General features: G+C 64.8%; 421 protein-coding genes, 8 tRNA genes, 17 pseudogenes and 1 riboswitch (2 of these 447 running past the window's edge). Of the genes and pseudogenes, 300 read left to right on the top strand and 146 right to left on the bottom strand.

The window, feature by feature from the left end; genetic code table 11:
* The 4 genes from JZY91_RS07685 to glnA form a co-directional block, all read right to left on the bottom strand.
* A protein-coding gene (locus JZY91_RS07685; RefSeq protein ID WP_234947298.1) for a hypothetical protein crosses the window boundary here: on the bottom strand, positions 1–1,176 show its 5' portion. The gene continues 150 nt to the left of window position 1, outside the view; only the first 1,176 of its 1,326 coding nucleotides appear in the window; its start codon is at positions 1,174–1,176; its stop codon lies off the left edge, out of view.
* Positions 1,177–1,266: 90 nt separating this feature from the next.
* Entirely contained in the window at positions 1,267–1,794 is a 528-nt protein-coding gene (locus JZY91_RS07680) for a PIN domain-containing protein (RefSeq protein ID WP_234947297.1), read from the bottom strand.
* The gene (locus JZY91_RS07675) at positions 1,784–2,575 is read right to left on the bottom strand and encodes a hypothetical protein (protein ID WP_234947296.1); all 792 of its coding nucleotides are present in this window, start codon (positions 2,573–2,575) and stop codon (positions 1,784–1,786) included. Before JZY91_RS07675 ends, JZY91_RS07680 begins: the two co-directional genes overlap by 11 nt.
* Before the next feature lie 179 nt (positions 2,576–2,754).
* A complete protein-coding gene (gene glnA / locus JZY91_RS07670; RefSeq protein ID WP_234947295.1) occupies positions 2,755–4,191 on the bottom strand; it encodes a type I glutamate--ammonia ligase in 1,437 nt (478 codons plus the stop codon).
* A gap of 98 nt (positions 4,192–4,289) precedes the next feature.
* Between glnA and JZY91_RS07665 the strand changes: the two genes are divergently transcribed.
* Positions 4,290–4,763 (top strand): RDD family protein, encoded by a 474-nt coding sequence (locus JZY91_RS07665; RefSeq protein ID WP_234947294.1) that lies wholly within the window; start codon positions 4,290–4,292, stop codon positions 4,761–4,763.
* 28 nt (positions 4,764–4,791) lie between these two features.
* On the opposite strand, the gene JZY91_RS07660 is transcribed toward JZY91_RS07665, so the two are convergent.
* The 5 genes from JZY91_RS07660 to lipB all read right to left on the bottom strand — a co-directional run bounded on the left by JZY91_RS07660 (position 4,792) and on the right by lipB (position 8,181).
* Entirely contained in the window at positions 4,792–5,082 is a 291-nt protein-coding gene (locus JZY91_RS07660) for a threonine/serine exporter family protein (protein WP_234947293.1), read from the bottom strand.
* Between the two features lie 5 nt (positions 5,083–5,087).
* Entirely contained in the window at positions 5,088–5,312 is a 225-nt protein-coding gene (locus JZY91_RS07655) for a threonine/serine exporter family protein (RefSeq protein WP_234947292.1), read from the bottom strand.
* An 84-nt stretch (positions 5,313–5,396) separates the two neighbouring features.
* The gene (locus tag JZY91_RS07650; RefSeq protein ID WP_234947291.1) at positions 5,397–6,194 is read right to left on the bottom strand and encodes a DUF4191 domain-containing protein; all 798 of its coding nucleotides are present in this window, start codon (positions 6,192–6,194) and stop codon (positions 5,397–5,399) included.
* Positions 6,195–6,284: 90 nt separating this feature from the next.
* Complete coding sequence (gene lipA / locus JZY91_RS07645; protein WP_234947290.1) at positions 6,285–7,328, bottom strand: lipoyl synthase; 1,044 nt, start codon at positions 7,326–7,328, stop codon at positions 6,285–6,287.
* Positions 7,329–7,389: 61 nt separating this feature from the next.
* On the bottom strand, positions 7,390–8,181 hold the full coding sequence (gene lipB / locus JZY91_RS07640; protein WP_234947289.1) for a lipoyl(octanoyl) transferase LipB: 792 nt from the start codon (positions 8,179–8,181) through the stop codon (positions 7,390–7,392).
* 44 nt (positions 8,182–8,225) lie between these two features.
* Here lipB and JZY91_RS07635 point away from each other — a divergent pair, with 44 nt between their 5' ends.
* A complete protein-coding gene (locus JZY91_RS07635) occupies positions 8,226–9,182 on the top strand; it encodes an ornithine cyclodeaminase family protein (RefSeq protein ID WP_234947288.1) in 957 nt (318 codons plus the stop codon).
* A gap of 19 nt (positions 9,183–9,201) precedes the next feature.
* On the opposite strand, the gene gcvH is transcribed toward JZY91_RS07635, so the two are convergent.
* The 5 genes and pseudogenes from gcvH to sucB form a co-directional block, all read right to left on the bottom strand.
* On the bottom strand, positions 9,202–9,588 hold the full coding sequence (gene gcvH / locus JZY91_RS07630; RefSeq protein ID WP_234947287.1) for a glycine cleavage system protein GcvH: 387 nt from the start codon (positions 9,586–9,588) through the stop codon (positions 9,202–9,204).
* A gap of 5 nt (positions 9,589–9,593) precedes the next feature.
* Positions 9,594–10,679, bottom strand: a complete 1,086-nt coding sequence (gene gcvT, locus JZY91_RS07625) for a glycine cleavage system aminomethyltransferase GcvT (protein ID WP_234947286.1) — start codon at positions 10,677–10,679, stop codon at positions 9,594–9,596.
* A 23-nt stretch (positions 10,680–10,702) separates the two neighbouring features.
* Positions 10,703–13,518 (bottom strand): annotated as a pseudogene (gene gcvP / locus JZY91_RS07620) (aminomethyl-transferring glycine dehydrogenase).
* Between the two features lie 46 nt (positions 13,519–13,564).
* Positions 13,565–15,295, bottom strand: a complete 1,731-nt coding sequence (locus tag JZY91_RS07615; RefSeq protein WP_234947285.1) for a dihydroxyacetone kinase family protein — start codon at positions 15,293–15,295, stop codon at positions 13,565–13,567.
* Between the two features lie 95 nt (positions 15,296–15,390).
* On the bottom strand, positions 15,391–17,703 hold the full coding sequence (gene sucB / locus JZY91_RS07610; protein ID WP_234947284.1) for a 2-oxoglutarate dehydrogenase, E2 component, dihydrolipoamide succinyltransferase: 2,313 nt from the start codon (positions 17,701–17,703) through the stop codon (positions 15,391–15,393).
* 111 nt (positions 17,704–17,814) lie between these two features.
* On the opposite strand from sucB, the gene JZY91_RS07605 reads away from it, so the two are divergent.
* Positions 17,815–18,210, top strand: coding sequence for an oxidoreductase (locus JZY91_RS07605; RefSeq protein WP_234947282.1), 396 nt, complete (start codon positions 17,815–17,817; stop codon positions 18,208–18,210).
* A 28-nt stretch (positions 18,211–18,238) separates the two neighbouring features.
* Here the strand turns inward: JZY91_RS07605 and JZY91_RS07600 are convergent, their stop codons facing one another.
* Entirely contained in the window at positions 18,239–19,792 is a 1,554-nt protein-coding gene (locus tag JZY91_RS07600) for a leucyl aminopeptidase (protein WP_234947280.1), read from the bottom strand.
* A gap of 88 nt (positions 19,793–19,880) precedes the next feature.
* Between JZY91_RS07600 and JZY91_RS07595 the strand changes: the two genes are divergently transcribed.
* On the top strand, positions 19,881–20,981 hold the full coding sequence (locus tag JZY91_RS07595; protein WP_234947278.1) for a branched-chain amino acid aminotransferase: 1,101 nt from the start codon (positions 19,881–19,883) through the stop codon (positions 20,979–20,981).
* Here the strand turns inward: JZY91_RS07595 and JZY91_RS07590 are convergent.
* Together JZY91_RS07590 and JZY91_RS07585 are read right to left on the bottom strand one after the other, a co-directional pair.
* On the bottom strand, positions 20,978–21,973 hold the full coding sequence (locus JZY91_RS07590; RefSeq protein ID WP_234947276.1) for a nicotinate-nucleotide--dimethylbenzimidazole phosphoribosyltransferase: 996 nt from the start codon (positions 21,971–21,973) through the stop codon (positions 20,978–20,980). The two genes, JZY91_RS07595 and JZY91_RS07590, sit on opposite strands and share 4 nt — an antisense overlap.
* Before the next feature lie 10 nt (positions 21,974–21,983).
* Positions 21,984–22,703, bottom strand: coding sequence for a DUF3043 domain-containing protein (locus tag JZY91_RS07585; protein WP_234947274.1), 720 nt, complete (start codon positions 22,701–22,703; stop codon positions 21,984–21,986).
* A 143-nt stretch (positions 22,704–22,846) separates the two neighbouring features.
* On the opposite strand from JZY91_RS07585, the gene JZY91_RS07580 reads away from it, so the two are divergent.
* Positions 22,847–23,191 carry an iron-sulfur cluster assembly accessory protein gene (locus JZY91_RS07580; RefSeq protein WP_234947273.1) on the top strand — a complete coding sequence of 115 codons (345 nt, stop codon included), beginning with the start codon at positions 22,847–22,849 and terminating at the stop codon, positions 23,189–23,191.
* 3 nt (positions 23,192–23,194) lie between these two features.
* Here the strand turns inward: JZY91_RS07580 and JZY91_RS07575 are convergent, their stop codons facing one another.
* Both JZY91_RS07575 and asnB read right to left on the bottom strand, forming a co-directional pair.
* Positions 23,195–24,196, bottom strand: a complete 1,002-nt coding sequence (locus JZY91_RS07575; protein ID WP_234947271.1) for a S41 family peptidase — start codon at positions 24,194–24,196, stop codon at positions 23,195–23,197.
* Positions 24,196–26,118, bottom strand: coding sequence for an asparagine synthase (glutamine-hydrolyzing) (asnB, locus tag JZY91_RS07570; RefSeq protein ID WP_234947269.1), 1,923 nt, complete (start codon positions 26,116–26,118; stop codon positions 24,196–24,198). Before asnB ends, JZY91_RS07575 begins: the two co-directional genes overlap by 1 nt.
* Positions 26,119–26,587: 469 nt before the next feature.
* Here asnB and JZY91_RS07565 point away from each other — a divergent pair, with 469 nt between their 5' ends.
* The 14 genes from JZY91_RS07565 (at position 26,588) to JZY91_RS07500 (ending at position 40,570) form a co-directional block, all read left to right on the top strand.
* Positions 26,588–27,682 (top strand): cytochrome c oxidase subunit II, encoded by a 1,095-nt coding sequence (locus JZY91_RS07565; RefSeq protein ID WP_234947267.1) that lies wholly within the window; start codon positions 26,588–26,590, stop codon positions 27,680–27,682.
* A 17-nt stretch (positions 27,683–27,699) separates the two neighbouring features.
* The gene (locus tag JZY91_RS07560) at positions 27,700–28,131 is read left to right on the top strand and encodes a cytochrome c oxidase subunit 4 (protein ID WP_234947265.1); all 432 of its coding nucleotides are present in this window, start codon (positions 27,700–27,702) and stop codon (positions 28,129–28,131) included.
* Between the two features lie 406 nt (positions 28,132–28,537).
* A complete protein-coding gene (locus JZY91_RS07555; protein WP_234947263.1) occupies positions 28,538–29,158 on the top strand; it encodes a heme-copper oxidase subunit III in 621 nt (206 codons plus the stop codon).
* A 21-nt stretch (positions 29,159–29,179) separates the two neighbouring features.
* A complete protein-coding gene (locus JZY91_RS07550) occupies positions 29,180–30,028 on the top strand; it encodes a cytochrome c (protein WP_234947262.1) in 849 nt (282 codons plus the stop codon).
* A complete protein-coding gene (locus JZY91_RS07545; RefSeq protein ID WP_234947260.1) occupies positions 30,025–31,245 on the top strand; it encodes a ubiquinol-cytochrome c reductase iron-sulfur subunit in 1,221 nt (406 codons plus the stop codon). Before JZY91_RS07550 ends, JZY91_RS07545 begins: the two co-directional genes overlap by 4 nt.
* The gene (locus JZY91_RS07540; protein ID WP_234947258.1) at positions 31,245–32,882 is read left to right on the top strand and encodes a cytochrome bc complex cytochrome b subunit; all 1,638 of its coding nucleotides are present in this window, start codon (positions 31,245–31,247) and stop codon (positions 32,880–32,882) included. The genes JZY91_RS07545 and JZY91_RS07540 overlap by 1 nt, the downstream gene beginning before the upstream one ends.
* A 380-nt stretch (positions 32,883–33,262) precedes the next feature.
* Positions 33,263–33,469, top strand: a riboswitch (cyclic di-AMP (ydaO/yuaA leader).
* Positions 33,470–33,478: 9 nt separating this feature from the next.
* Complete coding sequence (locus tag JZY91_RS07535; RefSeq protein ID WP_234947256.1) at positions 33,479–34,213, top strand: C40 family peptidase; 735 nt, start codon at positions 33,479–33,481, stop codon at positions 34,211–34,213.
* Positions 34,214–34,378: 165 nt separating this feature from the next.
* Positions 34,379–35,404, top strand: coding sequence for a C40 family peptidase (locus tag JZY91_RS07530; protein WP_234947254.1), 1,026 nt, complete (start codon positions 34,379–34,381; stop codon positions 35,402–35,404).
* Between the two features lie 4 nt (positions 35,405–35,408).
* Positions 35,409–36,557 (top strand): glycosyltransferase family 4 protein, encoded by a 1,149-nt coding sequence (locus tag JZY91_RS07525; RefSeq protein ID WP_234947252.1) that lies wholly within the window; start codon positions 35,409–35,411, stop codon positions 36,555–36,557.
* Positions 36,558–36,568: 11 nt separating this feature from the next.
* Positions 36,569–37,555 (top strand): ROK family protein, encoded by a 987-nt coding sequence (locus tag JZY91_RS07520; RefSeq protein ID WP_234947251.1) that lies wholly within the window; start codon positions 36,569–36,571, stop codon positions 37,553–37,555.
* An 11-nt stretch (positions 37,556–37,566) separates the two neighbouring features.
* Positions 37,567–38,340, top strand: coding sequence for a 1-acyl-sn-glycerol-3-phosphate acyltransferase (locus JZY91_RS07515; RefSeq protein ID WP_234947249.1), 774 nt, complete (start codon positions 37,567–37,569; stop codon positions 38,338–38,340).
* Positions 38,341–38,586 (top strand): hypothetical protein, encoded by a 246-nt coding sequence (locus tag JZY91_RS07510; protein WP_234947247.1) that lies wholly within the window; start codon positions 38,341–38,343, stop codon positions 38,584–38,586.
* A gap of 4 nt (positions 38,587–38,590) precedes the next feature.
* Positions 38,591–39,112, top strand: a complete 522-nt coding sequence (locus JZY91_RS07505) for a polyadenylate-specific 3'-exoribonuclease AS (RefSeq protein ID WP_234949095.1) — start codon at positions 38,591–38,593, stop codon at positions 39,110–39,112.
* A 69-nt stretch (positions 39,113–39,181) separates the two neighbouring features.
* Positions 39,182–40,570 (top strand): class II 3-deoxy-7-phosphoheptulonate synthase, encoded by a 1,389-nt coding sequence (locus JZY91_RS07500; RefSeq protein ID WP_234947246.1) that lies wholly within the window; start codon positions 39,182–39,184, stop codon positions 40,568–40,570.
* A gap of 25 nt (positions 40,571–40,595) precedes the next feature.
* Here JZY91_RS07500 and JZY91_RS07495 read toward each other — a convergent pair.
* Positions 40,596–41,879: pseudogene (locus tag JZY91_RS07495) on the bottom strand (protein kinase); the annotation flags it as partial.
* Positions 41,880–41,944: 65 nt separating this feature from the next.
* Here JZY91_RS07495 and JZY91_RS07490 point away from each other — a divergent pair.
* Positions 41,945–42,319: an Rv2175c family DNA-binding protein gene (locus JZY91_RS07490; protein WP_234947244.1), complete on the top strand. Its 375-nt coding sequence runs from the start codon at positions 41,945–41,947 to the stop codon at positions 42,317–42,319.
* Here JZY91_RS07490 and JZY91_RS07485 read toward each other — a convergent pair.
* Complete coding sequence (locus tag JZY91_RS07485; RefSeq protein WP_304504126.1) at positions 42,316–43,401, bottom strand: polyprenyl synthetase family protein; 1,086 nt, start codon at positions 43,399–43,401, stop codon at positions 42,316–42,318. The two genes, JZY91_RS07490 and JZY91_RS07485, sit on opposite strands and share 4 nt — an antisense overlap.
* A 39-nt stretch (positions 43,402–43,440) precedes the next feature.
* Positions 43,441–44,007, bottom strand: a complete 567-nt coding sequence (locus JZY91_RS07480) for a GNAT family N-acetyltransferase (protein WP_234947243.1) — start codon at positions 44,005–44,007, stop codon at positions 43,441–43,443.
* A 154-nt stretch (positions 44,008–44,161) separates the two neighbouring features.
* Here JZY91_RS07480 and JZY91_RS07475 point away from each other — a divergent pair, with 154 nt between their 5' ends.
* The 23 genes from JZY91_RS07475 (at position 44,162) to JZY91_RS07365 (ending at position 72,363) form a co-directional block, all read left to right on the top strand.
* Positions 44,162–44,593 (top strand): SAV_6107 family HEPN domain-containing protein, encoded by a 432-nt coding sequence (locus tag JZY91_RS07475; RefSeq protein WP_234947242.1) that lies wholly within the window; start codon positions 44,162–44,164, stop codon positions 44,591–44,593.
* Positions 44,594–44,703: 110 nt separating this feature from the next.
* Complete coding sequence (locus tag JZY91_RS07470) at positions 44,704–45,096, top strand: DUF3040 domain-containing protein (RefSeq protein WP_234947241.1); 393 nt, start codon at positions 44,704–44,706, stop codon at positions 45,094–45,096.
* Between the two features lie 410 nt (positions 45,097–45,506).
* The gene (gene mraZ / locus JZY91_RS07465) at positions 45,507–45,941 is read left to right on the top strand and encodes a division/cell wall cluster transcriptional repressor MraZ (RefSeq protein ID WP_234947240.1); all 435 of its coding nucleotides are present in this window, start codon (positions 45,507–45,509) and stop codon (positions 45,939–45,941) included.
* Between the two features lie 214 nt (positions 45,942–46,155).
* Positions 46,156–47,154, top strand: a complete 999-nt coding sequence (rsmH, locus tag JZY91_RS07460) for a 16S rRNA (cytosine(1402)-N(4))-methyltransferase RsmH (protein ID WP_234947239.1) — start codon at positions 46,156–46,158, stop codon at positions 47,152–47,154.
* Between the two features lie 62 nt (positions 47,155–47,216).
* A complete protein-coding gene (locus JZY91_RS07455; protein ID WP_234947238.1) occupies positions 47,217–47,945 on the top strand; it encodes a hypothetical protein in 729 nt (242 codons plus the stop codon).
* Between the two features lie 101 nt (positions 47,946–48,046).
* The gene (locus JZY91_RS07450) at positions 48,047–49,993 is read left to right on the top strand and encodes a peptidoglycan D,D-transpeptidase FtsI family protein (RefSeq protein WP_370639206.1); all 1,947 of its coding nucleotides are present in this window, start codon (positions 48,047–48,049) and stop codon (positions 49,991–49,993) included.
* A gap of 33 nt (positions 49,994–50,026) precedes the next feature.
* Positions 50,027–51,559: a UDP-N-acetylmuramoyl-L-alanyl-D-glutamate--2,6-diaminopimelate ligase gene (locus JZY91_RS07445; protein ID WP_234947237.1), complete on the top strand. Its 1,533-nt coding sequence runs from the start codon at positions 50,027–50,029 to the stop codon at positions 51,557–51,559.
* Positions 51,560–51,561: 2 nt separating this feature from the next.
* Positions 51,562–53,088, top strand: a complete 1,527-nt coding sequence (gene murF / locus JZY91_RS07440) for a UDP-N-acetylmuramoyl-tripeptide--D-alanyl-D-alanine ligase (protein WP_234947236.1) — start codon at positions 51,562–51,564, stop codon at positions 53,086–53,088.
* A 19-nt stretch (positions 53,089–53,107) separates the two neighbouring features.
* Complete coding sequence (gene mraY / locus JZY91_RS07435; protein ID WP_234947235.1) at positions 53,108–54,214, top strand: phospho-N-acetylmuramoyl-pentapeptide-transferase; 1,107 nt, start codon at positions 53,108–53,110, stop codon at positions 54,212–54,214.
* Positions 54,184–55,611 (top strand): UDP-N-acetylmuramoyl-L-alanine--D-glutamate ligase, encoded by a 1,428-nt coding sequence (gene murD / locus JZY91_RS07430; RefSeq protein ID WP_234947234.1) that lies wholly within the window; start codon positions 54,184–54,186, stop codon positions 55,609–55,611. The genes mraY and murD overlap by 31 nt, the downstream gene beginning before the upstream one ends.
* A 61-nt stretch (positions 55,612–55,672) precedes the next feature.
* Complete coding sequence (locus JZY91_RS07425) at positions 55,673–57,283, top strand: FtsW/RodA/SpoVE family cell cycle protein (RefSeq protein WP_370639205.1); 1,611 nt, start codon at positions 55,673–55,675, stop codon at positions 57,281–57,283.
* Positions 57,284–57,311: 28 nt separating this feature from the next.
* On the top strand, positions 57,312–58,403 hold the full coding sequence (locus JZY91_RS07420; protein ID WP_234947233.1) for a glycosyltransferase: 1,092 nt from the start codon (positions 57,312–57,314) through the stop codon (positions 58,401–58,403).
* A gap of 5 nt (positions 58,404–58,408) precedes the next feature.
* On the top strand, positions 58,409–59,860 hold the full coding sequence (gene murC / locus JZY91_RS07415) for a UDP-N-acetylmuramate--L-alanine ligase (RefSeq protein ID WP_234947232.1): 1,452 nt from the start codon (positions 58,409–58,411) through the stop codon (positions 59,858–59,860).
* Between the two features lie 3 nt (positions 59,861–59,863).
* Positions 59,864–60,619 carry a cell division protein FtsQ/DivIB gene (locus JZY91_RS07410; protein WP_234947231.1) on the top strand — a complete coding sequence of 252 codons (756 nt, stop codon included), beginning with the start codon at positions 59,864–59,866 and terminating at the stop codon, positions 60,617–60,619.
* A gap of 158 nt (positions 60,620–60,777) precedes the next feature.
* Positions 60,778–62,001, top strand: a complete 1,224-nt coding sequence (gene ftsZ, locus JZY91_RS07405) for a cell division protein FtsZ (protein ID WP_234947230.1) — start codon at positions 60,778–60,780, stop codon at positions 61,999–62,001.
* Positions 62,001–62,732, top strand: coding sequence for a peptidoglycan editing factor PgeF (pgeF, locus tag JZY91_RS07400; protein ID WP_234947229.1), 732 nt, complete (start codon positions 62,001–62,003; stop codon positions 62,730–62,732). Before ftsZ ends, pgeF begins: the two co-directional genes overlap by 1 nt.
* Entirely contained in the window at positions 62,729–63,448 is a 720-nt protein-coding gene (locus JZY91_RS07395; RefSeq protein WP_234947228.1) for a YggS family pyridoxal phosphate-dependent enzyme, read from the top strand. The genes pgeF and JZY91_RS07395 overlap by 4 nt, the downstream gene beginning before the upstream one ends.
* 61 nt (positions 63,449–63,509) lie before the next feature.
* On the top strand, positions 63,510–63,977 hold the full coding sequence (locus JZY91_RS07390) for a cell division protein SepF (RefSeq protein ID WP_234947227.1): 468 nt from the start codon (positions 63,510–63,512) through the stop codon (positions 63,975–63,977).
* 21 nt (positions 63,978–63,998) lie between these two features.
* The gene (locus tag JZY91_RS07385) at positions 63,999–64,310 is read left to right on the top strand and encodes a YggT family protein (protein ID WP_234947226.1); all 312 of its coding nucleotides are present in this window, start codon (positions 63,999–64,001) and stop codon (positions 64,308–64,310) included.
* Between the two features lie 75 nt (positions 64,311–64,385).
* Positions 64,386–65,387 carry a DivIVA domain-containing protein gene (locus tag JZY91_RS07380; RefSeq protein ID WP_234947225.1) on the top strand — a complete coding sequence of 334 codons (1,002 nt, stop codon included), beginning with the start codon at positions 64,386–64,388 and terminating at the stop codon, positions 65,385–65,387.
* Between the two features lie 224 nt (positions 65,388–65,611).
* Positions 65,612–68,794: an isoleucine--tRNA ligase gene (gene ileS, locus JZY91_RS07375; RefSeq protein WP_234947224.1), complete on the top strand. Its 3,183-nt coding sequence runs from the start codon at positions 65,612–65,614 to the stop codon at positions 68,792–68,794.
* A 566-nt stretch (positions 68,795–69,360) separates the two neighbouring features.
* Complete coding sequence (locus JZY91_RS07370) at positions 69,361–70,887, top strand: HNH endonuclease signature motif containing protein (protein WP_234947223.1); 1,527 nt, start codon at positions 69,361–69,363, stop codon at positions 70,885–70,887.
* Between the two features lie 87 nt (positions 70,888–70,974).
* Positions 70,975–72,363, top strand: coding sequence for a DNA polymerase IV (locus tag JZY91_RS07365; RefSeq protein ID WP_234947222.1), 1,389 nt, complete (start codon positions 70,975–70,977; stop codon positions 72,361–72,363).
* Here the strand turns inward: JZY91_RS07365 and JZY91_RS07360 are convergent.
* The gene (locus JZY91_RS07360; RefSeq protein WP_234947221.1) at positions 72,343–73,263 is read right to left on the bottom strand and encodes an asparaginase; all 921 of its coding nucleotides are present in this window, start codon (positions 73,261–73,263) and stop codon (positions 72,343–72,345) included. The genes JZY91_RS07365 and JZY91_RS07360 overlap by 21 nt on opposite strands.
* Before the next feature lie 152 nt (positions 73,264–73,415).
* Here JZY91_RS07360 and JZY91_RS07355 point away from each other — a divergent pair, with 152 nt between their 5' ends.
* Positions 73,416–73,970: a hypothetical protein gene (locus JZY91_RS07355; protein ID WP_234949091.1), complete on the top strand. Its 555-nt coding sequence runs from the start codon at positions 73,416–73,418 to the stop codon at positions 73,968–73,970.
* Positions 73,971–73,977: 7 nt separating this feature from the next.
* Here the strand turns inward: JZY91_RS07355 and JZY91_RS07350 are convergent, their stop codons facing one another.
* Positions 73,978–75,675: an ABC-F family ATP-binding cassette domain-containing protein gene (locus tag JZY91_RS07350; RefSeq protein WP_234947220.1), complete on the bottom strand. Its 1,698-nt coding sequence runs from the start codon at positions 75,673–75,675 to the stop codon at positions 73,978–73,980.
* Positions 75,675–76,664, bottom strand: a complete 990-nt coding sequence (locus JZY91_RS07345) for a DUF6263 family protein (RefSeq protein WP_234947219.1) — start codon at positions 76,662–76,664, stop codon at positions 75,675–75,677. Before JZY91_RS07345 ends, JZY91_RS07350 begins: the two co-directional genes overlap by 1 nt.
* Before the next feature lie 43 nt (positions 76,665–76,707).
* Between JZY91_RS07345 and lspA the strand changes: the two genes are divergently transcribed.
* The 7 genes from lspA (at position 76,708) to dnaE (ending at position 86,265) form a co-directional block, all read left to right on the top strand.
* Positions 76,708–77,235, top strand: coding sequence for a signal peptidase II (gene lspA / locus JZY91_RS07340; RefSeq protein ID WP_234947218.1), 528 nt, complete (start codon positions 76,708–76,710; stop codon positions 77,233–77,235).
* Entirely contained in the window at positions 77,232–78,161 is a 930-nt protein-coding gene (locus JZY91_RS07335; RefSeq protein WP_234947217.1) for an RluA family pseudouridine synthase, read from the top strand. The genes lspA and JZY91_RS07335 overlap by 4 nt, the downstream gene beginning before the upstream one ends.
* A gap of 3 nt (positions 78,162–78,164) precedes the next feature.
* Positions 78,165–78,713, top strand: coding sequence for a hypothetical protein (locus tag JZY91_RS07330; protein ID WP_234947216.1), 549 nt, complete (start codon positions 78,165–78,167; stop codon positions 78,711–78,713).
* A 55-nt stretch (positions 78,714–78,768) separates the two neighbouring features.
* Entirely contained in the window at positions 78,769–80,502 is a 1,734-nt protein-coding gene (locus tag JZY91_RS11750) for an efflux RND transporter periplasmic adaptor subunit (RefSeq protein ID WP_284698451.1), read from the top strand.
* Between the two features lie 192 nt (positions 80,503–80,694).
* Positions 80,695–81,393, top strand: coding sequence for an ABC transporter ATP-binding protein (locus JZY91_RS07320; RefSeq protein WP_370639287.1), 699 nt, complete (start codon positions 80,695–80,697; stop codon positions 81,391–81,393).
* Between the two features lie 3 nt (positions 81,394–81,396).
* Complete coding sequence (locus JZY91_RS07315; RefSeq protein WP_234947215.1) at positions 81,397–82,671, top strand: ABC transporter permease; 1,275 nt, start codon at positions 81,397–81,399, stop codon at positions 82,669–82,671.
* 33 nt (positions 82,672–82,704) lie between these two features.
* Positions 82,705–86,265, top strand: coding sequence for a DNA polymerase III subunit alpha (gene dnaE / locus JZY91_RS07310; RefSeq protein WP_234947214.1), 3,561 nt, complete (start codon positions 82,705–82,707; stop codon positions 86,263–86,265).
* A 21-nt stretch (positions 86,266–86,286) separates the two neighbouring features.
* Here the strand turns inward: dnaE and JZY91_RS07305 are convergent, their stop codons facing one another.
* Entirely contained in the window at positions 86,287–86,739 is a 453-nt protein-coding gene (locus JZY91_RS07305; RefSeq protein WP_234947213.1) for a hypothetical protein, read from the bottom strand.
* A gap of 163 nt (positions 86,740–86,902) precedes the next feature.
* Entirely contained in the window at positions 86,903–88,729 is a 1,827-nt protein-coding gene (locus JZY91_RS07300; RefSeq protein WP_234947212.1) for a choice-of-anchor I family protein, read from the bottom strand.
* A 129-nt stretch (positions 88,730–88,858) separates the two neighbouring features.
* On the opposite strand from JZY91_RS07300, the gene ilvA reads away from it, so the two are divergent.
* Positions 88,859–90,133, top strand: coding sequence for a threonine ammonia-lyase IlvA (ilvA, locus tag JZY91_RS07295; protein ID WP_234947211.1), 1,275 nt, complete (start codon positions 88,859–88,861; stop codon positions 90,131–90,133).
* Between the two features lie 22 nt (positions 90,134–90,155).
* Here the strand turns inward: ilvA and treZ are convergent, their stop codons facing one another.
* Positions 90,156–91,898, bottom strand: a complete 1,743-nt coding sequence (gene treZ / locus JZY91_RS07290) for a malto-oligosyltrehalose trehalohydrolase (RefSeq protein WP_234947210.1) — start codon at positions 91,896–91,898, stop codon at positions 90,156–90,158.
* Between the two features lie 25 nt (positions 91,899–91,923).
* Here treZ and JZY91_RS07285 point away from each other — a divergent pair, with 25 nt between their 5' ends.
* From JZY91_RS07285 to JZY91_RS07275, 3 genes are read left to right on the top strand one after another with little or no spacing between them, the layout of a single operon-like run.
* Complete coding sequence (locus JZY91_RS07285; RefSeq protein WP_234947209.1) at positions 91,924–92,565, top strand: YigZ family protein; 642 nt, start codon at positions 91,924–91,926, stop codon at positions 92,563–92,565.
* A 22-nt stretch (positions 92,566–92,587) separates the two neighbouring features.
* Positions 92,588–92,821, top strand: coding sequence for a hypothetical protein (locus tag JZY91_RS07280; RefSeq protein WP_234947208.1), 234 nt, complete (start codon positions 92,588–92,590; stop codon positions 92,819–92,821).
* Positions 92,808–93,206: an RNA-binding S4 domain-containing protein gene (locus JZY91_RS07275; RefSeq protein ID WP_234947207.1), complete on the top strand. Its 399-nt coding sequence runs from the start codon at positions 92,808–92,810 to the stop codon at positions 93,204–93,206. The genes JZY91_RS07280 and JZY91_RS07275 overlap by 14 nt, the downstream gene beginning before the upstream one ends.
* Positions 93,207–93,222: 16 nt before the next feature.
* Here the strand turns inward: JZY91_RS07275 and JZY91_RS07270 are convergent, their stop codons facing one another.
* From JZY91_RS07270 to JZY91_RS07245, 6 genes are all read right to left on the bottom strand, one after another.
* Positions 93,223–94,278: a GTP pyrophosphokinase family protein gene (locus JZY91_RS07270; RefSeq protein ID WP_234947206.1), complete on the bottom strand. Its 1,056-nt coding sequence runs from the start codon at positions 94,276–94,278 to the stop codon at positions 93,223–93,225.
* 11 nt (positions 94,279–94,289) lie between these two features.
* On the bottom strand, positions 94,290–96,803 hold the full coding sequence (gene treY / locus JZY91_RS07265) for a malto-oligosyltrehalose synthase (protein ID WP_234947205.1): 2,514 nt from the start codon (positions 96,801–96,803) through the stop codon (positions 94,290–94,292).
* Positions 96,804–96,877: 74 nt separating this feature from the next.
* Entirely contained in the window at positions 96,878–97,300 is a 423-nt protein-coding gene (locus JZY91_RS07260; protein WP_234947204.1) for a hypothetical protein, read from the bottom strand.
* Between the two features lie 258 nt (positions 97,301–97,558).
* Positions 97,559–98,977: an exonuclease domain-containing protein gene (locus JZY91_RS07255; RefSeq protein ID WP_234947203.1), complete on the bottom strand. Its 1,419-nt coding sequence runs from the start codon at positions 98,975–98,977 to the stop codon at positions 97,559–97,561.
* Positions 98,978–98,995: 18 nt separating this feature from the next.
* Complete coding sequence (gene glgX / locus JZY91_RS07250; protein WP_234947202.1) at positions 98,996–101,176, bottom strand: glycogen debranching protein GlgX; 2,181 nt, start codon at positions 101,174–101,176, stop codon at positions 98,996–98,998.
* The gene (locus JZY91_RS07245) at positions 101,169–101,738 is read right to left on the bottom strand and encodes a TetR/AcrR family transcriptional regulator (RefSeq protein ID WP_234947201.1); all 570 of its coding nucleotides are present in this window, start codon (positions 101,736–101,738) and stop codon (positions 101,169–101,171) included. Before JZY91_RS07245 ends, glgX begins: the two co-directional genes overlap by 8 nt.
* Positions 101,739–101,884: 146 nt before the next feature.
* Between JZY91_RS07245 and JZY91_RS07240 the strand changes: the two genes are divergently transcribed.
* The 22 genes and pseudogenes from JZY91_RS07240 (at position 101,885) to JZY91_RS07135 (ending at position 122,639) form a co-directional block, all read left to right on the top strand.
* Positions 101,885–102,658 (top strand): hypothetical protein, encoded by a 774-nt coding sequence (locus tag JZY91_RS07240; protein WP_234947200.1) that lies wholly within the window; start codon positions 101,885–101,887, stop codon positions 102,656–102,658.
* Positions 102,658–103,233: a hypothetical protein gene (locus JZY91_RS07235; protein ID WP_234947199.1), complete on the top strand. Its 576-nt coding sequence runs from the start codon at positions 102,658–102,660 to the stop codon at positions 103,231–103,233. The genes JZY91_RS07240 and JZY91_RS07235 overlap by 1 nt, the downstream gene beginning before the upstream one ends.
* Positions 103,234–103,286: 53 nt before the next feature.
* Positions 103,287–104,612 carry a histidinol dehydrogenase gene (gene hisD, locus JZY91_RS07230; protein WP_234947198.1) on the top strand — a complete coding sequence of 442 codons (1,326 nt, stop codon included), beginning with the start codon at positions 103,287–103,289 and terminating at the stop codon, positions 104,610–104,612.
* Positions 104,613–104,615: 3 nt separating this feature from the next.
* On the top strand, positions 104,616–105,746 hold the full coding sequence (locus tag JZY91_RS07225) for a histidinol-phosphate transaminase (RefSeq protein WP_234947197.1): 1,131 nt from the start codon (positions 104,616–104,618) through the stop codon (positions 105,744–105,746).
* The gene (gene hisB / locus JZY91_RS07220; protein WP_234949088.1) at positions 105,682–106,260 is read left to right on the top strand and encodes an imidazoleglycerol-phosphate dehydratase HisB; all 579 of its coding nucleotides are present in this window, start codon (positions 105,682–105,684) and stop codon (positions 106,258–106,260) included. Before JZY91_RS07225 ends, hisB begins: the two co-directional genes overlap by 65 nt.
* 35 nt (positions 106,261–106,295) lie before the next feature.
* Positions 106,296–106,811: pseudogene (locus JZY91_RS07215) on the top strand (MFS transporter); the annotation flags it as partial.
* An 85-nt stretch (positions 106,812–106,896) separates the two neighbouring features.
* On the top strand, positions 106,897–107,895 hold the full coding sequence (locus JZY91_RS07210) for an MFS transporter (protein WP_234949087.1): 999 nt from the start codon (positions 106,897–106,899) through the stop codon (positions 107,893–107,895).
* A gap of 26 nt (positions 107,896–107,921) precedes the next feature.
* A complete protein-coding gene (gene hisH, locus JZY91_RS07205; protein WP_234947196.1) occupies positions 107,922–108,587 on the top strand; it encodes an imidazole glycerol phosphate synthase subunit HisH in 666 nt (221 codons plus the stop codon).
* A gap of 10 nt (positions 108,588–108,597) precedes the next feature.
* Complete coding sequence (gene priA / locus JZY91_RS07200) at positions 108,598–109,338, top strand: bifunctional 1-(5-phosphoribosyl)-5-((5-phosphoribosylamino)methylideneamino)imidazole-4-carboxamide isomerase/phosphoribosylanthranilate isomerase PriA (RefSeq protein WP_234947195.1); 741 nt, start codon at positions 108,598–108,600, stop codon at positions 109,336–109,338.
* 5 nt (positions 109,339–109,343) lie between these two features.
* On the top strand, positions 109,344–110,123 hold the full coding sequence (locus JZY91_RS07195) for an inositol monophosphatase (protein ID WP_234947194.1): 780 nt from the start codon (positions 109,344–109,346) through the stop codon (positions 110,121–110,123).
* A gap of 36 nt (positions 110,124–110,159) precedes the next feature.
* The gene (gene hisF / locus JZY91_RS07190) at positions 110,160–110,933 is read left to right on the top strand and encodes an imidazole glycerol phosphate synthase subunit HisF (protein WP_234947193.1); all 774 of its coding nucleotides are present in this window, start codon (positions 110,160–110,162) and stop codon (positions 110,931–110,933) included.
* Positions 110,934–111,218 (top strand): annotated as a pseudogene (gene hisI / locus JZY91_RS07185) (phosphoribosyl-AMP cyclohydrolase); the annotation flags it as partial.
* Positions 111,216–111,581: a Trp biosynthesis-associated membrane protein gene (locus JZY91_RS07180; RefSeq protein WP_234949086.1), complete on the top strand. Its 366-nt coding sequence runs from the start codon at positions 111,216–111,218 to the stop codon at positions 111,579–111,581. The pseudogene hisI and the gene JZY91_RS07180, both read left to right, overlap by 3 nt.
* Before the next feature lie 80 nt (positions 111,582–111,661).
* Positions 111,662–112,483 (top strand): indole-3-glycerol-phosphate synthase, encoded by an 822-nt coding sequence (locus tag JZY91_RS07175; RefSeq protein WP_234947192.1) that lies wholly within the window; start codon positions 111,662–111,664, stop codon positions 112,481–112,483.
* 31 nt (positions 112,484–112,514) lie between these two features.
* Positions 112,515–113,411 (top strand): prolipoprotein diacylglyceryl transferase, encoded by an 897-nt coding sequence (gene lgt / locus JZY91_RS07170; protein WP_234947191.1) that lies wholly within the window; start codon positions 112,515–112,517, stop codon positions 113,409–113,411.
* A gap of 11 nt (positions 113,412–113,422) precedes the next feature.
* Positions 113,423–114,853: a pyruvate kinase gene (pyk, locus tag JZY91_RS07165; RefSeq protein ID WP_234947190.1), complete on the top strand. Its 1,431-nt coding sequence runs from the start codon at positions 113,423–113,425 to the stop codon at positions 114,851–114,853.
* A 201-nt stretch (positions 114,854–115,054) separates the two neighbouring features.
* Positions 115,055–116,077 (top strand): TAXI family TRAP transporter solute-binding subunit, encoded by a 1,023-nt coding sequence (locus JZY91_RS07160; RefSeq protein ID WP_234947189.1) that lies wholly within the window; start codon positions 115,055–115,057, stop codon positions 116,075–116,077.
* Positions 116,078–116,257: 180 nt separating this feature from the next.
* Positions 116,258–116,602, top strand: coding sequence for a DUF1850 domain-containing protein (locus JZY91_RS07155; RefSeq protein ID WP_234947188.1), 345 nt, complete (start codon positions 116,258–116,260; stop codon positions 116,600–116,602).
* 25 nt (positions 116,603–116,627) lie between these two features.
* On the top strand, positions 116,628–118,385 hold the full coding sequence (locus JZY91_RS07150; RefSeq protein WP_234947187.1) for a TRAP transporter permease: 1,758 nt from the start codon (positions 116,628–116,630) through the stop codon (positions 118,383–118,385).
* A complete protein-coding gene (locus tag JZY91_RS07145) occupies positions 118,351–118,842 on the top strand; it encodes a TRAP transporter large permease subunit (RefSeq protein ID WP_234947186.1) in 492 nt (163 codons plus the stop codon). Before JZY91_RS07150 ends, JZY91_RS07145 begins: the two co-directional genes overlap by 35 nt.
* A 656-nt stretch (positions 118,843–119,498) precedes the next feature.
* Positions 119,499–120,131 carry a hypothetical protein gene (locus JZY91_RS07140; protein WP_234947185.1) on the top strand — a complete coding sequence of 211 codons (633 nt, stop codon included), beginning with the start codon at positions 119,499–119,501 and terminating at the stop codon, positions 120,129–120,131.
* Between the two features lie 96 nt (positions 120,132–120,227).
* Positions 120,228–122,639, top strand: a complete 2,412-nt coding sequence (locus tag JZY91_RS07135; protein ID WP_234947184.1) for an excinuclease ABC subunit UvrA — start codon at positions 120,228–120,230, stop codon at positions 122,637–122,639.
* Here the strand turns inward: JZY91_RS07135 and JZY91_RS07130 are convergent.
* From JZY91_RS07130 to JZY91_RS07105, 6 genes and pseudogenes are all read right to left on the bottom strand, one after another.
* Positions 122,636–123,382, bottom strand: coding sequence for an aminotransferase class IV (locus tag JZY91_RS07130; protein WP_234947183.1), 747 nt, complete (start codon positions 123,380–123,382; stop codon positions 122,636–122,638). The two genes, JZY91_RS07135 and JZY91_RS07130, sit on opposite strands and share 4 nt — an antisense overlap.
* Positions 123,376–125,283, bottom strand: coding sequence for a chorismate-binding protein (locus JZY91_RS07125; RefSeq protein WP_234947182.1), 1,908 nt, complete (start codon positions 125,281–125,283; stop codon positions 123,376–123,378). The genes JZY91_RS07130 and JZY91_RS07125 overlap by 7 nt, the downstream gene beginning before the upstream one ends.
* The gene (locus JZY91_RS07120; protein WP_234947181.1) at positions 125,280–126,086 is read right to left on the bottom strand and encodes a hypothetical protein; all 807 of its coding nucleotides are present in this window, start codon (positions 126,084–126,086) and stop codon (positions 125,280–125,282) included. The genes JZY91_RS07125 and JZY91_RS07120 overlap by 4 nt, the downstream gene beginning before the upstream one ends.
* 292 nt (positions 126,087–126,378) lie before the next feature.
* Positions 126,379–128,740: pseudogene (locus tag JZY91_RS07115) on the bottom strand (glycogen/starch/alpha-glucan phosphorylase).
* Between the two features lie 90 nt (positions 128,741–128,830).
* On the bottom strand, positions 128,831–130,048 hold the full coding sequence (locus tag JZY91_RS07110) for an amidohydrolase (RefSeq protein ID WP_234947180.1): 1,218 nt from the start codon (positions 130,046–130,048) through the stop codon (positions 128,831–128,833).
* A 12-nt stretch (positions 130,049–130,060) separates the two neighbouring features.
* Positions 130,061–131,400 (bottom strand): annotated as a pseudogene (locus JZY91_RS07105) (DUF4921 family protein).
* Positions 131,401–131,433: 33 nt separating this feature from the next.
* Here JZY91_RS07105 and JZY91_RS07100 point away from each other — a divergent pair.
* Complete coding sequence (locus JZY91_RS07100) at positions 131,434–131,832, top strand: hypothetical protein (protein ID WP_234947179.1); 399 nt, start codon at positions 131,434–131,436, stop codon at positions 131,830–131,832.
* Here the strand turns inward: JZY91_RS07100 and JZY91_RS07095 are convergent.
* On the bottom strand, positions 131,802–132,941 hold the full coding sequence (locus tag JZY91_RS07095; protein WP_234947178.1) for a glycerate kinase: 1,140 nt from the start codon (positions 132,939–132,941) through the stop codon (positions 131,802–131,804). The two genes, JZY91_RS07100 and JZY91_RS07095, sit on opposite strands and share 31 nt — an antisense overlap.
* A 176-nt stretch (positions 132,942–133,117) precedes the next feature.
* On the opposite strand from JZY91_RS07095, the gene gdhA reads away from it, so the two are divergent.
* The 8 genes from gdhA (at position 133,118) to JZY91_RS07055 (ending at position 139,869) form a co-directional block, all read left to right on the top strand.
* The gene (gene gdhA, locus JZY91_RS07090; RefSeq protein ID WP_234947177.1) at positions 133,118–134,503 is read left to right on the top strand and encodes an NADP-specific glutamate dehydrogenase; all 1,386 of its coding nucleotides are present in this window, start codon (positions 133,118–133,120) and stop codon (positions 134,501–134,503) included.
* A gap of 88 nt (positions 134,504–134,591) precedes the next feature.
* Positions 134,592–135,341 (top strand): DivIVA domain-containing protein, encoded by a 750-nt coding sequence (locus JZY91_RS07085; protein WP_234947176.1) that lies wholly within the window; start codon positions 134,592–134,594, stop codon positions 135,339–135,341.
* A 35-nt stretch (positions 135,342–135,376) separates the two neighbouring features.
* Positions 135,377–135,913, top strand: a complete 537-nt coding sequence (locus JZY91_RS07080; protein WP_234947175.1) for a DUF177 domain-containing protein — start codon at positions 135,377–135,379, stop codon at positions 135,911–135,913.
* Complete coding sequence (gene rnc, locus JZY91_RS07075) at positions 135,910–136,692, top strand: ribonuclease III (RefSeq protein WP_234947174.1); 783 nt, start codon at positions 135,910–135,912, stop codon at positions 136,690–136,692. Before JZY91_RS07080 ends, rnc begins: the two co-directional genes overlap by 4 nt.
* Complete coding sequence (gene mutM / locus JZY91_RS07070; protein ID WP_234947173.1) at positions 136,685–137,506, top strand: bifunctional DNA-formamidopyrimidine glycosylase/DNA-(apurinic or apyrimidinic site) lyase; 822 nt, start codon at positions 136,685–136,687, stop codon at positions 137,504–137,506. The genes rnc and mutM overlap by 8 nt, the downstream gene beginning before the upstream one ends.
* 22 nt (positions 137,507–137,528) lie before the next feature.
* Positions 137,529–139,040 (top strand): sodium:alanine symporter family protein, encoded by a 1,512-nt coding sequence (locus JZY91_RS07065; protein WP_234947172.1) that lies wholly within the window; start codon positions 137,529–137,531, stop codon positions 139,038–139,040.
* Positions 139,041–139,057: 17 nt separating this feature from the next.
* Positions 139,058–139,342, top strand: coding sequence for an acylphosphatase (locus JZY91_RS07060; RefSeq protein ID WP_234947171.1), 285 nt, complete (start codon positions 139,058–139,060; stop codon positions 139,340–139,342).
* Entirely contained in the window at positions 139,342–139,869 is a 528-nt protein-coding gene (locus JZY91_RS07055) for a flavin reductase family protein (RefSeq protein ID WP_234947170.1), read from the top strand. The genes JZY91_RS07060 and JZY91_RS07055 overlap by 1 nt, the downstream gene beginning before the upstream one ends.
* Positions 139,870–140,029: 160 nt before the next feature.
* Here JZY91_RS07055 and JZY91_RS07050 read toward each other — a convergent pair whose 3' ends face one another.
* Together JZY91_RS07050 and JZY91_RS07045 are read right to left on the bottom strand one after the other, a co-directional pair.
* Entirely contained in the window at positions 140,030–140,677 is a 648-nt protein-coding gene (locus JZY91_RS07050) for a Fic family protein (protein WP_234947169.1), read from the bottom strand.
* The gene (locus JZY91_RS07045) at positions 140,677–140,862 is read right to left on the bottom strand and encodes a hypothetical protein (RefSeq protein WP_234947168.1); all 186 of its coding nucleotides are present in this window, start codon (positions 140,860–140,862) and stop codon (positions 140,677–140,679) included. The genes JZY91_RS07050 and JZY91_RS07045 overlap by 1 nt, the downstream gene beginning before the upstream one ends.
* Positions 140,863–140,984: 122 nt before the next feature.
* Between JZY91_RS07045 and smc the strand changes: the two genes are divergently transcribed.
* Positions 140,985–144,533 carry a chromosome segregation protein SMC gene (gene smc / locus JZY91_RS07040; protein ID WP_234947167.1) on the top strand — a complete coding sequence of 1,183 codons (3,549 nt, stop codon included), beginning with the start codon at positions 140,985–140,987 and terminating at the stop codon, positions 144,531–144,533.
* Here the strand turns inward: smc and JZY91_RS07035 are convergent.
* Complete coding sequence (locus JZY91_RS07035; RefSeq protein ID WP_234947166.1) at positions 144,517–145,629, bottom strand: hypothetical protein; 1,113 nt, start codon at positions 145,627–145,629, stop codon at positions 144,517–144,519. The two genes, smc and JZY91_RS07035, sit on opposite strands and share 17 nt — an antisense overlap.
* A 101-nt stretch (positions 145,630–145,730) precedes the next feature.
* On the opposite strand from JZY91_RS07035, the gene ftsY reads away from it, so the two are divergent.
* Both ftsY and ffh read left to right on the top strand, forming a co-directional pair.
* On the top strand, positions 145,731–147,560 hold the full coding sequence (gene ftsY / locus JZY91_RS07030; RefSeq protein WP_234947165.1) for a signal recognition particle-docking protein FtsY: 1,830 nt from the start codon (positions 145,731–145,733) through the stop codon (positions 147,558–147,560).
* Positions 147,561–147,743: 183 nt separating this feature from the next.
* A complete protein-coding gene (gene ffh / locus JZY91_RS07025; protein WP_234947164.1) occupies positions 147,744–149,390 on the top strand; it encodes a signal recognition particle protein in 1,647 nt (548 codons plus the stop codon).
* Here ffh and JZY91_RS07020 read toward each other — a convergent pair.
* Complete coding sequence (locus JZY91_RS07020) at positions 149,387–151,522, bottom strand: acyltransferase family protein (RefSeq protein ID WP_234947163.1); 2,136 nt, start codon at positions 151,520–151,522, stop codon at positions 149,387–149,389. The two genes, ffh and JZY91_RS07020, sit on opposite strands and share 4 nt — an antisense overlap.
* Positions 151,523–151,798: 276 nt before the next feature.
* Between JZY91_RS07020 and rpsP the strand changes: the two genes are divergently transcribed.
* From rpsP to JZY91_RS11745, 12 genes and pseudogenes are all read left to right on the top strand, one after another.
* On the top strand, positions 151,799–152,308 hold the full coding sequence (rpsP, locus tag JZY91_RS07015; RefSeq protein WP_234947162.1) for a 30S ribosomal protein S16: 510 nt from the start codon (positions 151,799–151,801) through the stop codon (positions 152,306–152,308).
* 334 nt (positions 152,309–152,642) lie between these two features.
* A complete protein-coding gene (gene rimM, locus JZY91_RS07010; RefSeq protein ID WP_234947161.1) occupies positions 152,643–153,143 on the top strand; it encodes a ribosome maturation factor RimM in 501 nt (166 codons plus the stop codon).
* 9 nt (positions 153,144–153,152) lie between these two features.
* The gene (trmD, locus tag JZY91_RS07005) at positions 153,153–154,325 is read left to right on the top strand and encodes a tRNA (guanosine(37)-N1)-methyltransferase TrmD (protein WP_234947160.1); all 1,173 of its coding nucleotides are present in this window, start codon (positions 153,153–153,155) and stop codon (positions 154,323–154,325) included.
* Positions 154,322–156,640 carry a Tex family protein gene (locus tag JZY91_RS07000; protein ID WP_234947159.1) on the top strand — a complete coding sequence of 773 codons (2,319 nt, stop codon included), beginning with the start codon at positions 154,322–154,324 and terminating at the stop codon, positions 156,638–156,640. The genes trmD and JZY91_RS07000 overlap by 4 nt, the downstream gene beginning before the upstream one ends.
* Before the next feature lie 114 nt (positions 156,641–156,754).
* The gene (rplS, locus tag JZY91_RS06995; RefSeq protein WP_234947158.1) at positions 156,755–157,102 is read left to right on the top strand and encodes a 50S ribosomal protein L19; all 348 of its coding nucleotides are present in this window, start codon (positions 156,755–156,757) and stop codon (positions 157,100–157,102) included.
* A gap of 189 nt (positions 157,103–157,291) precedes the next feature.
* The gene (gene lepB / locus JZY91_RS06990; protein ID WP_234949085.1) at positions 157,292–158,029 is read left to right on the top strand and encodes a signal peptidase I; all 738 of its coding nucleotides are present in this window, start codon (positions 157,292–157,294) and stop codon (positions 158,027–158,029) included.
* A gap of 4 nt (positions 158,030–158,033) precedes the next feature.
* The gene (locus JZY91_RS06985; RefSeq protein ID WP_234947157.1) at positions 158,034–158,696 is read left to right on the top strand and encodes a ribonuclease HII; all 663 of its coding nucleotides are present in this window, start codon (positions 158,034–158,036) and stop codon (positions 158,694–158,696) included.
* Positions 158,693–159,001, top strand: coding sequence for a DUF2469 domain-containing protein (locus JZY91_RS06980; protein WP_234947156.1), 309 nt, complete (start codon positions 158,693–158,695; stop codon positions 158,999–159,001). Before JZY91_RS06985 ends, JZY91_RS06980 begins: the two co-directional genes overlap by 4 nt.
* 130 nt (positions 159,002–159,131) lie before the next feature.
* Entirely contained in the window at positions 159,132–159,593 is a 462-nt protein-coding gene (locus JZY91_RS06975; protein ID WP_234947155.1) for a YraN family protein, read from the top strand.
* A complete protein-coding gene (locus JZY91_RS06970; protein WP_234947154.1) occupies positions 159,580–161,118 on the top strand; it encodes a YifB family Mg chelatase-like AAA ATPase in 1,539 nt (512 codons plus the stop codon). The genes JZY91_RS06975 and JZY91_RS06970 overlap by 14 nt, the downstream gene beginning before the upstream one ends.
* Positions 161,115–162,302, top strand: a complete 1,188-nt coding sequence (dprA, locus tag JZY91_RS06965; RefSeq protein ID WP_234947153.1) for a DNA-processing protein DprA — start codon at positions 161,115–161,117, stop codon at positions 162,300–162,302. Before JZY91_RS06970 ends, dprA begins: the two co-directional genes overlap by 4 nt.
* Before the next feature lie 28 nt (positions 162,303–162,330).
* Positions 162,331–163,205: pseudogene (locus JZY91_RS11745) on the top strand (tyrosine recombinase XerC).
* Here the strand turns inward: JZY91_RS11745 and JZY91_RS06950 are convergent.
* On the bottom strand, positions 163,168–163,698 hold the full coding sequence (locus tag JZY91_RS06950; protein WP_234947151.1) for a M23 family metallopeptidase: 531 nt from the start codon (positions 163,696–163,698) through the stop codon (positions 163,168–163,170). The pseudogene JZY91_RS11745 and the gene JZY91_RS06950 sit on opposite strands and share 38 nt — an antisense overlap.
* Before the next feature lie 311 nt (positions 163,699–164,009).
* Between JZY91_RS06950 and rpsB the strand changes: the two genes are divergently transcribed.
* The 3 genes and pseudogenes from rpsB to pyrH all read left to right on the top strand — a co-directional run bounded on the left by rpsB (position 164,010) and on the right by pyrH (position 166,891).
* Positions 164,010–164,963, top strand: a complete 954-nt coding sequence (rpsB, locus tag JZY91_RS06945; RefSeq protein WP_234947150.1) for a 30S ribosomal protein S2 — start codon at positions 164,010–164,012, stop codon at positions 164,961–164,963.
* A gap of 171 nt (positions 164,964–165,134) precedes the next feature.
* Positions 165,135–166,011: pseudogene (gene tsf, locus JZY91_RS06940) on the top strand (translation elongation factor Ts).
* Positions 166,012–166,207: 196 nt separating this feature from the next.
* Positions 166,208–166,891, top strand: a complete 684-nt coding sequence (pyrH, locus tag JZY91_RS06935) for a UMP kinase (protein WP_234949084.1) — start codon at positions 166,208–166,210, stop codon at positions 166,889–166,891.
* Here the strand turns inward: pyrH and JZY91_RS06930 are convergent.
* A complete protein-coding gene (locus JZY91_RS06930; protein WP_234947149.1) occupies positions 166,888–167,976 on the bottom strand; it encodes an amidase in 1,089 nt (362 codons plus the stop codon). The genes pyrH and JZY91_RS06930 overlap by 4 nt on opposite strands.
* A 103-nt stretch (positions 167,977–168,079) precedes the next feature.
* Between JZY91_RS06930 and frr the strand changes: the two genes are divergently transcribed.
* The 3 genes from frr to rlmN all read left to right on the top strand — a co-directional run bounded on the left by frr (position 168,080) and on the right by rlmN (position 170,797).
* On the top strand, positions 168,080–168,637 hold the full coding sequence (gene frr / locus JZY91_RS06925) for a ribosome recycling factor (protein WP_234947148.1): 558 nt from the start codon (positions 168,080–168,082) through the stop codon (positions 168,635–168,637).
* 131 nt (positions 168,638–168,768) lie between these two features.
* A complete protein-coding gene (locus JZY91_RS06920) occupies positions 168,769–169,632 on the top strand; it encodes a phosphatidate cytidylyltransferase (RefSeq protein ID WP_234949083.1) in 864 nt (287 codons plus the stop codon).
* Positions 169,633–169,684: 52 nt separating this feature from the next.
* On the top strand, positions 169,685–170,797 hold the full coding sequence (gene rlmN / locus JZY91_RS06915) for a 23S rRNA (adenine(2503)-C(2))-methyltransferase RlmN (RefSeq protein WP_234947147.1): 1,113 nt from the start codon (positions 169,685–169,687) through the stop codon (positions 170,795–170,797).
* Between the two features lie 86 nt (positions 170,798–170,883).
* Here rlmN and JZY91_RS06910 read toward each other — a convergent pair whose 3' ends face one another.
* Entirely contained in the window at positions 170,884–171,390 is a 507-nt protein-coding gene (locus JZY91_RS06910; RefSeq protein ID WP_234947146.1) for a DUF2631 domain-containing protein, read from the bottom strand.
* A gap of 148 nt (positions 171,391–171,538) precedes the next feature.
* Between JZY91_RS06910 and dxr the strand changes: the two genes are divergently transcribed.
* The 6 genes from dxr (at position 171,539) to JZY91_RS06880 (ending at position 178,429) form a co-directional block, all read left to right on the top strand.
* Positions 171,539–172,699 (top strand): 1-deoxy-D-xylulose-5-phosphate reductoisomerase, encoded by a 1,161-nt coding sequence (gene dxr / locus JZY91_RS06905; RefSeq protein WP_234947145.1) that lies wholly within the window; start codon positions 171,539–171,541, stop codon positions 172,697–172,699.
* Between the two features lie 3 nt (positions 172,700–172,702).
* Complete coding sequence (locus tag JZY91_RS06900; RefSeq protein WP_234947144.1) at positions 172,703–173,911, top strand: RIP metalloprotease; 1,209 nt, start codon at positions 172,703–172,705, stop codon at positions 173,909–173,911.
* Between the two features lie 20 nt (positions 173,912–173,931).
* Positions 173,932–175,095, top strand: a complete 1,164-nt coding sequence (gene ispG / locus JZY91_RS06895; protein WP_234947143.1) for a flavodoxin-dependent (E)-4-hydroxy-3-methylbut-2-enyl-diphosphate synthase — start codon at positions 173,932–173,934, stop codon at positions 175,093–175,095.
* 61 nt (positions 175,096–175,156) lie between these two features.
* On the top strand, positions 175,157–176,986 hold the full coding sequence (locus JZY91_RS06890; RefSeq protein ID WP_234947142.1) for a penicillin-binding transpeptidase domain-containing protein: 1,830 nt from the start codon (positions 175,157–175,159) through the stop codon (positions 176,984–176,986).
* 88 nt (positions 176,987–177,074) lie between these two features.
* A complete protein-coding gene (map, locus tag JZY91_RS06885) occupies positions 177,075–177,971 on the top strand; it encodes a type I methionyl aminopeptidase (protein ID WP_234947141.1) in 897 nt (298 codons plus the stop codon).
* An 11-nt stretch (positions 177,972–177,982) separates the two neighbouring features.
* On the top strand, positions 177,983–178,429 hold the full coding sequence (locus tag JZY91_RS06880) for a hypothetical protein (protein ID WP_234947140.1): 447 nt from the start codon (positions 177,983–177,985) through the stop codon (positions 178,427–178,429).
* A 90-nt stretch (positions 178,430–178,519) separates the two neighbouring features.
* Here the strand turns inward: JZY91_RS06880 and JZY91_RS06875 are convergent, their stop codons facing one another.
* The 4 genes from JZY91_RS06875 to JZY91_RS06860 all read right to left on the bottom strand — a co-directional run bounded on the left by JZY91_RS06875 (position 178,520) and on the right by JZY91_RS06860 (position 182,052).
* Positions 178,520–179,011, bottom strand: coding sequence for a hypothetical protein (locus JZY91_RS06875; protein WP_234947139.1), 492 nt, complete (start codon positions 179,009–179,011; stop codon positions 178,520–178,522).
* A 51-nt stretch (positions 179,012–179,062) separates the two neighbouring features.
* Positions 179,063–179,452: a hypothetical protein gene (locus JZY91_RS06870; protein ID WP_234947138.1), complete on the bottom strand. Its 390-nt coding sequence runs from the start codon at positions 179,450–179,452 to the stop codon at positions 179,063–179,065.
* A gap of 172 nt (positions 179,453–179,624) precedes the next feature.
* Positions 179,625–181,028, bottom strand: coding sequence for a mycothione reductase (mtr, locus tag JZY91_RS06865; protein WP_234947137.1), 1,404 nt, complete (start codon positions 181,026–181,028; stop codon positions 179,625–179,627).
* A gap of 25 nt (positions 181,029–181,053) precedes the next feature.
* The gene (locus tag JZY91_RS06860; RefSeq protein ID WP_234947136.1) at positions 181,054–182,052 is read right to left on the bottom strand and encodes an alpha/beta fold hydrolase; all 999 of its coding nucleotides are present in this window, start codon (positions 182,050–182,052) and stop codon (positions 181,054–181,056) included.
* A gap of 130 nt (positions 182,053–182,182) precedes the next feature.
* Between JZY91_RS06860 and mqo the strand changes: the two genes are divergently transcribed.
* Entirely contained in the window at positions 182,183–183,712 is a 1,530-nt protein-coding gene (mqo, locus tag JZY91_RS06855; protein ID WP_234947135.1) for a malate dehydrogenase (quinone), read from the top strand.
* A gap of 42 nt (positions 183,713–183,754) precedes the next feature.
* Here the strand turns inward: mqo and JZY91_RS06850 are convergent, their stop codons facing one another.
* Complete coding sequence (locus JZY91_RS06850) at positions 183,755–184,960, bottom strand: protein adenylyltransferase SelO family protein (RefSeq protein ID WP_234947134.1); 1,206 nt, start codon at positions 184,958–184,960, stop codon at positions 183,755–183,757.
* Between the two features lie 25 nt (positions 184,961–184,985).
* On the opposite strand from JZY91_RS06850, the gene cobA reads away from it, so the two are divergent.
* Complete coding sequence (gene cobA / locus JZY91_RS06845) at positions 184,986–185,741, top strand: uroporphyrinogen-III C-methyltransferase (RefSeq protein WP_234947133.1); 756 nt, start codon at positions 184,986–184,988, stop codon at positions 185,739–185,741.
* A complete protein-coding gene (locus JZY91_RS06840) occupies positions 185,728–186,723 on the top strand; it encodes a class I SAM-dependent methyltransferase (protein ID WP_234947132.1) in 996 nt (331 codons plus the stop codon). Before cobA ends, JZY91_RS06840 begins: the two co-directional genes overlap by 14 nt.
* Positions 186,724–186,734: 11 nt before the next feature.
* On the opposite strand, the gene JZY91_RS06835 is transcribed toward JZY91_RS06840, so the two are convergent.
* Entirely contained in the window at positions 186,735–187,382 is a 648-nt protein-coding gene (locus JZY91_RS06835) for an ABC transporter ATP-binding protein (protein ID WP_234947131.1), read from the bottom strand.
* Positions 187,382–188,362, bottom strand: coding sequence for an ABC transporter permease (locus tag JZY91_RS06830; RefSeq protein WP_234947130.1), 981 nt, complete (start codon positions 188,360–188,362; stop codon positions 187,382–187,384). The genes JZY91_RS06835 and JZY91_RS06830 overlap by 1 nt, the downstream gene beginning before the upstream one ends.
* Before the next feature lie 128 nt (positions 188,363–188,490).
* Here JZY91_RS06830 and JZY91_RS06825 point away from each other — a divergent pair, with 128 nt between their 5' ends.
* From JZY91_RS06825 to JZY91_RS06810, 4 genes are all read left to right on the top strand, one after another.
* A complete protein-coding gene (locus JZY91_RS06825) occupies positions 188,491–189,609 on the top strand; it encodes a sensor histidine kinase (protein WP_234947129.1) in 1,119 nt (372 codons plus the stop codon).
* Positions 189,609–190,208, top strand: a complete 600-nt coding sequence (locus tag JZY91_RS06820; RefSeq protein WP_234947128.1) for a response regulator transcription factor — start codon at positions 189,609–189,611, stop codon at positions 190,206–190,208. The genes JZY91_RS06825 and JZY91_RS06820 overlap by 1 nt, the downstream gene beginning before the upstream one ends.
* A gap of 75 nt (positions 190,209–190,283) precedes the next feature.
* Complete coding sequence (locus tag JZY91_RS06815) at positions 190,284–190,535, top strand: type II toxin-antitoxin system Phd/YefM family antitoxin (protein ID WP_234947127.1); 252 nt, start codon at positions 190,284–190,286, stop codon at positions 190,533–190,535.
* Positions 190,535–190,789, top strand: coding sequence for a Txe/YoeB family addiction module toxin (locus tag JZY91_RS06810; RefSeq protein ID WP_234949082.1), 255 nt, complete (start codon positions 190,535–190,537; stop codon positions 190,787–190,789). The genes JZY91_RS06815 and JZY91_RS06810 overlap by 1 nt, the downstream gene beginning before the upstream one ends.
* Here the strand turns inward: JZY91_RS06810 and JZY91_RS06805 are convergent, their stop codons facing one another.
* The 4 genes from JZY91_RS06805 to JZY91_RS06790 form a co-directional block, all read right to left on the bottom strand.
* A complete protein-coding gene (locus JZY91_RS06805) occupies positions 190,790–191,515 on the bottom strand; it encodes an NAD-dependent deacylase (RefSeq protein WP_234947126.1) in 726 nt (241 codons plus the stop codon).
* 2 nt (positions 191,516–191,517) lie between these two features.
* On the bottom strand, positions 191,518–192,213 hold the full coding sequence (locus JZY91_RS06800) for a thermonuclease family protein (RefSeq protein WP_234947125.1): 696 nt from the start codon (positions 192,211–192,213) through the stop codon (positions 191,518–191,520).
* Positions 192,214–192,217: 4 nt separating this feature from the next.
* Positions 192,218–192,952 carry a DUF1648 domain-containing protein gene (locus JZY91_RS06795; protein WP_234947124.1) on the bottom strand — a complete coding sequence of 245 codons (735 nt, stop codon included), beginning with the start codon at positions 192,950–192,952 and terminating at the stop codon, positions 192,218–192,220.
* A gap of 162 nt (positions 192,953–193,114) precedes the next feature.
* The gene (locus JZY91_RS06790) at positions 193,115–193,870 is read right to left on the bottom strand and encodes a peroxide stress protein YaaA (protein WP_234947123.1); all 756 of its coding nucleotides are present in this window, start codon (positions 193,868–193,870) and stop codon (positions 193,115–193,117) included.
* Positions 193,871–193,901: 31 nt separating this feature from the next.
* On the opposite strand from JZY91_RS06790, the gene JZY91_RS06785 reads away from it, so the two are divergent.
* The gene (locus JZY91_RS06785; RefSeq protein ID WP_234947122.1) at positions 193,902–195,701 is read left to right on the top strand and encodes a proline--tRNA ligase; all 1,800 of its coding nucleotides are present in this window, start codon (positions 193,902–193,904) and stop codon (positions 195,699–195,701) included.
* A 243-nt stretch (positions 195,702–195,944) separates the two neighbouring features.
* Here the strand turns inward: JZY91_RS06785 and JZY91_RS06780 are convergent, their stop codons facing one another.
* The gene (locus tag JZY91_RS06780) at positions 195,945–196,745 is read right to left on the bottom strand and encodes a hypothetical protein (RefSeq protein ID WP_234947121.1); all 801 of its coding nucleotides are present in this window, start codon (positions 196,743–196,745) and stop codon (positions 195,945–195,947) included.
* A 31-nt stretch (positions 196,746–196,776) separates the two neighbouring features.
* Between JZY91_RS06780 and rimP the strand changes: the two genes are divergently transcribed.
* The 9 genes from rimP (at position 196,777) to JZY91_RS06735 (ending at position 206,286) form a co-directional block, all read left to right on the top strand.
* Positions 196,777–197,319: a ribosome maturation factor RimP gene (gene rimP / locus JZY91_RS06775; protein WP_234947120.1), complete on the top strand. Its 543-nt coding sequence runs from the start codon at positions 196,777–196,779 to the stop codon at positions 197,317–197,319.
* Positions 197,320–197,322: 3 nt separating this feature from the next.
* Positions 197,323–198,348 (top strand): transcription termination factor NusA, encoded by a 1,026-nt coding sequence (nusA, locus tag JZY91_RS06770; protein WP_234947119.1) that lies wholly within the window; start codon positions 197,323–197,325, stop codon positions 198,346–198,348.
* 72 nt (positions 198,349–198,420) lie between these two features.
* Entirely contained in the window at positions 198,421–198,762 is a 342-nt protein-coding gene (locus JZY91_RS06765) for a YlxR family protein (protein ID WP_234947118.1), read from the top strand.
* Positions 198,763–198,892: 130 nt separating this feature from the next.
* Positions 198,893–201,877, top strand: a complete 2,985-nt coding sequence (gene infB / locus JZY91_RS06760) for a translation initiation factor IF-2 (RefSeq protein WP_234947117.1) — start codon at positions 198,893–198,895, stop codon at positions 201,875–201,877.
* Between the two features lie 174 nt (positions 201,878–202,051).
* Positions 202,052–202,495 carry a 30S ribosome-binding factor RbfA gene (rbfA, locus tag JZY91_RS06755; RefSeq protein WP_234947116.1) on the top strand — a complete coding sequence of 148 codons (444 nt, stop codon included), beginning with the start codon at positions 202,052–202,054 and terminating at the stop codon, positions 202,493–202,495.
* A gap of 9 nt (positions 202,496–202,504) precedes the next feature.
* Positions 202,505–203,476, top strand: coding sequence for a bifunctional oligoribonuclease/PAP phosphatase NrnA (locus tag JZY91_RS06750; RefSeq protein ID WP_234947115.1), 972 nt, complete (start codon positions 202,505–202,507; stop codon positions 203,474–203,476).
* An 8-nt stretch (positions 203,477–203,484) separates the two neighbouring features.
* Positions 203,485–204,789, top strand: a complete 1,305-nt coding sequence (locus JZY91_RS06745; protein WP_234947114.1) for an MATE family efflux transporter — start codon at positions 203,485–203,487, stop codon at positions 204,787–204,789.
* 34 nt (positions 204,790–204,823) lie between these two features.
* The gene (locus JZY91_RS06740) at positions 204,824–205,630 is read left to right on the top strand and encodes a metallophosphoesterase (RefSeq protein WP_234947113.1); all 807 of its coding nucleotides are present in this window, start codon (positions 204,824–204,826) and stop codon (positions 205,628–205,630) included.
* Complete coding sequence (locus JZY91_RS06735) at positions 205,630–206,286, top strand: 4'-phosphopantetheinyl transferase (RefSeq protein ID WP_234947112.1); 657 nt, start codon at positions 205,630–205,632, stop codon at positions 206,284–206,286. The genes JZY91_RS06740 and JZY91_RS06735 overlap by 1 nt, the downstream gene beginning before the upstream one ends.
* A gap of 13 nt (positions 206,287–206,299) precedes the next feature.
* On the opposite strand, the gene truB is transcribed toward JZY91_RS06735, so the two are convergent.
* Complete coding sequence (gene truB, locus JZY91_RS06730) at positions 206,300–207,193, bottom strand: tRNA pseudouridine(55) synthase TruB (RefSeq protein ID WP_234947111.1); 894 nt, start codon at positions 207,191–207,193, stop codon at positions 206,300–206,302.
* A gap of 44 nt (positions 207,194–207,237) precedes the next feature.
* On the opposite strand from truB, the gene JZY91_RS06725 reads away from it, so the two are divergent.
* The 5 genes from JZY91_RS06725 (at position 207,238) to JZY91_RS06705 (ending at position 213,407) form a co-directional block, all read left to right on the top strand.
* On the top strand, positions 207,238–208,209 hold the full coding sequence (locus JZY91_RS06725) for a bifunctional riboflavin kinase/FAD synthetase (protein ID WP_234947110.1): 972 nt from the start codon (positions 207,238–207,240) through the stop codon (positions 208,207–208,209).
* Positions 208,210–208,241: 32 nt separating this feature from the next.
* Positions 208,242–209,204, top strand: a complete 963-nt coding sequence (locus JZY91_RS06720; protein ID WP_234947109.1) for a nucleoside hydrolase — start codon at positions 208,242–208,244, stop codon at positions 209,202–209,204.
* A 101-nt stretch (positions 209,205–209,305) separates the two neighbouring features.
* Positions 209,306–209,575 (top strand): 30S ribosomal protein S15, encoded by a 270-nt coding sequence (gene rpsO / locus JZY91_RS06715; protein WP_234947108.1) that lies wholly within the window; start codon positions 209,306–209,308, stop codon positions 209,573–209,575.
* A 187-nt stretch (positions 209,576–209,762) separates the two neighbouring features.
* Positions 209,763–212,054 (top strand): polyribonucleotide nucleotidyltransferase, encoded by a 2,292-nt coding sequence (locus JZY91_RS06710; protein WP_234947107.1) that lies wholly within the window; start codon positions 209,763–209,765, stop codon positions 212,052–212,054.
* Positions 212,055–212,228: 174 nt separating this feature from the next.
* Entirely contained in the window at positions 212,229–213,407 is a 1,179-nt protein-coding gene (locus JZY91_RS06705) for a copper oxidase (RefSeq protein WP_234947106.1), read from the top strand.
* A 48-nt stretch (positions 213,408–213,455) separates the two neighbouring features.
* On the opposite strand, the gene JZY91_RS06700 is transcribed toward JZY91_RS06705, so the two are convergent.
* Positions 213,456–214,625 carry a hypothetical protein gene (locus JZY91_RS06700; RefSeq protein WP_234947105.1) on the bottom strand — a complete coding sequence of 390 codons (1,170 nt, stop codon included), beginning with the start codon at positions 214,623–214,625 and terminating at the stop codon, positions 213,456–213,458.
* Between the two features lie 89 nt (positions 214,626–214,714).
* Between JZY91_RS06700 and JZY91_RS11875 the strand changes: the two are divergent.
* The 3 genes and pseudogenes from JZY91_RS11875 to JZY91_RS06690 form a co-directional block, all read left to right on the top strand.
* Positions 214,715–214,924 (top strand): annotated as a pseudogene (locus tag JZY91_RS11875) (hypothetical protein); the annotation flags it as partial.
* A 117-nt stretch (positions 214,925–215,041) separates the two neighbouring features.
* Positions 215,042–215,476 (top strand): hypothetical protein, encoded by a 435-nt coding sequence (locus JZY91_RS06695; protein ID WP_234947104.1) that lies wholly within the window; start codon positions 215,042–215,044, stop codon positions 215,474–215,476.
* On the top strand, positions 215,464–215,799 hold the full coding sequence (locus JZY91_RS06690; protein ID WP_234947103.1) for an XRE family transcriptional regulator: 336 nt from the start codon (positions 215,464–215,466) through the stop codon (positions 215,797–215,799). The genes JZY91_RS06695 and JZY91_RS06690 overlap by 13 nt, the downstream gene beginning before the upstream one ends.
* A 24-nt stretch (positions 215,800–215,823) precedes the next feature.
* On the opposite strand, the gene JZY91_RS06685 is transcribed toward JZY91_RS06690, so the two are convergent.
* From JZY91_RS06685 to JZY91_RS06675, 3 genes are all read right to left on the bottom strand, one after another.
* The gene (locus tag JZY91_RS06685; protein WP_234947102.1) at positions 215,824–216,960 is read right to left on the bottom strand and encodes an oxygenase MpaB family protein; all 1,137 of its coding nucleotides are present in this window, start codon (positions 216,958–216,960) and stop codon (positions 215,824–215,826) included.
* 81 nt (positions 216,961–217,041) lie between these two features.
* A complete protein-coding gene (locus JZY91_RS06680) occupies positions 217,042–217,272 on the bottom strand; it encodes a hypothetical protein (protein WP_234947101.1) in 231 nt (76 codons plus the stop codon).
* Positions 217,273–217,299: 27 nt separating this feature from the next.
* Positions 217,300–217,995 (bottom strand): hypothetical protein, encoded by a 696-nt coding sequence (locus tag JZY91_RS06675; protein WP_234947100.1) that lies wholly within the window; start codon positions 217,993–217,995, stop codon positions 217,300–217,302.
* Positions 217,996–218,084: 89 nt separating this feature from the next.
* On the opposite strand from JZY91_RS06675, the gene dapB reads away from it, so the two are divergent.
* The 10 genes from dapB to JZY91_RS06625 all read left to right on the top strand — a co-directional run bounded on the left by dapB (position 218,085) and on the right by JZY91_RS06625 (position 229,676).
* A complete protein-coding gene (dapB, locus tag JZY91_RS06670; RefSeq protein WP_234947099.1) occupies positions 218,085–218,828 on the top strand; it encodes a 4-hydroxy-tetrahydrodipicolinate reductase in 744 nt (247 codons plus the stop codon).
* Between the two features lie 3 nt (positions 218,829–218,831).
* Positions 218,832–219,584: an FAD-dependent thymidylate synthase gene (gene thyX / locus JZY91_RS06665; protein ID WP_234947098.1), complete on the top strand. Its 753-nt coding sequence runs from the start codon at positions 218,832–218,834 to the stop codon at positions 219,582–219,584.
* Between the two features lie 101 nt (positions 219,585–219,685).
* Positions 219,686–220,594: a 4-hydroxy-tetrahydrodipicolinate synthase gene (gene dapA, locus JZY91_RS06660; RefSeq protein ID WP_234947097.1), complete on the top strand. Its 909-nt coding sequence runs from the start codon at positions 219,686–219,688 to the stop codon at positions 220,592–220,594.
* A gap of 2 nt (positions 220,595–220,596) precedes the next feature.
* Positions 220,597–222,699, top strand: a complete 2,103-nt coding sequence (locus JZY91_RS06655; RefSeq protein WP_284698452.1) for a ribonuclease J — start codon at positions 220,597–220,599, stop codon at positions 222,697–222,699.
* 134 nt (positions 222,700–222,833) lie between these two features.
* On the top strand, positions 222,834–223,301 hold the full coding sequence (locus JZY91_RS06650; RefSeq protein ID WP_234947096.1) for a hypothetical protein: 468 nt from the start codon (positions 222,834–222,836) through the stop codon (positions 223,299–223,301).
* Positions 223,302–223,318: 17 nt separating this feature from the next.
* The gene (locus JZY91_RS06645) at positions 223,319–223,753 is read left to right on the top strand and encodes a hypothetical protein (protein WP_234947095.1); all 435 of its coding nucleotides are present in this window, start codon (positions 223,319–223,321) and stop codon (positions 223,751–223,753) included.
* Positions 223,754–223,775: 22 nt separating this feature from the next.
* Positions 223,776–224,402 carry a TIGR03085 family metal-binding protein gene (locus JZY91_RS06640; RefSeq protein WP_234947094.1) on the top strand — a complete coding sequence of 209 codons (627 nt, stop codon included), beginning with the start codon at positions 223,776–223,778 and terminating at the stop codon, positions 224,400–224,402.
* Between the two features lie 84 nt (positions 224,403–224,486).
* Entirely contained in the window at positions 224,487–227,717 is a 3,231-nt protein-coding gene (locus JZY91_RS06635) for a DNA translocase FtsK (RefSeq protein ID WP_234947093.1), read from the top strand.
* A gap of 14 nt (positions 227,718–227,731) precedes the next feature.
* Positions 227,732–228,322, top strand: a complete 591-nt coding sequence (locus tag JZY91_RS06630) for a DJ-1/PfpI family protein (RefSeq protein ID WP_234947092.1) — start codon at positions 227,732–227,734, stop codon at positions 228,320–228,322.
* A gap of 184 nt (positions 228,323–228,506) precedes the next feature.
* Positions 228,507–229,676, top strand: a complete 1,170-nt coding sequence (locus JZY91_RS06625; RefSeq protein WP_234947091.1) for a TerC family protein — start codon at positions 228,507–228,509, stop codon at positions 229,674–229,676.
* Here JZY91_RS06625 and JZY91_RS06620 read toward each other — a convergent pair whose 3' ends face one another.
* On the bottom strand, positions 229,677–229,964 hold the full coding sequence (locus JZY91_RS06620; protein WP_234947090.1) for a YciI family protein: 288 nt from the start codon (positions 229,962–229,964) through the stop codon (positions 229,677–229,679).
* 48 nt (positions 229,965–230,012) lie between these two features.
* On the opposite strand from JZY91_RS06620, the gene pgsA (JZY91_RS06615) reads away from it, so the two are divergent.
* From pgsA (JZY91_RS06615) to JZY91_RS06580, 8 genes and pseudogenes are all read left to right on the top strand, one after another.
* Positions 230,013–230,567 (top strand): CDP-diacylglycerol--glycerol-3-phosphate 3-phosphatidyltransferase, encoded by a 555-nt coding sequence (gene pgsA, locus JZY91_RS06615; protein ID WP_370639286.1) that lies wholly within the window; start codon positions 230,013–230,015, stop codon positions 230,565–230,567.
* Positions 230,564–231,121 carry a CinA family protein gene (locus JZY91_RS06610; RefSeq protein WP_234947088.1) on the top strand — a complete coding sequence of 186 codons (558 nt, stop codon included), beginning with the start codon at positions 230,564–230,566 and terminating at the stop codon, positions 231,119–231,121. The genes pgsA (JZY91_RS06615) and JZY91_RS06610 overlap by 4 nt, the downstream gene beginning before the upstream one ends.
* A 15-nt stretch (positions 231,122–231,136) precedes the next feature.
* Positions 231,137–231,526, top strand: coding sequence for a helix-turn-helix domain-containing protein (locus JZY91_RS06605; protein WP_370639204.1), 390 nt, complete (start codon positions 231,137–231,139; stop codon positions 231,524–231,526).
* Positions 231,527–231,592: 66 nt separating this feature from the next.
* Positions 231,593–232,483 carry a PspA/IM30 family protein gene (locus JZY91_RS06600; protein WP_234947087.1) on the top strand — a complete coding sequence of 297 codons (891 nt, stop codon included), beginning with the start codon at positions 231,593–231,595 and terminating at the stop codon, positions 232,481–232,483.
* Between the two features lie 253 nt (positions 232,484–232,736).
* Positions 232,737–233,582 (top strand): hypothetical protein, encoded by an 846-nt coding sequence (locus tag JZY91_RS06595; protein WP_234947086.1) that lies wholly within the window; start codon positions 232,737–232,739, stop codon positions 233,580–233,582.
* A gap of 30 nt (positions 233,583–233,612) precedes the next feature.
* Positions 233,613–234,961 (top strand): annotated as a pseudogene (locus JZY91_RS06590) (IS256 family transposase).
* A gap of 510 nt (positions 234,962–235,471) precedes the next feature.
* Positions 235,472–236,104, top strand: a pseudogene (locus JZY91_RS06585) (transposase); the annotation flags it as partial.
* Between the two features lie 283 nt (positions 236,105–236,387).
* Positions 236,388–236,924, top strand: coding sequence for a lamin tail domain-containing protein (locus JZY91_RS06580; protein WP_234947084.1), 537 nt, complete (start codon positions 236,388–236,390; stop codon positions 236,922–236,924).
* On the opposite strand, the gene JZY91_RS06575 is transcribed toward JZY91_RS06580, so the two are convergent.
* Complete coding sequence (locus JZY91_RS06575; protein ID WP_234947083.1) at positions 236,883–238,232, bottom strand: IS256 family transposase; 1,350 nt, start codon at positions 238,230–238,232, stop codon at positions 236,883–236,885. The two genes, JZY91_RS06580 and JZY91_RS06575, sit on opposite strands and share 42 nt — an antisense overlap.
* Before the next feature lie 111 nt (positions 238,233–238,343).
* Between JZY91_RS06575 and JZY91_RS06570 the strand changes: the two genes are divergently transcribed.
* Both JZY91_RS06570 and JZY91_RS06565 read left to right on the top strand, forming a co-directional pair.
* Positions 238,344–241,496 carry a lamin tail domain-containing protein gene (locus tag JZY91_RS06570; protein ID WP_234947082.1) on the top strand — a complete coding sequence of 1,051 codons (3,153 nt, stop codon included), beginning with the start codon at positions 238,344–238,346 and terminating at the stop codon, positions 241,494–241,496.
* A gap of 202 nt (positions 241,497–241,698) precedes the next feature.
* On the top strand, positions 241,699–242,202 hold the full coding sequence (locus JZY91_RS06565; RefSeq protein ID WP_234947081.1) for a hypothetical protein: 504 nt from the start codon (positions 241,699–241,701) through the stop codon (positions 242,200–242,202).
* A gap of 33 nt (positions 242,203–242,235) precedes the next feature.
* Here JZY91_RS06565 and JZY91_RS06560 read toward each other — a convergent pair whose 3' ends face one another.
* Genes JZY91_RS06560 through JZY91_RS06550 form a run of 3 tightly spaced genes read right to left on the bottom strand, consistent with a single transcriptional unit; the run spans position 242,236 to position 244,167 of the window.
* Positions 242,236–242,850, bottom strand: coding sequence for an energy-coupling factor transporter transmembrane protein EcfT (locus JZY91_RS06560; protein ID WP_234947080.1), 615 nt, complete (start codon positions 242,848–242,850; stop codon positions 242,236–242,238).
* A gap of 7 nt (positions 242,851–242,857) precedes the next feature.
* On the bottom strand, positions 242,858–243,547 hold the full coding sequence (locus JZY91_RS06555; protein ID WP_234947079.1) for an energy-coupling factor ABC transporter ATP-binding protein: 690 nt from the start codon (positions 243,545–243,547) through the stop codon (positions 242,858–242,860).
* Positions 243,547–244,167: a biotin transporter BioY gene (locus tag JZY91_RS06550; RefSeq protein WP_234947078.1), complete on the bottom strand. Its 621-nt coding sequence runs from the start codon at positions 244,165–244,167 to the stop codon at positions 243,547–243,549. The genes JZY91_RS06555 and JZY91_RS06550 overlap by 1 nt, the downstream gene beginning before the upstream one ends.
* Before the next feature lie 85 nt (positions 244,168–244,252).
* On the opposite strand from JZY91_RS06550, the gene JZY91_RS06545 reads away from it, so the two are divergent.
* From JZY91_RS06545 to JZY91_RS06495, 12 genes are all read left to right on the top strand, one after another.
* On the top strand, positions 244,253–244,468 hold the full coding sequence (locus JZY91_RS06545) for a DUF3046 domain-containing protein (RefSeq protein ID WP_234947077.1): 216 nt from the start codon (positions 244,253–244,255) through the stop codon (positions 244,466–244,468).
* Between the two features lie 215 nt (positions 244,469–244,683).
* Positions 244,684–245,817, top strand: a complete 1,134-nt coding sequence (gene recA / locus JZY91_RS06540) for a recombinase RecA (protein ID WP_234947076.1) — start codon at positions 244,684–244,686, stop codon at positions 245,815–245,817.
* A gap of 6 nt (positions 245,818–245,823) precedes the next feature.
* Positions 245,824–246,444: a recombination regulator RecX gene (recX, locus tag JZY91_RS06535; RefSeq protein ID WP_234947075.1), complete on the top strand. Its 621-nt coding sequence runs from the start codon at positions 245,824–245,826 to the stop codon at positions 246,442–246,444.
* Positions 246,445–246,620: 176 nt separating this feature from the next.
* Complete coding sequence (miaB, locus tag JZY91_RS06530; protein ID WP_370639285.1) at positions 246,621–248,120, top strand: tRNA (N6-isopentenyl adenosine(37)-C2)-methylthiotransferase MiaB; 1,500 nt, start codon at positions 246,621–246,623, stop codon at positions 248,118–248,120.
* Between the two features lie 65 nt (positions 248,121–248,185).
* On the top strand, positions 248,186–249,313 hold the full coding sequence (locus JZY91_RS06525; protein WP_234947074.1) for a CdaR family transcriptional regulator: 1,128 nt from the start codon (positions 248,186–248,188) through the stop codon (positions 249,311–249,313).
* A gap of 138 nt (positions 249,314–249,451) precedes the next feature.
* The gene (locus JZY91_RS06520) at positions 249,452–250,162 is read left to right on the top strand and encodes a CoA transferase subunit A (RefSeq protein ID WP_370639203.1); all 711 of its coding nucleotides are present in this window, start codon (positions 249,452–249,454) and stop codon (positions 250,160–250,162) included.
* 15 nt (positions 250,163–250,177) lie between these two features.
* Positions 250,178–250,837, top strand: a complete 660-nt coding sequence (locus tag JZY91_RS06515; protein WP_370639202.1) for a CoA transferase subunit B — start codon at positions 250,178–250,180, stop codon at positions 250,835–250,837.
* A 2-nt stretch (positions 250,838–250,839) separates the two neighbouring features.
* Positions 250,840–251,994: a thiolase domain-containing protein gene (locus JZY91_RS06510; protein WP_234947072.1), complete on the top strand. Its 1,155-nt coding sequence runs from the start codon at positions 250,840–250,842 to the stop codon at positions 251,992–251,994.
* Positions 251,995–251,996: 2 nt separating this feature from the next.
* Positions 251,997–252,230: a Zn-ribbon domain-containing OB-fold protein gene (locus tag JZY91_RS11870; RefSeq protein WP_370639201.1), complete on the top strand. Its 234-nt coding sequence runs from the start codon at positions 251,997–251,999 to the stop codon at positions 252,228–252,230.
* On the top strand, positions 252,227–253,669 hold the full coding sequence (locus JZY91_RS06505; protein ID WP_234947071.1) for a TIGR00366 family protein: 1,443 nt from the start codon (positions 252,227–252,229) through the stop codon (positions 253,667–253,669). Before JZY91_RS11870 ends, JZY91_RS06505 begins: the two co-directional genes overlap by 4 nt.
* A 47-nt stretch (positions 253,670–253,716) precedes the next feature.
* Positions 253,717–254,358: a hypothetical protein gene (locus JZY91_RS06500; protein ID WP_234947070.1), complete on the top strand. Its 642-nt coding sequence runs from the start codon at positions 253,717–253,719 to the stop codon at positions 254,356–254,358.
* A 72-nt stretch (positions 254,359–254,430) separates the two neighbouring features.
* Positions 254,431–255,126, top strand: coding sequence for a hypothetical protein (locus tag JZY91_RS06495; protein ID WP_234947069.1), 696 nt, complete (start codon positions 254,431–254,433; stop codon positions 255,124–255,126).
* On the opposite strand, the gene JZY91_RS06490 is transcribed toward JZY91_RS06495, so the two are convergent.
* Positions 255,115–256,263, bottom strand: coding sequence for a GNAT family N-acetyltransferase (locus JZY91_RS06490; protein WP_234947068.1), 1,149 nt, complete (start codon positions 256,261–256,263; stop codon positions 255,115–255,117). The genes JZY91_RS06495 and JZY91_RS06490 overlap by 12 nt on opposite strands.
* On the bottom strand, positions 256,263–257,678 hold the full coding sequence (locus JZY91_RS06485; protein WP_370639200.1) for a DUF349 domain-containing protein: 1,416 nt from the start codon (positions 257,676–257,678) through the stop codon (positions 256,263–256,265). The genes JZY91_RS06490 and JZY91_RS06485 overlap by 1 nt, the downstream gene beginning before the upstream one ends.
* 137 nt (positions 257,679–257,815) lie before the next feature.
* On the opposite strand from JZY91_RS06485, the gene JZY91_RS06480 reads away from it, so the two are divergent.
* From JZY91_RS06480 to dapF, 3 genes are read left to right on the top strand one after another with little or no spacing between them, the layout of a single operon-like run.
* Entirely contained in the window at positions 257,816–258,430 is a 615-nt protein-coding gene (locus tag JZY91_RS06480; protein ID WP_234947067.1) for a hypothetical protein, read from the top strand.
* Complete coding sequence (gene miaA, locus JZY91_RS06475) at positions 258,424–259,332, top strand: tRNA (adenosine(37)-N6)-dimethylallyltransferase MiaA (RefSeq protein ID WP_234947066.1); 909 nt, start codon at positions 258,424–258,426, stop codon at positions 259,330–259,332. The genes JZY91_RS06480 and miaA overlap by 7 nt, the downstream gene beginning before the upstream one ends.
* 10 nt (positions 259,333–259,342) lie before the next feature.
* Positions 259,343–260,206: a diaminopimelate epimerase gene (dapF, locus tag JZY91_RS06470; protein WP_234947065.1), complete on the top strand. Its 864-nt coding sequence runs from the start codon at positions 259,343–259,345 to the stop codon at positions 260,204–260,206.
* Between the two features lie 23 nt (positions 260,207–260,229).
* Here the strand turns inward: dapF and JZY91_RS06465 are convergent, their stop codons facing one another.
* Together JZY91_RS06465 and JZY91_RS06460 are read right to left on the bottom strand one after the other, a co-directional pair.
* A complete protein-coding gene (locus JZY91_RS06465; RefSeq protein ID WP_234947064.1) occupies positions 260,230–260,745 on the bottom strand; it encodes a hypothetical protein in 516 nt (171 codons plus the stop codon).
* Between the two features lie 22 nt (positions 260,746–260,767).
* Entirely contained in the window at positions 260,768–261,520 is a 753-nt protein-coding gene (locus JZY91_RS06460) for a hypothetical protein (RefSeq protein ID WP_234947063.1), read from the bottom strand.
* Positions 261,521–261,655: 135 nt separating this feature from the next.
* On the opposite strand from JZY91_RS06460, the gene hflX reads away from it, so the two are divergent.
* Positions 261,656–263,182, top strand: coding sequence for a GTPase HflX (gene hflX, locus JZY91_RS06455; protein WP_234947062.1), 1,527 nt, complete (start codon positions 261,656–261,658; stop codon positions 263,180–263,182).
* Positions 263,183–263,188: 6 nt separating this feature from the next.
* On the opposite strand, the gene nagB is transcribed toward hflX, so the two are convergent.
* Both nagB and JZY91_RS06445 read right to left on the bottom strand, forming a co-directional pair.
* Positions 263,189–263,914 carry a glucosamine-6-phosphate deaminase gene (gene nagB, locus JZY91_RS06450; protein WP_234947061.1) on the bottom strand — a complete coding sequence of 242 codons (726 nt, stop codon included), beginning with the start codon at positions 263,912–263,914 and terminating at the stop codon, positions 263,189–263,191.
* A 35-nt stretch (positions 263,915–263,949) separates the two neighbouring features.
* Positions 263,950–265,089 carry an N-acetylglucosamine-6-phosphate deacetylase gene (locus JZY91_RS06445; protein WP_370639284.1) on the bottom strand — a complete coding sequence of 380 codons (1,140 nt, stop codon included), beginning with the start codon at positions 265,087–265,089 and terminating at the stop codon, positions 263,950–263,952.
* 148 nt (positions 265,090–265,237) lie between these two features.
* On the opposite strand from JZY91_RS06445, the gene JZY91_RS06440 reads away from it, so the two are divergent.
* Both JZY91_RS06440 and JZY91_RS06435 read left to right on the top strand, forming a co-directional pair.
* Positions 265,238–266,224 carry an ROK family protein gene (locus JZY91_RS06440; protein WP_234947059.1) on the top strand — a complete coding sequence of 329 codons (987 nt, stop codon included), beginning with the start codon at positions 265,238–265,240 and terminating at the stop codon, positions 266,222–266,224.
* An 11-nt stretch (positions 266,225–266,235) separates the two neighbouring features.
* On the top strand, positions 266,236–266,958 hold the full coding sequence (locus JZY91_RS06435) for a putative N-acetylmannosamine-6-phosphate 2-epimerase (RefSeq protein ID WP_234947058.1): 723 nt from the start codon (positions 266,236–266,238) through the stop codon (positions 266,956–266,958).
* On the opposite strand, the gene JZY91_RS06430 is transcribed toward JZY91_RS06435, so the two are convergent.
* Positions 266,955–267,626, bottom strand: a complete 672-nt coding sequence (locus tag JZY91_RS06430; RefSeq protein ID WP_234947057.1) for a FadR/GntR family transcriptional regulator — start codon at positions 267,624–267,626, stop codon at positions 266,955–266,957. The two genes, JZY91_RS06435 and JZY91_RS06430, sit on opposite strands and share 4 nt — an antisense overlap.
* Positions 267,627–267,845: 219 nt before the next feature.
* Here JZY91_RS06430 and JZY91_RS06425 point away from each other — a divergent pair, with 219 nt between their 5' ends.
* From JZY91_RS06425 to JZY91_RS06400, 6 genes are all read left to right on the top strand, one after another.
* Positions 267,846–269,429: an ABC transporter substrate-binding protein gene (locus JZY91_RS06425; protein WP_234947056.1), complete on the top strand. Its 1,584-nt coding sequence runs from the start codon at positions 267,846–267,848 to the stop codon at positions 269,427–269,429.
* Positions 269,430–269,561: 132 nt separating this feature from the next.
* Entirely contained in the window at positions 269,562–270,509 is a 948-nt protein-coding gene (locus JZY91_RS06420; protein WP_234947055.1) for an ABC transporter permease, read from the top strand.
* A gap of 5 nt (positions 270,510–270,514) precedes the next feature.
* A complete protein-coding gene (locus JZY91_RS06415) occupies positions 270,515–272,614 on the top strand; it encodes a dipeptide/oligopeptide/nickel ABC transporter permease/ATP-binding protein (RefSeq protein WP_234947054.1) in 2,100 nt (699 codons plus the stop codon).
* Entirely contained in the window at positions 272,611–273,447 is an 837-nt protein-coding gene (locus JZY91_RS06410; protein ID WP_234947053.1) for an ABC transporter ATP-binding protein, read from the top strand. Before JZY91_RS06415 ends, JZY91_RS06410 begins: the two co-directional genes overlap by 4 nt.
* A 25-nt stretch (positions 273,448–273,472) precedes the next feature.
* Positions 273,473–274,390 carry a dihydrodipicolinate synthase family protein gene (locus tag JZY91_RS06405; protein ID WP_234947052.1) on the top strand — a complete coding sequence of 306 codons (918 nt, stop codon included), beginning with the start codon at positions 273,473–273,475 and terminating at the stop codon, positions 274,388–274,390.
* A 16-nt stretch (positions 274,391–274,406) separates the two neighbouring features.
* Positions 274,407–275,789, top strand: coding sequence for a uracil-xanthine permease family protein (locus JZY91_RS06400; RefSeq protein WP_234947051.1), 1,383 nt, complete (start codon positions 274,407–274,409; stop codon positions 275,787–275,789).
* Positions 275,790–275,821: 32 nt separating this feature from the next.
* On the opposite strand, the gene JZY91_RS06395 is transcribed toward JZY91_RS06400, so the two are convergent.
* Positions 275,822–276,091, bottom strand: coding sequence for an HPr family phosphocarrier protein (locus JZY91_RS06395; RefSeq protein ID WP_234947050.1), 270 nt, complete (start codon positions 276,089–276,091; stop codon positions 275,822–275,824).
* A gap of 114 nt (positions 276,092–276,205) precedes the next feature.
* Between JZY91_RS06395 and JZY91_RS06390 the strand changes: the two genes are divergently transcribed.
* Both JZY91_RS06390 and JZY91_RS06385 read left to right on the top strand, forming a co-directional pair.
* The gene (locus tag JZY91_RS06390) at positions 276,206–276,457 is read left to right on the top strand and encodes a type II toxin-antitoxin system ParD family antitoxin (RefSeq protein ID WP_234947049.1); all 252 of its coding nucleotides are present in this window, start codon (positions 276,206–276,208) and stop codon (positions 276,455–276,457) included.
* Positions 276,441–276,725: a type II toxin-antitoxin system RelE/ParE family toxin gene (locus tag JZY91_RS06385; RefSeq protein WP_234947048.1), complete on the top strand. Its 285-nt coding sequence runs from the start codon at positions 276,441–276,443 to the stop codon at positions 276,723–276,725. Before JZY91_RS06390 ends, JZY91_RS06385 begins: the two co-directional genes overlap by 17 nt.
* Here JZY91_RS06385 and JZY91_RS06380 read toward each other — a convergent pair.
* From JZY91_RS06380 to lexA, 4 genes and pseudogenes are all read right to left on the bottom strand, one after another.
* Positions 276,722–278,830 (bottom strand): fructose-specific PTS transporter subunit EIIC, encoded by a 2,109-nt coding sequence (locus JZY91_RS06380; RefSeq protein WP_234947047.1) that lies wholly within the window; start codon positions 278,828–278,830, stop codon positions 276,722–276,724. The two genes, JZY91_RS06385 and JZY91_RS06380, sit on opposite strands and share 4 nt — an antisense overlap.
* 24 nt (positions 278,831–278,854) lie before the next feature.
* Positions 278,855–279,838 carry a 1-phosphofructokinase family hexose kinase gene (locus JZY91_RS06375; protein ID WP_234947046.1) on the bottom strand — a complete coding sequence of 328 codons (984 nt, stop codon included), beginning with the start codon at positions 279,836–279,838 and terminating at the stop codon, positions 278,855–278,857.
* Between the two features lie 105 nt (positions 279,839–279,943).
* Positions 279,944–280,671: pseudogene (locus tag JZY91_RS06370) on the bottom strand (DeoR/GlpR family DNA-binding transcription regulator).
* A 90-nt stretch (positions 280,672–280,761) separates the two neighbouring features.
* Positions 280,762–281,460 (bottom strand): transcriptional repressor LexA, encoded by a 699-nt coding sequence (gene lexA / locus JZY91_RS06365; RefSeq protein WP_234947045.1) that lies wholly within the window; start codon positions 281,458–281,460, stop codon positions 280,762–280,764.
* 214 nt (positions 281,461–281,674) lie between these two features.
* On the opposite strand from lexA, the gene JZY91_RS06360 reads away from it, so the two are divergent.
* Positions 281,675–282,064: a hypothetical protein gene (locus JZY91_RS06360; protein ID WP_234947044.1), complete on the top strand. Its 390-nt coding sequence runs from the start codon at positions 281,675–281,677 to the stop codon at positions 282,062–282,064.
* 85 nt (positions 282,065–282,149) lie between these two features.
* On the top strand, positions 282,150–282,608 hold the full coding sequence (gene nrdR, locus JZY91_RS06355; RefSeq protein ID WP_234949076.1) for a transcriptional regulator NrdR: 459 nt from the start codon (positions 282,150–282,152) through the stop codon (positions 282,606–282,608).
* Positions 282,609–282,629: 21 nt separating this feature from the next.
* On the opposite strand, the gene hrpA is transcribed toward nrdR, so the two are convergent.
* Positions 282,630–286,550 carry an ATP-dependent RNA helicase HrpA gene (hrpA, locus tag JZY91_RS06350; RefSeq protein WP_234947043.1) on the bottom strand — a complete coding sequence of 1,307 codons (3,921 nt, stop codon included), beginning with the start codon at positions 286,548–286,550 and terminating at the stop codon, positions 282,630–282,632.
* 25 nt (positions 286,551–286,575) lie between these two features.
* A complete protein-coding gene (locus tag JZY91_RS06345) occupies positions 286,576–287,532 on the bottom strand; it encodes a hydrogen peroxide-inducible genes activator (RefSeq protein ID WP_234947042.1) in 957 nt (318 codons plus the stop codon).
* A 123-nt stretch (positions 287,533–287,655) separates the two neighbouring features.
* Here JZY91_RS06345 and JZY91_RS06340 point away from each other — a divergent pair, with 123 nt between their 5' ends.
* Both JZY91_RS06340 and JZY91_RS06335 read left to right on the top strand, forming a co-directional pair.
* Complete coding sequence (locus JZY91_RS06340) at positions 287,656–288,252, top strand: peroxiredoxin (protein ID WP_234947041.1); 597 nt, start codon at positions 287,656–287,658, stop codon at positions 288,250–288,252.
* A gap of 87 nt (positions 288,253–288,339) precedes the next feature.
* Entirely contained in the window at positions 288,340–288,864 is a 525-nt protein-coding gene (locus JZY91_RS06335) for a carboxymuconolactone decarboxylase family protein (RefSeq protein ID WP_234947040.1), read from the top strand.
* Positions 288,865–288,964: 100 nt separating this feature from the next.
* On the opposite strand, the gene JZY91_RS06330 is transcribed toward JZY91_RS06335, so the two are convergent.
* From JZY91_RS06330 to JZY91_RS06315, 4 genes are all read right to left on the bottom strand, one after another.
* Positions 288,965–289,327, bottom strand: a complete 363-nt coding sequence (locus tag JZY91_RS06330; protein WP_234947039.1) for a VOC family protein — start codon at positions 289,325–289,327, stop codon at positions 288,965–288,967.
* A gap of 39 nt (positions 289,328–289,366) precedes the next feature.
* On the bottom strand, positions 289,367–290,614 hold the full coding sequence (locus tag JZY91_RS06325) for an FAD-binding oxidoreductase (RefSeq protein WP_234947038.1): 1,248 nt from the start codon (positions 290,612–290,614) through the stop codon (positions 289,367–289,369).
* Positions 290,615–290,696: 82 nt separating this feature from the next.
* A complete protein-coding gene (locus JZY91_RS06320) occupies positions 290,697–293,237 on the bottom strand; it encodes an RNA helicase (protein ID WP_234947037.1) in 2,541 nt (846 codons plus the stop codon).
* 21 nt (positions 293,238–293,258) lie between these two features.
* Positions 293,259–294,302 carry a PAC2 family protein gene (locus tag JZY91_RS06315; protein ID WP_234947036.1) on the bottom strand — a complete coding sequence of 348 codons (1,044 nt, stop codon included), beginning with the start codon at positions 294,300–294,302 and terminating at the stop codon, positions 293,259–293,261.
* Positions 294,303–294,600: 298 nt separating this feature from the next.
* Here JZY91_RS06315 and JZY91_RS06310 point away from each other — a divergent pair, with 298 nt between their 5' ends.
* On the top strand, positions 294,601–295,749 hold the full coding sequence (locus tag JZY91_RS06310; RefSeq protein WP_234947035.1) for a DUF4192 domain-containing protein: 1,149 nt from the start codon (positions 294,601–294,603) through the stop codon (positions 295,747–295,749).
* 20 nt (positions 295,750–295,769) lie between these two features.
* Here the strand turns inward: JZY91_RS06310 and JZY91_RS06305 are convergent, their stop codons facing one another.
* From JZY91_RS06305 to JZY91_RS06285, 5 genes are all read right to left on the bottom strand, one after another.
* Positions 295,770–296,456 carry a metal-dependent transcriptional regulator gene (locus tag JZY91_RS06305; protein ID WP_234947034.1) on the bottom strand — a complete coding sequence of 229 codons (687 nt, stop codon included), beginning with the start codon at positions 296,454–296,456 and terminating at the stop codon, positions 295,770–295,772.
* Positions 296,457–296,546: 90 nt separating this feature from the next.
* Complete coding sequence (locus JZY91_RS06300) at positions 296,547–297,539, bottom strand: sigma-70 family RNA polymerase sigma factor (RefSeq protein WP_234947033.1); 993 nt, start codon at positions 297,537–297,539, stop codon at positions 296,547–296,549.
* A 151-nt stretch (positions 297,540–297,690) separates the two neighbouring features.
* Positions 297,691–298,125: a D-aminoacyl-tRNA deacylase gene (gene dtd, locus JZY91_RS06295; RefSeq protein ID WP_234947032.1), complete on the bottom strand. Its 435-nt coding sequence runs from the start codon at positions 298,123–298,125 to the stop codon at positions 297,691–297,693.
* A gap of 65 nt (positions 298,126–298,190) precedes the next feature.
* Entirely contained in the window at positions 298,191–299,666 is a 1,476-nt protein-coding gene (locus JZY91_RS06290; RefSeq protein WP_370639199.1) for a methyltransferase, read from the bottom strand.
* Positions 299,667–299,698: 32 nt separating this feature from the next.
* Positions 299,699–300,160 carry a DUF3099 domain-containing protein gene (locus JZY91_RS06285; RefSeq protein WP_234947031.1) on the bottom strand — a complete coding sequence of 154 codons (462 nt, stop codon included), beginning with the start codon at positions 300,158–300,160 and terminating at the stop codon, positions 299,699–299,701.
* A 48-nt stretch (positions 300,161–300,208) separates the two neighbouring features.
* Here JZY91_RS06285 and JZY91_RS06280 point away from each other — a divergent pair, with 48 nt between their 5' ends.
* From JZY91_RS06280 to JZY91_RS06270, 3 genes are all read left to right on the top strand, one after another.
* Positions 300,209–300,466: a DUF3039 domain-containing protein gene (locus JZY91_RS06280; protein WP_234949075.1), complete on the top strand. Its 258-nt coding sequence runs from the start codon at positions 300,209–300,211 to the stop codon at positions 300,464–300,466.
* A complete protein-coding gene (locus JZY91_RS06275; protein WP_234947030.1) occupies positions 300,463–302,301 on the top strand; it encodes a DEAD/DEAH box helicase in 1,839 nt (612 codons plus the stop codon). The genes JZY91_RS06280 and JZY91_RS06275 overlap by 4 nt, the downstream gene beginning before the upstream one ends.
* A gap of 112 nt (positions 302,302–302,413) precedes the next feature.
* Positions 302,414–303,082 (top strand): DUF4190 domain-containing protein, encoded by a 669-nt coding sequence (locus JZY91_RS06270; RefSeq protein ID WP_234947029.1) that lies wholly within the window; start codon positions 302,414–302,416, stop codon positions 303,080–303,082.
* A 940-nt stretch (positions 303,083–304,022) separates the two neighbouring features.
* Here the strand turns inward: JZY91_RS06270 and JZY91_RS06265 are convergent.
* Positions 304,023–305,657: an RNA polymerase sigma factor gene (locus JZY91_RS06265; protein WP_370639283.1), complete on the bottom strand. Its 1,635-nt coding sequence runs from the start codon at positions 305,655–305,657 to the stop codon at positions 304,023–304,025.
* 189 nt (positions 305,658–305,846) lie between these two features.
* Positions 305,847–306,608 carry a polyphosphate--glucose phosphotransferase gene (gene ppgK / locus JZY91_RS06260; protein ID WP_234947028.1) on the bottom strand — a complete coding sequence of 254 codons (762 nt, stop codon included), beginning with the start codon at positions 306,606–306,608 and terminating at the stop codon, positions 305,847–305,849.
* Between the two features lie 46 nt (positions 306,609–306,654).
* Between ppgK and JZY91_RS06255 the strand changes: the two genes are divergently transcribed.
* Positions 306,655–307,527, top strand: a complete 873-nt coding sequence (locus JZY91_RS06255) for an inositol monophosphatase family protein (RefSeq protein WP_234947027.1) — start codon at positions 306,655–306,657, stop codon at positions 307,525–307,527.
* Positions 307,528–307,700: 173 nt separating this feature from the next.
* Positions 307,701–307,994: a DUF4193 domain-containing protein gene (locus tag JZY91_RS06250; RefSeq protein WP_234947026.1), complete on the top strand. Its 294-nt coding sequence runs from the start codon at positions 307,701–307,703 to the stop codon at positions 307,992–307,994.
* An 8-nt stretch (positions 307,995–308,002) separates the two neighbouring features.
* On the opposite strand, the gene JZY91_RS06245 is transcribed toward JZY91_RS06250, so the two are convergent.
* The gene (locus tag JZY91_RS06245) at positions 308,003–308,533 is read right to left on the bottom strand and encodes a DUF3093 domain-containing protein (protein ID WP_234947025.1); all 531 of its coding nucleotides are present in this window, start codon (positions 308,531–308,533) and stop codon (positions 308,003–308,005) included.
* A 131-nt stretch (positions 308,534–308,664) separates the two neighbouring features.
* Between JZY91_RS06245 and dut the strand changes: the two genes are divergently transcribed.
* From dut to dxs, 4 genes are all read left to right on the top strand, one after another.
* Positions 308,665–309,102: a dUTP diphosphatase gene (gene dut / locus JZY91_RS06240; RefSeq protein WP_370639282.1), complete on the top strand. Its 438-nt coding sequence runs from the start codon at positions 308,665–308,667 to the stop codon at positions 309,100–309,102.
* Positions 309,103–309,152: 50 nt separating this feature from the next.
* The gene (locus JZY91_RS06235; RefSeq protein ID WP_234947024.1) at positions 309,153–310,073 is read left to right on the top strand and encodes a DUF3710 domain-containing protein; all 921 of its coding nucleotides are present in this window, start codon (positions 309,153–309,155) and stop codon (positions 310,071–310,073) included.
* Between the two features lie 2 nt (positions 310,074–310,075).
* Positions 310,076–311,320 carry a class I SAM-dependent RNA methyltransferase gene (locus JZY91_RS06230; protein ID WP_234947023.1) on the top strand — a complete coding sequence of 415 codons (1,245 nt, stop codon included), beginning with the start codon at positions 310,076–310,078 and terminating at the stop codon, positions 311,318–311,320.
* A gap of 90 nt (positions 311,321–311,410) precedes the next feature.
* Positions 311,411–313,345, top strand: a complete 1,935-nt coding sequence (dxs, locus tag JZY91_RS06225; protein WP_234947022.1) for a 1-deoxy-D-xylulose-5-phosphate synthase — start codon at positions 311,411–311,413, stop codon at positions 313,343–313,345.
* A 2-nt stretch (positions 313,346–313,347) separates the two neighbouring features.
* Here dxs and JZY91_RS06220 read toward each other — a convergent pair whose 3' ends face one another.
* Complete coding sequence (locus tag JZY91_RS06220; RefSeq protein WP_234947021.1) at positions 313,348–314,556, bottom strand: HRDC domain-containing protein; 1,209 nt, start codon at positions 314,554–314,556, stop codon at positions 313,348–313,350.
* Positions 314,557–314,560: 4 nt separating this feature from the next.
* Positions 314,561–315,160, bottom strand: a complete 600-nt coding sequence (locus tag JZY91_RS06215) for a DUF3000 domain-containing protein (protein WP_234949072.1) — start codon at positions 315,158–315,160, stop codon at positions 314,561–314,563.
* A 154-nt stretch (positions 315,161–315,314) separates the two neighbouring features.
* On the opposite strand from JZY91_RS06215, the gene hemQ reads away from it, so the two are divergent.
* Complete coding sequence (gene hemQ, locus JZY91_RS06210; RefSeq protein WP_234947020.1) at positions 315,315–316,016, top strand: hydrogen peroxide-dependent heme synthase; 702 nt, start codon at positions 315,315–315,317, stop codon at positions 316,014–316,016.
* Positions 316,017–316,035: 19 nt separating this feature from the next.
* Here the strand turns inward: hemQ and msrB are convergent, their stop codons facing one another.
* From msrB to JZY91_RS06165, 9 genes are all read right to left on the bottom strand, one after another.
* Positions 316,036–316,458, bottom strand: a complete 423-nt coding sequence (gene msrB, locus JZY91_RS06205) for a peptide-methionine (R)-S-oxide reductase MsrB (RefSeq protein ID WP_234947019.1) — start codon at positions 316,456–316,458, stop codon at positions 316,036–316,038.
* On the bottom strand, positions 316,388–317,650 hold the full coding sequence (locus JZY91_RS06200) for a glycosyltransferase family 87 protein (RefSeq protein WP_234947018.1): 1,263 nt from the start codon (positions 317,648–317,650) through the stop codon (positions 316,388–316,390). The genes msrB and JZY91_RS06200 overlap by 71 nt, the downstream gene beginning before the upstream one ends.
* A 27-nt stretch (positions 317,651–317,677) precedes the next feature.
* Positions 317,678–318,358, bottom strand: a complete 681-nt coding sequence (locus JZY91_RS06195) for a dihydrofolate reductase family protein (protein ID WP_234947017.1) — start codon at positions 318,356–318,358, stop codon at positions 317,678–317,680.
* A 48-nt stretch (positions 318,359–318,406) separates the two neighbouring features.
* Positions 318,407–318,482 (bottom strand) — tRNA-Gly (locus JZY91_RS06190).
* Between the two features lie 52 nt (positions 318,483–318,534).
* Positions 318,535–318,606: transfer RNA gene (locus tag JZY91_RS06185), tRNA-Val, on the bottom strand.
* Positions 318,607–318,634: 28 nt separating this feature from the next.
* Positions 318,635–318,708 (bottom strand) — tRNA-Cys (locus JZY91_RS06180).
* Positions 318,709–318,736: 28 nt separating this feature from the next.
* Positions 318,737–318,809: transfer RNA gene (locus tag JZY91_RS06175), tRNA-Gly, on the bottom strand.
* A 52-nt stretch (positions 318,810–318,861) separates the two neighbouring features.
* Positions 318,862–318,933: transfer RNA gene (locus JZY91_RS06170), tRNA-Val, on the bottom strand.
* Between the two features lie 23 nt (positions 318,934–318,956).
* Positions 318,957–319,029: transfer RNA gene (locus tag JZY91_RS06165), tRNA-Gly, on the bottom strand.
* Between the two features lie 372 nt (positions 319,030–319,401).
* Between JZY91_RS06165 and JZY91_RS06160 the strand changes: the two genes are divergently transcribed.
* The 24 genes and pseudogenes from JZY91_RS06160 (at position 319,402) to JZY91_RS06045 (ending at position 343,939) form a co-directional block, all read left to right on the top strand.
* Positions 319,402–319,473: transfer RNA gene (locus JZY91_RS06160), tRNA-Val, on the top strand.
* Between the two features lie 79 nt (positions 319,474–319,552).
* Positions 319,553–320,767, top strand: coding sequence for an alpha/beta hydrolase-fold protein (locus JZY91_RS06155; RefSeq protein ID WP_234947016.1), 1,215 nt, complete (start codon positions 319,553–319,555; stop codon positions 320,765–320,767).
* A 134-nt stretch (positions 320,768–320,901) separates the two neighbouring features.
* Complete coding sequence (locus JZY91_RS06150) at positions 320,902–321,510, top strand: copper chaperone PCu(A)C (protein ID WP_234947015.1); 609 nt, start codon at positions 320,902–320,904, stop codon at positions 321,508–321,510.
* A 113-nt stretch (positions 321,511–321,623) separates the two neighbouring features.
* Positions 321,624–322,220, top strand: a complete 597-nt coding sequence (locus JZY91_RS06145; RefSeq protein ID WP_234947014.1) for a copper resistance CopC family protein — start codon at positions 321,624–321,626, stop codon at positions 322,218–322,220.
* A 12-nt stretch (positions 322,221–322,232) separates the two neighbouring features.
* The gene (locus JZY91_RS06140) at positions 322,233–323,447 is read left to right on the top strand and encodes a Dyp-type peroxidase (RefSeq protein WP_234947013.1); all 1,215 of its coding nucleotides are present in this window, start codon (positions 322,233–322,235) and stop codon (positions 323,445–323,447) included.
* Between the two features lie 100 nt (positions 323,448–323,547).
* Positions 323,548–325,623, top strand: a complete 2,076-nt coding sequence (gene thrS / locus JZY91_RS06135) for a threonine--tRNA ligase (protein ID WP_234947012.1) — start codon at positions 323,548–323,550, stop codon at positions 325,621–325,623.
* A complete protein-coding gene (locus tag JZY91_RS06130) occupies positions 325,604–326,191 on the top strand; it encodes an HIT domain-containing protein (protein WP_234947011.1) in 588 nt (195 codons plus the stop codon). Before thrS ends, JZY91_RS06130 begins: the two co-directional genes overlap by 20 nt.
* A 4-nt stretch (positions 326,192–326,195) precedes the next feature.
* Positions 326,196–326,831, top strand: a complete 636-nt coding sequence (pgsA, locus tag JZY91_RS06125; protein WP_234947010.1) for a phosphatidylinositol phosphate synthase — start codon at positions 326,196–326,198, stop codon at positions 326,829–326,831.
* A gap of 24 nt (positions 326,832–326,855) precedes the next feature.
* Complete coding sequence (locus tag JZY91_RS06120) at positions 326,856–327,809, top strand: phosphatidylinositol mannoside acyltransferase (protein ID WP_234947009.1); 954 nt, start codon at positions 326,856–326,858, stop codon at positions 327,807–327,809.
* A 2-nt stretch (positions 327,810–327,811) separates the two neighbouring features.
* Entirely contained in the window at positions 327,812–328,906 is a 1,095-nt protein-coding gene (locus tag JZY91_RS06115) for a glycosyltransferase family 4 protein (RefSeq protein WP_234947008.1), read from the top strand.
* A gap of 11 nt (positions 328,907–328,917) precedes the next feature.
* Positions 328,918–329,412, top strand: a complete 495-nt coding sequence (locus JZY91_RS06110; RefSeq protein WP_234949071.1) for a hypothetical protein — start codon at positions 328,918–328,920, stop codon at positions 329,410–329,412.
* 10 nt (positions 329,413–329,422) lie between these two features.
* Positions 329,423–330,216: pseudogene (locus JZY91_RS06105) on the top strand (acyl-CoA thioesterase).
* A gap of 103 nt (positions 330,217–330,319) precedes the next feature.
* Complete coding sequence (locus JZY91_RS06100; protein WP_234947007.1) at positions 330,320–331,072, top strand: YebC/PmpR family DNA-binding transcriptional regulator; 753 nt, start codon at positions 330,320–330,322, stop codon at positions 331,070–331,072.
* A gap of 7 nt (positions 331,073–331,079) precedes the next feature.
* Entirely contained in the window at positions 331,080–331,622 is a 543-nt protein-coding gene (gene ruvC, locus JZY91_RS06095) for a crossover junction endodeoxyribonuclease RuvC (protein WP_234947006.1), read from the top strand.
* 18 nt (positions 331,623–331,640) lie between these two features.
* The gene (ruvA, locus tag JZY91_RS06090; RefSeq protein ID WP_234947005.1) at positions 331,641–332,252 is read left to right on the top strand and encodes a Holliday junction branch migration protein RuvA; all 612 of its coding nucleotides are present in this window, start codon (positions 331,641–331,643) and stop codon (positions 332,250–332,252) included.
* Between the two features lie 10 nt (positions 332,253–332,262).
* Positions 332,263–333,339, top strand: a complete 1,077-nt coding sequence (gene ruvB / locus JZY91_RS06085) for a Holliday junction branch migration DNA helicase RuvB (RefSeq protein ID WP_234947004.1) — start codon at positions 332,263–332,265, stop codon at positions 333,337–333,339.
* A 25-nt stretch (positions 333,340–333,364) separates the two neighbouring features.
* Entirely contained in the window at positions 333,365–333,661 is a 297-nt protein-coding gene (gene yajC / locus JZY91_RS06080; RefSeq protein WP_234947003.1) for a preprotein translocase subunit YajC, read from the top strand.
* A gap of 207 nt (positions 333,662–333,868) precedes the next feature.
* Positions 333,869–335,768 (top strand): annotated as a pseudogene (gene secD / locus JZY91_RS06075) (protein translocase subunit SecD).
* Between the two features lie 2 nt (positions 335,769–335,770).
* Positions 335,771–336,976, top strand: a complete 1,206-nt coding sequence (secF, locus tag JZY91_RS06070; protein WP_234947002.1) for a protein translocase subunit SecF — start codon at positions 335,771–335,773, stop codon at positions 336,974–336,976.
* A 24-nt stretch (positions 336,977–337,000) separates the two neighbouring features.
* Positions 337,001–338,626 (top strand): ABC transporter substrate-binding protein, encoded by a 1,626-nt coding sequence (locus JZY91_RS06065; RefSeq protein ID WP_234947001.1) that lies wholly within the window; start codon positions 337,001–337,003, stop codon positions 338,624–338,626.
* Positions 338,627–338,660: 34 nt separating this feature from the next.
* Complete coding sequence (locus tag JZY91_RS06060) at positions 338,661–339,203, top strand: adenine phosphoribosyltransferase (protein WP_234947000.1); 543 nt, start codon at positions 338,661–338,663, stop codon at positions 339,201–339,203.
* Positions 339,204–339,280: 77 nt separating this feature from the next.
* Positions 339,281–341,489: pseudogene (locus tag JZY91_RS06055) on the top strand (bifunctional (p)ppGpp synthetase/guanosine-3',5'-bis(diphosphate) 3'-pyrophosphohydrolase).
* 174 nt (positions 341,490–341,663) lie between these two features.
* Complete coding sequence (locus JZY91_RS06050; RefSeq protein ID WP_234946999.1) at positions 341,664–342,101, top strand: hypothetical protein; 438 nt, start codon at positions 341,664–341,666, stop codon at positions 342,099–342,101.
* The gene (locus JZY91_RS06045) at positions 342,098–343,939 is read left to right on the top strand and encodes a bifunctional UDP-sugar hydrolase/5'-nucleotidase (RefSeq protein WP_234946998.1); all 1,842 of its coding nucleotides are present in this window, start codon (positions 342,098–342,100) and stop codon (positions 343,937–343,939) included. Before JZY91_RS06050 ends, JZY91_RS06045 begins: the two co-directional genes overlap by 4 nt.
* Before the next feature lie 195 nt (positions 343,940–344,134).
* Here the strand turns inward: JZY91_RS06045 and JZY91_RS06040 are convergent, their stop codons facing one another.
* Together JZY91_RS06040 and JZY91_RS06035 are read right to left on the bottom strand one after the other, a co-directional pair.
* Positions 344,135–344,404 (bottom strand): hypothetical protein, encoded by a 270-nt coding sequence (locus JZY91_RS06040; RefSeq protein ID WP_234946997.1) that lies wholly within the window; start codon positions 344,402–344,404, stop codon positions 344,135–344,137.
* Between the two features lie 106 nt (positions 344,405–344,510).
* Positions 344,511–345,470 carry a peptidylprolyl isomerase gene (locus tag JZY91_RS06035; RefSeq protein ID WP_234946996.1) on the bottom strand — a complete coding sequence of 320 codons (960 nt, stop codon included), beginning with the start codon at positions 345,468–345,470 and terminating at the stop codon, positions 344,511–344,513.
* 135 nt (positions 345,471–345,605) lie between these two features.
* Between JZY91_RS06035 and JZY91_RS06030 the strand changes: the two genes are divergently transcribed.
* Positions 345,606–346,244 carry an MBL fold metallo-hydrolase gene (locus JZY91_RS06030; protein ID WP_234946995.1) on the top strand — a complete coding sequence of 213 codons (639 nt, stop codon included), beginning with the start codon at positions 345,606–345,608 and terminating at the stop codon, positions 346,242–346,244.
* Positions 346,245–346,255: 11 nt separating this feature from the next.
* Complete coding sequence (hisS, locus tag JZY91_RS06025; protein ID WP_234946994.1) at positions 346,256–347,542, top strand: histidine--tRNA ligase; 1,287 nt, start codon at positions 346,256–346,258, stop codon at positions 347,540–347,542.
* Between the two features lie 2 nt (positions 347,543–347,544).
* Here the strand turns inward: hisS and JZY91_RS06020 are convergent, their stop codons facing one another.
* The 3 genes from JZY91_RS06020 to JZY91_RS06010 are packed head-to-tail and all read right to left on the bottom strand — an operon-like array spanning position 347,545 to position 350,610.
* Entirely contained in the window at positions 347,545–348,939 is a 1,395-nt protein-coding gene (locus JZY91_RS06020; protein WP_234946993.1) for an L-serine ammonia-lyase, read from the bottom strand.
* Positions 348,940–348,961: 22 nt separating this feature from the next.
* Entirely contained in the window at positions 348,962–349,699 is a 738-nt protein-coding gene (locus JZY91_RS06015; RefSeq protein ID WP_234946992.1) for a CBS domain-containing protein, read from the bottom strand.
* Positions 349,699–350,610, bottom strand: a complete 912-nt coding sequence (locus tag JZY91_RS06010; RefSeq protein WP_234946991.1) for a neutral zinc metallopeptidase — start codon at positions 350,608–350,610, stop codon at positions 349,699–349,701. Before JZY91_RS06010 ends, JZY91_RS06015 begins: the two co-directional genes overlap by 1 nt.
* 165 nt (positions 350,611–350,775) lie before the next feature.
* Between JZY91_RS06010 and aspS the strand changes: the two genes are divergently transcribed.
* From aspS to JZY91_RS05930, 17 genes and pseudogenes are all read left to right on the top strand, one after another.
* A complete protein-coding gene (aspS, locus tag JZY91_RS06005) occupies positions 350,776–352,644 on the top strand; it encodes an aspartate--tRNA ligase (RefSeq protein WP_234946990.1) in 1,869 nt (622 codons plus the stop codon).
* A 101-nt stretch (positions 352,645–352,745) separates the two neighbouring features.
* Positions 352,746–353,483 (top strand): hypothetical protein, encoded by a 738-nt coding sequence (locus tag JZY91_RS11865; RefSeq protein WP_370639198.1) that lies wholly within the window; start codon positions 352,746–352,748, stop codon positions 353,481–353,483.
* Positions 353,429–353,953, top strand: coding sequence for a hypothetical protein (locus JZY91_RS11860; RefSeq protein WP_370639197.1), 525 nt, complete (start codon positions 353,429–353,431; stop codon positions 353,951–353,953). Before JZY91_RS11865 ends, JZY91_RS11860 begins: the two co-directional genes overlap by 55 nt.
* A pseudogene (locus tag JZY91_RS05995) lies at positions 353,950–355,360 on the top strand (replication-associated recombination protein A). The gene JZY91_RS11860 and the pseudogene JZY91_RS05995 overlap by 4 nt, the downstream one beginning before the upstream one ends.
* A 79-nt stretch (positions 355,361–355,439) precedes the next feature.
* The gene (gene alaS / locus JZY91_RS05990; protein WP_234946989.1) at positions 355,440–358,115 is read left to right on the top strand and encodes an alanine--tRNA ligase; all 2,676 of its coding nucleotides are present in this window, start codon (positions 355,440–355,442) and stop codon (positions 358,113–358,115) included.
* Between the two features lie 38 nt (positions 358,116–358,153).
* The gene (ruvX, locus tag JZY91_RS05985) at positions 358,154–358,648 is read left to right on the top strand and encodes a Holliday junction resolvase RuvX (protein WP_234946988.1); all 495 of its coding nucleotides are present in this window, start codon (positions 358,154–358,156) and stop codon (positions 358,646–358,648) included.
* Positions 358,642–359,787 (top strand): endolytic transglycosylase MltG, encoded by a 1,146-nt coding sequence (gene mltG, locus JZY91_RS05980; protein WP_234949070.1) that lies wholly within the window; start codon positions 358,642–358,644, stop codon positions 359,785–359,787. Before ruvX ends, mltG begins: the two co-directional genes overlap by 7 nt.
* A gap of 12 nt (positions 359,788–359,799) precedes the next feature.
* A complete protein-coding gene (locus tag JZY91_RS05975) occupies positions 359,800–360,615 on the top strand; it encodes a shikimate dehydrogenase (protein WP_234946987.1) in 816 nt (271 codons plus the stop codon).
* 28 nt (positions 360,616–360,643) lie between these two features.
* Complete coding sequence (locus JZY91_RS05970; protein WP_234946986.1) at positions 360,644–361,042, top strand: prepilin peptidase; 399 nt, start codon at positions 360,644–360,646, stop codon at positions 361,040–361,042.
* A 30-nt stretch (positions 361,043–361,072) separates the two neighbouring features.
* On the top strand, positions 361,073–362,293 hold the full coding sequence (gene aroC, locus JZY91_RS05965; protein WP_234946985.1) for a chorismate synthase: 1,221 nt from the start codon (positions 361,073–361,075) through the stop codon (positions 362,291–362,293).
* Positions 362,286–362,810, top strand: coding sequence for a shikimate kinase (locus tag JZY91_RS05960; protein WP_234946984.1), 525 nt, complete (start codon positions 362,286–362,288; stop codon positions 362,808–362,810). Before aroC ends, JZY91_RS05960 begins: the two co-directional genes overlap by 8 nt.
* A gap of 22 nt (positions 362,811–362,832) precedes the next feature.
* The gene (aroB, locus tag JZY91_RS05955) at positions 362,833–363,885 is read left to right on the top strand and encodes a 3-dehydroquinate synthase (protein WP_234946983.1); all 1,053 of its coding nucleotides are present in this window, start codon (positions 362,833–362,835) and stop codon (positions 363,883–363,885) included.
* A 5-nt stretch (positions 363,886–363,890) separates the two neighbouring features.
* Positions 363,891–364,328, top strand: a complete 438-nt coding sequence (gene aroQ, locus JZY91_RS05950; RefSeq protein WP_234946982.1) for a type II 3-dehydroquinate dehydratase — start codon at positions 363,891–363,893, stop codon at positions 364,326–364,328.
* A 16-nt stretch (positions 364,329–364,344) separates the two neighbouring features.
* Entirely contained in the window at positions 364,345–365,436 is a 1,092-nt protein-coding gene (locus JZY91_RS05945) for an aminopeptidase P family protein (RefSeq protein WP_234946981.1), read from the top strand.
* Positions 365,437–365,480: 44 nt separating this feature from the next.
* Positions 365,481–366,044 (top strand): elongation factor P, encoded by a 564-nt coding sequence (efp, locus tag JZY91_RS05940; protein ID WP_234946980.1) that lies wholly within the window; start codon positions 365,481–365,483, stop codon positions 366,042–366,044.
* A gap of 9 nt (positions 366,045–366,053) precedes the next feature.
* On the top strand, positions 366,054–366,665 hold the full coding sequence (gene nusB / locus JZY91_RS05935; protein ID WP_234946979.1) for a transcription antitermination factor NusB: 612 nt from the start codon (positions 366,054–366,056) through the stop codon (positions 366,663–366,665).
* The gene (locus tag JZY91_RS05930) at positions 366,658–367,509 is read left to right on the top strand and encodes a PPK2 family polyphosphate kinase (protein WP_234946978.1); all 852 of its coding nucleotides are present in this window, start codon (positions 366,658–366,660) and stop codon (positions 367,507–367,509) included. Before nusB ends, JZY91_RS05930 begins: the two co-directional genes overlap by 8 nt.
* 10 nt (positions 367,510–367,519) lie before the next feature.
* Here the strand turns inward: JZY91_RS05930 and JZY91_RS05925 are convergent, their stop codons facing one another.
* On the bottom strand, positions 367,520–368,938 hold the full coding sequence (locus tag JZY91_RS05925) for an HNH endonuclease signature motif containing protein (protein ID WP_234946977.1): 1,419 nt from the start codon (positions 368,936–368,938) through the stop codon (positions 367,520–367,522).
* Positions 368,939–369,253: 315 nt separating this feature from the next.
* Complete coding sequence (locus JZY91_RS05920) at positions 369,254–370,018, bottom strand: SDR family NAD(P)-dependent oxidoreductase (RefSeq protein WP_234949002.1); 765 nt, start codon at positions 370,016–370,018, stop codon at positions 369,254–369,256.
* 63 nt (positions 370,019–370,081) lie between these two features.
* Between JZY91_RS05920 and JZY91_RS05915 the strand changes: the two genes are divergently transcribed.
* The 4 genes from JZY91_RS05915 to JZY91_RS05900 all read left to right on the top strand — a co-directional run bounded on the left by JZY91_RS05915 (position 370,082) and on the right by JZY91_RS05900 (position 373,411).
* Positions 370,082–370,519 (top strand): hypothetical protein, encoded by a 438-nt coding sequence (locus tag JZY91_RS05915; RefSeq protein WP_234949001.1) that lies wholly within the window; start codon positions 370,082–370,084, stop codon positions 370,517–370,519.
* A 96-nt stretch (positions 370,520–370,615) separates the two neighbouring features.
* Complete coding sequence (locus tag JZY91_RS05910) at positions 370,616–371,611, top strand: substrate-binding domain-containing protein (RefSeq protein ID WP_370639281.1); 996 nt, start codon at positions 370,616–370,618, stop codon at positions 371,609–371,611.
* Positions 371,608–372,642, top strand: coding sequence for an ABC transporter permease (locus JZY91_RS05905; RefSeq protein ID WP_234948999.1), 1,035 nt, complete (start codon positions 371,608–371,610; stop codon positions 372,640–372,642). The genes JZY91_RS05910 and JZY91_RS05905 overlap by 4 nt, the downstream gene beginning before the upstream one ends.
* Positions 372,643–372,646: 4 nt before the next feature.
* A complete protein-coding gene (locus JZY91_RS05900; RefSeq protein WP_234948998.1) occupies positions 372,647–373,411 on the top strand; it encodes an ATP-binding cassette domain-containing protein in 765 nt (254 codons plus the stop codon).
* A 16-nt stretch (positions 373,412–373,427) separates the two neighbouring features.
* On the opposite strand, the gene JZY91_RS05895 is transcribed toward JZY91_RS05900, so the two are convergent.
* The 3 genes from JZY91_RS05895 to JZY91_RS05885 are packed head-to-tail and all read right to left on the bottom strand — an operon-like array spanning position 373,428 to position 375,635.
* A complete protein-coding gene (locus JZY91_RS05895; RefSeq protein WP_234948997.1) occupies positions 373,428–373,868 on the bottom strand; it encodes a YbjN domain-containing protein in 441 nt (146 codons plus the stop codon).
* A complete protein-coding gene (locus tag JZY91_RS05890) occupies positions 373,858–374,304 on the bottom strand; it encodes a YbjN domain-containing protein (RefSeq protein ID WP_234948996.1) in 447 nt (148 codons plus the stop codon). The genes JZY91_RS05895 and JZY91_RS05890 overlap by 11 nt, the downstream gene beginning before the upstream one ends.
* Positions 374,301–375,635, bottom strand: a complete 1,335-nt coding sequence (locus JZY91_RS05885; RefSeq protein WP_234948995.1) for a TIGR01777 family oxidoreductase — start codon at positions 375,633–375,635, stop codon at positions 374,301–374,303. The genes JZY91_RS05890 and JZY91_RS05885 overlap by 4 nt, the downstream gene beginning before the upstream one ends.
* Positions 375,636–375,740: 105 nt before the next feature.
* Here JZY91_RS05885 and pyrR point away from each other — a divergent pair, with 105 nt between their 5' ends.
* From pyrR to metK, 11 genes are all read left to right on the top strand, one after another.
* Positions 375,741–376,304, top strand: coding sequence for a bifunctional pyr operon transcriptional regulator/uracil phosphoribosyltransferase PyrR (gene pyrR / locus JZY91_RS05880; RefSeq protein WP_234948994.1), 564 nt, complete (start codon positions 375,741–375,743; stop codon positions 376,302–376,304).
* On the top strand, positions 376,305–377,240 hold the full coding sequence (locus JZY91_RS05875) for an aspartate carbamoyltransferase catalytic subunit (RefSeq protein WP_234948993.1): 936 nt from the start codon (positions 376,305–376,307) through the stop codon (positions 377,238–377,240). It begins immediately after the preceding gene.
* Complete coding sequence (locus JZY91_RS05870; protein ID WP_234948992.1) at positions 377,237–378,520, top strand: dihydroorotase; 1,284 nt, start codon at positions 377,237–377,239, stop codon at positions 378,518–378,520. The genes JZY91_RS05875 and JZY91_RS05870 overlap by 4 nt, the downstream gene beginning before the upstream one ends.
* On the top strand, positions 378,520–378,984 hold the full coding sequence (locus JZY91_RS05865) for a carbamoyl-phosphate synthase domain-containing protein (protein ID WP_234948991.1): 465 nt from the start codon (positions 378,520–378,522) through the stop codon (positions 378,982–378,984). Before JZY91_RS05870 ends, JZY91_RS05865 begins: the two co-directional genes overlap by 1 nt.
* Positions 378,985–382,332 (top strand): carbamoyl-phosphate synthase large subunit, encoded by a 3,348-nt coding sequence (carB, locus tag JZY91_RS05860; protein WP_234948990.1) that lies wholly within the window; start codon positions 378,985–378,987, stop codon positions 382,330–382,332. It abuts the gene before it with no gap.
* The gene (pyrF, locus tag JZY91_RS05855) at positions 382,332–383,168 is read left to right on the top strand and encodes an orotidine-5'-phosphate decarboxylase (RefSeq protein WP_234948989.1); all 837 of its coding nucleotides are present in this window, start codon (positions 382,332–382,334) and stop codon (positions 383,166–383,168) included. Before carB ends, pyrF begins: the two co-directional genes overlap by 1 nt.
* 229 nt (positions 383,169–383,397) lie before the next feature.
* Positions 383,398–383,721 (top strand): integration host factor, actinobacterial type, encoded by a 324-nt coding sequence (mihF, locus tag JZY91_RS05850; RefSeq protein ID WP_234948988.1) that lies wholly within the window; start codon positions 383,398–383,400, stop codon positions 383,719–383,721.
* Positions 383,722–383,724: 3 nt separating this feature from the next.
* Positions 383,725–384,297 carry a guanylate kinase gene (gene gmk / locus JZY91_RS05845; protein ID WP_234948987.1) on the top strand — a complete coding sequence of 191 codons (573 nt, stop codon included), beginning with the start codon at positions 383,725–383,727 and terminating at the stop codon, positions 384,295–384,297.
* Positions 384,298–384,349: 52 nt separating this feature from the next.
* Positions 384,350–384,646, top strand: coding sequence for a DNA-directed RNA polymerase subunit omega (gene rpoZ, locus JZY91_RS05840; RefSeq protein WP_234949069.1), 297 nt, complete (start codon positions 384,350–384,352; stop codon positions 384,644–384,646).
* Positions 384,647–384,724: 78 nt separating this feature from the next.
* On the top strand, positions 384,725–385,993 hold the full coding sequence (gene coaBC, locus JZY91_RS05835; protein ID WP_234948986.1) for a bifunctional phosphopantothenoylcysteine decarboxylase/phosphopantothenate--cysteine ligase CoaBC: 1,269 nt from the start codon (positions 384,725–384,727) through the stop codon (positions 385,991–385,993).
* A gap of 59 nt (positions 385,994–386,052) precedes the next feature.
* Positions 386,053–387,294 carry a methionine adenosyltransferase gene (gene metK, locus JZY91_RS05830; RefSeq protein ID WP_234948985.1) on the top strand — a complete coding sequence of 414 codons (1,242 nt, stop codon included), beginning with the start codon at positions 386,053–386,055 and terminating at the stop codon, positions 387,292–387,294.
* Here the strand turns inward: metK and JZY91_RS05825 are convergent.
* From JZY91_RS05825 to JZY91_RS05810, 4 genes are all read right to left on the bottom strand, one after another.
* Positions 387,291–388,163 (bottom strand): hypothetical protein, encoded by an 873-nt coding sequence (locus JZY91_RS05825; RefSeq protein WP_234948984.1) that lies wholly within the window; start codon positions 388,161–388,163, stop codon positions 387,291–387,293. The two genes, metK and JZY91_RS05825, sit on opposite strands and share 4 nt — an antisense overlap.
* Before the next feature lie 3 nt (positions 388,164–388,166).
* The gene (locus JZY91_RS05820; protein WP_234948983.1) at positions 388,167–388,541 is read right to left on the bottom strand and encodes a hypothetical protein; all 375 of its coding nucleotides are present in this window, start codon (positions 388,539–388,541) and stop codon (positions 388,167–388,169) included.
* Positions 388,542–388,571: 30 nt separating this feature from the next.
* On the bottom strand, positions 388,572–389,447 hold the full coding sequence (locus JZY91_RS05815; protein WP_234948982.1) for a polysaccharide deacetylase family protein: 876 nt from the start codon (positions 389,445–389,447) through the stop codon (positions 388,572–388,574).
* A gap of 83 nt (positions 389,448–389,530) precedes the next feature.
* On the bottom strand, positions 389,531–390,772 hold the full coding sequence (locus JZY91_RS05810; protein WP_234948981.1) for an RtcB family protein: 1,242 nt from the start codon (positions 390,770–390,772) through the stop codon (positions 389,531–389,533).
* Between the two features lie 297 nt (positions 390,773–391,069).
* Here JZY91_RS05810 and JZY91_RS05805 point away from each other — a divergent pair, with 297 nt between their 5' ends.
* The 18 genes from JZY91_RS05805 (at position 391,070) to secG (ending at position 409,346) form a co-directional block, all read left to right on the top strand.
* Positions 391,070–393,082, top strand: a complete 2,013-nt coding sequence (locus JZY91_RS05805) for a primosomal protein N' (RefSeq protein WP_234948980.1) — start codon at positions 391,070–391,072, stop codon at positions 393,080–393,082.
* Between the two features lie 56 nt (positions 393,083–393,138).
* Positions 393,139–393,636 carry a peptide deformylase gene (def, locus tag JZY91_RS05800; RefSeq protein ID WP_234948979.1) on the top strand — a complete coding sequence of 166 codons (498 nt, stop codon included), beginning with the start codon at positions 393,139–393,141 and terminating at the stop codon, positions 393,634–393,636.
* A gap of 15 nt (positions 393,637–393,651) precedes the next feature.
* A complete protein-coding gene (fmt, locus tag JZY91_RS05795; RefSeq protein ID WP_234948978.1) occupies positions 393,652–394,572 on the top strand; it encodes a methionyl-tRNA formyltransferase in 921 nt (306 codons plus the stop codon).
* Positions 394,569–396,056, top strand: coding sequence for an RsmB/NOP family class I SAM-dependent RNA methyltransferase (locus JZY91_RS05790; protein ID WP_370639273.1), 1,488 nt, complete (start codon positions 394,569–394,571; stop codon positions 396,054–396,056). The genes fmt and JZY91_RS05790 overlap by 4 nt, the downstream gene beginning before the upstream one ends.
* Positions 396,057–396,066: 10 nt before the next feature.
* Complete coding sequence (gene rpe, locus JZY91_RS05785; protein ID WP_234948977.1) at positions 396,067–396,729, top strand: ribulose-phosphate 3-epimerase; 663 nt, start codon at positions 396,067–396,069, stop codon at positions 396,727–396,729.
* The gene (gene ribD / locus JZY91_RS05780) at positions 396,668–397,720 is read left to right on the top strand and encodes a bifunctional diaminohydroxyphosphoribosylaminopyrimidine deaminase/5-amino-6-(5-phosphoribosylamino)uracil reductase RibD (protein ID WP_370639272.1); all 1,053 of its coding nucleotides are present in this window, start codon (positions 396,668–396,670) and stop codon (positions 397,718–397,720) included. Before rpe ends, ribD begins: the two co-directional genes overlap by 62 nt.
* A 5-nt stretch (positions 397,721–397,725) precedes the next feature.
* On the top strand, positions 397,726–398,331 hold the full coding sequence (locus JZY91_RS05775) for a riboflavin synthase (protein ID WP_234948976.1): 606 nt from the start codon (positions 397,726–397,728) through the stop codon (positions 398,329–398,331).
* Positions 398,324–399,577 (top strand): bifunctional 3,4-dihydroxy-2-butanone-4-phosphate synthase/GTP cyclohydrolase II, encoded by a 1,254-nt coding sequence (locus JZY91_RS05770; protein ID WP_234948975.1) that lies wholly within the window; start codon positions 398,324–398,326, stop codon positions 399,575–399,577. The genes JZY91_RS05775 and JZY91_RS05770 overlap by 8 nt, the downstream gene beginning before the upstream one ends.
* Before the next feature lie 33 nt (positions 399,578–399,610).
* On the top strand, positions 399,611–400,096 hold the full coding sequence (ribH, locus tag JZY91_RS05765) for a 6,7-dimethyl-8-ribityllumazine synthase (protein WP_234948974.1): 486 nt from the start codon (positions 399,611–399,613) through the stop codon (positions 400,094–400,096).
* 46 nt (positions 400,097–400,142) lie between these two features.
* Complete coding sequence (locus tag JZY91_RS05760) at positions 400,143–400,679, top strand: PH domain-containing protein (RefSeq protein ID WP_234948973.1); 537 nt, start codon at positions 400,143–400,145, stop codon at positions 400,677–400,679.
* A 9-nt stretch (positions 400,680–400,688) separates the two neighbouring features.
* A complete protein-coding gene (gene uvrC / locus JZY91_RS05755) occupies positions 400,689–402,779 on the top strand; it encodes an excinuclease ABC subunit UvrC (protein WP_234948972.1) in 2,091 nt (696 codons plus the stop codon).
* A gap of 10 nt (positions 402,780–402,789) precedes the next feature.
* Positions 402,790–403,671 (top strand): RNase adapter RapZ, encoded by an 882-nt coding sequence (gene rapZ, locus JZY91_RS05750; RefSeq protein ID WP_234948971.1) that lies wholly within the window; start codon positions 402,790–402,792, stop codon positions 403,669–403,671.
* A 75-nt stretch (positions 403,672–403,746) separates the two neighbouring features.
* A complete protein-coding gene (yvcK, locus tag JZY91_RS05745; RefSeq protein ID WP_234948970.1) occupies positions 403,747–404,727 on the top strand; it encodes a uridine diphosphate-N-acetylglucosamine-binding protein YvcK in 981 nt (326 codons plus the stop codon).
* 44 nt (positions 404,728–404,771) lie between these two features.
* Positions 404,772–405,767 carry a DNA-binding protein WhiA gene (gene whiA, locus JZY91_RS05740; RefSeq protein ID WP_234948969.1) on the top strand — a complete coding sequence of 332 codons (996 nt, stop codon included), beginning with the start codon at positions 404,772–404,774 and terminating at the stop codon, positions 405,765–405,767.
* Between the two features lie 132 nt (positions 405,768–405,899).
* On the top strand, positions 405,900–406,910 hold the full coding sequence (gene gap, locus JZY91_RS05735) for a type I glyceraldehyde-3-phosphate dehydrogenase (RefSeq protein WP_234948968.1): 1,011 nt from the start codon (positions 405,900–405,902) through the stop codon (positions 406,908–406,910).
* Positions 406,911–407,007: 97 nt separating this feature from the next.
* A complete protein-coding gene (gene pgk / locus JZY91_RS05730; RefSeq protein ID WP_234948967.1) occupies positions 407,008–408,225 on the top strand; it encodes a phosphoglycerate kinase in 1,218 nt (405 codons plus the stop codon).
* A gap of 33 nt (positions 408,226–408,258) precedes the next feature.
* Positions 408,259–409,032, top strand: coding sequence for a triose-phosphate isomerase (gene tpiA, locus JZY91_RS05725; protein ID WP_234948966.1), 774 nt, complete (start codon positions 408,259–408,261; stop codon positions 409,030–409,032).
* Between the two features lie 71 nt (positions 409,033–409,103).
* The gene (secG, locus tag JZY91_RS05720) at positions 409,104–409,346 is read left to right on the top strand and encodes a preprotein translocase subunit SecG (RefSeq protein WP_234948965.1); all 243 of its coding nucleotides are present in this window, start codon (positions 409,104–409,106) and stop codon (positions 409,344–409,346) included.
* Between the two features lie 92 nt (positions 409,347–409,438).
* Here the strand turns inward: secG and pgl are convergent, their stop codons facing one another.
* From pgl to tkt, 5 genes are read right to left on the bottom strand one after another with little or no spacing between them, the layout of a single operon-like run.
* A complete protein-coding gene (gene pgl / locus JZY91_RS05715; protein ID WP_234948964.1) occupies positions 409,439–410,167 on the bottom strand; it encodes a 6-phosphogluconolactonase in 729 nt (242 codons plus the stop codon).
* 1 nt (position 410,168) lies between these two features.
* Complete coding sequence (locus JZY91_RS05710; RefSeq protein ID WP_234948963.1) at positions 410,169–411,101, bottom strand: glucose-6-phosphate dehydrogenase assembly protein OpcA; 933 nt, start codon at positions 411,099–411,101, stop codon at positions 410,169–410,171.
* Positions 411,102–412,655 (bottom strand): glucose-6-phosphate dehydrogenase, encoded by a 1,554-nt coding sequence (zwf, locus tag JZY91_RS05705; RefSeq protein WP_234948962.1) that lies wholly within the window; start codon positions 412,653–412,655, stop codon positions 411,102–411,104.
* On the bottom strand, positions 412,652–413,737 hold the full coding sequence (gene tal / locus JZY91_RS05700; protein WP_234948961.1) for a transaldolase: 1,086 nt from the start codon (positions 413,735–413,737) through the stop codon (positions 412,652–412,654). Before tal ends, zwf begins: the two co-directional genes overlap by 4 nt.
* A gap of 46 nt (positions 413,738–413,783) precedes the next feature.
* A complete protein-coding gene (gene tkt / locus JZY91_RS05695; RefSeq protein ID WP_234949066.1) occupies positions 413,784–415,937 on the bottom strand; it encodes a transketolase in 2,154 nt (717 codons plus the stop codon).
* A gap of 241 nt (positions 415,938–416,178) precedes the next feature.
* Between tkt and JZY91_RS05690 the strand changes: the two genes are divergently transcribed.
* Entirely contained in the window at positions 416,179–417,081 is a 903-nt protein-coding gene (locus tag JZY91_RS05690) for a heme o synthase (protein WP_234948960.1), read from the top strand.
* Here JZY91_RS05690 and JZY91_RS05685 read toward each other — a convergent pair.
* From JZY91_RS05685 to mptB (JZY91_RS05665), 5 genes are all read right to left on the bottom strand, one after another.
* Entirely contained in the window at positions 417,078–418,055 is a 978-nt protein-coding gene (locus JZY91_RS05685; RefSeq protein WP_234948959.1) for a quinone oxidoreductase, read from the bottom strand. The two genes, JZY91_RS05690 and JZY91_RS05685, sit on opposite strands and share 4 nt — an antisense overlap.
* Positions 418,056–418,065: 10 nt before the next feature.
* On the bottom strand, positions 418,066–418,989 hold the full coding sequence (locus JZY91_RS05680) for a heme A synthase (protein ID WP_234949065.1): 924 nt from the start codon (positions 418,987–418,989) through the stop codon (positions 418,066–418,068).
* A gap of 118 nt (positions 418,990–419,107) precedes the next feature.
* Positions 419,108–419,899, bottom strand: coding sequence for an ABC transporter permease (locus tag JZY91_RS05675; protein ID WP_234948958.1), 792 nt, complete (start codon positions 419,897–419,899; stop codon positions 419,108–419,110).
* A 1-nt stretch (position 419,900) separates the two neighbouring features.
* Positions 419,901–420,905 (bottom strand): ABC transporter ATP-binding protein, encoded by a 1,005-nt coding sequence (locus JZY91_RS05670; RefSeq protein ID WP_370639271.1) that lies wholly within the window; start codon positions 420,903–420,905, stop codon positions 419,901–419,903.
* Positions 420,817–421,239: a polyprenol phosphomannose-dependent alpha 1,6 mannosyltransferase MptB gene (mptB, locus tag JZY91_RS05665; protein WP_255695763.1), complete on the bottom strand. Its 423-nt coding sequence runs from the start codon at positions 421,237–421,239 to the stop codon at positions 420,817–420,819. Before mptB (JZY91_RS05665) ends, JZY91_RS05670 begins: the two co-directional genes overlap by 89 nt.
* A gap of 262 nt (positions 421,240–421,501) precedes the next feature.
* On the opposite strand from mptB (JZY91_RS05665), the gene istA reads away from it, so the two are divergent.
* Positions 421,502–422,992: an IS21 family transposase gene (istA, locus tag JZY91_RS05660; RefSeq protein WP_234948955.1), complete on the top strand. Its 1,491-nt coding sequence runs from the start codon at positions 421,502–421,504 to the stop codon at positions 422,990–422,992.
* Complete coding sequence (gene istB, locus JZY91_RS05655; protein WP_234947519.1) at positions 422,989–423,729, top strand: IS21-like element helper ATPase IstB; 741 nt, start codon at positions 422,989–422,991, stop codon at positions 423,727–423,729. Before istA ends, istB begins: the two co-directional genes overlap by 4 nt.
* Before the next feature lie 50 nt (positions 423,730–423,779).
* On the opposite strand, the gene mptB (JZY91_RS05650) is transcribed toward istB, so the two are convergent.
* Positions 423,780–425,003, bottom strand: coding sequence for a polyprenol phosphomannose-dependent alpha 1,6 mannosyltransferase MptB (mptB, locus tag JZY91_RS05650; RefSeq protein WP_234948954.1), 1,224 nt, complete (start codon positions 425,001–425,003; stop codon positions 423,780–423,782).
* 148 nt (positions 425,004–425,151) lie between these two features.
* On the opposite strand from mptB (JZY91_RS05650), the gene JZY91_RS05645 reads away from it, so the two are divergent.
* The 9 genes from JZY91_RS05645 to JZY91_RS05605 are packed head-to-tail and all read left to right on the top strand — an operon-like array spanning position 425,152 to position 433,624.
* Positions 425,152–425,877: a metalloregulator ArsR/SmtB family transcription factor gene (locus JZY91_RS05645; RefSeq protein ID WP_234948953.1), complete on the top strand. Its 726-nt coding sequence runs from the start codon at positions 425,152–425,154 to the stop codon at positions 425,875–425,877.
* A complete protein-coding gene (sufB, locus tag JZY91_RS05640; protein WP_234948952.1) occupies positions 425,878–427,323 on the top strand; it encodes a Fe-S cluster assembly protein SufB in 1,446 nt (481 codons plus the stop codon).
* A gap of 4 nt (positions 427,324–427,327) precedes the next feature.
* Positions 427,328–428,500 carry a Fe-S cluster assembly protein SufD gene (sufD, locus tag JZY91_RS05635; protein ID WP_234948951.1) on the top strand — a complete coding sequence of 391 codons (1,173 nt, stop codon included), beginning with the start codon at positions 427,328–427,330 and terminating at the stop codon, positions 428,498–428,500.
* A 9-nt stretch (positions 428,501–428,509) separates the two neighbouring features.
* Entirely contained in the window at positions 428,510–429,265 is a 756-nt protein-coding gene (sufC, locus tag JZY91_RS05630) for a Fe-S cluster assembly ATPase SufC (protein ID WP_234948950.1), read from the top strand.
* The gene (locus JZY91_RS05625) at positions 429,265–430,542 is read left to right on the top strand and encodes a cysteine desulfurase (protein ID WP_234948949.1); all 1,278 of its coding nucleotides are present in this window, start codon (positions 429,265–429,267) and stop codon (positions 430,540–430,542) included. The genes sufC and JZY91_RS05625 overlap by 1 nt, the downstream gene beginning before the upstream one ends.
* Positions 430,539–430,991 carry a Fe-S cluster assembly sulfur transfer protein SufU gene (gene sufU, locus JZY91_RS05620; protein WP_234948948.1) on the top strand — a complete coding sequence of 151 codons (453 nt, stop codon included), beginning with the start codon at positions 430,539–430,541 and terminating at the stop codon, positions 430,989–430,991. Before JZY91_RS05625 ends, sufU begins: the two co-directional genes overlap by 4 nt.
* Positions 430,992–430,994: 3 nt before the next feature.
* Positions 430,995–431,414: a metal-sulfur cluster assembly factor gene (locus JZY91_RS05615; protein ID WP_234948947.1), complete on the top strand. Its 420-nt coding sequence runs from the start codon at positions 430,995–430,997 to the stop codon at positions 431,412–431,414.
* A 33-nt stretch (positions 431,415–431,447) separates the two neighbouring features.
* Positions 431,448–433,076 carry an ABC-F family ATP-binding cassette domain-containing protein gene (locus JZY91_RS05610; RefSeq protein ID WP_234948946.1) on the top strand — a complete coding sequence of 543 codons (1,629 nt, stop codon included), beginning with the start codon at positions 431,448–431,450 and terminating at the stop codon, positions 433,074–433,076.
* Positions 433,076–433,624 carry a DUF421 domain-containing protein gene (locus JZY91_RS05605; protein WP_234948945.1) on the top strand — a complete coding sequence of 183 codons (549 nt, stop codon included), beginning with the start codon at positions 433,076–433,078 and terminating at the stop codon, positions 433,622–433,624. Before JZY91_RS05610 ends, JZY91_RS05605 begins: the two co-directional genes overlap by 1 nt.
* Here JZY91_RS05605 and JZY91_RS05600 read toward each other — a convergent pair.
* Positions 433,621–434,634, bottom strand: a complete 1,014-nt coding sequence (locus JZY91_RS05600; RefSeq protein ID WP_234948944.1) for a hypothetical protein — start codon at positions 434,632–434,634, stop codon at positions 433,621–433,623. The genes JZY91_RS05605 and JZY91_RS05600 overlap by 4 nt on opposite strands.
* 142 nt (positions 434,635–434,776) lie before the next feature.
* A complete protein-coding gene (locus JZY91_RS05595; protein ID WP_234948943.1) occupies positions 434,777–435,514 on the bottom strand; it encodes a glutamine amidotransferase in 738 nt (245 codons plus the stop codon).
* A 56-nt stretch (positions 435,515–435,570) separates the two neighbouring features.
* On the opposite strand from JZY91_RS05595, the gene JZY91_RS05590 reads away from it, so the two are divergent.
* A complete protein-coding gene (locus JZY91_RS05590) occupies positions 435,571–435,816 on the top strand; it encodes a PLDc N-terminal domain-containing protein (RefSeq protein ID WP_234948942.1) in 246 nt (81 codons plus the stop codon).
* A 6-nt stretch (positions 435,817–435,822) separates the two neighbouring features.
* Here the strand turns inward: JZY91_RS05590 and JZY91_RS05585 are convergent, their stop codons facing one another.
* The 4 genes from JZY91_RS05585 to JZY91_RS05570 form a co-directional block, all read right to left on the bottom strand.
* Positions 435,823–436,083, bottom strand: coding sequence for a Txe/YoeB family addiction module toxin (locus JZY91_RS05585; protein ID WP_234948941.1), 261 nt, complete (start codon positions 436,081–436,083; stop codon positions 435,823–435,825).
* Positions 436,077–436,340: a type II toxin-antitoxin system Phd/YefM family antitoxin gene (locus tag JZY91_RS05580; RefSeq protein WP_234948940.1), complete on the bottom strand. Its 264-nt coding sequence runs from the start codon at positions 436,338–436,340 to the stop codon at positions 436,077–436,079. Before JZY91_RS05580 ends, JZY91_RS05585 begins: the two co-directional genes overlap by 7 nt.
* 71 nt (positions 436,341–436,411) lie before the next feature.
* Positions 436,412–437,782: a PFL family protein gene (locus JZY91_RS05575; protein WP_234948939.1), complete on the bottom strand. Its 1,371-nt coding sequence runs from the start codon at positions 437,780–437,782 to the stop codon at positions 436,412–436,414.
* Between the two features lie 12 nt (positions 437,783–437,794).
* On the bottom strand, positions 437,795–438,076 hold the full coding sequence (locus JZY91_RS05570) for an ACT domain-containing protein (protein ID WP_234948938.1): 282 nt from the start codon (positions 438,074–438,076) through the stop codon (positions 437,795–437,797).
* A 37-nt stretch (positions 438,077–438,113) separates the two neighbouring features.
* Here JZY91_RS05570 and JZY91_RS05565 point away from each other — a divergent pair, with 37 nt between their 5' ends.
* Positions 438,114–438,617, top strand: coding sequence for a hypothetical protein (locus JZY91_RS05565; protein ID WP_234948937.1), 504 nt, complete (start codon positions 438,114–438,116; stop codon positions 438,615–438,617).
* A gap of 19 nt (positions 438,618–438,636) precedes the next feature.
* Positions 438,637–439,311: an NAD(P)H-binding protein gene (locus JZY91_RS05560; RefSeq protein ID WP_234948936.1), complete on the top strand. Its 675-nt coding sequence runs from the start codon at positions 438,637–438,639 to the stop codon at positions 439,309–439,311.
* A gap of 66 nt (positions 439,312–439,377) precedes the next feature.
* On the opposite strand, the gene JZY91_RS05555 is transcribed toward JZY91_RS05560, so the two are convergent.
* The 3 genes from JZY91_RS05555 to acnA all read right to left on the bottom strand — a co-directional run bounded on the left by JZY91_RS05555 (position 439,378) and on the right by acnA (position 443,575).
* The gene (locus JZY91_RS05555) at positions 439,378–440,112 is read right to left on the bottom strand and encodes a gamma-glutamyl-gamma-aminobutyrate hydrolase family protein (protein ID WP_234948935.1); all 735 of its coding nucleotides are present in this window, start codon (positions 440,110–440,112) and stop codon (positions 439,378–439,380) included.
* Between the two features lie 10 nt (positions 440,113–440,122).
* Entirely contained in the window at positions 440,123–440,701 is a 579-nt protein-coding gene (locus tag JZY91_RS05550; RefSeq protein ID WP_234948934.1) for a TetR/AcrR family transcriptional regulator, read from the bottom strand.
* 93 nt (positions 440,702–440,794) lie between these two features.
* The gene (gene acnA / locus JZY91_RS05545) at positions 440,795–443,575 is read right to left on the bottom strand and encodes an aconitate hydratase AcnA (protein ID WP_234948933.1); all 2,781 of its coding nucleotides are present in this window, start codon (positions 443,573–443,575) and stop codon (positions 440,795–440,797) included.
* 365 nt (positions 443,576–443,940) lie between these two features.
* Between acnA and JZY91_RS05540 the strand changes: the two genes are divergently transcribed.
* From JZY91_RS05540 to JZY91_RS05525, 3 genes and pseudogenes are all read left to right on the top strand, one after another.
* Positions 443,941–444,087: a hypothetical protein gene (locus JZY91_RS05540; protein ID WP_234948932.1), complete on the top strand. Its 147-nt coding sequence runs from the start codon at positions 443,941–443,943 to the stop codon at positions 444,085–444,087.
* A 1,793-nt stretch (positions 444,088–445,880) separates the two neighbouring features.
* Positions 445,881–446,597: pseudogene (locus JZY91_RS11855) on the top strand (NlpC/P60 family protein); the annotation flags it as partial.
* 50 nt (positions 446,598–446,647) lie between these two features.
* The gene (locus JZY91_RS05525; protein WP_234948930.1) at positions 446,648–447,700 is read left to right on the top strand and encodes a ferrochelatase; all 1,053 of its coding nucleotides are present in this window, start codon (positions 446,648–446,650) and stop codon (positions 447,698–447,700) included.
* A 27-nt stretch (positions 447,701–447,727) separates the two neighbouring features.
* Here the strand turns inward: JZY91_RS05525 and JZY91_RS05520 are convergent, their stop codons facing one another.
* Positions 447,728–448,486 carry a hypothetical protein gene (locus JZY91_RS05520; RefSeq protein WP_234948929.1) on the bottom strand — a complete coding sequence of 253 codons (759 nt, stop codon included), beginning with the start codon at positions 448,484–448,486 and terminating at the stop codon, positions 447,728–447,730.
* A 44-nt stretch (positions 448,487–448,530) separates the two neighbouring features.
* Here JZY91_RS05520 and JZY91_RS05515 point away from each other — a divergent pair, with 44 nt between their 5' ends.
* The 3 genes from JZY91_RS05515 to JZY91_RS05505 are packed head-to-tail and all read left to right on the top strand — an operon-like array spanning position 448,531 to position 451,135.
* On the top strand, positions 448,531–449,376 hold the full coding sequence (locus JZY91_RS05515; protein WP_234948928.1) for a DUF3097 domain-containing protein: 846 nt from the start codon (positions 448,531–448,533) through the stop codon (positions 449,374–449,376).
* A 17-nt stretch (positions 449,377–449,393) separates the two neighbouring features.
* Entirely contained in the window at positions 449,394–449,819 is a 426-nt protein-coding gene (locus JZY91_RS05510) for an NfeD family protein (protein ID WP_234948927.1), read from the top strand.
* Positions 449,820–449,827: 8 nt separating this feature from the next.
* Entirely contained in the window at positions 449,828–451,135 is a 1,308-nt protein-coding gene (locus JZY91_RS05505) for an SPFH domain-containing protein (RefSeq protein WP_234948926.1), read from the top strand.
* Here the strand turns inward: JZY91_RS05505 and JZY91_RS05500 are convergent.
* The 3 genes from JZY91_RS05500 to JZY91_RS05490 all read right to left on the bottom strand — a co-directional run bounded on the left by JZY91_RS05500 (position 451,101) and on the right by JZY91_RS05490 (position 452,567).
* A complete protein-coding gene (locus JZY91_RS05500; protein ID WP_234948925.1) occupies positions 451,101–451,664 on the bottom strand; it encodes a MarR family transcriptional regulator in 564 nt (187 codons plus the stop codon). The two genes, JZY91_RS05505 and JZY91_RS05500, sit on opposite strands and share 35 nt — an antisense overlap.
* Positions 451,665–451,684: 20 nt before the next feature.
* On the bottom strand, positions 451,685–452,347 hold the full coding sequence (locus JZY91_RS05495; protein ID WP_234948924.1) for a TVP38/TMEM64 family protein: 663 nt from the start codon (positions 452,345–452,347) through the stop codon (positions 451,685–451,687).
* A 134-nt stretch (positions 452,348–452,481) separates the two neighbouring features.
* Positions 452,482–452,567, bottom strand: a tRNA-Leu gene (locus JZY91_RS05490).
* Between the two features lie 127 nt (positions 452,568–452,694).
* On the opposite strand from JZY91_RS05490, the gene JZY91_RS05485 reads away from it, so the two are divergent.
* The 4 genes from JZY91_RS05485 to JZY91_RS05470 are packed head-to-tail and all read left to right on the top strand — an operon-like array spanning position 452,695 to position 456,984.
* The gene (locus tag JZY91_RS05485; protein WP_234948923.1) at positions 452,695–454,236 is read left to right on the top strand and encodes an ABC transporter ATP-binding protein; all 1,542 of its coding nucleotides are present in this window, start codon (positions 452,695–452,697) and stop codon (positions 454,234–454,236) included.
* 8 nt (positions 454,237–454,244) lie between these two features.
* A complete protein-coding gene (locus tag JZY91_RS05480) occupies positions 454,245–456,047 on the top strand; it encodes an ABC transporter ATP-binding protein (RefSeq protein ID WP_234949064.1) in 1,803 nt (600 codons plus the stop codon).
* A 21-nt stretch (positions 456,048–456,068) separates the two neighbouring features.
* Entirely contained in the window at positions 456,069–456,611 is a 543-nt protein-coding gene (locus JZY91_RS05475; protein WP_234948922.1) for a YbhB/YbcL family Raf kinase inhibitor-like protein, read from the top strand.
* A gap of 25 nt (positions 456,612–456,636) precedes the next feature.
* Positions 456,637–456,984: a hypothetical protein gene (locus JZY91_RS05470; protein ID WP_234948921.1), complete on the top strand. Its 348-nt coding sequence runs from the start codon at positions 456,637–456,639 to the stop codon at positions 456,982–456,984.
* Here JZY91_RS05470 and JZY91_RS05465 read toward each other — a convergent pair.
* Positions 456,959–457,712: the 3' portion of a quinone-dependent dihydroorotate dehydrogenase gene (locus tag JZY91_RS05465; RefSeq protein WP_234948920.1), read on the bottom strand. It continues 332 nt past the right edge of the window; 754 of the gene's 1,086 nt are visible here — the last part of the coding sequence; its start codon lies off the right edge, out of view; its stop codon occupies positions 456,959–456,961. The two genes, JZY91_RS05470 and JZY91_RS05465, sit on opposite strands and share 26 nt — an antisense overlap.

Here is a 457,712-nt window from a genome sequence, read left to right as displayed (position 1 = left end):
GTCCTTGCCCAGCACGATCAGGGCAATGGACACGCCGAGCGTGACCAGGGAGATCAGCAGCCAGAACCACCATGCTGCGCCGAGGCTGAAACCTTCCTGCTTGACCTGGACAGCGAGGACGATGACCTCGATAAGCTGGATCGCACCAGCTGCCGCGCCGAGCATTGCAGCCGGCTTCCACTTCTTGGTCACCGCGAAGTAGGTCGCCGCGCCGTACAGCGCGAGGATGAGCAGGGCAACAAAGATCATCCAGCCGCCGCCGGCCTCCTCGTTGAGTTCTTCGATGTAGCCCTGGGTGAAGAAGTTATCCGCGTAGCGGCCGTAGCCGGAGTGGGTGAGGCTGACGTTGCCCCACCAGTTGATCTTGAGGCCGATCGAACCGACGCCGTCAATGCTGCCCTTGTAGCTGGCCAGGCCGAGGAAGCTGAACAGGAAGGTCAGCAGGAGCTGGAAGGCGTAAAACAGGCCGAGCCAGTCCGGCAGCTTGACGTTCACCTTCGGCATGTTGAAGGACTGCTTCTGGTTCGGAGCCTGCTGCGGCTGGCCCCACTGCTGCTGGTTGGGCTGGTTCCACTGCTGCTGCGGGTTGCCCTGCGGCTGACCCCACTGCTGCTGCGGGTTCGGCTGGCCCTGCGGCTGACCCCACTGCTGCTGGTTCGGCTGACCCCACTGCTGCTGGTTCGGCTGGCCCTGCGGCTGACCCCACTGCTGCTGGTTCGGCTGGCCCTCCGGCTGACCCCACTGCTGCTGACCACCTTGTGGCTGGCCGCCCCACTGCTGCTGGTTCGGCTGACCCCACTGCTGCTGCTGCGGGTTGCCTTGCGCCTGGCCCCACTGCTGAGGCTGGCCTTGCTGCTGACCCCACTGCGGCTGACCACCCTGCGGCTGGCTCCACGGCTGCTGGTTGTCCTGCGGCTGGGAACCCCACTGCGGCTGGCTGGACTGGTCAGACTGTGGCTGACCCCACTGCTGGGACTGCTGCGAGGTGGAACCGCCGGTCGCAGTGCTCGGAGAGTCGGTCGTGCTGGCATCGCTCTTGGGGGCAGAGTTCAGATCCTCGGAGCTCACATCACCAGAGCCGGTATCGGCCGGGGACGGCGTGGACGGGGTCTCCGGAGTATCCGGGGAGAGGGGGTTTTCGGTGTGATCGTCACGTGGAGAGTTGGGAGTTGACATGGCAGACCTTAGAAACTCGCTGGCAAAGACATGTCAAACTCTACTTAAGATTGGAGACCTTCTCTCGTCCAAGCGTGGTCAACGCTTTCGCTAGTCAGGCAATCCAGCGTCTCCGCCAGGTTCATCGGGCATAACGAATCCCTTTTCTTCTCCGGGGAAGAATGAAAGCTCGGGAGGAAGGCCGATCTCGATCTCTGGAATTGATTCTGAGCGCTTTATAAGAAGACGATCGTTGGTAAACAGGTGCTTGCAGCCTGACTCGACCGCGCAAGCCAAGACCGTCGCATCGGGTGGCTTGATGAGGAGGTTTGTGCAGTAGTCGCGGGCGCGGAGCATAACCCGTCGGTTCACTTCCATCCACAAGACGTTGGCGTTATCGAAAAAGTACCGCGCCGCTTGAATTTCCTCAGTATTAATAGGGCCCGCATTAGCTCCTTGACGCATCCCGTTGCCACCAACAGCCTCGATGCCCACCAGCGTTGACAGAACTATCTCGTAACCGTCGTATCCAAGCACGGCCTCTGTTCGGTCGTTGAGACTCTCGTCTTCGTCGAGGAATAGGCTAATGAAGAGACATGAGTCAATGGCAACGCGGACGGGCTTTTCCCTATGAGCCATAGGCGCTCGACTCCTCTGAGCGAAGTTCGCGCATGATGTCGTGCGTTGTCACACCTTCATCCTTCAACCGCCTCCAGATGCCGCGGCCGGAGGCGAGAGCCGGCTTCGCCGAAACTGCATCTACGCTTTTGGCTTCGATTTCCTCTGGTGAGTTGGTCTCAGGATGCCGCTTCAGAAGTCCCGAGATTTCGACGACATTCCTGAGGTTCCTACGGATGGATGCATCGAGGTCTTCGCCAAAAGTCACACGAACGTCCTCATTGGTCAATGCGTCTCGCAACCGTGCGCTGAGACCTTTTGCGCTGTCTTGATAGCTATAGAGCTTGCCCACCACTGATCCGATTGAAATGGGGGTCTTTCTCATCGCTTCCTGAATGGATTCCATGAGAACCGAGTCGAGTTGGGATGAACGGTTGTTAGTCCGCCCCACGATCTCAGCCGATTCAACGCCACTTCGGCTGGAGAGCTTGGTCAGTTCACGCAACAGGTCTGCTTGCTTAGATGACCAGTTTGCTGGCAGCACTTGGTTTGCACGGATCATTTCGATGGCGTGGAGAATAGACTCCTCGGCTTCTGGTGGAGCCGCCACGCCGGTCACAGTGCTGCCCGTTCGGAGTGATGCCATTTTGACCGGGGCCCCGCTGGGATCGAAACTACCCACGAGCTTTCTCAGAAGTTCGATCCCATCAGCGACAGTTTTGGCGTCGATCGCCTCCAGCTCGCCATTGAGCTTGAGCTCTATGGCATTGCGCGCTTCTTTGTTCGGGCTGCGGTCCTTCATGGTCACCTCCTACGAGTGTTTCGCTTTCTTTCCTGGAGTCTATCCGCGAATAGGGAGGGCCGAGATGATCGGCGGGAGCAATGAACCCCGAGCATCCTGTGCACTGGACGGAAACTCGGGGTTCGAAGTTCTGGGTTGTGTGACCGGGGCTCCGATGTCCCAGCGTCCGGTCACAACCCCTAGCAGTCGAAGTACAGCTCGAACTCCAGCGGCGTCGGGCGCAGGCGGGCCGGTGCGATCTCGCCCTCAACCTTCAGGCGCACGTACGCCTCGAGCAGGTCCTCGGTGAAGACGTCACCTTCGGTGAGGAAGTCGTGGTCCTCCTCCAGCGCGGCCAGGGAAGCCTCGAGGGACGTCGGGGCCTGCGGAATTTCCTTGGCCTCCTCCGGCGGGAGCTCGTAGAGGTCCTTGTCCACCGGGGCGTGCGGCTCGATGCGGTTCTTCACGCCGTCCAGGCCGGCCATCATCATGGCGGCGAAGCCGAAGTACGGGTTGCCGGACGGGTCCGGTGCGCGGAACTCAATGCGCTTGGCCTTCGGGTTCGCGCCGGTGATCGGGATGCGGATCGCGGCGGAGCGGTTGCGCTGGGAGTACACCAGGTTGATCGGGGCCTCGAAGCCCGGCACCAGGCGGTGGTAGGAGTTCAGCGTCGGGTTGGTGAACGCCAGCACGGCGCCGGCGTGCTCCAGGATGCCGCCGATGTACCAGCGGGCGATGTCGGAGAGGCCGCCGTAGCCGGACTCGTCGTAAAACAGCGGCTCCCCGTCCTTCCACAGGGACTGGTGGGCGTGCATGCCGGAGCCGTTGTCGCCGGCCAGCGGCTTCGGCATGAACGTCGCCGTCTTGCCAAACTGGGTGGCGGTGTTCTTCACAATGTATTTGAAGTCCTGCAGGTCATCCGCAGCGTGCAGCAGGGTGTTGAAGCGGTAGTTGATCTCCTGCTGGCCGCCGTTGCCCACCTCGCGGTGGAAGCGCTCGATATCGAAGCCGGACTGGGCAAGGTTGCGCACCATCGCGTCGCGCACCTCAACGGTCTTGTCGTACGGCGGGACGGGGAAGTAGCCGCCCTTCCAGCGGTTCTTGTAGCCCAGGTTCGGGCCGCCGTTCGGCTCCACCTCGTTGCCGCGGTTCCACCAGCCTTCCTCGGCGTCGATCTCGTAGAACGCGTGGTTGCCCTCCACCTCGTAGCGGATGGAGTCGAAGAGGTAGAACTCCGCCTCCGCGCCAAAGAAGCAGGTGTCCGCGATGCCGGTGGAAGCCAGGTACTCCTCCGCCTTGCGGGCCACGTTGCGCGGATCGCGGGAGAAAGCCTCGTGCGTGAACGGGTCGTTGACAAAGAACTTCACGTTCAGCGTCTTGGTGGAGCGGAACAGGTCCAGCTTGGCGGTGGCCAGGTCCGGCATGAGGATCATGTCGGACTCTTCAATCGTCGTAAAGCCGCGGATCGAAGATCCGTCGAAAGCAAGGCCCTCCTCCATCATGTCCTCGTCGAACATGGATGCGGGGATGGAGAAGTGGTGCTCATTACCCGGGACATCCGTAAAGCGGACATCCACAAACTCCACCCCCTCGTCGGCGATGAATTTCTTGGCTTCCTCAATATTGCTGAAGGCCATTGCTCGCTCCTTTGGGTCTATGTTTCGCGATGCGGTCCAGCTTAACGGACTCGCCCCGCATCGCCGTTAACCAAAACCAGGCCGCTACGATGTAAGGCATGGCTAAGAGCGGAGGAAGCTGGCGCGAAGGACCGGAACTGCCCAACCAGTTCACCGGCGAGGACGTGATTCCGGAGTACCCGGGCCAGTTCCTCGGCATGCCGAAAGAGGGTCCGGGGTCGCAGGCTTCGGTGGCGCGGCGCATGGGCGGCGTGATCATTGACTGGTTGATCTGCCTTGTCGCCGCCACCATGATCACCATGAACACGGACGCGCTGGGGGATCGCGCGACGCTGACCTACCTGCTGTGGCTCGCCCTGGGCATCCTCACCGGCTGGCTCTTCGCCAAGACGCCGGGCATGGCGATGCTGGGCATGGGTGTCGCGCGCGTGGACGCGGAGGCCCCGGTTGGCTTCTGGCGGGCGGCGTTGCGCACCATCCTCACCGGCTTCATCCTCCCCGCCGCGCTGGTGGACGCGGACGGTCGCGGCATGCACGACCGCGCCACCAACACCACCGTCATCAGGGCTTAGCTCGCTTTTCGACGTCCGCTTTTCGCCGTCAGCTATTAATCGGCCGCACGTCTCCGTCCAGTACCTTGCCGAAGTTGATGTGGTGGGAGAATGCCCAGTCCGGATCTGTGATCAGGCGGGCGATGATCAGGCCGCCCGCGATGAAGAGGACGTTCAGGGTGACATCCACAACCGCGAACAGGGCGACAGGGGTATTGCCGACGGCGAAGTTGTGTACGGCACGGTAGATCGTGGTGCCCGGGATCATCACCACTGCCGACGGGATGGTCACCGTCACGCGCGGTACAGATGCGTAGATGCCTAGGCGGCTACCGAACAAGCCGATCACCAGCGCGGCGACACAGTGCGGAACTCCTCGCCGTGGTGGAACGTGCAGCTGATGGTGTTGAAACCGACCAAGACGTCGGCCTTATCGAAGCCGAGGGAGCGGGCGCAGCGCTTCACCGCGCGGATCACCCGGTAGCTCGATGCGCCCGCGGAGAGCAGCAACATGCCGAAACGCAGAGCAGTGTTCGCCTCTTGGGCAAACTCAACGTGATTGTCAGCCACGCCAGCTCACTCTATGGCGAGATGGCAAAACCCGCAGCACCGGGGAGGTGCTGCGGGTTGGGTTCCAAGCGATACGTCGAGTAGCTACTTGCCCTGGCGCTGCTGCATTCGGCGCATCTTGCGGTTCATGCCGGCCATGCTCTGGGCCTGCTTCGGCATCGGGCCGCCAGGCAGGCCCGGCACCTGGCCGGGACGGGTGCGGGCATCCATCGCATCCAGCTTTGCGGAAAGGCCGTAGACCTCTTCCTTCTTGTAGTTCTTCGGCAGCTTGAGCAGGTGCTTCTGCAGGTCCCGCACGCGCACCTGGCCCTCGCCCTCGCCGGCGTAGACCTCGAAGATGGGCACGCCCGCCAGCAGGCGGTCAACGCGCTTGTGCTCCTTGGCCATGAGCGGCTTGAGGCGGTTCGGGTTGCCCTCGCCGACCAGGATCACGCCCGGGTTGCCCACCACGCGGTGCACGGTGTCCATGTGCGTGTTGGCCTGCACGCCGTTCTTGGTCAGCCAGACAATGCCCATGGTGTTGCGCATGTTCTCCAGCGTCCAGCCGGCGGCGCCGGGGGTGTCGCCCACCTCGTCATACATGGAGCCCTCGAGGCGGCGGGAGAAGATGAACATGGCCAGCACTGCACCCATCAAAAGGCCCAGGAAGAGCATGTACCACTGGCCGTCCCAGAGCAGGCCGATGAGGAAGAACGCAAGGCCCATGCCAAGGAAGGCGAGGAGCATGTAGGGCAGCAGCTTCTTATCCCGCTTGCGCTGGATGTTGAACGCCTGCCACACCTGGCTACGCGTTTGCTTGCCCTTCGCGCGCTTCGCCGCGCGCTGCTCCTTCTTCGCCGCCTTTTGGGCGGCCTTCTGTGCGCTGGTGTCCTGCTTCGCCATGTGGCCTACTCTAGGTCACCGCGCCTTACGCGACCAAAGAGGCCACGGGCGCGCGCCTCGCGGCCTCTCCGAGCTCAGGCGCGCACGAGCCTAGCGAGCGGTAACCGGGGTGTCCTTGCTCTCGCCGTACTTGGCCAGCAGGGTAGAGGCCTCCTGGGCGGTATCGCCCTGGGACGTCTCCGCCAGGTGCTTCAGGTTCTCCGGCAGCTCCAGGCCGCGGTGCTGCATAGCCTCCACGTACAGCTTGCCGGCGCGGTAGGAGGAGCGCACCAGCGGGCCGGACATGACGGCGCCGAAGCCCATTTCATACGCAGCATCGCGGTACTCGATGAACTCTTCCGGCTTCACCCAGCGGTCGATCGGGTGGTACATCGGGCCCGGGCGCAAGTATTGGGTGATGGTGATGATGTCGGTGCCGGCATCCACCAGGTCCTGCAGCGCCTGCATGACCTCTTCCTGCGTCTCGCCCATACCCAGGATCAGGTTGGACTTGGTGATCAGGCCGAAGTCGCGCGCCTGGCGGATCACGTCCAGGGAGCGGTCGTAGCGGAAGGCTGGGCGGATGCGCTTGAAAATGCGCGGCACCGTCTCCACGTTGTGCGCGAACACCTCCGGGCGGGCCTCGAAGACCTCCTGGAGCAGGTCAGCCTTGCCGGAGAAATCCGGGGTGAGGTTCTCCACACCAGTGTGCGGGTTCAGCTCGTGGATCTTGCGCACCACCTCGGCGTACAGCCACGCGCCCTCATCCTCCAGGTCATCGCGGGTGACGCCCGTGATGGTGGAGTAGTTCAGGTTCATCTCGCGCACGGATTCCGCCACGCGCTGCGGCTCATCGCGGTCCAGCGGCTCCGGCTTCGCGGAGTTGATCTGGCAGAAATCGCAGCGGCGGGAGCAGTTCGCGCCGCCGATGAGGAAGGTGGCCTCGCGGGATTCCCAGCACTCGTGGATGTTGGGGCAGCCCGCCTCCTGGCACACGGTGTGCAGGGACGCACCCTTGACCTTCTTCTTCATGTCCTCATATTCAGGACCGGTCTTCACCGCGTTGCGGATCCACCGCGGCTTGGTCTCAATCGGCGTCTCTGCGTTGCGCTTCTCAATGCGGAGCAGTTTCCGCCCTTCAGGTGCGATAGTCACGTCTCCTACCGTAACAACGCTGTCAAGAACGCCGTCCGGGACGCAGTGGGCCGTGCGAAGGCTAGCCTTGCTTCGGGCGCTTACGCAGGCCTTTCGACGGATCCGGGGCAGACCCGAAGGAGTGGTCTGCAACCACAAGCTCGCCCGCCAGTGCCCGCTCCAGCGCGTCGATCACCGGCGGCGTCATCTCCGCCGGCGTGACATCGCGGCCCAGCTCCAGGCTCATGGTGGTCACGTCCGCATCATCGATGCCGCAGGCCACGATGTGGTTGTAGTGGTCGAGCGTGTTGTTGCAGTTCAGGCTCAGCCCGTGCATGGTCACCCCGCGGGTGATGCGGATGCCAAGCGCCGCCACCTTCCGGTCCCGCGTGGACGCCGCCGGATCCGCCGCACGCGTGGTGCCGGGCACCCAGACTCCGGAGCGGCCGTCGATACGCCCGGCAGTGCCCACCCCGGCCCGGCGCACGGCCTCGATCAGCGCTTCCTCCAAGCGGCGCACGTAATCCACCACGTCCACCGGCTCGGCGAGTTTGATGATGGGGTAGACCACCAGCTGGCCCTCGCCGTGCCACGTGATGCGCCCGCCGCGGTCCACGCCCACCACCGGCACGGGGTAGGACGGATCCGGCATATCCACCGGCTGCGTGCGCTTGCCCGCGGTGAACGTAGAGGGGTGCTCCAGCACCAGGATTGTGTCGCCCACCTCGTCTTTCGCGCGCTTTGCCGCGATCTCCGCCTGGATGTCCCACGCCTCCTGGTAATCGATGAGACCCATCGAGCGGACGTCGATAGGCGCGGAGGAAGCCCGGATGGATTTGTCTGCGGGGAAGAACGGGTCGCGCGGTGCAGTCATACTGGGCAGTGTAGCCCCGCCCACAAACGCGAAAGGACAGCCGAATGGGAGCCCCCGAATTCATCAGCCAGGACGAGCTTTTCCGCCGCGTCAGCCCAGCTCAGGCCGTTGACGCGCTCATCGATGCGCTGCGCGCCGGTTTCGACCCCGCTTTAGACCTCCCGCGCACGCGCTACGACGTCTCCGGCGGCACCATGATGCTCATGCCCGCCAGCGTCGCGGACTTCTTTGGCGTCAAGGTGCTCTCGCTCGCTAGCGATGCCGCCTCCCGCGCCATCCCACTCATCCAGGGCTCCTACTTGCTTTTCGACGCTCACTCGATGGCCCCCGTCGCCACCATCGACGGGGCCGCGTTGACAGCGCTTAGGACACCGGCAGTGTCGCTCGCGGGGGTGCGGGATTTCCTGGTGCAGTCTGGCGAGCCGCTCAAGGCCGTGATCATGGGCACCGGCCTGCAGGCGCGGGCGCACGAGGATGCGCTGCGCGACGTGCTGGACGGCGTGCGCGACGTGGAGGTTACCTACATCGGCAGGTCGAAGCCGGAGGACCTCGAGGCGTGGTGCGAGTCCGGTAGTGCGGAGGCGGACGCCGCGCTGGGCGCCGCCGGGTTGGTGATCACGGCGACCTCGGCCACCCAGCCGATTGTGACGGCGGCGCAACTGCGCGAGGACGCGATCGTGGTGGCGATGGGCGCGCACACGGCGGACACGCGCGAACTGGCGGGCGACGTGTTCGCGGGGGCCACCGTGATTGTGGAAGACGTGGAGGTGGCGCTGCGCGAAGCCGGCGACGTGGTCCTGGCAATCAAGGAGGGCCACATCCAGGCATCCGACCTCATCGCGTGGAAGGACGCTGTGGATGGCACAGCTGCGGATGGCGTAGCTGCGGCATCTCCAGCCACGAAGCGGACCGGCCGCGTGGTGTTCAAGACCACCGGCATGCCCTGGGAAGACGTAGTGGTGGCGGCCATGGCATATCAAGCCACAGCCGCCACCACGTAAAAGCACTAAGCGGAAAGGGTTAGACGCCGTTGGCGGCCGCGTAGTCGTCCGCCGTCATCAGCGGGCCGACCTCCTCAACCTCAACCTCGAAGAGCCAACCGGCGCCGAACGGGTCGTTGTTGATGGCCTCGTACGCGCCGTCAATGTCCTCGTTCACCGCGGTGACGGTGCCGGTGACGGGGGAGTAGAGGTCGGACACACTCTTGGTGGACTCGATCTCGCCGCAGGTCTCGCCAGCGGTGACGGTGTCGCCCACTGCCGGCAGCTCGGCGAAGACAACCTCGCCCAGGCGGTCAGCGGCAACGTTGGTGATGCCCACGCGCACGGTGGCGCCCACCGCAGTCTCCGGGGTGGCGTTGATCCACTCGTGGTCCTCGGAGTAGTAGAAATCGGGCTGCAGAGCCATCGGCCTTACGCTTCCTTTCGAGAGTAGAACGGTGTTGCACTGATAGTAAACGGATAGCGGCGTCCGCGAATGTCAATCTCCACTTCGGTGCCAATTTCCGCGTGCGCCGGGTCCAGGTGGGCAAGCGCCACCGGGTGGCCCAGGGTGGGCGACGGCTGGCCGGAGGTGACCACGCCGATGCGGTCCTCCGAGCCTGCGAGGAACACCTCCGCGCCCTCGCGGGCCGCGCGGCGCTCCGTGGAGGTGAGGCCCGCGATGACCACGCTCGGCTCGCGGCCGATGAGCGCGTCCTTGCCCACGAAGTCCGCTTCCTTCTTGGCAAATGCGCGGCCCATGCCTGCCTCCACCGGGGTGATCTCGGTGGTCAGCTCATGGCCGTAGAGCGGCATCGATGCCTCGAGGCGCAGCGAGTCGCGCGCTGCCAGGCCGCACGGCGTGCCGTGGTCGATGACCGCGTCCCACACAGCCTGCGCGTCCTCGAACATGCAGAACAGCTCGAAGCCGTCCTCACCGGTGTAGCCGGTGCGGGCCACAAAGACCTCGACATCGCGGCCGTTCGCCTTCAGCGTGGTCCACGCGCCGGAGTAGTAGGCGAGGGGCGAGGGATCGTCGGCAAGCAGGGGAGTGAGCACCTCGAGCGAACCCGGTCCCTGGACCGCAACCAGCGCGACGGCCTGGGAGTCGTTGCGCAGCTCCACGTCGAAATCACCCTTGCGGGCCTGGAAGGCCTCCCACACCACGTCGGTGTTCGCGGCGTTGGGCACCACCATGAAGTGGTCCTCGGCGAACTTGTAGGTGATCAGGTCATCCAAGATGCCGCCGTCCTCGGCCACGATCATGGAGTACTTCGCCTTGCCCACCTTGAGGTTGGACATGGAGGAGATGAGGGCGTAATCCAGGAAGGCGCCGGCATCCGGGCCCTTGACATCAATCTCGCCCATGTGGGAGAGGTCGAAGATGCCGACGCCAGTGCGCACGGCGCGGTGCTCTTCGAGCTCGGAGCCGTACTTCAGCGGCATGGTCCAGCCGCCGAAATCGGTGAAGCTGGCACCCAGGGCTTCGTGGGTGGTGTGCAGCGGGGTCTGTGGCATCGCTTGAAAGCTCCTTAACTTCTCTACTTCTTGTTCTCTTCGGTGACGGTCACGTCGATCTCCTCGACCACCTCAGGGGTGATGTCGAAGGCCTCCGGCGGCGGGCAGGCGCAGATCAGGTTGCGGTCGCCATATGCTTCGTCGATACGGCGCACCGGCGGGAAGTACTTCGCGTGGGTGAGGGAGTCCACCGGGTAGGCAGCCTGCTCGCGGGTGAACTCGTACGGCCACTCGTCGCGCACCACTGAGTGCGCGGTGTACGGCGCGTTGTGGATCACGGACTTCTCGTACTCAACCTTGCCGTCGATGATCTCCTGGATCTCCGCGCGGATGGAGCGCATTGCCTCGATGAAGCGGTCCAGCTCGCCCAGGTCCTCGGACTCCGTCGGCTCCACCATCAGGGTGCCGGCCACCGGGAACGCCAGGGTGGGGGCGTGGAAGCCGTAGTCCACCAGGCGCTTGGCCACGTCCGCCGCGGTCACGCCGGACTGCGCGGTGATGTCGCGCAGGTCCAGGATGCACTCGTGGCCCACCAGGCCGTTCGCGCCGGTGTAGAGGACCGGGAATGCGTCGTTAAGCTCGTGCGCCACGTAGTTCGCCGTCAGCACCGCGTGCGCGGTTGCGGAGCGCAGGCCGTCGGCGCCGCTCATGGCGATGTAGGCCCACGGAATCTGCATGACACCGGCGGAGCCGTAGTAGGTGCCGGCCACCGGCACGCCGTGTGCCGCGGTGTCGCCGGACGTGTTCGGCGCGGTGTTGGGGTCAGACGGCAGGAACGGGATGAGGTGCTTGCCCACGCCGATCGGGCCAACGCCCGGGCCGCCGCCGCCGTGCGGGATGGTGAACGTCTTGTGCAAGTTCAGGTGGCTGACATCGCCGCCGAAGTCGCCCGGGCGGGCGATTCCGGTCAGGGCGTTCATGTTGGCGCCGTCGATGTACACCTGGCCACCCACGGCGTGGACCTTCTCGCACACCTCGCGCACCGTGTCCTCGTACACGCCGTGCGTGGACGGGTAGGTGATCATGATCGCGGCGATCTTCTCCGCGTGCTGCGCAATCTTGGCGTCCAGGTCCTCGAGATCAATCGAGCCGTCATCCGCCGTCTTGACCACAACCACGCGCAGGTTCGCCATCATCGCGCTCGCCGCGTTGGTGCCGTGCGCGGACGCCGGGATGATGCAGATATCGCGTGCCTCATCGCCGCGGGAGAGGTGGTACTGGCGGATGGCAAGAAGGCCGGCCAGCTCACCGGTCGCGCCGGAGTTCGGCTGCATGCTCACCGCGTCATAGCCCGTGATCTCCACCAGCCACGAAGCCAGCTCCTCAATCAGCTCGCGCCAGCCCGCCGTGTACTCGTCCGGCGTGAACGGGTGGATGTTGGCAAAGCCCGGCCAGGTAATCGTCTCCACACCAGCCGTCGGGTTCAGCTTCATGGTGCAGGATCCGAGCGGAATCATGGTGCGGTCCAGCGCCAAGTCCTTGTCGCCCAGCTTGCGGATGTAGCGCATCATCTGGGTCTCAGAGTTGACGGTGTTGAACACCTCGTGCGTGAGGTACGCCGTCTCGCGGACAAGGGCTTGCGGGAGCTTACTTTCGCTTGCGGACGCCACCTCGGCGACCCCAAAGCCCTCGAGCAGGGCCGCGAGGTCTTCCTCATCGCAGTCCTCGCCGAAGCTCACGGCCACAGCGCCGTCCAGCTGGCGCACCAGGTACCCGGCCTGCGCCAGCTTTTCGACGACACCTTCGCCACCCTCAACCACAACAGTGTCGAAGAAGTTCTGGTGGCGGACAGTCTGGCCGGCCGCCTCGATGCTGGCTGCGAAGCGGGTGGCGTTGGCGTGGATGGTCTCCGCGATCGCCTTCAGGCCAGCCGGGCCGTGGTACACCGCGTACATGGAGGCGGTGACTGCCAGGAGCGCCTGGGCGGTGCAGATGTTGGAGGTCGCCTTCTCGCGGCGAATGTGCTGCTCGCGGGTCTGCAGTGCCAGGCGGTACGCCGGGTAGCCCTCCGCGTCCTTGGACACGCCCACCAGGCGGCCCGGCAGCTGGCGGCGATATCCGCACCCAGCTCGCCGGGGGACTCGATGAGGGTGAGGGCCAGGATGTCCGCGTCCACGCAGACCAAGCCGCCGCGCTCATGGATCGCCTCGATCACGGCGCGCGGGTCAGCGATGTCGCCCTCCGTGCCCGGGTAGGCGATGACGGCGCCGACGATATCCTCGCCCACCACGCCCTCGGTGAGGTTGAGCACCTCAACCTCAAGGTCGAATGCGCGGGCGCGCTCCGCGGCGACGTTGATCACCTGGGGGTGCAAGCGAGCGTCGAGAAGCACCCGGCGCCCCTTCTTCACCACGCGGGACATCAGTGCCACGGCCTCGGCGGCGGCGGAGGCCTCATCCAGCAGGGAAGCGTTGGCGATGTCCAGCCCGGTCAGGTCCTGCACCAGGGTCTGGAAGTTGAGCAGCGCCTCAAGGCGACCCTGGGAAATTTCCGGCTGGTACGGGGTGTAGGCGGTGTACCAGCCGGCATCCTCCACCACGCCGCGGCGGATCACCGGCGGCGTCAGCGTCGAGCTGAAGCCCTGGCCGTAGAACGCCTTAAGCACGGTGTTCTTGGCGGCAAGCCCACGCAGGCGCTCCTGCGCCTCATATTCCGTGAGCGGGGCGGGCAGCTCAAACGGGCCATCTTTCAGGATGCCGGCTGGAATCGCAGCTTCCACAAGTGCGTCCAGGGATGCGTACCCGAGGGCATCCAGCATCCGCTGGTCCTCATCCTGGGTGGGGCCGATGTGGCGGGAAATGTAGTCCAACGAGAACTCCTTACGCTGGGCGGCAAGCATATTCATGCCCAGTATAGGAGGCGTGGACAAGGGCTAACCCCGCTCGTTAGAACTCATCCACCCCTGCTTCGCCGAACAGCCACGTCACTGCAATCGCGCCCGGGTCCGGCACCTCGGACGCGGACTCGCCGATGTAGGAGGCGCGGCCCTTCTTCGCCTGCATGCCGCGGGTGGATTTCGCGCCCTCCACAGCCGGGTCGAAGACCTGCTCCAGCACCGCCTCGACCGATTCGGGCGAGCCGTCCGCCACCTCTTCGGCAGCACGGGCAGCTGGGGCAAGCGCGTCGACCACGGTGTTGTCGCCCTCCTTCGCCCCGCCGAGCTCCGTCACCGCGTCCACACCGGTGCTGAGCGCCTTCGACAGGGTTGCGGCGAACTCACTTGCGTCCGCGGTGCGGGAATCCACCTCTGCCTCAGCGAACACCTCGCCCATCTCGCGGAAGAACGTGCCCAGCACCGCGCCGGACGTGCCGCCGGCCCGCACCAGCATCCGGTGGGCGAAGAACTCCAACAGCTCCGCATCGGAGCCCTTCAGCGGCGTTTCCACGTCGCCGAAGGCGGCCTCCATGTTGTTGCCGAAGTCCCCGTCGCCCGCAGTGCGGTCCAGCTCAGTGAGGTCATCGAATGCGCCGGAGAGCCTATCGACGAACGCACTCAGCCACGCATTCTCCTCGCCCTCGCTCGGCTGCTCCTTGTCATCCACGCTCTTCGCCGGCGCGAAGGCGGGGTCCTGCACCACGGCGGGCCAGGCGGGTGCGTCCGTCGGAGCGTCGATAAGCTCCAGCAGCTCCTCATCCACCACCGTGACCGTGAGGGAAATGCCCGCCATGTTCAGGGACGTGACCAGGGAGCCCCGCATGCCGCGGCGGACCGTGACCCCGCGGTCCGCGAGCTGGCGCAGCGCCTCGCCGAAAACCAAGTCGAGCTCGAGCTCGCTCGTGCCGCCGAGGCCGTTGACAAAGAGCATGACCTCCGCACCGTCCGGATCCACGCTGTTCTCATCCGCGTCCTTCAGGGAGGAGAGGATGCCGTCCAGCAGCTCCTCCACCAATGCCCGCGCGCTGGGCTGCTCATCTGACTGGTCGCGGCGCTCCACGCCCGGCTCTCCGTGGATGCCCACGCCGACCTCAATCTCCTGCTCCTCCAAGCTGAAGGTCTCACGATCATTCGTCGGCAAATGGCCCGGCTGCAGCGCCACGGCCATCGAACGGGACTGGTCGGCGGCCCGTTGCGCAACCTTGGCCACGTCCTCCAACGCGTCACCCCGAGCAGCTGCCGCGCCCGCGATCTTTTCAACGATGATCGTAGCGCCGGTGCCGCGGCGACCTGGGGAATCGTCGTCCTCAATCTCGGTGGCCACATCATCCGCCACCAGGACCTGCTTCACCTCACCTTCAACAGTGTTGGCGGCCACAGTGAAGTTCATGACGTCGCCGGTGTAGTTCTTCACCACGTGCACCACGCCGGCGCCCTGATCCGCCCACTCCGTCGCCGCAGTGATCTGCACGGCGTTGGGGGAGGTGAAGAGGAGACCGGGGCAGGCGGCGTCCAGCATGCCCGCGCCGACAAACCCGGCGTGCATCGGCTCGTGACCGGAGCCGCCGCCGGAGATGACGGCAACGCGATCACTCTCGCGCTCAGTGAGCGCGATGAAGCCCTCGTCGTGCCATTCGGCGTGGGGGTGCGCTGCTACCAGCCCACCGAGGGCTTCTGCCATGAAGTCGGACTTGTCGTTGCGGAAGGATTTGAACGTCTGCTGCTGGTTGTCCTGTGCCATGCCTCTCCAGTGTAGGCAGATGGCGCAAATTACCCCCGGAATGCCGAAACCCGGCCTCGCGGCGTGCGCGAAACCGGGTGAGGGGGCTTGAGAGATTACAGGCCGAGGTCGTCCTCGAAGTCTGCGGTCTCAATGCGGTCCTTGATGGTGGACACGAAGCGGCCAGCGTCCGCACCGTCAACCAGCTGGTGGTCGTAGGTGAACGGCAGGTAGCACATCTGGCGGATGGCGATGGAGTCGATGCCGTCCTCGGTGACAATCACCGGGCGCTTCTCAATCGCGGCGGTGCCCAGGATGCCGGCCTGCGGCGGGGTGAGCACCGGGGTATCCAGCAGCGCGCCCTCGGAGCCGATGTTGGTCACCGTGAAGGTTGCGCCGGACAGGTCGTCCGGACGCAGCTTCTTGTTGCGTGCGCGGTCAGCCAGGTCAGCGATCGCCTTGGCAATCTCGGCGATGTTCTTCTCCTGCGCCTTCTTGATCACCGGCACCAGCAGGCCCTGCGGGGTGTCCACGGCGATGCCGATGTTCACGTCCGGGTGGTAGGTGATGGTCTTGTCATCCGCGTTGTAGGACGCGTTGACGTTCGGGTGCAGCACCAGAGCCTCTGCGGCAGCCTTGACGAAGAACGCCAGGTACGTGATGTTGGCGCCGTGCTTCTCCACGAAGGCCGGCTTCACACGCTTGCGCAGCTCCGCAACGCGGGTGACATCCACCTCCTGCACGTGGGTGAGCTGCGCGGAGGTCTGCAGGGACTCCACCATCTTGGCAGCGGTGATCTCGCGGATGCGGTTGACCTTCTGGGTGGTGCCAATGAGCTCCTGCTTGGCCGGGTCCACGGACTTGGTGGACCAGTTTGCGCGCTCGCCCTTCGGTGCGGCTGCCTCCTGCTCCTGGCCCTTGGCCTCCGCCGGAGCCTCGTCCTTTACGCCGCCCTCGGCAGCGGCGATGACATCCTGCTTGCGGATGCGGCCGCCAACGCCGGTGCCCTCGATGGAGTTGAGGTCCACACCGTGCTTCTCAGCCAGCTTGCGCACCAGCGGGGTCACGTACGGCACCTTGTCGCCGCGGCCCTCGAGCTTCGCGGAGGTGTTGGAACCCGGCTCAGCGGTCTCCTTGTCCTCCTTGGCATCCTCCTCGGAGCGCTCGTTCTTTGCGGAGCCCTTTGCTTCCTTCGCCGGCTTCTCGTCCTTGGACTCTTCAGCCTGCTCAGCCTTCTTGGCCTCTGCGCGCTCCTCAGCCTTTGCGTCGTCCTCCTCGAGCTCCTTGGAGTCGTCCGCAGACTCTGCCTCAGCGTCAGCAGCGTCGGAGTCATCAGCGTCGTCGGAGTCGGACGCGGCAGCCTCAGCGTCACCGATGATGGCGATTACGTCACCCACCTCAACGGTGTCGTCCTCCTCAGCCAGGATCTCCAGGATGGTGCCTTCAACCGGCGACGGGATCTCGGTGTCAACCTTGTCGGTGGAGACCTCCAGCAGCGGCTCATCCACCTCGACCATGTCGCCCACGGACTTGAGCCAGGTGGTGATGGTGCCCTCGGTGACGGACTCGCCCAGCTCCGGCATCTCAACCTTGGTGGAGTTGCCGGAACCCTTCAGGTTCTTGGAGGAGGACTTGTCCTCGGACTTCTTCGGAGCGTCAGCCGGGTTGTCGCCCTCGCCCTCAGCGGAGTTGGAGTCCTTGACCTCTTCGTCCTCGTCTGCGACGTTGTCCTCGCCGCGGTTCTCCTCGTCCTCCTCTGCGGAGTCGTCAGAGTCATCAGCATCATTGGAGGAAGCAGCTGCGTCAGCGTCACCGATGCGGGCGATCACGTCGCCCACCTCAACGGTGTCGTCCTCTTCAGCCAGGATCTCGATCAGGGTGCCGGCGACCGGGGACGGGATCTCGGTGTCAACCTTGTCGGTGGAAACCTCCAGCAGCGGCTCGTCTACCTCAACGGTGTCGCCGACTTCCTTCAGCCAAGTGGTGATGGTGCCCTCGGTCACGGACTCGCCCAGCTCCGGCATCTCAACGTCCGTCGCGGAACCGGAAGAGGAGCCCTTGGCGGACTTCTCTACGTCCTTCTTGGTGTCCTCGTCCGCGTCCTCGACCTTGGCCTCAGGCTTCTCAGCCTCAACAGCGTCGTCTGCCTCTTCAGCCTCATCCGCGTCGTCGGAGGAGCCGGCCTCTTCGCCCTCCTCGCCGATGATCACGATGACATCGCCCACCTCAACGGTGTCGTCCTCTTCTGCCTTGATCTCAAGGATCACACCGGCGACCGGGGACGGGATCTCGGTGTCCACCTTGTCGGTAGAGACCTCGAGCAGCGGCTCGTCTACCTCAACGGTGTCGCCGACTTCCTTCAGCCACGTCGTAATCGTGCCTTCGGTTACCGACTCGCCCAGCTCGGGCATCTCTACTGAGTGCGCCATGTTTCAAGTCTCCTCATGGAAGTTGTTGGTAGGTATACGGCTTCAAATCGTACCCGGATTCCCGCCCGCCCGTGGGCTGCGGGGGGAGGCTTTTCCCGTACACTGCCTCACGTGTTCAACCTCTTCGGCAAAGGCAAGCGAACGTCGAATTTCGCCCCGCCCCGCGGCCCCGGCGAGACGATCCGCGAGGAGGACGCGGCCTACCTGAGCCAGTGGGTCCAGGGGCGCGCGTTCGTGGAAGGGTTCGTTGAGCCGGAGACGCTGGTCAACGAAATGTCCGTGGTGCTGGTGGACGAGGCAGGCAACTACACCCGCCGCCGCATCGGCGGGCCGAAAGGCATCGACGCAGTGGCGAAACTGCTGGGCATTTCGCTTTACGACGTCGAGGAGACCGGCTACCCAGACCGCATGCGCAAAAAGATGGAGCAGGAGCGCATCCTGCGCAAACGGGCGGAGCAAAAGGAACGCCGCGCCAAGTTCGAGCGCGGCGAAAACCCGTATTCCTAACGGCGCGGATGCTTAGGCATCCGGGCGGTTACTCCTCACTGTCGTCGGCAAGCTCGAGCCCGCAATCGATCTGCAGGAGCGTTTCGACGATCGTTCGAACCGGCGCACCCGTCGCCCGCTTCGGCGTGTAGCCGTAGGCGCTGCCGCCGTTCCACGCCGGGCCGGCGATGTCCATGTGCACCCACTCCGTCTCCTCCGGCACGAACTGGGAGAGGTAGAGCCCCGCGAAGCACATGCCGCCGGTGCGGGCGTTGTGGATGTTGCGCAGGTCGGCGGACGGGGACTTCAGTTCCTCCTCCTGCTCTTCCAGAAGCGGCATCGGCCACGCCGGTTCGCCGACCAGCTGGCCAACCTCTGCGACGAGGTCGCGGAACTCGTCCGAACCCATCACAGCGGTCGTGCGGGTGCCAAGCGCCACCAGCTGCGCGCCGGTCAGGGTGGCTGCCTCAATGAGGTACTCCGGCTTGTCCTCGCAGGCACGCGCAATCGCGTCCGCCAGCACCAAGCGCCCCTCCGCGTCGGTGTTCAGCACCTCGCAGGTTTTACCGCCGTAGTGGGTGATCACATCGCCTGGGCGGGTGGCGGAGCCGGAGGGCATGTTCTCCGCCAGCGGCAGCCACGCGTCAATGCGCAGGTCCACGCCAATACGGGCTGCGGCGACGATCGCGGCGAACTGTGCAGCGGAGCCACCCATGTCGGAGATCATGTCTTCCATCTTCGCGCCCGGCTTCAGGGAGATGCCGCCGGTGTCGAAGGTGATGCCCTTGCCCACCAGCGCCACCTTGGTCTCTGCGCCCTCCGGGTTCCAGGTCAGGTGCACCAGGCGCGGCGCGCGCTGGGAGCCGGCACCAACGGCGAGGATCCCGCCGAAGCCGAGCTCGCGCAGCTTGTCCTCCTCGAAGACCTCGACCTCCAGCCCGACTTCCTGGGCAACTTCGGAGATGATGGCGGCGTAGGACTCCGGGTACAGGAAGTTCGCCGGGGTGTTCACCAGGTCGCGGGCTAGGTTCACGGACTCCGCGATGGTCTCATAGAACGCGATCTCGTCGCGGACATCCTCTTCGGCGTCGCCGTCGCCCGGGCGGCCGACCAGCGTCACCGTCACCTGGGTGTCTTCATCCTTCTCCGCCGCGGTGGACTTCTCCCTCGCGGAGGACTTCTCCTCCGCGAGGGACTTCAGGCCGTTGTAGGCGTAGCCGCCCAGCAGCAGGCCCTCCACCACAGGGCCGACACCGAACTCGGTGGACACCGCGGCGGCGGTGACACCGGACAGGGAGCGGGCGCCTGCACCGAACGCGCGGCGCACAGCTTCATCATCAATCTCATCCGCGTCGCCGAGTCCCAGGGAGATGTACAAAGCACCGTCGACAAGCACGCGCACAGTCTCGCCGGCCTTGCCAGTCGCGCCGACGGTTGCCAGCGCATCCAGGATGCCCTCTGCCGCAAGCGCGGTGACCGGAAGTTCTAGGCCGTCCTCGCCCCGTGCAACCGGGATGAGTCGGGCGGCGTCCTGCGGGGCCTCGGACGCGAAATCGATGGAAACGGTGGTTCCGCGAGCGGGAAGCGAGATATCAAACGCCATTACTGTGGCACACCTTTCTGTAGGCAGGGTCAGATGCTGCCACCCGAGCGTACCCGCGACTGGTTATGCCCAGAGGTAAGGTTGAAACATGGCAGCGATCGAATTCACCACAACCAAGAGTGACCACCTTTTGAGCGACAATGAGCGCGGCGCGATTCTGGAAAGCCCCGCGTTTGGCCAGAAGTTCACGGACCACATGGTCTCCATCGACTGGACCGAGGATGAGGGCTGGCACAACGCCCAGGTGCGCGCGTACGGCCCGATTGAGCTCGATCCCTCCACGAACGTGCTGCACTACGGCCAGGCCATCTTCGAGGGCCTGAAGGCCTACCGCCACGAAGACGGCACCATCACCACCTTCCGCCCGGACCAGAACGCCGCGCGCTTCCAGTACTCGGCGCGCCGTCTTGCCATGCCGGAGCTGCCGGAGGAGCTGTTCATCGAGTCCATTAAACAGCTTGTGACCATCGACCAGGACTGGGTTCCGGCCGCGGGCGGCGAGGCCAGCCTGTACCTGCGCCCCTTCATGATCGGCACTGAGCACACCCTGGGCGTGAAGCCCTCCCACAGCTACAGCTACTACGTGATTGCCTCTCCGGCTGGCGCATACTTCTCCGGCGGCATCAAGCCGGTGAGCGTGTGGATCTCCGAGGAGTACGTCCGCGCCGCGCCGGGCGGCACCGGCGACGCAAAGTTCGGCGGCAACTATGCCGGTTCCCTCCTGGCCCAGGCCCAGGCGCAGGAGAAGGGCTGCGACCAGGTGGTTTGGCTGGATGCCATCGAGCGCAAATACATCGAAGAGATGGGCGGCATGAACCTCATGTTCGTCGAGGGCGAGGGCAAGGACGCCAAGGTGATCACCCCTGCGCTGTCCGGCTCTCTGCTCGCCGGCATCACCCGCAAGTCCATCCTGCAGGTGGCGGAGGACTTGGGCTACGGCACCGAGGAGCGCCGCATTACTGTCGACGAATGGAGGGACGGCGTGGCCTCCGGCAAGATCACCGAGACGCTGGCTTGCGGCACGGCTGCGGTGATTACCCCGGTCGGCAGGGTGCTGAGCGCCCACGGTGAGTTTGAGATCAACAACAACGAGGCCGGCCCGATCACCATGGAGCTGCGCGAGCACCTCCGCGCCATCCAGAACGGCACGGAAGAGGACCGCCACGGCTGGAACTACCGCTTGGTCTAGCTTCCGGACTCAGGTGCGGCGCCGTCGAGCAGGTCTCCCACCAGCTCGGCGGCCAGATTCATGGTGGGCAGGGCTGCGAGGGCTCCCGCTGCCTGGCCCGTCACCATGTCCAGGGCGAGCACAGGTGTGAGACCCAGCGCCTGCACGCACGTCAGGTGCGCCGGCTCGGGCGAGAGCTGACCTGCGATGAGCCACCGCTTGGTGCCGGGGGCCAGGCGCTCTGCCACGTAGGCGGCGACGGCGGGATACGCGCCGTCAATCAACACCGGCGTGCGGCGCGCAGCGGATTGCGCGATCAAGCCCACCAGGCATGCGAAGTCTGGGCCCGATATTTCCGCCATCACCCGTTCGAGATCGTCCCTAAACCCCCGCGCCCGGAACATTGCGTCGCGCACTGCGGCGACCTTGGTTTTCCACACCTCGTCGCTAATGCCGGAGCCGCGGCCGATTGCCTGCGCCGGCTCGGTGCGGGTGCACACGCCGTAGAGAGCGGCGGCGACGGTGGTGTTTCCCACGCCCACGTCACCTGGGACGATGAGATCAGTGCCCGCGTCAATTTCCTGGTCTGCGATTGTTTTCCCGAGCTCAAGCGCTGCGAGGCATGCCTCCAGGCTCATCGCCGGCTCCACGTCGATGGCTCCCGTCGGGGTGTGCAAATAATCGTCGATAAGCCGGACGCTCGCCCCGGCAAGGCGCGCGGCGGAGTTGACGGGACCCCCGCCGGCGGCGATCTCCTCGCACTGCTTGTGTGCGGCGTCCGCGGTCCACGCGGAGACCCCGCGCTGCGCGATGCCATGATTGCCGGCGACGATGACGGCCCGGGCGCGGTCGAACGGGCGCGGGCGGGCTTCGCCCTGTACAGCAGCCACCCATGCGCCGATGGAGGCGAGGCGGCCAAACGAGCGCCCAGCCACAGAGCTGTTGAGCGCGGCGAGTACGGCGCGGGAGCGGGATTCTTCGGGGGAATCGACTGGAGCGAATTCGAATGCCACCGGGGCCTACCTAGATTTTGGAACCCACCGGCACCTGCGGCTTCGGGGAGCGCCACTGGCGCGGCTGGGATGCGCGGGAGAACGCGTACATGCCCAGGCCGAAGCCGGTATCGGTGGTATCCGGGAACTTCTCCTTGACCGCGTTGTTGGCGCGGACGCCGATGAAGAAGGCCTCAATGAAGATCGTCAGCATGAACACCAGCGTGATCGGGGAGAGGAAGGCCGCAACGCGCGGCAGCCAAGTGCCGATGAGCAGGATGAACAGCAGCACCAGCGCGAGCGGCATGACGTAGTTGTTGAAGAAGCGGCGGGAATCCACCCAGTCGCGCACGAAGCGGCGGACCTCGCCCTTGTCCCGCTCCATCAGGTAACGCTCATCGCCAGCGTCGATCTTTGCCTGCAGGTCCCGGCTTGCGGCGCGGTTCTGCTCGCGCTGCTCCTTCTTGTATGCTTTCCACTCCTCTTTGGACATGGACTTCTTCAGCTCTTTGTTGCGCTGATTCTGCTGTGCCGGCGTCATCGCGTTCGGGTCACGCACCACACCGCGCTTGACCTCTTGGTCATGGCGCTTCGGCGTAGGCCTTCCCTTCGGCGGGGTGTAGCCCTTCGGAAGCTTGGGTGCCTCTTCCGCACCGTCGGTTGCAGCTGCGGCTTTGGTGCCCGTGTCAGGCAACTCGACCTTCGTCGACCCGCCAGCGGTCTGCTCGGATTTCTGCCAAGGGAGTTTCACGCCCTCTAGGCTACAAGCCCACCTGGCGAGGGGAAGAGCCGGTGCGCGGAAGCGTCGGTGGAATACAAGACACCGGCTCGTGGTTGCACCGCCTAGTTGGAGTACCCTGGGGCCACGCTCCAGAACTAGCTAAGGAGAACCTAATGTCTGCACCTACCTCTACCACTGGCGTGATCCTGACCGAGGCCGCTGCGGCCAAGGCGAAGGCCCTGCTGGACCAGGAAGGCCGCAACGACCTTTCCCTGCGCATCGCCGTGCAGCCGGGTGGCTGCGCCGGTCTGCGCTACCAGCTCTACTTTGATGACCGTGACCTGGACGGCGACAAGGCCGATGAGGTTGGCGGCGTGCGCCTGGTTGTGGACAAGATGAGCGTGCCATACCTCACCGGCGCAACCATCGACTTCGCTGACACCATCGAGCAGCAGGGCTTCACCATCGACAACCCGAACGCTGGCGGCGCCTGCGCCTGCGGCGATTCCTTTAACTAAGCGCTAGCCGCACCCGAATTCGCCGCGCAGCCACTCCCTGGCTGCCGGCATTGCTTCGCCCGGGTTGGCATCGGTGTCCGGCGCAATGGGATCCTCGCCGAACACCTCCCCGGTCCGAGCCTTGTCCCAGGCCTGCGTGATCAGAAGCACGCTGCCGTCCGGGAAATCGAAGACGGAGTTAGCGGACGCGTAGCCGGCGGTGGGGGAGCCGAAGCTGCGCGAGCGCTCCAATCCGCGGAACGCCAGCATGGTTGCTTCGCCGGAGGAACCCGTCTGGTCATCCACCAACACCGCAACCGGCGCATCCCATTTTCCTGCGGGCTGGCTTAGCGCCATACCGGCGGGGGAGACCGTGTTTCCATCGACCTCTACCGCCATGTCTCCCAACGCGAATTGGAAGTAAAACGCGGGGCCGTCCGGAAGCAGCGGAGACACGCCCGCCAGCATGGGGTACATGTTGCCGCCGGTGTTACCGCGCAGATCCACAATCGCGCCGCATGCGCCGGCGTCCCTCGTAGCAGCTAGGCCTTCGCCGAGTGTGTCGGCGTAGCGCTGCCCGTCGTCGTGACGCGAGACCGCCGGGACGGTGGCCACGGCAACGCCCCCGTCCAGCTCCACACCCACGGTGCTGGCGGAACCCGTGCCCTCATCCTCCTGCACGTCCTCTCCCGGTCGCAGCAGTATGGAATGCTTCCCGCCCGCGGCGTCGACTGCGGTGTCTAGCAGCGGGTACAGCTCTTCGCGGCTGGACGCACTCGCGGACGCGTCCAAGGCGGCTGCCCGGGCTTCGGAGTGCGCAGGGGAATCCGCGTACACACCCAAGTCCGTGAGCTGGAGAACAGTCTCCGCGTAGCGCTTCGGCGTATCGGTGCCGAAGAACCGTGCCGAGCCAGTGAGTTTCGCGGTCAGAATGGGACCGTAAAGGTAGAACCCCACTCCGGCGAGCAAAAGCACGACAAGCGCCAGCGCGCCCAGCGCCCGCCAGATCTTCGTCGCGGTTTTCACTAGAGCTTGACCGGGTAGTCCTTGTGCTCGATCTGGGGATCGATGCGCTCTTCCACAAAGATGCCGTGCCACACCATGAACGCAAGCACGGTCCACAGGCGGCGCGAGTGGTCGGACACCCCGTCGCGGTGCTCCTTGAGCATTTCCAGCACTTCGCGCTTGTTGAAAATGTCGTCGGTAAGCGATTGCTCGATGGTGTCCTGCGCCCAGCCGTACAGCTCGTCACCAGCCAGCCAGTGGCGCATCGGCACCGGGAAGCCCAGCTTCTTGCGGTGCAACACGTGCTCCGGGACGATCTGCTCCATCGCCTTGCGCAGCGCGTACTTGGTGGTGCCGTGGGCGATCTTCTGGTCGAACGGGATGGTCTGAGCGACTTCGAACACCTCGCGGTCCAGGAACGGCACGCGAAGCTCCAGGGAGTTCGCCATGTTCATCTTGTCAGCCTTGACCAGGATGTCGCCGCGCATCCACGTGAACAGGTCCAGGTTCTGCATGCGCGCCACCGGGTCCATCTCGGTGGATGCGGCGTAGATCGGCGCGGTGACCTCGCGGTGGTCCCATTCCGGCTTCGCCCACGGCAGGACGCGCTGCAGCTGGGCGAAGTTGAAGGAGCGCGCATTGCCGTAGTAACGGTCCTCGATGGGGGTCGTGCCGCGCTCTAGCAGGCTCTTGCCCTTCACACCGTCCGGCAGAATGCGGCTCAACCGGTTCAGGCCGCGGTTGAGCGGGGTGGGCAGCTTCTCAAACGGCGCGAGGGACAGCGGCTCCTTATAAATGGTGTAGCCGCCGAACAGCTCGTCCGCGCCCTCGCCCGAAAGCACAACCTTGACGTGCTTGCGCGCCTCCTGCGCCACAAAGAACAACGGCACCAGCGACGGGTCCGCCACCGGATCATCCAAGTACCACATGATCTTGGGGATCGCGTCCGCGTACTCCTCCGGCGAGACAATCTTCACGATGTGCTCCACGCCGATAGCTGCGGCAGATTCCGCCGCAACGTCCACCTCGGAGTAGCCCTCGCGCTCAAAACCGGTGGTGAACGTGAGCAAGTTCGGGTTGTGGCGCTTCGCCAACGCGGCAATCGCCGTGGAATCGATACCGCCGGAGAGGAAGGATCCCACAGTCACATCTGCACGCATGTGCTTTTCGACGGAATCTTCCAACGCCCTTGCAATACGGTCGTACAGGTCCTGTTCTTGACCCTTCGGCACCGGACGGGCCTCGAACGTCGGCTTGAAGTAGCGCTCCGAGACAACCTCGCCGCCGGGGGAGAGGGTGACGGTGCAGCCGGATTCGACGCGGCGGATCTGCGCGTGCAGGCTCTCCGGCTCCGGCACGTACTGCAGGTCCACGTAGTGCTCGATAGCGCGGCGGTCCAGCTCTAAACCGAGACCAAGCGCGTCCGCCATCTCGAGGATGGACTTCTTCTCGGACGCGAACACCGTGCCGCGGTCCGTGGTGGCGTAATACAGCGGCTTGATGCCGAACTGGTCGCGCGCCGCGAACATGGTCCGCTCCTGCGTATCCCAGATGACAAACGCGAACATGCCGCGCAGGTGGTTCACCACGTCCTTGCCCCAGTGGTGGAAACCCACCACGATCGGCTCACCGTCACCCGAGGTATTGAAGCTGTAGCCCGCCTCAGTGAGTTCCTCGCGCAGCTCGATGTAGTTGTAAATCTCCCCGTTGAACGTCAGCGCGTAGCGCTCCGGGTTATCCTCTGGACCCCAACGCAGCGGCTGGTGCGAGTGCTCGATGTCGATGATTGCCAGCCGGTTAAAGCCGAACACCGCGTCCTCATCGTGCCAGGTGCCGGCTGCGTCCGGTCCGCGGTGGTACATGCACTTCAGGGCATCCTCCACCGCGCCGACATACTGGGCGCCACCCCCTGCGGCGGTAAGCATTGCTAGCAGGCCACACATAGCTTTGACCTCAACCTCTCTTAAGTCACCCGCGCCCTTATTAATACAGTGCAAGTTGGAAACGGGACCGTTCTGCACCGCATGAGAAGGCGCGGTGATTCTTCGAGCACACGCTTTTCGACGCTTGCTCCGTGCTGCCCTAAACAATAGAGATCCAGCAGTACTTGGGGTGAACCGGACACTCAATCTTTTGCCGTGCCCCGAACGGGGGCCAACTTTCGGTGTAGGTTTTCGAGACCTTTCGGGCGGGAGGCATCACACCGGTGCCGCTATGCACGCTTTGCGCAGCGTCGACTGCCTAAACAGAGGTCGAGTAGGCAGTGAGATCGCTGTCACGCGCGAGGCCACGGGGGACTGGGGCGAGAATTCCAACGAAGAAAACCGGATCAACTATTCTGTCTGGGTAGGAATGTTCTGGGATTTTCATGAACGTTCGTGGTTATCAGTGTGGACAGGAAGGCAGACACACGTGGAAAAGCAAAAGAACCGCAGCTTTGCCAAGAAGGCTGGCGTTGCGGGTTCGCTCCTGCTGGGCGGCTTTGGCCTGGCTGGCTGTGAGGTAGCGCCCCCGGCCGGCCTCGCTCGCGTCCTTGACATGGGCTGGCCGGACCCGGTCACTCCGGAAGGCGCCCAGATGTACAACTTCTGGGTCTGGACCTGGGTCGCAGCGTGGATCATCGGCATCATCATGTGGGGCCTGTTCCTCACCGCCATCTTCGCGTGGGGTAACAAGAAGCGCACGAAGCAGGGCGCGGACGAGTTCCCGAAGCAGCTGCAGTACAACGTGCCGCTGGAGCTCATCCTCACCCTCGTTCCTATTGTCATCGTCATGGTGCTGTTCTTCTTCACCGTCCAGGCGCAGACCCGAACGACGGCGTTGAACAAGGACCCTGAGGTGACCGTGGATGTCACCGCCTACCAGTGGAACTGGAAGTTCGGTTACGCCGAGATCGGTGGCCAGTTCACCGAGAACGGTCAGGACTACGACGGCACTGACAAGGAGCGTCAGGCTCTGGCAGACGCCACGAAGTACGACCCGGAGGATATGCACAACGCGAACCCGATTCACGGTTACTCCGCCGGCGACATTTCCTACCTGAACTTCAACGAGATCGAGACTCTTGGCACCACCGAAGAGGTTCCGGTGCTGGTCCTGCCGACCGATACCGCGATTGAGTTCCGCCTTGCTTCCGGTGACGTGAACCACGCATTCTGGGTTCCGGAGTTTCTGTTCAAGCGTGACGCATACGCGCACCCGGAGAACAACCAGCAGCAGCGCGCATTCCAGATCGAAAAGATTGAGAAGACCGGCGCATTCGTCGGCCGCTGCGCCGAGATGTGCGGTACCTACCACTCCATGATGAACTTCGAGGTCCGTGCAGTGACCCCGGACAAGTTCCGCGAGTACGTCGCATTCCGCACCGCCAACCCGGCTGCCCCGAACTCCGAGGCGCTCAAGGCGATCGGTGAGGCTCCGTACGCAACCTCCACCCGCCCGTTCGTGTCTGACCGCACCGGTTCCCGCGACGGCAACAACTTCACCGACCCGAACGCGAACGTTTAGAAAGAGAGTGCAGAGAAATGGGAACTGGCGCAAGAGTTTTCTACGCTATCGGCACCTTCCTCGCAATGATGGCGGTGTTCTACATCATCGCCACCAGCTGGATCGGTGAGGATGCCTGGGCTGGCGGCCTTGAATGGATCGGTGCTGTGGCACTGGTGCTGGCCACCGCGATGGCCTTCATGCTCGGTGTGTACCTCGACTTCACCGAGCGCCGCATGGACGTTGTTCCGGAGGACTGGGAAGAGGCGGAGATTGAGGACGGTGCTGGCGTGCTCGGCTTCTTCTCCCCGCACTCCATCTGGCCGTTCGCAATGGCCGGTGCCGTGCTGTTCCTCGGCCTGGGTATCGCCTTCTACCAGCTCTGGCTGGTGGCCTTCGGTGCGATCTTCCTGATCTGGACGACCACGCAGCTCAACCTGCAGTACGGCATCCCGCGCGAGAAGCACTAAAACCAAGCGGTGTCCGCACGCCTTCGCGGACACAGAATCCCCGCTGCGGCGGGGATTTTTTATTGCCCGACGCCGGGGGTCAACCGAAAGTTGGTCCCCAAAGGTGGTTGAGGCTACGCCCATGTGATGTCAAACACACTCGGGAACTTTGCGGTCAGAATGGGGGAACGGTCGGGCTGCTGGGTAAGGACGGGTTGCGCCGTAGGTTCTGCGTTCCGCGCGGAGGGTTGCCGTTTGACCTGCGTGGATAGCAGTCGTATCTGAGGGCCAAATAGTTCCCGGCCACACGAAAAAGTTTTCTGGGAACCCGCCGCGACCAGAAAGGGCAGGTTGTGGCCCTGCTTTCAGAAAAAATTCGGGGGTAATCGAGGTGACTTTACGGTGCGGACGGGGGATAATCACACCCGTGACGACCGCAATTTCTAACCAAAGTATGGCGACTCCGCAGGATCGCGTATCGGCGCTGAACCGACCAAACATTGTCAGCGTCGGCACCATTGCGTTTCTTGCCCAGGAGCTGATGTTCTTTGCCGGCTTGTTCGCGATGTACTTCACGTCGCGCGCAAACGGCCTCAAGGCGGATGACTGGGGTAACCAGACCGCACACCTGAATGTGATGTTCGGCCTGATCATCACGATCGTGCTGCTTTCTTCCTCCGTGACTTCCCAGCTCGGCGTGTTCGCGGCGGAGCGAGGTGACGTGTACGGCCTGCGTAAGTGGTTCGGTGTAACCATTTTGCTCGGTGTCATCTTCCTTGGCCTCGTCGCGTTCGAGTGGTCTGAGATGATCCACCACGGCGTGACCATCCAGTCCAGTGTGTACGGCTCGGTGTTCTACATCATCACCGGCTTCCACATGGCGCACGTGACCGCAGGCATTCTCGCGTTCATTGTTGTCATGCTTCGTGTTGCCAAGTCCAAGTTCACCCCGGCTCAGGCAACCGCTGCGATGGCGACGTCGTACTACTGGCACTTCGTCGACGTCATCTGGGTCGGCGTGTTCATCACGCTGTACATCGTCCAGTAGACGCTGCTGAAAGGGAACATGATGGAAAAGACACCTCACAAGGCGCGCAGTCGCCGCAAGACGCAGCGCACGTTTGCTGGTGCAGCAGCCCTCGCTCTGGGCCTGACCGGCACCGGCTTCCTGGCCACCGCACTTGCTCCGAACGCTCAGTTGGCTACCGCCGCCCGCGATGAGCAGGCGATGATCCAGGAGGGCAAGGACCTGTACGACGTTGCCTGCATTACCTGCCACGGTGCGAACCTGCAGGGTGTGGCGGACCGCGGTCCGTCTCTGATCGGTACCGGCGAAGGCGCTGTGTACTTCCAGGTCAACTCCGGCCGTATGCCGATGATGTCCAACGACGCCCAGGCGGAGCGTAAGCGCCCGCGCTACACCGAGAACCAGGCGCTGGCTCTCGCAGCGTACGTCGCTGCTAACGGTGGCGGCCCGGAGCTGATCTACAACCCGGACGGCTCCCTGGCAATGGAAGAACTGCGCGGCAAGAACTACGACGGCAACATTCAGCCGGCTGACGTCGCCCGCGGCGGCGAGCTGTTCCGCCTGAACTGCGCTTCCTGCCACAGCTTCACCGGCCGTGGTGGCGCACTGTCCTCCGGTAAGTACGCCCCGGAGCTTGATCCTGCAAACGAGCAGGAGATTTACCAGGCCATGCTGACCGGCCCGCAGAACATGCCGAAGTTCTCCGACCGCCAGCTGAGCACCGATGAGAAGCGCGACATCATCGCCTTCATCAAGTCCTCCAAGGAAACCCCGAGCCCGGGTGGCTGGGGTCTCGGCGGACTGGGCCCGGTGTCTGAGGGCATGGCTATGTGGATGATTGGTGTGACCCTTGTGGCCGCAGCTGCTATTTGGATTGGATCCCGCTCATGAGTGATGTGAAGAAGAATTACACGACTGAAGAGCTCGACCGCATGAGCAATGCGGAGCTGGCTGCGCTTGGCACCGAGCTCGACGATGTGACGGTGGCGTACCGCAAAGAGCGCTACCCAGTTGAGGGCGATCCGCGCGAGAAGGCTGCCGCAGCAGGCATCAACGTCTGGCTGGCAATCTCCATCATTTCCGCGCTCGCATTCCTCGGCGTTTACCTGTTCTGGCCGTGGCAGCCGAAGTTCCATGGTGAAGAGGGTCTGTGGACCTACACCATGTACACCCCGCTGCTCGGCCTGACGTCTGCACTGTCCTTTGCTTCCCTCGGCATCGCGATGATTCAGTACGTCAAGAAGTTCATCCCCGAAGAGATCTCGGTGCAGCGCCGCCACGACGGTCGTTCCTCTGAGCTGGATCGCCGCACCACCACCGCTCTGCTGAACGACGCTTGGGAGACTTCCACTCTCGGCCGTCGTAAGGCAATGAAGGGCCTCCTGGGCACCGCCGGCGTGCTCGCCGGCCTGATGGTTATCGCTCCGCTCGGCGGTCTGATCAAGAACCCGTGGGCAAAGCGCCACCCGCTGGGCTACAACGGTGACGGCACGCTGTGGACCCACGGCTGGACTCTGGCAGAGCAGAACGTCAAGATCTACCTGGGTCGCGACACTGGTGCGATCGCCGAGAAGCACTCCGGTGTTGCTGGCGATCACTACACCACCGCTGGCGTTTCCCGCCTGGTGCGCATGCGCCCGGAGGATCTGGCAGCAGCGTCGATGGAAACGATCTTCCCGCTGTACGAGGAGGACGTGAACGACGGCAACCTCTACGATCCGAACCGCGACGTGTACGAAAACCACATGCACTCGATCCACGGCCCGCGCAACGCGGTCATGCTGATCCGCCTGCGCTCGCAGGATGCGCGCAAGGTCACCGAGCGCAAGGGTCAGGAAGACTTCCACTACGGCGATTACTACGCCTACTCGAAGATCTGCACCCACATTGGTTGCCCGACCTCGCTGTACGAGGCGCAGACGAACCGCATTCTCTGCCCGTGCCACCAGTCGCAGTTTGACGCACTGCAGTACGGCAAGCCGATCTTCGGCCCGGCCGCACGCGCACTGCCGCAGCTGCCGATCGAAATCGACGACGAAGGTTACCTCATCGCCAAGGGCAACTTCATTGAGCCCGTCGGCCCGGCATTCTGGGAGCGTAAGTCCTAATGAGCACGAAACAAGCTAAAGCCGCGGACAACGTTGATTCGCGCTACACAGTGGCCGGGTTCCTCCGGCCCCAGCTGAACAAGGTCTTCCCGAGCCACTGGTCTTTCATGCTCGGCGAGATGGCGCTGTACAGCTTCATCATCCTGCTGCTGACCGGTATCTACCTGGCGCTGTTCTTCGACCCGTCGATCACCAAGGTGATCTACGACGGCGCGTACCTCCCGCTGAACGGTGTGGAGATGTCGCGTGCCTACGCGACTGCACTGGACCTGTCTTTCGACGTGCGCGGCGGCCTGTTTGTCCGCCAGATGCACCACTGGGCAGCCCTGATGTTCATGATGTCCATGTTCGCGCACATGATGCGCATCTTCTTCACCGGTGCGTTCCGCCGCCCGCGTGAGGCGAACTGGGTCATTGGTGTCACCCTGGTCCTGCTCGGCATGATCGAGGGCTTCATGGGCTACTCCCTGCCGGATGACCTGCTCTCTGGCGTGGGTCTGCGAATCATGTCCGCGATCATCCTCTCGGTGCCGATCATCGGCACCTGGATCCACTGGGCACTGTTCGGCGGCGACTTCCCGTCCGACCTGATGCTGGACCGCTTCTACATCCTCCACGTGCTGATCCTGCCGGGCATCATCCTGGCGCTGATCGCAGCACACCTGCTGCTGGTCTGGTTCCAGAAGCACACCCAGTTCCCGGGCCCGGGCCGCACCGAGAACAACGTTGTCGGTATCCGCATCCTCCCGGTGTTCGCCGTGAAGGCCGTTGGCTTCATGATGATCGTCTTCGGTGTCCTGGCTGGTATGGCCGGTCTGACCAGCATCAACGCGATCTGGAACCTTGGCCCGTACAACCCGTCCCAGGTTTCTGCTGGTTCCCAGCCGGACGTGTACATGCTGTGGACTGACGGTGCGGCTCGTGTCATGCCGGCGTGGGAGCTCTACCTGGGCAACTACACCATCCCGGGTGCCTTCTGGGTCGCCCTGATGGCACTGGTCATGGTGATCCTGCTGATCTCCTACCCGTTCATCGAGAAGGCTGTCACGGGCGACGACGCTCACCACAACCTGCTGCAGCGTCCGCGCGACGTTCCGGTCCGTACCGGTATCGGCGTTATGGGCATCACCTTCTTCCTGCTGCTGACCATCTCCGGTGGTAACGACCACGTGGCGCACTTCTTCGAGATCTCGCTGAACGCCATGACCTGGTTCGGCCGCATCGGCCTGATCGTGCTGCCGCCGCTGGCGTACTTCATCACCTACCGCCTCTGCATCGGTCTGCAGCGCTCCGACCGTGAGGTGCTGGAGCACGGTATCGAAACCGGCATCATCAAGAAGCTCCCGAACGGTGCTTTCGTCGAAATCCACCAGCCGCTCGGCCCGGTGGACGAGCACGGCCACCCGATCCCGCTGGAGTACGGCGGCGGCCGCGTGCCGAAGCAGATGAACCAGCTCGGCTTCGCAGACTCCGAGACGATCGGTACGTTCAGCCCGGCAGAGCTCGGTGTTACCGAGCGTGTCCGCGACTTGCAGAAGCAGTACCACCACGAAGAGGTTGAGACCCTGCGCCAGCTTGAGCAGCGCAAGCACCTCACTGACCGTGACGCAACCGTCACTGACAGCGCGTCTCACTAACTCACGCGGCGCGTGCATTGCACGCACGTCACACTGAAAAGCCTTCCCGGCTCGAACCGGGGAGGCTTTTCGCTTTCATTACGTATTGGTAAAACCAAGTCGTGAGAGCAAGGTCACTGAAACGGCGTTTGGCGGGCAAAAACGCTTCGGCGCCCAAACCAGTTTCCCGGTCTGTGAAGGTAAAACGCCAGGTAAAGGGCCTGTTAGATCAGCTGGGTGATTGTCGTTACGCGTGGTGCTCCCGTGAATTTGCCCCCAGATTGGGGCAAGTTTCCAAAGTAACGGAAGTGTAACGGCGCGGTGGCTGGACATCGTTGTTGCCGTTTCGTAATCTGTCCGAGACATTGCGATAACGAACGTTGCCGCAAGGTACGAAGACAAAACATATAACGCCGCTTCTTGGAATCTCGCCCCACCCGGGGCACAGAAACTAAGGGCCGGGGGACCACCCGCAAGCCGCTAAGAACTAGGGCTGCATCTCCTGGGGTGAATGGCAGTAAGGATGGCGCGTACGCGTCACGGAATGTGCCAGGGCTGATCTCAAGCCTAACCCGTCAGCTAACCCGGTAGGCGATGAGAGATATGGAGACTAATTCGTGGCTAAGCACCGTCGCCAGGAGACCAGCACCGTAACCCGCACCGTTGCCGCAGCTTCCGCTGTGGTCGCAGGTGCAACGCTGCTGGCTCCTTCCGCGCAGGCAGCTGAGGTTCGTATCCCCAACACGCCGATCGCCGCCGAGATCCCGGGCATTGAGAACGTGCCGGGCATCGCCGCCATCCCGGGCATCGACCAGTGGATCCCGTCCCTCGCGGGCCAGAGCTCGAACGTTGACGTACGTGCAGCGGTAGATGCCGCGAAGGCACTGCCGGGCGTGGCTAACCTCCCGACGTTCAACGCGTTCCTGGATAACGTTCAGGCGCAGCACGCACCTGTTGCCGCCGCGCAGCAGTACTCCGCACCCGTCGTCGCTCCGGCTCCGCAGATCTCCACGGGTCAGCGCATCGTGGAGATCGCCCGCACCAAGATCGGTGCCCCGTACGTCTACGGCGCTGCCGGCCCGAGCGCGTTCGACTGCTCCGGCTTCACCTCCTGGGTCTACGCGCAGGCAGGCATCTCCATCCCGCGTACCTCCTCCGCACAGGCAGCTGCCGGCACCCGCGTGCCGCTGGACCAGATCCAGCCGGGCGACATCGTTGCGTACTACGGCGGCGCTTCCCACGTCGGGATCTATATTGGCGACGGCATGATAATCGACGCTCTCAACAGTGGCACCCCGGTGGGGATCCGTCCGCTGCACATGATGCCGATCCACTCTGTGGTCCGCTTCTAAGCTCCGCACACTCCAAACCCCACACGTCACGGGAACCACTTCCGTGACGCGTGGGGTTTTTGCGTGCTGACCTGCAAAAAGCTAAGTCTTTGCGCCCGGCTCGGGCGGGGCTATAGTGGTAACGGTTTTATAAAGGCTCCATGCCGTGGACGTAAAGGAACGCACGTGGGCAAACACCGCAAGAGCTCTCGGACGAAGCAGTGCATCGCCGCAATCTCGGCCGCCGGCGTCTGGTTGACGTTGCTTCCGCAGCCGGCGCTTGCCGACGACGTTGATGACATGATCGCCCAGATGGAGCAGATCTCCCATGACGCAGCTGCGAAGGTTGAAGAGCTGAAGGGCCTTGAGGATGAGATTGCGGAGGCGCAGAAGCGTGTTGCTGAGCTCACGGCGCAAGCGGACATCGCCCGCGGCGATGCAGACCGCGCAAGCGGCGCGCGCGCCGGCTTCCAGCACAACGTGAACGGCATCGCGCAGTCCCGCTACCGCAACACCTATTCCGAGCTGCTGCTCAACACCCTCGATGCCGGCAGCCCCCAGGCAGCGATTGACCGCGCGGCATATCTCGGCGCCCTGTCCCGCAATGCAGAGCGCACCATCCTCGGACTCAACGCGGCCAGCCGCGACGCCGTGGAGCGGTCTGATGCAGTTGCCAGGGCAGTAGGGGAGGCAGAGGCCAAGCGGGCTGAGCTCGACGCGAAACGGGCGAAGTTGGAACGTGAGCGCGAGGAGCTGGATGAGCAGGTCCGCCTGATCGAGGCGAGGGTAAACGCCCTGAACCCGGAATCCTTTGATCGCTGGGTGAACAAGGACAACCCGGTTGACGTCAGCGGCATGATCCTGCCGGCCGCGGGTTCCGGCGTTGTTTCCGCCGCGATGGCCCAGCTGGGCAAGCCGTACGGTTGGGGCGCAACCGGCCCGAACGCGTTCGACTGCTCCGGTCTCATGGTGTGGGCGTACGCGCAGAACGGCAAGGGCATTCCGCGCACGTCGCAGGCGCAGCTCGCCGGCGGCATGCCGGTGCCGCTGAGCCAGCTGCAGCCGGGCGACATCATCGGCTACTACCCGGGCACCACCCACGTGGGCATGTACATCGGCGACGGCATGATTGTCCACGCATCGGACTACGGGATCCCGATCCAGGTTGTTCCGTACAACTCCATGCCGATCACCGGGGCGGTCCGCTACTAGCGCCATGACGGTGCTGCTGGTCACCAACGATTTTCCCCCGACCGTCGGGGGCATTCAGTCCTACCTGCGCGACTATGTGGACCAGTTCGTGCGCCGCGAGGGCGCTGATGCCATCGTGGTATTCGCCTCCACCCAGGACGCGCAGGCAGCAGCCGACTGGGATGCCCAGCAGCCGTACACCATCGTCCGCTGGCCACGGCGGGTTATGCTGCCCACGCCTGCAACCACAAGACGCATGGCAGCGCTCATCGCGGAACACAACATTGACACCGTCTGGTTCGGCGCCGCGGCACCCCTGGCGTTGATGGGGGCAGCTGCGAAACGTGCCGGCGCAAGCCGCGTTGTAGCCACCACCCACGGCCACGAGGTTGGCTGGTCCATGCTGCCAGGTTCGCGACAAGCTTTGCGCGCAATCGGCCGCAGCGCGGACACGATCACGTACATCTCCGAGTACACGCTGGGCCGGCTTCGCCCCGCATTCGGCGACGCACCGACCTACATCGCGCTGCCGTCCGGCGTTGACGTGGAATACTTCCGCCCCGCGCATCCAGGCGCCATCCGCGCGACGCGGGAACAGCTCGGCGTGGGCGAGGCGCCGCTCATCGTCTGCGCGTCGCGCCTGGTAGCCCGCAAGGGGCAGGATCAGTTGATCCGGGCGTTGCCCGAGGTGCGTCGACACGCGCCCGGCACCCAGCTGGTTATCGTCGGATCGGGTCCGTACCGCAAGCGGCTCGAGCGCCTCGCGGACGGGGTGGAGGGTGTCACCTTCACCGGCGCCGTGGAGCGGGACGTGCTGCGGGACATCGTCGCCGCCGCGGACGTCTTCGCCATGCCGGCTCGCACCCGCGGCGGGGGGCTCGACGTAGAGGGCCTGGGCATCGTCTACCTCGAGGCGCAGGCGTGCGAGGTGCCCGTCGTCGCAGGCGATTCCGGCGGCGCGCCAGAGACCGTCACCAAAGACACCGGCATCGTGGTCGGCGGGCGCGACACCGGAGGCTTGGTCGCGGCTTTGGGCACCTTGCTTGACGACGTTTCCTTGCGCCGCCGCATGGGCACCGCCGGCCGCCGCCACGTTGCCCGGGCGTACTCCTGGGATGTGCTGGGCGATAGGCTGTGGGACCTGCTGGCCGGGGACCTTGGCCAGTCGGGATAGCATTGGCGTTCATGCAGAACGGTTCACTCCCGCTCACAGTAGGGTTCGATATCGGTGGCACGAACACCCGCGCCGCCGTTGTGTCGGGGGAGGGCGAGATCCTTGCCATGCGCTCACACCCGACCCCGCACGGTGCAGATGAGCTTGAAGCGGCGGTGGTCAGCATGGTGGATGAGCTGCGGGCAGAGTACGACGTAGCCGCCGTCGGCTTGGCTATCGCGGGCTTCCTTGACCCGGAATGTGAGATTGTCCGTTTCGCCCCGCACCTCCCGTGGCGCGAAAACCGCCCGGTGCGCAAAGAGCTGGAAAACGCGATCGGTTTGCCGGTGCGCCTGGAACACGATGCGAATGCCGCCGCGTGGGGCGAATACATCTACGGCGTGGCGCGCGACGCGGAGACGTGGGTGTTCTTCGCCGTTGGTACCGGCATCGGCGCCACGCTCATGCACCGCGGGGAGATTTACCGCGGTTCTTTCGGCACCGCGCCCGAATTCGGCCACATCACTGTGGTGCAAGGCGGCCGCGTGTGCTCCTGCGGCAAGAAGGGGTGCTTGGAGCGCTACGCCTCCGGCACGTCGCTTCTGGATTGCGCGGTGGAAAAGGCGACACAGGGGCGGTATCAGGATTGCGGGTTGTACCGAAAAGTCGTCGATAAGCGTGCAACCGGGCGCGACGTGATGGAAGCCGCGCGCGCCGGGGACAAGCTGGGGCAAGCGGCGCTGTCCAGCTTCGCGCAGTGGCTGGGGCGGGGCCTGTCCATTGTTGCAGATGTGCTGGACCCGGCGCTGATCGTGCTCGGCGGGGGAGTGAGTGAGGACGCGGACTTGTTCCTGGATGAGGCGAAAGAGTCGCTGGCTGCCAACATGGTAGGCGCTGGGTACCGCCCCGTTCCGGACGTCCTGCGGGCAGAGCTGGGACCCCAGGCAGGTATGATCGGTGTCGCCGATCTGGCGCGTGAGCGCGTTCGCGGTGCAGATGTCGCGGGCCAAAAGTTGTAAGGGAGTCGACGATGCAGAACCACTGGTACTCGCTGTTCAAGGCGATTTTGGGCCCGCCGCTGCTGGTGTGGAATCGCCCGACGATTTCCGGTTCGGAGCACATCCCGGAAACCGGCCCCGTGATCTTGGCATCCAACCACCAAGCGGTGATGGATTCGTTCTACCTGCCGTTGATGATGCGCCGCCAGATCCAGTTCCCGGCCAAGAAGGAGTACTTCACGGCGCCGGGGCTGAAGGGCAGGATTCAGAAGTTCTTCTTCTCCTCCGTGGGGCAGATCCCCGTGGATCGCTCCAGCAGTGACGCTGGCGCTGCGCTGCAGCAAGCGGCTGAGGATGTACTGGGGCGCGGCGACGTGTTTGGCATTTACCCGGAGGGCACGCGCTCCCCGGACGGGCGTGTGTACCGTGGCCGCACCGGTATGGCGCGCATCGCCATGGCCACCGGCGTGCCCGTGGTGCTGATCGCGATGATTGGCACCCGCGACGCGAACCCGATCGGCACCTCCATCCCGCGCCCGGCGAAGGTGCGCATCAAGGTTTCTGAGCCGATTGACCCGCACGCCTGGGCGCAGGAGCACGGCTTCGATCCGAGCTCCCGCGATGTCATGCGCCCGTTCACGGATTACGTGATGCACGAGTTGGCGAAGCTTGTTGGCAGCCCGAATGTGGATGTCTACGCGTCCGATGTGAAGAAGGCGCTGGAGCAGACGGGGGAGTACCCGGAGGGCGCAGAGCCGGGCGGCGAGAAGGAAACCGTTGTTGCGGACGGCAAGGAGCGCGCCTAAGTGGATAAGGATCTGGTCACCCGCGTCGTTTTGGTCGTGCTGATTGTTGCGGCGTACCTGGTTGCCTCGCGCGCGGAGTTTTACACCACGATCATCGCCCCGCTCGCCGTGGTGCTGGTTGCCGTAGTGATGTTCTGGCCGCGCCGGGACGCCGCTGACGGTTCCGAGGCCTCGGAGACCGCGCGCCAGCGCCGGAACACCGCGCGCCAGGCGCAGCAGGAGCTGCGTGGAGAGCCGAGGCGATAGCCCGGTGCGCTATTTCTACGACACGGAGTTCATCGAGGACGGCACGACGATCGAGCTCGTCTCTATCGGCATTGTTGCTGAGGACGGGCGCGAGTACTACGCCGTCTCCACGGAGTTCGACCCCGCGCGCGCCAACAGCTGGGTGCGCTGCAACGTGCTGAACAAGCTGCCGGACAGGGCTGACCCGGTGTGGAAGCCGCTGCGGAGAATCCGCGAGGACGTGCTCGCGTTTCTAACCACCGGCCACACCAAGCCGGAGCTGTGGGCGTGGGTGGGCGCGTACGACCATGTTGTGCTGGCGCAGTTGTGGGGCGACATGCGGGGCCTCCCCCGCGAACTACCTCGCTTTACCCGTGAGCTGAAGCAGTATTGGCATATGGCGGGCAGACCCCGGCTGCCGCAGATTCCGGACGGCAATCATGACGCGTTGGTGGATGCGCGCCACAACCTGCAGAAGTACCGCGCTTGCGCCGCCGTGTTGCCGCTGGACCGCAACGGCAAAGTGTCCACATCGCGGAATCTGTAGTCCACTCGTTGACATTTTGCAGGTCGTTTAGGTCGCGGTGCGTGGGGCCCGCGTGCTACAACTAGAGCTGTGAGTTGGACTATTGACATCCCTAAAGAAGTGCTGCCGGACCTGCCCCCGCTGCCGGGCGACCTGAACGAGAAGTGGGTCGACGTGCTGTCCCGCGATGCGAAACAGCAGCCGTCGTGGGATCCGGACCAGGCGAACTACGTGCGCAAGATCCTGGAATCCGTGCCGCCGGTGGTCCTCGCCCCCGAGGTGGAGTCCCTGAAGGGCCAGCTGGCGGACGTGGCGCTGGGCAAGGCGTTCATGCTCCAGGGCGGCGACTGCGCTGAGACGTTCGAGTCCAACACGGAGCCGCACATCCGCGCCAACATCCGCACTCTGCTGCAGATGGCGGCGGTGCTCACCTACGGCGCGTCCATGCCCGTGGTCAAGCTCGGCCGCATCGCCGGCCAGTACGCCAAGCCGCGTTCCTCCGACCGGGATGAGAACGGCCTGCTGAACTACCGCGGCGACATTGTCAACGGCGTGGAGCCCACCGAGGAAGCCCGCCGCCACGACCCGGCCCGCATGATCCGCGCGTACGCCAACTCTTCCGCGGCGATGAACCTGGTTCGCGCGCTGGTGACTTCCGGCACTGCGGACCTGCACCACATCAACGACTGGAACCGCGAGTTTGTGCGCCGCTCCCCGGCGGGCGCGCGCTATGAGGCGCTTGGCCGCGAGATTTCCCGCTCCCTCGCATTCATGGATGCCTGCGGCGTGAACGATGAGCACTTGCGCACCTCCGAAATCTACGCGTCTCACGAGGCCCTCTTGGTGGACTACGAGCGTTCGATGCTCCGCCTCGCGGAAAACGGCAAGGGCGAGACCAAGCTGTATGACCTGTCTGCGCACCAGCTCTGGATCGGCGAGCGCACCCGCGGCATCGATGATTTCCACGTGAACTTCGCCGCCCTCATCGACAACCCGGTGGGCATCAAGCTCGGCCCCTCCACCACCCCGGAGCAGGCCGTGGCGTATGCGGACAAGATCGACCCGAACCGTGAGCCGGGCCGTCTGACCATGATCACCCGCATGGGCCACGAGAACATCCGCACGGTCCTGCCCCCGATTGTGAAGGCTGTGGAGGCTTCCGGCCACAAGGTGGTCTGGCAGTCCGACCCGATGCACGGCAACACCTTCACCGCATCCAACGGCTACAAGACCCGCCATTTTGACAAGATCATTGACGAGGTACAGGGCTTCTTCGAGGTCCACCGCGCGCTGGGCACCCACCCGGGCGGCATCCACGTTGAGGCGACGGGCGAGAACGTCACGGAGTGCCTCGGCGGCGCCCAGGACATCACGGACGTGGATCTGCCGGGCCGCTACGAGTCCGCCGTGGACCCGCGCCTGAACACCGAGCAGGCCCTCGAGCTGGCCTTCCTGGTCGCGGAGATGTTGCGCTACTAGCCTGCGCTACCAGCTGCTAGCCGGCGATCAGCGGCGGCACTTCGCCGTACATGCCGGAGCCGAACCACCAACCGCCGATTGCCACGGCGGCGGTGGCGGCGACGGCAAGCACCAAGAACACGGCAAGCCCCACCCCGCCCCGGTTGGTCACAGGGTTGACCTCCGGGGCTTCCTCTTTTGCGGGGGCATGCGTATCGACGTTCGCAGGAACACGCGGCTGCACCGGTTCCGCGTACGGGCGCGGTTCCACCGGTTGTGCATAGGGGCGCGGCTGCACCGGTTCCGCGTAGCGGGTTTGGGTCGGCTCCGCCCGCCGCGGCTCGAACCGCTGTGCCTCTGCGGAGCGGCTGGGCGACTGCGTCGGCGCGGGCTCAGCACTCGCCGCCGGCGCGCTTGCGCCGAGGACACCGAAATTGGTCGGGTGCGCGGCCGCTCGATTCGCCGCGGAGTTGCGCGGCACGGGCACCGTGTATTCGGGCAGCGCCAGCGCGTCGGCCACATCATTTAACGCGTGGAGGAACTCCGTCGCATCGCGGAAACGATCTTCCGGGCGTCGGGCGGTGGCGGTGGCCACCAGTTCGTCGAAAAGCTTGGGCACCCCGGCAATCAGCGCGCTCGGTGCCGGAACGTCCGCGGTGAGGCGCGCGTACGCCTTCGCCAGTTGCGTCTCTCCCGTGAACGGGGTGCGGCCGGTGAGCAGCTCGAAGAGCAGGATGCCGGCCGAATACACGTCGGAAGCGTGAGTCATGGGGGAGCCGTCCACCTGCTCGGGGGAGAGGTAGGACACGGTGCCCACGATCTGGTCGGTGGAGTGGGTCGCTTCAGCGGCGGCGCGGACCAGGCCGAAGTCCGCCAGTTTCACACTGTGGTCCTCGTTAATCAGCACATTGTCCGGTTTGATGTCGCGGTGAATCAAGCCGCGAGCGTGCGCGACCGCCAACCCTGTCAGCATGCCCCGCATCACCGCTGCGGCGGCGTGTGGCGGCATCGGGCCGCGTTCGTCGAGAAGCTCGCGCAGCGTGCCCCCCTTAATCAGCTCCATGATGAGGTAGATGACCTCGCCTTGGGCCGAAAAGTCGTAGACGTTGACCAGGTTGGGGTGGGAGAGCTGGGCCAGTGCGCGCGCTTCGCGGCGGAAGCGGTCGCGGAACACGGGATCGTGCACGTACTGCTCGTGCATGACCTTGGCGGCCACCTCGCGGCCCAGGCGCGTATCCACGCAGCGGTAGACCGTGGCCATGCCGCCGCGCGCGATGGGGCGGTCGATGACGTAGCGGCCCTCCAGGGTATCTCCCACTGCCAACTGCATGCACCCAGTATGGCGAACCGGCGCGACCAATGGCTAATGCAGGTGCGGGCGCTAAACTACGGTGCGTGACTTTCCCGCAGCAGACCCCGCCTTCTCTCGACGAGCTCCTAGCCGGCGAGGACTTGTACACCTTCCCCGAGGTCGCCGAGCTGCTCGGCGTCCCTGTGACCAAGGTCCACGACATTGTCGGTGCCGGCAAGCTGGTTGTGTACAAGAAGGACGGCGTGCGTACCGTTCCTGCGTTGCTGCTGCACAACGGCGAGCTGTCCAAGTTTGTCTCCGGCGCGATCACGGTGCTGGCAGACGGCGGTTTCGCGCAGGACGAGATCCTGCAGTTCCTCTTCACGCCGGATGAGACGCTGCCGGGCCGCCCGATCGACGCGCTGCACGGCCACGGCGCGCGCGAAGTCATCCGCCGCGCGCAGGCGATGGCGTTTTAGCTCCGCCGCGCGGTGGACTTGATCGCCAGCTGGCGCAGCGTGGACACGGCCTCATCGCTGATCGGCGCCTGCTCCAAGTAGGTCAGGCCAGACGCGGTGAGCTCATCGATGCGCGCCTCCACCGCATCAACGGCACCGCTGCGTGCGATGAGCGCGGCGAGCCGGTCCACGTCCGCGTCCACGGCCCCGATGCCGGCACGCAGTTCCGCCGCGGCGGAAGGATCGGCAGCGTCGAGCAGGGACAACGCCGAGGTGTAGAGCACTGTGCGCTTGCCCTCGCGGATGTCGTCCCCAGCCGGCTTGCCGGTAATCGCGGCGTCGCCGAAGACCCCCAAGATATCGTCGCGAAGCTGAAAAGCAATCCCGATGTCCCGGCCGTAACCGCGGAACGCCGCGATAGTTTCCGCAGGCGCCCCGGCCAGAGCCGCACCCAGGTGCAGCGGGCGCTCAATGGTGTACGCGGCAGTCTTGAACCGGTTCACCCGATCGGCCATCTCAGCAGATTCGCTGCCCTCCGTTTCAAGGGCGATGTCCAGGATCTGGCCGCCAATGACCTCGGTGCGCATGCCGCGCCAGGCATCCTCGGCGCGGGCGAGCGCGTCTTGCGAGACCCCAGAGCCGCGCCACATGTCCTCCGCCCACACCAGCGCCAGATCGCCGATCAAGATGGCGGCATGTTCACCGTACGCCGCGGCATCGCCCCGCAGGTTGCCTTCGCGGTGCTGCGCCTCAATTGCGCGGTGGACGGTGGGGGCGCCGCGGCGGGTGTCGGAGGCATCAATAATATCGTCGTGAATCAGGGCGCAGGCCTGGATGAACTCCAGGGAGGACACGGCGCGCAGCACCGCCTCCGGGTCCTCGCCGCCGCGCTCGCAGCCCCCGCTGCCCACAAACCCGGTCCAGCCGTAGAGGGGGCGGATCCGCTTGCCGCCCCCGAGCACGAAGCGCTTGAGGTGCTCCACCGCGCGCTCCACCGGGCTACCCAGCTCTGCAATCACGGATTCTTGGCCAGCGAAAAACGAGGCAAGCTGCGCTTCTACCGCTGCGGGCACCTCAGTGATGGTCAATCCGCGGTGCTGCACGTATGGCTCCTTCGTATCGGCATTATTCGCCCACCAACACTACAGACCACTGGGAAGCGGCAGCCGACGGCCAAGGATGGCAAATGGCCTAGGGTCGCCCGGGTACATGAAGTTGCGCGCTAGATCCTCAAACCCGTACTTCCTGTAGAGCCCAAACGCGCCGTTCGCTTCGCCGTCGATTTCGGGGGTGGACAATAGCGCCCACTCCGCCGGGGCAAGCTTGAGCAGCTCCGTCAGCAGCTTCGCCCCAATGCCGCGCCCCTGGTGGCCGGGCAGGACATGAATCTCCGCTACCTCGAAGTAGCTGTTGAGAATCTCGCGGCGCCGCGGGGTGATCCCCCCGTTTTCCTCCATGCTCCGCATCAGCTGGCGGTCCCACCAGCGCTCGCGACTGCCGATGAAGCCGTACGCCACCCCGATCACATCCCCGCCCTCAATCGCGGCAATAGCAGTGAACCCCGGCCAGCTCACTTCGCCGCGCCAGATGCGCACCCGCTGCTCCCGAATCGCCGGGTCATACTCCATCGCAGCCATATAAATATCCACCAGCGTGGGCACGAGCATGGAGTACTCGCCCGCGCTGAGCCTGCGGATTTCTACGCTCACCCCACCACCTAACCACGCCGCGCCCATCATCGGAGGCGGTTTTTAGGGGCTTTTGCTTTTCGACGTTCGAACGAATGTGCGACTCTTCCAGATTGGATCTCGAACGGTTGTTTTAGGTTATGGGCAATACCGAGAACAACGGAAGGAAACCAAGATGAACAGCGTTATCTCCGCCACCACCAGCTCTACCTACGGTGCAGCCGCCCGGCCGTCCCGGCGCGACACTTTTCTTGCGTCGGCCGAGTCCCTCTTGGGGGCCGCCCGGGCAGAGCTCGCAGCTTCCCGCCCTGACCTCGCTATGGAGTACGCCTACCAAGCGGCGCTTCGTGTGGCGGGTGCGGTGAACGCGCAATCCCCGGTGCTGCGCAAGCGTAAGCGGCTGCCCACCAGCGCGTGGGACAAGCTTGCGCTTACGGGGGAGGGTGGCAAAGCGTGGGCGGACCGGTTTCGCGCATATTCGCGCCAGCGGGGGAGAGTGGCCTCCGGCATAGAGCGCAACCTGGACGCGGACTTGGTGCGCCGGCTGCTCAAGGATGCGGAGTCTTTCTATATAGAGGTGCACCCGGGCGACGTGATGGCGGCATAGCAATGGGGTGATTCCGCGAAGCGATGTTTTCCCCGGGAACAAACCGGCTACGATGGCCGTTGGTACTTACGCATACCAACCGTCCTACCCGGAGCTGTGGAGAAAACGAAGTGTCTCTTTCTGAGCAAGAACAGCGCATGCTCCGCGAGATTGAGCAGTCCCTCCTCGCGGAAGATCCCAAGTTTGGGAGCACCGTGGCAAATGAGGCTGGCTTTGGCGTGTCCGCGCCCACCGGCAACCTGACCATGCGCAGCGTCGCTCTCATGGTGCTGGGTCTGGTCCTGCTTATTGGCGGCGTTGCCCTGGCGTCGCTGAGCATTTGGGCAATTGTGCTGAGTGTCATTGGATTTGTGGTCATGCTGGGCGGCGGCATTATGGCGCTGCGCGCCCCCGCGCCGTCAACATCCCGCCCGCAGGCGCCTTCCCAGGCACAGCGTGCCCGTTCCCCGCGCACTGTGGCGATGGAGGAGAATTTCCGCCGCCGCTTTGAGGATCGCCAGTAGCGCGCCACTTCCTCCCACCTTTACCTCCCGCGCAATGCGGGAGGTTTTTTCGTTTCCCCACTTTCGCCCACTCGGATGCCCCACCTTCCCCCACGCCACGTTTGACCTGGTGAGACGCTGCGGAGTGTCGTCGATAAGCATGAGCCCCATGGGTCTACTGTGACAAATGAGTTGGCTGTGGCAGGGCTCCGCGGGTGGGCTCGCCACCGCTCAAACCGCGATTTACCTGGAGTTTTCTAAATTTTATCCGCTATTTTGCCGTGCGGTGTGGCGTAGGTGGGGGAAAGTGGGTTAAAGTGGGGCACAGCGGAGAGACGTGGTGTCCATCTTGACTACGTGGGCGGCATGGATCGAAGCGCAGAAAATTTCATGAGCTCGGTCTGAAGGTGGAAGGAAAGGTAGGTCACCGGATGTTTCTGGGAACCTACACTCCCAAGCTCGACGACAAGGGGCGCCTGACACTGCCCGCCAAGTTCCGCGAGGAGCTGGCGGACGGGTTGATGGTGACCAAGGGGCAGGACCACTCGCTTGCGGTCTATCCCCGCGAGGAGTTCGCCGCACGTGCCCGAAAGGCGGCGGCAGCTTCCCGTACGAACCCGAAGGCTCGCGCGTTCATTCGTAACCTGGCTGCCAGTGCGGATGAGCAGACGCTGGACGGTTCCGGTCGCATTACGCTGTCGCCGGCGCACCGGGAGTACGCAAACCTGAGCAAGGAATGCGTAGTCATCGGGTCAGTGGATTTTCTGGAGATCTGGGATCAAGAATCCTGGGCGCAATATCAACAGGAGACGGAAGCCGCTTTCTCGGCGGCGGACGATGACGACATTCTCTCCGGTCTGCTGTAGGGGCTGACTACCCACACGGCAGGCGCTGACTACTGACGGAGAGCGTGTACGGACTCTGTCCGGGGTGCGTAGCTCTTCTGGTGTACTTCCCCGACATCAGAACGGCCGCCCCGGGCAGGGCTCTACTCGCTCCCCACACACAGTGGGACTTTCACGCGGGCGGCGACAACAGGGCAGGGGGTGGCACCAAGTGGCACAGCACAACGTTAGTGACATGGACTTCGACCCTGCTGCCAACCACGGCCACGTCCCCGTGATGCGCGACCGCATGGCGGAACTGCTCGCGCCCGCCGTTGAGGCGTTCGGCGACAGCGCCGTGATTGTCGACGGCACTCTCGGCGCCGGCGGCCACACCGAGCACTTCCTCGAGGTCTTCCGCGCCGCGCGAGTGATCGGCGTGGACCGCGACCCGAACGCGCTCGCCCAAGCCGGCGAGCGCGTCGCCCGTTTCGGGGACAGGTTCGCACCCGTGCAGGCGCGTTTCGACGACATCTTGGAACCCATCGCCACCGGAGAAGGTCCCGCCTTCGATGCAGTGCGCGACACCGGGGTGGCGGGCGCGCTGTTTGATCTCGGCGTGTCTTCGATGCAACTGGACCAGCCGGAGCGCGGGTTCGCCTACAAGGTCGATGCTCCGCTGGACATGCGCATGGATCCCACCACGGGAATCACTGCCGCAGACGTGCTGAACACCTACAGCCACGGTGACATTGCACGCATCCTCAAGACCTACGGCGATGAACGCTTCGCCGGCAAGATCGCCACGGCGATTGTGAAGGAGCGCGAACGTGCCCCGTTCGAGCACTCCGCACGATTGGTGGAGCTGCTCTACGACACCATTCCGGCCGCAGCTCGCCGTACCGGCGGCCACCCGGCCAAGCGCACATTCCAGGCACTGCGCGTGGAGGTCAACCGCGAACTCGAGGCCGTGGAACACGTAGTTCCGGTAATTACAGAACTTCTTGGCGTTGGCGGCCGCGTGGTGTTCATGAGTTACCAGTCCTTAGAGGACAAAATTGTAAAGGCAGCTTTTGCGGACCTGACCGCCTCGAAGACTCCGCCCGGGCTGCCAATGGACTTGCCCGGCACCGCGCCGAAATTCCGCTCCATCACCAACGGCGCGGAGAAGGCAAGCCAGGAGGAGATCGAGCTCAACTCCCGCGCCGCCTCTGTGCGTGTCCGCGGCGTGGAGAAACTCGCCCCTCCGGATTAACCCCGCCTAAAGACCCAACCCGCACGCCCCGCCACACCAAAAGCACAAAGGACACCGACACCATGGCCGTTCGAGACATCGCCTCCGCGCCGCGCACAACCACGTTGCCCCGTCCGGCCGCGCCGCGCACCCGTGGTTCCCGCCCGTCGGCCTACGTGCCCACCCCGAAGCCGGGTGTGAAGCCCCACGTGCCGCACAGCGGGTCCCGCGGTCGGCTCGGGTCTCAGCAGGTGGTGTCGGTGCGTGGCCGCCGTGTCGCCGCGCCGGTGCAGACGAAGCGCCGCTTCTCCGCGGTGGGCGGCATGGCCGTCTTCCTCCTGGTGGTCGGCATTGCCATCGCCATGGTGCTCTCCGGCCTGTCCACCACCCAGACCTTTACTATCCAGCAGCTGCAGTCCCAGGAGCGCCAGCTGAAGAACGAGGTCGAATCCCTCAACCGCGACCTGGAGGATCTGCGCTCCTCGGCGGAGATTGCCCAGCGGGCTGCTGACGCCGGCATGCTGGTTGCAAGCCAGCCCGGCATTGTGGAGGTTGCGCCGGACGGGCATGTGGAAACGCGCCGCGAGTTCAACCCGGAATCCGTGGCACCGGTCATGGACGTCAACGGTGCACCGGTTCGCGCAGACCGCGCAACGAGTGACCGCGGCGCCACCGAAGAGCTCGGCGATTCCCTCACTCCGCTGCCCGGCGGCAACGTGATCGGTGACCGCCCGCAAGGCCCCGAAGGCGCTGCTGCACCGCGCTTCGCCAACGTCGCCCCCTACCAGCCGAACGTTCCGCCCGCCTTCTAGCGTGTGGCACACGCTGCAAAGGGCCTGCAGCGTGCAAGATTGGAAGACCGTAAGGGCTTTCGTCCGTTCAGCAGAGCAGTATGAGGTAGGTGAACATAGAGGTGGCGCAACAGCAACAGCAGGCAGCGATTACCCACCGCCGTGCCTCGTGGCTTGCCGTCGCGTTCCTTGTCGTCGCCGCCATCCTCATCGGCCGCCTCTTCTGGGTGCAGGTGGTGTGGGGCCCTGACCTGCGCGAACAGGCGCAGGCGCAACGCGCCCGCCTGTACACCGACCCCGCCCGCCGCGGCGAAATCGTGGACCGCGAGGGCAACATGCTGGCCTACACCATGCAGGCGCGCTCGCTTACCGTGTCCCCGATCACGCTGCGCAACGAGCTGCGCGAGCAGCAGGAGCTGCAGTTGCGTATGGACGGCGCTTCCAAGGACGCCATCGAAGCCCAAATCGACGCCCGAGTTGAAGACGTGCTGCGCACCATGGCCAACGAGATTCCGGTGATGATCGGCGATGGCGTGGTTGAGCGGGAAGAGGCGGAAAAGCAGTCGTCGAGAAGCAATGCTGCGAAGGACGCGCCGCGCACCGTGGGCAATGTCAGCGCGCGCGAAATCCTGGACAAGCTGCACGCGGAGACAAACTATGAGGTGCTGGTGCGCAACGTGGACCCGGACGTGGCTGCGCAGGTGGCCAAGACGTTCCACGGCGTGGCGGCGGACCACCAGGACATTCGGCAGTACCCCAACGGCGCGATCGGGGAGAACATCCTGGGCAAGGTTTCCATGGACGGCCACGGCCAGTTCGGGCTGGAGGCGTCCAGCGACGCAATCCTCACCGGCATTAACGGTCGCTCCACCGAGGACGTGTCCGCGAACGGGCAGGCGATCCCGGGTACGTTGCGCGACGTGGTCCCGGCGGTGGACGGCGCGCGCATTGAGCTGACGATTGACCTGGACCTGCAAACCTTCGTGCAGCAGACCCTTGAGCAGGCGAAGGCGAACTCGCTGGCGCTCGACGCGCAGGCCGTGGTGCTGGACGCACGCACCGGCGAAGTGCTGGCCATGGCCAACACGGGCACCATTGACCCGAACGGTGACCTGGATAAGCAGCTCAAAGAAGGCCGGGACTTTGACAACAACTCCATCTCCCACCCGTTCGAGCCGGGCTCTGTGGCTAAGGTGATCACCGCCGCGGCTGCCATCGAAGAGGGTTTGACTACGCCTGAGGAAGTCCACCAGGTTCCGGGCTCGATCGACATGGCGGGCGTGACCGTGCGGGACGCGTGGGCGCACGATGTTGCCCCGTACACCACCGCGGGCATCTTCGGCAAGAGCTCCAACGTGGGCACGCTCCAGCTGGCCCAACGGTTGGGGGAGGAGCGCTACTGGGACTACCTGCAGCGTTTCGGTATTGGCCGCACCACCGGCGTGGAATTGCCCAACGAGTCCGCCGGCCTGTTGCCCGCGCTGGAGCAGTGGTCCGGCGGCACCTTCGCCAACCTGCCGATCGGCCAGGGCATGAGCTGGTCCGCGCTGCAGATGGCCGGCGTGTACCAGGCGTTGGCCAACGGCGGCGAGCGGATCGAGCCGCGCATCATCTCCCGCGTGGTGGGGCCGGACGGTGAAGAGGTTGAGCAGCCGGAGCCCCAGCGCACCCGCGTGGTCAGCGAGGAAACGGCACGCACCACGGTGGACATGTTCCGCTCCGCGTTCCAATCGGACCCGGCCGGCCTGCAGTCCGGCACCGCGCAGGGCAACGATCTGGAGGGCTACCAGCTAGCGGGCAAGACCGGCACCGCCCAGAAGGTGAACCCGGAGACCGGCGCGTACTCCCAAAGCCAGTTCTGGATCACGTTCGCGGGCATCGCCCCGGCGAATGACCCGCGCTTTGTAGTTGCCATCATGTTGGATGAGCCGCAGCGCGGCCCGCTTCACGGCGGCCGCGGCGGCCAGTCTGCGGCACCCGTGTTCACTGAGATCGCCAGCTGGCTGCTCAACCGGGAAAACGTCCCGCCGTCCCCGCCCGCCGAACCGTACATCCTGCAGGCACAATAAGAACTGCCAGTGCATAAGAAAGGAACCGCAACCATGGCCATGGCTCAGCCCGAGGCACCAACGCTTCACCGGCTCGCAGAGATCGCCGGCGCGGAGGTGTTCAACGCGCCGAGCGTGGACTTGGTGGTGGAGTCCGTCAGTCTGGATTCCACCGCGGTAGAGCCCGGCGGCCTCTTCGCCGCGCTACCCGGAACCCGGGTGCACGGCGCACGCTTCGCGTTCGATTCCCCGGCGGGCGCAATCCTGACGGACCACGCGGGCTACGCCATCATCTCCGAAACGTCGGACCGCCGCCCCATCTTGGTGGTGGAGGATATCCGCGCGGTGCTGGGGGAGGTCGCGGCGGAGGTGTACGGCCACCCCTCCGAGCACATGACGTTGATCGGTGTTACCGGTACCTCCGGCAAGACCACCACCACCTACCTGCTGGAACGCGGCCTGACCGCGGCCGGCTGCCGCGTCGGCCTGATCGGCACCACCGGCACCCGCATCGCCGGGGAGGACGTCCCCAGCTCCCTAACCACGCCAGAGGCGCCCATGCTGCAGGCGCTTTTCGCCCGCATGCTGCGCGCCGGGGTGACGCATGTGGTCATGGAGGTTTCCTCCCACGCCCTCATGCTGGGCCGCACCGGCGGCTCGCGTTTCAACGTCGCCGGTTTCACCAACTTGAGCCAGGACCACCTGGACTTCCACGAGACCATGGAGGACTACTTCGCCGCCAAGGCGCAGTTCTTCGACCCGGCGTCGCCCCTCGCCGCCGCGCGCAGCGTCATCTGCGTCGACGACGACTGGGGCGCACGCTTATCGACGATTGCTTCCGACCCAATCACCGTAGGCACCCGCGGCCAGGCGAACCTGGACGTGGAAGCGACGCAGCTGGGCGTGGAACCCACGGGCGCGCAGGATGTTTTGGTGCGCGTGCAGGGGGCGGAGTACCGCTTCACCCTGCCGCTGCCCGGCACCTTCAACGTGGCTAACGCCGCCCTCGCCATCGCCCTGGCGGACGCCGTGGGCGTGGACGTGCCGGCGTTCATCCAGGGTTTGAGCACTGCGGCGGTGCCGGGACGCATGGAACGTATCAGCGCTGGCCAGGAGTTCATCGCCGTTGTGGATTACGCCCACAAGCCCGCAGCCGTGGCCGCCGTGCTGGACACCCTGCGCGGTCAGGTCAAGGGCCGCATCGGCGTGGCCGTCGGTGCCGGCGGGGACCGCGATGTGTCCAAGCGCCCGCTGATGGGCGCCGAAGCCGCGCGCCGCGCGAACCTTGTGGTGGTGACGGATGACAACCCGCGCACCGAAGATCCGGCCGCAATCCGAGCCGCAGTGCTCGCGGGCGCGCGCGACGCAGCCGACCAAGACACTGAGGTCCGCGAGGTGGGCGACCGCGCCCGCGCGATCGATGAGCTAGTCGCATGGGCTCGCCCCGGCGACGCCGTCATTGTGGTGGGGAAGGGCCACGAGGTGGGCCAGATTGTCGGCGACACCACGCACCACTTCGACGACAGGGAAGAGGTCCGCCGGGCACTTGCCTCGCTGGGCTACGGACAGGAAACGGGGGAGGAGTAGCAATGATTTCACTCTCGCTGCGCACTATCGCCGACGTCACCGACGGGACCCTGAGCCCGGAGGCGGACCCGGAGGCGCAGGTCACCAGCTTCGTGGAGTTTGACTCCCGCAAGATCACCCCGGGCGGGCTCTTCATCGCGCTACCGGGCGCGCGCGTGGACGGCCACGATTTTGTGCCCAAGGCTATTGAGCAGGGCGCGGTTGCCGCGCTGACGACGCGTGAGGTGGGCGCGCCTGCGATCGTCGTAAAGAAGCGCCCCGCGGAGGCCGGGGACAACTCGGATCTGGTGGCGAACGACCCGGACGGCTCCGCAGCCGGGGTGGTGGATGCGATGTCCAAGCTGGCCGCTCACGTCGCGCGCGAGCTGGTGGCCAACCACGGTCTGCGCATCACTGGTGTGACCGGTTCCGCCGGCAAGACCTCCACAAAAGACCTCATCGCCGCGGTGCTCTCCCGCGCGGGCGAAACTGTGGCGCCCCCCGGGTCCTTCAACAACGAGATCGGGCACCCGTACACCGTGCTGCGCTGCAGCGAGGACACCGATTTTCTTGTCGCGGAGATGTCCGCCCGCGGCATCGGGCACATCGCCCACCTGGCCCGCATCGCCCCGCCGCAGGTCGGCGTGGTGCTGAACGTCGGCTCCGCCCACTTGGGCGAGTTCGGCTCCCGCGAAAACATCGCGCTGGCAAAGGGCGAGCTGGTTGAGGCGCTGCCGGCTGCTGCCGACGGCGGCGTGGCCGTGCTGAACGCAGACGATGATCTGGTCTCCGCCATGGCAACGCGCACCACCGCTCGCGTAGTCACGTTCTCCGCGGAGGGCCGCAAGGCGGATTACTACGCCACGGACGTGGAGTTGGACGAGCTGGCGCGCGCCACCTTCACCATGCACAGCCCGGGCGGGGAGCCGCAGCGCGTGCAGCTCAACGTGTTCGGCGCCCACCAGGTATCCAACGCGCTCGCGGCCGCGGCCGTGGGTATGGAGTGCGGCATGGACGCGGCCGCCGTGGCGGTAGCGCTCACCGGCGCCCACTCCGTTTCTTCGCACCGCATGGACGTGAACACGCGCGCGGACGGCGTGACCGTGATCAATGACGCCTACAACGCCAACCCGGAGTCCATGCGCGCGGCCATCGCCGCCTTGGGCTTCACCGCGGCGGCGCGCCCCGGGGTCCGCTCCGTTGCCGTGCTCGGCGAGATGGCGGAACTTGGCCAGGACGCGGTGCAGGCGCACGCGGCGTTGGCGGATGCACTGGCCCGCTACCGCGTCACCCACCTGGTTACCGTCGGGGGCAGCGAGGCCCTGGCCGAGCTCGCGGAGCGGGCGCGAGAACGCGGCATTGACACGGTTGAGGTGGGGGATGCGGCTGCGGCTCTGGCTAACGTCGATAAGCTGCTTGCAGCTGCCCCGCCCGGGGCGGAGGGCTGGCACGAGCGCGAGCACCGCGATGTTGTGCTGGTGAAGGCCTCCAACTCCCACGGGCTGTGGGTTGTGGCTGAGCAGCTGTTGCTTGGCCGAGGCAGGAAATAGTTAGAGGGTTTGTGAGGTCATGGTTCAGCTCATCATCGCAGGAATAGTCAGCTTCCTGGTCACCATTTTCACCACCCCGCTTTTGATCAGGTACTTCCACCGCCGCGAGATGGGCCAGGAGATCCGCGAGGACGGCCCGCAGTGGCACGCCAAGAAGCGCGGCACGCCAACCATGGGCGGCATCGCCATCCTGCTGGGCATCACCATGGGTTACTTGGTTAGCGCCATCGTGGCTGTTGCGGGCGGGCACGCCGGCTTCACCGCATCCGGCCTGATTGTGCTTGGGCTGACCCTGTCCCTCGGCCTGGTGGGCTTTGCGGATGACGGCATCAAGCTCTTCCTCAAGCGCAACCTGGGCCTGAACAAGACGGCCAAGCTGGTGGCCCAGCTGGCCATCGCCATCATCTTCGGCCTGCTGATCACCCGCTTCCCGGACGCGAACGGGCTCACCCCGGGCTCGACGTTCTTGAGCTTCACGCGCGACATTGAGACGCTGAACATCGCCGTGGGCGGCGGCATCATCGGCACCATTCTTTTCCTGGTGTTCATCTACCTCCTGCTTGCCGCCTGGTCCAACGCGGTGAACCTGACCGACGGCCTGGACGGCCTCGCTGCCGGCAGCACCGCGCTGGTGATGACTGCCTACACCTTCATCACCTTCTGGCAGTTCCGGAACTCCTGCGAGGCGGGTGCCGCGCCGGGCTGCTACTCGGTTCGCGACCCGCTGGAGCTGGCGGTGCTGGCCATCTCCGGTTTCGGTGCCTGCATGGGCTTCCTCTGGTGGAACGCCGCACCGGCAAAGATCTTCATGGGCGACACCGGTTCGCTGGCCCTCGGCGGCCTAGTCGCCGGCCTATCCGTGTGCTCCCGCACGGAGCTGCTGATGGTGATCATCGGCGCGCTCTTCGTCATCGAGGCTGCGTCCGTGGTCATCCAGGTCGCCTCCTTCAAGACCACCGGTAAGCGCGTGTTCAAGATGGCGCCGTTCCACCACCACTTCGAGCGCAGCGGCTGGGCGGAGACCACGGTGGTGATCCGCTTCTGGCTGATCGCCTCCATGGCCTGCGCTTTCGGCCTCGCGGCGTTCTACGGTGAGTGGCTGAGCCAGATCGGCGCGCACCTGTGAACCCCGTCATTCCTGCAGAACTTGCCGGCGGTGTAATCGTCGCCGGTGCCGGTGTGTCCGGCATCGGCATCACCAAACTGCTGACCAGCCAGGGCATCGAGGTCATCCTCGCCGACGACAACCCCGCCGGCCGCGAGCGCGCCACTGCGGCAACCGGGGTCACCGCCGTCACCACCGCCCAGGCGCGGGAGCACTTCGCCCGCATCCGCACCGTGGTTACGTCCCCCGGGTGGCGCCCGGATTCGCCCTTGCTTGTCGACGCCGCCTTGGCCGGCCTCGACGTCATCGGCGACGTGGAAGCCTGCTACCGCCTGGACCGCGCAGGCGTGTTCGGCGTCCCGCGCGACTGGCTGGTGGTCACCGGCACCAACGGCAAAACCACCACCACGGGCATGCTCGCCGCGATGATGCAGGAGCTTGGCAAGGACACCGGCAAGCGCGCGCGGGCCTGCGGCAACATCGGCATCGCCGTCGCGGACGCGCTGACGGCTAAGGACCGCGTGGACGTGCTGGTGGCGGAACTGTCCAGCTTCCAGCTCTTCTGGTCCACCGAGCTCACCCCGGACGCCGGCGTGCTGCTCAACCTGGCGGACGACCACATTGATTGGCACGGCAGCTTCGAGCACTACGCCGCCGCAAAGGCGCGGGTACTCGCGGCCGCGAGGGCGGTTGCCGGCGTGGACGACCAGCACGTGCGCAACCTGGTTGCCGCCAGCGGACGCGAGGACATCATCGGCTTCACCCTCAGCGCACCCGCCGCGGGCCAAGTCGGCGTGGAAGGCGGCCGGCTGGTCTCCCGCATCGGCGGCGCGGCGGTGGACCTCGCTTCCGCCGACGGCATCGAACCGGCTGGTGCTGCAGGCATCCTGGACGCGCTGGCGGCCGCCGCCGTGGCGCTGACCCAGGGAGCAGAGCCGAAGCATATCCAGGCCGCGCTGCACGCGTACCGCGTGGAGGGCCACCGGGGCGCGGTGGTGCACTCGGCCGGTGGGGTGGACTGGGTGGATAACTCCAAGGCAACCAACCCGCACGCGGCGGATTCGGCCCTTACCGGCGCCGGCACCGTGGTGTGGGTTGCCGGCGGCCAGCTCAAGGGCGCGGCGGTGGATGAGCTCATCGCGGCGCACGCGAACCAGTTCCGGGCGGTGGCCCTCCTCGGCGTGGACCGGGAGATCCTGCGGGAGGCGGTGGAGCGCCTCGCGCCAGGTGTGCCCGTCTTTGTCACCGACTCAACCGACCCGGTCGCGGCAATGGATGCCGTGTGCGAATTCGCCGCTGCGCAGGCGCAGCCGGGCGACACGGTGCTGCTCGCGCCGGCTGCAGCCAGCCTGGACATGTATTCCGGAATGTCGGCGCGTGGCAACGAGTTTGCGGCTGCGGCAATGAGACACTGCTAAGGAGTAACCTCAACTAGAGCTTTACCCCTCCCAGAGCGACCTCCCAGAGCGAAAGGCACCCATGACGGTTCGTGAGTCCCACAAGGCAACTCGCGCCGAGGCGGCATCGTTGCGGCCCTCGCGCCCCGTACGTCCTCCCGAGTCAGGGATCGCGCGCGCCTCCCGCAAGCTCCACGCCGCAATGGAGGCGCGCCCGCAGCTGGACTATACGATGATCCGCACCATCGTCCTCATCCTGGCCGGATTGGGCATTGTGATGGTGATGAGCTCCTCGATGGCCACATCGTTCGCCGTGTCCTCCTCCGTGTGGTCCCAGGCGCTGCGCCAAACCGTGATGGTCTCCGTCGGCCTGTTCGCGTTCTGGGTCGCGCTGAACACCCCTCCTGAAAAGCTGCGACGCTTCTCCGGCCTGATCATGGCCCTGGCAGTTCTGCTGCTCATCGCCGTGCTCATCCCGGGCATCGGCACAGGTAAAGAAGAAGTGGGCTCCCAGTCCTGGATTGTCGTTGGCCCGCTGCGCCTGCAGCCCTCGGAGGTTGCTCGCGTCGCCATCGCCATCTGGGGCGCGCAGGTCCTCGCCGGCCGCGACCCGAAGCGCCTGTTCAAGGCCAACAACGGCTTCCCGCTATTCCTCATCGTCGCGTTCATCTGCGTGCTGCTCATCGCCGCGCAGGGCGACCTGGGCATGGCCGTGTCCTTCTCCATCGTCGTCGCCTTCATCCTGCTGTTCGCCGGCGTGTCCTGGACCGCGATCGGTATCGCGGCCATCGGCGGCCTGCTGGTGATGGTCTTCGAATTCCTCTCCGGCGGCTTCCGCTCCAACCGCTTCCACGTGTACTTCGACGCGCTCTTCGGCAAGTTCGAGGACACCCGCGGCGTCGCCTTCCAATCGCACCAGGGCTTTCTTTCGCTTGCCGACGGCTCCTTGTTCGGCGTCGGCCTCGGACAGTCCCGCGCCAAGTGGTTCTACCTGCCGGAGGCGCGAAACGACTTCATCTTCGCCGTCATCGGCGAGGAGCTTGGCCTGTGGGGCGGCGCCCTGGTCATCATCCTTTTCGCCCTGCTGGGCTACTTCGGCCTGCGCACCGCCCGCCGCGCCCAGAACCAGTTCCAGGCCCTGATGGCCGCCGCGCTGACGGCCGGCGTGGTTTCCCAGGCGTTCATCAACATCGGCTACGTCGTCGGCCTGCTTCCGGTGACCGGCATCCAGCTGCCCATGCTGTCTGCCGGCGGCACCTCCGCCATCATCACCCTTGCCGGCATGGGCGTGCTCGCCTCCGTGGCGCGCCACGAGCCGGACGCGATTTCTTCCATGCAGAACCACGGGCGCCCGACTTTCGACCGCGTCCTGGGTATCGCAGAGCCGAAAGCGCCGGCCCAGCTTAAAGCCGCACGCCGCCCTGTCCGCGAGAGCGCCCCGCGCGAGCGCGCCGGTCAGCAGCCGCGCGCTGGCCAGCAGCCGCGGGCTGGCCAGCAGCCGCGCAGCCGGCAGCACACGGGACAGCAACAGCGTCCCACCCAGCAGCAGCGCCGCCCTGCCCGCCAGCGCCAGGACCGCGAGGCCCGCTACGGTACGCCGGTGGCGGCGGGGAACCGAGCGTCGGCACGCAAGGCCCCGCGTTACGATGGCCAGCAACGCGTACGCTCCGCGGACATGCGCCGCGCGGGCTAAGCCTTCCGGATTGAGAAAGGGCTGAAGTATGGATACCGGACAGCCGCTGAGCATTGTTGTTGCAGGTGGCGGCACTGCCGGCCACATTGAGCCGGCGCTTGCCGTGGGCGAGGTGCTGCGAGACACCTACGGCGCGAACGTGGTGGCGCTGGGTACGGAGCGGGGGCTGGAAACCTCCATCGTGCCCGCGCGCGGTTTTGAGTTGCAGTTGATTGACCCGGTGCCCATCCCGCGCCGCCAGCCGGTGAAGCTGCTCGGCGTCCCGGCGAAGCTGACCAAGAGCGTGAACCAGACGCGCAAGGTACTCAAGGATGCGGGCGCGCAGGCTGTCTTCGGCACCGGCGGCTATGTGGCCGCGTCCGCGTACCTCGCCGCGCGCTCCCTGCGCATCCCGTTCTTCGTGCTGGAGACGAATGCGCTCGCCGGCATGGCCAACAAGATGGGTGTGCGCCTCGGCGGCACCGGCCTCAACGCTGTCGCCGGCTCCGGCATGGACGGGGAGGTGGTTGGCATCCCCGTGCGCCCAGGCGTCGGGGTTGATTCAGACGGTGCGAAGGCGGAGCGCGGATACAAGACCTTCAACCTTGATCCTGCGCGCAAGACATTGCTGGTCACCGGCGGGTCCCAGGGCGCGGTGCGCATCAACCAGGCCCTGGAGGGCGCGGTGGACACGCTTGTCAGCGAAGGTTTTCAGGTCCTCCACGCCTACGGCCGGAAGAACGATGCGCCGCCGCCGCGCGAGCACTACACCGCGCTGCCGTACATCGACGACATGGAGGCGGCACTTGCCGTCGCGGACCTGGTGGTGTGCCGTTCCGGCGCGATGACGGTGGCGGAGAATTCTGCCGCCGGTCTGCCCGCCATCTACGTCCCGCTGCCGCACGGCAACGGCGAGCAGGGCCTCAACTCGGCGCACCTGGTGTCCACCGGGGCCGCCGTGCGTATCGACGATAGCGAGCTGACCTCCCAGACCCTCATCGACACCGTCACGGCGATTCTGGGCGACGATGCCCGCCTTACCTCCATGCGCGATGCTTTGGCGGAATCCGGCGCGGGCGATGTAGCGGAGCAGATTGCGGCCAAGATTGTTGCGGCCGCGACAAACAAGCACACGAAGTAGGAGCAATGACTGATCTTTCCCGCGTCCACATGATCGGCATCGGCGGCGCCGGCATGTCCGGCATCGCCCACATCCTGCTGGACCGCGGCTACGTGGTCACGGGCTCCGACGTGAAGGACTCACGCCCGGTGCGCGCCCTGCGCACCCAAGGCGCGACCATTGCCGTCGGCCACGCGCCGGAAAACCTCGAGCTGGCAGGTGAACTGCCCACCGTCGTGGTGACCAGCTTCGCCGCCATCCCCAAAGACAACCCGGAGTTGGTGCGCGCGGAGGTGGAGGGCATCCCGGTGCTGCGCCGCTCCGACCTTCTGGCGGAGTTGATGGAGGGCTACACCCAAGTTTTGTTGGCCGGCACCCACGGCAAGACCTCCACCACCTCAATGACTGTGGTGGCGCTGCAGGCCGCGGGCCTGGATCCCTCCTTTGCCATCGGCGGGCAGCTCAACCGCGCGGGCACGAACGCCCACCACGGCGCTGGCGAGGTCTTTGTGGCGGAGGCGGACGAGTCGGACGCGTCGCTTTTGCGCTACAGCCCGGACGTTGCAGTGGTGACAAACATTGAGCCGGACCACCTGGACTACTTCGGCACTGCGGAGGCCTACTTCGCCGTGTTCGACGATTTCGCGGACCGCGTGAGCGAGCACGGCCACTTGGTGGTCTGCTTGGACGACGACAACGCGGCGGAATGCGGCCGCCGCGCACTCGCGCGCGGCATTAACGTCGCCGGCTACGGCACCGCGGCGGCCGCTGCCGCCCACGCGGACATTCCCGCCGGCGCGATCATCACCGCCGAGGAGCTGCGAGGCGCCTCCGTTGCCGTCACGGTGCAGCTCGCGGCGGGGGAGAGCGTGGACTACACCTTGGCAGTGCCGGGGCGCCACATGGTGCTCAACTCCGCAGCAGCGCTCCTCTCCGGCGTGCTTGTCGGTGCCGCACCGGCTGACCTGGCGGCGGGTTTGAGCGACTTCACCGGCGTACGCCGCCGCTTCGAGCTCAAGGGCGAGCTCACGGCCGGCCCATACACCGGCGCCCGCGTGTACGACGATTACGCGCACCACCCCACCGAGGTTGCCGCCGTGCTCACTGCCGCCCGAGAGAAGGTCGAGGCCGAGGGCAACGGCGCCCGCGTGGTGGTGTGCTTCCAGCCGCACCTGTACTCCCGCACCCAGGAGTTCGCGGCCGAATTCGCGGAGGCCCTCTCGCTCGCGGACGCCTGCGTGGTGCTGGACATCTTCGGCGCCCGCGAGGCGCCGGTTGAGGGCGTGACCTCGCGCATCATCACCGACGGCATCACGTCCGAGGTGCGCTACGAGCCGGACTTCTCCGCAGCGCCTGCCACCGTCGCCGAGCTCACCCGCCCCGGAGACGTGGTGTTCACCATGGGCGCCGGGAGCGTCACGCTGCTTGCCGACGAAATCCTCGCCGCCCTCGCGGAACCAGCCAACGCGGGGGAGTAACCGGTGTCCACCAAGCTCGGGGCCACCCCGCCGCCAGAACCCGCGCCAGAGCCGGCCGCGCCGGATGAGCCCACCGCCGCGCCGGCGCCCGCGCCCGCGCGCCCCAAGCGCCGCCGCGCGATGTGGTCGATCGCTGGGTGCGTCGCGCTGGTTGCAGCCCTTGCCGCCGCTGCGCCGTTCACCCCGGTCATGCCGGTGCGCGGCGTCACGGTGGAGGGCAACCGCGTCCTGGCGGCGGACCACGTGGAGGCGCTGACGGGCATCGCGCCGGATACGCCGATGGGCCGGGTGGATGTGAGTGGCGCGGCGCATCGCGTCGCCTCGGACCCGTGGGTGAAAACGGTGACCGTGTCGCGCTCGTGGCCGAGCACCATCGACGTGACGTTGGAGGAGCACGTCGCCGTCGCGTTCATCACCGAAGCGGACGGCGCCCACCTCATTAACCGCGAGGGCAAGGATTTCCTGGTGGCGGAGCCGCCGGCGGACGCGATCGAGATCATCGGCACCGCGCCGGATAATGAGGTTTCGCTTGCTCGGGCGGTGGAAATTGCGTCGTCGATAAGCGATCGCTCCCGGGGCGAAATCGCGGCGCTGGAGGCGGGGAAGTACGACTATGTCCTGCGGACCGTGGACGGGCGCACGGTGCACTGGGGGGCGAGCGAGGACAACGCGAATAAGGCGCTGGCGCTGGAGACGGTGCTGCAGATGGAGGGCAGCGAATTCAACATCGCTAACCCCCAATTGGTGACAAGCCGCTAGCGCTTGGCGCAAAACCCCAGGTCACAACCCTAAAGTTGAGGTTTAGGGTTGTGACACGCCGACCCAAAACACGGAAATTTTCAACTCGTCACACAAGATGGGAGCAACCAACCCCCGTTTGCCCGTTTTGAAAAACATCGAAAGGCGAGACCTACCTCATGACCTCTCCCGCTAACTACCTCGCCATGATCCGCGTCGTCGGTGTCGGCGGCGGCGGCGTTAACGCCGTCAACCGCATGATCGAGGAGGGCCTGAAGGGCGTCGAATTCGTCGCCATCAACACCGACTCCCAGGCGCTGCTGTTTACCGACGCAGACACCAAGCTCGACATCGGCCGCGAGGCCACCCGCGGCCTCGGTGCCGGCGCGAACCCGGAGGTGGGCCGCACCAGCGCGGAGGACCACAAGCAGGAGATCGAGGAGTCCCTCAAGGGCTCCGACATGGTGTTTGTCACCGCCGGCGAGGGCGGCGGCACCGGCACCGGCGCAGCCCCGGTTGTCGCGGGCATTGCCAAGAAGATGGGCGCGCTGACCATCGGCGTGGTCACCCGCCCGTTCACCTTCGAAGGCAAGCGCCGCACCCGCCAGGCGCTCGAGGGCATTGAGAACCTGAAGGAAGTCTGCGACACCGTCATCGTCATCCCGAACGACCGCCTGCTGCAGCTCGGCGACGCAGAGCTGTCCATGATGGACGCCTTCCGCGCCGCCGACGAGGTGCTGTTCAACGGTGTCCAGGGCATCACCAACCTGATCACCATCCCGGGCATGATCAACGTGGACTTCGCTGACGTGCGCTCCGTCATGGCAGATGCCGGCTCCGCGCTCATGGGTGTCGGCTCCGCGCGCGGCGAAAACCGCGTCATGTCCGCCACCGAGCAGGCCATCAACTCCCCGCTGCTGGAATCCACCATGGAAGGCGCCAAGGGCGTGCTGCTCTCCATCGCGGGCGGCTCCGACCTGGGCCTACAGGAGGTGCACTCCGCCGCATCCATCGTGGAGGAGAAGGCGGACGATGACGCGAACATCATCTTCGGCACCATCATCGACGACAACTTGGGCGACGAGGTCCGCGTGACCATCATCGCCACCGGCTTCGACGAGAAGGCCAACAAGCTCCCGGACGCTCCCGCCCAGGGCGAGGTTTCCGGCTCCACCGCGGTGACCGTCGAGCAGGCTCCCGCCTCCGAGACTGCTACTCCGGCGCCCGCTCGCGGCTCGCTTTTCGACGATCGCTCCGACCGCGCGAACGACGACTACCAGGCCCGCCACCGCTACGAGCCGCAGCGTTCCGGCCTGTTCACCAGCGAAGAGCGCCGCGATGACCGCCGCAGCGGCGGCTTCGACGACGACTTTGATGTCGACGTGCCGGACTTCCTGCGCTAATGGCAGACCCGACCACCCGCCCCGTCCGCATGGTGTTCACTAGCCGTGCCGGCGGGGTGTCGTCGTCCCCGTACGACTCCTTCAACCTGGGCGACCACGTGGGCGATAAGCCAGAGGACGTGGCGGCGAACCGCGAGCGCCTTGCGCACGTGCTCGGCCTGGAACCCAGCCAGTTTGTCTGGATGGAGCAGCTGCACACCAACACGGTCACTGTCGTCGACGCTCCGCAGCCCGAGCCGGTCGAAGCCACCGACGCGGTGGTAACCACCCAGGTCGGCCTGGCCCTGACCGTGCTGGTGGCGGACTGCGTCCCGGTCCTGCTGTCCGACCACGCGGCCGGCGTGGTGGCCGCCGCCCACGCGGGCCGCCTCGGTGCCCGCAACGGCATTGTCCGCCGCACCGTGGAAACCATGCAGGAGCTAGGGGCGAACCCCGCCAACATCCAGGCGCTCCTGGGCCCGGCGGCATCCGGCGCGTCTTACGAGGTGCCGGCGGATATGGCGGCAGACGTGGAAAAGCACCTGCCCGGGTCCCGCACGAAAACCGCGAAGGGCACCACCGGCCTGGACATCCGGGCGGGCCTGGTGCGCCAGCTGTTGTCCATGGGTGTCACCCACGTGGATGCGGATCCCCGCGACACCATCACGGACACCGATTTCTTCTCCTACCGCCGCGAGGGCACCACCGGGCGCCAGGCCGGCGTGGTCTGGCTGACGGGGGTAGCTCAATGATTGCCGGCGACATTGCCGGCAATCTCGCCGCAGTCCGCGAGCGCATTCACGCCGCGGAACGGGCGGCCGGCCGCCCCGAAGGCAGCGTCGCGCTCTTGCCTGTGAGCAAGTTCCATCCCGTCGAAGCGATCGTCGCCGTGCGCGAGCTCGGCATCACGATGGTGGGGGAGAACCGCGAGCAGGAGGCCCGCGACAAGGCTCAGGCCCTGACCGAGAGGGGCGTGGACTGCGGCATCGCCATGATCGGCCAGATCCAGTCCAAGAAGGCCAACGCGGTTGCCCGCTGGGCGGCGGAGGTCCACTCCCTCGACAGCGTCAAGCTCGCAAACGGCCTGGACCGCGGCATGGCGCTGGCGCTGGAGCGGGGCGATCGCCCCGAAGCGTCGTCAAGCTTGCCGTGCCTGATCCAGCTTTCCGCGGACGGCGACACCTCCCGCGGCGGTATCGCGGAGCCGGACCTGCCCGAGCTGATCGACTCCGTCGAGGCGGCCCAGCACCTCGAGTTCGCGGGGTTCATGGTGGTCCCGCCGCTCGACGCCGAGCCGCGCGCCGTGTTCGAGCACGTTCGCACGCTTACCGACGATTATTCGCAGCGCCTCAGCCGCCCCCTGACCTTCTCGGCGGGCATGTCCGGCGACTTCGAAGACGCGATTGCGTGCGGGTCCGACATCGTGCGTGTCGGAACCGCAGTGTTCGGACCGCGGCCCGTAATCTAAGCAAAACACCAGTACAAACCCCAGATTTCACATTCGTCACACCGCGAGGAGCAACCCAAAAATGTCCTTCATCGGCAGCGCAAAGGAATTCTTCGGCCTCGGCCCCTACAACGACGGCGATGACGCCTACTACGAGGATGACCAGCAGTACCGCGACCCGCGCGACACCCGCGAGACCGCGCACGGCACCGACCGCCTCGAGCGCCCGGCCCGCCCGGAGCACGTTGTGCGCGAGCCGCGTTCCTTCACCCCGGAGATCGTCTCCACCGCCCCGCGTTCCTACAACGACGCGAAGGAGATCGGCGAGCCGTTCCGCGACGGCGATGCGGTGATCATGGACCTCACCGACCTCGACGCGGCGGACGCAAAGCGCGTCGTGGACTTTGCTGCCGGCCTCTGCTTCGCGCTGCGCGGCAGCATGCAGAACCTAGCGAAGGGCACCGGTTCCCGCCGCCGCGTCTTCGCCATCATCCCGGAGAACGCCCGCATCACCACTGCCGAGCTGAAGCGCGCTGCCCGCCTGGACTAGCCCATCCGCTAGCCTTGAGCCGTGGCAATTTTCGGCAGTATCCTCTACGCCCTTGTCGGGCTGTACATGCTCGTGGTGATCATCCGCATCATCGTCGAGATGATTCAGTCCTTCTCTAAACACTTCGACCCGCCTCGCTGGTTTGTGCTGGTGGCGGAGCCGTTGTTTGTGATCACGGACCCGCCGGTCAAGGCATTGCGACGCCTGATCCCGCCCCTGCGGTTGGGCGGCGGCGTGGGCCTGGACCTCAGCGTGATTGTGCTGTTCTTTGGCCTGGCAATCATCCAGACGCTGATCCAGCTCCTGCTTATCCGGCCCGCGCTTGGAGTCTAAAGTTCAACGTGCGCTCCATAGTGCGGGTATAACTGTTAGAAATAGTGCAAGAAACCTAACGTGAAGGGAACGCCAATGCCGCTGACACCAGCAGACGTGCACAATGTCGCTTTCAGCAAGCCACCAATTGGTAAGCGGGGCTACAACGAGGATGAGGTAGATCAGTTCCTCGATCTCGTAGAAGACACCCTCGCCCAGTTGCAGGATGAGAACGACGATCTTCGTGCGCGCGTTGAGGAGCTCAGCGCCGCTGGCTCCAAGCCGGCCGCAGCTGCTACTCCAGCCCGCGGCAGCGAGGTCGATGAGGCTGCGCTGCGCCGTTCCGTGGAAGAGGAGCTGCGTAAGGAGTACCAGGAGCGCCTGACCAAGGCGCAGCAGGCGCAGGAGAAGGCGCAGTCCGAGGTTGCCGCTGCGAAGGAAGAGGCGCAGAAGGCTCGCCAGCAGGCGGAGGAAGCTTCCCGCAACGCAGATCAGCGTGTGGCAGAGGCCAAGAAGGCCGCCGCTGCTGCCCCGGCCGAGAAGCCGGCCGCCCCGGCTCGTGCCGCAGGCGCTGCTTCCCCCGAGACCCATGTGCAGGCAGCCAAGGTGCTCGGCCTGGCCCAGGAGATGGCGGAGCGCCTGACCTCTGACGCGCAGGCAGAGGCGCAGACCATGCTCGAGGAGGCCCGCACCGCAGCTGAGCGCCAGCTGAGCGAGGCAGACACCGCCTCCAAGAAGCAGCTCGAGGATGCGCAGCGTAAGGCTCAGGAGACTACTTCCCAGGCTGAGCAGCGCGCCACCAAGCTGGTGCAGGACGCGGAGAAGAAGGCAGAGGAGACTACCTCGGACGCCAACTCCCGCGCAGAGGCTCAGATCCGCCAGGCTGAGGAGAAGGCAAAGCACCTCCAGGCTGAGGCGGAGCGCAAGCACACCGAAATTATGAACACGGTGAAGCAGCAGCAGACCGCGCTGGAGAACCGTATTGCGGAGCTGCGCACCTTCGAGCGCGAGTACCGCACTCGCCTGAAGACGCTGCTGACCTCCCAGCTCGAGGAGCTGGAGTCCCGCGGCACCGCTGCACCGAGCGGCGAAAAGTAGGAAAGGGGGGCTATACTTAGCCCCCAACACGCAATGATCCGGCCATCACCGGGGAGCGTTCCGGAAGAACGGCAGCAATGCTTATTAGAACCGGACGTACATATGGGAGACGTCACTTCCTTCACATCAATGAAGCGGGGCCTGGCAACAGGTCCAAGCAGGGTGGTACCGCGTGGCCGCGCAAGGCCGCGTCCCTGCACGACTGAAGTTGTGGAGGAATACCCATGGTTGGCGGCGTCTACCCCAAAGCTGACATGACTGGTGGCAGCACCTCGTTCCCGGAGATGGAGCAGCAGGTGCTGGCCTATTGGAACCAGGACAACACGTTCCAGGCCTCGCTGGAGAACCGCGAGGGCTGCGAGGAGTACGTGTTCAACGACGGCCCGCCGTTTGCAAACGGCTTGCCGCACTACGGCCACCTGCTTACCGGCTACGTGAAGGACATCGTCCCCCGTTACCGCACCCAGGCCGGCTACCACGTCCCGCGCGTCTTCGGCTGGGACTGCCACGGCCTGCCCGCCGAGCTTGAGGCGGAGAAGCAGCTCGGCATCACGGACAAGGCCCAGATCGAGGACATGGGCCTGGAGAAGTTCAACGAGTACTGCGGCAAGTCCGTCATGCACTACGCGGACGAGTGGGAGAACTACGTCACCCGCCAGGCCCGCTGGGTGGACTTCGCCAACGGCTACAAGACGATGGACCTGGAGTACATGGAGTCCGTCATGTGGGCGTTCAAGGAGCTCTATGACAAGGGCCTGATCTACCAGGGCTTCCGCGTCCTGCCGTACTCCTGGGCCGAACACACCCCGCTTTCCAACCAGGAAACGCGCCTGGACGACTCCTACAGCGAGCGCCAGGACCCCACCGTCACCGTCACGCTCCCGTTCACCGGCGCCCGCGACGGCTTCCCCGCCGCTGAGACGTGGGCTCAGGAGCCCTTGCTTCACGACGCTTGCGCTATCGCCTGGACCACCACCCCGTGGACCTTGCCGTCCAACCTGGCCCTCGCCGTCCACCCCGAGGTGGAATACGCGCTGGTTGCCGTGGCGGAGGATGGCGTGGAAGCGTTCGTCGGCAAGCGAGTGCTCCTAGCCGCAGACCTTGTGGGAGCCTACGCCAAGGAGCTCGGCGAAAAGCCTGAGGTGCTGGCGACGTTTACCGGCGGCCAGCTGGAGGGCCTGGAGTATGAGCCGGTGTTCGACTACTTCCGCGACACCGAGAACGCGTTCATGGTGCTCAACGCGGACTACGTGACCACCGAGGACGGCACCGGCATCGTTCACCAGGCGCCCGCGTTTGGTGAGGACGATATGGTGACCTGCGAGCGCTACAACATCCCGCTGGTCATCCCCGTGGACGCGGACGGCAAGTTCACCTCGCTGGTGCCGGACTACCAGGGCAAGCTGGTGTTCGACGCGAACCGCGACATCATCCGCGACCTGCGGGCGCGCGACCGCGTGCTGCGCGACCAGACGATCGTCCACTCCTACCCGCACTCCTGGCGTTCCGGCGAGCCGCTGATCTACATGGCGCTGCCCGCATGGTTTGTCAAGGTCACGGACATCCGCGACCGCATGGTGGAGCTGAATCAGGAGATTGACTGGATCCCGTCCCACATGCGCGACGGCCAGTTTGGCAAGTGGCTCGAGGGCGCACGCGACTGGAACATCTCGCGTACCCGCTACTGGGGCTCCCCGGTGCCGGCGTGGGTGTCGGATAACCCGGAGTACCCGCGCGTGGACGTGTACGGTTCCCTCGATGAGCTGGAGCGCGACTTCGGCGTGCGCCCGACGTCCCTGCACCGCCCGTACATCGACGAGCTGACCCGCCCGAACCCGGATGATCCGACGGGCCAGTCCACCATGCGCCGCGTGCCGGACGTGCTGGACTGCTGGTTCGAGTCCGGCTCCATGCCGTTTGCGCAGTACCACTACCCGTTTGAGAACGTGGAGGAGCACGATGTGCGCCAGCCGGCGGACTTCATCGTGGAGTACTCCGGCCAGTCCCGCGGCTGGTTCTACGTCCAGCACGTGCTTTCCACTGCGCTGTTTGACCGTGTCGCGTTCAAGAAGGTGGTCGCCCACGGCATCGTGCTTGGCAACGACGGCCTGAAGATGTCCAAGTCCAAGGGTAACTACCCGAACGTCAACGAGGTCTTCGACCGCGACGGCTCCGACGCCATGCGCTGGTTCCTCATGGCATCCCCGATCCTGCGCGGCGGCAACCTGATTGTCACCGAGCAGGGCATCCGCGAAGGCGTGCGCCAGGCAATCCTGCCGATCTGGAACGCCTACACCTTCCTGCAGCTCTACAGCTCGGAGGACGCGAAGTGGTCCGTGGATTCCACCGACGTGCTGGATCGCTACATCCTGGCCAAGACGCACGACATGGTGGCCGGCGTTGGCGCCGCCCTCGACGAGGTCCGCATCGCCGACGCCTGCGAGGAAGTGCGCCAGTTCGCCGACACCCTGACCAACTGGTACGTCCGCCGTTCCCGTGACCGTTTCTGGGAGGGCCAGGAGGCGCACCCGGAGGCCTTCAACACCCTGTACACGGTGCTTGAGGTCACGTGCCGCGCCGTCGCGCCGCTGCTGCCGTACATCTCCGAGGTGATCTGGCGCGGCCTGACGGGCGAGCGCTCCGTGCACCTCACCGACTTCCCAGCCGCGGAGCAGCTGCCTGCCGACGACGCACTGGTAGCCACCATGGACTCCACCCGCGCCGTCTGCTCCGCCGCGTCTTCGGTGCGCAAGGCCCGCAAGCTGCGTAACCGCCTGCCGCTGCCGAAGCTCACCGTGGCGCTGCCGCACGCCGGTGACCTGGCCGATTTCGCCGCCGTCATCCGCGACGAGGTCAACGTCAAGGAAGTCGAGCTCACCGAGGATGTGGACGCCGCCGGCAGCTTCGAGGTGGTTGTCAACGCCAAGGTCGCCGGCCCGCAGCTGGGCAAGGACGTGCAGCGCGCGATCAAGAACGTCAAGGCGGGCAACTACGTCCGCGAGGGCGAGAACGTGGTGGTTGACGGCGACATCATCCTCACGCCCGAGCTCTTCACCGAGCGCCTCGTCGCCGTGAACCCGGACAGCACCGCGCGCGTCGAGTCCGCCGACGGCACCGTGGGCCTAGTCGTCCTTGACACTGAGGTCACCGAGGAACTCGAGGCCGAGGGCTGGGCCGCCGACGTCATCCGCGGACTCCAGGACGCCCGCAAGCAAGCCGGCTTCGCGGTTTCGGACCGCATCGCCGTCCGCCTCGTCGTCCCCGCCGACCGCGTCGAGTGGGCCGAGCGCCACGCCGACCACGTCGCCGCCGAGACCCTCGCCACCGACTTCAAGGTCGGCACCGAGCCCATCGACGGCGCCCAGCCGGTCATCGAGGGCGTGACCGCGAGCGTCGTGAAGCAATAGAGCGTCGTGAAGCATTAGCCCCCAGCGAGCGCCCGCGCTTCCTGCACTCCCTGCGCTCTTCTCGCGCCCCGCCAGGCTCGGCTCAGTCCGTGGCCCCAGGCGGGGCCTTTGCTTTACGACGCTCGCCCGCACCCAACCCGGCCGAGCCCAACCCTCAAGTCTCACGTGATGGTTCTCTGCAGTGCGGAAAGCGCGGGGTTTGGACGGGGTAGGGGCACTCCCCGGTGCCTTACCCCCGGCCGAGCCCAACCCTCAAGTCTCACGTGAAGGTTCTCCGCAGTGCGGAAAGCGCGGGGTTTTGGACGGGGTAGGGGCACTCCCGGTGCCTAACCCGGTCGAGCCCCAACCCTCAAGTCTCACGTGAAGGTTCTCCGCAGTGCGGAAAGAGTCTCAAGTCTCACGTGAAGGTTCTCCGCAGTGCGGAAAGGTGTGGTGGGTAGTGGCTGCCCCGAAAGTGCCCAGAGTATTTTGCTGTTCGAATGGATGTTCTATTTAAAGCGAACGTGGGTTGGGAGCGTGTTTTACCCTGATCGCAAACACAAACCGAGCAGGACAGGAAACACGCTATGACCACTACATTTACGGGCCCGGGCGGAACGAAAAGCCGTGCCGAGATGAAGAAGCACGCGGAGGCAATTGCGCGCGATATTCAAACGCACTCCGTTCGATCAAACAAGGCGAAGGCGGACTTACTTAACAGCATTGCCGAATTTGATGCACTTGAATTAGCTGGCCTTTTCGGCGCCGCTAGCACGGGTAGCTGGCTCGAGCGGGAGCTCCGTTACCGGACTTCTACCGCATACGAATATGTCCGTGTGGGGCGCGCGCTGCGTGTTTATACAGTGCTCGCGGAGGCGTTTCGCGAGGGGGACATTCCTTACTCCACCGTTCGGTTTCTCATCGAGTATGTCACCGAGGAAAACGAGCTTCAGCTAGTTGAGCTGGCCAGACGGCTATGTTTTAGCGAGTTGAAGAAGGCTCTGGCGGGTGTGGACAGCAAGAGCGGGGAAGGTAAGAACCCAGATGATCCCTTCTTTACGCTCAAACGTCGCGCGGACGGAATGGTTTTCGGCGACTACCTCATTCCTCCCGTCGTAGGCGCGTATTTGGAGTCCGCGCTGAAGATTGCCGAGCTGGTTCTCAACGGCCACACCGCAGCTGACTCGGGGCAACTCCGCGCTCTCATAGCGGAGGCAATGGCGCACTCAGCGGAGGCTGGAGGCGGGGATCCCGAAAACGGGGTGTGTGAGGACGATCTGCTTTTCGACGGAGGAGATTGCGCCGCACCGGGGCCAGAAGACGCGACTGAGGTTCGAGAACAGGACGGGGGTGAAGCACAGGACATGGTTGAAGAAGAAGACACCTGGATAGACGCTGCGTTCGGGGACACGTCGTTCGAGGACGAGGAATCCGACACCCCGCCAGAAGAGGCGCGACCTGCGGTGATGACGCAGCCTCCGCGGAAAAGCATCAAGATGGGTGCGGAGGAGATTTTCCGCGTGCCGTCTCGCTTCGGCCCGCCCCAGAAGCAGAACCTGTACGCCGCGTTTATCGCGATGCTCAACATTGTGCGGGCTCAACCGATCGCTGCGACCCGGGCACCGGGGGCGGATGTGAGCATCATCGTCACCGAGGACGGGCGCGCATGGATGCCGCAGAATCCCCAGATCCCCAGTCGTGTGCTCACCGGCTACGTGCACAACGCGCTCGCCCGCGCGCACCTGCTCAGCTCGTCCGGTGTCACTCTCCACTACGGGCGGAAGCGTCGCACAGCGTCGGACGGGCAAATCAAGGCCCTGCTGGAACTGTGGGGTTACCAATGCGCGATGCCGGGCTGCACGCACTCCCGCTTCATGGAGATTCACCACATCCGAGATTGGGCGGAGGGCGGCTCCACCGACATCGAGAATTTGATCCCGCTGTGTTCCAGCTGCCACTCCCAGGTCAGCCACGGCAACATCACCGTCACTTCGTACGGGCGGGACATTGAGTTCGCCTTTTCGGACGGCTCCCGGTACACCTCCTACAACCACAGCCTGCCGGAACTCACACAAGCGGCGCAGTTGCCCATTGTCGATGTGCCAAGCCCGTAGGCCGCGCACGCCAGCTCAGCGCACGCTAGCTCAGCGTACGCCGTCGCAGCGTACGCCGTCGCGGCGCAGGCGGGTACGGTGAACGCCATGCCTCGCTGGGTGCTGCACATCGACATGGACGCGTTTTACGCCTCCTGTGAGCAGCTCACCCGGCCCACGCTCAAAGGCCGCCCCGTGCTCGTGGCAGGCGTGAGCGGGCGCGGGGTGGTAGCCGGAGCGAGCTATGAGGCGCGCAAGTACGGCGCGCGCTCCGCCATGCCCACGCACCGGGCGGCGCGGCTCGTGGGGCCGCAGGCGGTGCTGGTGGCGCCGCGCAGGCCGGTGTACGCCGCGGCATCGCGCCGCGTGTTCGAAATCATCGCCCGGCACGTGGAGGTGGTTGAGCAACTCAGCATCGACGAGGCGTTCATGGAGCCTGCGCAGCTTATCGACGCTTCCCCGGAGCAAGTCACCACCTGGGCCAACGAGCTCAGAGCAGAGATCAAGAAGGAGACTGGGCTGCCGAGCTCGATCGGGGCGGGCAGCGGAAAGCAATACGCCAAGATCGGGTCGGGGCTGGCGAAGCCGGACGGCGTGTTTGTCATCCCGCACGCCGAGCAGCTTGACATCCTGCACCCGCTGCCGGTGGGGGAGCTCTGGGGCGTGGGCCCGGTGACGGGAGCGAAACTCGCGGCGGCGGGGATCGAAACGATCGGTGACCTGGCGGAGCTCACGGAGAAGGAGGTGGAGATTGCGTTGGGGGGTGTCGTCGGCAAGCAATTGTGGCACCTGGCGCGGGGTGTGGACGAGCGGCCGGTGGCACCGCGGGCTGAGGCGAAGCAGATTTCGTCGGAGCACACGTACCCGCAGGATCTGACCACCGCGCCGGAGGTGGATGCGGCGCTGAAGCGGGCGGCGGCGGAGTCGCACAGGAGATTGGTGAAGGACGGGCGCGGGGCGCGCACGGTGACGGTGAAGCTGAAGATGAGCGACTTTCATATCGAGTCCCGCTCGGCGACGCTGCCGTACGCGACAGATGACGCGGATACGCTCTTGGCCACCGCGTTCAAGATCGTGCGTTACCCCGATGAGGTGGGGCCGATTCGGCTGGTGGGGGTGAGCTACTCCGGGCTGGAGGAATCGCTGCAGGACGTGCTGTTCCCTGAGCTTGACCAAGAGATCGTGAGGCCGACGCGGGTGAGCACGGAGTATGAGTCCGGGGTGAGCGACCACACCGCGGGGCCCGAGGTGGACGTCGTCAGCACTGCAGCACCGAAACCCGGGCAGTGGCAGGCCACGCAGGACGTGTTCCACCCCGAGTACGGCCACGGCTGGGTCCAGGGCGCGGGGAAGGGGTGGGTCACCGTCCGCTTTGAAACGCGCGCGAGTGGGCCGGGCAGGATCAAGAGCTTGCGTGCCGACGATCCCTTGCTCACCCCCGCCGACCCACTGGACTCGCTTGATTGGCGGGAGTGGCTAGAGCGCGGCGATGGTTAAGGCCGGATCTACGCCGGCAGCCAGAGCCGTGAGGAGGGCGATGCGGGCCTGGCCGGGGCTCAAGTAGCCGGCGGGGAGGGCACCGAGCTCGCCGAGGGTCGATCCGCCGCCGGTACCGCCGTATGCGAATGTGACGGCGCCGCGCGGCACGGAAGTGGCGATGACGACAGGGATGCCGCCAGCGACGGCGCGGCCGATGGCCTCGCCCATTTGCCCGGAGACGTTGCCGGAGCCGAGGGCCTCGATGACAAGTCCGTCTGGGCACGAGGCGGCGACGGCGTCCACGATCGTCGCGTCCGCGCCGGGCCAGGCTCGCAGGATAGGCACGTTAAGGCCCGCCAGCTCGGAGCGCGGAACAGCGGCGGGGCGGGGTTGGGAACGCTCGCTGGTGAGGGCGAACGCGCCAAGATCCTCGGTAGAGGCTTTGTAGAGGCCTCGGGCCGGCAGCGTCTCGCCGGCGAAATGGACAAGCACGCCCATGCCGCGGCGCAGGCGGTCGCCGGCGGCTTCGATGGCGCGGCGGAGGTTCTCGGGTCCGTCCGGGTGCGGGTCATCCGCCGGGCGCTGGGCACCGGTGAGGATGACGGGACGCGGATCGTCGTGGACCAGGTCGAGGGCGAGGGCAGTTTCGGCCATCGAGTCGGTGCCGTGGGTGAGGACGATGCCGGATATTTGGGCGTCGGCGAGCGCGCGGCGCACCAGGTCGCTCAGCAGGTCTAAGTCGGCGAGAGTGATGGAGGAGGAGTCCAAGTTGGCGGCATCGTAGACGCGGACGTTGGCATCGGTGTCGCAGCGGCGGACCAGCTCTTCGCCGGTGAGGGTGGGCACACGGGCGCCGGTGGTGTCGGCGGTGGATGCGATGGTGCCGCCGGTGGAAATGACAAGAACGAACGGGTCCATAGGTACTAGCGTGCCAGATGTGGCGTGGGTGTCGGTTGGGATTCGCTGGCGGTGAGGGGTTAGTCTGGGCGGAGTTGATCACGTTGAGCTGTACGCCGTCGAAAAACCAAGGAGAGCTCGTGAACGCACGCAAGATTGCCGCCGCCATCATCATGCTGGGTCTGGGGATGGGCGCTGCCGCCTGCTCCGACGATGCTGACACTGCAGCGTCGACGACTGCGGAGACGACGTCGGCTGCGACCGTCGAAACGCAAGCGGCTCCGGTTGCCCAGCTGCCGACGGTGGAGGAGCTGAACGGGGTGATCCAGCGCGCGGCGGACCCGAACCTGCCGATCGAGGAGCGCATGCTCACCGTGCAGGGCGGTGAAAACGTGCCGGAGCTGTTTGACGTGATGTCGCAGTCCCAGATGGAGTCCGGCGCGACGTTCCAGGTTGTGGACCCGGTGCTGCCGGGCTTCGAGCCGAACCAGGTGCTCGCCGCAGTCAACCTCGTGCAGCCGGGTGCGGAGCCGACGCTGATTAACGACGTCACTTTTGTGCACGAGGACGGCCACTGGAAGCTGTCCCAGCAGTGGGCCTGCAACCTGATCTCCAGCACGCTCGCACCGGAGCAGGTGCCGGCGATGTGCAACGCGAACGCGCCGGTTGCGCCCGCGCCGGTGGATGCGCCGCCGGCAGAGGCACCGGCACCGGCTCCGGGACTGTAGCCGCTAGCTAGTCGCGGTCTTCGCGCCACACCTCGTCCGTCCACATCGTGGCCAGGGTGAGGATGCGGGCGCGGGAATCGTGTTGCGCCATGCGCCGGCGCCACTGGCGGCGCACCCAGCGGTCGTGGCTGGTGATGATGACGGTGCCGGTGAAATCCACAAGCGCCTGCTCCAGCTCCTCGGCGAGGGCGAGGGAGAGGTGGTTCGTCGGTTCGTCGAGAAGCAAAAGGTCCGGCGGGGACGCCAGAATGATGCCGAGGGAGACGCGGCGGCGCTGGCCAAGCGAGAGGTCGCCGAGCTTTTTCGCGGCCTGCTCGGGGGTCATCAGCCCCATTGCCACCAGATCGGGGGCACCGTCGGGTGTGTGGCGCGCGAACACCTCGGCGGCGGTGGCGTCAAGGTCGTGCCACGTGTCGTCCTGCTCCAGGCGGGCGACGGTGAGCTCCTCGGGGATGATCAGCTCGCCCTCGTAGTCCGTGAGCGTGCCGTCGATGATCTTGAGCAGGGTGGACTTGCCGGAGCCATTCGGGCCCTCCACCAGGAGTTGCTGGCCGGGCTGCACCTTGATGCTCAGCGGCATGAGGCGGTCCGGCACGCGGAGGTTGATCGCGGTCACGGCGGGCACGCCTATCGACGTTGCCTGGTGCGGCGGCACCCCAGTGAACCGCAGGCGCTCCGGCGGTGCGGGGATGGCAAGGCGCTCCAGGTTGTCCAGTCGCTGCTCGGCGGCGCGGCGGCGGTTGCCCACGGTCTTGGCGGCGCGGTCCGCGTAGAACTTGGCTGCGGCGCGGGTCTCGGTCTTGTTGTCCTGCGAGTGGAAAATGTCCTCCGCCGTCTGGTCGGCGGCCTTCTCCAACCGGGCGCGCTCGTGCTCTTGGGCGGCGTAGTCCGTCTCCCAGCGGTGGCGGCGCTGCTCGCGGGCGGTGAGGTAGTCCGAGAAGGAGCCGGTGAACTTCGCGCCCTGACGGGTTTCCTCGCCGTAGCCGCCCTCGGCGCCAAGGCCGGGATCCAGGTCAACGATGGCGTCGCAGGCGGAATCGAGGAAGTAGCGGTCGTGCGAAGCGGCGAGGACGGGACCCTTGAACGCCTCGAGTTCGCCGATGAGGAAGTCCACGGCTTCGTCGTCCAGGTGGTTCGTCGGCTCGTCCAGCACCATTGCGTCCACGGGCCGCAGCAGCAGCGTGGCCAGCGCGAAACGGCGGCGCTGGCCGCCGGACATCTCGCCGAGCGGCGTGTCCAGGGACACGTTGGCCAGGCCGAGGCCGGCCAGCACGGTGGCGATGCGGGCATCGAGCTCCCATACGCCGGAGTTCTCCGCGCGGGCGAGGGCGCGGTCAAACGCGTCGGCCAGGGCGGCGTTGTCCGGCTCCTCCGCCATGCGGCCGGATAGCTCGGCGATGTCGGTCTCCACCTGGCGCAGCTCCGCCACAGCCTGGTCGATCAGCATGCTCGCCGGCTCGGTGAACGGCAGCGAGGTCTCCTGGGCGATGAAACCTGTCACCGGCGGGGTGATCAGCGTGCCGGCATCCGGGGTGAGCTCGCCCGAGATGATGCCCAGCAGCGTGGACTTGCCGGCACCGTTCTCGCCGATCAGGCCGGTGACGGAGCCGGAGGGCACGGCGAAGGAAATGTCGGTGAGCACGCGGTGCCCGCCGGGGTAGGAAAATGAGATGCCGTCTAAGCCAATGTGCAGCGGGGCAACCATCAGCTGTCCTTTCCGTACGTGACCGCGGAGGTAATGTCCTGAACAACGCCGAATTCGCTGCCCTCGCCGGAGTACACCAGGCGCGTGGTGGCGGCGACACGGCCGTCAACCGGCAGCGGGCGGGAGAGATCGACCGTGATCTTCCCCTCTGAGGTGGTCGAAGTGCCGGCGACTGTCAGCGTCTGCCCGTCCAACTCGCCCGCGACCTGGTTGTCAATCTTGATCGCCTGCTGGGTGGGGCGCTCCTCGACGGCGACGTCGAGGTCGATCAAGGTGCCGTCGATACGCGTGACCGTGTACGTGGTGGTGCGGCGCATCGTCGTGTCGCCGGTGATGCGGCCCTCCACCGTCCAGGAGCCGCCGATGCCAACCGGATCCTCGGGGAAGACCACGGCGGCGGACATGATGCGCAGCAACGCGGACTCCACAGCCTGGCGGCCGGCCTCCGGGGAATCAGCCGGGGCGAGGAGCTGCACCGTGGAAATCAGGCCGGTTTCGGCGGCGCGCCAGCGCATGAGGAAGCCTTCCGCGGAGGCAATTTCTTTGCCCAGGGCCAGGTCCGAGTGCTTGCCGGCGCCGGCCTCCACCAGCACGCTGCGCGCGGCCGGCTGCTCGCCCTCGCCGGGATCTGCGGCAGGGGAGGCGGTCAGGGTCAGCGGCAGCGTCGTCGCCATGACATCGCCGCCGGCGGGGGCTTCCGCCACGTCCGCGCCAAGCGGTGCCACGGACTGCGCCACACCGCCCGCCACCTCCACGGTGGTCTGCCAGGGCTCGGCTGCAGACCCGGCCGCATCGCTGTAGCGCAGCTGCTGCGGGTTGTCACCCTCCTCAATCACGGTGACGGCGGGGGTATCTACGGCAAACGCCGGGATCCCCTCGAACGGGTCGGGTTCCGCAGTGGAGCAGGCGCTCACGCCTAGAGGCGCGAGAAGTGCTGCGGCCAGCGTGGCGCAGGCCCGGCGGCGGGGTGGGTCGAGCTTGGTAAACACGCTTTGAACCTACCGCAGACCCACCGACTACAGTGTTGCGGTGATGAACCAGACCAAGCCCGTGTCCGCCCGCAGCTACCTCGCGCCCGTCGCGGCGCTCATGGTTGTCATTGCCGTGGTGGATCAAGCGGTGAAGCAGCTCATGCTGCACTACCTGGAACCAGGCGTGCCGGTACCCGTAATCGGTGACTGGTTCCGCTTCTACCTGCTGTTCAACCCCGGCGCGTCCTTTTCCATGGGGCAGAACATGACCTGGCTGTTCACCACCATCCAGCTCATCTTCCCCATCGCGGCGCTGTACTTTTCCCGCAGCCTGCCCAACCGATGGGAGGCGCTGGGCCTGGGGCTGATCGCCGGCGGCGCGGTGGGCAACCTGTGCGACAGGCTGTTCCGGGAGCCGGGATTCTGGTTCGGCCACGTGGTGGATTACATCTCCGTGGGCAACTTCGCGGTGTTCAATATCGCGGATGCCTGCATTACCGTCGGCGTGGTGGTGTTCGTCGCCGCCATGTTCTTCGGGCCAGATGAGCCGGGCACGGGGGAGCCAAGCACAGCGGAGCCGGCGCGATGAGCGGGGAGTACCGTTCGCTGCCCGTGCCGGAGGGGCTAGCTGGGATGCGGGTCGATGCCGCGCTGGCCAAGCTTTTCGGGGTTTCGCGCGCGTCCGCCGCGGAGATGATCGCGGCGGGAGACGTGCTGGTGGACGCGGTGCCGGTGCAAAAGTCTGACCGCCTCACCGCCGGCACCATGCTGGAGGCCACGCTGCCGGAGCCCAAGGCCGCGCCGGAGCCGGTGGTGGAGCACGTCGAGGGGCTGACCATTCTGTATCAGGACGAGGATGTCATTGCCGTCGATAAGCCAGTCGGCGTTGCCGCGCACCCCACCCTGGGCTGGGAGGGGCCGACGGTGGTGGGGGGACTGCAGGCCATGGGCTTCACGCTTCCCGACGCCGGCCCGCCCGAGCGCAAAGGCATAGTCCAGCGCCTGGACGTGGGCACCTCTGGCGTGATGGTGGTGGCCGCCAGCATCCCGGGGTACTCCGTGCTCAAGCGTGCGTTCAAGGAGCGCACGGTGGATAAGACGTACCACGCGGTGGTGCAGGGCTTGCCCGACCCGATCGTGGGCACGATCGACGCGCCGATTGGCCGCCACCCGTCCAGCGGCTGGAAATTCGCCGTGACGGACGACGGCCGCCCGAGCGTCACCCATTACGAAGTCACCGAGGCGTTTCGCCGCGCCAGCCTGCTCGAAGTCCACCTGGAGACGGGCCGCACGCACCAGATCCGCGTGCACATGTCCGCCATCGGCCACCCGTGCGTGGGCGACCCGATGTACGGCTCGGATCCGACGCTGTCCAAGCACCTCGGCCTGAACCGTCAGTGGCTGCACGCCACCACCCTGGGCTTCAACCATCCGCGTACCGGCGACTACATGGAGGTCTCCTCGCCGTATCCGGCGGACCTCCAGCACGCCCTCGACGTGATCAGGCAGGGGTAGGCGGTGCAGCCGGCAAAGATCGCCGCGGCCGCGCTCGGCGTGGCGCTGGCATTCGGCGGGGTATACGCCGTGGGGCTTGCCACCGACGCGCACCCGCCCGTGATCCAGGGCGACACGCTCGGCCCGGAGCCGGGGGAGAGTGCGGGGGACTATGCGGCGAGAACTGAAGCGTCGTTAAGCACGGCAAGCCCCGAGCCCGCCTACGCCCTCGTTGCGTTTGATGGGGCGCGCACCCCAGCCGAAGCCGCCGCTGCCGTGGACGGCGTGCCGCGGGTGAGCGCTTTTTTGCTTGCCGACGCTCCCTCCAAAGCCATCCCCGAACCCACCGCGGGCCTGACTCGCGCCGACGTGATCGCGCGGGAGGCTGGCCTGGTCGCGGACCTGGGCCGGATGAACGGCGTGGAGCTGGACCCGGATGCCGTCGTGGCCCTGGTCGTGCGCGCGCCGGGTGGCACGCTGCGCCAGATTGCGGGGCGCGACGGCGTGCGCACGGTGGAGGTCCTGCCGCCGGATGCGGTGTGGGGAGCGTTTGGAATCGCGCCGGTGAGCTAGCCCCGGGCGGTGTATAGTCTCGGGGAGTTATCCGCCCCCGCTGTGAGGAGACACCTTGGTTTCTACGGCTTCCAATCCCGCATTCGAGACCAACGCTGGCCGCCGGCCGGCGCGGCACCGGCGGGTGGCACTCGCCGCGGCGGTGGCGCTGAGCCTGACGCTTACTGCCTGCGGCAATGGCGGCGACGTGAGCCATGAGGGGCTGGCGCCCGGCGATTACACCATCGCCACGGCGGAGGGTGTCAAAGACAGCGTGGTGGTCAACGGCAACATTGCCCCTGTGCGCGCGGTGAGCATCACCAGCGCGCTGCAATCTGAGGTGGAGCGCATTGCGGTCGCGCCGGGTGACCGGGTGCAGGCGGAGCAGTTCTTGGCCGAGTTGAACACCGAGCAGCTGCAGCGCCAGCTTGAGGTGCAGGAGCGCCAGCAGGCGAACGCGCAGGCAGAAGCGATGGCTGGCGTGGAGCAGGCGCAGGCGCAGCTCAACGCGTTGAACCAGAGCGTGAACAACGGCACCAACCCGACGCTGCGCGCCGCCCAGGCCCAGCTCAACCAGGCGCAGGCCGCCTACAACGCCGCGGCTGCTGGCGGCGGTGGCTGGAAGGTTGCCCGGGCGGTGCGCGCGGCGACGGACTTTGCGGACCAGATTTCGTCCAAGTTCTCCCAGATGGTCGGCGGGCCCGGGCCTGGCATGCCGGGCGTGCCGGCCGCGCCGGAGCACCAGGTGCCCATTGCGCCGGTGGGGCAGGGAGAGCCTGCGGCGCCCGTTGCGCCTGCCGCACCCGTCGCGCCTGCCGCACCCGTAGCTCCGGAGGCGTACCCGGACGCGCCAGCCGGGCCGGGTGTGCCGGGCGGCGGCGAGATTGCCACGCTGAGCACCTCCGAGGCGTACGCCGCGCTGGAAGAGGCGAAAGCGAACCTGGCGGCCGCGCAGGCGCAGGTAGAGCAGGAGCGGATGCAGCTGCAGGCCGCGGTGGACTCCGCGTGGCGCGCGGTGGAAAACACCCAGTTGGATGCCGGCGACGGCACCTTGCAGTACCAGGTGCAAGAAGCGACCATCTACGCGCCGATCGCGGGCGTAGTTACCTCCGTGGACGTGCAGGAAGGCGACATCCCGCAGGGCCGCATCCTGAGCATTGCGGATGATTCCCGCCTGATCATCCGCTCCAACGTGCGCGAGGCGGATGTGCCCAAGATCGCGGTAGGCAACCGTGTGGTGTTCACCTCCACCGCGACCGGTAAGAAGGAATACACCGGCCGCGTGCTGCGTATCTCCCCGGCCGCGGGCCAGGGCGGTGGCGGCGAGGGCCAGAACCTGCCGGGCATGGGAGGCATGGGCGGTGACGCCGGCGGCGGCGTGACCTTCCCGGTGGAGATTGAGGTGACGGGCAACACCGAGGGCCTGCTCCTCGGCGGTTCGGCGCGCGCCGAGATCATCACCCAGGAAAGCGACAAGGCCATCAGCGTCCCGCTGGACGCGGTGTATGAGGACGAGGGCACCAAGAAGGTCCTAGTCCTTGCTACCGGGGACGGGGAGCGCTCCGGCACGCTGGAGGAGCGCGAGGTGACCACGGGCACTGAGAACGACATTGACGTGGCCATTACCGGCGGCGACCTCAAGCCGGGCGACATCGTGATCAACTGGCCGGAGGACTTCCGCGACCGCGTGGGCGAGAAGGTGGACATTACGGACGACGGGTTTGATCCTGCGGACGTCGACAAGGCTCGGGACAGCTCCAAGCGCACGACCGCGACGGTGACGGTTACCAGCACCCGCGCAGCCAACTAGGGAGGGCACGTGAGTACCCCCAACGAGGAAACCGGGCCGTTCTTTTTCGGCGCCGAGCCGGAGACGGACGAGCAGCCGGTGGTCGCGCCGGAACCCGCGCGCGACCCAGCGCCCGAACCCGCGCTAGAGCCGCGCGAGGAGCAGCCGGCTGCGGCAGGGGAGACCCTGGCGGATTCGGGCCTGCTGATTGACATGCGCAATATTGTCAAGACCTACAACGTGGGCGAGCCGAGCGAGCTGACGGTGCTGCACGGCATCGACTTCCAGGCGCAGCACGGCGAGTTTGTCTCCATCGTCGGCCCCTCCGGCGGCGGCAAGTCCACGCTGATGAACTTGATCGGCATGCTGGATCGGCCGACTGAGGGCGCGTACGCGTTCAACGGTGAGCCGGTCTACGCCAAGACGGACAAGGAGCTCGCTGCCTACCGCAGCCACAACATCGGGTTCATCTTCCAGAACTTCAACCTGATCGGCCGGATGGACGCACTGCAGAACGTGGCCATGCCCATGATGTACGCCGGCGTGGACCGCAAGGCGCGCGAAGCGCGGGCGGAGGAGCTGCTGGGCATGATGGGTATGGGGGACCGCATCCACCACAACCCCAACGAGCTCTCCGGCGGCCAGAAGCAGCGCGTGGCCATCGCCCGTGCGCTCGCGAATGACCCGGACATGCTGTTGGCGGATGAGCCCACCGGTGCGTTGGACACCAAGACCGGCCGGCTGGTGATGGACCTGTTCCACCAGCTGCACTCTGAGCTAGGCAAGGCCATCGTGTTCATTACCCACAACCCGCTCCTGGCGGAAGAGACGCAGCGCATCGTGGAGATCATCGACGGGCGCATTGACGCAGTGCGCGTGCCCTCGGGCAAGCGGCCGGAGCAGGAGGGCTAAGACATGAACGTCAGTGAATCACTCCGCCTCGCCGCGTCGAGCCTGAACACCAACAAGCTGCGGTCCTTCCTCACGCTGTTGGGCATCATCATCGGCATCATGGCCGTGATCATCATCATGACCCTCGGCCGCGGCTTGGAACGCCAGACGCTCAGCGAGTTGGAGGGCGTTGGCACCTCCACCCACTACGTGATAGTGCACGAGCGCCCGGATGAGGAAGCCTTGGACGAGGATCCGTTCGCCGCGTTCAACTACGGCCAGCCCACGCAGGAACGCGACGCCATGACCTTCGACCAGTTAGATCAGCTCAAGGCGTATTTCGGCGACCGGGTGCAGGCCGTGGACATTGAGGCTGAGGGCTACGGCGACGTGACGTACGGCGACATCACGGCGAGTACCTCGGTCTACCCTGTGCTCACCGGCTCCCTCGGGGTGCGCGGGTTGGACGTGGAGTACGGCCGCGGCATCACCGACGCGGACATTGCCGGCCAACGCCCGGTAGCCGTGGTGTCGGACGAGTTCGTCCAGGCACTCTTCGACTCGGATCCGCGGGCGGCGCTGGGGCAGCGTTTCGACGTCACCGTGTCCGGCCAGCCCGCCGTGTTCACCGTGGTCGGCGTGCTGGCCCCCCACAACGCCGGCGGCATGATGACTGGTGTCCAGTCGTTCTCCGACATCTACATCCCGGTGACTTCGGCGGACCGGGTGGGTATGGAGGTGCCCTGGGTGTCGTCGTTTAGCGTGCAGTCCGACCCGACGGAGGATGCCGCGACGTTCCAGGCGGACCTGCAGCAGTACCTGGACCGCCAGTACGCGGGCAACGACGAGTACGAGGCCGAGGTGCTTGACCTCTCCAGCGCCCTAGAGGGCCTGAGTAACGTGTTCCGCATCATGTCCTCGGTGCTCTCCGCCATCGGCGGCATCTCGCTCCTGGTCGGCGGTATCGGCGTGATGAACATCATGCTGATTACCGTCACCGAGCGCACCCGCGAGATTGGCGTGCGCAAGGCGCTCGGCGCGACGCAGGGGGACATCCGCCTGCAGTTCATCATCGAGGCGATGCTGGTGTGCCTGATCGGCGGCGTGATCGGCGTGCTGCTGGGCGGCGCGATCAGCCTGATCGCCACCGCCGCCGTCTTCGACGCGGTCACGTGGCCGCCGCTGGGGGCTGTCGTTTTCGCACTGTTGTTCTCCCTGGCCACGGGCGTATTCTTCGGGTACTACCCGGCGTCGAAGGCGGCGAAGATGCAGCCTATCGACGCGCTTCGATACGAGTAGGCGGGGCCAGGTCCCCCGGCTACAATCTCGGGCATGGCCAAGCAATCCTCCTTCGTCCACCTGCACAACCACACCGAGTTTTCCATGCTGGACGGCATGGCCAAGGTGGACCTGCTGGCGGAGGAGGTCACCCGCCAGGGCATGCCCGCGGTGGGCATGACAGATCACGGCAATATGTTCGGATCGAACGCCTTTTACCGCAGGATGGTGGCGGCGGACATCAAGCCGATTATCGGCATCGAGGCGTACATGGCGCCGGGAAGCCGCTTTGACAAGAAGCGCCAGCTGTGGGGTACGCCGGACCAGAAGTCGGACGATGTCTCCGCTTCCGGTGCCTACCTGCACCAGACGATGCTGGCGGAGAATGCGACGGGCTTGCGAAACCTGTTCAAGCTGTCCTCGCTCGCGTCCTACGAGGGCCAGTTGGGCAAGTGGCCGCGCATGGACGCGGAGCTGATTGCGGAGCACGCGGACGGCATCATCGCCACCACGGGCTGCCCGTCCGGCGACGTGCAGACGCGCCTGCGCCTGGGGCAGTACGACCAGGCGCTCGAGGCGGCCGCGATGTGGCAGGACATCTACGGCAGGGACAACTACTTCCTGGAGCTGATGGACCACGGCCTGCACATTGAGCGCCGCGTGCGCGAGGACCTGCTGCGTATCGGCCAAGCGCTGGACCTGCCGCCGCTGGTGACCAATGACTGCCACTACGTCCTCGAGTCACAGGCACCTGCGCACGAGGCCATGCTCTGCGTGCAAACCGGCAAGACGCTCATGGACCCGGACCGCTTCAAGTTCGACGGCACGGGCTACTACATCAAGTCCGCCGAGCAAATGCGCGACTTGTGGGATTCCGAGGTCCCGGACGGCTGCGACAACACGCTCTGGATCGCGGAGCGCGTGGGCGACTACGGGGAGCTGTGGGAGGAGCACCCGCACGACCGCATGCCGATCGCCGACGTCCCCGAGGGCGAAACCCCCACCACCTGGTTGCGCCAGGAGGTGATGAAGGGGCTCAAGGAGCGTTTCGACGGCGGCGAGGTGCCAGCCGAGTACATCGAGCGGGCGAGCTATGAAATCGACGTCATCGACATGAAGGGCTACCCGTCCTACTTCCTCATCGTGGCGGAGCTAATCAAGCACGCCCGCGAGATTGGCATTCGTGTCGGTCCGGGCCGTGGTTCCGCGGCCGGCTCGCTGGTGGCGTACGCGCTGACCATCACCAACATCGACCCGATGGAGCACGGCCTGCTCTTCGAGCGTTTCTTGAACCCGGAGCGCCCGAGTGCGCCGGATATTGATATCGACTTTGACGATCGCCGCCGCGGCGAGATGATCACCTACGCCGCCCAGCGCTGGGGCGAGGACAAGATTGCGCAGGTGATCACCTTCGGCACGGTGAAGACGAAGCAGGCGATCAAGGACTCGGCGAAGGTGAACTTCGGCCAGCCGGGCTTCCAGATGGCGGACCGCATCAACGCCGCGCTGCCGCCGGCGATCATGGCGAAGGACATTCCGCTCGCCGGCATCACGGACCCGGAGCACGCCCGCTACGCGGAGGCGGCCGAGGTGCGCTCCCTCATCGAGACCGACCCGGACGTGGCGAAGATTTACGAGACCGCGCGCGGCCTCGAGGGTGTAGTGCGCCAGGCCGGCGTCCACGCCTGCGCGGTGATCATGGCGTCCGTGCCGTTGATGGACCACATCCCGATGTGGAAGCGCCCGGCGGACGGCGCCTTGATCACCGGCTGGGACTACCCGGCCTGCGAGGCCATTGGTCTGCTGAAGATGGACTTCCTGGGGCTGCGCAACCTCACCGTGTTGGGCGACGCGCTGGAGAATGTGCAGAAGAACCGCGGCGAGGAGATCGACCTCGAGGCGCTGGATACGGATAACCCGGCGGTGTATGAGCTGCTGTCCCGCGGCGACACCCTGGGCGTGTTCCAGCTGGACTCCGGCGGCATGCAGGAGCTGCTGAAGCGCATGAAGCCGACCGGGTTCAACGATATTGTGGCGTCGCTGGCGCTTTACCGCCCGGGCCCGATGGGTGTGAACGCGCACTGGGATTACGCGGACCGCAAAAACGGCCGCAAGCCCATCACGCCGATCCACCCGGAGTTGGAGGAGCCGCTGAAGGAGATTCTGGATGAGACGTACGGCCTGATCGTCTACCAAGAGCAGATCATGAACATCTCCCAGAAGGTGGCCAACTACTCCGCCGGCCAAGCAGACGGCTTCCGCAAGGCGATGGGTAAGAAGAAGCCGGAGGTGCTGGCCAAGGAGTACAAGACGTTCTCGGAGGGCATGTTCTCCAACGGGTACTCCAAGGACGCGGTGGACGCGCTGTGGGGCACGATCGAACCCTTCGCGTCCTACGCGTTCAACAAGTCCCACGCCGCGGGTTACGCGCTGGTGTCCTACTGGACGGCGTACATGAAGGCGAACTACACCGCGGAGTACATGGCGGCGCTGCTCACCTCCGTGGGCGACAAGAAGGACAAGTCCGCCATCTACCTCTCCGACTGCCGCCACATGGGTGTGAGCGTCCTGCAGCCGGACATCAATGAGAGTGAGGAGAACTTCGTCGCTGTGGGCGAAGACGTGCGCTACGGCCTCGCCGCCGTGCGCAACGTCGGTGCCGAAGTAGTGGAGTCCATCAAGGAAACTCGCCGCACCAAGGGCCAGTTCACCAGTTTCTCCGACTACCTGGACAAGATTGACCTGCTTGCCTGCAACAAGCGCATTACAGAATCGCTGATCAAGGCCGGCGCGTTCGATTCACTGGGCCACCCTCGCAAGGGTCTCATGCTGATCCAGGAGGACGCGGTAGATTCCGTGCTGTCCACCAAAAAGGCTGCGGACAAGGGCCAGTTCGACCTTTTCGCCGCGTTCGGCGGGGAAGAGGAGGGTGCATCCTCCATGTTCGCGGTAGAGGTGCCGGACGATGAGTGGGAGCGCAAGCACAAGCTCGCACTCGAGCGCGAGATGCTGGGCCTGTACGTGTCCGGCCACCCGCTGGACGGCTTCGAGGAAGCGATTGAGGCCCAGACGGATACGCAGCTCACCACAATCCTTGCGGGCGAGCTGCGCCATGGCGCGGAGGTGACAATTGGTGGGCTGATTTCTTCCGTCGATAGGCGGTTCTCCAAGAAGGACGGCTCGCCGTGGGCGATTGTGACCATCGAGGACCACCACGGTGCCCAGGTGGAAGTCCTCCTGTTCAACAAGGTGTACGCGCTAGTCGCGCCCCAGATCGTGGAGGACAACATCATCCTGGTCAAGGCGCACGTGTCCTGGCGAGACGACAGGATGAGCCTGTTCGGCGACGATGTGAAGGTGCCGGAGCTCGGCCCCGGCGGCGGCGCAGGTCTGCCCGTGCGCCTGACCATGCGCACGGATCAGTGCACGGTGGACAACATCGCGCGCCTGAAGCAGGTGCTGGCCAACAACCCGGGCGACGCGGACGTGTACCTCAACCTCGTCAACGGGGAGCACAGCCAGCTCCTCGTCCTCGGCGACCACTTGCGCGTAGAGCGCTCCGCCAGCCTGATGGGGGACCTCAAGGCCACGATGGGCCCTGGAATCCTGGGCTGAAACGCTTTTCGACGTTCGCTTTTACACGAAGAAGCCCGCCAGCATCTCCCGGAACTGCGGGGAGACGGCTGCCAGGACCGTGAGTGCCTGGATGAGGCCGCCCAAGACCACGATGATGCCGTTGAGCGTCGCGAAGAAGTTCAGGCCGCGCTCGGACAAGGAGCTGGCCTCCATCATCCTGGAGCTGGCATCGTTCGCCGGGGTCGGGGTGACGGTGACGGCCGGGGCGGTCACGGTGACCACGGTGGTCACCGGCGCGTTCGGGTCCGGGGTAGCGGTTACGGTCGTGCCCGAGGCAGTCGTGCCCGAGGCAGCCGTCGTGGTGGTGGATGCGGCCGGAGAGGTCGTGGTCGGGGAAGCGGCGGCCGTGGTGGGGCTGGCGGGAGTGGTGTCTGCCTGCGCGTTGGTGGTGGCGATGCCGGTGAGGCAGAGGCCGGTTACGGTCAGCGCGGCGATGGCGTTGCGGGAGTTCATAGCGGTACTGTTGCGCCCTTATCTTGTGGTGAAACGAACTGCGGGGCCAGAGCCGACCGCGTTGAGGATGGCTAGAAAATTAGCAGGTTTTCCCACAAAACACAGCCCACCCGCACCTGTTCGAAAGGGTGCGGGTGGGCTGTGCGGTGCCGGAGCGATCTCGTTAGAGCGTGAAGCCGAGCATCGGCGCTGCGAAGTATGCAACGCCGGCCAGGACAGCAAGCGCGGCCACCAGGTAGCCGATGATCTTGCCTGCCTTGGAGCTGGACTCGCTCACCGAACCCGTTGCGGGTGCCTCCTCCTGGGTCAGGGAGTCCACCTGGAAGACGGTGGTGGTGCCAGAGACCTCGTTGCCCACCAGCACAAGGTTCTTCCCGTTAGGGGAGTCCTTGGCGGGGACGAACGCCAGGCCCTCGGCGCCCAGGTCGCCAACCTTTGCCAGGGCCGCCGCGGTGTTGCCCGCCTTCTCCTCGTCCTCCATGTTGACGGTGAAGTCGCGGTTGTTGATGTAGGCCTGGTAGGTCGCCTTCGCCGGGTCGGTGATGTCGTACACCATCACGCCGCCGAGGCGCTCGAAGCCAATGAAGGCGTAGGTGCGGCCGTCGATCTCGCCGACGGCAACGCCCTCGGGCTCGACAGACTTGTCGTCGGAACGGCTCTCCAGGCCGTTCTCGGAGTGGTTGGTGTTGAAGTAGCCGGACAGGATCTTCGAGGTGATCGTCTCGAACTCGGCGCCGGAGTCGAACACGCGCTCACCGGAGGCGGCGTCGAAGATGGAGAAGCTGCGGCCGCCGAACGCGTAGATCTCGTTGTAGCAGCCCTTGTCCGCGTCCAGGCCGAATGCGGTGGTGATCTTCAGGCGGCCAGCGTTCTCATCCTTGGCAAAATCCTTGATCTTCTCGGCGTCCCAGCCGTTGAAGCCCTCGCAGATCGGGGCCAGGTCCTTCTTGCCCAGGTCCTTGACGCGGGCCTCCTCGGAGTACGCCTCCCAGTCGCGGGCGTCGCCCTCGTTGGCCGTGACCAGGTAGGTCTTGCCGCCGACGTTGTAGGCCGCAATGGAGTCCGGCTGCAGGATGCCCTTGACCGGCCAGTTCGCGATGTTGATCTTTTTGTCCTTGTCGGAGATGTCCGCCGGGACCTTCAGGCGGTCCTGGTAGCCGAGCGGGAAGATGCGCTCCACCTTCGCGGCTGCGATGTCCACCACTGCGATGGCGTTGTTCTCCTGCAGCGTGACGTAGGCCTTGCCGCCGTCGACAGCAATGTACTCCGGCTCGAGGTTCTGGGCGACGGTGGTGGAGGCGCCGACCTGGCCGAAGATGTGGACGCCGGTCGGCAGCGCGCCCGGCTCGTTGAAGGTAGTGAAGCCTGCGGTGCGGACGTCCTCCTGCTTGGCCGCGGCAACGCCTTCCGGCAACGCGATCACGGAGACGGAACCCTCGGGGTCTACGGAGTAGTCCTCGGCGGGCTCGCCCTCGTTGGCCACCAGTGCGTACTTGCCGTCCGGGGTGACGGTGACCATGTCGGGCAGGGAACCGACACCGACGCGGCCGAGCACGGCGCCAACTTCCTCAGCACCCGCGTTAAAGAAGATGACCTCCCCGGCTGCGGTCTTGTCCGAGGGCTCGACGGTGGCTACAGCCAGGCCGTCCGGGCGCACGGACACCGAGTTGATGGTGGTCCCCTCGCCGCCGAAGACCTCGCCGATCTTCTGCGGTGCGGTGGGGTCCGCGGCGTCGAGCACATCGATCTTGCCGGAGTTGGCGTTGACGGTCAGGATGCGCTTGGACGCCGGGTGGTAGGCGACGATCTCGGCTGCGGACTCGTTGAAGATGCCGGCGCCGTAGGAACCGATCGCGGCCATCTTCACCGATGCGGCATCAGCCTGGTGGTAGGTGGGGTTGGCCACCACCGCCGCAGAAGCGGGGGCAAGCGACGCGAGGGATACGGCAGCGGCGGTGGTGAGGGCGACGGCGGAACGGGACAGAGTCACGGCAAACCTTTCGGCAGGGAAACTAAGGACAGTTTTATGTATACGTCAGCAAAGTGACCTGCGGGTGGAGCGCAGGTGAACGGCAGGCAACGCGGTCGCGGGGTGGCGGCGGGGATAGAATGAGCCACCATGACTGAGTTCCAGCCTGTCCACGCCGCCGACATTCAAGCGGCGCAGGCCCGCATCTCCTCCGTGATTGAGCCGACCCCGCTGCAGTTCTGCCCGCGTCTGTCTGAGGCCACCGGAGCTCAGGTGTACCTGAAGCGCGAAGATTTGCAGGACGTGCGCTCCTACAAGATCCGCGGGGCGTACTACAACATTTCGGGTCTTTCGGAGGAGGACCGGGCGGCGGGCGTCGTGGCGGCTAGCGCCGGCAACCACGCCCAGGGTGTGGCGTACGCGTGCCGTGCGCTGGGGATTCAGGGCAAGATCTTCGTGCCTAAGCCCACGCCGAAGCAGAAGCGGGACCGAATCCGGGTGCATGGCGGGGAAAACATTGAGCTGGTGGTCACGGGCAACACGTTCGACGAGGCCGCCCAGGCGGCCCGCGAGGATGCGGCTGCCCGCGGCGCGACGCTGGTGGAGCCGTTTGATGCCCGCGACACGGTGATCGGCCAAGGCACGGTGGCCGCGGAGGTGCTGGCGCAGCTGACCGGACTGGGCCGCGAGCTGGACACGATCGTGGTGCCGGTGGGCGGCGGCGGGCTGTTCGCCGGCGTGGCGTCCTACTTCGCGGACATGTCGCCGCGGACCGCCATCGTGGGCGTGGAGCCGCGCGGGGCGGCCAGCCTCCACGCTGCGATGGAGCACGGCGGGCCGGTCACGCTGGAAACGATTGACCCGTTCGTGGACGGTGCGGCGGTCAAGCGCATCGGCGCGTTCCCGTACGAGGTGATTGAGCGCAATCAGGGACGCACGCACTTGCTGCAGGTGGACGAGGGCGCAGTGTGCACCGAGATGCTCGCGCTGTACCAGAACGAGGGCATTATCGCGGAACCGGCGGGCGCGCTGAGCGTCGCGGGCCTTACTCAGCTGAAGATCCAGCCGGGCTCCACCGTTGTGTGCATCATCTCCGGCGGGAACAATGACGTGCTGCGTTACGCCGAGGTGATGGAGCGTTCCCTGGTGCACCGGGGCCTGCGCCACTACTTCCTGGTCAACTTCCCGCAGGAGCCGGGCCAGCTGCGCACCTTCCTCACGGACATCCTCGGCCCGGACGATGACATTGTGCTGTTCGAGTACCTGAAGAAGAACAACCGCGAAACCGGCGCCGCGCTGGTGGGCCTCGAGCTCACCCGCGCGAGCGACCTGGATCCGCTGCTGGAGCGCATGGCGGCATCCCCGATTGAGTGCCGCCGGCTGATGCCGGGCACGCCGGAGTACGAATACATCGTCTCCGGCTAGGCCCAACCGGCCCAGCCAGCCGCTACTGCGTAGAGATCACCGCGAAACCCCACGGGTCCAGGGTGGTGCTCGCCTCTCCAACCTGCGGCGCAGTGAAGCTGTACACCAGCTCCCCACCCACGGGCACCTCCACCTGGGCATCGCTGAAATTGGCGGCGAGCACGATGGGGTTACCCGCTTCGCCCATGGTCAGCCAGGCCTCGCCGTGGTTGACCTCAAGCGTGCGCAAATCGTCGCGGGAAAAACCGTGGTCCTTCCGGAGCTTAAGGAGGGTCGAGTAAGCGTCGTAAAGCTTCTGCTCCCGCTCCCCGAACTCCCAGTCCAGGCGCGCGGCGTGGAAGGTGTCGGGGGAGGAGGGGTCGGGCACGTCGCTGGAGTTCCATCCCTGGCGCGCGAACTCTTGGAGGCGGCCCTCGCGCGTCATGCGGTTGAGCTCCTCGCTGCCGTGCGAGACAAAGAAGGGGAACGGCGTTAGCGCGCCGAACTCCTCGCCCATAAACAGCATCGGGGTGAAGGGGGAGAGCAGGATCACCGCCGCGCGCAGGGTGAGTTGCTCGGGGCTCAAGCTTGCCGACGGCCGATCGCCCACCGCCCGGTTACCCGTCTGGTCGTGGTTGGTGGTGTACGTGATCATCCGCCAGGGCGCCACGTGTGAGAGGTCCAGCGCGCGGCCGTGGGTACGGGCGCGGTAGGCGGAGTACGTGTCGCGGAAGCGGTAGGCGTGCTGCAGCGTGTCCGCCAAGATCTCGATGCTGCCGTAGTCCTGGTAGTAGCCCTGCAGCTCGCCGGTGAGCAGGGTGTGCACGCTGTGGTGCACATCGTCCAGCCACTGGGCGGAAAGGCCGTAGCCGCCGCGGGATTCGTCGTTGACAATGCGCGGATCGTTCTGGTCCGTCTCGCCGATGATGGTGCGCGGCACGCCGTCGCGGGCCGCGTTCGCGTCCGCCACCTTCCGGATCTCCTCCATGATGGAGTACGCGCGGCGGTCGTCGTACGCCTGCACGGCGTCCAGGCGGAGGCCGTCCACATGGAACTCACCCAGCCACTGGTCCACGGCGTCCAAGATGTAGGCGCGCACCTCGTCGGAGCCCGGTCCGGAGATGTTGACCACGTCGCCCCAGTCGGTGCGCCCGGCGGTGGTATAGGGGCCGAAGAGCCCGCAGTAGTTGCCTTCTGGGCCGAAGTGGTTGTACACCACGTCCAAGATCACGGCGATGCCTTTCGCGTGCGCCGCATCCACAAGCCGCTTCAGCCCTTCCGGCCCGCCGTAGCCTGCGTGGACGGCCAGCCAGTCCACGCCGTCGTAGCCCCAGTTGCGGTTGCCGGCGAACGGCTGTACCGGCATGAGCTCGATGGCGTTCACGCCCAGCGCCGCGAGGTAGTCCAGCTTGGCGGCCACGCCGTCGAACGTGCCCTCCTCCGTGAAGGTGCCCACGTGCAGCTCATAGAGCACCTGGTCCTTCAGGTGGATGCCGGTCCAACCGTCGTCCGTCCAGGGGAAATCGGTGTCAACCACCTCGGAGGATCCGTGCACGCCATCCGGCTGGCTGCGACTGCGCGGGTCGGGCAGGGGCTTGGACCACTCGGTGCCGTCGAAAAGCGAAAAAGCGTAGCGCTGACCTGCGGCGGGGACGGCGACGGCGGGGTCCAGGACCCACCAGCCGGCCCGGGTGGGGTCGCCGGCCATGTCGTGGCGCGTGCCCTCCAGGGTCAGGCGCACCTCGCGCGCGTGGGGAGCCCAAACGTCAAACTGCTCATTCGTCATACCTCCAGGGTAGACTTCACACCCCATGCACACCGGATACGTCCTGCCCACAGCAGAGCTTGTGACCCACGAGCTGGAGATTAAGCGCTCCCGCTTCATCACCTGGGTGAACCGGGCTGCCAGCGAAGATGCGGCACGAGACCTGATCCACCAGGCGCGGGAAGCGTACCCGGACGCGCGCCACCACTGCTCCGCCTTCATCGTGCACGTGGACGGGGCGCAGCCCATCGAGCGCTCCTCCGACGACGGCGAGCCGTCCGGCACCGCTGGCAAACCCATGCTGGAGGTATTGAAAGGCTCCGGGATGCTGGACATCTGCGCGGTGGTGATCCGCTATTTCGGCGGCGTGAAGTTGGGCACCGGCGGGCTGGTCAGCGCCTACACCGATGCGGTCTCCGAGGCCGTGGCCAAAGTGGATCGCCGCGAGCGAACGCTGAAACACCTGGCCACCGTGGGCCTGCCGCATGCGGACGCCGGCCGGATCGAGGCGGAGCTGCGCCACCAGGGCATCGAAGTGGTGGGCGTGGAGTACGGCTCCCTTGCCACCTACACCCTGGCGTTCGACCCGGGGGAGCGGGAGCGTATCGACGCTACTTTGGCAGCCGCCACCCAAGGCACCGCAACCGTCAAGGCCGCGGGCCAGCAGTGGGTGGAGCTAGGGGTGTGATGCGCACGCTAAACTAGCTGCCATGACGATGCAGCCCCGCCCCAACAACCCGATTGAGATGCGCAAGCAAGCCATGCGCAAGTACATGAACAACGCCGCGATGTGGGCCGGCGGCGGCGTGGCCGGCGGTGTGGTGCTGGCGCTTCTGACCCAGACGTGGTCCCTGCTCATCATCGGTTTCGTCATCGCCGTGGTGGGCGGCTGGACCAACTGGAACAAAGCCCAGAAGATTGTCAACCACGTTGACGAGTACTAACGGCGCAGATGCCATCGGCTCCGGAGCCGTGCGCATTGACGCATGGCTGTGGGCCGTCCGCATCTTCAAAACCCGCAGCCAGGCCGCCGAAGCCGTGCGCGCCGGGCACGTGAAGCTTAACGACGAAAGCGTCAAGCCCGCCGCCCAAGTTGTCCCCGGCGACAAGGTGCGCGTGTGGAAAGACCACCGCTACCTTGAGTTCGAGGTCACCGCGACGCTGCGCAAGCGCGTGGGCGCGCCGCTTGCGCGCCAGTGCTACATCGACATCTCGCCGCCCCCGCCGCCGATGGACATTTTTGCCACGCTGCCCAAACGCGACCGCGGCGCCGGCCGACCGACCAAGAAGGAACGGCGCGAAACAGACCGCCTGCTGGGCCGCGGTTAGCCCGCGCCGCCCTGCTTTAGCCAGTTCCGCGCAGCCTGCCGAGGCGGCGGGTGAGTCTGGCGCGGCGCTCCTTCGGCCGGTTGCCGGCATCCCAGGTGCGTTCGATGTGCTCGGTGCCGAAGCGGTTGAGCAGCAAGTCATCCACTATGCGCACCTGGCCCGGCACGAACGGGTGCTTGAGGGAGTTGGACACTGCCTCAATGTCCGCCGGGTTGCACAGATCCGCCAGCTGGGACACCTGCTCGATCCCGTGGATGCGCAGCAGTTCGGTGAGGAAGCGGTAATCGTTGGCGCGGGAGAGGGGAAAGCCCGGTCCCAGCAGCATGGTCAGCATACCGGGCAGCGTTTCGGCCGACAGGTCTGCGCTCGCCTCTGTAGCTGCCTGCGCGGCGGCCGCAGGTGCGTGACGCTGCGGCTCGGTGATCTCGGCGATCTGGTCGAACTGCTGGTCTGCCAGCTCGATCAGGCCGGCTGCGAGTGTGAACGCGCGGTCCACCTGCGGGTCCACCTTCACCCCGGCGGCCCGCTTGTAGCGGATGTCGTGCTCGAACTCCGCCCACGCGTGCTGCAGCACGGTGCGGACCTGGACCTCGAAGATTTGTCCCACGTAGTCTTCCAGTCCCTCGGAATGCTGCGTGACCTGCACCTGGAGGTGGTGGGAGCCGTAGCCGAAGCCGCCGGCAATGCGGGTTTCCTGGGCTTTGTCCACGCTGCGCAGGACCTCGAATTCGTCCGCCAGCAGGCGCTGCACCGCCGGGATTTCGGTGGAGTGCAGCACAGTGACGCGCGCGCCGATGATGTCGCGGATATCGTTCCACGGGTCCGGGTAGAGCGGCTGGCCGTTGTCGTCGAGCTTGCGCGCCTTCGCTTTCAACGACGGCCATGTTTTCACCCGCACGTCGACGCGGTCGAACTTCACGCCGGCGTCACGCATAAGCTCGTGCAGTGCGTTGCGGAACGTCGCCGCCGCGTCGGGTTGCGTCTTCACCCATTCTGCGTAGGTGGAACCCAGCCGGGCGATGGTGGCGTCCGGCACCTTCGGTTGTTCCTGGCGGGGTGGTTGTGCGGCCATTGCGTGTCTTTCTAGAGCCTGCTGGCTTCGGTCAAGCGGGCGGACACCAGCATTGCGGTGGGGAGCGTGGCCAGCACGTCCGCCACCGGCACCACGCCGCTGTAGGTGCGGCCGGTGAGCCGATCCACCCAGTCGCCCTCCGGGAGTTGCACGGTGGTCTCGCCCCACCCTCCCGCGGCTTCCAGCGCGAGCGGGCGGCGCGTGGCCAGCGCGATTACGCTGAGGCCCTTGGCCCCTCCCACTGCTGCGTCCCCGCGGGCAATGCCCACCAAGTGCTCGTGCGCCTGGCCCACGGCGAAGACGGCCTGGTGCTCGCCGCGCAAGAACACGTCTGCGTGCTGGCGGCGCAGGTGCAAACCCTCGCGGACGATAATCTGCTTGGCGCGGTCCGTGGCCGCGTCGCCGGATGCTTCCAGGTACCCGCCGAGGTCGAAGTCTTCCGCCTCCGCCGCATCCAGGTACTGCTCCAGCGCCTGGTGGCGAGCGGTGTAGTCCACAAAACGGCGGTTATCCGGGTCCACCAGAGAGAAGTCCATGAACTCCTGCCCCTGGTAGGTATCCGGCACGCCCGCGCCCACAAGCTGCAGCACCTTTCGTCCCAGCGATACCTGCACACCGCCGCGGTGCAGGCGCGCCGCGAACTCCGTGATCTGGCCCGCCACCGGGCCGAAGAGCAGCGCGTCAATCCAATCCTTCACCGCCTGCTCGTAGGCCTGGTCCTGGTCGAACCAGGAGGACTTGATCCCGGCCTCGCGCACCGCTTTCACCGCGTACTCATGCAGTCTGTCGCGCAATGCGTCGGTGACGTTGCCATCCGCCGGCCACACGCCGATGAAGTTCTGGATCAGGAAGTGCCCCGTCGCCGCGTCCGGCGGGGGCACCATCGCCGCCACCTGCCGCACCAACTCCGCGAACTCGTTGGGCGCCTCGGTGATCTCCAGCATGCGAGCGCGAGTGTCCTCGGTGCGCTTCGTGTCGTGCGTGGTCAGCGTCGTCATCGCCAGCGGCCACAGCTGCGCGCGCTCCTGCTGCAGCAAGTGGAACTCAGCCCCACCCACGCCGAAGCGTCCCGGCGCGCCGCCCACCTCTTGCAGGGCGACGAGGCGGCTTGCGCGGTAGAACAGCGTGTCTTCCACACCCTTCGCCATCACCGCGCCGCACACCTGGGCAAAACGGGTCTTCGCCTCGCCCTCCGCAAGCATCGCCGCGGCAATCAGGTCAAGGGCATCGCTTCTCGACGGAAACTTTCTCGCCATCTCCGCAATCACCGACGAGGTAATCCTGGACAGGGAGCGGTAGTCCGCCCGGTAGACGGGGATGGCGGCCACCAGTTCGATCACGGTTTCGGTCAACGCTTCGTCGGAAACCTCTTGCCCCGCGGTGGAGAAGTTGTCCCGGCGGATTGCGCGCACCAATCGGCGGATCTCGGCGCCGAGCTCAGCACCGGCGACCTCGCGCTTGAGCTGGTGCTCCGCAGCCAAGATAGCCGCCTCGTCCCAAGTGGAGCCGGACTGCTGGAGCGCGAGCATGCTCAGCGAATCCTCCGCTGCACGGTCGACGAAGATGCCGTCTAGCTCGCGCATTGCGTCGTAACCCGTAGTGCCGTCCACGTTCAGGCGCGGGTCGAGTGGTTCGGTGACGCCGAGAATCTTCTCCACCACCAGCCAGCGATCCTGGCCAATCAGGTCCCGCAGGCGGGTCAGGTACTCAAACGGGTCGGTCAGTCCGTCCGGGTGGTCCACCCGGATGCCGTCGATAAGGTCCTCGGCGATGAGCTGGCGCAGGGTGCGGTGCGAGTTTTCGAACACCAGCGGGTCCTCCTGGCGGATGCCCGCTAGTCCGTTCACGGAGAAGAAGCGGCGGTAGGAGATCACCCCGTCACGCCAGAACATCAGGCGGTATGCCTGGCGTTCGTACACCTCGCGCGGGTCATCCTCCAGCGACTCGTAGCTGCCCGGGGCGAGCGGGAAGTAGGAGTCGTAGTACGCCAGCACGTCCTCGCCGTCGGGCGCGGACCCTTCCGGAAACTCCTCCGGCCCGAGGTGGGTCAGGGTCAGCTTGTCCTCGTCGCCCTCCTTGCCCAGGACCGGCATGCCCAGCTTGCCGCCGGCGCCGTTATCCTCGTGCCAGTCAATGTCGAAGTAGCAGGCGAACTCAGAGTCTTGGCCGTGTTTCAGCACGTCCCACCACCAACGGTTTGTCCGCGGCGTTTCCACGCCGAGGTGGTTGGGCACGATGTCCAACACGATGCCAATCCCGGCCTCGTGCGCCACCTGCGCCAGCTCCCGCAGGCCCTCGATGCCGCCGAGCTCCGGATTCACAATGGTCGGATCCGTCACGTCGTAGTTATGGTTCGATTCCCGCACCGCGGCGAAGATCGGGGAGAGGTAGATGTGGGACACTCCCAGCGCCCGCAGGTACGGAATCTGCTCCGCAGCGTCCGCGAAGCCGAACCCGCGCCCTGACGGGTCCGCGAGCGGGCCGCGCAGTTGCACGCGGTACGTGGAGGTAATCGGCCTGCGCATGGGTGGGTGACGCTCCTTTGATACGTAGCTGAGGCACCGCCGGGATCTCTGGCGACGCACCGACTCAAGCGTAGCTACAGGTTGGCCGCCATGGCGGGAGCAATGGGCACCATGAGGGGAAAACCTAAGGAATAGCGCATTACCCCGCGGGCACCGAGTGAGGAGACAACCTCCTCCTCCGGCACTGCGAACACGAACAGTTCCCGTTGGTCGCGTGAGAGGTATGTCAAGGGTGCTTCAGTGTTCAGCACACATCCGAAGTGCCGGTTGATCACATCGAACGTGGCTGGGTGGGCGAGCCAGGCGGCAGCGGTGGATCCCCGTCCATCCCGCACTTCAAAACCGGCGGGCGCGGCACCCGTTAGGCGCACTGACGCGGGCCGGACCGAAAACTCCACCCCGGCACCGCGCAACGCCGTGGCGCGCAACGCGGCCGCGGCGGCGTTCCAGGCCTGATGCACGCTGACCCCGAGCGAGCCGATTTCTTGGTGGGTCAAACCCTGTCTTTCCGGCCCATCAAAGACGCAGACAAGGCCAGGGGAGAGGCTGATGAATGCCGTGGATGCCCCGCAGCCTGGGGTGACCCACCCGCGTGAGGATGATCCGGCGAGTTGATCCCGGCGCGCGAGGCGGGGGCGCAAGCGCCCGAGGGCTTCTGATTGACGGTCTGACAGGGACAGTGGCGAGGACGGTGACGAGTTTCCGGTGAGGTGCATGGGTATTAGACGCAGAAAATGCGCGTCCGGTTCCATGCACTATTCAGCGGCGAGCCCCAGGACTGCAAACAGCTTCGAGGCTGGCCAGATTTCGATCTCTTGGCCTTTCTCCTGCAGCTCGCGGGCGCGTTTTTCCTTCGTGGTCATCGTCGCCCACTCGCCCGCAACCAAGATCGTGGTCTTCTTGGTCACGTTCTTGCCCACCGTGCCGCCGTGATGCGCGATGCCGTTCCACAGCTCGCCCTTGTCGTAGGGCTCGAAGTCCCCCGTCAGCGTCACATTCTGGCCGTAGAGCGGGGAGTCTGGATCCGCCTCGGGGTTCGGGTCCGGAATAGTGTCCGGGGTAGCGACCGCCTGCCACGGCGCTTGATTGCGCTGAGCCTGATTGCGTGGCGCCGCCGCGCGCTGCTCCCGCGGGCGCTCCCCGGCATCGCTCGGCCCCGACTGGTTGGAGCCCTGCGGCGTGGCGACGGCACCGACAGCGGCCAACAAACCCGCCTCCGCAACCCGCTTGGCCTGCATGGCGCGGGTCGCCCCGGAGCGGTCACGCAACACCGGGGTCACGCGGACGTCGTCAAGCGAGCCGAGCGCGAAGCCGGTGTTGTGCACGAAGCTCATGAGCGAGCCCTCATGCGCGGCGCGCCTGGCAAGGCCCACCATGATGCCTGCGCAGGCGGCTGCGTCCGCTGCCGCGTCATGGTGGTTGTCCAGCGCGACCTCGAAGAATTCCGCGAGGGTGGGCAGGCGGTGGTTGAGCACGTCGAGGGCCGTGGCGCGGGATTGGGCAAGCGTGCAGGCGAACATCATGCGCGGGATAGGGCGCCTCGTAGCCACGCAGGCGTTGCGCAGTGCTGTTACGTCGAACTGGGCGTTGTGCGCCACCAAGGGTAGGTCGCCGACGAAGTCGCTGACCCCGTCAATCAGGTCGCCCACATTGGGGGAATCCGCAACCTTTTCGCTGGTAATGCCGTGGATTGCCACGTTGTAGGGATCGAACTCGTCGATGCCGGCCGGCGGGGTGCACAGCCAGGAGACGCGCTCCACTTCCTCGCCGTCCACGATTTTCACCATGCCGATCTGGCAGATGGAGCCCCAGTGCTGGTTCGCCGTCTCCACATCGAGGGCGACGAAGCTGAAGCCGGGTATGCCGGCGTGGCCGTCCAGCGGAGCCACGTCAGGCGCCTCGCCCTGCATCGCCTCGGTGATCAGCGCGGCGAGGTCTTCCGGCCCGGAGGCATCCCCGGGAGGAAACGTGATGGTCACGGTGCCGGCCCCGGCATCAATTGCTACCGCAGCCGGCGTCCAGGCATCGCCTGGGGTGGCGGTCACCGAGCGGACGTCGGCAATAGCCAGGCTGCGTGCTGCGCTGCTCCCCGCAAGGGAAGCGGCAAGCGGGGTCGGTGTGACAGTGATCTCCTCATTAGTCACTGTCACCTGGGCACCGTGAGCCGAAATCACGTTGTTGCGTTCCTCCTTCTAGTTGCGCACCGGCGGCTCAACCTGCTTGAGCACAGCCGTGGAGCGGGCCGGGATAACTACCGTATCGCCTGCGGCCAACACTGCCTTCTCCACGGGGTAGCCCAGCGGCTCGGTGGTGTCGATCAGGATCTCCCACGCCCCGCCGAACTGCTTCGGCGGCACCGTGAACTCGATGTCCTCGAAGTGGGCGTTGAACATCAGCACAAAGGAATCGTCGCTGACCTTGCGGCCTCGGCGGTCCTCCTCCGTGATGGCGTCGCCGTTGAGGTACACCATGAGCGCCTTGCCGAAGGCGTAGTCCCAGTCACTCTGGGTCATCAGCTGACCGTCCGGGACCAGCCAGGCGATCTCGCGATCCACCACATCCTCACCCAGCGCACCGCCGGAGAGGAAGCGGCGGCGGCGGAACACCGGGTGCTTCTTGCGGATGGCAATCAGGCGCTTAGTGAATGCGTGGAGGTCCTGCGCCTCCTCCAAGCGGTCCCAGTTCATCCACGCAATCTCGTTGTCCTGGCAGTAGACGTTGTTGTTGCCGCCCTGCGTACGGGCGAACTCGTCGCCGTGCGCGAGCATCGGGGTGCCCTGGGACAGCAGCAGCGTGGTGAGGAAGTTGCGGCGCTGCTGCGCGCGCAGCTGCTGGATCTCCGGGTCCTCCGTCGGGCCCTCTTCACCGCAGTTCCAGGAGCGGTTGTGGCTCTCGCCGTCCCGGTTGTCCTCGCCGTTAGCTTCGTTGTGCTTCTCGTTGTAGCTCACCAAGTCATTGAGCGTGAAGCCGTCGTGCGCCGTGATGAAATTGATGGACGCCGTCGGGCGGCGGCCGTTGTGCTGGTACAGGTCGGAAGAGCCGGTGAGGCGGGACGCGAACTCGCCCAAGGTGGACGTCTCGCCGCGCCAGAAATCGCGCATGGTGTCGCGGTACTTACCGTTCCACTCGCTCCACAGCGGCGGGAAGTTGCCCACCTGGTAGCCGTTCTCGCCCACATCCCATGGCTCGGCGATCAGCTTCACCTGGGACACAACCGGATCCTGCTGCACCAGGTCGAAGAAGGTGGCCAGACGGTCCACGTCGGAGAATTCGCGCGCCAGAGTGGAGGCGAGGTCGAAGCGGAAGCCGTCCACGTGCATCTCGGTGACCCAGTAGCGCAGCGAATCCATGATCAGCTGCAGGGAGTGCGGGTCGCGCACGTTGAAGGAGTTGCCGGTGCCGGTGTAATCCATGTAGTGGAACCGGTCGCCGTCCACCAGGCGGTAGTACGCCTCATTGTCAATGCCGCGGAACGCGATGGTTGGGCCGAGGTGGTTGCCCTCGGCGGTGTGGTTGTACACCACGTCCAGGATGATCTCCATCCCGGCCTCGTGGTACGCGCGCACCATCTGCTTGAACTCAGCCACAGCGTCGCCCGGCTTGTCGGAGGACGCGTAGTTGTTCTCCGGCGCGAAGAAGCCGAAGGTGTTGTAGCCCCAGTAGTTGCGCAAGCCCAGGTCGCGCAGGCGGTCGTCCTGCAGGAACTGGTGCACCGGCAAAAGCTCCACAGACGTCACGCCGAGGTCGGAGAGGTACTCCACCATCGCGGGGTGCGCCATGCCGGCGTAGGTGCCGCGCAGGTTCTCCGGGATATCCGGGTGCATCTGCGTCATGCCCTTCACGTGGCATTCGTAGATCACGGCCTCTTCATCCGGAATGTTGGGGGAGCGGTCATCGCCCCAGTCGAAGAACGGGTTGATCACCACGGAGAGCATGGTGTGGCCGAGGGAGTCCTCCTCGTTGCGGCCCGTGCCCGGCTCCTCTGCGTGAATGTCATAGGAGAAGAGGGAAGAGTGCTGGTCAAACTCGCCGTCGAAGGCGCGGGCGTACGGGTCCACCAGCAGCTTGGTCGCGTCGCAGCGCTTGCCGTTCTGCGGGTCCCACGGGCCGTGGATGCGGTAGCCGTAGCGCTGGCCGGGGGCGATGCCGGGTAGGTAGGCGTGCCAGACGTAGTTGTCCACTTCCTGGAGCTCAACGCGGGTCTCCGCGCCGTCCTCGTCGATCAGGCAGAGTTCAACCTTCTCCGCCACTGCAGAGAAAATGGCGAAGTTCGTGCCTGCACCGTCGTACGTGGAACCGAGCGGGTAGGCAGAGCCCGGCCAGGTTTCCGGCGCGGAATCCTGGGCTGCGGGCTGATTGGTAGTTTCAGTCATGCCGACTAATCGTAGTGCAACCCAGTCCACCCAACATCAGTTCCACCGCCGTGGCGTGCTCGGCGGCTGCCTCCGCATCGTCGTCACGCTCAGCCCCTGTGGCGTCCGCGAGCTGCTCCGCGGACTGCTGCACCGCGGCGGCACCCAGGGTGAGGTGGAGCAGGCCGCTCGCGGCCGCGCGCACATTGCGTGCCGACGATCGCTGCGCCGACCACGCGGCCACAACCCGCGAGAATGTCTCCGCGAGGTCCCGTCCAACCTGCGCCTCCGGCTGGCCGATCGCGCTCATCACCACCTCTGCGCCGTCGCGAACACTTAGGACGGCGCGGCGCAGCGCGGCGGCGAGGGCACGAGGGTCTTCCGGTGGGGACGCGACCACGGGCGCCACAATGGCCGCCGCCATGGATGCGATGAGTTCCTGCTTGTTCTCGATGTGCCAGTACAAGGCGCCCGGAGCGACTCTGAGGGTGGTGGCGACACGGCGCATGGAAACATCCGCGAGGCCGTATGCGTCAAGGATGTTGACAGCGGCGGTAGTAATCGCCTCGCGGGACAGCTGCATACGGCCCAACTGTAGCCGTGCACTGACGGCGACCTCACAGAAACCACCCAGATGGTTGGCACCCGTAGCTGACACTTGCCCCAGCTTGGCGTTGTTACAATGCTCGCTGTTGTACTCCCAAGGCACGTTTTAGAGGAGCGATATTCGTGACCCTGACCACCACTTCCAAGAAGGCCGCAGCGGCGAGCCTAACCGCGTTGGCCCTTGCGCTGAGCCTCAGCGCCTGCGGTGAGAAAGAGGACACCGCCAGCGGCGGTCTATCCACCGCGGCAACGGCTCCGGGTGCTGCGACCGCGGATGTAGCGGCCGGGGAGACCACGGATGCTGTGGCGGCTGAGGAGACTGCGGCTGCGGAGGATACCGCGAAGGCCGAAGAGTCTAAGGACGGTAAGGAGTCCAAGGAGCCGAAGAGCTCCGCTGCGAAAACCACCTCCAAGGCGCCGGCGAACAACCAGAACCCGGGCGCGGCCGCTGGCGGTGCGGTACCGACCATTGCGAACCCGTTTGAGAACGGCCAGGTGGAGATCCCCACCTACGAGCCGATCACCACCGGTAAGGAAGGCTCTGAGGCAGACCGCAAGCAGATGGAAGACGTGGTGCGCAAGGTGACCAACCCGGATTCCTTCGCTACCTGGACCCGCACGATCTTGGACAACTCGTGTGCTGCGGTGCGCCAGCCGGCACTCGAGGAGTTTGAGCGCCAGGGCCTGACCCTCGACATGGTCGAGCAGATGATGCGCGCCCAGGAGGCGCAGGGCGGCACCATTAACATCCCGAAGACCGACGTGAAGGTTACGGACGTGCGCATTGACGGCAACCGCGCCTCCGCCACGGTGTCCACCTCTAACTCTGAGGGCAACGCGTCTCAGGTCCAGCTCTTTGCCAAGGAAGACGGCCGCTGGAAGGTCTGCAACGGCTAATGGCCGTGGCGCGAACCACGCCCCGCTACCCGCGCGCGTTCGGCGCAGGAGCGGGGCTTTTGGCTGCCGGACTCCTGCTAGGGCTGGTCGGCGGGGTGGTGTGGGGCTTTCTGCGCCCCACCTACACGGTGGCGTTTGTGGACGGGGCAGCGGTAGTTGACCAGGCTGCCAGCGCGGACAGCGTCGAATTCGCGGCTGTGGCGTGGCTGGCAATCATCGCCGCCGTTATCGGTGCTGTACTTGGCGTCATAGCGCTGGTCCAGACGGCGAAGCGCGAGGTAGCAGGCGGGTTTGGTGAGCTCATGTGGCTTACCGCTGTGGCAGGCGCATCCGCGTTCACCGTGTTTGCCGCCGGGGAGCTCACCGTGCGCGCGTTGTACCCGGTGCCATCGCACTCGGAGAGCGCGAATAGCGCTCCGTTTACCCTTGCGCCGTCGGTGGACCCGCACGTGGCGTGGTTGGTGGCACCGCTCGTTGCAGCCGCCACGTTCTGGCTGGCGAGCTTCCTCGAGCTCTCCCGCCTTGCGCGCGCAGAGGCCCGCGCGGGGATCCGGCCGGCGGTGGCCCTAGACTAAGGCGGGTAACAGACTCGAAGCGGGTAACCACCCACTGCTCCAGGAGGCTAATTGTGCTGCGCCTGACGGACCTGCGGGGCCAGACCCCGTCCACTGCTGAACTACGCCGGGTGCTGCCCCGCGGCGGCGTAGATGTGTCGAAGGTGCTGCCCACGGTGGCGCCGATTGTGCAGGACGTGCGCGACCACGGCGCGGCCAAGGCGCTGGAATACGGCGAGCAGTTCGACGGCATCCGTCCAGAGTCCGTCCGCGTGCCGGAAGAGGTCATCCGCGCAGCCGAAGAGCAGCTCTCCCCGCGCCTGCGCGCGGCACTCGAGGAGGCGATTGCCCGCATCCGGGCGGTCCACGCAGATCAGAAGCCCAAGGCGCACACCACCACGCTGGGCCCCGGCGCCACGGTGACGGAGACCTTCATCCCCGTCGCGCGCGTGGGTCTCTACGTTCCCGGCGGCAAGGCGGTCTACCCGTCAAGCGTGCTCATGAACGTCATTCCGGCCCAGGAGGCGGGCGCGTCCTCCATGGTGGTGTGCACGCCGCCGCAGGCTGATTTCGGCGGGTGGCCGCACCCCACCATCCTCGCCGCGTGCGCGCTGCTGGGCGTGGATGAAGTGTGGGCCGTTGGCGGAGCGCAAGCGATCGCCCTGATGGCCTACGGCGACGATGCGGCCGCCCTGGAGCCGGTGGACATGGTGACCGGCCCCGGTAACATCTTCGTCGCCGCCGCGAAGCGCCTGGTCAACGGCGTGGTGGGCATTGACGCGGAGGCCGGGCCCAGCGAGATCGCCATCATCGCGGATGCCTCGGCCAATCCGGATTACGTCGCGGTGGACCTGATTTCCCAGGCGGAGCACGATGAGCAGGCAGCGAGCGTGCTTATTACAGATACGGTGGAACTTGCGGATGCGGTGCAGGGGATCGTCGAAAAGCGTGCGGCTCAGACGCTCAACTCGGAGCGCGCCGCGTCTGCCCTCGGCGGGGAGCAGTCGGGCATCGTGCTTGTGGACGATTGCTCCGCCGCCATCACCGTCGCTAACGCCTACGCGGCGGAGCACTTGGAGATTCACACGGAGAACGCGCGCGAGGTGGCGGAGCAGATTGTCAACGCCGGCGCGATCTTTGTCGGGCCGCACTCGCCTGTGCCGCTGGGCGATTACGCGGCCGGGTCGAACCACGTGCTGCCGACGTCCGGGACCGCGCGGTTCAACGCCGGCCTGTCCACGCACACCTTCCTCAAGCCGGTGAACTTGATTGAGTATGACGCAGCTGCGCTGGTGGAGATCGGCGAGCACATCATTGCGCTGGCCGAGGATGAGCAGCTGCCCGCGCACGGCGAGGCGATTACCGCGCGGCTGAACGACGGTACCGCGGAAGGGGAGTAGGCCATGGAGTTTCAGGAAGGGACGCTGGCGACGGCGACCAGCATTGAAGCGCTGCCGCTGCGCGAAGAGTTGCGCGGCAAGACCGCGTACGGCGCACCGCAGCTTGAGGTGCCGGTGGCGCTGAACACGAACGAGAACCCGTATCCGCCGTCCCAGGCGCTGATCGACGAGCTGGTGGAGGCAGTGGGCAAGGCCGCGTCCACGCTCAACCGCTACCCGGAGCGCGATGCGGTGGAGCTGCGAGACGCACTGGCGGCGTACGTGACTGGGCAGACTGGTGTGGCCGTCACCCGCGACAACGTGTGGGCCGCGAACGGGTCCAACGAGATCCTGCAGCAACTGCTCCAGGCGTTTGGCGGCCCGGGGCGCAGCGCCATGGGTTTCACCCCCAGCTACTCCATGCATCCGATCCTGGCAGCAGGCACGCAGACCGACTTCATCGGCGTGTCGCGCGGGGAGGACTACCGCATCGACCTTGAGGTTGCGCTTGCGGCTATCGCAGAGCGGCAGCCGGACATCGTGTTTGTGACCACGCCGAACAACCCGACGGGTGACGTGACTGCGCTGGAAGACATCGAGCGGATCATCCAGGCAGCGCCGGGCATTGTGATTGTGGATGAGGCCTACGCCGAGTTTTCGCCCTCTCCGTCCAGCGCTGAGCTGCTGGAGCGCTACCCGGAAAAGCTGGTCGTGTCCCGCACGATGAGTAAGGCCTTCGATTTCGCGGGCGCGCGCCTGGGGTACTTCGTAGCTGCCCCCGCCTTTGTGGAGGCCGTGATGCTGGTGCGCTTGCCGTACCACCTCTCCGTGCTGTCCCAGGCGGCGGCGACGGTGGCGCTGCGGCATGCGGAGGAGACCCTTGCGAACGTCGCAAAGCTTGCCCAGGAACGTGAGCGGGTGCAGGCTGCGCTGACCGCAATGGGCTACGATGTCGTGCCCAGCGAGTCCAACTTCCTGTTCTTCGGGCACTTCGAGGATTCCCACGTCGCGTGGCAGCAGTTCCTGGACCGCGGGGTGCTGATCCGCGACGTGGGGGTGCCCGGCCGCCTGCGGGTGACCATCGGGCTGGATACGTACCACCAGCGAGTCCGACATTTCGGTGGAGATCAACCTGGACGGCAGCGGCAAGGTTGATATTGACACGGGCCTGCCGTTCTTCGACCACATGCTGACCGCCTTTGGCACCCACGGGGCGTTCGACCTCACGGTCCACGCAAAGGGCGACGTGGAGATTGACGCGCACCACACCGTGGAAGACACGGCGATCACCCTAGGGTGGGCGCTGGCGGATGCAATCGGGGATAAGGCCGGCATCCGGCGCTTCGGCTCCATGCTGCTGCCGATGGATGAGACGTTGGTGGAGGCCGTGGTCGATTTCTCGGGCAGGCCGTACTTTGTCATGCACGGCGAGCCGGAGCACATGGTGCACCAGATCATCGGTGGTCACTACGCCACGGTGATCAACCGCCACTTCTTTGAAACGCTGGCGTACAACTCTCGCACCACGCTGCACGTGAACGTGAGGTACGGTCGGGACCCGCACCACATCACCGAGGCGGAATACAAGGCCGTCGCCCGCGCGCTGCGCGAGGCCGTGAGCAAGGATGCACGAATCACCGGCGTGCCGTCCACAAAGGGCGCGCTGTAGTACTGACGCAGTAGGAAGGGGCAGACCACACCACCATGGCACTGGCAGGGCCGATCGCACGTTCCCGCGCACCGCTCACCCCGGCGGAGGTAGAAAGCCTGACAAGCGTCTGGCGCGCCCGCGGGTTGATACCCGTCCTCGTTGCCGTGGGTGCTGCGTTCGGCGCGTGGTCCATGCTCCTGCCAGTAGTGCCTACCGCGGTTATCGACGCCGGGCACAGCGAAACACTTGCCGGCCTGAGTACCGGCGTGTTCATGCTGGCCACGGTGATTACGCAGATGTTCACGCCGTGGCTGCTGCGGGTGGCAGGGTACCGCTTGGTGATGAGCGTCTCGGCGCTACTCCTCGGTGCCCCAGCGTTCGGGTACATGCTGGGCATGGACCCGGTGGTGCTGCTCACCGTCAGCGCGATCCGCGGTGTCGGGTTCGGCGCACTCTCCGTCGCGGAGGCCGCGATTGTGGCGGAGCTTGTGCCGCTTCGCCTCCTGGGCAGCGCCACCGGTGCGCTGGGCCTTGTGGTGGGCGCAGCACAAATGCTGGCGCTGCCGACAGGCCTCGCTTTGGTGGACCTCATCGGCTACAACGCCGTCTACGCCATCGGTGCGGTGGTTCCTCGGTGCCCCAGCGTTCGGGTACATGCTGGGCATGGACCCGGTGGTGCTGCTCACCGTCAGCGCGATCCGCGGTGTCGGGTTCGGCGCACTCTCCGTCGCGGAGGCCGCGATTGTGGCGGAGCTTGTGCCGCTTCGCCTCCTGGGCAGCGCCACCGGTGCGCTGGGCCTTGTGGTGGGCGCAGCACAAATGCTGGCGCTGCCGACAGGCCTCGCTTTGGTGGACCTCATCGGCTACAACGCCGTCTACGCCATCGGTGCGGTGGTTGGCTTGTCCGCGCTGTTCGCGTCGCTGCTGATCCCGTCTATCCCCACGCCGGAGGCGGAGCCCGCCACCACCGGCGCGATCCGTGTCCCCACCTGGCACCTCGTGCTGGTGCCAGCGCTGGCCCTCATGTTTGTCACCACCGCCTACGGCGCGATCACGAACTTCCTGCCGGCATCCATGCGTGACCTGGATCCGGTGCGCGGGGCCGCGCTGGGCGGCCTGATGCTGGGCCTGTCCAATTTCGCGGCGATGATCTCGCGCTACTACGCCGGCCGCGTGATGGACCGCAAGGGCCAGCCCGGCACCGTGCTCATCCCGTTCCAGGTCGCGGCGGCTGCGGGCGTGCTCATGATGGCCATCATCCTGGCGCTTGAGCTACCGGTGTGGACGATGCTGATTGCCGTCCTGTTCTACGGCGCCGGCTTCGGTGCCGTGCAGAATGAGGCGCTGACGCTGATGTTCTACCGCCTCCCGCGGGATAAGGCATCCCAGGCCTCTGCGATCTGGAACATCTCTTTCGACGGCGGCACCGGGTTGGGGTCCACGTTCTACGGCATGCTGCTCACCACCATGGCGTTTGCGCCCATGTTCGGCCTCGCCAGCGCGGTGATCCTCATCGGCCTTGCGGTCACCTTGGCGGACCGCCGCCTGGGCCGCCACCGCGTTGTAGAGGTGAACAACTTGGCCGTTCGGCTCAAGTCCGTACAGGCCCCGCGCCGCTACCGCGTCAGTGAGCGCCCGCGCCCGGAACGCTAGACCCGGAGGCGCTAGACTTTCGCCACATGACAACTGACGCTTCCCCGGTATCGGCCTCCCCGCGTGTTGCCCTGCTGGACTACGGTGCCGGCAACCTCCGCTCCGCGCAGCGCGCGCTGGAGCACGTGGGTGCACAGGTGGAGGTAACGCAGGATCCAACCACTGCCGTTGAGGCGGATGGACTGGTGGTGCCGGGTGTCGGCGCGTTCGACGCCTGCATGCGCGGGCTCAAAGCGGTGCAGGCGCCGCGCATCGTTGGCCAGCGTCTCGCCGGCGGCCGCCCGGTGCTGGGCATCTGCGTGGGCATGCAGGTGATGTTTGAGCGCGGCGTGGAACACGGGGTGGATGCTCAGGGGCTGGGAGAGTGGCCCGGAACCGTCGAAAAGCTTGAAGCCCCGGTGCTGCCGCACATGGGGTGGAACACCGTCGAGGCGCCGGCCGATAGCGCGATGTTCGCCGGCCTTGACCCGGAAACGCGCTTCTACTTCGTGCATTCCTACGGCGTGCGCGAGTTTCCTCTGGAGGCGGATGAGTACATTGCCTACCCGCGCGTGACCTGGGCGCAGCATGGGCCGAGCCGGTTCATTGCCGCGGTTGAGAACGGCCCGCTGTGGGCCACGCAGTTCCACCCGGAGAAGTCCGGGGAGGCGGGGTTGCACCTGTTAAGGAACTGGGTGCGTACCCTCGGTTAGGGTTGGAGCCATGGGTTTCACACTGCTACCAGCTGTTGATGTGGTGGACGGGCGCGCCGTCCGCTTGGACCAAGGCGAAGCGGGCACCGAGAAGGTCTACGGCGCGCCGCTGGAGGCCGCGCTTGAGTGGCAGGAGCAGGGCGCGCAGTGGCTGCACTTCGTGGACTTGGATGCGGCGTTCGGCCGGGGTTCCAATCATGAGCTGATGGCGGAGATCACCCGCACGCTGGACATTGATGTGGAGCTGACCGGCGGTATTCGGGACGACGCCTCGCTCGAACGGGCCCTTGCCACCGGCGCGCGCCGGGTGAACATTGGCACCGCGGCGCTTAAGAACCCGGACTGGATGGTGGACGTGATCTCGCGCTACGGAGACCGGGTTGCCATCGATCTCGCGGTGCGGGAAGAGGACGGCCAGTGGCGCACCAAGGGCAACGGCTGGACCAGCGATGGTGGCGATCTCTGGGAAGTGCTCGAGCGCTTCGACGCCGCAGGCTGCACCCGTTTCGTGGTCACAGACGTAAGCAAGGACGGCACGCTGGCCGGACCGAACGTGGATCTGCTGCGCGATGTCGTCGCCGCCACCGATGCGGCCGTGACGGCGTCCGGGGGCATTGCCACGCTTGACGACGTTTTGGGGCTGGCCGAATTCCAGGACGAAGGCATCGACTCCGTGATCATCGGCAAGGCGTTGTATGAGCGCCGCTTTACGTTGCGCGAGGCGCTGGACGCGGTCGCGGCGTTACAGTAAGCCTCATGCTTTCCCAGTACGCCGACGTTGCGCTTGCCGCCGTGCACGAAGCGCGCGGCGTGTTCATGGAACGCCTGGGTGATGCGCCAGCGCTGTACAAGGGCAAGGGTGACTTTGCTACTGAGGCGGACCTGGAGATCGAGCGGCTGCTGCGCGCCCGCCTCGGCGGCGAGACCGGCATTGACGTGTTCGGCGAGGAGCAGGGCGGGGAGATGAACCCTCAGGCGTGCTGGGTGGTCGACCCGATTGACGGCACGTCGAATTACTCCTCCGGCAATCCCAACTGCGCGATCCTTGTCTCCCTCATCCTCGATGGGGAGCCGGTGTTGGCGGTGACGGACATCCCGCTTCTAGGCATGGAGCTGCACACGGTGGGGGATGGGCCGGTACTGCTGAACGGGGAGGCGCTGCCCGCTATCGGCCAGGAAACGTCGGCGGCGGCCCAGATCGGTGTCGGGTCCGTCGGTTCGGATGACCGCCAGCGGTTCCCCGCGTCTATGCGCCTCGACCTGGTGGGCGCGCTGGCTAAGACGGAACTGCGCCCGCGCATTTCCGGTTCCGTGGGCGTGGACCTGGCGTTTGTCGCCCTGGGTATCTACCAGGCGGCGGTGAGTTTCTCCCCGCACATCTGGGACAACGCGGCTGGCGTGCTGCTGGGCCGCAACGCCGGGGGCGTGGTCACGGACGTGGAGGGCGCGCCGTGGCAGATCGGTGCGGCTGGGGCTATAGCGGGCACGCCTGCGGCGCATGCGACGGCGCTGAGTACGATGTTGCGCGTACAGTAACCGCGCGCCTGGCTGTGGCGCAGCAAAGGAGCAGACATGGCCGTTGCCGTCAGAATCATCCCGTGCCTCGACGTGGACAACGGACGCGTGGTCAAGGGCGTGAATTTTGCAAACCTCCGCGACGCCGGCGACCCAGTTGAGCTGGCCAAGCGGTACGGCGAGGAGGGCGCGGACGAGCTGACCTTCCTGGATGTCACCGCATCCAAGGAGGGGCGGGGCACCATGCTCGAGGTGGTGCGGCGCACCGCGGAGCAGGTGTTCATCCCGCTCACCGTGGGCGGCGGCGTGCGTAGTGCGGACGACGTGCGCGAACTCCTGCGCGCCGGCGCGGACAAGGTCAGCGTGAATACCGCGGCGATCACCCGCCCGGAGCTCCTGCGCGAGCTGGCGGAGGAGTTCGGCTCCCAGTGCATCGTCCTCTCCGTCGACGCGCGACGCGTGCCAGAAGGCGGTGCGCCCCAGCCCTCCGGCTTCGAGGTGACCACGCACGGCGGCACCAAGTCCGCCGGCATCGACGCCATCGAGTGGGCCCGCACCGGCCAGGACCTGGGGGTGGGCGAGATCCTGCTGAACTCCATGGACGGCGACGGCACGAAGGCCGGCTTCGACCTTGAACTGCTCCGCATCGTGCGCGATGCCGTCCACATCCCCGTCATCGCGTCCGGCGGCGCGGGCCGCGCGGAGCACTTCCCGCCGGCCGTCGCAGCCGGGGCCGATGCGGTGCTCGCGGCTTCCATCTTCCACTTCGGGGAGGTTTCCATCCCCGAGGTCAAGCGCACGCTTGCCGACGCCGGATTTGAGGTGCGATAGATGAACGTCGACGAATACGTGCTGGAAGAGAGCGTCGCAAAGCGTTTGAAGCGCAACGAGCAGGGCCTGGTGCCCGCGGTGGTGCAGGCGGCGGAGAGCGGGGAAGTGCTGATGATGGCGTGGATGGATGATCACGCGCTGGCGCACACCCTGGCCACCCGGAGGGGCACGTACTACTCGCGCTCCCGGGGCGATTACTGGATTAAGGGCGAAACCAGCGGCAACGTGCAGCACGTGGAGTCCGTGGCGCTGGATTGCGATGGGGATACGATCTTGCTCAAGGTGTCGCTGCTGGTCAAGGGGGCAGACCCGGAGCGTATCCACGCCATCCTCACCTCCGGCGCAGATGCCTCTGCCGCCGGCCAGCAGGGGGCTGCGATTGCGGAGTGGGCCGAGATCGCCGCCGCGGACGTCGGCCGTTTCGGCCCCGTTATGGCGCTAATAGGGTGCGTGCTTGCCGTTGTCGGCGGCGTGCTGGCCGCAGCGAAGCCGGGCGCGGACGCACCGAAACTGAACAAGTACGAGAAGGAGACGGTGCGCCGCGAGCACATCCGGGAGGATTTGCACGCGCAGCCGGATTCTGGCCGCGTGATGTGGGACGCGCTCGACGCGGACATTGACCCGACCGAGGAGCACCCGCGGGCCTGATTTCCGCTCCGCGCAGGTGGCCAACTACCCTAACCCCTTGAAGCCCTTATCCCTGCACGACGCTTCAGCGGGAGGTGGTCATGCTCGCACCGAGCGCGGTGAACGACGTTGTCGCCGGCGTGCTGCGCGACGTTGCAAAACGCGAAGCGAGCGTGCCCTTCCAGGAGATCAAGGCCCGGTCCCGCACCATGCCGGACCCCACCCGGGACGCCCGTGCGGCACTGTTGCGCTCCGGCTGCGGCGTTATCGCAGAGATCAAGCTCAACTCTCCCGTTTACGGCCCGACCGGTGTCGCGCGCCGGGACATCGCGGACGTCGCGCGCGCCATCGAGGAGGGTGGGGCGCACCTGATCGCCTGCCAGACCGAGCGCCTGCGTTTCGACGGCTCGTTGCACGACATGGCCCAAGCCCGCGCCGCGGTAGCGCTTCCCATGGTGTGCCGCGACGTGATCGTGGACCCGTATCAAATCCACGAGGCCCGCTGTTACGGCGCGGACGCGCTGCCGCTGCAGGTGGGCATCTTGGAGCAGGCGAGGTTGATCGCGTTGATCGACCGCGCCGAATCCATCGGCATGGCCGTGATTGCGGAGGTCCGCACCCCGCAAGAGGCGGACCGTGCTCTCGAGGCCGGGGCGAGCATCATCGCCGTGAACTCCTGGACCTTTGACACCAACGACCTTCGCCCCGGCACGTTCGCTGAGATCGCGCCGGGGCTTCCCAGTGACGTCATCAAAATCAGCCTGGGCGGTGTCACCAGCGTGCGCGACCTGATGAACGCGGCGTCGTGCGGCGCGGATGCAGTCCTTGCCGCGGAGGCGATCATGAGCGGCGACGACATCTTCGCCGCCACACGCAAGCTCGCCGCCGCCGGGCAGCACCCCTCCTGCCCGTCGCGGCGGTAGGGCATCGCGGCGGTAGGGCATACTGTTTCGCGTGCAAACGATGATCCTGGCCAATATTCCCTCCCCGCCGCAGGGCGTGTGGTACCTCGGTCCCATCCCCATCCGGGCGTACGCCCTGTGCATCATGACCGGCATCGCCGTCGCCATGTGGATCGGTATCCGCCGCTACGAAGCGCGCGGCGGCAACCCGGACACGGTGTGGGACGCGGCGTTTGTGGCCATTCCCGCCGGCATCATCGGCGGGCGGTTGTACCACGTGATCACGGACCACGACAAATACTTCGGCCCCGGCAAAGACCCCTGGCAGGCGTTCAACATCGCCGGCGGCGGCCTGGGCATTTGGGGTGCGGTGATGCTCGGTGCCTTCGCCATCTGGCTGCTCATGCGCCACAAGGGCCTGCCCCTCGCCCCGCTCACGGATGCGCTGGCGCCCGGCGTGATCCTGGCGCAAGCCATTGGCCGCCTGGGGAACTGGTTCAACCAGGAGCTCTACGGCGCGCCCACTGACCTGCCGTGGGCCCTGGACCTGTACTACCGCGTGGATGAGGCGGGCAACTACGCACCGCTCACCGGCCGCTCCACCGGCGAAGTCATCGCCAGCGTGCACCCCACGTTCCTCTACGAGCTGATCTGGAACGTCCTCATCTTCGCCCTGCTCATCTGGGCGGACCGCCGCTTCCGCCTCGGCCACGGCCGCGTCACCTGGCTCTACGTCGCCGGCTACACCTTCGGCCGCTTCTTCATCGAGCTCATGCGTACCGACGAAGCCACGCTCATCCTCGGGCTCCGTGTCAACACCTGGGTTTCCGCGATCCTCTTCGTCATCGCAGTGGTCATGTTCCTCCGCGCAAAACCGGGCCGCGAGACGCCGGAGGAGGTCGACCCCGGCTACAACGCCCAACGAGCACTCGAAGACAAAAAGGTCTAGGTTAGGGGGACGTGGACAGAAGAACCAAGATCGTATGTACGCTGGGCCCGGCAGTGGCCAGCAAAGACGCAATTCTGGGACTTGTTCGGGACGGCATGGATGTCGCCCGTCTGAACTTCTCCCACGGTGACTACCCCGACCACGAGCAGAACTACCGCTGGGTGCGCGAGGCGACGGATGAGACCGGCCACGCCGTCGGCATCCTGGCAGACCTCCAGGGCCCGAAGATCCGTCTCGGCCGCTTCGAGGGGGACGGCAAGACGTATTGGGAGACCGACGAGATCGTCCGCATCACCGTCGACGATATCGAGGGCACCCACGACCGTGTCTCGACGACGTACAAGAACCTGGCCCAGGACGCGAAGCCGGGCGACCGTCTGCTGGTGGACGACGGCAAGGTGGGCCTGGAGTGCATCGAGGTGGACGGCAACGATGTCGTCTGCCGCGTCACCGAGGGTGGCCCGGTGTCCAACAACAAGGGCGTGTCCCTGCCGGGCATGGACATTTCCGTGCCGGCCCTGTCCGAGAAGGACAAGGAGGATCTCCGCTTCGCGCTGCGCTTGGGCGTGGACATGATCGCCCTGTCCTTCGTCCGTTCCCCGTCTGACGTTGACCTGGTCCACGAGATCATGGACGAGGTTGGCCGCCGCGTGCCCGTCATTGCGAAGCTGGAGAAGCCTGAGGCAGTTGATGCGCTCGAGTCCATCGTCCTGGCGTTTGACGCCATCATGGTTGCCCGCGGTGACCTTGGTGTGGAGATCCCGCTCGAGCAGGTGCCGCTGGTACAGAAGCGCGTGATCCAGATCGCGCGCGAGAACGCGAAGCCGGTGATCGTGGCTACGCAGATGCTGGACTCCATGATCGAGAACTCCCGCCCGACGCGTGCGGAGGCTTCCGACGTGGCTAACGCTGTGCTCGACGGCGCGGATGCCGTCATGCTCTCCGGCGAGACCTCGGTGGGTGTGGACCCGCACAACGTTGTCCGTACCATGGCGCGCATCGTCCGCTCCGCGGAGACCATGGGCACTGTGCCGCCGCTGAACCACATCCCGCGCACCAAGCGCGGCGTGATCTCCTTCTCCGCGAACGACATTGCGAACCGCCTGAACGCCCGCGCGATCGTTACTTTCACCACCTCCGGCGACACGGCACGCCGCGTGGCACGCCTGCACCCGGACCTGCCGCTGCTGGTGTTCACGCCGGTGCAGCAGGTGCGTTCCCAGCTGGCGGTGACCTGGGGCGTGGAGACCTTCCTCTGCCCGGAGGTGCACGACACCGACGACATGCTCCGCACTGTCGATGAGTCCCTGCTTTCGATCGACGAGTACAACATTGGCGACACCATGGTTGTTGTCGCGGGCATCCCGCCGGGGGTTTCCGGCACCACGAACACCATCCACGTGCACCAGCTGGGTGAGGATACTCGTAACCCGCAGTTCTAGACCCTTGCGGTTATAAACGAACGTCGGAAAGCACCGCCCCGAGCCCGCGCTCGGCAGGCGGTGTTTTTTGCGTGCGAACTAATTTGCCGCAATTACGTCGGAGTTTGCCTGTGAGATGCGAATCACTGTTAGGGTGCAGGTACGCACAGCTCACATTGATGGGGTGTCGATCGTTTTGTAGCTCAACAGCAAGGAGTCATCATGCGTACTCGCGCCATTGCCGCAGTTATCGTGGCTGGTTCTCTCGTCCTGGCAGGCTGCTCGGATTCGGGCAACAACACCGCCGCGCCGAGCGCCACCAACGAGACCAAGGGGACCGACAGCACGGCGGGTTCTACTGACGCGAACATCGACTTTGTCACCATTGCAACCGGTGGCACGTCCGGCCCGTACTACCAAATCGGTGCAACGATGTCCCAGATTCTCAACCGCGAGCTCGGCGCCGATTCTTCGGTACAGGCGACCGGTGCGTCCGTGGAGAACATCCAGCTCCTGGTTGACGGCAACGCCGAGGTCGCGTTCGCGATGGGTGACGCTACCCGCCAGGCAATCGATGGCACCGGCCCGTTCGAGGGCAAGGGCAAGGTCAACGAGCTGAAGGCCATCACCGCGCTGTACCCGAACTACGTGCAGATTGTGACCACTTCCAAGTCCGGCATCAAGTCCGTCGAGGACCTGCGCGGCAAGCGTGTTGGCGTGGGCGACAAGAACTCCGGCGTGGAGCTCAACGCACAGATGATCTTGGACGCCCACGGCATGAACTACGACGACATCAATGAGGACTTCCTGTCCTACTCCGATGCCATCGACCAGATGAAGAACGGCCAGATCGACGCTGCGTTCGTTACCTCCGGCCTGCCGAACTCCTCTGTCATGGACCTGGTCACCACCGAAGACGTTGTGGTTGTGCCAATTGAGGGCGCTGGCATGGATGCCCTGTTGAAGAAGTACCCGTTCTTCGACAAGTCCGCCATCCCGGGCGGCACGTACGACGAAGCTGAGGACGTGCCCACGGCAGCAATCACCAACCAGCTGCTGGTTTCCCCGAGCCTTTCCGACGATCAGGTGTACGCCATCACCAAGGCACTCTTCGAGAACCTCGATGAGATCCACTCCGCCCACAACGCAGCGAAGGGCATCACCCTCGAATCCGTCGAGGACGGCTTGGCTACGGAGCTTCACCCGGGTGCACGCCGCTACTTCGAGGAGGTCGGCGCGCTCTAACAAGCGCTGAGCGTTGGGTGTCGCTGGTCTAGCAACGGCCGCTGGAATATGAGCCGGAAAGTCGGTGCACTTCTAGCGGTACTTGCGCTGGCCTTACTGCTGGTGGCTGCCCTGGTTTCAGGGCTCTGGCGGCACCACTTAGTTGTTTCGGACCAGCGCTCCGGCGAGGTGTTTGTTGATGTGCCTGCCCGTGAGGTGGCGGAGATAGAACTTCGCTGGATTCATTCCATCGAAAAGACTCCGTGGGCCGAGGTCTACCGCATTGACGGCACCCAGTTTGAACTCACAGACGTGTACCTGAAGTCCTACGGCGCGGGAGCACCGGCGGACATCGGGGGCACAACCTCGATTGAAAATGGTGTCATCCACATCAGCGACCTTGAGCGCGAGGTTCCTGAGCTCACGTGGGTGCACTCCAACGACACGCAGCACACCCTCACCATCTCGTACAACACCCCGCGGCCCGAGACCGTGATCGCACATGAATTTTCCGACCGCAGGTTCCTGCGGGCACAGGTCACATGACGTAAGAAGTAGAGAGATTTCCACCATGTCTTCGAAAATCACAAACCCGGGCGACGGGCTCGGGCCGAACACTGGAGCGGCACCAACACTCACTTCCGATACCGCGGACGGCGCGCTGCCTGACGGCGCGTTGGCGACCCCGGTCAGCGAAGAGGACACGCAGCGAATTCTTGAGGAGTTTGACCGTGAATCCCGCTTACGCAGTTTTACGTCTCGCCCGCTGACCCTGGCAATCACGATCTTCGCGGTAGTGGTGTCGCTGTACCACATGTGGACCGCGTACTTTGGCACGCCTCCGGTGCTTGTGCACCGTTCGATCCACGTCGCGATGATGCTGACTCTCGGGTTCGCGTTGTACCCGCCGGTGCGGAAAGCATCGAGAACGAAGATCCCGTTCTACGACATCATCCTCATCGCACTGTCCATCGCGACTGCGGTGTATGTGTACGTGAATTACGACGACATCGTGCGCCGCGCTGGCGTCCCCGAGATGTGGGACGTGATCATGGCCGGAATCTTGGTGCTGCTTGTGCTGGAGGCCGCACGCCGAATTTCGGGTTGGGCGCTGCCGGTGTTGGGTGTGCTCTTCCTGCTCTACGCCGTCTTTGGCCGGCAGATCCCGGGCATGTTCCGTCACCGCGGGTACGACTGGGATGCGACGTTCAACTTCCTGTACCTGACCACCGAAGGCATCTTCGGCACCGCCATTGGCGTGGCCGCGTCCTACATCTTCCTGTTCGTGTTGTTCGGTGCTGTTCTGCAGAAATCCGGCATGGGCCAATTCTTCAACGACATCGCTCTCGCGTTGGCCGGCCAGTCCCGCGGCGGCCCGGCAAAAGTTGCCGTCGTGGCTTCCGGCTTCCTCGGTTCGATTAACGGTGCCGCAGTTGCAAACGTGGTGACCACCGGCGCATTCACCATTCCGCTGATGAAGCGCGTTGGATACAAGCCGGTGTTCGCCGGCGCAGTCGAGGCATCTGCGTCGGTGGGCGGCCAGATTCTCCCGCCGGTCATGGGCGCCGCCGCCTTCATCATGGCTGAAACCCTCGGCATGCCGTACCGCGACATCGCAATCGCTGCCCTCATCCCGGCGCTGCTGTACTACCTCGGTGTCATTGCTCAGGTGCACCTTCGCGCAACCCGCGATGGGCTGAAAGGCATTTCCCGCGAGAACCTTCCGGCGGTGATGGACGTCATGAAGGAACGCGGGCACCTCATGATCCCGCTGATCTTCCTCATCTACATGCTCTTTTTCTCGGGCCGCACCATTCTGCTGTCCGCGTTGCTCACCATCCTTGTCACCTTGGTTGTCGCACAGCTGCGAAGCACGACCCGCATGAGCCTTAAGGACATCGTTGATTCGCTCGCAGACGGCGCAAAGACCTCCGTCTCGGTTTCCGTGGCGTGTGCCGCGGTTGGCATCATCGTCGGCGTGGTCACCCTCACCGGCTTTGGTGTGAAGCTGGCGAACGCCATCGTGACCATCGGCGCGGGCAATCTGTTGTTCTCGCTAATTCTCACCATGATCGCCTGCATCATCCTCGGCATGGGTCTGCCTTCCATCCCGACGTACATCATCACCGCGACGATGGCGGCGCCCGCCCTCGGCCAGCTGGGTATTGAGCCACTGGTTGCCCACCTGTTCGTGTTCTACTTCGGCCTCTTTGCAAACATCACTCCGCCTGTGGCGCTCGCCTCATTTGCCGCCGCTGGACTATCTGGCGCGGACCCAGTGAATCACCGCGACGATGGCGGCGCCCGCCCTCGGCCAGCTGGGTATTGAGCCACTGGTTGCCCACCTGTTCGTGTTCTACTTCGGCCTCTTTGCAAACATCACTCCGCCTGTGGCGCTCGCCTCATTTGCCGCCGCTGGACTATCTGGCGCGGACCCAGTGAAGACAGGTTTCCAATCGATGAAGCTGTCTCTCGCCGGATATATCATTCCGTTCATCTTTGTCTTCAACCCGGCGATGCTGCTCCAAGATGTCAACGCCGCACAGGCGATCACCGTGGCCATCACCGGTGTGGTTGGCGTGCTGCTGCTCTCTGTCGCCGTCGAGGGCCACTTCATGGTCAACGTGAACCCAATCATCCGGATCCTCTTTGCGGCAGCTGCCCTGACTTTGATGGCACCGGATTTGTCCACCGATCTGATCGGTGTCGGCCTTGGTGCAGGGGCCATCATCATCCAAAGCCTGATCGCTCGGCGGCAAGGCATGATGTCCATCCGCAACATTTGAGCGACGCTATTTCCGCACGGCGTAGAACCTTGACGTGAGACTTGAGGGTTTTCCGCACTGCGGAGAACGTTCACGTGAGAGTTGAGAGTTTTCCACACGGCGGAGAACGTTCACGTGAGAGTTGAGAGTTTTCCACACGGCGGAACTTTCCGCCGGTTCCGCACTGCGGAGAACCTTGACGTGAGAGTTGAGGGTTTTCCGCACTGCGGAGAACCTTGACGTGAGACTTGCGGGTTTTCCGCATTGCGGAGAACCTTACGTGAGACTTGAGGGTTTTCCGCACGGCGGAACTTACCGCCGGGTTCCGCACGGCGGAGAACGTTCACGTGAGAATTGAGGGTTTTCCGCACTGCGGAGAACCTTGACGTGAGAGTTGAGGGTTTTCACCACGGCGGAATTTTCCGCCGGGTTCCGCACTGCAGAGAACCTTGACGTGAGACTTGAGGGTTTTCCGCACTGCGGAGAACGTTCACGTGAGAGTTGAGAGTTTTCCACACGGCGGAACTTACCGCCGGGTTCCACACTGCGGAGAACCTCGACGTGAGAATTGAGGGTTTTCCGCACTGCGGAGAACCTTGACGTGAGAGTTGAGGGTTTTCCGCGCGGCGGAATGCCGCCCCGAAACAATGAGCTGCTCGGAGCTAGCATCTCAAAGTATGCGCCCTAACTTTCCGCTCCCAGTGGAGCAGATCCTCGCAACCATCGCTGCGCTCTTCACCGTGATTGGGCTGGTAGCGGCGGTCGTGGCGCCGGGATCGTCACGTGCCGACGGCTCCTCCCAAGCGACCACAGCCCAAGCGACCACAGCCCAAGCAGCCACAACGCTAGCAGCCACAACGCTAGCAGCCACAACGCTAGCAACCTCATTGCAGCCCACCACCCTGCCCGCAACCCAGCCCACCGGTCCGGCGCGCCGGGATACTGATGCCCCACTGCGGCGAGACCTTCGCCTGGTATCCAAGACGGAATGGGATAGGTGGGAACGTGTGGAGGGCAACCCTAACGCGGTCCGGATCTTTTACACGGCAGGCGTGCCGGAGTGCTCGGGGGAGTACGTCCAGGTGCGCGAATCCCCAACGGCCGTGAACATCACGTTGTACTCCGGTGCTCCCAAGGGTGGTCCGGACGCGTGCATCGCATTGGCCGTCGGCCGCAGCATGGTAGTCACACTGGAGGCGCCGCTTGGGAACCGTGCCGTCACACAGTCGCGGAACACCTTGCCGATGCCGGCGCGCAAGAGGGACCTCGTAGAAATCCCGACGGTCACGCCTACGTACGCGGAGAGGTAAGAGACACGAGGGGTGGGCGAGCGCCGTCGACCCGTGAGCTTGTCCGAGGACGCGGAGCAGCGAATCACCCCCGCGGTCTTCCGTACACTCGGGCCAATGACTGGCATTGAGATCCGTGACGCACACCTGCACAACCTCAAGAATGTCGACGTAGATATTCCGCGCGGCAAACTTGTGGCGGTGACTGGTGTGAGCGGGTCTGGGAAGTCGTCGCTGGCGTTCGGCACGATTCACGGCGAGGGCCAGCGCCGCTACTTCGAGTCGGTGGCGCCGTTCGCGCGGAGGCTGATCGGCTCGGCGGTGGATCCGCAGGTAAGCCAGGTAGAAGGATTGCCGCCGACGGTTGCGCTCGAGCAGTCCACCTCTGGTGGAGGAGCACGATCGACGGTGGGCACGGTCTCGGCGCTGTCGAACAGCATCCGGCTGCTCTATTCCCGCGCCGGCGACAACCCGCACGGTTTGTATTCCGACTCGTTCTCGCCGAACACCCCGGAGGGGATGTGCCCGACCTGCCAGGGCACGGGTGTGGTGCACGAGCCCACGGAAGCGACGATGGTGCCGGACCCGACGAAGTCGATTGAAGAGGGCGCCATCGCCGCGTGGCCCGGCGCGTGGGCGGGCAAGAACTTCCACGATATTCTGCAGACGCTGGGTTACGACCTTGATTCGCCGTGGCAAGACCTGCCGGAAGAGGACCGGGAATGGATCTTGTTCACGGAAGAACGCCCCGTCGTCACCGTAAAGCCCCTGCGGGGTGCGGACCAGATCCAGCGCAACTATGAGGGCACGTGGCGCTCGGTGGCGAGCTACCTGACGCACACGCTCGCGGAGACGCAGTCGGATACGCTGCGCAAGCGTGTCTTGTCGTTCATGGAGACGCGCACCTGCCCCACGTGCCACGGCCGGCGGCTGAACCCGCGTGCGCTCGAGGTCACCTACGCAGGGCTTCCGATCGACGAACTCGGGGCACTGCAACTCGACCGCGTCCACGAACTCCTCGCCGCGCAGTCGCCGGCCCCGAACACCGCGGAGGCGTTGCTGCTCAAGCAGATTCTCCCGGCGCTACAGTCGGCGCTGGATCTTGGGCTGGGGCATTTGAGTCTGGATCGACCGTCGAGAAGCTTGAGCGGAGGCGAGCTCCAGCGAATCCGCCTGGCTGCGCAGCTGCGCTCAGGGCTTTTCGGAGTGGCTTACGTGCTCGACGAGCCCTCGGCGGGCCTGCACCCAGCGGAGCGGGGCGCGGTGCTGGACATCTGCCGCCAGTTCGTCGCCGCGGGTAATTCGGTGCTGCTGGTGGAGCATGACATGGATCTCGTGGCGCAGGCCGATTGGCTGGTGGACGTCGGCCCGTTTGCCGGCGAGCGCGGCGGCAAGGTCGTCTACTCCGGCCCGGTGGGGGAGTATCAGGCTGACACTCCCACGGCGCGTGCGCTGAACAACAGGGAGCTTCTGCTTAACGACGCTCCCCGGGCGCCATTTGCCTCCCTTTCCCTGCAAGGCATCAATGCGCGCACAATCGACAACCTCGACGTGGAGTTCGGCCTCGGCCAGTTCACCGCGGTGGCGGGGGTGTCCGGGTCCGGCAAGTCCACGCTGGTCAGCACCGTCCTGGCTTCAGTCTTGCGCGAAGGCGCATCCGCGGTGACCGATGAGGATCAAGCGGATGAGGTGGACGAGGGCGCTGCGTTCAGCGTTGGCGCACAAGCCGGCTTTGATGAGGTCAGCCGCGTTGTGCAGATCACCCAAGCGCCGATCGGGCGCACGCCGCGATCCACCTTGGCCACATACACAGGGCTTTTCGACGGTGTCCGGAAGCTCTTTGCCGCGCAGGATGAGGCGAAGCGTCGCAAGTGGACCGTGTCGCGGTTTTCGTACAACGTGAAGCAGGGCCAATGTCCGACGTGCGGCGGCGCCGGCAAGATCGAGGTGGAGTTGGTGTTTCTGCCCGGCTCTTACACCACCTGCCCGCATTGCGGCGGCGCGCGCTACAACGAGGAGACGCTCGAGGTGACGTGGCAGGGCTTGAACATCGCGGAGGTGCTGGACCTCACCGTGGATGAGGCAGCGGGCGTCTTCGCGGAGGAGCCGAAGGTCCTGCGCGCGGTGGAGACCCTGCAGGCCGTCGGGCTGGGTTATCTGCGCCTCGGGCAGGGCGCGCCGGAGCTCTCGGGCGGCGAGGCCCAGCGCATCAAGCTGGCCACCGAGCTGCAGCGGTCCCGCAATTCGCGCGGCGGCCACACGGTGTACCTCCTCGACGAACCGACCACCGGCCTACACCCAGCGGACGTGGAGCTGCTGGTGGCTGAGCTGAACTCGCTGGTGGACGTGGGCCAGACCGTGATCGTGGTCGAGCACAACCTCGATGTCCTCGCGCAGGCCGACCGCATCATCGAGATGGGGCCGGGTGCCGGTGCCGAGGGCGGCCGCATCATCGCGGACGGAACCCCGGCCGAGGTGGCCTCGCTGGACACGGCCACGGGCCGCGTGCTCTGCCAACGTGCCGGCTAGCGCGCCCGCTGGCGGAACTCGCCCCACCACCAGCGCTGCCACTCGGCGGAGTCGGGGTGCGCAGGCGGCGTGAGCACGTCGCGCCCCACACGCACCTCGCTCACCGGGCTCACGCCGTGCAGCGAGTTCAGGAACCACAGCGGCTGCCGCGCTACCAGATCAAGGGTGAGCTTTCGCTTTTCGACGCTCACTCCAAGCGCCCCAGCCCTCGCAACAACCTGATCCATGGTGACACTGGGTAGGAAGACACCGTCGGGGACAAAAAGTGTCTCGCCATCCCACGCCACCAGCGCGCCGGTGGTCGTTTCTGCGGCCGCGCCGTGCTCGCAGATCACAACGTCGTCCGTGCCCGGGAGCATGAACCGCTGGCGGTACTCGGCGAGCGAACCAAAATCCGGCCCCTTGACCAGGGGCTGCGTCCGCGGATCCGGTGCGTCAACCCAGGTCAAGCGGGTGGTTTCGCGGGCTGGGGGTGCGGGGCGAACGTCGAAAAGCAAAAGCCCGGAAACAAGCGCGATGCGGGGGAAGAGCTCGGTTTCGGGGTCCAAGAGCGCGAGCATGGCATCGACGAAGCTCACCGGCAGCGGCCCGGCGGTGCGCTCGAAGCGCGCGAGGTGCAGATCGAGGCCGTTGGTGCGGCCGCGGGAGTGGCGCCAGGAGTCGGCGACGGCGAAGGGGCCGGCGGACGGTTCGCGCTCGACGAATGCGCCGTCGCGCCACACGTAGCTCCCGAAGCTCAGCACGACGGCCCCCACGCGCCGAGTACGGCGTTGGCTTTGAGCTGCTTCTCCGCGTCCTCGGCGGCAGGGTCGGAGGCGAGCACGATCGCGCCGCCGGCACCCACGGTGACCTGCTCGCCCACGCGGACAGCCGTGCGGATGACTACGGATAGGTCCGCCTGGCCGTCGAAACCCAAGTACCCCAGCGCACCGGAGTAGATTCCGCGGGGGCCGTCCTCGAGGCGCTCGATGATTTCGCATGTGCGTAGCTTCGGCGCGCCGGTCATGGAGCCGGGCGGGAAGGTGGCGCGGATCAGGTCGATGAGGGAAGCGTCCGCACGCAAGCGGCCCGTGATGGTGGAGACAAGCTGGTGCACGGTGGCGAAGGACTCCACAGCCATGAGGCGGGGCACCTCGACGCTGCCCGGCTCGCAGACGCGTCCGAGGTCGTTGCGCAACAGGTCCACGATCATCAGGTTCTCCGCGCGCGACTTCGCGTCCCGCTGCAGCTCAGCCGGGTCCTGCGCGCGCGGGATGGTGCCCTTGATCGGCTTCGCCTCCACCACGCCGCCGCGCACGGTAAGGAAACGCTCCGGCGACGCGCTGAGCACCTCCAACTCGCCGAAGCGCAGGTGCGCTGCGTACGGTGCCGGGTTGTGCGTCCTGAGCTGCGGGTACAGGTCGCCGGTGGCCGTCGCGGTATAGGTATCGGTCAGGCACACTTCGTAACTCTCGCCCGCACGGAGCTCCTCTTGCGCCCGCGCAACCCGCTCCACGTAATCCGGCATCCTCCAGGAGCCATTGCTTATCGACGCCCCCTTCCCAGCCTCCTCGACCCCAGCCAGCGAGTTAGCCAGGCGCGCGAGCAGGCGTTCGGTCTCCTCGTCCTGTTCGCCCGTGTGCAGGCAGCACAGGTGCGAGGTTTCGGTTTCGTGGTCGTAGATGATCCACGACTGCGGGCGGACGAAGTAGGCGTCCGGGTAGGGGGAGCGGTGGCGGCCCAGTTCCGCGCCGGGCAGGGTGAGTTGGGCGCACTCGTAGCCCAGGTAGCCAACCACGCCGCCGGTGAACGGGAGGTCAGGTGCGTTGTGGATGCGCGCGGCCAGTTCGGTTTCCAGCTCGGCGAGGATGTCGGGAGCGTCGCCAAGCTGATAGCGCCAGGCGCGGCTCAAAGTGCCGGCGGCGTCGCCGATGATCGAGTACCGGCCACGCGGATCCGCCGAATCCAGCCAGAATGCGTGGTCGCTCTCGCCTGTGGAGCGTAGTGCCGCAACCACGGCTTGGCAGTTGATCGGACCGGGCACGGTGCGGTGTGCGAGGCGCCAGGTCGGGGGAGCGTCGTCAAGCGGGGAGAGCCCCAGGAAGTTGCGGACCAGCTGCTCGCCGTACTCGGAGAGGACCGACTCGGGGTGGAACTGCACGCCCCAGTGCGGCTGACCTGCAACTTCGAGTCCCTGGATGATGCCGTCTTCGCTGCGTGCGTGGACGGTGATACCGGGGGTTTCCTCGATGTGGAGCGAGTGGTAGCGCACCACGTTGAAGCCCTGCGGGATGCCGGCGAAGATGCCCTCGCCGCTGTGCTCGATCTGGCTGATGAAGCCGTGGCGCGGCTCTGGAGCGCGAGTCACCGCCGCGCCGGCGAGCACCGCGAGGCCCTGGTGGCCCAGGCACACTCCCAGGACCGGGATGCCGTCGGCGGCCTGGATCACTGCGCGGGAGGCGGCGAAGTCAGCGTCCCTGTCGGGAGTGCCGGGGCCGGGGGAGATGACCACGTGGGTGAACTCGCCCGCGGCCACGCGCTGGGGGATGCCTTGGGGCTGTACCTCGTCGGCTGGCACCACCAGCGGAAATTGGCCGGAAGCCCGATGGATGAGGTGCGCGAGGTTGAAGGTATAGGAATCCCTGTTGTCTACGAGAAGGATCACTGGGCTGCCGGCAGGCTCTCAAACGTCACCTTGACCTGGCGATTGCCGACTGGGTTAGGAAGGTGCACCTGCGTGAAGCTGATGTCCTGGGTCGGGCGGCAGCGCACCGGGCCCTGCTGCGGGCGCTTCACCTCGCGGGCAGTGATGTGTACCTGCGTATCGGTCTCGGTCACGACCGTCTCAATGGTGTGGCACAGCTTGCTGCCTGTCACCATCCAGATCTTCACCTGATGGTCTTCCACTGCGTATTCGGAGCGCAGGTCGGAGGGGTACCAGTGGCGCTCCTCCTTCTCGAGGTACACCACGCGGTCTCCCAGCGGCTTGGACAGCGTTGCTGTGGCTTTCGCCTGCGTCAGCTCCGCGCTGCAGTCCCCGCCGTGCTCGTTGCGCTGGCCGTATTTAATGGTGACGGATTCATCCGTCTCGGTCACATCCGCGAACGACGTGAAGCAGGTCGTGTTACCGCCGGGGAACTTCACCTCGATAGTTGTGGCATTCGGCATGAAAAACGTCGTGCCCATGAAGTCTCGCTCCAAGAACAGCGGAGGCTCACCGGGGGCGTAGGTGGCGCGGGGGCCGAACAACTTGGCAAAGGGGTCGGTTGCCGGACTAGTGGTAGGTGCCGCGGAGGGGGTTGCCGGGTTAGCAGAGGTGGCAGGTGCCGCGCTTGCGGAGGTCCCCTTCGTCGATGATGAACCGGCCTGCGGGCCGAGACCGAACACCAAGCCGAGTACGAGGGCGAGGATAGCGACGGCGGGACCCGCGTAGCGCTGGGCCAGCTCAATTACGTTGCGGGGAAACATGCATGGAGCATACCGCGATCCGCCCCGCTAGACGGCTGAGCATGCGGGGGGACTCATCAGCGCGGAACGATATGACAAAGTCGTTCCGCGGGGGTTGTAAAACCGCAGGTCGCCAATTCAGGTGACCAACACGTTCCGGGGTGCCGGAAGGCAAGCGGGCCCGGGGCCGGCCGCGGGGCGCCGGGCCGGGGCCGGGAGCGGACGCGGGGCCCACCGGCCCCCGCGGCGAACGCGCCGGGGAACCACAACGCCCCCCGGCCGCCCCGGCGGTCAGCCCCGGCGGTCAGCCCCCTTACTTCGGGTGGATCGGGGTCGGCTCGATCTTCCAGACCTCTTCCGCGTAGTCGCGGATGGTGCGGTCGGAGGAGAAGCGGCCGGACTCGCAGATGTTGATCCAGCACATGCGTGCCCAGTGGTCCGGATCTGCGTAGTACTCGGTCGCCATGCGGTCACGGGTCTCGCGGTAGGAGGCGAAGTCGCCCAAGACGTAGTACACGTCCGGGGAGTCGTACCCGAAGCCGTCGAGAAGCGAGGTGCGAATGTCGTGGAAAGCGCCGGTGCCCTGGTCATCCAGCGTGCCGTCCACCAGTGCGTCCAGTGCGCGCATCAGGCCCGGGGTCTCCTGGGCCGCCATGCGCGGGTTGTAGTTGCGCTTGAGTTCCGGCAGGTCCTCCTCGAAGGCACCGAAGATGTAGGCGTTCTCCTCGCCGACAGCGTCCACGATCTCAACGTTCGCGCCGTCCATGGTGCCCAGGGTCAGCGCGCCGTTCATCATGAACTTCATGTTGGAGGTACCGGATGCCTCCTTGCCGGCGGTGGAGATCTGCTCGGAAACGTCGGAGGCCGGGATGATCTGCTCGGCCGGGGAGACGTTGTAGTTCTCCACAAACACGACGTGGATGTACTGGGACACCTCAGGGTCGTTGTTCACCAGCTCGGCGATGGCGTTGATGAGCTTGATAATGCCCTTCGCCATGGTGTAGCCCGGGGCTGCCTTCGCGCCGAAGATGAAGGTGCGCTTAGGCACGTCGCGTTCGCCGTCCTGCTTGATGCGGAAGTACAGATCCAGGATGTACAGGGCGTTCATCAGCTGGCGCTTGTACTCGTGGAGGCGCTTGATCTGGGCATCGAAGATGGAGTCCGGGTCTACCTCCGCCCCCTGGCGCTCGGAGATCCAGGCCGCGAAGTCTTGCTTGTTGGCTTGCTTGATCTCGCGCAGCTCGCGCATGACCTCCGGGTCGTCGGCGTAGCCGCGCAGCTCCTGGAGCTTGGACAGGTCGGTGACCCAATCGTCGTTGCCAGCAAGGCGGTCCAGCAGGGCGGACAGGCGCGGGTTGCACATGCGCAGCCAGCGGCGCGGAGTCACGCCGTTGGTTTTGTTGTTGAACACCTCCGGCTTGATGTCGTTCCAGAAACCCAAGGTGTCGCGCTTAATAATGTCGGTGTGGATCGCAGCCACGCCGTTGATGGAGTAGGCCGCATAGCAAGCGATCCACGCCATGTGGACGGTGCCGTCGTGCACCGGGGAGTAGCGGTGGGCCAGCTCCGGCGCGACGCCACGGGCCTCCATGTCCAGGCGGTAGCGGCGGTCAATCTCCTGCACAATCTCCCAGATGCGCCAGAAGAGCTGCTTGAAGATGGACTCTTCCCAGGTCTCCAGCGCCTCCTGCAGCACCGTGTGGTTGGTGTAGGCGAAGGTCTTGGTGGTGACGACCCAGGCCTCTTCCCAGCCCATGCCGTGCTCATCCAGCAGGATGCGCATGAGCTCCGGGATGCCCAGCACCGGGTGGGTGTCGTTGAGCTGGATGGAGTTGTACTTGTGGAAGTCCCGCAGGTCGGTGCCGTGGTGCTCCACGTAGTTGTCCACCAGCTCCTGCAGGGACGCGGAGACGAAGAAGTACTGCTGGCGCACGCGCAGCAGCTTGCCGGCGTAGCTGGAGTCGTTCGGGTAGAGCACGCGGGTGATGTCGTGCACTGCCTCGCGCTCCAGGATGGCGTCGGTGAAGCGCTGGGAGCTGAATGCGTCGTAGTCGAACTCGTGCATCGGCAGCGCGTCCCACAGGCGCAGGGTGCCCACGTTGTCGGTGCCGTAGCCGGTGATCGGCATGTCGTACGGCACGGCGCGGACGTGCATGTCGTCGAACTTCACAAAACGCTGCTGGGTGCCGCGCTGGACAATGAAGGGGTAGAACGCTTCTTTCCACGCACAGTCCGTAACGGTACAGCAGGCCGTAGCCGGTCAGCGGGTAGTCCTGCGTCACGGCGGAGTCCAGGAAGCAGGCGGCCAGGCGGCCCAGGCCACCGTTGCCCAGCGCAGCATCGTGCTCAGCCTCGAGCACGTCGGAGAGGTTGTGGCCGTAGGCGCTGGTGAGCACCTCTGCCTCTTCCACAAGGCCGAGGTTGGTCAGGTTGTTCAGCAGTGCGCGACCCTGCAGGAACTCCGCGGAGAAGTACGCGGCCTGGCGGGTGCCGGCGTAGGTCTTGCGGGTGGCCTCCCAGTTGTCGGCCAGCTGCTCCATCACGGCCGCGGACAGGCCGGTCCAGAACTTCTTCACCGTGGAGGTCTGGGGAGAGCGGCCAGAGAAGCTCTTCACATGGCCGGCGAGAGTGTCCTGCAACGGCGGGGTCGGGGTCGTGCGGGCGGGCGTAGACATGGTGCAAACCTTTCTTGGGGGTTTTCGTCGCGGCCCAGCCTACCGTCGCCGCCGGAGACTCTCAGCGCAGCTGGTCAGGGGCACGTTGCTTTACGACGTTCCCAGGTACGCCAACACCGACACCACAGCCGCCTCGGTGGCGGCGCGAATCGTCGGCGCAAAGTCCGGAAGGAACGTAGGCATGTGGTTGACGGGCACGTCCTCGGTCACGCGGTCAGCCTCCACTGCCGCGTCCCACACATCGCGCGGGGTGCAGCCGATGAGCCAGAAGCAGTACGGCACCCCAAACGCTGCGGGCAGCGCGGGGAAGTCTTCGGACACGGTGGTCGGGTCGGCGGTGATGGAGGCCTCCCCAAACGCGTCGTCGAAGGCGGAGCGGACCACGTGGAACACGTGATCGTCGTTAAGCAAGAGCTCCCCGTGCGCGAAGTACTCGATCTCGGCGGTGTCGGTGCTGCCGGAGGCGGCGACCTCGGCGTTTACCACGCGCTCGATGGCGGCGTAGACCTTGGCTTTAGTTGCGTCGGAGTAGAAGCGGCAGTTGAGCACCAGCTCCGCGTGGCCGGGGATGATGTTGTTCGTGGTGCCGGCGTGCATGCTGGCGACGGTGACCACGGCGAAGTCCGCCGGGTTGACCTCGCGGCCCACGATGGCTTGCAGCCTGGTGATGATCATGGCTGCGGTGAACGTCGGGTCAATCGCCGCGTGCGGCATGGAGCCGTGGGCGCTGCGGCCGGGGATGCGGATGCGGATGGAATCGCACGCCGCGAACTGCGGGCCGGACTTGGACATCACGGCGCCGGCGGGGCCGGGCATGACGTGCTGGCCCAGGCAGGCCACGGGGTGCGGCACCTGGTCCACCAGCCCGTCCGCCACCATCGCGGCGGCGCCCTCCGCGGTCTCCTCGCCGGGCTGGAACAGGGCGATGAAGGTGCCGGACCAGGCGTCGCGGGCGCGGTCCAGCACGTCGCAGGCGCTGAGCAGGGCTGTGGTGTGGATGTCGTGCCCGCAGGCGTGCATGGTGTCGCCCGTCGCGGCGTACGGGGCGCCGGTTTCCTCGGTGACGGGCAGGCCGTCGAAGTCCGCGCGGAAGAGCACCGCCGGGCCCTCACCATTGCGGAACACCGCGCAGATGCCGTAGCCGCCGATGGGCGCGATCACCTCGCAGTCGAAACGCTCAAGTTCCGCCAGAATTCGTGCGTGCGTCGCTTCCTCCTGCATGGAGAGTTCCGGGTTGCGGTGGAACCACTGGTAGAGCTCCTGCTGCCACGCAGAGTTCACGGGGTGGGCGTCCAAGAATTCACGCATGTGGGTGGACATTTACGCGGTCCCTCCCGTCAACACCGGGTTGTACAGCAGCACGTTGCGCGCCGGAGCGCACTCGTGGGCGATGCGGATGCTCTCCGCGATCCGGCCCTCCTCGCGCAGGGTGAACAGGTTGGTCACAATGCGGTCGCGCACGTCGAACGGGGAGAGCGTGTTCACGTAAATCTTCGTGCCGCCCTCAAAGCCGGCCAGGGTGGAAATGCGCCACTTCACGTTCACTCGCCACGGCATGGGCAAATCCAGGTCCACGGGGCGGTAGTGCCATTCCTCGTTACAGGCCACCTCGGGGCCCGTCGCCGCATGCATGGCGTGCAGGAGATCGGAGAAGCCGCGCACCTCCTCCGGGGTCTGCTTCCACGGCTCGCACGTCGGGGACTTGGAGTAGATGCTGGCGGTGGGGTAGCGGTGGCCAATGCCGGCCACCAGCACGGCGTAGTCATTCTCCGCAATGACCAGGTTGTGCTGGGAGGCGTAGTTCGCGCGCCCCACTCGTTGTAGAGGTTGATGTTGCGGCGCAGTTTCTCAATTTCCATTTCGGATTGCACGCCGCGCTCATCAATCGTCACCAACTGCTTGTGCAGGTGGTCGAAAGAGGCGCCGGCGGGGGAGAGCCAGTTCTGGAACACCACCACGTACGGCGCGTAGCGGTTGGCCGCCAGCAGTTCACGCAACGCGTCGATGGTGAATGTGATGAACGCGAAGTGCTCCTCCGGCGTCAGCGTGCCGGAACTAGCCAGCTGTGAATCATCCTCCGCGCCGTCCACAAAGTGGCGCCGGGCAATAATCACGTCGTGCCCGCCGCCGAAGTACGCCGGAACCACGGCTAACAGCTCATCCTCGGAGGATGCCTCCCCGGCGCCGGAGGCGCGCAGACGGGTGCGGGCAATCTCGTACACGTGGTCGCGGCCCGCCGGATCGGCCAGGTACGCGTCCATGTGTTCGCGCTGCTTCTCAGTCATCTCGTAACCGTAGTTCTGCGCCCAGTAGTCGTAGGAGACGATCTCGAACAGGTTGGGCACGCGCCGGAATTCCGCCTGCGTCTCCTGCAACTGGCCGGGATGGAGGTTGCGCAGAATCTCCCAGCCCTCGCCCGCCCGCACCATGCGCGCTTTCTCCGGCGGTGTTTTTAGCTGGTTCGCCTCGCAGAAGTTGCAGGAGTGCGTGAACGCGTCCGGGGCCAGCACCTCCGGGTCCTTCACCTTCTTGCTCAGCGGGCGGTTGCCGCGCCCGGGCACCGTCCACACCTGCGTGCCGGAAAACGGGCTCACTTGCTTGATGGTCCCGTCCGCCATGGTGGACAGGGCATTTCTCGCTGAATAGGCGGGGAAAGGCATGGGTTTCAGCCTACTCGGGCTAGCCTTACGCGCATGGCAGCGATTCAGTTCGACGTCCTCGCCCCCGCGACCGCCGCAGCCGAGGTTGGCGCGGCTTTCGCCCGGGCCGTGGAGATCCTGGTCCGCCGCGGGAAACTCACCGCGGGCAGCGTGCAGGAGCAGGGCATTGTGCGTATCGACGACACGTTGCTCGCCCAACTCCAAGAAACCTACGAGCACGACCGCGGCATTGATCCGGAAGAAGACGGCGCGCAGGTGCACCGCTTCCGCATCGATGCGGAGGGTGCGTCAAGCGTGAACAGCCTAGCGATGGGGCTGTCGCGCATTCTCACCCCGAAGGCCGAGCTGCCGCGCGACCCTGCGGCCCTAGAGCAGCAGGACCAGTTCGAGGTCGCCTCGATCTACCCCTGGATGGTGGAGGTGTTGAGGTAGGCGACGGCGATTGCCGCGCCCGCGCGGCGCAGCTGCTCCTCGGTGTCGGAGACGTCCTCGAGCGTCACCGCAAGCACCGGCTGGCCGCCGACTTCGTTCGGTTCCTCCTCAAACTTCCCGGCCGCAATGGCAACCACCGCGTCCGGGTTGTGCTCCGCCACAATGTCGCACACCGTGGCCGCCACCTTGCCGGTTGCGGTTTGGGCATCGAAGCGGCCCTCGCCAGTAACCACCAGGCCTGCGCCCTTGACCGCCTCGGCCAAGCCGCTGGACTCCGCGACCACCCGCGCGCCGGGCACCAGCTGGACGTGGTCTGCATTGCCGTGCAGCAGGGATGACAGCCACGTGATGCCGATGGCCACGCCGCCCGCCGCGCCGAGCCCCGGAGTGTCGGGGTTGATCCCGGCGACGTCGCAAAGCACGCGAAGCCCCTCGTCCAGCACCTCGATGTCCTCTGCGGTCGCGCCCTTCTGCGGGCCGTAGACGGCAGCGGCCCCGCTGTCGCCGCAGGCCGGGACCTGGGAATCGGTGAGCAGTACCCAATCCAGCGCGCCGGCGGGGATGTTCACCTTCGCGGTGTCTAGGTCGGCGAGCTCGCGCAGGGCACCGCCGCCGGGCTTGAGCTGGTAGCCGCGCGCATCGATGGGGTTTGCCCCCAGTGCGACCAGGATGCCTGTGCCGCCGTCCACCGTCGCGGAGCCGCCGAGGCCGAGGACGATGCGGGTCGCGCCGCGCGTCTGCGCGTCTGCGATGAGGACACCGGTGCCGTACGTGTCGCCGGTCAGCGGCACCAGCTTGTCTTGCACTGCGGGGAGTCCGGAGGCGGCGGCGAAGGTGGCTTCGGTGAGGCGGCCCGCTGCGTCCGTCGTCGGCAGCGTAATGCGCTCGCCTTCGAAGAGTTCGGACGTGCCCTCGCCGCCGTCCGCCATCGGCGCGAGGTGGATCTCCGCGTCACGGATGATCTCCCGCACGCCCTCGCCCAGCCACTGCGCGGCCTGCTGCGCGCTTGCGGTGCCCTTGAAGGAATCAGGAGCGATGACCACCTTGGTCGATCGCGCAGCGTCGTCGGTGCCAGTGCTAGCGGCTGGGGTGGGTGCGTAGTTCTGCATGGTGGCCTCGGTCGCGGTAGTTGGGGCTCGCTTTTCGACGCTAGAGTGTAGCGTCTTTGTTGGAAGCATCCGCCCATTCCTGAATGAATAATCTGCCGCAATCTGCATACCTTGCAGATCAGGTGTAATATCCATTCGTCCAATCCGCAGAACTATCGACATGGAGGCCATCCACTATGAGCGCCATTGAACAAGAGGTCGCTGGCTACTACGACAAGCTGCTGAAGCGCAACCCCGGCGAGCCGGAGTTCCACCAGGCAGTTGCCGAGGTCCTAGACTCGCTGAAAATCGTCCTTGCGAAGGACCCCCACTACGCCGACTACGGCCTGATTGAGCGCTTGTGCGAGCCGGAGCGCCAGATCATCTTCCGTGTTCCGTGGATGGATGACTCCAACACGATCCGCGTGAACCGCGGCTTCCGTGTCCAGTTCAACTCGGCCCTCGGCCCATACAAGGGCGGCCTGCGCTTCCACCCGAGCGTGAACCTCGGCGTGATCAAGTTCCTGGGCTTCGAGCAGATCTTCAAGAACTCCCTGACCGGCCTGCCGATCGGCGGCGGCAAGGGTGGCGCTGACTTCGACCCCAAGGGCAAGTCCGAGGGCGAGATCATGCGTTTCTGCCAGTCCTTCATGACTGAGCTGTGGCGCCACATCGGCGAGTACCGCGACGTGCCTGCCGGTGACATCGGTGTCGGCGGCCGCGAAATCGGCTACCTCTTCGGCCAGTACCGCCGCCTGGCCAACCAGCACGAGTCCGGCGTGCTTACCGGCAAGGGCCTGGAGTGGGGCGGCTCGCTTGCCCGCACCGAGGCGACCGGCTACGGCTGCGTGTACTTCACCTCCGAGATGATGAAGGCTAACGGCGAGTCCATCGACGGTGCGAAGGTGATCGTCTCCGGCTCCGGCAACGTGGCCATCTACGCCATCCAGAAGGCGCAGGAGCTGGGCGCAACCGTTGTCGGCTTCTCCGATTCCTCCGGCTGGGTGGAGACGCCGAACGGCGTGGACGTTGAGTTGCTGCGCGACGTGAAGGAGCGCCGCCGCGAGCGCGTCTCGGCCTATGTCGAGGAGACCGAGGGCGCCACCCTGCACACCGACGGTTCCGTGTGGGACCTGGAAGCAGACGTGGCGCTGCCGTGCGCAACCCAGAACGAGCTGGGCGGCGACCACGCCCGCGCGCTGGTGGCAAACGGCGTGAAGTACGTCGCCGAGGGCGCCAACATGCCGTCCACCGCAGAGGCGATCGAGGTGTTCCGCGAGAACAAGATCAACTTCGGCCCGGGTAAGGCAGCCAACGCCGGCGGCGTAGCCACCTCCGCCCTGGAGATGCAGCAGAACGCCTCCCGCGACTCCTGGACGTTCGACTACACGGATGAGCGCCTGCACCAGATCATGTCCAACATCTTCAAGATCTCTTCCGAGACGGCAGCCGAGTACGGCCACGAGGGCGACTACATTGTGGGCGCCAACATCGCCGGCTTCAAGAAGGTCGCGGACGCGATGCTTGCTCTCGCCGGCTTCAAGAAGGTCGCGGACGCGATGCTTGCTCAGGGTGTGATCTAGGCAGCGATCTAAGCTTGCGTCGTCAAGCAATAGCCAGCCCCTGCGCGCCTCCCGGAGAGTCGCCGGGGGCTCGCTTACTGTAGGGGCCATGTACCGCGTTTTCGAAGCCCTCGATGAACTCGTTAGGACCGTGGAGCAGGCGTACGGCGTACCCATGACGTCGAACTGCATGGTTCCCCGCAATGAGATGCTCGCCCTGCTGGATGACGTGCGCAACGCCATCCCCGCCGAGTTAGATGACGCGCAGGACGTCCTGGACAAGCAGGACGAGATCCTGCGCGGGGCTCAGGACCGTGCCGACACCGTGATCATGGACGCGGAGGATGAGGCGCGCCGGGTAGTGGAGGATGCGCACTCGCAGTCCGAGAGCATGCTTTCCGACGCTCAATCGCGCGCCACCATCATGGTGTCCAACGCGGAAGCAGACGCGGACCAGATGGTCACCCGCGCGCGCGAGCAGGCGGATTCCACAGTGGACAAGGCGCGGCGCGAGGCGGACCGCCTGGTGGAGTCCGGCAACCAGGAGTACCAGCGCAGCGTGCAGGAGGGTCTGACCCAGCAGGAGCGCCTGATTGCGGAGTCCGAGGTCATGCGCCGCGCAGACGAGGAGGCGCACCGCTTGGTGGAGCAGGCCCACTCCGAGTCCGCCCGCCTGCGTGCGGAGTGCGACGATTACGTGGATGCCAAGCTGGCAGAGTTCGAGGAATCCCTGTCCTCGGTGCTGCGCACTGTCTCTTCCGACCGCTCCGCGCTGCGCCGCGGGGCTGGTGCTTCAGGCGTCCAGCGCGCCGAGGCTGCGTACGACCGTGATCGCTACAAGCGCCGCGAGGAGTACTAGCGCCACGCTGCGGGGGCGGTAGTCTAAGGGGTGCTATGTCTGAGAATCCCTTCATCATCGATGTCGCCGAAATACTCAAGGGCGACGGGATGCCGCTGCACATCGTCCAATCCGGACCGTCGCCGTCACGCATCGGCCCGGCGATGATTGCCATCCCCGAAGGCCAGGACGTTGAGGTCGAGGCGACTATCGTGCCCCTCGGCTCCGGCGTGCTGGTTGATGCCACCGCACGCGCTGAGCTGCTTGGCCAGTGCGTCCGTTGCCTGAAAACGCTCACCCCAACTGAAACTGTCCGCATCCAGCAGGTCTTTGCCACGTCCGATGACTTCATTGGCGGGGATGCTGAGGTGGAGGAGGACTACGGCTCCGGCGACGAGATCATGCGTGTGGTGGACGACAAGGTTGACCTCGAGCAGGCCTTCGTGGACGAAGCTGGCCTGACGTGGCCGTTCAACCCCACCTGCCAGCCGGAGTGCGATGGGGACACCGATGTGCCGGCCCCGGACGGGGTCTCCGGCGAGGAACAGGACCGGGTTGACCCCAGGTGGGCGGGCCTGGAGAAATTCCTGTGAGCCGCTCCCGCAGGAAGAAGCACATCTCCGGAGAAGAAGCCTGGGACAACGCGTTCAGCGCCGTAGACCACAGCCCGCTGATTGCGGTGCTGGGCGTGGACGTTGCGCCTGAGCTGCTCAAACTCGCGCTCACGCACCGCTCCTTCGCCAACGAGCACGGCACGCTGCCCAACAACGAGCGCCTGGAGTTTGTGGGCGACGCTGTACTGGGCCTTTCCATTGCCAACGAGTTGTTCGACCGCTTCCCGTCGCGCCCCGAGTCTGACCTTTCCCCGATGCGCGCCCGCGTGGTGTCCCGCTACGCGTTGGCGGACGTGGCTCGCGAGATCGGCCTGGGTGACCATGTGCTGGTGGGTCGCGGCGAAGAAGTCACAGGTGGGCGGGATAAGGATTCCATCCTGGCAGACACCACCGAGGCGCTGCTGGGCGCGATTTACCGCCAGCACGGCTTCGAGGTCACCCGGGATGTGATCCTGCGCCTCTTCGCCGGGAAGCTGGACAACGCGCACTGGATCCAGGATTGGAAGACGGTCTTGCAGGAACGTGTGGCAGAACTCGGCGGCGAGCCCCCCGTATACGTTGCCACCTCTGAGGGCCCGGAGCACGAGCAGGTGTTCACCGCGGAGACGCTGATTGACAACGTTGTGCGCGGCACGGGCCGCGGGCAGAACAAGAAGACGGCGGAGCAAAACGCCGCGCGGCAGGCCGTGTTTTTCCTCAAGGACCACCCGGAGGCGGTCGCCTTAGCGAACGTCGATAAGCAGGAGCCCCGTGCCTGAGCTGCCCGAAGTGGAGGTGGTGCGCCGCGGCTTGGAGCGGCACATTGTGGGCCGCACGTTCGACGCTGTCGAGGTGATGCACCCGCGCGCGGTGCGAGGCAACGATGTAGACTTGGCAGAGGTGCTGCCCGGGCTTACCGTGACCGGCACCGGCCGCCGCGGCAAATACATGTGGCTCGAGCTTTCGGACGGCGCCGCGCTGGTGGTCCACCTGCGGATGAGCGGGCAGATGCTCATCGGCCCGCCCGGCAGCATCGTGAGCCCCCATTTGCGCATCCGCGCGCTCATGGGCGATGTGGAGCTGGATTTTGTGGATCAGCGCACGTTTGGCATGTGGCAATACGCTCAGCTTTACGACGGTATTCCGCAACCCGTCACCCACATCGCGCCGGATCCCTTCGAGGAGGAGTTCGACATCACCGCGGCGGCGCGGGCGATGCGGCTGAAGCGGTCGCCCCTGAAGTCTGTGCTGCTAGACCAGTCGGTGGTCAGCGGCATCGGGTCCATTTACGCAGACGAAGCAATGTGGGCCGCACGGCTGAAGCCGTGGCACACCGCCCGAACGATGCGTCAGCGCGATGCCGTTGCGGTGCTGGAGGAATCCCGCGCCGTCATGGCGCGCTCGCTGGAGCAGGGCGGGACCAGCTTCGACTCGCTGTACGTGAATGTGAACGGGTCTTCCGGCTACTTCTCTCGCTCACTGAACGCGTACGGGCAGGCGGGGAAGCCGTGCGCGCGGTGCGGTACCCCCATCGAGCGCACCGTGGTGGGGCAGCGGTCAAGCTATTTTTGTCCTCGCTGCCAGGTTCTCTGAATCTTTGACTAAACTGCCCCGCATGGAAACCGCCACCTCATTCATCGACGGCACCCTGAACGGCATCATCTGGAAAGTCGTTCCCTGGTTCCTCATCGCCGCCGGCGTGTACTTCGGCTTGCGTACCCTGTTCGTGCAGATCCGCCTGCTGCCGGACATGTTCAAGGCGATCACGGAAACGCCCAAGGGCAAGGACCGCCAGGGCCGCGACTTAGATGAGGAGTACGGCGGCATCTCGGCTTTCAAGGCCTTCACCATTTCTGCTGCGTCCCGTGTGGGTACCGGCAATGTCGCCGGCGTGGCACTGGCGATCTCGGTCGGCGGGCCGGGTGCGGTGTTCTGGATGTGGATGCTGGCCCTGATCGGCGGCGCAACTTCCTTCATCGAGTCCACCCTGGCGCAGCTGTGGAAAACCAAGGATGAGGAAGGCAACTACCACGGCGGCCCGGCGTATTACATGACGCGCGGCCTCGGCTGGGCTCCCCTGGCCACAGTCTTCTCGGTCTTTCTCTTCTTCACCTACGGCTGCGTGTACAACGCCATCCAGACCAACTCCATCGTGGAGGCCGTCAGCGGTTCCTTCGGCAGCGATTCACTGGCGCTGAAGGGGGCGGTTGCCGCGGTGCTGGCATCTCTGACCGCACTGGTGATCTTCGGCGGCGTGACCCGGATCGCCTCATGGACGCAGGTGATCGTGCCGTTCATGGCCGGCGCCTACATCCTGATGGGTGTGTGGGTGCTCATCGTGAACATCGGCGAAATCCCGGGCTTGATCTCCCTCATCGTGGGCCACGCGCTCGGCTTCAAGCAGGTTGCGGGTGCCACGGTGGGCATGGCGTTCATGCACGGCATGCGCCGCGGCCTCTTCTCCAACGAGGCCGGCATGGGTTCCGCCCCGAACGCCGCCGCTACCGCCACCGTCTCCCACCCCGTCAAGCAGGGTTTGGTGCAGACGCTCGGCGTGTACTTTGACACCCTCGTGGTCTGCTCCATCACCGCGTTCATCGTCCTGCTGGGTCCGGCCGTGAACTACGGCACCGAAGACATCCAGGGCGCGGCGCTGACCCAGGCCGCGCTGGCGGATTCCATCGGCCCGTGGGCCGCCCACGCCATTACGTTCATCCTGTTCTTCCTGGCGTTTTCCTCCATCATCGGCAACTACTACCTCGCCCAAACAAACCTGGAGTACCTGACCAACTCCAAGACTGCGATGACTGTTTTTCGCGTCGTTGTCATCGGATTCGTCATCTTCGGCGCCTTCGGCACCGTGCCGCTGGTGTGGGCGCTGGGCGACACCATGGCGGGCCTGCTGGCCATCTTCAACATCATCGCCATCATCCCGCTCGGCGGCGTTGCCATCAAGCTGCTGCAGAACTTCAACGAGCAGCGCAAGGAGGGCATCGACCCTGTCTTCCACCGCGACATGCTGCCGGAGCTGCAGAACGTGGAGTTCTGGGACGGTTCGGATCCGGTGACCCGCCGCAGCGCAGAAGACCGCATCACCGCCCGCGAGGCGGGGTTGGACAACCACTAGCGGTACCCTTGGGCGGCATGAGCACCACACGCATGACCGCCCACGTCCACGGCCACGTTCAAGGGGTTGGATTCCGTTGGTGGACCCGCTCCCGCGCCCTCGAGCTCGGGCTTGCTGGTTACGCGAAGAACCTTGCCGACGGTCGCGTTGAAGTTGTGGCTGAAGGTGAGGAAGCGGACGTCGAGAAGCTGCGGAAGCTCCTGGAGGAGCAGCCGAGCAGCGCCGGCCGGCCGGGCAGGGTCGAACATGTGCAGGCGCAGTTCGGCGAGCCGAAGGGCGCGCAGGGTTTCGAGGAGCGTTAATGGACGCCCAAGCGTTTAAGGACGCGATGAGCCAGTTGGCGGCGGCAGTGACGGTGGTGACGACGGGCACTGCGGACGCACCGCACGGCACGACGGTGAGCGCGTTCATGTCGCTTTCGCTCGAACCCCCGATGGTGCTGGTGTCGCTGGACCAGCGGTCGTCGTTGCTCGCGCAGCTGGAGGTCGGCTCGCCGATTGGCGTGAACGTGCTTTCTACTGAGCAGGGCGGGCTGGCGCGGTCCTTTGCCACCCGCGGAATTGACCGCTTCGCGGGTGTTGATTGGTGCATGGCTGACGGCGCGCCCAAGCTGGACGGCAACCACACGTGGGTGGCGGGCACGGTTGCGCGCATGATCGAAGCGGGCGACCACGTGCTCGTGCTGGTCGATGTCTGCTGCGCAGAGGTGAACTCCAACCAGCCGCTGCTGTACTGGCAGCGCGAGTTTGGCACTCACGGCTCCCTCGATGCTGTGCGTGGCCGTGCACACGAGGTCGAGGTTGAGCCCAAGCCGGTGGCGGAGAGCTAGCGCCTAGGGCCCTGCCTTTATCGGCCCCGGGCCCCGCCCAGTCCCGGCGAAAGAATCGGATGATTTCTTCGCCGCGCCCCTAAAAGACCAGGTGGCGGCAAGCTCGCGACGATTCTTTCGCCGGAGGTGGGTGAGCCGGCGGTGGGACGGGCACGTAGGTCTAGCCGACGATCCGGGCCAGCACCTCAGCCAGCTTCGAGTTATCGCCGGTGTCCTGGCTGTGGAAGCGGGCTGCGATGAACGCGTCGCGAAGCTCTGGGGCGAGAAACTTCGCCGGATCCAACGTGAAGCCAACTTCGCCTACGAGCTGAGCGAAGAACACCACTTGAGTCCGAGTATTGCCCTCCCGGAACGGGTGGATGACGTTGATCTCTCCCCAGATTTCCGCGAGTTCGGTCACGAATTCCTCCTGAGGGAGACCTTGCAGCAGGTGCTTCTTTGCTAAACGACGGAACTGGGTTTCCGCCGCTTCCGTCATGACCGGGCCCGCCGGATAGTACGCGTGACCGCCCTTGGTCATCCACCTGTCGGTGGGCGCGACGCGTTCCTCACCGGCCCACTCGTACACGTCTTGGAAGATGTGGCGGTGAATTGCCTTGAAGTGGGTGTAGTCGAAGTGTCCTTGCATGGGGTTGGCAGCGAGTTCGTCCAAACGCACCGCAGCGACGGAAGTTTCAATCTCAGTAAGGAGATCAGGATCTGACACTCCGAACGGTTCGTCTTCGCTGACCAGCAAATTGCGGAGAACGCGCGTCCCGGGGATGTAGTAATCGTCCCACACTCGGAACCGCGGCTTCTGCTGCGCCATTAGGATTCGTACAACTCGCGAATCCGGCGAACCGCCTCGTCTGCATCGATCGCGCCAGCGATGACCAAACCACGTATCCGATTTACTTCAGGGTTGGTTACGGAATGGCCGGCGGCAGCGAGTACACCGTCGGTAGAGCGAAAGCGCTCTTCAAGATCCGGCGATTGCCCAACTATCTGCGTCATCTTCGCCCCCTTACTCGTCAGCCAAGCTTACCGGCTTGCTGTCGTCGAGTGAAGGCCTGTCCGGGCCCGAGATAGTGGCTGGATCCGCGGTTTCGTGCAGTGAGGGCGCTAAACTCCAAACAATGCACCTGAAATCGTTGACACTCAAGGGCTTCAAGTCCTTCGCGTCAGCGACCACGATGAAGTTCGAGCCAGGCATCTGCGCCGTCGTGGGCCCGAACGGGTCGGGCAAATCGAACGTCGTGGACGCGCTTGCGTGGGTGATGGGTGAGCAGGGCGCGAAGAACCTGCGCGGCGGCTCCATGCAGGATGTGATTTTCGCGGGTGCCGGCGACAGAAAGCCCCTGGGCCGCGCCGAGGTCACCCTGACATTCGACAATTCGGACGGACGGCTACCCATCGGGTTCAGCGAGGTAGCCATCACCCGGCGCATGTTCCGCGACGGCGCGAGCGAATACGAGATCAACGGTGCCAAAGCCCGCCTGATGGACGTGCAAGAGCTGTTGAGCGATTCCGGTATTGGCCGCGAAATGCACATCATCGTCGGCCAAGGCAAGCTCGCCGAGATCTTGGAATCCAGACCGGAAGAGCGCCGCGCCTACATCGAAGAGGCTGCGGGCGTACTCAAACACCGCCGTCGAAAAGAAAAAGCCCAGCGCAAACTCACGGGCATGCAAGCTAACCTGGACCGCCTCACCGACCTCACCGAGGAGCTGGGCAAGCAGCTCAAGCCGCTGGCCCGGCAGGCAGAGGCCGCGAAGCGCGCGGCCACAGTGCAATCCACGTTGCGCGACGCGCGCATGCGCCTTGCTGGGCACGAGGTGGTGAGCCTGAGGGCCGCGCTTATCGACGCTTCCCGGCACACCGACATCCTCCAAGAGCAGGTGGAGATTGCGGCTGAGGCGCTGGAGGAGGCAACCGCCCACCTCGAGGACACCGAGGTAGCACAGGCGCAGTTGCAGCCCAAAGCCGAGGAAGCGCAGCAGCTGTGGTTCACGCTGTCCACGTTGGCGGAGCGCGCGAATGCCACGGTGCGCATCGCCACCGAGCGGGTCCGCAATGCTGGTGCTGTCGCGCCGTACATGGGGCAGGATCCGGAAGAGCTTTTGAGCAGGGCAGCCTCCGCGGACCGGCAGCACGCGGAGGCCACGGAGGCGGCCGAGGCCGCCAAGCGCCATCTCCAGGCGGTTCGCGGTAGTGTTGCCTCCGCGCAACGCGCCTTCGAGCAGGCTGACAAGGAGCACCGGGCAAAGCTGCGTGCGATCGCGGACCGCCGCGAGGGCGTGGTCCGCCTCCTTGCGCAGGAAGAATCACTCGCCGCCGCCGTCGCCGCGGCAGAGGATGAAGTCGGACGCGTCGCAGAAACTCTGGAGGAGACGCGGGAGCGAGCGGCTGCAGCGGGCCGGGAGGCCGAAGAGGCTGCTGCGGCGTTGGCTGAGGTGGCGTCGGCACGCGAGCCCCTGGTAGAGGCCCATGATCGGGCACGCGCGGAAGCAGCCGCCGCGGAGCAGCGCCTCAGCGAACTGCGGGAGGCGCAGCGCGAGCGGGAGCGCGCCGTGTTCACGCTGGAATCACGCATCGCCACCCTGCAGGAACAGGCTCCACGTGTGCCCGCCCGCGATGTGCTGGGTGATGACGCTAAGGCATTGGCCGGGCTTATGGACATTGAGGCCGGTTTCGATGTTGCGGTGGCCGCGGCGCTGGGCCCGTTCGCGGACTCGCTGGTGGCCGGGTTTGAGGAGAGCACGCTGGAGGCGCTTGCAGATGCGCAGCGCGCCATCGTCGTCGAGGCGCGGGGCGGAACCGAGTGGCGCCTGGAGACAGGCGCGAAGGTGGATTGGTTGCTGGACCACATCCGCCTGCACGCCACCGTGGCAGGCCCCGTGACCCGCCTGCTCGTGGACGTTGCTGTGGCGGATTCGTTCCAGCACGCGCGCGCCGTGGTGGAGCACGACCCGCGGTTGCGCGCGGTGACCCGGGGCGGCACGCTTGTCGGCGAGGGCTGGGTTGCAGCCGGCACCACGCGCGCCACCTCTGTCGAGGTCGGTGCCCAAATCGACGCAGCCGCCAGCGAGCTCGAGCGTGCTCGTGAGCAGCTGGAGGAACTTGCCGGCACCCTGCAGGGCGCTGCCGAGGCCGCGGACGATGCCCGCGTGGCCGCCGCCAGCGCCACTGCAGCGCTGCGCGACCACGACCGCACTGTGGAGGCACTTACACGCGACCACACCCGGCTGACCTCGGAACTTCAGCGCGCGGACAACGAACTGAAGAAGGCGGCCGCGCGGGTGGGAGATGCTGAGGCGCGGGCGGGGGAGCGCAGCCAAGCATTAGCTGAAACCCGAGACCGCTTGGCGCGAGTGGAGGCGGACCCGGATCCGGACGATGAGCCTTCGGCGGAGCTGCGGGACGAAGCGCAGGAAGCTCTGGCCGAGGTCCGAGCCGCGGAAGTGGAGGCAGTGCTGGAGGAACGCACCGCACGCGATGCGGCGGCGCAGACGGCGGGGCGCGGGGACGCGCTGCGTAGGCAAGCAGAGCACGAGCGGCAGGCGAAAGCGCGCCACGACGCGGCGGCGGCGCGCAGGCGGGCAGAGGTGGCGCTTGCGGAAGTGGTTGCGCAGCGCGCGCAGGAGCTCACCGAGCGTATCGACGGCGCCTTGACCCGCGCCGCAGCAGAACGCGATGCGTTGAGCGGGGAGCTTGCCCGGCTGCGCACTACACAGCAGGCGGCGCGCAGCGCGGTGCAGAGCGCACGGCAGCACCTTGCACGGGTGCAGGACTCCGCGCACGCCGCCGACATCGCCCGCTCCCAGGCGCAGGTGCGTATCGACGAAGCCGAGGCGAAAGTCACCGAGTCCTTGGGCCTTGCGGTGGCGGACCTGATTGCGCAGTACACGCCGGAAGTGGATTTTGACGTGGATGCCGAACGCGCCCGTCTTGCCCAGGCGGAGAAGGACCTGCGAGCCTTAGGCAAAGTGAATCCGCTTGCGCTGGAGGAGTTCAAGGCGCTGGAAGAGCGGTACTCGTTCCTCTCCACGCAGCTCGACGACGTGATTCAGGCGCGCAAGGACCTGACCGGGGTGATTGAGGAGGTAGACGCGCAGATTCTGCAGCTGTTCACCGATGCGTGGGTGGACGTGGAGCGGGAGTTTCCCAACGTGTTCGCCACGCTGTTCCCCGGCGGCGATGCCAGGCTTATCCTCACCGAGCCGGACGACATGCTTACCACAGGCATCGAGGTGGAGGCGCGCCCGCCGGGGAAGAAGGTCAAGCGCTTATCGCTGCTTTCCGGTGGCGAGAAGTCCTTGACGGCACTCGCGTTTCTCGTGGCAATCTTCCGCGCACGCCCGAGCCCGTTCTACGTGCTCGATGAGGTGGAGGCAGCGCTTGACGACGTTAACTTGCGCCGCCTGATTGCCCTTTTGGAAGAGCTACGGCAGGATTCGCAGCTCATTGTGATTACGCACCAGAAGCCGACCATGGATGTTGCCAACGTGCTCTACGGCGTGACCATGCGCGGGGACGGTGTGACCCGCGTGCTTTCCCAGCGCATGCAGCCCGCGGCCACGGGCGCAGCGGATGGCGCTGCCGCGAGCGGGGCGGATCCGGGCGGAGAGGCTGCTGACGGAGAAGCTGCGGCGGCGGTGGCGGGCGAAGTTACTCCGCGCGGGTGAGCTTGAGCGCGCCGCGGGGGCTGGCAACGTAGGCGGTGTCCGAACCGTCCTTGTATATCCCGGTGGCGATGTGGAAGATGCTTCCCACGGAGGTCTCGTAGGAGTTGGCGTCGTGACCACGGCCGCGTCCGAACTGGCACACCATCTTGGTCACGGGCAAGTTGTACGTGGCGAGGCGGCCAGTCACGGCATCGGTGTAGACGAAGACACCGAACCCATTGCACGGTGCGCCTGCGACGCGGTAGCCCTCCACCGCCGGGCCTTTAGCCGGCTGGTGCGTTTCTGCCTCGAACCAGATCGGCTGCTTGGCAAAGGCCGGCTCGGTGAGCCACTTCGATGCGTAGAAATCTGCCAACTCGCTCTCGGTTGCCCGCTTCGCGCTGGGCGGCATCTGCACGCGCATCTTGTGGAAATCGACCACGTCTTGTTTGCGGGTGGTGGGTTTCGTGAGCTTCAACGCGCGCTTCCCGCCCGCGATATAGGCGGTGGTGATTTCGCCGTCAGTCGGCTCAACATAGAACCCTTCCGCCACCGCAAACACTTCCCACATGTTGGTTTCATACTCTGTAGCACCCGAGCAGTACATCTCCGTGGCCGCGACAGGGACGAAGATGAACGTTTCGTCGTACGCGCTGGGCACGATGGCAACGCCGAATCCGTTGCATTCGCCGCCGGTGAGGAAGTAGCTGTCACCACTGAGCCGGAAGCCGATTCTGGAGCCTTCGAAGTCTGGCACCGGCAGCCACTCCGAGCTCAAGATCTCAATAACCTGTTCCGGAGTCGCGGCAACTGCAGTCGAGGGCAGTTGGCGGAGCAGCGGGTTTGCGCCCGGCTGCGGGTAGTAACGGTTGCTGGAACCGGAACTTCCCGGGTACGCGCTGCCGGGGTAGGAGCTGCCCGGGTACGCGCTACCGGGGTAAGAGCTGCCGAGGTACGCGCTACCGGGGTACGCGCTACCGGGGTAAGAGCTGCCGAGGTACGCACTGCTGGGGTAGGAGCTGCCGGGGTGCGATGAGGAGAAGCCGAGCCCGAAACCCAAAGTTGCGGCAAGGGCTACAAGAACTGCGACGATCGCTTGAATTGGAGGCACGGGCATGGCGCGGGGACCTTTCAGACCGAGGGCTTTGCTTCTTACATCGTCTAGCCGGTCGCCGGCGTTTCTGCCAGGCGTGGCGCAGTGCTGGCACACTGGGATGCATGACGACGAACACCATCATCTGGATCGTGGTTGCGGTCATTGTTATCGCGCTGATCATCATTGGCGTGATCGTGGCTGGCAACCAGCGCAAGAAGTCCAAGACCGTCTCTTTTGAGAAGCCGATTGAGACGGAAGAGCCGAAGCAGCTGACCCAGCAGGAAAAGTCCGGCAACTACCAAGCCAAGGGCGGTTTCAATTTCGCGCAGGCGGATGCGCAGCCGAAGCAGCCTGAGCCGGTGCGCCGAAGCACCCCGCGCAGCGGCGACTCGGTAAAGCCGGCGGCGACCGGCGCTGCGGCAGCGACCGGTGCGGCGACCGGCGCTGCCGGGGCTGCACCGATTACGAACGAGGACGTGCAGGAGGCCATCCGCCAGGAGCCGCCGAAGCCGTTCCCGCAGGCGGATGCGCCGAAGCCTGCAGCCGCTGAGCCGCAGGCACCGAAGGTCGCAGCTGCTGAGCCGCAGGCGCCGATGGCTGAGGCTCCAGAGGTGCCGGCAGTGGCGCCGGATGATCCGATCGTCGAAAAGCAGGAAGCTCCGGAGGACATTGCGCTGACGCACGAGGCTGCGGATGCGGTGGAGGAACTCAACGCGGATGACGTGCCGGCTGCGGAGGAAGTTGTACCCGAGCCTGCGCCGGTGATTGAAAACCTTTCCCCGGAGGGCCAAGACATTGTCGAGGGCGCGATTGAGGACGAGCTCGCGGCCGAGGCCGAGGAACTGCCCGTTGGCGATGGTGTTGTTGCTGAGGAGCGGGTCCGCGAGGAGGCTGAGGAAGCCGCATCCATCGCTGCGGTAACCGCGGAGGTTGCGGAGGAAGCGCGCCAGGACGGCGCGGTCGTGTCCGAGGACGCCATTGTCACCGAGGGGACTCAGACCGCGGCGGTGCAGGCGGAGATCGATGAGATCGCGCCGGCTGCCGGGCGAATTGGCAAGCTGCGCGGCCGCCTCTCCCGTTCCCAGAACGCTATCGGCCAGGGTCTGCTGGGCATTCTCACCGCGGGTGATCTGGATGAGGATGCGTGGGAGGAGATCGAGGACACGCTGATCATGGCGGACCTCGGCGCGGAGCTGACCATGAAGGTGGTGGACAGTCTGCGCGAGAAGATCGCGGAGCGCGGTGTCTCCAGCGAGGCTGAGGCGCGCGCGATGCTGCGCGAGACCCTCATCGAGGCTGGGCGGCCGGAGATGGATCGCTCTATCAAGGCCATGCCGAATGACGGCAAGTCGGCCGTGATCCTGGTCGTGGGCGTGAACGGCACGGGCAAGACCACCACCACGGGCAAGCTGGCGCGTGTGCTGGTGTCCATGGGCCACACCGTGGTGTTGGGTGCCGCGGATACGTTCCGTGCAGCGGCGGCGGATCAGCTTGAGACGTGGGGCCGCCGCGTCGGCGCGTCTACGGTGCGCGGCAAGGAAGGCGCGGACCCGGCATCCGTGGCGTTCGACGCCGTGGCAACCGGTGTGGAGCAGGGCGCGGACGTGGTGCTGGTGGATACCGCCGGGCGCCTGCACACCTCCACCGGCCTGATGGATCAGCTGGGCAAGGTCAAGCGCGTGGTGGAGAAGAAGAGCCACGTCGATGAAGTGCTGCTGGTGCTGGATGCGACGGTGGGGCAGAACGGCATCACCCAGGCCCGCGTGTTCCGCGACGTTGTGGACATCACCGGCGTGGTGCTGACCAAGCTGGACGGCACCGCGAAGGGCGGCATCGTGTTCCAGGTGCAGGAAGAGCTGGGTGTGCCGGTGAAGCTGGTTGGCCTCGGCGAGGGTGCGGATGATCTGGCACCGTTCGAGGTAGAGAGCTTCGTGGACGCGCTGCTGGGCTAAGCGCTTCGAAGCCGGAAGCCTCCGGCAATGCAAGAGGGCGTGGGGTTGCACCCGCGCCCTTTCTCTTTCCCACACCGGGGCCGTGTCCGCGGGTTACAGCCCGTACAAGGTCAAGCGCTAGGCTGGGGCGAGTTGCTTGACGACGAATTTTTTCTAGCCCACTAACTTCTAGGAGTGCTCGACGTGTTTGAGTCTTTGTCCGACCGCCTGCAATCGGCCCTTGGTGGCCTGCGAGGAAAAGGCAAGCTCACCGAGGCAGACATCAACGCTACCGCGCGCGAAATCCGTATCGCACTGCTGGAGGCGGATGTCTCGCTCCCCGTCGTCCGTACGTTTATCAAGCGCGTCAAGGAGCGTGCGCTGGGGGCCGATGTCTCCGAGGCGCTGAACCCGGCGCAGCAGGTTATCAAGATCGTCGACGAGGAGCTGACCAACATCCTCGGCGGCGAGACCCGCCGCCTGAACATGGCGAAGAACCCGCCGACGGTGATTATGCTCGCCGGTCTGCAGGGTGCTGGTAAGACCACGCTTGCCGGCAAGTTGGCGAAGTACCTGGCCAAGCAGGGGCACACCCCGCTGCTGGTGGCGTGTGACTTGCAGCGCCCGGGCGCGGTGCAGCAGCTGCAGATCGTGGGTGAGCGGGCTGGCGTGCAGACGTTCGCGCCGGACCCGGGCACGTCGCTTGACACCCACGCGCACGACATGGGTACTTCCCACGGCGACCCGGTGGCTGTGGCGCAGGACGGTGTCGCGTACGCGCGGCAGCAGAAGCACGATGTGGTGATCATCGATACCGCCGGTCGCCTGGGTATTGATGAGACGTTGATGACTCAGGCCCGCAACATCCGTGACGCGGTGAACCCGGACGAAGTCCTCTTTGTCATCGATGCCATGATCGGTCAGGATGCCGTGACCACGGCGCAGGCCTTCGCCGACGGCGTGGACTTCACAGGTGTTGTCTTGACCAAGCTGGATGGTGACGCACGTGGTGGTGCAGCTCTGTCCATCCGTGAGGTGACCGGTAAGCCGATCCTGTTCGCCTCCACCGGTGAGAAGCTAGAAGACTTCGACGTCTTCCACCCGGACCGCATGGCCAGCCGCATTCTGGGCATGGGCGACCTGCTCTCCCTGATTGAGCAGGCAGAGCAGACCTTCAACGAGCAGGACGCGGAAGCGGCCGCAGGCAAGCTCGCGTCTGGCGAATTGACGCTGGAGGACTTCCTGGACCAGCTGCTGATGATCCGCCGCATGGGTCCGATCGGCAACCTGCTCAAGATGATGCCGGGCGGCAAGGCCATGAATGAGATGGCGGACATGGTGGATGAGAAGCAGCTGGATCGTATCCAGGCCATCATCCGCGGTATGACGCCGGAGGAGCGCGCGGATCCGAAGATCCTGAATGCCTCGCGCCGCAAGCGTATTGCCAACGGTTCCGGTGTAACCGTTGCTGAGGTGAACCAGCTGGTGGAGCGTTTCTTCGAGGCGAAGAAGATGATGAGCCAGATGGCAAACCAGTTTGGCCTGCCGGGCATGCCTGGTATGGGCGGGCGTTCGGCGACGAAGAAGAAGCCGAAGGGCCGCAAGGGCAAGAACGGCAAGCGCAAGCCGCCGAAGCGTCAAGGTGGCGGCATGCCGCAGATGCCGGGTGGTATGCCGGGCATGCCCGGTGGAATGCCAGGGATGCCGGGTATGCCCGGAATGCCAGGTGGCATGCCGGACATGAAAGAGCTGGAGAAACTCCAGGAACAGCTCCCTGCCGGCATGCAGGGGCTGGATTTGAACAACCTGGACTTCAATGAGGCGATGAAGCGGATGGGCAAGCGCCGCTAAGGCGTGTACACCACGGCGAGCTGGTCGAATACTTTCACCAGCTCGCCCCATAGCAGTGGGGTGAGGCTGCGCGCGTAGGCGTTGGAGATGTGGTTCTGGTCGCGGTACACGTACACGTTGCCGATTTGCGGGGGGCACGTGTCGCCGGGGCAGTACCAGCCTGCAGTATCCACGCTGAACAAGTTGTTCATGCCGTCCAGGTAGCCGGCAGCCGGGTCCGGTTCCGGGTAGGCCTTGGCGGCGGGCATGGAGCAGCTTTCCTCGGTGCCGCCTGCGACGATGCACACGTTAGGGTCCATCGGGTTGCCAAACGGGTCGAAGAACCACGGGTTATCGCGCAGGCCCAGGAAAGGGATCCCTTGGTCGGCGAAGTTCGCCCACAAATTGGCGTACGCGTCCGGCACCGCGTCGGCTGCGGAGCCGGCGGCACCTGCGCGCCCACCCGGGCGGGTGGAGGTGGAAATCACCAGATCCGGCTGGATGTCCAGGATCTGCTGATACACCCGCTCGCCCCATTCGGCGCACACTTCGGAGACGATGTCGAAGCGGTCTTCGCCGCCGATGACCAGCGGGCATTCTTGGCGCACGAAAGGGATGACTTTGAATCCGTGCTGCTGGCCCAAGATGTCCAGCGGAATGCCAAACGGCTCGATGTGGGAGCCGCCGACCATCACTACGGTGGTCTCCGCATTGAGGTCGCCGAAGGCGCAGTCGGGGCGCGGCATTTCGTCGGCGGGAGCAGGCAGGAAGATCATGCACTCCTGCAGGCCGATGGGCGGATAGATGCCGCTGATCAGCTGCGGATTCGGCTTGGGCTTGTTCTTGGGCACGTCGGTGCCAAGCAGCGCCATCGCGCCGGGGTATTTGGCCGGGTCAAGCGGTTTGTCCGCCTGGTTGATGCGGTTATCCCACACCGGCTGGATCGCGAGGCCGCAGACAAACAGCGCCGCGACAATCGCACCGCCAACCGCGCGGCCGGCACCGGCCGCAGTACGCAGGGACGCGCGGGCATCCGCAACCGGCGTGTCAAAACTCAACGGGCGCTTCCCGTGCTGGCGCAGCGGCTTCTCCACCAGCGTGTATGTCACGTGGGCGAGCGCAAGCGAGGCGAGGATGACGGCCACGCCCACGGCTGGCGGCGGGGTGGTGAACCCGCCGGATGCGGTGACGATAATCAACAGCGGCCAGTGCCAGAGGTACAGCGGGTAGGCCACCGATCCCAGCCACGTCATGGGCTTCGAAGCCAGCACCGTAGACACCGGGTTGGCGTTGCCGGCCAGGATGATCAGGGCTGCGCCGGTAATCGGCAGCAGCGCCAGCGGGCCGGGGAACGCCAGAGAGGTGGGGATGATGATGCCGGTGGCGGTGATCATCACCAGGCCGGTCAGGGACGCGATCCAGGACCCGCGCTGCGGCAGGTACCAATGGGCCGGCACGAACGCGAGCAGTGCGCCGAGTGACAGCTCCCAGGCGCGGGAGAACGTGGAGTAGTAGTTCTGCGGCGTGCCCTCGAAACCGAATCGCGCGGCGTACGCGAACGATGCCACGGTAATGACCGCGAGCACGGCCACCACCAGCCGCTGCGCGCTCTGCTTCGACGTTTTGCTGGTGCTGACGAGCCAGGCAATGAGCGTCGCCAAGCAAATGCCAAAAATGTAGAACTGGCCCTGCACTGACATGGACCACAGATGCTGCAGGGGAGACGTGGTGTCGCTCGCGGCGGCGTAGGCCGCGTCCTGGATCGTGAGCTCCCAGTTCTGGAAGTAGAGCAGGGAAGCGGTGAACTGGCGGGCCAGCCCCTCGTTCATCAGCTCCGGGGTGAGGGCGAGGATGCCAAGCAGCGTGGCAGCCAGCACCACCACAAGCGCAGGAACCAGGCGGCGCACAGTGCGCCAGAACGGCCACCACGGGTTGAGATTGGGAAACGGCCGCATGGCGTAGCGCAGCTGGCCGCCCAAGAAGAAGTAGCCGGAAAGGAAGAGGAACACATCCACACCGCCGGAGACGCGTCCGACGAAGACGTGGAAAATCACCACCAGCGCGATCGCGTAGCCGCGCAGACCGTCCAAGTCCACGCGGTACGCGCTGGCCCCAGACGGGCGCGCGGGCTGGTACGCGCGCGGTGTGGACATGGATAGCTCCCTTTTCAACGATCGACTGACCGAACCTTACCGCCGACCCGCAAAAGAACCGGAATATACCCGGTTTGGGGGTGCGGCGCACGGCAGGTACACTCTTCCAGGTTGATCGGGCTCGCACCCGTGACACGACAATTGCATACCTGCGTACGCGCCGGGCCCGTCCACGGTCGGCCGGCCAGTCACGCGCAGGTAAAACCTAAGGGTTGAACCGGTTCGTCGAAAAGCGGCGAATGCCCGCACTGCCCAGTGACCAGAAGGAATACCAGCATGGCTGTGAAGATCAAGCTCCAGCGCCTTGGCAAGATCCGCAACGCGCAGTACCGCGTTGTTGTTGCTGATGCGCGCACCCGCCGCGATGGCCGCGTCATCGAGAACATCGGCATCTACCACCCGAAGGAAGAGCCGTCGCTCATCCGCATCGACTCTGAGCGCGCTCAGTACTGGCTGGGTGTCGGCGCGCAGCCGACCGAGCCGGTGGAGAAGCTGCTGAAGATCACCGGTGACTGGCAGAAGTTCAAGGGCATCGAGGGCGCCGAGGGCACCCTCAAGGTCGCCGAGGAGAAGCCGTCCAAGCTCGAGCTGTTCAACAAGGCTCTCGAGGAGGCCAACAACGGCCCGACCGCTGAGGCCATCACCGAGAAGCGCCGCAAGGCCAAGGAAGATGCAGAGGCGAAGGCTGCTGCTGAGGCTGAGGCAGCTGCTGCAGCGGAGGCCGCTGAGGCTGAGGCTTCCGAGGAGCCGGCCGCAGAGGCAGAGGCTGAGGAGTCCGCAGAGTAGTCTGCCTTCCCCGTTCCACGTGCCCAGCGTTTGTGCGCTGGGCATTTTTGCTTTTCGACGTTCACTTGACCAGCACCCTCGCTCGCACCCGCAGCGTTGCTGCACGCCGCAGGTCTCGCCGCCGTTCTGGGGCATGTGTTTAGGGGCATGTGTTTAGGGGCATGATTACAGGTCAGAATTGTATTCACGCTGGCGGGCCCATTTGGGCCAAAAATCGCTGACCTGCAGTTATCGATCTAAATACATGCCCCTGAACGTGACCAGGGATTATGCCCCTGAGTGCCGCCGGTCTCTCCGCCGGGTTTGCTCGCCGCCACTGGTAGATTTGACCCGCATGGAGCTGCGCATTGGCAAGGTAGTGAAGTCCCACGGGGTCAAGGGCGAGGTGGCCATCGAGGTGCTCGCCGAAGATGAGGACGTCTACTTTGCGGTAGGAGAGGTCCTGCACGGCCGTCAGACGGGCAAGGAGCGTGACCTCACGGTAAAGTCCGTGCGTCCGCACCAGCAGCGCCTGCTGGTCACATTCGAGGAGATCCCGGACCGCACCGCGGCCGACAGCCTGCGCGGCATGCAGTTCTTCGCCCCGCCGCTGGAGCGCGATGAAGACTCGGACGAGTACTACGACCACGAGCTCATCGGCCTCAAGGTGCGTATGGACGGCGATGAGATCGGCGAGGTCACCGGTGTCATGGACACGCCGAACCGCAAGATCCTCGAGGTTGCGCACGACGGCCGTGAGGTACTCATCCCGTTTGTGCTGGACATCGTGCCCGAGGTTGACCTGGAGGAGGGGTACCTGGAGATCACGCCGCCGCATGGGCTGCTGGATCTGTAGGGCTGCGCTATGAGGATTGACGCGATCACGATCTTCCCCGAGTACCTTGAACCGCTGCGCCACGCGCTGCTGGGCAAAGCGATCGAGCAGGGCATCCTGGAAGTCGGGGTGCACGACCTGCGTGATTGGGCGACGGGGAACCACAAATCCGTCGACGCGCCGCCGCTGGGCGGCGGGCCCGGCATGGTGATGAAGCCGGAGGTCTGGGGCCCCGCGCTTGACGACGTCGCAGCAGGACGCGCAGGCGAGACACTGACCACCGCTGCGGCGCACCGTAACGACAAACTCCGCCACGATGATGTGGCGGCTGTGGCCGCCCGGCCGTACGACGCGGCGGATGTGCAAGAGGGTGAAAACCCCGCGTTGCCGCTGCTCATCGTGCCAACGCCCGCGGGCTCGCCCTTCACGCAAGCGCAGGCGCAGGCATGGTCCCGTGAAGAGCACATCGTTTTCGCCTGCGGGCGCTACGAGGGCATTGACCAGCGGGTGTTCGAAGACGCTTCGCAGCGGTACCGTGTGCGCGAGGTTTCTATCGGGGACTACGTGCTCATCGGCGGGGAAGTGGCGGTGCTTGTCATCGCCGAGGCGGTCACGCGTCTGATCCCCGGAGTGCTCGGCAACACCGAAAGCCACGAGGAAGACAGCTTCTCCGACGGGCTGCTCGAGGGGCCGAGTTACACGAAACCCCGCGTGTGGCGCGGCATCGAGGCACCGGCGGTGCTGACCTCCGGGGACCACGCCAAGGTTGCCGCGTGGCGGCGGGAGCAATCCCTGAAGCGCACGCGCGCGGTGCGCCCGGACCTGCTGGCGCAGACGGAGCTGAGTGAGGAAGACGCATTCATGCTGAATGCCCGTGATGTCACGACAAAGTTGGACGTGATTGTGGATCCCGGGCGGTGGAATTTGAACGTCGAAAAGCGGATGCGGCGCGCGCTGAAGAAGGCCGGGTACGTGGTGGCCTCCGTCGCACTCGGTGAGGAGGGCGGGGATGTCTGCTTCGAGCCGCCGATGCTGGAGCAGCAGTACGAGCTCGAGCACGGGCACCCGCCGCTGCACACCACCCGCAGTCTGACGGTCACGGGGCGCACGGCGCTGCCGCTCGCCCAGGCGACGGTTGCTGTGGCCGCGGCCCTCCCCGAGGGCACCCTCTGGTACGGCACCACAGTAGTATCGCCCGAATGACATCAATCGCAGCCACCATCGCGAAAGAACTGAACGTCAAAGACCATCAGGTTGCACAGGCGCTGACCCTGCTCGCAGAGGGCAACACCGTCCCTTTCATCTCCCGCTACCGCAAGGAAGCTACGGGAGGTTTGGACGATGCTCAGCTGCGCCACATCGAGGAGCGCAACGCCTACCTCGTGGAGCTGGCGGAGCGCAAGGACGCCGTCCTGGCCAGCATTGAGGAGCAGGGCAAGCTTGACGACGGTCTCCGGAGCGACATCCTCGCCGCCGATACCAAGGCGCGGGTTGAGGACCTCTACCTGCCGTTCAAGAAACGCCGCAAGACCAAGGCCGATATCGCGCGAGAGGCGGGGCTCGAGCCGCTGGAGCGCTTGCTCGTGGAGGATCCAGCCGTCGACCCGGAGGCCGCTGCTGCACAGTACGTGACTGAAGGCTTTGCTGACGTAAAAGCGGTGCTCGACGGTGCGCGAGCGATTCTGGTGGACCGGTTTGCCACCGACGCGGACCTTGTGGGCCAGGTGCGAGACCGCGTGTACAAGGAAGGCACGATGCGCGCCGGCGTGGTCGAGGGCAAGGAGGCGGAGGGCGCGAAGTTCGCGGACTACTTCGAATTCTCCGAGCCTTTTGCCACGCTGCCCAGCCACCGCATCTTGGCACTCTTCCGCGGCGAGGCGGAAGGCGTGCTGGCCCTGGATTTCGAGCCGGGGGAAGACGCCGTCTACGAGGGGATGATCTCGCGAGCCTTTGACCTGCCGGACAGCGAGTGGGTGAAGAAGGCGGTGCGCTGGGGCTGGCGCACCAAGCTGCAGGTTTCTGCCAACCTGGATACGCGCGTGCGCCTGAAGGAAAAGGCGGAGGCCGGGGCGCTCGAGGTGTTCAAGACCAACCTGCGCGACGTGTTGCTCGCGGCACCGGCCGGCCAGCGCGCAACGCTGGCGCTGGACCCCGGCTACCGCAACGGCGTGAAGTGTGCGGTGGTGGACGGCACCGGCAAGGTGCTGGACACCACCATCGTGTACCCGCACCAGCCGCAGAACCGCTGGGACGCGGCCCGCGACGCGCTTGCACACCTGGCAGCGCAACACGGTGTGGAGCTGATCGCCGTCGGTAACGGCACTGCGTCGCGCGAGTCGGAGAAGCTTGCGGGCGAGGTGGCGGACCTGATTGCCCAGGCAGGCGGGGCACGTCCCACCCCGGTCGTGGTGTCCGAATCCGGTGCATCCGTGTACTCTGCAAGCGCTATCGCGGCGGAGGAATTCCCGGATATGGATGTGTCGCTTCGCTCCGCGGTGTCCATCGCGCGCCGCTTGCAGGACCCGCTCGCGGAGCTGGTGAAAGTGGACCCGAAGGCGATTGGCGTGGGCCAGTACCAGCACGACGTGAACCAGACGGCGCTCGCCCGCACCCTGGACGCGGTGGTGGAAGATGCCGTGAACTCGGTTGGCGTGGACGTGAACACCGCGTCGGCGCCGCTTTTGGAGCGCGTGGCGGGCCTGTCCGGCACCGTGGCCAAGAACATCGTGGCCTACAGGGACGAGCACGGTTCTTTCTCCACCCGCAAGGAGCTGGGCAAGGTCCCGCGCCTCGGGCCCAAAGCGTTCGAACAGGCCGCGGGCTTCCTGCGCATTCAAGGCGGCGCGAACCCGCTCGACGCGTCCGCGGTGCACCCGGAGGCGTACCCGGTGGTGGAGCGCGTGGCAGCGGCGACGGGCCTGGCAACCGACCAGCTGATCGGCAACACCGCGGTGCTCAGCCGCCTTGCACCTGCGGACTTCGCGGACGAGCACTTCGGCGTGCCGACGGTCACCGACATCCTCGCCGAGCTGGACAAACCCGGCCGCGATCCGCGCCCGGAGTTCAAGACCGCCACGTTCAAGGTAGGCGTGCACGAGGTCAAGGACTTGCAGCCGGGCATGATCTTGGAAGGGACAGTGACCAACGTGGCAGCCTTTGGCGCATTCGTGGATGTGGGCGTGCACCAGGACGGCCTGGTCCATGTCTCCGCGATGTCGAACCGCTTCGTTTCCGACCCGCATGACGTGGTGCGTTCCGGTGATGTGGTGAAAGTCAAGGTCATGGATGTGGACGTTGCCCGCAGCAGGATCGGGCTGAGCCTCCGGCTCGATGACGAACCTGGGCAGTCCGGTAAAGGCCAGCCCGGCAAATGCCAGTCCGGTAAACCGCAACGGGCCCAGAAGCCCCAGCACTCCCAGCAGTCGCGCGGGGAGGGAAAGCGCGGGCGCGGGGGTGATCGTCGTGAAGCGCAAGGCTCCATGGCGGATGCGTTGAAGCGGGCGGGATTTGGTAACTGACCGGCAGATATGTAAGGTTGTCCGGGTTGTTGTACACGACACGAACCAGCCGAGCGCCCGATGGAGGGAAAAGCCGCTAGGGTCCTCTGTCCGTAAACGTAAAGGAACGCTGCCATGAGCAACGGCATCATTGACCTTGTAGACGCAGGCCAGCTGCGCGACGATATCCCTGACTTCCGCCCGGGCGACACCCTTGACGTGCATGTCAAGGTTATTGAGGGCAACGTGACCCGTACCCAGATCTTCACCGGTTTCGTGGTGCGCCGCCAGGGTGCTGGCATCCGTGAGACCTTCACGGTGCGCAAGATCTCCTTCGGCATCGGCGTGGAGCGTACCTTCCCGGTGCACTCCCCGAACATCGAGAAGATCGACGTTGTCCGCCGCGGTAAGGTCCGTCGCGCAAAGCTGTACTACATGCGCGACCTGCGCGGCAAGGCTGCCCGCATCAAGGAGCGCCGCTAATCGCAGACCCCGATTGGGGTCGCACATGCTTCACAGCGTCCCGTTTTCCAGCACAGCTGGGAGGCGGGGCGCTGTTGTTTTCGGGTGGAGGCTGGTGGCGGTGTTACAGTGACTCGCGTGAATCAGCCGAACACTCCTGGGCCCAGCCAGCCCGTGCCAGCACAACCGGCGCCGGTACAGGCAGCGCCAGTGCAGCCCGCTCCGGTGCAGCCTGTCAAGCAGGAAGAAGACAAGCAGGCTCCCTGGTACATCGAGATCCCCCTGGTCATCGTGCTCACGCTGGCGATCATGTTCGTGCTGCAGACGTTCATTGGCCGCCTGTACGTCATCCCGTCCGGTTCTATGGAGCCCACGCTGCACGGCCAGGACGGTTCGGGCGACCGCATCTTGGTAGAAAAGGTCAGCTACTACTTCAATGAGCCTGAGCCGGGCGATGTGGTGGTGTTCAAGGGCACCGATTCTTGGAATACCGGGTTCTACTCCAACCGCTCCGACAACACGTTCATCCGCGGGATGCAGGAGGTCGGCTCTTGGGTTGGCCTTGTTCCCAAGGATGAAAACACCCTGGTCAAGCGCATCATCGCCGAGGGCGGGCAGACGGTGTCCTGCCAGGCGGGGGACCCGGCCGTGATGGTGGACGGCCAGCCCATCGACCAGTCCTACGTTCTATCGCCGCCGACGTACCCGGTGGATGAGGCGATTGGCTCCGAGGCCTGCGGCGGAGCCTACTTCGGCCCAATCACGGTGCCGGAAGGCAATTACTTCATGATGGGCGATAACCGCACCGCCTCCGCCGATTCGCGCTACCACCTGGGAGACGAGTTCCAGGGCACCATTCCCAAGGAGAATCTCCGCGGCAAGGTGAAGGCGATCGTGTTCCCGCTGGACCGGGCGAGCGGCGTCGCTGACCCGGATATCCAGCAGTAGCTCCATGCCGCCGGTGCGTGTGCGCAAGCTCAAGCAGCTGCGCACCCTCGAGGTTGCCTTGGACAAGGCAGGCTTCGGGCCTGTCGCGGGGGTGGACGAGGCCGGCCGCGGCGCGTGCTTCGGCCCGCTCACCGTCGCGGCGTGCATCCTTCCTCCTCGCCCGCTGCCGCAGCTGGAGGGGCTCACCGACTCCAAACAGCTCACCCCTCGCACGAGGGCTCTGCTTTACGACGCTATCTTGCACACCGCAACAGCCCATGCCGTCGTGCACATCCCGGCCAGCGAGATCGACCGCAGGGGTGTACAAGCCGCGAACCTGGATGGGGCGAGGCGTGCGGTGGCGTCACTCGGCGTCGCCCCCGGGTATGTGTTGATGGATGCGTTTCGCGTCCCCGGTCTGGCGGTACCCCAGCTCCCGGTTGTGGGCGGGGACTACACGGCTCGGTGCATCGCTGCCGCGAGCATACTGGCCAAGGTGAGCCGTGACAGGTTGATTGATGCCATGGCCACGGAGTATCCGGAGTACGGGTTGGAAAGCCACAAGGGCTACAGCACACAGGTGCATATGGACGCGGTGCGCCGCCACGGGCCGACCGTGCAGCACCGTTATAGTTATGCAAACGTCCGACTGGCCAATGATGTCTACAGAGGGGTGGTGCGTGAATGAGCGCTGAGGATCTGGACAACTATGAGGCTGAGGTAGAGCTCTCGCTGTACCGGGAGTACCGCGACGTGGCCAGCCAGTTCTCCTACGTGGTGGAGACGGACCGGCGTTTTTACCTGGCCAACGCGGTGGAGCTGATTCCGCACACCGAGGGCAAGGACGTGTACTACGAAGTGCGGATGTCTGACTGCTGGGTCTGGGACATGTACCGCGCCGTGCGCTTTGTCCGCTACGTCCGCGTGATTACGTACAAGGACGTGAACATCGAGGAGCTTGACAAGCCTGACCTCGCGTTCCCGGACCGCTAGGCGTCTGGCGCCGCGTGCCGCGGCACAAGAATTTGGCACAAATTTCGGTTGAGAGGGAACCAAACAGCCTCGGCGGAAGTCTAAGTATGCACACCCGCAACTTGTAGACATCCGAAAAGAGGAGATTTCCGTGACCAACAGTCTCTCAACCCAAGAACCCATGACCACGTGCGGCATTATTGCCGGCACACCGGGCCATCCCACCAGCGAAGTCGCGGACCAGTACGCCCTCGGGCTTGCCGGCGAGCAGATCGCCGTCGCCTGGTACCAGGAGCTCGGGTACACGGCGCTAGAAACCCGGGCACGCTGCCGCGCCGGCGAGATTGACGCCGTGGTGGAAGCACCGGACGGCACCCTCGTGTTTCTGGAGGTGAAGACCCGCCGCGGCCGCTCCTACGGCGGGGCGGAGTCCGTCGGTTCAAAGAAACTCGCCACCATGCGCCGCTGCGCCGCGGAATGGCTGGAGCGGCTGCCTGAGTCCCACCGCAGCGCAGGATATGCAGACGTGCGGTTCGACGTCGTCGAGATCGTGCTCAACGGCGCGGAGTATTCCGCCACCCGATTTGTGGGGGTGGAAGATGGGGCTTGCTAGTTCACGCACCGCAACGGTGGAGGGCGTGGCCGCCCACATGGTCACCGTGGAGGCGAACGTCGGCCCTGGCCTGCCGGGCATGCAGATGGTAGGGCTGGGCGACGCGGCCGTGAAAGAATCGCGCGAGCGGATCCGCACTGCGGTGGCGAACTCCGGTCTGCCATGGCCGCGCACCAGGATCATGGTGTCCTTATCGCCCGCCCACTTGCCAAAGGCCGGCTCGCATTTTGATCTGCCGATTGCGTTGACGGTGCTGTGCAGCCTGGATCCGGAGTTTCGCTCCAGCCTGAGCACGACCATGGTGATGGGGGAGCTCGCCCTGGACGGGTCCCTGCGGCGCGTCGAGGGGATTTTGCCCATGCTGCTCAAGGCCGCCCGTGAGCGGGAGCAGAGCGAGAGCGCCATCGAAACCGTGATCGTGCCCAGAGCGAACGCCCAGGAGGCTGCGCTGCTGAATGACGGCAACATTCTCGTCGCGGACTCCTTGGTGCAGGTCTGGCACTGGCTGCACGGTGGAGCTGCCCTAGAGCAGGCAATTCGCGTGCCCGCCTCGCCAATGGCAGCCGCTGCGCCGCCGGATTTCGCCGATATTGCGGGCCAGGCGCATGAGCGCCGCGCGATGGAGGTGGCAGCTGCGGGCGGGCACCACGTGATGATGGTGGGCCCGCCAGGTTCAGGAAAATCCATGCTGGCAGAGCGGTTGCCGTCGATTCTGCCGCCGCTGAGTGTCGCCGAGCAGATCGAGACAACTGCGTTGCACTCGGCGGCAGGCGTCTCCCGCGGCAGCGTCGTCAAGGTGCGGCCGTTCGTTGCCCCGCATCCGTCGATAAGCAGAGCAGGCATGGTCGGCGGCGGCTCGGGCGTGCCGCTGCCCGGCGCGGTGAGCCAGGCCCACAACGGGGTGCTGTTCTTGGATGAGGCGAGTGAGATTGCCTCGGCGGTGCTGGATGAGCTGCGGATGCCGCTGGAATCCGGCCAGGTGACATTGGTGCGGGGGAAGCGGCAGATCCGCTACCCGGCACAGTTTCAGCTGGTGATGGCTGCCAACCCGTGCAAGTGCGGCAAGGAAGGGGCTCGGTGCACGTGCTCGGGCGGCACGCGAGCGAAACACCTGTCTAATGTCTCGGGCCCGTTGCGGGACCGGTTGGACATTTTCATCCAGACCTCGGCACAGTCGGCTGTGTTCAGCGCTGTGGAGGCGGAGCCCTCCGCGGTGATTGCGGAGCGTGTGGCTGCGGCGCGCGAGCGGGCAGCGGCGCGGTGGGGGCGCGGCGGGCTCGGGCACGTCACCAACGCCCTCGTGCATCCGGCGGCGCTGCGGAAGCAGTTTCCTCCGGGGGAGGACGTGACGGCGTTTTTGGAATCGAAGTTGGTGGATCGGTCCCTAACCCAGCGTGGGGTGGACCGGGTGCTCAAACTCGCGTGGACGTTGGCGGATCTTGAGGGGGAGGCCCTGCCGCACATCGGGCATGCTGCCGAGGCGTTCAACCTGCGTAACGTCTCCGCGGAAGGGGTGGCGGCATGAGTTCTATCGAATCCTGGGCCTACCTCAGCCGCACCATTGAGGGCCCGTCGCCGCACCTGCAAGCGCTGTTGGCGGCCGGGCGCGATGCCGATGAGATTGCCCGCGGCGTGCGCACCCGAGCAAGTTGGATCCGCGGCTTGGCCGGGCCGACGGAGCAGCGTTATGCCAAAAATCTCGCGGCGGATGACCTTGAGACCGCGGCGGAACTGGGCTACACCTTGCTCACACCGGATTCGCCGACTTGGCCGCAGGAGGTGATCACGGAAGGCTGGGCGGGGTTTGAGGGCGATCCTGACCCGAACGGGTGCCAGCCCCACGCGCTCTGGGTGAAGGGCGAGACGAATCTGCCGAAGCTGCTCGCGCAGTCCGTAGCTTTCGTTGGCACGCGTGCGGCATCGATACATGGGCACCATGCCACCGCCAATCTGGTCAACGGGCTCGCCGCCCACCGCTACACCATTGTCTCCGGCGGTGCGCTGGGCATTGACACCGTTGCGCACCAAACTGCGTTGGCAGCCAACGCGCCCACGGTCATGATCACGGCGTGCGGGCCCGGGGTGACTTACCCGAAGCCCAACGCCCAACTGTACGAGGACATTCCGGCGCGGGGAGGTGCCGTAATAACGGAGTATCCGCCCTACAAATCCCCGGACCGCCACCGCTTCCTCACCCGCAACCGACTGATCGCGGGCCTATCCAACGGCACGGTTGTGGTTGAGGCCAGTTACCGTTCCGGCGCGTTGAACACAGTGAATTGGGCACATGGCTTGAAACGGAGCGTGATGGCTGTGCCGGGCTCCATCATGGAGCCGTCCAGCCTGGGCACCAATCTGCTGATGTATAAGGGGGAGGCGCAGATGGTGCTCAACGCAGACCAAATTCGTGAGCACCTCAACGCAATCGGGGAGGTGGACGCGGAGGCGATCCAAGAAGCGATCCAGGGGACGCTGTTCCCCAAGTCGCCGGTGCAAGAACTCTCGCGCAACGAGTTGAGGATCTATGATTCCCTCCCCAGGATCGGCGATGGTTCCGCGGATGCTGCGAAGGTGGCCGAAGAAGCGGGGGTCAGCGTCGGCCTCGCCGTGTACCTCCTGCTGGAGTTGGAAAAACGGCAGCTGGTGGCGCGTGAAGGGAAGATGTGGCGGCGCGTCATCCTGGACGACGAGGGGTGCGCACTGGCGTAGCGCTGTTACTGGAATACACTCCTGTGACATGAGTGAGCCCACGAGCCAGGTGCAGGCGGCGGTCGAGGATTTCGCCGACCACGCTCGGCTCGTGCTCGGCCGCTCCGAAAACACCGTCCGCGGCTACCAGTCGGACCTTGCCCAGCTCGCCGGCAAAGTGGACACATTCGACCAGTTCACGCTCGATGCTTTACGACGGTGGCTGGCCGACGCCGTGCACGAGGGCAAAGCCCGCTCCACACTCGCGCGCCGCACGGCTGCGGTGCGCGCATTCTCCACGTGGGCGTACCACCAGGGTTTCCTCGACCAAGACGTGGCGGCCCGCCTAGTCACACCCAAAATCACCCGCCCCCTGCCTACCGTGCCAAGGACAAGGACAACGACCAGGACAAAGCAGAGTCCCCCGAGCAGCTGCGGGACCGCGCAATGCTGGAGCTGCTCTACGCCACTGGCATCCGAGTGGGCGAACTCACCGGCCTTGATATGGGGGATGTGGACCTAGACCGCCGCATAGCCAAGGTCACCGGCAAGGGCAACAAGCAGCGCGTGGTGCCCTTCGGCATCGCCGCCGCGGAAGCAGTCGAGGCGTGGACGGGTCGTGGCAGACCTGCGCTCGTAGCCGGGGCGGAGGCCGCGCTCTTTGTGGGCAGCCGGGGCAAGCGCATTGACCAGCGGCAGGTCCGCCGCATTGTGGAGCGCGCTGCTGCGGACACGGGCGCGGGTGACGTCACACCCCACTCCCTGCGCCACTCCGCAGCCACCCATCTTCTCGAGGGCGGGGCAGACCTGCGAGTGGTGCAGGAGCTCCTCGGACACTCCAGCCTCCAAACCACGCAGATCTACACCCACGTCTCCGCCCAGCGCCTTAAGCGGGTGTACGAGCAAGCCCATCCACGGGCTTGAGCCGGATTCTGGGCGGAGCGAGCAAACTCAACGGGTCGATGTACGTATCCGGCCCCGTCAGCGCGCCCCAATGCAACCCCTCGTGTGGGCCGTGGTGGGGCGGCCGGGCGCGGCTCAACGCGCCAATGACCTGGCCCTCCGCTACCTGGTCCCCGACACGCGCGCGGCTGTCCACCGGCTGGTAGGTGGTGCGCAAGCCGGAGGGGTGGACAACGGACACCACCGGCACGCCCACCACAACTCCCACGTACGCAACCTCGCCAGCGCCGGCGGCGCGTACTGGGTCGCCGGGGCGCAGGCCCAAGTCCACGCCGCGGTGGCCCGGCTGCCAATTTTTCTCCGGGATCTCGGCGCGCCGGGTTACGTTGGTGGGGTGGGCAAGCCCCGTGGATGGATCGACCCATGCGGAGGCAGGTGCAGGGGCGCCGGAGGCAGCCAGTGCGAGACAGAGGGGGATGAGGCGGGTACAAAGGATCGTCGAAAAGCGTGCCATGCCCCAAGAAAAACCAGAAAGCGGAAAGTGTGTCCAGCATGGGTCCGCCGAGCCTGTGGAAACTGCGGCGCGCTGCGGGAAGTTATCCACAATCGTGCAGTTCAATTATGTTATTGGGGCCGAGGTGAGTAGCATTGTCCGAGCAGTCCTCGCGGACTGACTTCGCGCGCCGAATACGGCCAGCTCAGCAACGGTCCCTCGCAAGGGGTGTTGAACTGGCCCGGTGCTAGGGCGCGGGATAAAAACCCGCGCAACTGACCAAGCTTTGCAAGAAGAAAACCGAACTACTTTTCTCCAAAGGAGACCTTCCCATGGCAGTTGTAACCATGCGTGAACTCCTCGACGCCGGTGTGCACTTCGGCCACCAGACGCGTCGTTGGAACCCGAAGATGCGCCGCTTCATCTTCACCGACCGCAACGGCATCTACATCATCGACCTGCAGCAGACGCTGACCTACATCGATGAGGCATACGAGTTTGTGAAGGAGACTGTCGCTCACGGCGGCACCATCCTCTTCGTCGGCACCAAGAAGCAGGCGCAGGAGCCGATCCAGGAAGAGGCGGAGCGCGTCGGCATGCCGTACGTGACCCACCGCTGGCTGGGCGGCATGCTCACCAACTTCCAGACCGTGTCCAAGCGAATTGCCCGCATGAAGGAACTGCAGGCAATGGACGCAGCCGAGGACGGTTACGCCGGCCGCGGCAAGAAGGAAGTGCTCATGCTCAACCGCGAGCGTGTGAAGCTGGAGCGCGTGCTCGGCGGCATCTCCGACATGACCAAGGCACCGTCTGCACTGTGGATTGTGGACACCAACAAGGAGCACATCGCTGTTTCCGAGGCAGAGAAGCTGCGTATCCCGGTTGTTGCTGTGCTGGACACCAACTGCGACCCGGACGTTGTGGACTACCCGATCCCGGGCAACGATGACGCTATCCGCTCCGTGAAGCTGCTCACCAGCATCGTGGGCGAGGCAGTTATCGCCGGTAAGCAGCAGCGCGAGGAGCGTCAGCTGGCCGCAGCCCGCGAGGCTGCCGGCGACACCGACGCCAAGGCACAGGCCGAGGCATCTGAGGCTGCGGCACAGGCAGCTGCCTCCTCCGAGGTTTCCGCCGCTGAGGCTGGCGCTGCTGCAGCTGCCGCTGAGGCTTCCAAGGAGGCCGAGGCTGCACTGGCAGACACCGCTGCAGCAGAGGCTCCGATCGTGGAGGACGTGGACGCATCCCCGTCCCAGATCTCCGGCACCGAGTCCGCCACCCAGGCGTAAGCGCCTCCGCTCCGCGAGAGCGCTTGGCCCGTTCACCCCGCGCAGGCAGGTCACTCTGTCCGCGCGGGGTTTTCGCGTGCTTGGAGGGGTCGGCGCTGCCGTGCGGTAATACTTCCGCTAATCTTTCTAACGTTAAACACCTTTCCCCGATTTTGAGGAGGAACCGCCCTAATGGCGAACTACACCGCTGCAGACGTCAAGAAGCTCCGTGAGACCACTGGTTCCGGCATGCTCGACTGCAAGAAGGCACTCGAGGAGACCGGCGGCGACTTCGAGAAGGCCGTTGAGGTCCTGCGCATCAAGGGCGCAAAGGACGTGGGCAAGCGTGCAGAGCGCAACGCGCTTGAGGGCCTGGTTGCCGTTTCCGGCAACACCATCATTGAGGTCAACTCCGAGACCGACTTCGTGGCCAAGAACCAGGAGTTCAAGGACATCGCGGACGAGATTGCTAAGGCTGCTGCCGCCGTGGGTGCGAACACCCAGGAGGAGCTGGCAAACGCTGACGTGAACGGCGAGACTGCGCACGACGTGCTGGAGCGCCTCTCCGCCAAGATCGGCGAGAAGCTGGAGCTTCGCCGCGCCGCCACCATCGAGGGCGACAACATCGAGGTTTATCTGCACCAGAAGGCTGCGGACCTCCCGCCGGCAGTGGGCGTGCTGGTTGCTTACACCGGCGACGACGCTGCTGCTGCGCACCAGGTTGCGCTCCAGATCGCCGCAATGAAGGCTCGCTACCTCAACTGCTGCTGCGCACCAGGTTGCGCTCCAGATCGCCGCAATGAAGGCTCGCTACCTCAAGCAGGAGGATATCCCGGCTGAGGTCGTGGAGAAGGAGCGCGCCGTGCAGGAGGAGATCACCCGCGGCGAGGGCAAGCCGGAGGCTGCCATTGCAAAGATCGTTGAGGGCCGCATGGGCGGCTTCTTCAAGGACGTCGTGCTGCTGGACCAGCCGTCCCTTGCTGACTCCAAGAAGAGCGTCAAGCAGTTCGCGGATGAGCACGGCATCGAGATCACCGACTTCGTTCGCTTCGAGGTTGGCCAGGCGTAAGCCTCGCTTCGCGCTGCTCTAAGCACGCACCTCGCCCACACTTCGGGCGGGGTGCTTTTTCTTGCTTTTCGACGGTTGTTTCCTCACCCCGCAAAGCGTCTACACTGGTGCGGAGATTGAGACGAGTAGCACGCGAGAGAAGGAGCGTTCCACGGTGACCGAGGCCAACCCCCAACGCAAGGGTTTCAAGCGAGTGATGTTGAAGCTGGGCGGTGAGATGTTCGGCGGAGGCAAGGTGGGCGTTGACCCCGATGTGGTGGAAAGCGTGGCCAGCCAGATCGCGGAGGTGGCGGAAGGCGGCACCGAAATCGCCGTGGTGATCGGCGGCGGCAACTTCTTCCGCGGCGCGGAACTGCAGCAGCGCGGCATGGACCGCGCCCGCTCCGACTACATGGGCATGCTGGGCACCGTGATGAACTGCCTGGCGCTGCAGGACTTCCTGGGGCAGAAGGGCGTGGACTGCCGTGTGCAGACCGCCATCCACATGGCCCAGGTTGCAGAGCCGTACCTGCCGCTGCGCGCAGAGCGCCACCTGGAGAAGGGCCGCGTGGTCATCTTCGGTGCCGGCATGGGCATGCCGTACTTCTCCACCGACACCACCGCCGCCCAGCGCGCGCTGGAGATCGGCTGCGACGTGCTGCTGATGGCTAAGGCCGTGGACGGTGTGTACGACTCGGATCCGCGCACCAACCCGGATGCGAAGCTGTTCACCGAGATCACCCCGCGCGAGGTGATTGAGAAGGGCCTCAAGGTGGCCGATGCCACCGCCTTCTCCCTGTGCATGGACAACAACATGCCGATCCTGGTGTTCAACCTGCTCAAGGAGGGCAACATCGCCCGCGCCATCGCGGGCGAGCGGGTAGGCACCCTGGTGGCTTAAGCCCCCATCCCCTCCGCCTCGGCGTCCTCCGCGAGCGCGAGCAGCTCAGCGCCGCCGATGGTCACCGCCCCGAGGTGGACACCGGCCAGCGCCACCGCCGGTGCACCGGTCATATTGAACAGGGAGCACCAGGGTGACCAGACCGTTTGCTGGTAAAAGCTTTCCTCCGGGGTGAGGGAGGAAAAGAAGCCGAGCTTCGGCGGGTCGAACGCCAGGGTGGGGCAGAGGACCGCGTCCACACCCCAGCGCTCGGCCAATATGGCGGGCAGCGCGCGGCGGTGCTCTAACGCTTGGGCAAGCTGCGCATCCGGCACGGCCTGCCCCTGCTCCTTGCACCATGCGATGTAGGTGTTATCCAGTGGATCTACGTCGGCGAAGGCGCGGGTAATAAGCGAGGTGAAATGGGCAAAGGTCTCTCTCGCTTCGGGGTAAGGGGCAAGCTCCACAATGTCGTGGGTGCGACCCAGCTGCGCGGATACACGCTCCACGGCGGCTCCGCGCCGAGAAGCAACTTCCGACGGGACGAACAATCCCTGCGTGAGCACGCCAATTCGCAGCCGGCGCGGGGCAGGGCGTTGCCATCCGAGCACAGTGAATTGATCAGCCACCGTACGGCTGAGAAAACCGTGTGCAGCAATCATGGTGCTCGCCGCCTTGAAACCCACCACGTTGCACGCGGCGGCAGGCACCCGGATTGAGCCGCCAGCATCCGTGCCATGAGCAACGCGTGCCAGCCCGAGGCCCACAGCTACGCCGGCGCCGGAAGAGGAACCGGCCGGCGTGCAGCCCGGGAATGCCGGGGACTCCAGCACCGGCACGCCGGGACGCTCCGCGTAACAGGTGGCACCCAGCTCGGAGGTGAGCGTCTTCGACGGGATGGCGGCGCCCGCTTCCAGCAGCATGCGCACCACAGGGTCGTCTCGCTCGGCGATGCGGGCACGCGCCGGATTCCCGTCGGTGGTTGGCATGCCTGCGACATCTGTGGAGTCCTTCACCGGGATGGACCAGCCGGCCAAGCGCCCGGGGGATGGGCGCGGTTCGGACCGAGGTACATCGGCGACGTAGCTGAAAGCCGGGTGAAGCATGCCAACATTCTAAAACCGGGGGCTTAAGCCTCCGGGGATCCGGGCCACGGCGCTGGTAGATTGAGTGAGAACATCCTTAGACAGCAAAGGTAGGCAACCGATAATGATTGATGACGTACTGCTTGATGCCGAGGAGCGCATGACCGCCTCCGTGGACCACACTCGCGATGAGCTGGTGACCATCCGCACCGGCCGCGCAAACCCCGCCATGTTCAACGGTGTGATGGCGAACTTCTACGGTGCCCCGACTCCGATCAACCAGATGGCCACCATCTCTGTGCCGGAGCCGCGCATGCTGCTGATCAAGCCGTTCGACCAGTCCACGATGCGCGAGATCGAGGACGCGATCCGCAACTCGGACTTGGGTGTGAACCCGACGGATGACGGCCAGGTGATCCGCGTGACCATCCCCCAGCTGACTGAGGAGCGCCGCCGTGACCTGGTGAAGCAGGCGAAGCAGAAGGGCGAGGACGGCAAGATCGCCATCCGCAACGTGCGTCGCCAGGGCATGGAAGCACTGAAGAAGATCCAGAAAGACGGCGACGCTGGTGAGGACGAGGTCCAGACCGCAGAGAAGGCGCTGGACAAGACCACCCAGGGCTACGTCGCCCAGATTGATGAGCTGGTGCAGAAGAAGGAAGCTGAATTGATGGAGGTGTAAGTCTCTTTCAAACGTCGTAAAGCCCAAGCCCCACAACAGAAAGCCTGCACGTGACCGAACCCCGTCCCGGAACCTCCGCCACCGATGGATCGCCCGAGCGTGCGCAGGCGAGCCGTTGGCCGACGGGGCACCTGAAGGCGCCGAAGCCGAAGAACAAGGCGGGGCGCGACCTGCCGGCGGCGATTACAACTGGTGTGGTGCTGGGCGCGCTGGTGATCGGCGCTGTGTTCGTCGGGCCGAAGGCGTGGTACCCGCTGGTCGCCGTCGCTGTGGCGCTGGCGATGTGGGAGGTGCTGACGCGCCTGCGCGAGGCTGGCTACCAGCAGCCCCGGACGCTGTTGATCATCCTGGGGCAGATCATGCTGTGGGCGTCCTCGATCTACGCGTCCGGCGGTCTTGTCGGCGCGTACGCCATCACGGTGCTGTTCCTCATGTTCTGGCGCCTGTTCCACAATGGCCGCGGCGCCAAACCGGAGAATTACCTGCGTGATACCGCGGTGGGCATCTTCGTGCTCACGTGGATTCCGCTCTTCGGTTCATTCGCGGCGATGATCTCGCTGATTGATGAAGGGGGCATTCCGGGCTCCCACTTCATCCTCGCGTTCATGCTCTGCGTCGTCGCCAGCGATGTCGGCGGCTACGTCGCCGGCGTGATGTTCGGCTCGCACCCCATGGCGCCCGCGGTGAGCCCGAACAAGAGCTGGGAAGGCTTCGCTGGGTCGATTGTCTTCGGCGTGATCACCGGTATGCTGGTGGTGCACTTCCTCATCCAGGGACCGTGGTGGATGGGCATTGTGATGGGCATTGCCCTCGTTGTCTGCGCCACTATGGGTGATCTTGTGGAGAGCCAGTTCAAGCGCGAGCTTGGCATCAAGGACATGTCCAACCTGCTGCCGGGGCACGGCGGGTTGATGGACCGCCTGGACGGCATGCTGCCGGCAGCAGCCGCCACCTACGCGTTGCTGAACGCCGCTGTGCTGATGAACCCGTTCTAGATACTTTCTAGATTGGTCGCACGCGTCGGCGACGTGCAACAATGGGCGCATTATGACTGAGACCGGCAATGTTCCCCAGATCCAGCTGCTTGCGCCGAAGCGCGGCATGCCGCCGAAGCACTTCGCCGACCTTGACAAGGCCGAGCGCATCGAAGCGCTGAAAGAGCTCGGTTTGCCGAAGTTCCGCGCCGACCAGATCGCACGCCACTACTACGGCAAGTTCGAGGCAGATCCGCTCACCATGACGGACCTGCCCGAGCAGCAGCGCCAGGTGGTGAAGGACGCGCTGTTTCCTACCCTGCTGACCCCGGTGCGCAAGGTGGAAACGGATAACGGGGACACAACAAAGACATTGTGGCGCCTCCACGACGGCATCCTGCTGGAGTCTGTGCTCATGCGCTACCCGGACCGCGCCACGCTCTGCATCTCCTCCCAAGCTGGCTGCGGCATGGCTTGCCCGTTCTGCGCAACCGGCCAGGGCGGGCTGGACCGCAACTTGTCTACCGCGGAGATTGTGGACCAGGTGCGCGAGGCCGCGGCGATGATGCAGGCGGAGGGCTCCCGCTTGTCCAACATCGTATTCATGGGCATGGGCGAGCCGTTGGCCAACTACAACCGCGTGGTTTCCGCGGTGCGCCAGATCACCCAGCCTTCGCCGGACGGTTTCGGCATCTCTCAGCGCAACGTCACGGTTTCTACTGTGGGGCTCGCCCCGCAGATTCGCAGGCTTGCGGACGAGGGCTTGTCTTGCACGCTCGCCGTTTCCCTGCACACGCCTGACGACGAGCTGCGGGACGAGCTGGTGCCCATGAATAACCGCTACGAGGTTGCGGAGGTGCTGGACGCTGCGCGCTACTACGCCGATCAGTCCGGGCGCCGCGTGTCCATCGAGTATGCGCTGATCCGGGACATCAACGACCAGGATTTCCGCGCGGACATGCTAGGCAAGAAGCTCCACGCGGCTCTTGGTTCCAAGGTGCACGTGAACTTGATTCCGCTGAACCCAACCCCGGGTTCGAAATGGGATGCTTCGCCGAAGGCGCGCCAGGATGAGTTTGTGCGCCGCGTCATCGCCCAGGGCGTGACCTGCACGGTGCGCGATACCAAGGGGCAGGAAATTGCGGCCGCGTGCGGGCAGCTGGCGGCGGACGAAAAGGCTGGGTAGTAAGAGTTAAGTAGCAGCGAACGTCGGCAAGCATAAAGCCCGATCCCTTGCGGGGACCGGGCTTGCGTTGTGTGCGGTGCGCGAGTTTAGCGGGAGTGCTTCGCGCGCGGAGCTACCTTCACAACCTCGACGCGCTCGGTGGTCTGCACCGGAGCGGCGACAGCCTGCTGCTGCGGGCGCAGGTGGGTGATGCGGGCCGGGTCGATGTTCAGGGCGCGCAGCTGGCGCTCATCCAGGTGCTCGTAAGCACCGGACAGCGTCTTCTGGTCGTATGCCCAGTCCGGTTCGCGGTGGCCCTGCGGCTTGTTGTGCGCAGTGACGGTGCGGACCTGGGAGAGCTTCGGCTCGGTCGCGTGGATGATCAGGCCGAGGGCGATCAGTACTGCGAGGGTAATCAGCCAGATCGTCTCCACGTGGCCCTGGTGGTTACCGAAGTTGAAAGCGACGAGGAACAGCACGGAGATCCAGCCGGCGATCTGGATGGTCCCGCGGCTCAGCTCGCTCCAGCCAAAGCGTGCCGACGGCACGTCCGCCTCAGAAACGCCGTTGTAGACCTGCGGTTCCTGCTTCTTAGCGTGGTGGGCCACAGCCATGCTCCTTTTCAAGGATGAACAAAGGTAAACAATAGTTAGGGCCATTGTCGCACAGCCGGTGTGCACCACGCGACTGAATACCCCCAAACCACCGAAAGTTTTACCGCAGGGCGCGAGGGGTGCCGCCCGGCCGTGCCAGAATGGCAGGGTGAAGAAGATCCTCATTTTGGGTTCCACCGGATCAATTGGCACGCAAGCTGCTGAGGTAATCCGCGCCAACCGCGACGCGTTCGAGGTGGTGGGTATCGCTGCTGCCGGCAGTGATCCGGCCGCCGTCGTGGCGCAGGCGCGGGAGTTCGGCCTTCAATCCGGCCAAGTTGCTGTGCAGCGCGACGGCGCCGCGGCGGAGATCAGCGCGGCGCTGGGCGGAGACGTGATTGCGGGACAGGATGCCGCGCGGCGACTCGTCGAAGCAGAGCAGGCGGACGTGGTACTCAACGCCCTCGTGGGCGCGGCCGGTCTGAGCTCCACCCTCGCGGCGCTGGACACAGGGGCAGTACTCGCGCTGGCGAACAAGGAATCCTTGGTGGCCGGTGGGCGTCTGGTGCTCGACCGCGCAGGGGACGGGCAGCTCGTACCGGTGGATTCAGAGCACTCCGCGATGGCGCAGTGCCTGCGCGCAGGCCGCGCAAGCGAGGTTTCCCGCTTCGTGCTCACTGCATCCGGCGGGCCATTCCGCGGGTGGAGCCGCGAACGCATGATGGATGTGACGCCTGAGCAGGCGGTGACGCACCCGACGTGGTCAATGGGCACGATGAACACCATCAACTCCGCCACCATGGTGAACAAGGGCCTCGAGCTCATCGAGGCCTCGCTGCTGTTCGGCATCGATCCGGACATCATCGACGTGACCGTGCACCCGCAGTCTGTGGTCCACTCCATGGTCACCTTTGTGGACGGCGCTTCCATCGCGCAGGCCTCCCCGCCGTCGATGAAGATGCCGATCGCGCACGCGCTGGCGTGGCCGGGCCGAGTAGCCGGCGCGCAGCCTGCTCTGGACTTCTCCAAGGCAATTGAGTGGACGTTCGAGCCGCTGGATACCGCCGCGTTCCCCGCTGTGGAACTTGCTCGCGCGGCGGCCAAGCAGGGGGACCCGTATCCCGCGGTGTACAACGCGGCGAACGAGGTCGCTGTGGATGCGTTTTTTGCAGGCCGTATCCGTTTCCCCGAAATTGTGGATGTCGTCGCTGCGGTGCTCGATGGCGCAGGTGCTTACGCAGACGCGCCCAGCGGGGTCGAGGACGTGCTTGCTGTGGATTCGCGGGCGCGCGAAGAGGCGGCCGCCGCAGTCGAGCGGATCGGCGGATAACCCTTGGGGGCAATCGGAATCCTGCTCTTCGCACTCGGCATCGCAGCATCAATCGCGTTGCACGAGGCGGGGCACATGTTCACTGCGCGTGCGTTTGGCATGCGGGTGCGCCGTTACTTTATTGGCTTCGGCCCCACAGTGTGGTCTACCACCCGCGGCCACACCGAGTACGGCATCGCGGCGCTGCCCTTCGGCGGCTTTTGCGAAATTGCGGGCATGACCGCCCAGGACCAGCTCACCGCGGAAGAAGCGCCGCATGCGATGGTGAATAAGCCGGCGTGGCAGCGTATCGCTGTCATGGCCGGCGGCATTGTGATGAACCTGCTGATCGGCGTGGTGCTGATTTACTTTGTGGCAATAAGCTCCGGCATTCCGAACCCGGACGCGGACCGAACGCCGCGGGTGGGTGAGCTGACCTGCACCTCGGACCAGGTGGACGCGGAAACGCTCGCGCCCTGCACCGGGGAAGGGCCGGCGGAAGCGGCGGGGTTCCAGGAAGGCGACGCTGTGATGGCGATGGACGGCCAGGCAGTCGAATCCTTCGTCGAGGTCCGCCAGTATGTGCTTGCGCGCCCCGGTGAAGACGTACGCTTCGACATTGTGCGCGGGGACCAGCCCATGACGCTGACCGTGCACGTGGACGAGGTGACGCGCCTCAACCCCCAAACCGGTGAAGCGTTCACCGCCGGCGCAATCGGCATGGCCAGCGCGCCGATCAAGGACGGGGTGAAGCAGTTCGGGCCCGTCGAGGCCGTGCCCGCGACGTTGAAGTTCAGCGGCGAAATGCTCGGCGCCACGGTGGACGGGCTCATCGCGTTTCCGGGGAAGGTCCCCGGCGTGGTGGCATCCATTTTCGGTGCGGAGCGCGATATCGAGGGGCCAGTGAGCGTGATCGGCGCGTCCCGCGCCGGCGGTGAGCTGGTGGAGCGCAGCCTCTGGCCGCTGTTCTGGATGATGCTGGCCAGCTTGAACTTCTTCCTTGCCCTGTTCAACCTCGTGCCGCTGCCGCCTTTGGATGGCGGGCACATCGCCGTCATCATCTACGAGAAGGTGCGCGACTTCTTCCGGCGGCTGCGGGGCCTGCCGCCGGGGGCTCCGGTGAATTACGAAAAGCTCATGCCCCTGACATACGCCATGGCGGCCGCGTTGCTGCTTATCGGCCTATTTGTCATGGTGGCGGACGTGATCAACCCAGTCAGGATATTCGGCTAGCGGTGCTAGAGTAGGTGACCATGAGTCTGCCCATCGGTCTAGGTATTCCTGAAGGTCCGCCACCGGTTCTGGCGCCGCGGCGCAAAACCCGCCAGCTGATGGTTGGTGGTGTGGGCGTGGGGTCGGATTACCCGATCACGGTCCAGTCCATGACCACCACGAAGACGCACGACATTAACGCCACCCTGCAGCAGATTGCGCAACTCGCAACCGCAGGCTGCGACATCGTCCGCGTGGCGTGCCCGAAGACCGTCGATGCGGAAGCGCTGCCGGCAATTGCCGCGAAGTCCCCCATCCCGGTGATCGCGGACATCCACTTCCAGCCGAAGTACATCTTCGCCGCGATTGATGCGGGTTGCGCCGCGGTACGTGTGAACCCGGGCAACATCAAGGAGTTTGACGGGCGTGTGAAGGAAGTTGCAAAGGCGGCGGGCGATGCCGGCATCCCGATCCGCATCGGCGTCAACGGCGGCTCCCTGGATAAGCGCTTGCTGGAGAAGTACGGCAAGGCCACGCCTGAGGCGCTGGTGGAGTCCGCTATCTACGAGGCTGGGTTGTTCGAGGAGTACGGTTACGGCGACATTGCTATTTCCGTGAAGCACTCCGACCCTGTGCTGATGGTGGAGGCGTACCGCCAGCTCGCCGCGAAGACCGATTACCCGCTGCACCTCGGTGTGACGGAGGCCGGTCCGAAGTTCATGGGCACCATCAAGTCCTCCGTCGCGTTCGGCGCACTGCTGGCTGAAGGTATCGGCGACACCATCCGCGTGTCCCTCTCCGCCGACCCGGTGGAGGAGATCAAGGTGGGCGACCAGATCCTGCAGTCGCTCAACCTGCGCCCACGCAAGCTGGAGATTGTGTCCTGCCCGTCCTGCGGTCGCGCCCAGGTGGACGTGTACAAGCTGGCGGAGGAAGTCACCGCTGGTCTGGAGGGCATGGAGTTCCCGCTGCGCGTCGCCGTCATGGGCTGCGTGGTCAACGGCCCGGGCGAGGCACGGGATGCAGACCTCGGCGTGGCCTCCGGCAACGGCAAGGGCCAGATTTTCGTCAAGGGCGAGGTCGTGGAGACGGTTCCGGAGTCCAAGATCGTGGAAACCCTGATTGCGCACGCGCTGCGCATCGCTGAGGAGGAGGGCCTCGAGGAGATCGCCGGCGCCAAGGCAGAGGTCAAGGTCACCCGCTAGACGCAGTCGCGGTTTCGAGTGGCAGCGCCGGGGAGCTCTCCGGTGCTGCTACCGTCTTTCCATGCCCCTGCGTCGCCTTGTCGCCCTGTTCACCAGCGTGCTGCTGGCTGCGGTTGGGCTGGTCGCCTGCACGCCCCGCCCGAACGACGCAGAACCCACCGCCGCGAAACTCCTCGCCGCACTTGAGTCCCGCGATGCCTCTGTGCTTGCATCGCTTGTCGACGATCCCTCCGCCGCCGAATCCTCCCTTTCCGCCAGCTGGGAAGGTTTACAGGCTGAGACACTTTCAGCCGAGCTGAAGGACGTGAGCCAGACCGACAACATCGCCACGGCCACGTATGAGATGACGTGGGAATTGCCGCGGGACCGCACCTTCACATACGACGCGCACATGACGCTGACCCAAACTGCGGAGGAATGGACGGTGCGGTGGCAGCCGGCCATCATCCACCCCAAGCTCGGCGCCCACCAGCACCTGGAGCTTCGCTCTATCGCTGCCCGCCCAGCAAGCGTCATCTCCTCCGATGGCGTTGAGCTTCTGCGGCCAGGCGTGGCCTACCGCGTGCTGGTGGATACCGCGGGCATGCAATCCGCCCCGGACACGGCGCACCGGATCGCCACCGCGCTCGACGCAGCTCGCGACGTCGATGGGGCAGTGCCGCGTGTGGACGCCGCCGACCTCACCGCGAGCCTCGAAGAAGCACGCGGGACGTATGCAGTGGCGCTGGTACCGAGCGCTGCCAGGCACGTGCTCGAACAGAACCTTGCCGGCGTGCCCGGGGTGCGGTTGAACGAGGAAGCCGCGATGGTGAACGTGGATCCCGGCTTTGCGCCGGACATCATGGCGCGCATCGGACAGTTGGTGGGGGATGACTTAGAGGGCAATCCCGGCTGGAGCGTCAGCGTGGTCAACGAGAACGGCGCGGAATATGAGCAGGTGGAGCGCGCAGACCCCGCGCCGGCACCAGCGGTCGAGGTGAGCCTGGACCACCAAGTGCAGCTTGCGGCGGAGCAGGCGCTAGAGCCGGTGGCGGGCCAGCAGGCCATGATCGTGGCAATCCGGCCGTCCACGGGAGGGGTGCTAGCGATCGCACAGACCCCGGCGGCGGACCGGGAGGGCAACTTGGCCACCATGGGGCAGTACCCGCCGGGCTCCACGTTCAAGATCATCACCTCCGCCGCGGGGTTGGAGCGCAAGGGGCTGACCCCGGAAAGCGTCGTGCCGTGCCCGGGCACCATGAATATCTACGGACGTGTGGTGACCAACTACGCAGGCTTCAGCCTCGGCAGCGTGCCCCTGCGCACCGCGTTCGCGCGCTCGTGCAACACCACGTTCGCGGATATCTCCACGCAACTCGCCCCCGGCGAACTCGCGGACGTGGGCAGGCAGTTCGGGTTGGGCGTGGACTTCACGATCCCGGGCCTGGATACGTTCACCGGGTCGATCCCGGTGGGGGAGACTCCGCTGGACCGCACAGAGGCCGGTTACGGCCAGGGCTACGATTTGGCGAGTCCTTTCGGTATGGCGCTGGTCTCTGCCACCGCGGCGCATGGTTCGATGCCTACGCCGTACCTCGTTGCCGGGGAGACGACGGAGGTTTCCGGCGAGGCGGAAGCGCTGAAACCTGAAGTGATTGACCAACTCCGCGACCTCATGGCCGCTGTCACCGCGCCGGGCGGCACGGCGGGCGGTTTCAGTGCATCGGGCGATATTCGCGGCAAGACTGGCGAGGCCGAGATCTTCGGCGGCTCCCATTCCTGGTTCACCGGGTACCGGGTGGAGGACGACATCGCTTTCGCCACCCTGGTGGTGCTGGGCGGCGGCTCCCAGGCCGCGGTGAGCCTGACCAACTCGATGCTGAGCAACCTTGACCAAGCGCGCGGGATGTAACGGGGGCAGCGGGGAGCAGCGCGGTGTGGACAGCGGGGTCTAGACAGCCTGCGGTGGGTACTCTGCGGGTGGGGCTACCATTGACCCTATGAATCCACGCGGAAAGCTACATCCAGGCAAACCCACTCCGATCCGGAAAGTTCCGGCTTCAATCGAGCGGCCGGAGTACGCATGGAAGGACACCGTCCAAGAGAACATCGGCGAGCCGCTGATTCAGACGGCAGAGACGATTGAAAAGATGCGCGAGGCGAGCAAGATTGCCGCCAACGCCCTCGCGCTCGCCGGTGCTGAGATCAAGCCGGGCGTGACGACGGATGCCGTAGACGCCGTCGTGCACGAGTATCTGCTGGATCACGGCGCCTACCCGTCGACCCTGGGGTACCGCGGGTACACGAAGTCTTCTTGCATTTCTTTGAACGAGATCGTCTGCCACGGTATCCCGGATACGACGGTGATTCAGGAAGGCGACATTGCCAATATCGATGTCACCGCGTACAAGAACGGCGTGCACGGCGATACGAACGCCACCTTCATGGCGGGCGAGGTGGCGGAGGAGCACCGCCTTTTGGTGGAACGCACGTACCAGGCGATGATGCGCGGCATCAAGGCCGCCAAGCCGGGCCGGGAGATTAACGTGATCGGGCGCGTGATCGAGTCTTACGCCAAGCGCTTCGGCTACAACGTGGTCACCGATTTCACCGGCCACGGTGTTGGTCCGACGTTCCACAACGGGCTTGTGGTGCTGCACTACGACTCTGACGCGTACCGCGATGTTCTCGAACCTGGCATGACCCTGACCATCGAGCCGATGATTAACCTCGGTGAGCTGCCTTACGACATCTGGGATGACGGTTGGACCGTGCAGAACAAGGACGGCGAATACACCGCGCAGTTCGAGCACACAATTGTGATCACGGATGATGGCAACGAGATCCTGACCATCCCCGACGCCGATGTTGCAGCCGGTCAGCTGATGCTGGGGTAGAGGCTTAGGCCATGGGCGACGTTTGCTCGATGCTTTTCGACGAAAAGGCGCTTCGCGTTCCCACCGACCCGCAGTACGCGACACCGTTTTACGTCGCCTATTTCTGGGTGCTGCGCTACGACGGGGAGCGGTACTACCACGCCCAGTGGACCGAAGTGATCCGCGGCGCGGATGATGTCCACCAAGCGATCGACGAAGCCGATCGGAGAGCGGCTGAGGAAAACGGCGAGGTGAAGTTCGCCCTGTACGTTCCCGCACCGGGTGAGGGCGAAACGGGGGAGCCCGTCAGTCTCATCCGTCTACTGGGCGAAGTCCCTCGCGGGCTGATCGAGGTGCAGGAAACGTTTGGCTGGACAATGTACGTGGATGAGGCAAATGCCCCCGCGGAGATGTTGACCAGCGACGGGAAACTCGACCCGCGGGAGGCGCACCTGCTTCGCGCTCAAGGATTAATCTGACCGACCAGTTCTAGGCGGAGAAACTAAAAGCTCCCGTCCACGGTTGAGATCGTGGCGGGAGCTCTAGTGTGCCGGCAAGCCGGCGAAAGCTTAGCGCGGCAGGACGCCGTTGAACTTCAGGAAGTTCACACCAGCGATGAGCAGGCCGATCAGGGCGCCGATGCCGCCGACGATGGTGGCGTCAACCCAGATGCGGGACCACTGCGGCATGTTCTGCCAGTTGGTTTCCTTGCCGAAAGCGTCGCGGCCGTCGAAGCGCTTGTCGGTGTCCAGGCCAGACAGGGCCCTAGAAGAACCCTTGCCCTGATTTGCGCCATCGACAGCGTCAGAGATGATATCGCCCGGCTTCTTGTCGTCGGACTTTGCGAAGCCCTTGAACGCTACGTTGCCCTGGGTGCCGGTGTGCAGCACCTCGCGGTCAGAAGCGTCAGCAGCATTGGTGGTTTCCGGCAGCTCAACGGAGATGGTGTCGTTGGTCTTGATCTTGACCTCGACATCCTGAGCGAGAGCGGCGGTGGTGCCGGAAGCGATCAGAGCGAGGGCAGTGGCGGAGGCGACTGCTGCGTTGCGGAAGTTGCGCATCGTGTTCCTTCTTTCAGAAGTTAATAGACTGTGGTTGCGGAAATCCGCGGATTAGCGGCCGTGGACGACGAAGTTGTAAACCGGAGCGATGATCAGGCCGAGGATGGAAGCGACGGCACCCGTGATGGTGAGACCGTAGAGGATCTGACCCCAGATCGGCTGCTCGGAGAAGGATTCCTTCTCGCCCGGAGCGGAGCCCTTGGAGCTGCCGAAGATGGCCGGACCGTAAACGGTCTGGTCAGCCTGCAGGCGCTTGCCCAGGTCCGCAGGGACAGACTCAACGCCGTTCGTCGGCATCTCCGGAGCGTTCTCGGAGTTGGCGTTGCTGTACTTGTCGGTAGCGGCCGGGTTTGCATCCTGGGCGAGAGCGACGGAGGTGCCGCCGAATGCAATTGCAACTGCGGTAGCGCCAGCGAGGGCAGCCTTACGGAGGTTACGCATGAAACGAATCCTTAACTGGTAGTGCTTACAAAGTGTCCGAGTAGGGTTCAAGCAACCCTACATTGGAATCTCCCAGTTGCTTGTGAAGAACTTCACCGTGATCTGGGTATCGGGAGCAACTATAACGGGTTGCTCCCGATTTTGCCCTAATTGACTGAAATTTTGCTATCGGCTAATTTTCTGCGAACTCGAGGTCCAAGCCCAGAATCGCGTTCTCTGTAACTTCCGGCAGGGCGGGGTGGATCCAGTACTGCTTGCGCGGGAACTCGCGGAGGTCGAGGTCAAAGGCCATTACCGTGATCATTTGCTGGATCAGGGTAGAGGCCTGCGGGCCCATATAGTGGGCGCCGAGCAGCCGGCCGGTCGCGCGATCTGCAACAAGTTTGCATACGCCGGTGGTGTCCTCCAACGCCCAGCCGTATGCAACATCGCCGTAGTTCTGCACCTTCACGGTGACATCGAAGCCGCCTTCCACCGCCTGCTCTTCCGTCAGGCCCACGGTGGCAATCTGCGGGTGGGTGAACACGGCCCACGGAACGTGCTCGTGCGGCATGATTCGCATCGGCTCCTTGCCGGCGAAGGTGTCCAGAATGTTCTGGGTCACCGCGCGGGCTTCCGCATTGGCCACGTGCTTCAGCTGGTACGGCGAGGAGATGTCGCCTAGCGCCCACACACCATCTGCCGTAGTGCGGCCGTACTCGTCGACGCACACGCGGCCCCGCTCATCCAGTTCGACGCCACCGGTCGGCGCTTCCAGGACATCGCCGTTCGGGATGCGTCCGGTGGCAATGAGGAGTGCCTCGGAGGTCACCGAAGAACCGTCGTCAAGCGTAAGCGTGACCTGGGTGCTGTCGCCGGTGGCATCCACCACGGTGCGCCCGAGCTTGGTGTTGAAGCGTTGCTGCGCGATGGTGTTGAACTGCTCGCCGATGGTGGAATCCAGCGAGCGGAGGAACGGCGAGCGGCTGATGACCGTGACATCCGTGCCGAGCGCCTCGAAGACGTGCGCGAACTCCATCGCGATGAAGCCGCCGCCAACGATGGTGAGGGATTTTGGCTGCTGGGGCAGCCGCATGATGTCCTCGTTGGTGTGGAACGGCACGCCCTCCGCCCACTCCGGAATGCGAGGGCGGGACCCTGCCGCCAACAAGATCTGATCTGCCGTGATTTCGAAGGGCTGGTCACCTGCGGCGGTGCGGATGCGTTTTTCGCCCACGAACGTCGCTGTCCCGTCGTATACGTCAACGTTGGGGCACGCCTCGCTTCGGCGGTAGCTTTCGCCACCCTCAGCGATGACATCGATGCGGTTGGTGAAGACCCGGTCCACAATTGCGGGCCAATCCGCGCCCTTAAATTCCAAGTCGACGCCGAGCCGCTGTGACTCGCGTGGAGCGTACGCTGCGTCCGCCGCCAGCACATACATCTTGGTGGGGATGCAGCCCACGTTTAGGCAGGTGCCGCCGAACGCTCCGTGCTCGACGATGGCCACCTTCTTGTCGTCGAACTCCGGCGTGAGAATAGTGTTGCCGGAACCGGTGCCGATGATGATGAGGTCGTAGTGCGCCTCGTTAGCCATATCTGTGCTCTCCTCCAGAGACCGCTTAGAGATCGTTGTTGTCGCGTGCCGGCAGCGCATCGAGCCATTCGCTGGTGGCCTTGAACGCCACCTCACGGGCGAATGCCTCGGAGAGGAAGACATCGTGGCGGGCACCCTCGATGGTCTTCACCTCTACGTCTTCCGCTACTTCTGGAGCCCAATTGCGGATCTGCTCTACGTCAAGCACCGTGTCCGCTGTGTCAGCTGCGGGGGAGTAGTCCTCGCCGAGGTAGGAGTGCGCGGAAACCAACGTCAGGATCGGTACTCCTGCGTCCACGTCTCCGCTGTGGATCTCCTGTTGCGCCTTAACAACTGCGCGGATCCACCCGAGGTACTTGCGGTGGCCCTCGATCGGCTTCTTGTCTGTGTCAAACTTCCATTCGCCGTGTTCGCTCTCGTGGATGGAGACACCGTAGGCACCCAACCCGCCATCCGGCAGGGGAAGCAGCGGGAGGAACTTACCCACAACGTTGATCACGGGGCGTGCAAGCGCGACAACAGGGCGCGGGTATTGCAGATCGAGCCACGGGCTGTTCAGGACGATGCCCCGCAGCTTGGCGTGCTTCTTTGGGTGGTTGCGGCGAAGATCGTCCGCCCACAAGGGAACGATGAGGCCGCCCGTCGAATGCGCCATGACGACTACAGAGCCGTGCTTCTCCGCCAGGATCTCCAGCGCCGCGGTCAGCTCGGGGAAATAGTTCGCCATATTCCGGGTGTAGTGCCAGCGCTGGCCCGCCTTGCGTGCGCGGCCGCAGCGGCGGAGGTCTAGTCCGTAGAACGGATAACCCTGCTCCGTGAAGTAATCCGCCACGTGGGACTGGAAGAAATAGTCCGACATTCCGTGCACCCACAGCAATGCCGGCTTTCCATCTACTGCCTGCGTGTTGCCTTCCGTCGCACGCACCAGCACGGCGCGAACGTTGCCACCGGTGTCTGGGTCTTTGCCCATGTCTAGGACAGCGGCATCATAACCAGGTCCGAGAATGTCTTGCTCCCATTGCATGCACCCGATAGTAGCTGTGCTGTACACAAGCGGCGGACCACTGGCACGGGCCGTGAGCACGCGCGTATTGTTTAAAGGAATCCGTTCGCGTAAGCGAAATTTCAACGTGATTAAGAAAAGGTGGCGAGTAATGGCCAACAAGCGGGATCACTACGACAACGAGTTTGACGTACTCCTTGTCGGTGCAGGCATTATGAGTGCAACCCTGGGCGCGATGCTTCAGGCGCTCGAGCCGGGGTGGAGCCAGATCATCTACGAACGCCTTGATGGCCCGGCGGAGGAATCCTCTTACCCCTTCAACAACGCGGGTACCGGCCACTCCGCACTGTGTGAGCTGAACTACACCCCGGAGAAGAACGGCCGCGTCGACGTTTCCAAGGCGATGGCGATCAACGAGAAGTTCCAGCTATCTCGCCAATTCTGGTCGCACAGCATGGAAAACGGTGTGCTGACTGATCCGCGCGCTTTTATTAACCAGGTGCCGCACGTCTCCTTTGCGCAGGGCGAGGACCAGATCGATTACCTCCGCCGCCGCTACGATGCCCTGGCGTCGAACCACATGTTCCCCAACATGCAGTTCACCGATGACAGTGAGCAGTTCTCTCGCATGCTTCCGCTGATGGGTCAGGGCCGCGACTTCGACGAGGAGCCGGTGGCAATCTCCTGGACCGACGCGGGTACGGACATCAACTACGGCGCACTGACCAAGCAGTTCCTGGATTCCGCTAAGCAGAACGGCACTTCCATCCGTTACGGCCACGAGGTGACCAACATCAAGCGCGAAGGCAACTTCTGGAAGGTGTCGGTCAAGAACGTCCGCACCGGCGAGAAGAAGGTCACCCGCGCCCGCTTCGTTTTCGTGGGCGCCGGCGGTTACGCGCTTGACCTGCTGCGTAAGGCGGGTGTTCCGGAGCTGCGCGGCTACGCCGGGTTCCCGATCTCCGGCATGTGGCTGCGCACCACGAACCAGGAGCTTGTGGCCCAGCACCAGGCGAAGGTGTACGGCAAAGCCAAGGTCGGTGCCCCGCCGATGTCCGTGCCGCACCTTGACCTGCGCGTGGTGGACGGGGAGCAGTCCCTGCTCTTCGGCCCGTACGGTGGCTGGACGCCGAAGTTCATGAAGGAAGGCTCCTACCTGGACCTGTTCAAGTCCATCCGCCCGGACAACATCCCGTCCTACCTCGGCGTTGCCGCCACCAACTTCGACTTGGTCAAGTACCTGGTGGAGGAGGTCTTCCGCGACTTTGACGGCAAGATGGATGTGCTGCGCGAGTACTACCCGATGGCAGATCCGAGCGACTGGACCGAGGTTGTCGCCGGCCAGCGCGTGCAGGTGATCAAGCCGACCGCGGCCCCGCGCTTCGGTTCCCTCGAGTTCGGTACCGCCCTGGTCAACGACCAGAACGGCACCATCGCCGGTATCCTGGGCGCTTCCCCGGGTGCATCCATCACCCCGGCTGCCATGCTGGAGCTGCTGGAGCGCTGCTTCGGCGAGCGCATGATTGAGTGGGCCCCGAAGCTCGGCGAGATGTTCCCGACCTACGGCAAGTCCCTCAAGCGCGACAAGCGCGCGTACGAGGAGCAGTGGCGCTGGACCCAGAAGACGCTGCAGCTGGATGAGGACCACCACTTGGACGACTACATCGGTGCGCACGACTAAACGTCGGCACGCTAGTGAATGAGGGTAGGGGCGACGCAGCCCCTACGTTCCGCAGAACGTGATGAAATCAAAGGCGCCTTCGGGCGCCTTCATCCATTCCGGGCCTGCTTCGGGGTTGAACGGGTCGGTCACCGCCGCGAGGAGCTCGAAATACGGCGCGGTGTCCCCCTGCTGCTCCGCTGCAACAATCGCCCGCTCCAGCATCCCGTTGCGGGGCACGAAGATCGGCCCGGGCTGCCCGTCGATGCCGTGTTCGCGGTTGTAGGTCGCAATGTCTTCTGCCGCGGCCAGCCCGTCGGCGTGCGGCCCCACCCAGCGCGCCCAGTGCGCGTCCCACACGTCCTGCGCATTGCCGACAATCGCTTGGGCCTTCGCCATGTCCATGACCGGCAGCAGCGCCTCCGCCAGCCGCGCCAAGTTCCAGGCGATGATGGTCGGCTGGTTGCCGAACGCGTAGCGGCCCTGCCTATCGATAGAGGAGAATACGGCGTTGCCCACAAACCGCTCCGTGAACGCGCACGGGCCGTAATCAATGGTCTCGCCGGATAGCGCAGTGTTGTCCGTATTCATCACACCGTGCACAAAGCCGATCCGCATCCACCGCGCAACGAGTTCCATTTGGCGGTTCATGACGTCGGCAAGCAAGAGCCCTGCGTCCTGGAAACCGGCGGCGGCGACTACGGCCTCCACCAACTCGCCAGATTGCGTCGCAGCGTACTGCACGGAACCGACGCGCAGGTGGGACCTTGCAACGCGCACCACAATGCCGCCTGGGACCTGGCCCTGCTGGCGAATGACATTCTCGCCGGTTGTCAGCACCGCCAGCGAGCGCGTGGTGGGAATGCCTACCGCGTGCATGAATTCGGAGACCAAGTATTCGCGCAGCATCGGCCCAACCGCGCCGAATCCGTCCGAGCCGGGGCGGGAGAACGGCGTGGGGCCGGAGCCTTTCAGCTGGATCTCGCGGCCTTCGATGTCGCCGAGGAGGAGCGCACGGCCATCGCCCAGCAGCGGCACGAACTGGCCGAACTGATGGCCGGCATACGCTGTGGCGTGGCCGCCGCCCGCCCCGGCGAGCCACTGCACGCCATCTGCGGAACGCAGCCAGGCGGGGTCGAGCCCCAGTTCCCGCGCCAGCGGCTCATTAAGCACCACCAGTTCGGCGGCGGGGAAGTCCGTGCCATCGACGGCGCGGACCATGTCCGGGAGCTGTTCGGCGAAGGAGTGACTCAGGTTGGGCTGCGGCATGGAGGCCAGCCTAGACTGAGTGGCCATGCAGACAGTCAGCGCTTCAGAAACCGGGCACGTCACGCTGGTTGGCGGCGGTCCCGGAGAATGGGATCTGCTGACCATCCGGGGGCTGCGCGCGCTGGAGGCGGCGGACGTAATCCTGACGGACCACCTGGGACCCGCGGACCAGCTCGCCCAGTTCGTGGATCTGGACGGCAAGGTGATCATCGACGTTGCCAAACTGCCGTACGGCAAACAGGTGGCGCAGGAGCGCATCAATGAGCTTCTGGTGCAGCATGCGCTGGCTGGCAAGCGCGTTGCGCGGCTCAAAGGCGGGGACCCGCACGTCTTCGGCCGCGGATTTGAGGAGTACGTTGCCTGCGCCGCTGCCGGCGTGCCCTGCACCGTCGTCCCCGGTGTCACCAGCGCAATCTCGGTGCCGTCCGCGGTAGGGGTGCCGGTGACGCAGCGCGGCGTCAACCACTGCTTCACCGTGGTCTCCGGCCACCTCCCGCCCGGGCACGCCAAATCCCTGGTGGACTGGGCCGCGCTCGGCCGCCTCGGCGGCACCATCATCGTGGTGATGGGGGTGAAAAACGTGGGCGCCATCACGCGCACGCTTATCGACGAAGGCTTGGACCCAACCACCCCCGCCACAGCAATCCAGGACGGGGAGACCGCCAAGCAGCGGGCAGTGGCCGGCACGGTTGCCACCCTGGCGGACGAGATGGAACGCGCCGGCATCACCAACCCGGCCGTCTACGTGATCGGGGAGGTGGCTGCGCATGCTCGCGGTTGATCAGCTGATTGTGGACGTGGCCGGGCTGCACCCCGGGGACGGCGCGGGCGCGGGTGCAGCAGCTCCAGGCACCATTGTGGTGACGGAGGATCCGTCGGGCGATCTTGTGCGCGCAGCACTAGCCACTGGCGCGGATGTGGTGTTCTGCGATGCGGACTACACACGGTGCCGGCATGCCGCGGCGCTCGGCGCGCGCATCGTTGGGGATACCCGTTTGGACGCGGCGCTGGCAGGAGAGAGTGGAACCGCGCTCGCCATCGGGAGGGCACCGAAATCCCTCGCGCGCCTGGAATACGTGGCGGCAGCGATCGCGGGGGCGGGATATGCAGAGGCGCAGGTAGTCCTCGGCGGCAACAACAAGCACCTGGCACGCTCGATGAATGAGGTCTTGGGCGAGGCGTTCGAGGAAGTTTCCGCGTCCCGCGGCCGGGGGAAGTTCCGCTGCCTGGTTGCCTCTGGGCCAAAACAGGTGAGTTACCAACCGCGCCGGGCCAACGGCCTAGTGGCTGTGGGCGGCGTGTTTTCCGGGGCGAAGCCGGACCGCGGCGGCGAACTGCTGCGCTCAGCGCTGCCGGATAGTGGTTTGGGCAGGTTTCTCGATCTCGGCTGCGGCAACGGCAGCGTTTCGCGTGGTCTTGCAGGGGCCGCGGACTCGGTGAGCGCCACAGACTCGGACGCGGACGCTGTGCTCTCCGCGAGGGCCATTGGGCTGGACGCGACGTGGGACGACGCCGGGTCGCGCTACCCCGCAGGAAGTTTCGACACGATAGCGCTCAATCCGCCGTTCCACGACGGAACAGCGGTGGATGCGACGCTGGTGCAACACCTGCTGGATGCCGCGAAGCGGTTGCTTGCCCCCGGCGGGCAGCTGTACCTGGTGCACAATTCGCACTTGCGCTACCGCGGTGAGGTGGAGCGGCGCTTTGCGACGGTTGAACAAGTCAGCCGCGATGCCACCTTTACCGTGCTGCGAGCTGGCTAGCTGCGAGCTGGCTAAACCAGGGCGGGGACGGGTGCGTGCTCGCCCATCTCGAAGACGCGGTCGTGCTCGGCGATGAGGGAGCGATCGTGGGTGACAAAGCCGCAGGCCACGTCGTGCTCTTCCACCAGCTTGCGCAGGAGGTCGACGATCTCGCGGGAGCGGGAAGCATCGAGGGCAGCGGTGGGTTCGTCGGCAAGCACAAGCTCCGGGGAGCCCATGAGGGCGCGGGCGATGCCCACGCGCTGACGCTGGCCGCCGGAAAGCGCTTTCATGTCGCGGTCGCCCAGGCCCTCGAGGCCCACGGCGGCGAGCAGCTCTTCAGCCCTGTCCTTGCGTGGCTTCACGCCTCGCAAGTGGTCGGTGACCAGCAGCTGGTCGCGAACGTTGAGGGCGGTGATGAGGTTGGCCTGCTGGAAGATCATGCCCATGTGGTCGCGGCGGACCTGGTCGTTGACCACGCGGCCGTTCAGCGTAGCGGTGCCGGAGTCCGGGGTGATTAGACCTGCGGCGACGGAGAGGAGGGTGGACTTGCCGGAGCCAGACTCGCCGACGATGAAGGTCAGCTGGCCGCGCTCGGCGGTGAAGTTGAGGTTGTCCAGTACGGTGCGGCGCTCCTGGCCGTCTTGGAAGGTCACGGTGACGTTGTTGAGTTCAAGCATTATGCGACACCTCCGAGTGCGCTTTGCGGGTTGACTTTGGTGATGGAGCGGGTGGCAATGAGTGCGCCGGCCATGCCGAGCACCCACACTGCGGCCGGGGGAGCGGCGATGACGGGGGCGGAGAGGGTGAACGGTGCCACGCCGGCCATGGTCATGCCGATGCCAAGGGCTGCCAGTCCGCCAACGGTCACACCGATGGCGAGCAGGATTGCGGACTGGCCGAGGGCATCCTTGAGCAGGTACTTGTTGGATGCGCCGATGGCCTTGAGGATGGCCAGGACGCGGGTGCGCTGCATCGTCCACACGCTGAGGAAGGCGATGATGACCAGTGCCGCGATGGCGTAGAGGAAGCCCTGGATCATCATCAGGGACCCCTGCTCGGACGCGTACGCCGGCAGACCCTGGAAAGATTCCTTGAGAGTGACGCCGCCGGCGGCGTTCGGGTCGTCGGACAAGAGGACGGTGCCGTCCGCATCAGTGTGGAACGCCTGCTGCCAGATATCGGTAGGCACCCATACCACCGGGGTATGAGAGTACTGCAGGTCATCCGCGATTGCGTCCACGACGGTTTCGGTGCCGCCGAGGCGGATGGTTTCGCCGGCGCTTAAGCCGAGGGAGCTGGAGGCCACGGCGCCGTCGGCAAGCACCTGGCCCCCGGGCAGTTCGGTGCCTGCCGGGAGGCTGAGGATGCCCACGGACTCTTCTTCGCCGCTTGCGCCCTGCATGAGCGTCTGGCCGGTGCCCAGCGGCACCATGCCTGGCTGCGCGTCGACGCGGGAGGTGGTGAAGGACGGCTCGGCCGGGTCGTCGAACACGACAGCCTCGGGTGCGAGCGCCTCCAGCGCGGAAGTGTTTTGCTTGCCAAGTCCCGACGTGAGACCGGTCAGGACAACAACCAGAAGGGTGATCAGCGCGACGGTGCCCACAATCAGCCCGAAGCGCCCCTTCGCCTTCTTGATTTCACGAATACCAACGAACATGGCCCCAATTGTGGCCTTGACCTGCGTGTTGTCACATCGGGAAGGTGGTTGAGAAACTGATCAACCGATCGGTTGATTACGGGGAAACCAGGTGGGGCAGGAGTCCGAGTGGGGCTAGGGTGGCGCTCATGACCACACACCGCATCATGGCCACCCTGCGCGTGAGCGTGCACGTCCTCGTCGCTGTGCTGCTGCTCGTGGGGCTTGTCGGTGCGCAGCACTGGTCCACGGTTGCGGCGGCAGCCGCGTTCGCCGCCGCGTATCTCTTCGGCACCGTGCACCAGAACCGCGGGTATTCATACACGCAAGCGCAGGCGGCGCTGTGGTTAACTGTGGTGATTTTGCTGTGGGTGGTGCTGGCGGCGCTGTCTCCCAGCTTTGTGTGGTTGGAGTTTCCGCTGGTCATGGTCGCCTGTTTCGTGCTCCCCGCTAGGTGGGGGATTGCGGTCACCGCCGGGCTTCTGGCCTACACCTTGAGCGTGACCGTGCCTGCGAACGGCATGGGCGGATTGATTGGCCCCACGATTGGCTCCATCATGGCGATCGGCATTGTCCACGCCTACCAGGCGCTGCGGGCGGATGCGGAGCATTACCGCAAGGTTGCCGCGGATCTCGAGGCCGCTCAACGCGACCTGTCCGCCGCCGAGCACGCCGCCGGCGTGGCCGAGGAACGCACGCGCCTCTCCCGCGAGGTGCACGACACCATGGCGCAGGGACTGAGCTCCATCGTGCTCCTCGGCCGCGCGCTGGACAAGGAGCTTTCGCTTATCGACGGCGCACAGCCAGCCCGCGAGACCCTCAGTACCATCCGGGAAGTCGCAGCCGACAATCTTGCGGAGGCGCGCCGCTTCGTCGCCGGCAACGCCGCAGGTGCCGGGGAGCCGCTGACGGCACGGATCGAACGGCTCGCGCGCGCCGCCGAAGCCCGCCAGCGCGCGCTCGGTTCTCCGCTTGAGGTGCGCGTCAACGCCGTTGACCTGCCGGAACCCGCGGCCTCTGTGGCGGAGCGCGTGGTGCGCGAGAGCCTCAGCAACGTCGTGCGCCACGCCGGAGCGTCGCTTGCCGTGGTGACGGTGGATAGGCTGGGCGACGAAGCGACTGTCGATGTCTTCGACAACGGCCGCGGCATCACCGGCCCCGAGGGGTTCGGCCTGAAAGGCTTGCGCGCCCGCGTTGAAGAGATCGGCGGCACCCTCACCGTGGAGGGCAACGTACTGGCCGCCACCCTGCCGCTGAAGGAGGACTGATGCTGCGTATCATGCTCATCGACGATCACCCAGTCGTCCGCGCCGGCTTACGCGCCGTGCTCGACTCGTTCGGCGACATCACTGTGGTGGCTGAAGCCTCCGACGGCACCGCCGATGTGCCGGACGAGGTGGACCTTGTGGTCAGCGACATCCAGATGCCCGGCGCAAGCGGCATCGACCTGACGCGCCGGCTGGCAGAAGCCGGCGGCCCGCCGGTGCTCATCCTGACCACCTACGACACCCAGGCCGATGTCGTCGCCGCCGTCGAAGCGGGCGCCATGGGCTACCTGCTGAAAGATGCACCCGAGGAGCAGCTGCACGATGCGGTGCTCCGCGCAGCCCGCCGCGAGCGCGCACTCTCACCCCAAGTAGCCAACGTGCTGGCGGAGCGCGTCATGCGTCCGGACGAGGCTCTCTCCGCCCGCGAGATCGAGCTGTTGCAGGCCCTACAGACCGGCGCTTCCAACCGCGAAATCGCGCAGCAGCTTTTCATCTCCCAGGCGACGGTGAAGACGCACCTGATCCACATCTACGCCAAGCTCGGCGTGGATAACCGCACTGCGGCGGTGGAAGCCGCCCGCCAGCGCCGGATTATTTAAGGGTTTTTCAGCAAAGATTCGGGTGGTACAATTTTCTGGTACCAGTTGTTTAGTGGTGGGGAGGAGATTTCAACGATGACGATGAGCGCTAGTGAAGCTCGCCGAACGTTTTTTCCGCTGCTTGAGCAGGTTAATAGCGATCGGGAAGCTATCGAGGTGGCTTCCCGCCACGGGAACGTAGTCATCATGCCGGCTGATGACTATGCCGCGTGGGTAGAAACCGCTTACCTCTTCAGGTCACCAGCGAATGCGCGTCGACTGATGGAGTCTTACGAAAACGCTCGCGCCGGGCGGTTTGAGGAACACGAACTCGACCTTGATGCGTGATGCATTTGGTATGGGATCTCAATGCCTGGGAGGACTACACCTACTGGCAAAACGAGGATCGGAAGACGCTAAAGCGGATCAATCAGCTACTGAAAGATATGCTGCGGGATCCGTTTGAGGGAATTGGCAAACCGGAGCCCTTGAAATACGGTGCCGAGGGGGCTTGGTCGCGTCGAATCACCCAGGAACACCGTCTCGTCTATCTCGTCGAGGGCCGAGATCTCGTCATCCTGCAAGCCCGTTACCACTACTAGCTACTGCGGCAGGATCAGCGGCAGCGCGTGCGCCGCGGTGTCCTCCACGACCACGGTGGCCAAGGGGGAGAGGTCAGTGCGCATCGGGGTGACCTCCACGATCGGGATCTCTCTCGCGTGCGCCATGAGCGGCAGACCGGCGGCGGGGAATACGACGCCGGAGGTGCCCACAATCAATACTGCGTCCGCGGTTTTCATGCGCCGCTCGGCTTCCAAGAAAGCGTCGTCAGGCAATGCCTCCCCGAACCACACCACGCCGGGACGCACAGCCCCGCCGCAGACCGGGCACTTCGGCGGGGTAATTGCCGGCACCTGCTCGTTGGGGATGTCGATCGGAGCGGTGTAGGGCGTATCGCAGTGGGAGCAGCGGAAGTCGAACAGCGAGCCGTGCAGGTGCACCACGTTCTTGGACCCCGCTCGCTCGTGCAGGTTGTCGATGTTCTGCGTGGTCACGGTCGCGCCGGCCATGTTCGCGATCGCAATGTGGCCCGCGTTCGGCTCCGCCTGCTGCGCCAGATGGGCGCGCCAGAGGTACCAGGCGAACATGGTCTCTGGGTCGAGGTGCCATGCGTCGATGGACGCCATGGCCTGCGGGTCCACGTTCTCCCACAGCCCGGTGACCGCGTCGCGGTACGTGGCAATGCCGCTATCGGCGCTCATGCCCGCGCCCGTGAACACCTCGATGTGTGTGGCGCCTGCCAGAATCTCCCGCGCTTGTTCGTGCATGCCTACAGGCTATCGATGAACGCCAGCGCCGGCTCCCGATACGTGAAGTTCGGCGTGCGCTCCACGGCATCGCGCATCACGGCCTTGTAGAACGGGTCCGGGTCCTGCGTGTACCGCTCCAGAGCTTGCTTGGCTACGTCCGTTGGCAACAAACACGTCGGCGGAACACCGTGGATGCCCAGGTGGGCGTTGTTCGCTTCCACCTCTGCGGCACGGATTGCGGCGGAGAAGCGGGTATTTGGCTGGTACTCGACGGCGCGGGCAAGACCCTCGCGGACCATCACCTCGTTGACCAGGATCTTGCCGTCGGAAGTATCCGCGTAGACGCCCGCGAGGTCGCGCCCGTAGCGGTCCTGGCGCTCCACGTCGTACTCCAGCCTTACAGCGCTGCCGGGCGGGATGAGCTCGGTGAGACGATGGGCGGATTCGTCGAAAAGGCACTCGCCCTGTTCGGGCGTATCGATGTTCAGGAGGCGAACGCGGGTGGTTTCGCCGTCGCGGCGGATGTCGATCGTGTCGCCGTCGACGATCTTCTCCACAGTCACTGCGTCCGGGTCGTGCCCTTGCCACGTGCGGACGGCGACTGCGATGGCGGTGATCGCCGCCGCTGCGATCGCGATGGCGAGCAGGAGGCGGAAGGCATCGCGGCGGCGGTTGCGTGTGCGGCTGCGCGTGCACGGAACTTTGCTCGATGCCATGGGCCTAGATGAAAACAAGGATCAGCACAATCGCCACGATGGGAAGCGCAATGCCCGCAACCAAGCGGCGGAGGTACCCCTTTGCTTGAGGGTGCGCGGTGTTGACCTGCACCTTGTCCGGTGCCGTCGGCAGCACACACGCCGCCATCGGATCCTCCGGCTCGTTGTACGTTCCCATGCCGGAGACCTTCAGGTTCAGGCGCGCGATGCGTTGCTCTTCCTCGGCATCGGCCGCGATCTCGGCCTGCAGCTGCTTACCGGACCGAAGCAGGCGCGCCGTCACCCAAATCACTGCCGCCATGTAGGCCACGAACAGGATGCCGAACAGCCAAAAAGGAATGTGGTCCGGGAACACTATCATCACCTGGGTCACCGCGAGCAGCATCGCCGTTGCTACCAGCACCCCTCCAAGCATCTCGTGCGTTTGACCTGCCAGCACTCGGGTGCGCTGCGCCGCCGACGCCGAGAACGGGATCGTGCTAGTCGGCGCTACCTCCCTGCGGGCCCCTGCGAGCGAAACGGGCGGCAAACACAGGGCAATCCCAAGCGAGGCTGCGACACCGATCCATGTCACCGCCGTTACCGAGAGAAACGTCTTCGGCCGCCACGCATCGGGTTCGCCGGTGATGCCGATGTGCGTTGCCACCGGGTCCGGAATCGCATCCCACCGCAGCAGCACGTACGCCAGCGCGGCTGCGTAAATCAGGGCAGTGGCGGTGAAGGCGGTGCGGGGCTTCATGAGAATGAACCGTATCAGGGCTATTTGGCCAGATGCCCTCCCGTCTCCGCGCATCTATAGAAAAGCGATAGCTCGATTTGGGCCGATTTTGGGCTCCCGGAGGGGCAAAAAGGGCCCAAATCGAGCTATTCCAAAAGTACGAATGACGTCTCGGCGCTGGAATCACTCCCGGGAGCCGCCGACTAGGAGCGTGAGTTCGTCGCCACGCACCTCCACGTCGAAGCCGGCCTCGGAAGCCGCATCGGCGAGCTCGTCAGCATCACGAATCCCCGGTGTGCCGCCTTCGCGGGCGGCCAAGAGCGCCATGTCCCGCGCCAGTTCGCCCTTGTAGTGCTTGTTAAAGTGGCTGACCACCTTGCGAGTGCCGTCCGCGAGCACGTTTTCCACCCGCACGGTCACACACGGCACGCCGGCCGGCACCGGGCCGAGCTGCTGGTACGCGCCGGAGCGCAGGTCCAGGATGAGGCCGTGCTCCTCGGCGGCAGTGGCCAACGCCTGGCTAACCGATGTCCCCCACCAGGCACGCATCGTCCGTCCACCCAACTTCGACCCGCCGGAAAGGCGGTAACGCGGAATCATGTCATTCGCACGCACAAGACCGAACAGGGCGGATCCGACGGCGAGGTGGTGCAATGCGTCGTCGGAAAGCGAACCAGCGTCGAGCGCGTCGTAGAGCACCCCGGTGTAGCGGTGAATCGCCGGCATAACGGGCGCGGTGCGCAGCTGCAGGTTCTCCTCGGCCTCCGTGCGCTTGCCGGCCGGGATTTTCAGCTCGGCCATCATGGTGTCGATTGGGGTGTTCGAAAGAGCGTCGATAAGCGTGGCCCGGATGGGGTCAAGGGTAGGGAAGGAGCAATCGATGCCGTCCGGCTCGCCGCCGGGAGCTTTGGTTTCGGAAGGTGGGAGCACGATCAGCATGGCAAAAACCCTAACGGTAGGATTTGCGTTCATGATCACACGCCTGTCAGAGCTATTCCTGCGCACGTTGCGCGAAGATCCTGCCGACGCGGAGGTGCCCAGCCACAAGCTGCTCGTGCGCGCCGGCTACGTGCGCCGCGCCGCCCCAGGCGTGTACTCCTGGCTGCCGCTTGGCCTGCGCACGCTGCGCAAGATCGAGGGCATTGTGCGCGAGGAAATGGACGCGATGGGCGCCCAGGAGCTGCTGTTCCCGGCGCTTTTGCCCCGCGAGCCGTATGAGGCGACGAACCGCTGGTCCGAGTACGGCGATGATCTGTTCCGCCTGAAGGACCGCAAGGGCGCGGACATGCTGCTGGGCCCGACGCACGAGGAGATGTTCACCCAGCAGGTGAAAGACCTGTACAGCTCCTACAAGGACTTCCCGGTGACGCTGTACCAGATCCAGACCAAGTACCGCGATGAGGCACGTCCGCGTGCGGGCATCTTGCGCGGCCGCGAGTTTGTGATGAAGGACAGCTACTCCTTCGACATGACGGATGAGGGGCTGGCGGAGTCCTACGCCAAGCACCGCGCCGCGTACCAGCGTGTGTTTGACCGCGTGGGGCTGAAGTACGAGATCTGCAAGGCCACCTCCGGTGCGATGGGCGGCTCCGCGTCCGAAGAATTCCTTGCGTACTCCGAAAACGGTGAGGACACCTTTGTGGTCTCCACCGCAGGCGACTTCGCGGCGAACGTGGAGGCCGTGACCACGGTCGTGCCGCCGGCGCGCTCGATCGAGGGGCTGCCCGAGCCGGTGGAGCGCGACACCCCGGCATCCGAGACCATCGCCGCGCTGGTGGACTGGGCGAACGGGGCGGGCGTGCGTATCGACGATCGCGAGGTCACCGCCGCCGACACCCTCAAGTGCATGGTGATCAAGGTGGACGACCCGCGCGCGGTGACCGAAGAGGGCGAGCCGGTGGGCCCGCAGCTTGTTGGCGTGCTCATTCCGGGCGACCGCGAGCTGGACGAGAAGCGCCTCGAAGCCTCCCTCGAGCCGGCCACGTTTGAGCTTGCCAGCGAGGAGGACTTTGCCAAGTCTGGCTTCCTGGTCAAGGGCTACGTCGGCCCGCGCGCGCTGGCCGCAAACGGTGTCCGTGTGCTCGCGGACCCGCGCGTGGTGGACGGCACCAGCTGGATCACGGGGGCCGATGCCCCGCAGAAGCACGTCGTCGGCCTTGTTGCTGGGCGCGACTTCACCGTCGACGGCTTCGTGGAGGCCGCCGAGATCAAGGAGGGCGACCCGTCCCCGTCCGGCAACGGCACTCTGGAGCTCGCACGCGGCATTGAGATGGGCCACATCTTCCAGCTCGGCCGCAAGTACACCGAGGCCATGGACGTGCAGATCTTGGACGAGAACGGCAAGCGCGCCGTGCCCACCATGGGTTCCTACGGCATTGGCGTCTCCCGCATGATGGCGGTCGTGGCCGAGCAGCGCCACGACGACAAGGGCCTGGTCTGGCCCGTCGCCATCGCGCCGTACCAGGTGCACGTTGCCGTGGCGAACAAGGATGCCGCCGCGCTCGAGGCCGGCGAGCGGCTGGTCGCCGAGTTCGACTCCGCCGGGCTCGAAGTGCTTTTCGACGATCGCCCTAAGGTCTCGCCCGGAGTCAAATTCAAGGACGCCGAGCTTCTGGGCATGCCGTTCCTGGTGATCCTGGGCCGCAGCTTCGCCGACGGCATTGTTGAGCTGCGCATTCGCGGCGGCGAGACCCTTGAGGTTCCGGCCGATCGCATTGTGGACCAGGTGCTCGAGCTGGTGCGTAAGGAGACCGCCCCGCTCGCGGGGTAGGGGGTCTCGGGTTGGCGGGGCAGCCCTGGCCCGCCCGCGGGCGCGCATCCGGCTACTTTCGTTGAGGCCTACAGGGGTGTAGGCCTCAACGCATTTGGGCCTTGAGGCCTACCGCAAAACTGCAGGTCGGCTGTTACTGGTGTGACTCGCCGCTCTTGAGGCCTACAGGGGTGTAGGCCTCAGCGGTCAAGGGCGGTTTGTGTACCCCCAGTGTCGGTTTGGGTCCACTCAGTGTTGCACCCATCAGTCCCGCTGGGCGTGGGCCGCAAAGTAGATCGCGTCCCGGCGCCACACATCACTTTCGGCCTGGGCGGCGCTAAGCCGCCACTGGTCCACTAGGCCACGCTGCAGGTCATCGACCAGCCGCGTGGCCTCTTCTGCATTTTCGGGCTCAACGTCCGGCTCTCGGAAAACGTACGCGGCTGGCACATCGAGTGGCTCCGCCGCCGGCGGGAGGATCTCTTGCAGCGCCACCACGCGCTCCCGTGATGCGTCGAGCAGCGCTCGAATCCGTTCGCGAAGCCCCTCGTCCGCATAAGCCAAGGCAAAGGTCAGCCCGTAGCGCAGCTGGTCCTCAGCAAACAGCAGCTGCTGCGCGGCAGCTACGTCGGCCTCAGCCTCAATACCCGACAAACCAACCGCCTGCATGTCAACCTCGTCCAGCGCGACGGCGTCAATCGCCTGCGCCACCACCACGTCCACGGACTCATCCGGCACACGGTTAGCGGCCGCGACAGTGGAATCCACAAGCGCAGAAACCGATTCCGCCGCCGGCAGCTCCGCGCCATCCAAGGAAGCATCGCAGCTCGAGGGAACTTCGCCGTTGGGGGAGGTGCCGCAGAGTCTCAAAGCTTCGTCGATAAGCTGCTGCGAGTGGAAGCGCCGCAGCTCGCCGTACGTGCCCTCGCCGGCGTCCGCTGTGGCCTGCCGTGCCAGCGCCATGATCTCTTTGTTCGGCCGCGGCCCCACGACATCCATCACGGTGCAGCCCGCCATCCCAACCGCTAGGAGGGCGGCGACGGGCACGGCAAGCAGCTTCTTCACGCGCAAAACGCTACACGATAGGCTGGAACGCATGGCATTTCCTTCAACCGAAGAACTCCGCGCGTACATCGAGCCCGTCGCCACCGCGCACGGGATGGATGTTGAGGACGTTCGCGCTGTGAAGGCCGGCAAGAAATCGCAGGTCATCGTCGCGCTGGACTCGGATACCCGCCCCACGCTCGACGAACTCGAGGTGGTGAGCCAGGAGCTTAGCGAGCTTTTCGACGCCACCGAGGACGCCGGCAAGCTCAACTTCGGCGCCGGTTACACGCTCGAGGTGACTACGCCGGGAGTGGACCTGCCGCTGACCCAGCCGCGCCATTGGCGCCGCAACCGCGGACGCCTCGCCGTCATCGAGGGCAAGGCGTGGCGCATCGGGGCCTTGCGTGACGACGAAAGCGAGATCATCCTCGTGGAAGCCGGCACGAAAACGCCGAAGGTCGCCGTGCGGGCAGTTTCGGATTTGCCTGCTGCGGTGGTAGACATTGAGTTCAACCAGCCGCCTGCCGCAGAGGTTGAGCTGGCGGAACTGTCGTTCGATGAGGCCTTGAAACTTGAGGCCGGTGAGAGGTAACAAGTGAATATTGACATGGGCGCCCTGAGGGCGATTGAGAAGAACCAGGGCATCCCGTTTGATGAGCTGCTGCAGACCATTGCCAGCTCGCTGCTGTGGGCGTACCGCGACTACCGCGAGAACCCGCAAGGGGAAAATGAGCGCGCTCGCGTGGACATTGATACGGAGACGGGCGATGTCGCTGTCATTGTCAGCGAGCTGGGCGAGGATGGGGAAGTGGTTTCGGAGTATGACGACACTCCGGTGAACTTCTCCCGCATCGGTGCTGTGGCGGTGCGCGACGCTATCAAGAAGCGCCTGCGCGCAGCCGAAGCCGGTCGCGTGTACACCGAGTACTCGGGCTTTGAGGGCCAGGTTGTGTCCGGCATTGTCCAGCGCGACGCGAACGCGGAGGCACGCGGCATTTCCGTGGTCCAGCTCGGCACCGAAGCAGACCCGCAGGACGGCATCCTGCTGCCGGCCGAGAAGATCCCGGGCGAGCACCTCTCCCACGGTGACCGCGTGAAGGCGTACGTGGTGGGCGTGAACAAGGGCGAGCGCAACGTCACCGTCAACCTCTCCCGCACGCACCCGGAGCTTGTCCGCGGCCTGTTCGCGCTCGAGGTGCCTGAGGTTGCGGATGGCTCCGTGGAGATCATCAACATCGCCCGCGAGGCCGGCCACCGCTCCAAGGTTGCCGTGCGCGCGACGGTGAAGGGTGTGAACGCCAAGGGTGCCTGCATTGGCCCGCGCGGCGCCCGCGTCACCGACATCATGCAGCAGCTGGGTGGGGAGAAGATTGACATCATCGATTACTCCGAGGACCCGGCGACCTATGTGGGCAACGCCCTCGCGCCGTCAAAGGTAGTTAGCGTCCAGGTCACCGACCCCCAGGCGCAAACCGCGCGTGTAGTGGTGCCGGATTACCAGCTCTCGCTGGCCATCGGCAAGGAAGGGCAGAACGCCCGCCTGGCTGCCCGCCTGACGGGTTGGAAGATTGACATCCATTCGGATGCGGATGCCGGAGCGGAAGGCGAAGCGGAGCAGTAACTACAGTTTCCGCACGTTTTGGCGTACTATTAACAACGGCTTAAAACCAGAACCAGCGTTGGAAAGGTACGAATGGGCATTGCAGCGGCCACGCGGCCACGCAAGCGTCCGATTCGTGTCCGAACGTGCGTCGCAACGCGTGAGCAGCTGCCCGACACCCGTTTGCTGCGGGTAGTCGCCGACCCGGATGTGCCGGGGCGGATCCTTCCGGATCCGAACCGCTGCATGCCCGGGCGCGGTGCTTGGGTAACCCCCACGCTGGAAGCGTTAGAGCTGGCGGAGCACCGCAGGGCATTCGCCCGGGCGCTGCGCCTGTCCACGCCAGTGGACGTGAGTCAAGTACGTTCGTTCCTCGCATCCCGCGAGACGGACGCAGGAAACGACCCACACGACGATAGGAAGACCGAACACTGATGAGTACGCGACCATGAAGCAGCATCAGCGATGAAAGTCACTGACCAGCCCTAGGGGCCGGTACCTCGCACGTCCTCGGACACGTAGACGTAACAGGCACTAGCTCCTAGATAAACCAACAAGGAGACACGTGCCCGGAAAGCTACGCGTTCACGAACTGGCAAAACAGCTCGGCGTAACAAGTAAGGAACTCCTCGCCACCCTGAAGGAACAGGGCGAGTTTGTAAAGACAGCATCCTCCACCATCGAACCCCCGGTGGTGAAGAAGATGCGGGCCTTCTATGAAGGCCAGGGCGACGGCGCCGCAAAGGACAGCGCTAAGCCCGAAACCGCGGGGTCTGCGCCCAAGCCGGGTGCCCCGAAGCCTGGTGCCCCCAAGCCTGGCGCAGCCAAGCCGGGTGCTCCGAAACCGGGCGCTCAGCAGGCTGCGAAACCGGCTCAGCCGGCCGCAAAGCCCGGTGCCCCGAAGCCGGCAGGTCAGCCTGGCCCCAAGCCGGGCGCACAGCAGTCTGCACCGCAGCCGGGTGCTGCAAAGCCCGCACCCGCCAAGCCTGCGGCAGCAAAGCCGGGTGCAGCGAAGCCCGGTGCAGCAAAGCCTGGTGCGGCGAAGCCCGGCGCTCCGCGTCCGGCAGCAGCGGCTAAACCTGGTGCGCCTGCAGAGCAGCAGTCTGCACGCCCGAATGCGCCGAAGCCTGGCGCCCCGAAACCGGCCGCACCGAAGCCAGCGGCGCCGAAGGCTGCCGAAGGTGGCCCGACCCCGGGCGCAATGCCACGTCCGATGCCCAAGCCGGGCGGTCGCCCGCGCGTGGCCAACAACCCGTTCTCTTCCAACACCGGCGGCGGCCGTCCGGCTCCGCGCCCGGGTGGTGGCCGTGGCGGCCAGCAGGGTGCTGGCGGCCGTGGTCGCGGCCCGGGCCAGGGTGGTCAGGGGCAGGGCCAGGGCGGCCAGCGCGCTGGCGCTGGTCAGGGTCGTCCGGGACCCCGTCCGGGCGGAAACCGCCCGTCGCCAGCCGACATGGCTGCAGCGCCGTCGCCTACCCAGATGCCGTCCAAGTCTGCGAACGCCGCGCGCGGTCGCGGCGGTAGCCAAGGCGGACCGGGTCGCGGCCGCGGTGGCCAGGGTGGCCCCGGCGGTCAGGGCGGAGGCCCGCGCGACGGGTTCCGCGGCGGCGGTCGCGGTGGTCGCCGCGGCGGTACCGCAGGTGCTTTCGGCCGTCCGGGTGGTGCACCCGGCCGCGGCCGTAAGTCGAAGCGCCAGAAGCGCAGCGAGTACGAGGAGATGCACGCACCGAACGTCATCGGCGGCGTGCGCCTCCCGGACGGCGGCGGTGCAACCGTGCGCCTGCGTCAGGGTGCAACCCTGTCTGACCTCGCGGAAAAGATTGGCACCGAGGCATCGAACCTCGTGCAGGCCCTGTTCAACCTGGGCGAGATGGTGACGGCTACGCAGTCTGTCTCCGAGGAGACGCTGCAGCTGCTCGGCGCCGAGATCAACTACGAGGTGCAGATTGTCTCGCCGGAGGATGAGGACCGCGAGCTGCTCGAGTCCTTCGACCTCCAGTTCGGCGAGGACGAGGGCGGCGAGGAGCTCCTGGAGCAGCGTCCGCCTGTGGTGTCCGTGATGGGCCACGTCGACCACGGTAAGACCCGTTTGCTGGACTCCATCCGCAACGCCAACGTGGGTAAGGGTGAGGCCGGCGGCATCACCCAGGGCATCGGTGCATACCAGACCACCGTGACCCTGGAGGATGAGCCGCGCACGATCACCTTCCTGGATACCCCGGGCCACGAGGCGTTTACCGCCATGCGTGCCCGTGGTGCGAAGTCCACCGACCTTGCAATCCTGGTGGTTGCTGCGGATGACGGCGTGATGCCGCAGACCGTGGAGGCCATCAACCACGCGAAGGCTGCTGAGCTGCCGATCGTGGTTGCGGTGAACAAGGTTGATAAGCCGGAGGCGCAGCCGGACAAGATCCGCGGCCAGCTCACCGAGTACGGGCTGGTGCCGGAGGAGTACGGCGGCGACACGATGTTCATCAACATCTCCGCGAAGCAGGGCACGGGTATCGACGAACTGCTCGAAGCCGTGCTCCTGACCGCGGACGCGGCGCTGGAGCTGACGGCGAACCCGGACATGGATGCGCAGGGCATTGCCATCGAGTCCCACCTGGACCGCGGCCGCGGCCCGGTGTCCACCGTTATCGTGCAACGCGGCACCCTGCGCGTCGGCGACTCCATCGTCGTCGGCGGCAACTTCGGCCGTGTGCGCCGCATGGTGGATGAGTGGGGCAACGACGTCGAGGAGGCTGGTCCGTCCCGTCCGGTGCAGGTCCAGGGTCTCAACGGCGTGCCCGGCCCGGGCGACAACCTGCTTGTGGTGGAGGACGACCGTGTTGCGCGCCAGATCGCCGCGCAGCGCGATGCCCGTCACCGCGCCGCTATGCAGGCCCGCACCAAGAAGCGCGTGTCCCTGGAGAACCTGGATCAGGCGCTCAAGGAGACCAGCCAGCTCAACCTCATCCTCAAGGGCGACAACGCCGGCTCCGTGGAGGCGCTGGAGGAGGCCCTGCTCAAGATCGAGGTGGACGACGAGGTGGAGGTGAACATCATCGACCGCGGTGTCGGTGCTGTCACCCAGACCAACGTCCTGCTGGCTGCCGCGTCCGATGCCGTCATCGTGGCGTTCAACGTCCGCGCCGAGGGCAAGGCCACCGAGGAGGCCAACAACGAGGGCGTGGAGATCCGCTACTACTCGGTGATCTACCAGGTCATCGAAGAGGTGGAGCAGGCCCTGCGCGGCATGCTCAAGCCGATCTACGAGGAGCGCGATCTTGGCCAGGCGGAGATCCGCCAAATCTTCAAGGCCTCTGCCGTCGGCCTCATCGCCGGCTGCATGGTCACCGAAGGCAAGGTCAAGCGCGGCGTCAAGGTTCGCCTGGTGCGCGACGGCAACGTGGTCACTCCGGACGCGACGATTGAGTCGCTGCGCCGCGAGAAGGACGACGTCACCGAGGTAGCCAAGGGCTACGAGTGCGGTATGGTGCTGTCCTACCCGGATATCCAGGTGGATGACATCATCCAGGCGTACGAGATGGTTGAGGTGCCGCGGACCTAGGCAGCTAGGCTGGTACGCAACCGTCGTCAAGCAAGAAGCCCCACCCCGCGCTCACCTGCAGCGCGGGGTGTGTGCGTTTGGGCGCAGGCAGCTACCATGGGTAAGGTTTGCGCGTCGCTGGGCTTTTGCTTATCGACGTCCGATTGCACACCCCAAAGAATCAAAGGAGACGAGATGGCTGACAACCCACGCGCCCAGCGCCTGGCGAAGCAAATCCAGCAGATCGTGGCCACCGCGATTGAGCGTGAGGTGAAGGACCCGCGCTTGGAGCTGGTGACTATCACGGACGTGCGCGTCACCGGCGACCTCCATGACGCCACTGTGTACTACACCGTGCGGGGTAGGGGCATCGACGATGAGCCCGATTTGGATCAGGCGGCAGAGGCGCTGCACCGCGCGCGCGGCCAGATCCGCAAGATTGTCGGCGATCAGCTGGGCGTGCGCTTCACGCCGACGCTGAAGTTCGAGCACGACACGATTCCGGAGGCCTCCGCGAACATGGAGGAGCTGCTGAATCGTGCGCGTGAGCGTGATGCGGAGACGGCCCGCCTGCGTGCGAATGCGCAGCCTGCGGGTGATTCCAACCCGTACCGCACGCGCGGTGAGAGCGGGGAGTAAGTCACGCGGATGGAATCATTGTTCCCAGGCGATGAGGGGCGTTTCGCCGCTATCGCCGAGACGCTGCGCGGTGCCGAAAAGGTATCCGTTGTGGCGCATGTGAAGCCCGACGCGGATGCCGTTGGCTCTGCCTGCGGTTTGGCGGCGGGATTGCGCGGTATGGGTATTCAGGCGGATGTGTTCATTGGCCAGACCTACCCGCACGCGGAGAATCTGCGCACCGTGCCTGGTGTCGGCGAAATCACGTACGGCGCTACCCTGCCGGCGGATGGGCTGGTGGTCACGGTGGATTGCGCGTCGATCGACCGCACAGGTCTGCTTCAGGAGGCGATCGCCGCGAATCCTGAGCGCGTGATTGTGATTGACCACCACGAGACCAATCCGGGCTTCGGCGGGACGAATCTGATTATTGATTCGGAGTCCACCACCACCCTTGTTCGTGAGCTATTCCGGCACCTTGGCGTGGCGCTCACCGAAGAGATCGCGTACTGCCTGTACGCAGGCTTGGTCACTGACACGGGCAGTTTCCGCTGGGGCACGCCGCGGATGCACGTGCTGGCCGCGGAGCTGATGACGTACGGGCTGAACACCCGCCAGATCGCGCTTGACCTCATGGATTCCATGAGCGCGCTGGACTTGCGGATCATGGGCTCCGTGCTGGCGGATATGCAGACGTTCCGCGAGAAGGGGCTGACCGTCAGCGTCATCGCGATTCCTGCCGAGGCGTTGGCGCGGATGAGCCAAACTGCCGTGGAATCCATCATCGAATACGCCCGTGCGCTCCAAGGCAGCGATGTGGGTGTGGTGTTCAAGCAGCAGGCTCCGCGGTACTGGGCGGTGAGCCTGCGTTCCAGCGTGATTGATGTTTCTCAGGTCGCTGCCGCCTTGGGCGGCGGCGGGCACATTCCGGCTGCAGGCTACTCCGCAACCGGCACGCTCGACATGGTCACGCGCGAGCTGTTGGCCGCGCTGCCGGAGTGACGCGCGAGGTGGGCGCGGGAGTAAGCCCGCGCCAGATCTTTGCGCTCGCGCTGCCGGCGCTCGGCGTCCTGGCAGCAAATCCGCTGTACCTGCTCTTGGATACGGCGGTGGTGGGCAGGCTGGGTACCGGCCAACTGGCTGCACTGGCCGCCGGTACCGCGATCCAGTCCACGGTGACCACGCAGCTGACGTTTTTGTCCTACGGCACCACCGCGCGCAGTTCCCGGCTGTACGGTGCCGGCAAGCGGGACAAGGCCGTCGCGGAGGGCGTGCAGGCCACGTGGGTGGCGGTAGCGGTGGGGCTTGCGCTGGCAGGACTTATCTGGGCGTTTGCGCAGCCGATTGCCCTGTGGTTGACCAATGATCAGGCCACCAGCGTCGCCGCGGCGGCGTGGATGCGCATGGCGGCGTTCGCTATCCCGCTGACCTTGATCATCATGGCCGGCAACGGGTGGATGCGTGGCGTGCAGAACACCAAGCTGCCGTTCCGTCTCACCTTGTGCGGGCTGATCCCCGGCGCGATATTGCTGCCGTTTGCGGTAGACCGCTACGGGCTGGTCGGGTCCGCCGCGGCGAATGTGCTGGGGATGGGTATCGCCGCCTCCCTCTTCCTGGTTGTCCTGGTGCGGGAGCACGCGGCCAACGGCGGAAGTTGGGCGCCGCAGTGGTCCATAATTTCCCAGCAGCTGGTGCTGGGCCGCGACCTCATCTTGCGCTCCCTGTCCTTCCAAATCTCCTTGCTCGCCGCAGCAGCGGTGGCGGGTAGGTTCGGCGTGGCCGTGCTGGCCGCCCACCAGATCATGCTGCAGCTGTGGAACTTCCTCACGCTTGTCTTGGATTCCATGGCCATCGCGGCGCAGACGCTCACGGGAGCTGCCCTCGGTACCGGTCAGGTGGCCCGGGCGAAATCGGTGGGTGTGCAGGCCACCAAGTACACCGTGGTGTTATCGCTGGTGCTCGCGGCCGTGTTCGCGGTGCTGGCGAGGCCCATTCAGTCCATCTTCACCCGGGACCCGGCGGTGTTCGGGGAGCTCGGTGTCCCGTGGTGGCTGCTCATCGCAATGATTGTCGCCGGAGGCGTGGTGTTCGCTCTCGACGGCGTCATGCTCGGCGCGGGCGACGCCGCCTTCCTGCGCAACCTCACCATCGTGTCCGTGCTCGGTGCCTTTGTGCCGTTGACTGTCGCTTCCATGTACTTCGGGTGGGGGCTCACCGGCATCTGGGCTGGCCATCTTGCGTCGATAGTCATGCGCCTGGTGGGGGACGTGCTGCGCTTCAGGTCCATGCGGTGGGCCCGCACCGGGCAGAACTGAGAGTGGTCTGCCCGTCTGTGTTAGGAATGTACGCATGACAACCACCACCTTGTGGGCGGTGAGTGACCTGCACGCGGCGGTGAAAGCCAACACACCGTGCATTGACGCGATCCAGCCCGCAGATCCGTCTGACTGGCTCATCGTTGCGGGCGACGTAGCAGAGCGCCACGATCTAATTGTCCGCGTCATGGGCAAACTGGCTGAGCGTTTTGACACTGTCATCTGGGTGCCGGGCAACCATGAGCTCTTTTCCCGTTCCGCCGACCGGTACCGCGGCCGGGAGAAGTACACGGCGTTGGTGCAGTCCATGCGCGAGATGGGGGTGATAACGCCGGAGGACCCGTACCCGGTCTTCGGCGGTGTCACAGTGGCGCCGCTGTTCACGTTGTACGACTACTCGTTCCGCGCCCCCGACATGAGCGTGGAGGAGGCAATTGCCGCCGCCCGCCAACGCAATATCGTGATGACGGATGAGTTCGCCATCGCGCCCTTCGTGGATGTGCGTGCGTGGTGCTGGGACCGGCTGGCGTACACCACTAAGCGCCTGTCCCGCATCGAAGGGCCGACGATCCTGGTCAATCACTGGCCGCTGGTGCAAGAGCCGACCATGAAAATGCGGTGGTCCGAGGTGGCGCTGTGGTGCGGAACCCGGCATACCCGGAGCTGGCCGCAGCGCTACAACGCGGAGGCGGTAATCTACGGGCATTTGCACATGCCGGGCATCATGCAGATTGACGGCATCAAGCACATCGAGGTTTCGCTGGGCTACCCCCGGGAATGGCAGCCGCGGAACCATGCGCCGATCCCGTTCCCGTACCCGGTCATGGAGGTGAGCCTGTGATGCAGGACCACCATCTGTTCCCGGCAGCCGCGCGCGTGGTGTACCTGCGCAACGACGACGCGGGGGACCTGACGAACTACCGTGACCTGCTGCCCAGCGAGCGCGAAGAGGTCAGCGGTGCCGTCGATCTGCGCAAGGGCGAGTTCGGCGACGCCCGCTGGTGCGCGCACCAGGCACTCAAGGAGCTCGGCTTGACCACGCATGAGGCGATCCTGCGAGGCGAGCGCGGCATGCCGCTGTGGCCCGCCGGATTTACGGGATCCCTCACCCACACGGAGGGGCTCCGAGCCGCGGTCGCCGCGCCGACGCGCCACGTTCGCTCCATGGGCCTTGACGCGGAGCCGGCGCAGGCCCTCCCGGACGGTGTGCTGGCCCAGATCGCGCGCCCCGAGGAGCTGATTGCTGTACGGCGCATGCAGGAAGCCGGTCAGGAATGGGCGGACCGGCTGCTGTTCTGCGCCAAGGAAGCCACCTACAAGTGCTGGTTCCCCATGACGCGGCGCTGGCTTGGTTTCGACGAGGCGGAGATTGAGCTGCGCACGGACGGCACGTTCACGTCCCGGCTGATGGCGCGGCCCACACCGGCGCCGTTCTTCGAGGGGCGCTGGGTGGTCCGCGGCGGCTACGTCATCGCCTCTGCGTTCTTGGAGTGCTAATACGCCGGCGGTGCTAAAGCGTTGACGGGCGGGCGACGAAGACGGTCGCTAGGCGCTTGCCCTGCTCCTTCACTAGGGCCACGACGCGCCCGTCCGGTCCTTGCGCGGCGTGCACGCCTGTGAGCCCGCGTGGCTCGAGCCATTTTCCCATGGCTAGCGCATCGTACTCATCCTGGGTGACAGCTAGGACTGGCCAGGCGCGGGACAGCGCCTCATCCATCGTGAGCGAGAGGATCGGTTCATCCTGCAGCGCACCCAGCGGGGCGGCGTCCTCAATGGTGAAGTGGCCGGAAGTGAGTCGTCGTAAAGCAATTAAGTGGCCTCCGACGCCTAACGCTGCCCCGAGGTCGCGGGCGAGCGAGCGGATGTAGGTGCCGGAGGAGCAGTGCACGCGCACGTCGAGGTCGATGACGCTGCCGTGCCGGCGCGTGTCCGTGATGTCGATGCTGTGGACGGTGACGGGGCGGGCGGGAATGTCCACCTCCGCGCCCTCGCGGACCAGCTCGTGGGCGCGTTTGCCGTCGATCTTGATGGCGGACACGCTCGCCGGCTTCTGCATGATGTCGCCGGTCAGCGTATCGACGATCGCCTGGATAGCCTCGTCGGTGACAAGCGATGCGTCCGCGGTGGAGAGTACCTCGCCCTCCGCGTCGTCCGTGGTGGTGGAGGCGCCGAGGCGGATCGTGGCCTTGTAGGTCTTGTCGTCTGCGACCAGGTGGGCCAGCAGCTTCGTTCCGCGCTCAATGCCTGCGACCAGCACGCCCGTCGCCATCGGGTCCAAAGTGCCCGCGTGGCCGACCTTCCTGGTGTTGAAGGCGCGGCGCAGTTTCGCCACCACGTCATGGCTGGTCATGCCCGCGGGCTTATCAACAACGACGATTCCGGAAGATGCCAAGGGGTCCGTCATGGTAGATCAGTATGCCTGAGGGGCCATGCCGTACTCTATGCCACGTGGATATCTTGCACGGCCTCGACGCGATCCCCGGCGACCTTGCAGCAGGCGGGGGCACCGTGGTCACCATCGGCGTGTTCGACGGCGTGCACCGCGGCCACCAGCTGCTGATTACCGAGGCAGTTGCGCGTGCGAAGGAACTCGGCGTGCCGTGCGTGGTGATGACGTTTGACCCGCACCCGCGCACCATCTTTGCGCCAGAATCCGCACCGGCGGAACTCACGCCGCTGACGGAGCGCGCCCGGCACATCGCGGAACTTGGTGTGGACACGTTGCTGGTGATTGACTTCCGTAAAGAACTCGCAGGAGACAGCCCGGAGGAGTACGTGCGGGATGTGCTGCTGGGCAAGCTAGGCGCACGCCACGTGGTGGTGGGGGAGAATTTCACCTTTGGCAAGGACGCGGCCGGCACGTCGGCGACGATGGCGCAGCTCGGCGAGCGCTTCGGGGTAGACGTGACCGTTGTGGGCTTGCTTGGCGACGGCGGAGTGCGCATCTGCTCCACCGCCATCCGCGACCAGCTTTCCGGCGGCAACATCAAGGTGGCCACCGATTACATGGGGCGGCCGTTCTCCGTGGTCGCGCCGATTGAGCGGGGTGCCGGCCGCGGGGGGCGCGAGCTGGGCTACCCGACGGCGAACCAGTACGCGGGCGCGGGTGCCGCCCTGCCGGGCGACGGGGTGTACGCCGGCTGGCTGACGATTATCGACGACGGGGAGATAGACGGCGACATGGAACCCGGCGTGCGGTACCCGGCAGCGATTTCCGTGGGCACGAACCCGACGTTCGGGGACGCGCGCCGCAGCGTGGAGTCTTTTGTGCTGGACAGGGATGCCGATCTGTACGACCGGATGGCGCGCGTGGAGTTTGTGGAGAAGGTCCGCGACATGACCAAGTTTGATTCCGTGGACGAGCTGCTGGAGCACATGGCACGAGACGTTGCGCGCACCCGCGACATCCTGGGCGCATAGAGATTGCGGGGCACCGCGTAAAGTCGGGTGCCATGACCCGCAAACTCATTCTCGACGTTGACACCGGTATTGACGACGCGTTGGCCATCGCCTACGCCCTCGGCTCCGAGGAGCTAGAGCTCATCGGCATCACCGGCACCTACGGCAACGTGCTGGTGCCCACCGGCACCCGCAACGCGCTGGCCATCTTGGAGTTGTTCGGCCGCACCGATATCCCGGTCTTCGCAGGCCCGGACCATGCCCGCGCGAAGGACAGCTTCGAGGTGCTCGAGATCTCCGAGTTCATCCACGGCATAAACGGCATCGGCGAAGCGGTGATTCCGGATGCCAAGCGCCAGGTAGAGGAGACTTCTGCGGTCGACTTCATGGTGGAATCCGTGCGCGAACACGGTGATGATCTGGTGATTGTGCCTGTGGGCCCCTTGACTACCGTGGCAGCCGCGATGGAGGCGGACGAGCACTTTGCCGCGAACGCCCACATTGTGAACATGGGCGGCGCGCTCACCGTGCCGGGCAACGTCTCCCCGTGGGCTGAGGCCAACATCAACCAGGACCCGGAGGCCGCGGACATGGTGTTCCGCGGTGTCGGCGACATCACCATGATTGGCCTCGACGTCACCCTCCAGACCCTGCTGACTACGGAGGAAACCGCGAAGTGGGAGGCGCTGGGGACCGTCGGCGGTGATTTCCTCGCGGCTGCGACGAATTACTACATCAAGGCGTACGAAACCACGGCACCGTACCTCGGCGGTTGTGGCCTGCACGACCCGCTGGCGGTGGGAGTGGCAGTTGACCCGACGTTGGTGACCACCATCGACATCAACATGAAGACGGACACCGAGGGAGCAACCCGCGGGCGCACGATCGGCGACGAGACGCGGCTCAACGACCCGGTGAAAACGGCGCACGTGGCGGTTGGCGTGGACGTTCAGCGCTTCTTGGCGGAGTTCATGCGCCGCCTCACGGATTTGGCCGCTGCAACGCCGGCACGGTAGAGTTCTCCCTCGGCTTTGCACGCTCGATGTTGACTGCGGTCCGCAGCAGTCCCGCAAAGCACCACAAGACATGCGGACTGAAATAACCAAGGAGATTCCTCATGGCTCTGACCACTGAGAAGAAGGCTGACATCCTCAAGGAGTACGGCCTGCACGAGACCGACACCGGTTCCCCGGAGGCTCAGGTTGCACTGCTCACCGAGCGCATCAACAACCTCACCGAGCACCTGAAGTACCACAAGCACGATCACCACTCCCGCCGCGGCCTGCTGCTGCTGGTCGGTCGCCGTCGTGGCCTGCTGAAGTACCTGCGCGAGAACGACGTGGAGCGTTACCGTTCCCTGATCGCTCGCCTCGGCCTGCGTCGATAAGCACCAAGCTTTTTCAAGCGCCCGTTTCCCGCGTGGGAGGCGGGCGTTTTGCGTGCGTAGACGTGCCTGTCCGTTGCTGCCAACTGCGCAAATGGTCCGCGAGCTGGTAATATGGTGTGACGTTGCATGACTAGACATATTGGTGGCATCGATGATCGCCAAACATAGACCCAAGGAGAGGGATCTTTTGAGCAACTTCACGCCTAAGAATTCGCACGACGTGTTTGTTGATGAGGAGTTTGGCATCACCGAGGCCGTTGCCACGCTGGACAACGGTGACTTCGGCTCCCGCACCATCCGCTTTGAAACCGGCCAGCTGGCCCGCCAGGCTGACGGTTCCGTCAGCGCGTACCTGGACGATGACACGATGATGCTGGCCACTGTGACGGCATCCAACCAGCCGCGCGAAGGCTTTGATTTCTTCCCGCTGACCGTGGACGTGGAAGAGCGGATGTACGCAGCGGGCAAGATCCCGGGTTCGTTCTTCCGCCGTGAGGGCCGTCCCTCCACCGAGGCGATCCTGGCTTGCCGTTTGATTGACCGCCCGCTGCGCCCGACGTTTGTGAAGGGTCTGCGCAACGAGGTGCAGGTCGTTGTCACCGTGATGTCCATGCACCCTGACGAGTACTACGACGTTGTTGCCATCAACGGTGCCTCCGCAGCGACGCAGCTGTCTGGCCTGCCGGTTTCCGGCCCGGTCGGTGGCGTGCGCATGGCGCTGATTGCTGATGACAAGCACCCGGAGGGCCAGTGGGTGGCCTTCCCGAACCACGCGCAGCACGAGCGCGCGCTGTTCGAGATGGTGGTTGCGGGCCGCATTGTGGAGCGGAAGCGCGGCCGCCGCACCGAACAGGACGTTGCCATCATGATGGTTGAGGCCGGCGCGGGCGCACACGTGGTGCAGCTGGTGGCGGACGGCCACCCGGCCCCGACCGAGGAGACTGTGGCCCAGGGCCTTGAGGCTGCGAAGCCGTACATCAAGACCCTGTGCGAAGCACAGCGTGACCTGGCTGAAAAGGCTGCCAAGGACGCTAAGGAGTTCCCGCTTTTCCCGGCGTATTCCGACAAGGTCTTCGACGCTGTTGAGAAGAAGACCGCGAAGCGCCTGGGCAAGATCATGACCATCGCGGGCAAGCACGAGCGCGAGGATGCGTCGAACTCCTACATGGAGGAGATCGAGGCTGAGCTTATCGGCCGCTTCGCTAATGAGGACGACGCTGATGAGACTTCGGCGATGTCCAAGGAGATCCGCGCCGCCTACAACGCGGTGCAGAAGAAGATCGTGCGCGAGAAGATCCTCACCGAGGGCTTCCGTATCGACGGCCGCGGGGTGACCGATATCCGCGACCTCGAGGTGGAGGTTGAGCTGATCCCGCGTGCCCACGGCAGCGCGCTGTTCGAGCGCGGCGAGACCCAGATTCTGGGTGTGACCACCCTGGACATGCTGAAGATGGAGCAGCACATTGACTCCCTCCACCCGGAGGACACGAAGCGCTACATCCACCACTACAACTTCCCGCCGTACTCCACCGGCGAAACCGGCCGCGTGGGCTCTCCGAAGCGCCGCGAGATCGGCCACGGTGCTCTGGCAGAGCGTGCGCTGGCCCCGGTGATCCCGTCCCGCGAGGAGTTCCCGTACACCATCCGCCAGGTCTCTGAGGCGCTGGGCTCCAACGGTTCCACCTCCATGGGTTCCGTCTGCGCCTCCACGCTGTCCCTGTACAACGCTGGCGTGCCGCTGGCTGCCCCGGTGGCCGGCATCGCCATGGGCCTCGTCTCCGGCGAGGTTGACGGTGAGACCGAGTACGTTGCACTGACCGACATCCTCGGCGCTGAGGACGCATTCGGCGACATGGACTTCAAGGTGGCGGGTACCCGCGACTTCATCACCGCCCTGCAGCTGGACACCAAGCTGGACGGCATCCCGTCCAACGTGCTGGCCAGCGCCCTGAACCAGGCACGCGAGGCTCGCGAGACCATCCTGGACACCATGGCTGAGGTCATCGACGGTCCGGACGAGATGAGCCCGCTGGCCCCGAAGATCACCACCGTCAAGGTCCCGGTTTCCAAGATCGGCGAGGTCATCGGCCCGAAGGGCAAGACCATCAACCAGATCACCGAGGACACCGGCGCCGAAATCACCATTGAAGACGATGGCACGATCTATGTCTCCGCCACCCAGGGTTCCGCGACCGACGCGGCGATTGAGAAGATCAACGCGATTGCGAACCCGCAGATGCCGAAGGTGGGCGAGCGCTACCTGGGCACCGTGGTCAAGACCGTGGCGTTCGGCGCGTTCGTGTCCATCCTGCCGGGCACTGACGGCCTGATCCACGTCTCCAACCTGGGCGGCAACACCCGCGTGGAGAACGTCGAAGACGTGATCAACGTGGGCGACAAGGTTGAGGTGGAGATCCGCGACATCGACAACCGCGGCAAGATCTCCCTCGTGCCGGTCGAGGAGAACGACGCGGAGTAGGCAATGGGCGGTGCCACCACCGCTCTTTTTTACGGGATAATCCGTGTTAAAAGCCACCACGGTGCTACCTTGGTGGCTATGGCGGATCACAGTGAACTCCAGCGGCAGTCGACATCTGAGAAGTGGAGCCCACGGGCTTGGCACCGTCGAGTGTCCCGACCCGTATCTGTCTGGATGCTGGTATTCCTCCTGGTCGGTCTGATGTTTCCGTTTATTCCGGATTCACGCTGGCTGCTCATTCACATTTTCGCCTTGGGAATCTTGACCAACTCAATCATCGTTTGGTCACAGAACCTTACTGAACGATTCCTGCACAGGCGCTTGGAGGACAGCGAGCGCCCCGCGCAGCTTCTCAGATCGCGGCTGCTCAACGCCTGTGTGGTCCTGGTGCTCGTAGGGATGTTGCTTGAGCCGGCGATTGGGTGGTCGTTGGGATTCACCGCCGTGGGCGCCGTGGGCGTGGCTGGTGTCCTGACATGGCACGGGGCCGTTATTGCACAGCAAATCCGGTTGGCCGGCCCGAATCAACGGTTTCGGCCAGCGGTTTGGTTCTACGTAGCGTCGGCGGGTTGCCTGGTTGTCGGAGCCCTTTTAGGGGCATTCCTGGCCTATGAGGTGCCCGGGACCTGGCAAGGCCGCGTGCTTGTCGCCCACCTGATGCTCAATGTCTTTGGTTTCGTTGGCCTGGCAGCCGGAGGGTCATTGACAGTTCTTTTTCCCGCGATGTGGCGTGTGCAAGGCACGTTGACCCATCAGAGTGCGATGCTTGCCATTGCGGGGACGGGGCTCGGGCTTGCTGTAGCGGGCGCGTTGGCCGGGAGTGGGTTAGCCGCTGGCTGCGGAATGGGAATTTACACTGCTTCCTGGGCGTTCGCTCTCAAGACGTGGATTGCGGCGCTGCAGAGCGCGCAAGGCGAAAAGAAGGGTAGGGCCACCTATTGGAGCTTGTCAGCTCTCAGCGCAGTGACGTGGATGGTGGGCTCTGGCATCGCAATGACCACGTCGCTTCTAGCACCTGGTGGGGAGGCGGGGTACTTGTACATGCCTGTCTTGCCTTTGCTTCTCGGTTTTGCTGCGCAATTGCTGATTGGCACGATGAGCTATTTGCTTCCCACAACCATGGGAGGTGGGCCCGCCGCCACACGCGCAGGATTAACGGAGCTCAACCGGGCAGGAATAACGCGCGTAGTCCTCTTTAACGTGGCGCTAATCTGCTGGCTGGTGTTGGGCGATTCCGTCGCACGCTACGTTTGCATTTTGGTCGCGTTTGGGTGCCTCGTTGCATTCCTGCCGCTCCTAGTGCGCGGGGTGCGGGCACAGCGGGCGGTGATTGTCTCCAAGTCCTCACGATGATGCCGAGGACCGCCGCAGCTTGGGAGGCCGACGAAAGGTTGAGCTGCGTCATGCGCTGGGGTCCGCCTTCTGTAGGGAGAGTCCAAGTTTCGCAATGTGCCACATTGCTGCCGCGACCATGGTGGCGGCACCAACCGCCGGGAAACCCACGAAGGCGACAATGCCGCCAACGTTATACAAGATTGCTCGCCACAATGAACCGTGCGCTAGCGTGGCCCGCGCTGCGGGCCGTCCGGTGAGAACCGGAATGAGGTGAGAGAGCGCGCCGAGCAATGTTTGGGCGAGGCCTGCGCCTAAGAGTGACGCAAGGGGACCGCCGGTCATGGCGCGTATGGGGAGCCCGGCTGCAAGTGCCGCGGCGTCTCCGACCAAGCACGCAAACATCCACGCCACGCCGCAGCCGACGAGGACTGAAGCTGCGGAGCGGGGTGTTCGTACGGAAAGCAGTTGAGCCAGCGTGGGCTGAAGCAGGCTTGCCGAACAGGCGCCGGAGGCCAGCAAGAATACACACGCGATGCGGACCCAACCTGCGGCTAGGCACCCCGCGGCGAGGGTTACCGCCAATCCGTGCAGAATCAACGCGTGGGGGCAACGGTTGCGGACGCGGGGTGCCACTTGGGTTCCGGCAAGCGTGGGCAGCATGGTCAGCGACGTGCCGAGGATGGCGGTCCACGCAAAACCCCACACGGCTGCCCGGGAATGGGCGGCGATGAACGCGTCGTGGTTTGCGACATACTGCGCGGTAACGGCGAAACCAATGGCGAAAACGAGGAGGCAGGCCGCTACGACGTACGCCCATGAGGTCACGGCCAGCTGATTGATAAACGCGCGCCGAATCATCTTGGTTAGCGTCACCGCGTGCAAGCTGACGGCGCCAGCAATCGCGAATGCTGCCACAGTGCTCAACGTGCCCCATGTGGGGTGTGAGAGGAGAGTGAGGAGGCCCAACTGAATGATCGCGATTTCGCTGCCTAGCAGGACGTACGAGGGTTGCGGGCCGCGTGTCAACGTGGCGGTGAAGTGTGCGGAGTACCCCACTATCGCGGTGGTGATCGCGCCGATCGTGAATGTGTGGATCTGTGCCCAGGAAAACGGTATCTCGGTGCGCCCTATGAGCGCGATGCCGCTCGCGGCGGCTGCGACGAGAAGCCAGGAAACTACGATGGCCCCTAACGAGGCGTGCCACCGACGGTGCGCGAGAACACTCTTGTTTTGCACGGAATTTATCGTACTATTTCAGATGTCGATAAGGAGCAACAACATTAACCGGGTGTGACGTACGAGAATCTCCAGGAAGGACCGGAGCGGTGGAAAGTGAAGTTCAACAGGGCGACGTAATAGCGCCCCGCCCCACCGCAACGGCGGTGGAAAACGCATCGGCCGTCAGTGCTAAGCAACGCGAAGTGCTTGAAGCTATCCGGCGCGGTGGCGGAGCAGCGCGTGTCAACGACATTGCTAGGGCGGTGGACGCGCACGCAAACACTGTGCGAGGGCACCTCGATGCGCTAATGGATGCAGGGGTGATCAGAGCAGAAACCCACCAGTCGCCCGGTCGCGGGCGGCCATGGATGCTGTACTGCCTCCGTTTACCGCGGCCAGCTGAACTCGCCAGCGAGTATGTTGGCCTCGTTGAGGTGCTTGCGTCGGAGATCGGCCACGGCACAGCTGAAGCAGACATCGACGCGGCTCACCGTGCCGAGACACTCGGCAGAGAATGGGCGAGACGAGCAAAACTGGGTGGCATCACGCCGGAGAATCCGGGAATCGCCGGGGAAAGAGTGCCGTGGATCGAAGCCGATGACCCCATTGGTGCTGCACTTTGGGACCTTCGGCGGCTCGGATTTGACCCGTACGACCGGGGCGATGCCACGATCGGCCTGCGAGCCTGCCCATTTGTCCGCCCTGACGGCACTCCGCCGAATTCGGTTATTTGTCATATCCACGCCGGTTATATCCGCGAGCGTGCAGGCCGTGGCTCGGTTGAACTCTCTCCGTTTGACCGCCATGGAGAATGCGGCATCAACCTCTATGCAGGCGATGAAGAGAAGGGTAAATCGTGGACGTCTTAACCGGTTTGAACTTGCCTCGCACCTCCGATGCGCGAGCAAGGGGCGGCGAGCCCGTAGCGCGCCCAGAAGTAAAGGTGATTGGACGCTTCGCCGACGCTACCGTCGTGCGTCTGGCGTTCGCGCCCGGGGACGCGCTGCCCGAGCACAAAGCCGCACGTCCAATCATCGTGATGGGGCAAACCGGCCGGGTGAACTTCACTGCCGAAGGCGAAACGATTTCGCTCCAATCCGGTACAGCGGTTCACCTCGAGGCTGACATCCCGCACGATCTGTGTGCTGACGAAGAATCAACAGTGACCTTATTGATCCTTTCCGGAACGTAGTCTGCCGTTTGCACTGGCCGTGAGCTACTTCTTACGACCCTTCAGCAGCTGACGCACTGCAACCGCAGCGCCAGCTGCGATAGCCGCCTTCGCGCCGGTGCTCAGGCCGGACTTTCCAGCCTTAGCATCCTTGGTGTGAGTCTTGTCCTTAGCAGCGGCCTCAGCCGGTGCTTCCTCGCCGTGGCCGTACGGTGCGGCGAGCTTGGGCTCCTTGTACTCGCCGTCGATCATGCCGGCCTTGATCATCATGGAGCGGCCCGGCTCCATGTAGCGCTTGTCCTCCGGGAGGATCTCGAAGAGCTTGCGCACGGCATCTGCGATGCGGTCGAAGCGCTTCTGGTCCTTCGCGGTCCACTCCAGGTCGAGGATTTCGCGCTGCTTGTCATTCAAGGTGCCGTAGGTCAGCCAGATCAGGGAGTTCATGATCGGCTTCCAGATCACCTTCCACACGGCTTCCGGCACGCCGTCCGGTGCCTTGACAGGCTCAACGCGGGCGGTGCGCAGGGCGAAGTCCACCGTCTCATTGCGCTCGAGGACGTTGTCCTCCATCTCCTTGAAGTACTGCTCGTACCCCTCGAGTGTGTCAATCACCGGGCGCTCGGACATGCCGTACATGTCCCACCAAGTCACGCCCTCCTGGATGATCTGCTCTTTCTCCTCGCGGGTGAACGGGGTGCCAAAGAGCTCCTGGGCCCAGATCACGCGCCAAACGAAGGTGGCGTGCGCCCACCAGTACACGTCCGGGTTCAGGGAGTGGTAGCGAGTACCGTCGCGGAGCGTGCCCTTGATGCCGTGGTGGTAGTCGCGGACCTGCTTGGCGCGAGTGCCGTCATCGTAGATGGAGTAGATGATCTGCGGGGTGGAGCGCTCAAGGCGGGAGAACGGCTCCTCGAAGAACTTGGAGTGGTCCAGCAGGGACTGGCCGATGGCGGGGTGCATGTTCTGCAGCACGCCGGTGTATCCGCGCAGCAGGTGGATGCGGTTGTCCGCGCCCCACTGCCACAGCAGGGAATCCGGGCCCAGCGGGGCGCGCTTCAGCTCGCGCTTGCCGCGGTTGCCGGAATCATCGAACTTGCCCAGCGAGTCAAAATCCTTGCTCACCTGGCCGTTTTCCGGCTTTGCATCCTCGTTGTAGTTGTACTCGGGAGTTTCCTTGGACATGCGGTGCTCACCTCTGCGCTCGGGGACGGCAACTTCCTACATGTGAACCGTAACACGCGCGCCGGATGCGTGAGACAAATGTCACTTAGTTTTGGGGTCCTCGCTATCCCCGTGGCCCATCAGCTCCTTGCGGCGGTGCCACGCGTAGAGCCCGGCGCCGGGGGAGAGCCCGATAAGCAAACCCCACTTGGATTTCGCCGGATCATCCAAATCTTCCCGGGAGATGTCGCGCAAGGTCAGGCCCACGGCGGTCAGGCCCGCCACCAGCAACAGCACCACAAAACCAATGCCCAACCACGCAGTAGTGGTCATAAGGCAGTTCCTCCTTCCGCGCGAAAGCTACTGCTGGAAATCCACGACCACACGAGTCGGGTTCTCCAGGACGTAGATGTTGTACGGACGGACCTTGTCCAGGCCGATCACGTACTGCGTATCCGCCTCGAACACGCCGCCGTGCACCACGCCCTGGACGCTGCCCGCGCCGACAAACCCGCCGCCCGGAGCCACACGTACCGGGCCAACACCGAGCAAGTCCTCGCGCTGAGACATCATCATCATGGGCGTGCCCTGAATCATGACCTCGAGGAACGCATTGCCTTTCAGGCCCTCGAGCGGGTAGCCGGAGGTCTGCTGTCGCGGGTCCGGGTTGTAGCCGGCGATGAACCCGGGCTTGCCCGGGCCGGAGTATTCAAACACCACGCGGTCATACCCATCATGGGTGCCGGCGCGCACGTCCTGAATCACCAGCTCCGGCGCTCCCTGGGACTGCACCCGCACAGGCTCCGTCGTGAACACCGACTGCGCGGCTTCCGTATCCACCGGCTCCACTGTTGTTTCCACAGTCGCCGTCTCCGTCACCGTCGGTGCCGCCTCCGTCGTGGTCACCACACTGGTGGCCGCCTCCGCGCTGGTGAAGGTCTTCGGCTCCGCCACAGGTTGCACGTTCTGCCCGCAGGCGGCCAGGCTCAGCGTCAGCACCGCACCCAGCGCCAGGCAGGCTTTGCTTTTCGACGTTCGCTTCACATGCATATCCATAACCATCGACTATATGGGCGAAAAAGTGAACGTCGATAAGCAAAAGCCCAATTGTGAAGCAATCGTTAACCGTGGATACCATGGCCAGCATGATCAAAGTTGGTGTGCTGGGTGCGAAGGGGCGCGTCGGCTCCGCTGTGGTGGCGGGCGTGAACGCGGCGGAAGATCTCGAGCTGGTGGCAGAGGTGGATCGTGGCGACGCGCTGGAGACGCTGGTAGACGCTGGCGCTGAGGTTGTGGTGGACTTCACTACCCCCGGCTCCGTGATGGAGAACCTGGAATTCTGCATCAAGCACGGGATCCACTGCGTGGTAGGCACGACCGGCTTTGATGAGGAACGCTATGAGCAGGTGCGCAAGTGGTGCGCTGAGGCGGACGGCGTGGGCGTGCTCATCGCTCCGAACTTCGCGATCTCCGCGGTGCTGACCATGGCCTTCGCCCGCCAAGCGGCGCCGTTTTTTGAATCCGCCGAGGTGGTGGAGTACCACCACCCGAACAAGCTCGACGCGCCGAGCGGCACCGCCATCAAGACCGCCCAGGGCATTGCCCGGGCACGCCGCGAGGCTGGGATGGAAGCGATGCCGGATGCCACCGAGCAGTCGCTCGAGGGCGCACGCGGCGCGGACGTGGACGGCGTGAAGGTGCACGCCGTGCGCATGACCGGCATGGTGGCCCACGAAGAGGTCATCTTTGGCACCCGGGACCAGTCGCTGACCATCCGCCAGGATTCGTACGGCCGGGAGTCCTTCGTCCCGGGCGTGCTCACCGGCGTGCGCGAGGTTGCGGAGCACCCGGGCCTGACCGTGGGCCTAGACGCGTACCTGGGGTTGTAAGCCGTGGCGGTGGAGTCGGAGCTGGACGTGCAGCTCATCGCCGCGTCCCAGTTCCACATGCCAACGGGTGTGGATTGGGCGGCGGATGAGGGGGCGACGGATGCGGAAGCGCTGGTGGAGTTCGCCGGGCGCGCGTGCTATGAAACGTGGGAAAAGCCGAACCCGCACACCCGCGCGAACGACGCGTACCTGCGCCACATCATTGACGTTGGGCATGACGCGCTGCTGGAGCACGCGACGGCGACTGTATATATCCGTGGACTTTCCCGCGCTGCTGGCAATGAGCTGCTGCGCCACCGGCACTTCTCCTTCTCCCAGCTCTCGCAGCGCTACGTGCACGCCGGCGGGGGAGAGGTTGTGGTGCCCGATGCCATTGCGGAAGATGAGGATCTGACGCGCCTGTTCCTGCGTGCGGTGGATGATGCCCGCTTTGTGCACGACGAGTTACTCGCCGCGCTGGAGGAGAATATGGCGGCGGAGCCGAACGCGCTCCTGCGCGCCAAGAAGGCGCGGCAGGCGGCCCGGGCGATTTTGCCCAACGCAACTGAGACGCGGTTTGTGGTGACCGGTAACTACCGGGCCTGGCGCGGGTTCATTGCCGCACGGGCATCAGAGCACGCGGACACTGAGATCCGCGCGCTGGCCATCCGCTGCCTGGAGGTGCTGCGGGAGCAGTCGCCGGTGTTGTTTAGCGACTTCCTGATCAGCGAGTTGGCTGACGGCACCCGGATGGCAACCACGCCGTACCTTTCTTAGGAGTGCGCGCGGCGTTTCGGCTGGCGTTCCGGCCCGTCGGATGAGCGCCGCCCGGCGAGTGGTGTGCTTTGTCTCCATCGCCCGGGGTACTGTGTGTTTTTATGGGCACATCTCTGAAAGTTAACCGGGGGGCCGAGATTTTCGGCACGGCCTGCGTCGCAATGGTTACGCCGTTTGATTCGCACGGCGACCTTGACCTTGCCGCGGGCCGACGGTTGGCTGCCCACCTCGTGGACAACGGCATCGACGCGTTAGTCCTCGCCGGCACCACCGGCGAATCCCCAACCACAACGAACGAGGAAAAGCTCGCGCTACTGCGCGCGGTGAAGGAAGAAGTGGGGGACCGCGCTCAGCTGATCGCTGGCGCCGGAACCAACAACACCCGCACGTCCGTCGAGCTGGCGAAGGCTTCCGCCGAGGCCGGCGCGGATGCGCTTCTGGTGGTCACCCCCTACTACTCCAAGCCCTCCCAGACCGGGTTGCTGGCGCACTTTACCGCCGTTGCTCAGGCGACGGACTTGCCAATTTGCCTCTACGACATTCCGGGTCGTTCCGGCATCCCGATCGCGGGGCCGACGATTGCGGAGCTGGCCAAGTTGGACACGGTCCAGGCGGTCAAGGACGCGAAGGGGAACTTCTTCGAGGCCGCCGAGCTCATTGAGACGACTGGATTGGCCTGGTATTCGGGCGATGATCCGTTGAACCTGCCGTGGCTCGCACTCGGCGCAACCGGGTTCATCTCCGTTGTGGGACATGCGGCACCGCAGGCATTGCGGGAGTTGCTCACGAGTTTTGAGGCTGGCGACCTCGCCCGCGCACGGGAAATCAACGCCGGCACCATTGATCTCCTCGCACGCCACCAGGCGGTGCTGGGCGGTGTCACATTTGCGAAGGCTGCTCTGCGTCTGCAGGGCATTGACGTTGGAGACCCGAGGCTGCCTGTCGTTTCTGCGACGGAAGCACAGCTCGAGGCGCTCCGAGAAGACATGGAGAAGGCTGGAGTCCTTTAAATATGAATGAACCCCGTAACCGCGCACGTAAGGTGACGCGGAAGGCAGGTCCGCCGGAACCCGCTGATCAGCAGCCCGTGTTCCAGGCGCCTGACACCACCCCTACCGCTGGGGCTGCACAGGTGGACCGCGAGGAGCGCGTGTCCCGCGACAGCGGCGACGGCACCGGTAGCCAGCCGGACCGCGGTGAGCAGGCTGGTGGCTCCCACGAGGGCGGCAACAGCCAAGGAAACAATGGCGGCAACAACGGTAACGGCGGCAACGGTAACGGCCGCAGCCGCCGTCGTGGCCGTGGTCGTGGCGGCAACGGCGGCGGCGGCGGCCAGGATCGCCGCAACCCCGTGAAGTCCATGCAGGGCGCGGACTTGACCAAGCGTTTGCCGGCCCCGCCGAAGGCGGCGAACAACACGCTGCGCATCTACGCGCTTGGCGGCATCTCCGAGGTCGGTCGCAACATGACTGTCTTCGAGTACAACGGCCGTCTGCTCATCGTGGATTGCGGTGTGCTGTTCCCGAACTCCGGCGAGCCGGGCGTAGACCTTGTGCTGCCGGACTTCGGCCCGATCGAGAACAAGCTGGATAAGGTCGAGGCGCTCATTGTCACCCACGGGCACGAGGACCACATCGGCGCCATCCCGTGGCTGCTGAAGCTTCGCCACGATATCCCGATCTACTCTTCCCGCTTCACAAACGCGCTGATTGCCGCGAAGACCCGCGAGCACCGCCAGAAGCCGAAGCTGCATGAGGTGGACAAGAACTCCGACATCAACGTCGGCCCGTTCCGCATCCGTTTCTGGCACGTCAACCACTCCATCCCGGAGTGCTTGGGCGTATCCATCAAGACCGGTGCCGGCCATGTTGTGATGACGGGTGACGTGAAGCTGGACCAGACCCCGTACGACGGCAAGCCGACGGATGTTCCGGCACTTGCCCGCTTCGGCGATGAGGGCATCGACCTGTTCATGTGTGATTCCACCAACGCCACCATCCCGGGCATTTCCGCTTCGGAGGCTGGTATTGAGGAGACGCTGACCCGCCTTGTTTCCCAGGCCCGCCAGCGCGTTGTCATCGCGTCCTTCGCGTCCAACGTTGCGCGTGTGCAGATGGCCATCAACGCCGCGGTGGCAAACAACCGCAAGGTTGCCTTCAACGGCCGCTCCATGCTGCGCAACATGGAGATCGCGGAGAAGATGAGCCTGCTCAAGGCACCGAAGGGCACGATCATCCCGATCGAGGAAGCCGCGAAGATGGCGCCGCACCGCACGGTGCTGATCACCACCGGTACCCAGGGTGAGCCGATGGCGGCGCTGAGCCGCATGTCCCGCCGCGAGCACCGCCAGATCACTATCCGCGACGGTGACACGATCATCCTCTCCTCTTCGCTGATCCCAGGTAATGAGGAAGCGGTCTTCGCCGTGATCAACAACCTCGCCCAGATTGGTGCCAACGTGATCACCAACTCGGAGGCGCACGTCCACGCGTCCGGCCACGGGTACGCCGGCGAGCTGCTCGCGCTGTACAACGCGGCGCGCCCGACGTGTGCGATGCCGGTGCACGGCGAGTGGCGCCACATGCGCGCCAACAAGGAGCTGGCGATCGCTACCGGCGTGAAGCCGGAGAACACCGCGCTGGCCCAGAACGGCGTGGTTGTGGACATGCAGAAGGGCAAGGTCAAGGTCGTCGGCCAGTACCAGGTTGGTCAGCTCTACGTGGACGGCGAGACCATGGGCGATGTGGACCTCGATGTGTTGGCGGACCGCACGTCGCTCGCATCCGGTGGCGTCATCTCCATCACCTGCGTGATCGATGACCGCACTGGTCGCCTGCTTTCTGCGCCGACGGTGTCCACCACCGGCTGGTCTGACGATGACCGCGAGTTCAACAAGCGCGTCGTCGAGGGTGTGGAGACCGTGATGAATGATCTCGTCGCAGAGGGCGAGAACGATCCGTTCCGCATGGTGCAGCAGCTGCGCCGCAAGGTGTCCCGCGCGATCGAGCAGAAGTACCGCCGCGAGCCGGTCATCCTGCCGACGATTGTCCCGATGGCCGCCGATCTCGGCCCCGTCGACGACAGCGACGTGCACGCCTCACGCGAGTCGCTCTAAAGAGCTTTTTCTTTACGACGGTTGATTGCGCAACCCCGGCTCACAGCAGAGACCTGCTGGACTGAGCCGGGGTTGCTGGCTTTCTACAGTGTGTCCTAGGTAACATGCGGGCGGATTCTGCGGATAATGAAGACATGAACGCTAAATCACGCATTCTTGTTAGCGCTGCTGCCGTCTGCACCGCACTGACCTTGGCCGCCGCCCCGGCCCACGCCGAAGATGTCGACTGGACCGGCGGCCGCCCCCTGCCCCCGGGCACCGAGGTGCCGTACGAAGCCGGCTACGCTTCTCAGTGGCGCAGCTACCAGGTGGTCAAGCTCGGCGACCCGAACTACCGCAACAAGGATGTCCGCGGCATCCGTGTGATCGGCAAGTTCGACCAGGACTGGATCATGTGCCACATGAACGCGAAGGGCGGTCTTGGCACCTGCTACGTTGACGGCCAGTCGGCCCTTGAGCTCGGCTACGCCCCCTACGGCAAGGTGGTCACCGTTGATCCGATGGTCAAGCCTTTCGCGCCGGTTCTTTCCTTCTTTATCCACCTTCCCTCGAACTTGGCTGCGCTGAGCTCTTGGTCTGGGTCCTCTTACCGCTACCTCTAGAGCACTAAGGAGCTGAGATGAAATCCAAGATTACTGCAGGTGCTCTTGCCGCAACTGTCGCACTCACCTGTGCTGCCGCCCCGGCAGGCGCGAGCCCCCGAGAGGTGCGCCCCGGAACACCGGTGCCGTTCGAAGCGCCGTTTATGACCCAGTGGCTGGAGTATGACGTTGTGCGTCCGGGCGAGCCGAACCCGAACTCCGAAGCGATCGAGGTGATTGGACGTTACCCGGCAGATCACATCCTGTGTCTCTGGAACAAGGGCGGGCTGCAGGAGTGCCACATGCCGGGGATGAAGGTGACTGACCTCGGCCCCGGCCGCACTTCCGTCAAGCGCGTGACCACGGACCCGGTCGTCGCCTTCTTTGCGCCTGTGTTCCGCCTCCGCGGGCAGCTGGTCCACTTTGCCACCCATAATCCGGTGGGTGCAGTGCTGTTCGGCTCCTCGCTCTAAAGAACTGGCTACGCTGGGCGGCATGTCATTCGCACAGAAAGAGCGCCAGCGCCTCGGCGAACTCCTGCTTGAGGTTGGCCCAGAAGCCCCCACGTTGAACGGGGGGTGGGTCACCCGAGACCTCGCCGCGCACCTGCTGATCCGGGAGCGCAAGCCGTGGGCGGCGCCGGGAATGTTTGTCAGCCCGTTAGAGCCAATCCTGGACCGGGAAATGGACAAGCAGAAGGCGCGGGATTATGACGCGGTGGTGAAGGAGTGGATGTCCGGGCCACCCGCTCTGCTGAAACCGGTGGACGCCGCGATGAACACGGCAGAGCACTTCATCCACCACGAGGACGTGCGCCGCGGCGGCGGGGTCGTTGAACCGCGCGAGTTCAGCCAGGCGGTGAACAAGCAGCTGCTCGAATGGGCGAAGCGTTTCGGCACACTCGCCTTCCGTTCGTCGGATGTCCCAGTGGTGCTCACCCCGCCGAATCTCCCACCCGTCACCCTGGGCGGGAAGAAGGGGGTCGCGGAACGCGGGGACGATGTAATCCGCGTATCAGGCGAACCAGGAGAGCTGCTGATCTGGGTTTCCGGCCGCGACGCCGCAAAGGTGGAAATCACCGGCAACACTGCCGCAGCAGAACAGCTGAGCCGCGGCGTCTAGCCGCAATCTCACTTGCGCTGAAACTCGGCACCAGCCCGTGTGGCGCGTGGGATGGATGTGACATGAGGTACTACTGTTACTTACATGTCTGTCAAAAATTCCGCCCCACGTTCAACGCGCGCCCGAACCGGCCCTAGCGGCCGGTCAAACGCGCCACGGTCGGGGGAGCGGGATTACACCTCCTCGCGGGCGCCGGTCTCTATGACCCACCCGCCAACTGCGTCGATGGTTGCATCCCAGACTGCGGATGAGCGTGTGGGATCTGCCACGCGCGTAGTGGGGGAGTCGCTCGGTTCCGCCGCACGGTGGTTCGGTTCGACAGTGTCCAACATCGGTTCCGGCTTTGGTGGCGGTCGCCGCCGCAACGCACGGGAGGACGAGGAGGACACGTTCGACCCCTTCGCTCCCGAGCCCGAGGAAGAGCAGGCGTACGCAAGCGGATACGAGGCGGGGTATGACGCAGCGTATGAAGACACCCCGCGACCGCGCCGCCGAAACCGAGAGGAGGCGCAGCCCCGCATGGCGCAGGAGGAGCAGCAAGGGCAGCAAGAACCCGCCCCAGTGAACACTCACGCTGATGCGTGGGGGCTCGTGCTTATCGGATTGGCTGCCATCATCGGTGCATCCGTGTGGATGGATGTTGCCGGACCCGTCGGCCGCGCCATCGCGCAAGGCTGCCACTGGGTGATCGGCGCTGGCGCGCTCATCCTCCCCGTGGTGCTGGTTGGCGTAGCTATTGCGCTCATGCTCAACGTGCGCACGCCGGCGGCCGTTCGCGGGCGCGTCGCGCTTGGCCTGAGCATCATCGCCGTTGCAATGCTGGGCATGGTGCACGTCTTCGCCGGCACGCCGGCAGACTGGGAGGCTCGCCGCGTTGCGGGCGGCGCCATCGGCGCGCTGTTCGGCGGAGTGCTCTCCGCTGCATTCTCGCCCTACGTTGCTGTGCCGCTGTTGGCGTTAGTGATCGTCTACGGCGCGCTGAAAACCACCGGCATCACCGTGCGTGAGGCGTACGACTACCTCCGCGCGCTCATCGCCCAGCTGCTGGAAAAGGGCGAGGGTCAGGGCACCGAGCTTGACGACGATTCCTCCGACGCCGACCAGTACAGCCGGGCCGACCGAGATATCGAGGCGATCGCAGAGGGGCGCGAGCGCACATCAGCACCGCGCTCGGAGCGGCCTGCGCCGCAGCTGAAGTCGCGCGAGGCTGTCCAGAGCACCGACCGCAACACTGAAACCACCCGCCGCGAACCGCAGCGCGCCACCCGTCCGCGCCGCCGCACGCCGATGGATAACTATCCCGCAGACGGCGACGACGCGGACACAGTGATCGACTGGGCAGACGAGATCGAGGAGTCGGAGGACTCTGCCACCGTTTACGCTGCCGGCAATGAGCCGGATTCCGGCTCGACCGTGGTTGTGCCGCGTGAGCCAGTTGCAGCACGCGAACCGGCTCCCCAGAGCCAGCCGCGCCAAACCCGTCCGGCCCGCAAGCCATCCCGTGAAGAGACGGCAGTGCTGCCGAGGGAAGAGCATGGAGAGGGTTCGGGGGAACGTCGCCAAGCAGAAGCCCCCGACGCCGTGGAATCCTCGCGCGAGGCAATGCGCCAGGCCATCGTGGCGCGCAGCGGAATCGATGCCGCGGCGGTGCCAGCCAGCACCCCGAAATCTGAGCTGGAGAAGCGCGAGGAAGCACCGAAACCGGTGAAGCGCACGCCGCAGGGGAATTCCGACTACGTGCTGCCTACGACGGACCTGCTGGTGGCGGGATCGAAGCCGAAGACGCGGACTGAGGCGAACGATCGCATGATTGAGGCGATCACGGATGTCTTCGAGGAGTTCCACGTGGATGCGCAGGTGACGGGCTTCTCGCGCGGCCCGACAGTGACGCGCTACGAGGTTGAGCTGGGCCCGGGCGTGAAGGTTTCCAAGATTACGAACCTGCAGTCCAACCTGGCGTACGCCGCGGCCACTGATAATGTGCGCCTGCTCACCCCGATCCCGGGCAAGTCTGCCGTGGGTATTGAGGTGCCGAATCAGGACCGCGAGATGGTGCGCCTGCGCGACGTGCTGGATGCGCCGAAGGTGGCCGCGGACGCGGACCCGATGCTGATCGGCTTGGGCAAGGACATCGAGGGCGACTTCGTCGCCGCGAGCGTGCAGAAGATGCCGCACTTGCTGGTCGCCGGTTCCACCGGCTCCGGTAAGTCCGCGTTTGTCAACTCCATGTTGATTTCCCTGCTCACGCGCGCCACGCCTGAGGAGGTCCGCCTGATTCTGGTGGACCCGAAGATGGTGGAGCTCACGCCGTACGAGGGCATCCCGCACCTGATCACGCCGATCATCACCCAGCCGAAGAAGGCGGCGGCCGCGCTGCAGTGGTTGGTGGAGGAGATGGAGCAGCGCTACATGGACATGAAGTCCGCGCGCGTGCGCCACATCAAGGACTTCAACCGCAAGGTGCGCTCCGGGGAACTTACGGCGCCCCCGGGATCGGAGCGGGAGATGCGCCCGTACCCGTTCATCGTGTGCGTGGTGGATGAGCTGGCGGATCTGATGATGACGGCGCCGAAGGAGATCGAGGACTCCATCGTCCGCATCACACAGAAGGCCCGCGCCGCCGGCATCCACCTGGTGCTGGCCACGCAGCGCCCGAGTGTGGATGTGGTCACCGGCCTGATCAAGACCAACGTGCCGTCCCGCCTCGCGTTCGCAACGTCCTCGCTGACAGACTCCCGCGTGATCCTGGACCAAGCCGGCGCAGAAAAGTTGATCGGCATGGGCGACGGCCTGTTCATCCCGCAGGGCGCCGGTAAGCCGCAGCGCCTGCAGGGTGCCTTTGTCACGGACGAAGAGATCCAGGCCGTGGTCGAGGCCGCCAAGAACCAGTCCGAGCCCGAGTACGTCGAGGGCGTCACCGAGGACAAGGCCGCCGAGGCGAAGCAGATCGACGAGGAAATCGGCAAGGACATGGACGACCTCCTCGAGGCCGTCGAGCTTGTTGTCACCTCGCAGCTCGGCTCCACGTCCATGCTGCAGCGCAAGCTGCGCATCGGCTTCGCCAAGGCCGGCCGCCTCATGGACCTCATGGAGACCCGCGGCGTGGTCGGCCCCTCCGAGGGCTCCAAGGCCCGCGAGGTGCTGGTCAAACCCGAGGAGCTGGACACCATCCTGTGGATGATCAAGGGCGCCGACCCCGCAGAGGCACCCACCGAGGAGCCGTCGCTTTTCGACGGCTCAGACTCAGACCTCGACGACGACGGTGGCACGAAGACGGTGCAGGCCACCTACAACCCGACCGGCGGAGCGTTCTAGTGACAGGAGCTTCGATGCTTCCGCGCACCATCTCGGTGGTGCTCTTCGAGGACTTCGAACTCCTGGACGTCGCTGGGCCGGTGGAAGTCTTCGCCAAGGTGGAGGGTTTAAGCGTTGAGCTGCTCTCCGCGGACGGTGGGCCAGTTGCGAGTAGTCAAGGCGTCGAGATCTCCGCGCACGCCAGCTACGACGAAATGACTGGCGACGTGCTCATGGTGCCCGGCGGTGCGGGCACCCGCCGGTTGGTGGATGATGAAGCCTTCGGGGCTGAGCTGGTTCGGATGTCTGAACGCGCGGACATCACCACTTCTGTCTGCACGGGCGCGGCACTACTCGCTGCTTCCGGCCTTCTGGAGGGATACCGCGCGACCACCAACAAGCGCGCCTACGACTGGGCTACCTCGTTCGGCGGCGACGTCGAATGGGTGCGCACTGCCCGATGGGTGCATGACCGCGACCGTTGGACTTCGTCAGGTGTGTCTGCCGGGACCGATATGGCGCTCGCTTTCGTGGCCCACCACTTTGGGGAACCCGCCGCGGAGGAAGTCCAAAACATTTTGGAACTCAACGCGGTGCTCGACCCGAAGAATGACCTTTTCGCGTAGCCGGTAGTGCACGCAACCCGGCCGACGGGTAAAGTTGCCACCCGTTGGAGGGGAGTACCCCGCAATCGCCCGCGATCGTCAACACGGCACCTGCATCTGGTGGGTCCCGGTCGGGGCGGCCCGCCGTCGTGAAGCTGGTGGGGGAGACCTCCGGTCGTTTACTCACCCTTGACCGGAGGCACGCATGAACGTCCCCTTGTGGATCTGGCTGGTTACCAGCGCCATTATCCTCGGCTTTTTTGTTTTCGATTTCGTCTCGCACGTCCGCACGCCCCACGAGCCCTCCATGAAGGAATCCGGCGGCTGGGCACTGTTCTACATGGCGATGGCTTGCGTCTTCGGCGGCATCGTATGGTGGCTCTGGGACGCGGAGCACTCGGTGCAGTTCTTCACCGGTTACATCACCGAGCTGTCGCTCTCTATTGACAACCTCTTCGTGTTCGCGCTGATCATGGGCGCGTTCAAGATCCCGCGCGCATACCAGCAGAAGGTGCTGTTGATCGGTATCGTCATGGCGCTGGTGTTCCGCCTGATCTTCATCCTGCTCGGCGCCGTGATCATCTCGGCCTGGTCCTGGGTCTTCTACATCTTCGCCGCGTTCTTGCTCTACACCGCGATCAAGCTGGTGTACGACGAGGCGACGGACCAGCCGGAGCAGGACCCCAACGACATGTTCGTGGTCAAGACCCTGCGCAAGGCAATCCCGGTGACGGAGTCCTACCACGGGGACAAGCTGGTGTCCGTGACGGAGGCCGGCAAGAAGGCCGTGACCCCGCTGTTCGTTGCGCTGCTGGCGATCGGCTTTATCGACGTGATGTTCGCCTTCGACTCCATCCCGGCTATCTTCGGCATTACCACCGAGCCGTTCCTGGTCTTCACCGCGAACGCGTTCGCGCTGCTGGGTCTGCGCCAGCTTTACTTCCTGCTCAACGGTCTGCTGGACAAGCTGGTGTACCTGCCGTACGGCTTGGCCGTCATCCTCGGCTTCATCGGCGTGAAGCTGCTGCTGCACGCGTTGCACGAGAACAACCTGCCGTTCATCAGCGGCGGCGAGGGCTTCAACGTGCCGGAGATTGGCACTGTGACCTCGCTGGTGGTGATCATCGCCACGCTGGTCATCACCGCGGTCGCGTCCATGGCAAAGGAGCGGCAGATGATCAAGAGCGGCGAGAAGGACCCGGAGGGTCCGAAGTTCCACATCGATTACGACGATCACGGCAACCGCCGCAAGGTGGATAACAAGGGCAACCACATCGAGTGGATCGATGACCCGGCTACCTCCGGCAAGGGCGACCACACCGCAACCGGCTCCCGCGACACGGACCACCTCGACGTGGCCCGCGGCGGCAAGTAGTTAGATGAAGATGTTCGAGACCGGGTTCCACTCCCGGATCTCGCGCTTCGCCAGCGCACCCTTCTGGGTGTACGGATCCTGATCCATCACCTCTGCTGCATCGGCCTCGGTGGCGGTGTCCGACAGCTGGATGATGATCAGGGCCTGGGTGCCGTCCACGTAAGGACCGGAGCCGACGATGCGGCCGAGGGAGAGCTGGGACGCGATGAACTCGCGGTGCTCGGGGCGGGTGGCGTCGACTAGGGCCTGATCCTCGCCGTAGGTGTAGGTGACTGCAAAGTACTTCATGCAACGGCAGTCTAGGGCAGTCCGGGCGCGACGGGGGCGCTCTGTACTCTGGGAGGCGTGACACAGGTGACCCAGAAGCAGTCCAATTGGAACTTGCCCAACATTCTCACGTCGCTGCGCATCATCTTCATCCCGGTTTTTGCCTGGCTGGTGCTTACGCAGCAGTGGTGGTGGGCCTTCGGCCTCTTCGTCGCGCTGATGATTACGGACAAGTTGGACGGCGATATCGCCCGCTCGCGCGGCTTGGTCACCGACTTTGGCAAGATCGCGGACCCCATCGCGGACAAGGCGCTGATGATTACGGCGCTGGTGAGCCTGAACATCGCCTCCACCTTGCCGGTGTGGATCACCGTGATGATCATCATCCGCGAACTGGGCATTACTTTCTGGCGCATGTGGATGCTGCGGCAGGGCAAGGTTGTCCCGGCGTCGAAGGGCGGCAAGCTCAAGACCGTCCTACAGACCGTCGGTGTGGCCATGTACCTCTGCCCGCTGCCGGCCTGGATGGACGTCCCCACGCTTGTGGTGATGATCCTCGCCGCGGCTGTCACCGTGGTCACCGGCATCCAGTACCTCGTTGACGCAGAGAAAGTGAACAAATGAGTACCGCGAACACGCTGATTGATGAGCTCCGCGCCCACGGGCAGACCATCGCCTTTTGCGAGTCTTTGACCGCGGGCTTGGCTGCTGCCACCCTCGCCAGCGTCCCCGGCGCCTCCGACGTATTGCGCGGCGGGCTGATTACGTATGCGACGGACGTGAAGGTGGGGCTGGCGAACGTCGATAAGCATGTGCTCGAAGAGTGCGGTCCAGTCTCGCCTGCGGTGGCCCGGGAGATGGCTCGCGGTGCGCGTGCGGCGTGCGGGGCGGACTGGGCGGTGGCGCTGACCGGTGTCGCGGGGCCGGATCCGCAGGACGGGCACCCGGTGGGGGAGGTCTGGATTGGGCTTGCCGGCCCGCACTGGACGGCGTCCTCCGCGGCCGCAGAACTCGTCCCCACCGCGCTCGGGCGCTTCACGCTTATCGACGGCTCCCCGGAGCCCGTCCGAGTCCTCGCCGGCGACCGGAACGCAATCCGTGCCGCAGCGGTGGAGGCGGCCCTGCGCGGGGCGTTGACCGCGGTGCAGAACCAAGATGGAACAAATGCCAACCGATAACCGTTAGGAGACGTGATGGTAACTACAACAGTGCTCCGCGATATCCCGGCTCACCGCCCAGTCCCGGCCAACGCCCTCGGCACGGCTGGACAATCTCTGGCTGCGCGCAAGCATGCTCAGCGCGAACCGCTGATGCGCGAGGCGCTCGGCATGTCTCTGCGCGCTTATCGCGCGGACAAGGGCATGACGCTGCCCGACCTCGCCAGCGCGGCGTTGGTCTCGCCCGGCTACCTTTCTGAACTGGAGCGCGGGCGGAAAGAAGTGTCCTCTGAGGTGCTGGCCTCCATCTGTCAGGCACTTGATGCCACGGTGGCGGAGGTGCTGTTTGAAGCCGTGGCAAACATGTCGCTGCCGGAGCTGAATGAGGAGCTTGCAACCACCGCCCCGGCCGCCGCGGAAGCGTAGCGCGCGTTTCGCGTCTACAGTGGTAACGCAGAATTAACGTTACAAACCACGAAAGGTCCTTGACCCATGGCGAACCCGTTTAAGAAGTTCTGGAACTACCTGATGGCGCTTTTCGATAACAAGATCGAAGAGAACGCAGACCCGAAGGTCCAGATCGAGCAGGCGATCAATGAGGCACAGCGCCAGCACCAGGCACTGTCCCAGCAGGCTGCGGCTGTGATTGGCAACCAGCGCCAGCTGGAGATGCAGCTGAACCGCCGCCTCGAGGACGTGGAGAAGCTGCAGGCTAACACCCGTCAGGCGCTCCAGCTCGCAGACAAGGCGCGCGGAGCGGGCGATGCGCAGAAGGCCCAGGAGTACGAGAACGCCGCTGAGGCATTCGCCGCACAGCTGGTCACCGCTGAGCAGGGTGTGGAAGACACCAAGCAGCTGCACGACCAGGCGCTGCAGCAGGCAGCTTCCGCCAAGCAGGCCGTGGAGCGCAACGCTGCACACCTGCAGCAGCAGGTGGCTGAGCGTTCCAAGCTGCTGAGCCAGCTGGAGCAGGCCAAGATGCAGGAGAAGGTCTCCGAGACCATGCAGCAGATGAACTCCATCACTGCCTCCGGCCCGAACCTGGACCAGGTGCGCGACAAGATTGAGCGCCGCTACGCTAACGCCCTCGGTGCCGCCGAGCTGGCCCAGAACTCCATCGAGGGTCGTATGGCCGAGGTTGAGCAGGCTGGCATCCAGATGGCTGGCCACGGCCGCCTCGAGCAGATCCGCGCCGAGATGGCTGGTGAGCTGACCTCCGGCGCCAAGCCGGCAATCGAGCAGGGTGCGGCTTCCGCATCTGGTGCGCAGGATGCTGGCGTGTCCCGCCCGCAGTCCGCTCCGGCTGCGCAGCCGACCTCTGAGGCCGGCGTTTCCGACGACGCGGTTGCGCAGCGCATGCGCGAGCTGCGCGGCGAGGCGTAAGTTCGCGGAGAGGCGTAGGTTGTAGCCCACGCGGCTTTTTGGACCTAGCGTCTGAGGATTCTGGCGGCGGCCCCCGGTGTGGGGTCGCCGCTTTTGGCGTTTCTGCCAACGGATGCATTTTGCCCTGAATTCCGGTCAGTTTTCGGGTCCGCCCGTCAGATGAGGAGCCAGTTCGGCTGACTCCCCGGAACGAGATGGTCAGCTCCCTTGCTGTCAGGCTGGTTGTGAACGAGAGACCTGAGGAGGTTTGTTCATGGCCACGTTTGATGTTCCTCGCTTGGTGCCGCAGCCGGTGTCGTTTGGTGCCTGCTCGGATTCGCAGGAGGTAGCGGTGCCGTCTAATGGTGACAGTTCACCGCGCCGGCGTCGGGTGGCGGTGCGGGCTGGGGATGTGCTCGGTATTCCGGTGACGTATTTGGATCCGGGTGAGCTACTCGATGATGCGGTGGTGGTGACACTTGCCGCAGGCTCGTTCGTGTTTGCTCCGTGTGTGAAAAAGGGGTGGGGCCTTGATTTCACCCCAGCCCAGAAGGCGCAGATGGTCGCGATCTACCGCAACTTGCCCTATGGGGCGAAAGGGAAATGGATAGCCCGCCACGGGCTCAGTAACGCCACGATGTTCAAGTGGGGGCAGCGTCTCGGGTTACCGTCTGCGGCTGAGGCCAAACTCGACGCGCTGACAGAAGACATCTCTAGCCGCCTCTCGCCGCGTGCGATGACGTACCTCGTGCGCAGTTATGCGGCACTTCCTGCCGGGGAGAAGGGTGCGTTTTTGGTGGCGCTGGGGCTGACGCATATGGAAATGTCGAAATGGATCGCCAAGGTGGCGGACGGATCAATCGAGCAATACGCGCTGAAACGGAAGGCAGATATTGTGGGCTCTGGTACGCATGACGACCCAACGCGCAGTCGTAAGCAGGTTGAGCGGATGCTCGCCGAAAACGACCGGCTGAAGCGGGAGTTGGCGAAGGCCAACCAGAAGCTTCAGCGCCAAGACGCGGAGTTGGATAAGTGGAGGCAGACCAGTGATGCGCTGGGAAAAGCTTTAGCGTCCATGCCCGATCTTCCTGGCGGAGGGTGTCAGGAGTTTTGTGTGTGAGGCTCTGATCTGAATGGAGTTTCACCGATAATGACTACGGTGTCACCAAAGAAAGGCTATGACCCGTCGAGGGTCAACGCGATCAGCGAGAAGCTGATGAATAACCCCGAGCTCGCTAAGCTCATCGGGGAGCTCTCCACCTCCACCGATGACGCCAGCGAGCTGGTGAAGGGTCTTCTACAAGCATCGATCAACGCTGGCCTGCAGGCGGAGATGGATGCTCATTTGGGCTACGAGCACTCCGACCGCAAAGCCAAAGCCCAGGTCGATGCCCGGGGTGGTGGTAACCACCGCAATGGGTCGTCACCAAGACCGTGGATTCCGGCTACGGTCCGCTGGAAGTGACCGTGCCCAGGGATCGGGCGGGCACGTTCCGGCCGCAGATGGTGCCCAAGGGCGCTCGCCGGCTCACCGAGCTCGATGACATGATCATCTCCCTGTACGCGGGTGGGATGACCGTGCGCGATATCCAGCATCACCTTGCAACCACCCTGGGTGTGGATATGAGCCCGGATACCATCAGCACGATCACCGACGCGGTGCTCGATGAGGTGATGATCTGGCAGAACCGCCAGTTAGATGAGTTCTACCCGGTGATCTTCCTCGACGCGTTGCGGGTCAAGATCCGCGACGGCCACCGCGTGGTCAACAAGTCCTGCTACATGGCCGTCGGTGTGGACATGGACGGCATCAAACACATCCTGGGCTTGTGGATCGCCGATACCGAAGGTGCCGCATTCTGGGCGTCCGTGTGCGCTGACCTTGCAAACCGTGGGGTGCAGGACGTGTTCATCGTCTGCTGCGACGGGCTCAAGGGCCTGCCCGAGGCGGTGGAGGCAACCTGGCCGAGTTCCATGGTGCAGACCTGTATCGTGCACCTGATTCGGGCGGCGAACAGGTGGGTGTCCTACCAGGACCGCAAACCCGTCTCCAGCGCACTGCGGGAGGTCTACACCGCACCCAACGAAGACACCGCGCGCGCCGCCCTAGACGCGTTCGAAGCATCTGAACTTGGGCGGCGCTACCCCCAGTCGGTGAAGGTATGGCGCGACGCGTGGGATCGGTTCGTGCCGTTTCTGCAGTTCCCGCCGGCAGCCCGCCGGGTGCTCTACACCACGAACTCCATCGAGTCGCTCAACGCGGAATTGCGGAAAGCCACCCGCAACCGGGGCCAGTTCCCGAACGACACTGCGGCGCTGAAGACGCTGTGGTTGATGATCTGCAACATCGAAGACAAGCGTGCCGCCCAGCGTGCGAAGAAGGCGAAACGGGCAACTGAGTGCAACGGCTATATTGAAGGGGCGAAAGCCACCGGGTGGAAACAAGCCATCAACCAACTAGCCGTGGCATACCCCGACCGGTTCGCGGACTACGTGTAAACCAAGCCCCCGCACACAAACAATCGGACACTCTCTCCTGGCGTGGACTACGACGCGGAGGAAAATCCTTATCCGAAGACGAAACACGCCGCTATGAAACTGGTCTCAAGGAAGAACAACGCCTCATCGACGCCCTCGTCTCCTACGGACACTCCCTAACCAAAGCCCAGCAACTGCTTCGCGTCAGCCGCAGCCGGGTGTTCTACGCCCGTAAACCCCGCCCGACGAAGCCCAATCCCACCCCGCACACCGCCCGCAACATCCCCCGTCTGAGCGAGCAGCAAGTCGACGACATTCTGGCGCTGCTCGACGCCAACCCGTATTCAAGCGTCGACGACGTGTACTACAACGCCTACAACCACGGGTTATACATCGCCAGCTTGAGCAGCTTCTACCGCACCGCCCGCCAACACCAGCGCCTGCTTAAACAGCGCTCCCACACCCGCAGACGCAACAACACCAAACGCGGACGCACAACACCCCCACACGTCATCCGCCACGGCCCCGGGACAAGTGCTGTGCTGGGACATCACCTTCCTACCTGGACCATGCATCAGTCAGAACTACGCCTGCCTAACCGTGATCGACCTGTACTCGCGAGCCGTAGTAGGCACCAGCATCACCCCGCGCGAACAAACCCGCGCCGCAACCGAGCTGTTCACTCGCATCCTCAGCCAATACCCCGACGTGCACACCGTGCACTCCGACAACGGCCCCTCGATGACCAGCACCACCATCGCCGAGCTGTTTCACTCCCGCGGCATCACCCAATCCTTCAGCCGCCCCCACACCAGCAACGACAACCCCCACATGGAGTCTTTGTTTCACACCATGAAAGGAAGTCCCTACTACCCGCCAGTGTTCGCGTCCATCGACCACGCCACCAATTGGGTCAGCACCTTCACCACCAACTACAACAGCCGGCCAAACAGCGCGATCAACTACTACACCCCACAAAGCGTCCTCGACGGCACCTGGCGCACACTGCAAACCAGCCGCCACCACGCCATCCAGGATGCCCTAGAAGAAGGACGCATCCACACACCACCCAAAACCCCAACCGGACTGCCCAGAGAAGTCACCATCATCCGCACAACCACCACCACACACCCCAGCCCCCAACCACTAACCACCAACCCATAACAAAAACGGTTCACAACCACTTGACACAAAGCGGCTCGGATGACGACCTGCGGTTTTTAGACGCCCCCGGAACGAGTTCGTCAACTCGTTCCGGGGAGGCGGACTCAGCCAAGGTTCAGTCTGCCGATAGTCGTCGACATCCCCAATAACACTTCACTGTACGGACATCGAGCAGTCACCCTCAGTTCAACTTGCTTACATAGTCTCGTCAGGGCAACTTCAGCTTTTCGACGGCTCGTTCCCAGAGGTTATTTCCCGAGCGTCCGATATGAAGGGTCCTTAGATGAGGAATTGGAAGAGAGTGCTTAGTGCGCCACTTGCTGTGGCTCTTGCCGTCAACGTGATGGCAGCGCCTGCAATCGGTGCACCCGCCAGTCCGATCAAAATCAATGAAGTAGTCACGAACGGCGACGAGGTTAGCGACTGGGTAGAGCTGGTCAACACCTCTGGTGTCGACGTTGACATCTCAGGCTGGACGGCCATCGACGACGGCAAAAAGAGCGTCGCCATTACCTTCCCAACTGATACTTCCGTTCCTGCGGGTGGTTTTTACCGTTTCTACACGGAGAACGCCACCCCCGACGGAAGCAAGGGTTTCGGTTTGGGCGGCGCTGATTCGATGACAATCCGAAACACCGCTGGTGAAGAGATCGATAGCTTCAAGTGGTCGAAGCACCCGCGCATTCTCGATGATGTGAACACGTCGTGGAGCCGCATTCCGGACGGTGCCGAGGATCAATGGCGAGAGTGTCCGATTGTTTGTGTGCGGGGGCTTGGTTTACACGTAGTCCGCGAATCGGTCGGGGTATGCCACGGCTAGTTGGTTGATGGCTTGTTTCCACCCGGTGGCTTTCGCCCCTTCAATATAGCCGTTGCACTCAGTTGCCCGTTTCGCCTTCTTCGCACGCTGGGCGGCACGCTTGTCTTCGATGTTGCAGATCATCAACCACAGCGTCTTCAGCGCCGCAGTGTCGTTCGGGAACTGGCCCCGGTTGCGGGTGGCTTTCCGCAATTCCGCGTTGAGCGACTCGATGGAGTTCGTGGTGTAGAGCACCCGGCGGGCTGCCGGCGGGAACTGCAGAAACGGCACGAACCGATCCCACGCGTCGCGCCATACCTTCACCGACTGGGGGTAGCGCCGCCCAAGTTCAGATGCTTCGAACGCGTCTAGGGCGGCGCGCGCGGTGTCTTCGTTGGGTGCGGTGTAGACCTCCCGCAGTGCGCTGGAGACGGGTTTGCGGTCCTGGTAGGACACCCACCTGTTCGCCGCCCGAATCAGGTGCACGATACAGGTCTGCACCATGGAACTCGGCCAGGTTGCCTCCACCGCCTCGGGCAGGCCCTTGAGCCCGTCGCAGCAGACGATGAACACGTCCTGCACCCCACGGTTTGCAAGGTCAGCGCACACGGACGCCCAGAATGCGGCACCTTCGGTATCGGCGATCCACAAGCCCAGGATGTGTTTGATGCCGTCCATGTCCACACCGACGGCCATGTAGCAGGACTTGTTGACCACGCGGTGGCCGTCGCGGATCTTGACCCGCAACGCGTCGAGGAAGATCACCGGGTAGAACTCATCTAACTGGCGGTTCTGCCAGATCATCACCTCATCGAGCACCGCGTCGGTGATCGTGCTGATGGTATCCGGGCTCATATCCACACCCAGGGTGGTTGCAAGGTGATGCTGGATATCGCGCACGGTCATCCCACCCGCGTACAGGGAGATGATCATGTCATCGAGCTCGGTGAGCCGGCGAGCGCCCTTGGGCACCATCTGCGGCCGGAACGTGCCCGCCCGATCCCTGGGCACGGTCACTTCCAGCGGACCGTAGCCGGAATCCACGGTCTTGGTGTACGACCCATTGCGGTGGTTACCACCACCCCGGGCATCGACCTGGGCTTTGGCTTTGCGGTCGGAGTGCTCGTAGCCCAAATGAGCGTCCATCTCCGCCTGCAGGCCAGCGTTGATCGATGCTTGTAGAAGACCCTTCACCAGCTCGCTGGCGTCATCGGTGGAGGTGGAGAGCTCCCCGATGAGCTTAGCGAGCTCGGGGTTATTCATCAGCTTCTCGCTGATCGCGTTGACCCTCGACGGGTCATAGCCTTTCTTTGGTGACACCGTAGTCATTATCGGTGAAACTCCATTCAGATCAGAGCCTCACACACAAAACTCCTGACACCCTCTCAATGGCAGATCAGCCTCCGCCCGACACCGGAGAAGCCGAACGAGAAGCTCCGAGTGGTGATCAATGAGCTGGTGTCCAACGGTGAAACTACCGATTGGGTTGAATTAGCGAACCCTACAGATAGGGATGTCAAACTTGCCGGTTGGACGGCGAAGGATGATTCGAAGAAGAAGGGGCCGCTCACTCTTCCCGATGATGCTGTTATCCCTGCAGGTGGTTACTACGTTTTCGACACCGACGACGCGTTCGGGCTCGGCAATGGTGACGAGATCACCATCAAGGACGCGGACGGCAAAATTGTTGACTACTTCAGCTACGATGCGCACGCGAAAACACCGGAGGGCCAAGATACCTCCTGGGGTCGCATCCCCGATATGAACGGCACGTTCGTCGTAACGGGCACGAAGACCCGCGGTGCGGCTAACCAGCCTTACGAGCCAGCCCCAGACACAACGGAGCCCGCTAATGCCAACATCAAGATAAATGAGGTTGAGTCAAACGGCGATGAAAAGGGTGACTGGATTGAGCTCTTCAACACCGGAGACGAGGCCGTAGACGTCTCCGGTTGGCTGCTATTGGATGACAACGATTCGCACACCCCAGTTGTTATTCCAGATGGCACCCAACTGGCTCCGAAGAGCTTCCTGCGCGTCTACACCGAGGACCCAGAACTTCCAGCTGGTGTGAATGGGTTCGGGCTGGGAAGCGCGGACACCGCCCGCCTCTTCACACCTGGCGGCGAGCTGGTCGACGAGATCTCATGGTCCGCACACGCAACCGATACCCTGGGGCGTATCCCTGACGGCACCGGTGAATTCGTCGAGACAAAAGCGACGCCAGAGGCTGCAAATGAGGTGTATGAAGCGCCGGCACCGATCGACGCCGTTGCGTGGCCGAATGATCCCCTGGAGATTACGGATATCGACTTGGGTTCAGAATTCAACGTCGAAGACATGTCAGGCGTTGATTTTGACAGTGCGGGCCGAGCTTGGATTGTCAACAACAGTGTGGGCACCCTGTGGGCGTTGGATTTCGTCGAATCAAACAGCACTTACAAGGTGGCTGGTAGCTGGAAGCTGCGGTACCCGGATGGCACCGGTGATCCGGATGCAGAGGGCGTAACCATCGGCCATGACGGCGCGATCTACGTTGCTACTGAACGCGACAACGCTAACAAGAAGGTCTCCCGTCCATCGATTCTCCGCTTCGATGTTCCCGCTGCCGGTTCTAGCGGAGAGCTAGTAGCCACCGACGAATGGAAAGTCGCCAAGCACACCGGGCAGGTTTCTCCGAATGGAGGACTGGAAGCTATTTCCTACATCCCTAGTGTTGGCAAGAATATGTACGCCCTCGGAGTGGAGGACACCGGCGAGGTTCTCTTCGTCGAGCTGGGGGATAACGGGGACACAAAGTTGGTGCAGCGCTACAAGTCCCCGTTTGCTGGGGTCATGGCGCTGGACTACGACATGAAGGCTGGCGAACTGCGAGCATTGTGCGATCAGGTTTGTGACGGTCAGTCCATCCTTCTGAAGTTTGAAAACGGCAGTTGGGTTCCTGCGTCCGAAGTACAGGCTCGTCCTTCGAACATGACAACCAACTTTGCCAACGAGGGCTACGCAACGTTCACTAAAACGGGCGCCTGCGACGCCGGAACGCAAAGGGTTGCAACCCGCTATCTGTGGGCCGATGACGATCTGACTAATGGGACCGCTCTCCGGGCGGCTGTGAAAACCGTGGAAGAAGAGTGCGAGGTGGATTCCATACCGACCACCACTACAACCTCTGGCACGGAAACGTCTGCTGCTGCGACCAGCACGGTGACGGTCGCAGCGACGACGATCACCACAACCCCAGTCACCACGGTTACCAACCCGGATAAGACCGCTACGACCGAAGTGCCCACCATCACGGTGACCAAGCCGGGTGCGACGACGACGGTGACGCCGACGACGACAAAGGTTGACGGCACCGTGACCGCAACTGAGACCGCGGTAGCTACGATCGAGACCAAGCCGGGTGCGACGACGACGGTGACGCCGACGACGACAAAGGTTGACGGCACCGTGACCGCAACTGAGACCGCGGTAGCTACGACCGAGACCAAGCCGGGTGCGACGACGACGGTGACGCCGACGACGACAAAGGTTGACGGCACCGTGACCGCAACTGAGACCGCGGTAGCTACGACCGAGACCAAGCCGGGTGCGACGACGACGGTGACGCCGACGACGACAAAGGTTGACGGCACCGTGACCGCAACTGAGACCGCGGTAGCTACGACCGAGACCAAGCCGGGTGCGACGACGACTGAAACACCGGTTACAACGGTGACCAACCCGCAGCTCACTGTGACCGAGACAGCACCCACCTCTACGGTGCTCGTTCCTGGTGTAACTGCGACGCAGACCCCAGTGGTTACCACCACCGACAAGGAGATGACGGAGCACGTGACCGCGGGTGCGACCACTGTTACCTCGGCTGGCTCGACTGTTACCGCCGCAGCGACCACGGTGACTGAGCCCGGTGCCGTAACGACGGTGACTCCGACGCAGACCACTGCGAACCCTGCGCTCACCACGACGAAGACCGCCGGGGCGGTCATCGAGGAACTTCCAGGCGTGACGACGGTGATCACTCCGACCTCGGTGGTCAGGAACCCGGATGTCATTCTGACCGCAGCACCTACGACGATTGTTCTGCCTGGCACGACAATCATCACCACGCCGCGTGTCACGGTTTCCGGTGAGACCACCACGCAGACTGCTGGTGCTGGCACCGGCGGCAACACCGGAACTGGCAGCAACGGCGGCGAGGCAAGCACCACCCGCGCCGCGGGTGCGAACGCCCAAGCGCTGAATGCGCGCTGCGTTTCCACGCTGACCGGATGGGGAGTGACTGCCGCACTGCTGATTCCGGCCGCATTGCTGGCCCAGCTCGGCATCCCGATCGTCGCTAACCTGATAGCCCCGGTGAACGAGGTATTTGCCCAGTTCAATGCGGCCGCTCAGGCACAGCTCGGGTTCTTCAACCCGGCGCTTGCCGACCAGGCGGCGCGCCTGGGTGCGATTGCGGGGCAGGTCGGACCGCTGCTCGCCACAATGGCGCTCGGCATCACCGCCGTAGCAACGATCGCTGATAGCTGCGGCAACACAACTCAGACGACGGTCGCCACCACTGAGCGACTCATTGGGTTGTCTTCGCGTTAAGTGATGCGAACGGAAGCGGCGGGGCATGGTCCCCGCCGCTTCTTTGTTTCCTATTCCGGGGCATCTTCGTGCGTCCAACGGAGCGTGATTCCAGACACATCCGGCCTACCATTCATGCATACTCTCAGCAGAGCTATTTCAGCTTTTCTGCGCCACAATCCCAGGGCGTGCCTGGTGAACAACCGACATGGAGGGTTAAGGCATGAAGAATTGGAAGAAGGCCGTCGCTGCGCCAGCTACTGCGGTACTGCTGGTGGCCGGTACGGCTGTACCTGCAGCTGCCGTACCCGCGGAGCCGACTGGGGCCAATCAGGTCGTCGCAAGCAGTGATAACGCCGACATCGCGGCGTGGGCGGCGATTGATGGCGACGCGCAGAAGGATGCAGCCCAGCCCACTACTGGGTCCGGGACGGATGACCTGAGTAAGCGATGCACCAACACCCTCACCGGCTGGGGAATTGCCGGCGCGGTGCTGATTCCGATCGCAATCCTCAACCAGGTGGGCTTCCCGCCGGTGGCAACGGTATTCGGTGTGGCGCGGTACGTTATCCAGCAGGCAACTGCAGTTGTGCAGTTGAGGCTGGGCGATTCCAACCCGGCCCTTGCAGATTTCGCAGCGCTCTCGAGCCAGCAGGCCCCGCTGATCGCTGCACTTGCGCTCGGCGCTACCGCGGTGGCCACCACCGCGTCCGCATGCGCCAGGTAAGCGGTGCCGCAGCCCCCGCGCTACAGAACCGTCCTAATCCACTGCGCCGCGGGCCATCAGTGCTTCGCCGATCAGCTTGGCGCGCCGAACGGAGCGGATCACCAGCGGAATACCGAACGCGGTGATGGAGAATCCGGCGCCGCGGGCCTTGCGTGCCTCCAGCACCTCGTTGGCGGTTGCCAGCATCAATGGGATCAAGCGGATGGTCAGGGCAATGGTGAGGTTAATCAGCTCCACCGGTACGCCCACTTTCGCAAGGGGAGCGAGGTTCTTGTCCAGCGCGTCCAGCAGTTCCTCAACCGTGGTGGTGAGGGTGAGGAGGTTGGCTGCGGCGATCGTCGCCAAGAGCCCAATCAGCGTCGTCAGCGCGCCGGCGATGCCGTTCTGCCACAGCATGAAGGCACCCAGAAACACCAGGATGGGCAGCAACGGCACCAACTGGTTCCAGGCCACGCGCGGCGGAATCTTGGCCACCGCGTAGAGGAACATCACAAACGTCAGCGCGGCCATGGATTGCCATGGCAGGGACGGCCAGATGGTCACCCAGAGGATGAAGACCACCAAGAGCACGAACTTCAGGGTCGGGCCGGCGCGGTGGAGCACCGTGTCGCCCGGGACGTAAACGCCAAGCGGGAGTTCGCGGATCACGGCAGCCTCACGGCTTTCTGTCCATCAGGTCGACGTAGAACTCGATCGCGTCGGCGGGCGTGCCGTCGTAAACCAAGTGGGAATCGTCGATGCACAGCACCCGGTCGAAGTCGCGCAGCATGTCCAGGTCGTGCGTCACTACAATCACCTGCTGCTCCAACGCCATCAGCTCGCGAATGATGCGGCGGCGGTTGCGCAGGTCCAGCAGCGTGGTCGGCTCGTCGGCGATCACAGTGTCCGGCTCAATCACCAGCACGGATGCCAACGCGAGCATCTGCTTCTCGCCGCCGGAAAGCGTGTGGGGAGAGTTCTCGGCCAAGTCTTCAAGATCGAACCGCGCCAGCACCGCCGCCACGCGCTCTTGCACTTCGGCGCGGGGCAGCTTGAACCGACGCAGCGAAAACGCGACGTCGTCGGACACGCGGGGCATGACAATCTGGGATTCAGCGTCCGAAAATACGAACCCAACCCGCTTACGCACGTCCTTGCCGTCGGTGCGCGGGTCCAAGCCGTCGTAAAGCACGCGCCCCGTGGTGGGCTCGATGAGCCCGTTGATCATGCGCACGGTGGTGGACTTGCCGGAGCCGTTGGAGCCGATGATGCCGATGCGTTGCTCGGTGAGCGTTGCGGTGAGTGGAGCGAGGGTTTGCACGCCGTCGTAGGAGACGGATGCGCCCTCGAAATCGATCTGCGGCATTACGCGCGCGTGCTGGAGCGGCGCAGGTCCGGGAAGGCGGCGTGGACGGCCAAGGCGATGGCGATCATGAGGGCGATCTTGCCGGCATCCGGCAGCAGGAACGGCACCTGGGCGGCCCACGCGGCACCGAAGGTCATGTCCAGGCGCCACATCATGCCGAACACGCCGAAGAGGTACTGGAAGAACAGGGCGACGTAGCCGGCGACAATCAGGATGCCGATGGTGGCGCCGCGGTTGGTGCGGAACGGCGCGGTGTACGCAATCGCGCCGGCCACCCACGCGGAGACCAGGTAGCCCACCAGGTAGCCAACGGTCGGGCCGCCGATCGCAGCGATGGTGGTGCGACCGCCCGCGAGCACCGGCAGTGCAAGGCCGACGAGCAGGAAGATGGCGGCGGTGGCCAGGCCGCGGCGGCGGCCCAGCACCAGGCCGGCGAGGATCACGGCCGCGTTCTGCAGCACGATTGGCACGCCGGCGGCGCCGACCGGGATGGCCAGAAAGCCGAGGACGATGATGATGGCGGCAAAGACGGCGATGTACGCAATGTCTGTCGCGGTGGTGTTCTTGCTGGGGGTGTTGTTGCTGGGCGTGTTTGCGCCCGCAGGCTGCGCAGTTGTCATGCGTGGAAGCGTACCTGAACACTGTTCAATTGGCGTGCTTTAGGGTGCTCCTGAATGCGCCGCGTGGCCGTGTACGTTAGGTGCCATGCGTTTGACCGAGTTCCACCAGCTTGTCCGCGACGAGTTTGGCGCAGAGCGCGCCCAGTGGATCATCTCGTCCCAGGTCCTGCCGCCGAGCGACAAAACGGCGGAGGAGCTCATCGAAAGTGGTGTCGATCCGCGTCGCGTCTGGCAGGGGCTCTGCGACGCCTTCGACATCCCAGAGGAGCGACGGTTGGGCGTGGACCGCCCCGGCACGTAGCCCCGGGGCTTGCTTGCTTATCGACGTTCGGTTGCTAGGCGTGTTCCCCTTTGGTTCGAACATGCTTGCGTGTATTCTCGAACATGTTTGAGGCGGCCTCTAGCATGGGCGGCGAACAAAAATTTTCGGCCTGGATGGAACCTGACCGGCCCCGCCCAGCGTCTAATACATGGCGATTGTTCTAACGCAGCGTTTACAAACCACAGGAGAAACACATGGCTACCAAGAAGAAGACCACGGCCGCCACTGGCAATGACCGCCAGAATGCGCTCGATGCCGCTATGGCGATGATTGAGAAGGACTTTGGCAAGGGCGCGATCATGCGCTTGGGCGATGAGAAGCGTCCGCCGATCCAGTCCATCTCTTCCGGCAACACGGCGATTGACGTTGCGCTGGGCATCGGCGGCTGGCCGCGCGGCCGCATTGTGGAGATTTACGGTCCGGAATCCTCCGGTAAGACCACCGTGGCGCTCCACGCCATTGCACAGGCGCAGCGCGCAGGCGGTATCGCGGCGTTCATTGACGCAGAGCACGCCCTGGATCCGGATTACGCCAAGAAGCTGGGTGTGGACACGGACAACCTGCTGGTTTCCCAGCCGGATACGGGTGAGCAGGCGCTGGAAATCGCGGACATGTTGGTGCGCTCCGGCGCGATTGACATCATCGTGATCGACTCCGTGGCGGCGCTGACGCCGAAGGCGGAGATTGAGGGCGAGATGGGTGATTCCCACGTGGGCCTCCAGGCCCGCCTGATGTCCCAGGCGCTGCGCAAGATGACGGGTGCGCTCTACAACTCCGGCACCACCGCCATCTTTATTAACCAGCTGCGCGAGAAGATCGGCGTGATGTTCGGCTCGCCGGAAACCACCACTGGTGGTAAGGCGCTGAAGTTCTACGCCTCCGTGCGGTGCGACGTGCGCCGGATCCAGACGTTGAAAGACGGCCAGGATTCCATTGGCAACCGCACCCGCCTCAAGGTGGTGAAGAACAAGGTGTCTCCGCCGTTCAAGATCGCGGAGTTCGACATCATGTACGGCGAGGGCATCTCGCGCGAGAGCTCCATCATTGACATGGGTGTGGATAACGGCATTGTGAAGAAGTCCGGCTCGTGGTTCACCTACGAGGGCGAGCAGCTGGGTCAGGGCAAGGAGAAGGCCCGCCTGTTCCTCAAGGACAACCCGGAGCTGGCCGATGAGATCGAGGACAAGATCTTCCGCGCACTCGGCGTGGGCAAGTACGCCAACCAGGACGCGGCGGACGAGTTGAGCGATGATCCGGTGGACATGGTCCCCAACATCGGCTTCGACGATGACGAGGATGATGATGAGCTGCTGGGCGGCGGCAACTAGCCAGTAATGTCCCAGCCGGATCCGGAGAAAGTAGCCAAGCTCCAGCACGCCCTGGAGCGGTACCAGGAGCGCGCGGACGCGGGCGGGGGGACCGGGTTGTTCGACCGCTCGCACGAAGCGGCGCTCGCCCCCGTGCGCAAGCGCGCCCTCGGCTTGCTCGATCAACGCGCCCGCTCCCGCCACGAGCTGCGCGGCCGACTCATTGACGCGGAGTTCGCCCCAGAGCTGGTGGATGAGGTGCTGGACACGCTGGAGCAGTCTGGCCTGCTCGACGACCGAGTCTTCGCTACTGAGTGGGTCCGCCAACGCGCGGCCCGCCGGGGCAAATCAGCCCGCGCCCTGGACATGGAGCTGCGGGATAAGGGCGTTGCACCGGACGTGCGCGCGGAAGCCCTGGAGCAGATTTCCGAAGAGGATGAAGCCAGCCAAGCTCGCATCCTCGCCGAGAAGAAGGCCCGCGAAGTCAAGGTGCCGCCAGCCGATCGGTCAGAGTACGACAAGGCGCTGCGCCGCGTTGTAGGCGTACTGGCCCGCAGGGGGTACAACCCAGGGATGAGCATGCAGATCGCCCGCGAAGCACTAGACACCCGTATCGCGGAACTGGGGGAGGCCGCTGGCCCGAGTTGAGCGGGCTCGGCGCCTATGTAGCGAGCGCGACCGCGTTTTCCGCAGTTATGCCCCAGCTTGCTGGGCCGTTACACTACTTGACCGTGTCTACGGCGATAACCCCCTCCGCTTATCCGTCTGCAGCTGGCGCTGGAGCTGCTGACCCTGCTGCTGGCGTAGCTGGCCGCACCTACGAGGTGCGCACTTTCGGCTGCCAGATGAACGTCCACGATTCGGAGCGCCTGTCCGGCATGCTCGAAGACGCGGGCTACGTGGCAGCTCCGGCAGGGGAGACCCCGGACCTTGTGGTGTTCAACACCTGCGCGGTGCGCGACAACGCGGATCAGCGCCTCTACGGCACTCTCGGCCAGCTGAAGAACGTCAAGGATGCCCACCCCGGCATGCAGATCGCCGTGGGCGGCTGCCTAGCCCAGAAGGACAAGGACGCTGTGGTCAAGCGCGCGCCGTGGGTGGATGCGGTGTTTGGCACCCACAACCTCTCCGCGCTACCGGCGTTGCTGGACCGCGCCCGCGTCGAGGATGCCGCGCAGGTGGAGATCGCAGAAGCGCTGGAGGTCTTCCCGTCCGTGCTGCCCGCGAAGCGCGAGTCTTCCTACGCCGGTTGGGTCTCCGTGTCCGTGGGTTGCAATAACACCTGCACGTTCTGCATTGTGCCCTCGCTGCGCGGCAAGGAGGTTGACCGCCGCCCGGGCGACATTCTGGCCGAGGTTCAGGCGCTGGTGGATCAAGGCGTTTCCGAGATCACCCTGCTGGGCCAGAACGTCAACGCCTACGGCGTGCACTTTGCAGATCCTGACATGGAGCGCGACCGCTCCGCGTTCTCCAAGCTCCTCCGCGCGTGCGGTGACATCGAGGGGCTGAAGCGCGTGCGTTTCACCTCGCCGCACCCAGCGGAGTTCACCACCGACGTCATCGACGCCATGGCGGAGACCCCCAACGTCTGCCCGCAGCTGCACATGCCCCTGCAGTCCGGCTCGGACAAGGTGCTCAAAGACATGCGCCGCAGCTACCGCTCTAAGAAGTTCCTCGCCATCTTGGACGAGGTCCGGGAGAAACTTCCCAACGCCGCCATCACCACGGACATCATCGTGGGCTTCCCGGGCGAGACAGAAGAAGACTTCCAGGCCACCCTGGACGTGGTGGAGCGCGCGCGCTTCAGCTCCGCCTACACGTTCCAATACTCCCCGCGCCCCGGCACCCCGGCCGCAGAGATGGGGGACCAGGTGCCCAAGCACGTGGTGCAGGAACGCTTCGAGCGCTTGCTGGAGCTGCAGGAGCGTATCTCTGCCGAGGAGAACGCCAAGCTTGTGGGCACCGAAGTAGAGCTGCTCGTGCAGGACGGCGGCGGCAGGAAGAACGCGGACACGAAGCGCATGTCCGGCCGTGCCCGCGACGGCCGGCTGGTGCACTTCGCCGTCGAAGAGGCTCCGGAAGCCCCCGGCGCCATAGACCGTGAGATCCGCCCGGGCGACTACGTCCACGTCCGCGTCACCGATTCCGCACCGCACTACCTCATCGCGGATTCCGGCGTGCTTGCCCACCGCCGCACTAAGGCCGGTGACAACTCCGCAGCAGGCCAGGTTCCCACCACCGCACCCGTTGGTGTGGGCTTAGGCTTGCCGACGATCGGTCGACCCGGCGCCGTCCCCGCTCCCAACACCGACAGCTGCTGTTAAGGGAGGAAAGGATTTGAACCGACGCGTTTGAGACAGAACGTGATCCGCTTTTCTAAGCTTCGACTATGCCATCTTCAGTCAATCAGGAACTTCGGGAGTTTCTACCTGTTTTTCGTTCAAGTTTGGCTAACGTCGCAGCCGAAACTGCAACGGAGATTATCGAAACGTTAGATTCTTACAAGGAGATCGACGTTGCGAGCCTCCGTGAATCATGCGAGCGAAATATAGAGCAGGCCATCACGGCTCTCCGTAGTGGTGCGTCACCCAGCCCCGGAGAAATGCATATCGCTGAGGTGGTTGCCCAATCTAGATTCAACTCAGGACTCCCTGTTGAACAAATGATCCTCGGATACAGGGTGTCCCTGCAAAATATCCACAGCAAGTTTGTAGAGACCGGCAAATTGAGACTATCGGCTGAGGCGTTTGCAACCGGTTCAAAGATCCTCTGGCAGGTCGGTGACGCGTTTCTTGTTCGTTCCGTCGTTGCGTTTCAGGATCTCGAAAGTAACAAGCTGGAGTCTGAACTTGAGAAACGTGCTCGTGCAATGAGTGCTGTGCTAGCCGGGGAAGCTCCGCCAACGGCCCTTTCTCGACTCGGTCTCATCGAAAACGGTACTTACGCCGTGCTTCGCGTAGCCCTCTCCGAAGACCCCATGAGGATGCGTGGTGAAATCGAGCGCGGAGGATCGCTCCCGGGCATGCCAGCGGCAGTCGTAGCAGCAGGCCCCGATCTCGTAGCTGTGATCGCGGCAAAACCTGAAATCGATTTCGACTGTGTTGCGGCGATAGGGAGCTTCCAACCGCTTCAGAACATCAAAACTTCAGACTTGGAAGCACGCCACGTTTTAGAGGCATCGCGCAGACTTGGTAAGAAAGGCCTACACGACATTGCAAAGTTAAGCTGGAGACTGGCGGTATCTCAAGACAAGCTACTTGGGAGGTACTTCATGGATCGCTTCGTAGCTCCTCTTCAAAGTGATTCATGGGGACTCTTGAGAACCGTGACCGTTTGGATTGACAGTGGCTTTTCGTACTCTAAAGCTGCAGGAATGTTGTTTGTTCATGAGAATACAGTCCGCTATCGAGTAGATAAGTTCTGTCAAATGACGGGAATGGATCGAAACAGCTTCGACGACTGGGTTGGGGTCAAATGGGCGATTGAGCTGGTTATGTCCGAGGGGGAACAAGCATAAAAATGTAGAAATTCACAAAAACTCCATGCCAGTTTTTTTGATTGAGACCATAGTCACAATCTGGCCCGCTATGTAATGTGTGCATCACTCTTCTTCGGTGAAGGGTTAATTCATTCGATGTGTGCGGAAGGAGTTATGGTGAGTCAACCTAGTGCCACGACGCTTTCTGAAAGCACGAGAGCAGCACTTTTAGAGACTCTCGAAGACGGTATGACTATCGCTGTCGGGGGGTTCGGGACGTGCGGAGTTCCCCAGGACCTCTTGAAGATTGTGGGGGAATCCGGGGTTAAAGATCTATGTATCGTTTCCAATAATCTCGCTATCGATGGGGTCGGCCAAGGGCTACTTTTGGAGAATGAACAAATCTCCAAAGTAAAGGCAAGCTATATCGGCGAGAACCAATTGTTCATGCGTCGGTACCTGGCAGGAGAGATTGACCTGGAGTTTGTTCCACAAGGAACCCTCGCTGAGCGAATGCGCGCCGGAGGGGCCGGCATTGCTGCTTTCTTCACTCGAACTGGAGTCGGGACCATCCTTGCGGAGGGGAAGCCGACGCAGGAATTCGATGGGGAAACCTATGTTATGGAGAAAGCTATCAAGGCTGATATAGGTCTGGTGCGCGCCTTTATGGGGGATGAGATGGGGAACCTTCGCTACAGACTAACCGCCCGGAACTTCAATCACGTTGCAGCGATGAGCGGAGCCAAAACTTTTGCTGAGGTAGAAAACCTCGTTGAGTACGGGGAGATGGATCCCGACAGCATCCACACTCCCGGGGTCTATGTAAATCACGTAATGGTTGCGCAGACTCCGACCGTCATTGAAAAAGTGGTAAATCGCGAGGCGTAGAGGGGAGCGAGATTTATGTGGACCAGAAATCAAATGGCCGCAATTGCGGCGGAAGAAATCCAGGACGGTAACTACATCAATCTAGGTATCGGAGTTCCGATGTTGGTGCCTGGAAACTTGCCTTCCAACAAACGCGTCGTTTTTCACAGTGAGAATGGTTTGCTAGGAATCGGCCCATATCCTCTTACTGGTGAAGAGGATCCTGACCTCATTAACGCAGGCAAAGAAACGATCACCCTAGCAACTGGCGCGGCAACCTTCGATTCTGCGGAGTCTTTCGCGATGATCCGGGGTGGGAAACTGGATGCCACCTTCCTCGGAGCGTTGCAGGTAAGCCAATCTGGCGATCTTGCTAACTGGAATGTGCCAGGAAAAATGGTCAAAGGTATGGGCGGTGCGATGGATCTCGTAGCCGGGGCTAAGCGCGTGGTGATTCTGATGGACCATGTCGCGCGTGATGGTAGTCCGAAGATCCTGAAAGAATGCACCTTTCCACTTACCGGGGCGAGGGTGGTGGATCGAGTAATTACAAATCTTGGTGTCTTTGATTTTCGGGATGGCGGGATGGTGCTCCGGCGTCTCGCGCCTGGTGTAACCGAGGATGAGCTGCGGGAAACAACTGATGCAGAATTCATCATCGATTATGAATTGTTGCCGAACGGAGAAAGGGCCTAACTATGTCACGAAATGTGTATGTAAATGGAATCGGAGAAACCAAATTGGGGAAGTTCCCCGACCGATCCGTCCACGACCTCATCGAAGAAGCAGGAAATGCTGCAGTTGCAGATGCTGGTATCGAGCGGAGCTCGATTGAGGCGGTATTTGTAGGCAACTTCGCGGGCGGGCAGCTCTTTGATCAGGGTCATCTCGGGCCTCTTGTAGCGGAGACCCTCGGGATCGAAAATGTGCCAACCGTTAGGACGGAGGGTGCCTGCGCCTCGGGAGGACTTGCGTTTCACCAGGCAGTCACAGCAGTGAAAGCTGGCTTGTACGAGACAGTGCTTGTGGGTGGAGTTGAGCGAATGACACATCAGACGACACCAACTGTGACCAAAACACTTGCGTCGGCTATGGACATCCAACTGGAAGCTGCGACGGGCCTAACCTTTCCCGGGAGTTTTGCGTTAATTGCGAATCGTTACTTCTATGAGTATGGGGACGTAAGAAGAGAAATGGCAATGGTCTCCGTTAACTCGCACTTAAATGCGTCGAAGAATCCCCATGCCCAGATGCAGAAGCTCATTGACGAGGAAACCGTTCTGTCAGCTCCTCTTATCGCAGATCCAATTGGCCTCTACGACTGCTCCCTCATTACCGATGGCGCTGCGTTCCTCGTGGTTTCGTCTGTACCTTCTGGCTCCCACCGCCAAGTGGAAGTAGCTGGCATCGGCCATGGGGGTGATGCCCTCACGCTGCATGGAAAAAAATCGATCACAGAATTTGCTGCTACTAAGCGCGCGGCTGGCAAAGCCTACGAAATGGCGGGGATTACCGCAAAAGAGGTTGATCTCGCTGAGGTGCATGACTGCTTCTCAATTACGCAGATCATAAACATCGAGGATCTTGGTTTCGCCGCCAAAGGCCAGGGAGGAAAAGCGGTCCGAAACGGAGACATCACGTTAGAGGGTCGCATTCCAATCAACACGAGTGGTGGACTTAAGGCCAAAGGGCACCCAATTGGGGCAACCGGCATTTGTCAGATTGTCGAAATCGTGACTCAGCTGCGCGGGGAGGCGGGTGAACGTCAAATCAATGATCCCAACATCGGAATTACCCACAACCTTGGCGGCACCGCAGCTACCTGTGTTGTTTCGGTCTTCAAAGGAGAATAGTCGTGTCGGGAGTTTTGAAAACATTCACGATTATCCGCTCTGCTCCGCAGGGATTCGAGGAGAAGGCGCCATATTGTGTGGGCCTCGTTGAATTGGAAGGGAGCACTCGAACTGTATTAATCGAGGGGGTAGAAGATTCCTCGAGCCTCGAGATTGGAATGCCCATTGATGTTGTAGAGGGCCGGTACGTGATCGGCTTCGACAGCAGTGGAACCTCGAACGGAGGAGAAGAATGACGACTGCTGTCAATAATGGTAAGGCTCCGCAGCGACCGCCCTTCAGGGACCGGTACATTGCCTGGTTTGAAAAGTGGATGCCTGAATCGTTCGTCATTTGCTTGGCACTGACTATCATCGTTGCGATTCTGGCATTCTTTGCTACAGATACCCCAGTTTGGTCCACGGACCCTGACCAGGTTTCGCTGGTGTCAGCATGGGCAGGTTCATTCTGGAACTTGCTGGCGTTCACCATGCAAATGACGGTCCTTTTGGCATCAGGAAGTGCAGTAGCCTCCTCCCCGCCGGCCCAAAAGCTTCTCACCAAAATCGGTGGGATTCCCAAGACTCGCACTCAAGCGATCGTCCTAGGCTCCGCAGTCGCCGGAATGCTTGGTTTCATCCATTGGGGCCTAGGGATGATGGCTGCGATTGTCTTGGGTAAAGAAATTCTTGCCCAGTCCAAGCGCCGGGGGCTGAATATTCATCCGCCTGTCATGGTGGCCGTTCTATTCATGGCGTTCTTAACTTCGTCTTCCGGAATCTCTGGTGCAGCGGTACTCTACTCTGCTACGCCCAACTACCTTAGGGATCTTGTGCCCGAGGGGTACAAGGAGATGACCCCAGAAGCAGTTGGCTTGACGGACTCAATCCTGCGATGGGACTTCATTCTTCTTCTGATTGTTTGCCTCGCGGTAACGATGATTTTCGCTATCGTCATGCATCCGAAGGATGCTAGTAAGATTGGCGAAATTGACTCTTCGGTTCTCGAAGATTACGAAGCTGGTCAGCGCAACTTAACAGTCCCCCGTACAACGCCGGCTGAAAAGGCTAATGCGAGCCGATGGATCATGTACTTTATCGGCGGTGTCGGTTTGGCTTACAGTATTTACATTCTGTTTAGGGATGGCATAGGCGCGCTGAACCTAGATACGTTCAATTTCCTCTTCATCTCTCTCGGTATGGTTCTGTGCGCTAACTACGGGCCAGAATATTACGCCAACCTTATTCGCAAGGGAATCGATGGAACTTGGGGCTTCATTCTCCAATTCCCCTTCTATGCTGGCATTTTCGGCCTTATTAGTGCAACTGGCCTCGGTGTCGTACTGACTCATTTCTTCACCTCTATCTCCACACCGGTCACTTGGCCAATGATCGCTTTCCTATACTCCGCTTTACTCAACATTGCAGTTCCCTCCGGCGGTTCAAAGTTTGTGATCGAGGCACCGTACCTTATCCCAACCACCTTGGATCAGGGGGTCGACTTAGGTTTGGTATTGCAGGCATACCAAATGGGAGACGCGACAACTAACCTCCTCATCCCGTTCTTCGCCTTGCCTTACTTGGCGAACTTCAAAATGAAATTTGGCAATATCGTTGGCTACACAGTGCCGCCGGTGCTCGTGGTAATGGTCCTGACATGCATTTACCTCCTAGTGAAAGCGTCAGTCGGGGTGTAAGCAGTTCTATGAAGAGATAAGCAGGGACGCGGGATAGAGTGGGATTTGTGTCCGACACTTGCGAACTTGCGCCCACCCCCTCGACCCTTGCCGCTGACGAACGGCGGGCAGCCAACCAGCTTGCCAACGGCGCGTTTCGCTGGATCCTCCTGGCGTGCGCCGCGACTTTTGTCATCGCGCTGTTCCTACCGTTCGCGGCGGAAGTGTCCGGCTGGCAGTTCCTAGCGGTCAGCGACGCTTCCCGCGCGGTAGAGGGCAAGCTCACCGAGTACCTCTTCGTCTGGTTCGGTTTCATCGGCCTCGCCGTGATCACCACCATCGCCATGCTTACCAGGCGCTACCGCCTTGCCGTGCCGGGCTGGATGCTCACCGGCATTGCGATGGTCTTCGCCCTCTTGGCGATTTGGCTGCGCCGTTCCTCAACCACCTGGGAGCAGGGCCTCCACCACGGCCCCGGCATCTACCTCGCAATGTTCCCGGTGGTTGTCGCAGTGTTCGCCTACCTGCCCGCCATCTTCCGCCGCGCCGAGGAGCAGACGGCCATCGCGGAGCAGCGCGCCGCACTGCAGGGCACCGACGAGATCGCCGTCGCCCAGCGCGCAGCCACCGAGCGGGCGCAGGAGCACAACCCCCTGCTTATCGACGATCGCCGGCAGCGTGCCGCCGAACGCCACAAGTGCGCGGAGTAATAGTGCGGAATTGAACCTAGGATTACGGAGCAGCCACCCGAGTTTCACAAAAAGAAAGAGCTCTCGTAATAAATGGCAATCCTGAGTACGGTTTTGAGCACTGCGGCCGGCGGAATTATCTCACTTATTGTCTCTCTCCACTTCTATAGGAAAGCGAGCCGAGAAAGTCAGGACAGCTGGGAAGGCTGGTTCGAGGATTTTAAGAACAACCAAGCCCGGTGGCGCGTGTTTGAATATCAGAATGCTAGATACCTACAGAACAACGCATTCGGCCGCGAGTGGGATCTCAAACTATCCAGGGACACCCAGAAAGTAGCCCTAACGAATCTGTCTGGGTACGAGGCTAGAAATGTAGAACTCGCGGACCTTCGAAATCGGAGGTTAATTCGGGCGGACGTCTTTTCCGGAGTTTTTACCATTCCTGTTATCGCACCCTTCGAGACTATTGAGCTGCGTCTGGCAAAAAACATTTGCAGCGAACCTGGCTTTATCATCCAATGGGTCAACATGGCGGATTACGTTCCACTCCAGAGTTGCCGGTTGCGCACAACACGAGAGCTATATTTTAACCCTTTTGAACTGCTCCCCGAGTTTCAGGATCTTGTTGCGGAGCAGAGGGAGGACAAGGCCGAAACGCGAGTACCATTATCGATGCCACCAACAAAGCTCGACGAATCCTTTATACGAACACACCCCAACTGTGTCCGTGTGCCGTTTCCGAGTGATTTCGTAGACGTAGCAACCTATGAAGCATCACTAAATAAATGACTCCTTCTGCCACGCCGTGGTGGAGGACACCACCTCCGCCTCAAAGCGCGTGGTAATCGACTCCGCGGCCGGAGAGCCGGCCGGGTAAGACACGTACACGGTCTCCAGGTCTTCCCATACTTCGCGCGCCCGGGCGACTGTCTTGGCGACGAGCGTCGTGCCGACGCCTTTGCCGCGATACACCGGCAGCACATAAATGAGCCCGAGTTCGCAGACTGCGTCATCGTCGGAGGAGTAATGCACGGCCTCGCACAAGCCGACAATGGCGCCGGGATCCTCGGTGCGATCCCTGCCTCCCACCCGCGCGATGCCGGTGAGCTGCTGGCCGCCGCGGTCCATGAGCCTCGCGCCGGCATCAGTGATGCGCCGAAGATCCCATTCGATGGTCTCCAGCGCGAGTTCACCCCGTGGATAATCGCGCGATGCCGCGGTGAGGAGTGCGCTGAACTGCGCCGTGTCTCGCTCCCTGGCCTCCTCGCCTCCGGGGTACGTCGCCGAAGCGGTGATGGCGCCGGCGAAGCCGGGCCCCTCGACAACCGAGATTTCCATCCCAGCGCCAACAGCCACCGCCTCCGCCCTAAACACGGCCTGGTCCTCGCGGAAGGCGGCAGCGTACCCGTGCTCCGTAGCACCGGGTGGTTCCCAAGTCCCCGGGGTGTGGGTGACCCACAGTTGCCGGATGGGGCGGTTGAGGCGGGCGGAGAGATCGTCGATAAGCGTGAAAGCCCCGTGCCAGGGTGCGGCGGGAACCTCTTCGCCCGGGAGGGGAGCAATGGCCGCGTCAAGGGTGACGTTGGCTTCGATGACCCTGGTGTCCTCGAGGAGTGGCAGCGAGATGAAGACCCAGGCCTCGATGTCAAGCAAGTCCTCCTCCATCAGCTCCTGGTAGCCGAGTGGGCCGACGGGGCGCAGCGCGGTGCGCGATGACAGGCCGAAGAGCAGGGCCTCGGACTCGGCCGACCCCTCGAGGCGTTTCGCAATGTGGGAGGCGGTCACTCCCGAGGTGGCCAGCTGGGTGATGTCCTGGATGGCCAGGGTGGCGGAGAATGCGTAGGCCCCGACTACGGCCTCGGCGTCCGCAGCGTGGGCGGAACCGGAGGAGGCCGGTCGGGGCACAAAGTGCAGCGGGGTGAGCACTAGCGGTCGTTCGCCGCCTTCGCAGCGACGTCGGCGAACTCCTGCCACTGCTTCGCCTGCTCGCGCAGCTCAGCGGCCTGCTTGGCGTTGCCCTTGGCCTCTGCGGCATCGGCCTGCGCGGCAAGATCGTCGGCTTTTACCCGGAATTGGTTCACCTTGTCCTGGGCAGCCGGGTCGGACTTGCGCCAGCGGGAATCCTCCGCATCAGCGACGCGCTTTTCAATCTTGCCAATCTTGTCCTCGTACTCCCGGACCTGGCCGCGCGGCACGAAGCCGATCTCCTCCCACTTGTCCTGCAGCTCGCGGAGCTTGGACTTGGCGGCCTCGAGGCCCTTGGCGGGATCAATCAGCGCGTCGTACTCAGCCAGGAGCGCGTCCTTCGCTTCTGCGTTGGCCACGAACTCCTTGTCGCGTTCAGCGTTGACCGCGTTGCGTGCGTCGAAGAAGTGGTCCTGTGCAGCGCGGAACTTCTCCCACAGCTGGTCATCCACGTCGCGCGGGGCGCGGCCAGCGGCCTTCCACTCCTTCATCAGGTCGCGGAATGCGCGGGCGGTGTCGTTCCACTCGGTAGAGTCCTTCAACGCCTCGGCGCGGGCAACGAGGTCTTCCTTGGCCTTCTTTGCGGCTGCGCGGCCGCGGTCGAGCTCCGCAAAGTGGGAGCCGCGGCGGCGGTTGAAGCTATCGCGAGCGCGGGAGTAGCGCTTCCACAGGGCATCATCCGTCTTGCGGTCAATACCGCGGATGGTGCGCCACTCTTCCAGGATGTCGCGGATGCGGTCACCCGCGGCCTTCCAGTCGGTGGAGTTCTCCGCCAGATCCTCAGCCTCCGTAGCCAGGGCTTCCTTGCGGGCGATAGCCTCGGCGCGGCGGGCCGCCTTGGCCTCCTTCGCGCGCTCGCCTGCCTCCTCGGTCTCGGCGATCACTGCGTCGAGGCGCGCCTCGAGCGCATCGAAGTCGCCGATGGCGGCAACCTCCGGCAGAGACTCCTTCAGCGCCTGGGCATTGGTGCGCAGATTCGCCGCGTCCTCCGGGTGCGCCTTGAGGCGGGACTCGAAGAGCTCAACCTCCGTCACCAGGTCATCAAAACGCTGGCCGTAGTGGGCCAGGCCCTCTTCCGGGGTGCCCGCCTGCCAGGAGCCGATCTGGCGCTCCTCCCCGCCGCGGGTGAGGTACACCGTGCCGGTCTCATCGATGCGACCGAACTTGGACGGGTCCGAGGCCAGGGAGCCCGTGCCTGCCGGCTGCTTCGGCAGCGGGGACGGGGTGGACTGCTGCTGGTCGACAGAGTTCGGGCGCGCACCGGCAGCGGCGCCCGGGCGCGGTCCCGGCTTCGGGGTGCGGCCGGCCATCGCGGCAGGCGTGGGGCGAGCGGTACCCTCGCCCGGAGCGGACGTGGGCTGGTCTGGAGTCGTCATAGAGGCGGTCCTTTCTGCTGTGTGCCGCGCGACGCGGCTGCCGTGGCATGCGAATGTGGTTCAACTTTACCGTGCCCATACGCACGCGGGGCAGGTTTACCTAGGTAACTCGCACGCGTCTGGCTAGGGTGGGGCGGGTGGAAGAAACCCGCGCACCTGTGCTGCTGATCCCTGGCTCGCCCGCCCTCGTGGCGGAGCTGTCGCCTGCCCACGCGCCGTCGCGCAGGATCGCGGAGGCGGTGCGTCACGCCGCAGAGCTGGCCCGCAACATGTACGGCGCGTCGCCGGTTGACATCGTCTGCCCGTGCGGTGAGCGCGACTACGCCTCCCGCACCGGGACGTTTGCCGCATGGGGCGCGCCGCAGGTGGACGTTGGCGGCGGCAACTACCTCGGGGAACTGCTCACCCGCTACCTTCTCGGCGAACGCACCTACCGCCCTGCGCGCGAGACCCTCGCCCCGCTTGATCCGGGCGCCCTGACCGTGGTTGTCGTGGACGGCCCCGCGGGGCTCACTCCGCGCGCCCCACTCGCGTTCATTGAGTCCGCCCCGGGCATCCACGAAGCGCTGAAACACTTCATCGAAACCGGCCGCGACTTGCCGGGGGCTGCGGCGCTGGCGCAAGCGGGCGTCGATAAGCACGAGCCCTGGGAGGCGCTGGCCGCACTCAACCCTGTACGCGCTGAGCTGGTAGACGCCGACGACACGCTGGGTGTCGGGCGCTACGTGGGGTTGTGGGAGGTGCGATGCTAACGCCGGTCGCCGTTGTAGGGCCCACCGCCAGCGGCAAGTCCGCGCTTGGCATCGCGCTTGCGCAGCGCCTGGGCGGGGAGATTGTGAACGTCGACTCCATGCAGCTTTACCGGGGCATGGATATCGGCACCGCGAAACTGCCGCCCGAGGAACGCGGTGGCATCCCGCACCACCTGCTGGACGTGTGGAAGGTCACGCGCACCGCATCCGTCGCGGAATACCAGGCCATGGCGGTGGATGCGGTGGAGGGCATCGCCGCGCGGGGCAAGGTTCCCATCCTCGTCGGCGGGTCCATGCTCTACGCGCAATCGCTTCTCGACGATTGGCAGTTCCCACCCACCGACCCTGCAGTGCGCGCCCGCTACGAGGCTCGTCTGGAGGATATCGGCGTGGACGCACTGCATGCGGAACTGGCCGAGGTGGACCCGGAAGCCGCCCGCGTGATCGAGGACAAGGATCCACGCCGTACCGTCCGCGCCTTGGAGGTTATTGAGCTGACGGGCGAGCCCTTCGCCGCGTCCCAGCCGCCCAAAGACGCGCAGCCGCGCTGGGGCACGCGCATCCTGGGCCTGCGCACCGACGCCACTTGGCTCAACCCGCGGATCGAGCTGCGCACCCGCCAGATGTTCGAGGCAGGGCTCGTCGACGAAGTGCGCGGGCTGGTCGCGCAGGGTCTACAGCGCGAATCCACCGCCGGGCGCGCCATCGGGTACGCGCAGGTCCTCGCGCATTTGGACGGGGAGCTTTCGCTTGACGACGCTATAGAGCAGACCATCATCGGCACCCGACGCTACGTGCGCCGCCAGCGCTCCTGGTTCAACAGGGACCCGCGCATCCACTGGCTCGACGCGGCGGGCGAGGACGTGGTCGGCGCGGCGCTTCAGGCACTGGGGGAGCATTAGACTCTCCTGCGTGAATACTGCGCAGTTGCCCTTCATCAAAGCCCACGCCACCGAGAATGACTTTGTGGTGGTGACCGACGTCAACGACGAGCTGGACCTCACCACCGAGCAGGTCGCGTGGTTGTGCGACCGCCGCGCCGGGATCGGCGGCGACGGGCTCCTGCGGGTGGTGCGCTCCCCAGAGACCGGCCGCTGGTTCATGGATTACCGCAACGCGGACGGTTCCATCGCGGAGATGTGCGGCAACGGGATCCGCGCCTTCGCCCACGTGCTAGTGGCCGAGGGACTGGAGGAGCGCGACGAGTTCGAGGTGGACACGCGTGCCGGCGTGAAGGTGATCAGGGTGCTGGCGGCCAACGGCGCGGACGCGACGTTCTCCGTGGACATGGGTCCCGTTGAGGTCACCGGTGTTTCCACCGCGCGCATGGGCGACTTCGAGTTCGCCGGCATCGGCGTCGACGTGGGCAACCCGCACCTGGCCTGCGTGATCCCGGGGCTTACCCCAGAGGAGCTGGCGGCGATGGAGCTGACCCAGCCGGAGTTTGACACCGAGTTCTTCCCAGCCGGGGTCAACGTGGAAATCTTGACTGAGCTAGCTGCAGCCGACGGCGACGGGGCTGTACATGGCGCGGCCGGCGACGGCGCGGTGCACATGCGCGTTTGGGAGCGCGGGGTGGGGGAAACCCGCTCCTGCGGCACCGGCACTGTAGCCGCGGCGCAGGCCGCGCTTGCCGACGCCGACATCGAGCACGGCCAGGTCACCGTCCATGTGCCGGGTGGCACCCTCACGATCGAGCTCCGCGATGGGCGCGCGCGGATGACTGGACCGTCGCGCATCGTCGCACGCGGTGTGCTGGCAGGGGAGCTGGCCTAGCGGCACCGGGGCCTCGCAGCGTCTTACGCGGGGCCGATTTCCTTAGCGGCCCGGCGCGCGTCGTCCCAAGCGGACTGCAGTTCAAACGCCCGCTGGTCGGCGACGTTGATGAGTTTCTCCAGCTTGGAGCGGTCAAGCAACGGGTCTTCTAAATAAGAGTCAATGCGCGCGACGAAGCGCCGCGCTGAGGACGCTCGTAAGAGGAACTCGTTGACCTCGGGCACCGAATTATCCGGGTTTGCCAGCGCCGGGTAATGCAGCGTGCGGTCCGCAATGTCGGCGGCGCTGGCGCCGTTTTGCAGTTGCTCGTACGCGTCCAACACCTCGCAGATGTCGTCGCGCGCGTAGCTCAGGGACGCATGGAGTGCTTCCACCTCTGCACTGGGTTGGTATCTGCGCCCAACCAGCACCACAAAGGCGATAAGGATGAGGGAAAGGATCAATCCCGGCAGGCGCAGCAGCACGACGAGCATGACTACGGCCGCGAGCACTAGCGCGCCGGCGAGGGCGCGGGAGAGGTCTCGGTCGGAGGATTTCATCGTGGTGCCTTTGCCCCCGGGGTTAATGGCCGCCGCAGTCGCAGGATCCGCCGCACCCGCCGCAGCCGCCGCCGGACGGCGCGGGGATGGATCCTGCCAGCAACGCGGTGCCGGCGATGACGCTGTCGCGCTCTGGGAGCTCCCCATCCGGCAGGCACACGTCGAACGGGAAGGCCGCGTCCACGGAGACGTGGATGAAGCGCTGGCCGGTGAGCTGGGAGGTGCGGTACTCCGCGCCCAGCACGCGCGCGGAAAACTCCGCGCTGGCATCCGGGGCGGCCGCCGCGCCGGAGGCAACCAGCTCGGCTCCGCGGGAGTGGACCTCGCCCAGCACCTTTCCCGGGTTGGACGTCAGGTATGCGTCCACAGAGTCGTAGCGCTGGTGGTCCAGAACCAAGGCTGTGACACCGAGCTCCTGCCACTGAAGCGTGGGCTCATCCACCACCAGCGGGCCTTGTGCCAGGTTCACCGTCGCGCTTGCCATGGTGTTGCCGTGCGGGTCCACCACATCCGCCAACGCAACCACGTCCGTCAGCGGCGTGATGTGCGCGTACGCGCGCGTGGTCGAGTCGAATCCTGCAAAGGTGGCGAAAGGCTCCACTGCCAGGATGTTCAGCTGCGCGCCGGAAGCATCGACGTATTGGATCAGCTGCCCGCCGCGTACCTCTCCGGTGACGGCCAGGGCGCCGGAGGCGATTGCGGCCTCCACGGCATCCTGCCAGCGGGGGAATCCGAGGCCGATCGCGGCCAGATCTGAGCTGATGGTGTCGTTCATGCCTGTACAGCCTACCGTCCGGCAACCTGGGGAAGAAAAGCGCGCGGGGTACTGTTCTATGAGGTATCAAGTGTGTAAGCGTGCTTGCTCGTGCCGGATTCGTGCGGGGGCGGGCCACAATTGCAAAAGGATTGCATGACAGTAACTGCCTTTGACAACCAGGAGTCCCGCCGGGACCCGCACGAGGAACTCCTCGCCCGCGCGTTCCGCCACAACGCCCCGCAGCCCGGCGCGGGGGAGAACGGGTACGTCGACCCGACTACTGGCGCGCTGGACTTGGAGGACCGCAATTCCCTGCGCCGCATTACCCGCGACACCGATATCCGCGCGGAAGAGCAGCAGGACGGATACGAGGTTGAGTACCGCAAGCTCCGCCTTGAGCAGGTGATCCTGGTCGGCGCGTGGACTGAGGGCACCACGGCTGAGATGGAAGCGAACATGCTGGAGCTTGCCGCGCTGGCGGAAACCGCTGGCGCCGAGGTGCTGGAGATGTTCTACCAGAAGCGCGACAAGCCGGATCCGGGCACGTACATCGGCTCCGGCAAGGTCAAGGAGCTCGCGGAGATTGTCAACGCCACCGGCGCGGATACCGTGGTCTTCGACGGTGAACTCTCTCCCGGCCAGATGGTGGCGCTGGAAGAGGCGCTGAAGGTCAAGGTGATTGACCGCACCATGCTCATCCTGGACATCTTCGCGCAGCACGCGAAGAGTAAAGAGGGTAAGGCGCAGGTCAGCCTGGCGCAGATGGAGTACTTGTACACGCGCACCCGTGGTTGGGGTGGCCAGCTGTCCCGTCAGGCTGGTGGTCGCGCCGGTTCCAACGGTGGCGTGGGTCTGCGTGGTCCGGGCGAAACTCGTATTGAGGCGGACCGTCGCCGCCTGCGCACCGAGATGGCGAAGCTGCGCCACCAGCTGCGCGACATGAAGACGGCGCGCGAAGTCAAGCGTTCCCAGCGCGCCCAGTCCACCATTCCCAAGATCGCCATTGCGGGCTACACCAACGCCGGCAAGTCCTCCCTCATCAATGCGATGACGGATGCCGGCGTGCTGGTGGAGGATGCGCTGTTTGCCACCCTGGATCCGTCGACACGCAAAGCCCAGCTCGCGGACGGCCGTTCCGTGGTGCTCACGGACACGGTCGGCTTCGTGCGCCACTTGCCTACCCAGCTGGTGGAGGCGTTCAAGTCCACCCTGGAGGAGGTCTCCGGGGCGGATCTGCTGCTGCACGTCGTGGACGGTTCGGACGCGTTCCCGCTCAAGCAGATTGAGGCGGTGAATGAGGTGCTGGCGGAAATCACGCGCGAGAGCGGAGAGGAGCTGCCGCCGGAGATCATCGTGGTGAACAAGATCGATGAGGCTGACCCGGTTGTGCTCGCCGAGCTGCGCCACGCATTCGACCGCACGGGGCGCGACGTCGTGTTCGTCTCCGCGCTCACGGGCGAGGGGATCGACGAGCTGGAATCGAAGATCGAAATGTTCTTGAACACCCTCGATGAGCACGTGACCATGCTCGTGCCGTTCACGCGCGGCGACGTGGTTTCGCTCCTGCACGAGCAGGGCACGGTCCGCTCCGAGGAGTATCAGGAGCAGGGCACGCTTATCGACGTTCGCTTACCCCGCGTCATCGCAGACCAGCACCGCCAGTTCGTGGTGAGCTCGTAGCGCTACCTACTGGGTGAGTTTGCTCGCCGCAGCGTCGTCCTGAACCTCCGTGACGTTGGGGTGGTTCTGGATCGCGCTGGCCGGGGAGTCCTCCGTGACCGGGCCCTCGACGAGCGCCTTGACAGCATCGGCCTTGTTCGCGCCGGTGGCGATGAGGATGAGGTGCTTCGCCTCCATGATGGTGCCAATGCCCTGGGTCAGGGCCTGGCGCGGCACCTCGTCCTCGCTTTCGAAGAAGCGGGCGTTGTCCGCAATGGTCTGCGGGTGCAGGTCGATCACGCGGGTGCGCGAGTTGTGCGGGCTGCCGGGCTCGTTGAACGCGATGTGCCCGTTCGCGCCGATGCCCAGGATCTGAATGTCTACGCCGCCCGCGTCCTTGATGGCCTGCTCATAATCTGCAGCGGCCGTCGCGGCGTCGGCAGCGGAGCCGTCGAGGGAGCGCACGTCAGCGTCTGTGATGTCGATGTGGCTGGTCAGCTCGCGGCGGATGGTGGCGTAGTAAGACTGCTCGTGCTCCTTGGGCAGGCCCACGTACTCGTCGAGGAGGAACGCCTTCGAATCGGCGAAACTCAAGCCGTCCTCGGTGTGGCGGCGGATGAGCTCTTGGTAGGTCGGCGTCGGCGTGGACCCGGTTGCGAGGCCCAGCGTCGCGCCCTCGCGGACGAACGGCTCGATGATGTCGGCGGCCGCGCGGCCAGCGTCCTTCGGGGTGGGGTGAATGATGATGCGCATGTGCAATGTCCTTCGGTTTTAGAGATCTACGAGCTTTACGCTACGCGTTGTCCGCTGCAGTACACCGCAACCGGACGGAATTTCGCGTCGAGTCCGACGAGGTCGGCCCGCTTACCGGCGGCAATGTCCCCCAAGGAGGGGTCGCGCAGCACCTCGGCAGCTGTCGTAGAGGTAAAGCGCACGGCATCGGCAGCCCCGCGACGGTTCATGAACCGAGCGAATTGTTCCGCAATAGTGGACGTGCCACCCGCGATTGCACCGTTGGCGATTCGCGCTACACGGTCGGTGACCGTGACATCTAGATGACCGAGGCGGTAGCAGCCGTCACACATGCCCGCTGCCTCCATGGCATCACTCACAGCGAAGGCGCCCGGGCCGTAGACGCTGTCAACCACAGCGTCGTCCAAATGCACACCGTCCGCGATGAGCTCAACATAGGCTTTCCCGCGCCGTGCGGCCGACAGCAGCGCGCCAACGGGACCGGGCTCGCGGTGATGCAACGGCGGCATAGCGTTAAACAGGTGAGTCGCCGTTACGGTGACACCCAGGTTATTTGCCTTCGCAATCACTTCAGCAGTGGTGGCGTGGTCGGTGTCCGTGTGTCCGAGACTGGCAATAATGTCGTGCTGTTTACAGAGTGCTAGAAGCTCGTCAACGTTGTCGGTTTCTGGGGCGAAAGTGATTGCTCGCACCGTGCCCCGCGCAGCCTCGATCACGGCGAGGAACATATCCGGGTCTCCGCCGGTGATCCGAGAGGGGTCCTGCGCGCCTGGCTTCGCGGGAGACACGAACGGGCCCTCCAGGTGAATACCGCGGATCAAGCCTTCGTCGACAAGCTGGGCGAGACGCTCAACTTGTAAGCATAGCTCATCGCGGTTTGCGGACACCGTACTCGCCAACATCGTCGTAGTGCCTTGGCTGCGGTGGTACTCGGCCGCTTTGCGGCATTCCTCGACGCTGCCGCTTGGGAACGCCCCGAGTGCCCCGCCATGGTTGTGTAGGTCAATGAAACCAGGCACCCACGTCAACGTTCCGGTGTTGTCTGAGGCACCTTTATCGGCAGGGTGAGGTTCGAAGTTCACCGAATCGATGTGAGTGCCGAAAGTGATCTCGCCGAAACCGAGGTCTCCTTGTGGAGAAAGTATTCGGCCCTGGACGCGTTGCGTTCCCTGCACGGTGAAGACTCCGTTCGTTCTGTGACGGGATGGACAAAAACTGGTTGGGAAAGTGTTCGAGGGCGTTTCTGCAGAGAAAATACCCGACTTCCCGCCGATCGTATGATGTACGATCTCCAGTATCAAGGGCCTTATTGAAAGGAGCGCTGTGCAGGCGGCAACCCTCGCATTGGATATTGGTGGAACGAAAATTGCCTACGGCCTCGTTCCGGATTCAGATCCGCAGACAGTGGTGGGTGAGGGAAGGCTGCCAGCGCATGCACATTCTGGTCGCATTGGGGCGCAGGTAACTCAGGCCGTTACCAATGCAATTAAAGAGGCGGCAAATTGCGGATTGGTTATTTCGCGCGTCGGTGCGGGTGCACCGGGCATTGTCCGACCGGAGGATGGCGTAGTAGTGCACGCTGGCCCAACTATCCCCGGGTGGGCTGGCACGGACCTTGGAGCGTTGATGCGCGCAGCATTCACTACACCTGAGAGTGGGCCAGGGGCACCCGACATTCCAGTCGCCGTGCACAACGATGTCCGCGTTTGGGCCTGGGGCGAGGATCACTTCGGTGCCGCAAAAGATATTGACGGCCGCGTCCTTTACCTCTCGTTGGGAACTGGCCTGGGGGGCGCTGTGGTGGACCGAGGGAAGTTAATCGAGGGCCCGACAGGTTCTGCCGGGGAATTCTCAGAGCTTCTAGTTGAAGACTGCCGTGGGCGCGCCGACCGAGCAGAAAATGTCGTTTCCGGTCCAGCACTCGCTGGCTACTATCGTGCGCTGTCCCAGGGTGATACAACCGATCGCATTCACTGGGCAGCTGAATCCAGCGACCAAATTACCCTGCGCGAGGTGATGGTGCGCTACCAATCGGACGACCCGGTAGCGCACCGGGTGCTCGACGGTAACCTCAGTGGTTTCGGTCGTGCTGTTGGCGCCTTGGCCAGCGCCTTTGACCTATCCGCCGTGGTGCTTGGTGGGGGAGTGACCGGTATTGGCAGCCCTGTCCTCGAACCGTTCATCCGCGGCTTTCGCAGTGCAGCGCTGGCCCCAAACCGTGATATCCCCGTGCGCACCAGCACGCTTGGCGGCAACGCCCCCCTTATCGCTGCGGCAGCTTACGCTCGAGCGCAGTTTCCTAATTCCTAAGGAGTCATCCCATGCCGTACACGTTTAACGCGACCAGCATCGAAGAGCGCGCTCGTGAAATTCACGATCTGATTCGCGGCAAGCTGATAGTTTCTGTGCAGGCACCCGAGGGACACGCCATGCGGGACACACACACCCTCACTCACGTCGCTCTCGCCTGTGTGGACGGCGGTAGCCCGGCGATCCGGTGCGGTGGATATGGCGGGCTCGACGACATCGCTTCTATCGCTCGTGCCGTAGATGTGCCCGTTTTTGGATTGACCAAGGAAGGGTCTACCGGGGTGTACATCACCCCGACGCGAGCGTCGGTCGTTGCAGTAGCCAAGGCGGGTGCCGCCGTGGTGTGCGCGGATGCGACATTGCGTCCCCGCCCGGACGGCTCTGACTTTGCAGACTTGGTTAAGGTCGCGCACGGTGAGGGTGTTGTCATCATGGCGGATTGTGCCACCCCTGAGGAGATGGAAGCGGCGCACGAAGCAGGTGCGGACATTATCTCTACAACACTCGCCGGGTACACGGAGCACCGTGAGAAGACTGCGGGCCCCGACCTTGACTGCCTGCGCGAGGGCCGTTCCCGCTGTGGTGACGACGCCTTCATCATTAGTGAGGGCCGCTTCTACACGCCAGCCGACGTTGCTCACGGCATTCTCGCTGGAGCCAACGCTGTGATCGCGGGTACTGCGATCACCGACCCGGGTTTTATCACCGCACAGTTCGGTTCTCTGCTGAGCTAAGGGGTTTCAGTTTCAATCGTTCTGCGCAGCGGAGCGTAGTGCTTATCGACGACTGCGTGGTAACCAGCCACGTCCCCGTCGGTTAGCCTATTCACAATTTCTCGGTGCATCTGCATGGTGACGTGCATATCCTCAGGCACAGGAACCTGCAGCATGGGAAGCGTAGCCATGTGAATCTCCCACAGTGCATCCGATAGCTCCACGAGGAGTGGGTTTGCTATGTCCGCGAGAAGAGTCTGGTGAAATTGCTGATCGAACTTAGCGAATGAGCGGCCAGCCGCGTGCTCTTCTTCCATCCTCTCGACAATCTTCAACAGTGGCCGCGAATCTTTGCTGGACCAAATCCGGGCGAGCTCTTGAGCGAGAGAATGGTCGATCGCACTCCGAAGATCCACGATGTTGCCCAGAGTGGCCAATGAACGGTCTGCGTCAAGGAGAATGCGAAGCGTCATGCCCTGGATTAGCGGGGCCATGCTCATTTTGGACACGTAGGTGCCGTGACCGTGCCGAACCTCAACAATGTCAAGCGAGCTCAAAGTTTGCATCGCCTCGCGTACAGAGGTGCGTGAGAGTCCGAGTTCACCGCACAGCGCTGCCTCGCTGGGCAGGCTATCGCCGGGTTGAAGCTGGTTAGTCCGGATGTAATCGAGGATGCCTTTCTGCGCCATAGAGGCCGCAGTGCCGCGTCTTTCCACCGGTCATTCCTCCTCTGTGCATTCCACTACGCGATAGATGATTTCAATCCTATGGGGGTAACCCAAAAAATTTCTGGGAAAAATGCGCAAGTGTATGACATCATACCTCTAAGCTAATCAGCGATCACACACCCACGCGATTGTGACGTGTGACATTGATTCAGTTCAGCTACTAGAAAAGAGAGGTTCCGCATGACCCCCAACAAGCGCGTCATCATCACCGGCATTGCGGCAATCGCCCTCACGCTTTCGGCCTGCTCTGGAAGTGACTCCGCTAGCTCTAACGGTGCCAGCGGAGCTGGCTCGGCCGGCGAGGCTACCCCGAGCGGTAACGGTGAGATCCACCTCGGTGTGGCGTACGAAACTACGAACTACCACCCGTCTCAGACTTCCTCGGCCCTCGCGCTTGGCGCGAACTGGCACGTTGTTGAGGGTCTGTATGAGTTCAACATGGATGACTACACGGTGTACCCGGCACTCGCTGCTGGCGAGCCGAATTGGTCGTCCGACACTGAATTTGAGGTGGACCTGCGCGATGATGCCAAGTTCTCGGATGGCACGGAGGTGACCTCCCAGGATGTCATTTCCTCCTACGAGCGTTCTATGGCAGAGGGCAACCTGTATGCATCGATGCTCAACTTCATCGACACGATTGAGGCAGTGGATGAGGACACGGTGAAGTTCACGCTGAACCAGCCGTTCTCCATTGCCACCAACCGTCTCGTTGTCGCGAAGATTGTTCCTGCGTCCGCCACCGACGACGAGTTGACTGCAATGCCGATCGGTAGCGGCCCGTATAAGTACGAGTCCATCACCGACTCCAAGCTTGAGGCGGTTCCTAACGAGCACTACAACGGTCCAAACAAGGCTGGTGCAGACAAGATTGTTTGGGACGTGATTAAGGACGACACCGCTCGTACCACCGCCGCTACTTCCGGCACCATTGACGTGATGGAGGCCGTGCCGGCCGCGTCTGCGCCGATGCTTGAGAGCGCGGGCATGACCGTCGCGGAAGTCAAGGGCTTCAACCTGCCGTTCCTGCTGTTCAACACCACCAAGGCTCCGTTCGATGATCCGCGTGTCCGTCAGGCATTCCTCTACGCGGTGAACACGGACATGCTGATTCAGAACAACATGGATGGAAAGGCAACGGCAGCGACCTCGTTCCTGCCGGAATCCAACCCCGCCTACAACAAGGCAAAGAACGTCTTCACCTACGACCCGGAGAAAGCTAAGTCCCTGCTTGAGGAGGCCGGTGTAACGGACCTGAACATCACGCTGCTCACCACGGATCACCCGTGGATCTCTGACCTCGCTCCGCAGATCCAGAACGACCTTCAGGCGGCAGGCATCAAGGTTTCTCTTCAGTCCGAGGCTTCTGCGTCCCTCTACGCCAACAACCTCGACGTTGACAACCCGACCTTTGATGTGGCGCTCGCACCGGGTGACCCGTCGGTATTCGGAAACGACCCGGCACTGCTCATGAACTGGTGGTACGGCGACAACGTGTGGACCAAGAAGCGTACCTTCTGGCAGCAGTCCGACCCGGAGACTTGGCAGGAGCTCCAGGACATCATCAACGAGGGCGCCGCGGCTGAGGGTGCTGAGCAGCAGGAGAAGTGGAACGAGGCATTCGACCTCATTTCTGAGGAGGTGCCGCTCTACCCGCTGTTCCACCGTACGATGCTGACTGGCTACAACCCGAACACGGTCGCGGACTTCAAGCCGATTGGTACCACCGGCCTGTGGGCAGTGACTGCTCGCTCCAACCGTTAAGACACTGTTCCGCTCAGACATCGATAGCAGCTGTCATGGTTGATCAGGGGTGCGACTCACCTGCGATAGAGCAGGAGATCCGCACCCCTTTTTTCCTTCTGTACTTCTTACAAATCCAGTCTGGAGCCTTTTATGAATAACCTCCTGCGGCTGATTGGGCGACGGCTTGTGGCATTGCCGATCATGGTGATCGGCGTGACATTCCTCGTCTTTGTCCTGATGAAGCTTTCGCCGATCGACCCCGCCTACTCAGCGTTGGGTGATTCGGCTACCCCAGCTCAGCTCGAGGCGTACCGCGAATCGCACGGTTTGAATGAACCTTGGTACGTCCAGTTTGGAAGCTACTTAGCCGGCATGGTCCAAGGCGACCTCGGCACCTATGGCCAAAACAACGCCTCCGTTTCGGAAAAGGTGTTTAGTGCACTGCCGGTGACGCTACAGCTGACTTTCCTGGGCCTAATCATCGCGGTATTGGTTGCGTTGCCTCTGGGCATCTTGGCAGCTCTCTACCGCGACACCTGGGTTGACCAGGTCATCCGCATCTTCTCCGTCATCTGCATCGCAATGCCGTCCTTCTGGCTTGCGATCCTCTTGGTGCTCGCTTTCATCGGCAAGCTCCCAGTGGCGGGACCGCTGCCTTCCATCACCGTAGATTTCGGGGGCTGGCTCCAGCGCATGTTGCTGCCGTCGATTGCGCTGGCGACGCCGGTCATCGGCCAGCTGACCCGCGTGATTCGCACGTCCATGGTGGAAGAGCTTGACCGGGATTACGTCCGCACCGCGCTCGGTGCTGGTATTCCGAAATCCGTTGTCATTTCGCGAAACGTGCTGCGAAATGCCCTGATTACTCCGGTCACCGTCCTGGGTCTGCGTGTGGGCTATCTCATGGGAGGCGCCGTGGTCATTGAGATCATCTTCTCCTTGCCAGGTATGGGCCGAGTGCTTATCGACGGCATCTCCATGAACTGGGTGCAGGTGGTTCAGGGTGCGACCCTGACCGTGGCTGTGGCGTTCATCATCATCAATATCATCGTTGATCTGCTCTACATTGCGATCAACCCGAGAATCAGGGCGGTGTAAGTCTGATGAGAAACGAACTCGCTACCAAGCTTTCCCAGCCCGGCCGCAAGCGCTTGGGCGGCTGGACGCGCATGCGCACCGGGTCCAAGATCTCGCTGATCGTGCTGTCGCTTATCGCACTTGCCGCGATCTTCGCGCCGCTTCTGGCGCCGCACGACCCCACGGCGATTGACCTCAAGGGTCAAGCACCTAACGGTGAGTTTTGGTTCGGCACCGACAACCTCGGCCGTGATGTCTTCTCCCGTGTTCTCTATGGCGGGCGTTACTCGCTTACCGTGGGGTTGTTGGCCACCCTCACGGCGTTGGTTATCGGTTCGATTTTCGGCTCGATTGCCGCAGTATCTAACCGATGGGTCTCCGAAATCATCATGCGCATCATGGACATCATCATGTCCGTGCCGGGCATCGCGCTGGTTGCTGTGACTGTGGTGGTGTTCCGTGATCCGCAGCGTCCGATGTACATGCTGGGCGTAATCATCATGTCTATCGCTTTCGTCTACATCCCGCAGATCACCCGTATCGTGCGTGCGAACGTGCTCTCCGAATACGGGGAGGACTACGTCAATGCTGTGGTTGTCTCCGGCGCGAAAGCACCGTGGATCTTGATCCGCCACGTGGCTCGCAACTGTGCTGCACCGGTGCTTGTGTTCGCCACCGTCCTTGTCGCCGATGCCATCATCCTGGAGGCCTCGCTGACATTCATCGGCGCAGGTCTGCAAGAACCGATTCCGACGTGGGGCAACATCCTTTCTTCCGCACAGCAGGGTGTCCTTCGAGGCGAGTGGTGGCAGGCTCTCTTCCCGGGTCTGATGATCATGATTACTGTTCTGTGCCTCAACATTCTGTCCGAGGGCATCACGGACGCCATGGTTGCAGCCCCGCGCGGGCCACGCGTCAACGATGACGATGTTGCTGCCAACCGTGAAGCGGACAGGCTCCTCACTGACCCGGTGCGTGCCCACAAGGCGCAGCACGAGTCCCTGGTCGCTCGCCTGGACGCACTGGATTCTGTCGAGCGGCAACGTACGGACCGCTACCACCCGGCTGGGGACACTCAGCCGTTGTTGGAGGTACGCGATCTGTGCATCTCGTTCCCCCGTCACGGAGACGTGAACGTCGTGGACCACGTGAGCTACGGCGTTGCTCCGGGCGAAACCATGGGCCTAGTTGGCGAGTCCGGATGTGGTAAGTCCATTTCTTCGCTCGCCATCATGGGGCTGCTGGACCCGGCAGCAACAATTAGCGGTGAGATCCTGTACCAAGGCGAAGACTTGCTGAAGAAGTCGCCGGAGGAGCGTCGCGCTCTGCTCGGCAATGAGATTGCGATGGTGTACCAGGACGCACTGTCTGCACTCAACCCGTCAATGCTCATTCGCTCGCAGCTAAAGCAGCTGACCAAGCGTGGAGGCACCCGCACCGCGGAAGAGTTGTTGGAGCTGGTCGGCCTGGATCCGAAGCGTACGCTCGAGTCCTACCCGCACGAACTTTCCGGTGGTCAGCGTCAGCGCGTGTTGATCGCGATGGCGCTGACGCGAGACCCGAAGCTGATCATTGCAGACGAGCCGACGACAGCCCTGGATGTCACGGTGCAGAAGCAGGTGATTGACCTTATCAAGGACCTGCAGGAGAAGCTTGGTTTCGCCATGGTCTTTGTATCCCACGACCTGGCGCTGGTTGCTGAGGTAGCCCACTCGATCACGGTGATGTACGCCGGTCAGGTCGTCGAACAGGGCAGCACCACCGAGATCCTCACCGACCCGCGTCACGAATACACCCGAGGTCTACTGGGCGCAGTGCTTTCCATCGAAGCCGGTGAAGGTCGCCTCCACCAGGTTCCGGGCTCGGTGCCATCCCCAGCCGAATTCCCGACAGGCGACCGCTTTGCCCCGCGTTCCTCCCACCCGTCAGTTGGTCTGGAAACCCCGACTGTTATGCGCAACGTCGCAGGCACCTTCCACCGCTATGCCGATCTGCCTGATGAGCTGAAGTACGCCGCAGAACTGGAGAAGCGAGGTGAACTGCCCGATGGCATCAAGACTGATGCCGAGTTCGCTGAGCTGGGCAGGACCCACACCACCACCCACACCGAAGGAGGCCAGCGATGACAACCGCGATTTCAGCGACAACTGCTGACATAGCAGCGACACCCATCATTGAGCTAGATGATGTTCACGTGCGGTTCAAGTCCCGTACCGGGCCGATTTTCAAACCCAACTGGGTACAGGCGGTTAATGGTGTCTCGCTGCAACTGATGCCGGGGGAGACCATCGGCATCGTGGGCGAGTCCGGCTGTGGCAAGTCCACTACGGCCAACGTTATGTGCGGTCTGCAGAGCCCTACCGAAGGCCGCGTGCTGTTCAAGGGTGAAGACTTCACGAAACGCACAGCTGCCGACCGCCGAAAGATGGGCCGCGTGGTGTCTGTGGTCTTCCAAGATCCGGCGACGGCGCTCAACGCCCGCATGACAGTGAAGGAACAACTCCTCGACCCACTTAAGGTGCATGATGTCGGTTCGGAAGCTGACCGTGATGCACGGGTGAAGGAATTGATCGGCCTCGTCGGCCTGCCGGCATCCGCGCTCGACGCGCTTCCGGGTCAGCTCTCCGGCGGTCAGCGTCAGCGTGTGGCGATCGCTCGCGCCCTAGCGCTGGAGCCGGATGCGATCATTGCTGACGAGCCCACGTCCGCGCTCGACGTTTCTGTCCGTGCCCAGATTCTCAACTTGCTCACCGACTTGAAAGAAAACCTTGGCCTGTCGATGGTCTTCATCAGCCATGACATCCAAACCGTCAGGTACATCTCTGATCGGATTTGTGTGATGTACAAGGGCCAGATTGTGGAGCAGGGGACGGTGGACGAAGTCTTCCACAACCCCACGAACGACTACACCAAGTCCCTCCTCGGCGCAGCTCCGTCTTTGCTGCATCCCTCGCTGTAGAGAAACTCAAGAGAAAGAAGCATTCATGACTATCAACTTTGAGGGTGTCATCCCTCCCGTTGTTCTCGCTCGTCATGACGACGGCAGCCTCGACCTTGCGTCCTACTCCCGCAACCTTGAACGCTTAATCGCCGCTGATGTCCACGGATTGTTCGTCCTTGGTTCCTCCGGCGAGGGCGCTTTCTGCACCTTGGCTGAACGCGAGGAAATCCTCGCGGCTACTCGAGACACCGTTGCGGGCCGGGTGCCAGTCATGGTCGGCTGCATCGACATGCAGACTGCCCGCGTTATCGAGATGGTCAAGCAAGCAGAGCGATACGACGCTGACGCGGTCGTGGCGACCGCCCCGTTCTACGCCCTCGGTGGAGCCCCGCAGGTAGAGAACCACTTCCGCCTCATCAACGCGGCCACCGAGCTGCCTCTGTTCGCTTACGACATTCCGGTCTGCGTGCACTCGAAGCTGACGAACGACATGCTGATCAAGCTGGGGCATGAGGGCGTCCTGGCAGGTTTGAAGGATTCTTCGGGTGATGACGTTTCCTTCCGCCTCCTTGCGATTCAGAACCGCGAGGCAGGCAGCCCTCTGAAGCTGTTCACTGGGCACGAGGTCGTCGTGGATGGCGCGTACCTTTCCGGTGCGGATGGCAGTGTTCCGGGCCTAGCCAACGTGGACCCGGAGGGCTACATGCGCCAATGGGAGGCGTATCAGAAGGGTGACTGGGACACCGTCGCCGAGGAACAGAACCGTTTGGCAAAACTGATGTTGATTGCGCACCAGGCGAAATCGGTGAGCGGTTTCGGCGCTGGTGTCGGCAGCTTCAAGGTGGCTCTGAAGCTCCTCGGTGTGTTTGAGTCCGACAAGATGCCCACGCCGGTTCCTCAAATGACAGCCGACGAGGTTGAGCTCATTCGAGCTGTGTTGGTGGAGGCAGGCCTCCTCTAGTGCATAATTGCTCTCCGTGACAAACGCGAGTAACACACACAGCACAGTAGGCACCGCGAGCACGGAGAGCGGGTTCGGTTGGACCCTGCACGGTGACGGCCGCCACGTACGCCCCGGCGCAGTTGTCGCCCCAGACGAGCGGCTTTCATGGCCGCGCACCATCGGCATCGGAATGCAGCACGTTGTTGCCATGTTCGGCGCAACCCTGCTCGTGCCCACCCTGACCGGGTTCCCGGTGAACACAACCCTGCTGTTCTCCGGCCTGGGCACCATCATTTTCCTCCTGATCACGCGCAACAAGCTGCCCAGTTACCTGGGCAGCTCCTTCGCCTTCATCGCGCCGCTTACGGCATCGCAGCAATACGGCGTGGGCGCACAGCTGGGCGGTGTGTTGCTGACAGGTCTGGCGCTCATCGCGGTGGGCGCGTTGGTCCAGGTCGCGGGCAAGCGCGTTATCGACGCGGTGATGCCGCCGGTGGTCACCGGCGCAATCGTGGCGTTGATCGGCTTCAACCTCGCGCCAACGGCGGTGGCGAACGTGCAGACCCAGCCGGGGGTTGCCGGTGTCACGCTGGTGACCATCGTGCTGATCACTGTTGCCACCCGTGGCATGGCATCGCGCCTGAGCATCCTCATCGGCGTGGTTGTCGGCTGGGTCTTCGCTGCGCTCACGGGCGGGCTGGCCGATGACGCGCTGGACACCATCGGTGCCGCGCCGTGGGTTGGCCTGCCGCAGTTCCACACCCCGGAGTTCCACCTATCCGCAATTCTGGTCACGCTGCCGGTGCTGGTCGTGCTCATCGCGGAGAACGTCGGCCACGTCAAGGCTGTGTCCGAGATGACTGGCCGGGACCTTGACCACATGCAGGGCCGCGCTCTGATCGGCGACGGTATTGCAACGACGCTGGCTGGCGGCTTCGGCGGCTCCGGCACGACCACGTACGCCGAAAACATCGGTGTGATGGCGGCCACAAAAGTGTACTCGACGGCAGCGTACTGGGTTGCGGCGGTCTTCGCCATGATTCTGGCGTTCATCCCCAAATTCGGTGCCGTCATCTTCACCATTCCCGCGGGTGTGCTGGGCGGCGCTTGCCTGGTGCTCTACGGCCTCATTGGCATGCTGGGCGTGCGCATCTGGCAGGACAACAAGGTGGATTTCACCGATCCGGTCAACCTCACCGCGGCTGCGGTGGCGCTCATCGTCGGCATCGGCAACCTCACCCTCGCAGTGGGTCCGGTCACCCTCGAAGGCATCGCGCTCGGCTCGGTGGGCATCATCCTGATCTACCCGATCATGCGCTGGCTCTACGACACGGTGGGTGAGGGCAAATACGCCTCAAGATTCGCCGTCGAAAAGCGTGAGCCCGAAAACGTGACTGACCCCCACACCTTCGGTTAAGAAGGCGAAGGGGCCAGCTCGGGCGAGGGGGATTACTCCGCGTCGAGGTTCTTCTCGATGAGCGCCGCGATTTGCTCCACTGCCTCAGCGTTGTCGGAGGTCACGGTGACCTCGTCGCCGAACTCTGCGCCCATTGCCATGATCATGAGGGAGGAAGCGGCATCGGTCTCATCATCGTCATCGCCGCCGACGAGGGTGAGGATGATCTCATCATCGAACTCACCAGCAGCGTCCGCGATAACAGTTGCCGGGCGGGCGTGCAGGCCGACGGTGGAACCAACCTTGACGGTCTTGGAAGCCATGAATGTGTCCTTTCGATAAGTGGTTATAACTTGTGTTAAGTGTAGGTCCGTTGCGGCCTAGCTCGCCACAACCTCGGCGGGTAGCAAACTACCAAAAACGGGTATCGTGCAGTCATGGCTAAGAACACGTCAATCTCACTGGGCAATCATTTCGATTCGTTTGTTGCCCAGCAGGTGTCAACGGGCAGATACGCCACCGCAAGTGAGGTAGTTAGGGCGGGGTTGCGTCTGCTTGAGGATAGCGAACTGCGCTTGGGAACTCTTCGGGCTGAGCTTGAGAAGGGGAATCGCAGCGCCACCGTCGAGGATTTCGATTTCGATGAGTTCCTCGTTGATGTAAGGCGCAGCCATGAGTTTCCGGCTTAAAGAGGAAGCCGTCCAAGACCTCCGGGAGATTTGGACCTACTCCGCAGACAACTGGGGCGCGGATCAAGCCGACAACTACATTAGAGCGATTGAGGGAACGATCCGAGAGGTTGCAAAGAACCCGGAAAAGGGGAAATCAACTCCCCTCCTTCCGGGATTCAACTGGCTATCGGTGAGGCGACACGTCATTTTTTACGGCCAAGATGAGGAAGGGGTGGTCATAGTTCGCATTCTGCACCAACGGATGGACCCCTCGCTGCACCTTTAGCTCGCCACAACCTCGGCGGGCGCAGCCTGCTCCGCAAGCGATGCCTCGGCAGCCTTCTCAATCTCGCGGTTGGGCCAGAACTGCTTGATCAGGATGACGGCTGCGGTTGCAACTGCGACACCTGCGGCAAGCGCGATCAGCATGCCCCACCACGGCTCGTAGGCGAAGATCACGAACAGGCCGCCGTGCGGGGCCTGGCAGCCCACGCCGAGAGCCATAGATACAGCACCTGCCGTGGCGCCGCCAAGCATCATCGCGGGGATCACGCGGAACGGGTCAGCCGCAGCGAACGGGATCGCGCCCTCGGAGACGAAGGAGAGGCCGAGCAGCCACGCGGACTTGCCGTTCTCCTGCTCCGCCGGGGTGAAGAGATTCTTGCGCAGGAAGGTGGCGATGGACAGCGCGATCGGCGGCACCATGCCGGAAATCATCACGGCTGCCATGATCTGGAAGCTCGCCTCCGTACCCGCGGACAGGCCGGCGGTACCGAAGAGGTACGCAGCCTTGTTCACGGGGCCGCCGAGGTCGAAGCACATCATCAGGCCGATGATCACGCCCAGCAGCACAGCAGAAGAGCCGGACATCGACTCGAGCCAGCCGGTGAGCCCGTTCATGATGCCCTCCAGCGGGCGACCCAGCAGCAGGAACATCAGCACGCCGATGATCAGCGAGGTCAGCAGCGGAATGATGACCACCGGCATGAGGGAGCCGAGCCAGCGCGGCACATTCCAGGTCTGAATCCAGTAGGCGATCAGGCCCGCGAGGATACCGGTGACCAGGCCGCCGATGAATCCGGCGCCGACCATGACGGAGATCGCGCCGCCGATGAAGCCCGGCGCAATACCCGGCCTGCCGGCCAGGCCGTAGCCGATGTAGCCGGACAGCGCCGGGACCACGAAGTTCATGCCCATCTGGCCGGTGGCAAAGAGCACCGCGCCGAGGTACAGTGCCCATCCGGAGCGGGTGAAGGTCATCGACTCGCCGTCGATAAGCACCTCCTGCCCGGGCAGGTTCGTGGGGGAGAACTGCGTGACCAGCGCCTGCCAGCCGTTCGCCATGTCGTAGCCGCCGATGAGGAAGCCGAGGGCGAGCAGCAGGCCGCCGGCGGCGACGAACGGCACCATGTAGCTCACGCCCGTCATCACAGCCTGCTGGAGTCGCTTGGGCCAGCTCTCGCCGGTCGCGGCGGTGGCGTCCTCGCCGCCGGAAGCGCTCGCGGCAGCGACGCGCGGGGCGTTCGGATCCTTCGCGGCGCGAATCGCTTCATTGATCATCGCGTCCGGCTCGTTCACGCCGCGCTTGACCGGGCTATCCACCACCGGCTTGCCCGCGAAACGCGCCTTATCCCGAATTGCCACGTCGTGGGCGAAGATCACGGCATCCGCCGAGTCGATGAAGCTCTGCTCAAGGCGGTCACCGCCGGAGGAACCCTGAGGCTCCACGATCAGCTCCACGTCGCCCCGCTTCTCCGCAGCCTGCGTGAGTGCGTCTGCAGCCATGTAGGTGTGCGCGATACCAGTTGCACACGAGGTCACCGCGGCGATGCGCAGCTTGGGCTTTTCGCTTGACGACGCTTCCTTGACCGCCGTCGAGCCCGCAGCCGGTGCCGCAGCTGCAGCACCAGAAGCAGCAGCCGCCTTCTTCTTCGGCTCCGCGTTGACAACTGCCAGGACCGCGTCGACGATCTCCTGCTCGGTCTTTGCCTGGCGCAGAGTTTCTACAAAGTCTCCCTTCACCAGCGCGCGGGCCAGCTTGGAGAGGATCTTCAGGTGCTCCTTGCCACCGCCTTCCGGCGCGGCAATCAGGAACACGAGTTCTGCGTCGCCGTCCGGACCGGAGAAATCGACCGGGTTGCTCAGGCGAGCGAATGCCAGAGTTGGCACCTCGACCGCGGCGGTGCGGCAGTGGGGGATGGCAACTCGGCCGTTGACACCGGTGCCTGCTTTGGCCTCGCGGGCAGCCGCGGCCTCAGCCAGTTGCGTCGCATCCGTAGCGCGTCCCGCGCCAACGACAAGGTTGGCCAGGTGGTCAATCACCTCGCGCGGGGTTGCGCCGAAGTCGACATCGAGTCCGACCAACGACGGGGTAATTAATGCATCTTGCATGGGAAATGTCCTCAGATGGTGGGGTTACAGCGTGATAACGGAAGTGTGGGCAAGATCGAGCTCGTCCGGGGAGGGGATGCCGGTACCGGGAAGTGCCGCGGCGGCGGATCCGTATGCAACTGCGCGCTGCAGCCGGGCCGCCGGGTCTTCGCCTTGGACGCGGGCCATGATGTAGCCGGCAAGGGAGCTGTCTCCCGCTCCGACGGTGGAGCGCACCGTAATCGGAGGCGGTGTTGCGGCCCATGCGCCGTCTGCGGTAACAAGGCATGCGCCAGCGCCGCCGAGCGTGACCAGCACCTCGCTTACGCCGTACGAGACGAGCTGGCGGGCAGCGCTCACCACGGGAGTGAAATCGCCCGCGGCGGCCTGGGCTTCGAGGGTGTGCCCGTCCGCACCGGTCAGCTGGCCGAGCTCGAATGCGTTTGGTTTAAGCACGTCGGGGCAGCAGTTACCTGCTCCTTCAGCGTTGGCGGCGTCGCTGATGCGTTGGCCCAGGGCGACGAGCGGGGCGTCCGAAGTATCCACGGCGATCACCGCGTCGGTCACCTCCCGCAGCGCCGCAACGACGTTCGCGTAAAAATCGGTCGGGGCACCCGGGGGAAGCGAGCCAGCAAGCACGAGTGCGCTGGCATCAGCAGCGTGTGCGACCACCGCGGCGGTGAGCGCTTCCACTTCCTCCGCAGAAAGCGTGGGGCCAGCTTCGTTGATCTTGGTGGTGGTGCCATCCTCCTCGGTCACGGCTGTGTTGGTCCGCACGGTTCCGCCGACGCGCACGGGCATGAAGTTCACGCCTAGCGCACCCACGGCGAGTTCGAATGGGTCCGGCGTGCCGCACGGGGCAACCGCAACGGTATCAAGGCCCGCTTTAGCAATGGCGTGGGAAACGTTGATGCCTTTCCCTCCGGCCTCGCGGTGCGCTGCCGTCGCACGAGCTACCTCGCCGTGAACGAGGTGTGGTACGCGGAGGGTGGCATCGATACTTGGGTTTGGGGTGAGGGTGACAATCATGCCCTGCATCCCTCCGATTGAGTGGTCATACTCTCAATAATGCCCGACTGTGTCTGATCGGGCAATCAAAAACAGAAAATGATGTCCGAACTCACATGCGCGTTGTTAGTCCGCGGCGAGAATGACCTCGATCCCGCGATCCTCCAGCGCCTGGATGAGAGATTCCGGCGCACCCCCGTCTGTGATGACAACGTCGATCGCGTCCAGCGGGGCAAAGCTCACTAGATAATCGTTGCCCAATTTCGTGGAATCGCACAGCACCACCACCTTGCGGGCGTTGGTGACCATGGAGGATTTCACGGCAGCCTCGTGCGCGTCGGCGGTGGACAGTCCGTGGTCTATGGTCAGCGCGTTAGTGCCTATGAATGCCACTTCCGCCCGCATGAGTGCCAGTGTTCTCAGCGCCGTGTCTCCCACAACCGCCTGGGTAATCGCGCGGACGGTTCCGCCAAGGAGCTGCACGTTGGTGAGGCCGGCGGTCGAGAGATCCAGCGCGATGGGCAGGGAGTTGGTAACGATGGACCATGTCTCTGCACCCGGTTGTGTCGCAATCAAGTGTGCCAAGCCGTTGATGGTGGTGCCCGAGTCGAGGAAGATGCCGCCACCTGGCTGCGCGGGCAGGAACCGTAGCGAAACTCCGTGGTGAGGAAGGATTGTGTCGCCACAGCGCCGCCGTGCACGCGCTGCACAATGCCTTCGTCGTTCAGCACCGCGAGATCGCGGCGGATTGTCTCTGCGGTAACGTCGAATTTCTGCGCCAGTTCGGTCACGTTCACGCGCCCCTCCACTGCGGTCAGCGAGGCGATCTGGCGGCGGCGCTCCTCTGCGTACATGCAGTCATCATCGCAGATCCGACATGCCCGCATCCGTGGGGTTATGCCCGTTTCCCCCGTTTGTGGGGGCGCTGCGTGCCGACGACCGTTCTACAGCGAGCGGAAAACGGACACCACAAGACCCATAATCTCCGCGTCATCGCCCTTGATAGGTGCGAAGGCGTCGTTGCGGGGCATGAGCCACACGCCGGAAGAGTCCTTGTGGAAGACCTTCGCCGTTGCCTCCCCGTCGATGAGCGCGGCCACGATCTGCCCCTCTTCTGCGACAGGCTGTGAGCGAACCACAAGCCAATCTCCGTCCAGGATGGCGGCATCAACCATCGATTCGCCGACAACGCGAACCATGAACAGGTCACCGTCGCTCATAAGCTCGGCCGGCATGGGGTAGTAGGCTTCCACGTTCTCTTCGGCCAAGATGGGCGCACCCGCGGCAATCTGGCCGACCACCGGGATGAAGCGCGGCTGTGCGGCATCCTCGGGTGCGTCTGTAGAAGCAGGCTGGCTCGCCGGCTTGCGCTTCGGTTTCGCGGCCGTGTCCGGCAGGTGGCGGAGGTCTACCGCGCGCGGCTTGTTGGGGTCGCGCCGAAGGAACCCCTTCTTCTCCAGCTCCTTGAGCTGATACGCCACTGACGAAGTTGATTGCAGTCCAGCGGCATCGCCAATCTCGCGAATGCTCGGCGGGTAGCCGCGCAGTACAACTGCGTCCTGGATGACCTCGAGGATGCGGCGCTGCCGGTCCGTCAGCGTGCTCATATCAAGGCTGTTGGGGTCGATCTTCTTCCGGGCCATCGTGTCTCCTCGCTACTCCGTGTTCACCGTACCGTGCCCCAACCTATCACGGAGGGCAAGTGTGTTCGATCATTTCCGTTCCGGGCTGGACAGTGTCGAGCGGGAGTGCTATAAATCGAACACGTTAGCGTAAATCGAACATACGAGCGCCTGCGGTGCCCTGGAGGTTGGGGGCGCTTCGTACGCTCTGGGTAGTCAACGAGAGGAGATCACCATGACCATCGCAATCCGCCCCGTCACCCGTACCACCGTAGGTAATGGTGCCGCAGGAACAACAAGCACTGCTGCGGAGGTGTGGGATATCCCTGCCGCGCAGCACTGCACAGGCGCAGGGGTGGCTGTTCGCCAACTCGGGGCCACTACTCGAACGCATGAACGCGGTGCCGGCCGCGGCCAGGTATCGTCCGCACCGCGGGGTTCTGCGTTCGAATCCGCCCGCGAACGCCGGGACAACATTATGCTCGGCGCCCTCTTTACTGCCGCACTTCTGGTCGGATCCGCATTCGGCGGCGTGTTCAGCTCAGCGGAAGCACCCATCGCAGGCAGCCAGGGCGGCACCGCAGCCAGCAGTGCCACGGAATTCGCAAGCGCACAGGCGCGCTAGGGGGCGGTACCAGGGGGTTAGACCAGGGCGGCGGTAGACTGGCGCCACTTAAAAACATCCGCCGCATGAGATGGGGTGCCAAACCGTGTATTGCCCGTTCTGCCATCATGAACACTCCCGCGTGACCGACTCGCGCGCCGTTGAAGGGGGAGCAGCGATCCGCAGGCGCCGGGAGTGCACCGAGTGCGGGGGCAGGTTCACTACCGTCGAGAAGGCGGTGCTGACCGTTGTCAAACGCAACGGCGTGAGTGAACCGTTTGACAGAGATAAGCTCATCTCCGGTGTGCGCCGGGCGTGCCAGGGCCGAGATGTGTCGGATGATTCCCTGAAGCGCCTCGCCCAGCAGGTCGAGGAGACGGTGCGCGCGCAGGGCAGCTCTCAGGTGCCCGCAAACGACATCGGCCTCGCGGTGCTGGAGCCGCTCCGCGCGCTGGACGAGGTCGCGTATCTGCGTTTCGCCTCCGTCTACAAATCTTTCGAAAGCGCAGACGACTTCGAATCCGAAATCCGCCTCATGCGCCGCCGCGACCGGGAAGATTTCTAGCGCCAGCCACGCCCTAACCGCCTACTTCAGTTTGTCCGCCAGCTTCTCAATACGCCGCTGACTCACCGGCTGCGGAGTACCAAGACGCTGGGCGAACAAGCTCACGCGCAGTTCCTCGATGCGCCACAGGATGTCCTTGTACGCGCGGGACTTCCTCCGGTTCGCAGGCAGCTTCTGCATCCGCGCTTCAAGGTAGCGCTTAGCATCATCCACCACCGCTTGGCGGTCCGCATCCCTGTCCGGATCTAGGCGCATATCCTCCAACCGGATCCGCATCGCCTCGATGTAGCGGGGGAGATGCTGCAGGTGCTGCGCACCGTGGATTGTCACCGCGTGCTTGGGCAGGAAGAAGCGCAGTTGAGCCTTCATGTCCTCGATCGCAGGGCCGTCCCACTGCTCCAACTCCTTCGCCATGTTGGCGTACTCCACCAGCGCGGGAGCCAGGCCCACCACAATGCGCCGCACCTCGCCGGGAACCTTCGGCTTGATCTCTTTCACCAGCGCCTCAAACTCTTCCGGGGTGCGCACAGGGCCACCGTGGGCGAGCATGAGATCACGGATCACCGCTACCCGCGCATCCTCCACCAAGCCGTCCGCGCCGCCGTGCGGGTAGTGGTCCACTGCGACCTTGTGCCGCAGCGGCAACCCCTTGGTCATCTGCGAGGTAGATACGGAGATCTCGCGAAGCAACAGTGTGAGCGTCGCCGTCGTCATCGATGCATCCGCGGCGGCCTTTGTCGGATGCACCGTCACCTTCACACCGTCCGGGGTGGCTTCCAAGGCAGGGTAGGCGTCCACCTCGTTACCCTCGATCACGGTGGTGACGGTCTCCGGCACCTCGCCCAGCGTCTCCGGCGTCCACTTCGCCACGGCCTCGGTGGCGGACGTGCGCGACGCCTTCGCCACAGAGGATTTGATCTTGCCAGCCTGGCGGCGCTTGAGTTGCCCCAGATCTTTGTCGTGGTCGATGATGGCGCCGCGGCGGTCTACCGCCGCAAACGTTACGCGCAGGTGCGCGGGCAGTGCGCTGGGGTTGAAGTCCGTTCCATCGATGCCGCTGATGCCGATGGCCTTGAGCGCGTCGGAGAGAGCGTCGACAAGCAAGAGCTCCTCGCGCTCGTCGGCGCGGTCGTTGACGTGCGGGAGGGCGCGTGCCGCGAAATCGGGCGCGGGGACCACTGTTTTCCGCAGCACCTTGGGCAAGGAGCGGATGAGCTCGGTGATCAACTCCAGGCGCAGGCCCGGCACCAGCCAGTCGAAGCCCGCGGCGTCCAGACCCGCCAACAGCGGCACAGGCACGAGCACAGTGACGCCGTCAAACGGGTCGCGGGGCTCGAACTTGTACTGCAGCTCATACTCAATGCTGCCCTGACGCCACGCGCTTGGGAACGCGTTTTCCGAGGTGTCCTGGCCGCCGTCATCCACCAGCGCCGCCGGGTCGAAATCCAGGTAGTGCTGGTCCGCGTGGCGCTGCTTCTTCCACCAGGAGTCGAAGTGGCGGGCCGTGGTCACCTCGGCGGGCAGTTTGGCGTCGTAGAAATCGAAAAGGGTGTCCTCATCCACCACCAGCCCGCGGCGGCGCACCTTTTCCTCCACGGCGGCAGCCTCTTGCATGAGCGCGTCGTTGTGCTCGATGAACAGGTGGTGGCGGTTCCAATCGCCCGCGATCAGCGCGTTGCGGATAAACATGTTGCGCGCGCCGTCCGGGTCCACGCGGTGGTAGGGCACCAGGCGGTCGCGCACAATGGTCACGCCGTAGAGCATGGTCTTCTCGTGCACCATCGCCGCCGAGCGCTTGCGGGACCACACGGGCTCTGAGTAGCTGCGGCGCAGCAGATCGCCCGCCGCCTTCTCCACCCACGCTGGCTCGATCTTGGCCACGTCGCGCGCCCACAGGCGGGAGGTTTCCACCAGTTCCGCCGCCATCACAAATTCCGGGGGGCGTTTGCTTAACGACGATCCCGGGAAGATCATGAACCGAGTCCCGCGCGCGCCCTGAAATTCCTTGGAGTTGCCGTCGCGGGCGCCGATGTTAGAAAGCAGGCCGGTGAGCAGCGATTTGTGAATGGCATCCGCATCGCGCTCGCCGACAACGTTCTCCGCGCTGGACCACCCGAGCTGCTTCTCCACGTCCCGCAGCTGCCGAACCAGGTCGTACCACTCTCGAATGCGCATGTAGTGCAGATACTCGCGCTTCATGCGTTTGCGGAAGGCGTTGCCGGAAAGCTCGTCGCGCGAGTCCTTGATGTAATCCCAGAGTTTCAGCGCGGCTAGGAAGTCGGATTCCTTGTCTTTGAACCGCGCGTGCGCCTGGTCCGCCTGCGCCTGGAACTCCAGCGGGCGCTCGCGCACGTCCTGGATGGTCATGTTGGCGACGATGACTGTCACGTCATCCAACACGCCCAGGCGGTTCGCCTCCACCAGCATGCGGGCCATCTTCGGATCCACGGGGATGCGGGCGAGGTCCCGTCCAATCGAGGTGAGGACGGGTGCCCCGTCGCGCTCCTTGTCCGAGATCGCCCCGAGTTCGTGCAGAATCAAGAGGCCATCGCGCACCGACTTCGGGTCAGGTGCCTGGATGAATGGGAACTCCGCGATGTCGCCCAGGCGCAGCGAGATCATTTGCAGGATCACGCTGGCCAGGTTGGTGCGCAGGATCTCCGGATCGGTGAATTCCGGACGCGCCTCGAAGTTCTCCTCTGAGTAGAGGCGGATTGCAATACCGTCTGCCACACGGCCCGAACGGCCCGAACGCTGGTTGGCGCTGGCCTGCGAAATCTCCTCGATAGGCAGGCGCTGCACCTTGGTGCGGGTGGAGTAGCGGGAAATGCGCGCTAGACCGGTGTCCACCACGTAGTGGATGCCGGGCACGGTGAGCGAGGTCTCGGCGATGTTGGTGGAGAGCACGATGCGCCGGCCGGAGTGCGGCGAGAACACGCGGTGCTGCTCCGCGTTGGAGAGGCGGCCGAATAGCGGGACAACTTCGACACCGCGCCAGTGCTGCTTTTCAATCGCCTCCATGCAGTCGCGGATGTCGCGCTCGGAGGCGAAGAAGCAGAGGATATCGCCTTCGCCTTCGCGCATGAGCTCTTTACAGGCGTCAACCACGCGGTCAATCATGTCCGCGTCAATTTCCTTGACCCCGTCCTTGGTTTCCACCCGCTCCACCAGCGGGCGGTAGCGGATCTCAACAGGGTAGGTGCGACCAGAAACCTCGATGATCGGGGCTGGGGTGCCGTCCTTATCTGCGAAGTGCTCGGCGAAGCGCTCTGGGTCGATGGTTGCGGAGGTGACAATCACCTTCAGATCCGGCCGCCTGGGCAGCAGCCGCTTCAGGTAGCCCAGCAGAAAGTCGATGTTCAGGCTGCGCTCGTGCGCCTCATCGATGATGATCGTGTCGTACGCGTTGAGGAAGCGGTCCCGCTGCATCTCAGCGAGCAGGATGCCGTCCGTCATCAGCTTCACCGACGTGGATTGGCTCACCTTATCGTCGAAGCGGATGGCGTAGCCCACGCTTTCGCCGATGTCCTGCCCCAGCTCATCTGCGATGCGCTCCGCCACCGTTCGGGCGGCCAACCTGCGCGGCTGCGTGTGGCCGATCATGCCGCGCCGGCCCCGGCCCAGCTCCAGCAGCATCTTCGGGATCTGCGTGGTCTTACCGGAACCGGTTTCACCTGCAATGATCACCACTTGGTGCTCCCGCATCAGCGCCATGATGTCGTCGCGCCGCGCGGACACGGGCAGCTGCTCGGGGTAGGTGATCTCCGGCACCGCAGCTTTCCGCTTTTCGACGATTGAAGCTGCCGCCTCCAAGTCCGCCGCAATCGCCTCGAGCGCGGCATCGGAATGGGCTTTCTTGAGGCGGCGGCGGAAGCGGCGTTCATCCGCAATTGTGAGGCGGTCCAGGGCGTTGTACAGCTCAGCGGCAGAGGTTGTGTTCATAGCTGACAGACGAGTCTAGCCCCCGCTACCTCCGCAACGCTGCCTCGGCGGGTGCGGTTGCTCGGCCGTAAGCCTCGGTCACTAACGCGGCAAGCGCTGAGAAGTCCTCCACCCGCGAGGAGGATGCCCGGTACGCCAACCCCACCTCGCGCTCTGCGCTAGTGCCGTCGGCGAAGCTGTGCAGGTCCAGCCCGGGCCGGCCGCACTCGGTCTCCACGGCGGACAGCGGCACCAGCGTAGAACCGAGTCCGGCGACAACGAGCTGCACGATGGTGGTCAGCGACGCCGCCCGCGTCACCGACTGCGAGGTGACGGACGATGTCGCATCGGCCAGTTTGCATAGGTCGACGATCTGGTCGCGGAGGCAGTGACCGTCGTCAAGCAAAAGCAGCTCCAGCTCACGCAGATCCGTAAGTTCCAGCACGCGTTCGGGCGCGCCCACCTGCCCGGCGGGGGTGACGGCGATGAATGGTTCGCGGTAGAGCTCGACGGTTTCGAGTCCGGGAGCGTCCACGGGGAGGGCGAGGACTGCAACATCGAGTTGGCCGTCCCGCAGCTGCTCGACGAGGTTGTCCGTCTTCTCCTCCACAACGCGGGGTGCGCAATCCGGGAATGCACGGGCGAGCTCCCCGAGCAGGTGGGGAAGAAGATACGGCGCGATCGTAGGGATAATCCCGATAGTCAGCGTGCCGGCCAACGTTCCTTCCGTGCCGCGGGATCGGACGACGAAGGCATCGACGGCATCGAGGGCTGCCTTGGCGTAGGGGAGCAGTGCCTCGCCATGCGGGGTGACGATGACTTTTCTGGTGGAGCGCTCTATCAGCTGAATGCCGAGGCCGGACTCCAACGCGACGAGGCCCTGGGACAGCGACGGCTGCGAGATGCCGAGCTTGGACGCGGCGATACCGAAATGTTTGTGCTCTGCGACGGTGACGAAGGAGCGCAGTTGTGCCAGGGTCGGTTTGTAAGCTTTATTGGACATGCTTATTACCTTACAACGCGCCAATAGGTTCAGCTGTTGAAGTTGGGGCGGGAGTGTGGCAGAATGGGTCGTGACGGCGCGATGTGCGCCAGCAAACACCAACTTTCACCAGGAGGGTTTCTTATGCCGATCATGACCGTTGGAGAGCGTTTCCCGGAGTTCGACCTTGTCGCGCTGAAGGGCGGCAACCTCAAGGAGGCAAACGCCAGCTCGCCGGATGACTACTTCGAGAACGTCTCCCTGGACAAGTACGAGGGCAAGTGGAAGATTGTCTTCTTCTACCCGAAGGACTTCACCTTCGTTTGCCCGACCGAGATCGCTGCCTTTGGCAAGTTGAACGAGGAGTTTGAGGACCGCGACACCCAGGTGCTCGGCGGCTCCACCGACAACGAGTACTCCCACTTCAACTGGCGTGCCACCCACAACGAGCTGCTGGACATCCCGTTCCCGATGTTCGCTGATGTGCGCCACGACCTGATCCGCGCGCTCGGCGTTGAGAACGAGGCTGGCGTGGCAGACCGCGCGACCTTCATCATCGACCCGGACGGCATCATCCAGTTCGTCTCCGTCACCCCGGACGCAGTTGGCCGCAACGTGGACGAGGTCCTGCGCGTGCTGGACGCACTGCAGTCCGAGGAGGTCTGCGCTTGCGACTGGCAGAAGAATGACCCGACCAAGAACATCGACAAGATGGCCGTGGTCCAGGAGTCCCTGAAGTAAACACGCTTCAAAGCCCCGCCTCAGCGCGGGGCTTTTCCAGCCCCCGCTTTTCGACGAAAGCTATCAATAACCGAAAGGATTAAACCTATGTCTATTGAGAACCTGCGCGGCGCACTGCCGGAGTACGCAAAGGACCAGAAGCTGAACCTCGGCTCCCTGACCCGCTCCACCGAGCTGAGCGAGCAGCAGCTGTGGGGCACCCTCCTGGCTTCCGCCGCCGCCACCCGCAACGAGACCGTGCTCTCTGAAATCGCGGACGAGGCGAAGGAGCACCTGTCCGAGGAGGCCGTTGAGGCAGCCTACGGTGCCGCGACCGTCATGGCGATGAACAACGTCGCCTACCGCGCGAAGAACTGGCTCGGCGATGATTACGCACAGGTAAAGTTCGGCCTGCGCATGAACATCATCTCCCAGCCGGGCGTGGAGAAGGCAGACTTCGAGCTGTGGTCCCTCGCCGTTTCCACCATCAACGGTTGCGAGCACTGTGCCGTGGCCCACGCGCACGAGGTGCGCGAGGCCGGCCTGACCAAGGAGCAGGTCTGGGAGGCCGTCAAGGTTGCCTCCGTCGTACAGGCTGTGGCACAGGCAGTCGCCATCGAGGCTTCCCGCTAGTCCTTCTTCGGGGTGTCGCTTGAGTAGCGCCACCCTAGACGGGCGAAAGCTCTTCCGCTTTAATCAGCGGGGGAGCTTTCGCCGTTTCAGGGAGTCCTTTTTACCACTTGTAGAACTCCAGAATGTTGCCGTCTGGATCGGAGATGTATCCAGAGTAGGACTGCCAAGGCATGTGTCGGGGAGATGATCCATGCTGCCGGTAAGTGCTTGGCAATGTGTTCCAGTACTCATCTACATCATCAACCGAGAACTGCATAACCGCGCCACCAGAGTTGACGGGGCCAGTCTTCGTCGCTTCGGCAAACGTCGCCAAGTCAAATACCGCGATGACGCTTTCGTGGAAAGAAACCTCGAAGTATCCGTCACTTGGTTCGCTCACCTCGGCTCCCGGCAGAGCCTGATAGAAGTCCAGAGACTCTTCGAAATGCGTTGTCAGGATAGTGAGGTGGTCAAAGCGCACCATAAAAGATTCCTTTCTAAGAGCGGTCCCCGGGGGCGCCCGCTAAATTCCGACGAAGTGGCCGCGCAGCGGGTCGAACGGCTTGAGGATCGGGTCGACCTCTCCGGTCGCGATCTCCTTCGCCAGCATCTTGCCCGAGATGGGGCCGAGTACAACGCCCCACATGCCGTGGCCACCGTTGACATACACATTCGGCGCCTTGGTAGCGCCGACCAGCGGGAGGCCATCCGGGGTGACAGGGCGGGAGCCCACCCACTCGTCCTGACGGGAATCCCAGTCCACGCCGCGGAACATCGGCGTAGTGGTGTGGATGATGGACTTGATGCGGCCCGGCTGGAACGGCTCATCCGGCCCACGGAACTCCATGGTGCCGGCTACGCGGAAGCGGCCCTGGTACGGGGTGCAGGCAACCTTCTGCTCCGGGAGGTACACCGGGCACGTAGCCGGCTGCTCCGTCTCCACACTGAAGGAGTACCCGCGGCCGGCCTGAATCATCGTGGTGACACCGAGATCCTTCGCCAGCTTCGGCATCCACGCGCCGGTGGCAATAACCACAACGTCCGGGTTCAACCACTCGCCGGTGGAGAGCTTCACTGCGGGCTTGCGGGTGGATTGCACCTCCACAACTTCGACACCGCTGGTGATGGTGCCGCCGCGCGCTTCGATGGAATCCGCAATTGCCTCGCAGTAGGGGCCCGGCTCAATGTAGCGCTGGCCCTCCATCCGGTAGATTGCGCCGACCTTCTCCGTGAGCATCGGCGCGTCCTGGCGCGCCTCCTCGAGGGAGACCTTGCGGAAAGGAATGTCCTGCCCATGGCGCTTGGCGCCCTCAACTTCCTTCAGGAAGCCGCCGGCCAGCGCCTCGGTCTCAAAACCCACGATAAACGGTGCCTCAATGCTCTCTGCATCCACGCCGCCTGCTTCGAGCTCGTCGAATGCCTTCAGTGCTGCGAGATCTGCCGGGGTCAGGCCCTTCATGGTGGTGTCCCATGCGCGGGAAGTGGCGTGCGCCATGAACTGCGCAACAAACGCCCAGAGCTTCGCGTCCACGCGCACCGGGACATCCAGCGCTGCGTGCTTATCAAACAGGGCGGTGGGCCCGTACATCCAGAGGCTGGAGTTGGATAGCGGGATGGTCTTGCCGGGCGCGAGCCAGCCCGCGTTGCCCCACGAAGACCCGCCGGCAACGCCAACGCGGTCTACCACCTCCACGTCGTATCCGTATTCCTGCAGGTGCCAAGCTGTGGCCAGGCCAGTCATGCCCGCGCCAATGACAAGAGCCGTAGTCATGGCCATGAATGTACCGGCTGGCGGTGCCGCGCGGGCCGGATTCGCCCAAGCCGTGGCTGGGCACCTTGTGGCTGGCCCGCAATCAGGACTGGCGCAGCTCCAGGGATGCCAGACGCACCTCGCCTGCCTCGTCGGAGGCATCTAGGTCCACAACACCGTGGAGCTGGAATGCGTGGTCCCCCTCTGGGTCCTTGAAGATCTGCACGACCTCCCACTGCCGCCCGCTCTGGTTGCCGAGGCGGAAGAACTCCGGCCCGCGCGCTTCGGGGCCGGTGTCCATGTCGTTGTACTCGTCGAAGTAGTCGTCCATCGCGGCCGGCCAATCCACCCTCGCGTCCGGATCCAGGTAGTCCAGCATGGCGGCAAGCTGATCTTCCTTCTCGTACGCAAAGAGTTCGGTAAGGCGGAAGAAGAGATTGCGCACCATGATGGTGAACGCGCGGCGGTTTGCGGTGAGCGCCGTCGGGTCTTCCACGCCGAAGGCAAGTTCCCGCTCCATTGTTTCCCGGGAGACGGGGGAGTCCTCGTCGGCCATGTGCGCCCATTCGTCGATAAGCGAAGAGTCCACTTGGCGGATCAGCTCGCCGAGCCAGACGATGATGTCCGCCAACTCCTCGTTCATGTACTGCTCCGGGATGGAGTGGGCCAACGTCCGCCAAGCATCGGTGAGATAACGCAGCACCACGCCCTCCGAACGGGCGAGGCCGTAGGTAGCGATGAGGTCTGAGAACGTCATCGCGTGCTCGAGCATGTCGCGCACGACAGACTTCGGTGAGAGCTCGAATTCCTTCGCCCACGGGTTGCCCTCGGTGAACGTTGCAAACGCCTCCTCGAGCTCATCTTCCAGGGGCTTCGGGTACGTCACGTCCTCGATGATCGCCATGCGGTCGGTGTAGTCCACGCCCTCCGCCTTCAGCGCGGCGATCTCCTCGCCCCGCGCCGCAGTCTGCTGCGCCTGCAGCAGCTGCCGCGGATCATCCAAAATCGCCTCGAACGTGGAGATCACGTCGAGGGTGTACGTCTCCGACTCCGGGTCCAGCAGCGTGAGAAACGCCAGTGCGAAGGGGGAGAGGGGTTGGTTGAGCGCAAAGTCCCGGTCCAGCTCTCGCGTGAGCGTGTACGGGCGAAACGCCGGCGAATCCGGAGTGCGCTCAACCACTCCGGCGTTCACGAGACCGCGGAACAGGTCCACGGCGGTCAAGATGTCCCGGTTCTGCTTCGCGCGCGGGTCGTGATTGGTGCGAATCAGGTGGCGCATGTGTTCATACCCGTCACCCGGTCGCGCTACAACGTTCAGCAGCATGGAGTTGGACACCCTGAACTGGCTGGTCAACTCTTCCGGCTCCGCAGTGGTAAGGCGCTCAAACGTCTTCTCGGACCATGACACTTCGCCGTCGCGCGCGGACTTCTTTCGCAGCTTCTTCAGCTTCTTCGGGTCATCGCCCGCTTTTCGACGGAGCTTGACATTCTCAATCTCATGCTCCGGCGCCTCCACTACCACGGTGCCTTCGGTATCAAACCCCGCGCGTCCCGCGCGGCCCGCAATCTGGTGGAACTCGCGGGACTTCAATACGCGTTGGCGCGTGCCGTCGTATTTCGCCAGCCCCGTGATCAGCACCGTGCGGATTGGCACGTTGATGCCAACGCCGAGGGTGTCGGTGCCGCAGATAACTTTCAGCAGCCCGGTCTGGGAGAGACGCTCCACTAGTCGGCGGTATTTCGGCAGCATGCCGGCATGGTGGATGCCAATCCCGCGGCGGACGAGCTTGGACAGGGTCTTGCCAAACGTCGTCGTAAAGCGGAAGTCCCCGATCTCGGCTGCAACCTGTGCCTTTTCTTCGGTGGTGAGGAAGGTCATGCTGGTCAGCGCCTGGGCGCGCTCTGTGGCTTCGCGCTGGGAAAAGTGCACGACGTAAATCGGTGCCTTGCCGTCCGCGATGAGTTCCTCGATGGTCTCGTGGACCGGGGTGAACACGTAATGGAAGTCCAATGGGACGGGGCGGGTGGAGCCGCCCACGTAGGTGGTGCGCCGACCGGTGCGGGCAGTGAGGTCGTCCTCCAGCCACTTCGTGTCGCCGAGGGTTGCGGACATGAGCAAAAACTGCGCCTTCGGCAGTTCTAGCAGCGGCACCTGCCATGCCCAGCCGCGGTCCGGCTCTGAGTAGTAGTGGAACTCATCCATCACCACCTGGTCAATGCGGGCATTGGCGCCCTCACGCAAGGCAATGTTGGCCACAATTTCGGCGGTCGCCGCGATGATGGGGGCGTTGCCGTTTACCGTTGCATCACCGGTCATCATGCCCACGTTCTCGGGACCGAAGATCTCGCACAGCGCGAAGAACTTCTCGCTCACCAGGGCCTTGATAGGCGCGGTGTAGAAGCTGCGCTGGCCGCGGGCCATGGCGATGAAGTGCGCGGCGTTCGCCACCATGGATTTGCCGGAGCCGGTGGGGGTAGCCAGGATGACGTTATCGCCCGCCAAGAGCGACAGCGACGCCTCTTCCTGCGCCGGATACAACGAGATCCCGCGCGCGGCAGTCCACCGGGTGAAGGATTCCCACACCGCGTCCTCGAAGAGAGACTCCGGAACGTCGGCGAGATCAGGCAGCAAATCGGCAAGCATCACGCCTACCAACCTAGCGAACTACTCGTCGTCCTCCTCAGGGTCCTCCTCGAGGTCCTCGGCTGGGTCGACGAAGTAGTGGTCGCTCAGGCGCTGGCGGTCATCTTCGCTGAAAGCGGAACCGACCTCACCCCGCGGGCGGTCACGGTCCTCGATTGCGGCCAGGAAGTTCTCAAATGCCTCGCTGATCTCCTCGCCAGAAGGCACCTGCGCCTCACCCGGCATCATCGCCTCCGGGTGCCGCTCACGGTAATCTTCCATCTCCTGGTCGTAGTGCTGCTCCAGGGCCTGCACCACGTGCGCGATCTCTTCGCTCGCAGCCGTCTGCTCCGCAAGCTGGCGGGACACCTTCGCCATGTCCCGCTCCAAGGCACGCAGCGGGAACTTCAGGTTGGAAGCGTCTTCCACGGACTGCAGCAGCTGCAGCATCGCGTGCGGGTACGGCGAGGATGCCACATAGTGCGGCACGTGCGCCGTGTAGCCGGCAACCGGGCGGCCACGCTTGTGCAGCTCCCGCTCAATCAAGATGGCGGCAGAACCCGGAATGGTGACCATCCCGTCGAACGTGAACATGGAACCCACCAGGTCGCGGTTGTTGCCGTGCGCGGACACCACCAGCGGGCGGGTGTGAGGCGCACCCATCGGGGCGGCGTAGAGGCAGATGGTCTCGCGAACATCGAAACGCTCCACCAAGTCCGCTACAGCCTCGCTGAATGCCTCCCAGCGCAAGTCCGGCTCCGGGCCGGAAAGCAGCAGGAAGGACGTGCCCTCCTCGTCCCGCAGCACGCGCATGTCCAGCTCCAGATCCTCCACGCTGGAGATTTCGTGCTTGTTCAGGGTGACCACAGGGCGGCGGGAGCGGTAGTCAATCAACTCATCGTTGTTGAAGGTGGCCACCGTGCGCGATTCCAGCGCAGCCTTTAGGTGGTCTGCGGAACCTTCCACAGCGTGGCCGGCGTCTGCGTAGCCCTGCATCGCAATAATCAGGGTCGGGCCGGCGGGAGCCCCCTCGCCGACAGCTGGCGAAGGATACTCAAGTTCGTACATGCGGTGATCGTCCGACATGGTATTCCTCCTCATGGAACAAAGGTGCGCACATCCCCATGCGCAGTTGTACATGTCAACGGTAGAAGCTGCCGCAACATTCCCGCGCGCGACAGGCTGCTGCACGCCGTGGCACACCGCGGCAGGCACGGTATCGGGCATTCAATTCTGCCCCATCCGCTTGTCCGATGCCAGCGGCGCGGCCCGATCTATCCACAGCCCGCCACTGGGATGACCATATCGCCCCGGATTGTGGATAACGCCGCCGCGAGTTCAGAAAAGGATGGAACGAATGCGGCCCCGCGAGCGTCCAATACCCATGACACAAACACCACACTTTGAATCCCAGTCCACTCCGCACACCCCCGTCGAGGCAACGCTTCGCAGCCTCGGCGACCTCTTCGCCGCTATCCCCGGCATCCTCGGGTTCTACCCTCAGGAATCCGCCATCATCCTCACCCTCGAGCACAACCGCGACACAGATGGGCTCTTCCTCGGCCCCATCCTGCGCACCGACCTCTGCCACACCGCCCGCATCACCGAATACGCCTCCTCCACCACCACCGAACTCACCGCCGCCCGCCTTGCCCTTGTTATCAGCCGCATCCCGGACTCCCCCCTAGTCGCGGATGCTGTTTTCGAACTCGGCGCCGCCCGTGCCACAACTGGGCTCCCGCTTATCGACGCTTGCTGGCTGGCCTCAGAGATCGCCACCGGCACCCCGTACACCACCCTCTTCGGCCCAGATAACCCGGTACTCACCGAGGCTGGCCTGCCCGACAATGTGGCTGGCGGGACGATTTCCTCGGTGGTAGCCCAACCCACCATGGCGCCGTTGCTGGCCCTGGGCGCGCTTCCTGAGCTGGACCGCGAGCACACCCGCTCATTTTTCGACGCGTGCGGGCCGATCGGGTGCATGCCGGACAGCCGCACCCTTGCTTCGATCTACGGCCGCGGCCAGCGCCTTGTAGATGCGCTCTCCTCGGACCCGGGAAACGCTCGCGCGGAGGTCCAGCGTGCCTGCGATGTGCTGCGTACCGCAACCGCGGGGCCGTTCATTGGAGACGAGGCCTGGTCCACTTCACGCGATCTGTCCGCCGCAACGCACGATCTCGAGCACGTCGCCGCAGTGCTCACCCGCAACCCTTTGCGCGACAGCCTGATTGCCACGGCGCTGGACCATCCATTTTCCGCGGGGGCGGTGCTGGTGGACATCGCCCGCAACTACAACGGCGTCATCCGCTGCAATGCACTGTGCATCTGGGCGCTGATTGCAGTGAAGCTCAAGCTCACATCCTGGGCAAGTGCCGCCTTAGAGTGCGCGCAGGAAGAAATCCCGGAACACTCTTTGTCCTACTACCTTGCACAACTTCTGCGCGCAGGCGCCCACGAGTCTCTCATCAAAACCGCGTTGCGCGGTTGCGGCGAAGCCTGGGAGCTGCTGGAGGGCCGCGCAGGGGCTAAGTAATTGCCGGGGCCACGCTAGCTCTAGGCCAGCTCAACGCGCAGCGCGTGCGCAAACTCGGGGGCGAGTTCTACCGACTCGCCTTCCTGCGTGGTCACCGTCATCGCCCCGTCCTCGTGCGGGTCCAGGGTTACGGTTTGTCCCACCAGGGAACCGAGGGAGATCAGCGGGGACTGCACTGCTGTGCCCTGCTGGAGGATCTCGCTGATCTGCACCACCTTCACCTGCGCGGGGCCAGTCAAGCGCAGGTCAACGCTGCGCTGACCTTGCTGGATATCAACCGTGCTCGGGCCGCCGATCTCCTCCAACGCCGGAATGGGGTTACCGAAGGGGGAGCGGCTCGGATCCTCAAGCACCGCGGCAACGCGGCGTTCAACCGCATCGCTCATCACATGCTCCCAGCGGCAGGCTTCCTCGTGGACCTCTTCAATGTCCAGCCCCAACACATCGGTGAGCAGGCGCTCTGCAAGGCGGTGCTTACGCATCACCGACGTGGCCAGCTCCCGACCCTGCGGCGTGAGGGAAAGGGACCTGTCCCGCTCCACGACGATCAGCCCGTCGCGCTCCATGCGGGCCACTGTCTGGGACACCGTGGGGCCGGACTGCTCAAGGCGCTCTGCGATGCGGGCGCGCAGGGGGATAATGCCCTCTTCCTCAAGCTCATATACCGTCCGCAGGTACATTTCCGTGGTGTCGACCAGATCACGCATACGCACTACTTTAACCCAGCCCAGCTGAATGTTGCGGGAAACACAAAGGCCCGGTGCATGCACCGGGCACAACGTGTTCGACCTGGGTATTTACATCGCGTAATCGCGGAGACGGTCAGCCCGCTCGCCCACGCGAAGTTTGGCCATTACCTCGCGCTCGATCTGTCGGACCCGCTCGCGGGAGAGGCCGAACTCGCGGCCAATCTGATCCAGTGTGCGCGGCACACCATCGGTCAGACCGTAGCGCAGGCGAATCACATCCTGCTCGCGCTGCTCGAGGCCGTTAATAATGTCTTCGATGTCGTCGTGGCGCAGGGTGGACACCACCGCATCCTCTGCGTCGGTCGCCTCGGCGTCCTCGATGAAGTCGCCCAACGGCGCCTCTTCATCAGCGCCGACCGGCATGTCCAAGCTCACCGGGTCACGAGACTGGCGCAGCAGCATCTCAATCTTCGCCTCGGGGATGCCGGATTCCTCCGCCAGCTCCTCATTCGTCGGTTCGCGTCCCAGGGACTGGTACATCTCGCGGCGGATGCGGGAAAGCTTGTTCACCTGCTCCACAAGGTGGACCGGGAGACGGATAGTGCGGGACTGGTCCGCCATTCCGCGGGTGATGGCCTGACGGATCCACCAGGTGGCGTAAGTGGAGAACTTGAAGCCCTTGGTGTAATCGAACTTCTCCATCGCGCGGATGAGGCCCAGGTTGCCCTCCTGGATCAAGTCCAATAGCGGCATCCCGCGGCCGGTGTAGCGCTTCGCCAGGGAGACAACCAGGCGGAGGTTCGCCTCGAGCAGGTGGGCGCGTGCTTTGCGGCCCTGCTTGGCCAGGATCTTCAGGTCGCGCTTCATCGCGCGGGTGAGTTCGGTGTCCGGGTCATCCAGGAGGTACTGGGCGTACAGCCCAACCTCGATCTGCTGGGCAAGCTCAACTTCTTCCTCTGCATCCAGCAGAGCGGTCTTGCCAATGCCGTTGAGGTACACGCGGACAAGGTCAGCGGACGGGTTATCGTTCGTCTGATTTCGGCGGCTACCGCGGTCAACTTCCTCCTGCTCTGCGGCGTTGGCATGATCCGGCTGAGTCATGTGGTGCTGCCTCCTCATAAGGTTGTGGGGAATCCAACTACATAACGCGCGGGGGTTCGCGTTTGTTCCCGGGGGTGGGGAGTGGGGATTTCCGTACCCGGGCACATCACTTTGATGTGTGAATCGTATCACTCCTGCGTGGCGGTGCAGGCTAAGTTTCGACGATTACGGTAAACGGGCCTTCATTCACGCTTTCAACCCGCATCTTGGCACCAAATCGGCCCTGCTCAACCGTGATTCCGCGGTCCCGCAAGCTTGCTGCAATCGCCTCGATTACCGGCTCTGCAACGTCACCCGGCGCCGCGTCGGACCACGAGGGGCGCCGCCCCTTGGCCGTTCTTCCCATCAGCGTGAACTGACTAACCAAGAGCACGGGCGCGTCCGCGTCCAGCACAGATCGCTCGCCCTCCAGGATTCGCAGCTCGGCGATCTTGCGGGCCATCGTTTCGCATGCGTCTTCGCCATCGTCCGCGCCGACACCCACCAAGGCCAAGATTCCGCCGGTCTGCGGGCAATCGATGCTGCCGACAATCTCACCGTCGACAGTCACCGATGCGCTGGAAACCCGAGTCAGCACTGCTCTCATGCCGCAACCACCTCTGCAATGTCAGCGGGGATAAATAACTAAACCGTGGCGAACCAGGTCAACGATCACGCTCGCGGCATCCGCCTCCAGCTCGGCGATCTGGGCCGCGTCGGTAAGGCCGCGCGAGGCTGCGAGCAGGCCCACCACCGCGCGTAAGGGCAGGCCTTGCGGGTGGAGCCCGGAAAGATGACCTCAGGCGCAAAACCCATACCGGTTACGTCATCCGCCAACTGGACGTCTTCCAACGCCACGCCGGGACGGAGAAGGTACGCCGCGTCTAGGACCGCCAACTGGACGTCTTCCAACGCCACGCCGGGACGGAGAAGGTACGCCGCGTCTAGGACACCGTCCCTGTCGCGGCCCCGCAGCCAGTCAGTGCGCAGGAAGTACTCCTCCACCTCGGGGCCGAGGGGATCGGTGAAGGTCTGGCGCAGCTCTTCGGCAGTGATCTCGGACGATGCATCCCCGATGTCGCGGAGGAACACCCAGCCGAAGCCGATTGCGTGCACGTCATGGGCATCGAAAAAGTCCAGCCACGTCTCGGTGCGTTCGATGGCTTCGCGGGAGCGGGGGTCCACTGATTCATCCTTGAGCCAGGTGGAGACGTACATGCCGGGGTCCACCACGTCCCGCTGCAGCACCCACGCACTGATGCCTGTCGACGGCAGCCAGGAGGCCACACGCGTCTGCCACGGTGTGTCCAAGGTGTGGACCCACGCGCCCAACACGCACGCGGTGCCGTCCTCAGCCAGGTAGTCCGGTGCTTGTGAAAGCACGAGTTCGGTCGCCCCGTCGAGCGCGAGCCCGGAATCGCGGTAGACGTGACCAACCTCCGGCAGCCCCACCACAAACGGCGGGTTGGCCACGATCCGGTCGAACCGCTCGCCGGCCACCGGATCGAACCAGCCGCCGGTGCGCAACTCCACGTTGTCCACGTTGTTTGCTGCAAGCGTTGCTTCCGCGAGCGCAATTGCGCGGGGGTGCACATCCGTCGCCACCACGCGCTCCGCGCAACCTGCCTGGGCCAGGGCCTGGATGCCGGAACCGGTGCCAAGGTCCAAAACCCGGTCCACGGGTGTCTGGGGTGCGGCGGATAAGAGAGACAGGGACGCGGCACCAACACCCAGAACGTGGTCCCGCCCGGGCACGATGTCGGTGACGGAGGCGTCTCGGTCCGACAGCACCAACCTAGGCTCGCCGGCCACGATGTGGGGTCGAACGTCAAACTGGACTTCAAGGTCGCCTGCTGGGGTTGGGGCGACAAATGAAGCGTCGATAAGCGAAAGCCCCAGCCGGGAACCCAGCATGTCCGCGAGCTGCTCGCCGGTGGCGGGGCGGCGTAGGAGGAAGAAGCGGATGAGCGAATCCAGCGTGGTGCCGCCGCGGGTGGCGGCGAGGACAACGCCGGGCTCGCCGCGGTAAAGCGCGTCGGTGGCGTCGGGGCCCAAGTGCGCGGCGATACCCTCGGCGGTGAAGTTTGCGCTGGTGAGCGCGGCAGCAAGCTCACGCATGAGTGGCGCTGGGGGAGTGGGAGCGGTCACGAGGCTTTCAAGCTCCTTCGCGTCGAAGGCGTCTAATCGTCGTGCTCGATGATACTGGGCGCCTGCGCGCTGCCAGACTGGGAAGCCTGGTTCAGCTGGGCCTGGCGTGCGGCCTCCAGCCGGTATGCCTCCTCGCGCGCAACCGCGGGCTTATATACGTTGCGGGAACGCGCGTCACGCACTTCGCCCTCACCGTTGGCCACCATCACCGAGATCCAGGGTAGCGGAACAGAAATGAGGAAGAAGATGGAGGCCAAACCCCAGTTGTTCCAGCCGAACGCGGCGACGAGGGAAAGCAGAATGAACGGCAGACGGATGCCCTGCAGGATGAGGTACTGCTTCTCGCGGCTCTGGCGGTTCTGCTCGGGGGAATGCTTGAGGTCCGTGATCAGAGCGCGGGAGGAGCGTCGACTGCGGCGGGGCTTCTTGCCCTCGGGCTCTACATCCACGTCCACCGTGTCACGGTCGTGGAAGTGCTCGCCGGTTGCGCTCATAGCTTTAGAGGGTAGCCCTCCGGCTTAAGTTCTTCCGCCATGTGGGGCATGATGGTGGGCGTGAAGACGACGACGAAAACCCTCGAGCGCACCGACCTGCGGGAAGATACCTCGTCCACGACTGACGATGGAACCCCCAAGGTTTTCCACTACGTCAAGAAAGACCAAATCGTCGACTCGGCTATCTCCGGCAAGATGGTCGTGGCCCTGTGCGGGGAGACGTTCCCGGTGAAGAAGCAGGCAAAGCCGGGATCGCCCGTGTGCGGGGACTGCGAGCGTATTTACAAGGGGCTGCGCCGCAAGTGACATCGTCAACCTCGGGGCCTCGTCTGCGCGCATGGCAGCAGGAGGCCCTTGATTCGTTTCTGCGGGACAAGCCGCGAGACTTCCTCGCTGTTGCTACGCCGGGCGCCGGCAAGACGACGTTTGCTTTGACGCTGGCGGCGGAGCTGTATTCGTCGAAAAGCGTGCAGCGCCTCATCGTGGTGGTGCCAACCGAGCACCTGAAGCACCAGTGGGCAGACGCGGCAAAGCGCTTCGGTCTGTCGCTGGACCCGGACTTCACCAACGCGTCCGCGGTGAACCCTGCCTACGACGGCATTGTGGTCACGTACGCCCAGGTGGGCATGCACCCGTTCAAGCACCACGCCGTTGCAAGTGCGCGGCGCACGCTGGTGATTCTGGATGAGATCCACCACGCGGGCGACGCCAAGAGCTGGGGCGACGGTATCTATGAGGCGTACAACGACGTAGAGCACCGCTTGGCTTTGACCGGCACGCCGTTCCGGTCCGACGATTCGCAGATCCCCTTCGTGCGCTACGAAGAGGACGGGGAGGGCCACTTGGTCTCCCAGTCCGACTACACCTACGGCTACGCCGAGGCGCTGCGCGACGGCGTAGTGCGCCCGGTGGTGTTCCTGGCCTATTCCGGCGAGGCCCAGTGGAAGGATTCGGCGGGGGAGGAATACTCCGCGCGTCTGGGAGAGCCGCTGAATGCGGAGCAGACAGCGAAAGCGTGGCGCACGGCGCTGGACCCGAAAGGCGATTGGATCGCGGCGGTGCTCACAGCCGCGCACACCCGCCTGATGAAGATCCGCGCCCACATGCCGGATGCCGGCGGGCTGGTCATTGCCACCAACACCACCACCGCGCGCGCTTACGCAAAGATCCTGCAGGGCATCAGCTCCACGCCGGTCACCGTCGTGCTTTCGGACGAAGCCGGAGCATCCGACCGCATCACAGAATTCTCCAACTCCACGTCCGAGTGGATGGTGGCCGTGCGCATGGTGTCCGAGGGCGTGGACGTGCCGCGCTTGGCCGTCGGCGTCTACGCCACCTCCGCGTCCACCCCGCTCTTCTTCGCCCAGGCCATCGGGCGCTTTGTGCGCTCCCGCCTGCCCGGCGAGTCTGCCTCGGTGTTCCTGCCGTCCGTGCCGGTGCTGCTTCAGCTCGCCGAGGACATGGAGGTTGCGCGCGACCACGTGCTGGGCAAGCCGCACCGCGAATCCGGCTGGTCCGACGAGCTCTTGGAGCAGGCGAACCGCACCGAGAACGAGCCGGACGAGCTCACCGGCTACGAGGCCATCGGCGCGTCCGCCGAGCTGGACTCGCTCATTTTCGAAGGCTCCACCTACGGCACCCCAACTGAAGCCGGCTCCGCCGAGGAGCAGGACTTCCTGGGGCTTCCCGGTTTGCTTGACGCTGAGCAGGTGAAACTGCTTCTGCGTAAACGCCAGAGCGACCAGCTCGACGCGAGGGACGCCGAGGAGAAGGCGCGCCGGGCGGCCGAGCGGCAGGCCCGCGAGCGCGCCGAGCTTTTGGGCGAGCCCCTTCCGGGCTCCCCGCTTAACGACGGAAGAACATCCCAACCACCAAGCGGCGGAGCCGGGGCTGCGTCAGCTGGGGCCAGCAGTTCAGGGGCCGGCACTTCTGGGGCCGGCACTTCTGGAGCTGTTGCCTCCGACGAAATCCCGGAGCTGCGCAAGGAGCTCAACGCGCGTGTTGCAATCGTCGCAAGTAAAACCGGGCGCGCCCACGGCGCGATCCATACTGAGGCGCGCAACGCTTGCGGCGGTCCACCCACGGCGCTCTGCAACGCGGAGCAACTTCGCGACCGCATTGCCTACCTCCGCGGTTGGTAGGGGCTTTGGCTGTAAGGCATTCCGGTAGGGGCTTTGGCGACCGTTGTGCCGGGGCGGGATCTGTATCATGGCGGGGAAACTTCAACAGACATGAGTCGAGAAAGAGATCACTGTGACTAACAACCCGTACCCCAACCGCAATCAGCCGGACCCGAGCGGCTTTAACCACCCTGAGGGCTACTCCGCCTACAACCCGTCCGGGCAGGAGCCCGATTATGGCTCCTACGGCCAGCAGAGCGATTACGGGCAAACTGGCCAGTCCAACTTTGGCCAGTACGGCCAAGACAGCTACAGCCAGTATGGCCAGGATTCTGGGTACGGCCAGTACGGCCAGGACGGTTACGGCCAGCAGCCTTACCCGGGTTACGGGCCAGCAGGGGTGGCTCCGAAGAACTCGATGTCAACCGCTGCCCTGGTCGTCGGCATCATTGCTTTGATCTTCATCGTCCTGTTCTTCCCGTTTGCGATCGTCCTCGGCCTTGTCTCCATCGTGCTCGGCTTCTTGGGTATCCGCCGCGCCAAGGACATTCAAGCTGGCGTCCACGTGCCGGGCGCAAACAGCGGCAAGGGCAAGGCCATCGCCGGTATCGTCATGGGCGCAATCTCCTTGGTTGTGTCCGCCGCGCTTTTCGCCTTTGGCTACCAGATCGCCCAAGAAGTGCTGGACAGCGGGATGATCGAAAAGTGTGAGCAGTACCAGGACAACCCGCAGGAGCTGCAGGAGTGCATCCAGCGCGAGGTGCTGAACAACCCGCGGTTGAACCCGAACGCGAACAATTAACTCGCAGCACCAGTCCGGTTTTGGAGCCGGCCTGGTTCAGCAGATTCTGGCCCCGGCTACGTGCTGGGGTCTCTTTCATGTTGAGGGTGTTCCGCACGGCGGAGAACCATGAAGCAAGGGTTGAGAGTGTTCCGCACGGCGGAGAACCTTCACGTGAGACTTGAGGGTGTTCCGCACGGCGGAGAACCATGAAGTGAGACTTGAGGGTGTTCCGCACGGCGGAGAACCTTCACGTGAGGGTTGAGAGTGTTCCGCACGGCGGAAAACCTTCACGTAAGGGTTGAGAGTGTTCCGCAGCGCGCGATTCCGCACGGCGGAAAACCCTGAAGTGAGACTTGAGGGTGTTCCGCAGGTCGCGATTCCGCACGGCGGAAAACCACGGCTGCCCAGGCAAAGCCTGGCAGATCTTCCGCACGGCGGAGAACCTTCACGTAAGGGTTGAGAGTGTTCCGCACGGCGGAAAACATTCACGCGAGGGTTGAGAATGCTCCGCACGCGATTCCGCACGGCGGAGAACCTTCACGTGAGGGTTGAGGGTGTTCCGCACGGCGGAGAACCATGAAGTGAGACTTGAGGGTGTTCCGCACGGCGGAGAACCTTCACGTGAGGGTTGAGAGTGTTCCGCACGGCGGAAAACCTACACGTAAGGGTTGAGAGTGTTCCGCACGGCGGAGAACCTTCACGTGAGGGTTGAGAGTGTTCCGCACGGCGGAGAACCATGAAGTGAGACTTGAGGGTCTTCCGCACGGCGGAGAACCATGAAGCGAGACTTGAGAGTGTTCCGCACGGCGGAGAACCTTCACGTGAGGGTTGAGAGTGCTCCGCAGGGCGCGATTCCGCACGGCGGAAAACATTTCGCTCGGTGCAACGCAAAGCCGGGCGAGAAATCGTCTCGCCCGGCCAATCGTCGCCAAGCTGGCACAGCGCCAGCCCGGTCCGCCTAGTCCAAGTAGTCGCGTAGTACCTGGGAGCGGGAGGGGTGGCGCAGCTTAGACATGGTCTTCGACTCGATCTGGCGGATACGCTCGCGGGTCACGCCGTAAACCTGGCCGATCTCGTCGAGGGTGCGCGGCATGCCGTCGGTAAGCCCGAAGCGCAGGCGGACCACGCCGGCCTCGCGCTCGGAGAGCGTGTGGAGCACGTCCTGGAGCTGGTCCTGCAGCAGTGTGAAGGAGACAGCGTCCACGGCGACCACGGCCTCGGAGTCCTCGATGAAGTCGCCTAGCTGGCTGTCGCCCTCGTCGCCAATAGTCTGGTCCAGTGAGATCGGCTCGCGGGCGTACTGCTGGATCTCGAGGACCTTCTCCTCGGTGATGTCCATTTCCTTCGCCAGCTCAAGCGGCGTCGGCTCGCGGCCGAGGTCCTGCAACAGCTCGCGCTGGATGCGGCCGAGCTTGTTGATCACCTCGACCATGTGGACCGGGATGCGGATGGTTCGGGCCTGGTCCGCCATCGCGCGGGTAATGGCCTGGCGGATCCACCATGTTGCATAGGTGGAGAACTTGTAGCCCTTGGAGTAGTCGAACTTCTCCACAGCACGGATCAAGCCCAGGTTGCCCTCCTGGATCAGGTCCAAGAACGCCATACCTCGGCCGGTGTAGCGCTTTGCCAGGGAAACCACGAGGCGGAGGTTGGCCTCCAGCAGGTGGTTCTTCGCCTTGCGTCCGTCGCGTGCAACGGCGCGGAGATCACGCTTCATCGCAGGGGTGAGTTTGGCATCCTTGTCACCCTCTTCCGCGGCGCGGGCCATCTCATCAAGGCGGTACTGGGCGTACAAGCCAGCCTCAATGCGCTTGGCCAGGGAAACCTCCTGCTCCGCGTCAAGCAGGGCCACCTTGCCGATTTGCTTCAGGTACGCGCGAACAGAGTCAGCAGAGGCAGTGAGCTGCGCATCCTTACGGGCCTGACGGAGGGCGGCAGATTCTTCGATGTCCCAGACGGAGGAGCCATCGTCTTCCTCTTCGTCCTCATCTTCCTCGTCCTCTTCATCCTCGTCGGCCTCATCGCCGTCGAGTTCATCGTCCTCGAGGTCGCCCGGCAGCTCGTCATCGAACGCGTCATCCTCGTCGTCGATGAGCTCCGGGTCTTCTGGGTCGTAATCCAGATCGGCCGGCTCCTCTTCGCCGACACTAAGACCGTCCTCGGTCTCAAGCTCTTCCGGCTCGAGCTGGTCCTCGCCAGGAACGGCCGAGTCCTTAGCGGCAACCTTCTTCGCCGTCTTCTTCGCCGTCTTCTTCGTTGCCTTCTTCGCGGTCTTTTTCGCCGTCTTCTTGGCAGCCTTCTTCACGGCCTTCTTGGCGGTCTTTTTCGCGGTCTTCTTGGCAGCCTGCTTCACCGGAGCCTGCTCGCCATCATCGGCTGCCTCCACATCCGCACCCTCAGCTGCCGCAGAAGTGGCGGTGGAGGTCCTCTTCACGGCCTTCTTAGCCGTCTTCTTGACAGTCTTTTTCGCCGTCTTCTTCACAGCACGCTTGGTGCCGGTTGTGCCGGTGGTGGATTCCGTGCCGGTATCACCGCCAGGTGCGTTTGCCGCGCCGGTGACGGTGTCCTCGCCTGAAGCTTCGCTGGCTACCACGTACGCCCTTTCCACAGTCGGATCATCTCCCGCTCCCCGCACGGTGGGAGCCGTTTACGGGGGCGGACCCCGGTGGCCGGGGTATGTGGCACACCAGGGTACGGACTTCCGTCCGCGATTTCAGAACGCCAAGTGTAACAACGGCCCGCGGATTAAATTCCACCGACCCGCCGACCGGGCGCAGAAGTGTTAGGGGGTGACGTGATCGTGGGCTGCCATCGCCGCACCCACAATGCCCGCGCGGTTGCGCAGCTTCGCGGGGATGACGGGTACATCAACCGTCAACTTCGGCACCCACTTTTCCGCCTTGCGGGAGATTCCGCCGCCCACAACGAACGCGGTGGGGTTGAACAGGCGGTCAAACTCGTGCAGCACGCCATCAACGCGTTCCGCCCACTGGGAGTAGCTGAGCTCTTCAGCATCCTTCACGGCGGAGGAAGCAATGTGCTCGGCATCTCGACCGTCGATAAGCAAATGCCCCAGCTCGGTGTTGGGGAAGAGCCTGCCCTCCGCGAAGAATGCGGAGCCGATGCCGGTGCCGAAGGTGAGGAAGATGACGGCGCCGTTCTGCGCCTCCGGCTCCCCGAACGCTACTTCGGCGAGGCCGGCCGCGTCAGCGTCGTTCAGCACGGCAATGGGGCGCGCGCCGAGGTGGCGGGAAAGCAGATCGTGGACGTTGGTGCCAATCCAAGACTTGTCGATGTTGGCCGCGGTCTGGGCGACCTGGTGCTTGATCACGCTCGGCAGCGCCACGCCGACGGGGCCGTCCCAGTCCAGCTCGCGCACAATATCCGCAACCACGGCGGCAACCGCATCCGGGGTGGCCGGCTTCGGGGTGAGAATTTTCACCCGCTCGCCGACAAACTCGCCGGTATCCAGATCAACCACTGCGCCCTTGATGCCGGAGCCGCCGACATCCACGCCCACACCAAGGTTCGTGCCCTCTGCCATGCCGTGCAGTGTACAAAACGGGAGCAACACAGGCACGATGGAGCACATGGACGCCACACCCACTTCCTCTCAGCCCACTCCCGCCGCCACCGAGCTTCTCGACGTTTGCTTAGACCTGGCCAAGGATGCCGCCGACCTCATCGTGCTCCAGCGCGATTTCCTGGCGAAGCACGGGTCCGTCGCCCAAGTGACCAGCACCAAGACTTCGCCGGTGGATCCGGTGACCGCGGTGGACAAAGCCGCCGAGCAGCGCATTACTGAACGTCTGAAGGAGCTGAGGCCTGACGACGGCATTCTCGGGGAGGAGGGCGCGGATGTAGCGGGCACCAGTGGTGTGCTGTGGATCGTTGATCCGATCGACGGCACCGTGAACTTCCTCTACGGCCTGCCTGTGTATGCGGTCTCGATCGGCGCTGCCCTGCACGGCGAGCTGGTTGCTGGGTGCGTGGTGAATGTGGCGAACGGGGACGTGTACTCCGCTGCCGCCGGCGAGGGTGCGTTTGTGGAGCGCGGCGGCGAGCGGCGGCGCTTGATTGCGTCGCGCGAGTCCAACACCGATCTGGCGCTGGTAGCTACGGGCTTTGCATACGACGCCGCCCGCCGCGCCAAGCAGGCGGAGATGCTGCGGCTCATTCTGCCGCGCGTGCGCGACATCCGGCGCCTCGGCTCTGCGGCGCTGGACCTGTGCCACGTGGCGGAGGGGCGGGTGGATGCGTACTACGAGCACGGGACGCACCCCTGGGATTACGCGGCCGGCGCTGTCATCGCCGCCGAAGCGGGGGCGAAGGTCGTGCACCCGGGTCTTGTGGACCGCGCGGACATCGGCGCGCCTGTCATTGCCGCGGCACCGCGGTTGTGGGAGCCCTTCGCGGACCTGCTTGCTGCCGCAGGCGCGGACCAACCCTTGGAGGGGCCTTAAATTACCCCCGTTACCTCGTATGACGTGCACGGATGACAGACGTGTCGGGTTGCTTTACTATTCCGCCTAAATCGTGCAGATACAGCGCCTCAACCGAGCGCTGTTACACCGCGCATTGACCGACTTTTACGCACCGATGTGCGCAAGACCGCATTGGCTGGAGGACTCCCACAGTGGCTACCGATTACGACGCGCCGCGTCGCCGCATGGACGACGACATTGAGACCGATTCCCTCGAGGGCCTGAAGGCCGCCGAAGCTGCCGGCAGCAGCATGGATGATGACGGCGAGATCGTTGATTCTTTCGAGCTTCCCAGCCAGGACCTTTCCGGCGAGGAGCTCAACGTTGAGGTGAAGCCGCGTCAGGAAGACGAGTTCACCTGCGCATCCTGCTTCCTAGTGCAGAAGCGCAAGCGTCTGGCGCACACGGAGCCGGACGGCTCCATGATCTGCCTGGACTGCGAGTAGGGCGGGGGCTACTCCCCGGCGCTGGTCTCGGTGCGCTGACCCGGCACGAAAGCATCCAACACAGCTTCCGGGTTGCGCGCCGAGATCATCCAATAGGGGGTGGGATCTTCGGGGTCGTTCAACACCAGCAGCACGTGCTCCGGCACCCACGCATGGGAAACCAGAAACGCGGCGGGATCGAGCTGCCGGCCCAGCGCATTCTGCCGGGCAGAAAGCGGCACCACCATCGAGCGGGCGACGACAGTATTGGGCAGATTCGCGTCATCGACAATAAGCCAGCGGGTGCCGTCCGCCTCTAACTCAACGCGCAGCACTGTCTTAGACAACCAGGTGAGGAACCAGCCCACCAGTGCGCCAACGGCGAGGAACGAGATGACAAACCACCAGATGTTCCTGTTCAGCGCGAACTGCGCCGCGAGAAGCAAGACCAAGCCGAGACCGGCTGCCCACCAGTACCAGGGAACCCATTGCCGCTCCGTGTAAAGCACCTGCGGTGCCGCAGATCCGGACCCGGGGGAGGAAGTACTGAGGTTGGTCACCGTTTCAACCTTAGTTGAGCCCCAAGGCCAAACTCCATGCGGCCAGCAAGACAGGCACCTTGCGTAGTGTGGGGCACGTGAACGACCACGTAGACACAGAACTGCCCACGTCACCATCGGCCGCCTGGCCCCTGGAGCCGCTGCGGGTGAAGCGCCTTCACCCTGATGCAGTCCTTCCGATGCGCGCCCACGCCGGGGACGCGGGTGCGGACCTTTACGCTGCAGAGGATGTGACGTTGGCCCCGGGAGAGCGTGCCCTGATTGGCACCGGCATTGCCATTGCGTTGCCGATGGGCACGGTGGGGCTAATCCATCCCCGTTCCGGGCTAGCCGCCAAGCACGGAATCACCATCGTCAACGCCCCGGGCACTGTCGATGCGGAGTACCGCGGCGAGTTGAAGGTGTGCTTGCTTAACACCGATCGCGCCAAGGCGTTCGAGGTCACGCGCGGCATGCGCATTGCCCAGCTGGTGGTGCAGCGGGTGGAGCTTGTGGGCTTCGAAGAGGTCGAGGAGCTGGACGAAACGGCGCGCGGTACTGGCGGGTACGGCTCCACGGGCACGCATTAAGGTCGAGAGCAGATTTAGCATTTACGACGAAAGCAGAAAGCGAGACCACCATGGCACTTTGGCCGTTTGGCAAGAAGAAGAGCACTGAGAAGAACACCGAGAAAAACACCGATCCGGTAGATACCCCGGTAGAGCAGCCGGCACCGGTAGAGGATTCCGCGTCGGTCGCAGATGCACCGGCAGAGGCGCCAGCCACCCCGGCTCCTGCCGCGGTGGAGTCGATCGAGCAGGCTGCGGGCACCGCGCCGCTGCAGAACTACGACCCCGTGAACGGCTCCACCGGTCCGTTCGACGGGGACTCGGTGGATATCGATGATTTCGACTTCTCCGATTTCTCCGATGTCACGCTAGCCCTCGGCTCCATGCGGGTGCCCATGCCCAAGGGGACGCAGGTGCAGGTGGAGATGGGGGAGCAGGGCCCGAAGATGGTCCACATTGTGACCCCGTACGGCCGCTTGACCCCCGTGGCGTTTGCCGCGCCGCGCACGGGCGGAATGTGGGAGGAATCCGCTGCAGAGATCACGGAGGGCATGCGTTCCGAGGGCATGCCTGTGCACGTGGAGGAGGGTCCGTGGGGCCGCGAGGTCGTGGGCACCGGCACCAACGGCACGATCCGCATCATCGGCATTGAGGGCCCGCGCTGGCTGTACCGCGTCACCCTGGCGGCACCGTCCGGGCGCGAAGCCGAGATGGCTGACCTGGGCCGCGAAACTATCGCCCGTTCCTTTGTCTACCGCGGCGAGGAGCCCATTCTGGCAGGTAACTCCCTGCCCGTCGTTTTGCCGGCGCAGCTCGCAGCACAGGTGCAGCAGGCCGTCCAGGCCCGCGCAGCGCAGCAGAATGATCCGTTTGCGCAGGGCCAGGCGCCGACCGGCGGCAACCCGAACGCGCTGAGCGATGCTCTGCGCGAGATCATGGAGATCAACCGTCAGCAGAACGGCGGTGCGGACGCGGCTGGTGACAACCGCTAGGCATGACCGAATCTGAACACGGCACCACTGAACGCGGCACCGTCAACCTTGCCATCACTCGCATGGCCCACGGCGGGGAGGGCATTGGCAACGACGCAGATGGGCGAGTGGTCTTTGTCGCCGGCGCGTTGCCGGGGGACACCGTCTCCGCGCGCTTGACCAAGGAGAAGAAGCGCTGGGCGCGCGCCGACCTGGTCGAGGTGCTCGAGCCTTCACCCATCCGCGTGCCAACTGCCTGCCCGGCTGCGGCCGCGGGCGCGGGCTGCTGCGATTACAGCCATGTCGCGCCGGATGCGCAGCTGGACCTGAAGCTTGACGTATTGCGGGGCCAGCTCTCCGCGTTGGCCGGACGCTCGGGCGCCTTGGAGGCGTTTGACCCAGCATCCATTGACGCCCGCGCGCTCGAGCCTCACGTCGGATGGCGCACCCGCGTGCGGCTGGGCGTAGACCAGGCGGGGCTGGCCGGCGTGCGCCGTGCCCGCTCCACGGACGTCATCGCGTCTGAGGCTTGCACGCAGCCGGTGCCCGGTTTGACTGACGGGCTGATCGGCCAGCAGCGGTTCACTCCCGGCAGTGAGGTTGTGGCCGTGCGCGACGCGGACGGCACGCGCCACGTGGTTGAGACAGCGCGCGTGCAACGCGGGCGGCGTGTGGAAGAGATCCACACTGTCATCGAGGGGACCGGGCAGGTAACTGAGCGCATTGGGGATGCCGAGTTCAGCTTTCCCGCCACCGCATTCTGGCAGGCGCACCAAGAGGCACCCGAAGCCTATGCACACCTAATCCAGGAATGGGGCGCTGACTCCTACTCCCGCGGCGATGCGTGGGACCTTTACGGCGGCGTCGGCGCGTTTGTGCCCGCCATCCACGCGGCGACCGGCGGGGCCACCGTCCACACCGTGGACTACTCCCCGGCGGCCACGTCGAACCCGCAGCCGGGTCTGCGCGGCCTTCCGGTGGAGGTGCACCGGGGCAGGGTTGAAGGGAGCGTCGATACGCTCCCAGCCCCGAGCCTTGTTGTGCTGGACCCGCCGCGGTCTGGTGCGGGAGAGCAGGTAGTGCAGGCGGTTGCCGCAGCAGGCCCGGAGCGGGTGATCCACATCGGGTGCGATCCGGCGACGCTGGCGCGCGACCTCGCGGCGTGGGCTTCGGCGGGGTACGTGCCGGGGCGCATGATGCTTGTCGACGCTTTCGGGGCCACCCACCACTTCGAAACCATCGTGGAACTTTCCCCGCGCGGGCAGTAGAGATGGGCGAGCTTCGCCCAGTGTAAGATGGCTCGGAAGCGGGATCGCCTACGCGGCGCACCCAAAACGTAAAAGGAGCAGACCCTAACTGTGAGATTGCTAGACACCCTCGCTTCACCGGCAGACCTCAAGGCCCTGCCGCAGAAGGAGTTGGGCAAGCTCGCGGATGAGATCCGGCAGATGCTCATCCACAAGGTTTCCGCCACCGGCGGTCACCTCGGGCCGAACCTTGGCGTGGTGGAGTTGACCATCGCCCTGCACTGGGTGTTCGACTCGCCGAACGATCCGATCATCTTCGATACGTCGCACCAGTCCTACGTGCACAAGATCCTCACCGGGCGCGCGGATCAGTTTGATTCCCTTCGTCAGAAAGGCGGGTTGTCCGGCTACACCTCGCGCTCCGAGTCCGAGCACGATTGGACCGAGTCCTCCCACGCCAGTGCGTCGCTGAGTTATGCGGACGGGTTGGCGAAAGCGAAGCAGCTCAAGGGCGAGGGAGATAGCAACGTTGTGGCCGTGGTGGGGGACGGCGCGCTGACCGGCGGCATGTGCTGGGAGGCGCTGAACAACATCGCCGCGGGGGACCGCAACGTGGTGATTGTGGTCAACGACAACGGCCGCTCCTACGCGCCTACTATCGGTGGTTTTGCAAACAACCTCACTCGCCTTCGCGACCAGCTGGCCGCGATCCGGATCCAGCCTGGGTACGACGAGGTGATGGAATCCGGCAAAAAGACGCTGAAATCCATGGGCTGGGTGGGCAACCGCACCTTTGAGGCGCTGCACGCGTTCAAGGCAGGGGTGCGCTACCAGGTGCTGCCCACGGAGATGTTCTCTGAGCTGGGGATGAAGTACGTCGGCCCCATCGAGGGGCATGACCTCAAGGCACTGATCGCCGCATTCAAGTACGCGAAGCAGTACTCCGGACCGCTGATCCTGCACGTGGTCACGGAGAAGGGCCACGGTTTCGCGCCCGCGGTGAACGATGAAGCGGATCAGATGCACTCCACCGGGGCCATCGACCCGGTTACGGGCGAGGCTCTAGCGAAGACGCCGCCCGGATGGACATCCGTGTTCACGCAGGAGCTGCTGAAGGCCGGGCACGAGCGCGAGGACATTGTGGCGATCACAGCGGCAATGGCGGGCCCGACCGGGCTTTCGCCGTTTGCGGAACAGTTCCCAGACCGCTTCTTCGACGTGGGCATCGCGGAGCAGCACGCCGTAGCTTCCGCAGCTGGCTTGGCCCTGGGCGGGATGCACCCGGTGGTGGCGATTTACTCCACCTTCCTCAACCGCGCGTTTGACCAGATGCTTATGGACGTGGCGCTGATCAACCAGCCGGTGACGTTTGTGCTGGACCGTGCGGGGATCACAGGCTCGGACGGAGCGAGCCACAACGGTGTGTGGGATATGGCGATGGCCTCCATCGTGCCGGGCATCCGCATCGCCGCGCCGCGCGACGCCGCTCGTCTGCGCGAGGAGTTCCGCGAGGCCATCGCGGTGGATGACGGCCCGACTGTGGTCCGTTTCCCCAAGGGCAGCGTCACCGACCACATCGACGCGGTGGAGCGCCTGGCTAGCGGCATCGACGTGTTGCGTGTGCCAGACGAAGCCGCCTCGGACCAGCAGGGGGACGACGCGATTGAGGTCCTCCTGGTCGCTGTGGGTGCGCTTGCAGATTACGCGCTTGCCGTCGCCGAGGACGTTGCGGCGGACGGCATCCGCGTCACGGTAATTGATCCGCGCTGGGTCATCCCTGTCTCGCCGGACATCATTGCCATGGCCGTGGAGGCGGACATGGTGGTGGTGTACGAAGACGGCATTGTCCGCGCCGGCGTGGGGTCCGCGATCTCCGAGGCGCTCGCCGCCGCGGAGGTGGATACCCCGGTTCGCCACCTCGCGTTCCCGGACATCTTCCCGGCGCACGCCTCCCGCGGCGAAGTCTTCGCGGAGTACGGGCTTGACGCTGTCTCCGCTGCGCAACAAGTACGCGAGTGGGCGGCTGCATTGGCGGACCGCGACTAGAACTAGTCAGCTGATTCGCTGTATGCGCGGGCGATGAGTGGGCCCGCGATGCTGGCCTGCCAGGGCCGGGCGCCGGATTCGAGGAGGCGTCGGCAAGCAAAATCCGTGCCCAATGCGGCCGTGACTTCGACTGGGTCGTCCGCCGCGGCCCAGATGACCTGGCGCAATACTGCGGGTGCGAGCACGTTCTCCGCCCCGATCCCGAGTTCTGCTGCTGCCTCTGCGATGTGGCCGCGCGCTGCATCGAGCACGGCGTAGGACTCGGGGTAGTGGCGCTGCCAGTGCGATTTGGACGGCGGCACGTCGCTCGCCCGCCGCGAGGGCGCGGGCCATGCTTGACGACGTTCACGTAACGCCGCCTCAATCACGGCAAACCATCGTCCCGTCGCCCCGCGTTTCCGCGCGGGGAAGCCGTGGACTTTGGCGAGCTCACCCGGATGGTTTGGTTCCGCCTTCGCCACCTCCACGATGACGCGGCTGGGCAGCACGGTGGAGGGTGAGATGTCCTGCGCGCGGGCGGTGGCATCCCGCTCCGCGAAAAGCGCGCGGGCGATCTGCAGGCCCGCCGGAGTGCGCACCGTGGACATGCCCTTCACATCGCGCCAGGTCTTCTGGGCCGGCGGCGTGCTCCTAGTGGCGATGATGTGGGAGAACTCCTGCTCCGCAGCGTCCAGCATGCCCCGGGCATCCAACTCCTCGGCGAGAGCTTCCGCGAGGATGTGGAGGTACGTCACGTCTTCCGCCGCGTAGACCAGCCACTCATCGGGAAGCGGGGTGGTGGACCAGTCCTCGCGGCCGTGGCCTTTCTCCAGGGTGGTCCCGGTGAAATGCTCCACCATTGCGCCGAGGTTCGGGCGCTCGAAGCCGGCCAGGCGGGCTGCAAGCTCGGTGTCGAAGAGCGATCCCGGTTTGAGGCCCAAGAGCGCGAGGCTGGCAAGGTCCTCGCCCGCAGCGTGCAGAATCCAGTCCGTGCCGTTGACTACAGGGCCAAGTGCTTCCCCGAGCGCCTCGCGGTGGCCCTCCGGCGCGAAGAGGAACGTGCCGGCGCCGCGGCGGTGCACTTGGACAAGGAAAGCTCGGTCGTCGTACCTAAACGCAGAGGCGCGCTCGGTGTCGATGGCGAAAGGGCCCCGCCCAGCCGCGAGCGCAGCCGCCGCGCGAGCAAAGTCCTCGGGGGTTGTAACCAGCTCAAACGGTGGACGCGAAGCCATCCTGCTATCGGCGGCCGAGCTCGGTCACGCCCTCCGGCGGCAGGCCGGCGACAAGGGCGAGGACAGCGGCAAACGCCTGGACGTGCGGCGCAAGGTCCAGCCCGTCCGCGGTCCACGAGGCGCGCATTTCAAGCTGGTAGGCGCGGGGTGGGCCACCGATTTCGCCGAAGCGCACCGAGGCGGTGGAGGTCACCGTGCCGCCCAGGTTGGTGAACCCGGCGCCGTTCTCGGCCAGGGACTCGTTCAGCCACTGCCATGCCACGTCCGGCAGCAGCGGGTCGGACGCAACCGCGTCATCCATATCCGCCTGGATGTACGCCACCAAGCGCATGGAGCCCTCCCATGCCTCCTCCGCGTCGGGGGAGTGGAGGAGGATCAGGCGGCCGAATGCGTCGCCTTCGCTGTCGGTGGGCACGTGGTCCGCGTCGTCTCCGCGGTCAACTTCCAAGCCAACGGCGTGGCTGAACGGCGCAGGGCGCTGGGGTGGGCGAATGGTGCCGAGGGTGATTTCCGGGCGTAACCTCGCCGCGTGCATGGATTCCACGGCGGCAGAAAATTCCGCCGGAGTAGCTGCCGGGGTGCCGGCTGCGTGCTCGCCACCCAGCGGGGTGGGGGCGACGGGGGAGGTATCCGTGTGCTTCACAGGCACCAAAGGTATCCAGCAGCGCCCGCTGTACGTGGGAGGCGCGCCGTCCACATGGTGGGGGTGGGGGTAAGATGGACGTACGACTTTTGATGGATGAAAGGATTTTCGCCACATGGCCAAGCTCGATTTCGACGCACTGAATTCCGTCCAGCGCTACCTCCAGTTCGCTGTCTTCCGCGCCATCCCGGGCGCGTTGGGCACGGAGCGCTCCCGCATCATCGAGGAGGCTGAAGCATTCTTCGCCCGCCTGGAAGAGGAGGGCAAGGTCACGGTCCGCGGCATCTACGACAACACCGGCATCCGCGCGGACGCTGATTTCATGATTTGGTGGCACGCGGAGCACTTCTCCGAGCTGCAGGATGCGCTGGCGGCGTTCCGCCGCACTACCACGCTGGGCCAGCTGGTGGAGCTGAGCTGGCTGGGCAACGGGCTGCACCGCCCGGCGGAGTTCAACAAGTCCCACTTGCCAAGCTTCATCATGGGCGAGGATCCGCAGGACTGGATCACCGTCTACCCGTTCGTCCGCTCTTACGACTGGTACTTGCTGGAGCCGACGGAGCGCCGCCGCATTCTGTCGGAGCACGGCATGGCGGCGCGCGACTTCGCGGATGTGCGCGCCAACACCGTCGAGGCGTTCGTGCTGGGTGACTACGAGTGGATGCTGGCCTTCGAGGCTCCGACCCTGGAGCGCATCGAGGAGCTCATGCACAAGATGCGCTACACGGAGGCCCGCCTGCACGTGCGCGAGGAGGTCCCGTTCCAGACCGGCCGCCGCGTCTCCAGCATCCGCGAGGTTGTGGAGATTCTGCCGTAGCGGCGTATTGCCGGAAGGGCTAGACCTCCCGCTCCTCCAGCGTCATGGAGATGGAGTTGATGCAGTAGCGCAGGTCAGTCGGTGTGTCGTAGCCCTCGCCGGCGAAGACGTGGCCGAGGTGGGAGCCGCAGTTTGCGCACAGCACCTCGGTGCGCACCATGCCGTGGGAGCGGTCCTCGCGCTCAATCACCTTGTCGCCAGCCAGCGGGGAGAAGAAGGACGGCCAGCCGCAGTGGGAGGAGAACTTCTCGGTGGAGCGGAAGAGCTCCTCCCCGCACGCGCGGCAGTGGTACACGCCCTCGGTGGTGGTGTCGGTGTATTCGCCCACGCCGGGGGGCTCGGTGCCCGCCTGGCGCAGCACGTAAAACTCCTCAGGCGTGAGCTTTTCGCGCCACTGCTCCTCGGTCCAGTTCTTGTAGTCCGGGGTGGTCTGCTCGGTCATAGTTGCGCCCTTCCATTCGGTGACATGTCTGCACCGACACTACCCACGTAGCCACCGCGAGGATGAACACCGCCCACCCCGCAGTTGGCAGGAATGTGGTCACCCACTGGCCGGCGATAGGGCGTGCGGGCACGACCCAGGTCAAGGGGGCAAGGCACAGCAGTGCGCCGAGCCACGCCGGCCAGGTGTGCATTGGGGAGGCGCGGTGGAGCACGGTGAACAGGGCGGGGAAGAGCATCATGGAGTAATAGGCCTGACCGAGCGAGGACAGCAGGCACACCCCCGCAAGGAGCACGCCGGAGCTGAGCGTGAGCCACAGCCACGGGTCGCTAAACCGCCAGCGTGCAAGCCCCAGCACCGCCACGGCAACCGCAGCTGCGAAGAACAGGAACAGGGACGTGTGCAGCCACCCCGGCATGCCGAAGTACACGGCCAGCCCTGCGAGCGAGGAGTTGGCGTAGTCGCGCGTCTGCCCCAGGTACGGCACGAGCTTGTCCAGGTAGTCGCTTGCGCCCGGCGTCAGCGGCCACGCAACCACGTTGAGCACCACCGGCACAGCAACCGCCGCGGCCACCGCCTTCCACTCCAGCCGCATGAGCGGCAGGACGATCAGCGGAGCGAACATTGGCTTAACGACGATTGCCAAGCCCAGCACGATTCCGGCTGGCAACGAGTGATCGTCGAGAAGCAAGGCAATGAACGCGGTGAGCGCGAGGAGCAGCACGCCGTTGATGTTGGCGAAGACCAGCGTATTTGTCACCGCCTCCGTAGCAAAGGCGAGCGCGAGCGCGGCGGGGAATACCGGCGAAGTGAGGCGGTGTCCCGCGAGGCGCGTTAGCCAGGCGATCGCCGCGATGATGCACGCGGCGTTCAGCGCGATGAACCAGGGCCGGGCCGCCTCCATGGTGGGGATGAGGCCCAGCGGGGAGAGCAGCAGGGTGGCGCCCGGGTTGTACAGGTAATGGGGGTTGACGTGGTGGTAGACCTCGTTGTACACCGGCACGCGCTCCACGAAGCGGCGGGTGGCGGACCACACGGTGGTGAAATCGTCAGTCACCGAGCCTGTGCGCGCGAGGACTGCCAGACGGTGGATGATCAGCAGGACCGCCAGCGGCCACGCCAACGCGTTCGCGGCGCGCGCGGCGGTAGTCGGTCCGGCCTTGGGCGGGGGAGCGGTCCAGAGATCGTGCACGCGCTCAACCGTACCGGGGGCTCTTGCTTATCGACGTTCCCCCACCCGCCGCAACCGACAGAAGAGCATCGCAGTGCCGTCTACGGTGGCATCTTCGATGGCGAAACGGCGCGGGTGTTGATCCCCGCCCAGCTTCAGGCCGAACGGGCCGTCCTCCGGGCCGATGGAGGGGTCCAGGGTGAGGTGCAGGACATCGACAAGGTCTGCGGAGAGCATGTCGGCGTAGACGCTCGGGCCGCCCTCGCAGAGGATGCGCGCGAAACCCGCCTCGTGGAGCGCGTTGATGATCTCGGGGGCGCTGCCACCTCCCGAGCTCATGAGCTCCGCTCCCGCGTTGCGGAGGGCGTGGCGGTTGGGTTCGAGGGAAACGTCGTCAAGCGAGCGCTCCGGGGCGAGGACGATGAGCCGTGAGCCGTGGAAAATGCCCAAGTCCGTGTCCAGCTGGAGTGAGGTGCTGAGGACAGCCATGGGGGTGTGTGCCGGGCCGTAGTCCTCGGCCTGGACAGTGCCGCTGCCGACCAGGATCACGTCCGCCCAGCTGCGCAGCGCGCCGATGAGTGCGGCGTCCGTCTCGTTGCCCAGTGGGCCGGACGTGCCAGCGCGGCCGAATCCGCCGAAGAGGGTGTTGATGGTCACGGCGCGGACTTCGCGCTCGCCCACGGGGAGGGTGGGGCCGACGAGGTGCTTGGGATCAACCTGGCTGTGCATGGGCACGAGAATAGCCCCGGCGCATGTGCTGCGGCCGGGGCTATGTGGTGGAGCGGATGACGAGACTCGAACTCGCGACCCTCACCTTGGCAAGGTGATGCGCTACCAACTGCGCTACATCCGCGTTTCGTCGGCTGGAAGCCTCCGAAACGGGTTCCTTAAGGAAAAGAACCCGGTGCGCGATACTGGGATTGAACCAGTGACCTCTTCCGTGTCAGGGAAGCGCTCTCCCGCTGAGCTAAACGCGCGGTATATCCGTAACTGGGACGGCTTTTGTGGAGGTGGATACGGGAATCGAACCCGTGTACACGGTTTTGCAGACCGTTGCCTAACCACTCGACCAATCCACCAGGATGTGAAGTACGTGGAAAGTACTTGAGCGGATGACGAGACTCGAACTCGCGACCCTCACCTTGGCAAGGTGATGCGCTACCAACTGCGCTACATCCGCGTTTCGTCGGCTGGAAGCCTCCGAAACGGGTTCCTTAAGGAAAAGAACCCGGTGCGCGATACTGGGATTGAACCAGTGACCTCTTCCGTGTCAGGGAAGCGCTCTCCCGCTGAGCTAATCGCGCGGGACTAGGTCTTTGAGACCTTGAGCGGATGACGAGACTCGAACTCGCGACCCTCACCTTGGCAAGGTGATGCGCTACCAACTGCGCTACATCCGCATCGCACTGTGCCTCAGCATTGCGCCTTAGCACTGTGATTGTCGGCACTGTGATTGTGCGAGATAGAACCTTAACCGCTGCGCGCGGTGCGACCAAATCCGCAGTACGTTGGGGGTGGCAGCGCGTGCCGACGATCGCACCTTGGGGCCTGACCCGCCGGAACGAGTTGGTAAACCAAAATGGCGACCTGCGGGAACGCGGATGCCCCGGAACGAGATTGTCAGATCGTTCCGGGAGGGTCTCTGCCCGGCGGAATCGCCCGGTGGGATTGCCCGTCGAAACCATGCCGCCGACGCGGAGTTTATCACTTTGCAGGGTGTTGAGCAGGCGATTCGTTGTAAACCTTGGGGCTGTGTAAAGTATTCGCCGTTCGGTCCTATGGCTCAGTGGAAGAGCGTTCCGTTCACACCGGAAAGGTCGCTGGTTCGATCCCAGCTAGGACCACAGCAAGAACCCCGAGTTGGCTCGGGGTTTAATTTTTGCAGTGGCCCCTGCGGGGAGTGCGTCCCGCTACAGTGTCAGAATGCAATCCACGAAACGACGCGGTTTGGCCCTCGCCACCGCAGCCGTAGTCGCGCTGTCCGCGCATGCCGCCCCCACCACTTCGGCAGCCACTTCGGCGGCCACCCCGGCCGCATCCACCACCGCCAAGTCGAAGTCCTCCGCGGATTCCTCGGAGGGTGACTTCAAGCAGCAGTTCAACCGTGCGCGCAGCTCCATGTCGTCGCACCCGGTGGCGGCGTGGCCGGCGGTGTTCCTGGCCAGCCTGATGGGCGGAGCTTTCGGGTCGATGTTGTTCGGTTTTGACAATGGGGGAGCGTCGATAAGCAAGGGCACCTACCGTGTGGCGCCGGCGGAGGACGCGCCTGCCGGGGAGCTGCGGAAGGTGGAGCAGGTCAGTGAGACGATGTGGAAGGTGACCGTGTGGTCGCCGTCGATGGGCAAGGAAATTGTCAACGACGTGATCTCGCCGGCAGGTGGGCCGGACAACGCCACGCCGCGGCCGACGTACTACATCCTCGGCGGTGCAGGCGGTACCCCGTTTACCCAGTATGAGGGCATCCCGGAGTTCTTCAAGGGCAAGAACGTGAACGTGGTGTCCCCGTACGGCACGCGCGGCACGATGGCGACAGATTGGCGCGAGCCGCACCCTGAGCTCGGTGAGACGAAGTGGGCGACGTACATGTCGCGCGAGTTGCCGCCGGTAATCGATGCGCTGTTCCACGGCACGGGGCGCGACGCGATCGCGGGCGCGTCCGCTCACGGAGGTTCGGCGCTGACGGTCGCCACATTGTCGGATCGGTTCGTGGCGGCGGGCACGTACTCGTCCTGCCCGTCTACGTCCGGCATTGTCGGCGGACCCTTCGCCCAAATTGGCGTGCGCTTTTACAAGGGCGACCCGAAGCAGATGTGGGGCAGCCCGCTGAGCGAGGTGTGGAACGTCAACTCCCCGGTCAACCAGATCGAGCAACTTCGCGGCAAGAAGCTTTTCCTTACCGCATCGCGCGGCATCCACTCCGAGTTCGACGATCAGATGACGGATTCGCCGGACTTCCTCCTCGTCCCGGACGAGCAGCTGGCGTACGTCTGCTCCCACCACTTCATGAAGCGCGCAGACAAGCGCGGGGTGGATTATGACTGGTACGAGCTCTACGAGGGCACCCACAACCTGGGCACCTTCCAGCGCGAGCTGCCGTTGTCCTGGCAGACCATCGGCCCCGCGCTTGGCGTGGAGTAGGGCAGGGGTGCTTATCGACGATTGTTTTCACCCCGCGGGAACTAAGGCTGCGTCTTTGCCGACTATTGGAGCAACGCGCAATGAAGCGCCCGGGGTGCTCCCCGGGACGCATGGATGAAAGGGTAGAAGTTTCTATGCGACGCACCTTTGCAGCACTTTCCGCCGGCGCGCTGGCCCTCACGCTAGTGGCCTGCGGCAACGGCGACGGCAACAATGGCACCGTAGCCCCCACCTCAGGCACCGCAACCGGCGCGGCTGCTGCTGACGAGAAGCACACGCACGGCGACGCTGACGTGATGTTTGACGGCGCGACGATCCGCGCCAAGGCTGCGGCGGATACGCCGGACGGCACGGACATGACCGCCATCTTTGGCACGCTGCACAACCACACCGACAAGGACGTCACCCTGAGCGGTTTCACCACCTCGTTGGGTGATGCGAGCTATGAGATCCACGAGGTTGTGGATGGTGTGATGCGCGAAAAGACGGGCGGCACCGTGATCCCCGCCGGCGGCTCTTACGAGTTCAAGCCTGGCGCGGACCACCTGATGATCATGGGTTACACGCCCGAAATCGCTGCTGGCGACACCGTCGACGTGACGCTGAACTTCGCAGACGGCAGCGAAGTTGTGGTCCCGGACGTGGCCGTGCGCACCATGCTTCCGGGTGATGAGAGCTACGGCGAGGACGGCAACCTGCAGGGCCACCAGCACGGCGCAGAACACGAGGGCCGCAAGCACTAAGCCACAAGCACGAACTGGCCAACTAGGGTTGTTTGTAAGACTGATGTGAGTGCGTGGAGGTTGTGAGCATGGTTCGGTGTCGTCGATTTGCTAGTGGGGTTGCTGCCGCGTCCATGCTCGCGTGCGCTGCGGCTCCGGCTGCACTCGCGCACGACTCGGTGGTGGGCGGCAACCCGGAAAACGGCTCTGTCATTGCCACCTTCCCCTCCACCCTCCAGCTCGAGTTTTCCGGCCAGCCCCAAGAGGGCTTCAACACGTTCGCGCTCTCCCGCGCCACGGATAAGGGCCCCGATGTCCTATTTTCTGGCGAGCCGACCGTGGATGGTCGCTTCGTCAGCATCGACGTGCCGGATGGCATCGATGCCGCGCCGGGGGAGTACCGCATCGGCTTCCAAATCGTGTCCTCCGACGGTCACGCCACGAAGGGCATGACCACATTCACATACGCGCCGGCTGGCTCCGAAGTGACAACTGCGGCTGCCCCTAGCGAAAACACTCCCGCCATAGAGGAGGAAAGACGCGACAACATGCGCTTGATCCTCCTCATCATCGGTGTTGTTGCACTTGCCGGTGCGGGTCTGGCGGCGGTGAGCCGGCACCAGCGCGGCAACGCCAAGCGCAGTGCAGCCGATGCCGGCACCGACAGCACTGCCGGCACAGACAGCACCGGCAGCAGCGGCGGCAGCTCCGCGCCGCGGCTTGACGTGTAGGGGTAGTGCGATATGAGTGTTTCGCGTAGGCAATTTTTCGCCGGTTCCGCAGCCGCTGCTGCATCAGCCGGCATGCTTTCCGCATGTGGCCGGGACCAGGATGCGCCACCCGGTGTGCCCAGTAACTCGGATCCGGATAACCAGCCGCTGCAAAAGGCCGTCGTCGAGTTTGACGGCCCGCACCAGGCCGGGATTGCCACCGCCACCCAGGCGGACCTCAACTTGGCTGGCTTCAACCTCAAAGACGGCGTGGACAAGGCGAGCATCAACCGCCTCATGCGGCTGTGGACAGAGGATGCGCGCGAGCTCGCAGCCGGGCGCACACCGCTGGGCAGCCTCGAGCCGGAGATGAACGTGTGGCCCGCCAACCTCACGTTCACCCTCGGGCTGGGGGAGCGCGTCTTCGACATCGCAGCGCCGAACAAGAAGCCGGACTGGCTGCACGACATCCCCGCGATGACCCGCGACGAGCTGGACCCCGCGTGGGGGCAGACCGACATTGCGCTGCAGATCTGCGCCGATGACCCGGTGATGTGCGCGTGGGCACTGCGCCACATGACGCGCGCAGGCGCCGATTACGTAGAGACGGCCTGGATCCAGCAGGGGTTCATGAACGCCTACGGCGCGATCCCCACCGGCCAGACCCCGCGCAATCTCTTCGGCCAGGTGGACGGCACGGTCAACCCCTACGAAGAAGACGAGTATGCGAAGCAAGTGTGGCGGGAGGACGGCTCGACGTCTCTGGTCATTCGTCGAATAGCAATGCACCTCGACGAGTGGGAGATGCTGGACCGCGCGTCCCGGGAGGAGGCCGTGGGCCGCAAGCTCGCCGACGGAGCTCCACTGACCGGCGGCGATGAATTCACTGAACCGGACTTCGAGGCGATTGACGGGTACGGCCTGCCGGTGATTGACCGCAACTCCCACATGGCGCGCTCGAGGCCGCCGGCGGACCACCCGGAGCAGCGCTTCAAGCGCCGTCCGTACAACTACAACTTGCCGCCGGTGCCAGGCTCCGGCGAGCTGTCCAACGCGGGCCTGATCTTCATCGCGTTTCAGAAGGACCCGGATGTGCAGTTCACCCCGGTGTTGCAGCGGTTGGATGAGGCGGACCGGTTGAACGAGTGGATCACCCACATCGGTTCTGCGGTGTACTGGGTGCCGCCGGGGACAGATCCGGGGCAGGGCGAGAGCGACACGTACTGGGGCGAGTCGGTTCTGGCCTGATACCGGGCGAGTGGCCGGGGCGGGAGTAGGATCGCTAGCGACCTGTCCCCGGGCCGCGTCCAGGTATGACGCGAGCCCATGACGCTTAAAAGGAGCGCCCATGTCCACTGAAGCAGCCCCCTCGACCCACGAGGCCGTGCAGTTTGAACCCTTCGAGGTTCCCGCCGGCACTGCCGTGGGCGCCGCGATGCGGGAGTTGGACCTGCCGAACAAGGGCGACAACGCCATCGTGGTGGTCCAGGATGCGGAAGGCAACCTCAAGGACCTTTCTCACGTGCCGGATGAGACGGCCACGTTCATGCCCATCGCCGCGAACACTGAGCTGGGCCGCTCCGTGATCCGCCACTCCTGCGCGCACGTTTTGGCGCAGGCCGTGCAGGCAGAGTTCCCGGGCACGAAGCTGGGCATTGGCCCCGCTATTAACGACGGCTTCTATTACGACTTCGATTCCGCCGAGCCCTTCACTCCGGAGGATCTGAAGACGCTGGAGAAGCGGATGAAGAAGATCATCAAGCAGGGCCAGAAGTTCGCCCGCGGCGTGTACGCCTCGCAGGAGGAGGCCGCGGAGGATCTGAAGGATGAGCCGTACAAGCTCGAGCTGATCCAGGACAAGGGCAACGTTGACCCGAATTCGGATGAGGCCACCGAGGTGGGCGCCGGCGAGCTGACGCACTACGACAATTTGAATCCGCGCACGGACGAGGTGGAGTGGCGCGACCTGTGCCGCGGCCCGCACGTGCCCACCACCAAGTACATCCCGGCGTTCGCGCTGACCCGATCCTCCGCTGCGTACTGGCGCGGCGACCAGGCCAACGCCGGCCTGCAGCGCATCTACGGCACGGCGTGGGAGTCCAAGGAGAAGTTGGACGAGTACATGACCATGCTCGAGGAGGCGGAGAAGCGCGACCACCGCCGCCTGGGCAACGAGATGGATCTGTTCTCCTTCCCGGACGAGGTCGGTTCCGGCCTGCCAGTCTTCCACCCGGACGGCGGCATTATCCGCATGGTGATGGAGCAGCACTCCCGCGAGCGCCACCTGGCCGCAGGCTACTCCTTCGTGAACACCCCGCACGTGACCAAGGGCGAGCTGTTCAAGAAGTCCGGCCACCTGGACTGGTATGCGGACGGTATGTTCCCGCCGATGAAGCTGGACGGCGAGGTGGATGATGAGGGCAACGTGACCAAGCAGGCGGTGGACTACTACGTCAAGCCGATGAACTGCCCGATGCATAACCTCATCTTCGATTCGCGCGGACGCTCCTACCGTGAGCTGCCGCTGCGCCTCTTCGAGTTCGGCACGGTGTACCGCTACGAGAAGTCCGGCGTTGTCCACGGCCTCACCCGCGCCCGCGGCTTCACGCAGGACGATGCGCACATCTACTGCACCGAGGAGCAGCTGGAGGACGAGCTGACCAGCGTGCTGGAGTTCATTATCTCCCTGCTGCAGGACTACGGCCTGGACGACTTCTACCTGGAGCTGTCCACCAAGGACCCGGAGAAGTACATTGGCGACGACGAGATCTGGGAGCGCTCCACCAACATCCTGGAGTCCGTGGCCACCAAGAGTGGCCTGGAGCTGGTACCGGATCCGGCTGGCGCGGCGTTCTACGGCCCGAAGATTTCCGTGCAGGCGCGCGACGCCATCGGCCGCACCTGGCAGATGTCCACCGTGCAGCTGGACTTCAACCTGCCGGAGCGCTTCGACCTCACCTACACCTCCTCCGACGGTTCGAAGAAGCGCCCGGTGATGATCCACCGCGCACTCTTCGGCTCTATCGAGCGCTTCTTCGGCGTGCTGCTGGAGCACTACGCCGGCGCGTTCCCGGCATGGCTTGCCCCGCACCAGGTGGTGGGCATCCCGGTGGCGGACGATTTCGGCCCGCACCTGGACGGTGTCATTGCCCGTCTCCGCGAGCGCGGGGTGCGGGCTGAGGTGGACCACTCGGATGACCGCATGCAGAAGAAGATCCGCACCCACACCACCTCCAAGGTGCCGTTCATGCTGTTGGCCGGCGCGCGCGACGTGGAGGCAGGCGCGGTGAGCTTCCGCTTCCTCGACGGCACCCAGGTCAACGGCGTCCCTGTCGATGAGGCAGTGGAGCTCATCACCACCTGGATCACGGAGAAGAACAACACCCAGCCGAGCGAGGAAGCCATTGCTTCACGACGGGCATAAGCAGCCGCCCGAATCCCGCGAAGACCCCTACGTGGATCAGGGCGCGGGGGACACGGACCGGCTGACGAGGTTGTGGGCGCCGTATCGGTCCAGCTACATCGCCAAGATGCCGTCGAAAAGCAACGAGCCCTCCGACCCGTTCCTGGAAATCCCCCAGATGAGCGACGAGGACGGCCTAGTCATCGCGCGCGGCGAGCTGGTGTTTGCGGTGCTGAACCTCTACCCGTACAACGCCGGGCACCTGATGGTGGTGCCGTACCGCAAGGTGGCGGAGCTGGAGGCGCTGACGGAGGCTGAAACCGCGGAGCTCATGGCCTTTGCAAAGCATGCCGTACGCACGCTCAAGCACGTGTCGCGCCCGGAGGCGATCAACGTCGGCCTGAACCTGGGCAAGGCGGCTGGCGGTTCCGTCAGCGACCACCTTCACCTGCACGTTGTGCCGCGGTGGGCGGGTGATTCCAACTTCATGACAGTAATCGGTGGTACCAAGGTGTTGCCGCAGTTGCTGCGAGAGACCCGCGCCCTGCTGGCTGAGGGCTGGGCCGAGCTCGAATCGGAGGGAGAATAGACCCATGCTGAGCGTCCACGGACGGAAACCGGTGCGCAAGTACGTCGAGCCCGTGGCCAACGCCATGCTGCGCGCGGGGCTGACCCCGAATGTGGTGACAATCGCTGGCACGGCGATCTCCGTACTGCTCACCGTGGTGCTCATTCCCACCGGCCACCTTGTTGCTGCAGCGATCTTGATCGGGTTGTTCGCGGCGTTTGACATGGTGGACGGGACCATGGCGCGGCTGCGCGGCGGAGGCACGGCGTTTGGCGCCACGTTGGATGCAAGCTGCGACCGGATTACGGACGGCGCGCTGTTCGGCGCCATCGCGATGTGGCTGGTGTACGTGGCAGACGCTGGGCCAGCACACGTTGCGGCGTGCTTGGTGGTGCTAGTGCTGTCCCAGGTGATCAGCTACATCAAGGCCCGCGGCGAGGCCGGCGGGTTGAAGATTGTCGGCGGCCTGGTGGAGCGCCCGGAGCGCCTCATCATCGCGCTGGTGGGCCTGGGTCTGGAGGGCTTCGGTGTGCCGCATGCGGTGGAAGCGGCTATCTGGATTCTGGTCGTCGGCTCTGCGTTCACTGTGGTGCAGCGCCTCAAGTACGCGCACCAGGACCCGAAGGCGAACGTTGTCCTGCCACCCCCGCCGGGGGCGTAAACCGGGGCCGCAGAAGGGAAAAGCATGGGTAACAGCATCCGCGAGACGCTCACGGCCTACGGCTACATTGCCGGGTGGAAGATCATCGGGGCGCTGCCACCTGGAGTCACCTGGCCGCTCTTCCGAGCCGGCGCCGACCGCATGTCCGACGACGGCAAGGGCATGGAGATGCTGCGCCGCAACCTCACGCGCGTAGTCGGGCCGGAGCACGTGACGCAGGAGTTGGTCCGTGATGCTGTCCGCTCGTACGCGCGGTACTGGCTGGAGGCGTTCCGGCTGCCGCGGATCGCTGAGGACGAGGATCTGCTCGCCCGGTACGCCGCTGGCGTGGAGGGGCTGGAGTACCTCGAGGCTGGGCTGGCGAAGGGCAAGGGCGTGGTCTTGACCCTGCCGCACTCGGGCAACTGGGATTTCGCCGGCCTATTCCTGGCCAAGCACTACGGCGGCTTTGCCACGGTGGCGGAGCGGCTGAAGCCGGAAGCGCTGTTCGACGCTTTTGTGGAGTACCGCGAATCCATGGGCTTCGAGGTGCTGCCGCTCACCGGCGGGGAGCGCCCGCCGTTTGAGCGCCTCCGCGAGGTGCTGGAGGACGGGGGCATCGTGTGCCTGATGGGAGAGCGCGACATGGGCGGCCGCGGCGTGCCGGTCACGTTCTTCGGGGAGGAAACAACCTTCCCTGTCGGGCCGGCAAAGCTGGCGATGGACACCGGCGCGGAACTTTTCGTGGTGCACTCCTGGTACACAGACAGCCAGGACGGGCGGGATGAACCGCGCCGGAAGAACAGGCCCGGATGGGGTCTGAAGGTGGACCCCGCGATTGAGGTCACAGACCTTGCCTCCACAGTGCAGCGCGTGGCGGACGGCTTCGCCGCCAACATCGCGGCGCACCCGGGGGATTGGCACATGCTGCAGCCGCTCTGGCCGGCGGATCGGCCCCAGCGCCCGCGTCGAAAACGCCCCGGCCAGCAGGGGAGGTAGACATGCGCATCGGCATGGTGTGCCCGTACTCCTTCGACGAACCGGGCGGCGTCCAAGCCCACGTACTGGACTTGGCGGAAGTGCTGCGCGCACGCGGCCACCACGTCGAGGTGCTGGGCCCCGCATCCGAGGACACCCAGTTGCCCGGCTACGTCACTCGCGGCGGGGCGGCGGTGCCGGTGCGCTACAACGGTTCGGTAGCGCGCCTGGCCGTCGGCCCGCAGGTCGGGCGCACTACCAAGGCGTTCATCGAGGCCGGAGATTTCGACGTCCTCCACGTGCACGAGCCGAACGCGCAGAGCTACGCCATGTCCGCGGTCCGGGTCGCGGAGGGCCCGATCGTGGCCACGTACCACACCTCGGCCACGTCTTCGGTCGCCCTGAAAGCCGCGCTTCCAGTCATGCGCAAGAACCTGGAGAAGATCCGCGGCGGCATCGCGGTGTCCGAACTCGCCCGCCGCTGGCAGGTGGAGCAGGTGGGCACCGATCCGGTGGTCATCCCCAACGGCGTGGATACCGCGCGCTTCGTTGCCGCGCGCACCGCGCCCAATACGGGCAACCAGGTTGAAATCGTCTTCCTCGGCAGGATCGATGAGCCGAGGAAGGGCCTTGAGGTGTTGCTAGGTGCCGTCGATAAGCTCAAAGCCCCGGTGAAAGTGACCGTGATCGGCGGCGGCCACCCGCGGGAGGTGCCGGGCGTGGACTTTGTGGGCAAGGTGAGCGAGGAGCGCAAGGCCGAGATCCTGGGGCGCGCGGACATTTACGTCGCGCCGAACCTAGGCGGCGAAAGCTTCGGCATTGTGCTGGTGGAGGCGATGGCGGCGGGCTGCGCTGTGGTGGCCAGCGACATCGAGGCGTTCGCCGCGGTGTGCAACGCCGGGGCTCCAGCGCCTGCCGGCGTGCTCTTCCCCGTCGGCGACGCGGAGGCGCTGGCCGAGGAGCTTTCCTTGCTTATCGACGATCCTTCGAAGCGCAGCCGCCTCATCGAAGCCGGCACACGGCGCGCTGAGGTGTATGACTGGGCGCGCGTGGCGGATCAGGTGATGGCCGTCTACGAGACGGTGGCCACGGGCGAGAAGGTGCGGGTGGCGCGGTGAGTAGCGCGCTGATGTGGCTGCTTGTGGCTGTTGCGGTTGCCGCGCTTGCCGTGTGGGCGGTGCTGACGGCGCAGCGGCTGAACCGCCTGCACATCCGGCTGGACCGTTCGCGCGACGCGCTGCAGGCGGCGCTGGACCGGCGCTGCGCCGTGATCGCCGCGACCCTCCCCGCGGCGGCCGGTGCTGCGCGCGCCACCGAAGAAGTGCGCCTGAGTGATCGGGACCTGCGCTCGCGCCTGGATAAGGAAGACGCGCTGGCCGCGGAGGTAGCGGTACACAGAGCTGCGACGGGCGGGGATGGCGCAGACAGCGCGGCGGAGCGGGAGCTGCGTGATGCGGACACGCGGGTCATGCTGGCCCTGCGGTTCTACAACGATGCTGTAGCGGACACGCGCGCGCTGCGTCTGCGCCCGTTGGTGCGAACGTTGCGCCTCGGCGGCACCGCGGCACTGCCGGAATATGCGGCGTTGGGGCAGCTTCCGGCGGGCCCCGGCGCTGCGGAGTAGTCTGCGCGGTATGACCTCACCGCTGGATACAGGCTCCTACGACTCTGATCTTGTGCGGGTGCTTCGGTTGGAGGACCTTGGCAATGACGCGTTCTGCGGCCCCGAGATGCACACCGAGGTATTTCACCGGACCTTTGGCGGGCATCTGGTTGCCCAGGCGCTGGAGGCGGCGACGCGCACCGTGAGCCCGGAGAAGCTCGTGCACTCGCTGCACGCATACTTCCTGGCGCCGGCTGATGCGGATAGGCAGACGACGTATCGCGTCCGCCGCCACCGGGACGGGCGGAGCTTCGCCTCCCGCTCTGTGGAGGCGTTCCAGGGGGAAACCTGCTGCTTCACCATGACGGCGAGCTTCCACCACGACCTGGATAACGGCCCCGAACATGCGGAGCCGATGCCGGAGGTGCCCGCCCCTGAAGACGTACCGGTGCAGCGGGACCTGCCCCACGACCTGGATAACGGCCCCGAACATGCGGGCACGAACTGCCGGACAATGACGCGGTGCACGCCAGCGCGTTCGCCTACATGTCCGACATGACCATTTTGTTCTCCGCGCTGCAGGCGCACCCCGGCTATGAGGTGCAGCTGGCTTCCTTGGACCACGCTATCTGGTTCTTGCGGCCGCTGCGTGTGGACGATTGGTTGCTCTACCGCCAAGCTTCGCCCTCTGCCGCGTCCGGCCGTGCGCTGGCCCAGGGCCGCATTTTCAACGCGCGGGGTGAGCTCGTGGCGCTGGTCACCCAGGAGGGACTGGCGCGTGATCTGCGCGCGGGTGCCACGCAAGTGCCTGTCCGCGACAAGTAGCGGCGGGCGACGAGCGGTTAGCGGGCGATTTGGCGCGCCCGCGTATACTGGGCACCCGTTATTCGAATTAGCGTACGGAAGATTACGGGAGAAGGGGTGCGAGATGGCTGGCCACTCTAAATGGGCGACGACGAAGCACAAGAAGGCCGCGAACGACGCAAAGCGTTCCAAGCTGTGGGCGAAGCTGATCAAGGATATTGAGGTGGCGGCGCGTACCGGCGGCGGTGCCCCGGCTGGTAACCCGACGCTGGACGACATGATTCGTAAGGCCAAGAAGGCCTCGGTCCCGGGCGACAATATCGAGCGTGCGCGCAAGCGCGGCTCCGGCGAGATTGCCGGCGGTTCCAACTGGGAGACCGTGATGTACGAGGGCTACGGCGTCAACGGCGTGGCCGTGCTCATCGAGTGCCTGACGGACAACCGCAACCGCGCCGCCACGGATGTGCGTACTGCCATGACCAAGAACGGCGGCAACCTGGGCGAGTCCGGCTCCGTGGGCTACATGTTCGAGCGCACCGGCGTTGTCACCATTGCCAAGGGTGAGCTGACCGAAGACGATGTGCTGATGGCAGTGCTTGACGCTGGCGCTGAGGAAGTCAATGACCTCGGCGAAGAGTTCGAGATTGTGTGCAAGCCGACTGACCTGGCCGCGGTGCGCGAGGCACTTGCCGGTGAGGGCATCGAGGTGGAGGATTCCGGCCAGGAGTTCCGTGCAGACGTCCAGGTGGAGATGGACGCGGAGGGCGCGAAGAAGATGCTGCGCATCATCGACGCGCTCGAGGATTCGGACGACGTGCAGAACGTGTACACCAACATGTCGATCTCCGACGAGGTCGCTGCACAGCTCGAGGATTAATACGCAGATGAGCCTCGAGGGTCTGCGCGTGATGGGCATTGACCCGGGTCTGACCCGTTGCGGCCTATCCATCGTGCAGGCCGGTCGGGGCCGCCAAATTCTGCCGGTTGCCGTGGGCGTGGTGCGCACGCCCTCCTCCGCCGAACTGTCGGAGCGCCTGCTGCGGATTTCCCGCGCGGTGGGGGATTGGATGGATGAGTATCAGCCGGATGTGGTGGCGATGGAGCGCATCTTCGAGCGCGGCAACGTCTCCACTGTCATGCACACTGCTCACGCCGTCGGCGTGCTGGTACTGGCCGCCGCTGAGCGGGGCATTCCGGTGCACCAATACACGCCGTCCGAGGTGAAGAAGGCCATTTCCGGCAATGGCCGGGCGGATAAGAAGCAGATGACTAACATGATCACCCGCATCTTGGGGCTGAGCGAGGCGCCGAAGCCCGCCGACGCGGCGGACGCGCTGGCCATTGCGGTGTGCCACTGCTGGCGAGCGCCGCTCATCGCCCGGGCGGAGGCCCTTGGCACTTCTGCCCGTGCCGGCGGTTGGGGTTAGTGAAAGGACCAGGCAACCATGATTGATTCGCTCAACGGAGAGGTCATTGCGATTGGCCTCGACCACGCGGTCATCGAATGCGCGGGTGTTGGCTACCGCTTCCTGGCCACCCCACCCACCCTTGGCAGGCTGACGCGCGGCGAGACCCGCAGGGTGCTCACATCCATGGTGGTCAAGGATGACGGGGTGACGCTGTACGGTTTTTCCGACGCGGACGGCCGCACCATGTTCCACAAACTTCAGACCGTCACCGGGCTTGGCCCCAAGCTCGCGCTGGCTGCGCTGGCGGTCTTCGAGCCAGGCGAACTGGCCACCCGCATTGCAGCAGGCGATGCGAAGGGCATCCAGACCATCCCCGGCGTAGGCAAGAAAATGGCGGAGCGCATCGTGCTAGAGCTCAAGGACAAGGTGGAGGGGCTGGCCGCGGAGCCCGCTGGCACCGCTGCAGGCTCGGCGCAGCCCGCAGCTACCGGCACCTACGCCACAGAGCAGGTGGTTGAAGCGCTTGTTGGGCTGGGCTTTAGTGAGAAGGTGGCTCGGCCGATCGTCGATACGCTCGCTGCCGAAACCCCGGACGCGCCGACCTCCGCCCTGCTTCGCGCGGCGCTGACCCAGCTGGGCAAGCAGTAGGGGAGGCAGCATGTCCGACATCGAGAAGACCGAATTCACGCTCCCGGAGGGCTTCGGGCGTGCCGACGATTCCTTGGTCGGCCTTGAAGTGCAGCCCGAAGAGCGCGATGTTGAGAAGACGTTGCGCCCCAAATCCATCAACGAGTTCATTGGCCAGCCAAAGGTGCGCGAGCAGCTGAACCTGGTGTTGGCTGGTGCGCGCCGCCGCGGAGTTACCCCGGACCACATCCTGCTGTCTGGCCCGCCTGGCCTTGGTAAGACCACGATGGCGATGATTATCGCGCAGGAGCTGGGGACGTCTCTGCGCATGACATCCGGACCGGCGCTGGAACGCGCCGGCGATCTTGCCGCGATGCTGTCGAACTTGATGGAGGGCGACGTCCTGTTCATCGACGAAATCCACCGCATCGCCCGGCCGGCCGAGGAAATGCTCTACATGGCGATGGAGGATTTCCGCATCGACGTGATTGTGGGCAAGGGCCCGGGCGCAACGTCGATTCCGTTGGAGATCCCGCCGTTCACGCTCGTCGGGGCAACGACTCGCGCGGGCATGCTCACCGGCCCGCTGCGCGATCGTTTCGGCTTCACCGCCCAGATGGAGTTCTACGACGTTGAGGATCTGACCAAGGTGGTCACCCGCGCCGCGCGGATCCTTGGAGTGGATATTGATCACGATGCCGCGGTGGAGATCGCGTCCCGCTCGCGCGGCACGCCGCGTATTGCCAACCGCTTGCTGCGGCGAGTACGGGACTGGGCAGATGTGAACGGGGATGGTCGCGTGGACCTGGAGGCGGCGCGCGCCGCGCTCGCCGTCTTCGACGTGGACGAGCTTGGGCTGGACCGGCTGGACCGTGCCGTGCTGGATTCGCTGATCCGCGGCCACGGCGGCGGGCCAGTTGGCGTGAACACGCTCGCCATCGCAGTGGGCGAAGAGCCCGGCACGGTGGAAGAGGTCTGCGAACCCTATCTTGTGCGCGCGGGACTCATGGCGCGCACCGGCCGCGGGCGCGTGGCAACGGCATCCGCGTGGCACCACTTGGGCATGACCCCGCCGCCGGATGCGCCGGGCCAGCTGGATCTGTTCTAGCGGTGGGTATGCCACAATGCCCGGCATGGAGTTTCTGCCACTGCTCATAATTCTGCTGCTGTTCTTGGTCCCGCCGATGCTGCTCATGCGCACGCAGCGCAAGCGCCAGGGGGAGGTGCAGGCCATGCGTGATGGGCTTCAACCCGGCGACAAGATCATCACCGTTGCTGGTCTGCACGGCACCGTTGTGGGCAAGCGCGGCGAGGTAGTCGACCTTGACATCGCACCGGGCACCGTGGTGCAGCTGGAGATCGCTGGCGTAATGCGCACGGTGGACCCTGTGTCTGAGATCCCGGTCGAAGGAGAAACGCCCGCGCCGTAGGTCGACGCAACATAGGGATCGCGGGCCCCATGCCGTAGCATGTTGCGATGTGCACGCCCCGTGGGCGAGACATTCGCGCGCCTTGATGCGCCGCGATGCCGGTGACCGGGGCGCGAAAATGCAAGGAAAAATAGAGGAGCAAGCTCAGTGTCGTCTACACACACTCGGCGATCCGGCGGGGCATCGCGTCAATGGCCGCTGCGGGCCATGGCGTTGTTCGCGCTTATTGTCATCGGTGTTTATTCGCTGGTCTTTTTCACCGGCGACAAGGCCGCATCACCCAAGCTGGGTATTGACCTGCAGGGTGGTACCCGCGTAACCCTCGTCCCGCAGGGGGCGGAGCCGACGCGCGAGCAGCTCGAGGATGCACGCAACATCCTTGAGCAGCGTGTGAACGGCATGGGTGTGTCCGGCGCTTCCGTGGTGGTGGACGGTAACACCCTGGTCATCACCGCTGCTGGCGACGACACGTCTGAGGTCCGCAACATCGGCCAGACCTCCCAGCTGCTGTTCCGCCCCGTGCTGAACCCGCCCATGCCGGATCCGGAAGCACTCGAAGATGTGCTGATGGACACGGCGACGAAGTGGGTGGAGTATGGCGTGATCTCCCAGGAGGGCGCGCAGAGCGCCGTTGACTTGGTGCTGGCGCCGGAAGAAGAGCCAGCTGCCGCCGAGGGCGAGGAAGCCGCCGCCGAGGGCGAAGAGGCCGCCGCCGAGGGCGAAGAGGCCGCCGAGCCGGCCCCGGCCGCAGAGGCGCCGAAGGTGAACGCAACTGAGCTGCCGGAGCCGAACGGCCCGGTGGAGGCGTCCGAGCGTCGCAGGGCAACCACTGAAATCCTGCAGGACACCCGCCAGTCCACGGATCCGACGCAGCAGTTCGCCGCACTGGTGCTGATGTCCAGCCGTTGCATGGGCCAGGAGACCGATCCGCTCGCGGGCTCGGATGAAGAGGCTCTGCCCCTGATCGCGTGCGACCCCTCCACCGGCCAGGCCATGCTGCTGGACGAGGTGCCGCTTTTGACCGGCGTGACGGATGTAGATGGTCCGCGTTTGACCGGCGAGCAGATTGACACCAGCCGCGCGATTACCGGTGGCCCGAACATCCAGACCGGCCAAATGGAAATCAGCTTCGCGTTCAGCCAGGATGGCCAGTACAACGGCTCCCAGACGTGGGCGCAGCTAACCAACGCGCTGATTGGCCAGCAGATTGCCCAGCTTCGCGTTCAGCCAGGATGGCCAGTACAACGGCTCCCAGACGTGGGCGCAGCTAACCAACGCGCTGATTGGCCAGCAGATTGCCATCACACTCGATTCCCAGGTGATCTCTGCGCCGGTGATCCAGGGTGCCACCCCGGTGGGCTCCGCGACCTCCATTACCGGCCAGTTCACCCAGGAAGAGGCGGAGGCGCTGGCGAATAACCTGCGCTACGGCGCGCTGCCGCTGTCTTTCGCTGGCGAGAACGGCGAGCCGGGCGGTACTGCGATGACCGTGCCGCCGTCACTCGGCCTGGCCTCCCTGCAGGCAGGCATCTACGCCGGCCTGGTTGGCCTGCTCTTGGTGGCCATCTTCGTCTTTGCGTATTACCGCCTGTTCGGCCTGATCTCGCTGTTCACCCTGTTCGCCGCTGGCCTGTTGGTCTACGGCTCGCTGGTGCTGCTGGGCCGCTGGATCGGCTACTCGCTGGACCTCTCCGGCATCGCCGGCCTGGTCATCGGTATCGGTACCACGGCGGACTCCTTCGTGGTCATCTACGAGCGCATTAAGGATGAGGTGCGCAAGGGCAAGACCTTCCGCTCCGCCACCGCGTCCGGTTGGGACCGCGCGAAGGACACGATCATCACCGGCAACATGGTGACGCTCATCGGCGCAGTGATCATCTACTTCCTGGCCGTGGGCGACGTGAAGGGTTTCGCCTTCACCATGGGTCTGACCACGGTGTTCGACTTGGTTGTCACGTTCCTGATCACCGCACCGCTGCTCATCCTCGCGTCCCGCAGCCAGTTCTGGTCCAAGCCGAGTGTCAACGGCATGGCGAAGGCTTTTGAAGTGGGGCGTCAAAATCGAGCGTCGGCAAGCGTGAAAGCCCCAACCACGGAGGAGAAGTAGACATGAGCACTGCTGTAGAGACCACCGTGGACACCGGCCGCTGGGAGCGGATTTACACGCGCGAGGGTGCAATCGACTTCGTCGGGCGCCGCAAGACGTGGTACGGCATTACGATGGCGCTTCTGGTTGTGGCCGTCGCTGCGATGCTGCTGCGCGGGTTCAACCTGGGTATTGATTTCGAGGGCGGCACCAAGATGTCCATGCCCGCGGGCGACCTGGTGGCAGAGCAGGTGGAGGCGACCTTCATCGATGCCACCGGCGTGACCCCGGAGCTGACGCAGATTGTTGGTGCGGGCGACGCGCGCACACTGGAGATCAACTCGCAGCACCTCACGCAGGAGCAAATCGACCAGGCGCGCCAGGCGATTTTCGACGAATACCAGCCCCTGAACCAGGAGGGGCAGCCGAGCGCCGATGCGATCGGTGATTCGACGGTATCCGAGTCCTGGGGTGACACGATTACCCAGCGCATGCTGCTTGCCATGGGCGTGTTCCTGGTTGCGGCGGCAATCTACGTGGCGCTGCGCCTGCAGCGCGAGATGGCGGTTGCCGCGATGGTGGCCCTGCTGGTGGATGGCGTGCTGATCATGGGCATCTACGCCCTGTTCGGCCTCGAAGTCACACCGGCGATGATCATCGGTCTGCTCACGGTGCTGACGTTCTCGATCTACGACACCGTGATCGTCTTCGACAAGGTGAAGGAAAACACTTCCGGAGTGCTGGATTCACGCCGCTCCACGTACGCAGAAGAGGCGAACCTGGCGTTGAACCAGACGGTGATGCGTTCCATCTCCACCTCCGTGATTTCCGCGCTGCCGATCATCGCTCTCATGGTGGTTGCCGTGTGGATGCTTGGTGTGGGCACGCTGCGGGACCTCGCGTTGATCCAGCTCATCGGCGTGATCGAGGGCATCTTCTCCTCCCTCTTCCTGGCCACCCCGCTGTTGGTCAGCCTGGTGGAGCGCAAGGACAAGTACAAGCGCCACAACGAGGAGGTCGCGGCCTTCCGCGCCTCGCGCACGGCGGCAGCGGAGGGCACAGAGGGCACTGAGGGCACGGTGCTTGACGACGGTGCAGTGGCAACCCCCAAGCGCACCGTCACCGCGCCGGTGTCTTCCCGCGTTGCTTCCCCTGCGTCTGCCGAAACGCCGCGTGAATACCCGGAGACCCGCGGGGGCTCTACCACGTGGCGCCCCACCGCGCGCTAGCGCTCGGAGGAAGGGACTATTCGCGTGGGAAACGTGAGACGGGTGTTCGCTGCGCGCAGGAAGAAAGTTGCGGCGGCCCTTGCTGTGTCGCTGTCACTGGGGGCTGCGGCGTGCAGCGGTGATCGTGCCGAAGAAGTAGCTGCGGAACCCATTGCCGGGTACCAAGTGGCGGGAGAGCTGCCCACTACCAATGCCGGCTCTCTTGAGGGCAATACCACGCTTGCGCAGAAGCTTTCCGGCCGCCTCTATCCCGGCGTCTACGTGCCGGGGCCGGAGGGGCAGCGCATCCCGAACACGGACCTGGTGACCACCCAGGCGATCCCCGGTGCCGGCAGCCGCGTCATTTACACCCTTTCGGAAGAGGCGGTGTTCTCGGATGGCACGCCGGTGACGTGTTCGGATTACCTGCTGGCATTCACCGCGGGCACCAACCCGGAGATCTTCGGCTCCCACATGCCGCTGTTCGACGACACGGCGGAGCTCACCTGCACCCCCGGCAGCAAGGAATTTTCCCTCATCTTCAAGGAGGGGCGCGGCGCCCGGTGGCGCGGCCTCTTCGAGGCAGGGACCGTGCTCCCCTCACATGCAGTTGCCGCCAAGCTGGAGATGAGCGTTGAGGAGCTGGACGATGCGTTGTATTCCGGCGAACTCTCCCGGCTTCGACCAATCGCTGAAGTGTGGCGCCACGGCTTCGACCTCAACAATTTCGATCCGGATCTGCAGGTCTCTTTCGGCCCGTACGTGATCCAGAGCGTGGGGGAGCACGGCGAGGTCACGCTGGCCGCGAACGAGTTCTACTACGGCGACGCTCCTATTGAACAGGAGCTTGTGGTGTGGCCCGGTTCCGTCGATACGGCAGAGCTTGCCGAAAGCGGCGAGCTGATGGTGGGGGACCTGCGCGATGCCAAGGCTCCCTGGTTCGACCCGAACGCAGAGGGCAACAGGCTTGATGTCACATCCACCGTCGGCCAGCTCACCGAGGTGCTGACGTTCCCTGAGGTGGGCACGTGGTCCTACCAGGACAACCGTCGGGCGTTGTCCCGCTGCGTGGATCCGCGCGGAGTCGCCGCTGCGTCTTCTGCCGTCGCGGGCATTGATGTCCCCGTCGCCCCGCTGCACGTGGTGCAGTGGGACGACCCCTTGGCGAAGCGGCTGGAGGGGGCTGCCCAGCAGCGCCTAGACGTGGATATCGCCGCTGCAAGCGCCCTTGCCGGTACCGAAGTGCGCATCGGTGCGCCGTACCCAAGCGAGCGTTACGCGGCGATGATCGAGGCGATGCGGGCAAGCTGCGAACCTGCCGGCATCACGATCGTGGACGTGACCGGCGACGGGAAGTCCCTGGCAGACCTGCCGCGGTTCCAATACGGGGAGTGGGGCGAGGAGATCATCGCCGAGGGCACGGTGGACGCGGTGCTACGGCCCATCGACCCGTTGATGGAGTACCCGGCGGCAAGCAACCGGCCCCAGAATTTGAGCACCATCGCCGGGCAGGAGCACTTCCTGTGGAACGTCCTGCCCTCAATCCCGCTGGCTGCCCAACCCGTCACGTTCGCAATTGACCGCAACGTGGGTAACGTAGTGCCGTACACAGGGTTGTCCGGCATTGGCTGGAACATGAACCGTTGGCAGTTCAAAGCCACCCAGCCCTAACTCCCGCAACTCAAGAACCGAGGAAGCCCGCACCATGTCCGAAAACCCCTACGCATCTGCCAAGGAAGCCCTCGCGGCGAAGATCCGCCGGGTGCCAGATTTCCCGGAGGAGGGCGTGCTGTTCGAGGACCTCACGCCGGTGCTCGCCGATCCGGACGCGTTGCACGCCGTAATCGAGGAGATGGCCCGCGCCTGCGAGGCCCTCGGTGCGGACATCATCGGCGGCCTTGACGCGCGCGGCTTCCTCCTCGGCTCCGCCGTGGCGTATGACATGGGCCTTGGCATCCTGGCGATTCGCAAGAAGGGCAAGCTGCCCCCGCCGGTGATCACCCAGGAGTACACCACGGAGTACAGCACCGCCGCGCTGGAAATCCCCGCCAACGGCATGGACCTGGCGGGCAAGAAGGTCGTGCTTGTGGACGACGTGCTGGCAACCGGCGGCACGCTTGTAGCCGCGACCGACCTCATCGAGCGCGCGGGCGGACAGGTCGTTGGCTACGTGGTGGTCCTGGAGGTTGAAGGCCTCGGCGGCCGCGACAAGCTCCCGGAGGGCACCGTGGTAGTGGTGGGCCAGTAGCCAACTCCGGGGCGCTAAACTAGAGCTTTCTTTGCTTTACGACGTTCAATTTCACCCCTGGATTCGGAGGGCACACGGTGACGCACGATAAACCCACGAAGCGTTCCGGCCCTACTGTGCGAAGCGTGTCTGCCCGCCTCGCGCGGTCTCTCACCGGTGGCGGGCGCGCGCGCACGAATCCCGTGTTGGACCCGCTGCTTTCCATCCACCGGAAATACCACCCGAAGGCGGACGTTGAGCTGCTCAATCGCGCCTACGAGACTGCGGAGCGGCTGCACGAGGGCGTGTACCGCAAGTCGGGCGACCCGTACATCACCCACCCGCTGTCCGTGGCCACCATCTGCGGCGAGCTGGGCATGGACACCACCACGTTGGTTGCCGCCCTGCTGCACGACACGGTGGAGGACACCGATTACAGCCTGGAGCAGCTGACCGAGGAGTTCGGCCCCGAAGTTGCCCGACTGGTCAACGGTGTGACCAAGCTGGACAAGGTTGCCTTGGGGGCTGCCGCGGAGGCGGAAACCATCCGCAAGATGATCGTGGCCATGGCGGAAGATCCGCGCGTGCTAGTGATCAAAGTGGCGGACCGGCTGCACAACATGCGCACCATGCGCTTCCTGCCGCCGGAAAAGCAGGCGAAGAAGGCGCGCGAAACGCTGGACGTTATCGCACCGCTGGCTCACCGCCTGGGAATGGCCAGTGTGAAGTGGGAGCTGGAAGACCTCGCCTTTGCCATCCTCTACCCGAAAAAGTACGAGGAGATTGTGCGGCTAGTGGCGGACCACGCCCCGTCGCGCGATCGGGCGCTGCACGAGATCACCACAGAGCTCCAGGCGGAGCTGCGCGCCAACGGCATTGACGGCGAAGTGATGGGGCGGCCGAAGCACTACTGGTCCATCTATCAGAAGATGGTGGTGCGCGGCCACGAGTTCAACGAGATCTTCGACCTCGTGGGCATCCGCGTCCTGGTAGACACGGTGCATGATTGCTACGCCGCGATCGGTGTGGTGCACGCCCTGTACTCGCCCATGCCGGGGCGGTTCAAAGACTACATCTCCAACCCGCGCTTCGGTGTCTACCAGTCCCTGCACACCACGGTGATGACGGACACCGGCCGGCCCCTCGAAGTGCAGGTGCGCACGCATGAGATGCACTACAACGCAGAGTTCGGCGTGGCTGCCCACTGGCGCTACAAGGAAACCAAGGGCTCCCACAAGGGTGATCAGGCCGAGGTTGACCAGATGGCGTGGATGCGCCAGCTGCTGGACTGGCAGAAGGAAGCGGCGGACCCGAACGAGTTCTTGGATTCGCTGCGCTACGACCTGACCAGCCAGCAGATCTTCGTGTTCACCCCGAAGGGCGACGTGGTGAACTTGCCCGCCGGTTCCACCCCGGTGGACTTCGCCTACGCGGTGCACACCGAGGTTGGCCACCGCTGCATTGGCGCAAAGGTCAACGGCAAACTTGTTGCGCTGGAGTCCGAACTCAAGTCCGGCGACCGCGTGGAGATCTTCACCTCCAAGGACCAGAACGCCGGCCCGTCCAGGGATTGGCAAGACTTCGTGGTCTCCCCGCGCGCGAAGTCCAAGATCCGCCAGTGGTTTGCCAAAGAACGCCGCGAGGAGCACCTCGAAGCTGGCCGCGATGCCCTAGCGGCAGAGGTGCAGCGTGGCGGATTGCCCATGCACCGCCTGTTCACCGCGGAATCTATGCGCCGCGTTGCCACGCAGCTGCACTACCCGGACGTAGACGCGCTGTATACCGCGATTGGCGCCGGCAACGTGTCCGCGCAGCACGTGAGCCGAGATCATCCAGCGTGCGTCGCGGCATGACGGCCCCGGCGTCCTTGTGCAGGGTAGCCCGGACGTGATGGCCAAGCTTGCCAAGTGCTGCCAGCCTGTGCCGGGTGATGAAATCTTCGGGTTTGTCACCCGTGGCGGGGGAGTCTCCGTGCATCGCGGCGACTGCACCAATGCGGCCAAGCTGCGCGAGGAGCCGGAGCGGCTTATCGACGTCGCGTGGGCCAACGCCAGCGGCACCGGAAGCGCCTCGCGCGCCACCCTCCAGGTTGAGGCGCTGGACCGCAACGGTTTGCTCGCAGAGCTTACCGGCGTGCTATCGGAGCAGAAGCTGCCCATCCTCGCACTTTCATCCCAAGCGGGGGATGATCGGGTGGCTACGGTGCGCCTCACCATCGAAGTCTCCGACATCAAACAGCTCGGCCAGATTATGAACCAGCTCCGCAACGTTGAGGGCGTCTTCGACATCTACCGGGTGACAGCGTAAGCGACTGCCGCTCGTAGCTTTTGGGCGAATACGGTGTGACAGAAAAGTGAATTTTTCCTGACCTCGAGGTTAGCTTCGCAGTTCAAACTGTCAGAACCATAACAGAGTCCTGCGTGTGGCTTGGGACACGGTTACAAAGTGGGGTGAACCTGTTGTCACCCTAAGGAGCTTTCCGTGTTTTCTTTCCGTCGCGTAGGTAGCCTCGTCGCTGCCACCACCGCAACCGCTGTCATTCTGTCCGGCGTCCCCGTCGCGTTTGCTGATGAGAATGGCAACATCGTCGACATTAAGGTCGCGAACTTCACCGACTTCCACGGCCGCCTCGAATACAAGCCGTCTACCACGACCAAGAAGGACGCTGCGGGCAACGCGGTGAAGGACGATAAGGGCAAGGACGTAAAGGTCGAAACCCCGAAGAAGGGTGACGAGATGGGTGCGGCACGTGTGGCTGGCATCATCGACTACCTGCGTGCACAGAACGAGAACCTCATTGTTACCAACTCCGGTGACAACCAGGGTGGCTCCGGCTTCGTATCCATGATTAACGAGAAGGATCAGCCAACGATGGACTTCCCGGTGACAACCAGGGTGGCTCCGGCTTCGTATCCATGATTAACGAGAAGGATCAGCCAACGATGGACTTCCTGCAGGCCATCGGCACCCACGGCAGCGCAGTGGGCAACCACGAGTTCGATCAGGGCTACTCCGACATCACCGGCCGCATCATGCGCGAGACGGCCGTTGAACACCAGAACGTCACTTCCGCCGATGACACCAAGTGGAAGAACCAGACCCAGCTCGGCGCTAACATCTTCTTGAAGGGGACCGACACCCGCGAGGTCAACCCTTACAACATTGTCGATGTTGATGGTGTCAAGGTTGCACTGATCGGCACCACCTCGACCCTCACCGTCACGAAGTCCGCACCGTCCAACGTCGCCGCAGTGGACATCAAGGATTCCGCTGAGTGGGTGAACAAGGAAGCTAAGGCGCTCAAGGATGCCGGCAAGGCTGACGTTGTCATCGCACTGATCCACGATGATGCGAAGGAGCGCGCCGATAAGCTCGACGCGAAGTACGTTGACTTCCTCTTCGGTGGCGATTCTCACGTGGTGTACGAGAACGCGGATGCTCCGGTTCCTTACGCGCAGGCGTGGGAGTACGGCAAGACCGTCATTGACATGGACTTCCAGTACGACAAGAAGGCAAAGAAAGTTGTTGGCAAGCCGACCTACAACTTCATCGACGCTTCTCAGCTGGCCGATCTCAAGATCACCCCGAATGTAAATGTTGAGAAGATCGTCACCGAAGCGAAGAAGAATGCTGACGAGCTGGGCAAGGAAGTTGTCGCGACTACCAAGGCTGACTTCAAGCGTGGTTCCAACCCGGGCGCGGAGCCTGGTTCTAACCGCGGTACCGAGTCCACTGCAAACAACATGTTGGCGCAGTCCGCAGTTCAGTCACTGAGCAAGTACATGGGTCGCGAGATCGACTTCGGCATCATGAATGCAGGCGGCGTGCGCGACGATCTGCCGAAGGGCGAGATCACCTACAAGGATGCTGTAACCGTTCAGCCCTTCGGCAACGGCATTTCCTTCGCAAAAATCAAGGGTTCCACCCTTAAGGAGATGCTCGAGAACCAGTGGCAGACCGAGGAGAAGACGGCCTCCTCCGGCCGTCCTCGCCTGGACATGGGCCTCTCCGACAACGTGGCTTACACCTACAACCCTGAGGCGGCGCGCGGCCAGCGTATTCAGAACCTCACTATCAACGGTGCGAATCTGGATCCGAACAAGGAGTACACGTTCGCTGCCTCCACCTTCCTGCTTGAGGGTGGTGACGACTTCCTTGATCCTTCTAAGATCATCGAGCGTCTGGACATTGGCTACAACGACACCCAAGCTCTGATCGACCACCTCAACGCTGACAGCATTGAGGTCCGCAAGGGCCAGAAGGACGTCGGTGTCGTCCTGCCGGAGGGTGGCCTGAAGGCTGGCAAGAACGAGATCAAGCTCACTTCGCTTTCCTACTCCTCCGAGGGCGAGCCGAAGGCTCAGAACGTCACCGTCAAGGTTGGCAAGGCAAAGGCTACCGCCAAGGTTGACAACAACGTCACCGACGCTGATAAGGGCTACGGCGAGCAGGGTCGCGCAACCGTGACCCTGAACATTCCGGCTGGCGTCACCGGCGCTCAGACCCTGGAGATCACCACCGACGCTGGCACCAAGGTCACCATGCCGGTCACCGTCGCTGGCAAGGGCGGCGACACCGGCACCGCACCGGGTGGCAACACCGGCGACAACACCACCTCTGGCTCCTCCGCAAGCAAGGCGCTCGCAGGCACCATCATCGGCACCTCAATCGCAATCCTGATCGCAATCGGCCTCGGTGGCTTCCTGGTCACCAACGCGGGCTTCCCGATTGCTTCCCTGATCCAGGCACAGTGGTAATCATTTAGCGGCCTCCCGCTAACTAGCGCCGTCCCACCCCTTCACGGAGGGGGAGTGGGGCGGCGCTTTCCGCATGCCATCCCGGTGCCTCAGCGTGTCAGGGGTATACCTAAAGCACGCAAAAACCGCCCGGCACCGGTGCCGAGCGGTCTGACGTTCCTCAGTTTACGGGCCGAGCAACTAAGCCCCAAGCTCCTACGGCTTGATGTACTTGTTAGCGAAGGAAGCGATGGTGCCAAGCAGGCCGATCAGAGCCGTAACCACTGCGATCCACTCTTGGATCTCCTTCGGGCTGATCTTCTTGCCGTCCTGGGAGGAAGAAGATGCCTTGGAATCGGTGGTGGAAACCGTCTTAGTAACGGCCTCCTTGTTGTTCACCACCGGCTGGGCGGAAGCGACGGTGACACCGGAGGTGAGCACAGCGGCAGCGGTACCTGCGGCGACAAGGCCCTTGCGGATCTGCATAACGTACATCCCATCTATGTGTGGACGGCTAGACAACGCTGGTCATAATAACTGCACGTCAATGGGAGCGCAATAGGGTCGGAAGCTTGCGTCGTCAAGCAAAGCCCTAGCGGACCGTGGCGGTCTTGATCCTGACTTCCTTGGCGGGGGTGCCGTCGGACGCCCCGCCCTCAACACCTGCCGCGGCGATCGCGTCCAGGGTGGCCAGGCCGGCGTCGTCGATCATGCCGAAGTAGGTGTACAGCGGCGGGAGGATGGACGGGCCGTAGTTGAGGAAGAACTGGGAGCCGTTTGTGCCCACGCCGGCGTTAGCCATGGCGATGGTGCCGCGCTCGTAGCGCTTCGGGTCGCTCTGCAGCATCATCGAACGGTACTGGTCACGCTCCTGGTCGCTGATGCCCTCGGGCAGGCCCAGCTGGGAATCGTCGACAGTAGCAAGCTCCTCATCGGTCGGGAACTCGTTGGCAAACTGGAAGCCCGGGCCGCCGGCGCCGGTGCCGGACGGGTCGCCGCACTGCAGCACCTTCAAACCGTCGCCGGTGGTCAGGCGGTGGCACACCGTGTCGTTGAAGTAGCCGTCCGCCGCCAAGTACTCAATAGCGTTGACGGTGCACGGGGAAACGGAGCGGTCCAGCTCCATCCCAATCGGGCCCTCGGTGGTATCCAGCTCCACGGTCACGGTGCCCTCCGCGGACACGCCCTCCGTCGGTGGGAGGCCGATAAAGTGCTCGTCGCGGCCGTCCTCGCTGTACTCGCAGTTCACGGTCGCCGGAAGCGCCTCGGTGCGCTGCGTTGCCAATGCCGCGTACTCGTTCGGGTCGAACTCGCTCTCCGCGGCGGTGGTTTCAGCGGCGGATTCTGCCGTGGTGGTCTCTTCGGAGGCAGTGACCTCTTCCTCAGACCCCTGCGTTGCCAGGAAGTAGATGCCGCCGCCCAGGGCCGCGATTACGGCCAGCGATGCTGCCGCCGTCACCCACGGGCGGGACTTCTGCTTGCGGTCGCGCGCCGCGAGTTCCTTCTCCAGGTTCGCCAGGGCGTCTTTGCCTCGCTGCTCGTTGCTAGCCACCGTGACCTCTTTCCTCATGCTTGTGCACCCGCGCGGGCCGCGCGCGGGAAAGTGAACGGTCAAAGCCTAGCAGCAGCCCGGTTCTGCACCGGCACCCTCGCGGCAGCACCCTCGCGGCGGGCCTAGGATTGCAGCATGCAGATCGCAGGATTCTCCACCGGGCCGTACCAGACCAATTGCTATGTTGTGGTCAACGAGGAGATCGGCCACGCGTTTGTGGTGGATCCCGGCCTGGGCGCAGCGCCGCGGGTGCAGCAAATCCTCGCGGAGCAGGGCGTGCAGCTCAGTGCTGTACTGCTCACCCACGGACACCTGGACCATGTCCGCGACGCCGCTGAACTCGCCGTTCCGGTCTACATCCACCCCGCGGACGCGTTCATGCTGCAAGGCGGCGTGCCGGAGCATTCCCGCACGCTTTTCGACGCTCATTCGATGCGCCTCCCAGCCGACATCCGCGACCTCGAAGACGGCGCGACCATTGAGGTAGCCGGCGTGGAACTTACCGTTAGCCACGCACCTGGGCACTCGCCGGGCAGTGTGCTGCTGAGCATGGATGAGATCGTGTTCGGCGGGGACGTGCTATTTAGAGGTTCTATCGGGCGGACGGATCTGGAGTACTCAGATCCGGCTGCCATGCGGGAGACACTCCGCGGTCCGGTGTGGGAACTGGACGATACGGCGACGGTGCTGCCGGGGCATGGTCCCGTGACCTCTGTCAAGCAAGAGCGAGCGAGCAACCCCTTCCTGCGCGAGGCGAATGCGCGCCGGTTGTAAACTGGTCCGACGTGAGCGAGAAGAATAAGTTCCAGGCCCTTTCCGCCCCGAAAGGTGTGCCGGATTACGTCCCGCCGGCATCCGCAACCTTTATTAAGGTGCGCGACGAGTTTGCAAAGCAGGCCCGCCTCGCGGGCTACCAGCACATCGAGCTGCCGGTGTTCGAGGACACCACGCTGTTCGCCCGCGGCGTGGGCGAATCCACGGATGTGGTGAGCAAGGAGATGTACACCTTCGAGGACCGCGGCGAGCGTTCGGTCACGCTGCGGCCGGAGGGCACCGCGGGCGTGATGCGCGCGGTGATTGAGCACAACCTGGACCGCGGCTACCTGCCGGTGAAGCTGAATTACTACGGCCCGTTCTTCCGCTATGAGCGCCCGCAGGCCGGCCGCTACCGCCAGCTGCAGCAGGTGGGCGTGGAGGCTATCGGTGTGGATGATCCGCTGCTGGACGCGGAGATTATCGCGCTGGCGGACCGCTGCTACCGCTCCGTGGGGTTGACCGGCTTCCGGCTCGAGCTGACCAGCTTGGGCTGCGCCGAATGCCGTCCTACCTACCGCGAAAAGCTGCAGGCGTTCCTCTTCGACCTGCCGTTGGATGAGGAAACCCGCCACCGCGCCGAAATCAACCCGCTACGCGTTCTGGACGATAAGCGCGAGGATGTCCGCGCAATGACCGAGGCCGCGCCGCTGATGCTGGACCACCTCTGCGAGGGCTGCCGCGCCCACTTCGACACCGTGACGTCCACTCTCGATGCCCTGGGCGTGGCGTACGTGATCAACGCGCGCATGGTCCGCGGCCTGGATTACTACACCAAGACCACGTTCGAGTTCGTGCACGACGGCCTCGGCGCGCAGTCCGGCATCGGCGGTGGCGGGCGCTACGACGGGCTCATGGCGCAGATCGGCGGCCAGGATCTCTCCGGCATCGGTTTCGGCCTCGGCGTGGACCGCACCGTGCTCGCCCTCGAAGCGGAGGGCGTAGTGCTGGACGGGGTTGATGCCCGCGTGGACGTTTTCGGTGTCGCCATCGGCGACGCTGCGCAGCAGCGCATGGCGTTGCTTATCGACGATCTCCGCGCCAACGGCATCGCCGCAGACATGGCGTACGGCGGCCGCGGCCTCAAGGGCGCGATGAAGGGCGCGGACCGCGCAGGCGCACACACCGCGCTTGTGCTCGGCGATCGCGAGCTAGAGGCCGGCGAGGTGACCGTGAAGAACCTGAAAACCCAGGAGCAGCAGACCGTGCCGCTCGATCCGGGCGCAGTGATCGACGCGATCTTTCTTCCGGCCGAGTAGCGCTAGCACTCCGTGATGTTCACGGGCAGGCCAAGCTGCACTGCCAGCCCGCCCATGGACGTCTCCTTGTACTTGGTCATCATGTCGCGGCCGGTGGAAGCCATCGTTTCCACCACGTCGTCCAGGGTGACGATGTTGGTGCCGTCGCCAAGCTTGGCCAGGCGCGCAGCGTTGATGGCCTTCACGCCGCCGATGGCGTTGCGTTCGATGCACGGCACCTGCACAAGGCCGCCCACCGGGTCGCAGGTCAAGCCCAGGTTGTGCTCCAGCGCGATCTCGGCGGCGTTTTCCACCTGCTGCGGGGAGCCGCCCAGGATCGCGCACATGCCCGCGGCGGCCATGGAGGATGCGGAGCCTACCTCGCCCTGGCATCCCACCTCCGCGCCGGAAATGGAAGCGTTTGTCTTGATTATCGCGCCGATGGCACCAGCGGTGAGCAGAAACTCGCGTGCGCGCTGGGTGTCAAAATCATCCATAAAGTCCCGGCAGTAATGCATCACCGCGGGGATGATGCCTGCCGCACCGTTGGTGGGCGCGGTGACAATCTGCCCGTGCGCCGCGTTCTCCTCGTTCACAGCCAGCGCGTACAGGTTCACCCATTCCATCGCATCTAATCCGCGGGCAGTGGATGCCTGGTACTCCGCCGTGAGCAAGCGGTGCAGCCGATTCGCGCGGCGCCGCACGTTCAGCCCGCCGGGCAGCGTACCTTCCGTCTTCAGCCCGTGCGCCACGCACTCCTGCATCACGTCCCACACCGCATCCAGGTGCGCATTCAGCGTTTCCCGGCCGTGAATAGCTTCCTCGTTCGCCAGCATCAGCTCGGCGATGGTCAACCCGTGGCGCTCGCACTGCGCAATGAGCTGCTGACCGTTGCTGAACGGGTAGGGGACAGCGTCCGCGTGCGCGGCAGTAGCCACGCCCGTTTCATTGTGGTGCTCCGCCATGCCTTCGCGGTCAAGGATGAAGCCGCCGCCGACGGAGTAGTACTCTTCCTGCGCAGCCAGCAGGTTGCCATCGGCGTCCCACGCATCAAAAAGTAAGCAGTTCGGGTGCTGCTCCACCGGCATGGGATCAAAAACCAGCTCATAGTGCACCGACCCGTCCGGCCCGTCGATCGTTCCGACCGCCGGAATTGGATCCCCAGGCTTCGGCGCCACGTCCGCGCTGGTGTTCGTCGGCGTGTAGCCCACCAATCCAAGCAGCACCGCGCGGTCGGTGCCGTGCCCGATACCGGTCGCGGCCAGCGATCCGCGCAGCTCCACCCGCACTGTCGCAGGGAGCTTCCCCAGCTTTTCGACGAAAGCATTCGCCGCCCGCATCGGACCCACCGTGTGGGATGATGACGGGCCGATGCCAATGCTGAACAGGTCCACGACGCTCACCGTGCTTTGAGGCATGGGCGCAGTGTACCCGCGTGTTCTACACCTCGTCTGCGAGAGCGGGGATGTCTGTGGCCCCGACGATGGCAATGGGCCGCTGCGTGGGCTGGCCATGCTCCGTGATGATCACGATGCGGGGCAGCGCGCCCGAATCAAGCGGGGTAGTCAAGGCGTCGATGGCCATCGCGGCGGTGGCAGTACGGGGGAGGAACGCGGCCGTGTCGTGCTGCCCGGAGAGCTTCAGCGCCTCGGCGACGGTAGTGACCTCGCCCTCGGCGTCGATAGGATTGCCCCGCTCCAACTCGGCCGACACCCACCGCGCGATGGCGTTGGTGGTGAGCAGGCCGACGCAGGTGCCGCCCTCGTAGATGGGGAACTGGGTGTGCCCGGTCTCGCGGATCGCGTGCAGGGGCTCGAGAATGTCATCATCCGGCGCAAAGGTGACCACTTGCTGGCCTTGCCCAACCACGTGGACCGCCAGAGTGGGCTCCACCAGAGAATCGCGGATCCGGCGAATCTCGTCCACCGTCTCCTGCAGCGGCTCCGCGATCGGCCGGAAATCGCGATACTCGCCGTGGCTGATGGCGTTGCGCAGCTCGGCGAACTCCTTCAGATCATCCGCCTGGTCGCGGGTGAGCACGCCTCGCTTTGCGCCCTGCGTGCACATCCATTTGAAGGAGTCCGTCTTCTTGGCGCCCAGCGCGTCCCGCAGAAACGCCTCAATCTCATTGAAGGCGGCAAGGAACGCGACGGCGCGGGTGGGTTCTTCGGCTGCCACTACTGCTGGTACACGCCGCGGTTGAGGGTGTCGCAGGCAGCCATCTTGCCGGTCTGGTAACCGGACATGAACGCCTCGCCGCGCTGCTCGGAGGAACCGTGGGTCCACGCATCCGGGTCAACCTCGCCGCCGGAGCGGCGCTGAATGTTGTCGTCGCCGATCGCCCGGGCCGTCTGGATGGCCTCCCTGAGCTGCTGATCCGAGATCGGCTCCAGGATCTGCTGCTGCTCCGCGTAGTGCGCCCAGATGCCGGCGTAGCAGTCCGCCTGCAGCTCAAGTGCCACAGCGGCGGAGTCCTCGCCCGGGTTCTTGTAGTCGCTCAATCCCAGCGTGCCTTCGATGTGCTGGATGTGGTGGCCCATCTCGTGCGCGGTGGCGTACTCCTGCGCCAGCGGGCCGGCGTTACCGCCGAGCTGTCGCAGCTGGTTGAAGAAGGAGACATCAAGGTATGCCGTCTCATCGCGCGGGCAGTAGAACGGGCCGGTATCGGAGGTGGCGTAGCCGCAGCCGGTAGTCACATCGCCCTTGAAAATGTGCATGCCCGCCTGGCGGTATTGCAGCCCAGCCTGCTCCGGCAGCACGTGGGACCAGACCTCATCCACGGATCGGACCGTGGCTTCTGCACGGCAGTCGTCGTACTCGTTGGCCGCGTTCGGGGCATCGCAGTGATCCAGGCTGTAGCCGCCCTGCGACTGGTTCTGGCCCGCGGGCTGCTGGCCGCCTCCGCCGCCGAAGCCGCCGAAGAGAAAGAGGAGCAGCAGCACCAGCAGCACCGTGCCGATGCCGCCGCCGCCCAGCATCATCGGAAGCGCGAGCGCACCTGGACCCATGCGGGCCGGGGCACGGCCGGACCCAGCGCTGCTTTGGGCGCGTCGGCCTGCGCCCTGGCCGTAATTACCCTTGAATGTCATGCCACGCATTTTGCCAAACATCTCCACGCTGTGTGTTCGGGGCGCGGTGCTATGGAACGTCGTCAAGCAAAAGCCCCCTACCAAGGCCTGTGGGCAGGCGCTGGGGCCAAGCGGTAGAATCTTCGGCGTTACTTAGCCCTCAACTGGAAGGACGAGGAAGAAACCGTGCTGCGCACTCACCTTGCGGGGAACCTCAACAAAGAACTCGACGGCCAGGCTGTCACCCTCACCGGCTGGGTGGCACGCCGGCGCGACCACGGCGGCGTGATCTTCATTGACCTGCGCGACCGCTCGGGCCTGGCCCAGGTGGTGTTCCGCGAGTCTGACGTGGCTGAGGCGGCGCACGACCTGCGCAGCGAGTTTGTCATCCAGGTCACCGGTGTTGTGGAGCCGCGCCCGGAGGGTTCCGCGAACCCGAACTTGGCGTCCGGCGAGATTGAGGTCAACGCAACCGAGCTCACCGTGCTGAACAAGTCCGCTGCGCTGCCGTTCCAGATCGAGGATGCGTCTTCTAACGAGGTGGGCGAGGAAACCCGCCTGAAGTACCGCTATCTGGACCTGCGCCGCGACCGCCAGGCAGAGGCGCTGCGCCTGCGTTCCGCCGCGAACCGCGCTGCCCGTCGCGTGCTGGATAACCACGACTTCGTGGAGATTGAGACACCGACGCTCACCCGTTCCACCCCGGAGGGCGCGCGCGACTTCCTGGTGCCGGCGCGTCTGAAACCGGGTTCCTGGTACGCCCTGCCGCAGTCCCCGCAGCTGTTCAAGCAGCTGCTGATGGTCGCTGGCATGGAGCGCTACTACCAGATCGCGCGCTGCTACCGCGACGAGGACTTCCGTGCGGACCGCCAGCCGGAGTTCACCCAGCTGGACGTTGAGGCATCCTTCGTGGACCAGGACGACATCATCGCCCTGGCCGAGGAGATCCTCGTGGAGCTGTGGAAGCTCATCGGGTACAACATCCAGACGCCGATTGCGCGCATGACCTACAAGGAAGCGATGGAAAAGTACGGTTCGGACAAGCCGGACCTGCGCTTTGACATCCCGCTGGTGGAGTGCACTGAGTTCTTCAAGGATACCCCGTTCCGCGTGTTCCAGGCGGAGTACGTGGGTGCCGTGGTCATGGAAGGCGGCGCCTCCCAGCCCCGTCGCCAGCTTGATGCCTGGCAGGAGTGGGCGAAGCAGCGCGGTGCGAAGGGCCTTGCATACATCCTGGTGCAGGAGGACGGCGAGCTGACCGGCCCGGTGGCCAAGAACATCACCGACGAGGAGAAGGCCGGCATTGCGGAGCACGTCGGCGCCAAGCCGGGCGACGCTATCTTCTTCGCCGCCGGTGACACCAAGGCATCCCGTGCGCTGCTGGGTGCGGCCCGCGGCGAGATCGCCCGCAAGCTCGACCTGATCGAGGAGGGCGACTGGGCCTTCACCTGGGTTGTGGATGCCCCGCTGTTCGAGCCGGCTGCAGATGCCACCGCCTCCGGCGATGTTGCGCTGGGCCACTCCAAGTGGACCGCCGTGCACCACGCGTTCACCTCTCCGAAGCCGGAGTACATGGACACCTTCGACTCTGAGCCGGGCGAGGCGCTGGCTTATGCATACGACATCGTGTGCAACGGCAACGAGATCGGCGGCGGCTCCATCCGTATCCACCAGCGCGCGGTGCAGGAGCGCGTGTTTGAGGTCATGGGCATCACCGAGGAGGAGGCGCAGGAGAAGTTCGGCTTCCTGCTCGACGCCTTCGCGTTCGGCGCACCGCCGCACGGTGGCATCGCGTTCGGCTGGGACCGCATCGTATCCCTGCTCGGCGGCTTCGACTCCATCCGCGACGTCATCGCATTCCCGAAGTCCGGCGGCGGCGTTGACCCGCTGACGGACGCTCCGGCGCCGATCCCGGCCGCACAGCGCGCGGAGACCGGCGTGGACTTCAAGCCGAAGAAGCAGGATGCGGAGGGCAAGCGCCACAACGAGGTGACCCTGGAGAACCAGGCCCAGGACAACGAGGCCGAAGCCGCGGGCGCCGGGACCACCAAGTAGCCGGGACCACCAAGTAGCCGGGTCGACCAAGTAGCACGGGAGACCATGTAGCGGGGGCGGGCAACCGCCCAACCCCGCCGCCTGCTTAAGGGAGTGAGACGATGGAGCAGGATGCCGTCATCGCAGCAGCGGAAGAGATTCTGACCAAGCGTTACGGAGGGATCCAACGCCTGAGCGATGTCACCCGCCTCAGCGGCAGCGGCCAAGCCGGCGTGTTTCGCGCGCGCGTGGCCCACAACCCGTTTCTGCAGCACCGTTCTGTGGTGATCAAGCACGCCCCGGAAACGGGATACGCGTTGGATGATGCCGCGTTTCTGCGCGAGGTTGTCGCATACCAATTCACCACCTCGCTGAGCAGCGAGGTGCGCCCCGGCCCGGTGCTGCTGGGGTACGACACCGCCAAGCGGATGCTCATCATCTCCGACTCCGGCGACGGCGATACGCTGGCCGCGATGCTGGAGGAGGCGAACGAGGCGCAGCTGGTGCAGATCCTGCGCAACCTGGGCACGGCCTTGGGCCGGATGCATGCTGGGACGGCGGGGAAAGAGGAGCAGTTCAACGTCCTGTTCACGCGCCTGACACGATCCCGCACGGGAGCGGAGCGCATCCAGGCGCTGCGCGATCGCCTGCTTGCCCACCGCATTCGATTGGGCCTGGCCATGGTGGAGCAGAGCGGTATCGAGGTTCCCACCGAAGTCAGCCTCACCGCAGCCAACATCCAGAACCGGCTGCTGCGCGGAGGAGTGCGCGCGTTCACGCGTACACCGACCGCGGCACCCAGTTCTTGGACTACGAGTGGGCAGGCTTCCGCGACGCCACGTTTGACGTCGCCTTCGTAGTCGCCGGGTTCCCGCTCTACATTTCCCCGCAGCATTTCAACGAGGACGCCGTGCACGCCTTCATCGATGCCTGGCTGGCAGAGGTCGCGGACACCTGGCCGCTGCTGAAGCACGAAGACACCCTGCAGGCGCGCATCACGGGCTCGCTGATCGGCTGGGCGCTCTCCAGCCTCTCCGTGCTCAACCCTGTCGCACTAGCTGAGGTTGTGGCTGGCGACGAGGAACTGGCCGCGGAGTTTGAACGCGCCGGCATAGACTTCGAAGAGGACATCGAGGAGGTCGACGCGCCCGCCACAGGCGACGTCCTCCGTCCGGGCAACCAAGGTCCGTTCACCGCCGCGGAACGCATGGTGCGGGAGGACTTGCACGAGACGTTTAGGGCCCTGGCCAGCTACGCGGGCACTGGGCGCGACCCGGCGTACCTGGTGATCGCAGACTTCGCTGACCGCGTGGCTACCAGGTTGCGATGACGCAGGCTGGTCTCTTTGGGGGCGTGTTTGATGAGGACGCTGGGGAGAAGCGGACGTCGGCAAGCAACATGCCCGGCGCGCGCGGTGCCAGCTTTTTCGAAGCGGGGAGCGATGCCCCGTTGGCGGCGAGGATGCGTCCCCGCAGTCTGGACGAGATCGCGGGCCAGCGCCATCTTCTTTCCGAAGGTAAACCGCTGCGTCGGCTGGTGGAGGGGTAAACCGCTGCGTCGGCTGGTGGAGGGCTCCGGCGCGGCGTCGGTGATCTTGTACGGCCCGCCGGGCACGGGCAAGACGACGATCGCCTCTCTCATCGCGCAGACGATGGGGCAGAGCTTTGTGGGTCTTTCGGCGCTGACTTCCGGGGTGAAAGAGGTGCGCCAAGTGATCGACACTGCCCGGCACGATCTTGTGCGCGGCGAGAAGACGGTGCTGTTCATCGATGAGGTCCACCGTTTCTCCAAAACGCAGCAGGACGCGCTCTTGGCCGCGGTGGAAAACCGCACCGTGCTCCTTGTCGCCGCGACCACCGAAAACCCGAGCTTCTCCGTCGTCGCGCCACTTTTGTCCCGCTCCTTGCTGCTCAAGCTCGAGCCCTTGAGCGACGACGACATCCGCGGCGTGCTTAGCCGCGCCGTTTCGGACGAGCGCGGCCTGGGCGGGGGCATTGTGCTTGACGACGATGCACGGGACCAGCTTGTCCTCCTCGCCGGCGGGGATGCCCGCCGGGCCTTGACGTACCTTGAGGCGGCGGCGGAAGCCGTGCCGGAGGGCGGCACGGTGACCGTGGATGTGGTGCGGGACAACGTGAACCGCGCGGTGGTGCGCTACGACCGTGATGGGGACCAGCACTATGACGTGACCAGCGCGTTCATTAAATCCATCCGCGGTTCCGATGTAGATGCGGCGCTGCATTACCTGGCCCGCATGATTGAGGCGGGGGAGGACCCGCGCTTCATCGCGCGCCGGTTGGTGATCCACGCCTCCGAAGACATCGGCATGGCGGACCCGACAGCGCTGCAGACTGCTACTGCGGCGGCGCAGGCTGTGCAGTTCATCGGCATGCCGGAGGGGCGACTCGCGCTGGCGCAAGCCACGATTCACCTTGCCACCGCGCCGAAATCCGCGGCGGTGTACCAAGCGATTGCGGCAGCCCAGGAGGATGTGCGGGCGGGCAACGTTGGTCCTGTGCCCGCCCACCTGCGCGATGGCCACTACCAGGGTGCAAAGGCGCTGGGCCACGCGGTGGGGTACCTGTACCCGCACGATGACCCGCGGGGCGTGGTGGAGCAGCAGTACATTCCCGACGGTTTGGAGGATCGCGTGTACTACGAACCCACAGACCACGGGGCCGAGAAACGCATCAGCGAGTACCTTGGCAGACTGCGCAGGATGGTGCGCGGGCGCTAGCGGCGGGGGCGGCAAAGGCTGCGGCATTGCGCGGGTAAAGTGGTGCGGGATTGACCAGCATTGAAAGGATGTCACCACCGTGCAAACCCATGAGATCCGGGAGCGGTTCACCAACCACTTTGTCCAGGCCGGGCACACCGAGGTGCCCAGTGCCTCGCTGATCCTGGATGATCCGACGCTGCTGTTTGTCAACGCCGGCATGGTGCCCTTCAAGCCGTACTTCCTGGGCCAGCAGACCCCGCCGTTTGCAAACGGCACGGCCACCAGCATCCAGAAGTGCGTGCGCACGCTGGATATTGAAGAGGTGGGCATTACCACCCGCCACAACACGTTCTTCCAGATGGCGGGCAACTTCTCCTTCGGCCAGTATTTCAAGGAGGGCGCGATCAAGCACGCGTGGTCGCTTCTTACCGGTGCGGTGGAAGACGGCGGCTTTGGCCTTGACCCGGAGCGCCTGTGGGTGACGGTGTACCTCGAGGACGATGAGGCAGCCGCGATCTGGGAGAACGTGGTCGGCGTGCCGGCGGAGCGCATTCAGCGCATGGGTATGGAGGACAACTTCTGGTCCATGGGTGTGCCCGGCCCGTGCGGCCCGTGCTCCGAGATTTACTACGACCGCGGCCCGGAGTACGGCAAGGAAGGCGGCCCCATCGCGGATGATAACCGCTACATGGAGATCTGGAACCTGGTCTTCATGGAGTCCATCCGCGGCGCGGGCGACAAGAAGGGCGGATTCGAGATCCTCGGCGAGCTGCCGAACAAGAACATCGATACCGGCCTGGGCGTGGAGCGCGTCGCCTGCATCCTCCAGGGCGTGGACAACGTGTACGAAACCGACCTGCTGCGCCCGGTGATCGACGTCGCCGCGGAGCTGACCGGCACGAAGTACGACGCCGGCAACCCGGCCGACGATGTCCGCTTCCGCGTCATCGCAGACCACTCCCGCACCTCGATGATGATCATCTTGGACGGCGTGACCCCGTCCAACGAGGGCCGCGGCTACATCCTGCGCCGCCTGCTGCGCCGCATCATCCGCTCCGCCCGCCTGCTCGGTGCAACCGGCGAGGTGATGGAGCCGTTGATGAACACCATCATGGACACGATGACACCGTCCTTCCCGGAAATCGCAGAGAACCGCGAACGCATCCTCCGCGTCGCTCTGGCAGAGGAGCGCGCGTTCTCCAAGACCCTTGAGTCCGGCACCTACCGCTTCGACGAGGCTGCAGCCAGCGCGAAGTCCACCGGCGCCACGATCATCACCGGCGACCAGGCTTTCGAGCTGCACGATACGTACGGCTTCCCAATCGACCTCACCCTGGAGATGGCCCGCGAGGCCGGCCTGGAGGTGGACATGGCCGCTTTCGACGCCGCGATGCAGGAGCAGCGCGACCGCGCGAAGGCGGACAACAAGGCCAAGAAGATGGGCAACCGCGACGATTCGCTCTACCGCGAGTGGGTGGATGAGTACCCGACCGAGTTCGTGGGCTACGACCAGTTGACCCACGACGCAAACGTGATCGGCCTGGTCCGCGGCGGCGAGAAGGTCACCGAGGTTGCCGCAGGCGATGAAGTCGAGGTCATCCTCGATGTCACCCCGATGTACGCCGAAGCCGGCGGCCAGATGGCGGACCGCGGTCGTTTGGTGATGGGCGACACGGTGCTGGACGTCAACGACGTACAGAAGATCGGCAAGAAGCTCTGGATCCACAAGGCCACCGTGCAGAACGGCGGCCTGGATCTCGGCTCCACCGTCACCGCCGAGGTAGACGGGGCCTGGCGCCACGGCGCGCGCCAAGCCCACACCGCAACCCACCTGATCCACGCCGCGCTGCGCCAAGTGCTCGGCCCCACCGCGGTCCAGGCTGGTTCCTTGAACAAACCGGGTTACCTGCGCTTCGACTTCAACTACACCGACCAGCTGACGGACGCGCAGCTGGAGGAGATCGCCACCATCACCAACCAGGCGGTGGACGCGGACTTCGCGGTGAACACCCTCGAAACCTCCCTGGAGGAGGCGAAGGCGATGGGCGCGATGGCGCTCTTCGGCGAGAACTACGGCGACCGCGTGCGCGTGGTGGAAATCGGCGGCCCGTTCTCCATCGAGCTCTGCGGCGGCACCCACGTGGCCCACTCCTCCCAGATCGGTCCGGTGGCGGTGCTGGGCGAGTCCTCCGTCGGCTCCGGTGCGCGCCGCATCGAGGCCTACTCCGGCATGGAGTCCTTCCGCTACTTCTCCAAGGAGGCGGCACTCGCCTCCGGCTTGGCGACGGAGCTGAAGACCCCGTCCGACCAGCTTCCGGAGCGCATTGCCCAGCTGACCGAGCGCCTCCGCGCTGCCGAGAAGGAGATCGAGAACCTGCACCGCCAGCAGCTGCTCGGCCAAACCGCGGAGCTCGCCGCCAAGGCAGAGTCCGTCGGTAACTACTCCCTCGTAGCTGTGCACCTGCCGGACGGCGTGAACACGGGTGACCTGCGCACGATGGCGAACGACGTCCGCGGCAAGCTCACCGGCCGCGCAGCAGTCGTCGTGCTGGCCTCGGCCGACGGCGGCAAGGCCGCATACGCGGTCGCCGCAACCCCGGAAGCAGTGCAAGCTGGCGTTAAGTCCGGCGACTTGGTCAAGGCGTTTGGCCAGCACGTGGAGGGCAAGGGCGGCGGCAAGCCGGATCTTGCGCAGGGCTCGGGCGCAAACCCGGCTGGCATCGACGCTGGCCTGGCAGCGCTGCGCCGCGATCTGGCTGAAGCCGGGAACTAGGGCCTAGAACTAGGGCCGGAAACCAGGTAGGAGCGCGCATGCAGATTCAGCCAGACACCCCAGGTGAGGAAGACCCCGGCACCGGCCGACGCCTCGGCGTAGACGTGGGCACGGTTCGCATCGGGGTGGCTGTATCTGACCGCGATGCGCGCTTGGCCACCCCGCTCGAGACCGTCGACCGCGTCACCGGCTTCAAGGACCGCGACGGCGAAGACATCGACCGGCTGGTCGAGCTGGCCGAAACCTACGACATCGTCGAAGTTGTCGTAGGGCTGCCGCGCGACTTGCAGGGCAACGGGTCCAAGAGCGTGAAGCACGCGAAGGAAATTGCGTTTCGCATCAAGCGCCGCACCGGGCTGCCGGTCCGGATGGCAGACGAGCGGCTGACCACCGTGGTTGCAGCAAACGCGATGCGTTCGGCTGGCACAAATGAGAAACGTGGCCGAAAATTTATTGATCAGGCGGCGGCGGTAGAGATCCTCCAGTCTTGGCTGGACGCCCGCGCACACTACCTCAAGGAGAAAGAATCGTGACCACCCGACGTAGCGCTCAGCGCACCCGCAGCATTGCCGTGCTCGTGGCCTCGATCCTGGTGATCATTGGGCTCATCGCCTGGATCGCCGTCGCGCGCAACGGTGAGGCCGGCGACTTTGAGGGCGCCGGCAACGGCCAAGAGGAGATTGTGGAGATCGCTGAAGGCTCCACCCTCTCCCAGCTGGGCCCGGAGCTGGAGGAGCGCGGCATTGTGAAGACCAACAGCGCATTCCAGACCGCGGCGGCGAACAACCCGAAGGCGGACAGCATCCACCCCGGCTTCTACCGCTTGCAGGGTGAGATGAGCGCCGCGTCCGCGGTGGATGCATTGCTCGATCCCGCGAACAAGATCACCCCGCTTCAGGTCTACGGCGGCGCCACGCTCATGGACGTGAACGTGCTTGGCGGCCAGACCCGCCTGGGCATCCTCAGCATGATCCAGGACGTGACCTGCCACGGCAATAACACCGATTGCGTGGATATTGAGAAGCTGAACAAGGTGGCGGCGAACGCGGATGCCAGCGCGCTGGGTGTCCCGGCGTGGGCGCTGGACGTGGTTGAGGCGCGCAAGGGTGACGCGAAGCGCCTAGAGGGCCTGATCGCTCCGGGCGAGTACATCATTGACCCGGGTGCCTCCGCGGAGGAAATTCTCACCGACCTGATCACCCGCTCCGCGAAGCAGTACGAGGACACGGGGATTGTGGACCGCGCGAAGAACGTGGGCTTGAGCCCCTACGAGCTGCTGGTTGCTGCATCCCTGGTGGAGCGCGAAGCGCCGGCCGGCGAGTTTGACAAGGTCGCCCGCGTGATCCTGAACCGTCTGGCAGCACCGATGCGCCTGGAGTTCGACTCCACCGTGAACTACGGCCTGCCCAGCGTCGAGGTTGCCACCACGGATGCGGACCGCCAGCGCGTCACCCCGTGGAACACGTACGCCATGGACGGCTTGCCGCAGACCCCGATTTCGTCCCCGTCCATCGAAGCGATCGAGGCGATGGAGAACCCTGCGGACGGCAACTGGCTGTTCTTTGTCACCGTGGACAAGGACGGCACGACGGTGTTCAACGAGACGTTTGAACAGCACTTGAACGACACCCAGCGCGCCATCAACTCCGGCGTGCTCGACTCCCAACGCTAGGCAATCGCAGCCATGACCATCACGCACCGGGCCGCGGTCCTCGGCTCGCCTATCAAGCACTCCCTCTCACCCATCCTCCACACCGCCGGCTACGAAGCCGCTGGGCTGGCTGGATGGGAGTACACCCGCATCGAGTGCACGGCGGAGGACCTGCCGCGTATCGTTGGCGACGCGGGGGAGGAGTACCGCGGGTTCTCCGTCACCATGCCCGCCAAATTCGCCGCACTCCAATTCGCGAATGAGGTGACAGATCGCGCCCGCGCCATCGGCTCTGCGAACACGCTGGTCCGCACTGCGCAGGGTTGGCGCGCGGACAACACGGACTGTGAGGGCATCCTCGCCGCGCTCGATGAGCTGCTCCGCGGCGCGCCAATCAACCGCGCCGTGGTAGTCGGCGCGGGCGGCACCGCGCGTCCAGCGCTGTGGGCGCTGCGGGAGCTCGGTACCACGCACGTCACGGTGATTAACCGCAGCGACCGCTCCGCAGAGATCGCCCCGCTCACCGAGGGCATGGACGTGGCTTTTATCGACTTCGACGGGCCAATCGAGGAGGCCACCATGGCCGCCGACGTGGTGATTTCCACCGTCCCCCCGCAGGCCGTTGAGCCCCATGTCAACGACATCGCGCACGCGCCGCTGCTGGATGTCATCTACAACCCCTGGCCCACCAAGCTGGCCATCCGCGCCGCCTCCAACGGCCACCCCACGGTGGGCGGCCTGGTCATGCTCGCGGGCCAGTCCTACTCGCAGTTCGAGCAGTTCACCGGCACCGCCGCCCCGCGGGGGGCGATGCGGTCGGCGCTGCAGGCGTTCGTCGCCAAGCAATAAGCCCCATTTCGCCCTACACTGCCGGGGCATGGGGATGTGGGGGATCCTCGCGCTTGTCTGGAGCGCGGGGCTTATGCTTTTCGACGTTCGTTTTAACCGCCTCCCGGACTTTCTCACGCTGCCCGCGTTCATTCCGGCGTTGGCGATGTGCGTGGACCAGCCGTGGGCGCTGATGGGGCTTGTGTGGCCCACGGCGTATCTCGTGCACGGGACTGGGATCGGCGGGGGAGACATCAAGCTCGCGGTGCCGCTCGGCATCGCCGCGGCATGGTGCGCCGGGATGGCCGGCATGTTGCTGGCGGTGATGCTATCTAGCCTGCTCAGTGTGCTGGCGGGGGTGGCCATGCGGAGGCAGACCGTGCCGCACGGGCCGGCGATGCTGGTGGCAACGTGGACGGTGGTAGCCGTTGCGGGAGTTCCCGTCTAACACGCGCGCGGCGTGTGAGACAATGTCGCCATGCTGCGTTGGACCACGTCTGGGGAATCCCATGGGCAGGCGCTGATTGCGCTTGTGGAGAATATGCCGGCCGGGGTGCCGGTGACCAAAGAAGAGATCGCCCACCAGCTTGCACGCCGCCGCCTGGGCTACGGCCGCGGTGCGCGCATGAAGTTCGAGCAAGACGAGCTCACGTTGCTTTCCGGCCTGGTGCACGGGGAGACCATCGGCAGCCCGATCGCCATCATGATCGGCAACACGGAGTGGCCGAAGTGGACCACCATCATGTCCCCGGAACCGCTGGACCTGGAGGACGAAGAGGTAGCCAAGGCGATGGCATCCGGCCGTGGCGCCAGCCTCACCCGCCCGCGCCCCGGCCACGCGGATTTCGCGGGCATGGTGAAGTACGGCTTTGATTCGGCGCGGCCGGTGTTGGAGCGATCGTCGGCACGCGAAACTGCAGCCCGCGTCGCGGCGGCGACCGTAGCCCGCGCCTTCCTCCGGGAGGCGCTGGGTGTGGAGGTGTTCTCCCACGTGGTGAGCATCGGGGAGTCCACGCCGCATGAGGGCGATGCGCCGAGCTTCGCGGATATCGACGCGATTGATGCCTCGCCGGTGCGCGCCTACCACAAGGACGCTGAGGCGGACATGGTGTCCTGCATCGAGGCGGCGAAGAAGGACGGCGACACGCTCGGAGGCATTGTTGAGGTAATTGTGGATGGCCTGCCGATCGGTCTCGGCTCCCACATCTCGGGCGAGCACCGCCTGGACGCGCAGCTTGCGGCCGCGCTGATGGGCATTCAGTCCGTCAAGGGCGTGGAGATTGGCGACGGATTCGAGGAGGCCCGCCGCCGCGGCTCCCAGGCGCACGACGAGATGGTGCGCGAGGACGGCACTGTTCGCCGCCTGACTAACCGCGCGGGCGGATTGGAGGGCGGCATGACCAACGGCGAGCAGCTGCGTGTGCGCGCGGCCATGAAGCCGATTTCCACCGTGCCGCGCGCGCTGAAGACAGTGGATATGGCCACCGGCGAGGCCGCCAGCGGCATCCACCAGCGCTCTGACGTCTGCGCCGTGCCGGCCGGCGGCGTGGTTGCGGAGGCAATGGTGGCGCTGGTGCTGGCGCGCGCCGTGCTGGAGAAGTTCGGCGGCGATAGTCTTGCAGAGGTGAAGCGCAACATTGCGTCGTATCAGGCGTATGTGGAGGAGCGTCTTGCCTTCGGGGGTGAGGCCGATGAATGAGATGGTGAATTCTTCGCCCCGCGTGGTGCTGGTTGGCCCGCCGGGCGCGGGTAAGTCCACCATCGGCCGCCGCCTGGCCAGCGCGTTGAACTTGCCGTTCGTCGACTCGGATGCGCTCCTGGAGCAGGGTGAGGGCATCAAGTGCGGCGAGCTGTTTTCCCAGGTAGGGGAGCCGCGCTTCCGCGAGATTGAGGCGGGCTACGTGGCCCGCGCGTTAGCGACCGGCGGCGTGGTCAGCCTGGGCGGCGGCGCGGTGCTGACGGAGTCCACGCGCACCCTGCTGCAGCGCCACCCGGTGGTGTGGATCGACGTGACCGCGGAGGAGGGCATCCGCCGCACCGCCGGCGATACTTCCCGCCCGGTACTGAACGCGAAAGATCCCGCGCAGCACTACCGCGATCTGCTCACGGCGCGCGAGCCGTTCTACCGCGAGGTGGCGGACCACCGCGTGCGCACCGATTCGCGCCCGCCGCAGCGCGTGGTGGCAGAGGTACTGAGCTTCATCGATTCTGAATAGCCGAGGGAAAAGGGCACTGAACATGGCTGCTATTGAGGTGACGGGCCCGAACCCGTACACAATTCACATCGGCTTTGACACGACCGCAGATACTGCGGCACACCTCAAGGCCTCCGGGGCCCGCAAGGTTGCCATCGTCCACCAGCAGCCGCTGCGCGCCATCGCCCGCAACATCGGCTCCGACCTGGAGGCCGTGGGCATTGAGCCGCACCTTATGCCGGTGCCGGACGCGGAAGACGGCAAGACACTCGAGGTCGCCGGGCAGCTTTGGGACGCCCTCGGCGCAGCCGGCTTTTCCCGCCAAGACGCCGTGGTCGGCCTTGGCGGCGGCGCGGTGACGGACCTCGCCGGCTTTGTGGCCAGCGCCTGGATGCGCGGCATCAAGGTGGTGCACGTGCCCACGACTCTGTTGGCAATGGTGGACGCTGCCGTGGGCGGCAAGACCGGTATCAACACCGCGGCCGGCAAGAACCTTGTGGGCGCGTTCCACGAGCCGAACGCGGTGTTCATTGACCTGGAGCGCATCTACACCCTGCCGGAGGAGGAGATCGTTTCCGGCTCCGCCGAGCTGGTGAAGACCGGCTTCATCGCGGACCCGGCCATCCTGGACCTCTACCGCGCAGGCGCGGAGAAGCACTGGGAAGAGCTCGTCGAACGCTCCGTGGCGGTGAAGGCCCGCGTGGTCAGCGAGGACCTGAAGGAGGCCGGCCTGCGCGAGCTCCTCAACTACGGCCACACCCTGGGCCACGCCATCGAGCGCCGCGAGGACTACACCTGGCGCCACGGCAACGCGGTGGGCGTGGGCATGATGTTCGCCGCGCACCTTGCGCACCAGCGCCAGCTTATCGACGACTCCTTGCTCGCCCTCCACCAAGTGATCCTCGATTTGGTGGGCCTGCCGTCGCGCTACGAAGCCGGCGCGTTCGACGAGCTCTACGAGGCGATGACCCACGACAAGAAGAACCGCGACGGCCGCATCCGCTTTGTCGTGCTCGACGGGCTGGGCTCCTGCACCCGTCTAGAGGACGCGACCATGGAAGAGATGCGCGCCGCGTACGAGAAGATCTCGGAGTAAGCGCCATGACCATCCTTGTGCTCAACGGCCCCAACCTGAATCGCCTGGGCAAGCGCCAGCCCGAAATTTACGGGGGGACAACTTTAGCGGACGTCGAAAAGCAATTGCTCCAGCGCGCGGAAGAGCTGGGCGCGGACGTGGTGTGCAAGCAGTCGAACCACGAGGGCGAGCTGATCGAGTGGGTGCACGAGGCCGCGGACAACGGCTGGCCGGTGATTATCAACCCCGGCGGGTTCACGCACACGTCGGTTGCGCTGCGGGATGCGCTGGCTGAAGTGGCTGACGGCGCTGGGTTTATTGAGGTGCACATTTCCAACGTGCACGCGCGCGAGCCGTTCCGCCAACATTCCTACCTTTCGCCGATCGCGCGCGGGGTGATCGCCGGCCTCGGCGTGGACGGCTACCGGCTAGCCTTGGAGCACATTGTCCGCACGGCTAATTAGACCCCAGGAGGAAACCATGGGACTTGCAGATACTCGTTTTGAGGACCGCCGCCGCAAGCTTGCGTCCGAGCTCGCCGCCAAGCGTATCGACGACATGCTGGTCACCCGCGTCACCCACGTACGCTATTTCTCCGGCTTCACCGGCTCCAATGCCGCACTGCTGGTGTCCAAGGACCGCACGGCAAAGATCGCGACCGACGGCCGCTACACCACCCAGATCGCCAGCGAGGTGCCGGACATTCCGGCACACATCGGCCGCCACCTTGCCCAGGAGCTGATCGGCGAGGTCAAAGAGGGCCGCCGCGTCGGCTTCGAGGCGGATTACGTCTCCGTTTCCCAGCTGGAGAAGCTGCGCGAGGCCTGCCCAGAGGGCGTCACCCTCGTTCCCGTCACCGGGGTAATCGAGGACATCCGCATTACCAAGGACAACTTGGAGCTCACCCGCCTCGCCGAGGCGGCGGAGCTTGCTACCCAGGCGCTTTCTGAGCTTATCGACGACGGCGGCGTCCGCGCCGGCCGCACCGAGCGCGACATCGCCGCGGACCTGGAGTTCCGCATGCGCAAGCTGGGTGCGGAGCGCCCCAGCTTTGACACCATCGTCGCCTCCGGCCCGAACTCCGCAATGCCGCACCACGCCGCCGGCGACCGCGAGCTGGCGCAGGGCGACCTGGTGACTATTGACTTCGGCATGCACCGCCTCGGCTTCAACTCCGACATGACCCGCACGTTCGCCATGGGCGAGCCCGATGCGTTCCTGCGCGAAATCTACGAGGTCACCCTCGCGGCACAGCTCGCCGGGGTGAAGGCATCCACGGTGGGCACCTCGCTGGTGGACGTGGACGCGGCGTGCCGCAACGTGATCACCGAGGCCGGCTACGGCGAGTACTTCGTGCACTCCACCGGCCACGGCGTTGGCCTGGATGTGCACGAGGCCCCGAGCGCTTCCGTCCACGGCACGGGTGAACTGCGCGAGAACATGACGCTGACCATCGAGCCCGGCATTTACGTCCCCGGCAAGGGCGGCGTGCGCATCGAGGACACGTTGTTCATCACTGCCGGCGCGCCACGCATTATCACCCAGTACCCCAAGGAATTGATCGTGCTGTAGCATTGCGGTGTTTGATCGCTGTCCAGTAGGGGAAGGATAATTCCGTGGCAACCACCGCAGACTTCAAGAATGGCCTGGTGCTTAAGGTCGACGGCAAGCTCCAGCAGATCGTCGAGTTCCAGCACGTCAAGCCGGGCAAGGGCCCCGCATTCGTCCGCACCAAGCTGAAGGATGTCGTCTCCGGCAAGACCGTGGACAAGACCTGGAACGCAGGCGTGAAGGTGGAGACCGCGACGGTGGACCGCCGCGACATGACCTACCTGTACAACGACGGCTCCAACTTTGTTGTGATGGACGACAAGACCTTCGAACAGTACGAGCTCTCCCCGGAAGCGTTCGGCGATGCTGGCCGCTTCCTGCTGGAGAACATGCGCGTCCAGGTTTCTTTCCACGAGGGTGAAGCGCTATTCGGCGAGCTGCCGATCTCCGTTGACCTGCGCATCGAGCACACCGAGCCTGGCCTGCAGGGCGACCGCTCCACCGGCGGCACCAAGCCGGCCACCTTGGAGACTGGCGCCGAGATCCAGGTGCCGCTGTTCCTGGAGACCGGCAACGTGGTCAAGGTGGACACCCGCACGGGCGAGTACCTCTCCCGCGTGAACAACTAAGCCGCGGACATGCCTGACTACAAGCGTCACGGCGCCCGCTACCGTGCGCGCCGCCGTGCAGTAGACATTCTCTTCGAGGCTGAGACCCGCGACATCGACCCGGTTTCGATCCTCGAGGACCGCGAGCAGCTCTCCGCCGACCCGCAGAACGCCGTGGCTCCCATCGCCGCCTACACGCGCGACATCGTGTGCGGCGCCGCGGAGAAGCTTGACGATTTGGATGACGCGCTGGAGCCGTTCCTGAACCAGGATTGGGAACTGCACCGCCTTCCGGCCGTCGATCGCCAGATCCTGCGCGTGGCCACCTGGGAGATCCTGTTCAACGAGGAGGTCCCGCCCGCCATCGCCATCGCGAACGCGCTCGAGATGGCTACGGAGTACTCCGGCAACCAGGCTCCGCCGTACATCCACGCTGTGCTGGACGGCATCACCCAAGCCCAGTCCCCGGACGCACCCGGTGCTGAGCCTGTAGCTGAGCAGGAGCTCCCGCTTGACGACGGCGCCTTGAGCGACCTCCCGGTCGAAGAGGAAGCGTCGACAAGCGAAAGCCCCGAGCCCGCCGTTCGCGAGCCAGCCGCTGCCGAGCCCGAGCCCGAAAAGCCGGAGGAAGAGCGTGCCTAAGGTTTCTGTTTCCGAGGCTCAAGCGCTGCGCGTCGAGCCGAACTTCCAGCTCGACGACGTAGATCCGAAGTCCACGCCGGGGCTGGTCGGCAGCGACGACGTGGACAAGGCGTTCCACGTCTACGACGATGACCTCGATGAGCTGCAGGAAATGCTCTACGCTAACGGCCGCGCGGATAACGGGCAGGCTGGTTCCATCCTGCTCGTGCTGCAGGGTATGGACACGTCCGGCAAGGGCGGCATTATCCGCCACGTGATCGGCGAGACCATGGATCTGCAAGGCGTGCATGTCAAGGCTTTCGGTCGCCCGACCGAGGAGGAAGCTGCGCACGACTTCCTGTGGCGCTTTGAGCCGCACCTGCCCAAGCCGGGTCAGATTTCGGTGTTTGACCGCTCGCACTACGAGGATGTGCTGGTCCAGCGCGTGAAGCAGATGGCCCCGCCGGAAGAGATCGAGCGCCGCTACGGTGCGATCGTCGACTTCGAGACGGAGCTTGCCGCGCGCGGCACCAAGATCATCAAGGTCATGCCTCACATCTCGCGCGAGTACCAGGCCGAGAACCTGCGCAAACGCATCACCAACCCGAAGAAGCACTGGAAGTACAACCCGGGCGACATCGACGACCGCAAGCTGTGGTCACAGTACATGGCGGCCTACCAGATCGCCATGACGCGCACCTCCACCGACGTCGCCCCGTGGTACTGCATCCCGTCTGACAACAAGAAGTACTGCCGCACTGTTGTGAAGACTTTGCTTTACGACGCTCTAAAGTCCCTCGGCAACGAGTGGCCCGCGCCCAACTTCGACCCAGACGTGGAGCTTGCACGGCTAGCGCAGTCCTAGCCTGCCCGGTTTACGTGATTTCTGGCAGCGACCGGTTCGGTGCGACAAAGCGAGCGCCGTTATAGAAACGGAACTCTAGGTCTGGCCCTAGGGGTGTAATGGAGGCACTGCCGTGGCTGACCTTAGAGTGGCAACTGGAGCACAGCGGGATCAGATTCTCGATGTCGGTAACGCCGCCGTTAGCCCAATCGTGTATGTGGTGGATTTCCATGAAGCGCGAGTGGGTGCAGCCGGGCATCGCGCACTGGTTGCCCCAGAGCTCTAGGAGTGCTTTCACTTGTCCATCTGAGGCCATGCGGCGTTTGCGCCCGTAGTGCAAGGTCACGCCGTTGCCGTTCAGCAGGTGTCCGCGGGTGAGCGCGTTGTGCACGTACCCGATGAGTGCCGAGCTGGGGACCTGCGGATTCTGCGGCATCCAGGCGCGGCCGTCCTCGGTGACGATGATCGTGACATCTGCCCCCGGCGCCCGGGTTGCGGTGATCGGCTGCGAGCGCACCATGTTGATCATCGCGAGAAACGCCGCGTACAGGTTCTGCTTCTGGGGCGGACCAAAGCGCGACGGAATCCGCATGAGCTTCTCCGCCGTGATGGTGGTGTCCTTGTGCGGCGGCTGGACCATCACCCCGGGGTTTGCTTCCTCTGGGTCCTCGAACGAGAAGTCCTCATCGTCCCAAGTTGCTGGTACCTCCTCCGCAAAGGTCTCGGCCATAGCCTCAGTCGCGTCCTCAGCGAATTCGTAGTCATCCTCACACGGGGCCGGATCGTCAGACGGATCTCCGCTCGCATGACCGGTGGACGTTAGTTCGTCGATTAGCTCCTGCAGCTGGGCGGCATCCGGGGCAGCGTGACCATTGAGCGCGAGCTCTGCGATCTTCAGCGCCGAGCGCAATAGAGCACCTGGAACGGGCGGCAGCAGAAACCTGCCTTGAGTCAGTCCATCGGGACGTTCGAACAAGTCGAAGTACGGTTCGTCTGCCGGCAGCTGGCTCCCATCGTTTGGCTCGACGCCTGATAGGGCGCGCTTGAGCTCGGAGAAGCACAGTCGCTTTGCCAAGGACAGCAACTCTGCCTCAGAGTCTTCAGTTACATACTTCAGCAGGAAGCGAACCGTCGAATAGTCTAGTTCCGCCTTTTGAAATGCTTCCTTGATCAGTGGGAAAGCGCGTAGTTTAGTCCCCACGTGGACGTACTCGTAGGCAGTCGAGGACGGGTAATGCATCTCGCGCGTGAGCCAACTGCCCGTGCTGGTGGCGCCGAATAACCCGGCGAGCTCCAGCTGATCAAACTCCGCGATGCGGTCCAGAAGGTGAGCTTTCGCTATGTTTGATCGCTCATGATTCGCTCGAATATCGCGAATAATCTTATCCGCGTTCTTCCTCAGCGCAGGAGAAACCGGCGTTCCTGTCGGTCCGTTGAAAGTAGTGGTCATAGCGTGTTTCCTTCCCGTTTTTGAGTAGTTGTTGGAATGCTATAACACGGGCCCAACCCCGTTGGTAGAAGTTCGAACGGATGTGCTAGATGTGTCCGCCCGGCGGAAGACCGTGAGGTGGAGGTTGAGGGTTGTCCGCCCGGCGGAAGACCGTGAGGTGGAGGTTGAGGGTTGTCCGCCCGGCGGAAAACGGTGAGGTGGAGGTTGAGTGCTGTCCGCCCGGCGGGGTTGTCCGCCCGGCGGAAGACCGTGAGGTGGAGGTTGAGGGTTGTCCGCCTGGCGGAAGTCCGCCCGGCGGAAACACCCGCCTCCGACCTACACGGCCGTGTAGCCGCCGTCGACGAGGTGGTGGGACCCGGTGATGAAGGAGGCATCGTCGGAAAGCAAAAATGCGACGAGCGCTGCGACGTCCTCCGGTTTGCCAAGGCGGCCAATGGGGTGCAGGTCCGCGAGGTATTGCTGCTGCTCGGGGGTGTAGCGGTCGAACATGTGGGTGCGGATGTAGCCCGGTCCGACGGAGTTCACGCGGATGCCGTGCTCGGCGTAGTCGGCGCCCAGGGCCTTAGTCAGGCCGATCACGCCGTGTTTCGCGGCCGTGTACGCGTCCAAGCCGCCCTTGCGCGCGACGGTGCCGTGGATGGAGCTCATGTTCACGATCGCGCACGACCGGCCGTCGTCCTGCGCAAGGAACTGTTTGAGCTGGTAGTGGCACCCGTAGGCAACGCCGTGCAGGTTTAGCCCCACGAGCTTGTCCCAGAAGTCCAGCTCCTTCTCCGCCAGCGGCACTTTGTTGTCGCCCATGCCCGCGTTGTTGAACGCAAGGTGCAGCGCGCCGAAGGTCTCCACGGCGAAGCGCACGGCTGCTTCGTTGCCCTCGCGTGTCGACGCATCCAGTTCGAACGCCGCGGCGCGCTGCTCGGTGCCGTCGTTAAGCGCGACCGCAACTGCCTCAGCTGCCGCGAGGTCAAGGTCCGCGATGACCACGCGCGCACCCTCCTCGGCGAGCCGCGTCGCCGTCGCTTTGCCGATACCGCCAGCACCGCCAGTCACAAGCGCAACTTTGTTGTCGAAACGTCCCATAAGAATTCCTCCTTCGTGTCTTCACCCCAAGCGTAAGCCCGTTTCGGCCTAGAATCCGCGGGTATGACTTCCCACTCTTCTCACGCCGTCCTCGGCGGATTTATCGCATCCCTCCTCTCGCTTGCCGGCTGCAACGTCACCGACGCCATTCCGAAGCTGGGGCAGGCGCTTGACGACGCTAATGGTAAGGCCGAGATCGTCGTCAGTGATCTGCTCCCGAACTCAAAAAAGGCCGCAGTAGTGTGCCCGTACAGCGGTTTCGCTGCGGAAGAGGTGTTCGGGCGGAAGGTGTTCAAGGACTTCGAGGACACTGCCGAGGGTTCGAACTGGCTCGTGTGGCAGAGCGAAAACGGCGCGCTTGTGAAGGAGCAGCTGGGGCGCGAGAAAGTGGACATGTGCAGCGGCGACAACGGGGTGAGCGGATTGCTTGAGCTCGCGCCGGGGGACACCCTGGTGTTCAACCAAGAGGGTGAGGCGTGGGTCCTCACTGAGATCCGGTAGCCAGGTGCGCCGGCTGGACTAGCCAGCCTGCCAGCCACTGAATCGGTTCAGAGCGGCGCGGATGCGGTTCGCCCCGTGGCGGTGGGGCACACTCGATTGGTGTTGAAAATCACCAAGGCTGTTCGCGCTGCTTCCCTGGCAGCCGCTGTACTTTTCACCGCGGCGTGCTCCGCGACGGGCGGTGCTCCGCCGAGGGACAGTGCGTCGGGTACGGCTGGCGGGGTGGACACCCCGCGTTACGTGGTCGCGATGGTCACGCACGGCGCGCCCGGCGACACGTACTGGGATCTCGTGCGCAAGGGCGCGGAGGACGCGGCGAAAAAGGACAACATCGAGCTGCGCTACTCTTCGGACCCGCAGGCGCCGAACCAGGCGAACCTGGTGCGTTCGGCGATTGATGCCGGGGTGGACGGCATTGCGGTGACCCTGCCCAACGCCGAGGCGATCGGGCCGGCGGCGCGTGATGCGGTGGATCGCGGCATCCCCACGGTTGGCCTGAACGCCGGCATGAGTGAATACACCAACTATGGGCTGAGCGGCTTCTTCGGCCAGGACGAAACAGTTGCCGGAACGGCGGCAGGTGAGCGGCTGAAGGAAGAAGGCAAGAGCAAAACCCTGTGCGTGATTCATGAGCAGGGCAATTCTTCCCAGGAAGCGCGCTGCGCCGGTGTGAGCAACGGGCTCGGCGGCACGGTCGAGTTGCTGTACGTCAACGGCCAGGACCTGACCTCGGTGCAATCGACGATTACCTCGAAGCTGCGGCAGGACCCGAGTTTCGACACGGTGTTCGCGCTCCAGGCGCCGGTGGCGATTCGAGCCACCGAGTCGGTGAAAGAGGCGGGTGCGACAGCGGACGTTGTCACCTTTGACACGAACGCCGAGCTTGTCGACGCTATCCGGGACGGCCGCGTCGCCTGGGCCGTGGACCAGCAGCCGTACCTGCAGGGATACCTGGCGGTAGACGCGCTGTGGATTGCCAAGCGCAACGGCGGAACGCTTGGCGGCGGGCAGCCGGTGTACACGGGGCCGAGCTTCGTTGACCAAACGAACGTGGAGCAGATTGCAGAAGCTGCCAAGGCAGGCATGCGATGAGTACCGCGGTGTCAACTGCAGATGATCGCCTGCGCACGCGCAAGGGGTTTGCCAAGCTGATCCGTCGGCCGGAGCTTGCCAGCTTGCTCGGCTTCCTGGTCATCTTTGCCCTGTTCATGGCGGTTGCCCCGGCGTTTCGATCCTTCGAGGCAATGGCCACCATCCTCTACGCCAGCTCCACGCTGGGCATCGTGGCACTGGCCGTGGGCCTGCTAATGGTGGGCGGGGAGTTCGACCTGTCCGCCGGCGTGGCGGTAACTACCGCGGCGCTTGCCGCGACAATGCTCAACTACAACCTGCACCTGAACTCCTGGGTGGGGGCGTTCCTCGCACTGGGCATCTCGCTGGCGATCGGGGCGCTCAACGGCGTGCTGGTCTCCCGCACGGGGATCGATAGCTTTTTGATCACCCTGGCAGCGTTCCTCATGCTGCAGGGCCTCAATCTGGCCGTAACCAAGCTGGTGACGGGGCAAGTGGCAACGCCGACGATCGCGGACATGGAGGGCTTCCCATCCGCCCGGGCGTTTTTCGCCGGCACCTTCACCATCGGCGGGGTGCGCGTGAGCGTGATGGTGCTGTGGTGGCTGCTGTTTGTCGCCATCGCGTCCTTTGTGCTGTTCCGGACCAAGTTCGGTAACTGGATTACGGCGGTCGGCGGCGATGAGGATGCGGCCCGCGCGGTGGGTGTGCCGGTGGGCAAGGTGAAGATTGCGCTGTTCATGACGGTCGGGTTCGCCGCCTGGTTCGTCGGCATGCACACGCTCTTTGCGTTCGACTCCATCCAAGCCGGCCAGGGTGTGGGCAACGAGTTCCTGTACATCATCGCCGCGGTGATCGGCGGTTGTGCGATGACAGGCGGGCGCGGCACGGCGGTGGGCACGGCGATTGGTGCGCTGATCTTCGGCATGACCAATCAGGGCATTGTCTACGCGGGGTGGAACCCGGACTGGTTCAAGTTCTTCCTCGGCGCGATGCTTTTGTTCGCGGTGTTCACCAACACCTCCTTCGCCAACATGACCAAGGGGAGGTAGCGCGATGGCCATCATCGAATTGCGCGACGTTACCAAGTCCTACGGCAGCTTCGACGCGCTGCGCGGCGTCAACCTCGACATCCGCGAAGGCGAAGTGACGTGCGTGCTGGGCGATAACGGCGCCGGCAAATCGACGCTGATCAAGATCCTCGCGGGTCTGCACACGCCCACCACGGGGCAGATGCTTATCGACGGTTCCCCGACCACCTTCACCTCCCCCCGCGACGCGATCGAGGCGGGCATTGCCACCGTGTATCAGACGCTGGCGATTGTGGATGAGCTGAGCGTGTGGCGGAACTTCTTCCTGGGCCAAGAGCTCACCGGTGCCTTCGGCACGCTGAAGCGGGAGGAAATGAAACGCATCTGCTCCGAGCAGCTGCTGCAGATGGGCATCGACATCCCGGACGTGGACGTGGAAGCGGGCAAACTTTCCGGCGGTCAGCGCCAGGTGATTGCGATTGCGCGCGCGGTCTACTTCGGTGCGCGGGTGGTCATTCTGGATGAGCCGACGGCGGCGCTCGGCGTGAAGCAGTCCGGGGTTGTGCTGCGGTTCATTGCGTCCGCACGCGATCGCGGGGTGGCAGTCGTCTTTGTCACCCACAACCCGCACCACGCGTACCTGGTGGGTGACCACTTCACCATTTTGAAGCTGGGGCGCCAGGAGCTCGACGCGGCGCGGGCGGAGGTCACGCTCGAGGAGCTGACGCGCGAGATGGCCGGCGGCGGGGAGCTGGAGGAGCTCAGCGCCGAGCTGCGCCGGGCGGAATAGCTACTGGGCGGGGTTGCTACTGCTCCTCCCGCAGCCTCTCCATGTCCTCGGTGAGGCCGACCATTGCGTCTTGGCAGGCGACAATGCCGTCGAACGCTGCGCGCAGGGCGGCTGTAAGCTGCGCGTCGGAAAGACCGGCGGCGACGCTTGTTTCCGCCTCAGTGCGTACGACCAGGGTCTCTCCGCGGTTGACCACGATCGCCCGGGCATCCAGGAACGTGGAGTTGACCTGGTTGGCGGCGAGGTAGATCGCGGCATCGGGGGAGTTGCTGGGAATGTCCGTGCCAGCGTCCGCACGGACAATCAGCACGGTGTCCAGCAGGACGGCTAGCACGGCAAGGCCGTTGATGTTGGCTTGGGCAGATCGCCCTGTGCCTCCGTCGTCAAGCGTGATGCCCAGCTCCCAGGCGGCGGCGATGACGCGGTCGATGGTGACAAGGGTGGGGTTAGTGGTCATCGTGCGGGTCCTCCCAGGTGACAAGGGTGGGGAAGCTGGTCTCGAGGAAGTCGAAGGCCTGCAAGGTGGCATCGATCGAGTTGACGATGAATGCGCCGAGCTGGTTGAAGGACGCGCCTTCGGCGATGTTCAGGGTGCGAATCCCGGAGGCGGCGAGGGTGCCGTCCTCCGACTCGAACATGCGCAGCGTGGGCGCGAAGTGGGTCTGGTTGTGCTCATTGACCGCGAAGAGGAGGTGGGATGCCATGTCAGCGGGCACAGTGCCGCGCCAAATCGCCTCGAAGACAAGGATGGGGCCGTCGATGGCGACGACGAGCGCCGTGTTGACGAAGCCGGAGCGCACCAGCTGTTCCTCAACGCGGTGCTCCAGGTCCTCTTCCTTGAAGATGGCGGCGACCGCTTCGGCGGTCACCGGCTCGATTCGGTGGTCAGTCACAGCAATTCCTCCTTGCCTAGTTCGTGGGCCAGCGCGGCCTTGAGGGTGGGGTAGCGGAAGCGCCAGCCGGCGGCCTGGGCGCGGGCTGGAACCACACGCTGGTCGGCGAGCGCGAGTTCTTCGCCGCCTTCCTTGCCCAGAATCAGTTTGGGGCCGAACTTCGGTATCGGGAGAACATCCGGACGGCGGAGCATATCGGCCAGCGTGGCGGACATCTCCTTGTTTGTCACCGGGTTCGGCGCGGTGGCGTTGATCGGACCGCGAACGGATGGGTCCACCAGCGCGCGGGTGTAAATATCCGTCAGGTCATCGAGGGCCACCCAGGACATCCAAAAGTCGCCGTCGCCAAAGCGGGCGCCCAAGCCCGCCGAGACGGATGCCTTGAGCACCGGCAGCAGCCCACCGGCGCCGGAGAGCGCGAGGCCGGTGCGGATGTTGACCACGCGCAGGCCCTCTACCTGGGACGCGGCCTCCCAGTCACGGCACACTTCAGCGAGGAAGCCCTCGCCTGGGCCGTCCTCCTCGACGTACTCGCGGTCGCCCGCATTCGTGCCGTAATAGCCGACGGCGGAGGCTGAAACGAACGTCGATACGCCGCAGCCAGCCGCAACCTCGGCGAGCTTGCGAGTGGGGCCGACGCGGGAGTCGCGGATCTTGCGCTTCTTCGCTTCAGTCCAGCGGCCCATGATGGATTCGCCTGCGATGTGCGCCACGGCGTCCACGCCCTCGAGCAGATCATCCGCGGGGTTGTCCGGGTCCCAGTGGCGCTCGCCCGGGCCGGCCTCGCCGCGGGTCAGGCCGATCACCGTGTGGCCCGCTGTGGTGAGCTGGGCTTTCAAATGCGTGCCGACGAGGCCAGATGCGCCCGTCAGCGCGATGACCAGCGGCTTGGTCTCGGGGAGGGACTGCAGGAACGTGATGTCCTCCACCAGCTGGTGCTGGCGGTACGCCCACGCGGAACGCAGAGCGAACTCCGGCACATTCGCCTCCACGGTGTCGGTGACACGGGTGGCAGGGTCGCCGTCCGCGGTGGCCGCGTCCTCGAAGTGGTGGGTGTGGCGCCACTGAGTGGCCGCCTTGATGGGCTGGTTCACTGCCTCATCAACAAACTGCTCGCCCGCGACGTAGCCGTCCACCTGGTGCTGGGCAACCCAGGTGAGTCCGCCGGGCAGCGAAAACACAGTGGTGCCGCCGCGCAGAGACTGCGCTTGCTCCACAGGCTGCATGGGTAAAAACGGGGGAGTGAGGCGGACGACGGCGCCGGGGCGGGAGTGCCATTCCCAGACGGTGCCGCGGTCCGCGGGGACTATGTGCGAGGTGTGTAGACCCATAGCCCGCCAGGCTACAGACTTCGGAGGAAACGCCGGCTGAGTGCTACGCTGGCAGGAGTCTAACCACCTTTAAATTCCGCACAGAGAGGCGGGGAAGGAGGTCCGATGAGTGAGAGTAACCGCGCGACGGTTGAGCTATTGACGGCTCAAGACGTCGGGCGAACTATCGCACGCATCGCGCACCAGATTATTGAGAAGACGGCGCTGGACACTGAGTCGTCTGCCAAAGTCATGCTGCTGGGTATTCCGTCGGGGGGTGTGCCCTTAGCGCAGCGCATAGCGGACGCGGTTGAAGAGTTCAGCGGGGTCACGGTGCCGGTAGGCAGCCTGGATGTGACGCTGTACCGCGACGACTTGCGCGATAAGCCCCACCGCGCGCTGCGGCCGACGAACATTCCGGGCGACATCAACGGCGCGACCGTCATCTTGGTGGACGACGTGCTGTATTCCGGGCGCACCATCCGCGCGGCGCTGGACAGCTTGCGCGATATCGGCCGCCCCCAGGTGATCCAGCTGGCAGTGTTGGTGGACCGCGGTCACCGCGAGTTGCCCATTAGGGCGGATTACGTGGGCAAGAACATCCCCACCGCGAAAACCGAGGATGTGACCGTGAGCCTCACGCCTATCGACGATTGCGATGGCGTCACCCTGACCAAGGAGGCGGAGTAGATGAAGCACCTGATCAGCATTCAAGACTTGACCCGCGAAGAAATTGTGGGCCTGATGGATGAGGCCGACCGCTTCCGCGAGGCGCTGGACGGCCGCGAGATCAAGAAGTTGCCCACGCTGCGCGGGCGCACCATCTTCACCCTGTTCTACGAGAACTCCACGCGCACCCGCTCCAGCTTTGAAACCGCGGGCAAGTGGATGAGCGCGGACGTGATCAACGTCGCCGCATCTAGCTCCAGCGTGAAGAAGGGCGAGAGCCTAAAGGACACGGCGGCGACGCTGGCTGCGGTGGGCGCGGACGCGATTGTGATGCGCCACCCGGCCTCCGGCGCGCCGAACCTGCTGCGCCAGTGGCTGCCTGAAACCAGCATCATCAACGCGGGCGACGGCCAGCACCAGCACCCCACCCAGGCGCTGCTGGATGCCGTGACCATGCGCCAGCACATCGGCGATGTGGCGGGCAAGCACGTGATCCTGGTGGGCGATATCCTGCACTCCCGCGTGGCGCGCTCCAACGTTGACCTGCTCAGCGCGCTCGGCGCGCGCGTGACCCTAGTCGCCCCGCCAACGCTCATGCCAACCGGGGTGGAGCACTGGCCGTGCGAGACCACGCACGACTTTGACGCGGCGATTGAGCAGCAGCCGGATGTGGTCATGATGCTTCGCGTGCAGGCGGAGCGCATGCACGGCGGTTTCTTCCCGTCCCACCGCGAGTACGCCACGCTGTTCGGGCTCTCCGCCGCGCGGGCGGAGAGGCTGCGGGAGGACGCGCTGATTATGCACCCCGGCCCGATGCTGCGCGGCATGGAAATCAACTTCGACGTGGCCGACCGCCCTAACACGGTAGTGCTGGGCCAGGTATCCAACGGCGTGTACACCCGCATGGCCGTGCTGTTTACGCTGCTGGCAAGCGGCGAGGAAGGAGCGCGCGCATGAGCACGCTAGCGCTGAACAACGTCCGCCCGTACGGCGAGGACGTGACCAACATCCTCATCGATGTCGACGGCGGTGTGATCGAATCCATCGGCGCAGAGCCATTCGCCGATGCTGACACTGTCCTTGACTGCGGGGGTAACATCCTCCTGCCGGGCCTGGTGGACATGCACGTGCACCTGCGCGAGCCGGGTCGCGAGGACACCGAGACCATTGCCACCGGCTCCGACGCCGCGGCCAAGGGCGGCTTCACCGCCGTGTTCACCATGGCGAACACCCAGCCGGTGATTGATCAGCCGTTCCTGGCGGAAGCGGTGTGGAACAAGGGGCAGGAGTACGGCAAGTGCGACGTGTACCCGGTCGGCTCCATCACTCAGGGGCTCGCAGGCGAACAGCTCACTGAGATCGGGCTGATGTCCCGCAGCCACGTGCGCATGTTCTCCGACGACGGGCGCTGTGTAAATGACCCGCAGCTCATGCGCCGCGCCATCGAGTACGCCAAGGCGTACGACGTCATCTTGGCCCAGCACGCCGAGGACCACCGCATGACCGCGGATGCCTGCGCCCACGAGGGCGAGACCGCGGCCAAGCTGGGCTTGCGCGGCTGGCCGCGCGTGGCGGAAGAATCCATCGTGGCGCGCGACGCGATCATGACCCGCGACTATGGCGGGCGCTACCACCTCTGCCACGCCTCCACCGAGGGCACCGTCGAGCTCCTGCGCTGGGCGAAGGGCCAGGGCATCGAGATCACGGCCGAGGTCACCCCGCACCACTTGCTGCTTACCGACGACTGCTTGAACACCTACGACGGCAACTACCGCGTCAACCCGCCGCTGCGCGAGGCCCGCGACACCGTGGCGCTGCGCGACGCGCTGCTCGACGGCACCATTGATGTTGTGGCCACCGATCACGCCCCGCACGGCTCCGAGGACAAGTGCGTGGAGTTCGAGCACGCGAAGCCCGGCATGCTGGGCCTGGAGACCTCGCTGGCCGTCGTCGCCCAGGTTTTCGTCCAGTCGGGGCTAGCGGACTGGCGCTTCGTTGCCAAGGTTATGAGTGAACGCCCGGCGGAGATCCTCCGCCTGGAGGACCAGGGCCGCCCGATCGCTGTAGGCGAGCCGGCCAACCTGACCTTGGTGAACCCGGATGCGACGTGGGTTGTCCACGGCAAAGAACTGCAATCCAAAGCATCCAACACCCCGTACGAGGAGATGGCGTTCAACGCGAAAATCGTGGCCACCTGGCTGCGCGGCACGACCACATACATGGAAAAGGACTTCTAATGAGCAACCACCGCATCCCTGCCGTGCTGGTCTTGGCCGACGGCACCGAATTCCCCGGCTTCGCAATCGGTGCGGGCAGCACCGGCGCTGAGGCCGGCACTGAGGCTGGCGCTGAGGAGATCGAAGGCACCTGCACCCACACCGTCGACATGTTCGGCTACCAGCGAGAGATGACCTCGCCGGAGCGTGAGGGCCAGATCCTGGTCTTCGCCGCACCCCAAATTGGCAACGTGGGCTGGAATAGCGAGGACAGCTCGGGCGATGGGTCGATTACTCCCGCGGCGGTGGTCGTGCGCGATGTCTCGCGCATCCCTTCGAATTTCCGCTCGCAGCGCAGCCTCGAAGAAGAGCTGCGCAACCAAGGCGTGACCGGCATCCGCGGCGTGGACACCCGCAAACTGGTCCGCCACCTTTCCAAGACCGGCCCCCAACAGGCCACCATCCAGATCCAGGAGGCCAAATAAATGAAGCGCGACGATCTCAACCACGTCATGGTAATCGGCTCCGGCCCGATCGTCATTGGCCAGGCCTGCGAGTTCGACTACTCCGGCACCCAGGCATGCCGCGTGCTCAAAGAAGAAGGCATCCGGGTCACGCTGGTCAATTCCAACCCGGCGACGATTATGACGGACCCGGAGTTCGCGGACGCCACCTACGTCGAGCCGATTGAGCCCGGGTACATCGACAAGATCCTCGCCCGCGAGGCTGAGAAGGGTCACCCGGTGGACGCGATCCTGCCGACTCTCGGCGGCCAGACGGCGTTGAACACCGCGATCAAGCTGGACCGCATGGGCATCCTGGCCAAGCACGGCGTGGAACTCATCGGCGCGGACATCGACGCGATCGAGCGGGGCGAGGACCGCCAGAAGTTCAAGGACATTGTGGAGAAGGTCGGCGGCGAGTCTGCCCGCTCCCGCGTCTGCTACACCATGGAGGAGATTGAAGAGACCGTCGCGGAGCTCGGCTTCCCCTGCGTCGTGCGTCCCTCGTTCACCATGGGCGGCCTCGGCTCCGGTCTGGCCTACAACATGGATGACCTGCACCGCATCGCGGGCGACGGCCTCGCCGCCAGCCCCGAGGCGAACGTCCTGATCGAGGAATCCATCCTCGGGTGGAAGGAAATGGAGCTCGAGCTCGTCCGCGACAAGGACGACAACTGCATCACCATCGCCACCATTGAGAACGTGGATGCGATGGGCGTGCACACCGGTGATTCCGTCACCGTGGCCCCGGTGCTGACCATGACCGAGCCGGAAGTGACCAAGATGATCGAGCAGGGCAAGGCGATCATCCGCGAAGTGGGTGTGAAGACCGGCGGCTGCAACCTGCAGTTCGCCATCAATCCCGAAGACGGCCGCATGATCGTCATCGAAATGAACCCGCGCGTCTCCCGCTCCTCAGCGTTGGCATCGAAGGCCACCGGCTACCCGATCGCGAAAGTAGCTGTGCGCCTGGCCATCGGCTACACCCTCGACGAGATTGCCAACGACATCACCGGAGGCGAGCTCACCGCGCTGAGCGAGCCGACGCTGGACTATGTCATTGCCAAGATGCCGCGCTTCGCGTTCGAGAAGTTCCCGGGTTCAGATGAGACGCTGGGCACTTCCATGAAGGCCGTCGGCGAAGCGATGGGCATCGGCCGCAACTACATCCAGAGCCTGAACAAGGTCATGCGCTCTATGGAGGACAAGCCGAGCGGTTTCTGGACCAAGCCGGACGAGTACCTTGCCGGCGAGCGCGCCACCGATGTCGCCGCGGTGCTCGAGGACCTGAAGGTTCCCACCGACAAGCGCATGTACGACGTTGAGCTTGCGCTGCGCCTAGGTGCCAGCATCGACGAGGTTTACCGTGACTCCGGGATCGACCCGTGGTTCCTCGCCGAGGTGGAGGCGCTGGTGGAATTCAGGCAGGTGCTTATCGACGCTCCCGTCCTCGACGCTGAGCTCTTGCGCGAGGCGAAGGCGTACGGTCTGTCCGATGCCCAGATCGCGGCGCTGCGCCCGGAGCTGGCCGGTGAGGACGGCGTACGTACGCTGCGTTGGTCGCTGGGCATCCACCCGACCTACAAGACGGTGGACACCTGCGCCGGCGAGGTCGAGGCGACAACCCCGTACCTGTACTCCGCCTACGAGCTGGATCCCGATGCTGAGAGCGAGGAGGGGCTGACCAGCGACGGTACGAAGGACAAGGTCATTATCCTCGGCTCCGGCCCGAACCGTATCGGCCAGGGCATCGAGTTCGACTACTCCTGCGTGCACGCGGCGCTGGAGCTTTCCCGCGTTGGGTATGAGACGGTCATGGTCAACTGCAACCCGGAAACCGTCTCCACCGACTACGACACGGCCGATCGTCTTTACTTCGAGCCGCTGACGTTCGAAGACGTGATGGAGATCTACCGCGCCGAGAGCGCGACCGGCAATGTCGCGGGCGTGATCGTGCAGCTTGGCGGCCAAACGCCGCTGGGTCTTGCGCAGAAGCTCGCCGATGCCGGCGTGCCGGTGGTGGGCACCACCCCGGAGGCGATCGACATGGCCGAAGACCGCGGCGAGTTCGGCAAGGTGCTCGACGCCGCTGAGCTGCCGGCCCCGGCCTACGGCACCGCAACTTCCTTCGAGGAGGCCCGCAAGGTGGCGGCCGGCATTGGTTACCCGGTGCTAGTTCGCCCGTCGTACGTGCTCGGCGGGCGCGGCATGGAGATCGTCTACGACGAGGACAGCCTGCACGACTACATCGACCGCGCGACCGAGCTCTCGCCGGATCACCCGGTGCTGGTGGACCGCTTCCTGGATTCCGCAATCGAGATCGATGTGGACGTGCTCTGCGATGGGGAGCAGGTTTACCTCGGCGGCGTGATGGAGCACATCGAGGAGGCCGGCATCCACTCCGGTGACTCCGCCTGCGCGCTGCCGCCGATGACGCTCGGTCCGGACGACATCGACAAGGTGCGTCGCTCCGCCGAGGCGCTGGCGCACGGCATCGGAGTGAAAGGCCTGATGAACGTCCAGTTCGCGCTGAAGGACGACATTTTGTACGTCATCGAGGCGAACCCGCGCGCGTCTCGCACCGTGCCGTTCGTGTCCAAGGCGACTGGCGTGCACCTGGCCAAGGCGGCGAGCCGCGTGATGATGGGGGCGACGATCGATGAGCTCAAGGCGGAGGGGCTTATCCCGAGCGCCTACGACGGCGGCTCCCTGCCACTCGAGCACCCGATCGCGGTCAAGGAGGCTGTGCTGCCGTTCAGCCGTTTCCGCACCGCCCAGGGCAAGGTTCTGGATACCATCTTGGGCCCAGAGATGAAATCCACCGGTGAGGTCATGGGCCTCGCCCCGTCGTTCGGTGTGGCTTTCGCCAAGGCTGAGGCAGCGGCGTTTGGTGAGCTGCCGACGGAGGGCACCGTGTTCGTCTCCGTGGCTAACCGCGACAAGCGCACGCTGATCTTCCCCATTCAGCGTCTGTACACCATGGGCTTCAACGTGGTTGCTACGGCGGGTACTGCGCAGATGCTGCGCCGCAACGGCATCGAGTGCGAGACCGTGTTGAAGGCCTCCGAGGTCCGCGATGGTGCCGACGGCAAGAGCATCGTCGACCGCATCACCGACGGCGAGATTGACCTGATCCTGAACACTCCGGCCGGCTCCGCCGGTGCGCGTCACGACGGTTACGACATTCGTGCCGCGGCAGTGGCGGCGGGTGTGCCGATCATGACCACGGTGCAGGGCGTGACCGCCGCCGTGCAGGGCATTGAGGCGCTGCGCGGCAACGAGGTCACCGTGACCAGCCTCCAGGAGCTCGACCACACGGGTGAGCAGTAATGGCGGCGAGCTTCGGTGAGCGTCTGATTGCCGCGGGTGAGCAGCGCCGCAGGCTGTGCGTGGGCATCGACCCGCACGCCAAGCTGCTGACCCAATGGGGCCTGCCGGATTCTGCGGACGGTGTACGCACTTTCGCGCTGACGTGCGTGGAGGCGTTCGCGGACGTTGTTGCGGTGGTGAAGCCCCAGGTGGCGTTTTTCGAGCGCTTCGGATCCCAGGGGTTCGCGGTGCTGGAGGAGACGCTCGCGGCGTTGCGCGAGACCGGCACGCTGAGCATTGCTGACGCAAAGCGCGGCGACATCGGATCCACCATGGCCGGATACGCCGCGGCGTGGCTCGCGCCGGGGTCCCCGCTCGAGGCTGATGCGGTGACGCTTACGCCGTACCTCGGCGTCGGCTCGCTCGCGCCCGCGGTGGAGCTGGCGGCCGAGCATGGCAAGGGCGTGTTTGTGATGGCCGCCAACTCTAACCCGGAGGCTGTGGAGTTCCAATCGGCTACGCTGGGCGTGCCGGAGGCGCCGACCGTTGCACAGTTCATGGTGGACGAGTGCGCGGCGCTAAATGCGCAGTTCGGGGCTTCGCATGTGGGCGTTGTGGTGGGAGCTACCGTCGATAAGCACCTTGCCCTGGATGAGCTTTCGGGGCCGGTGCTGATGCCCGGTGTCGGCGCGCAGGGGGCGACGTTTGAGGACGCGGATCGCCTCGGCGGGTCACGAACCGAGCTAGTGTTTCCGAGTGTGTCCCGGTCCGTGCTGGCGCATGGGCCCGGGGTGGCTGAGCTGCGGAAACAGGCGGAAGAGCTCGCTGGCCAGCGCCTTTCCGGCGGGTCTATTTAGGCCGAGGGAAAAACCCTGGTAGTTTAGTCCCGTCGACCCGTTGACGTGGCTAAATGCCAGTTGCGTCAGCGCGGCAGCACTTTCGCAGTGCTACACTTGGCCGAAGCCTCGAAGTTGCAACGGTGCAATTCTCGTCGGGTACATTCTGGCGGTACCGCTGCAGCGGTCTGGGGACGGTCGATGCTAAGACTTGAAGACCGAACCGAACTACTACTTTTTGGAGGAATCCGTGGCACTTCCACAGTTGACCGATGAGCAGCGCAAGGCAGCACTGGAGAAGGCGGCTGAGGCCCGTAAGCAGCGCGCAGAGCTCAAGGCGTCCCTGAAGCGCGGCGAGACCACCCTGAAGGATGTCCTGGACAAGGCTGACACCGATGAGATCGTCGGCAAGACCAAGGTCTCCGCTCTTCTTGAGGCTATGCCGAAGGTGGGCAAGGTGAAGGCTCGCGAGATCATGGAAGAGCTCGAGATCGCTCAGACCCGTCGTCTGCGCGGCCTGGGTGACCGTCAGCGTCGCGCTCTGCTGGAGCGCTTCGGCTACTCCGAGGACTAAACCGTGGCAGAGGACACGTCCCGCGGCCGGCTTGTTGTTCTTGCGGGCCCGTCTGCGGTGGGGAAATCCACCGTGGTGCAGCGCCTGCGCAGCGACGTGCCGGATCTCTATTTCTCCGTGTCCATGACCACCCGCGCCCCGCGGCCTGGTGAGGTGGACGGCAGGGATTACTTCTTTGTCTCGCCCGCACAGTTCCAGGACCGGATTGATGCGGGGGAGATGTTGGAGTGGGCCGACATTCACGGTGGCCTGCAGCGCTCCGGCACTCCCGCCGGCCCGATCCGTGAGGCGCTTGCCGCAGGGCAACCCGTCCTGGTGGAGGTCGATCTTGAGGGTGCACGCAACATCAAGCGCCTGATGCCGGAGGCTGCCACCGTGTTCTTGGCGCCGCCGTCGTGGGAGATTTTGGTGCAACGGCTGACCGGCCGCGGTACCGAGACGGAGGATGTGATTGCGCGCCGGCTTGAGACGGCCCGCGAAGAGCTGAACGCGCAGGGCGAGTTTGACAGCGTTGTGGTGAACGACGATGTGGAGCGTGCCGTGGCCGCGATCGCGGAGATTCTCAAGAACCAATAACCAAATCGAGCGTTAGACGAGTAGGAATTAAGTGAGCAACGTAACCGACGATCTGTCGCAGACCACCGCCGAGGCCCCGGAGGCGGCGCAGGAGCGCGTCTACGATGAGCCGGAGGGCATTACCGCACCCCCGATCGATGAGCTGCTGACCAAGGTTTCGTCGAAGTACGCCCTGGTCATCTTCGCAGCTAAGCGCGCTCGCCAGATCAACAGCTTCTACCAGAACTCGGACGAGGGTGTCTTTGAGTTCATCGGCCCGCTGGTTAACCCGGAGCCGGGCGAGAAGCCCCTCTCCATCGCGCTTCGCGAGATCCAGGCGGGCCTCCTCGAGCACGAAGAAGGCCGCTAAGCCTGCATCTGCTTCACCGCGCGCTTGCGCGCGGAACGACGGCGCTGTACCGGCGCGGTGTGCGTACACTTGGCCTCTATGACTCTGTCTGAGACCAAGGGAGACACCACTGCCGAGTACAGCGTCGTCGTTGGCGTTAGTGGGGGAATTGCGGCATACAAGGCGTGCCATGTGGTGCGCGACTTCAAAGAGCAGGGCTGCGACGTGCGAGTCGTGCCCACCCCGAATGCATTGGAGTTTGTGGGTGCCGCGACGTTTGAGGCACTTTCCGGCAACCCGGTAGACACTGGCGTGTTCACGCGCGTGGATGAAGTGCAGCACGTCCGTGTTGGCCAAGAGGCTGACCTTGTGGTGATCGCCCCGGCGACAGCGGATGTAATGGCCCGGATCGCGGCGGGGCGGGCGGATGACCTGTTGACAGCCACAGTGCTGGTTGCCACTTGCCCGGTGGTGGTCGCCCCAGCGATGCATACAGAGATGTGGAACAACCCGGCGACGCAGGCGAACGTGGCAACGCTGCGCTCGCGCGGCATCACTGTGTTGGAACCCGCGCACGGGCGTCTGACCGGCAAGGACTCTGGCCCTGGCCGGATGCTGGAACCAGCGCAAATTGCGGATCTGGCTCGCACGGTGGCGGAGACTGGCGCGTTCGGCCGGGGACTTGAAGGTAAGCGTGTGCTCATCAGCGCGGGCGGAACGCAGGAGAACATTGATCCTGTCCGCTACATCGGCAACCGCTCGTCCGGACGGCAGGGGTTTGCCCTTGGCGAGGTTGCGGCGCAGCGGGGCGCAAAGGTCACCATTGTCGCTGGTGCTGTGGACGAGCTGGAAACACCGGCCGGGGCGGAGATTGTGCGGGTGCGCTCCGCACGCGAGATGCAGGACGCGATGCTGGAGCGGGTGGGGGATGCGGACGTGGTCATCATGGCGGCCGCGGTTGCGGACTACCGGCCGGAGCACGAGGCCGACTCCAAGCTGAAGAAGGGCATCGCGGACGACGATTTGTCCACCGTGCGGTTGGTGGAGAACCCGGACATTTTGAAATCGATCGTCGAAAAGCGGGATGCGGGGGAGACGGACGCGGTGATTGTGGGGTTCGCGGCGGAGACAGACAAGCCCCTGGAGTACGGGCGCGCGAAGCTGGAGCGTAAGGGGGCGGACCTGCTGATGGTGAATTCTGTTGCCGGCGGCAAGGTCTTCGGCGAAGCGAGGAACCAAGGTTGGATCCTTGGCGCGGACGGGTCCACGGTTGAGGTGGAGGACGGATCGAAGCAGGTTGTAGCGGTGCGGATTCTGGATGCGGTGGAGGCGCTAGGCGGTGGCGAGGTCGTCTCATTGCCAAGTTAGACAGCTTGGTCTATTGTGGAAGCATCCAATCAGCAAAATCCTGAAAGTGTGAGACTGCTTTGTCTGTAACCCCCGTATCTGATGCCTCCGTGGGCTCGTACTACCGCCTGTTTACCAGCGAGTCCGTCACCGAGGGCCACCCGGACAAGATCTGCGACGCGATCTCTGACTCCATCCTGGACGACATGCTCTCGCAGGACCCGGCCTCCCATGTGGCGGTGGAGACGCTGGTGACCACGGGTCAGGTGCACGTGGTGGGTGAAGTACGCACGGAGGCGTACTCCAACATCGCCAAGATTGTGCGCGACAAGCTGGTGCAGATCGGCTTCACGTCCTCCGAGGTGGGCTTTGACGGCGCGACGTGCGGCGTGAACGTGGCAATCGGTGACCAGTCCGAGGAGATTTCGCAGGGCGTCACCCAGTCGCAGGAGGCCCGCGCCAACGCGGAGGTGGAGGACGTGGAGCAGTCCGGCGCCGGTGACCAAGGCCTCATGTTCGGCTACGCCACAAACGAAACCCCGGAATACATGCCGCTGCCGATCTCTACCGCGCACCGTCTGTCTCGGCGCCTGTCCCAGGTGCGCCACGACGGGATTGTGACTGGCCTGCGCCCGGACGGCAAGACACAGGTGACGTTCGCATACGACGGTGAGACCCCGGTCCACCTGGACACGGTGGTGATTTCCACCCAGCACGACCCCGACTTCACGGGTGAGGCGCTGGAAAACGCGCTGCGTACCGAGGTGCTGGAGTGGGTGATCCGCGATGCCGGCCTGGAGCGCTTCTACAACGAGGACACGAAGCTGCTGGTTAATCCGTCCGGCTCCTTCGTCGTCGGCGGCCCGATGGGTGACGCGGGCCTGACCGGCCGCAAGATCATCGTGGACACGTACGGCGGCATGGCCCGCCACGGCGGCGGTGCGTTCTCCGGCAAAGACCCCTCAAAGGTGGACCGCTCCGCAGCGTACGCAATGCGGTGGGTGGCCAAGAACATCGTGGCCGCAGGCCTTGCGGACCGCGTTGAGGTGCAGGTGGCGTACGCCATCGGCCGCGCGAACCCGGTGGGTCTGTATGTAGAGACCTTCGGCACCGCGGCTGAGGGGCAGACGAACGAGTCCATCCAGCAGGCCGTGGAGAAGGTTTTCGACCTGCGCCCGGACGCGATCATCCGCGAGCTGGACCTGCGCCGCCCGATCTACGCGCAGACTGCGGCTTACGGCCACTTCGGCCGCACCGACGTTGACCTGCCGTGGGAGCGGCTGAACAAGGTCGACGACCTGAAGGCTGCGGCGGGCGTCTAGCGCTCGGGGTCTTCCTCGCGCCACTGCGCTTTCGCCCGCTCGGACTTGCGGTGATTGCGCAGGGCAATGATGCCGACGATGATGCCCATAAGCACGGGCAGCCAGATTTCGGCGTACTCCAAAAGCCACGCTACCCAGTCCGGCAGGTCGGGCAGAGTGATGTCGGGGAAATTCCAGTTGGGGAGCGGGAGCTCCACCTGAGGCAGATCGGGCGTAGGCAACTCAACGTGGGGCGGGCGTAGCGGCGGCAGCTCCCAGTCCGGCAGCAGATCGAGCAGGCGGCTGATCAGCCGGGCCAGGACCGGCGCGAGAAAGAGCCCAAGGAGGGCGAACCCGCCCTTGCTCAAGCCCTCCGCCATCGGGATCATCGTGCGGCGAAATGCGCTCTTCTGCATCATCTCGTGCCGGCGCGCGCCGCGGGATCCGGCAGGCGGCTCGAACTCCACGATCGTCGGGCCCTCGCGAAATTCGATCTGCAAGATCTCTTTGAACGGGCTCATCGAAATCTTTAGGTGGGGTTTCGCACGGTCCGTGCTCAGACTCACCATTGGGACAAGCCTGTCGGTGCCGCCCCCAAGGAGCTTCCCGTGTCCGAAGAGCGGCACCCTTGCGCTCTCCACGTTTTCGTAGCGCGCTTGCGGCTGCCCGTTCACGCTGACTTCGAGTCGCACCGGTGGGTTGGTCATCCGGCCTTTGACGCGGGTGCGTATCGACGCTTCCCCTGTAAGCCACTCGGCTTCGTCCTCGCCTGCAGGGGGCTCAGCGGGGTCGGAGGGCCAATCGTCGTAAAGCAAGCGAAAGTCCCGGTCGAAGCCGGAGCGGACCTCGATGAGGCCGTACTGCGGGTGGTTGAGCTCCCAGCGTTCCATGCGTTACGCAGCCTGCTTGGTGCGGTTGAGCCGGGTGCGGTTGAGTTGGGAGCCGGCGAGCATGGCGAGCCAAGCGGTTGCGACGCAGCCGATGAGGTAGAGGAAGGTGCCGTCGTTGAAGTACAGCGCTTTGGCTACCCAGAACCCGACGCCGGCCAGAATGGGGAGGGAAGCGGTGGTGCGGAACGTAGCGCCGTCGACAAACCCGGCCACCGCTGCGACACCGAAAATGAACGCGATGATGGGCACGACGGCGCTATCACCCCCGCCGAACGCTGGGATGAGGAGCCACGGGCCGAAAATGTAGGCGACGAGCATGGCAATTGGGGTGGCGTATTGCCACCCGCTGCGGCCCTGGGGCGCCGACGCTTCGCTCATGGTGCCACGGTAGCAGTTGATTTGGACGGGTTAGCGGCGTGTGTACACCGTGCCGGCCTGCGGGTTCGGGATCAACTTGTCCAAGCTCACTGGGCGGAGGCCCTTTGCACGCAGCCCGTCGATGACGCAGGGCACCGCATCCACGGTGGGCTTGTGAATATCGTGCATGAGGATGACCGAACCGGGCTTAGACCCCTCCACCGCGAGCGTGCAGGTCTTGTCAGGGTTGCGGTGCTTCCAATCGCTGGTGTCTACGTCCCAGATCGCCACCGCCAGGCCGCGGTTGCCGGAGGCCGCGACTACGCGCGAGTCATACTCGCCGTAGGCCGGGCGCATCCAGTGCGGGGTTTGGCCCGTGGTGTTTTCGATGGCGCGGTTCGTGTCGTCGAGCTGTTTTCCGATTGCGTCCTCGTTGAGCTTGGGCAGGTGCGGGTGGGTGTACGTGTGGTTGCCAATGGTGTGGCCCTCATCCCGCATGCGCTGCATGATCTTCGGGTTGGCGTTAGCGTTGCCGCCGACGACGAAGAAGGTGGCCTGCGCGTTCTTTTCCTTCAGGATGTCGAGCAGGGTGTCTGTGATGGCCACCGGGCCGTCGTCGAACGTGATGGCCACGCAGTTCACGCACAGGTCCGGCACCGGCTCAGCTGGGCGCTCCACTCCCACTTCCGGCGCCGGCGGCGGCGCCGGCTGAGGGGCGGGCTCTGCCGGCCGCAGCTCGCGCGGGATGGCGCCGCGGAGCTGTGGAGGCAGGGCCTGGAAGCCCTGGCGCCACGCGTTGTGCACCGCGTCCGAACTCGTGGAGGAAAACTGTCCGACGCGCGACAGGGCCGCAGCAGGCTGCGCCACGGGTACCAGGAGTGCGAGCGAGCACAGCGCAGCGGCTGCAGCTTGAGCGACGCGGTTCATGTCCGGACAGGCTCCGATGGTGTGGAAGAGGCGGAAGGAGTTATCGCTTGCAGTATGCTCCCCGCGGCTGGGGAAAGCGAGTCTTAGGTTCCCTTCACGTTGAGGACCTGGCGAAGCTTGTGCTTGACCTCGATCAAGTCCGCGCTATCCGCAATTACTTGGTCGATCTCCTTGTATGCGTCCGGGATCTCGTCCACCCACTCTTCACCCGGACGGTACACAATGCCCTGCATGCGCGCGTCCAGATCGTCCGCCGTGAAGCGTTTTCGCGCTTCCGTGCGCGAGTAGCGGCGGCCAGCGCCGTGGGGTGCGGACCGCAGCGCCGGCGGGTACGCCTTGCCGGCGACAACGTAGGATGCCGTACCCATCGACCCCGGGATGAGCGCCAGCTGGCCCTCTTCCGCGCGGACGGCGCCTTTCCGCGTCAACCACACCTGTTTGCCGTAGTGCTCCTCCTCAACGGTGTAGTTGTGGTGGCAGTTCACCCGCTCCACAATCTCCACCTCCGTGCCCATCCACTCGGCCAGGCAGGTTGCGAAGCGGTCCAGCATTTCCTCCCGGTTGAGGTAGGCGAAGCGCTGCGCCCATGCCAGCTCGGCGATGTAGCTGTCGAACTCCGGGGTGCCCTCCACCAGGTACGCCAAATCCGGATCCGGGATGGGGATCCAGTTGCGCACCACGTACTCCTGCGCGGCCGCGATGTGTTTCTGCGCGATGCGGTTGCCCACGCCGCGGGAACCCGAGTGGAGGAACATCCACACCCGATCCTCCTCATCCAGGCACAGCTCGATGAAGTGGTTGCCTCCGCCCAATGAGCCCAGCTGCTGCCGCCAGTTCTTGGAGTGGGAAAGGTCCACGGAGGTGTCGTCGGCAAGCAATGCAAGCTCCTTGCAGCGCTCCGCGGCGGTGCCTTCGATGTGCCAGTCGTTGTAGTTGCCGGGGGAGAGCGGGATGGCGCGCTCGATGGCGTCGCGCAGCGCCTCAAGTTGCTTGCCCTCAAGGTCGGCGGCGGTGAACTGCGTGCGGGCACCGATCATGCCGCAGCCGATGTCCACGCCGACGGCGGCGGGGATGACGGCACCGATGGTGCCGAAGACGGTGCCCACCGATGAGCCCATGCCGAAGTGCGCGTCCGGCATGAGGGCCACGTGGGGGTGCACGAAGGGCATGGAAGCCGTGTTCTGGGCTTGCGCCAGGGTGTTGTCGTCCACCTCGGACGCGAAGTTGATCACGGCCGGGGTGTGTGCTGCGATGGCTGCAATTGCCTCGCGCGTGCGCGCGGCGGCCTTCTTGCTGGCTTTGCCGCTGCGCCGTGGGGCTCGCATTGGAATCTCCTTTGGGGGTCAGGCTGTACCCGCGGCGGAAACGAAAAACGCCTCCACCGCAGTTGGTGTGAGGCGTCCGAGTTGCCGGTAAGTCTAGCTGATGCTGACCCTCCCGCACCCGAACGCGCGTATGCCAAATTGCGCATGCAGTAGTTGCTGCTTCAACTGCTGATTTCCGCGCATCGGATGTGTCCTTCGGGTGTAGGTTCGGCGACTTTTCAAGCCGGAGCCGAACCTAGCAGGGCAAAAACATCTGGTCAAGGGTTTGTGGCGGATCTAGCGCTACACTCCTGTTGCATGTCCAATGCCCAAGCCAAACAGCTCCCCGTCGCCCGGGTGCTGCCGATGCTTGGGCCGCCGCACCTAGACCGGCCGTTTGATTACCTGGTGACAGAGGAAGACGGGGAGGCGGCGCAGCCCGGTGTGCGGGTGCGGATCCGCTTCGCTGGCCGGTTGGTGGACGCGCTTGTTCTAGAGCGCAGGGCCACATCAAACCACCAGGGCAAACTGCGATTCATTGAACGGGTGATCTCACCTGAGGTGGTGGCACCGGAGCAGCAGCGCACGCTCATTGATGCGCTAGCGAACCGCTACGCCGGAACCAGGCCGGATCTCTACCGCGCGGCCATCCCGGCGCGGCACGCCAAAGCGGAAGAGACGGATACGTCGACGTCGTGGGAAGCATTGGGGGAGGCGCAGGAACCGGATCTTTCGGCGTGGAGCGGCTACGAGTATGGGGAGTCTTTTGTAGATGCCGTGCTGGACGGCAAGCTGGCGCGCGCCGCGTGGCAGGTGGCACCCGGGGACGATTGGGCGGAGGCGTTGGCCGCGCTGGCGGTGAAAGTGGCGCTTGGCGGTGGCGGGGCGCTCATTGTGGTGCCGGATCAGCGCGATGTGGACCGTGTGGAGGCAGCGCTGCGCGCGCACGTGGCGGCAAAGCAGGTGACTACCCTGACTGCGTCGCAGGGGCCGCAGGCCCGCTATTCGCGGTACTTGTCTGTGCTGCACGGGCAGGGGCGAATTGTGGTGGGCACACGCTCCGCGGCATTTGCGCCGGTGGTGAACCTGCAGCTGATGGCGCTCATGCACGACGGGGACGACAGTTTGGTGGACCCCCGGGAGCCGTATTTCCACGCACGCGAGGTGATGACGACGCGATCCGCGATCGAGCGCGCCTCCCTGATCATCGGCGGGTATTCCCGCACTGCGGAGGCGCAGCTTTTGGTGGAAACGGGGTGGATGCACGAGCTCGTCGCTCCGAAGTCAAGCCTGCGCGCCCGCGCACCCCACATCCACGCTGCCGGCGACTCCGATTTTGAGTTGGAGCGAGACCCCCGCGCCCGCCAGGCCCGCTTGCCGTCGGTGGCGTTCCAGGCGGCGAACGCCGCGTTGGACCGTGGGCAGCCGGTGCTTTTTCAGGTTCCCCGGACTGGCTACATCCAGGCGCTTGCGTGCGGGCAATGCCGGGAGCCGGCGCGCTGCCGGTGGTGTAACGGGCCGTTGGGGTTGCCGTCAGCAAGCGAAGCCGTAGCCCCCACCTGCCGCTGGTGCGGGCGGGTGGACGCGCAGCACGTGTGTCCCGTGTGCGGCTCGCGCAAGGTGCGTGCGGTGGTGCTGGGCACGGAGCGTACTGCGGAGGAGCTCGGCCGCGCGTTTCCAAAGCACCGCATTCTCACATCCTGGGGGGAGAAGGTGCGCGACACCGTGCCCGCCGCGCCTGCCTTGGTGGTGGCGACTCCGGGGGCGGAGCCGCGTGTCGACGGCGGAATGTACGGCGCCGCAGTCTTCCTGGACACGTGGGCGCTGCTCCAGCGCCCTGATCTGCGGGCGGTGGAAGATGCGTTTGGCAAGTGGATGGCTGCCGCCGCGTTGGTTGCGCCCCACACTGCCGGCGGCGAAGTGGTTGTGGTGGCGGACCCGGCGCTGCCGGTAGTGCAGCACCTGATCCGGTGGGACGCACCCGGATTCGCAGCCCGCGAGCTGCTGCAGCGCCGCGACGCGGGGTTCCCGCCTGCGGTGCACATCGCATTGGTGGACGCGCCGGATAAGGCGCTGGATGACTTCTTCGAGCACGTTGACTTGCCGCAAGGCACGGAGCTGCTTGGGCCGGTGGATCTGCCGGGGGGCGTGAACCTGCCGGGCGAGTGGGATGAGGCTGCGCTGGGGCCGGCGCAACGGATGCTGGTGCGTGCGCCGCTTGCGGGGCGGGATGCATTGGGCAAGGCGCTGCGAGCGGGTGCGGTGAGCCGAGCGGCGAGGAAACAGGACGCCCCGCTGCGAATCCAGGTCAACCCCATTGACATCGGGTAAAGACGCTGGGTAGAGGCGTTGGGTAGCCCAAGGCGCCGCCAGTAGACTTGGCGGGCATGGCTATCAGACCGCTTCGCTTGTTCGGAGATCCCGTGCTCACGTCTACGGCATCGCCTGTCACCCAGTTCGATGGCGGGCTGCACCGCTTGGTGGAGGACATGCTGGAGACCATGGACGCCGCCGGCGGAGTGGGGTTGGCGGCGCCGCAGGTGGGCATCGGGCGGCGGGTGTTCGTGTTCGACTGCCAGGGCATGCGCGGGCACCTGGTCAATCCGGTGTGGCGGCCGCTTGGCACCGAGGACCAGGTTGGCCCCGAAGGCTGCCTGTCTATTCCGGGCATCCGGGCAGACATTGCGCGCCACGACACGGTGGTCGCCTCTGGCGTTGACGTGTATGGCCGCCCTGTAGCGCTGCGGGCCACCGGGCTTCTGGCGCGCTGCATCCAGCACGAAACAGACCACCTGGACGGGGTACTGTTCCTTACACACATGGAGCCGGAGGCGAAGAAAGCGGCCATGGCGCAAATCCGCGCCGCCGACTGGTTCACCGCATAGGAGGAGGAGACAGGCATGCGTCTTGTGTTCGCGGGCACCCCAGAACCCGCCGTCGCATCGCTCAAGGAGCTCATTGAGTCCCGCCACGAGGTGGTTGCGGTACTCACACGCCCCGACGCCCGGAAGGGGCGGGGGCGCACCCTGCACCCGTCGCCAGTCAAAGCCCTGGCGGAGGAGCACGGGATTGAAGTGCTGACACCGGCGACGCTGAAGGATAACGAGGAAATCCGCCAGCGCCTGCGCGACCTCGCGCCGGACTGCATCCCGGTGGTGGCCTACGGCAATCTCATTCCGGCGGACATGCTGGACATCCCCACCCACGGCTGGGTAAACCTGCACTTCTCGCTGCTGCCGAACTGGCGCGGCGCGGCACCCGTGCAGCACGCCATTCTGAACGGAGATGCCGACACGGGCGCCACGGTGTTCCGCATCGACGAGGGCTTAGACACCGGCGACATCCTGCACGTCCTGGCCGAGCCCGCTGCGTCCGACATCACCGCGGATGAGCTCCTTGGCCACCTCGCGGTTAGCGGCGCTGCCACGCTGGTTGAAACCATGGACCGGCTGGAGGACGGCACGATCGAGCCCACACCGCAGCCGGAGGAGGGCACCTACGCGCCCAAGATCACCGTGGAGCAAGCGCGCATTGACTGGACTCAGCCGGCAGACATCGTGGACCGCGCCATCCGCGCCTACACCACCGCGCCGGGCGCGTGGACCACACTGGGCGGCGAGCGTGTGAAAGTGGACCGCGTGACCCCGACGGATGCGGCGGATCTCGCGCCGGGCGAAGTAGCGGCCTCCAAGAAGGAAGTGCGCGTAGGCACCGGCACGAGTGACGTGGTGCTGAGCCGGATCCAACCGCCGGGCAAGAAGATGATGGTTGCCGCTGACTGGGCGCGCGGCGTGGATACTGAGGGGATGGTGTTCGAGTGAGCGGCGGGTTCAGGTCTCGCGCGGCTGGACGGCGCGAGGATCCGAAGAAGCGGCAGGGCAAGCAGCCTGGCGCCCAGCAGGGCGGCCAGCAGAAGAAGCCTTCGCGCGCCACGCAGCGCTACAGCGTGAAAGGCCGCCCGGCCTCGATCGGTGACGCGCCGCGCGAGGCTGCGTTCGAGGTGATCCTCCGCGTTACCCGAGACGGCGCCTTCGCCAACCTCACACTGCCTGGGCTTCTGAAGGAACGCAAGATCAAGGGCCGTGACGCGGCCTTTGCCACGGAGCTGACGTACGGCACGCTGCGCACGCTCGGCGTGGTGGACGCGGTGATCGCAGAATGCTCCTCCCGCCCGTTGGAGGAGATAAACCCGGAGGTGCTCACGGCGCTGCGCTTGGGCGCCTACCAGTTGCTGTACACCCGCGTGGAGGACCACGCGGCGGTGGATACCTCGGTGCGTCTGGTGGAAGCGGCGAACCAGGAGAAGGCCAAAGGTTTTGCCAACGGTGTCCTGCGCTCTATCGCGCGCATGCCCGCGGAGGAGTGGTTTGCGCGGCTTGCCCCGGAGGGGGACGTGGAGCGCCTCGCGTTCCGGCACGCGCACCCGGCCTGGATCGCCCGCTCCTTCGCTACTGCGCTGGGCGAGCGTGCGGACGCCGAGTTGGAGGCGGCGCTGGAAGCCGACTCGGAGCGCCCAATTGTCCACCTTGTTGCGCGCCCGGGCGAGATGAGCGCGGAGGAGCTCGCGCTGACCACCGGCGGGGAGGAGGGCAAGTACTCGCCGTACGCGGTCTACCTGCCGGAGGGTGACCCGGGGCAGCTGCAGGAGGTGCGCGACGGGTTGGCCGGCGTGCAGGATGAGGGGTCTCAGCTCATCGCCCGCGCCGCCGCCGAGGTTCCGGTAGAAGACGATCAAGGCCGTTGGCTGGATCTGTGCGCGGGCCCGGGCGGCAAGGCCGCGCTGATCGGCTCACTCGCGGCGATTGACGGCGCGCACCTGGACGCCATCGAGGTCGCCCCGCACCGCGCGGAGCTGATCCGCAAGGCGGTGGGGGATTTGCCGGTGACGGTCAAGGTCGCCGACGGTCGCGACCCCGGCCTTGAGCCCGGGTACGACCGCGTGCTGGTGGACGCCCCGTGCTCCGGCCTCGGCGCGCTGCGCCGCCGCCCGGAGGCCCGGTGGGTCAAGGGCGAAGAAGACATCGTGGAGCTAAACACGCTGCAGGCCGAGCTGCTGGCTTCGGCGGTGCGGTTGGCAAAGCCCGGCGGTGTGATCGTCTACTCCACGTGCTCCCCGGATGTGCGTGAGACGCGAGGGATCGTCGATAAGCAGAAAGCCCTGGGCGGGGTAGAGGAGCTGGATGCGCGCGAGTTTGTGGGCGAGATGGGGGACGTGGGCGAGCACCTGAGCGTGCAGATGTGGCCGCACCGGCACGGGACGGACGCGATGTTTATTGCCATCCTGCGCAAGCTCGGCGAAAGCTAGGCTGGGAACCATGATTTACATCGCCCCATCGATTCTGGCTGCGGACTACGCCGCGCTCGGCGAGGACGTGCGCAAGGTGCCCAACGCAGACCTCATCCACGTGGACATCATGGACGGCCATTTCGTGCCCAACCTGTCCTTCGGCCCGGACGTGACCAAGGCAGTCAACGGCGTGACGGAGCAGTTCCTGGATATGCACCTGATGATTGAGCAGCCGGAGCGCTGGTTTGAAACCTACGCTCAGGCGGGCGGGGACCGGATGGTGTTCCACGTGGAGGCCACCGGGGACCACATTGCGGCGGCCAAGCAGTGCCGCGGCCTGGGCGTGCAGTCCGGCTTTGCCGTGAAGCCCGGCACGCCAATCGAGCCGTATTTGGGCGACCTTGAGCATTTCGACGAGGTCATGGTGATGAGCGTGGAGCCCGGTTTCGGCGGGCAGAAATTCATGCCGGAGGTGTTGAGCAAGGTGATGCTGCTGCGCGACGCGATCCGCGAGCAAGGCCTGGACACCATCATCGGCATCGACGGAGGCATTGCTAACGCCACGATCGCCCAGGCAGCGGAGGCCGGCGTCGACGCGTTCGTGGCGGGCTCCGCCGTTTTCGGTGCGGATGACCCGGCGGCCGCCGTGGAGCGGCTGCGCCAGCTGGCGCAGGAGGCGGCGGGCAATTAACCCCGAGACACTGGGCACCGCCGCGGGCAGGGCGATCGCGGCCGGGGAGACCGCTCGCGGCCGCACGTCCCCGAATCCTCCCGTGGGCTGCGTGCTTATCGACGATTCCGGGGAACCCATTGCCATAGGAGCCACCGAACCGGCCGGCGGTGCGCATGCCGAGGTCCAAGCGCTGCGCGAGGCGGGCGAGCGCGCCCGCGGCGCGACCGCAGTGGTGACGCTTGAGCCGTGCAACCACACAGGCCGAACCGGGCCGTGTTCGCGGGCGCTGGTGGAGGCCGGGGTGCGTAAGGTGATCTACCTGACCGCGGACCCGAACCCGGAGGCAGCCGGGGGAGCGGCGTACCTGCGCGAGCATGGCGTTGAGGTGGAGCACATGCCGGTGCGTGTGGCCGCGCTCCAACCGTGGCTGACCGCGGTGCGCCTGGGCCGGCCGAGCGTGACCTTGAAGTTTGCGGCGACCCTGGACGGATTCACCGCCGCCGCAGACGGGACGAGCCAGTGGATCACTGGCGAGGAAACCCGGGCATTCGTGCACGAGGACCGTGCGACGCGCGACGCCATCATCGTGGGCACGGGCACGGTGCTTGCCGACGATCCCTCGCTCACCGCCAGGCACCCGGACGGGACGTTGTATGAGCAGCAGCCGCGCCGCGTGGTCGTCGGCACGCGTGCGGTGCCGGCCGGGTCGAACCTGGACCGGCTGGGCTATGAGCAGTACGCCACCCCAGAAGAAGCGCTGAGCGCGCTGTGGGAGACGGGGGCGCGCGACGTGCTGGTGGAAGGCGGCGCGGGACTGGCGAGGAGTTTTGTAGCGGCTGATCTGGTTGACGCCGTCCAGGCATACATCGCGCCGATGTTGCTCGGCGCTGGGCGCGGGGTGCTCGGCGGTCCCGTCGCCGCCACGTTGAGTGGGGCACACCGGTTCCGCAGGACGTTCTCACGCCCTTTTGGGGATGACGTGCTCATTGAATTGGAGAAGGAACAGTAGTCGCGATGTTTACGGGACTTGTAGAGGAAATTGGAAGCGTCGAAAAGCTTGAGCCCCTGGGCGACGCCGTGCGGATTGCAGTGCGCGCGCCGAAGGTGACGTCCGACGCAGCGCTGGGGGACTCGATTGCGGTGGACGGGGTGTGCCTGACTGTCGTGGAGGCGGCGGACGGGGTGTTCAGCGCGGATGTGATGCGTGAGACGCTGGACCGTTCTCGCATCGGCAGCTACGAGGCGGGGGCGCGCGTGAACCTGGAGCGCGCGGTGGCAGCCGGCGCGCGCTTGGGCGGCCACATTGTCCAGGGGCACGTGGACGGGCAGGGCGAACTGCTCGCGCGCACGCCGTCCGAGCACTGGGAGGTGTTCCGCTTCAGCCTGCCGGAAGCGCTCGCGCAGTATGTGGCGGAGAAGGGCTCCGTTGCGGTGAACGGCACCTCGCTTACCGTGTCCGCGGTGGGCGACGACTGGTTCGAGGTTTCGCTCATTCCCACCACGTTGCGGGACACCACTGCGGGGGAGCTAAGCATCGGCGAGGCCGTGAACCTTGAAGTGGACATTGTGGCCAAATACGTGGAGAAAATGCTGGGGGCTAGAGTTAACGCCCATGAGTGACAACGCCCGCCTGGATACCGTCGAGGACGCAATTGCAGCCATCGCCCGGGGTGAGGCCGTTGTAGTGGTGGATGATGAGGGGCGGGAAAACGAGGGCGACCTGATCTTCGCCGCTGAGCTTGCCACGCCCGAGCTGGTCGCCTTCATGGTGCGCTACACCTCCGGATACATCTGCGTGTCCATGGAGGACCAGGACGCAACCAGGCTCAACCTGCCCCCGATGGTGGCGCAGAATGAGGACGCCCGTGGCACTGCGTACGCCGTCACGGTCGACGCCGCCACGGGCACGACGGGCATTTCTGCCCGCTCGCGCGCGGAGACAATTCGCCGGCTGGCGGATCCGGCGTTCGGGGCCGAGGATTTCACGCGGCCCGGGCACGTGGTGCCGCTGCGGGCGCGCCGCGGCGGCGTGCTGGTGCGGGACGGCCACACCGAAGCGGCGGTGGACTTGGCTCGGCTGGCCGGCTTGCAGCCAGTCGGTGCCCTGTGCGAAATCGTCTCGGAGGATGATCCGACCGATATGGCGCGCTTCGACGAGCTGCGGCGCTTCGCAGACGCGCACGGGCTGAAGATGATCTCCATCGAGCAGCTCATCGCGCACCTGCGGCGGGAGGTTCGCACGGTGAGCCGTGTGACGGAGACGCGCCTGCCCACCGAGTACGGCGAGTTCACCGCCTACGGCTACCGCAATGACGTTGACGGCACCGAGCACGTGGCGCTTGTGGTGGGCGATGTCCACGAAGGCGAGGACGTGCTGGTCCGCGTCCACTCCGAATGTCTGACGGGAGATGTCTTCGCGTCACGCCGCTGCGATTGCGGCCCGCAACTGCACGAATCAATGCGGCGCGTGCAGGAAGCCGGCCGCGGCGTGGTGGTGTACATCCGCGGGCACGAGGGCCGAGGCATCGGCTTGCTTGCCAAGCTGGAGGCCTACCGGCTGCAGGACGAGGGCCTGGACACCGTGGACGCGAACTTGGAGCAGGGCTTGCCTATCGACGCTCGGGAGTACTCCGTGGCCGGGCAGATCCTGGCGGATCTAGGGCTGGCATCCTTCACGGTGATGTCCAACAACCCGGACAAGGTCGAGGCGTTGGCGGGCTTCGGCCCGCAGGTGCTGGGACGCACTAGGATCGAGATCGCACCGTCGCACGACAACATCGTGTACCTGCGCACGAAGCGTGACCGGATGGGCCACGACCTTGAGCGGGTGGGCGAATACCTGGCGCTGCACCCGGAATTGAACTGACACGCAACACAGACACGGAAATAAGGAGCACACATGTCTTCCACCGGAGCCCCTGAGGAGTATCAGTTACGCGCCGAGGGGTTGACCCTTGCCGTCGTATCCACCCGCTGGAATGACCGGGTGGTGGAGCTGCTGGAGGAGCGCGCTCTAGCAACCGCGGCTGAATTGGGCGTGAAGGTGGACGCGTACAAGGTGGATGGGGCGCTGGAGTTGCCGGTAGTGGTGCAGGCTTGCGCCCGCCGCTATGACGCGGTGGTGGCCCTTGGATGCGTGATTCGCGGAGAAACCGCGCACTTTACGTACGTGTGCCAGTCCGTTACCGAAGGCTTGACCCGGATTGCGTTGGACGAGGGCACACCGATCGGGAACGCCGTGCTCACCGTCGAGGATGAGGACCAGGCGTACGAGCGCGCTGGCGGCGAAGACGCTAAGGAAGACAAAGGGGCGGAAGCTGTCCGCGCGGCGCTCGGTGCGGCCCTAGAGCTGCGCAAAGTACGCTCCCTCCCGGTGAAGGGCTAGTATCAACCGGAAGTATGAGTTCCGTTTGTGGAGGGTTGGCAGCACGGTGAGCGAGAAGCAAAGCGAAACAAGGAGCCAGCTGAGCGATCGCGAACTGGCCTACCTCACCGCCCTAGACCCCCACGCCGCGACGACAACGAAGCCGTGGGAATTTGAGGTCCGATCCCAGTACCTGCAGCGCGTTGCCATCATTTGGATTTTGATTGTGATGGCCGTGCACATCTTCATGGCCTCTGTGGTGGATGTGGAGTTCACCGGGGTAGCCATTACCGGGGTGGACAAGTTCGCCTTCGTCGGCGTAGGCCTGATCATCTCCGCGGTGTCCTGGATCTGCCTGACACGCCCGCGCGTCCGCGCAAACGAGGACGGGGTGCAGGTAGTCAACATCATCGGATCACGGTTCTACCCGTGGGTGGTCATTTACGGCCTCGCGTTCCCCAAGGGCTCCCGCATGGCGCGCCTTGAGCTGCCGGACTTCGAGTACGTTCCGCTGTGGGCCATCCACGCTGGGGATAAGGAGCGCGCTATAAAGGCGGTTGAAAATTTCCGCGTGCTCGAGGCCAAATACATGCCGGAGGATTAGGCGGCTGCAGTGGCAAACCCGAAGAACTACCGCCCGGCGCCGGGGACCATTCCCACGGAGCCGGGCGTGTATAAGTTTCGCGACCAGAACGGCCGCGTGGTGTACGTGGGCAAGGCGAAGAATCTCCGCGCCCGCTTGAACAACTATTTCCAGCCGCCGAACACCCTGCATCCGCGCACGCGCCAGATGGTGTTTACCGCGGCGTCTGTGGAATGGACGGTGGTCTCCAGCGAGGTCGAGGCGCTCCAGCTGGAGTACACCTGGATTAAGCGGTACGACCCGTGGTTCAACGTCATGTACCGCGACGACAAGACGTACCCGATGCTCGCCGTAAGTGTGAAGGAGCGCTATCCACGCGCGTTCTTCTACCGCGGCCCCAAGCGCAAGGGTGTGCGCTACTTCGGCCCGTTCTCGCACGCCTGGGCGGTGCGGGAAACGCTCGACCTACTCACCCGCGTCTTTCCCATCCGCACGTGTTCAAACGGCGTCTTCAACCGCCACGAGGCGCTCGGCCGGCCGTGCCTGCTGGGCTACATCGACAAATGCGCTGCGCCGTGCGTGGGGCGCGTGAGCGAAGAGGAGTACGACGAGATTGTCGCCGGCTTCATGGGCTTCATGTCCGGCCGCTCCGACCAGCTGGTCCGCGGCCTGACCAGGCAAATGGAAGAGGCGGCGCAGCAACTCGAGTTTGAGAAGGCTGCCCGGCTCCGGGACGACTTGGGCGCAGTGAACAAGGTCATGGAGCGCCAAACCGTGGTGCTGAGCACGGACACGGACGCGGACATTATCGCCTTCGCCACCGACGAGCTCGAGGCCGCGGTACAAATCTTCAACGTCCGCGACGGCCGCATCCGCTCACAGCGGGGCTGGGTTGTGGAAAAGACCGGCGATGAGCCGGGGAGCTTGGAGCGTCTCGACGACGGTGAGGTGGACCCCGCCCTTCCAACACTGATGCAGAACTTTTTGGTGCAGTACTACTCAGATGCGGTGGAGCGGGTTCGCCTCGAGGAAGAAGAGGATGCCAAGCTGCGCGAGCAGAAGGTGCGCCGCCGTGGTGTGGACCAGGAATCCCGCGCTGAGGTGAAAGCGCCCGTGCCAGTCCCGCGTGAGATTCTGGTGGAGACCATGCCGGACGAGCTCGCCGACGTCACAGAACTGCTCACGCAGTTGCGCGGCGCGCAAGTGGATATCCGCGTTCCGCAACGCGGCGACAAGCGCGCGCTGATGGAGACGGTGCACAAGAACGCGGCCGAGGCGCTGCATCAGCACAAGCTCAAACGAGTGGGCGACCTTACCGCGCGCTCCCAAGCTCTGCAGGACATCCAGGATGCCCTTGGGATGGATGAGGCGCCGCTGCGCATCGAGTGCACCGACATCTCCCACATCCAGGGCACCGACGTTGTCGCCTCCCTGGTGGTGTTTGAAGACGGCCTGCCCAAAAAGAACGATTACCGCCGCTACCGCATCAAGGAAGCGGCGGGTGACGGCCGCTCGGACGACGTCGGCTCCATCGCTGAGGTCACCCGCCGACGCTTCAAGCGCTACAACGAAGACAAGCTGGCCAATCCGGACGAGGTGGCGGAGGAGCAGACGTTTGCCGACGAACGTGAGGAAAGCGACGTTGAGACCACCGGCGGCGCAGCATCGAAACGCTTTGCCTACCCGCCGCAGCTGTTCATCGTGGACGGCGGCAAGCCCCAGGTCAACGCCGCTCAAGCTGTCTTCGATGAGCTAGGCATTGTCGACGTGCAGCTGATCGGCCTGGCGAAACGCCTGGAGGAAGTGTGGGTTCCGGATGATGATGAGCCGGTGATTCTGCCCCGCAACTCGGAGGGCATGTACCTGCTCCAGCAGATTCGAGATGAGGCGCACCGCTTCGCCATCACCTACCACCGCCAGCAGCGTTCGAAGCGGATGCGGGCATCCGCGTTGGACTCGGTGCCGGGGCTCGGGCCTGCGCGACGCACCGACTTGGTGAAGCACTTCGGCAGCGTGAAGAAGATCAAAGATGCGTCCGTCGAGGAAATCCAGGAGGTAAAGGGGGTAGGGCCGAAGCTCGCACAAACGATCTTCGACCATCTCCATGCGGACGGTGGTTAGGATGTGGCCTATGCGCACTCAGGACCACGCGGGTACTCATCGCCCTGTCATCATCACCGGCCTATCCGGTGGTGGCCTGTCCACTGCGGCCAAGGTGTTTGAGGATAAAGGCTGCTTCGTTTCCCAGAACCTGCCCCCCAGGATGATCGTTGACCTGGTGGACCTGGTGGCGTCGGACGATTCTCCGGTGGAGCACCTGGCGGTGGTCACCGATGTGCGTGCCCGCATGTTCGGTTCCTTGATGGAGACCATCGAGCAGATTCGGGAACGGGGATACTCGCCGTTCATCCTGTTCCTCGAGGCGCGGGATGAGGTGCTGATCCGCCGGTTCGATTCAGTCCGCCGCACCCACCCGCTGCAGGGCGAGGATACGCTGCAGGACGGCATCACCCGGGAGCGCGAGTCGGTTGCGTCGGTGCGCGCCACGGCGGACGTGATCATCGATACGTCCAACCTTTCTGTGCACGACCTGCGCCGTGCGGTGGAGGCCTCCGTAGGCGAGCTTGCCATCGGCCGCCAGCACATCACCGTGGAGTCTTTCGGCTTCAAGCACGGCTCCCCGCGGGACGCAGACCTGATTTTGGATGTGCGTTTCCTGCCTAACCCGTACTGGGTGGAGGAGCTGCGCGATTACCGGGGCGTGGATGAGCCGGTGTCGGACTACGTGCTGTCTCAGCCCGGCGCACAGGAATTCGTGGACAACCTGGTGCAGCTGCTGTCCTCCACGCTCGCGGGGTACAGGCACGAGGGCAAGGACTTCATCACGGTGGGCATTGGCTGCACCGGCGGACACCACCGTTCGGTTGCGGTGTCGGAGGAACTTGGCCGCCGCCTGCGCCAGCTTGGCAACGTGGACGTAAACGTTATGCACCGCGACCTCGACCGCCAGTAGCGCCCTTACCACGCTCGTCTTAGCGTTCCTGCGTCACTTGCGCGCACGAACATTTTTCTAGAAAGGCCGAAACCTTTGAGCGACACCCCCTCGGATCGCCTCTCTTTTACCTGCCTTGGAGGCGGTCACGGTTTGTACCAGACCTTGCTGGCTGCTCGCGCTGCTGAGGCTAGGGAGATCAACGCGGTGGTCACCGTAGCGGATGACGGCGGCTCATCCGGCCGTCTCCGCAGGGAGCTGGACATCATTCCACCGGGCGATCTCCGCATGGCCCTGGCTGCCCTGACGGCGGAGAGCGAGGAAGGCGAGCTCTGGCGCGACACGCTACAGCACCGTTTCGGCGGCACGGGGGCCATGGCCGGGCACGCTGTGGGCAACCTCATCTTGGCGGGCCTGAGCGACCAGCTGGGCAACATGCAGGTGGCGTTGGACACCGTGGCCCGGTGGACCGGTTCAGTCGGCCGCGTCATCCCGCTGTGCGCGGAGCCGCTGCAGATCGAAGCAGACGTTGCCGGGCTGGACGATGATCCGCGGGTACTGCGCCCGGTGCGCGGCCAAGTTGCGGTTGCAACAACACCCGGCACCGTGCGCCGGGTGCGCCTCCTGCCCAGTAATCCGCGTGCGACAGCCGAAGCTGTTGACGCCATCATGCGCGCAGACGTAGTCACCATCGGCCCGGGCTCCTGGTTTTCTTCCGTCATTCCGCATCTCCTGGTGCCAGAGATCGTGGACGCGCTCAACCGCACCGACGCCACGGTTGCGGTGGTGCTGAACCTCTCGCCGGAGGCGGGGGAGACGCACGGGTTCACAACAGAGCGCCACATCCACGTCCTTAGCCAGCATGCGCCCGGGCTGAATGTTGACTGCTTCCTGGCAGACACGCTTGTCTGCCCGACCGAAGGGGAGCGCACGCACCTGCGGCGTGCGGCAGAGTCGGTCGGAGCGCAGATTGTGTTCCGTGACGTGCGTGAATCCACAGAGTCCGGGGATGTCCTCAACCGGCATGATCCGGCCAAGCTTGCTGCCAGCCTCCTGACCGCCGCGGCCGCGCGCTAAGCTTGAGCGCCTAGACAGTAGGCGTGTGACGAAAGGATGTCCCGGTGGCGCTGACCGCGAAGGTGAAGGATGAGCTGCTTGGCGTGCGCCGGACCAGCGCGGAGGCGCGGGCGGCTGAGGCCACCGCGCTCATCCGCTTCGCCGGCACCTTTGAACCGTTGCCCCGTGGCGTTGCCCTGGTGTGCGACTTTGCGGAGATGAAGGTGGCGCAGCGTCTTGCCCTGCTTCTCGACGATTGCTGTGAGGCCCCCAGCCGAATCGAGACGCTGGAGCCGGGCAGCGCCTCCAAGGACATTCGCTATCAACTCATCGTGGATGAGGGGGCGGAGGACGTAATCCGCCGGCTGAAGTTGGTCACGCCGTCCGGTCACGCGATTGTGGGCATGCCGCGCCAGGTCATCTCCGGCTCTATCGCGGGCGTGGAAGCCGCGTGGGCTGGGGCTTTCCTGGCCCGCGGAACGTTGACGGAGCCGGGGCGCACCGCGGCACTCGAGGTCGCGTGCCCTGGCCAAGAGGCGGCGCTTGCGCTTGTCGGCCTGGCCCGCCGGTTGGGGGTTGCGGCCAAGACACGCGAGACCCGCGGGGTGGAGCGCATCTCCATCCGCGACGGGGAAACCATCGGCATTCTGCTGAGCCGCATGGGCGCCCAGCGCGCACGGCTGGAGTGGGACGAGAAGCGCCAGACCAAGCAGCTCGGCGCTCGGACCGGCCAGCGCCTTGCCACGTTCGACGATGCGAATACGCGCCGCTCCGCGCAGGCCGCGGCCACCGCAGCGCGCAGGGTTGAGCGAGCACTGGAAATTCTTGGGGACGATGTGCCGGAGCACTTGGCCGAAGCTGGCTTCCTGCGCGTCGAACACCGCCACGCTTCGCTGGAGGAGCTGGGCCGGTTGGCGGACCCGCAGATGACCAAGGACGCAGTAGCGGGCCGCATCCGCCGCCTCCTGTCGCTCGCTGACAAACGCGCGGCAGAGCTGGGGATCGAAGACACCCACGCAGCCGCGGAGGCCGCGGAGGAGCTTGGCGGCGAGGAAAGCTGACGTCGGCAAGCATCCTGCTCCTCACGATTCTGCCCCTGCACGGAGTTTCCGACGTGGCTACACTTGGAATCATCGGATCAAAGAGGTCCGGTTAGTCCGACGAAGTCTCACTGTTAAAGAGGAGTAAATACTGTGACTACCCGCATTGGCATCAACGGTTTCGGTCGTATCGGCCGCTCCGCGTTCCGCATTATCCTGGACAAGTTCGAGGGTGAACTTGAGGTTGTCAAGATTAATGATCTGACTGACAACAAGACGCTGGCGCACCTGCTGAAGTACGACACCGCATACGGCCAGCTGGGACAGGACGTTACGTTCGACGATGAGTCGATCACCGTTGCCGGCCGCCGCATCGAGGTTACCGCTGAGAAAGATCCGGCAAACCTTGCATGGGGTGAGGCAAACGTCGACATCGTGCTGGACTGCACCGGCCGCTTCACCAACGGCGAGGATGCGAAGGCTCACCTCGACGCCGGCGCGAAGAAGGTCATCATTTCCGCTCCGGGCAAGAACGTCGACGGCACCTACGTGTGGGGCGTGAACCACACCGACTACACCGGCGAGCAGAACATCATCTCCGCAGCATCCTGCACCACCAACTCCCTGGCACCGGTTGCCAAGGTGCTGGACGAGGCTTTCGGCATCAAGTCCGGTCTCATGACCACCATCCACGCCTACACCGGGGACCAGCGCCTCCAGGACGCGCCGCACAAGGACCTGCGCCGTGCCCGCGCTGCGGCCCAGAACATTGTGCCGACCACCACTGGTGCTGCAAAGGCTGTTTCCCTGGTGCTGCCAAACCTCGAGGGCAAGCTGGACGGCTTCGCAATGCGTGTGCCGACGATTACCGGTTCCGCCACCGACCTGACCGTGCAGCTGAACAAGGAAGTCACCGTTGACGAGGTCAACGAGGCCATCAAGAACGCCGTGCAGGACGAGACCCTGGGCGTCGCCCTGGAGTACACCGAGGACCCGATTGTCTCCTCCGACATCATCGGCAACACCCACGGCGCAATCTTCGACGCTGGCATGACCCGCGTGATTGACGGCAATCTGGTCAAGGTCATCTCCTGGTACGACAACGAGTGGTCCTACACCTCTCAGTACGTCCGCATGACCAAGTTCGTTGCGGACCAGCTCTAAATCCACCTGATGGGGGCCCGGTGAGTGTGCGAGGAGCACGCCCCGGGCCCTTTGTGGCAGAACCCCTCTTTTACAACTTTTAATTAGGAGAAATTCAATGGCTACCCAGACTTTGCAGCAGCTTCTCGACGAAGGGGTGGACGGCCGCCACGTCCTCGTCCGCTCCGACTTCAACGTCCCGCTTGACGACGAAGGCAACATCACCGACGCGGGCCGCATCGACGCCTCCCTGCCGACGTTGAAGGCCCTGCTCGACGGTGGCGCAAAGGTGATTGTGATGGCGCACCTCGGCCGCCCGAAGGGCGAGGTGAACTCCAAGTACTCCCTGGCACCGGTGGCGGAGGCGCTGTCCGAGCGCCTAGGCCAGTACGTTGCGCTGGCGTCCGATGTGTCCGGCGAGGATGCGCACGAGCGCGCCAACGGCCTGACCGAGGGCGAGATCATGCTTGTGGAGAACGTGCGCTTTGACAAGCGCGAGACCTCCAAGGACGAGGCTGAGCGCGAAGAGTTTGCTAAGGAGCTCGCCGCGCTGGCCGCGGATAACGGCGCCTTCGTTTCCGACGGCTTCGGCGTTGTCCACCGCGCGCAGACTTCTGTGTACGACGTTGCCAAGCAGCTGCCCGCCTACGCAGGTTTCCTGGTTGACACGGAGGTGGAGACCCTCTCCCGCGTGAAGGACGCGCCGGAGCACCCGTACGTAGTGGTGCTCGGCGGCTCCAAGGTGTCCGACAAGCTCGGCGTGATCAAGGCGCTTGCGGAGAAGGCGGACAAGGTCATCATCGGCGGCGGCATGTGCTACACCTTCCTTGCAGCTCAGGGCCACAATGTGCAGAAGTCCCTCCTGCAGGAAGACATGATCGATACCTGCAAGGAGCTCATGGACACCTACGGCGACAAGCTCCTCCTGCCGGTTGACGTTGCAGCAGCGCCGGAGTTTGACAAGGACGCCGAAAAGAAGATCGTGGGCCTGGATGAGATCCCGGAGGGCTGGATGGGCCTGGACATCGGCCCGGAGACTGCGAAGAAGTACGCCGAGGCAATCGAGGATTCCAAGACCGTGTTCTGGAACGGCCCGATGGGTGTGTTCGAGTTCCCGAACTTCGCGGACGGCACCAAGGCTGTGGCTGAGGCCATGATCGCGGCGACCAAGAACAACGATTCCTTCACCGTGGTTGGCGGCGGCGACTCCGCGGCATCCGTGCGCACCCTCGGCCTGGACGAGGACGGTTTCTCCCACATCTCCACTGGCGGCGGCGCCTCCCTCGAACTCATCGAGGGCAAGGACCTGCCGGGCGTGGCAGTGCTGTCGAAGTAAACCGAGCACACAATCTCAAGGAGCTGAAAAATTATGGCACGTAAACCGCTGATTGCCGGCAACTGGAAGATGAACCACGACCACCTTGAGGCGATCTCGAGCGCGCAGAAGCTGGCGTTCGCGTTCCCGAAGGACGGTTACGAGTTCGTTGACGTTGCGCTCACTGTTCCGTTCACCGACCTGCGCTCCATCCAGACCCTGGTGGAGGGCGACAAGCTGCAAATCACCTACGGTGCGCAGGATGTCTCCGCGCACGACAACGGTGCCTACACCGGCGAAATCTCCGCATCCATGCTGGAGAAGCTGGGCTGCACCTGGGTTGTGGTCGGTCACTCTGAGCGCCGCGAGTACCACGGCGAGACCGACGAGCTGGTCGCCGCCAAGGCAGCTAAGGCGATTGAGCACGGCATGAGCCCGATCGTATGCGTGGGCGAGCCGCTGGAGATCCGCGAACAGGGTACCCACGTGGACTACGTGGTCGACCAGACACGCGCCTCGCTTGAGGGCCTGGACCTGTCCAAGACCGTCATCGCGTACGAGCCGGTGTGGGCCATTGGCACCGGCAAGGTCGCCTCTGCCGAGGATGCGCAGGAAGTGTGCCACGCCATCCGCGAGCTGGTGCGCGAGCTGTCCGACGACGCTACCGCGGATGCTATCCGCATCCTCTACGGCGGCTCTGTCAAGGCAGATTCCGTCGCCGAGATCGTGGGCCAGCCGGATGTGGACGGCGGCCTTGTCGGCGGCGCGTCCCTCGACGGCCAGGACTTTGCCAAGCTCGCCGCCGCTGCGGCGCAGGCTGTGCAGTAAGACCTGCATACGTTTCCCGTCCCCCGTGTCCAGTTCTTGGGCACGGGGGTTTGTGGTGTAGGGTGGTGCGCATGACGCTTGCCCTTGAGATCGTGCTGGTCATCACCTCTATCCTCTTGGTGGTGTTTATTCTGCTGCACAAGGGCAAGGGCGGTGGCCTGTCCACCCTCTTCGGTGGCGGCGTGCAGGCCAACCTCTCCGGTTCGACCACGGTGGAGAAGAACCTTGATCGTGTGACCGTGATCTTGGCCATCATCTGGATCGTGTGCATCTTCGGCCTGAACCTCACCCACACGTTCGCTGTGCCGGCGTAAGCCACTCGAGCATACAATCGAGGCCCCTGTCCTCCAAGCTCCTAGGAGCGGAGAGGATAGGGGCCTTTGGCGTGAGGCAATAGTCGTAGTGCCTAGATCTGGCTGGCGGCGTCCTCGGTGATGAAGAGCTCCGTCTCCAGCCGGCCTTGAGCGCCGGCAACCGGCCAGTCTTCTGGGTCTGCGCCTCGGTGAAACGCCGCGGCAGCCTCCGCCTTCTCAGCCCCGGAGACCAGTAGCCAGACCCGGTCCGCACGTTGGACCGCGGGCAGCGTGAGGGTGGCGCGTTCTGCAGGCGGCTTCGGGGAGTCAGTCACCGCCACGACAAGTGCGACGCGTTCCCGCACAGCGCCGGTGTGCGGGAAGAGGGAGTTGATGTGGCCCTCGCCGCCCATGCCGAGGAGGTGGATGTCAAAGCCCTGCGGCGCGTACTGCTCAAGCGCCTCGGCGTAGTTGTTGACTGCAGAATCCATGTTGCCGCCCTCGAGCGCGTAGCCATGAATGTTGGCCGCTGGGATCGCCACATGATCAAGCAGCGCGTCTCGTGCTTGGCCCTCGTTGGAGTCCGGGTGAGAGACGGGAACGTTGCGCTCGTCGCCGAAGAAGACGTGCACACGGGACCAGTCGACCCGGGATTCTGCGTTTTCGCGCTCCCGCACCTGCTTGAGTAGCGCGATGCCGGCCGTGCCGCCGGTGAGCACCAGCCGGACAACCCCGTCACCGTGCGCACCACCGCGCGGGTCGGACTGGATGGTGTCGATCTCGGTGATGAGGAGGTTCGAAGTAGCGTCGATAAGCGCGGAAAGCTCCGGGAATACCTGCATGTTAGCCCACCTGCACGTGTTCGAGGCCGGCGAGCGCCCGGCCGTAGGTTGCGTCTGGGTCGAGGTGCCGCAGCTCCTCGGCGAGGCAGTCTGCGTCCGTGCGGGCCTCCAGCGCAACAAACGTGTCCGGGCGGTTTGGCACGGCAACGCGGACAGTTTGGGCATCCACGACCTCGACCGTGATGTCGCCGAGATTGGATGCAAGCACGAGCAAATCGATCGGCGCGCCGTTATCCGCGCGCGGGGTGTCCTCTGCGGTGTGGCGAGTGACGGTGACGTGGAGTGCGCTGGAGAGCCAGCCGGCGGCGACATCGACGCTTGGGTCATGGGCGGGGCCCGTGATTTCGACGCCAGTGATGATCGCGTCTGGGCAGCGATCCAGGGCCGAGGCGACAACGCCGCGCCATGGGGTGATGCGGGACCACATCATGTCGCTATCGCCCGGGGTGTAACCATTCGTCGCCCGCAGCAGCGCGTTGCCGGTGACGTTACGGTGCGTGTTGGAGATGCGGCGCTGCGCGATATTGCCCAGCGGCGCCGCTGCGGGACGTGCGGGCGCGGTGGTGGGCCACCAGGCGACGATGGGGGTGTCCGGCAGGAGTAGGGGAGTGACCACGGCATCCAGGTTGTCCGTCAGCTCCCCGTGGAGCTGCATGACCACCATTTCGGAGGCCCCAGCATCCGCGCCAACCACAATCTCTGCGTCGAGGGAGGTGTGCGCGTCCGAATCGCCGAGGATGAGGACCAGCACGCGGGCGGGGTGCTCGCGCGTGGCATCCCTAATCGTGGCAAGGATGTCGCGCACGTTATCGCGTGCCTTCACCGCCACCAGCAGGGTAAGCACGCGGCCGGTGGCAAGGGAGTAGTTCTCGCGGGCGTTGATCAGCGTCGACGCGATCTGCCGCGTTGTCGTGTCCGGCAGGGAGATGATCATTTACGGGCGCCTCCATTCGCGGCCGTCTTTGCGCAGCATGCGGTCAGCGGACTCCGGGCCCCACGTACCGGCTTGGTACTCGTCCGGGCGCCCGCCTGCCGCCCAGAACTCCAAGATCGGGTCGAGGATCTCCCAGCTTCGTTCCACCTCGTCATTAGTGGGGAAGAGGGAGGACTCATCCAACAGCGCATCCAGGATCAGGCGCTCATATGCCTCGGGCGACTGCTCCGTGAATGCCTCAGAGTAGGAGAAATCCATGTTCACGTCGCGGACTTCGAACGCGGAGCCCGGCACCTTGGAACCGAAGCGCATGAGCACGCCCTCGTCCGGCTGCACGCGGATGACCACGGCGTTGTTGGTCAGCAGGTCGGTCTGGCCCTCGGTGAAGGGCTGGTACGGCGGGCGCTTGAACACCAGCGCAATCTCGGTGACGCGGCGGCCAAGGCGCTTGCCGGTCCGCAGATAGAACGGCACGCCGGCCCAGCGGCGGGAGTTGATCTGCAGCGTGCAGGCGGCGTACGTCTCCGTGGTGGAATTCGGGTCGAACCCCTCCTCCTCGCGCAGGCCCACCACGTGCTCCGAGCCCTGCCAACCCGCGGTGTACTGGCCGCGCGCGGTGGTCTCCTCGAACGGGCCGACCGGGGTCGTCGCCCGCAGCACCTTCAGCTTCTCCGCCTTGAGGCGGCGCGGGCTAAAGGACGTCGGCTCCTCCATCGCCACAAGCGCGAGCAACTGAATCAGGTGGTTCTGAATCACGTCGCGGGCGGCGCCGATGCCGTCGTAGTAGCCGGCACGGCCCCCGAGCCCAATGTCCTCCGCCATCGTGATCTGGACGTGGTCGATGTAGTGGGAGTTCCACACCGGCTCAAACATCTGGTTGGAAAACCGCAGCGCCATGATGTTCTGCACGGTCTCTTTGCCCAGGTAGTGGTCGATGCGGAACACCGCGTTCTCGGGGAAGACAGTGTTCACGACGGCGTTGAGCTCGCGTGCCGACGCTTGATCGTGGCCAAACGGCTTCTCAATAATCACCCGTCGCCAGCGGGAAGAACCATCCTCCCCGTGCTGCGCAGCCATGCCGCAGCGGTCGAGCTGGTTGATCACGCCCGCAAAGTGCTCCGGCGGGACAGAGAGGTAGAACGCCCAGTTCCCGCCGGTGCCGCGGGTGGCATCCATCTCGGCGAGGAGGGCGGCGAGGCGATCAAAGGCAGCATCGTCATCGAACGCGCCGGTGACAAAGTGCATGCCCTCCGCCAGGCGGGTCCACACGTTCTCGTTGAACTCGCACCGCGAGGAAGCGGTCACGGCCTGCTTGACGTAGGCCTCGAAATCCTCCTTGGACCAGTCCCGGCGCCCAAACCCGACCAGTGTGAACCCGGCGGGCAGCAGTCCGCGGCTTGCAAGGTCGTAGACCGCGGGTAGCAGCTTCTTGCGCGCCAAATCTCCGGTCACGCCGAAGATGACCATGCCGGACGGGCCGGCGATGCGGGGCAGGCGGGTGTCATCGAGCGCGCGGAGCGGGTTTGCGGGTGGCGCCGGGTGTGGCCGCGTCACTTGAGGTTAGCCTCCATGGAATCCAGCAGTTCCTGCCAGGCATCGACGAACTTGTCCACGCCCTCGCGCTCCAGCACTGCGACCACGTCGCCGAGGTCGATGCCGACTGCCTCCAGCTGATCGAAGATTGCCTGGGATGCCTCGGCGGTTCCGGTCAGGGTGTCGCCTTTGACCCCGTTGCCCTCGATCGCCGCGTCGATGGTGCCTTCCGGCATCGTGTTCACGGTGTCCGGTCCTGCCAGCTCCACCACGTACATGTCCGCCGGGTAGTCCGGGTTCTTCACGCCGGTGGACGCCCACAGCGGGCGCTGCTTGTTGGCCCCAGCCGGCAGGTCAGACATGTCAGCGAACTCGTCCAGGAACACCTGGTAGGCCAAGCGGGCGTTGGCGATGCCGGCCTTACCGCGCAGCGCCAGCGCCTCATCCGAACCGATGGTCTCGAGGCGGTTGTCCACCTCGGTGTCCATGCGGGAGACGAAGAAGGACGCGACGGAGTGGATCTTGGACACGTCGTGCCCGTTGGATGCGGCGGCGCGGATGCCTTCCTTGTAGGCCTGCACAACCTGCTTGTATCGGTCCACGGAAAAGATGAGCGTGACGTTGACGGAAATACCAGCTGCGAGGGACGCAGTGATTGCCGGCAGAGACTCGTCCGTCGCCGGGATCTTGATCATCACGTTCTCGCGATCCACCAGCTTCCAAAGCTCGGCGGCCTGGGCGACGGTCTTCTCCTCGTCGGCGGCGTAGCGCGGGTCCACCTCGATTGACACGCGGCCGTCCTTGCCGCCGGATGCCTGGTACACATCCGCGAAGAGGTCGCAGGCATCCTGCACGTCCTTCACGCTCATGGCGTAGACGGCGGCGTCCGCGAGGGAGCTGGCCTCCCGCAGTTCCGCGAGCTGTGCGCTGTACGCGTCCCCGGTGGACATTGCCTTGGCAAAGATTGCCGGGTTGGTGGTCACGCCGACAATGGACTTGGACGCCTTGATCTCGTCCAAGTTGCCGGAGGTGATGCGGTCGCGGGACAGGTCGTCGAGCCAGGTGGAGGTGCCTGCTGCAAGCAGGTCATCAATTGCGGTCATTCGGAATTCCTCTTTTCTGATCTGGCGCTGGTGCGTGCTGCTGGTCCTAGATGCCGTCGCCGCGCGTCGGCTCCGCCTCGGTGTCACCCACGCGCTCGCTGGTGGGCACGGAGCGGTCTTCCGCGACGCAGCTCAGGGTCTCTCGGGCTACGCGCAGGACATTCTCCGTCGTAAAGCCGAAGCGCTCGAAGAGCTCCGAACCCGGGGCGGAGGCGCCGAAGTGCTCGAGGGAGACGGCGCGGCCGTGCTCGCCCAGGAAGCGGAACCACGGCATAGCCACGCCGGCCTCGACGGAAACGCGGGCCTTGACGCTGCGGGGGAGGATCTCGTCGATGTATGCGTCCTCCTGCTCCATGAACCACTCCATGCACGGCATGGACACGACGCGGGTGGCAACGCCCTCCGCCTCGAGGGCGGCCGCTGCCTCCACGGCGTACTGCACCTCAGAACCGGTGGCGATGAAGATCAGGTCCGGGGTCTCCTTAGATTCCTCCACCAGCACGTACGCGCCGCGGGCGACGCCGTCGAATGCCTTTTCCTTCGTGCCCTCAAGCACCGGGAGGTTCTGGCGGGACAGGGCAAACGCCTTCGGCTGCTCCTTCGCCTCGAGCGCGGCCTTCCACGCAGCGGAAGTTTCGTTCGCGTCCGCCGGGCGGATGATGGCCAGATCCGGGATGGCGCGCAGCGCCGTGAGTGTCTCCACCGGCTGGTGGGTCGGGCCGTCCTCGCCCAGGCCGATGGAATCGTGCGTGAACACGTAGTAGCCGTCGATGCCGGACAGGGCGGCAACACGGATGGAGGGGTAGAGGTACTCCGAGAAGATGAGGAAGGTGCCGCCGTAAACGCGGGTGCCGCCGTGCAGGGCGATACCGTTCATGACAGCGCCCATCGCGTGCTCGCGGATGCCGAAGTGCAGGTTGCGGCCGTACGGGTGGGCGGTGAACATCTCGGTGGAGATTTCCTCCGGGCCGAAGGACGGTGCGCCCTTAATCAGGGTGTTGTTGGAACCTGCGAGGTCGGCCGAACCGCCCCACAGCTCCGGCAGCGCCTTCGCTGCCGCCTGGATCGCCGCCTCGGAAGCCTTGCGGGTGGCCAGGCCCTTCGCGTCCGCGTCCCAGGTCGGGAACGCAAGCTCGCCCTCGCCCCAGCCCTGCGGCAGCTCGCGGGCGGTCAGGCGGTCGAACAGCGCCTTGCGCTCCGGGTTCGCCTCTGCCCAGGCAGCGAACTGCGTATCCCACTCAGCCCGCTTCGCGGCCGCGCGCTCGCCCAGCTTGCGGGTGTGGGCGATTACCTCAGCCTCCTCGGGGAAGGTCACCTCCGTGTCAAATCCCAGCACCTCCTTGACACGGGCGACCTCTTCGGCGCCCAGGGCGGCGCCGTGGACGGCACCGGTGTTCATCATGGTCGGCGCCGGGTAGCCGATGACGGTCTTCACACGGATGATCGTCGGACGCTTGGTGTCCGCCTGCGCCTCAGCGACAGCGGCCTCAATGGCGGCAACGTCCTCGCCGGACTCCACGGTCAGGGTCTGCCAACCGTAGGCCTCGTAGCGCTTCATTACGTCTTCGGTGAATGCAATCTGGGTGTCATCCTCAATGGAGATGCGGTTGTCGTCCCAGAACAGGATCAGGTTGCCCAGCTGCTGCGTGCCGGCCAGGGAAGATGCCTCAGAGGTCACGCCCTCCTGCAGGCAGCCGTCGCCCGCAATGACGTAGATGTAGTGGTCGAACGGGGACTCACCCGCCGCGGTGTCCGGGTCGAACAAGCCGCGCTCCCGTCGCGCCGCCATTGCCATACCCACTGCGGAGGCGAGGCCCTGGCCGAGCGGGCCGGTGGTGATCTCGATGTGGTCGGTGTGGTTGTACTCGGGGTGGCCCGGGGTCTTCGATGCCCAGGTGCGCAGTGCCTTCAGGTCCTCCAGCTCGAGGCCGAAGCCGCCGAGGTAGAGCTGCACGTATTGGGTGAGGGAGGAGTGGCCGTTGGAGAGCACAAAGCGGTCGCGGCCCACCCAGTCCTTATCATTCGGATCCACGCGCATCACGCGCTGGAAGAGGGTGTAGGCGAGCGGAGCGAGTGACATCGCGGTGCCCGGGTGGCCGGAGCCGCAGTTTTCCACTGCGTCCGCGGCCAGGACGCGTGCCGTGTCCACAGCCCTCGTATCGGTCTCCGTCCAATCCGCAGGGTAGTTGCGGACAGTCATGGCCTCAAGTTCTGGGGGCAGCGTTGCGGTCACGTGTTCCTCACTTCATTGTTCACGGTGCGGTGCCGGAAGGCACCGGCACCCCTGGGCGTTTCCCGCTTGATCCTACCGTTTGGGTAGCGCCCCGGCGTGCAGGTGGAGGGTGTGGGCGGTCGGCTCCAGTCCGCGTCGATTCGTTGCGCACCGCGAGTCAGGGCTAACATCATCCGAAGGAATGATGCCGAGGGTGTGAGGAGTCGAGTTGGAGACCATCAAGGCGTATTTCGCGTTGACGAAGCCGAGGGTCATCGAGCTGCTCCTCGTCGCCGCGATTCCCGCGATGCTCCAGGCAGACCGCGGCGAGGTGCACCTGTGGCTTGTGCTTGCCACGCTGATCGGCGGCTGGATGGGCGCAGGTGCCGCGAACACTTTCAACATGGTCGTGGACTATGACATCGACCAACTGATGGGCCGCACGCGCGCACGCCCCCTGGTGCGCGAGCGCGTGACCAAGCAGAAGGCCCGGGTGTTCGCCTGGGTGTTGCTGGTGGTCTCCGTGCTCTGGCTGGGCCTGCTCTGCAAGTCCTGGCTCGCAGCCGGCTTCATCATCTTGACCAACCTCTTCTACATCTTCGTGTACACGAAGTGGCTGAAGCGCCGCACCTGGCAGAACGTGATCTGGGGCGGCGCCGCCGGCTGCATGCCGGTGCTTGTCGGCTGGGCCGTGATCCGCGACAACGTGCACGACGGTTCACCCGACAATTGGTGGCAGGCCGTGGTGATGTTCCTGATCATCTTCTTCTGGACACCGCCGCACACCTGGGCGCTGGCCATGAAGTACAAGGACGATTACGCCCGCGCGAACGTCCCCATGCTGCCCGTAGTGGCAACCCCGGCGGAGACCACGCGCCAGATTGTCATCTACTCCTGGATCACCGTGCTCACTTCGCTGCTGCTGGTGCCTGCAGCTTCCTGGATCTATCTGGTGGTGGCGCTGGTCTCCGGCGCGGTCTTCTTGGCTATGGCGACGCGCCTGCACAACGGCGTGGTGCGCGGCGAGAACGTCAAGCCATTGAAGCTGTTCATTCTCTCGAACAACTACCTCGCCGCGCTGTTCCTGGGGCTCTCCGTGGACGCTGTGCTGGGCTTGCCCACCCTGTTCTAGGAGCTCGTGCTTGCCGACGTTCGGATAACCACCGAACCGGTTGTCTTCCTCGCCTCAAGGTCTTCGTGGGCCTTGCGGGCATCTGCGAGCTCGTAGGGTTCTTGTACGCGCACCGTGAGCGTGCCGTCTTCGACTGCCCGGGCGACGGCCTGAGCTCGGGCACGGAACTCTTCGTCGGTGGCGGTGTAGTGGGCCAGCATGGGGCGGGTGACAAAGACGGAGCCGGCCTGCTTGAGCTGCTGCAGGTCCACGCCCGTCACGTCGCCGGAAGCGGAGCCGAAGGAGCAGACCAACCCGCGGGGGCGCACCACATCCAGCGCGAACTGGAAGGTGTCCTTGCCCACGCCGTCGAACACCACGTCCACACCTTGGCCGCCGTTCGCTTCGCGGATCTGGTCCGCGAGGTTGTCCCCGTAGTGGAACACGCCGGTCGCGCCCACCTCCCGGGCGAGCTCGGCTTTCTCCTCTGTGGAGACGACCGAATAGACCTTCGCACCCTTGGCGGAGGCAAGCTGGGTGAGCATGAGGCCAACGCCGCCGGCACCGGCGGTAATGACTAGGGAAGTCTCCTCCGAAACCGGGTACGCGTCCGTAATCAGGTAGTGCGCTGTCATACCTTGCAGCAGCATTGAAGCAGCGACTTCTGGGGCGACACCCTCCGGCACGGCCACAATGCGGCCGCGGTTGACCACGGTTTGTTCCGCGTAGGTGCCTTTGCCCTCGTTAAAAGCGACGAGGGTGCCCTCCGGGATCTCGCCGGACGGGTCAAACGCCACACGACCGCAACCCTCTGAGCCCGGGACGTACGGCAGCTCACTCGGGTAGGCGCCGGAGCGGAAGTAGGTGTCGATGAAGTTGACGCCGGCAAAAGAGACGTCGATAAGCACCTGCTCCTGAGTAGGAGTGGGTGCTTCGATGTCGGTGTAGGTGAGGACCTCGGGCCCGCCGTGGGAAGAAACTTCGATGGCTTTCATGCCACCGACGTTATACCAGCAGGGGCAGGCGGCGTTTGCCGTGGGAGTAGAGGAAGGCGGAGAACGCGACCACAACGGAGCTCATCGCGATGTGCACCGGAATGGTCCAGCGCGGCACGCCCATGCGGAACTGGATGACGCCGATTGTCCACTGGACCAGAATCATGGCGACCAGTACCAGTGCGGTGTTGAACGCGTCCTTGGGGGCCTGGTGCTTGCGCAGCAGGTAGACCGCGATCAGGGTGAATGCGAGGTAGACGTAGAGGCAGGCGGCGTGGACGTAGGCCAGCATCTCGGTGTCCAGGGCGAGGCGGCCCTCCATGCCCACCCCGGAGTCGCCGGAGTGCGGGCCGGAGCCGGTGACCATGGTGCCGGTGACAAGCACGAAGCACAGCGCCACGGCGGCGGCGACCACGAAGCGGCGGATGCTTTCCGGGTAGCGGGTGGTGGGCGCGGCGTCATCGGTTTCCGCGATGCGCATGTAGAGCATGGCGGCAACCCACACCAGCACCATCGACGGCAGGAAGTGCACTGCGACGGACCACCAGCGAAGATCAAGAAGCACCGAGATGCCGCCGATCACGGCCTGCAGCACCACGCCGAGGAACGAGATCCACGCGAGGACTTTGATTTCCTTGCGACGGCCGGCGCGGACAACAGCGACCAGGACGGCGATGGATGCCGCAGCGACGACGAAGGCGAGCAGGCGGTTGCCGAACTCGATGGCCTGGTGAATCCACGGCGCCGCGCCGGCAACCGGGACCAGCGAGCCTTCGTGGCAGAGCGGCCAGGTGTCGCAGCCCAACCCGGAGCCGGTGACGCGCACGAGCGATCCGGTGACGGTGATGCCGCCTTGGCACAGCAGCAGGATCATGGCCAGGGCGCGCTGGAAGGCCACTGTGGGATCCTGCCAAGGTTGAGTGAGGCGCTTGATGCCGGTGTTGCGCGCGGCAGGCGCGGTGGCGTCGACGTGTGTCGTGCTCACGTGGGGCTCCCCTTATGCAACTTTGGATTGATATTCGCTGGCTAGTGTAACTGACGGGGTCGCGAACTTAGCCATCGAAACGGAACCAGCGGGACGCCAGCCCGATGCCGGCCGCGGCCCAGAGGATCAGCGAGACCCAGGCGAGCACATTGAATGAGCCCTGGAGCGATGCAGTGAGTGCGCCGGCCAGCGCCACGGTGGGCACCGCGTTCCACCAGCCCGCGTTGACCAGGTCGCCGGAGTAGGCCACCCAGCCGAGCACGCCCATGAGCACCAGCCAGATCAAGTTCGCCAGCGCCAGGACGAGCTCAGAGGACAGTGTGCCGCCCATCAGCAGTCCAAGGGAGGTGAACGCGGCTACGCCGACGAGGAGGGTGATCAGCCCCAAGATCGCGCCCGCGGGGCCCACCCGCCACCCGAGAGCAGCAGCCACCCCGCCGAGGACGACGATTTGAACCGCCACCGTGGCCAGCACGCCCAGGATTTTGCCTGCGATGATCACCCACGGCGGCACGCCTGAGGCGCCGGTGCGCTTGAGGGCTCCGTAGCGGCGGTCAAACGCCAGCGCGATCGCCTGGCCTGTGAACCCGGCTGAGGACGCGGCGACGGCGAAGACCATGGGCACGATGAGGTTGAAATCTGCATCGCCGAAGATCGGCACCTTTGCCGCCGCGACCAGCAGTGCCAGCGGGATGATGATGTTCAACAAAAGTTGCTCGCCGTGGCGGAGCATCAGTTTGGCCTCGATGCGCCCCTGCGCCGCTGCCATGGCGCCGAAGCTTGCGGGCTGCGGCTTCGGGGCGAATACGCCGGGCTTGAGGGCGGTGTGGAGTTCTAATGTCTCGTCCGTGCGCTGCATGCTAGCTCCTCAACTCTCGGCCGGTGATGTCCAAGAAGACGTCCTCCAACGTGCGGCGGGCAACGTTGAGCTCCCGAATCAGTACCCCTTGCCGGGCCGCTTCCGCGGCAATCGTGCCAATTACGTCGGGAGATGGGTACCCCTTGATGCGATAGTGCAGCCTGCGGGGCTCCTCCGCGCGCAGAGCGAAGCGCGCGAGGGTGCTATTCAACTGCTCCAGATGGAGGGGCTCTGCGGTATCGACAGCAAGGACTGGGTATTCATTGTGGTCCGTAAGCTCCGCAACGGTGCCCTGGGCGACCACCTCACCGCGGTCGATGATGACAACGTGGTCGGCGAGGGTTTCCGCCTCATCCATCAAGTGCGTAGTCAAGATGACGGAGGTGCCGTCGCGGCGCAAGGCGCTGACAATGTTCCACACTGCGCGGCGCGATTGGGCATCCATGCCTGCAGTCGGCTCATCCAGAAACACCAGTTCCGGGCGCCCGATTATGGCTAATGCTAGGGATAGGCGCTGCTGCTGGCCGCCGGAAAGCCTGCGGTAGGTGGTTCCGGCTACGCCGCCGAGCCCGAGGAGTTCCATCAGCCACTCCGGGTCATGCGGGTTGACGTTGTAGCTGGCGGCCAGCTTCAACATTTCGCGGACGGTGATGCCGGGGTAGGAGCCGCCGCCTTGGAGCATGATGCCGATCCGGTCCCGTACCTTCTGCGGATGCGTAGCCGGATTGACACCCAGCACGCGAATTTCTCCCGATGTGGGGGCCAAAAAGCCCTCGCACATGTTCAGCGTGGTGGATTTCCCGGCCCCGTTGGGGCCAAGCAGGGCGAGCACCTGACCAGTCTTGGCTGTAAACGAGACTCCGTTGACAGCAGTGGTGTTGCCGAAGCGCTTGACCACGTGATCTACAACCAGGACGTCACTCATGGCTGGTAAGTGTAGCCTTAGGTGCCGTGATCTCCGGCGCGCGCCTGTCTTCGCCTGAGCGCGGGGGAGTGGCGTGGTCAAGCGTTACAGCCCCATGCCGCAGCGCACCCCACCCCACGGCGGCAAGCGCGGCAAACCCCGCGGCGGCAAGAAGGTACACGGTGAGGACGGCGTGGGGGATCATCCCGGTGCCTGTCGGAAGGACGACGAAGCACAGCACGGCACTGTATGCAGCCAGCCCGGCGCGGGTGGCGGGACGCGTGGCCCAGGCGGCAAGCGGCACGATGGCCCAGAGGGGGTACCACGGTTGGACGACGGGAAAGAGGACAACAAGCACCAGGGTAGAAATGCCGAGGCCGCCCACGGGGTGCATGGCTCCGGTGTAGGTGCGCCACAGCATGATCGCCATGACGATGCAGGCGATGTGTGTCTGATCTGATGTAGTTGGTCCAGTTCGTCTTGGGAAGTAGGCCGTGTTGGCGGCCTGTTTTGGTCCGTTTCAGCGCGGAAAATTAGGCCACTTCCCCATGTGGCTGTGACTGGTGTGGCTCCTTTTTAGAAAGGGAAGGGCCATGCCGATAACCACCCCCAGTAGGTTTCTGTTCCTGAGAAATGTCCCATCTTCGTTTGGCCGCGAGGTCCGGGACTTGGGTTTTCAGGAAGGGACCAGAAAGTAGATGACGATCAGCATGACCACGATCGAAACTATCAGACAGCTCGATGACGAGGGAATGTCCAGACGAGCGATTGCCAAGGCGGTGAACGTGTCGCGCGCTACGGTCGATAAGTACGTTAACCAGGACGATTTCAGCCCAACCGTGCCGGTGAAGACACGCAAACCAGGCTCAATCGTGCTGGGTGAGGCGTTGTGCGCTGTGATTGATGGTTGGCTCGAGGATGATCAGCGCATGCCACGCAAGCAACGCCACACTGCGCAACGCATCTGTGACCGGCTGATTAACGAGCATGGCTATACGGGCTCGTATTCACCGGTGCAGCGCTACGTCAAGCAGTGGAAACAGGACCATAAATCCCCGGGGGATGGGTTCATGGAGTTGGAATGGTCACCGGGGGTCATCCAGGTCGATTTCGGCCAGGCAGAAGTCATCATGGCGTCAGCCGCAAGGGTTGTGCACCTTCTGGTGGTGACGTTTCCGTATTCAAATATGAGGTTTTGCAGGGCCTTTGCCGGCGAAACCGCTGAGTGCGTCATTACCGGGCTTTTAGATGTCATCGACACCGCCGGCGGGGTGCCGACTGAGATGGTCTTCGATAACGCGACCGCCGTTGGGCGCCGTGTCGGCCCGAAAGTGGTGGAATCGGAGCTTTTCGCCGCGTTCAAAGCGCACTATAGGACGAAGGCTCGGTACTGCAATCCGTACTCGGGCCATGAGAAAGGCAATGTGGAAAACGCGGTCGGCTTCATCCGCCGAAACCTGCTTGTGCCTGTGCCGGAAGTAGCCTCCCTAGCGGAGTTGAACACCATCTTGGAGTCCGGGTGCGCCGCGTTTGCTACCCACACCCACTACAAGAAGGCAGCCACGGTCGCTGAACTGTTCAAACAGGATCAGCAAGCGCTCAAAGCGTGCCCGTCGGTGCGGTTTAACCCGGTGCGTTTCGACGTGCGCCGCACCGACAAAACCGGCGTTGTCACCCTAGACGGCAACCGTTACCTGGTCGGGCCTGCCTGGGCGAACAGGCAAGTCACGCTGGAGTTGTCCCACGACACCGTCACCGTTTTAGACGACGACACCAGACGCATCATCGCATTGCCGAGAGTTTTCGGTACCGCAGACTCGACGGTGATCAACCCGATGAGTTTGCTGCCTGGGTTAGCGAAAAAACCCGGGGCGTGGACGAACTCACCGCTTCGCCATCACCTGCCGGACGCTGTCGTGGGCTACCTCGACGGGGCGGATACCGCTACACGCCGGGAGTTTTTCACCCACGCGCAAACCACCGCCACAGAATGCGGATTCGACGCCACCGTCACCGCAGCCGCCGCACTCTTAGAGACCAACGCCCAACCAACCGGGCCTCATCTGGGTATCGCCGCATGCTACAGCTCCCCACCACCACCACAACACACACGAGCGAACCTCACCACCTATGACCAGCTCCTTGCCACCACAACCACCTCACAGCATGCGGAGGTGACCTCACAGTGAGCACCGATACCACCAACAACAAAGACCGCGTGGTGGCTCTTGGCCGCCAGCTCTACCTCACTACCGCCGTGTTACGCCAGTGCGCAGACCATGCCACCCCACGCCAATGCGACATCCTCATTGAGCTCTTCGAAGCGGAGCTTTCTTCCAGGGCCGCATCAAGAGCGCGGCGCCTGATGCACCGCGCGCGTGTCCCGGTACGCAAAACCCTCGACAGCTACGACTGGTCCCCGGTCACCTTGCCCGCCGACATCACCCGCGAACACCTCACCACACTCGACTTCCTCAACGGGTGTGAAGACCTCGTCTTCTACGGCGACGTCGGAACCGGCAAAACACACCTCGCCATCGCACTGGTCACCGCGGCATGTCTCAGAGGCATCCCGGCACGGTTTTTCACCGCCGCAGGACTCGTCGACCATCTACGGAACGCGAAACACGCAGGCAAACTCGACAAAGAGCTCGCATCCCTAGGCAAAAACGAACTCCTCGTCATCGACGAACTCGGCTACATCCCCATCGACACCGACGGGGCAAGACTTCTGTTCCAAGCAATCGCCGACGCGTACGAACAACGCAGCCTGATCATCACCACCAACCTTGCATTTTCCCAATGGGGCCAAGTCTTCGGAAACGACGACATGGCAGCCGCCGCAATCGACCGCATCGTCCACCACGGCCGCATGATCACCTTCACCGGCCAGTCCTACCGCATGGCAAACGCCCTCATGAAATAGCCCCGAAACCCCAGCAACGCTCACACGGCCCAAAACCGTGCAGACCTGGCCTAAAAAACCGAGCCGAAATGGCCTACTACAACTTGACAAAACACAGCGATGGTGGCCCCGGTGCCGCGCGCGATGGCGATGGCGCTGTCCGTTGTGTCTCCGAACCCGAGGGATTCGCTCAGTTGGCCCGCTATCAAGCCGACGCTAGTTGTCAGCGAAAGCCAGCTGCGGATTTGCGCCGCGCCGCCCTGCACGAACGCCCAGCCGAAGCCCACGCCGCTGGCAATCGAGGCGACCGTAGCTGTGGCGCCGAGCACCGCCGACTGGATGGCTGCTGCTGCGGCAATGGCGGGCGCGGCGCTTCTGGCGCGCAATCGATTGCCCACCGCCAGCTCTCGGGCGAGCGCCATGCCCATGAAACCCAGCCCGATAAAGCCCGTGACCTTGACCAGGCCCGCGCAGGAGATCAGCGCACCGGAGCACAGGAACAGCGCCCAGCCCTGCGCTGCTGCGCCGGGAACCCGCAGCCGTTCCAGCCCGCGGCAGCCAATCTCCAAACCCACCAAGAGGAACCCGAGCATGAGTGCCTCATTGTGAATGCCGCCGATGAGGTGCAGGATCGCGAGTGGGTTGCATATGCCGAGCCACAGCGCGCTCGGGCCGCCCACACCCAGCCGGCGCCCGAGGTGGACGCTGGCCCACGCGGCCGCGAGTACCCCGAGCAGCGAAATCGTCCGGTGCGCCACTACTGCGGTAAAGATCGCGTCGCCGGTCGCGCGCGAGATGGCGGCTGCCGCTGCGAGCGCCACGGGGCCGTAGGGGCTCGGGGAGTGCGCCCAGATTGCCGGGACATTTTTCGCGAGGGGATTCAGCGGCCCCAACAAGTCCACCGGCCCGCCCCAGTACGGGTCGAAACCGTGCCGGACAATGGCGCCTTGCGCAAGGTAGGAGTAGATATCCTGCGAGAACAAGGGTGCTGTGAGGATGAGCGGTGCCGCCCACAGCAGCAGCGTGGTCACCATGTCGCGCGGGGTTACCCCGTTGGCAGCGGCGCGGCTGCCAGTGCCTACAAGCCGGCCGAGCCACAGCCAGGCCGCCACCAGCACTCCCACGCCCACGAGCGCTACCGCGGAGCCGCCGACCATGCCCCACACCTCGGGCCACGGGCCGGGCACCACCGGCAGCGCGCCCCCGCCAAGGCCGCCGAACGCGACGATCGCCGTGCCCAGGGTGCCGACAGCGCGCACCAGGTGCAGCTTGCTTATCGACGCTCCTCTATCCACGCTCTTGGATTCTAGGACTTGAGCTGTACTAAATACTGCAATGACCTGGTCTAGGCAACCCGGTGGGGCGAAATGAATTTGCGCACACTAGTGTTGTGGAAAGGCGAAGGCCCTGAGGGCTTTCACCAAATGAACGTCGTAAAGCAACATGCACGAAGGCGAGGTGGACTGGGTGGCAGAGCGAACCCGCAGCGGCGGCGGCGATACCCGCCGTGCCGTCATGGCGCAGTTGCTCAAGCGCGGCCCAGTCAGCGCCGCGGATCTTGCTGATGGCCTTGGCCTTTCCGCTGCTGGCGTGCGTAGGCACCTGGACGCCCTGGTTGCGGAGGGGCTGGCGGAGACGTGCAGCCCCAACCAGGTGGCCGGGGAAGAGGCTGGCCGTGGCAGGCCGCCGAAGCACTTTCGGCTCACCGATGCAGGGCGGGACCACTTTGGCACCAGCTATGACTCGCTGGCGCTGGAGGCCGTGGATCTGATCAAGGATCTTGGCGGCGAGGGCGCGGTGCGCACCTTTGCAAAGGGCCGGATCAGCAAGATCCTCGGCGGTGTGCGTTCTGCCGCGGAAGGTGAGGCGGACGATGTGGAGGCCGTCGTGGCAGAAGTCGCGGCGGCGCTGGAGGACCACGGTTACGCTGCAACGGTCACCCGCGCCGGCGGCGGCATCCAGATCTGCCAGCACCACTGCCCAGTCTCCGCAGTCGCCGCGGCGCACCCCGAGCTGTGCGAAGCGGAGCACGAGGCAATCGCCGAGCTTGTGGGCCGCCACATCCAGCCGCTTGCGCTCATCGCCGATGGGCACGGCATTTGCACGACAAATATTCCTCTCTCCGTCACTTCACCGGCGGGAGACACCAATGAAAGGAGCGGAGCTTAAATGACGAAAGCAACCCCCGCACCCGGTCTTGAGACGCCGATGAATGATGACCAGATCATCGAGTCCATCGGCGCCTACAACTACGGTTGGCACGACTCGGACGTGGCCGGCGCCTCGGCCCGCCGCGGCCTGAGCGCCGACGTTGTCGCGGATATTTCCGGCATCAAGCAGGAGCCGGAGTGGATGCTCAACCAGCGCCTGCGCGCCCTGGAGATTTTTGAGAAGAAGCCGATGCCGACGTGGGGCGCGGACCTCTCCGGCATCGATTTCGACAACATCAAGTACTACGTCCGCTCCACCGAGCAGCAGGCGGCCTCCTGGGAGGACCTGCCGGAGGACATCAAGAACACCTACGACAAGCTGGGCATCCCCGAGGCGGAGAAGCAGCGCCTTGTCGCCGGTGTCGCGGCGCAGTACGAGTCTGAGGTTGTGTACCACCAGATCCGCGAGGACCTTGAGGCCAAGGGCGTGATCTTCGTGGACACCGACACCGCGCTGCGCGAGCACGAGGAGTTGTTCCAGGAGTACTTCGGCACCGTCATCCCGGCGGGCGACAACAAGTTCTCCGCCCTGAACTCCGCCGTGTGGTCCGGCGGCTCCTTCATCTACGTCCCGCCGGGTGTCCATGTGGATATCCCGCTGCAGGCCTACTTCCGCATCAACACCGAGAACATGGGCCAGTTCGAGCGCACCCTGATCATTGTGGATGAGGATGCGTACGTGCACTACGTGGAGGGCTGCACCGCCCCGATCTACAAGTCCGATTCCCTGCACTCCGCCGTGGTGGAGATCATTGTGAAGAAGGGCGGCCGCTGCCGCTACACCACCATCCAGAACTGGTCCAACAACGTCTACAACCTGGTGACCAAGCGTGCCCGCGCCGAGGAAGGCGCGACCATGGAGTGGGTGGACGGCAACATCGGCTCCAAGGTGACCATGAAGTACCCGGCTGTGTGGATGACCGGCGAGCACGCGCGAGGCGAGGTGCTGTCCGTCGCCTTCGCCGGCGAGGGCCAGTTCCAGGACACCGGCGCGAAGATGGTGCACCTGGCGCCGCACACCTCATCCACGGTGGTGTCCAAGTCCGTCGCCCGCGGCGGCGGCCGCTCCGCCTACCGCGGCCTGATCCAGGTCAACGCCAATGCCCACAACTCCGTGTCCAACGTCGAGTGCGACGCGCTTTTGGTGGACGACATCTCCCGTTCGGACACCTATCCGTATAACGACATCCGCAACGACCGCGTGACCCTGGGCCACGAGGCCAAGGTGTCCAAGGTCAGCGAGGAGCAGCTGTTCTACCTCATGTCCCGCGGCATCCCGGAGGAGGAGGCCATGGCGATGATCGTGCGCGGCTTCGTCGAGCCGATTGCCAAGGAGCTGCCGATGGAATACGCGTTGGAGCTTAACCGCCTCATCGAACTGCAAATGGAAGGATCGGTGGGCTAGACCGATGACTGAAGTTGTAAACCCTGTCCAGAACGCGACCCCGCACAACACCAAGGGCGACGTGTTCCAGTCCTTCAACGTGGAGGATTTCCCGGTCCCCGGCGGCCGCGACGAGGTCTGGCGCTTCATATCCCTGCGCCGTATCCGCGGCCTGCACAACGGCACCTTCCCGGAACAGACCGACGTGCAGCTGCGTGTCGACGCACCCTCCGAGGTCACCGTCGAAGAAGTCGGCGCGGACGACGACCGCCTGAAGGTGTGCGGCGGCCCGGCCGACCGCGTTGCTGCCCAGGCGTGGACCTCCGCGAAGCACGGCACGATCATTTCGGTGCCGCAGGAGGCCGTGCTCGACGCCCCGATCGAGGTCACCATCACTGGTGCCGGCCTGGACAACACCACCTTCGCCACCATCCTGGTGGAGACCGGCCGCCACTCCGAGGCGACTGTGATCGTGCGCTACGAGGGCTCCGGCATCCACGCAGACAACCTCAACTTCCATGTGGGGGAGGGCGCGCGGCTCAACGCTGTCGTCGATACGCAGTGGGCGCGCGACGCCGTGCACATCGGGCAGCAGGCGATCCGGGCGAACCGCGATTCCGTCATGCGCCACACCGTTGCAGCCTTCGGCGGCGAAATTGTCCGCGTGTCGCCGCGCGTGACTTTTGCCGAGCCGGGCGCGGACGTGGAGCTCAACGGTGTGTACTTCGCCGATGACGGCCAGTACATCGAGACCCGCATGCTGGTGGACCACTCTGTGCCGAACTGCCGCTCCAATGTGCTGTACAAGGGCGCGCTGCAGGGCGACAAGTCCTCGGGCCTGCCGGAGGCACGCACCTGCTGGGTGGGCGACGTGCTGATCCGCGCCGCCGCGAAGGGCACCGACACTTACGAGACGAACCGCAACCTGGTGCTCACGGACGGCGCCCGCGCCGACGCAGTGCCCAACCTGGAGATTGAGACCGGCGAGATTGCCGGTGCCGGTCACGCCGCTACCGTCGGCCGCTTCGATGAGGAGCAGCTGTTCTACCTGCGCTCCCGCGGTATCCGCGAGGAGGAGGCGACGCGCCTGATCATCCGCGGCTTCTTTAACGAGGTCCTCAACCAGATTCCGGTGGAGTCCGTGCGCGACGAGTTGATCGCGCGCGTCGCCGGCGAGCTCGAGCAGAACAACAACTAAAGGAAAACTATGTCCACTCTGGAAATCAAGAACCTGCACGCAAACGTCCTGCCGACGGAGGAGGGCCAGGAGGCCAAGCCGATCCTCAAGGGTGTCAACCTGACCATTAACGGCGGCGAGACCCACGCGATCATGGGCCCGAACGGCTCCGGCAAGTCCACCCTCGCCTACACCATCGCCGGCCACCCGCGCTATGAGGTGACCGAGGGCGAGGTGCTTCTCGACGGCGAGAACATCCTCGACCTGGACATCGACGAGCGCGCACGCGCCGGCCTCTTCTTGGCTATGCAGTACCCGGTTGAGGTTCCGGGCGTGTCCTCCTCCAACTTCATGCGCTCCGCAGTCAGCGCCGTGCGCGGCGAGGCCCCGAAGCTGCGTGAATGGGTTTCTGAGCTCAACGCTGCGCGCGACGCCCTGGCCATGGATGCCTCCTTCAGCGAGCGCTCCGTGAACGAGGGCTTCTCCGGCGGCGAGAAGAAGCGCCACGAGGTCATGCAGCTTTCCCTGCTGAAGCCGAAGTTCGCCGTCATGGATGAGACCGACTCCGGCCTGGACGTTGACGCGCTGCGCATCGTCTCCGAGGGCATCAACCGCTACCAGGAGGAGACCGGCGGCGGTGTGCTGATGATCACCCACTACAAGCGCATCCTCAACTACGTCCGTCCGGACTTCGTCCACGTCTTCGCCGGCGGCAAGATCGTGGAGACCGGCGGCGCCGAGCTCGCTGACCAGCTCGAGGCCGAGGGCTACGAGAAGTTCATCTAATGGGCTATCTGCTTGCTGACGGCGGCGAGGGCGGCGTGTCCGCTTCCCCGCTGAACACCGACGCGATCCGTGCCGAGTTTCCGATCCTGTCCCGCACCGTGCGCGACGGCAAACCGCTGGTGTACTTGGATTCAGGTGCCACCTCGCAACGGCCGCAGCGCGTGTGGGATGCGGAGCGGGACTTCGTGCTGGGCTGCAACGCGCCGGTGCACCGCGGCTCCTACCAGCTCGCCGAGGAGGCGACGGACGCCTACGAGACGGCGCGAGACCGTATTGCCGCGTTCGTGGGCGCTGACGGGGACGAGATCGCGTTCACTAAAAACGCCACCGAGGCGCTGAACCTGGTTGCGTACGTGCTGGGCGATGACCGCGCCGGAGACCTCCAGGTGCGCGAGGGCGACACCGTGGTGATCACCGAGCTGGAGCACCACGCCAACCTTGTGCCGTGGCAGGAGCTGTGCCGGCGCACCGGCGCCACGTTGAAGTGGTACGCGATGACCCCGGACGGGCGAATCGATCTTGATTCGTTGGAGCTGGACGACACCGTCAAGGTGGTCGCGTTCACGCACCAGTCCAACGTCACAGGTGCCCATGCCGACGTGGAGGAGATGGTGCGCCGCGCACAGGAGGTTGGTGCGTTGACGGTGCTGGACGCGTGCCAGTCCGTACCCCACATGCCGGTGAACTTCCGGGAGTTGGATGTGGACTTCGCCGCGTTCTCCGGCCACAAGATGTGCGGCCCGAACGGCGTTGGCGCGGTCTACTCCAAGCACCTGAACGAGCTGCCGCCGTTCTTGACGGGCGGCTCCATGATCGAGGTCGTGCGCATGGAGGGCTCCACCTACGCTCCGGCGCCGCAGCGGTTCGAAGCCGGCACGCAGATGACGTCCCAGGTGGTCGGCCTGGGCGCGGCGGTGGAGTTCCTCGAGGAAATCGGCATGGCCAACATTGCGGCGCACGAGCAGAAGCTCACCGCGTACGCGTTGGAACAAATGCAGACTGTTGAGGGGTTGAAGATTGCGGGCCCGCTCACCGCGGAAAAGCGCGGCGGGGCGATCGCGTTCACGGTCGAAGGCGTGCACCCGCACGATCTTGGCCAGGTGCTCGACGCGGAGGGCGTAGCCATCCGCACCGGACACCACTGTGCGTGGCCCGCGCACCGCGGATTGGACCTGCAGTCCACCTCGCGCGCGAGCTTCTACCTGTACAACACGCTGGATGAGGTGGATACCCTGGTTGCATCCATCCGCAAAGCGAAGGAGTTTTTCGCTCGATGAACCTCGAAGCGATGTACCAGGAAGTAATCCTGGACCACTACAAGAACCCCCAGCACGCCGGCCTGCGCGAGCCGTTCGAGGCTGAGGTGCACCACGTCAACCCGTCCTGCGGCGACGAGCTGACGCTGCGCATCCAGCTTTCCAGCGACGGCGAGACCGTCGAGGATGTCTCCTACGACGCGGAAGGCTGCTCCATCTCCCAGGCTTCGACCTCGGTGATGGCTGAGGAGCTCATCGGCCAGAGCGTGGGCGAGGCATTCAAGAAGCTGCAGGCTTTCGAGGAGATGGTGACGTCCCGCGGCATCGTCGAGGGCGACGCCGAGATGATCGGCGATGGCGTGGCTTTTGCGGGCGTCGCGAAGTTCCCGGCCCGCGTGAAGTGCGCGCTGCTGGGATGGAAGGCGTTTGAGGCAGCGGCCGCCGAGGCCGTCGAGCAGAGGGAGGATTAGGACATGGAAGAGCAGCAGAACGAAGCCCAAGGCGCGACCTTCGGCCAGGTGGGCGAACGCCCGGCGCAAACCGAGGAGCAGATCAAGCTCGCGGCTGACGTCGAGGAGTTCATGCGCGACGTGATCGACCCGGAGCTGGGCATTAACGTTGTCGATCTTGGCTTGGTGTACGACATCTGGATCGAGGGCGGCGCCGCGGAGGACGGCACCGAGGCACCGACCGTTGCCGTCATCCACATGACGCTGACGTCGCCCGCGTGCCCCCTCACCGATGTCCTCGAGGAGCAGGCCCGCATCTCCGTCGTGGACAACACTGCGGTGGACGACATCGCCCTGAACTGGGTGTGGATGCCGCCGTGGGGTCCGCACATGATCACCGAGGAGGGCCGCGAGCAGCTGCGTGCCCTCGGCTTCGCGGTTTAACCCGGCGGGCCTGCCCGCGTAAGGTGGCATGACGTGATTGTCACCAATGATCTCGAGGTGCGCGTCGGTGCCCGCACGCTGCTCGACGCACCCGGCCAGCACCTCCGGGTCCAGCCCGGCGACCGCATTGGGCTGGTGGGGCGCAACGGTGCGGGCAAGACCACGACGATGCGCATCCTGGCGGGGGAGACTGAGCCGTACGGCGGTTCCGTGACCCGTTCCGGCGAGATCGGGTACCTGCCGCAGGACTCTAAAGAGGGCGATATCGCTCAGACGGCGCGCGAGCGCGTACTGTCCGCCCGCGGGCTGGATGAGATCCAGCGGTCCATGGCAAAGCAGCAGGCCATCATGGAGACCACCGAGGGGGAAGAGCGAGACAAGGCGATTCGCAAGTACTCGCGCTTGGAGGAGCGCTTCGACGCGCTCGGGGGGTACGAGGCCAACGCGGAGGCTGCCCAGATCTGCGACAACCTCGGGCTTCCATCGCGCGTGCTTGACCAGCAGCTGAAGACCCTCTCCGGCGGTCAGCGTCGCCGCGTCGAGCTCGCGCAGATCCTCTTCGCATCCCGCTCCGGGTCGGGCAAGTCGAGCACGACACTGCTTCTCGACGAGCCGACGAACCACCTGGACGCGGACTCCATCGCCTGGCTGCGGAACTTCCTTTCCAAGCACGACGGCGGGCTGATCATGATCTCCCACGATGTCGAGCTGCTTGACGACGTCTGCAACAAAGTCTGGTTCCTCGACGCCGTGCGCGCCGAGGCAGACGTGTACAACATGGGCTTTTCCACCTACCAGAAGGCCCGCGCCGAGGATGAGGCACGCCGCCGCCGCGAGCGCGCCAACGCCGAGAAGAAAGCGGCCGCGCTGCAGAAGCAGGCTGCGAAGCTGGGCGCGAAGGCCACGAAGGCCGCAGCGGCGAAGCAGATGCTGGCCCGCGCCGACCGCATGATGAGCGAGCTGGATGAGGTCCGCGTCGCCGACAAGTTCGCCGCCATCTCCTTCCCGGAGCCGGCACCATGCGGCAAGACCCCCCTCTACGGCAAGGGCTTGACGAAGATGTACGGCTCCCTCGAAGTGTTCGCGGGCGTGGACCTTGCCATCGACAAGGGGTCTCGCGTGGTGGTGCTGGGCACGAACGGCGCCGGCAAAACCACTTTGCTGAAGCTGCTGGCGGGTGTGGAACGCACCGACGGTGAGGGCGGCCTTGTCACCGGCCACGGCCTCAAGATCGGCTACTTCGCGCAGGAGCACGACACCATCGACGGCGACAAGACGGTGTGGGAGAACACCATCGACGCGTGCCCCGATGCAGGCCAACAGGACCTTCGCGGGCTGCTCGGCGCCTTCATGTTCTCCGGCGACAAGCTGGAGCAGCCGGCGGGCACGCTCTCGGGCGGCGAGAAGACGCGCCTCGCCCTGGCGACGCTGGTGTCTTCCCGTGCGAATGTGCTGCTGCTCGATGAGCCGACGAACAACCTCGACCCCCAGTCGCGCGAGCAGGTCCTCGACGCGCTGAAGACCTACACTGGTGCCGTGGTGCTGGTCACGCACGACCCCGGCGCGGTGCGGGCCCTCGAGCCGGAGCGCGTGATCATTATGCCGGAGGGTGACGAGGACCTCTGGAGCGACGAATATATGGAAATCGTGGAGCTAGCCTGATGCCTGAAATCTTCCTTTCTGAGTGGGGCACGATCGCCTCGACAGTTGTCAAGGGCCTAATTATCTATGTCACGCTGATTGTCATGCTGCGGATCAGCGGCAAACGATCGCTGTCCAAGTTCAACATTTTCGACTTCATCATCACCATCGCGATCGGCTCCATCTTCGCCAGCACACTCACTACCCAGGACCTCAAGCTCGCGCAATCGGTCACCGCGATCGTGGTGCTGCTGGGCGGGCAGTGGTTGATCTCCCGCCTTGCATTCCGCTCCGACGGCTTCGAGCGGCTTATTAAGGCTGACCCAGCGCTGCTGTTTTTCAGCGGGGAGTATCTACTCGACACAATGCGCACGGAGCGGGTGACTAAGCGGGAGATCCTGCAGGCGGTGCGTAATAGCGGTGCAGCGAGCCTGGATGACGTGCAGGCAGTGATTCTAGAGACCGACGGCACGATTTCCGTCATCGCAGCCTCCGGGGATGCCCCGCCGCCGCAGCAGAACGCGGTCTACGAGACGGTCAAGCGCAATCCGGAGGAGGGGCTGGCTTAGAACGGCGCCATTCTCCTCCCCGCGTAGTTGCGCTGCCAGCCGTATCGATCGTGGTAATCGGGTGCCAATGATATCCCCTCCTCGCGGAAGACCTGGTGCAGCTCCTTCCGGATCTGGCCGGCGCCAGTCTTGTGCAGCTTCGATTCCGCGATCAAGGACCCGTCTGCATTGTGTAACCGGAGCATGGTTTCGGGGCAATCCACAACGATGATTGGGCAGTCGTTGGAAAACGTCAAGCAGTCGGCGGCGTAGCGCTCCTCTGCCCATCGGAACGGTACAACAACGGGGTCGATGCCCTTACATGCACGGATGATGCCGGTTGCTGCCCTTTCTGGTTGGCTGACGATCGAGCGGTCAGTGTCCTTCAACCACGTCAACACGCAGCTCAACGCATCGGGCCCGTTCTGGGGCAGATGAATATGCACGCCGGAAACCTCGGCCGCGTCGCGCTTGAAAACGATGAAGGCGCTGCCCGCAGTGGCGGCTGGGGCGTAGTGGTCCAACGCCTCAGTCAGCTGGGTGAAAAACGTCGTGCTGAGCTCCTTCGCACTTGGGGCATCGAACGGGCCGCGGAGCACCGCGGGGCCGTCTGGATGTTTGATGGCGATCTCCTTACCGGGGTAGTCCAGGCGGAGGTGCCACACCCTGTCGCCTCCTCCCGGACCCCGCGGCGGCAGCGCGTAGTCGAAGAATTCCGGGGTGAGTTCCGGCAGTAGTTGGACGGCTTCGGAATTGCCGCGGAACACTCGGATGGATTCGAAACCCCCGCACTTCTCTAACACCTCCTTCATGCCCTGCAAGGGATCGGAGACGTTCACATCGTGGACAGCGATTGACTCCAGGATGCGGGAGATGATTGCGGGGCCATCGGAGGTGCCTCTGACGGTGAGTCCAACCTCCTCACCGTCGTCATCGCAGTCGAAGATGACGTCAACTTCATTGGTATGGGGATCGAAATCGTTCTGAACGTAATCAGTCGGGTCGTACCCCTGGTGGTAATCGTCGTACACAGCTGTTCCTTTCGCTTTAGCACCAGCAATGGTTCGGATGTTTCGTGTGCTGGTGGGGCGAGGGTAACGCGAAAGGGCCGCGAATGGTAGGGAAAACGCGACGGATGCACACTGAAGTGGACATCCGCTACTGAAGGCCAGGTTAAAACTGGCGGTAGCGCTCCGCGAAGTTGTAGAGAATGCGGTTGGACCACGAGTACTCGTGGGCGTACGCAGTTGCCAAGATGTCCTCGAAGGCATCGAGGCGGAAGTACCCCATGTGCGCGTACAGGCGCAAGCGCGCCTCCAGCGCCTGCGCCGTGAGCTCCGGGTGGAACTGGGTTGCGTACACGTTCTCCTTCACCCGGAACATCTGGGTGGGGCACGCGTGGCCGGTGAGCAGCAGCGTCGCCTCCACGGGCAGCTCCGAAATCGCCTCCTTATGTCCGACTAGGGAAGGGAAAGCCTCCGGGAAGCCTTCGAGGAGGGAGTCGTGCCTGCCGTCGTCGGTAAGCAAAAGCTCAATCATGCCAGCTTCCTCCGCGAACTCGTCGCCAAGCCGGGCCCCGATGGCGCCGCCCACCATGCCGATGCCGTAGCAGGCGCCCATCATGGGGAAGTCCCGCTCGATGATCTCGCGCACCAGCGCGCCGATTTCTCGCTCAACGCGCAGTTGCACGTCGCTTTTCACCTCGTCGGTGTTGTTGAACGGGCTGCCGCCGAGGAGCACCCCGGAGTACTTGTCCAGATCCACGTCGCCGAGCGGGGCGGACTCGACGCGCCGCTGCTCCAACGCTTCCTCAGGGATGCGCATTTTGGAGAGGAAGGAGGCGTACTCCTCGGCGGACGCGGCATCCTCGGGACGTGTGCTGAGCAGCAGGAAGGGGCGAGCGACGGTCATTCACATGAATCTAGTACACAGGTTGTGCGGGCCTGCGCTCGCGTAGGATTGCAGCTATGGCTTCGAACGAAACGTTTTTGGATACCTTGCGCGACGGCTGGAACGCGATGTCTAACGAGCAGCGAACCTTTGTCGGCATCCTGGCTGCGGTGGACACCGCGGCTAAGGGCGCGGCGTTGTGGGACTTGGCGCGTGTCGACGATCGCTCGCTCCGCGGCCCCAAGTGGCTGTGGGCCACGACCATTCCGGTGCTGAACACTGTCGGATGGCTCGCGTACTTCACGGTGGGCCGGAAGTACTAACGGCGTTTATTCACCGTAGTGGTAGCGGCAAGCAACGATGGTTATGCCGCCGTCGTCGATCTTGTAAATCAGCCGGTGTTCGCTGTTGATGCGGCGTGACCAGTACCCCGAAAAGTCGTGCTTCAGCGGTTCCGGTTTACCAATACCCTCATTGCCGTTCCGCAATACGTCAGTGATCAGGGTGTTAATTCGTTTGAGGATCCTCCGATCCTCAATTTGCCTCCGGCAATATTCTTCCCATGCGTCCCGCTCCCAACGGACTAACACGTGTCATCCTCAATGAGCTCGTGCTCTTCCGCTTGCCCCCGTTCCACCCGGGCAATCCGTTCTTTCAGCATGCGTGCGTTTGCGGGCGAGCGGAGCAGGTAGGCGGTCTCCTTGAGGGACTCGTACTCAGCCAGGGAGACGACAACTACGGGCTCGTGGCCTGCGCGGGTGATGATGACTTCTTCGCAGTCATCCACTACTGAAGTGAGCATGTCTGCATACTTGGCGCGGGACTCCGTGTAGGACATGATTCTCACGACTAACCCTCCCATTTGATCTGTACGGTTTTGCGTACAGAGTAATCGGGAAGGCGAGCCGTGTTCAACCCCTAGTTGCGGAAGCCGTGGACTGGGGCGGGGATGAAACCGCCGCGCTTGATGAAAGCGGCGTTGCCCACTTGGCTCACCGGGATCACCGGGGCGTAACCGAGGAGGCCGCCGAAGTTCACCTCATCGCCGGGCTTCGTGCCCGGCACCGGGATGAGGCGCGCTGCGGTGGTCTTATGGTTCATCACGCCGATGGCGGCCTCGTCTGCGATCATGCCCGCGATGAGCTCGGCGGAGGTGTCGCCGGGGATGGCGATCATGTCGAAGCCCACGGAGCAGATGGAGGTCATGGCCTCCAACTTGTCCATGGTGATAGAGCCGGCGCGCACCGCGTCGATCATGCCCTGGTCCTCCGAGACGGGGATGAAAGAGCCGGAGAGGCCTCCGACGCGGGAGCAGGCCATCATGCCGCCTTTCTTCACGGCATCGTTCAGCAGCGCGAGTGCGGCGGTAGTGCCGTGCGTGCCCACTTGGTCTAGGCCCATGTGCTCCAGGATGTGGGCGACGGAGTCTCCGATCTCCGCCGTCGGGGCGAGGGAGAGGTCCACGATGCCGAACGGCACGCCAAGGCGCTCCGCGGCCATGTTGCCCACGAGCTGCCCGGCGCGGGTGATCTTGAAGGCCGCCTTCTTAATCTCTTCGGCAACCTCGTTGAGGCTTGCGCCCTCCAGGGTGCCGATCGCGTTGTCCACCACGCCGGGGCCGGAGACGCCGACGGACACCACGGTGTCCGGCTCTTCGATGCCGTGGAAAGCGCCGGCCATGAAGGGGTTGTCCCCGACGGCGTTGGCGAAGACGACCAGCTTGGCGCAGGCGATGGAGGAGCGGTCCGCGGTCAGCTGCGCTGCCTCCTTGATCACGCGGCCCATCACGGCCACGGCATCCATGTTGATACCCGCGCGCGAGGTGGCCACGTTCACGGAACCGCAGACGTTATTCGTCTCGCTCAGTGCCTCGGGGATGGAGTTGATCAAGCGAGCGTCGGCACGCGTGGCGCCCTTTTCCACGAGGGCGGAGTAGCCGCCGACGAAGTTCACCCCAAGTTCTCCTGCCGCGCGGTCAAGGGCGCGGGCGACCTCGACGGGGTTGCCATCGGAGCCAGCAGCCACAAGCGCGATGGGGGAGACCGAGATGCGCTTGTTCACAATCGGGATGCCCAGCTCGCGCTCGATGCCCTCGCACACCGGCACGAGGTTGGCGGCGCGCGCCATGACCCGGTCGTAGACTGCCTGGGCGGTCGCCTCCATCGTGGGGCGCGTGCAGCCGATGAGCGAGATGCCCATGGTCACGGTGCGGATGTCCAGGCGGTAATCCTCAATCATCTGGATGACGTCGAGGATGCGTCGGGCCTTGAAGTCGAAGTCAGTTGCCATGCGTGTCGGCCCCTAGATCTCGTTCATCGCGGTGAACAGGTCCTCCGCCTGGATGCGCACCATCACGCCCAGCCGTTCACCCGCGGCAGCGAGGTGCTGCTGCAGCTCACCCATATCCACAGGAGTGCCGTCGGCAGCCTCCGGCAGCTCCACGCGCATGATCATGGTGAAGAAGTTATCCATGAGCGTCTGCGACAGGTCCACGATGTTGAGGTTGCGCTCCGCAGCCGCGTTGGCGATGCCGGCGATGATGCCCACCCGGTCCGCGCCGGTGGTGGTGATGATTGCGTGCATGGGGAAAACCCTATCGCGCGGCTGGTAACGTGTCGGCATGGACACTGTATTGACGGTGCTTACCAACGCTGGGCTCCTTCTCGCGCTCCCTGCCGTGGTGCTCAGCGCGCTCGTTGCGACCGTCGGCAAGCGCCTCGAGACGCCGGTTCCGCCGGTCGGGCGCTGGTCCAACGCCGCGTATGCGCTGCTCATGGCGGGGATCGGGGCCGCGGTCACGGCTGCAGGGTTCACGCTTTCCTCGCTTTTGCGTATCGACGATTGGTTTTCCTCCGTCCTCATCCCCGTCGTCCTCGTCGCAGTGTTGATCGCCACGAGGAAGCTACCCGCCCGCGCCGTGACCGGCCCGCTTTTCGGGGCGCTGGCTGCGACGGTGGGTGTGGGGCTCGCGTTCGTTATAGACACATTCCGCTACGCCAACGACGGGACGGGGCTCTGGGCGATCGGCCTCTTCTACGCCTGGATCATGTGCGGGCTGCCGCTCTTTCTCGCGGCGGGCGTCATCGCGCTAGTGCGGCGCGACGCGGCGACGCTGCCAGAATGAAATCGCTACGGTGGGGCCCATGACTACTCCAGAAACTGACCAGCTCCACGTCCTTGTCATCGGCGCTGGCGGCAACGTCTCCAAGCACTCCGTGCCCATGCTGATTGAGGCTGGCCACCGCGTCTCCGCGCTCGTGCGCAACCCGGATTACGCCCAGCGCTTGAAGGACCACGGCGCGACCGTGATCGTGCAGGACCTGACGGACCTCAATACCGCGGACTGGGAGCGCTTGGTTACCCCGTTCGACGTGATCGTGTGGTCCGCCGGCGCAGGCGGCGGCTCCGCGGAGCGCACCTACGACGTTGACCGTGATGCCGCGATGAAGCTCATCGACGCCCTCGAGATGTTCGACGAAGTCGCCCCACGCCTGGTCATGGTGTCCTACGCCGGCGCCACCACGAATACCGCTGAGGACGACGGCGGGTCCTGGTACGCCTATGTCGAAAGCAAGAAGGCGGTGGACAAGCGTCTGCTGGAGTCGAACCTGCCGTACGTCATCCTGGGACCGACGAAGCTTACCGACGAAAGCTCCAACGGCATCAACGTGCTCAGCAGCGCACGCGACGCGGACTCCACCACGTCCCGCGAGCTTGTCGCCCAGGTGATCGTGGAGGCTGTCTCGCGCGACGAGCTGCTGACCCCGAACCCGTTCGAGTTCGAGGACGGCACCACCCCGGTCACCGAGCTGCCTTAAGAGCCGGAGCGAGGGCCGCGCGGCCCCGCTGCCGGGGCAGCTGTACGCGATCTAGGGGTTGGGTGCCTACCGCGCCGCGCAGTACTCTGCGAAGCGGCGGACCAAACCGTTCGCCGCTGCCACATCGTGGTTCGGCAGGTCCGCCACAATGCGGGCGTAGGCCTCGGGCGCGAAGTAGCCGTAGTCGTGGTAGAAGTCCATGCGGGTGCGCATCGCGTCCGCATCCATTTCCGCGTGGAACTGGGTGGCCCAGATGTGCTCGCCGTAGCGCACCATCTGGATCAGCCCGTCCGGGCCGGTTGCGAGCAGCGTCAGCTCAGATGGAAGCTCTTGGGGGTTCTCGGTGTGCCCGGTCAGCGCTGCGAACTCGGCCGGTGCACCACCCAAAAGCACATCGGACCGGCCCGTTTCGGTTACGTACACCGTCGTCGGCCCGGAATCCTCCGCGTGGTCGTGGCCGATCGCGCCGCCGAAGTGGTCCACCAGCCAGGACAGCCCGAAGCACACGAAGAAGACCGGCAGGCCGGAGTTAACCACCTCGCCGAGGATGGCGTGGACGTGGGCCTGGTAATCGTCGTAAAGCGAAGGCTCCGAGTTGGTGACGTTCAGGGAGCTGCCGCCGACGATGACTCCGGAGATGCCGTCAAGCGGGCCGAGCTCGGCGTCAGGGGAGTCGATGATGCGCAGCTCAAGGTCCACCTCATCCAGCCCGGCCGACTTCAACGCGTCGTGGTACTCGGCGCGCGCGACCTGGGGGCCGATGTCGCCGTTGCGGAGGGAGAGGAACAAGAGGTGAGCCATGCGGGCGATTCTATACCGCTTGGTCTATTTGCCCGAATTGGCCGCGGACTGACTGTTCCACAAGATCGAGCATGGCCTCGAGCCGCTCCGCGGGCTCTCCTGCCGCGAGCTTGGTGATGAACCCCTCGAGCACAGTCTCCAGGTAGGTCTGGATCAGGTCCACGGTGACATCGTCGCGCATGCCCGCGTTGGATGCGAGGCGCTCACGCACCGCGCGGTCCAGCACCCCCTGGTGCTCGCGCCACCGCTGCTCAAACTGCGGGTCCGTGCGCAGCTTGCGCATGATCTCGCTGCGGGTGATGTACCAATCGTGCTCCTCCGGGTGGTGCAGCATGTCGCGCATCACCTCCACGAGGCCGTTGCGGGACACCACCTCCGCCTGGCGCTCCGCGTCCTCGCTCGCAATGGCGAGGAAGAGCGACTCCTTGTCCCCGAAATGGTGGAAGATGGCGCCGCGCGTCTTGCCTGTGGCCGCTTCCAGCCGCGCCACGGTCGCCCCCTCGAACCCGTATCGCGCAAAGCACCCGCGTGCAGCATCGATGATGTCTTGGCGGCGGCGGTTCAGCTCAGCATCGCTGATGACGGGCACGGGGTTTCCTTCCTCGGGGGCCTTTGCTTGACGACGTAAGAAGAGGGGCCACCCGGCTACCCGGACAGCCCCTCAGGCGAGAACTAGTGGGAGCTAGCTCTTCACCATCTGGCGCAGCACGTACTGCAGGATGCCGCCGTGGCGGTAGTACTCCGCCTCACCCGGCGTATCCACGCGGACAACTGCGTCAAACTCCACGGTCTCGCCGCCGTCCTTGGTGGCGGTGACGTGGACGGTGCGCGGAATCTCCTCGCCCTCGTTGAAGGCGGTGATGCCGGAGATTGCGAAGGTCTCGGTGCCGTCCAAGCCCAGGGAGCCGTGAGACTCGCCCTCCGGGAACTGCAGCGGCAGCACGCCCATGCCGATCAGGTTGGAGCGGTGGATGCGCTCGAAGGACTCCGCGATCACGGCGCGCACGCCGAGGAGGTTGGTGCCCTTTGCAGCCCAGTCACGGGAGGAACCGGTGCCGTACTCCTTGCCTGCGAGCACGACCAGCGGAATGCCCGCAGCCTCGTAGTTCATCGCCGCGTTGTAGATGAAGTCCTGCGGCGCGCCTTCCTTGGTGAAGTCGCGGGTGTAGCCGCCCTGCTCATCCACCAGCTCGTTGCGCAGGCGGATGTTGGCGAAGGTGCCGCGGACCATGACCTCGTGGTTACCACGACGGGAACCGAAGGAGTTGTAGTCGTGGCGCTCCACACCGTGGGAATCCAGGTAGTCAGCGGCCGGGGTGCCCGGCTTGATGGAGGAAGCGGGGGAGATGTGGTCGGTGGTCACGGAGTCGCCCAGCTTGGCAAGCACGCGGGCGCCCTCGATGTCGGTGACTGCCTCCGGCTCCGTCGGCATGCCGTCGAAGTACGGTGCCTTGCGGATGTAGGTGGAGTCCTCGTTCCACGCGAAGGTCTGGCCCTGCGGGATGTCCAGGCCCTGCCACTGCTCGTCGCCCTTGAATACGTCGGCGTAGTCAGCCTCGTACATCTCGCGGGAGATGGTGGAGGCGATAGTCTCCTCGATCTCCTCGGTGGACGGCCACACGTCCTTCAGGAAGACATCGTTGCCGTCCTGGTCCTGGCCCAGCGGCTGGGTCTCGAAGTCGAAGTCCATGGTGCCGGCGATGGCGTATGCGATGACCAGCAGCGGGGACGCGAGGTAGTTCATCTTCACGTCCGGGGAAATGCGGCCCTCGAAGTTGCGGTTGCCGGACAGCACAGCGGTCGCGGTGAGGTCGAACTCGTTGATGGCCTCGGAGACCTCGTTCGGCAGCGGGCCGGAGTTACCGATGCAGGACGCGCAGCCGAAGCCGGTGAGGTAGAAGCCCACAGCCTCGAGGTCCTTCCACAGGTCGGCGCGCTCGTAGTAGCCGTCGACGACCTGGGAGCCCGGAGCCATGATGGTCTTAACCCACGGCTTTGCCTTCAGGCCCTTCTCGGCTGCCTTGCGTGCCAGCAGCGCCGCGCCGACCATGACGGACGGGTTGGAGGTGTTGGTGCAGGAGGTGATGGCGGCAATGGCCACAGCACCGTGGTCGAGGGTGTACTCGCCGCCCTGCGGGGATTCAACGATGACCGGCTTGGACGCGCGGCCCTCAGCACCCTCGGCAGCGGACTCGCCGTTGCCCGGCCACGACTCGTTGTAGGAGACAGTGTCTACCTTCGGTGCGCGGACCGGCTCGAAGGTTTCGTCGCCAGCGGTGTTGTAGTCCGGCAGCTGTGCGCGGAAGGTGGACTTGGACTCGGACAGCAGAATGCGGTCCTGCGGGCGCTTCGGGCCAGCGATGGACGGCACGACGGTGGAGAGGTCCAGCTCGAGGTACTCGGAGTACTCAGCCTCAGCAGCGTCCTGCTCCAGCCACATGCCCTGTGCCTTGGCGTATGCCTCGACGCGGTCGATGTCCTCCTGGGAACGGCCGGTGAGGTGGAGGTAGTTGATGGTCTCCTCGTCGATCGGGAAGATCGCGCAGGTGGAGCCGAACTCTGGGGACATGTTGCCGATGGTGGCGCGGTTTGCCAGCGGGATCTGCTTGACACCGTTGCCATAGAACTCGACGAACTTCTGCACCACGCCGTGCTGGCGCAGCATCTCGGTGATGGTGAGCACGACGTCGGTCGCGGTCACGCCGGCCGGAATCTCGCCGGTGAGCTTGAAGCCCACAACGCGCGGGATGAGCATGGAGACCGGCTGGCCGAGCATTGCGGCCTCAGCCTCGATGCCGCCAACGCCCCAGCCCAGGATGCCCAGGCCGTTCTGCATGGTGGTGTGGGAGTCCGTACCAATGCAGGTGTCCGGGTACGCAACGCCCTCGTTGTCGAAGACAACGCGGGAGAGGTACTCGATGTTCACCTGGTGGACAATGCCGGTTCCCGGCGGGACAACGCGGAAGTTGGAGAAGTTCTCCGCACCCCAGCGCAGGAACTGGTAGCGCTCCTCGTTGCGCTCGTACTCAATCTCGACGTTCTTGTCCAGAGCGCTCTCCGAACCGAAAGCCTCGATGATCACGGAGTGGTCGATGACCATCTCTGCCGGGTTCAGCGGGTTCACCTGCTCCGGGCTGCCGCCGAGGGCGGACACGGCCTCACGCATGGTGGCGAGGTCAACCACACACGGCACGCCGGTGAAGTCCTGCATGAGGACGCGGGCCGGGGTGAACTGGATCTCGATGGACGGCTCTGCCGAGGGGTCCCAGTTCGCGATTGCGTTGATGTGGTCTGCGGTGACGTTCTTGCCGTCCTCGGTGCGCAGCAGGTTCTCGCCCAGCACCTTCAGGGAGTACGGAAGCTTCTCCATGCCTTCGACGGCGTCGAGCGCGAAGTAGTCGTAAGACTTGTCGCCGACCTCGAGCGTCTTCTTAGCATTGAAGGAGTTCTTGCTTTCTGCCACAGTGAGCTCCATTCCTCGTTGTTGAACCAAATAATTGGGCTTAATGACCCATGGCGGTCAACCTTCAATGATATTCGACCGGCCACGGTTCCGTGGTCATCTTAACAGTACGTCCGTAATGTTTTTGTGCTGGGCACGCCTAGATACACTTTGCTCGTGACCGCACAGCACTCACCGTCGCCCGCTTTCGATTCCCTCGTGGGGCAATTGCGTGACGACGGCATTGCCTTCGGCGCCGACAACCCGGTCAACGAAGTGCTGGAAGCGGATCTCGCCCGGGCGCTCGCAGAGGTGACGGGCGAGGGGACTGCACCCGGACAAACTCATGTGGTCGTTTTGGAGCACACCCCTCCAATCAGCACGCCATGGTGCAGCAGGCGGACTACGCGGAAGGTGTGCGGCAATTCGTTGCCGCGGCAGCTGAGGCCTCCGTGCCATGGGGGATGGCTGCAGCCGTGGCGACGCTTGTGGCACTTGCCGTAGTGATGGCGACTGCCGCATCCCGCCGGTAAAGGTTAAGGGCCTGACCATTATGGGCCCCTCAAATGGCTGCGACCCTGCAACGGATCGCTGTGATAATCATCACATGTATTTGTGTAACGCCCGTTTGTGCTGGCTATGGCCATTGTGAGTCATGTGAAAATCCTTGACCCGTGTGAAAGTTGATAAAGGTTGTGCAACAGATTGGTTGCGTGACGTATGGTTCTCGTGTCGGCTCGTGAGTCGCAGATCGATAACAACAACAACACTAGTTTCATTCGCTAAAGTTCAGCGCATTCTGCTCTAGTCAAGCTTTGTGCTGGGACGGTTCGGGCATGTGGGGAAGCACGCCAAGCACCGGCGGATAAACCAGTTGAAGTTGGATTGCTCTGCAATTCGCGCGCCTGCATCAGTAGTCAACTTTTATCTGACCGTTCGTCAAGGCTGTGCCCTTGTGTCGGACGCCGCTTTTCGGACTAGTCACCTGAAAAGCTGCCGTCGGCAGTAAGGGGCGTGCGCCTCGGGCACCCGTCTCTAGGAGGGGTGCGTTGCCGTGCTGCGCAGTGCGTCCCGCTGTGTCCGTGCACGGGTTGGCGTTGCCGCGCGGTGTGAGGAGCACCTCCAGTGGTTAACCCATTCAGGCGCACCCGTGCGCTTCGCCCGCGCTACGCGGCCGGAGCAGTCGCGTGCTCGACCACCCTTGCCCTAGCCTCCGGCATCTTCAGCCCTGTGGCTGGGGCGCAGACTGCTGACGGCTCGCAGGGGGCCGCAGCGCTGGTGTCCGCCGTCGCGCGCGCCCAAGCGCAGGTGGACGCGCTAACCCTCGGCATCGGCGACCTGCACGAGAGCGTGAACCGTGCGCTTGTAGATCTGCGAGATGCGCAGGCCGTTGCAGAGCAGGCGCGCCGCGGTGCGGCTGAGGCTGAGGAGCGACTGCGCGAATCAGAGGCCGCAGTTGAGCAGGCCCGGGCAGAGCTTGCCGTTGTTACCCGTTCTCAGTATCGCGGTACCAATGAGTCGGGCCTGCTGGGCGCGCTTGCCGGTCGAGGGAAGCAGCGCGACGTGCTGGAGCGCGCCCAGTTCCTCCGCCAGCGCACGGATGAGAAGAGGGCTGCGCTCGAGGCCGTAGAGCAAGCGCGCATCGAGGCGGCGAATGAAGCAGCCGTTGCCCGTGAAGCCGCCGAGCTGGCGGAAGCTGCCGCCGCAGACGCCGCCACGGCTGAGCAGGATGCGCGGGCGCTGTATGAAGCGAACGTCGAAACGCTTGCTGCGCAAACCGCTGAGTTGGAGCAGGCGGAGGCGACGTTGGGGGACGCGCAGGCCTCGCTCGAGGAAGTCCGCCCCGGTGCCCGCGATGCTGCTGGCGCGGATGCCGCTGCATACGCTGCGCCGGCGGTAGTCGAGTTCGATGCCGAAGTGATCGAGCAGGTGCAGCAGCGCGCCGAGGAGCTCGCGCCGGAAGCCGGCGTGCCGTCTGCCGAGGCCGTGGCCCAAGCGCTGTCCACCGCGCAGGCTGCCCGGGGCGAGGCACCTGCTGCCGCCGCGGAGGAAGATGTGGCTGGGGCCGCGGAAGCTGAAGCCGCTGAACCGGTTTCCGTCGACGTGATCGAGCAGGCATCCGAGATCGCGGCCGCATCCGCGCTGGTGGGTGCGTCCCAAACCCCGCACGCAACTTTCGCCAACCCGTATGCCGGCGCCGCAACCGGGTACGCGGGCGGAACCGCACTCGGATCGTCTGGGTCCTCCGGATCCTCCGCCTCCCGGGTAGCCGGCGCGGCACACGGCGCCGGCGAGATCATCTCCGCCTTCGAACCCGTATGCCGGCGCCGCAACCGGGTACGCGGGCGGAACCGCACTCGGATCGTCTGGGTCCTCCGGATCCTCCGCCTCCCGGGTAGCCGGCGCGGCACACGGCGCCGGCGAGATCATCTCCGCCTTCGCCGGTGGCCTGCAGTCCGGCATGGGGCTGACCACCGGGGACGCGGACCGCGTGAGCGAGGCTGTCAACGCAGCCGCGACAGGGAACGCCACCATCTCCGATGCCGCGAACATTGCGTCCGCAATCGCTGATGTGGCCAAGGTTCTGCCAGAGGTCACCACCCCGGAAACAGTCACCGAGAAAGTGCAGACCACGGTGGCGGCACCGAACTCGGGGTCGGTGGAAACGGTGATCGCCCGCGCCATGTCCATGGTGGGCACCCCTTACGTGTGGGGCGGCGGCGATGCCAACGGTCCCACCACGGGTTTGAACGGCGGAACGCTCAACGGATTCGACTGCTCCGGCCTGGTCCTGTACTCCTTCGCCGCGGCCGGCGTGTCCCTGCCGCACTACACCGGCTACCAGTACCAGCGCGGCACCAAGGTTGACCCCAGCGAGGCCCAGCGCGGCGACCTGCTCTTCTGGGGCCCCGGCGGCGACCAGCACGTGGCCATCTACCTGGGCGACGGCATGATGATCGAGGCCCCGCGAGCCGGCCAGAACGTCTCTGTGGTGCCGGTGCGGTGGTCCGGCATGTCCGAGCACGCGGTGCGCCTGCTCTAACCGGGCTATTACCGGCAGGGACCGCGAGCTATGCCGCTACGATGAGGGGCATGGCACTGACTGACTATGATGCACTCCTCGTCCTTTCCTTCGGCGGGCCCGAAGGGGAGGACGAGGTTATTCCATTTCTGGAGAATGTCACGCGCGGCCGCGGGATCCCCCGCGAGCGCCTGGCTGAGGTCGGTGAGCACTACTTCCACTTCGGCGGCGTGAGCCCGATCAACGGGCAGAACCGGGAACTGATTGCCAACATCGAGGCCGAGCTGGCGCAGCGCGGCCACGAGCTGCCCGTCTATTTCGGCAACCGCAACTGGCACCCCTTCGCCGAGGACACCGCGCGCCAGATTGCGGAGGACGGCCACACCAACGTGCTGGTCCTTGCCACCAGCGCCTGGGGCGGCTACTCCGCCTGCCGCCAGTATGACGAGGACATTCTCCGCCTCCGCGAAGTGACCCCGGACGTGGAATACACCAAGACCTGGCAGTTCTACGGCAACCCCGTGTTCGTGGACCTCAACGCGCAGGCGCTGAAGGAGGCGCTGGCGCGCGTGCCGGGCAGTGCCCAGGACACCACCAAGGTGCTGTTCACCGCCCACAGCGTGCCCTCGGCCGCAGATACCGCTTCCGGCGGCCCGGGCGACGCTAACCTCTACTCCCGCCAGGTGGCGGAGGCGTCGCGCCTTGTGGCGCTGCAGGCCGGGGTGGAGGACTACGAGGTGGTGTGGCAGTCCCGCTCCGGCAACCCCGCCACCCCGTGGCTGGAGCCGGATATCGTGGACCGCGCGGTAGAGCTCAACGAACAGGACGGCATCCAGCACATCGTGTGCGTGCCAATCGGCTTCATCACCGACCACATGGAGGTGGTCTGGGACCTGGATACCGAGCTCAAGGCCGCGTGCGAGGAGCGCGGGATGACGCTTGACCGCGTGCCCACGGTGGGCCTCGCTCCCGCGTTCGCCGCCATGGTGGTGGACATTGCGGAGTGCGTCGCCCAAGGCGTGGAGCCCATCACCGCTTCCACCATCACCGTCCAGGGCTGCACGGTCAACGGCGCCCCCTGCGCGCCGGACTGCTGCACCCCGGTTCGCCGCCCCGCAAAGTAAGGGCAGCTTGCTTTACGACGTTTGGTTTTACGACGCTAGATATTCCCGCCTGTAGTCCATCACCGCGTCCGCAACGCCCGCCATTCGCGCGGCGCGGATGTGGCGCCACAGCCCGAACAGCTGCGGGTCAAAAGTGTGGTCGTTCAGCCGGTCGGTGACCATTTCCACGGTGGCCGCCACCACGTCGGCGCGGGCGAAGAGCTTCGCCGCCCGCGGGGTGACACCTGCGGGAAGTCCCGGAGTGTCGTAGAAGTCAGCCAATGTGCCAACGGCCAGGCGCGGGTTGGGCAAGTCTGCCCGGGTGCCGCCTGCGGCCTCGATGAGCACGGCGGCCTCATTGGTCGCGCGGCTGAGCAGCGCATCCGCCTCGCCCGGGGTAAGCCATTCCGGCTCCGGCAGACGCTCTTCATCCTCGAACCACCGCCAGGTGACACCGCGCATGCCGTATGTGGGCACGAGGATGTGCTTCAGGCGCTCCCCACCGTTGAGCACTACGGCGCCGGCCGGGGTCAGCGCCTCCATGGCGGGCGATCCGGCGCGCAGCGCCGCCGCCTGGCCGGGGCCCCAGAGCACGAGGCGGATGACGGGTTCTTCGGCTTCGAGGTCGGCGGCGGAGCGGACGTCGGCAAGCAAATGCCCCAAGGGGAGGCCCTGGTAGGAATGCAGGCCGCCGAGGTCGGTGAGAGCCTGCACGGTGTCGTCAGTGGATTCGACGTTGTAGAGCCATGCGGCGAGCCAGACGGCGGTGTTTTGCAGTGGGGAGTAGACCTCGGGCCGGGTAACCATCCGTGCGAGTGTAGCGGAGGGCGGTGGGTAGACTAGCCGCCACTATGAGCTTTGATGATCGCTACGGGGGAGACATTTTCGGCGGCCACGCGCGCACGCGGCGGCCCAGCTACCCGGAGGTGCCCGCAGAGCCGGGGATTGTGGTGGAGATTGTGGGCGACGAATTCGTGGGCGCCGTGGTTGGCTTCGAGCGGACCTACGACGGCGACTTCGTGCGCTTGGAGGATCGTCGCGGAACCCAGCGGCTATTCAAGATGCTCCCCGGCGCGTTCCTGGTGGAGGGGCAGCGCGTGACGCTGACGCGCTACGTGGCGCCGCGGCAGGAGGGCCCGAAACGCTCCAACTCCGGCTCACGCAAGGTGGAGAATGTGCAGGCGAAGGTGGCCATGCCCAGCCGGATCTGGGTGGAGGGCATCCACGACGCGGCGATTGTGGAGAAGGTGTGGGGCCACGACCTGCGCGTCGAAGGCGTGGTGGTGGAGTACCTGGAGGGCCTGGACAACCTGCCGGAGCGTCTCGCGGAGTTCCAGCCCGGGCCGGGCCGGCGCATCGGAGTGTTGGCAGACCACCTGGTGGAGGGCACCAAGGAATCCCGCCTGGTGGAGAACGTCGGCGAGCATGTGCTGGTCACCGGCCACCCCTACATCGACATCTGGGCAGCGGTGAAGCCGGAGCGGGTGGGTTTGCAGGCGTGGCCGGACGTGCCGCGCGGGGAGGATTGGAAAACGGGCGTGTGCCGGCGCGTCGGCTGGTCGGATCCGAAAGAGGGCTGGCACCGCGTCTATTCGGCGGTGAACACGTTCCGGGACCTTGACTACACGCTCATCGGCGCGGTGGAGCGTCTGGTCGATTTCGTGACCAATCCGGAGCTCACGAAGGCGGACGTGTAGGCCTGTACCCTGAGGGCATGGGTGCTTTGGTTTGGTTTGCTGCGGCGGCTGCGCTGGCTGCGGCAGAGGTCTTAGTAGGGGAGATGACCCTGCTCATGCTCGCGGCTGGTGCTTTGACCACCGCGGGTGTGTCGTTGTTCGGGGTGCCGCTGGCGGCTGAAGTCGCGGTGTTTGCCATCGCATCCGCGGGGTTCTGGTTCTTCCTGCGGCCCTACCTGCGCAAGCGGCTGGAGTCCCCCATGGTGTACGACGAATCGCCGCGCGCCCTCGTCGGCTCCCGGGCCGAGGTGGTGGAGGACATCACCCCGGCTGGTGGGCAGGTGCGTTTCGACGGCTCCTTGTGGTCCGCCCGCGCCCTCGACCCGGCCGAGGTAATTTCAGCTGGTGAATACGTGACCGTTTCTGCGATTGACGGCCCCGTCGCGGTCGTCTGGAAAGGCTAGGTGATGTGATGGGCACGCTTGCCGTCGTTGTCATCATCATCGTCTTAGTGGTGGCGCTGCTCTTCGCCTCCGTCAAGATGATTCCGCAGGGCGAGGCCGCTGTGATCGAGCGCCTCGGCCGCTACACGCGCACCGTCTCCGGCGGGCTGACGCTTTTGGTTCCGTACATTGACCGTGTGCGTGCGCGCGTGGACACCCGTGAGCGCGTGGTCTCTTTCCCGCCGCAGGCCGTGATCACCCAGGACAACCTGACCGTGGCGATTGACACGGTGGTGACCTTCCAGATCAACGACCCGGCCAAGGCGATCTACGGCGTGGACAACTACCTCGTCGGCGTGGAGCAGATCTCTGTGGCCACGCTGCGCGACGTGGTGGGCGGCATGACGCTGGAGGAGACGCTGACCTCGCGCGAGACCATTAACCGCCGTCTGCGCGGCGAGCTGGACGCCGCCACCGCGAAGTGGGGTCTGCGCATCAGCCGCGTTGAGCTGAAGGCGATTGATCCGCCGCCGTCCATCCAGCAGTCCATGGAGATGCAGATGAAGGCGGACCGCGAGAAGCGCGCGATGATCCTTACCGCGGAGGGTAAGCGCGAGTCCGACATCAAGACCGCCGAGGGTGAGAAGCAGGCCCGCATCCTTTCCGCTGAGGGCGAGAAACACGCCGCGATTCTGGCTGCGGAGGCGGAGCGCCAGGCGATGATCCTGCGCGCCGAGGGTGAGCGCGCCGCAAAGTACCTGGAGGCGCAGGGTGAGGCGCGCGCGATCCAGAAGGTCAACGCCGCGATCAAGTCCTCGGGCGTGACCCCGGAGCTCCTGGCGTACCAGTACCTGGACAAGCTGCCGAAGATCGCGTCGAACGAGGCCGCGACGATGTGGATGATTCCGTCCCAGTTCGGCAACTCCCTCGAGCAGTTTGCCAAGGCGTTTGCCAACAAGGATGACGACGGTGTTTTCCGCTACCAGGCCGAACGCGTGGACCAGGAGACGAAGGACATGGCCGGCCAGGAGGACACGGACCAGTGGTTTGACACCTCCACCGACCCGGAGCTGGCGAAGGCCCTCGCCGAGGCGCGCGCTGTGGCGAACAAGCACGTCGACGAGCCGGATCCCACCCAGACGCCTGCGCCGTCCCCGGTAAGCCCGGTGAATCCGGCGAGCTCACGCCTTGCGCCGCGCGAGATTGAGCAGGCGCGTGCCGACGATTCCCCGCTGACCAATCTGGCACAGCCGGGCGCACGCTCGGAGGCCACAGAGTCAGGTGCGGGCGCTGGCGAGCCGCTTACCCCGCCGGCTGATCCGCGTCAGCCCGAGTAACCAGGTTCAAAAGTAGCCGCCAGCCAGCCTGCTCAGCCTGCCACCCGGCAGCCTGCAGGCGCTGGCTCATGGCCTGTTTGGAGATGCCGAGCTGCCGCGCCGCCTCATTCTGATTCATGCCGCGGCGCACAAGGGACGTCGCCTCGCGGCCCTCAATCGTGCGCTTGTGCAGGACGTGCCCGATCAGGGCGAACGCGGCCGAAATATCCTCGGCTGCAGTGCCGGGGTGCCGGGTATCCACCCCCACCTTCACTTGGGCAGGGCGCGTGCCGACGGCATCCGTCGCCGCGTACACGCCGCTGCCGTGCGCAGAAATGCCGAGGCCGATGGCCCAGTTGCCGTCTGAAAGTAGCGCCATAACGAGATTGAGCGCGGCCTCGGGAGAATCCACATTGGCGCGGATGTCTTCAACGCCCACCGTCTCGAACTCGCCCACGCCGGGGAGGGTGGCCAGCGCCTCGGCCGAACGCGCCACGATTTCCGCGCGCCGTTTGTCCCTGCCCCGATACCTCGCGTGTACGCCGATCATGGGCACCCATCCTAGTGGGTCTACCCTTCAGGCTTTACTTTCGACACGGGGGTGGGTAAGCGGGCGTCGAGAAGCATGCCTGAAAGCCCCAGCACGGTGAGGGCGGCGGTGCAGGCGACGATGACGGGGTTGGCTTGGCCTGTGAGGGTGTCGCCGAAGAGGACTACGACGATCGTGCCCGGCAGAGACCCGAAAAAGGTGGCGACGGCGAAGGGGAGGACTCGCACGCGGGTGAGCGCGGCGGCGTAGTTCATGACCGAGAAGGGAACGAACGCGACCATGCGCAGGCTGGCGACGGCGAGCCAGCCGCGCGCCTCCAGGCGCCGGTTGATGGTCTCCACGGCGGGATGGGTGAGGCGCGGGGCGATCCAGTCGCGCATGAGGAAGCGGACGATCAGCAGCGAAATGACGGCGGCCACGGTGGTGGCGGTGATTGCGATCGCGATGCCGGTGAGGCTGCCGAAGAGGATGCCGGCGGAGATGGTCATCACCGTGCGGGGGATGGGAAACTGCGTGATCAGGACGTAGAGCAGCCAGAAGATGGCGGGGAACCACGGGCCGGTCTCTTCCGCCCACTGGCGCAGCACTGCGAGCGGCGGCACGTCGAGAAAGAACCACGCGGCGATGAACAGCGCCAAGGCGAGGCCCAGGAGCAACATGCGGCGGGGCGTGAGTGAACGCATGCCCGCCTCCTGCCGTTTGTGGGCCGTGTGTGAGCCAATATGGGCCGCTGGGGGCCGCAGAGGGCTGCTGTGTGGATCGAAAAAACGGCCCGTTGCCGTGGAAAATCCACGTGCACCGGACCGGTATCTGCCTGTGCCCGAGGGGGGACTTGAACCCCCACGTCCGTTAATAGGACACTAGCACCTCAAGCTAGCGCGTCTGCCATTCCGCCACCCGGGCTTTGGGTGTTGTTAGCCTCTCGGCTAGGCACTCGTAGAACTATATGTGGTGGGCCGGGGGCTGCCAAATCCCCAGCACAGCGGGGTGGTTGTGGTACCGTGCTCGGGTGCTTCCAGCCCCGAGAATGATGGCCACCTACCGGTGGTTCGTACCCGCAGCGCCGCCCGCGGGCGATGACCGCTCGCTGCACCCCGAGAAGTGGACCACTGGCGTGCGCGTTGCCCGCGACATGCTTTCCGCGTACCCGGGCGTGCTGGCGCTGCACATTCTCAGCTACCTGATCGGCACCGGCGTCGCCGCGTTTGTGCCGGTGCTGGTTGGCAACGTGGTGGACGGGCTGATCGCCGGCGAGATGAGGTCCGTCGGCCTGTTGATAGCCACGATGATCGGCATCTTCATCCTCAGCTTCGTCGGCGAGGCGACGGGTGACGGCTTGGCCACCGCTGCCGTGAGCCGCATCGTGCACAACGCTCGGCTGGTGGAGACGCAGCGGGTACTTGATCACGGCACCGGTGCGCTGAGCCCGGGCACGGTGCTCAACACGGTGGACGCGGACACATTCACCACTGCATCGGTGCGTTCCGTCATTTCCTTCCCCCTCATGGCCGTGGGGTACTCGGTGGGCGCAATTGCGGCGATGTGGCCGGTCTCACCGTGGATTTCGCTCATGATTCCGCTCGGCGCGGTGATCATCGCGTTTGTGTCCTACCTGACCACAGGGCCGATCACCAAAGTCTCTTTGATCCGCCGCGCGGCCGAAGCGAAAGTAGCGGGGCAGGCGACCGATGTCGCGCAAGGCCTCCGCACTGTGAAAGGGCTGGGCGCGGTGGATGCCACCACGCGCCGTTTCAACAGGAACACCACGCAGGCGCTGGAGGCGATGATGCGCCAGCTGCGTGTCGATGCCATCTTGAGCTTTACCCGGCAGGCCACGGCGGTGTTGTGCAACGCGGTGATCTTGGCCGTGGCCGCCAGCATGGCGTTGCGCGGCGAGATCACTCCCGGCGAGATGACAGCCGTCGCGCTGCTCATCCCGCCGGCGCTGAACATGTCCGGCTTCGCGTTCGGCGACCTGGCGGGTGAGTGGGGCCGCGCGGTCGCATCGGGTAACCGCGTGGAGGAGCTCATGGAGGTCGCCGCTTCGCCTGAGCAAGCGCCGCCGCAGTCCAGCGCAACGCTTCCCCGCCCGGGCTTGTGGATCCTGCCGCCGACCGAGGCCGCATTCCACGCCGCGGAGGCATGGGGCGGGCACCCGCAGGTGCTCTACCCGCCGCACACGGTGAACATCTTCGAAGGCACGATCGAGGACAACGTGAACCCGACGGGGACGCTGGATTCGGACACTGTCAAGCAGGCCCTGGTCGCCGCGCACTGCCAGGACATCTTGCGGCGCCTCGGGGGCCTGGGGCCGAACGGGGAGTTGCCGGACGCCCCGCTGGGCGAGGCCGGTCTCAACCTGTCGGGCGGTCAGCGGCAGCGCGTGGCGCTTGCCCGTGCGCTGGCGGCGGGGCCGGAGGTGCTCATCCTTGACGACCCGACGACTGGACTCGACTCAGTCACCCAGGCAGAGGTCGTGCACGCCGTCGCCGCTGCGCGGGCTGATCAGACGACGATTGTGATCACATCGAACGCCGCCTGGCGCGCGGCGGGCAAGGAGGTGGCGCTGTGAGTGCTCCGGTGAACGGCTACGAGCGCGCGGACGCGGTCGCGCCAGCCAGCGTGCGCGAATCTTTCGCGTACCTTGCCGCGCTGCCCAATGCTCTGAGCAAAGGGTGGTGGCTGTGGATTGGCCTGCTGCACATCATCATCGTGGTCTGCTACAACCTGCAGGCGAACCTCTTCGGCCGCAGCGTCGACGCGCTGAGCGGTGGGGCAGTCCCCGGTCTCGGATCCGGCCCGCGCGCGTTCATCGCGGCGATCGCGGGCGCGATGGTGCTCATGCTCATCGAGATCGCGTTCCGCCACGTTTCCTACTACGCCATCGGCACCAAGGTCCGCCGCGCGTCGATCGACCTGCGCCGCGCCTGCCTCGACGCCATCCTCCGCGCTCCGGTGCCGCGCGTCATGGAGCTGGGCACCGGCAACGTGATCACCCGCATGACGAAAGACATCGACGACGTGGTCAGCGTTGTCTCCCGCATCGGCGTGCGCGTGCTCACCACCGTCTTCGTCTTCCCGCTGACCGCCCTGAGCCTCACGCTTATCGACGTTCGTTTTCTCCTCATCTTCCTGATCGTCGCGGCCGCCACGTATCCCTTTGCCCGTGAAGTCATCCGCAGCATTCCGCAGGTCACTAACGCGGTGAGTGTCGCCGAAGCACGCCGCAACGCCGTGCTGCTGGACACCCTGCGCGGGCGGCCGACGCTGCGCGCGTTCGGGCTCGAGCGGTGGGCGCTCGAACGCATGCGGGGCGCATCGTGGGGCGCGGTCCGCGCCGAAATGGACCGCGCGCCGTGGTTCATTCGTATGACGGGCATTGGCCAATGGGCCTTCGGCGCTTGGCTGATCGCCACGTTGCTGCTGGGCGGCTATCTGGCGAACAACGGCACGCTTACGCCGGGCCAAGCATCCGCGGCGGCGTTTCTGGTGGTGCGCGCCGAGGTGATGGTGTTCAACGCCATCTTCTTCGTGGGCGAGCTGCAATCCGCCGCGACGTCGCTGGGCCGCGCCGTGAGCCTTGCCACGCTTCACGCCGGCCGCTCTGCCGCCTCCATGCCCGCGGACCTCATGCAGCCGCCCGCGGTGGAGATCGACCGCGTGACGTTCGCGTACCCGGGCGGGGCCAACGTGATCGAGGACCTCTCGGTGACGCTTGAGCCCGGATCGACGACGGCGCTGGTGGGTACTTCCGGCGCGGGCAAATCCACGCTGGCCGCGCTGATCGCTGGGCTTGTAGAGCCGACGGGCGGGACGATTCGCATCGGCGGGGTGGATACTGGCAGCGTGAGCGATGTGTGGACCTCCCGCAACGTCACGCTGGTGAGCCAGGAAGTGCACGTGTTCGCGGGCTCGCTGCGGGAGGACTTAGCGATGGCGGCACCAGGGGCGAGCGACGCGGAGCTTGCTTCGGCGCTGGGGCTTGTCGGTCTGGACCCAGGCTCGGTGAACTTCCAACGCCTGTTCCCGGAAGGGATGGACACGCTGGTGGGCGCGGGCGCAGAGGATCTGCCGCCGGAAGTGGAACAGCAGATTGCTCTCGCGCGCGTGGCGCTGGCGAAGCCGCAGGTGCTGATCTTGGATGAAGCGACCGCGGAGGCCGGCAGCGACGACACAAACACGCTCGAGGCGGCCGCCGCAGCGCTGGCGGAACGCGCGACCTCCCTCGTCGTTGCCCACCGCCTAGACCAGGCGAAGGAGGCGGATCGGATCCTGGTGATGTCGGAAGGCAAGATCATCGAGGACGGCACCCACGAGCAGCTCCTCGCCGCCCAGGGGAGATACGCGCAACTCTTTGCGGCGTGGAGTGGCGGCGGTCACTGATGCTCCGGTAGAAGTGGGGGCATGGCTACTTCGAACCCGACCTATGTTTCTGACCGTTTCCCGGGCCCGGACCCGTACGCCCCGCTGAAGGACGTGCCGTCCTTCGAGCTCACCTCCACCGACATCACGGACGGCGAGCGTCTGGATGACAAGCACGCAGGCGATGACGCAACCAGCCCGCAGCTCGCGTGGTCCGGCCTGCCGGAGGGCACCAAGACCCTGGCAGTGACCTGCTTCGACCCGGACGCACCGACTGCGTCCGGTTTCTGGCACTGGTCCGCCTTCAACATCCCGGCCGATGTCACCGAGCTACCCGCCGGCGCGGGCTCGGAGGACGGCCTCGGCGTGGGTGCCGTGGTGCTCACCGGCGATTCCGGTGTTAAGGGCTACTACGGCGCGAACCCGCCGGCCGGGCACGGCCCGCACCGCTACCTCTTCGCCGTTCACGCGGTGGACACGGAGCTAGACGCGGACAGCATTGCCAACCCCACCCAGCTCGGTTTCAACCTCTACTTCCACACCCTCGGCCGCACCATCATCTGGGGCTGGTACGAGAACGAGTAGGCCGCGCCCGGTAACCTCTACCGGCATGGTGCCAATTCAGCTGCGCGCGGGCGGCGCGTTTGTCGCGCTCGCCCTCGTGCTTTTCCTTTTTGCGTTCCTGGCGTTTCTGCGAGGCGAGACCGTGTACACCATCACGCCGCAGTTCCTGTGCACGGTGGTTGCGGCCGTCATCTTCGGATCCTTCGCCACCTTCAGCAAGGAGCAGGGCGGCTCGAGGAAGCAGCTTGTCGCGCTCATCATCGCCGTAGTGCTTTTGGGCGTAGGCGTAGTCATGCCGAACACGGAGCTCGCCGCCACCCAGTCTTACTGGCTGGCGCTCTGGGCCGTCGGCGCGCTGTTGTGCTCGCTTATTTTGCGTCGGAGCGCCATGTAAGGCCGGAGCCCACAGCCTCCGAAATATTGCTCAACCCGTGTGCCCGCACCTGGGCGGCCAGCCCGGTGTGGATTCCGCGGATCCAGCCCAGCCCGCCGTAAATGAACGGGGTGTACCCCTGCAGCAGGCTGGCACCGGCGGCGATGCGCTCCCACGCCTGTTCCGGGGTAGAGATACCGCCCACGCTCACCAGCACTAGCTGATCGCCCACCCGGTCATGCAGGCGCTTCAGTACCTCCAGTGAACGCTCCGCCAGCGGGGCGCCGGAGATGCCGCCTGCTCCCATCGCCTCCACCTCGTCCGCAGGCGTGGTGAGCCCCTCGCGGGAAATGGTGGTGTTGGTGGCCACGATGCCGGCAAGGCCAAGCTCTACGGCAAGATCCGCTACGGCATCGATGTCCTCATCGGAGAGATCCGGCGCAATCTTCACTAGCACCGGGGTCTCGGTGGACTCCTTAACCAAGCTCAGGATTGGGCGCAGCTCTTCCACGGCCTGCAGGTCGCGCAGGCCCGGGGTGTTGGGGGAGGAGACGTTGACTACCAGATAGTCCGCAAGCGGCCCAAGCGCGGTCGCGCCCGCGCGGTAATCCGCCACCGCGTCCTCTGCGGTCTTGTTCTTGCCGATGTTGATGCCCACCACGTCGCTGGACTTTCGGGCGCGCAGGTTTTCGGCGACCTTCAAGGCGCCCTCGTTGTTGAAGCCCATGCGGTTCAAGATCGCCTTGTCG

It is taken from the genome of Corynebacterium sp. CNCTC7651 (assembly GCF_021496665.1).
Classification (GTDB): Bacteria; Actinomycetota; Actinomycetes; order Mycobacteriales; family Mycobacteriaceae; genus Corynebacterium.
This window is presented reverse-complemented; position numbering and strand designations above follow the sequence as displayed.

Excerpts from the sequence above, each read along its gene's own strand:
- JZY91_RS07615 (WP_234947285.1), bottom strand. The coding sequence starts at position 15,295 with ATGGCACAGGACAACCAGCAGCAGACGTTCAAATCCTTCCGCAACGAC.
- JZY91_RS05575 (WP_234948939.1), bottom strand. The coding sequence starts at position 437,782 with ATGGCAACTGACTTCGACTTCAAGGCCCGACGCATCCTCGACGTCATC.
- aroB (WP_234946983.1), top strand. The coding sequence starts at position 362,833 with ATGGCTGCTATTGAGGTGACGGGCCCGAACCCGTACACAATTCACATC.
- JZY91_RS05595 (WP_234948943.1), bottom strand. The coding sequence starts at position 435,514 with ATGACCGTCGCTCGCCCCTTCCTGCTGCTCAGCACACGTCCCGAGGAT.
- tpiA (WP_234948966.1), top strand. The coding sequence starts at position 408,259 with ATGGCACGTAAACCGCTGATTGCCGGCAACTGGAAGATGAACCACGAC.
- recX (WP_234947075.1), top strand. The coding sequence starts at position 245,824 with ATGTCCCAGCCGGATCCGGAGAAAGTAGCCAAGCTCCAGCACGCCCTG.
- mraY (WP_234947235.1), top strand. The coding sequence starts at position 53,108 with ATGGTTCAGCTCATCATCGCAGGAATAGTCAGCTTCCTGGTCACCATT.
- JZY91_RS06565 (WP_234947081.1), top strand. The coding sequence starts at position 241,699 with ATGAAGAATTGGAAGAAGGCCGTCGCTGCGCCAGCTACTGCGGTACTG.
- msrB (WP_234947019.1), bottom strand. The coding sequence starts at position 316,458 with ATGACCGAGCAGACCACCCCGGACTACAAGAACTGGACCGAGGAGCAG.
- miaA (WP_234947066.1), top strand. The coding sequence starts at position 258,424 with ATGCTAACGCCGGTCGCCGTTGTAGGGCCCACCGCCAGCGGCAAGTCC.
- hisF (WP_234947193.1), top strand. The coding sequence starts at position 110,160 with ATGGCCGTTGCCGTCAGAATCATCCCGTGCCTCGACGTGGACAACGGA.
- JZY91_RS06460 (WP_234947063.1), bottom strand. The coding sequence starts at position 261,520 with ATGAACGACACCATCAGCTCAGATCTGGCCGCGATCGGCCTCGGATTC.
- JZY91_RS07245 (WP_234947201.1), bottom strand. The coding sequence starts at position 101,738 with ATGCAGCTGTCCCGCGAGGCGATTACTACCGCCGCTGTCAACATCCTT.
- JZY91_RS06575 (WP_234947083.1), bottom strand. The coding sequence starts at position 238,232 with ATGACTACGGTGTCACCAAAGAAAGGCTATGACCCGTCGAGGGTCAAC.
- JZY91_RS05975 (WP_234946987.1), top strand. The coding sequence starts at position 359,800 with ATGACCATCACGCACCGGGCCGCGGTCCTCGGCTCGCCTATCAAGCAC.
- JZY91_RS06405 (WP_234947052.1), top strand. The coding sequence starts at position 273,473 with ATGACTATCAACTTTGAGGGTGTCATCCCTCCCGTTGTTCTCGCTCGT.
- JZY91_RS07135 (WP_234947184.1), top strand. The coding sequence starts at position 120,228 with ATGACTGGCATTGAGATCCGTGACGCACACCTGCACAACCTCAAGAAT.
- frr (WP_234947148.1), top strand. The coding sequence starts at position 168,080 with ATGATTGATGACGTACTGCTTGATGCCGAGGAGCGCATGACCGCCTCC.
- JZY91_RS06610 (WP_234947088.1), top strand. The coding sequence starts at position 230,564 with ATGAGTACCGCGAACACGCTGATTGATGAGCTCCGCGCCCACGGGCAG.
- JZY91_RS06330 (WP_234947039.1), bottom strand. The coding sequence starts at position 289,327 with ATGGTGCGCTTTGACCACCTCACTATCCTGACAACGCATTTCGAAGAG.
- JZY91_RS06555 (WP_234947079.1), bottom strand. The coding sequence starts at position 243,547 with ATGCCGCAGATCGATTTCGAGGGCGCATCCGTCTCCTACGACGGCGTG.
- JZY91_RS07035 (WP_234947166.1), bottom strand. The coding sequence starts at position 145,629 with ATGCCCGTGCCTCCAATTCAAGCGATCGTCGCAGTTCTTGTAGCCCTT.
- JZY91_RS06985 (WP_234947157.1), top strand. The coding sequence starts at position 158,034 with ATGCCGCCGGTGCGTGTGCGCAAGCTCAAGCAGCTGCGCACCCTCGAG.
- JZY91_RS07065 (WP_234947172.1), top strand. The coding sequence starts at position 137,529 with ATGGAAACCGCCACCTCATTCATCGACGGCACCCTGAACGGCATCATC.
- JZY91_RS07395 (WP_234947228.1), top strand. The coding sequence starts at position 62,729 with ATGATTGCCGGCGACATTGCCGGCAATCTCGCCGCAGTCCGCGAGCGC.
- JZY91_RS07235 (WP_234947199.1), top strand. The coding sequence starts at position 102,658 with ATGGCCGTGGCGCGAACCACGCCCCGCTACCCGCGCGCGTTCGGCGCA.
- JZY91_RS07320 (WP_370639287.1), top strand. The coding sequence starts at position 80,695 with ATGCGCAATATTGTCAAGACCTACAACGTGGGCGAGCCGAGCGAGCTG.
- cobA (WP_234947133.1), top strand. The coding sequence starts at position 184,986 with ATGCAGACAGTCAGCGCTTCAGAAACCGGGCACGTCACGCTGGTTGGC.
- ruvX (WP_234946988.1), top strand. The coding sequence starts at position 358,154 with ATGCAGATTCAGCCAGACACCCCAGGTGAGGAAGACCCCGGCACCGGC.
- JZY91_RS07370 (WP_234947223.1), top strand. The coding sequence starts at position 69,361 with ATGACCACTACATTTACGGGCCCGGGCGGAACGAAAAGCCGTGCCGAG.
- JZY91_RS06115 (WP_234947008.1), top strand. The coding sequence starts at position 327,812 with ATGCGCATCGGCATGGTGTGCCCGTACTCCTTCGACGAACCGGGCGGC.
- JZY91_RS05825 (WP_234948984.1), bottom strand. The coding sequence starts at position 388,163 with ATGGAACGCTGGGAGCTCAACCACCCGCAGTACGGCCTCATCGAGGTC.
- JZY91_RS06620 (WP_234947090.1), bottom strand. The coding sequence starts at position 229,964 with ATGAAGTACTTTGCAGTCACCTACACCTACGGCGAGGATCAGGCCCTA.
- JZY91_RS06345 (WP_234947042.1), bottom strand. The coding sequence starts at position 287,532 with ATGTCCAATAAAGCTTACAAACCGACCCTGGCACAACTGCGCTCCTTC.
- JZY91_RS06980 (WP_234947156.1), top strand. The coding sequence starts at position 158,693 with ATGAGCGCTGAGGATCTGGACAACTATGAGGCTGAGGTAGAGCTCTCG.
- JZY91_RS05870 (WP_234948992.1), top strand. The coding sequence starts at position 377,237 with ATGAGCACGCTAGCGCTGAACAACGTCCGCCCGTACGGCGAGGACGTG.
- rpe (WP_234948977.1), top strand. The coding sequence starts at position 396,067 with ATGATTTACATCGCCCCATCGATTCTGGCTGCGGACTACGCCGCGCTC.
- JZY91_RS06635 (WP_234947093.1), top strand. The coding sequence starts at position 224,487 with ATGTCTGTCAAAAATTCCGCCCCACGTTCAACGCGCGCCCGAACCGGC.
- JZY91_RS11865 (WP_370639198.1), top strand. The coding sequence starts at position 352,746 with ATGGAGCAGGATGCCGTCATCGCAGCAGCGGAAGAGATTCTGACCAAG.
- map (WP_234947141.1), top strand. The coding sequence starts at position 177,075 with ATGAATCCACGCGGAAAGCTACATCCAGGCAAACCCACTCCGATCCGG.
- JZY91_RS06655 (WP_284698452.1), top strand. The coding sequence starts at position 220,597 with ATGAATGAACCCCGTAACCGCGCACGTAAGGTGACGCGGAAGGCAGGT.
- JZY91_RS07285 (WP_234947209.1), top strand. The coding sequence starts at position 91,924 with ATGCACACCGGATACGTCCTGCCCACAGCAGAGCTTGTGACCCACGAG.
- JZY91_RS05540 (WP_234948932.1), top strand. The coding sequence starts at position 443,941 with ATGGTGCAGCAGGCGGACTACGCGGAAGGTGTGCGGCAATTCGTTGCC.
- JZY91_RS05675 (WP_234948958.1), bottom strand. The coding sequence starts at position 419,899 with ATGCAGCGCACGGACGAGACATTAGAACTCCACACCGCCCTCAAGCCC.
- recA (WP_234947076.1), top strand. The coding sequence starts at position 244,684 with ATGGCTACCAAGAAGAAGACCACGGCCGCCACTGGCAATGACCGCCAG.
- JZY91_RS06880 (WP_234947140.1), top strand. The coding sequence starts at position 177,983 with ATGGGCGACGTTTGCTCGATGCTTTTCGACGAAAAGGCGCTTCGCGTT.
- rplS (WP_234947158.1), top strand. The coding sequence starts at position 156,755 with ATGAGCAACGGCATCATTGACCTTGTAGACGCAGGCCAGCTGCGCGAC.
- JZY91_RS05495 (WP_234948924.1), bottom strand. The coding sequence starts at position 452,347 with ATGCGTTCACTCACGCCCCGCCGCATGTTGCTCCTGGGCCTCGCCTTG.
- JZY91_RS07110 (WP_234947180.1), bottom strand. The coding sequence starts at position 130,048 with ATGCGTGAATTCTTGGACGCCCACCCCGTGAACTCTGCGTGGCAGCAG.
- JZY91_RS05710 (WP_234948963.1), bottom strand. The coding sequence starts at position 411,101 with ATGATCATCTCCCTGCCGGACACGACAACGCGGCAGATCGCGTCGACG.
- JZY91_RS05945 (WP_234946981.1), top strand. The coding sequence starts at position 364,345 with ATGGGACTTGCAGATACTCGTTTTGAGGACCGCCGCCGCAAGCTTGCG.
- JZY91_RS05685 (WP_234948959.1), bottom strand. The coding sequence starts at position 418,055 with ATGAAAGCCATCGAAGTTTCTTCCCACGGCGGGCCCGAGGTCCTCACC.
- JZY91_RS05515 (WP_234948928.1), top strand. The coding sequence starts at position 448,531 with ATGAGCTTTGATGATCGCTACGGGGGAGACATTTTCGGCGGCCACGCG.
- JZY91_RS06720 (WP_234947109.1), top strand. The coding sequence starts at position 208,242 with ATGACCCGCAAACTCATTCTCGACGTTGACACCGGTATTGACGACGCG.
- aroC (WP_234946985.1), top strand. The coding sequence starts at position 361,073 with ATGCTGCGTTGGACCACGTCTGGGGAATCCCATGGGCAGGCGCTGATT.
- rapZ (WP_234948971.1), top strand. The coding sequence starts at position 402,790 with ATGCGCACTCAGGACCACGCGGGTACTCATCGCCCTGTCATCATCACC.
- rpsO (WP_234947108.1), top strand. The coding sequence starts at position 209,306 with ATGGCTCTGACCACTGAGAAGAAGGCTGACATCCTCAAGGAGTACGGC.
- JZY91_RS07055 (WP_234947170.1), top strand. The coding sequence starts at position 139,342 with ATGGACGCCCAAGCGTTTAAGGACGCGATGAGCCAGTTGGCGGCGGCA.
- JZY91_RS05505 (WP_234948926.1), top strand. The coding sequence starts at position 449,828 with ATGGGCACGCTTGCCGTCGTTGTCATCATCATCGTCTTAGTGGTGGCG.
- glgX (WP_234947202.1), bottom strand. The coding sequence starts at position 101,176 with ATGACTGAAACTACCAATCAGCCCGCAGCCCAGGATTCCGCGCCGGAA.
- JZY91_RS07060 (WP_234947171.1), top strand. The coding sequence starts at position 139,058 with ATGAGCACCACACGCATGACCGCCCACGTCCACGGCCACGTTCAAGGG.
- JZY91_RS05770 (WP_234948975.1), top strand. The coding sequence starts at position 398,324 with ATGAGTGACAACGCCCGCCTGGATACCGTCGAGGACGCAATTGCAGCC.
- tkt (WP_234949066.1), bottom strand. The coding sequence starts at position 415,937 with ATGACTGTCCGCAACTACCCTGCGGATTGGACGGAGACCGATACGAGG.
- ilvA (WP_234947211.1), top strand. The coding sequence starts at position 88,859 with ATGACTGAGTTCCAGCCTGTCCACGCCGCCGACATTCAAGCGGCGCAG.
- pgk (WP_234948967.1), top strand. The coding sequence starts at position 407,008 with ATGGCTACCCAGACTTTGCAGCAGCTTCTCGACGAAGGGGTGGACGGC.
- JZY91_RS07420 (WP_234947233.1), top strand. The coding sequence starts at position 57,312 with ATGGATACCGGACAGCCGCTGAGCATTGTTGTTGCAGGTGGCGGCACT.
- pgeF (WP_234947229.1), top strand. The coding sequence starts at position 62,001 with ATGGCAGACCCGACCACCCGCCCCGTCCGCATGGTGTTCACTAGCCGT.
- JZY91_RS06420 (WP_234947055.1), top strand. The coding sequence starts at position 269,562 with ATGAATAACCTCCTGCGGCTGATTGGGCGACGGCTTGTGGCATTGCCG.
- JZY91_RS06705 (WP_234947106.1), top strand. The coding sequence starts at position 212,229 with ATGCTGGTATTCCTCCTGGTCGGTCTGATGTTTCCGTTTATTCCGGAT.
- JZY91_RS06785 (WP_234947122.1), top strand. The coding sequence starts at position 193,902 with ATGATCACACGCCTGTCAGAGCTATTCCTGCGCACGTTGCGCGAAGAT.
- JZY91_RS05520 (WP_234948929.1), bottom strand. The coding sequence starts at position 448,486 with ATGGTTACCCGGCCCGAGGTCTACTCCCCACTGCAAAACACCGCCGTC.
- hrpA (WP_234947043.1), bottom strand. The coding sequence starts at position 286,550 with ATGAACACAACCTCTGCCGCTGAGCTGTACAACGCCCTGGACCGCCTC.
- JZY91_RS07050 (WP_234947169.1), bottom strand. The coding sequence starts at position 140,677 with ATGGCGCAGCAGAAGCCGCGGTTCCGAGTGTGGGACGATTACTACATC.
- mtr (WP_234947137.1), bottom strand. The coding sequence starts at position 181,028 with ATGGCTAACGAGGCGCACTACGACCTCATCATCATCGGCACCGGTTCC.
- JZY91_RS06505 (WP_234947071.1), top strand. The coding sequence starts at position 252,227 with ATGACGACTGCTGTCAATAATGGTAAGGCTCCGCAGCGACCGCCCTTC.
- JZY91_RS06360 (WP_234947044.1), top strand. The coding sequence starts at position 281,675 with ATGACCATCGCAATCCGCCCCGTCACCCGTACCACCGTAGGTAATGGT.
- tal (WP_234948961.1), bottom strand. The coding sequence starts at position 413,737 with ATGACCGCAATTGATGACCTGCTTGCAGCAGGCACCTCCACCTGGCTC.
- JZY91_RS06910 (WP_234947146.1), bottom strand. The coding sequence starts at position 171,390 with ATGGCTGTGGCCCACCACGCTAAGAAGCAGGAACCGCAGGTCTACAAC.
- JZY91_RS07445 (WP_234947237.1), top strand. The coding sequence starts at position 50,027 with ATGGCCATGGCTCAGCCCGAGGCACCAACGCTTCACCGGCTCGCAGAG.
- JZY91_RS07560 (WP_234947265.1), top strand. The coding sequence starts at position 27,700 with ATGGGAACTGGCGCAAGAGTTTTCTACGCTATCGGCACCTTCCTCGCA.
- dapA (WP_234947097.1), top strand. The coding sequence starts at position 219,686 with ATGGGCACATCTCTGAAAGTTAACCGGGGGGCCGAGATTTTCGGCACG.
- JZY91_RS06495 (WP_234947069.1), top strand. The coding sequence starts at position 254,431 with ATGGCAATCCTGAGTACGGTTTTGAGCACTGCGGCCGGCGGAATTATC.
- JZY91_RS06815 (WP_234947127.1), top strand. The coding sequence starts at position 190,284 with ATGACGATGAGCGCTAGTGAAGCTCGCCGAACGTTTTTTCCGCTGCTT.
- JZY91_RS07160 (WP_234947189.1), top strand. The coding sequence starts at position 115,055 with ATGCGTACTCGCGCCATTGCCGCAGTTATCGTGGCTGGTTCTCTCGTC.
- JZY91_RS07120 (WP_234947181.1), bottom strand. The coding sequence starts at position 126,086 with ATGTTTCCCCGCAACGTAATTGAGCTGGCCCAGCGCTACGCGGGTCCC.
- JZY91_RS06790 (WP_234947123.1), bottom strand. The coding sequence starts at position 193,870 with ATGCTGATCGTGCTCCCACCTTCCGAAACCAAAGCTCCCGGCGGCGAG.
- JZY91_RS05815 (WP_234948982.1), bottom strand. The coding sequence starts at position 389,447 with ATGAACCGCGTCGCTCAAGCTGCAGCCGCTGCGCTGTGCTCGCTCGCA.
- rlmN (WP_234947147.1), top strand. The coding sequence starts at position 169,685 with ATGACTGAGACCGGCAATGTTCCCCAGATCCAGCTGCTTGCGCCGAAG.
- JZY91_RS07475 (WP_234947242.1), top strand. The coding sequence starts at position 44,162 with ATGAACAGCGTTATCTCCGCCACCACCAGCTCTACCTACGGTGCAGCC.
- JZY91_RS07680 (WP_234947297.1), bottom strand. The coding sequence starts at position 1,794 with ATGGCTCATAGGGAAAAGCCCGTCCGCGTTGCCATTGACTCATGTCTC.
- hisH (WP_234947196.1), top strand. The coding sequence starts at position 107,922 with ATGACAACTGACGCTTCCCCGGTATCGGCCTCCCCGCGTGTTGCCCTG.
- JZY91_RS05625 (WP_234948949.1), top strand. The coding sequence starts at position 429,265 with ATGGGCTATCTGCTTGCTGACGGCGGCGAGGGCGGCGTGTCCGCTTCC.
- sufU (WP_234948948.1), top strand. The coding sequence starts at position 430,539 with ATGAACCTCGAAGCGATGTACCAGGAAGTAATCCTGGACCACTACAAG.
- JZY91_RS05875 (WP_234948993.1), top strand. The coding sequence starts at position 376,305 with ATGAAGCACCTGATCAGCATTCAAGACTTGACCCGCGAAGAAATTGTG.
- JZY91_RS06640 (WP_234947094.1), top strand. The coding sequence starts at position 223,776 with ATGTCATTCGCACAGAAAGAGCGCCAGCGCCTCGGCGAACTCCTGCTT.
- JZY91_RS06430 (WP_234947057.1), bottom strand. The coding sequence starts at position 267,626 with ATGGCGCAGAAAGGCATCCTCGATTACATCCGGACTAACCAGCTTCAA.
- JZY91_RS06750 (WP_234947115.1), top strand. The coding sequence starts at position 202,505 with ATGGAATCATTGTTCCCAGGCGATGAGGGGCGTTTCGCCGCTATCGCC.
- JZY91_RS05485 (WP_234948923.1), top strand. The coding sequence starts at position 452,695 with ATGGCCACCTACCGGTGGTTCGTACCCGCAGCGCCGCCCGCGGGCGAT.
- JZY91_RS06435 (WP_234947058.1), top strand. The coding sequence starts at position 266,236 with ATGCCGTACACGTTTAACGCGACCAGCATCGAAGAGCGCGCTCGTGAA.
- JZY91_RS05865 (WP_234948991.1), top strand. The coding sequence starts at position 378,520 with ATGAGCAACCACCGCATCCCTGCCGTGCTGGTCTTGGCCGACGGCACC.
- lexA (WP_234947045.1), bottom strand. The coding sequence starts at position 281,460 with ATGGCCCGGAAGAAGATCGACCCCAACAGCCTTGATATGAGCACGCTG.
- ftsZ (WP_234947230.1), top strand. The coding sequence starts at position 60,778 with ATGACCTCTCCCGCTAACTACCTCGCCATGATCCGCGTCGTCGGTGTC.
- JZY91_RS06835 (WP_234947131.1), bottom strand. The coding sequence starts at position 187,382 with ATGCTTGAACTCAACAACGTCACCGTGACCTTCCAAGACGGCCAGGAG.
- JZY91_RS06820 (WP_234947128.1), top strand. The coding sequence starts at position 189,609 with ATGCTGCGTATCATGCTCATCGACGATCACCCAGTCGTCCGCGCCGGC.
- JZY91_RS06735 (WP_234947112.1), top strand. The coding sequence starts at position 205,630 with ATGCAGGACCACCATCTGTTCCCGGCAGCCGCGCGCGTGGTGTACCTG.
- JZY91_RS06850 (WP_234947134.1), bottom strand. The coding sequence starts at position 184,960 with ATGCCGCAGCCCAACCTGAGTCACTCCTTCGCCGAACAGCTCCCGGAC.
- JZY91_RS06220 (WP_234947021.1), bottom strand. The coding sequence starts at position 314,556 with ATGGCTTCGCGTCCACCGTTTGAGCTGGTTACAACCCCCGAGGACTTT.
- JZY91_RS07140 (WP_234947185.1), top strand. The coding sequence starts at position 119,499 with ATGCGCCCTAACTTTCCGCTCCCAGTGGAGCAGATCCTCGCAACCATC.
- JZY91_RS05925 (WP_234946977.1), bottom strand. The coding sequence starts at position 368,938 with ATGACCACTACTTTCAACGGACCGACAGGAACGCCGGTTTCTCCTGCG.
- JZY91_RS07350 (WP_234947220.1), bottom strand. The coding sequence starts at position 75,675 with ATGGTTGCCCCGCTGCACATTGGCTTAGACGGCATCTCATTTTCCTAC.
- JZY91_RS06010 (WP_234946991.1), bottom strand. The coding sequence starts at position 350,610 with ATGACATTCAAGGGTAATTACGGCCAGGGCGCAGGCCGACGCGCCCAA.
- JZY91_RS06145 (WP_234947014.1), top strand. The coding sequence starts at position 321,624 with ATGCTCGCGTGCGCTGCGGCTCCGGCTGCACTCGCGCACGACTCGGTG.
- glnA (WP_234947295.1), bottom strand. The coding sequence starts at position 4,191 with ATGGCCTTCAGCAATATTGAGGAAGCCAAGAAATTCATCGCCGACGAG.
- JZY91_RS07095 (WP_234947178.1), bottom strand. The coding sequence starts at position 132,941 with ATGCAGAACTACGCACCCACCCCAGCCGCTAGCACTGGCACCGACGAC.
- JZY91_RS06020 (WP_234946993.1), bottom strand. The coding sequence starts at position 348,939 with ATGCCTCAAAGCACGGTGAGCGTCGTGGACCTGTTCAGCATTGGCATC.
- JZY91_RS06675 (WP_234947100.1), bottom strand. The coding sequence starts at position 217,995 with ATGGATATGCATGTGAAGCGAACGTCGAAAAGCAAAGCCTGCCTGGCG.
- thrS (WP_234947012.1), top strand. The coding sequence starts at position 323,548 with ATGTCCACTGAAGCAGCCCCCTCGACCCACGAGGCCGTGCAGTTTGAA.
- JZY91_RS07195 (WP_234947194.1), top strand. The coding sequence starts at position 109,344 with ATGCTTTCCCAGTACGCCGACGTTGCGCTTGCCGCCGTGCACGAAGCG.
- mqo (WP_234947135.1), top strand. The coding sequence starts at position 182,183 with ATGGCCAACAAGCGGGATCACTACGACAACGAGTTTGACGTACTCCTT.
- rpsP (WP_234947162.1), top strand. The coding sequence starts at position 151,799 with ATGGCTGTGAAGATCAAGCTCCAGCGCCTTGGCAAGATCCGCAACGCG.
- JZY91_RS06415 (WP_234947054.1), top strand. The coding sequence starts at position 270,515 with ATGAGAAACGAACTCGCTACCAAGCTTTCCCAGCCCGGCCGCAAGCGC.
- JZY91_RS06650 (WP_234947096.1), top strand. The coding sequence starts at position 222,834 with ATGAACGCTAAATCACGCATTCTTGTTAGCGCTGCTGCCGTCTGCACC.
- JZY91_RS06155 (WP_234947016.1), top strand. The coding sequence starts at position 319,553 with ATGCAATCCACGAAACGACGCGGTTTGGCCCTCGCCACCGCAGCCGTA.
- JZY91_RS06150 (WP_234947015.1), top strand. The coding sequence starts at position 320,902 with ATGCGACGCACCTTTGCAGCACTTTCCGCCGGCGCGCTGGCCCTCACG.
- JZY91_RS05475 (WP_234948922.1), top strand. The coding sequence starts at position 456,069 with ATGGCTACTTCGAACCCGACCTATGTTTCTGACCGTTTCCCGGGCCCG.
- secG (WP_234948965.1), top strand. The coding sequence starts at position 409,104 with ATGACGCTTGCCCTTGAGATCGTGCTGGTCATCACCTCTATCCTCTTG.
- rpsB (WP_234947150.1), top strand. The coding sequence starts at position 164,010 with ATGGCAGTTGTAACCATGCGTGAACTCCTCGACGCCGGTGTGCACTTC.
- sufC (WP_234948950.1), top strand. The coding sequence starts at position 428,510 with ATGTCCACTCTGGAAATCAAGAACCTGCACGCAAACGTCCTGCCGACG.
- JZY91_RS06645 (WP_234947095.1), top strand. The coding sequence starts at position 223,319 with ATGAAATCCAAGATTACTGCAGGTGCTCTTGCCGCAACTGTCGCACTC.
- JZY91_RS06140 (WP_234947013.1), top strand. The coding sequence starts at position 322,233 with ATGAGTGTTTCGCGTAGGCAATTTTTCGCCGGTTCCGCAGCCGCTGCT.
- gdhA (WP_234947177.1), top strand. The coding sequence starts at position 133,118 with ATGAGCGCCATTGAACAAGAGGTCGCTGGCTACTACGACAAGCTGCTG.
- JZY91_RS05810 (WP_234948981.1), bottom strand. The coding sequence starts at position 390,772 with ATGCGAGCCCCACGGCGCAGCGGCAAAGCCAGCAAGAAGGCCGCCGCG.
- JZY91_RS07520 (WP_234947251.1), top strand. The coding sequence starts at position 36,569 with ATGCAGAACGGTTCACTCCCGCTCACAGTAGGGTTCGATATCGGTGGC.
- JZY91_RS07365 (WP_234947222.1), top strand. The coding sequence starts at position 70,975 with ATGCCTCGCTGGGTGCTGCACATCGACATGGACGCGTTTTACGCCTCC.
- pyrR (WP_234948994.1), top strand. The coding sequence starts at position 375,741 with ATGAGTGAGAGTAACCGCGCGACGGTTGAGCTATTGACGGCTCAAGAC.
- dtd (WP_234947032.1), bottom strand. The coding sequence starts at position 298,125 with ATGAGAGCAGTGCTGACTCGGGTTTCCAGCGCATCGGTGACTGTCGAC.
- JZY91_RS07665 (WP_234947294.1), top strand. The coding sequence starts at position 4,290 with ATGGCTAAGAGCGGAGGAAGCTGGCGCGAAGGACCGGAACTGCCCAAC.
- JZY91_RS07595 (WP_234947278.1), top strand. The coding sequence starts at position 19,881 with ATGGCAGCGATCGAATTCACCACAACCAAGAGTGACCACCTTTTGAGC.
- JZY91_RS06110 (WP_234949071.1), top strand. The coding sequence starts at position 328,918 with ATGTGGCTGCTTGTGGCTGTTGCGGTTGCCGCGCTTGCCGTGTGGGCG.
- JZY91_RS06580 (WP_234947084.1), top strand. The coding sequence starts at position 236,388 with ATGAGGAATTGGAAGAGAGTGCTTAGTGCGCCACTTGCTGTGGCTCTT.
- JZY91_RS07635 (WP_234947288.1), top strand. The coding sequence starts at position 8,226 with ATGGGAGCCCCCGAATTCATCAGCCAGGACGAGCTTTTCCGCCGCGTC.
- ribD (WP_370639272.1), top strand. The coding sequence starts at position 396,668 with ATGACCCGGCGGCCGCCGTGGAGCGGCTGCGCCAGCTGGCGCAGGAGG.
- JZY91_RS06625 (WP_234947091.1), top strand. The coding sequence starts at position 228,507 with ATGAACGTCCCCTTGTGGATCTGGCTGGTTACCAGCGCCATTATCCTC.
- JZY91_RS05525 (WP_234948930.1), top strand. The coding sequence starts at position 446,648 with ATGGCACTGACTGACTATGATGCACTCCTCGTCCTTTCCTTCGGCGGG.
- murF (WP_234947236.1), top strand. The coding sequence starts at position 51,562 with ATGATTTCACTCTCGCTGCGCACTATCGCCGACGTCACCGACGGGACC.
- JZY91_RS06765 (WP_234947118.1), top strand. The coding sequence starts at position 198,421 with ATGGGCATTGCAGCGGCCACGCGGCCACGCAAGCGTCCGATTCGTGTC.
- rsmH (WP_234947239.1), top strand. The coding sequence starts at position 46,156 with ATGGACTTCGACCCTGCTGCCAACCACGGCCACGTCCCCGTGATGCGC.
- JZY91_RS05560 (WP_234948936.1), top strand. The coding sequence starts at position 438,637 with ATGACTACTCCAGAAACTGACCAGCTCCACGTCCTTGTCATCGGCGCT.
- JZY91_RS07020 (WP_234947163.1), bottom strand. The coding sequence starts at position 151,522 with ATGTCCACACCGCGCGCGTACCAGCCCGCGCGCCCGTCTGGGGCCAGC.
- JZY91_RS06950 (WP_234947151.1), bottom strand. The coding sequence starts at position 163,698 with ATGGCACGCTTTTCGACGATCCTTTGTACCCGCCTCATCCCCCTCTGT.
- JZY91_RS06310 (WP_234947035.1), top strand. The coding sequence starts at position 294,601 with ATGACACAAACACCACACTTTGAATCCCAGTCCACTCCGCACACCCCC.
- truB (WP_234947111.1), bottom strand. The coding sequence starts at position 207,193 with ATGACGGACCCCTTGGCATCTTCCGGAATCGTCGTTGTTGATAAGCCC.
- JZY91_RS06320 (WP_234947037.1), bottom strand. The coding sequence starts at position 293,237 with ATGCTTGCCGATTTGCTGCCTGATCTCGCCGACGTTCCGGAGTCTCTC.
- JZY91_RS05565 (WP_234948937.1), top strand. The coding sequence starts at position 438,114 with ATGGACACTGTATTGACGGTGCTTACCAACGCTGGGCTCCTTCTCGCG.
- JZY91_RS06680 (WP_234947101.1), bottom strand. The coding sequence starts at position 217,272 with ATGACCACTACTGCGTGGTTGGGCATTGGTTTTGTGGTGCTGTTGCTG.
- JZY91_RS07380 (WP_234947225.1), top strand. The coding sequence starts at position 64,386 with ATGCCGCTGACACCAGCAGACGTGCACAATGTCGCTTTCAGCAAGCCA.
- JZY91_RS06120 (WP_234947009.1), top strand. The coding sequence starts at position 326,856 with ATGGGTAACAGCATCCGCGAGACGCTCACGGCCTACGGCTACATTGCC.
- JZY91_RS06630 (WP_234947092.1), top strand. The coding sequence starts at position 227,732 with ATGCTTCCGCGCACCATCTCGGTGGTGCTCTTCGAGGACTTCGAACTC.
- JZY91_RS06870 (WP_234947138.1), bottom strand. The coding sequence starts at position 179,452 with ATGCGTAACCTCCGTAAGGCTGCCCTCGCTGGCGCTACCGCAGTTGCA.
- lipB (WP_234947289.1), bottom strand. The coding sequence starts at position 8,181 with ATGACTGCACCGCGCGACCCGTTCTTCCCCGCAGACAAATCCATCCGG.
- JZY91_RS05510 (WP_234948927.1), top strand. The coding sequence starts at position 449,394 with ATGGGTGCTTTGGTTTGGTTTGCTGCGGCGGCTGCGCTGGCTGCGGCA.
- JZY91_RS05605 (WP_234948945.1), top strand. The coding sequence starts at position 433,076 with ATGCCTGAAATCTTCCTTTCTGAGTGGGGCACGATCGCCTCGACAGTT.
- JZY91_RS06325 (WP_234947038.1), bottom strand. The coding sequence starts at position 290,614 with ATGACTACGGCTCTTGTCATTGGCGCGGGCATGACTGGCCTGGCCACA.
- carB (WP_234948990.1), top strand. The coding sequence starts at position 378,985 with ATGAAGCGCGACGATCTCAACCACGTCATGGTAATCGGCTCCGGCCCG.
- JZY91_RS07280 (WP_234947208.1), top strand. The coding sequence starts at position 92,588 with ATGACGATGCAGCCCCGCCCCAACAACCCGATTGAGATGCGCAAGCAA.
- ruvA (WP_234947005.1), top strand. The coding sequence starts at position 331,641 with ATGATTGATTCGCTCAACGGAGAGGTCATTGCGATTGGCCTCGACCAC.
- JZY91_RS06485 (WP_370639200.1), bottom strand. The coding sequence starts at position 257,678 with ATGACGACTCCAGACCAGCCCACGTCCGCTCCGGGCGAGGGTACCGCT.
- ileS (WP_234947224.1), top strand. The coding sequence starts at position 65,612 with ATGGTTGGCGGCGTCTACCCCAAAGCTGACATGACTGGTGGCAGCACC.
- lspA (WP_234947218.1), top strand. The coding sequence starts at position 76,708 with ATGAACCAGACCAAGCCCGTGTCCGCCCGCAGCTACCTCGCGCCCGTC.
- JZY91_RS07515 (WP_234947249.1), top strand. The coding sequence starts at position 37,567 with ATGCAGAACCACTGGTACTCGCTGTTCAAGGCGATTTTGGGCCCGCCG.
- ispG (WP_234947143.1), top strand. The coding sequence starts at position 173,932 with ATGAGTCTGCCCATCGGTCTAGGTATTCCTGAAGGTCCGCCACCGGTT.
- JZY91_RS07270 (WP_234947206.1), bottom strand. The coding sequence starts at position 94,278 with ATGGCCGCACAACCACCCCGCCAGGAACAACCGAAGGTGCCGGACGCC.
- JZY91_RS05905 (WP_234948999.1), top strand. The coding sequence starts at position 371,608 with ATGAGTACCGCGGTGTCAACTGCAGATGATCGCCTGCGCACGCGCAAG.
- pyrH (WP_234949084.1), top strand. The coding sequence starts at position 166,208 with ATGTTGAAGCTGGGCGGTGAGATGTTCGGCGGAGGCAAGGTGGGCGTT.
- sucB (WP_234947284.1), bottom strand. The coding sequence starts at position 17,703 with ATGGCGCACTCAGTAGAGATGCCCGAGCTGGGCGAGTCGGTAACCGAA.
- JZY91_RS07545 (WP_234947260.1), top strand. The coding sequence starts at position 30,025 with ATGAGTGATGTGAAGAAGAATTACACGACTGAAGAGCTCGACCGCATG.
- sufD (WP_234948951.1), top strand. The coding sequence starts at position 427,328 with ATGACTGAAGTTGTAAACCCTGTCCAGAACGCGACCCCGCACAACACC.
- JZY91_RS06235 (WP_234947024.1), top strand. The coding sequence starts at position 309,153 with ATGGCACTTTGGCCGTTTGGCAAGAAGAAGAGCACTGAGAAGAACACC.
- JZY91_RS07360 (WP_234947221.1), bottom strand. The coding sequence starts at position 73,263 with ATGGACCCGTTCGTTCTTGTCATTTCCACCGGCGGCACCATCGCATCC.
- JZY91_RS05500 (WP_234948925.1), bottom strand. The coding sequence starts at position 451,664 with ATGATCGGCGTACACGCGAGGTATCGGGGCAGGGACAAACGGCGCGCG.
- JZY91_RS05775 (WP_234948976.1), top strand. The coding sequence starts at position 397,726 with ATGTTTACGGGACTTGTAGAGGAAATTGGAAGCGTCGAAAAGCTTGAG.
- mraZ (WP_234947240.1), top strand. The coding sequence starts at position 45,507 with ATGTTTCTGGGAACCTACACTCCCAAGCTCGACGACAAGGGGCGCCTG.
- JZY91_RS06280 (WP_234949075.1), top strand. The coding sequence starts at position 300,209 with ATGATGGTGGGCGTGAAGACGACGACGAAAACCCTCGAGCGCACCGAC.
- JZY91_RS06060 (WP_234947000.1), top strand. The coding sequence starts at position 338,661 with ATGTCCGAAAACCCCTACGCATCTGCCAAGGAAGCCCTCGCGGCGAAG.
- gcvT (WP_234947286.1), bottom strand. The coding sequence starts at position 10,679 with ATGCCACAGACCCCGCTGCACACCACCCACGAAGCCCTGGGTGCCAGC.
- JZY91_RS05570 (WP_234948938.1), bottom strand. The coding sequence starts at position 438,076 with ATGCACGCAATCATCACCACCACCGGCGCGGACCGGGTGGGCATCATC.
- JZY91_RS07150 (WP_234947187.1), top strand. The coding sequence starts at position 116,628 with ATGTCTTCGAAAATCACAAACCCGGGCGACGGGCTCGGGCCGAACACT.
- treY (WP_234947205.1), bottom strand. The coding sequence starts at position 96,803 with ATGCGCAGGCCGATTACCTCCACGTACCGCGTGCAACTGCGCGGCCCG.
- JZY91_RS07390 (WP_234947227.1), top strand. The coding sequence starts at position 63,510 with ATGTCCTTCATCGGCAGCGCAAAGGAATTCTTCGGCCTCGGCCCCTAC.
- JZY91_RS07355 (WP_234949091.1), top strand. The coding sequence starts at position 73,416 with ATGCTGGGTCTGGGGATGGGCGCTGCCGCCTGCTCCGACGATGCTGAC.
- JZY91_RS06510 (WP_234947072.1), top strand. The coding sequence starts at position 250,840 with ATGTCACGAAATGTGTATGTAAATGGAATCGGAGAAACCAAATTGGGG.
- yajC (WP_234947003.1), top strand. The coding sequence starts at position 333,365 with ATGGAGTTTCTGCCACTGCTCATAATTCTGCTGCTGTTCTTGGTCCCG.
- JZY91_RS05960 (WP_234946984.1), top strand. The coding sequence starts at position 362,286 with ATGAATGAGATGGTGAATTCTTCGCCCCGCGTGGTGCTGGTTGGCCCG.
- JZY91_RS06410 (WP_234947053.1), top strand. The coding sequence starts at position 272,611 with ATGACAACCGCGATTTCAGCGACAACTGCTGACATAGCAGCGACACCC.
- JZY91_RS06810 (WP_234949082.1), top strand. The coding sequence starts at position 190,535 with ATGCATTTGGTATGGGATCTCAATGCCTGGGAGGACTACACCTACTGG.
- pgsA (WP_234947010.1), top strand. The coding sequence starts at position 326,196 with ATGCTGAGCGTCCACGGACGGAAACCGGTGCGCAAGTACGTCGAGCCC.
- JZY91_RS06600 (WP_234947087.1), top strand. The coding sequence starts at position 231,593 with ATGGCGAACCCGTTTAAGAAGTTCTGGAACTACCTGATGGCGCTTTTC.
- JZY91_RS07540 (WP_234947258.1), top strand. The coding sequence starts at position 31,245 with ATGAGCACGAAACAAGCTAAAGCCGCGGACAACGTTGATTCGCGCTAC.
- JZY91_RS07455 (WP_234947238.1), top strand. The coding sequence starts at position 47,217 with ATGGCCGTTCGAGACATCGCCTCCGCGCCGCGCACAACCACGTTGCCC.
- JZY91_RS05615 (WP_234948947.1), top strand. The coding sequence starts at position 430,995 with ATGGAAGAGCAGCAGAACGAAGCCCAAGGCGCGACCTTCGGCCAGGTG.
- JZY91_RS06335 (WP_234947040.1), top strand. The coding sequence starts at position 288,340 with ATGTCTATTGAGAACCTGCGCGGCGCACTGCCGGAGTACGCAAAGGAC.
- JZY91_RS06390 (WP_234947049.1), top strand. The coding sequence starts at position 276,206 with ATGGCTAAGAACACGTCAATCTCACTGGGCAATCATTTCGATTCGTTT.
- JZY91_RS05895 (WP_234948997.1), bottom strand. The coding sequence starts at position 373,868 with ATGACCACTAACCCCACCCTTGTCACCATCGACCGCGTCATCGCCGCC.
- JZY91_RS06970 (WP_234947154.1), top strand. The coding sequence starts at position 159,580 with ATGGGGCTTGCTAGTTCACGCACCGCAACGGTGGAGGGCGTGGCCGCC.
- JZY91_RS07145 (WP_234947186.1), top strand. The coding sequence starts at position 118,351 with ATGGCGGCGCCCGCCCTCGGCCAGCTGGGTATTGAGCCACTGGTTGCC.
- istA (WP_234948955.1), top strand. The coding sequence starts at position 421,502 with ATGACGATCAGCATGACCACGATCGAAACTATCAGACAGCTCGATGAC.
- JZY91_RS06825 (WP_234947129.1), top strand. The coding sequence starts at position 188,491 with ATGACCACACACCGCATCATGGCCACCCTGCGCGTGAGCGTGCACGTC.
- JZY91_RS07100 (WP_234947179.1), top strand. The coding sequence starts at position 131,434 with ATGGCAGCGATTCAGTTCGACGTCCTCGCCCCCGCGACCGCCGCAGCC.
- sufB (WP_234948952.1), top strand. The coding sequence starts at position 425,878 with ATGACGAAAGCAACCCCCGCACCCGGTCTTGAGACGCCGATGAATGAT.
- JZY91_RS07335 (WP_234947217.1), top strand. The coding sequence starts at position 77,232 with ATGAGCGGGGAGTACCGTTCGCTGCCCGTGCCGGAGGGGCTAGCTGGG.
- JZY91_RS06795 (WP_234947124.1), bottom strand. The coding sequence starts at position 192,952 with ATGAAGCCCCGCACCGCCTTCACCGCCACTGCCCTGATTTACGCAGCC.
- JZY91_RS07600 (WP_234947280.1), bottom strand. The coding sequence starts at position 19,792 with ATGGCGTTTGATATCTCGCTTCCCGCTCGCGGAACCACCGTTTCCATC.
- JZY91_RS06300 (WP_234947033.1), bottom strand. The coding sequence starts at position 297,539 with ATGACTCAGCCGGATCATGCCAACGCCGCAGAGCAGGAGGAAGTTGAC.
- JZY91_RS05820 (WP_234948983.1), bottom strand. The coding sequence starts at position 388,541 with ATGAGCGAAGCGTCGGCGCCCCAGGGCCGCAGCGGGTGGCAATACGCC.
- JZY91_RS06045 (WP_234946998.1), top strand. The coding sequence starts at position 342,098 with ATGATTAACGAGAAGGATCAGCCAACGATGGACTTCCTGCAGGCCATC.
- hflX (WP_234947062.1), top strand. The coding sequence starts at position 261,656 with ATGACAGTAACTGCCTTTGACAACCAGGAGTCCCGCCGGGACCCGCAC.
- JZY91_RS07210 (WP_234949087.1), top strand. The coding sequence starts at position 106,897 with ATGCTGGGCATGGACCCGGTGGTGCTGCTCACCGTCAGCGCGATCCGC.
- murC (WP_234947232.1), top strand. The coding sequence starts at position 58,409 with ATGACTGATCTTTCCCGCGTCCACATGATCGGCATCGGCGGCGCCGGC.
- rbfA (WP_234947116.1), top strand. The coding sequence starts at position 202,052 with ATGGCTGACAACCCACGCGCCCAGCGCCTGGCGAAGCAAATCCAGCAG.
- JZY91_RS05590 (WP_234948942.1), top strand. The coding sequence starts at position 435,571 with ATGGCTTCGAACGAAACGTTTTTGGATACCTTGCGCGACGGCTGGAAC.
- JZY91_RS06840 (WP_234947132.1), top strand. The coding sequence starts at position 185,728 with ATGCTCGCGGTTGATCAGCTGATTGTGGACGTGGCCGGGCTGCACCCC.
- JZY91_RS06305 (WP_234947034.1), bottom strand. The coding sequence starts at position 296,456 with ATGCGTGATCTGGTCGACACCACGGAAATGTACCTGCGGACGGTATAT.
- JZY91_RS06255 (WP_234947027.1), top strand. The coding sequence starts at position 306,655 with ATGGACGCCACACCCACTTCCTCTCAGCCCACTCCCGCCGCCACCGAG.
- JZY91_RS06385 (WP_234947048.1), top strand. The coding sequence starts at position 276,441 with ATGAGTTTCCGGCTTAAAGAGGAAGCCGTCCAAGACCTCCGGGAGATT.
- JZY91_RS06605 (WP_370639204.1), top strand. The coding sequence starts at position 231,137 with ATGGTAACTACAACAGTGCTCCGCGATATCCCGGCTCACCGCCCAGTC.
- nagB (WP_234947061.1), bottom strand. The coding sequence starts at position 263,914 with ATGCGCATCATCATTCACCCCACCCCGAAGGACGCTGGCCGCGCGGCC.
- pgl (WP_234948964.1), bottom strand. The coding sequence starts at position 410,167 with ATGCAGGTATTCCCGGAGCTTTCCGCGCTTATCGACGCTACTTCGAAC.
- JZY91_RS06465 (WP_234947064.1), bottom strand. The coding sequence starts at position 260,745 with ATGAAATCCTCCGACCGAGACCTCTCCCGCGCCCTCGCCGGCGCGCTA.
- JZY91_RS06525 (WP_234947074.1), top strand. The coding sequence starts at position 248,186 with ATGCCATCTTCAGTCAATCAGGAACTTCGGGAGTTTCTACCTGTTTTT.
- JZY91_RS07550 (WP_234947262.1), top strand. The coding sequence starts at position 29,180 with ATGGAAAAGACACCTCACAAGGCGCGCAGTCGCCGCAAGACGCAGCGC.
- hemQ (WP_234947020.1), top strand. The coding sequence starts at position 315,315 with ATGGCCAAGCTCGATTTCGACGCACTGAATTCCGTCCAGCGCTACCTC.
- JZY91_RS06550 (WP_234947078.1), bottom strand. The coding sequence starts at position 244,167 with ATGACAACTGCGCAGCCTGCGGGCGCAAACACGCCCAGCAACAACACC.
- JZY91_RS07085 (WP_234947176.1), top strand. The coding sequence starts at position 134,592 with ATGTACCGCGTTTTCGAAGCCCTCGATGAACTCGTTAGGACCGTGGAG.
- JZY91_RS07080 (WP_234947175.1), top strand. The coding sequence starts at position 135,377 with ATGTCTGAGAATCCCTTCATCATCGATGTCGCCGAAATACTCAAGGGC.
- coaBC (WP_234948986.1), top strand. The coding sequence starts at position 384,725 with ATGACTCTGTCTGAGACCAAGGGAGACACCACTGCCGAGTACAGCGTC.
- JZY91_RS06515 (WP_370639202.1), top strand. The coding sequence starts at position 250,178 with ATGTGGACCAGAAATCAAATGGCCGCAATTGCGGCGGAAGAAATCCAG.
- JZY91_RS06685 (WP_234947102.1), bottom strand. The coding sequence starts at position 216,960 with ATGTCCAAGGAAACTCCCGAGTACAACTACAACGAGGATGCAAAGCCG.
- rimP (WP_234947120.1), top strand. The coding sequence starts at position 196,777 with ATGGCATTTCCTTCAACCGAAGAACTCCGCGCGTACATCGAGCCCGTC.
- JZY91_RS06195 (WP_234947017.1), bottom strand. The coding sequence starts at position 318,358 with ATGCACAGCCAGGTTGATCCCAAGCACCTCGTCGGCCCCACCCTCCCC.
- JZY91_RS06890 (WP_234947142.1), top strand. The coding sequence starts at position 175,157 with ATGCCCCTGCGTCGCCTTGTCGCCCTGTTCACCAGCGTGCTGCTGGCT.
- JZY91_RS06830 (WP_234947130.1), bottom strand. The coding sequence starts at position 188,362 with ATGTTCGTTGGTATTCGTGAAATCAAGAAGGCGAAGGGGCGCTTCGGG.
- JZY91_RS07000 (WP_234947159.1), top strand. The coding sequence starts at position 154,322 with ATGACATCAATCGCAGCCACCATCGCGAAAGAACTGAACGTCAAAGAC.
- JZY91_RS06375 (WP_234947046.1), bottom strand. The coding sequence starts at position 279,838 with ATGATTGTCACCCTCACCCCAAACCCAAGTATCGATGCCACCCTCCGC.
- JZY91_RS06030 (WP_234946995.1), top strand. The coding sequence starts at position 345,606 with ATGCAGATCGCAGGATTCTCCACCGGGCCGTACCAGACCAATTGCTAT.
- JZY91_RS07650 (WP_234947291.1), bottom strand. The coding sequence starts at position 6,194 with ATGGCGAAGCAGGACACCAGCGCACAGAAGGCCGCCCAAAAGGCGGCG.
- def (WP_234948979.1), top strand. The coding sequence starts at position 393,139 with ATGGCTATCAGACCGCTTCGCTTGTTCGGAGATCCCGTGCTCACGTCT.
- JZY91_RS06230 (WP_234947023.1), top strand. The coding sequence starts at position 310,076 with ATGACCGAATCTGAACACGGCACCACTGAACGCGGCACCGTCAACCTT.
- JZY91_RS06805 (WP_234947126.1), bottom strand. The coding sequence starts at position 191,515 with ATGCACGAACAAGCGCGGGAGATTCTGGCAGGCGCCACACACATCGAG.
- JZY91_RS07675 (WP_234947296.1), bottom strand. The coding sequence starts at position 2,575 with ATGAAGGACCGCAGCCCGAACAAAGAAGCGCGCAATGCCATAGAGCTC.
- JZY91_RS06740 (WP_234947113.1), top strand. The coding sequence starts at position 204,824 with ATGACAACCACCACCTTGTGGGCGGTGAGTGACCTGCACGCGGCGGTG.
- ppgK (WP_234947028.1), bottom strand. The coding sequence starts at position 306,608 with ATGGCAGAGGGCACGAACCTTGGTGTGGGCGTGGATGTCGGCGGCTCC.
- asnB (WP_234947269.1), bottom strand. The coding sequence starts at position 26,118 with ATGTGTGGCCTGCTAGCAATGCTTACCGCCGCAGGGGGTGGCGCCCAG.
- JZY91_RS05900 (WP_234948998.1), top strand. The coding sequence starts at position 372,647 with ATGGCCATCATCGAATTGCGCGACGTTACCAAGTCCTACGGCAGCTTC.
- JZY91_RS07425 (WP_370639205.1), top strand. The coding sequence starts at position 55,673 with ATGACGGTTCGTGAGTCCCACAAGGCAACTCGCGCCGAGGCGGCATCG.
- JZY91_RS07045 (WP_234947168.1), bottom strand. The coding sequence starts at position 140,862 with ATGACGCAGATAGTTGGGCAATCGCCGGATCTTGAAGAGCGCTTTCGC.
- JZY91_RS07580 (WP_234947273.1), top strand. The coding sequence starts at position 22,847 with ATGTCTGCACCTACCTCTACCACTGGCGTGATCCTGACCGAGGCCGCT.
- pyrF (WP_234948989.1), top strand. The coding sequence starts at position 382,332 with ATGGCGGCGAGCTTCGGTGAGCGTCTGATTGCCGCGGGTGAGCAGCGC.
- JZY91_RS05645 (WP_234948953.1), top strand. The coding sequence starts at position 425,152 with ATGCACGAAGGCGAGGTGGACTGGGTGGCAGAGCGAACCCGCAGCGGC.
- JZY91_RS05970 (WP_234946986.1), top strand. The coding sequence starts at position 360,644 with ATGGGGATGTGGGGGATCCTCGCGCTTGTCTGGAGCGCGGGGCTTATG.
- ftsY (WP_234947165.1), top strand. The coding sequence starts at position 145,731 with ATGACGACGAACACCATCATCTGGATCGTGGTTGCGGTCATTGTTATC.
- JZY91_RS05915 (WP_234949001.1), top strand. The coding sequence starts at position 370,082 with ATGACTTCCCACTCTTCTCACGCCGTCCTCGGCGGATTTATCGCATCC.
- JZY91_RS05805 (WP_234948980.1), top strand. The coding sequence starts at position 391,070 with ATGTCCAATGCCCAAGCCAAACAGCTCCCCGTCGCCCGGGTGCTGCCG.
- JZY91_RS06315 (WP_234947036.1), bottom strand. The coding sequence starts at position 294,302 with ATGTCGGACGATCACCGCATGTACGAACTTGAGTATCCTTCGCCAGCT.
- dprA (WP_234947153.1), top strand. The coding sequence starts at position 161,115 with ATGAGTTCTATCGAATCCTGGGCCTACCTCAGCCGCACCATTGAGGGC.
- JZY91_RS06100 (WP_234947007.1), top strand. The coding sequence starts at position 330,320 with ATGGCTGGCCACTCTAAATGGGCGACGACGAAGCACAAGAAGGCCGCG.
- JZY91_RS06545 (WP_234947077.1), top strand. The coding sequence starts at position 244,253 with ATGCGTTTGACCGAGTTCCACCAGCTTGTCCGCGACGAGTTTGGCGCA.
- JZY91_RS06285 (WP_234947031.1), bottom strand. The coding sequence starts at position 300,160 with ATGAGCGCAACCGGCGAGCACTTCCACGACCGTGACACGGTGGACGTG.
- dapB (WP_234947099.1), top strand. The coding sequence starts at position 218,085 with ATGATCAAAGTTGGTGTGCTGGGTGCGAAGGGGCGCGTCGGCTCCGCT.
- dnaE (WP_234947214.1), top strand. The coding sequence starts at position 82,705 with ATGGCCAAGCAATCCTCCTTCGTCCACCTGCACAACCACACCGAGTTT.
- JZY91_RS06875 (WP_234947139.1), bottom strand. The coding sequence starts at position 179,011 with ATGCGCAACTTCCGCAACGCAGCAGTCGCCTCCGCCACTGCCCTCGCT.
- JZY91_RS05470 (WP_234948921.1), top strand. The coding sequence starts at position 456,637 with ATGGTGCCAATTCAGCTGCGCGCGGGCGGCGCGTTTGTCGCGCTCGCC.
- treZ (WP_234947210.1), bottom strand. The coding sequence starts at position 91,898 with ATGACGAATGAGCAGTTTGACGTTTGGGCTCCCCACGCGCGCGAGGTG.
- trmD (WP_234947160.1), top strand. The coding sequence starts at position 153,153 with ATGAGGATTGACGCGATCACGATCTTCCCCGAGTACCTTGAACCGCTG.
- JZY91_RS06860 (WP_234947136.1), bottom strand. The coding sequence starts at position 182,052 with ATGCAATGGGAGCAAGACATTCTCGGACCTGGTTATGATGCCGCTGTC.
- JZY91_RS06800 (WP_234947125.1), bottom strand. The coding sequence starts at position 192,213 with ATGGCATCGAGCAAAGTTCCGTGCACGCGCAGCCGCACACGCAACCGC.
- secF (WP_234947002.1), top strand. The coding sequence starts at position 335,771 with ATGAGCACTGCTGTAGAGACCACCGTGGACACCGGCCGCTGGGAGCGG.
- JZY91_RS05555 (WP_234948935.1), bottom strand. The coding sequence starts at position 440,112 with ATGGCTCACCTCTTGTTCCTCTCCCTCCGCAACGGCGACATCGGCCCC.
- JZY91_RS07225 (WP_234947197.1), top strand. The coding sequence starts at position 104,616 with ATGGAGTTTCAGGAAGGGACGCTGGCGACGGCGACCAGCATTGAAGCG.
- JZY91_RS06040 (WP_234946997.1), bottom strand. The coding sequence starts at position 344,404 with ATGCAGATCCGCAAGGGCCTTGTCGCCGCAGGTACCGCTGCCGCTGTG.
- gcvH (WP_234947287.1), bottom strand. The coding sequence starts at position 9,588 with ATGGCTCTGCAGCCCGATTTCTACTACTCCGAGGACCACGAGTGGATC.
- JZY91_RS06595 (WP_234947086.1), top strand. The coding sequence starts at position 232,737 with ATGGCCACGTTTGATGTTCCTCGCTTGGTGCCGCAGCCGGTGTCGTTT.
- nusB (WP_234946979.1), top strand. The coding sequence starts at position 366,054 with ATGCCTGACTACAAGCGTCACGGCGCCCGCTACCGTGCGCGCCGCCGT.
- rimM (WP_234947161.1), top strand. The coding sequence starts at position 152,643 with ATGGAGCTGCGCATTGGCAAGGTAGTGAAGTCCCACGGGGTCAAGGGC.
- ruvB (WP_234947004.1), top strand. The coding sequence starts at position 332,263 with ATGTCCGACATCGAGAAGACCGAATTCACGCTCCCGGAGGGCTTCGGG.
- JZY91_RS07525 (WP_234947252.1), top strand. The coding sequence starts at position 35,409 with ATGACGGTGCTGCTGGTCACCAACGATTTTCCCCCGACCGTCGGGGGC.
- JZY91_RS06395 (WP_234947050.1), bottom strand. The coding sequence starts at position 276,091 with ATGGCTTCCAAGACCGTCAAGGTTGGTTCCACCGTCGGCCTGCACGCC.
- JZY91_RS07305 (WP_234947213.1), bottom strand. The coding sequence starts at position 86,739 with ATGAACTCCCGCAACGCCATCGCCGCGCTGACCGTAACCGGCCTCTGC.
- JZY91_RS06425 (WP_234947056.1), top strand. The coding sequence starts at position 267,846 with ATGACCCCCAACAAGCGCGTCATCATCACCGGCATTGCGGCAATCGCC.
- ribH (WP_234948974.1), top strand. The coding sequence starts at position 399,611 with ATGTCTTCCACCGGAGCCCCTGAGGAGTATCAGTTACGCGCCGAGGGG.
- JZY91_RS07315 (WP_234947215.1), top strand. The coding sequence starts at position 81,397 with ATGAACGTCAGTGAATCACTCCGCCTCGCCGCGTCGAGCCTGAACACC.
- JZY91_RS05920 (WP_234949002.1), bottom strand. The coding sequence starts at position 370,018 with ATGGGACGTTTCGACAACAAAGTTGCGCTTGTGACTGGCGGTGCTGGC.
- JZY91_RS06340 (WP_234947041.1), top strand. The coding sequence starts at position 287,656 with ATGCCGATCATGACCGTTGGAGAGCGTTTCCCGGAGTTCGACCTTGTC.
- JZY91_RS07175 (WP_234947192.1), top strand. The coding sequence starts at position 111,662 with ATGCTCGCACCGAGCGCGGTGAACGACGTTGTCGCCGGCGTGCTGCGC.
- priA (WP_234947195.1), top strand. The coding sequence starts at position 108,598 with ATGGGTTTCACACTGCTACCAGCTGTTGATGTGGTGGACGGGCGCGCC.
- JZY91_RS05885 (WP_234948995.1), bottom strand. The coding sequence starts at position 375,635 with ATGGGTCTACACACCTCGCACATAGTCCCCGCGGACCGCGGCACCGTC.
- fmt (WP_234948978.1), top strand. The coding sequence starts at position 393,652 with ATGCGTCTTGTGTTCGCGGGCACCCCAGAACCCGCCGTCGCATCGCTC.
- smc (WP_234947167.1), top strand. The coding sequence starts at position 140,985 with ATGCACCTGAAATCGTTGACACTCAAGGGCTTCAAGTCCTTCGCGTCA.
- ruvC (WP_234947006.1), top strand. The coding sequence starts at position 331,080 with ATGAGCCTCGAGGGTCTGCGCGTGATGGGCATTGACCCGGGTCTGACC.
- JZY91_RS06380 (WP_234947047.1), bottom strand. The coding sequence starts at position 278,830 with ATGCAAGATGCATTAATTACCCCGTCGTTGGTCGGACTCGATGTCGAC.
- aroQ (WP_234946982.1), top strand. The coding sequence starts at position 363,891 with ATGACCATCCTTGTGCTCAACGGCCCCAACCTGAATCGCCTGGGCAAG.
- JZY91_RS06930 (WP_234947149.1), bottom strand. The coding sequence starts at position 167,976 with ATGCTTCACCCGGCTTTCAGCTACGTCGCCGATGTACCTCGGTCCGAA.